Origin of the sequence: Marinobacter sp. CHS3-4 (genome assembly GCF_030053415.1) — a bacterium.
In the GTDB taxonomy this organism is placed as follows: Bacteria; Pseudomonadota; Gammaproteobacteria; order Pseudomonadales; family Oleiphilaceae; genus Marinobacter.
The window spans coordinates 801,356-1,262,728 of record NZ_JASGBJ010000001.1 but is presented as its reverse complement, the minus strand read 5'-3'; the positions used below and the strand labels follow the sequence as shown (position 1 = coordinate 1,262,728).

Sequence of the window (461,373 nt, the reverse complement as noted above, 5' to 3'; positions counted from 1 at the left end):
GCAGTCGAGAGATTTCCTCAAGGCGGGTGTTCAACCTCGCGAGTTCCGAGTCCTTGTCTGAAAGCGTCTGCGACAGGTAGAGCTGACTGACGACATAAATCATCAGCATGAAGATGATCAGCATCAGCAATGCCGACAGTGCATCCACATAACCAGGCCAGACATTAATTGTGCTTCGGGTTCGACGCTTCGATCCAATCATGATCTGTCCGCTAGCCGATCCCGCAGCTGCCGGTTTTCCTCTTCAAGACGGGAAAGTTCGTCCAGTTCAGATCCGTCGTCGCCCTCGCCGGCGCGGCCGACGAGGTTGGTGACGCTGGTCAACCATTCTTCCAGACCGTCGTAAAAGCGGTTCTGAGCGTGGCTTGCCTGAATATCCAGAAAGCCAAGAATCAGCGATCCGCCCAGCCCAAGCAGCGAAGAACTGAACGCCGTTCCCATGCCTTCAAGCGGCTGCAGCAGCCCTGACTGAAGGCGCTCGAACACCTGACCAAAATTGCCCTGGCCCATATCGAGGTTAACAATAACCGTCCCCACCGCATTGATCGTGCCCAGAAGCCCCCAGAACGTACCCAGAAGGCCCAGGAATATCAGCAGGCTGATGAAGTAACGCGTAATCTCCCGCTGCTCGTCCATCCGGCTGTGTATGCCATCCAGTACCGTGCGCAGCGACAAGGTAGACAGGCTAAACCGATCCCGCTTGGAATCCTCGTTGAGCTGGCGTGCCAAGGGCTTGAGTAGTCTGGGTTCCTGTAACACCGATAATCCGGCGTTCCCGGTTCTGAACTGGGCGATCCAGCGCAGTTCCGGAAAAAGCACAATGACCTGTCGATAAGTGATCACAATACCGACCACCAGCACGCATAAAATCAGCAGGTTAAACACCCAGTTGGCAAGAAAAGCCGTTTGGAGGGGTTGATAGATGAGGGCGCAGACGACCAGCACGACCGCCAGAAACGCCGTCATCCAGAACAGGGTATGCTTGGGATTACTCATGAACAACACCGGTCAGGTTCGGATGTACTGTGTAAAAGCTAGCACACAAACCTGACCGATGTCTGAATGCCTTCTACTGTGAAAGGCCGTAGCTGGCAAGCACCTCGTCAATTTCCCCGGCGTCACGGGCCTGATCAAGAGCCGCCTGCAAGTCATCAACCACGGACTGGTCGGTCTCGTTGCTTACAGCCAGATACATGGGCGTTTCCCGGAATACCAGTACCGGCTTAAGCCCCGTGATACCGTGCTGTTCCTCGGCTACCAGAGGGCCTACGGCACCGTCTGTCACCCACAGATCCGCTTGCCCCAGTGTCAGTCGCCTGGGGTTTTGTTCACCGCTGACGCTGGCAATCACTTCAAAGCCTTCGCTGATGAGGTAGTCAGACATCACATCCCCTTTATAACCGGCGATGGTGTACTGACGCGCTTCCTCGAGCGAGTCGATACTGATATCCGAGTCTGGCGCTGCAAACAGGGTCCACCGGATGGACGCCAAAGGCCCCACCCACTGAAACTCGTTTTCACGCTCTTCGGTGCGTGCGGTGCAGAACAGACCATGATTTTCCCGTCCTTTCACCCAGTCATAGGCCAGGCTCCAGTCACGCATTTTCATGACAAAGTCATAATCCAGCCGGGACATCATGGCCTTCACCATGTCCGTGCAGATGCCAGAGATATCCTCGGAATCGTGAGCAAAGCTCTTGCCGTTCGTGGGTGCGTTGTAGGGCGGGTAGTTTTCGGTGAATATATAGAACCGCTCACCCTCGGCGGCTGTCAGAGGCCCCGCACACATCAGCAGAAGCCATGGCAGAGTTTTACTCAGAATCCTACCCAAAAGGGTGCTTCGGTTCTCTGGTTGTTCCGACATGACATTGACCTCTTGGCTGACCCATTCGATGAATTTTCCGAACCTGGACGAAAAAGCTAGCGCCTCTGGTATTTTTTGCAATACGACCATCATGTAGGGTCTGGTGAATGATTTCAGTGAAATTTCGTATCCCGGCTCGGCCGTTTTCTCCAGGAGCTTGATTCAATTATGGAAAACCATGTCGTTATCACTTACTGTCCGGGCTGCAAGTGGCTGCTGCGTTCGGCCTGGATGGCTCAGGAACTGCTTTCCACGTTCGAAGATGAGCTTGACGAGCTGTCTCTTCGCCCCGGGCCAAGCGGAATTTTTGAAGTCCACGTGAACGGCCAACGCATCTGGTCACGCAAGGAAGCGCAACGATTCCCGGACATCAAGGAACTCAAACAACTGGTACGCGACCGGATCTCTCCTAATCGTTCACTGGGACATACCGACAGGTCTTCAGCAGATTAACCGGATCTATCGATGACCTGATACATTGGGTGTCAAAGGCTTAGACATTGGTTGAGGGATACTTGTGACGCTCGCCATTTCAGGCCACTATCTACGCCTCTGCAAAAAATCCAAAGGAAAGGCATGTTTCTTGACCGTTACCACTCACTACAGAATGGCAAGGTAGTGATCGATGCCCATCAGGGCAGCCGTTTTGCCAAGGAAGTTGCTGGCGACTTCAATCCCATTCACAACCCTGACGCCCGGCGCTTCTGTGTGCCAGGTGATCTGCTGTTCGCGCTGTTGTTGTCACACTTTGGCCTGTACCGAAACATGACTTTCCACTTTCGCAGCCTGCTCGGGGACTCCGTGCCATTGACCCTGAAAGAGGATGAAGACGGTCTGATCCGGGTTTATGACGACAGCGGCAAGATCTACATAGAAGTCGAACGCAGTGGTGAGTCAACCAAGGATCAGGATCTGATTGAGTCCCTGACCAAGTGCTACGTGGCCGCCTCTGGCAAGAACTTCCCTCATACCCTGAAACCACTGATGGAAAAAAATGGCCTGATGTTCAATCCAGACAGGCCAATGGTCATGTACCAGAGCATGAGCCTGCAGCTGGAAACCCTGGACATCTCCAACCCCGCACTGGAATTGGGCAATGCCTCTCTGACCGCAGAAGGAAAAAGAGGCAACGTGGCCCTGGATTACCAGCTGGTTTCAAATGGCCAGATTACTGGTCACGTCTCCAAAAAACTGGTGGTAAGCGGCCTCCGCGAATACGACGCAGACGCCATGGACGAAGTTGTCGAGCAATTCTACCGCCTGAAGGCCCGAGCCTGGGACTGACCCCGGACCCTGGCCTGGCGGTTCAGGCCAGTTCGAATTTCCGGCGGATACCTTCAATGCGCTTGCGGTTCACGCCCAGATCAGAGTACCCCAGTCGCGACGCGGAGCGCACGTGAATGACCTCTTCAGCCGGATCGCAGTAGAACTCCAGGTCATCGACAAAACCGAGCAGTTTGGATGCGCACTCGAAGTAGAGATAATGCTTGTCCTCCTCGACCAGCGAGGCGCCGGGCAATTTGTTGACCACTTCCTTCAGACGCTTCATGTCAGCGGCGGGCTCACCAGAAAGAGGCAGTGGCGGCACGCGATGGCTGGCTGAACTGGCCTGACTGGAAACACAATTGGGTTTGCCGGGGCAGGCCGCCAATTTGCCATCCTTTACACCCAGATTTTTCGGTCGCTTTCCTGCCAACATACAATGATCCTTTCTTGCTGCGTATTAATTTGTAGTGGGAATATCTGATTCGAGCATCTGCGCACGTATGCGGGGAAGATGCTCCGGGTAATGATGCTGTATATAACGAATAAGGCCTTCTCTCATCTCACAACGTAAGTTCCACAATGCACTGGAGTCCTTCGCGCTCATCAAAAAGCGGATCTGCATGGCTTTATCGCCAGCGTCGACCACCTGCACCGTTTCCGTCACCCCGTCCCAATCAGCCGACGCCCGCAGCAAACGGGCAAACTCTTCTCTCAACGGGTCGATGGGGATGCTGTAATCTACCCAGATCAGTGCGCTGCCAATCAGATCGGAGCTATTACGAGACCAGTTCTGAAACGGATTTTCGATAAACCACTGCAGCGGCACCACCAGGCGACGCAGGTCCCAGACTCTTAAAACGACATAAGTCGCCGTGACCTCCTCTACCCAGCACCATTCATTCTGAACATATACCACATCATCAATGCGCAATGGTTGCGTGAGGGCAATCTGCATACCGGCCAGCAAATTGCTGAGCACCGGTCGCGCAGCGAAGCCCAGAATGATGCCACCCACACCGGCAGACGCCAGCAGGCTGGTGCCGATCTGGCGCACAGAATCGAATGTCATCAGCGCCAGGCCAGTACCAATCAGCACAATAACGATGTTCAGGCCACGGACCAGGAAGCGGGTCTGAGTCTCAACCTTGCGCGCTTTTTTCCACCGGCCTTCCAACGCCGGGTTGAGTTTGACAATCACTTCGCCAATCGCCGAGGTGCAGCACACCGCTGCCCAGGTCAGTGAGCCGACCAATAGCAGTGTGACCAATTGCTGTATACCCGGCAGCAGAGGCAGATCACTCGGCGCAGAGTGAAGCACTCCGTTGACCGCGAAGAGGCAGAGCGACACCCAGATTGCAGGAGCGGCCGCGTTGAAAAACATGCGGGTTGCCGATGCGGGCGTGAAGAATCGCACCAGCAGATAAACCAGCACCTTGTACGCCATGATGGCCAGAAAAACAGCGAAGAGCGCGTAGCCAACAGTCGTCAGCCAGGCGGCAAATGCGTCCTGAACGGTTGTCACCATGAACCCTCCTACAGGCGTCGTGAAACCCCTGACAAACTAGCAGGTTATGAGGGTAGCGGGAACCTAGGAAACGTTTTGCTCGAGGAATTTCATGTAAGACGCGCTCACTCTGTCGGGTGCCTCCACCTGTGGGTAGTGTCCTATATCCTCCAGTTGCTCCAGCCAGGCCAATGGCAGCTCAAGCTCTTTGAATCGCTCAACCATATGAGCACCGGATACCGGATCCAGTGAACCGTTGATCAAAGCCACCGGAATCCGGGCGCTTCTGATCGCTTCAACCCATCGTTCCCGATGGATTTTACGGTCAGTCATGTAGGTAATCAGGTTATGAAAGATGTGCTTGCCATCGTTGTATGTGACCAGAGACCAGAACTGATCCAGCTCTTCCGCCGAAGGCTTGGTGTCAGGTCCGAACACGCGTGAGAAGGCAGCATCGAATTTGCGCTTGTTCGAAAGCTTGTTGAACAACCACCCCAGAGGACTCAGCAGCAATTTCTGGGTAAGCAACGCGCGATGAGTTTCGGGGAACAGGCCGCCATTAAGAAAACACACCGATAACCACTGCCCCGCACCGTCGCCCGAGTTTTGACGGGCCAGCAGTTCCTGCGCCACGGTATCGCCGTAGTCATGCGCCAGCACGTGAAACTGATTCAGACCAAGCTCTCTGACCAGGCCTTCCACCAAATCCGCCTGTTCGTGGATCGAGTAGCGATGCCCTTTGGGCTTGTCGGAAAAACCAAACCCCAGCATATCCATGGCGACCAACCGATAATTCCGGCGAAGACTGGCCCACACAGGTTGCCAGTCCCAACTCGAGGTGGGAAAACCATGAATCAGTAAAATCGTGGGCTGATTTGGCTCGCCTTCGTCCACCAGGAACAGATTTCGACCGTTGATTTGCCGGTATTCACCGAGGGCTTTCCAGTCTTCGGGCTGCATGTGTGCTCCTATTCTTGTTGTTCTGGTTGAGAATCATGCTAAAACATGAACTTGACGTCAAGTTTCAGTTATTGTTCAATTTGCGCAAATACCAGAGATTATCGTCTATGAGAGCGTCCCCAAAAGCTGCACCTAAACAGGAACGCGCGATCCGCAAGCGCAATGCCCTGCTGGCGTCAGCGTCTGCCGAGTTCTCAGCCAAAGGGTTTGAAGCGACAACCGCAAAATCCATCGCCGACCACGCTGGCGTGGCAACAGGTACGTTCTATCAGCATTTCCACAATAAGGATGACGTACTGCTGGAGGTCACACGCCAGCGGTTTGAAGCACTACACGCGCATTTGCAGGTCCCAGAGGCAGACCTGAATGTGGCGGAGGGATCAGATCGGGGCACCGACTTGCAACAGGTTTTCAGCCAGGCATTGAGCTTTCTATACGATTTCCACCAACAGGAAGCGGGCTTGCATGATGTTCTGGAATACCGGCGCCGCGTGGATCCAGCTCTGGCCGAATTGATGGACGGTGGAGAAGCAATTTTGATGGAGCGTGTTCGCGCCTTCGTAGCCCGCTACGTGCGTGATCAGGTCGAGACTACCGCTTTTTGTCTGTTTTCCATGGCAGAAGGCATCGTGCATCGGCACGTATTTCAGGGCCACAGCGCTGTCTCCCGCGACGAAGTTATTGCCACGGGAACCCGTCTGTTATCGGCCTATTTCGAACAACAACGTCAGTGTTGAGGCGATCATGAGTGACACAGCAGCACAAGCTACATCGTGGGATTACCTGATTCGCGGCGCCAAAGTCTTTGACGGCAGCGGCGCGCTCCCGGCTCGGGAAGATATTGCCATCGCCGACGGGAAAATTGCGGCGAGGGCCCCCGAACTGGACCCGAGTAAAGCCAGCAAGGTTATCGACGGCACCGATCGCTGGGCCATGCCCGGCCTGTTTGACATCCATACCCACTACGATCTGGAACTGGAAGTGGCTCCAGGCCTGCCGGAATCAGTGCGACATGGCACCACCACCGTTGTCATCGCCAACTGCAGCCTGGGGCTGGCCTTCGGTGCCCAGCGCAAAGAGGGCGCCGACCCGATTGTCGACTGCTATGCCCGCGTCGAGAATATTCCAAAGGATGTCCTCAGAGCCACTGCCGATAAAGTGGACTGGCACAATCCGAAGGAATACATGCAGCACCTGAACAAGCTGAACCTGGGCCCCAACCTGGTGACGATGGTGCCTCACTCCATGCTGCGGATCGAAGTCATGGGCTTTGACGCCAGCATTTCCCGTGACCCGACGGAAGACGAACTCGTCGCCATGGAAGAATTGCTGGATAAGGCCATGGACAACGGCTATGCGGGTTTTTCCACCGATGCACTGCCCTTTCATTATCTGGCCAATCAGCCCAACACCCGGAAGACCATTCCAACCCAGTTCGCCAAGTACTATGAAATCAAGCGGTTGACGGACGTAGTTCGGCGCAAAGGTGGTATCTGGCAGGCGACTCCTCCGAAAGACAGCACCATTGGCACCATCAAAACCTTCCTGCTGAGCTGTGGACGCCTGCACGGCAAGCCTTTGAAGACCACGGTGGTCGCCGCGCTGGACGTCCAAAGCAACCGCAAGATCGTGCGACTGGCACGTTTGCTGGCCCGCATCCTGAATTCCCGATTCCTGAAAGGTGATTTCCACCTCCAGGCTCTGGCTGCGCCCTTCAAAACCTGGTCAGATGGCGCAGTGACGCCACTGTCTGAGGAAATCGAAGAACTGCGCATTCTCAACGAAACCGAATTGGAAGACCGGGAAACCCGCTGCAAGATCCTGAACGACCCGGAATACATCGAGAAGTTCAAAGCCATGTGGATGCATGGCAAGCAGGGCTTCGGACTGGCGAGGATCAAACGCCTGCTGCGTTTGGAGGACTATGCGTTCAACCGCACCCTGGCAGACATGACCATCGACATTTGCCCACTGAAAGAGTGGGAAGGTCTGACGTTCGCCGAGGTGTTCGATCGTGTTCGTGCCGCCAACGCCGGCAATACGAGCCAACTGACCGATAGCGAACACTCGCTGATCAAAGACTACTTCACGCAGGTTCAGGACGAAGCGGATTTTGTGCTGGCCATGCTTCGGGCATTTGATCGTGATCTGAGCTGGTACACCGTCTCTGCCAACCGCAACGAGACCGTGGTCCGCAAACTGTTGATGGATCGTCAACTACTGCCGGGATTCAATGACAGCGGTGCGCACCTTACCAACATGGCATTTTACGATGGCAATCTGCGGGCATTGAAATTGGCCTCTGACGGAGGCGATGCCGATGTCGCCTATATGGTTCGCCGTTTGACCAGCGACCCGGCAAAGGTGTTCGGCGTTAAGGGTGGCACCATCAATGTGGGAGACCAGGCGGATCTGATTCTTATCGATCCATCCGCTCTGCGGCGAATGGACCACAACAACACCGTGAAACGCCAGTATCGGGAGGAATTCCAGCACGAGCAGCTGGTCAACCGTACCGATGGCGTAGTACCGCTGGTCATGATCGCTGGGCACGCCGCCTGGAACGGAGACGACTTCGAGCCCAGCCTCGGCACCACGAAAATGGGCACTGTGCTGGAAACGACCTTTTAAAAATTAGCTTACTCCCCATTATCGAACGGTCGCAGGTTTTCTGCACCAAAACAGGTCAGGGCATCAGGTCAATACCTGATGCCCCACCTACCCAAGCATCCGTCAGCTTCTTACCCTCCTCCTTAATTGCCTAATTTAAATACTCTTTTTTAACTTTCGACATAACAGGCATGGCAATTGCCTAATAATAGGCAGATCCTGTTGATGATCTTCATTGCCATCCAGGGCACAGAAAACCGAATTATCGGACAAAGGCGTCCGCACACCCCTCAAAGCCTGGGGTATGTGTGGGTGTCTTTTTTTTGCGCCTGAAAAATGATTTTAAATGTACAAAACGAGGTAAAAAGGATGTCCTATCTAGCTCCTTCAGAATTCGTTACCAAACTGGTAGATGCTGGCGAAGCCAAGGTCTACATGAGTACACGAGACACGCTCATCCGGGCGTTCATGGCCGGTGCAACTCTGGCCCTCGCGGTTATTTTCGCGGTGACCATTGCCGTGCAGACCGGCTCCTTCCTTTTGGGTGCGCTGCTTTTCCCGGTTGGTTTCTGCATGCTTTACCTGATGGGTTACGACCTGCTGACCGGCGTATTCACCCTGGTACCCCTTGCCCTTCTGGACAAGCGCCCCGGGGTGACTTTCCCGCGCATGCTCAAATGCTGGGGTCTGGTCGGTCTTGGTAACCTTGGCGGTGCGCTGTTCATCGCTGTTTTCGGCTACCTGAACTTTTCCATGGGCGGCTCCGAAGCCATTAACGCTGTCGGCGAGAAAATGATGGCCGTTGGTGAATCAAGAACCGTTGGTTATCAGGATGCTGGCCTTGCGGGCTGGATCGTTCTGTTCCTGCGCGGCATGTTCTGTAACTGGATGGTGTCCATGGGCGTTGTTGGTGCAACCATCTCTACCCACGTTTCCGGTAAGATCATGGCCATGTGGATGCCGATCATTGTGTTCTTCTTCCTTGGTTTCGAGCACTCAGTCGTTAACATGTTCCTGTTCCCGATTGGCCTGATGATGGGCGCTGATTTCACCCTGTATCAGTACATCATGTGGAATGAGATCCCCACCGTTCTGGGTAACCTCGTTGGCGGCCTGACTCTGGTTGGCCTGGTGCTGTACACCACTCACGTTCGCACTGCGCCGAAGCGCCAGTTCAAGGACGTTAAAGCATCAAGCAAAGAGCGCGTAGCCGCTTAATAACGGCACTGGTATTGCCCGGGGGAGTCTTTAGCTACAGGCTTCTCCGGGCAAACTGCCTATCTCAATATGACCCAACCTCTTACTCTCTCCACCGGTCGGTATGCCAGTAAAGGCACAAAACCGATCCAACAGGATTTCTCCGCCTGTGTTGTGCCGAAAGGCGCAACGCTCGACATGAAAGGCGCGGCCTTCGCCATAGCAGATGGCATCAGCTCAAGCGACGTCAGCCAGATTGCCAGCGAAACTGCCGTTACCAGCTTTCTGGAAGACTACGTCTGTACCTCCGAGGCCTGGTCCGTCAGGACGGCAGCCGAGAGAGTACTTTTGGCAACCAATTCCTGGCTGTATTCACAAACCCGTAATGGCCCATCCCGCTACGACCCCAACCGAGGGTACGTCTGCACCTTTAGCGGGCTGATCATCAAAGCCAGCACCGCTCACGTGATTCACGTTGGCGATAGCCGGGTTTACCGCCTGAGAGATAAGGCATTGGAACAGCTGACTCACGATCACCGTCTCTGGGCTTCTGAAACCGAGAGTTACCTGAGCCGTGCCCTGGGTGTGAATGACCAGCTGGAAATCGACCACCGCGCTGAGACGGTTCGCCAAGGGGACGTATTCTTCCTCAGCACCGACGGCGTTCACGAGCATTGCAAAACAAAACAGATCATTGAAGCCGTCGATCGATACGCCGATGATCTGGATCAAGCAGCAGAGCATCTGGTTGAGCTGGCCCTCGAACAGGGCAGCGATGACAACCTCACTGTCCAGATTGTTCGGGTGGATGCGCTTCCCGAAAGCGACCGGCCAGCACTTGACCACCAGATAGAGAACCTGCCCTTTCCACCCATGCTTGAGCCCCGGAATGAATTCGACGGGCACACCATTCTTCGGGAGCTGCACAGTAATAGCCGGAGCCACGTCTATCTGGCCGTTGATAATGCATCCGACACCCAGGTTGTCCTGAAAACCCCATCCATCGACCTGCGCGACGACCCGCAGTATCTGGAAGGGCTGTTGATGGAAGAATGGATTGCCAGGCGTGTAAACAGCGCTCACGTGATGAAAGCAGGTCTGCCAGACCGGCCACGCCATTACCTTTACACCGCCATGGAATACATTGAGGGGCAAACCCTCAGACAATGGCTGAATGACAACCCGGAACCTGATCTGGAGACGGTACGGGGCATCGTTGAACAGGTTGCCCGAGGACTCTATGCCCTGCATCGAATGGAAATCCTGCACCAGGACATTCGCCCGGAGAATCTGATGCTGGATAATCAGGGAACCGTAAAGATTATCGATTTCGGCGCTGCCCAGGTCGCTGGCATCCTCGAGGCATCCGAGCTCGGCCCTACCGAATTCCCCGGCACGGCCCTTTTTATGGCGCCGGAATATTTCCTGGGCGAGACCGGCACCACCCGCTCGGATCTGTTTTCACTGGGAGTGCTTGCCTATCACCTGCTGAGCGGTGACTTTCCCTACGGGACAGGAATGGCAAAATGCCGTACCGCGACGGCTCAGCGAAGGCTTATCTACCAGTCGGTTCTGGACGACGACCGGGAAATCCCTTCCTGGATCGACCAGACGCTGCGAAAAGCGGTGCAGGTCAACCCGGAAAAGCGCTATCAGGAGCTGTCCGAGTTCATCCATGACTTGCGACACCCCAACCCGGAATTTCTCAGTCAGACGCGGCCGCCTCTACTCGAGCGCAATCCGGTTGCCTTCTGGCAGGGCGTTTCTGCCATCCTGGCAGCGATCGTCGTCTTTCTTCTGGCGAGATAGCGTCACGAAGGTTCCGTCGCCGGCGGCCGAATGACCACCATTGCCACGCCGATGATCGACAAGGTGCCCCCGGCCATGGCCAGCAACCCCAAACGCTCATCGAATAGCAGGAAGGCTTCCAGAGCCGTTACGGGTGGAACCAGATAGAACAGGCTGGCCACCTGTGAGGCCGCACCGCGACGAATCAGCCACATCAGAAGCAGAATGGCACCAATGGATACGCCCAGAACCAACCAGGCCATGGAGAGGATCAGGGGCAGCGCCCACTCCACTTCCCGGGTTTCGAAGCTGAAAGCGCCAATGGCAAATAACGTCGCCGCCGCGGAATACTGGATGAACGTGCCTGATACCAGATCCGCCTTGGTACCCCGACGTTTCTGGTAAACCGTGCCCAGCGAGATACCACCCAGAGACAGGGCTGCCCATATCAGCGTCCAGGCTGGGAAACTCCCGCCGGCCTCGCTGGCCACGAACTTTTCCAGCAACACCAGAGACACGCCGATCAGGCCCAACATCAGCCCCAGCCACTGTCGAACGGAAACCCGTTCCTTCAGCACTGCTATGGCGACCGCAGACGTCACCAGCGGCTGCAATCCCACGATCAGGGAAATAATCCCCGAGGGCATACCGCCCTGAATGGCATAGTAGACGCCGCCCAGATAACACCCATGAACCAGCACACCGGTCACCGCCAGGTGCCCAGCCGCGCGGATACCGGGCCAGCGGGGTTTCAGAATCCACGCCAATACCCCGAGCAAAGCGAGGGTAAACAGCATTCGAATCAGCAGCAACGTAAAGGGTTCCGCGTAAGGCAGCCCGTATTTGGCGCCAATGAACCCGGTGCTCCACAACCACACGAACAAGGCGGGAATACCAATCGAGAACAATGCCGAAGATCGGGGGTTCGCTGACATGTTATTGAACCGGCGAGAAGTGGGTCTGTTTGGCCAGCTGCGCCGCAACGTCGCTGCACACCTGCTCAGGTGTATATCCGGCAGCCTCGACCGTGATCTGGCTGTAGCGCTTGTATAACGCAAATCGTTCCTGAAACAGATCGTCCAGAGACTGGTCAGGGTGGCGGGAAATACCGCGTAAACTGTAATCGCCGATTCGACGTTCTACTTCATCGAGCGGAATGTTCAGAAACACCACGATGCCACGGGCCGACAAATGCGCCATCGCCGCTTCGCTATAAACGGCGCTGCCTCCCGTTGAGATGACATGCCCCTGAACATCCAGGGTCTGCAACACCCTGGCCTCGACGTCACGAAGTGCCGCATACCCCTGAGTATCCACAATCGTCTGCAAGGTTTGCCCGGTTTCCTGCTGAATAACCAGGTCGGTATCGGTAAACCCCAAGCCAAGCCGTTTGGCCAGCAGAACACCCACGGTGCTCTTGCCGCTGCCTGGCATGCCAATCAGTACTACATTAACCGGGCCCAAATTTGCTCTCCTCAGGCAGTGGAATCTGCTTTAAAAGTACAACCCGTAACACATTCAGACAAAGGCGCCATTTTCTAAGCCCCTGAAATTCGTTTACTCTTGCACTTATCGAATTCTGAGACGTGAACACCCATGGGTTGGACTCGCCATCTAAACCGCCAACTTGTCTTTTGTCTGGCCAGCACCCTGTTGGCCAGCCTGCTGTCGTCCGCCACCCTGGCTGGTGACGTTAAAAAAATTGTTCACCCCGACGGCTCAATTGAATTCACCAACGTGGGCGAGTCCAGTAACAAACGTGCATCCACAAAAGACGAAGTGGTCTACCGTTATCGGAATGACCAGGGCGTAGTCGCCTTCAGCGAAGTCCAGCCCGCAGGCGCCAGCTTTGAAGTCATTCGTTTCCACTGCTTTGCCTGCGACCCCGATTCCAGCGTCGACTGGCGCAAGACCCCGCTGTTTGTCGAACCCTATGCCGACGAAATTGCAGTCGCGGCTGAGGAGTTCGGCGTCGATCCCGCCCTGGTCAGAGCGGTGATTCATGCCGAATCGGCCTTCAACGAGTCCGCGATCTCCCCGGCCGGCGCTCAGGGCCTGATGCAACTGATGCCAGCCACCGCCCAGGAACTGGGCGTGACAGACGCGATGTCGGCTAACCACAACATTCGCGGCGGTGTTCACTACCTGGCCAAGATGCTCCAGCGGTTTGGCGGCGACATTACCCTGGCAACCGCCGCCTACAACGCCGGCCCCGGCGCAGTTGGCCGCTACGGTGGTGTACCGCCCTATGCCGAAACCAAGGCCTATGTGAATCGGGTCGGCATATTGCACGAACGCTACGCAAGCAACTGATTGTCTACCCGAACGCCAGCCAGGCTCCGACCAGCAGCATCAGGCTGCCTGCAACACGGTTTACCGTCCTGACACCGCCACCACGATTCAAGGCCCGCCGCAGACCTTTACCACCGTGGGCGTATATCTGCAGACAAATAAACTCCAGCAGCAGAATAATCAGGATCAGCGCTGTCAATTGGGGCGCCATGGGGATGTCGCTGTCCAGAAACGGTGGCAACAAGGCCACAAAGAAGGCCCAGCCCTTGGGGTTGGCAATGGCCGTTACGAACCCCTGAATGGCCAACTGTAAACGAGACGCCTGACGGCTACTGGTATCTTCTTCCTCGGGCATGGCCATTCGCCCACGAGAGCGCCACATCTGAATCCCGAGCCACGCCAGGTAAGCGCCACCTGCGTATTTGAACACGGCAAAAGCCGTGGGGTACTGCAGCATAAATGCCGCCACCCCCACCGCAGCAGAGGTTGCCACAACCGCAACCCCAAGCAGCTCGCCCACCATCATCCACAAGGCCCGGCGAACCCCGATGGTAATACCCATAGACAAGGCCAGCGTCATGCACATGCCGGGGGTAATCGACACCACAAAAAAGGTTGGGATAAAGGCCGATAACAGTGACCAGTTCAATGTCAGCACAGAAGATGTCTCTTAATTTATTCGTATTTTCAGGGAATTAGTATGAAGTCCCTAAATAAGGTCGCTAGGCTCTCCACCATTGCACGGAAGCACCAACGCCAAAAACAACACAGGTTCCGTTTTTAGAGGTACTCACGGAACCAAGCTAAGGCTTTTCTTCTCGGAGAAGCATTTCCATGAATTTCTCAAACCGTCTTTTTCTGGTTTCCGGTCTTTTTGCACTTCCCAATCCGTGCGCGACGACATAGCGACTGGATTTAGTCAGTGTTTCAAAAAATTGTTTCGCCTTCGGATTGCTATCCAGTGCCGCTATAAAGTCCGGAGGCACTTCCATTTCACTCGCCGTATAGGCATTCTCCCAACGGCCATCAGCTTTGGCAGCACGAACATGAGCAAGACCAGCCTCCGTCATCATACCCTCGCCTATCAAGCGCTCCGCATGTTCTCTATTCCTCTTTGACCAGGCGCTTCTAGCTTTTCTTGGGGTGATTCTCTGGAAATAGGATTGATCATCGATTGATTTCTTAACACCGTCGATCCAACCCCAACACAGTGCCTCAATCACAACGTCATCCCAATTCACGCTGGGAATATCAGTTCCTTTTTTAAAAATCTTCACCCACAACTCGGTCTCGGTTGCGTGGTTAATCTTGAGCCACTGACCGAGATCTTTTGGTGTTGCGAAGGTCATGACTTTCGTTGGATTTATCTCAGGCATGAAACTGACTCTTAGACGGCATAGCGCAACATTCAGGAGTGAACAACGCTAACTAAACCACTGTGCCATAAACACATAAGCTGAACTTTGAACCAAGACCGCCAAGTGTTGAGAATCCCTCTTAAATGCTTATTTATGTGATTTTCTCAAAGATTTTTCATACTAACCATTTGAAAGACTGTTGTAAGAACTTGTCTGCATTTTCAGTGACGATTTCACCATGCGCCATGACCAATATTTTCGGATTCCAAGACAACAACCTGTTGAGGTGTTTTCGCGCGTCCGCTTTTCCAAACGTGAAGCTTAAACGCCAATCCAAAGGCATTTTCCCATTAGGGGCGAGTATACCAGCACCTTTCGCCACAACCCGTTGCCAGTAGTTAAAGTCCTTACCTGAAAAGTTCTCAACGAGGTCAGTAACAATTAACGCACCTGAACTCCTATGGTAAAAAACACATTCTTCCATCAGCGGAGAACCAGAAAACAGTTCTTGTTCAATGTCTGGTTCCCAAGCATAGCTTTTCGGGTTATCAAGAGAGGCATGAAAAGCGATATCACTACGCTTTTTAATCACCTCGTTTGTCCCATAGACTTCTGCGTTTGGATAGGTCGCAATCCATTCAGATATGAATAAGTGGTGTAAATGATTGGGGGCAATTAAATATTTAACACGACCTAGACTGTCAATTTGCTCTGCAATTGACTTGGATAATTTGATTGGACTATGAACCCATAGCTCTCCGCTAGAAAGCCTAACAACCGTCATTCGAGTGGAAAAAGGCAAACAAAAGAACTGAACAGGTTCACCATCAAATATCCATATTTCATGCGCTAGTTTTTCCATAACTCACTCTTTCAAGGGCTGATCTCAGGTTTCAGGCCCGCTTCAGTTAGCGCCGCGGCAATGCCGTCAGCCATCTTGCGATAGCCGCTAGCATTGGGGTGAATCCGGTCTGCCCGCAGACCTTCGTCAGAGAGTACTTCGGAGAAAATACCGTCGATCAGCAGAATGCGCTCTTCCTCGGCCAGCTCCGCATAGATGGGCGAGTCTGACAGGCTGCCCACACTGGCGCCAAACACGGAAAACTCTGGTACCGCGACAAGCGCAGGTATGGCTCCGGACCGGCGCACGGCGGTAATTATTTCCCGAAGATGCTCCTTCACCTGATTAGCAGACTGGCGACGCAAAAAATCATTACCGCCCAGTTCCACTATCACCAGGTCCGGTTCGTGTTTCTGGAGCAGTCCGCCGATGCGTCCACGTGCTTCTCTCGCCGTGTCACCGGGTATACCGGCATTGACGACCGTCCAACCGGTGTCCTTTGCCAGCAGTGAAGGGAAGTCTTCGCCCTTTCCGGCTCCAGTTCCATGGGTGACGCTGTTCCCGAATGCCAGCACAACTGAGTCCTGCGCCAGAGGCTGATAGCGAGGCGAAGAATCACTGCAGGCAGTGATTAGGAGAAACAGCGCCAGTAACACCGGCATTCTCAATCGCTGTGCCGCGTCGGCGATGGCATGCTGGGCATTCAAGATGCACACTCCCGTCCAAGTCATCTGTGCTTAACGATAAGCTTGCGCCTGAACGGACGCAACTGCTGAATCCCACAGTAAGAATCGCAGTTTCATCTTCACGAGACCTATCAAATACAAAGAGTTGGCACCGTCCTTAAGGTAGCTCTCGCAGTTCCGGGTGGTCGAAAAGCGAGCATTCGAGTAAGGCGGTCGATGCCAATAGACTGTCTTGCGTTTGAGGCTATGGGAGGTCAGGCGTTGTGGGGTACACATCCACGAAGAAAGTAAATGCCTGAGAAATTAGTAAAAAGGTAGCGGGCATGCAAGACTGATCCGTTACCCCAGCAGACTGTTCTGTTGGGCCAGGTAAACCTACGTATGAGCCCTACCAAAGTAAGTGAGCATGATCCAACGCAAGACCCAACCTATGTAATCGATACAAATCTCAATCTGGTCGAGGCGAATGATGCCTGGCGTGACTTCGCCACAGACAACAACGGTGAGACACTGCTGCGCGAGGGTGCGCGGATCAATGTTCTTGAAGCGATGGATGGATCGCAAAAAGCACGCTGGGAAGCTCTCTATAAGGCATTGTTGCGCGGTGATATTGCGCGACACACTGAACGCCTGTCGTGCCCCTCCCCGACACTACGTCGAGAGTATGAACTCACCATTGAACCACGCTTTTCTGACTCGAATGAGGTTGCATACCTCGAACATCGATTACGCCTGCTGTCCTCAAAGCCAGCCGCGAGGCTTCCCGGGATACACGTACCCGGCCCAGAAACGCCGACTTCAGAGCCAGGTGTAGAGAAACATGCCGTTTCGATACAAAGTAAGTGTCTCCCGCTGCACGGCAACGGGGGTGACGCTGTCTGGACGCACCATGAAACTGACACACGCGCCTGGTGGCTAATCGCTGACGCGATGGGGCATGACGAGCGGTCGAACCGCGCTGTGCAGTGTGTGAGGGCCCTTGTCGCCGAAAACTTGGGCGGTTCGCCGCAATCGGTTGTCCAAAAGGTCAACGACCGCTTCATCCAGGCCTACCGGAACGATGAAGGCCGGATGTTTGTGTCAGGGATTCTATGTCTGATAGACATGGACCTTCACAAGATCAGTATTGCGACATTCGGCCATCAGGGATTGCTGACAACGAATATGGGCGCGGTCAAGCTTGAGGGTGGGATGCCGGTCGGCGTTCTGTCCGATGCGGGGCCATGGCCCGAGCAGGTTCTCGATACTCGGGCAATCGGGAAACGAGGCATGGTATTCACTGACGGTTTATTCGAGCAATTCAATGATACGGGCGAGATGTACTCCATCGAACGCCTCTATCAGGCGTTTATGGAAACTCAGGATTCATCCTTGGCTGAAAGCATGGACCGGATTTTCCGATCCGTTGAGCGTTTTCGTGATGGTGCTCCGGTCAAAGACGACAGAACCCTGCTGGGATTTGAGTTTTCGGGTTAGTGACAGGCTAAGATGCGGCCATGAAATTATCGCGGATTCTGAGTAATCAGAACGGGGTTAGTCGCAAACAGGCCAATGGTCTCCTTGCGGCCGGCCTTGTTCAGGTCGATGGCACCCCCTGTAGTGAGCCTGCTCAGGAAGTCAGCCGTTTCTCGACGGTCACCTGTCAGGGGCACATCGTTCAGGCCGGGGCTGTCGCCCATTACCTGATGCTATACAAGCCCGCTGGCATTTTGAGCGCCACAACAGATACCACTCACTCCACTGTGATGGATCTCATTGATACCAGCCACTACCCCGAATTACACATTGCCGGCAGGTTGGATCGTGCCAGTACCGGGCTCATGCTTCTTACCAATGATGGCCAGTGGTCGCGAACCCTGACGGAGCCAGATTCTGAAAAGCCAAAGGTCTATCGGGTAACCACAGCGTATGAGTTCTCGCCCGACACGGTGGACCGGTTTGCGGCAGGCATATGGTTCGAATACGAGCAATTGACGACCCGGCCCGCAACTCTGGAACCTTTGTCAGGCCGCGTCGCAAAACTGACACTCTACGAAGGCCGTTACCACCAGATAAAACGCATGTTCCATGCGGTTGGCAATCGCGTCGTCGCTTTACATCGGGAACAAATTGGCGACATTGAACTGGACCACACACTGGCTCCCGGAGACTATCGTACTTTGACCCAACAGGAGATCGACAGCGTCAACCAGGTCTGACTGCGCTATGCTTCAGTCATTCCCCATGACATTCCAAGGAATGCTGTCCTCATGGCAGACGCCCAAAGCAACCCGTTACAAGACCCTCCCCGTCCGCTAAGGCATCTGAGCATCTATCTGGTTGGTCTGGTTAAAGGCCGACTGTGGCTGAAAGTTCTGGTCGGAATGTTTCTTGGCCTTGTCGTCGGAACCCTTCTGGGCCCATCGGTCGGCCTGGTGGAACCTGAACGCGGCTTGCTGATTGGCAACTGGCTGGCCTTTCCAGGCCAGCTCTTTCTTGCCACCATCCAGATGATCGTGATTCCCCTGGTCATTGCCTCGGTGGTGCGCGGCCTGGCCGCCAGTGAAAACCTGGAGCAACTGCGAAAGCTTGGCTTCCGAGTGACCAGTTTCTTCGTTGTTACCACGGCCATGGCGGCCGCAATCGGCCTTTGGGTCGGGTCTGTGCTCAACCCTGGCAGCATGATGGAAGGCCTGACGCTACCCGCCGGCGAGGCGGGCGCCGGTGCAGCCGCACCCGTGCCTTCGGTGATGGAACTGCCCCAGGCGTTACTCGGCCTTCTGCCCGGCAACCCGCTGGATGCCATGGTCGAAGGCCAGATGCTTCAGGTCGTGATTTTCTCGATCATCGTGGGAGTCGCACTTGTCAGCATGCCTGAGGAAAAATCCCGCCCCATGCTGGACCTGCTGGATTCCCTGCAACAGGTCTGTATGACCGTCGTAAAGTGGGCCATGAAACTGGCGCCCTACGCGGTTTTCGGCCTCATGGCGCAACTGACCACCACGATCGGGTTCCAGGCGATGCTCGGCATGGCGTCTTACGTTGCCACAGTACTAATTGGGCTTCTTCTGTTGATGGGCGTTTATATGCTGATCCTTCGCTTTCTGGTGGGAGATTCACCGTCCGCGTTTCTGCGCAACACTCGTGACGTCCTGCTGCTTGCGTTTTCGACCTCCAGCTCCGCCGCCGTCATGCCTCTTTCGATTCGCACCGCGGAAGACAAGCTCAAGGTACGGCCATCGATTTCCCAGTTCGTCATTCCACTGGGCGCCACCATTAATATGAATGGCACCGCCCTGTACCAGGCAGTGGCAACGATTTTTCTGGCCCAGGTTTATGGGATTGATCTGAGCATGGGCAGCATGGCACTGGTGGTTGCCATGGCCGTCGGTGCATCCATTGGTTCACCCGCGACACCCGGCGTGGGTATCGTAATTCTGGCCATGGTTCTTCAGACTGTAGGGGTTCCCCCTGCCGGGATCGCTCTGATCATGGGCGTTGATCGCATTCTGGACATGTGCCGAACCGCCATCAACGTCACCGGAGATCTTCTTACCTGCCGGATCATGGAACGACTGGCTCCAGACCAAGCAATTCGAGGAGAACCATGACCGAACTTAAGTTAGACATTGTGTCCGATATCGCCTGCCCCTGGTGCGCCATTGGCTACGCCAGACTGCAGAAGGCCATGGAGGCATTGCAAAATGAAGTGGACTTCGAAATCCAGTGGCACGCCTTCGAGTTGAACCCGGATCCAGCTGCCGAAGCAGAACCCATCCTGCCCGCCCTTGCCAAAAAGTACGGTCGGTCTGAACAGGAAATGGAGGAAGCCCAGTCACAGATGATCGCGATTGCCACGGATCTGGGGCTGAACTTTGAAAAGATGCAGCAACGCTATACCCGCAATACCTTCGACGCCCATCGCCTGGTGAAATGGGCCGAAGAGCAGGGAAAGCAGACGGCAATGAAACTGGCTTGTTTCGATGCCTACTTTGGGGACGCAGCGAACATCTCGGACCCGGAGGTCCTCGCCGATTGTGCGGAAAACGCAGGATTGGATGGAAATCAGGCCCGGGACATTCTGTCTTCAGATCTATACGCCGAAGCCGTTCGCCAGGACGAAGCAAAATATCAGCAGGCTGGCGTTTCCGCCGTGCCGGCTTTTATCGTCAACGAGAAGTACCTGATTTCAGGGGCTCAGGAACCCGAAACCCTGATTCAGGCATTCCGGGAAATTTCACAGGAAGCCTGAGCACCTGCCGAGGATGCCCCGTTTTCCGGGGCATCCTCGGCCTTAGGCCCTATTCTGAAGCCGCGATCAGGCTGGCATTACCACCGGCGGCGGTGGTGTCCACACAGACGTGACGTTCAACCACGTACCGCTGATCCAGCTTGTGCTCGGTGATCAGTGGCAGCAGCGCGCCGCTGCGCTTCATCAGCGCCTGGCGGAATGGCTTCAGCAGTGACGGCTTGGCGCAGCTGACGAGCGCATCGAAACCATCGACGTTCTCAACGGCATCTGGCTCCAGACGGCCTTCCACACCCACGACAGGCAAGCCAGCCCTGGCAGCACGATCCAGGGTATGACTGATCCCCAGCGCAATCACCACGGCTTTGTTGCCTTGCGCCAGAGCCATCTCCATCTGCTCAATGGCCGTCTCCTTGTCAGGACCCAGACAGATCACCACGCCGCGAGCATGATTGCTCAACAGGTTGGATTCGCCAGTCGGCCCGGGCATTTCCTCGACGTGGGCATCCAGTGGCTCCGGCACCGAATCGAAGATCTGCTTCATGGTCTCGACCCGGGCTTTTGGCTCCTGGGTTTCCATGTTGTCCAGTTTGCCAATCAGGCTCTTCAGCTTTTTCGCATCCACCTTGTCACCACCGGACTCCGTGGTGGTCTGAACCGTCTCACCTTTCATAAACCGACGCACATACTGGGGGCCACCGGCTTTCGGGCCAGTGCCCGACAGGCCTTCACCACCAAATGGCTGAGACCCAACAATGGCGCCGATCTGATTGCGGTTTACGTAGGTGTTACCCACCTTGATACGGCGGGTGATGCGATCGACACGGGTATCCACCCTGCTGTGAACACCAAAGGTCAGGCCATAGCCTTTCGCATTGATGTCGTCCACAACCTTATCGAGGTCCTTGGCTTTGAAGGTGGCCACGTGCAACACCGGGCCAAAGATTTCTTCCTCGAGATCCTCGATGCCGTTTACCCGGATTACAGCCGGAGACACAAAGTTGCCGGTGTGCGGCACACTCAGCTTCTTCAGAAGCTGACCCGTATTCTCGAACTTCTTGCAGTGATCGGTAATTTTCTTGGCCGATGGGTCATCAATCACCGGACCGACGTCCGTGGACAGCAGCCAGGGGTCACCGATGCCCAGCTCTTCCATGGCACCGTAGAGCATGTCCATCAGCCCGTCGGCAACATCCTCCTGGACATACAGCATCCGAAGTGCCGAACAACGCTGGCCCGCACTCTGGAACGACGACGCCATCACATCGCGCACGACCTGCTCTGGCAGGGCCGTGGAATCCACAATCATGGCGTTCAGGCCACCGGTCTCTGCCACCATTACGGCGTCCGGGTCCATGTTTTCCGCCATGGCCTTGTCAATCACCTTCGCCGTATTGGTGGAACCGGTGAAGCAGACCCCGGCAACACGAGAATCCGAGGTCAGGCCCGCACCCACGGTTGCACCGGTGCCTGGCAGCAACTGGATTGCGTCCTTCGGAATGCCTGCCTCGTGCATCAGTTCAACGGCTCGCGCAGCAAGCAGCGACGTCTGTTCGGCCGGCTTGGCCAGAACCGTATTGCCCGCGACCAGATTCGCCAGGATCTGGCCGGTAAAGATGGCCAGCGGGAAGTTCCAGGGTGAAATGCACACCACTGGCCCACGAGCTTCCCCGCTGTCTTTGTAACGAATGCCTTCGTTGGCATAGAAATGGGCAAAGTCCACCGCTTCGCGGATTTCCGCAACAGCGTCCGACAGCGACTTGCCCGCTTCCCGGGCGGTCAGCGCGAACAGCTCATAGGTGTTCTCTTCATAGAGGTCGGCCACTTTGCGCAGACACTCGGCGCGCTCTTCAACCGGTTTGGCGGACCAGGATTTGAAGCCTTTCCCAGCGGCGGAAATGGCCGTGTCGATGTCCGCTTTATCAGCCTGGGTGACGTGACCTACAAGGTCGTCCGGATTGGCCGGGTTACGCACCACCTGAACTTCGGAGCCCGACACTTTCCCCTTGATTAAAGGACCGCCTTTCCAGTGGTGCTCTTTGTAGGCACCACGACCCTTCTCGATCGCCTCGATGGTCACCGGATCGGTGAGATCCCAACCTTTCGAGTTGCGGCGATTCTCGCCGAAGATCTTGAACGGATGCACAATCGACTTGCTGGAAATGTTTTCGCCCATTTCCGTGACTGCATCGATCGGGTCTTTCGCGATCATTTCCGGGGTGATGTCTTCATCCACAATCTGGTTCACGAACGAACTGTTGGCACCGTTCTCAAGCAGGCGACGTACCAGATAGGCCAACAGCTCCCGGTGAGGACCAACCGGCGCATAGATGCGGCAAGGCACCCCACTTTCTTCCATCACCTGGGCGTGAAGCGCTTCGCCCATGCCATGCAGGCGCTGGAATTCGTAGTTGGCTTCGCCACGAACCCGAGCCATTTCCAGAATGGCAGACACAGAATGCGCATTGTGAGTGGCAAACTGCGGGTAAATGCGGTCGGTCATGTTCATCAGCTTGGTCGAGCAGGACAGATACGACACGTCACTGCAGGCCTTGCGGGTAAATACCGGGAAGCCGTCCAGGCCCATGACCTGCGAGCGCTTGATTTCAGCATCCCAATAGGCACCTTTAACCAGCCGGACCATGATGCGGCGGTCGTACTTCTCCGCCAGGCCATACAGCCAATCCAGAACGAAAGGCGCCCGCTTGCCATAGGCCTGAACCACCACGCCAAAGCCATTCCAGCCGGCCAGGTCAGGATCGCTCAGCAAGGTTTCGATCACATCCATAGAGATGTCCAGGCGCTCCTGCTCTTCGGCGTCGATATTGAAGCCCATATTGGCAGCCGCTGCCTTCTGGACCAGGCGCTTTGCCCGTGGCAGCAGTTCTTTCATCACCCGTTCTTTGTTGCCGTACTCGTACCGTGCAAGCAACGCGGAAAGCTTGACCGAAATACCGGGGTTCTTACGCACATCCCCGCTGCAATGCTTGGCAATGCTGTCGATGGCATCCGAGTAGGAATTGTAATAACGCTGAGCGTCATGATCCGTGCGGGCGGCCTCGCCCAACATGTCATAGGAATAGGTGTAGCCCCGGGCCATGTAGCCTTCACCCGCCTTCTGGGCTTCCTTGATGTCACGCCCCAGCACAAACTGGCGACCCATTTCCTTCATGGCCAGGCCGGCCACCGTGCGAATCACAGGCTCGCCCAGGCGTTTCAGCAAACGACGCAGGGTTTGAACAATGCTCTGGCGTTCGGTTTCTGTCAGCAGGGTGCTGGTCATCAACAACGCTACCGTTGCCGTGTTAATCAGGGAGGAGTCGGCCTTGCCGACGTGCTCGCCCCAGCTGCCAGCGGTGATCTTGTCTTCAATCAGATCATTAATGGTGGTGCTGTCCGGGACCCTCAGCATGGCCTCCGCCAGACACATCAATGCCACACCTTCTTTGGTACTGAGACCATACTCCGCCAGGAACTTTTCCATGATCGTGGACTTGGCGTTCTTGCGAACCTTACGCACAAGTTCCGCCGCGCGGGTAGAAATCGCGTTGCGCTCTTCCTGGGTCAACTGGGCGCCGGCAATCATTTCGCTAATGACGGTGTATTCGTCAGCCAGATAATAATTGCGGATGGCCTGCCGGCTATCGACGAGCTCAGGCGTCACTGATTCCTGCGGTCTCATAGTTGAACCCTCATGTTTGTGTGTCTTGTTAGCCTTTACAGCATTTTACCGAGAACGCTCAAGGCTGTTTCACTGTAAAATCTGTTTTTGCAATTCGATTTGGCTTTTCTGGAGAGCGAAAAGCAGCAATAAAACTCGAAGACGCTTGCGGATTAGTCAAAAAACCTTAAGCTTTGAAGCGGGAAAAGACATATTCCTCCCCTCGGTGAGTGAGCACATATCTCTAAAGAGTAGCTGTTATAAGGGAATTACGCAGGGAAGGCAGGGAAAGATCAGGAGAAAACCATGGTTGAACTGGATCGGATTGACCACTCCATCATCCGGGAACTGCAAAAAAATGCCCGGGTGACGGTCACAGAGCTGGCGTCACGGGTGGGCCTGTCAAAGACACCCTGCCAGGTCAGAATGCGGCGGCTGGAAGAGCAAAGCTACATTACGGGCTACACCGCGCTGGTGAACCATACGAAACTGGGCCAAAACCACATCGCGTTTGCCGAAGTAAAGCTGAACGATACCAGCAGCCAGGCACTGGCGGCGTTCAATGAGTCGGTCAATCAGATCTCGGCCGTGGAACAATGCCACATGATTGCAGGCAATTTTGATTACCTTTTAAAAGTCCGCACCAGCAACATGGCAGAATATCGGAAAGTTTTGGGTGAGCAGGTGTCTGCCCTGCCCCACGTTCTGCAAACCAGCACCTATGTGGTCATGGAAAACGTAAAGGACGTCGGGATCTGAGCACCCGGGCAAGGATGTACTGAGGATGAAGAAATTCAATCTCACTGGCTGGCCGGGACGCATTATTTCGGCTGTTCTGGCTGTTCTGTGTCTGGCGGGTACCCACTTTTTCATGAGCCAGGGACTGGCGCAGCTCACCGAGGCCCGGCAGCTCGAACGGCTGCCCGTCACTCCGATTGCCGCCCTGGCGCAGGGACCTTACCTGGTATCCGGCGTCGCCGAGGCCAGCAATGGCACGTTGAAGACACCTTACTCAGGCAGTCAGGCGCTGTATTACGAATACAAGCTGACCGAGGAATACCGTGATTCTGACGGCGACCTGCGCACCCGTGTGCTGGAATCCGGTCAGCGCGGCGGCGCCTTCCGTCTGACCGATACATCGGGCCAGTCGACGGTTCAGCCACCGGCTGCGCTGAACACCGTGGATTGGAATATTCCACGTTCCTACCAGTCTGAACAGGGCAAGCGAACCTACACGGAATGGTCTCTGGAACCCGGTGATTCCGTGAATGTGGTAGGTAACTTCAGCCGGGCGGGAAAGAACGCGGCAGCTTCAACCCTGACATTTCAGGGCCTGAGCGATCACCACCTGCCTGCCCTGGTGTCTGAACAGGCTCTAGGGACGGATAGCGGTGACCGGCTGTTCCAGGCCTCCATTCGTATTTCACTGGCCACCGGTCTACTGGCGCTGGGCATTGCGCTGGCCCTGCCAATCCTGAAGATTCATCGTTTCTGGGTGTATCTGGTGGTCATGACCCTATCCGTCACCGGCACACTTTCGGTGCTGGGTATCACACAGTTAAAGAAAGAGTGGCAGGCCATTTCCAACCTTTACGAAACCCGCTACCAGCAAGCCACCGGCGCGACGGGTAACTCAATGGCGCTTGCGGACGTCGCCGCCTACAAAAGATTGATCGACCGAAACACCAGCGGCTTGCTGGACCAATGGATGGCCCGGCAGGTGTTAGAGAAAAACCTGGCGCTTCCAGAACTGAGCAGTGAAACCGAGGCCAGAGCGCAAGCCATCGCGAACAGCCGCCCAAGAGGCCAATTCCAGCATTCGACAGTCAGCATTGCGCTATCGGCAGGCAGTGCCCTGGCAGCGTTGTTACTGCTGTGGCTGGCCATTCGTACGGTGAAATTCAAACGTCTGGTGGAAGCGTTACCCACCATCAGCAGCCAGGGCACCAGCCACGGGCTTTGCGAGCTTAAAGGCATGATCGAAGTGGATGACCAGTGTCCGTTTATTCGCGACCCGCTGCTGGACGAAAAATGCATTGCATTCGACTACACGGTCAAGGAGAAACGCGGTTCCGGCAAGAACGCCCGTTGGAAAACCATTGAACATCAGAAAAATGCCGTGCCCTTCTGGCTTGAAGACAACCACGGCAAGATCAAGATCGATCCGGAAGGCGCCGACTTCGAATACCACAAACATCACACGGAGACCCGGGGGGACCGCCGCTATTCCGTCAGCTTTATGGACACGTTCATCAATGTCTATTGCCTGGGATTTGCTGGACTGGACCAGAATCAGCCGGACCGGCTGACCATACAGCAGGACAGCGAATCGCCTTTCCTGATCAGCGCCCGGGAAGAAAGCGACATCCTGATCGACCGGGGTGCCAAGGGCTTTGTCGGTGTGGCGGCCAGCCTTGGGCTGATTCTGTTCGCAACCACCGCTTTATTGTCCGCCGATGGAAGCTTCAGCCCGGATAACCTGCTGACCTCGGCCCTCGCGGTGCCCATGGTACTTCTGGGCTACATCGGCATTCTTCATTACAACGACATTGTATTTCTGGAGAATCGCGTTAAACGGGCAAGGGCCAACATCGACACGATTCTGCAACAGCGACACGACCTCTGGCCCAATCTGGAAGCCATCGTCAAAGCATCCATGGCTCACGAGCGTGATCTGCAAACGGCCATCGCCAAACTTCGCGCGGTCAACCTGAAAGCCGTCAATACACCTGAGGAAACCGACAAGCTGATCGCGTTCGAACAGACCCTCAAGAACAAGCTGGTCGCTCGAGTCGAAGATTATCCGGACATGAAAAACCATGACGTCATGCAGCAGTTCATGGCCATCATGACCCGCACCGAAAACTACCTGTCGCTGCTGCGAAACAGCTACACCGACAGCGCCAAAATCTACAACACGCGCATTCAGTCCTTTCCGGATCTGATTCTGGCAAAACTGTTCCGCTTTCGTCCCTACGACTATTTCTTGACCGAGAAATCCATCTTCTGATGGGCCAGTTTATCCGGGTCGCCCACCCAGGCGTATGCCAGCAGCGTTGGCTCGAAATCCCCGGTCGTCATGCGGTGGGCCCGTCGTGGTGGATTAAACAGCAATGAGCCAGGGGTGAATACGCTGTAGTTGCTGTCGGATACCGAGCCACTCAGACAGATGTAGGATTCGCTTATGCCGTCGTGACTGTGTTCCGGGTAGGTACACTTTGGGGCAAACAGAACCATGCCCAGAATCAGATGATCGCTAATCACGGGACCGTTGGGGCCCATCAATTCTGCATAAGCATACTTGCGCGCAAGCCCGGGCCGCATGCGCTCATAGCCGTATTTCCAGGTGAGTTGATCAGACACCCGAACAAACGCGCGAACCAGGGACGCCGTGGGCTGGCTGAGGCCCTGGTCAATCGCCCGATTCAACCAGGCACAGACCGGAAGCTTGATGGGCTGCTCAAACGCGACTCTCGGGTTTTTCTCCAGCTCTGCGTTCAGCCGGTTTCGCACTTCCTTGAGGTGCGAGCGGATCACCTGGTTGCCACCGGCGGAACCAAACCGGTACAAGTGCCAGAATTCCCGAAACACGTATTGCCAGTCCACATTGTCTGATAGCCTGCTCACAGCCCCTCCATTCAACTGGTGGAAGTCGTTTAGGTTCAGCGCCTTGCGATGGCTTTCAGTACCGAATCAAAGGCCCTGGAAAACTGCTTTTGTGCAACTTTATCCAGCAGGTGGCCCGCAAGGGGAAGCTTGATGTGGCCGGTGGAAATCCAGATTACCCGGGTGGCGTTGCCAACCCGATGCAGCGTGATTTCGCCACGGCGGTGGTCTACGGGGAAAGGCCTGGATTTTTCGATCCGGTAATGCATTTTCTCAGGGCGTTTGAAATCCGTGATGCGCTCGTGAAGCTCCAGCGCACCCGCGCCAATAATTCTCAACGCTCCCTTTCCGTTCTTATCCTCCTGACCCTGTTCCACCAGAACCGACCGGTCAACGCCGGGGAACTGGTCGTACGAGGCATGATCACTTAACGCTTCAAAGACCGTGTCGATGTCTTTTTCAATGGTTCGCTCTACGTGGATATGAAACATACTGAGACTCTGTCCTTGGCGCGGGGTGTAACGGTCGATTAGACCAGTGACTTCAGGTCGGCAAGAAACCGGTCCACCTGATCCGGGCGGGTAGCCCAGGAGCACATCAAACGGGCGGAACCGCCAATGAAGGTGTAAAAATGCCATCCTTTTTCACGCAATGCCAACTGGACGGTTTCGGGCAGCTCCACGAATACACCGTTCGCCTGTCTGGGGAATCGCAGCTCAACGCCGGGGATGCGCGCAATGCCCTGCTCGAGCCTCTCAGCGCAGGCGTTGGCGTGACGGGCATTGGCCAACCAGACGTCGTTTTCCAGCAGGCCGCACCAGGGCGCCGAGATAAAACGCATTTTCGAGGCAAGCTGTCCTGCCTGTTTGCAACGCCATTCAAAATCTTCAGCCAGTGACTTGTTGAAGAACACCACGGCCTCACCCAGCGCCAGGCCATTCTTGGTACCGGAAAAACACAGCACGTCCACACCCGCTTTCCAGGTAATTTCCGACGGGTGCACATCCAGGGCCGCCACCGCATTGGCAAATCTGGCACCATCCATGTGAATGCGTAACCCATGCTTGTCAGCAACCGTTCTGATGGTCTGAATGTCCTCCGGCGTGTAAACCGTGCCCACCTCGGTGGCCTGGGTCAGACTGATCACCTTGGGTTTTGGGTAATGGATATCACTTCGCTTGGTCACCAGATGCTCGATGCTTTCTGGCGTCAGCTTGCCGTCAGCACCGGTTCCCAGAAGCAACTTCGCTCCATTCGACGCGTATTCCGGCCCGCCACATTCGTCGGTTTCAATGTGGGCCAGTTCGTGACAGATCACACTGTGAAATGACTGACCCATGGACGCCAGCGCCAGCGAATTGGCTGCGGTGCCGTTGAACACAAAATACACTTCACAATCAGTATCAAACAAACGCCGCAATTCATCGGCCGCCTGCTGGGTCCAGCGATCCTCACCGTAGGCCGGTTCGTCCGATTTGTTGGCCAGGGCCATGGCCTCCCAGGCTTGCGGGCAAACCCCACTGTAATTATCGCTTGCAAACTGCTCTGACTTCTCCAAATCAACGCCTCCGGCCAATAACCAACAAATTTTTGCCATAAAGGGTCTAAATTACACGATTCGCAGTGAATCTCTATCGCACTATCATCGTATGTCGTCAGCGTGCACATAAGTAAACCACGTTAAGGAAACAGAATGACCCGACTGATAGCAGCATTGACCACAGCCGCCATCCTGGCCGGATGCAGTGGAGGCAACCCTCGGGAAGTAACCGCCACCGCCTATAACTCCGTTAACAGCCAAACCAAAGCCGGCGACCCGACACTGACCGCCTGGGGCGACACGCTGAAGCCCGGCATGAAAGCGATTGCCGTATCCCGCGACTTGATTGACGACGGCCTGACTCACGGCACAGAGGTCAAGATCGAAGGCCTGCCAGGGACATACATTGTTCGCGACAAGATGAACAAACGGTGGGAAGACAAGATCGACATCTACATGGGGCTGGACATCGAGGCTGCGAAGGAATGGGGCAAACGCACCGTCACGATTTCGTGGAAAGAGAAGGAATAGTTCGGGATCTTGCATCCATAGAATGGAGCATGGCCATATCCAGAGCAGCTGTCTGGTTCTGAGCTGCGACACGTGGTTTTGGAACTTTAATGAGCTGTTTTGGCCAACTTACAGTGACCTAGACGAGCTAAAATGACCGCCTCACTGGCCTGTTTGGTCGCAAAGCGAACATTCAGATCCGAGTCCGAAGACTTTGGAAGTGACACCAAAAAATGGCCGTCTATTGTCACCATAAATTGGCCGCTTTCTAATAAAGTGGTCCTCTAGAAAGGGAATAAAAATTCGTCTGAGAAAGTCTGCGTATTCCTCCCGTTCGACCGCAGCTTTCGAATAAGTGGTGAAACTAGAAAAGGGATGTTTACATAGATACCCGTCGTGTATTAACGGAAAACTGAGGTCAGTTCAATCTGACCTCAGCAGCCCAGGATGGCCTTGCGGACAGAGATCAAGCGTTAGCTCTGTGGTTTGATCAGGAACTTCTCTCCCGTCGCCTGTTTGCCGTAAACCGCCATCGCATCCAGTTGTAATGCACCGGCCAGGGATACTTCGTGAGTGTAGTGACTGGCGAACGTGGTCTTGATCTCGGCGGCTATGCGTTTGCGCATGGCGATGTTGGTTTCTTTGCCCAGTTTTCCTAATACATTGAACAATAAAAAGCCGTTCACACCCCAGGCAAAACCAAACGTGCGGTTCAGCGTGATCGGGCCGCGATCAAGGCCGCCATAGATATACACCTGCTTGTAGATGTCAGATCCATACACGCTGTATTCAGTCATGTTGCGAGAGACCGCGACTTCCATGCAGGTGAGAATATCACTAGCCAATCTGCCGCCACCGATAGGGTCGAAGGCGATAGTAGCGCCGGTTTCAATAAGGGCTTCGGTCAGGTCTGCCATAAAGCTGTCGCTACTGGAGTTGACCACGTATTTAGCACCCATATCGCGCAGCAAAGTTTCCTGTTCCGGCTTGCGGACGATATTGACCAGGTCGATGCCGTCGGCGATGCAGATGCGGTTGAGCATTTGTCCGAGGTTAGAGGCGGCGGCAGCGTGAACGATAGCCTTGTGGCCTTCAGCTCGCATGGTTTCTACCATGGCCAATGCCGTCAGCGGATTAACAAAGCTTGAGGCGCCTTCGGCTGCCGTCGTACCCGGCTCCAGTTCCAGACAGCTTTGAACATTGGCGCAGAGATATTTGCGGTAGCTACCACCGCCAATGACCGCAACGGTTTTGCCCATCAGGCTTTGCGCAGCGGCTGATGAGCCAGCAGCGACGACCGTACCGGCGCCTTCGTTGCCGACGGGTATAGGCTTGCCAACCCGCTTTTTAACGGCACCCATGAACTTGGCCGGGACATCGGCACTGATGACCGGGCGATCGGCGCTGCCAGATTGGCTGGCCGTCGTCATATCGGCCGCGCTGAACATCACGCCGAGGTCAGACGGGTTGATAGGGGCAGCTTCGATGCGGATGACCACTTGGTTTTCGCCCGGCTCTGGGATCTCGATCTCGCGCAGGGCCAGTTCCAGTTTGTTGTCTTCGCTAATGGTGGAAGTAAGCTCGATGTTGGTATCTGACACTTTTTTCTCCTGCAAAAGTTAAGTGGTTTGGCACTTTGATAACCGCTGTTACCACATGAAAAGTGGGGCAAGCCCCTAGCGCCTGTGTGATCCGCGTCGCTGGGGTCTCTGATCTCAGTGATCAGGTGGGGTTAGGTAAGAGTAGCAGACTGGTAAATTCAGTAGGCGCCCTCGCTGTAGATCAACTCGTAGCTATGGCTGTAAATTTCTAAGATGTTCCCAAACGGGTCTTCCATATAAATCATGCGGTAAGGCTTCTCGCCCGGATAGTAATAGCGCGGTTTCTCCATGCGCTTTTTACCACCAGCAGCCACAATGCGTTCTGCCAGTTCCTCGACGTTCGGGTCTTGAACGCAGAAGTGAAAAACGCCGGTTTTCCAGTACTCGAAATTGTCCTCCGGGTTGGTCTGGTTGTTGAACTGAAAAAGTTCCACGCCAATTCGATCTCCGGTCGATAGGTGAGCGATACGGAAACTTCCCCAGCCTGCGCCGAAAACATCCGTGCACATCTCCCCGATGGCGCTGTCGTCCTCTTCAATCTCGGTTGGTTCCATAATCAGATACCAACCCATTACATCCGTGTAGAACTTTACGGCGCGCTCAAGATCCGGCACGGATATGCCGATGTGTGAAAAATTTCGTGGGTAAACGTTGTTCATTGCCTGTCCTCCTCTGTATTTGATGAGAGCAGGTTACTTGGCGCTGATCATTAGTTAAAATTATTATTTATTCTTCAATAGATCATTATTCGTTATGATAAATATCGCTTGGTTACGCTCCTTTTGCACTCTGATTGAGGTTGGTCATTTCACCCGCACGGCGGAACGCCTCCACATGACACAGTCGGGTGTTAGTCAGCATGTGCGTAAGCTGGAGGAGCAGCTTGGCGCCGAGCTGCTTGTGCGGCAGGGCAAACAGTTTTCGCTCTCGGATGCCGGCGAAAGGCTTTATGCCGACGCGCAGGACATTCTCTTGGCGTTGTCGAATCTGGAACAGAGCGTCGGAGAGGACCCACCCTATGAAGGGGCTGTGCGGATGATGTCTCCGGGAAGTGTTGGGCTTAAACTATATCCGCATTTGCTGGCGTTGCAGAGCAAGCACCCTAAGCTCATTATCGATTACCGGTTTGCGCCGAATACCGATGTGGAAAAAGCAATCGCTGAGTCTACCGTTGATATTGGATTCATGACGTCGAAATCCGCCCTGGCCGACGTAAGTTGCATGCCGGTCGCGCAAGAGTCGCTGCTATTGGTAACACCTGCTTCGGTCGAAGAACCGGATTGGGACGATCTGATGACCCTTGGCTTTATTGATCATCCCGACGGAAGTCATCATGCTAACCTGCTTCTTGGTGCCAATTACCCTGAGTTTCAGCACAGCAACCTGTTTCCCAGAAAGGGCTTCTCAAACCAGATCGGTTTGATTCTGGAGCCGGTCAGTATGGGCTTGGGGTTTACGGTCTTACCAGCACATGCCGTTGAAGCCTTCCAAAAGCCAGAGCGCATTAAAGCTCATCGACTTGCCAGCCCGGTCAGCGAGACGCTGTATCTTTGCGCTCTGCGGCATAGGACGCTTCAGAGGAGAATGAAAACGGTAATTGCTGAAGTCAAACGATGGCTCTGAACTGGACTGGCAAAAAGAACCGCTTCAAGAACGTAGCGAATGTTCGCTTTTGTTTAGGTTCGAACAATTAATGGTCACCCAGAGGCCACGCGCCCTATTTCGAGGACGCGCGACGCTACAATTTGGCGGTTTCGGATGTTCCGCTCAGCGTGATCGCCGGGCTTACAATCCCAGTGCCTCGCCGTCTTTCAGAATGCACTGATCCAGCAATTCCAGATAACCCGCCTTGGCTTTCTGCTTCGTCTGAGCATGCGCTTTCATGTTCAGTTGCTTGAACTGCTGCGCCACTTCGTTGGCGCGAGCCATCAGGGCATCCGGCTCGACGGTTTCGTCCAGATATCCGGCTTCAACGGCGCCGGCCGGGTTGTAGATTTCTGCGTTTACGACACTGCGATAAAAATGTGCCGGGGCCAGACGATGGCGGGCAATTTCAATGCCGGCATGGTGCATGGTCATACCGATGGCTACTTCGTTAAGGCCGAGCTTGAAACTGCCTTCAATGCCGATGCGGTAATCCACGGACAGCAAGACAAACGCACCCTTGGCGATCGCATGGCCACTGCATGCGCCGATGATCGGCAGTGGAAACGCAGCAAGGCGACGGGTAAACGTGGACCCCACTGTCACCAGGGCCGTGGCTTCTTCCGGGCCTTTCTGCATTTCTTTCAGATCATAACCACCGGAAAAAATGCCGGGTTGGCCGGTGAGAATCACCACAGCTTTGTCTTCTTCGGCGCGATCCAGAGCAGTATTCAACGCTTCGAATACTTCGTGGCTCAGGGCGTTAGCCTTGCCATTGCTGATGGTGATCGTCGCCACTCCATCGTTCAATTGATAATCTACAAGATCCGTCACCGGCCTTTCCTCTCGTTGTCATAGGTGTTGAAGGCTGAACTTTGCCAGCTTCTGCACCCTGCCTCAATGGTTTACCCGTCAACCGGGACCAACTAGTCACCACCGAAAAATGTTTTCGCTCGACGCAGCTTCTCTTCTTGGGTTAACAGGTACTGATACAGGTCCACGCTAAAATACACCAACACCTCATCCACGCTCTCATGATGGGCGGCGCCCAGCGTGAACTGGTTGTACCTTGCCAGCATTCCGTAACCACCGCCGTTTTCACTTGTGACGGTGACAATGGGTGAGACGCCCCACCAATCCTGATGCCGGGAACCGTCGAGGTACCGCACATAACCGATGGGCTCTATCACCAGGGCATGGTCCAGCTGGGAACGATTAAAACTGTCAGACCTCACCGCCAACGCAACGCTGGGCCGCAGGGCTGTGAACTGCCATTCGGGCGCGGGACTTAAGAAGTCTTTCTCGATACGCAGTTCGTTGAGCTTCATCTCCCAGGGCCACATGGCAAAGCCATTGAACAACCAGTCTTCATAGCTGCGGCGTGCCTGGTCCGCCTCCCTGGCGGCCAGAATCTGGGCTTGGCGAATCGTATCGCTGGCCAGCCGGTTCATGGCGGATGCCAGATAGAACACTGCCACCGCTGGTGATTCCGGGTTATCCCACGCCGGGCTATCGCAGGACACTTGATGAATTCTCGGAGCGCGGCCGTCCAGAATGAGTAATTCAGCGTTCCGGGAAGGACTGAACACGGTGTCCCACTCTGATGGCAGTTCGCCTTCGGTTTTTCGACGCTGGAGATACGTCATGGCTTTTTGCTGAAGTCCGTCCATCAGCTCCGGATCCTGGCTGCCAAAGGCAGATCGGTATTCGCCAAGCACGTACCGGTATGCACCCTCGTAATCCTTTTCCTGAATCAACGGACTGAAGCCAGGCTTTAATGTTGGCCAAGCCAACGGGTGATCCTCAGCCGGTGACTGATTCCCGCACCAGGTTTGCTGGGCCCAAACCGGCCCAGCCAGGATGAGCATCGTCAGACCAATCGCGGAAGCAATGAATTTAAACATGGGTCTGGCCCTCCTCACGCAACTCCCGGTAGATCGCATCCAGTGCAATGTAGAGCTCCACAAGGCTCTCAACTTTCTGGCTGACTCCAAGATGCGTTGCGATTCCTTCCAGCTTGCCAACCAGTTCTTCCTGACGGTCTTCGTCGCGGTAGGCGTCCCCGAGCTGGGGAAAGTCGCCTCCCGGTCGCGTGCGCTCCTGAGCGTGTACGTAGTCCTCGTCGCTGAAGCGGTGCTTCACCATCAGTCGAAACAGTTCTCTATGCACCAGTGGATGAGCCAGGTAATGGCTGAATCCGTGCACGTTCACATCGTGAATGTGGTCGATCGAAAACAGGTCGGTTGCAAGGCCGAACATGGCGGGGGTTGGCCAGGCTTCTTCTGCCCTAAACCGTTTCACTTTTCCTATAGGGTCCAATTTATGATCAATGTTGAAGAAGTGGGAGCACATGTATTGCTCCGGGTCAGGCTGAGCCAGTCTTGGCCGCACCAGGCTTCGTTCCGGCGATGGGGTGTCGCCGTGGAGCAACGCGCTGGTGTTGGCCAGCATGAAGATGCCGTCAAAGGTGAACTTGCCCGGGCCAAAGGGGTTACTTTTATAGCGCTTTAAAAGATCGTCCACCGCCGAAGGATCGTCCGGGAGATCGGCGAGTTCCGGAAGCACTCTTGCGCCTGACTTCACGTACCTGCTCAGCCACTGGGTGCTGGCCATTCGGTGAATGGCGTCGTGAGCAACCGCGGTTCCAAGGGAATGCGCCAACACCGCATAGCGCCGGTCTTTGGTGCCCTGCTCGGCGACGGTCTTCATGATCTTCGTCGCAACCGTCAGCTGTACCAGTCGCCGCACCAGAGCAAAACCGGCGTAGAAAACCACATCCATACCGTGGCTGGTGAAAAAACTTTCTGTTGTGTCGCCATACTCGATGATGGCATCCCGCACCTGGGCAATGGCCTGAGGCGAGGCCCCGGGCATGTCAGCCAGCCCTTCGGCCAGCCCCTGCCAACGGCCAAGCACACGATCGAAGATATCGTCGTAACGGATCTCGACGAATTCGAGGCTGTTGGTCAGAGGGTCCTGCTCGCTGAAACCAGGGTATGCATTGGCCGCCTCAACGAGTGTTGAAACCGGGCCGTCGTCTGCGGTTGCCCACCCTTCCTGATGGGCACCGACGCCATGAATGACAAATACCACGTTTTTGGCCATTGGCCGTCCTCCTTTCCTTGAGTGACAGCCCGAATGCGGACGAGAGTGTCTGTAGACAGCAGTGATCAGACCACTGGTTTATAGTCCCTGGGCGCCTCGCCTTAGCCATTTATGAACGAAGGCGAGCTTGTGAAGTGCCATGTCCGAAAGAATAAACGGATAAAGATCCGACAATCCCATGGCACGGTTTACGTGATTCACTCTCATGGCCAGATCGGCCGCAACATGAATCAACTTGAAAGAATCCGTTTCAGTATAGGGGTCCCACTTTTGATACGGAATTTCCGGTGATCCCAACTCCGAAGCAACAGCACTGTCCGTGATGTCAGTCAGGTGCAACAGATGAGCAGCAGTTTCCGCCCAGTCCTCATGGGGATGAGCCGAGGCATAGCTGGTCATGTAGTACTGCCGCCACTCGGGTGGGGGTCCATTCTCGTAATGGTACTGCAGAGCGCCCTGGTAGTTCATGCGTTCATCGCCGAACATGGCTCTGAACTCCGTCATGAAATCTTCCCTGAGACTCAGTCGCCACCAAAGCATGTGCGATATTTCATGACGCATGTGGCCAATCATGGTGCGATAGGGTTCATCCAGCGCCTTTCGCCGGGACGTGCTGACGACCGGGTCGGCCTCCGCAACACTTATGGTAACAACACCATTGGCATGGCCCATCTGAACCGGCATCAGACCTTCTGCCAGCATGTGGAAAACAGGCCGAGTGCCAGGATCTTCGGGACGGAACCAGTGCCAGCGTCCCAGGTTATCCAGCACCCAGCGTTTCGCGGCCTCGGTCTGCGCCCAGTTGGGAACGGCGTTTTCGATGGAGGGATCAGGGGCCAGTGCCGTCATGGCGCAGGAACGGCAGAACGCCCCCTGCTCAGGGGCAATCCAGTTACAGCCAATCACTTCCCGGTTGGCACAGAACGGAGGCATGGGCAAAAAAGCACGTGCCTGGGGATCATAGGCCACAGGCGTGCCATCAGACGTTGTCAGGTTATCGAACCAGAGCGACCCACGGCCGACCGGGTTTGAAAATACCATCATAGGTGTTACTCATCGTCGCTGAATGCAGAGCGATGAAATTCGGCTGCAGCTGCCGCATCTTTCACCCCCATCTCGAACACTTCGGGTACTTCACCGCCCGTCAGCACCTCCAATACGGCGTGTACACCATGAGAAAGGGAGGTCAGGTTGTAGCCACCTTCCAATACCAATGCCAGCTTGCCATCACAGTGCTTTTTGGCGATGTCTTGAACAATGCTTGTGATCACCTTGAACCCATCGAAGGTCAGGTTCAATGCCATATCGTTTCTGTGTGGGTCGAAGCCCGCCGACACCAACACCAGATCGGGCTCAAAATGATCCGCTGCCGGCACCAGAATCTCACGGAATACTTTCTCGAACGCCACATCGCCTGCTGTCTCCGGGAGGGGAACGTTGATTGTGTAGCCTTCGCCAAGTCCCTCGCCAACCTCATCAAGGTCGCCCGAACCAGGATAGAAAGGCGCTGCGCAGTGGGTGTCAAAAAACAGGACGTTCGGATCGGCCCAGAAAATATCCTGAGTGCCATTGCCGTGGTGAGCATCCCAGTCGATGATCAGAACTTTTTCACAGCCAAGCTTGGCGATGGCATGGGAAGCGGCGACGGCCACGTTGTTTATCAGGCAGAAGCCACGGGCTCGAACCGGCTCGGCATGGTGCCCGGGCGGGCGTACCAATGCAAAGGCACTGTCACATTCACCTTTGACCACACTTTCAACAGCGGCAATCGCATTGCCCGAAGCGGACAACGCGGCGGTGATGCTGTCTGGCGATACGGCGGTGGTGTCTTTGTCCAGCCACGCGCGTTTTCCCTTCAGCGAAAGAATGTAATCCAGATAAGACGCCGTATGCACTCGAGCCAACTGGTCATAGGTAGCCGGCGGGCCCGACTTGAAATGAACGCCTTCGATGGGATGCTCTTCAAGATAGGATTTGATCTCTATCAGCCGACCGGGGTGCTCAGGGTAACTCCACTTGAAATCCAGTCCCTCCAGCACTGCCCTCACCCGCTTCTCAACCCGACTGGGAAGAAAAGGCAGATCTACTTCCGGGTTGTGGCCCAGCATCACTTCGTCAAAAAAGACATTAACCGTGCTTCTGTCCATGGGCAAAGCCCCTCCCTATATTCACGACGCATCACTTCACATCAGACTCAGTCTGATATCAGCGAGTTGTCAGGTTCATTCCTTATCTCGGTCCTGCCAGTGCTTCCTGAATGTTCTGTGTGAAGGCCGCAGCTCGCACACCGGTGGTCTTAAATCCAAGTTTAGTCCAGGCAGTCTTCGCTTCCTTGTTTGACGCGGAATATTCCAGGACCAATTCCTGAGCACCTCGTTGCGCGGCAAAATCTACCAATACCCTCAGGATATCCTTGAACAACCCCAAACCACGAAAATCAGGCTCTACCCAGACGTCATCAATAACGGCAGAGCGATACACCACGTCCTGGGCCTGTTCCCAGATGCCCTGACTGGACCAGACTGAAATGTCGCCCATCCCGGCAAGGACGCCGCCAGTGGCCTCTGCGACCAAAATTTTTCGATCTGGTGATGCCATCGCCCGCTGCAATGATTGGGTCAGGCGTTCACGCTCGGAGGCTTTCAGCTCCTGTGGCGGCGCACCGGATACATGTAAGGCAAGACTGGCCAGAAAATTCACCAAAGTGGGAAGGTCTTCTTCGCGAGCATCACGAATAACAGGCTTCATTCGACACCATACTTGGCGAAAATTTGTCGTTTCAGGGTTTGCAATTCTCCGCTGGCCGTCATTTCTGCCAACACCAGATCGATACGTGACATGACATCAGCGTGTTTAGAGTCCCTGCCAATGAACAAATGCCATCCCAGGGCCCCGGCAGCGAATTGATCGAAACTGATTACCTCATCAAGCACCCCTTTCTGGCGGGCCTGGTAGCGGAACATTTCCGCCTGCTCGATGTAAACGTCAGCCCGGTCTCGCGCAAGCAGGATCGGAATCATATCGGCGCCATGGCTGGTCTGTACGTGCTCCATGTTCGCAAGGGCACTTTCGTGCCAGCCAGAGCCCAACATATGAACGTGACGAAGCTCGGTCATTGATTCCAGCTCTTCCAGAGTTCTGACTTCGCTGAGCTGGTCGCGGAAGCGGTTTTCCCGGCTTGTGTGCATGACAAAGCGGGTCACATAGAATGGAAACAGGCTTTTAAGAGTATACTCCTCCCGTTCAGCCGTGGGCACGGTAAAGAACGCATCCTTTTCTCCCTTGCGTACCTCACGCTGGCAACGATTCCAGGGGCAGCCCTCATGTCGAACCTTCAAACCCATTCGTTCGACCAGCACTGCTTCCACAAAATCGACCTGAATACCTCGAACCTGCCCTTCTTCTACCCAGGCAAACGGCTCGTAGGCGTCCCCGTATCCCACAACGATGGCGGAATCGGCAATGGTCTGCGCTGTGAAAAGAAACAGACCAAGCAACACCAAGACGGCTCTCAAGCTTGTCACTTGAAGATCATCCATTGAGAGGGCGAGACTGTCGTACCATGCATGCCATCATTGTAGTGGACAGATCCCGAAAAGCCGCATCTGAAGTGATTTCAGGGGGATATTCTGCTGCTGCAAGGCGTCGACAGCCGGGCTGATTGGACTCGCTCGAAGCAACACAATCACCGTGCTTCTCAGTGCCTGAGGGAAAGCCAGTCGCTTCGACGCACAGGTCCGATACCTGACTCGCTACCCAATCGACGACTTCGCCTCGCTCGATGGGGTTCGATGAAAGATTATGAAACCGGTTTTCTTCAGAGCCTGCAGGCGGCGCCTGATTGTATTGCCAAAATACAAACGCTAACGCGGCTGATACCAGCGCGACCGTCGCTATCGGAAACTTCATAGACCATCCCGATCCTGCCGTGTGGAGGTAGGATCATAGAGTCTTTAGTAGTGTCTGGCCAGCTCATACCATTGCGTTTTGGTGCAGCTTGCGCTCTCGACCGCTGCCTCCTTCAGCCATACGGTCTGGCCATCGCGACTCCCTTCTCTCCAGCTTTCTGTAACAGCAACGCAGAAACCTGGCTGATCCGGCAGGGCTCTTATCTCTGTCTTCGGATAGCCTTCCGGCTTACTGACTGCCACTCCGCCTTCAGAGTTTTCGGCTGAAATGATTTTAGGCTGCGATGAACAACCCGCCAAAAACAGCAGTATTGCAACCGTTACAAGGTATTTCATGATCTTGCCCTCCTATGCTCCCTGACTCTGGTTACGCCTTACTCACCAAGTCAGACTTTTATACAGGGCAAAAGTTCTAAAGCTTTCAGCCTCTAGCCGAAATAATCTTCAATCCACCCAAAGAGCTTCTGGGTGTCCATGTCGGCAAATGCCATGCTCTGGAAGTTATTTCCCACTTCCTCATCAATTGTGATGAACTGGTAGAGCAGCATCCCGGGCTGACCATCGTGTAATATGAGTGTGATCCTGCGACGGGTTCGCAAACAGTCGATGGTCATCACGTCTGCGGGGATACCTGCATCTCGCATTTTCCGGCGAACCTCAATGACCGGATTGATGTGATCATGGGTCGCCTGAATGCGGGCATGAGCGTCACTGGCCATATCAGAGAGTGTTTTCAGCGGATCTTCAGACATAAATCAAACCTTCAAAAGTGGAATACCTATGGGAAACAATAAGCTAATCGGTATCGTTCTTCTGGTTGTCGGTATCGTTCTGCTCTACTTCGGCTACCAATCCTCACAGTCCGTCGGCGGACAGATTACCGAATCACTGACCGGTCGTTTTACCGATGAAACCATGTGGTATTTGATCGGCGGCGCTGCTTCTGCAGCGGCCGGTGCCTTCCTGACGTTTATCAAAAAATAGAGTTTGGGGTCTCAAGAACAAGGTCGATTCCAATAGGCCACGCGCGCCAAGTGGATGACTAGACACTGGGACCCAACGTAAAGCGACCAGTTCACGTACCGGGCGGCGGGGAAGAAGCCCTCACCGCCGTTACCGTAGATCCAGAACTGACCAATCACGCTGTCTGCCACCGCAGCCATCAAAATTCCAACGCTGACCAGAAGCACGCCCGGACGGAACCGCCGCTTGCCAAAAGACAACATGAAGACGATACCACTGGCACCGACCACCGTAATAAAAATGCCGTAAAAGCCTGTGATGGCTGAGACGTAAGTGCCAGTACCCGGCAGATGCATGGCGTTGATAGAGACACCGCCGATAATGCCCGCAACCGCCAGCAAGGCAGCAATGCCCGCAATTCCCAGACCATTCGCTCGCGCAATTCTGACGGCTGCTATCAGCAAAAGCAGATAACCGGGGGCGAAAAACCAGACCGAATCAGCAAGGTAGTCATGCTTAACAACCTGGCCATAGCGGTAATAGGATTCCGGCAGGTTGAAGTTCACCAGATCACCCAGAATACAAAGGACCAGAGAGCCGACACTGAGCCACGCCACTTGACGATAAAGGGAGTGATCGGTGTGTCTGACTATCCAGTTTTTAAGCGCATAGCAATTGATCAGGAGCACGAGCATCATTACAAACTCGGCAATCAGGACCAGTTCCCTGGCATCGCCAACCACTGACCAAAAACCCATAAGCCCGCCCAGGGCATCAACGGTGGCCGCCAACCAGACGGCGAGCGAAACCTTTACGTACACGTCCGCTGTTTTAAGTGTGTCGCGTAAGACCATCGCTACCATCCCTTCAGGCCTGGAGATATCAGATACGTATCGTCAGTCGGGTCTTGGCACATTCAGAATGTCACCCAGAGTGCTGTACTCGCTGCCACCGAGGCGTGCAATCGGGTCAATGCCTTGGGCGTCAATGACGTAACGCCCCTGATCATTGATGCTGCCCACCCGGTCGTCCACGAACACCCGCTTGATATCACCAAACACCAGCGACTGAGGTGTATCACCCATTTCAATCACTTCCCGGAGCTCACAATACAGGGCCACAGGACAACCCTCTACACGCGGCAGAGGCCAATCCTCTTCATGCACCAGTTGCAGATCCAGCTGATCCAGCTCCGACTCGCCGTGATCCAGATGGCGCGACGATGCCGTCATGGCTTCGGCGTGCTCGCTGGCACCAATGTGCACTACAAACTGCCTGCGAGCTTCCAGATTGACTCGAGTGTCCTTGAACGAACCGTCAGACGGCTTCTTGCCGACGGACACCATCAGAATGGGCGGCTTGCTGGTAATGACGGTAAAAAAAGAATACGGGGCAAGATTGTAATCGCCGCCCGGGTTGGTCGACAGCACCCACGCCACCGGGCGCGGAATCACTGTCTGCGTGAGGATGGGATGTATGTGTTTGGAATCGATCGTCTCGAGGTCAATAAGCATGGATTCTCCACCATTTCTGAGTCGCAGGGATTTTTTTCGTTAAGTAAGTATCGTTATTTCCACGCCCAGTCATCCGGTATTCTGAAAAACAAACAGCTCCGTTTGGAGCTGCTCGTGTTTAAACATTGGTTAACCCGGGATCAGATTACTCTTCGGATTCCTGATCATTTTTCAAACCTTCATAGTACTTATTGTAGACCGGACTGTAGGGCTCTGGTGTTACACCGTTTTACGGAGTCACGACATCGAACCGACCTTCCGGTTTATCCAGCATGCCAAAGAAGCTGATCAGATCCAGCTTGCTTCCCTCGAAGTTGATGTCATCGCTGAACAGCAGGTCTGAGATCCCTGCCTCACCAATCAACAGGTCCACAAACGCCGCGCGAGTGACCATCAGCGTGGCGTCAGCCGGTGTGTCTGCCGTGACCAGACGATTGTGCAGCACGGAGTTTTGCAGAGTCAGTAGATAGGTTTCCTCAAGGTCGGTAAAACGGATCTTTATGTTCAGGTGTTCGCCCTCTGCTGCTTCGGCAATCAGGCGAACGGCCATGCTGTCAAAAAACAATGATACCGGCGTGTGCAACAGCAGGTCCTTCATCATTACTGGCTCGATGCCGGTTTCGGGCGATCCATGACGTAATTCATAGGCTCCTGAAAGGTAGAAATCCCGCCAGGGTCCGGATTCCGCCTGATAGCCCAGCTGGTCGTAAACGCCTGCCAGCAAAGCTTTGGCATCGTCATTATCGGGCGCCACAAACACCACGTGGTTCAGCAACTCGGCAAGCCAGCGATAGGTATCCAGGCCCTCTTCTGCGTTCTTGTCTGCGGCGGAATCAAATTGTTTTCGGGCTTTCAGTAGAACCTCATCCACGCCCCCCATCATATCGACGTAGCGCTGGGCTGTTTCGCCCTCCGGCAAGGGATTCAACTGGGCTGGATTGGCGTTAAACCACCCCATGTAATACTGGTAAACCGCCTTCGCGTTGTGGGACACGGTGCCGTAATAGCCCTGGTTGTGAAAATCAGAGCTCAATGCTTTAGGTAGACTGATCTGTTCCGAGATTTCTCGTGGCGTTGCGCCCTGATTCATCAGGCGAACCGTCTGGTCGTGGATGAATTTATAGGTGTCGCGTTGCTTGGCCAGAAAATCCTGAATGGCCTCTTGCCCCCAGAGCGGCCAGTGGTGGCTGGCAAAATAGACCTCAGCCTCTGCAAAACGGGTCCTGGCCTCGTCAATAAATCCGCTCCAGATACGGGCGTCACGGACCTTGGCGCCACGCAGGGTGTAAAGATTATGCATGTTCCGGCTGACCAGCTCGGCGCCGCAGAAAGCTTTCTTTTCGGGCAGATAAAAGGTGAACTCGGCCGGCGCCTCAGACCCCGACACAATCTGGAATTCCATAGGCACACCGTCCACCGTCATGGTCGAACCGGTCTCACTGATCACGTCCGTGGGTGGTGCAAAGCCAAAGGTACCAAACGCGGGGCTCTTCCCCAGCCCCGTATCAATGTGCCCGCGCGAATCCCGGGCCAGGCGCTTGCCGTACATGTACGTGGCACGGCGGCTCATGGCAGGACCCGCAATTATGTTTTCGCTGGTTGCCTCGTCTTCAAAACCCGCAGGAGCAATGATTTTCAACCCGGCTTTCTCTTGCTCAGACAGATGCTGAAGGATGCCCTGCACCCCGCCGAAATGGTCGACATGGCTATGGGTAAACATGATCGCGTGAACCGGTTTCTCGCCCAGATGCTCACGGGCAAACAAAAACGCTCGACTGGCGGTTTCTTTCGCCGTCAGAGGATCAACCAGAATCCAGCCGGTATCGCCTTCAATCAGGGTCATGTTCGACAGGTCGTAACCTCGGATCTGATAAATGCCATCGGTGACTTCAAACAGCCCGTGAATGTTGTTCAGGGCCGCCTGGCGCCAGAGGCTGGGATTGACGGAAGCCGGAGCATTCTTGCCTTCGTCATTCACAAAGTCGTAGGCCGGCATATTCCAAACCTGTTGGCCATCCGACTGTTTCACCACCAGATCCGGGTCCTGAGCAATCAGTCCACGACGTGCGTGATCGAAATCCTCGCGATTGGAGAAGGGTCGCTGGCTCAGCACTGCTTCGTTGGCAACCCGCGTGCTTTCAGTAGGCGCTGAATGACCTGACTGACTCTCGCCAGATAACTCACCGGAATCAGAACCACACCCCGCCAACAAAACCATCATGGCAAACAGGGATAGAATCAGAACGTGACCCGAACGCAGCATAAGAATCCTCAAAAGTATTGTTATTGTTCGCAAGGTTAATGCAGACGTCACCTTGCCGTTTTTGGTCGCCTTGGTGTCGTATTGGATTTACCACCTTACCCCAATGAGAGCCACATTGAATCAGAGCTGCGGTAACCCCGGGCGTTCAATGTCCGTTAACCACGGGTGAGGGAGATTCAACATGGCACAATTACCGAAACGTGCAAAAGTCGTCATTGTCGGCCAAGGCGGTATTGTTGGGGCGTCGGTGGCCCATCACCTGATCGAAAACGGCTGGGATGACATCGTCGGGCTTGAAAAGTCCGCCATCCCGTCTGATATCGGCTCCACCTCCCACGCCTCGGATTTCTGCTTTACCACCTCCCACGACAAACTGAACATTTACACCACCAAGTACAGTCAGGCGTTTTACGAGAAACGGGGCAACTATGTGAAGTGTGGCGGCATGGAAGTCGCCCGCAAGGACGACGACGGGCGGATGCAGGAACTGCTTCGTAAAGTAGGTTCCGGCAAAGCCTTCGGCACCAATGTCAGCATGATTTCGCCAGCCCAGGCCAAAGAGCTGTTTCCGTTGTTGAACGAAGACTCCATCCAGGGCGCCATGTGGGACCCGGACGCCGGACTGGTCGTGCCACGGTCACAACGAGTGGCTGGCGACCTGGTGGAAGAAGCGGTGGCCACCGGCAAACTTCAGGCGTTTGCCTACACCCCGGCCATTCGCATCGACGTGCAGGATGGCAAGGTGCGCGGCGTAGAGACTCACAAAGGCTACATTGAAGCAGAGTATGTCGTACTGTCGATGGGTATCTGGGGGCCAATCATGGCAGACACTGCAAAAGCAGCCCTGCCGCTGATGCCCCTGGAACACCCACTGCTGTTTTTCGGGCCCTACGATGAATTTGAAGGCACCGGCAAACAGATTGGCTACCCCCTGTTCCGGGATCAGGGCAATTCCGCCTATGTCCGGGATACCGGCGACCCCAAAACCACCGAGGGTGGTCGCATCGAATGGGGCTACTACGAAGCCGAAGACCCAAGACTGGTTTACCCCAAAGCCATTGCCGAGCCTGGCGAGGCACGCATGTCGCCTTCCATGCGGGATCTCTCTTTGGAGCAGGTCATGGACGCCTACGAGAAAGCCATCGAGATGACGCCGATACTGGGCGAATTGGGGTGGGAGGAAAAACACTCCTTCAACGGGCTGCTGTCGGTCACACCCGACGGCGGTTCACTGATGGGAGAGAGCCCGGAAGTAAACAACCTTTGGTTCTGCGAGGCGGTGTGGGTCAAAGACGGCCCCGGCGCTGGCAAAGTCCTGGCAGACTGGATGACCCATGGCTCTGCAGACCTGGATATTCATAGCGTTGATATTGCCCGGCATTATCCGGTTCAGAAAACACCGGACTATGTGTATAACCGCTGCTACGAAACGGCCAAGAAGATCTACACCCCGGCGGTACACCCAAGAGAGCCCTATGAAACCGGGCGCCGGATGCGCAACAGCCCGTTCTACCTTCGAGAGGTAGAGCTGGGTGGTTATTTTATGGAAGCGGCCGGCTGGGAGCGGGCTCATGGCTATGCGGCCAACGAGGCCACCCTGTTGGAGAAATACCGCGACCGCATTCCCCGGCGGGAAAACGAGTGGGACGCCCGCCATTTCTGGGAAGTGTCCAACGCGGAGCAATTGGAAATGAGCGAATCCGTGGGCATGGTGAACCTGTCTCACTTCGCAATTTTCGACATCACCGGCGACGACGCGGAATCGCTGCTGGAATATCTGTCCGTGGCCAAGGTCGGCGGCAGCACACCGCATGGCAAAGGCGTTTACACCCATTTCCTGGATTCACGCGGAGGCATCCGCTCGGACCTGACCATCATCCGGCGAGGTGACAATGACTACCGCGTTGTCTGCGGCGGCGATACCGGTTATCGGGATTACTGCTGGATCACCCGCATGGCCCGCGAACAAGGACTGAACAACATTCGACTGGACGACCGCACGGACGAAGTCGCCACCCTGGGGCTTTGGGGGCCCAAAGCCCGGGAAACTCTGGCGCAATTCGTCACAGATCCGGATCAGTTGTCGAACGAGAATTTCCCGTTTGCCACTGCCCGGGAATTGAACGTTCAGGGGGTGCCGGTCTGGGCCTTCCGTATTTCCTATGTGGGCGAACAGGGCTGGGAGCTCTACTTCCCGTTTAGTTACGGTCTACGGATCTGGGACCTGTTCTTCAGCGCAGGAGTGACCCCGGTCGGTATAGAAACCTACGCCAATACCCGTCGCATGGAGAAAAGCCTGCGTTTGCAGAACACCGATCTGGAAACCGAGTACAACCTCTACGAGGCCGGGCTGCAGCGACCGAAAGTAAAAGACGCCAACTTCCATGGCAAGGACGCCTACCTGCAACAACGGGCGTTGGCAAAGCAAGCCGCCTATCTTTGCACCATGACCATGACCGAACACAAAGATGCCAGCGGCGTGTTGCGGTATCCGGTCGGCCAGTGGCCAATCCTGGACCCGAATTCCGGCGAGGTGCTGGTGGACAGCCAGGGGCGCCGCTCCTACAACACCAGCATTGCCTATGGTCCATCGGTGGGCAAGATCATTCTGCTGGGGTACATCCCCGCCGAGTACGCTGAAGAAGGCCGGGAACTGACGCTGGAGTACTTCCAGGAGCACTACCCCATCCGCATTGAGTCGGTTGGCTATCGGGCGATGTACGACCCGGATAACGAACGGGTCAAATCCTGACCCTGATTACCCCTGATTAACCCGGAGCGTTCGGCGGTCAGCATTCAATGATGTTGACCGCCAACCCGCCTCTCGCAGTTTCCTTGTATTTATCCAGCATATCTTTTCCGGTTTCCCGCATGGTGTGAAGCACCTTATCCAGGGATACAAAGTGCTTGCCGTCACCCCGTAACGCCATAATGGCTGCATCGATGGCCTTCACTGACGCCATGGCATTGCGTTCAATGCATGGAATCTGCACCAATCCGCCAATCGGATCGCACGTCATCCCGAGGTGATGTTCCATGCCGATTTCCGCGGCGTTTTCCACCTGTTCCGGCGAGCCGCCGGTGGCCGCCGCCAATCCCGCAGCCGCCATGGCGCAGGCGGAGCCCACTTCGCCCTGACACCCCACTTCGGCCCCCGAGATCGACGCGTTCTGCTTGAACAGGAGGCCAATCGCCCCGGCAGTCAGCATAAAGCGAACAATGCCGTCTTCGGTGGCCTGGGGGCAGAACTCCCAGTAGTAATGCAAAACAGCAGGAATGATACCGGCGGCGCCATTGGTGGGGGCTGTCACAACCCGTCCACCGGCCGCGTTCTCTTCGTTCACCGCCAGGGCATAGAGATTTACCCAGTCCAACGCGCTCAGGGATGGGGAAATCAGGTCAACTCGATCCTTATCCATCAACGACTGATACAGCGAGGCCGCCCTGCGACGAACTTTCAGCCCCCCGGGTAATTCGCCTTCGTGGCGGATACCGTTCTGAACGCATTCCCGCATTACCCACCATAATTCGAGGATGCCGCGCCGGATCTCGTCCTCTGTTCGCCATGCCTGTTCGTTGGCCAGCATGATATCGGCAATGGTCAGCTCGTTATCCCGGCATTGGGCCAACAGGGTTCTGCCGCTGCTGAACGGAAAGGGTAACGGCGTATCGTCTTCACGTATGTCCAACTCGCCCTGGTTATTGGTATTGACCACGAAGCCGCCGCCAACGGAATAATAGGTCTTCTCGCTGAGACACTCCCCGGAGTGATCAAACGCCTGACACACCATGCCATTCGGGTGCGCAGGCAACGACTTCCGACGGTGATAGATCAGGTCATGGTTTTCCCGGAAGCGCACGGGATGAAGCCCTGCCAGCGTCAGACTTCCACTGCTTCGAATGGCTTCAAGGCGTTCCGGCATCTGGTCAGGATCAATCAGCGCGGCGCGTTCGCCTTCCAGCCCCATCATAACCGCCGGGCCGCTGCCGTGGCCTTTGCCGGTAGCGCCCAGAGAACCGTACAGAGCGACTTTGACCCGGCACACACGGTCAAGCAAGCCCTGCTCTTCCAGCATCACCGCAAAACGGCGCGCGGCTTCCATCGGCCCCACGGTATGGGAGCTGGATGGTCCGATGCCTGCTTTGAAAAGCTCGAACAGACTGATAGCCAATTCGCAGACTCCTGCGCTGAGATTTAGGTTCAGGATAGCGCCCAGGGAAGGCTCACGCATGCTTTCTGACGACAACAGCAAGATGATTTTCGACAGACTACCGCGTCGCATGGAGGCCATCCGGGACCGGGCAGTGTCGTTTTTGGACCATGTCTGATCAGAGGGCCGCCATAGAATGATCAAAAGTCTGAACTGATCATTATTTGCACGGTCAAAACAACAAAGCTAATTTCAGAAGACGACGGTCCAGATACAGACGACCTTCGCTGGGCCGCGGGGGAGGTTGCATGACGACTGACACAGACTCGCCCATTCAGCCAACGGTTTGGCCCCCCTACCGCGTCGGCTTTCTGCTGATTGATAACTTCACGCTGATTGCCCTGGCCACGGCGGTTGAACCCCTTCGCATGGCCAACCAGTTGGCGGGCACAGAACTCTATACCTGGAAACTGCTGACCGCCGATGGCGAATTCGCTCGCGCAAGTGACGGCATCACCATGGTTCCTGATGCATCCATACGGGACGAAACCCATTTCGATCTGGTTATCGTCGTAGCCGGCATTAACGTCACCCGCAGTTTCTCGACCAAAGAGGTCAACTGGCTAAAGCAGATGGGGCGTCGACATGTGCTTCTGGGTGCCGTCTGCACCGGTGCTTACGTCCTGGCAAGCGCTCACCTTTTGGATGGCCACGCCTGCAGCGCGCACTGGGAATGCCTGGAAGCCATTCAGGAAGATTTTCCACGGGTACAGACCAACAATCGCCTATTCACCATCGAAAAAGACCGGATGACCTGCACCGGAGGCTCCGTACCCATGCACATGATGCTCAGCTTTCTGTCTCGCCGACACGGCAAGGATCTGAGCAACGCCGTGTCCCACATGTTTATCTGTGACCGGGTGCGGGAGGAGAGCGAACATCAACCCATGCCCATCCATCCCAGACTGGCCTGCGCCCAACCCAAACTGGCGGAGGCCGCCCAGCTAATGGAAGCGAACATCGAGGAGCCCATAGAACTGAAGGAGCTGGCGTCTCTGGCCGGAGTGTCCAGTCGGCAGTTGGAGCGGCTGTTCCTGAAACATGTCGGCTGCACACCGTCCCGTTACTATCTTCGTGTGCGCTTGAGCCGGGCCCGGCGGCTGCTGAAACAGACCTCTTGTTCGATTGTCGAGATAGCTTCGATGTGCGGGTTTGTCTCCGCAACACACTTCAGCCGGTGCTATCGCAAGATCATGGGCCGCGCGCCCAAACACGAACGAATGGAACTGTACGGGGAACACCAGTCGGCCGGCGGGCCGGTCGATCTGGCGTCCGCGTCATTTGAAGCGCTAAGGCGGGCCCGCACAGAGCCCACCTATGGCACCGTGCTCAGCTCTCGCTCAGGTTAGCCCCACCACCAGGCCATTGTCATCCAACTCAATATCCAGAGCGGCCGGGCGCCGAGGCAAGCCCGGCATGGTCATGATGTCGCCACACACGGCCACCACGAAACCTGCGCCAGCAGCCAATCGTACTTCTCTGACCGGCAAGGTGTGTCCCGTTGGAGCACCTCTGAGAGATGAATCCGCCGAGAAGCTGTACTGGGTTTTGGCAATGCACACTGGCAAATGCCCAAAACCAAGGTCTTCGTACTCCTGCAGCTGACGTTTGGCCGCCGGCGCAAACTCCACGTTCCGGGCATGGTAGATGCGGGTGGCAACGGTCTCGATTTTATCCGCCAGCGGCAGACTGTCCTCGTACAGAAACTCAATATCGGGCTTGCCCTCATCCATCTGGTCCATCACCGCCTGAGCCAGATCCGTTGCTCCTTCGCCACCCGTCGCCCAATGACTGGACGGAATGGCTTTTACGCCCAGTTCGCCGCAAAGCGACTTCACAAGGTTCATCTCCTCTTCCGTATCGTCCGGGAACCGGTTAATGCAGACCACCGGTGTCAGCCCGAACTGTTGCAGATTACGAACGTGTCGCTCCAGATTGGCAGAGCCCTGACGCACGGCCTCCAGATCAGGTATGGAAAGCTGCGTTTTCGCCACTCCGCCCTGCATTTTCAGGGCGCGTATCGTACAGACCACCACAGCAGCATCAGGCCGCAACCCCGTGTGCCGGCACTTGATGTCGATAAATTTCTCGGCGCCCAGATCGGCGCCGAATCCAGCTTCGGTGACTACCACATCGTTGAGGGCCAGAGCTGCCCTTGTCGCCGTCACCGAATTGCATCCATGGGCAATGTTGGCGAAAGGACCACCGTGGATGAACACCGGGTTGTGCTCCAGGCTCTGCACCAGGTTTGGCTGGAGCGCATCTTTCAACAGAACCGTCAAAGCGCCTTCCATCCCCAGATCACGAACCGTGACCGGGGTCATGTCCGTACGTCGACCAACGATGATGTTGCCCAGCCTTTGTTTCAGATCAGCACGGCCGTCTGCCAGACAGAGAATCGCCATGATTTCAGACGACACGGTGATATCGAAACCCGTTTCCCGGGGCACGCCGTGGGCGGCACCGCCAAGACCACAGACCATGTTGCGCAACGAACGGTCGGTCAGATCCATCACCCGCCGCCAACTGACGTGACGTGGGTCCAGGCCGGATTCGTTGCCCCAGTGAATATGATTGTCAATCAGCGACGCCAGCAGGTTATGGGCCGTGGTAATTGCATGGAAATCACCATTGAAATGCAGGTTGATGTCCTCCATTGGAATCACCTGCGACCGGCCGCCGCCGGCTGCCCCACCTTTCATTCCAAAGCAGGGACCCAAAGAGGGCTCACGCAGGCACACGGAAGAGCGCACGCCAAGCCGATTGAATCCGTCGTTCAATCCCACGCTGGTGGTGGTCTTGCCCTCGCCCGCCGGCGTTGGCGTAATCGCGGTAACCAGTACCAGCTTGCCTTTGGGCGCCGCGGCGGACGTATCGACATAAGACATATCCAGCTTGGCTTTGTAGTGACCGAAGGGCACCAGGCTTTCCGCCGGCAGGCCAAACCGCTGCTGTGCCAGCAGCAGAATCGACTGAGGCTGAACGGATCGAGCAATCTCAATGTCCGGAGTGCCCGGCGGTGGAAAATCCGCCAGCGTCGGGGTGACGGGTGACAGTTTATTGTACTGAAGACTCATGGTACTCACTCCTCTGATCCTCGACGGACCCGCTGTGTTCCTGTATCCATTGCGCTGACTGGCGCAACCCACCAAATGGAAAAAGATGAATGCCCCGAAGCAGGGTTTCCGGGTTGTCCAGACAGTACCGAACGAGCTCGCGCACCATGTCGTCTGGCGTCCACGCGCCCAACAGCCGCACACTTCCAGGACGTTTGAGCATGGCACGGGCAGCCGCTCCCACTCCGCACTGAGCGGCATAGGCCAACAACGTTGTTACCCTGGTAGGGCCTGCCATTCCGATATAGACCGGTATTTCTTCCAGGATGTTGCCCAGACTTTGAAGCCAGTCGATCACCACCTCGGAATCGAAAGTGAACTGGGTAACTACCCAGAGACGCGTCGAGGTTGTTCGCGCGTACTCGCGCTTGTAGCGCAGGGCTTCTAGCAGCGTTGCTCTGTCAGCCCAGGGGTGACCGTCCGGGTGGGCGGCAACTCCGATGCCATGAAACCGGAACTGGGAAAGCAATCCGGATTCAAAAACCGCCAGCGTGTCCGGAAAAGGACCCGCAACGGAATCGCTGTCGCCGGCAATCAGCAGCAGACGGTCGATGCCACTTTCCTCCATCTCTGCCAGCCAGCCCCGAAGTTGCTCGCGGCTTTCTGCCATTCGGGCCGGCACGTGCGGTATTGGCTGCATGCCAATCTCCAGCAACCGCCTGCACGCTGCCAGCGTATCGGCGAACTGGCCTTTCGGCAGAAAAGGCACGTAAACGCAGGTGCCTGCAGGCAGCATGGACTGAAGATCCTCAGCCTGAAGAATCTGGCGCGGCGTCGCTTCCAGAGATGCAAGACGCACAAGGGCCTGAAGCCGCGCTGCGGATTCCTGGTCAGGAGGTCCGATCGGCTGTTTCTCGCTCACCCACTTCATAACGCATACCCCAACGCAAGAGGTGAAGGGTTGGCCGGGTTGGCAGAAATCCGCCCTCCGCCCGGCCGGTTTTGCTAGTCGGCGAAGTCGATACCCTTCGCCCTGGCCCGTTCCCGGGCATTGGGGTTCACCGATGGCCGGAAAGGTACTTCCACGACCTCTGCCTCAACCGCGGTTGAGCCATCCGCAGCGGCATACTCCACCGGCAGGTGAACGGTGAGTCGAGTCCCGATATCACGCATATCGAAGGGCACATAGCCCAACCCGATATTCGTTTGCAGTTCAGGCGAATACCAGGGAGACGTGACATACCCCAGAGCCTCACCACCGCCGGCACCGCTGATCAGCCAGAAATCGTTGGCATAGTCAGTGACCTGGCCTCCACCAAATCGGATACCCACCATGATGTGACTGAACGGTGGATGCCCTGCATCCATCTGTTCGCGGACCTTCTCAAGTTTCTGCTTACCGATGTAGTCCGCCTCTTTGTTGCGTGGCACCTGATACGCCAGGTTGCATTGGAATGGCAGGGTCTCCTGATCTATATCCTGGCCCCAGGACAGAATGCCCGCAGCAATACGACGATGATGAGCTGGCGCAATCACGCGCAGTTTATGAGGCTCACCCGCAGCCAATACGCTGTACCAGAGATCTTCGGCGTACTTGGTCGCTTCCTTGAGATAGATCTCATAGCCTTTCTCACCAGTGAAGCCAGTCTGCGAAACGATGACATCACGACCCGCCACCTTGCCTTCCATCAAGCCGTAGTAGGGCAAATCCCTGACCGCCTCACCAAACAGATCCGCCATCAGTGCTTCGGATTTCGGGCCCTGGATCTGCACCGGTGCCACATCGATTTCCGCGATGGTAACGTCAAATCCCATGCCCAGATTGACGCCCCGCAGCCAGAGCTCCAGATCGCTGTCGGACAGGGAGAACCAGAATTCATCCTCAGCCACACGCAGCAGCACCGGGTCATTGAGGATGCCACCCTCCTCGTTGCAAAGGATGACGTACTTGCCACGCATCGGATGGATCTTAGTGGCGTCCCGCGTGATCACATAGTTCACGAAACGCTCGGCATCCGGTCCTTTCACCTGAATTTGACGCTCTACGGCCACGTTCCACATGGTGACGTCGTGAATCAGCGATTCGTACTCCAGCATGGCGCCGCCGTCTTCCGGACGAATGTAACCACGGGGGTGATACATGCGGTTATACACCGTGGCGCGCCAGCAGCCAGCCTCGTAGGCCAGATGCCAGTAGGGGGACTTGCGAACCCGGGTAGAAATCAGCATCTCTACCGGCGTTGGCCCCGACTGGCGCAGATTGATGGGAACCCGACGATCGGACTGATCTACAGAACCGGGCTGACGGGCAGCGCCCGCGCGTTGCTGAGGATAACCAAGAAGTGCTTCTTCGAATTTAACGGCCATTGCTATCTCCCCTCATCGGGTTGTGGATAGCCCTAATGTGGCCCTCTTTGATATTTGCAGATTGAACCAATACGACACGAAAACAACCAAAAACGTCAGAGCGACTCTTGCGCCCATCAATTAACGTTTCGGCCTGACCAAAAACCAGCTCACAAGAACCAGTGCCCCGAACAGGGTATACGCGAATATGAAAACCCAATCTGGGGCGTTGTAATACAGCAGAGACTGCAGCCAGTGCTGAATGAAGGAGCCTTCATAGCCGGCCTGATCTGCCTTTCTCCTCAGCGCCATCTCCCAGGCAGTCAACGGACACAGAACACCCAGCCAGGACTGAATCACCACGATGCCAATCACGATCAGGTGTACCAGCCGAAACCAGACGTTTCGAACCCAACGCCATTGCAGAAAATAGCCAACAAAAGTGGCCAACAGCCCCAGGATGACAAAGGCAACCAGCAGGACGTGAATCACCAGAAGCAGATCTGCAAACAGCAGAAAAAATTGATCATTCAATACTTTCACCTACTTTTTTTCATGCCCCCCTAACCATAGCGAACAGAACGTCTTAAGGAGAGGACTTTGCAGCACACTGACCTCCAGGTGCCCTATGACAAGGACTTTCCGAAAGGAGGTCAGCAGGGTAACCTGTAGCTTTTCTGTTTTTGTGTATATTTGGCAGACAGGCTCGCAACTGGCGCTATGTTTTACTACTTTGGTTTTGGTTCAAACATGAGCATGCTGTCGTTGAAAGCCAAAGGCGTCGAACCTGAGGCATCCTGGCGCGCCGAGCTGCCTGGCTGGCGCCTGCGCTTCAACGTCGAGCATTTTTTTCAGCACGAGGGAGGCGTCGGTAACATCGAATGTACCGATGCGTCACACGACCGGGTGCTCGGCTTATTGCATCTTTGCCACGACAACGCGCTGGAGCTGCTGGATGCTGCTGAAGCGTACGGGCACGGCTATGACCGCATTGAAGTGGAGGTAATTCCCGACGAGCACGTGCCCGGCGAGAGCGATTCGGTCTCTGCGTTAACCTACGTTGGTATGCCACAGTTCATCAATAATCACTGCCGACCCAGCCAGCGCTATCTGAACATCGTGCTTGATGGCGCCCGTCAGGCTCAGTTGGATGAGGATTATATTCAAGACCTGGCCGGTCAACCGATTCATGAAGTGGGGCGCTACCCCGCTTTCTCTCCACCCGAGGGAGATTTTCCTATTTTTGACAAAGACTCGCTGGCCAAACAGCCCCATCTCACGGCACTCTATGGCGCGGTTTTTGATATGTCGCAGGCGCGATCGCTGCACGACTATCTGAAAAGCTTTTTCGGCGGGCGGGACATGACACTCTTCCACCTGAAACGGCTGGACAGCAGCAGTGCAGAGGAAACCATCGACGACATTCGAAATGGACATCTTGATCAGACTCAACAGCGGTACCTGAACACCTACCTCAACGAGTACGCCAGGGAATATCGCTACGTTGGCCGTTATTCCTATCACAAAGACTGAGGAACACCGATGAACCAGACAACAGACACATCCTTTCCACCGGCACTGGCCCATGGTGCCATCGAAGAGGTTTTCCCGGATGTGTTTGTGGTCAGCGGTGCCATGGAAACCGTTCTGATGGAACTGGATTGGCAGTTCAGCCGCAACATGACCATCGTTCGCGAAGGCGACCGGCTCATCCTTATCAACTCTATCCGGCTAAGTGACGAGGGCCTTGCGCAACTCGAGGAGCTCGGCAGAGTGACCGACGTTATTCGCCTGGGGGCACTGCATGGCCGCGATGATGAATTCTATCTCGACCGCTATCAGGCCCAGTACTGGGTCACGCCCGGTCTGGAGGAAGAAGCTGGCTCTGCTGCCAGGGCGATGGCTCCCGACGCTTCCCTGCCGCTGACCGGCGCCAGCCTGTTCCGGTTTGAAACCGCCAATGTCCCGGAAGGGGTCCTTCGACTCGACCGAGAAGGCGGCATTCTGATTGCCTGCGATGCACTCCAGAACTGGCTGCAACCAGACGAGCACTTTTGCGATGCCTCCCGGGAACGGATGGAAGGCATGGGCTTTTTTACCCCGGCCAACGTTGGTCCCGTCTGGATGCAGGCTGCAGAACCGGAAGCCAAGGACTTTAACCGACTCAAGGCTCTGGAGTTCAGGCACGCGCTCTGCGGCCACGGCGAACCCGTTCGTGATAATGCCCACCAGGCATTCAGTGCCACCTTCGACAGGCTATTTCCCAGCTAAGCCCCAGGATCGAGCCGTACCTGATGCAGACCCACATTCAGCTGCCCGATTACAGTCTCAAGTCTTTTCTGTGGCGAAACGCCGGACGGGTGGCTTATCGTGCCGTACGCGAGTCCGACGGCCAGGAAGTGACGGTCGAAACCCTGGATTCGGAATATCCTGATCGCCGGCAAGTGGCTGTCATGCACCATGAGGCCAGCATTGCCCAGCGGCTTGCCGGCATTGAAGGCGTTCGCCCGGTAAATCACATCCTTCAACACGGCAGTGGCAATATTGCACTGATCACTGACCTTTACGAGAGCTCGCTGTCTGCCAGGTTGAATCAGAGTTCCGGAGGTCGTCTGTCCGTCACCGATGTACTGAGCATCGCGCAACGCCTGGTTCAGACCCTGGATGAAGTCCATGCCAGAGAAATCGTCCACAAGGCGATATCGCCTCAGAATGTGCTGATCGACAGCAAGCGCGACCTGCTTGTCCTGTCTGGTTTCAGCATCGCGTCAGAATTGGGACAGGAACAACAGACTCAGGACTTTTCCGGGCATCTGGAAGGCATCCTGCCCTACATGTCTCCGGAACAGACCGGGCGCATGAATCGCAGCCTGGACTACCGATCAGACTACTACTCTGTCGGGGTGTTGTTGTTCGAATTGCTAACCGGCCAACCACCGTTTTATGCAGGTACCACGCTTGAGTGGGTGCATCATCACATCAGCCAATTGCCGCCACAGCCCGATTCCCTGGCGCCTGGCATTCCGAAGCCTGTCTCTGCCATCGTCCTGAAGCTGCTGGCCAAATCCCCCGATGAGCGTTACCAGAGCGGCGAAGGTCTGATGCACGATCTGTCCCGCTGCAGCACCGCCCTGGATCAGGGCCGCATGCCGCAGGACTTCCCCCTGGGCGAACGGGACCACTCACAGAAATTCCTGATACCTCAGGCGCTGTTCGGGCGCGATCGGGAACTTCAACAACTACTGGATCTGTTCGAGCAGGCAGTTCAGGGCCAGACCCGCTTTTGTCTGGTTCATGGCTACTCCGGCGTGGGCAAATCTGCCCTGGTGAATGAGATTGACCGATATCAAATTCGGGAGCGGGGCTTTCTGGTTCAGAGCAAGTTTGACCAGTTTAAACATGGCGAGGCCTACTCAGCGTTGGCCGTGACCTTCCGGGCGCTGGTCCAACAGGTGCTCCTGGAGCCGGAACAGGCCCTGGCGAAATGGCGCACGCGTCTTTCCGATGCGCTTGGGCCCAATGGCGCGCTGATCGTTGACCTGGTACCGGAACTGACCATGATCATTGGCCCGCAGCCGCCGGTGAGCGAGTTGCCGCCGGCCGAAGAACGGAACCGACTGCAACTGGTGCTGACGTCATTCCTGAGAGCGTTCGCCGGAGAAGGCCACCCGGTGGTGCTATTCCTCGACGACTTGCAATGGAGCGACAAGCCGACGCTGGAACTGTTGCGACGCATCGTCACCTCACGGGATCAGAGTCACCTGCTGCTGATCGGCGCGTACCGCAGCAATGAAGTAGGGCCGGGCCACCCGCTACGGTTATTGCTGGAAGATCTGGACAATCATCAGCGCATTCACCAGATCCCGGTGGGCCCGCTGGATCAGAAATCGGTGGCGAATCTGGTCGCAGACACTCTTCGCTGTCATCCGGACAATTGTCTGAATCTGAGCGACATGTTGTTCCACCGTGCGCGAGGCAACCCGTTCTTCACCAATGAACTCCTGCGCCAGCTCTACTCTCAGGGCGCGATCTGGTCTGATTCTGAGACCGGCAGATTCCAGTGGCAGCTGGACCAGACCGGCTGGGAGGAGGCCAGCCTGGACGTGGTCGAGTTCATGTTGGAGAACCTGCGACAGCTGCCGGACAACACCCAGAGAGTGCTGCAACTTGCCGCCTGCATCGGCAATACCTTCGACTTGCAGACTCTGGCGAACATCTACGAAAAGTCCCTGGCCGAGACCGCAAGAGCACTGCTTCCGGCGCTCAAGCAATACACCATACTGCCTTTGCACGGCGATTATCGCCTGGCCAGCCACAGGGATGACAGCCTGACGATCAACCCCAATTATCGCTTCCAGCACGACCGGGTTCAGCAAGCCGCGTATGGATTGATCGCATCGGAGGATCTGCCACGCATGCATCTTTCGGTGGGGCGGCTCATGCTGCAGCACAACGAGGGTGTGGTTCCAAACGATCAGGTGATCGATATCGCCAACCACCTGAACAAGGGACGAACCCTGATTGATTCCGGGCAGGAGCACCTGCAACTGGCTGAACTGAACCTTCGTGCCGGCGCCCGTGCCCGCCATTCTTCAGCCTATGAAGCCGCATTGAACTACCTGCTGATTGCCGAAGAACAGTTACCGGAGACCCCCTGGACGCAACTGCCAGAATTAATGACGGACATGGCCGCGGAGATGCAGCTATGCCTTTACCTCACCGGCAGAATTGACGAAGCCGACCGCTGGCTGCAACAGATGTTGGACCACGCGGAATCCGATCTTCACCGGGCTGACATTCTGGCCATTCGCACCCGGCAGAATGCAACGCTCGGCCGCATGAGCGAATCCATTCACGCGGCGATCGAGGGGCTGGCGTTAGTGGGTATCGACTTCAGCGAACACCCCACTCAAGCGGATATCGATACCGAACGCGAGCGGGTCGAAGAATATCTGGCAGGTCGCAACATTGCAGACCTGGTGGATGCGCCGATCATCGAGGATACCGCGACCCTGACAGCCATGCGCCTGCTGATGGAGATATTTGCCGCCGCGTTCCTGTCGGGCAGCAAGATATTCAGCTACCTGGTGCTCAAGGCCGTTAATCTGGCGCTGCACAAAGGCAACTGTCCCGAATCTGCCTTTGCCTATGCGGCTTATGGGATGCTGCTGTGCGGAGAGCTGGATGAGCCGGCTCTGGGTTATCAATACGGCAAGGTCGGGCTGGCCATTAATGACCGGCTGGATGACCTGAGCCTGCGGGCGCGTGTGATCTATGTGTACGCCATGTTTGTGCATCACTGGAGCAACAACTGGGCGACGCTGACGCCCTTGTTCCGCAAAGGGATTGAGGCGGGCTATCAGTCTGGCGACCTGCTTTATCTTGCATACAGCGCGCAGGACTGTGTGATCTGGGACCCCAGTCTGGATCTGGAAACGGCTCGCCGACAGCATCAGGAAAACCTGGAAATCGTACGCGAATGCGCCTATCAGGACTCTCTCGATTCGGGCATGCTGTTTCTGCAAATGCAGCGTAACTTGCTTGGCGAAACCCACTCGGCGGACAGTCTGAGCAGCGACGACTTCAGCGAACAGCAATGCCTTGATGATATGAGCGAACGCCAGTTCATGACAGGCATCGCCAACCACAACATCTACAGCGCTGAGATCAACCTGCTCTACAACGACTATGATCGGGCTCGGCATTTTGTCCACAAGCAGGACACGCTGATCAAATCCGCCATGTCACTGCCCCAGCTGGCACGTTTCTACATTGTCGCTAATTTAACGCTCACCGCCCTTTACCCATCGATGGACAAATCAGAGCAGCGCACAACCCGGAAACGACTGGAAGACGACCTGGCGCGAATGACTCGATGGGCCGACAACTGCGAAGCAAACTTCCGCCATCTTCAACACCTGATGATGGCCGAGCTAGCCTGCCTCGATGGGGACCAGAACGCTGCCCTCGCCTATTACGATGCGGCCATCGACGGCGCCAGAAATCACCGATTTCTTCGTGACGAAGCCATCGCTTATGAGCGCGCTGCAAGATACCTGCTCACCATCGGTCGAGGGCGATCCGCTGAAGGTTACCTGCGGGGTGCACTGGGCATGTACAACCGCTGGGGCGCCCACCGTAAGGCTGGCATGCTTCAAGAGGAATTCCCGGTACTGCGTGAACTAAGCACAACGGCGGCAAAGCCAGCTTGCGGCCAGCTTACCGACCTGGATCTGGCATCGGTGATGCGGGCGTCGCGGGAAATTTCTGGCGAAATGATGCTGGATCAGTTACTGCAAAAAACACTAAACATTCTGCTGCAGAACGCAGGTGGCCAGTGGGGCTGCGTGATTGTTCGTGAAAAGGGCCAGTGCGTGATCGAAGCGGCGGTTCTTCCTGAGAGAGCCCAACACACCACCGATATCCCCGGGCATTTTGTGCTGGGGGATCGCAGCGGCAACGACATCCCAGTTCCGATGAGCATCATCAGCCAGGTGTTTCAGAGGGACGAAGCGATCGTGCTTCACAACGCCAGTATGGATGGTCCGTTTATTAACGATCCTTACACGATCAATCGCAAACCGCGATCGGTACTCTGTGTGCCAGTCAACCGAGAGCACATCGAAGCCGCGGTTTACATGGAAAATAACCTCGCCGATGGTGTGTTTACCGAAGCACGGGTAGAGCTGATACAGCTGTTGGCCGCTCAGGCGTCGGTTGCTATCGAAAATGCCAGCCTGTATGCCCAGATTCAGGACTACACCTTCCTGCTGGAAGAGAAGGTAACGGAACGAACCGCCGAACTGGAAGCCCTCAACGAAGAACTTCAGCGCCTGGCGGATCGTGATGGTCTCACCGGTGTCGCCAACCGACGCTCAGGAGATGCATACCTCCATGATACCTGGTTGCGCCAGCGCCGACAGCAGCAGCCCTTGTCAGTGATCATGCTGGATGTTGATCACTTCAAGGCCTACAACGACTCTTATGGCCACCAGAAAGGCGACGATTGCCTGACCAGGATTGCCGAAACGCTCAAAAGCCAGATGCAACGCTCCGCCGACATGGTCGCACGCTACGGGGGCGAAGAATTCATGCTGATTCTTCCCAACACCGATAAAGAAGGTGCCATTCGGGTCGCGGAAAACGTCCGGTTGGCCATCGAGAGCGCTGGCATCGAACATGGGTTTTCCGACACCAGTGACCGGGTAACCGCTAGCGTCGGCGGTGCCACCATGATTCCGGATGATCAAAACAGTGTGGAAGAACTGGTTTCGGCCGCCGATCAGGCTATGTACAAGGCCAAGCGAAGCGGCAGAAACCGGGTTCGTTTCGCCTGACCCTACTCGTAGACATCCCGCATAGTCAGCAGCGTGAAGTCCGGTGTAACACCCAACCCCGGTCGATCGCTCAGCCACATACGCCCGTCCATCACTTCGGGTCCACCAGAAGCCAGCTGGAGCGTGTTGTAATTGTGCAAGTCGGTTGTGTTCAGCAGTGCCCTGGGTGATGTACTGGCCGCCAGGTGAGCATAGGCAGCGGTCGCAATGCCGCTGCCCCAGGCGTCTTCAATGGTCATGGGTATGCCCGCGTCCGAGCAGACGTCCCGAATGATCCGGGATGGGGTCAACCCGCCGAACTTGCTGACTTTAAGAGCGATGGCATCCATGGCATCGTCTTTCAAACCACGCTGAAGTTCGTTCAGGGTATTGAAAGCCTCATCCAGCTTGACCGGATGCTTCCCGCGTCGCCTGAAAGACAAACACTCTTCGTAAGTTCTGCATGGCTGCTCAAGATAGATATCAACGTCTTCAATGGCCTTCGAAAAACGCAGCGCCTGATCGCGCCGCCAGGCAGCATTGATATCCCCAATCCACAGCTCATCGGGCTGCTTGAGTCTGCTGAGTCTTAGGATCAGGTCAATGTCTTCTTCGACCTCATGCCCCAGCTTGATCTGAATATGCCGAAAGCCCTCTGCGCGATAAAGGCGGAGTGATTCTTCCATTTCTTCGGGCTCGGCAAGCGGAACAATGCGATGCAGTGGCATCGAGGGGGACTGAAGCCCGCCTAGCAGCGTGTATACCGGCAGCCCCGTGGCCTTCCCCAGAAGATCCCAGCACGCAAGGTCAATCGCAGCCTTGGCGACCGAATGCCCCGTGAGCGCCTGGTTCATGCGTTCCTGAATCACCGACACGTCCCTGGGATCCTGGCCAAGCACACTGGGAGCCAGCAGAGACAAACAAGAGGGTATCCCTTCTGCAAAGGCCGCCATATAGTTGGGCCCGCAGGGACAGACTTCGCCATACCCCTCAATGCCCGTGTCCGTAGCCAGGACGACCACCGTGGTTTCAAATACCTGATGCGAACGTCCACCGGCAAAGGCATAGGCTTTGCCGGTATATTCCAGGTTCGCGGTATAGACAGAAATCTGCTTAATGCGCATAACGGCGCAGCCTGTTGTAATTGAGCCTATAACAAATCTAGTTCAGCGACGCGTGAATAGACAGGAGCGCTTCAAGTTGCCGAATTTCTTTCTAGAAAAGATCGTCCTGAAGGTCGCGCTTGAGTTCTTCGGGTTCGGTAATCCAGAGTTCTCCGTCCAATCCTGGCAGCACACCGATTTCAAGCCCGTCTTTGGTCAGGCCAGGCACCCACTTCCTGAAGAAATCAGGTAAAGAGAGACTTTTAGGGGATAATTCTGTCGAATGTTCTGCGTACTCAGAGGCCAATTCGGCACATGGCCAGACAGGAAGGTAAGCCACACCATCCTCCTCCGACACGATTTTCAGGAACTGGTTGTCTGCATTCACCAGAATCCAGATTTCCCGTTCCTCAAGAACCTGTGTGAGGAAAAAGTCGTAGCGTTCCTCGCCGTCCATGTCGAGAATGTCGTTGATCTGTTCTCTGTTCATATTCAGGCATCGCTATTTGGTTTGGCTTTGGGAAGGAAGACAGGTCGAATCCTGCTATATTGAAGTACACCTATTTCGGGCAGAAAAGAACACATCAAGAGGCCCAGATCAAGGAGTATGCGTTGACGCTGACCACCCCTGCCCTGCTATTTCCTGCCATTTCCCTGCTGTTGCTGGCCTACACCAATCGTTTTCTGGTGCTGGCCCAGCTGATCAGGCAGCTCAAGCAGATGGATACTGAGGAAGACCACAACCTTATCGCCAGGCAGATCAGCATGCTTCGAAAACGAATTGTCCTGACCAAACGCATGCAAACTTACGGCGTACTCAGCTTTTTCCTTTGTACCGTATCCATGTTCATCGTGTTTCTTGGCGGTGATCTGACGGGTGCCATCGCCTTCGGCATCAGTCTCGTGCTGCTATCAATTTCGTTGCTTTATTCGCTGTATGAAATTGTCATCTCAACAAATGCCATCAACGTTGAGCTTGAAAGCTTCGAGGCCCGGAAGCAGTGCGCGCCAACCGGGAAAAGCTGATCAGGTCATAGTCCTGTCGCAGGCTATTCGCCAGGTGTCGAATGTGCTCGGGCGTGATTTCGCAACAACCACCGACAACCACGGCGCCATCGTCGAGCCACTGCCTTACAGCTCGAGTATAGCTCGCAGGATTAACGTCCGCCCGCGCCTCCAGAGAATCCACCAGTCCACCCTTCGCGACATCCTCGACCGACTCGAAAGCATTGGCATACCCACCGGCTATGGGATATCGGGCCACCAGCTGAGGCATGGCCGCGTTCAGAATCTCCAAGTCACAACAATTAAGCATCACGGCGTCGGGGGAATAATCGGCAACCGCAGCCACGGCTTCCGCCAATGTCTCACCAGACTTGAGATACCCGTTCACTTCCACACGAAATGACACGCCAAAGGGTTTTCCCAGGGCCTGGGCGGCGGCGCAGGCGGCTCTGGCTTCCAGAGTGTTGGTCATGGTTTCAATCAGGAAAACATCGGCCGATTCTTGCAATGACACCAATGTGGCGTACTCATTCTGCAAGTCCTGAAACGTTCGCTCCGGCTGACCCTGATAACTTGCGGCCAACGGCGGCAGGCAACCAGCAATATCCACATCGATACCGGTGTCGTCGATTGCCTGTTGCAGCGCCTGGAACGCCTTTTGGTGAATCGTCGTAATCTGGTCATGAATTCCCGCCCGGTCCAGACGGGTTGGCGTAGCAGCGTAGGTATTCAGGGTCAGAGTTTTGGCCCCGGCCCGGATAAAATCGGCGTGCACATCCTGTACGACATCCGGCTGCTCAAGCATCACCGCAACAGACCACAGCGGAGAGCTGACATTCCGGGCACGCCGATAGATTTCCTGGCCAAGGCCACCGTCAAGCAAAGCAACCGATGTCATCGTGGGTTTTCTCCTAATTAGGAACATAGTATCTCGACGCCGTATTCCCGGCGATAAGATACTACAGTGTGTTATATCCATACGTAAGATTGCCGAGCAGACTGCCATGGCGGACCATCGTTATCTCCAACTCTGGTGGCTGGCTCTAGCGGCCAGCCTGCTGCCGCTGCTGACGATCCACGTGACTCTGGCGGTGTCGATTATTCAGGGCTTCGTCGAACCCTGCGTGCCCTACTGGGACAGCTGCACCAGCATCAGCCGCACTGGGCGCCACGGAACGTCCTACTTCATTTTCAAGGGCGCCATGCTGCCGGCTGCCCTGCTGGGCATCGCTCTGTGGGGGCTGAGCGGACGCTGGCTCCGGCAGTTGGGCATTCACAGCATAGGGGCAGCCTGGCTTCCCTGGCTGGGTTTCATTGCCAGCGCATCGCTCGGAGCCTACACGCTGGCGCTGGGCCATGAGGGCGAAGGGTTCAATCTCGTTCGCCGTACTGGTGTAGTGCTGTATTTTTCACTGACCTACATCTGCGAATTACTGATCAGCGCCGGCCTGCGCAGCCATCCACAGTGGAGGGAAACCGGCGAGAAATTGATGAGGCTTTGCCTGGTGACGCTCAGTGTGGGCATTCTGTCGGTGATCATTGACGGTGTAGCGCCAAACTTTCACGACCAGATCGATGATGCCTTTGAATGGATTCTCGCCTTCCTGATCAACGCCCATGCGCTCTGGCTTGCGTTGCTCTGGCGCCGCAGCGGTTACTGCGTTCGGTTCTGGGCGCGTTAGCCTTCGGATCCCGGCAGGCACACTTTTTTGCTGCGCTCCGAAAGCCTTGCCCACTTCTTACCGCTGTTGTTGCGGACTTTCCTGAGATAACCGGACACATCGGAAAAATGCTTCTGGTTGGCGCCGAGCTTCACGGCTTCTTCCTTGTGAAGTCCTGACAGGTAGCCCAGGGCCTGACGTCCATCGTCTTCTTCATCCAGGGTCTGGCTGACCATGGCCAGATGGGAATGGCAGAAGATATGAAGATTTCGTTTATCAACATCCGTTTCCTGGGCCAGCGAATGCTGAGCAAACAGAGCCAGAAAAACAGACAGGCCGATAATTTTTTTCATGGGAAATGGCTCCCTCAAACAACAGTGAATAGATGGTCAATGATAACCTACGTAACTTGAAGCCTATCGGAGCGTCACTGTAGAGTTTTTACAAGGCAGACGGAACACATGACGGATCAAGACAACTGCCCCTGCGGCAGCAGAAAAGCGTACCAGGATTGCTGCCAGCCACTTCACCAGGGAGAACCGGCATCTTCCCCAGAGGCATTGATGCGCTCCCGGTATGTCGCTTTCTTCCAGAAAAAGACCGACTACCTGATGGACACCTGGCATCCGGACACTCGTCCGGCAACTCTCAGCCTGGAGCAGTCACCGGACTGGACATCGCTCCAAATTCTAGACTCCAGCGAGAACGGCCAAAAAGGCACTGTGCATTTTCGCGCTATTTATCAAGCGGGCAGCGGATGGGGCTATCTGGAGGAAAAATCGGATTTCCTGAAAGAGAGCGGCCGCTGGTATTACCTTGGCGGAGAAACCCGCGAAGGCCAGTTTAAACCTGGCCGCAACGACCCCTGCCCGTGCGGCAGCGGCCGTAAGCACAAAACCTGCTGCTTGAGATTCCGTTCATGACCTTGCCCCCAGCAGGCAAACACTGTGTACGGACGACCATCGTCAGGGCTTGAGCCTAGAATCTGTGAGCCCAGGATTCAAGCGGTATCAGTAGAGTTGGAAGATCAATGACCGAAGAAGAATGGCAGGCAATTCAGGAAGCCATACCGGATGCTCGGGATGGTCTCACCCGCACCGAACGCACCGTGCTGTACGTGCTGAAGCAAACGCAGGAAGAACTCGATAACCGCAATGTTCCAACGGCCATGCTCTATGGGCGAGTGCTGGAATATGTGGACATGAGTGAAGCGGAGCTCCATGTCTACCTGGATCGGTTAGGAGTCCGGGGATGATCAACCACAGAGCCAACTGTTACTATGGAGAAAGAATGTAATGTGTTTTGGAGTTGTGGGCGTGCAGAAAGGAAAGGTAAAAACGCGAATTTTGTTTCGCTCCAGATACCTGAACATCTATTCAGTGCGATACCCCGAGGGACATCGGGTAGTGCCGCATGTGGACATGATCGCCAGCGGTCGCCTGTACAAGCTTAACTATGTGATGTCGAAACCCAAGTCGGGCGGAACGTTCATCTGCGACAAGAACATCTTCAATCTGTTCGGTCGGGTGTACCTGTTTCGCCCTGACCTGTACCAGCATCAAGTGTCTCGTATTGAGAAGGGAAAACGCTGGATTCTCAGCTTTGCACTGACCACAGCCTGATCGCCGGCCCTAGGCAGCGCCGAGGTTCGCGATCAGATCGTCAGCGCTGCAGTCAATGACGCTCACATTCCGAAACCCCATATTCTCCAGTGACGCGGCCGCCAGAGCCGCTCGCCCGCCCGTCGCACAGTGCAAAAGAATGGGCTGCTCAGGATCGCTGGTGTGTTCGGTAATTTTCATTTCCAGGACACCACGAGGGATATTGACTGTGCCTGCGGGGCGTTTTTCAGCAACCTCACCGGGTTCCCTCACATCAATGACCAGAGCCTGGCTTTCTCCAGCCATCAGCTCCTTTGCGGCCTGAGGCGTCAAGCAGTGCGCCGCCGATTTGGCCTCGGCCACAATTTCCTGAAGCGTTTTAAGGCTCATAAAGCGTTCCTCCTGATAGTGGAATCAATTTTTCGGGACAGAGCTCAGCCCTTTCCAGTCTTCAAGATCCTGTTCGGGCTTTTCACGACGAAAACGGGCATACAGTTCAATGCCATGCGAATCCTCGAGAGTATCAACCCTCAGTCCCTTCTGCCGTAACCATTCCTCGTTGCCTGACGCATTCGTCACATCCCCCACAACCACACGACTGAATCCGCGCATGTACAACAAGGTGGCGCAGACGTCACAAGGGCTAAGGCTGGTATAGAGCGTGGTCTGGCTGAAATCGATGCGTCCGGCGTCCCGGATAGCAGAGGTTTCACCGTGGTTATAGGGATGATTTTCCTGAACCAGGGTATTGTGGCCTTTGCCCAGTATCCAGCCCGTCCGGTTGTCCACGATGACGGCACCAATGGGGCAACCGCCCTCGTCATAGCTTTTCTCTGCCAGGAAAACGGCCACTCTCATAAAGTCAGCATCTGCAAACGACTTGCAGAGCGTATCGCTGATTAACGTTCGCAAACTGCCGGTGGGCATATGCGCAATGGCTCTAAGCCCTGCATCGTTGAGCGGTTCAGCTTTGTTCAACAGTGGTTCCATAAACATCCAAGCGGCCCGAAAAATGGATTCAAACGTTCTATTTGGCGCACGCCTCAGCCAAACGCATACCGAAGTAACTGAGCGACCAGCAAAAGCATCAACAGCGGAATAATCCACCTGGAGTATTTGCTGAAGTCCTGACCTTCACTTTTCGGCGCATACTTTTCGATCAGTGGAATCACAACGATCAGGGACAGAAACAGAACGGCAAGGATAATGATCAGGGTTCCCATGGCCTTTCCTTTTCAGACGATGTGACTCTAACGTAACAGAACCGCGGGCGAACGGAACAACCCCGCTCGCCGCCACAAACTCAGTCTTTGATCGGAGGCGTCGGCCTGACCAGTATCTCGTTCACGTCCACATGGGCCGGCTGGGTCAATGAATAGACCACCGCATTGGCGACATCTTCTGGCTTCAGCGCCGTTTCCGGCCGTTCATCAAAGAAGGGCGTGTCGACCATGCCCGGTTCGATCAGAGTCACGCGAATGCCCGTGCCCCGTAGCTCCTCTCGCACGCCATAGCCAATGGCAGACACCGCCCATTTAGTGGCGCTGTACATGGAGCCGGGAATGGTCGCTCGGCCGGCGGCAGACCCCGTCAACAGAAGATGGCCTTTGCTTTCTTTCAGCGCCGGCATGCAGTGTTGAAGCGTGAGCCCTACGCCGTAAATGTTGGTGAGAATCATATCGCGCCAGGCCTCGGTGTCGGCGCCGCTGAACCCGCCCGGCGAACCACCACGGCCCGCATTGGCGAACACCGCGTCGATACGACCGAAGGCTTCAAGGGCCCGATCCACCATGGCTTTCTGATCGTCGTTGCTTTGCACATCACAACGAACCGTAACGACCCTGTCGCTGCCCAGTTCATCCTTCAGCGTCTGCAATTTGTCTTCAGACCTTGCGGCCAACACCAGCCTGTAACCCTGTTTTGCCGCTGCCCGGGCCGTCTCCGCACCAATGCCCGAAGACGCGCCTGTGATCAATAGAACAGGATCCGTCATAACCTTCTCCTTTTTTGACGTTCATGTGCCCACTTATACGCCCCTGGGATCACCTTGAGTCATTAGACATTCCTCTACCGCCTTTACGTCGTTTTTACACGCCTTGACGGACAGCTTGCCCCTTCTTCGCGAAGATACCTGAAACATGATTATAACGGAGCAGACCCATGGTGGATTCGGTAAGAAGCTGCTGGCTGATGCTGGGTATCTTAGTGCTATCAGGGTGCAAGGTTACCGCAGGCACAGAGGATGACTACTATGGCGGCGACGGCCACTATGTCCATGGTCATTTTTACGACGCCAGGGATACGGGTGCCTACTTTCCCGACACCGCCTGGGGCCTTAAACGGGATGCGGCGGCCTGCATCGATGAAACCCTGTACTTCGAAACCGCCAACGAACGGGTTCGAGTCTACGGCTCCCCCGCGTACAGCGAGACCACCTTTCGCGTCACCGCTGCAGAGATGGACAATCGCATCGATCACGTGCTCAGCAAGCTTCGCATGAGCTGGCACGACTTTGTCGCCGAGCGCAGCGCCCATGCTTCTTATCCCGATCAGTTGATCGCCTGCCTCAGCCCGAGAGTCAGTTCCACCGAGCTGTCATCCGCGTCTCTGGCTGCAGTGGCTGTCGCCCCCTATCACAGCGCCTGGCCTTATGATTCCGGCAAGATCTTTACCCACCATCTGGCTCACTACGCCCAGGAAAACCTGAGCCGTTCGGTGGCAGACCACACCCTGCTTCCGCTCTGGTTTGCCGAAGGGCAGGCCCGGATTATTGCCGGCGAACCCGTCGCAGCGCCTTACCAGCACTATGATTACGACCCACTTTGGGACGCCACAGCGTCGCAAGCCGGCACCGCCAGCTACCGCTACGAGCACTATGCGCTAGCCTATCGCTACCTGAAACGGGCTAACGGCACCCTGGCCATGACCCTGTTACTGGATCTGGTTCAGTATATGGACTGGACGGGTGACTACGTTGGCCAAATCGTAACCGGCGAGTCTCTGGCTTTTGTGGAGGCATTCAATGCCATGGATCTGGTGGATCACCGCGGTCAATACCTCAGTTTTGCCCGCTTCCGGGCGGATTATCACGAATTGTTGGAAGCCAGCTACTAAACAGCCAGCAGCAACAAAGTGGTAGAATCGGGGATCACCAAATTTCCGACGTCAACGGACTGCCGCGCATGAAACTCAACCCGTTTAACACCCGAATCGGCCTTGCTCTGGGGGGCGGTGCTGCCAAAGGCATCGCCCATATCGGCGTGCTCAAAGCCTTCGAAGAGGAACAGATTGCCATTCACTGTATTTCGGGAACCAGCGTTGGAGCTCTGGTGGCCAGTTATCACGCGTTCGGCCAGCCCGCAGAATCCATCCTGACCATCGGCTCTACGCTGAACCTCTCGAAAATTCTGAATTTCACTCTGAAAAGCGGTGGCCTGTTCAGCACCAAAGCCATCCGCGACATGGTTCATAAAGACCTTGGCGATGTAAAAATCGAAGATGCAAAGATTCCACTGGCCATCTGCGCCACTGACATTGAAACCGGTGAGCAACTGATTTTCCGCAAAGGCAATCTGGCTGACGCCGTGTGTGCCTCCATGGCGGTGCCTGGTCTGTTCGTACCGGTCGAAATGGATGGCCGGATACTGGTGGATGGCGGGCTTGTCGAGAACGTGCCCATTTCGCCGCTGGCTGGCATGGGTGCAGGCATTACTGTGGCCGTCGATCTAAGCCACGTAAAACGCTATCCAAAGCCAGATGACACACTGGATGTTATCAGCAATGCCATTAACATCGGCATTGACCTCCGAACGCGCAGGCAACTGAAAGCCGCCGACATTGCCGTACCCCTCGATTTAAGCCGGTACAGCCTGATCAACAACGCCGATTGCATCGATGAGCTTTGCGATGAAGGCTACCGCCCGATGAAGAAGAAAATTCAGCGTCTGCTGTGGTACAAGCGCATGAACCTTGTGGTGTACCTAATAAAAGCCGCCGGAAAAGTGCTGCCGTTGAAAATCCCGGAGATAATCCAGGATCTCAAACAGCAGGCTTTCGAACTGCGCAAGCAGGGCTCGCGGAACCGCCAGCCCTGAGTGGAATTCAACCTGCGAGGGCGGCCTTCACTTTCTTGCTCAAATGGCCCATATCTACCCGGCCAAGTACCTGAGGCTTCAATACACCCATCACTTTGCCCATGTCCTGCATGCCCTGGGCATCTGCGGAGCTGATGGCTTCGCGAATCAGCGCATCCAGGTCGTCCTCATTGAGCGCGGCGGGCATGAACTCTTCGATGATGACCATCTCCGCCCGTTCTTTATCCGCCAGCTCCTGACGCCCGGCATCATCGTATTGGGCTGCGGCGTCACGACGCTGCTTGAGCATTTTGTCCAATACCTTCAAAACATCATCGTCTGACAGCTCACGGCGCTCATCGATCTCGATCTGCTTCACCGCTGACTGAGCCATGCGCAGTGTTACAAGCCGGTCTTTATCTTTATTGCGCATCGCATTCTTAACTGCGGTGCTGAGTTGTTCCTTTAAAGATTCGGCAGCCATGGCCTACCTCCTGTTGTATGGATTGGGTGGCTATATGTAACGGAATTACCTTAAAGGTTCAAAGGACTTTTCAAGTGAACCAAATTCCCATTTCAAGACTACATCCCCTTACATTCCCTCTGGTCCAAGGCAAAAGGAGTCTCGCCATGATCACCGTCCATCACCTCAATAACTCCCGGTCTCAACGCGTTCTCTGGATGCTGGAAGAGTTGGAGGTGCCCTATGAAATTCAGCGCTACCAACGCGATCCAGATACCATGCTAGCGCCAGCCAGCCTCAAAAAAGTCCACCCACTGGGCAAGTCACCGGTCATTACCGAAGGGAAGCTGGTGGTGGCGGAATCGGGCGCCATTATTGAGTATCTGGCCCATACTTACGGAAAAAACGCGCTCCTGCCGTCGCCCGGTGGCCAAGCTTGGCTGGATTACACCTACTGGCTGCACTACGCTGAAGGTTCACTGATGCCGCCTTTGGTGATGCGTCTGGTGTTCGAGAAGGTTAAGACCAGCCCGATGCCATTCTTCATCAAGCCTGTTGCCAAGGGCATTTCCGATAAAACTAACGAAGTGTTCATTGGCCCGATGATTAAAACCCACCTGGATTTCATCGAAGCACACTTGGCCCGTAACACCTGGTTTCTGGGAGATACGCTGAGCGCGGCGGACATTCAGATGAGTTTTCCGCTGGAGGCATCAGTCGCCCGCGGAATTGTTGGCAAAGATCGGCCTCACATTAACGCCTGGGTGGAGCGCGTGCACGCACGACCCGCCTACAAAAGAGCGCTCGAGAAAGGTGGGGAGTACGATTTTGCCTGAAATGGATTTCGCTGAAGGTGTCGAAATTTCAGTGGAAAGCGCCTTGTTTTCCGACCGAAAACTGCTAAACCCTTCAATAAGAGTCGAAAAGCCCGTTTAATCGGGAATTTTAGGGATTATCCCTAAAAATTCTCAGTTAGACTTTGTTATGTACAGTGTCAGTGCATATACATATTGCATTTGTAGCCGACAGAAAAATAACCGGAGAAGCAAATTATGATGAAGAAACTAACGGCAATCATCCTTGCTTGCGTTGCGTTCACTTCCATGAACGCGACCGCTGATCAGTTGGACGACGTGATCAAGCGAGGCACCCTGAACTGCGGCGTGGTTCTTGACTTTCCCCCGATGGGTTATCTTGACGAGAACAATGAGCCAGCTGGCTTTGACGTTGATTACTGCAAAGATCTGGCCGAAGCGCTGGGTGTAGACGCAAACATCCTGAACCTGACCTGGGGGGATCGTATTCCTTCTCTGGTTGCCGGCAAAACCGACGTGGTTATCGGCTCGACCTCTGACACACTCGAGCGCGCCAAGTCCGTCGGCTTCACCTACCCGTACTTCGTGTTCAAGTTCCAGGTCATTTCCAACAAGGACAAGAACATCGAGTCCTTCGCTGACCTGAAAAACCTGAAAGTGGGCGCAGCACTGGGCACCACCTACGAAACCGAGTATCTGGCCTATGCCGAGCAGCAGGGCTGGGGCAAAGACAACTACACGTCTTTCAAGTCTGAGAACGATGCCTTCCTTGGCCTGTATCAGGGCAAAGTGGATGCGATCATCTCCACGAACACCAACATCGCGACCAAACTGCAGAGTGACGAATTCTCAGATTTCGAGGCCGGTCCCTACGTGCCTAACTACGACGACGTCGTTGGCATCATTGCCAAGCGCAGTGAAGTGGCGTGGATCAACTACCTGAACTTGTTCCTGATTCGCCAGATCCGTGACGGCAACATGAACGAGGCGTACAACAAGTACTTCGGTTCAGATGCACCTGCCGATCTGATCAAGTCCCTGAGGGACAACAAGTAATTACACAGCCTCTCGTGTAACTGCTTAGAACACTGGCCGGCGGCCTGAAAAGGTCGCTGGCCAGTCCTCTCAAACCACTCAAAGTGGCCAAGGTATGGAATACGAATTTCACTGGAACATTGTGCTCCAGAAGATGCCTGAGTTACTGAACGGTGCTTTCGTCACCCTGCACGTCTCTGTGCTCGCCATGCTCCTGGGTGTTGTCATCGCCGTTCTGCTTGCGATCGCCAAGATGAACAACAGCAAACCCTTCTGCTACGTGGCGACCGTTTGGGTCGAAATTGCCAGGAACACACCGGCACTTTTTCAAATCTACATGGCGTATTTCGGCCTGGGAGCCTTTGGCATTCATCTCAGCCCCTACGTTGCCGTCTTAAGCGCCCTGGTATTTATCAATGCGGGTTATCTGACAGAGACCTTCCGGGGTGGGTTCCAGTCCATTCCCAGTACCCAGTACAGCGCGTCCAAGTCTCTGGGCATGACCAGCATTCAAACCTATCGATACGTGATCCTGCCGCAAATGCTCCGGCGCATTTACCATCCGATGACCAACCAGTTTGTCTGGTCCATTCTGATGAGTTCGCTGGGCATCCTGGTGGGCATGAGTGAGCTGTCCGGCACGACCCAGAGGCTTCAGTCACTGTCGTTCCGCACGCTTGAGTTCTTCATAGTGGCGGCTGTCATGTACTTCATCATCACCAAACTGGTGCTGTTCGGTGCATCGCTTCTATCCCGCCGACTGTTCAAGGGGGAAATCTGATGAACTCTCTGTTTACTCCCCTATCCTGGGACGATACCGGTTACATTCTGACTGGCGTCTGGAACACCATCACCATCTCGGTTGTTGCCATCGTCGTGGGCACGTTGCTGGGCATGATCGTCGGCTTTGCGCGGGCGGAAAGCAACAAGGCGGTTAATGTTCTGTTCGGCAGCGTGCTGGACATTCTCAGAAGTGTGCCGCTGATCATTCAGTTGATTCTGTTCTCGACCTTTGTCGGCGCCATCGGTCATCCGATGAACCCGTTCCTTGCAGGCTCAATCGTGCTTTCGCTGTATACCATGGCCTTCATGAGTGAAGTGTTCCGCGGCGGCTTCGAAAGCGTGAGCAAGTCCATGCAAACCGCAGCCCGTTCGCTCGGCATGACCTACTGGCAAACCGTCTATCACATCCGGTTCCCCATTGGTCTGCGCGCAGTTCTGCCGTCGTGGATGGGTGTCGCCCTCAGCGTCATCAAGGATTCTGCCCTGGTTTCCGTGATCGGCTATATGGAATTGCTGCGCACTTCCGAACAGCTGATTTCCCGAACCCAGCAACCGCTCGAAATTCTGATCGGTGTCGGCATCTTCTACTTCATTATTTCTTACCCGCTCTCGCACTACGGGCGGTATCTCGAAAGGAAAATGGCAATATGATTAGCGTCCAGAATGTCCATAAATCCTTTGGTGACCTTGAGGTACTGAAAGGCGTCAGTCTGGATGTCCCCAATGGCGAGGTCGTCAGTGTCATCGGCGGATCTGGCAGCGGTAAATCAACGCTGCTGTATTGCATCAACGCCATCGAGACGATCAATTCAGGCAAGATCCTGGTCAACGATATTGACGTTCACAGCAAAGACACGAACAAAGACAAACTGCGTCAGAAACTGGGCATGGTGTTTCAGCAATTCAACGCTTTCCCGCACATGACCGTGCTGGAAAACGCGGCTCTTGCCCCGCGCATCGTCAAAAAGATGAGCAAAGACGAGGCGATGGAAATTGCCAAGAAGGAACTGAAACACGTTGGTCTTGGTGACAAATTCGACGTTTATCCGACGAGAATGTCCGGCGGTCAGCAGCAGCGTTTGGCCATTGCCCGCGCCCTGGCCATGAAGCCGGATTTTATGCTTCTAGACGAGGTGACGTCCGCGCTTGACCCGGAGCTGGTCGGCGAGGTTCTGGAAACGCTGCGCCTGTTGGCCGAAGAAGGCATGACCATGATCTGTGTCACCCATGAAATGGGCTTTGCGCGGGATGTATCTGATCGTGTGGCTTATTTCCATCAGGGTGTAATCGCAGAAATTGGCGAAGCGAAACAGGTCATTAATGACCCCCAGAATGAATTGACTCAGAAATTCCTCTCAAAGGTTCGCTAACAGGGACCGCGTTGGTTGCTTTGGCAACACGCTTCCAATGCCTTTCACGGCGACAGAAGGTGCCCCAGGGATCGGGGCACCGCCTTGATTCGCAGAAGCTTCTACTACGACTATCCATCGAACACCGAATTCGAGCTCGGATTCGAAACCTTCTCTTCTGACCGCGGCTCGCAAGCCCGGCCTCGTTCCCTGACCTATACTTGAAATCAGCGATCCGGAGCGGCATTCGTCAACGCAAAGGCTTATGAAAGGTCGGGGGTATCGTGCAGAAAAAAACACAGCTGCCAAGGCGCTTCTTCCGTGCAGGGGATGTCATTTTCAAGGAAGGTGAAGCCAGCCAATCGGCATTTCTCATTGAATCTGGCCAGGTCGAAATATTCACCGTCCAGGACGGCAAGCACGAAACGCTGAACCATCTGGCCGATGGGCATGTATTCGGCGAGCTGTCTGTTCTGGACGACAATATTCGATCCGCTTCTGCCAAAGCCGTCACCGACACGCTGGTCACAATGATCAGTAAAGACCAGATTCGCGCAAGACTCAGCTCTGCCGACCCTGTGCTGCGGCTTTTTTTTGATGCCCTGATGGGGCATTTCCGAACGGAGGTTGGTCATCGCCAGGATCGGCAACTACCCGATCAGCCCAAAGCCGCCCAACCGTCCAAGGAACTGGCCGATCTGGTCAGAATGGAAAGCGAGTTAGCCCTTGCGATAGAGAACCAGCAGCTCTATCTGAATTTCCAGCCAATCGTGGAACTGGAGTCTGGCCACACAGACGCCGCAGAGGTTTTGATTCGGTGGGAAAGCCCGGAACGCGGAAATGTTTCGCCCGGTGTCTTTATGGAGCTGGCGGAAGTCACCGAACTGGTCGTGCCAATCACCTACTGGTGTATTGAGAACGGACTGAAAAGCCTGCAAAAACTGGATGCCCAAGCCCACACACCGATTCGATTGAGTTTTAACATCGACAACCGACTGATTGCAGACGAGTCATTTTTGCCCTGGCTGGTTGACCAGTGCCAAAAGCACGCCATTTCCACATCGCGGGTCAAGCTAGAAATACTGGAACGCAGCCTGGTCGGCGACCACGCCATAGAGTGGATCGAGCGGTGCCGCGAGAACGGCTTCCCCATGGTTCTTGATGATTTCGGAACCGGTTACGCCAGCCTGGCCTATTTGAACAAGTTCAGTTTCGATACCTTGAAACTCGATCAATCATTTGTTCGCCAGATACTCCATAGCCGCTCTGCCCTGAATCTATGCCGCAGCATCGTCATGCTGGCCGAAATGCAAGGCCTGGACATCATTGCAGAGGGAATGGAATCAGAACTTGAGGCCAATCTGTTGCGCGGAATGGGCTGTAATTTTGGTCAAGGCTATTTTTACTCCAGGCCGCTATCTTTTGAACAGTTGCAGAAATACCTTGCTGGCCAATCCGCATCCTCCGTCAACACGTAGCTTTGTACACGACAATAAGGAGAGAGACTATGAGCAGCCCAGTTATTGCGGACAACAAACCCGTAAAAGTGACCCTGGAGCAAGGCAAGAAATACATGTTTTGCGCCTGTGGACGCTCCGGCAATCAGCCCTTTTGTGACGGTTCCCATTCCGGCACAGGCATTACACCGAAGCCATTTGTGGCCGAAGACGATGGCCACGCGTTCCTGTGTCAGTGCAAGCACACTAACGACGCGCCCTTCTGTGACGGTACCCACTCAAAGTTCGAAAAGGATCAGGTAGGCACAGAAGTACCCGGCTAACGCAGACAACGTCTCATCTATGCCGACATTGGAGAATGTAGTATGAAGGAAACGCGAAGAACGACGCTCCCCATTGTTGAACTGGCCAGACAAAACGACGAATTCCGCCAGGTTCTCTGGACCGGCGACAACACTCAGCTAGTTCTAATGGCCATTCCGGAAGGCGGCGAAATCGGCGGTGAAGTCCACGAAGGTCACGACCAGTTGTTGTACTTTGTCGAAGGAGAAGGCGAAGCCACCATTGGCGAAGTCATCGCGCCGGTAAAAGCTGGCGATGTGAGCATCGTGCCATCCGGTACTTTCCACAACTTCCGCAACATCGGAAGTGGCATGCTCAAGCTGTACACCACTTACTGTCCCCCAGAGCATGCGCCAGGGACAGAGCACGAAACCAAGAAAGTTGCGGATGCCGACGAGTAGGCCCCGAGTCAGGCATAGGGCATGATCACCAGCGGCCTTGTTGTGTGGCGGGTCAGATAATCGGCCACGCTGCCAACAAGTACCCGCTGCCAAGGTTTCTGTCGACGGCGCTGAAGGATGATCAGGTCGACATCGTCCTGATCTGCAACCTCTGTGATCACAACGCCTGTCTGCTTCCCACGCTCCACACGCCCTTCAACCTCATACCCCATCGATTCAAGTTTCTGGGTAATTTCTGCGAGATGCCTCTTCAATTCCACTTCCCGCGCGGCGACCTGACGCCCAAGCTGCTTGGGCGGAACCAGTTGCTTGCGAAACAGAATCAGGCTTTCTTCGGGCACCTCACACACCAATAGCACCAGCAGAGAGAACCTGTCGGGACTCACCAATTTTCCGGCGGGATCGAGCTGCTCGATTGGCCGCAAGGGATCGACGGCGAAGAGAGCTTTCAGCTTCTGATCCTGGGGGTCAGTGGATGTCATTTATGCCTCCTTGGGATAGAAAAGCCGCATCAGGAAATAGACGCCGAAAGACACTGCCAGCGCAGGCATGAGTTCATACATGGCCTCGGAATAGCCAAGTGCCTGCCAGGTGATAAGAGTGACGAAACCCGCCAGCATCATGAGCAACGCAGTCGGTCGGGTCAGCCGCACTTTCAGGACTCGCAGAACGATGACCGGGCCAAGTGTGCCGCCGAGCGCAGACCAGGCAAACACCACCAGAGTAAACACATTTGCAGGCGCGCTCAGTGCGACCACCAGCACCACCAACGTAATGCCCAGGGTGCCGATTTTGGTTCGGACATAGGACTGCCCGAATCGGGGAATAAGATCCTGGCTGATCGCAGCCGAGCACGACAGCAACATGGAATCAGCGGTTGAAAGAGTGGCGGCAAAAATAGCGGCGAGAACCATACCGGTCAGCACCTCCGGCAAATAGACCTGCGCCATGGTGGGCAGCGTCAGCTCCGGATCCACCAGATCACCCGCCAGCATCGATCGAGCGTATAACCCGATGATTACTGTCATCAACGCGAAAGGAATATACCAGGCAAAATACACTCTCCGCGCCGCCGGAACGTCTTCCGGACTGCGCAGCGCAATGGTTCGTACCAGAATGTGGGGCTGCCCAATGGCACCGATACCCGCCGCAACCCAGCCCAGAACGAAGGCGGCCGTTCCGAAAGCCAGGTGGTCGGGAGTCCAGTCCAGAAGCTTCGGATCAATGGCATAAAGCTGATCAGCAAGGGTCCAGGGCATGCCTGCATTGAGAATTGCCGCGATGCACAGCACCACCATGCCAAACAACATCACGAACGATTGCGCCACGTCTGTCCAGATAGAAGCCCGCAATCCACCGGCAAACGAATACAAAACCACGACCACCGCGCCCAGAACCGCTCCCAGCCAAACCGGCCAGTCGAACATCACATGCAGTGCTTTACTGCCAGCCTTTAACTGAGCGGCAGCGTATACCGATAGAAACAGCAACGTCAGAACCGCTGACACAATCCGCAAAGGACTGGACTCAAGCGCAGGGTTCTGAGAAGTCAGTGCCGGTATGGTATTGACCGGATGTTTCTCCGAATATTCTCTCAGGCGGCGGTGGAAACCCTGCCAGACGAACCAATCCCCCACCAGCCAGCCAAAAGCCACCCAAAAGGCCGACACCCCGGCCACCCAGGTGTAGCCAACCAAACCGATGAACATATAACCGGAATTGTTGGTTGCCACCGATGACAAGCCGATGATCCAGGCTGGCGTATTGTAGCCCGCTGTTAAATAGTCGTTCACGTCATCGTGTTTTTTCCGAATCGAAGAAATGCCGATAATCAGAAAAATACAGAGAACACTGATAAAACTGATTGCGGTGACACCCATAAATGAATCAACACTCCGCTGTTTATTCGTTTAAGGTAAAAGTTCCGAGTCGGCTCAATGTCTGATAGGCCAGTTCGACTGACGATTCGTACCTGCTCACTCAAGCTTCTCTTATAGGTATTCCTGTGTCCACCAGCGTACAGATTAGCAACATTCAATTGAGCTACCCGACTGACTCGGGTGAAGTATCAGTGCTTAAAAATGCTTCGTTGAAAGTTCCGCCCGGGGATACATTGGCGATCACCGGGCCATCTGGCAGCGGTAAAACCTCGTTACTATTGCTGTTATCGGGCCTTCAACGCCCGACCGGCGGGGACATCCTGGTGGGGGATCAAAGCCTGAGTGACATGGACGCCAACACCCTGGCGGACTGGCGCAGCAAACACCTGGGGATTATTTTCCAGTCATTTCACCTGCTGCCGGGATTGACGGCTTTGGGGAACGTCAGCCTGCCACTGGAGATTGCCGGCCAGCCCAGAGCACGGGAACAGGCGCTGTCCATGCTGGAGTCCGTAGGCCTTGGCCACCGAGTTCAGCATTATCCCGAACAGCTGTCAGGCGGAGAGCAACAGCGCGTTGCCATCGCTAGGGCGCTGGTTCACAAACCCAGCCTGCTGCTGGGCGATGAACCCACCGGGAATCTGGATCAGGAAACCGGCGAGAAAGTACTGTCGCTGTTGTTCGACCTGCACGAAAAAATCAACGCCACACTGGTCCTGGTGACCCACGACGAGCGGGTTGCCAAAAGGTGCCAGCATCGCGTGCGGATGGATGGTGGTCGTCTGTATGAAGACTGAGGGCTCCACTAGCCCATTCTGGATGTTCAGATTTGCGATATCTGATCTGCGGTCGCGTATCTCTGCTCTCAAGGTTTTCCTTGCCTGCCTGATTCTGGGTGTCACCCTGGTAGCCGCCACTGCCAGTCTGTATCGGGTAATCGAACAGAACCTGCTGGCAGACACCCGCGCCATACTCGGCGGCGATGTAGAGCTGGATGCGAACGAGCCACTACCCGATGACGTGGTCACGTGGATTGAGCGCACCGGCCACCTATCACTGGTTCGCGAGTTCGACACGATCGTCAGCAGTGAAAGCGGCGACGGCTTTTTCAGAGCCGAAATACTGGTGCCGGATTCCGCTTATCCACTTTACGGCAAGCTTCAACTGTCACCCAACGAATCCCTGGCCAAACTGACCGCCAGGCAGGACAACCTCTGGGGCGCGGTGATTGACCCACTGCTGGCAGAGCGTTTAGAGCAATCGGTTGGCGATCAACTACAGATCGGCGCCGCCACCTTCCGTATCAGTGGCCTGATTAAGAAGCAGCCAGATCGGCGGTTGAATGCCAACTGGCGTGGGCTGCCGATCATGATTTCGCCGCAAGCGGTCGAAGCCACAGAACTGATCCGCCCCGGCAGCCGGGTGGATTACGAATATCGGGTACAAACTGACCAGAATCTGGAAGCCTGGCTGGAAGAATTCGAGCAGGCGTTCCCCGAGACGCGCTGGGACATCACCACCTTTGCAGAACGCAGCGAGCGCATCGCCGAGAGGCTGGATCAGATCGCCACGGCACTCATCCTGATCGCCTTCACCACGCTGTTCATCGGTGGCCTGGGCGTGGCCAACAGCATTCACGCCTATCTGGATGAAAAATTGGGCACCATTGCCACTCTTCAAACCCTTGGGCTCCGTCGCCAGCCACTTGTGGCCATCTATCTTCTGCAAATCGGCCTTATGGGCAGCATTGCTGGCCTGGTGGGTGGCGCAATCGGCCTGGGGCTTTCGGTCATTGCCATCAACGTTGCCGGTGATGCCTTTGCGCTCGCAGGCCCCGAAAGCTCAGGGGCCTGGGTGTCCCTGTGGTTAATACCGCTGTTTCTCAGCTGGCTGTTTGCCGTGCTGACCGCCTATGTGTTCGCGCTGCCGGCCCTGGCCAAAGCCCTGGCCGCCTCGCCCGCCGGGCTTTTCCGGGGCCAGGTTCAGGCCGCCAGCCACGAACCCCGCAAATGGCGCATTGCCAGCAATCTGTTGCTGGCCGTCTACATCAGCGCCACTTTGTTCTGGCTACCCTCACCGGTGATCGGCTTTCTGTTTTTGTTAGCGGTCATTGTTCTCTGGGTACTCCTGGAATTGCTCATTAAAGGCATTCGCCGAGGGGCCAAGAAGCTGGAAAACGGAGGCTTTGCCGACCGAAGCTTTGCCCGCCGACTGGCCCTTGCGAACCTTCACCGACCGGATTCCCCGCTTCGGGCAACCCTGCTGTCACTGGGCACCGCGCTCACCCTGGTCGTTGCCTGCACACTGATCGTTACCACCCTGCTGCGGGCGCTGGAAACCACCATACCGGCCGAATCACCGGCACTGATTCTTTACGACGTTTTCCCAGACCAGAGGAAACAGGTGGAATCCGGCCTGAAAGACCTGGACAGCGCCAGCAAAACAGAACTTCTGCCCCTCGTCCGCGCCCGGCTGGCAAGGATCAATGGCACTCGCATTGCCGAAGTATTGGCCAATGACGCCAAAGCCCGACGCGAAGCCATGGGCGACGAATACAAACTCAGCTATCTGTCCGGCAACCCGGAAGGACTGGAACTGGTCCAGGGCAATTGGTGGAACCAGCCAGCTGACGATGGCCAACCCGTCTTTATGGCGATGGAAGACCGCGAAGCGAACGAGTTGGGGCTCACCGTCGGCGACCAGGTTCAGTTCACCGCGCAAGACCAGCCGATCACCGCGGAAATCAAAGCCATTTACCGCCAGAAAGGGCTTCAGACACGGTTCTGGTTCGAAGGCATCCTTCAGGACGGCTCGCTGGATGAGCTGATTGGTCGTTACGTTGGCGCCGTTTATCAAACAGATACCTCCGCCAAACAATCACAGCAGTGGATCGCTCAGAACACGCCCAATGTCATCACCTTGCGTACCGCCGACTGGCTGGAAACCGCTGGCAGCCTGCTGAACAAGGCTGCTGCAGGCCTGGCTGCGGTAGCGTCTGTCAGCCTGATGGCCAGCCTGCTGGTGTTATCCAGCGTGGTGAGTGTCAGCCGTCGACGGCAGCTTTATGAAGCGAACCTGCTTCATTGCCTGGGTGCCAGACATCAGGCGATACGGCAATCCATGTTGCTGGAAACCGGGCTGCTTACCCTTCTGGCAACCGTATTTGCGACAGCACTCGGAGCGCTGATCGCCCTGCCCGTAGCGGAAATGGCATTGAAGCTACCCGCTGCGGATCTCTGGTGGATTGGCGCGCTGGTCGCCGGAATCGTCAGCTCCCTGGCCTTGCTTGGCGGCCTTTTACCCACACTGAACGCATTGAGGCTTAATCCGGCCGTATTGCTCAGAGAGGCCTGAGCCGCCTATTTTTGAAAATAGTTGAATCTTTCCTATGCAGGGGCTCTTAAGTAGCGTACTGTTCTTCGCGTTGGAAAGATTTAGCAAAGCATTTCACGAATAAGACCTTTAGCGTTGTAAAACCTGTTGTCCTGTTTTTGATCCTGCACGTTTTTTCCCGCACACCGCTGACCCAAGATCACAAAGATCTTCCGGCAGCATCTAATTGATTAATATCAGGATATTTATTATGTCTACAGTTACCGGCAACGTTAAGTTCTTCAACGAAGCAAAAGGTTTTGGTTTTATCACTCGTGAAGGCGGTGCGGACGTATTCGTTCACTACAGCGCTATTCAAGGCGGCGGATTCAAGACACTGGCCGAAGGCCAGCAAGTTGAGTTCACCGTAACTGAAGGCCAGAAAGGCCCTCAGGCAGAGAACGTTATTGGCCTGTAAATAACAGCCAAAACGTTTGATAGAAAAGGCAGCCTTCGGGCTGCCTTTTTTCGTTTAGTAGTCTGCACTTTCCAAAACCTGCACCCTCTTCACAGTGTCGTTCCTCAGATTCCGACTATTCTGACATACAGAATTAACCACACTGACCGCAGGACCGAACGGCATGGAAACCGCTGAACTATTCCTGGCGCTGATTTTTGGCAGCATTGGATTCGGCTATTTTATGTACGGGCGAAGAAAACAGAACATCGTTGCCCGCTACTGCGGTATAGCGATGCTCTTATACCCCTACCTGGCGAGCAGCGTCTGGGAAATGCTGGCAGTCGGCATTGGGTTAATGCTGGTACCCAGGTTTATAGAGCTGTGACCTGCGACAAAAAATTTACAGACGTTTTGTTTTTTTGAGCGACCACGCAACGAGCCAAGCAACAAAACAGTGCTATCGTTCTGCCCTTCAAAACGCATCAGATAAGGAATGGCAGCAGGATGAGTAAGGACAAGTATTGGTTAATGGGTCCGGTTTACGATGCGTTAAGCTGGGTCTTTGCAGGTAACTCCATCTACAAATGTAAATGCAGCATGCTGAAAAAGCCCTGGCTGAAACCGGGTGACAAGGTGCTGTTTGCTGGCGTCGGGCATGGTAAGGAAGCCATCTACGCAGCGGAACAGGGTGCCAGGGTGACCGTCGTGGACCTGTCCGAAGCAATGCTTAAAAAATTCCGTGAGGCCGTTGAACGAACCGGCAAAGACCTGGACATTCGCATCATCCACGCCGACATTTTCAAAGTCGAAGAGTTCGGCGAATACGACATGGTTACCGGCAATTTCTTCTTCAACCTGTTTCCACGCAACATGGTGCCAACTCTGCTGGAACACCTGATCAAGCTGACGCGGGTAAACGGCCATGTGGTCATCAGCGATTTCGCCTATCCCCAGGGAAATCCTCTGGCCAAGCTCTTCAAACAAGCCTACTGGTACACCGCCATTCTGATCTTCTGGGCCACCACGGGGGCGGAGATACACCCGGTCTACGACTATCAGCGGTACATGGAAGAGGCTGGATTGAAGATGCGAGAAATAAAACACACGCCCTTCCTGGGCATTGATGCGTACACCTCCATGTTGGGAGAACGCGTCGCCTGAGCATTCTCGATGATTAAATTCCGCCCCCGTAAGATACCTTTTCGACGCCGCCTGACCCGCGCCTCTGTCGCTCTTATATATCGACAGTCTGATAGCGGTGACATCGAGATTCTGTTCATCCAGCGCGCTCGCCGCGAAGGTGACCCGTGGTCCGGGGACATGGCCTTCCCTGGCGGGCGAATTCAATCTAACGATGCTAACCCAAGAGCCGCCGCCGAGCGGGAAACGCTCGAAGAGACCGGCATCAATCTGGCTCGCGATGGCGTATTCAAAACCCGGCTATCCGATCTCATTACCAGACATCACAGCCGCTGGCGACCCATGGTGGTTACACCCTATGTCTACGAGTGGAACGGTAGCCAGCCCGAAACGCTGAATCATGAAGTGGAACAAACGGTATGGATTTCAGGCGACTACCTTGCCTCACCTGAAAACCAGAGCACACTGCCGTTCCGTACGCCGCTGGGCACTCTGAACCTGCCCTGTTGCCGATACCAGGGTTACTGTATCTGGGGGCTCAGCTACAGCATGTTGCAGGAACTGCTTCTCAACAGTAAGCCAGATTAGACATTGGCTTCAGCTAACGGCTTGAGGTTTCCAATATGCCTTGCTGACCTCATCCATCGGAAAGAAGTGTTCAATCCGCAGATTCTGCGCGGTGACGTCCAGTGGTGTGCCAATGGTTGCGATGGTGGAGAAGATTCGAAGCTGTTTATCCCCCAGGTTTAGCGTGAAGGGAATGGCCGGATAGTCCAGATGCTCCACAACGTGGCTTTTCCATTTTTGCGGCACGCCCGGGATGGTCAGCGCCTGGTCCAGCAATCGGTTGGGTTGATCCCTGAACGGTCCAGCGAGATGCTCGTGGTAGACCCGCTGCAGCATGTGACAGGCAATGTTTTCCCAATCGCCTACAAAGGGCTTCATCCCCCTCTCATTCAGCAGCGACAGTAAAAAATTTGGCCGGGCCGGAAACTCGGCACCCAGCTGCACCATTCTCGCCATCATCTCCTGCATCGCCTCGTTGGCCATCACCAAATAGTATTCGTGGTCAAACACCACAGCCGGGTATGGCAAGTGCGACTCCAATAGGTGCTCTATTGCCTCCTTGATCATGGCCATGCCGGGTGCGGTCAAATCCTGGTCACTGAAAACCTGGCTGTAACCCGCTGCAGACAACAGTCGGTTGGTCGCCGCCAGATCCGTTTTCAGCATCTGCGCCAGATGCAAAACCATGCCTTTACTGGGTTTGCTACGTCCGGTTTCCAGAAAGCTGATGTGTTTGGCTGATACTTCGCATTCGAGGGCGAAATCCATCTGGCTCAGGCGTTTGCCCTGCCGCATTTCCCGAAAAAGCGTACCGAAGGCGCTCATTGAATTTCCTGTGACTTTTCAAGTATCCGACGATTATCGTCCTTGAGGGTAGGTCTCACCATTACCTTACAGGTAATTGAGTCTATCACCGCCCGGGTAGAAGCTTTGTAGCGTAGTCAACCACATTGCGAAACCCGATTGAGGTGATTCTATGAAAAATTTCGTTCGTCAATTCAGCGTAAAACAAATCGTCCTGAGTGACGTTTTCCTGTCCACTCCCCTGGCATTAGCACTGGTGATCGCCGCCGATCCCATCGCCCAGTTGGCCGGAGGCCCAAGCGCAACATTCTACATGGTCGTGGGTATTGTGATGCTGCTCTGGTGCGTCGATATGACTGTCATGGCCATGAACGAACCCTTGATGCGGAAGTTCTTCAACCTGATGATTGCCGTAGACGTGATGTGGAGTCTTGCGTCGCTTGGTTTGATGCTGTGGTTTGCAGAAAGCCTGCAGGCGCTCGGCTGGGCACTGTTTGCTCTGAACATCCTGGTTCCCCTCGACATGGCGTGGATGAAGCGCACTGCGGGAGGCGCGAATTTTAAGCCCCAGCTCAGCTAATCCTTCAAAGGAAGGCACTTTCACAATCTCAGGGCCGCCCGTTGGCGGCCCTTGGCACAACTGAATAACCAGTTGTAGCTGTACCCCACCAACACCGCATCCACGCTGTCACTTTGCTCTCCTATAGCATATACCTCGCGCCGTAACTGCGGTTAGTCTATGATTGCTCGGTTGCAGAAATGATGGAAGATGAAGGCAACACACTAAATATACAAACGTTTTTAAGGAAGCTACTGTGCAAAATGTAAGGATTACGGTTGTCTTGGCCGCGCTCGTTTACCTCTCTGGTTGCGCCTCCGGTGCAAAAATGGAGAACATGGTTTACGACAATCAGGCGATGGAATTCGCCCCAGGCTTGGAGAACAATATGGGCGTATCAAACGTCACTGGCGGTGAAGAAACTAACCCGGCATGGACATCAGAAATCGACAACGACGCCTTTACCGGTGCGCTGAAAGAGAGTCTTCTCAAGCAAGGGTTGCTTTCTGGAACGGGGCGCTACCAGCTTGAAGCCATCATGCTAAAAGTGGATCAACCACTGTTCGGGCTAGACTTTGAAGTTACCACGCATGTCAAATACATACTCACCGATAGCCAGAACGATGGTGATGTTGTACTTAATGAAACGATTGCCGCACCTTACACAGCGACTGTTAGCGATGCTTTTGCTGGAATAACACGCCTGAGACTGGCCAATGAAGGCTCGGGGAAAGCTAATATAGAAGGACTTCTGAAAAAGCTCTCCGAACTGAAGATTGATTCAGCTCAAATTTCAATGGCCGAGTGACGGCTTTTGAAAGAAACTCAAGGCCGCCATTCGGCGGCCCTTGTCAAAACACAATCACCAGTTGTAGCTGTACCCCACAAATACCGCATCAACGCTGTCACTGGTCTCGTAGTCCAGAGCAAACCGGTGATTCTCGGTAGCCCAAATCGCGCCACCAAGAGCAATGGTGGATTCGGAATCTTCTTCATTCACGTCCGAAAACCCAACGTTGACTTCCAGCTTGTCCGGCGCAACCCAGATCCGCGATGCCAGACCATAAGCTACGACGCTGTCGTCCTCCGACGCGCATATGCCATCCGCACAGAACTCTGTTTCAACCCTGACGAAACCTACCCTTGGCACGAGATCCACCCGGTCAGCAATGGGTATGGGAAAGAACAGATTCAGACTTAACGAGGAATTTGTGATCTCTGTGCGGTTGCCCGAGTTGGCATATGCGGCTGAACTACCTCCAATCGCGAAATTATTCGCCAGCTGAACGGTGCCCGTTATGGCCGCTGCACCAAACTCTTCGTAAACTTCCCCGAGAAAAACGAGCTCCTGCTCGGGAGTCACTTTGCCTAACTGAATACCCAGCGAACTGTAGGTGAAGTTGCTTTGACTGGAGCTACCGCTGGCATCCTGCGCCTGGACAGGTGTTGTGGCCAATGCCATAGCAACAGCTGGCAAAATTATCTTGTTCATATCATCCTCGTTGTTTGTGTGACTTCCTGGAGGGCAGCACATTACCCTTCTTGTCGCGCTCTTAATACAATGGCCGTCACTTTTTCCCCGGTTTTAACATTTTTTGATCCAGCCACCGGGCCAACAGATCAGTCACCACAAGACCGCTCGGAGACCACAACCCAATGACCGCCGACCTTCCCTATTCCCAAGCCTGCGAAAACAACAAAGCACCCATACTCGAAAAGCTTCGGGAAATTTTTGATCAGTCAGGCAAGGTTCTGGAAATCGGGACACTGACCGGCCAGCACGCCGTGCATTTCGCGCAGGCCATGCCCCATCTGCAGTGGCAGCCAACGGACCACCCCGATGCCGCGGATACCTGCCTTCCCCGGCTGAAGCAGGCGGCATTGCCGAACATGCTTCCCGTGATTGAACTGGACGTGAGCACCCCGAACTGGCCAGTGGAAAATTTCACCTGGGCGTTTTCGGCGAACACGGCCCACATCATGGCGTGGCGGGAAGTGGAGCAGATGTTTCAACAGATCGGAAAACGGCTGCCAGAAAACGGTGCCTTTTGCCTGTACGGCCCTTTCAACAATCAGGGCGAATATTCAAGCGACAGCAACCGCCAATTTGACCGGCACCTGAGAGCCCAGGCCTCTCACATGGGCATCCGGGATCTGGACGACCTGAGCACATTGGCGCAATCGGTGGGTATGAAGCTCACTAATAATTACGCCATGCCGGCCAACAACCAGCTTCTGGTCTTCAGGGCAAAACCATAGGCAGGCTAGAGCCTGATAATCGGCTCACCCTGCTTCTGAAGCCAGTTGCGCCAGTCCAGCTCCAGCACATCAACCCCTCCAATGTAATTATCATCCACCAGATAATAAGAGAGGGTGCGGTCGCCCCGATTAAAGTTGTGCATCAGCCGTAGGACGAAATTACGGCTGGTGGGTCTGGACAGAAGAAAAGACAGAAACTGGCCAGCCTGGGCCTGCAAAGGCCCCTGCCCGGACATGCGGGAATGCTGCCATTCGTTACTCGGCAGCTTCAGGAACTGATCAATGTCCTTTAGCAGTCCTTTATCACGGGCATAAGCAACAACCCGCTGATTGTCGAGGTGGCGCTCAAAATACAAACCGGTTTGGTCACGCTCCAGCATTTCCATCTGTTCCGCCAGCCCCTCATGCAGCCAGGCGGGCGCATACGGAACAATGGTGTCGACAACCGCATGACTGACTTCGTGCTTGATGGTTTTGAAGGTGCGGCTTCGGTCTTTCTGGATGTAAACAACAATCTGATGCTCGGAGGGGATATACATGCCGTAAGACGCCACTGATTGGCCCCTGTCCTTGCTGAGCAGATAATATTGGTAGGCTGACCGATCTTTCAAAATCATTATGTTGACCGGCACGGTCTTATACATGTCAAAGAACATCACGCTGTCGAAAAACTCATAGACGTGATTCACGCCATCTTTGATGTATTGGTGTTCCTGCTCAGTCAGTTCGACATCCACCGCCTCAACCTTGATATCAAAGCGAGACCAGTCAGACGAGGTGGTTTTCACGTCCACCAATTCCTGCTCAATGCGGTTGTCTTTGCGATCGCTGAAATGGACCTTTCCGTCTTCATCCACCCATTTGTAGATCTCTGCGAGACTCGCATTTGCCAACAGCGTTAAAAGTAGAAAGAGCAGTGGTTGACCTACTGACACAAACCGCTTCAGATTGTCGAGGAAGTGCCGAGTGGGATCGATACGGGCCATGGTATTTCCTGGGTGGAGTTTCCCTGAGCGGGTCTAACGCAGCACAAACGCAAGAAGAATCAGGCACAGGCTGATGTTCAGCCCCCAGACAATCAAGGACAATCGACGGCGTTGGCTCGAACGAGCGAATGCATTAGTCATAGCTGAAACGCTCCGACAGGATTTGATGGCCGGGTGTGCCCCTCTTGATCAGGTGATCTTCAACCGCATCCATCATGACACCCGGCCCGCACATCACGAAGACCCAGTCACGAAACTCTTGCTCGGAAAACGTTCGGTCGATCAGCGGCGCATCGATCAGGCCTGTTTCTCCATGCCACTCCTTCGGAGGCTCTGACAAGACGTAGGTCAGGTTCTCCTCACCCAGCGTTTGTTCCAATTCTTCCCGATAGGCGATCTGATCCACCACACGGTTACCATAGATGAGTTTCACCTTGCGCGAATCTCCGGTCATGTGCATTTGCCTGAGAATACCCAGCAACGGCGCAAGACCAACGCCACCGGCAATCAACGCGACCCCCGGTTCGTCACGACCATCAACGGATAAATTGCCATACGGCCCGTCCAGATAGGCCCGGGTTCCGTTCTTAATCTGGTTGAGACTGCTGGTAAAGTCGCCAAGTTCCTTGATCATAAAAGAGACGTCAGGCCCGCCAGCCGGCGCTGAACAAATCGAGAACGGATTTTCCCGCATCGAAAACGGGCTGTGCCCAACGTTCAGCCAAACGAATTGCCCGGCCTTGTAATCAAGGCCCCTGTGACCTTCCGGCGTCACGGTCACTTCCCATTGTTTGGGGGTCAAGTGAATAATCGATGTCACGCTCCAGGGACGAGTCCTCTGGTAGAGCGGAACCAGCAGATACACCGTCAGCAGTGAGCCCACCGCCAACGCAGTCAAGGCCAGCCACACCCAGGTCATCACAGGATGCGAGCCGTAGCGCCCTGCATATACGGTGTGATGGAGCAGCAGAACGGCAATCAGGAGCGCGCCCACTCCGTGTATCAAACGCCATGTCTCGTATTTGTAGTTAAGCTGGGTGCGGCCGATGGCCATCACCACGAGCCCTGCAAGCAGCAGATAGGCGATGATGCCGGTCGAAAGTGCCGAGAAGTCGGTCGTGAGGGTCAATTGGCGCGTGGGATCCCAGGGGCGCGGCCCGGCGGTCGGCGTGCCCTGGTACAACAGCGGATGCAACAGCGCAAAGACCAGCGCGGTGCGAGCCATAACCTGATGAAATCTCATGGTCACATCCAGCCCGACGCCATTGGAAATCGCTCTGAAACGGCCTGAAAGCACGAACTCCATTAGCACCATGGAGAAGGCCAGAATACCCAGGCCCGATGCCAATTCCTGATGAAACTGCCGTGGCGGCCCACCAACCAGCGCGGACAGAATTAACGGCGTTACAACGGCGACAAGATAAACAATGACCAACAGGAACGGTTTCATCAGTCCAGACATCCATTTCAACCAAGGGTGAAGACAAGTCCCAGTAAACTATAACTGATCAGGGTCACCACGATGATTGCCATCACGTTCAGCGCGAAGCCGGCGTTGATCATATCGGCGATTCTCATGTGCCCGCTGGCAAACACGATGGCATTCGGCGGTGTCGCCACCGGCATCATGAAGGCGCAACTGGCGGCGATAGCAGCCGGCACCGTCAACAACAACACCGACATATCCTGAGACACAGCCAGGGCGCCCAGCAATGGCAGAAACGCCGCCGCTGTAGCCGTGTTACTGGTCACCTCCGTTAGAAATACAATCACAGTCACCACCAGCGCAACGATCACCAGCATCGGCATCTGGCCTGCCACTGACAGAGACTGGGCAATCCATTCGGCCAGACCGGAACTACTGATCACTCCTGCCATGGCCAGCCCACCGCCAAACAACAGGAGCACTCCCCAGGGAATCCCTTTGGCTGTCTCCCAGTCCAGCACAAATACGCGCTGTTTGATATCAACCGGTATCAGGAACATAGCAATCGCCGCGGCAATGGCAATGCCGGTATCCGTTAGCCAGGGCATCAACCCATCAGCCAGTAATGGCCTGAATATCCAGGCGGACGCCGTAACCACGAATACCAGCGCCACCAGCTTTTCACCCTTTTTCAGGCGACCAAGCGCTGCCAGTTCATTCCGGAGCGTATCCGCGCCGCCAGCCTGCTCCCCCAACCCGAAATCCCTTCGGGTAAGCCACCACCAGATCAACAAGAGCATCATCAGCGACACCGGAACACCCAGCAGCATCCATTGGGCGAACCCGATGGAAATGTTCTGGTTTTCCATCAAATAGGCTGCCAGAAGCGCATTGGGCGGGGTACCAATCAAGGTACCAATGCCTCCAACACTGGCAGAATAAGCAATCGCCAGAAGCAGCGCCGTGGCGTAACGTCGCACCCCATCCTCGTTGGCGGAATCCATCATGGCAATGACAGAGACACCGATGGGCAACATCATGATGGCCGTGGCGGTATTACTGACCCACATACTCAAAAAAGCCGTCGCTACCATAAAACCGGCAATCTGACGGCGTGGTTTGTCACCCACACCCCTGAGGATCAACAAAGCGATTCGCCGATGCAGATTCCAGCGCTGCATTGCCAGGCCCAGCGTAAACCCGCCCAGGAACAGGAAGATAATCGGGTTGGCATACGGTGTTGTCGCTTCTTTGATGTCGCCCAGCCCAAGCGCGGGTATCAAAAAAATGGGCACCAGCGCTGTCGCTGGAATCGGGATCGCCTCGGTCGACCACCAGGTAGCCATCAGCAACATCAACCCCAGTGCCGCCCAGGCCTGTGGCAACATACTTTCCGGTGGTGGGAAAACCAGAGTGATCAGCAGCAACAGCGGGCCAAGTAATAGCCCTATGACCTGCCCCTTCGGAAGACCTTTGGATTCTTTGTCAGCAGCAACCGTCATAATGAATGCTTAAAGTCTGGTTAGTGTCCGTTCAGCACGAATAGCTCAAAGATCACGGGCCGCTCGAGCATCTTCAATGCCTCCAGTATTTTTCACCCTGGTATACCCAGCATCCTCAAGAGCAGATCGAGCCTTCTCTGCCCTGCCCCCACTTAGGCAATAAAGATGAATATCGGTGTCTTTGTCCGGAAACTGACGGGACACCTGCTCAACGATTTGGTTGTGCGGAATAAGCAGGTCACCATCAATACTGTCCTGTCGATGCTCGGCCTCCGTCCGGACATCAATCCAGACTGGATCGGCGTACACCATGATCGGCGCCACCAGAAGCGAGAGAAACATCAATAGAACCTTTTTCGAGACAGGCTTCTCCATAAGAGTTAACTCCTTGCATTCGTAACTCAGCGATGAGCTTATAAGATAAAGCTTAATCTGTTTAGCATTACAAACACACCCAGGGGCATTTCGTGGACAATGACCTATTAGCCAGAGCTGAGCGCGATTCATGACCATCGACCGTGAACGCCTTACAATCCTTGCCGCTGAACCTCATTTTCGCGGCGGCAAGTATCGAAATCTGGAGCCCGTGGACCGCCATGGCCTCGGGGATTTCCTGCGCTGGCAGCTGGCGCCGGGCCGCCGGTTTCCGAAAGGTAAACGCTATACGCTGTTGCGTCCCGACGCTCATCAGCTTTGGAACCCGCCGACGCAACCTCAACTCACCTGGCTGGGGCATGCCTCGTTCCTGATTCAGTATCAGGGCCTGAACATTCTGACCGACCCGGTGTTATCAGACCGTGCCAGCCCCTTTAAATTGGTCGGGCCAAAACGATGCACGCCCCCTGCATTGACGGTGGCAGACATGCCGCCGATCCATCTGGTATTGATCTCCCACAATCACTACGACCATCTAGACGACGCAACCGTGCGCCAGTTGCATCGACGTTTTGGGGAAAAGCTTTGCTTCTGCGTTCCCATGGGGCTGAGGCGATGGTTCGAAAAGCGCGGCATACATAATCTGGTGGAACTGGGTTGGTGGCAATCGGCTGAGCTGACCGAAAACAACGAAGTATTCTGCCTGCCAACCCAGCACTTCAGCGGGCGAACCGCCACCGACACCAACACCTCACTCTGGTGCAGCTGGCTCGTCGACATGGACGGCTTCCGGCTCTATTTCGGCGGTGATACCGGCTATGGAAAAGTGTTTCGGGACATTGGTGAACTGTTTGCCCCGATCGATCTGGCACTGCTACCCATCGGCGCCTACGACCCACGATGGTTCATGGCTCCGGTGCACGTGGCTCCAGAAGAGGCAGTAAAAATTCACCAGGATATCGGCGCCCGGCAGTCCGTCGCAATGCACTGGGGCACATTCGTGCTAACGGATGAACCCATGGACGAGCCACCGCGGCGACTGCGGATGGCACTCGAAACGCACGGCATTCGCGAATCGGAATTTCGCGTCATGCAACACGGGGAGGTCTGGGTCGTGAACCCGCCAGACTGAGTTTGCCAAACACCCCGAGCCAGGCAACCGTGTATTGTTCAGGATTCTCTGCCACAGCCCTCCGAGATAGACTAAACGCCAGCCGAATATTGATTCAAAAAGGTCTGGACCTCGTCGAAGGCCTCTTCCGCTTCCGGCAGCAGCGGCACGAATATCTGCCACACGTGCACCATGCCCGACCAGGTATGCAAGGTCACCGAGGATCCCGCAGCTTCGGCTTTTGCCGCATAGCGCCGGGCGTTGTCCAGCAGCATCTCGCTATCACTGACCTGGATCAGAGTGGGCGGCAGATCCTGCAAAATGCCCCTGAGCGGTGATGCAACCGGATTGGTTGGGGACACCCGGAAAGCGGCCGTGGTGGCCCACCAGATGACCGGCAGCGGGATTTTTGAAAGACCACCGAAAGCTGGCCCCAGCAGAGGGTCGGTACTGATGTTGTTTCGATTACTGGGTGCTGTCAGAGACAGATCAGTCGAGGGTGAGAACGCAATGGCGGCGTCTGCCTGGCGCAATCCCTTATCCCGAACCCAGGCGATCAGGCTTAACGTGTGGCTGCCGCCGGCAGAATCCCCGGCGACCACCAGGAAATCGGCGGGTTCCGCACCGTCCGGTCCGTGATCCAGAATCCAACGATAGGCTTGCCTGCAGTCCCGCACGCCGTCCATAAAGCGGTTCTCGGGCATCAGCCGGTAGTCGACGGCGAACACAGCCGCACCAGCTATTTGTGCGAGGCGATCAGTAATCGTTCGATGGCTTCGGGGGCTTCCAGCCGCCCAGGCGCCGCCATGAATATAAAGTATCCTGCGGCGGCTATCGCAGCCCGGAGCAATCACCCACTCGCCCCGGGGCGAGTCGCACGGACGGATGGTACTGGCCAGATCCACTCCATCACTGAGCCCATCCATATGCTCCCGCAGGGCCCTCAGCCGGGCTTTGCCGCGCAGCCCGCGGGACGCTTGTCCCAGCTCGCGGATGCGCCCCAGCACTTCCCGGTTCGCTTCGCTGGGCGTTGCATCCTTAACTGGGTAATCCTCCCGGTCCAGGTGAGACAGGTCTTCAAACCGGAACAACAACATGGTTGCAGCAACCAGCAACCCTATTATGACAACGATAATCCAGAGCATGGGTCGTCCATTTTTCGGTGGCCCCGTTGGCAGGGGCAAACTAAGCTTCAGGCAATAATCGCAGATTTATGCCGATTCTGCCCGCGACGGGCACGAAACTGCCTGGCCCGAACCCTCAACTATGAAAGACGCCCTCGCGGAAGCAACGACCGCCCCAGATAACTCTGACAACGGGCTATCCCAACAGGAAGCCAGTGCCCGGCTGGAGAAATTTGGCTATAACCGGCTTCCCGCGCCGCCAATGCCAGGTGTGCTCCGACTTTTCGCCCGGCAATTTCTCAGCCCTTTCATTTACATCCTGCTCGTCGCCTCCGGGGTGTCATTTGCACTCGGCCAGACCCCCAGCGGGGTTTTTATCCTGATCGTCCTGCTGATCAATGCCATTATCGGCACGGTCCAGGAGTTCTCGGCCCAGAAGGCGGCCGCCGCGCTGAAGCAAATGATGAAAGGGACAGCCCATGTACTTCGGGATGGCCAGATTCTGACCGTTGAAGTCGAGGAGATCGTTCCGGGCGATAGTGTTTTACTGTCCTCAGGCGACAAGGTGCCGGCTGATATTCAGTTGCTCAGCGCCAGCAGCCTGGCGGTGGATGAGTCCATGCTCACGGGGGAGTCTCTGGCAGTTGCCAAGAATGCCGGTACGGTCAGCGACGACAGCACACCGCTTACTGAACGCGTTAGCCAGTGCTTTGCGGGCAGCATCATCACCCATGGGCGCGGACGCGGCCGAGTGATCGCCACCGCCTCTGATACCCAGCTTGGCAAGATTGCCCAGGGCGTCACCGGCAAAGCGTCTGCCGAACCGCCTCTGATGATCCGGATCCGCAAGTTCACTTACCAGCTTGCCTTCGGCATTCTGGCTGCCATTGCCGCCCTGGCGGGCCTGATGATCCTGGATGGCGGTTATTCCACCGAAGACATGATACTGATGACCATTGGCCTGGCGGTCTCGGTGATTCCCGAAGGTCTGCCGGCCGCGCTCACCGTTGCCCTGGCCATCGGCATGAGCCGGATGGCCAAACTCAATGTCATCATTCGCAAGCTTGTAGCGGTAGAAGCCCTGGGGTCCTGCACCCTCATCTGTTCCGACAAGACCGGCACCCTGACCGTCAACGAGCTCACCATTCGCAAGGTGATGTTGCCGGATGGACGGCAGTTCGACGTTACAGGTGAGGGAGTCACCCCGGGCGGAAAGGTCTTGAACGATACCGGAACAGGGGTGGATACAACCGGCCAGGAGACACTCAGAGAGCTCTGTATCGCGGGCGTCCTAGCCAATGAAAGCTATCTCGACTACAGCGGCGGCGAATGGGTTTCCCAGGGGGATATCGTGGACATCGCCTTCCTGGTCATGGCCAAGAAGCTGGGCATGTCCATCAGTGACCTGCGAACCCGCCAGGAACAGGTGGCACTGATCCCTTATGAATCAGAAAAGGCCTACAGCGGCGTGGTCAACCGGATTGGCGATCAAACCATCATCTATGCCAAAGGTAGCCCTGAAAAGATGCTGGCCATGTGCCACCAGATGGCAACCTCTTACGGCTCAGTCGCCATCGACAAACCCACCCTCGAACGTCAGTTCACCGAACTCGCGTCCCGGGGCTATCGAATTATCGCGTTGGCAAAGAGAACCTCTTCCATCGGTGACCATGAGATGGCGGATATGGACTTCCTCGGTATGGTCGCCATGATCGACCCACTCCGCCAAGAGGCCTTTGATGCCATCGAGAAATGCCGCTCCGGCGGGATTGAGGTGGCCATGGTCACGGGCGACCACCCTGCCACCGCAAAATCGATCGCGCTGGAACTGGGTCTGTGTGATGCCAACGCAACGGTCGTTACGGGCCCCATGCTGGAGGAAGCCAGCGCAAGGGGCCAGGTGGCCGTCGACGAGCTCACCCGTCAGGCACGGGTATTCGCCCGCATAGAACCCGCCAGGAAAGCGCAGATTGTAGACAGCTTCATGCGGGACGGTCATTTTGTTGCCGTAACCGGGGACGGCGTCAATGATGCACCCGCGATGCGGCAGGCCCATGCGGGAATCGCCATGGGTAAACGCGGTACGGACGTGGCCAAGGAGACCGCAGACCTGATAGTGACCGATGACAACTTTTCGTCCATCGTCGCCGGCATCGAGCAGGGTCGGGTCGTCTACAACAACATCCGTAAGGTGATCGGGCTGCTCGTGGCTACCGGTTTCTCGGCTATCCTGCTCTTTTTCCTGTGTGTCCTGGGTGGCCTGCCAATGCCCATGATCGCGGTACAGTTGCTCTGGCTTAACCTGGTAGCCAACGGCTTCCAGGACGTGGCCCTGGCCTTTGAACCGAAAGAAGGCGGCGAACTGTCCGTCAAGCCGCGCTCGCCTCACGAGCCGGTGTTCGACAAACACATCATTGAGCATGTGCTTGTGGTGGGCTCCTGGATGGGCCTGGTGGCATTCCTCTATTTTCAGTGGACGCTCGATCAGGGCCAAAGCATCGAGGCAGCCCGAAACCTGACGCTGATGCTGATGGTGCTGTTCGGCAACATTCACGCGATGCAAAGTCGATCGGAATTCCGCTCGCTTTTCCGTATCCCTCTGCTTCGCAACCCGTTCCTGATCCTAGCGGTTCCCCTGGCGCAACTGGCCCACATTGGCGCCATGTATACCCCGGGGCTGTCCGATGTGCTGCAGATTCAGCCGATTTCAGTGCAGGAATGGTTACAGTTGCTGGCCTTCGCGATGAGCCTTCTCGTGGTGGAGGAACTACACAAGGTCCTGATCAGAAAGCGGCGGACGTGAAAAAGAACTGAAAGCAGCATTGGCGGCCGCCAGTGTTTCGAAACCACTTGCGAATGAAAGAATCCCAAAAATGACTACTATCAAGGTAAGCCAACACCGGAGATGGCATCACCTTGGGAACTTCGATCAAACAAACTGAGTTTACGGCAGATGAGTTTGAAACGTTTGCCGCAAAGGTCCGAACGGACCTTACCGCACTAACTCGTCTGCTCGACCGACCCGGCTTTGGCGAGGGCGAGACCTCCATTGGCGCCGAAGTGGAATTTTACATCGTCAACCCGGAACTGCGCGTTCAGCCTATCAACACCGAAATCGCCGCAAGCGTGAAGGACCCGCAACTGACGGTTGAGCTCAACCGCTTCAATCTCGAATACAACCTAAGCCCTCAGGCCTTCAAGGGCGACCCGTTTGCCAGAACCGAGCAGGAGCTGCTTGCGGCTATCCGGAGGATCAATCAGCACGCGGCACCGCTGGGCGGAGAGCTGGTTCCTATCGGCATTTTGCCCACCCTGCGCCAGTCCGATATAGACGCGAAAGTCATGACCGATGAACCCCGCTATCATGCCCTCTCCAAAGCGCTACTGAAGCAGCGCGGTGAGCCTTTCAGCATTCACATCGGTGGTAACGATGTCATCGATCTGGAAGCCGACGATGTCACCATGGAGGGAGCCAATACCTCGTTTCAGCTGCACTGGCGTGTACCTGCCCGCCGGTTCGCCGATTATTTCAATGCCGTCCAGCTGGTGACACCCATTGCCCTGGCCCTGGCTAGCAACTCGCCCAGCCTGTTTGGCCACCACCTTTGGGACGAAACCCGCGTAGCCCTGTTCAAGCAATCCATCGACAGCCGACCCAATACCCGCAAAAGCTGGCGCCACCCGCCCCGGGTTTATTACGGCAACGGCTGGGCGCGCAATGCCTGGGAGCTCTTCGCGGCGTCCGCTTCGCTTTACCCGCCCATCATACCGCTGATGTCCGATGAAGACCCGATGGCCGTGATTGATCGCGGAGAGGTGCCGGAACTGACTGAGCTACGCCTGCATCAAGGCACCACATGGCCCTGGAATCGAGCGATTTTCGATCACGCAGACGGCGGCCATCTGCGCATCGAGATTCGTTCCATGCCAGCGGGCCCGACGCCCGTTGATATGTGTGCGAACGGGCTGTTCGTAATCGGCGCTGCGCTGGCGGTGCTCGACGACGTCCACCATCTGACGTCGATACTTCCTTTTCACTACACCGAACACAATTTCTACCGCGCCGCCAAATACGGCATCAACGCAGACATCGTCTGGCCCCACCGGGATCAGGTTCAGTTGCAGGACAGGCCACTGCTAACGGTGGCCCGGGAACTGCTTCCGCGTGCCCGTGAAGCACTGGAAAGAACCGCAGTGGACGACAGTGAAATTCACCGCCTTCTGAGTATCATCGAAGGCCGAATTGAAACCGGCATGACCGGCGCCCGATGGCAGCGCCACATCACCGAGTCTTTTTTAAAAACCATGGAGCCCGATGACGCCTTCCGGAGCATGCTGGCACTTTATATGGCCAACCAGAAGAGAAATATCCCTCTCCACGAATGGACATTGTCACCGTGACCCACTCGAACCTACTTGACTACCTGAACGACCCGTCGCCCAGAACGCTGGGGCAATCGCCCCTGGAATGGCTGAACCGGCTGAACAAGCCCACCGTTGTGCATGTAACCGGTCGCGACCGCTCCCGCACCCGCGCCATGGCAACGCTTCTGCATGGCAACGAGCCCTCAGGCCTGTTCGCAATTCACCGGTGGTTGCTGGAGCAGCACACGCCAGAGGTGAACATGCTGTTTCTGATTGGCGGGGTCTATCCTGCCAAGGTTCCGCCCGCCTTCTCTCTTCGCCAACTTCCCGAGGGACGTGACCTGAACCGTTGTTTCAAAGAACCTTTCGAGGGCGAAGAAGGTGCCATCGCACAGGCCATGCTGGCCGAACTTCACAAGGCGAACCCGGAATGCCTGCTGGACGTGCACAACACTTCAGGCACCGGCCCGGCCTTTGCGGTAACCATCACCAATGACGCCGCCCATCAGGCGCTGACCTCGCTGTATACCGATCGCCTGATCATGACCGATCTTCGCCTGGGTGCACTGATGGAGTATTCCGAACAGGAGGTGCCCACGGTAACCATCGAATGTGGCGGCGGACAGGACGATAACGCGCACCAACTGGCTTACGACGGCCTGGTTCGATACACCTCACGGCCGGACGTGCTTTCACTCGAAGAAGCCGACTGGGAGGTCGCAGTATTAAGGAACCCGATTCGAGTGGAGCTGTCGCCCGATGCCACCATCGAATATCGACTTGAACCTTCCGGCCACGCCGACATGACGTTTCCGCCAGACATCGAACATCGCAATTTCGGCATCGTTTCACCCCATGAGCCTCTGGGATGGGTTGGGGAAAAGGGCCTGGGCATACTTACCGCAATCAGCCACAACCGGGCCGAGGGCGTTGAGCAGGTTCTAAAAGTCAGGGACGGACGGATCTACCCCGCCCAGGCCATCAAAACCTTTATGATTACCACCAACCCGGTAATTGCGAAGAGTGATTGCCTGTTTTATGCGGTCAAGGCGACGGGCGAACCTATTTTCTAGCATCCACAGCAATGCGGCACAGTATTCTTATCAACTACATTCGCTCTAGGGACGGAGGTAACAGCCAATGAACGTCCGCCACCTCATCCTGGCGGCCATACTCGGACTCCTTGGTTTCGCAATCTGGGCAAGCCCCGAATTCAAACTGATTGCCTCCGGCGTTGCGATCTTCCTGTTTGGCATCCTGTCGCTAGAGAGCGGGTTTCGCCAATTCACCGGGGGATTCCTCGAGCGTGTGCTGCACCGTTCAACGGATACGGTTCCGAAAAGCCTGGGCTTTGGCATCATTAGCACCGCCATCATGCAATCCAGCTCCCTGGTATCGGTTATCACCATATCCTTCTTGAGCGCCGGCCTGCTTCCGCTGATAACCGGCATCGGTATTATCTTTGGGGCTAACCTTGGCACCACCACCGGTGCCTGGCTGTTCGCCACCATCGGCATGAAAATGAGTCTCTCCGCCTTCGCGCTGCCAATGCTTGTCTTTGGCGTGGTGCTGAATTTCCAGCAAGGGCGCGCATTGAAAGCCTTCGGCGCTATTCTGGCCGGCCTGGGGTTTCTGTTTCTCGGCATCGATTTCATGAAGGAGGGGTTCGAAAGCTACCAGTCGGCGTTTGATCTGCGCGAGTACGCAATGACGGGGGTCGCGGGGCTACTGATCTACACGGTGCTAGGGATTCTGGCGACGGTTGTTATGCAATCGAGCCACGCGACTCTCGCCCTCACCCTGGCGGGACTGTCGACCGGCCAGATTACTTACGACAATGCGCTGGCCCTGGCCATCGGCGCCAATATCGGCACAACGGTCACAGCGCTGATTGGCGGCCTTGGTGCGAATATAGCTGGCAAACGCCTGGCCGGCGCACATCTGCTGTTCAATACCGCAACGGCGGTGATCGCGTTGGTCCTTATCGAGCCCCTGCGCTGGTCAGTCGATGCCCTGTCGGCGCTCATATCTGTTGCTGATGATGACTATACGGTCAAGCTCGCCGTGTTCCATACCCTGTTCAACTGCCTGGGTGTCGCCACTATGTTGCCGCTGATGTCAAAGATGGCAAGAGCACTCGAGCGCTGGCTACCAGACCGGGGAGACGAAGTCGCCGCACAGCCCAGATACCTGAACGCCGCAGCAATGGACTCCACGGACAGCGCGAACGTGGCGGTTCGCAGGGAAGTCTGGCATTTGTTCGATCAGGCTTTCGTGATACTTGCCCATGGCCTTCATCTGCACCGCGAGCAAATTCGCGAGAGCAAGGACCTGGCAGCAACCATCAACCATTCCCGCGAGCGCGTCGACATCGACATCGACCTGGTCTACCAGCAGCGCGTCAAGCGTCTTTACAATGCCATTCTGGATTTCATTTCCGGGTGTATTACCCGCGAATCAATCCCCGGTTCTACAGAATCGCTTTACCGCCTTCAACATGCCGCCGGGGAGATGGTGGAAGCGATCAAACACGTCAAACATCTGCGAAAGAATCTCACCACCTATCTGGCTTCAAATAATGCAACGATTCGGCAGGAGTACAACGAGCTCCGACTGCGAGTGGCAGTGGTGCTTCGGGAAACCCATCGGTTTTTCGAGGGTAATTTTGACGACATCAGCGCGGCCATCCTGGAACTCGACGAAATTTCCGTAAGAGCAAGGGTAGACCGCGAGTCAATGGTCGAGCGGGTGACGCAATTCCTGGGTACAAAGCGGATCGATTCTGCCATGGCCACTTCTCTGCTCAATGATTCTGCCTATGCCAGCGAAACGGTCGATGCTATTTTGACCGCAATACGAGAACTGCTTACCGCCATGGATGTTGAGGCCGCGCGAACCACCCAGGCGCTATCGGTGAGCAATGAGGGCCCGGCAGACGAAAACACACCACAAAGGAGCTGAAAGATGGGTTTCAAGAACCTGGTAGCAAAGCTCGATGATGTTCTGGGTAAACATGACAGGGGCAAGCGTCTCAAACTTGAGGAACTGAAACGTCTGGAAGAAGCGCTTGAAAAGAAGAGGAAGAAATACCGCGACCGGCTTAATCTGAAGCCTGGCGCATCAGAGGAAACACCCGCTCAGACCGAAGTTCGCTTGCGCGTGGTCGAGGCGCAACTGACGAAACTGCGAGCCCTTATGGAAGAAGCATCCCCCTGATAGTGAAGAACAACATAGCCGCCAACAGGCCCGATAACGGCACCGTGATCAACCAGGCAGCGACAATCCGAAAGACCGCGGAGCGTTTGACCAGATCCTGCCTGTAGACCTTTTTCAGCGCTTTCCGGTCCCTTTTGGAGATCACAGACTGACTACCACTTCGGCTCTTGAGGTTCTTGAGGTTCTTGAGGATTTCGCCCTTCTCTTCGAACGAAGCCTCCTCGAATTCTTTCAATACACGCTCTAGCTCGCCCCGATCCTCACCACCGTAATGCGCTTCGATCTCATCAATCTTCTGGCGATAGGTGGTTTTCAGGTGTTCGCGCAGGAAGCCGACGCCGAACACGCCTCCTATGGCAATATGCGTGGAGCTCACCGGAAGGCCCAGCTGGCTGGCAACAATGACGGTAACTGCCGCCGCCATGGCGACGCAGAAGGCCCGCATACGATCGAGTTCTGTTATCTCCGATCCTACAGTGCGTATCAGCTTGGGGCCGAACAATGCCAGACCAAGCGCAATCCCGGCCGCGCCTACCAACAACACCCAACTGGGAATCGCCGCTTTAGCAGCGACCCCGCCCTGCAGCACCGCCTCATTGATCGCCGCCAGTGGGCCTACCGCGTTCGCAACGTCGTTCGCCCCATGAGCGAAACTCAACAGTGCGGCGGCGAAAATCAGTGGAATCGTAAACAGCGTGTCGACGCCCGCTTTGCTGTTCTTCACACTGGCCGAATGGCGGTTAATCAGCCACCGCGTCAGCCACCATATGCCGGCGCCGACGAGCGCGCCCAGACCAATCGCGGGCAGCAAGCCGACCTCTACAATCTTGCTTAACCCTTTTAACACCAGGTAGGTCGAGAACACCCAGGCCATGATTGCCACAAATATTGGCACGTTGTATTTTGCGGCCTCCGCGATATCGCGCTTATAGGTAATGCGACGTTTGATGAGGTAAAGCGAGAACGCAGCGATGGCGCCACCGAGCACCGGTGATATCACCCAGCTGGCAGCGATCTGGCCAAACTGGCCCCAATCCACGATGGCCGGGCCACCAGCGGCGATCCCCGCACCCATAACACCACCAACGATTGAGTGAGTCGTGGACACGGGCGCCCCAATATAGGTGGCCGTATTCAACCAGAGCGCCGCCGCAAGGAGGGCCGCTATCATCAGCCAGATGAACGTATTGGCGTCGCCGATCAGTCCGGGATCGATGATTCCCTTCTTGATCGTGCTTACTACATCACCGCCTGCGATAAGCGCGCCACTGGCCTCGAAAATGGCGGCGATTGCGATAGCGCCGGCGAGGGTCAGCGCTTTGGAACCAACAGCAGGGCCCACATTATTGGCAACATCGTTGGCGCCGATGTTCATCGCCATGTACCCGCCAATCATGGCTGCCGCGACCAGCAGGACAATGTTCGGCGCATCGGCCCCGATCGCGCGGACATAAAGCATGATTCCAACAAGGAAGATCACTGCTACGCCAATTCGAAGAACCTCGCCACGCCCGTAACGGGTCGCCCGCTCGATTGCGTTGATTTGTTCAAGCTCCATTAATCCACCGCCAGTCCATAGATCCATGGTGTCGCTTCGGGCCAGCCACCGTCTGCCTCAGTACAATGTAGTGCAAAGCCACACCATTTGAACAAAATTTCGGCAGCTGGCCGCACAGGCCTTTTCGTGTTTTCAACGTTCACAGTTGACACAGCGCATTGCTCCCTCAAGGATGGGAGGCATGACCAAACCTAATAGAGAAACCGAAAACCAGAGCAATAACGCGCCGGCACACCTTGTAAAGGCCTTTGAAGACGCCGTCAGCCGCCTTGCTGAAGTCAATGCCGTTGAGGGCGTTTCGCCGGTATTCGAAGTGATTGATGCCGCAAAACCCCTCGTACTTAAGCCAGAAGGCCTCGAAGCAATCTACGAACGCGTTGCGTCCATCGAATCAGCCGCGCTCTTTGGAGGCAGCGATTGGGACTTTCCCCAGACTCTGGTTCCCTCTCTAGCGGCGCGCACGGTTCGACACGGTGAGCCAATCGAGACACTGGTCGAATGCCTGAGCCAGATTCGCCTTTTGGCGGTCGCCAACGGCGACTACGTCCACACCTCTATCTCGGCAGAACATGCCCATCATTTTCTCGCCCAGGTCATGGCGATGAACCTTGACCTGGTGGTCAGTGACGACCTGCAGGAGAGCGACCGGCTAAGGCCCGATCAACTCGGCCATGCCGTCCAGAACCTCTATCACTTTCTGCTCCAGCACCTGGGCTATGAAAACCTGTTAGAGCATCTGGTGGCCGAAGTTTGGCGAATTCTGGAGCAGCGCCCGGTGCAGGTTGAGGGCGTCAAGCATATGGTGACCCAGATTGCCGTTTGTCTGGATAAACCGGACGCATTGGGCGGCGAAGTCAACGACGACGCCGTACAACTCATCAATGCCTTGTTCAGCCCCACTCGAGGTTGCGCCGAAGACCCCGGTTTCGAGGTCTATGCCGAACGATTGGCCGAGATGGACGATGCCGGCCTGATGAGCGAGGCCATCGCCTTTGCCCAGGCGATGCATAACACCGGCCTGGTGTCAGCCTACATGCCGGTGTTCATCCGGTACCTGCGTGAACGCTGGAACGCCCTGATTCCCACAGCCCTTGGCCTGAGTTATACCGGTGCGGACGCGTTTCATTGCTACCCGGCGCTGATACACCGCCTGATTGACGACGCGGTATTCCCCGAAACCAGCCAGTGTACCTATGGCCTCGCCATGATGCTGGAGCGCGGCATTCTTTACTCGCCGCCAGTGGCGCCCTCATTGTGGCGACAGATACGCATGACGCTCTGTGACGCCGCGGCTGAAAAAATCGCCACTGTCTTCGGCAGTAGCCGCAGTCCCGAGTGTTTTCTGCTCGCAGACGTGCTGAATGTGCTGGGGCGGCCTCTGGGCGTGGGGCAGGGAAACTACCCGACCTGCCAGTCCACCCGTGCCTTGTCCATGTGGGCCTACAGCTTGCCAGCAGAACTACTCCGCATCCTGGCCTGGGCTGCGCGAGACGATGAAATCATCATGCGTTTTGAAGGCAACAGCATTTCTTCGCGGGAGCTTGGCGCCGGTCTGGCCACCGAGCCACCGGTAAATGTCGATGCCGTATCACTGCTGACCGTGCCGCATCTGGACCGCATTTATTTTGAAATGGGGCGGCGCAGTATTGGCCGAGGAGAAGATCCGCACAAGTGGGTCAACGCCGAGTTTCATGGCGACTACGTAGGCCACGGATTTCGCATCGCCGTGGACGTTTTTACCGGCGCTCTAAAAGACTACGAGGGGTTCATAAGGGATTTCTACGCCGCCTATCACCCGTTCTACAACGGCAACATCCCCGTCATTAATCCACAGCCAGCCGGTATCGCGGTGACCGACAGCGCCACGCGGTTCCTTGGCTGGCACGCCATCACCATCCAACGGCTGGCGATGGATTCAGACAAAAACATGCGGGTCTACTTTTTTAATCCCAACAACGACAGCGGTCAGAACTGGGGGCAAGGAGTTATCACTTCCACCCAGGGCCACGGCGAGCTTTTCGGCGAGGCATCGCTACCGGTGGCCGAATTTGTCTCCCGGCTGTATGTGTTCCACTACGATCCAATAGAAAAAGGCGATCCGGAGCAGGTCCCAGCCGATGAGGTAAACCGTGCCATGGAACTGGCCCGGGGCAGCTGGGCTTCAGCGCGGTAGTGGCTCATGTCAGGCTATTGTTAAGCTATGCGAAAAACAGGCGACGGGTCACGCCTAACCACACCCTGTTGCGATAGACTTGGCGCCACTATTTGCTTATACGTTGTTCCCCTGAAGAGCCCGGTCACCTATGTCGCAACCTCAAGCCCAATTGAGTCATCACCATCGCTTCGATGAGTTTTGGGCATTTTGTCACCGTAGTGCCGAAAAAACGTTAGTCGACCTTCTGACCGATGCTCTGAGAGCAGGCGGGCAAAGCCTGGAGGCTGAGCACTCTCAGAACCAAAAGGGTAGCCAACGCGCCGCCGAAGTAGCCGTCTGCCTGAAAATGAATGCCAGCCAAATCGCTGAACGCTGCGTTCGTCAGTGTTTGAGTAACGCCATACAGCTGATGCAGATAAACGGTGAATCAGCTTTTCCCAGTAACTTGTCGGTCATGACCGACCAGGACACCGAACAGGAAGTTGCGATCAACCTCACAGCACGGAGAATCGCCAAGCAAGTGTCACTGGAGCTGGCCCAACTGCACACGATTTTTTGCGATGTTTCCGACCGACAGATCACTAACGAGAGCAACCCGATCGGGCCCAAACTTCTGATCACGAGCCTTCACGGACAATTGCGGGATCAAGAGCTTAGCCAGCAGGCGGTCAATGAATTCCTCCCGGAGCTTGCTGCAACGATAGCGCCAAAACTGAAGCGCTTTTACCGCAACCTGATCATTCAGTCCGAAGAGCAAGGCCTGGATTCGGAGCCGGCCACGGAAGGTTTCCCCTCGCCCCAAGCATCGTCCAATCCCGATGCTGCCCAACGGGTAACCGGCAAAGACGAAGCCATTCAAGAAAACAGCGATGCGGGGGAGAGTAAAGCCGGACAAATTTCAGAAAAAGAGTTACTGCTCTCCCTGTTCAGCATCAGTGACCGTACCCAGTCGTCCAACTATCATCGGGCCCTGAACATGCTGGCCAGCGGGCGTATCCCGCACACGGTAAGCAACCGGTTAAAACGTGAAGACCTGCTCTCTATCCTTGGCCATCTTCAACGTCAGCGATCAAATGCATCACCCGAGAAACAGGAATCACTGATCGATATCATACTGGTTGAAGCCGGGTTAAACCCTGCGCTTACCGACGCACTGACGGAAGAAGATCGCGCTTACATCGATATCACGCAACGGTTTTTCGATGCAGTTCTGAATGCAACGTCATTCAAACGGACATTGCGAGAACAGGTGTATCGCCTGCGCTGGGTTTTCCTGCAGGTGCTTCTGCGCGACGACTCTTTTTTCCTCAATCGCGCCCAACCCGCACGGTACTTCATCAACGGACTGGCGCGACTGAGTTTTCGCATCACCGCTGACAAGAACCTTGATCGTTGGCTGACCCGCTTCATTGATCGGGCGATCGAGCAGTACCAGGGCGATAACAGTATCTTCAACGCGATATCGAAAGACATTGACGCTCTCATAAAGCGCCAGGACGAGGCATTCCGGCTGATAAAGTCGCGAATTGCCAAAACCGCCGAAGCTCAACAGCAACTGCGGGATGCCCGCACGGCCGTTGCAGCAGACATGTCTAAACTATTGTTGAACGAAGCCGTACCCACAAGCCTTGAAACGCTGCTATACGATGTCGACTGGCGCCACCAGCTGGTTGTTCACTGGCTCAAATCGGAGGGTGGCGACGCCTATCAGCAATGCCTGAGTCTGCTTACCTCGTGGCTGCACCAACTGAACGGTACCCCGGATCCCTCCGAAGACCCGGAGGCGCTGAAAGCCGCTCTGCGAAACGAGCTCAACTCCCTCAATGGAACGCGAGTCTCTGACTGTAATGCCACCCTGGAAGCACAGATTGACGGCCTGATTGACGTTGAAACGCGCCAGTTTTCAGAATCCTACCTGGACGAGAAAGAGGCACCCTACCGTAACGATCACAAGCATGAGAGCGTCCATAAAACGCAGCTTGAGACAACCTATACACCGTCCAAGCGGATGGCTCAGCTTGCACCCGGAGACTGGGTTGCATTCTCACAGCGTGATGGTGGCGACCAGTTCCTGCGTCTGACCTGGCGCGGCGGCCCGGTGTTCAGATTTTCAGGCGTGAACGAAGCTGGACCGCAAGACATCGAAGTCCACTATCGCGCGCTTAACAAACAACTACGATCAGGAGAGGCCCGAATAGTGGAGGAGAGCGAGCGGCCACTGGTGGACCTATGTGTTCATCAGATTGGCCACTCTTTCTACGAGGACCTGATCACTGACACCCAGGGCGATTCCCTGACTGGCGCACTGACCCGCATGGAGTTCGAGCGAAAACTGGAACAACGGGCCCAACGTTGTTCGGATTCCGACGAACGCCACTACCTGCTGTACATCGACATCGACCGCTTCAGGGTGATCAACAGTACGTTAGGGCATGCCGCGGGTGACCGGGCATTGAAGGATATTGCGCAATGTTTGCACCAATGGACACAAGAGCCAGGATTTGTGGGGCGACTGGGCGGGAATGAATTTGGCGCACTGGTTCGTGCCGATAACAAAGCCATGGCACGCTCGCTCGCCGACGATTGGCGAAAGCGCCTTGCAATGAAATCGATTCAGTACCAGGACGCCACGATGCCATTGACCGTAAGCATCGGTATCGACCGATTGGGGCCGGATTCGGGGGCCGCCGACAGGGCTCTGAGCCGCTCAGCGCTTGCCTGCCAGGCGGTTAAGGAACGCGGCGGTAACAACGTTGAATGCTACGAGGCGAATAACGAAGAACAAACTCGCCAGACAGAACAAATGAATTGGTTGGCCGGGATGGACCGTGGGCTGGATGAACTGCTGACGCTACGATGCCAACCGATCAATTCGCTGACCTATCCGGACGACAACCCGCACTACGAAGTTCTTCTTGGTGTGCGCACAGCAGACGGTCAGGTACTGCCGCCGGCAGCGTTTATCGAAGCAGCCGAACACCACAAAAGAATGGCAGAGGTGGATTGCTGGGTTCTCAACGCCCTCCTCGACTGGATGGAGGCTAACCCCGAAAAAATGACCGAAATCGCGGGGTTTTCAATCAACCTCTCAGGCAAGTCGGTTACCGACGACCGGGTTCTTGAATTTGTGCTGGCGCAGCTGACACGCAGGCAAGTCAACTCTCGGAAGCTCTGCTTTGAAATAACCGAAACCTCAGCCATCAGCAGCCTTGCGACGGCCAACGACTTCATCTCCGAAGTAAAACGCTTCGGCTGCCGGTTCTCATTGGACGACTTCGGCACCGGCCTGTCGTCCTATGCCTACCTGCAGAAGCTCGACGTGGATTTCCTGAAAATAGACGGCATTTTTATTCGTAACATCGTTCACAACACCAAGGACCAGGCACTGGTTTCATCCATCGTAGAACTCGCCCAGTTTATGGGGCTGAAGACCATTGCAGAGTTTGTCGAAGACAGTGAAATCTGCGACTACGTGAAAGCACTGGGCGTGGACGAGGGTCAGGGTTATTTCCTCGGCAAGCCGATACTACTGGAAGACCTCTTGAGATCGTAAGGAGGGAGGAGCATCAGGGAAGGCCGGCTTTACCTCAACTACAACCAATCCGTGCAGGACACATGGCTGCAGAGCCCGGCTCAGCTTTGCTGATTAATCATGCAGTTAATGTCCAACAAAAAACCCGCCATTGCGACGGGTTTATGCTAGCAGGCAATAAGCATCAAGCCTCTAGGTGTTGCCTCCGGCGAAAAAACCCCAGGCCAGCGAGCCCCAATCCCAACAGCGCCAACGTTCCCGGCTCAGGAACATCGTAGGCAACACGGAGATCCAGGCGCCAGAAAGTCCCCTGTCCGGAATTGCCGATATCGATCTCAATCGAATTCCCGGTAAAGGCAACAGCGGAATCCGCCACATTGGCAAAATTTGTGGTCAGATTGAATCCCACAAGTTCGCCCAGGCCACCAACCCAATCAAGCCCTGTAAATTCGAAAATCGCATCCGGACCTGAAAAGCCAGTGGTAAACCCACTTTGAAACTCGATAAAGTCTGCGCCGATATCCAGCGTCTGATCGGCGAGCACAAAACCTGCAGAGGCGCAGCCCGCGCACTCAACCGAATTCGTAACCAGAAAATCCTGACTGGATGTCAATGCTCCATCATTCGGAAAGTAGGTGTTGAACGTCACTGTGTCACCGATCAAGCTGGCATTCGCTGAAAATGCCAGAGACAAAAAGAAAGCCCCAAAAACCAGTTTTAGATTAGACATCGCCATATTCCCTTTGAGTTGGACTACCGCAACTTAGACGCAATTTATGCACCCACTGAAACAAAACGTTGAAAAATCCAACGGTAACGAATTTGTCCGAATCTGGAATTAGGTTCTACTGTAAAAAAGATCGACTACTGCCTGTATAGCGGAGAAGGCAAGGAGCGAGGAACAGCACCCCGCTCTTCAAACTTGCTAAGCCAGATTTCCTGATTGCTAAGCTTCGCCTTCGAGTTCGCTCATGGACTCAAGCTCTTCCATCGCTTGCTTGAGCACCTTCACAGACTCACCATGTTTTCCCTGGCCATGCAGTGACTGGCCCTGATCCCGAAGCTTTTTAATCTTCTCCAGGGTCTCAGTATCCATATCAGCCATTTTGAGCTTTTCATCGATGTCACGTACAAGAGAGGGGCATTGGCCGGCAAGCGCTGTACCCGAGAAAACCACCGTTACGAGCAGAACCATTAGATAGCGCATGATCTTTCCTTGTTGTTGGCACATTCCTATAAAGCATAGCTGATATACACCGATGGCACCCTGACCCGGGAACCTCATAACCAGGATGCCTGGAAAGTCAGGCCAGATCGTCCAGTATTTCCTGCACATGGTCAGCCGGTTTGACCTTGCCGTAATGGCGCACGATCACACCCTTCTCATCAATCAGGAACGACTCCCGGTTAACAGACATCACCTGCTTGCCGTACATATTCTTCTGCTTCAGCACGTGGTACTGATTGACCACGACTTCTTCCGGGTCTGCCAGGATCGGGAAGTTCAATGACTCTTTCGCGGCAAATTGCCTTCCCAACTCATACAGATTTGTCTCCATAGCATAATGAGTGTCATGCATTATACGATTATTCAAACGCTTAGGCTTTTACTCAGATGGTTGAAAAGCTGACGTAGAATCATGGCCCCGCTAACCGTCGCGCGCTACCATCGACGCAACATTCCCTAAGTGCCGCTGTGTATGCCAAGAGTCTTTTTCGGTTTGGAGCTCCCACCCGAGATCACCGAACGTTTAATGGACATTCGATCAGACATCCCGGGGGCAAAATGGCAGAGCGCCTCCCAATTGCATATCACGCTTCTGTTTTTAGGAAGTGTGGAGGAAGCGCAGCTCACTGCCTTGTGCGATTCGGCCCGTGATATTCGACTGGAACCATTTTCTCTACAGATCAAAAGCCTAGGCTGTTTCGGTTCACCCCAAACGCCGCGAAACCTGTGGGCAGGGGTTCAGCCGCGTGAACCGCTGGCACGTCTCAGAGCCAGCCTTCAGGGGCGGGTGGAAGAATTGGGTTTTGTATGCGAAAGCCGAAAGTTTTGCCCACACATCACCCTGTCCCGTTTCAAACGTGACGCTGGCTCAGTTGAGGCGCTACTGGCAGAAAACGGGGAGCGTGCCTTCGGGCAGTTTCCGGTCACTGAGTTTGCTCTGTTTGACAGCACGCCGGGCCAGACGGGTTCTGTATATCGCGTTATCGAACGCTTTACTCTACAGGTCAGCCCCCTATAGGCCAGCCCCGACAACTTTAGCCGAATACCACCCGGTTGCGGCCTTGCTTCTTAGCTTCATAAAGCAGCTCGTCAGCCCTTGCCCAAACAGATTCAACATCCTCACCGGGCCTCACTTGGGTTGCGCCAATGGACAGTGTGGTGCTTGCACTTTGTCCATGAGCCCCCTCAACCGAAATGTCGGCAAACCGATGCAACAGTCGGGTGGTGTATAACTCCGCCTTTTCAAGAGGGCAGCCCACCAGAAGCAAGGCGAACTCTTCTCCACCAATGCGGCCGGCAACGTCGTCACTGCGGGAAAAGGCGATCAGCGTTTCTCCCAGCTTCTGCAGAAGTCTATCGCCGGCCAGGTGACCATGGGTATCGTTAAACTGCTTGAATTGATCCACATCCAACGCCAGCCAGACTAGATCCACAGACCGATCACTCCCAAAAACCCATCGGACCGCTCTGGTAAAGCCCCTTCGGTTTAGGACTCCGGTAAGCTCGTCGGTGCGACTCAGGGTTTTGTATCGGCTTTTGTCCGCTCCCAGCGCTTCTGCCTGGTTTTTCAGGATACTGAACCGAAAACCGAGCGCGACAGACAACAGCACCACCTCAATCAGCGTACCGAGATAGAAGAAGGTAATCAGCTCCTCTTCCGGCTCTACCAGGCCTAGCCACATCCACCCCCAGGCTCCTGCAGAGATCAGAAACGTGGTCCACGCAATCAGGAAATACTTCGCCAGTGGGTGCCCTTCACGGAACGACAGAATCGCCACGTAAAGAAGAAACACAGGGCCGATAATGCCGATGCTGATAGAGATGAGATAGCCGTACAGATGCCCGGTGAAAGGAATAAAGGCCAGCAACACAGCGAACGCACCAATCAAAGCCTTGAGGACCTTGTCTATTCGGGGTAGCTGCTCTGCGATATTCAGAAAGCTTCTTGCGAATTGATAGGAGGCAATCACCGTAAGGGTGCTCGTGAAGTTCGCCACCACTGCCCCACTTCCTGAATCGGGATAAAGCATCCGGAAAAGACCCGCCATATACACCAGGTAGAGCAGGTTACAGAAAACAAAGAAGCTGTAACGGAGGTAGACGGGCTCTCGAGCCCTCAGACCAATCGAAAGGTTGTAGCAAATGGCAAGGATCACCATACCAATCACAACTCCGAGGAAGAACTGGCTCTTGGTGATTTGCCAAAGCAAACCTTCGACACGCGTCGCACGGATTGAAAACCCAAACACCTGATCCGTCGTCAACCTCAGAAAAACGGTCTTTTCACCGAGCCCGGTATCAAGAATAAAGGTGAGGTAGCGGGCAGGTTGATGGAATTCCCTGGTCGAATCTTTGCCGATCGGTTCAATCCAGGTCCACTGCTTGCCATCGTACTGGGCTGCTTTCCCGTCCAACCCGGTATTCGGCAAGAGCTCCAGCCAGAGCCTGTTCAGGCCCTCTGCAGGAGGTATCTCAAGGCGGAGCCACAGGACGCCACCCTGCGTTCCACTCCAATAATCAGAGTCCCAGAAGGGCATTCGGACGCTCTGATTTTCGGTCTCCGTCCAGGCGCTGTCGGGCAGGGCCATGATCTCTTCGAAAGAACGCTCGGCCGACGGATCAAGTACGAATTCTGCGTCAAGCAACACGCGTTGCTGAGCAGCAACGCCAACGCTCAGGAAAAGAAAGAAAAGGGCCAGTGATCTGACTAAAACACTCAGACACATGTTTTTGCGAGCGAGTCCAACACCAGGGATTATTTATGACAGCCAGAGTAGTGTCCGGCATGATCAATAACAACCCAAAAAAGATCCAGTTGCCCAACCGCCCCACTCTCATGGCGTTCAGGCCAAGGTGCAGAGAGGTGATCCCGATAGACTGGAGGCCACACTCGAAACCGGTGACGGCTGAACCCGATGAGAATTCCAACCCCCAATCTCTGGCCCGCTGCCCGCACAGGGCAACGCTTTCTGCTCAACGCCCGACGCCGTGAAGCCAGGGTAGACGGCCACAATATGGTGTTCCTGGAGCGGGGGCGTCCTGGACCCGGCCACCCAACGGTGGTGCTGATTCATGGTTTTGCGGCGATGAAAGAAAACTGGGGGCTGTGGCTGCAAAAACTTCCGCGACACTGGCACATACTGGCACCGGATCTGCCAGGTTTTGGAGAAAGCGATTACCGGCCGGACGACTGTTACCGCTACGAGTCCCAGGCGCGGCGTCTGGGCGAGTGGCTTGCGACCCGGGACACAGACAACGTCCACTTGGTAGGCAGCTCCATGGGCGGCGCGATAGCCGCTGTCCTTGCCCACAGACCAGGGCTGGCGCCGCGCTCGCTGACGCTGATGAACAGCGCCGGCATCCCGGAACAGGCAGACGCCGACATTCACCGTCCCGTTAAATCGGACCGCGACGACATCCTTATTCCCCGCGACTGGAAAGGCGTTTACCGGATGTTTAACAGCGTCGGCAACGGCAAGCAAACCGTCTCGGGCATGGCCATGGCCGGCCTTCTTGGCCCCGACCTTCTGGGCCGCACCGACGCGCTGCAGCACATTTTTCGGGACATGGTGGCCGATGGGCTGGCTCCGGCACGCCATCTGAATCCCGAATCACCGCCATTGCAGGTTCAGTGGGGCGACCGAGACGTAATAACCCCCACCCGCTGCGTCGAATGGTTTAACTCTGCGACCCCGCACGCAGAAATCCACGTATTCCGGGGTGTCGGCCACCTGCCCATGCTCGAAACTCCGGGTCGATCCGCCAGAGCCCTGACGAGCTTCGTCGACCGATACAGCGGGTGATCGGCAGCGTTTTCACACGGGGTTCAAAAGTGAACGGTCAGACCCAGGCCAACGCCATCGACGGTGGCATCGTCTTTGTCGGCATAACGCATGTACTCAACGTTACCGGATACCGCCTCGGATATTTGCATTGATGGTCGCATAGCCGCCAAAAAAACTGTTTACCGACAGATCTCTACCCAGACCCACATCGTCATCAGCGGTACCGAAGCCGGCACGGGCCTCAAGGCCAAGTATCGGCGTGATATAACCGCCCACCTTTGCTGAAAGCGTACCCACGTCCGCATCGGAGCCACCGCTATCAATGCTCACAAACGTGTATTTGCCCCCCGCGTACAGGCTGCCGCCGCCCAATTTGTAAATATCGGCTGAAGCGGTCGCAGCAAATGTGCCCAGGGCCACCATGGAAACCAAAGAAAAAACCTTGCTCATCGTCTGACTCACTCCATCGGGTTATCAAATTGCGGGGCGAATTAGCTCGTAGCGCATCACGAGTGTGCCGCCCCATTCTATGTCAAAGCCAATCACCAGAGATTTCCTGAGCGTAATCCAGAGGCCTACAAAACTTACAATGTCTTAATCGCAGTGGCGATCCGAGATTTTACGAAAAATCACAAGGACAATCTCAAAAAGGGTCTACACTTAATGATCTGAAAGCAATGCAGTATGCCCATCTATGAGTCCCATCAAGCAGTCCCTCATCGTTCTAACCTGGTTATTCTTTTCGTTTCTGTTGGCAGGCTGCGGCGGGGGCGGAAGCGGCGGAGGCGACGCATCTTCTGGGAATCAGGTGTCTCTGAGCGAACTATCGATTTCACCCGGTTCCGTCTCTTTAGCCATCGACTCATCCCAGTCGCTGAACGCGACGGGCATCTACTCCGATAACAGTTCCCGGGCGGTGGATGATCAAGTGAGCTGGTCCTCTTCCGACGATGCCACTGCGTCGGTGTCCGCTGCCGGTGTTGTCACCGCCAACGCGGCCGGAACCGCAGATATTACCGCCACTCTAGGTTCAATCAGCCAGCGAATTTCGGTAACGGTTTCCCCCGCTACCCTGCAGTCTATCTCGATAAGCTCCGCTGTCCCGCAGGTCCCGGCCGGGCTCAGCACCCAGTTTTCCGCCTCAGGCCTCTATTCGGATGGTACACAGCAGGATTTGAGCGATCAGGTTAACTGGTCTGTTTCCGATCTGACCAAAGCGACGATAAATGCCTCTACCGGACTGCTGACCGGCGAACAAGCCGGCTCAGTGACCGTCAGAGCCACAAAAGAAGGCCTGAGCGCCTCGCTGGCGTTTACTGTCAGCGAGGCGACCCTGACGAGCCTGCAAGCCACGCCCGCGACCATGGTGCTGGCGAAAGGTACCTCACAGAGCGTCACGGTGACCGGCATTTTTTCTGACAACAGTAACCAGAACGTCAGTGACCAGGTGACCTGGACAAGCTCCGCCGACAGCGTCGCCGACGTGTCTGACAACTCCCTGGTGACTGCCCTGCTCGAAGGCAGTGCAACGTTAACGGCCAGCCTGGCGGGCGCGCAGATTGATGTGCCCGTCAGCGTCACCAGCGCCGAGCTGGTGTCCCTGTCCCTCAATCCCGTCAACGCATCCGTGCCACTAGGGCGGTCCCAGCAATACATTGCTCAAGGCACTTATTCGGACGGCAGCGTACAGGATCTTAGCAGCGAGGTTACCTGGCTCTCTTCCGATCAGGACGCAGCGGTAATTGGCAATGCAGCCACCGCAAAAGGCAGAGCTGACACGCTGGCAACTGGCAGCACAACGATTTCTGCGGTTCTGGGTGACGTTCAACAGAGTACAACTCTGACGGTCACCGATGCGCAGTTAAGCACTATCGAACTCGACCCCGTCAACCAGACAGTGGCCAACGGAAGCGATGCCACCATTCGCGCTTACGGTCAGTATTCGGACGGGAAGCGCCTGGATATCACATCGTTGGTCAACTGGGACACCAGCAGCAGCGGCCTGATCGACCTGTCCTCCGCCGCAAACGGCACAATTAAAACCCTGGCCCAAGGCGAGGCACTGGTGACGGCCCAACTCGACGGCGTGACCAGCCTGGCGAATATCAGCGTTACGGACGCCACACTGTCCAGCATCACCATTGAAGCTGACAGCACCACCCTTGCCGATGGCACCAGCCTGCAACTGGTCGCGCGCGGCCTATATTCCGACAACTCAACTCAGGACATTACTGACCAGGTTACCTGGGAAAGCGGTGACATCAGCGTATTGACCGTTGCCAACAACGGGGACGATTTCGGCTCGATTACCGGGCAAAGCCCGGGGCAGGCCAATATTACCGCAACCACTGGTGGTGTTAGTGGCCAGGAAAGCTTCACCGTCACCAATGCGGTACTGAGCAGCCTGCTGATCAGCAGCCCGCAAAGCAGCCTGAACGTGAACAACACCGTCCAGGCCACTGCGCAGGCAACCTATACCGACGATTCGACCCAGAACGTCACCAACCAGGTGAACTGGTCGAGCAGCGCGGTTTCGACGGCCGCCGTGGACAATACGCCTGGCAATAAGGGGCAAATCAGCGCCCTTTCCGTGGGTGATGCCCAGATCATTGCCTCGCTGAGTGGCGTTCAGTCGAACAACCTGCTTATCTCCGTCACTCAGGACCCTGACCTGCCTGCAGCGCTGACAGTAACGCCACAGCCAAACATTATCCTGAATGACGACGCAGACGCCTCGCAGATCAACATTAACGTGATTCCCACATTGCCAACCGGCACCATTGCGGACGGCACCGATGTGAACTTGACCATCACCGAAGGCGAGGCCCAGAGAACGGTCAGCCTCACCACTACAGATGGCGTGGCCAGCTATACCCTCACCTCCAGCTATTCGGGTGTGATTGGCCTGTCGGCAACGCTTGGCGACCTGAGCAGAAGCTCGGGCGTTTTGAGCACCTCGGATCTGAGAAGCGGCATTGTCGCCGCCGGCCTGAGCCAGGCAGATTTCCAGGATGGCACATTGAAAGCTGGCAGCGTGTTCCTGCTGTTGGTCCGGAATATATCCAACCGGACGTTCAACATTGACGAAGTTTCTATCCAGTATCTGGATCCGAACAATGGTAATGCCGTCGTTCAGTTCCCCGGCTCACCCTACACCAGCCCGGAAGCCACCAGTGGCGGCGACCTGACCGGTGGAGAGCTCACGTCCAGTGGTTACCAGCTGGATAACGACATTGAAGCCAGCACCTATCAGATCATCTACCGGATGTCTGATGACGCAACAGGTGACATCTCACCCTTTGGGGCAAACTTCAATTTCGCCGCGCCCTGATCGACGCGCTATCAGGAAGGCCCTGAGATTGTCTCAAGGCCTACCTGCATATTGAGCATCTCAACCGGCTCTCCGAACTGGGTATAAATGGCCACATCGGCCGCATCGCGGCCGTAGGCGACTACGATTCTGCCGCCATCCATGTTGCTCTGGGTGGGGTCAAACGCATACCAGCGCCCTCCCACGAACGCCTCGAACCACGCATGCAAGTCCATCGGTTGCAGCTTTTCAAAGTACCCCACCACCAGACGTGCCGGGATCGACAGCGCGCGACAGCAGGCAATCGCCAGATGGGACATATCACGGCATACAGCCTGTGAGCGCTGGGACACCTCCCAGGCACTGATAATCTCCTGCCCTTCCCCCGGCGTGTACTGAATGGTTCGGCGGATGTATTCGGAAATCGCGTGGCATTGATCGTACCCGGGCTTTCGCCCCGCCACGATGGAAGACGCCAGCTGAGTGCAACGATCGGATTCGCAATAGCGACTGGGGAGCAAAAACGGGAGCGTGTCGTCAGGCAACTGCTGCACTTCAATAAAGGGAGCGTCCGGCTCGGTATCAGAGCTATCAGCCGTTTTAACATCAAACGACGTTTTTACAGAGAAGTGCCCGGGCGGCGCCACCAATCGTTGGCACAGGTTGCCAAACGAATCCGTAAATTCCACCGCCTGCACACTGGGCGTTAACAGATATTGCTCACGTCCGATCCACTGTTGCCAACCGCTGCGTGGCCGCAACATGAAGATAAACGGCGTCTCGATCCGAATATCCAGATCAATAGAACAGGTGGCTCGCATCCACATAAAAGATCCTTTAACGCTGCAGGAGGTGGTTGTTAAACAACAGTCTATCACTAGCAGGTGATGTGCCGAGGATCAAAAGTTATTCGTTGCGGCATAGGCTTCTCTGACAGGATTCAAAGGCCGGCGGCATCACGTGCGATATTTTTTATATAGATTTAAGTTTCCCGGAACTTCCACCTGCATCGCATCTCTAAACTATACTTACAGCTCGTCAGGGAATGCACGACTAAGGTGGTGGGCTAGAGCAGTCGCAGTTTGCCTATCTCCTTGGGAAAACTCCGGTGCAATGCACCGGGTACATGTAGGGAGGGCAAAGAAATGAAACGCACGTTCATTTATTCCGCATACCTGTCACTACTCCTGGCCGTTCCCAGCTCCTATGGCGCACAGTGGGAAGTGCAGATGGAGTCCGCAGCTCGCGCTGAAAGAATGGCAGCATCCGCTGGCAACCCGAATTTTGATTGGCCAGCCATTCAAGCCCGCAGAAGGGTGCACTTTGAGCACACGATGGGTGGGGACTCAGACCTCGATATCGCAAAACTGCCTCCGACCGCTGCTGGCCCGCGAGATTATCGCGGCATGCGTATGTACTGGAGAAACGTAGAGAAAAACCGGCGGATGCAACTCGAGCGAGGCATGTAGTAAAGCTTGAGACTGCGTCTCGTATATCCCAATCGCCAGGGCTCAGGTCCTGGCGATTGTTCTATTCCGCCGTCGGCACCTCGGCTGACAACGTCGACTGTTGCAGATAGCCCCGCAAACGGAGCGTCGCCCGATTGAACGGACTCAGAACCTGGCGGCTCGAAACTAGACCCAGCCGAAAGGGTCTCAGGGAGGGCCTTGCTGACGGCCTGGGTGTTCGTGCCGTCAGTGATGCCCGCCCGGCCCGTGAGCGTGGCCGTGCGAGATCTCTTCAGCATCCGCATCGCGAACGTCGATAACCTCGATGTCGAACGTCAGAGTTTTGCCCGCCATCGGATGATTGGTGTCCACATCGGCAAACTTGTGGCCGACCTTGGCGACCAATACATGGCGTGGGCCGTGTTCGGTTTTCACCTGAGCAATCATGCCCGGCTTCCACCGCTTGGCGCCCATCAGATGCTTGATTGGCACCCGCTGAATGGCGTCAGGCTTGCGCGGACCGTAGGCCTTGTCCGGCGTGATTGTCACACTGAACGTATCGCCAGCCTCGCGACCTTCCAGGGCTTCTTCCAGCCCTTTAATGATGCCACCGTGACCATGCAGATAGGCGTTCGGTTCGCCGCCACGGGAGTTTTCTACTTCATCGTTCTGTTCGTCGCGGACGCTGTAGTGAAATTGGACAACCTGGTTTTTTTGGATGGGCATAACAATCTCTGAGATGATGACAATATTGGCATTATAGGGCATCCGCCCCTGTTACTTTAACGCCCACTTTCCAGTGGCCGAGAGAACCTACTATTTCATGCAGCAGCCAACGGAAGCCAAGCAACGCGCCGTACTCAAACGGCTGGAAAGATTTAGCCGCTTTACCGACAGCAGTATCCCCATCCCCTTCACCCGGTTCAGCATTGGCGCCGATGCCGTTATCGGCCTGTTGCCGGTGGTGGGAGATGCAGCCGGCCTTTTGATGTCTGGCTACGTGCTGGTCGAAGCACAGCGGGCGGGCGCCAGCAGAGGCTTAAAATTACGCATGCTGCGCAACGTGGGTATCGATTTTCTGGGTGGTTTGTTACCCGTGTTCGGCGATGTCTTCGACGCCGCCTACAAAGCCAACACACGAAACACCCAGATGCTGCGGGAATACCTGGAAGCGCAACTGACGGTGGAGCCGCCAAAGCCACCGTTCCCCTGGCGGGCCATCCTTTTTTTGGTGTTGCTGTTTGGGGTTATCACGGGCGGGATAATCCTCGTTTTGTAAGTTGCGCGTCGTGCCAACGGGACAGGAATACCACCGTACATAGCGCACCGATCAACGCGAAAAACATGTCAGACTGGGTATCCCAGACGTACCCCTGAGTTCCCAGGAACGCGTCCGCTGCCTCGTCCGACAACAGCGCCACCCACCATTCGATCAGCTCATAGAAAGCACTGAAGGCCAGCGCGACGGACACCACAAACAACACTAGCCAGCCACCGGGACGCACCACTTCACGCCGCAACAGAATTTCCCGTGCGATCAATGCCGGCACCAAACCCTGGAAAAAATGCCCCAGTTTGTCGTAATTGTTTCGCTCGCTGCCGAACAGGCCGTCGAAAAGCGGCACTTCGGCGTAGGTGTAGTGCCCACCCACGAATAGAATCACGCAGTGGGCCAGTATCAATGTGTAAAGCAAAGGTGTAAGCGGGAATCGCTTATAAGTGACCAGCAGAAGAATGCCGCCGATGATGCCCGGCGATACTTCCAGGAACCAGGTCATCTGATCTTTCGGCTCAATGCCCGACCAGATCAACACAACCCCAAAAACCAACGCCCAACAAACAAACCATGGATTCATCAACTATCGTTCCCCTGATCCAGTCGACATCAACTAACGTTACACTATGTGGGACGCAAAACTACTGCCAATAGAGTTGGCGGCCCAGTCAAAACGAGATCTTAAGAAGGAGCGACTGATGGACTACAAGCATGCAATCGTAAAAATCGAGAAAGACGTCACCATCCTTCTTTGCAACGGCTGCGGCGTGTTTATCGCCGAGGGCGCTGAACACGAAGACCGTGAGCACTACTGCACCATGTGCATGAGCGGCAATTGCAAAGCAAAATTCAAAAAAGGCGACTGAATCTGTCTCGGTTTTACACAACCGCCTTGCAAGCTCTGGTCACAGGATTCGTTCCGCCCGCTGCCAATTGCCGCGCCAATCGTCATCACCGCAGTAGGACCATTTGGCCAGGTAGGTGCATGACATCATCTCCCTTTGCAGATTCTCGCAGGGGGCGGCCTTTCAAGCGGATGAAAATCGCCGGGGGGTTGTGTCGAACCAACTCTTGAAGGCCTTGTAAAACGCGCTCGGCTCACTGTAACCGAGGAGCACGCTGAGTTCATCCACGTTGCAGCGTTTGTTTTGCAGGTAATACCGAGCCTTCGCCTGACGAACCCGGGACATCAGGGTGGTGAAATTGAGCCCCTCCGCAGACAGCTTCCGATGCATGGTTTGCCTGCTCATGTCGAGTTGTGCGGCCACGAAGGCGGAGGTCACCACGCCGCGATGCAGGTTGTCTTCGATCACCGCTTCCACCGCCTGTGACACACAGCCATTCCGGTTCAGGGTCTCGCGAATGCTCTCCGCCTTTTCCAGCAGGATCTTTTTGACCAGCTGATTGGACGAGAGCACCGGCCGCGCCAGGTCTTCATGGGAAACCACAAGATAATCTGCCTCGGCCCCAAACACACAGCCGTCGCCAAACATGGCGCGGTAACGGTCGGGATTAGCCACCGCGCGCTGGCGAAAACCCGTCTTCACCGGGCGCACCTCAGTGCCGGTCAGGTAGCTTGCCCAAGTGACGCCGGCACTCATGCTGCGACTAATGGCAGCCTGGTGATAGTGAGCCGCGTCCCGGTAGCCATACACCAACCGCAGGCCGCGGGCATCGCTTTCCGCCTCGATGGTCTCGATCTCGCTCATCACCGGAAGGTATTCCAAGAATAACAGAATAGCCTCACGCAAGGTCGCCGTGGTCAGGGCAAGATTGGACAGCACACCCTTGGCCCCGTCGTGCATGCGCCCGCCGACCAGCAGGCCGATATGATCCGGGGCCCGGCGTTGGTGCGCCAACTGCCACAGCGTCTCGACGTAGATCGCTGGCGGCCGGTAGTCGGCATCGAGTAAGGCATCACGGGTGACCCCAATAGCCTCAAGGTCCGATGGGAACGCAAATCCCTGCTCGGCCAGGCCGTCGTAGAGGTCCAGCACGAGCGCCGAAGAGACTGTGGGGCGTGACCTGGTTCCCATTGTTCGCTCCGAGATTCCTCATGAGACAAATTGCCAGTTAATAGCGACAGCATACCATTACCGCATCGTTCCCAAACCCCTATTATTGAATGCCGATCATCAATGAAGAACAACAGCAAAACGGAGTGCCAGTCATGAGCGGACAGGACGTTATCACCTTCCCCCAATTCGCAGCCAGAATCCCCAAGCTGGTTTCCGGCGTGCCGGGGCTGATCAAGGGTCTCAAAGTGGGCGACACCACCGACAACACCAAACCGGTCGGGCTCGGTATGTGTGTGCAAAGCTGCGCGCAGGCCAACCCCGACGGTACCGCCATCGCCTTTGAGGACCGCGAGATCAGCTACCGCGAGTTTGACGTATGGACCAACCGCATTGCCCATTGCCTGCAATCGGCCGGTATCGGTAAAGGGGATGCCGTGGCCGTCATGATCGAGAACCGTCCCGAACTCCTTGCGGTGATCACCGGATGCGCCAAGATCGGCGCCGTCAGCGCCCTGGTCAACACCTCTCAGCGGGGTAAGGTGCTGTCCCACAGCATCAACCTGGTGAAACCGAAAATGGCGATCGTCGGGCAGGAACTGATCGAGGCGTACCGGGATGTGGAATCAACGCTCTCGCTGACCGACGACGACCGCTATTTCGTCGCCGACAGTGACTGCCTGACCCAGCCAACAAGCGCACCGGAAGGGTGGCACAATCTGATGAAGCTGGCCCGCCGAGCGTCCGATGCCACCCCGGAAACCGTCGACGCGATCTTCCCTGACGATCCCTGTTTCTACATCTACACGTCGGGCACCACCGGTATGCCCAAGGCGGTGGTATTCAACCACGGCCGTTTTATGAAGGCCTATGGCTCCTTCGGCTTTGCCGCCGTCAGGCTGAACAGTCAGGACCGCCTGTACGTCTGTATGCCGTTTTATCACGCCACGGCACTGGCTGTGTGCTGGGGCTCCGTACTGGCGGGCAATGCGGGCCTGATCATCGCGCGGCGTTTCAGCGCGAGCAGATTCTGGCAGGACATCCGCGACCACCGCGCCACAGCCTTCGGCTACGTTGGCGAGCTCTGCCGCTATCTGATGGACCAGCCATCGTCCCCCAACGACAGCGACAACCAGGTGCGGGTGATTGTCGGCAATGGCTTGCGCCCCACCATCTGGAAAGCATTCAAGGAACGCTTCGGGATTCCACGGGTCATGGAGTTCTATGCCTCCAGTGAGGGGAATATCGGCTTCACCAACCTGCTCAATTTCGACAACACCGTAGGCATGTGCCCCTTCCCCTACGCCATCGTCCGATACGACCAGGAAAACGAAACGCCCGTCCGCGACCGCAACGGCCGCATGATTCGCGTGCGCAAAGGCGAAGCCGGCCTGCTGATCGGTGAGATCACCGACAAGACCCCCTTCCACGGATATACCGACGCGGAGAAAACCCGCAAAAGCATCCTGACCGACGTATTCGAGAAGGGCGATGCCTGGTTCGACAGCGGCGACCTGATGCGCGACATCGGGTTCAAGCACGCTCAGTTCGTGGACCGGCTGGGAGACACCTTCCGCTGGAAGGGCGAGAATGTATCAACCACCGAAGTAGAACGGATCGCAGACGGGTGTGCACACGTCAGCGAGACGGTGGTGTACGGCGTGGAAATTCCCAACACCAACGGCCGGGCCGGCATGGCGTCCGTGCGCCTGGACTGCGACATCGCCCACTTCGACTTCCGGCGCCTGCTTGCGGAACTGCGCCGTGACCTGCCGCACTACGCCGTCCCCGTCTTCCTGCGAATCAGCGACGATGTGGAAAAAACCGGCACCTTCAAACACAAAAAGGCGCCGCTGAAACAAGCGGGCTTCGATATCTATCAGGTCGAAGACCCGGTTTACGTCTGGCTCCCCAAAACCGACACCTACGTGCGGCTAACTCATGAAATCCACGAGGGAATCCTGGCGGGGCACTACCGGTTCTAACGCACAAGCAAGGAGTGAATGATGTCTCTCGCGGAAAAGATCTGTCTGTCGGCAGCACTGCTGTTTTTCATGACCGGGCTGCTGACCGGCATTTGGAAGTACCGCCACATGGCCCGAAGCGCGGACGCCACTTCGCCCACCTATGTGGACATCGCCCACCGAAGCTCCCTGCTCTACAGCTTCGCCGCGCTTCTGTTAGCCGCGTTCAGTGCCCACAGCGTGTTCCCGGAGTGGGTCAATGTCACCGCGGCCCTGGCCGCGCTGGCATTTTTCGCGTTCGCCATCAGCACCTACATCATCCACGGCCTGCTGCAGGACACAGACAACCAGCTGCGCCGCCCCCATCGACTGGGTAAACGGACTCTGCCGCCGTGGATAACCGGCTTTTCGATGCTGTTACTGATCATTGGGGAGGTGGGCGGCGCCCTGGTTCTGGGCGCCGGTGCGATGGTAGGCATCTGGCAGGGTTGAGGCTTAGTAACCCATGCCACCATTCATAATTGCTGGCTCTTCCTGCGTTCCCTCCCGCGTGCCAGACAAGCGAAGACCGTTGGCGAGGTTGCCGTCGTGGCAATCCAGCCCCTGCTGAATGCAGTTTTCCAGAATGGTTTCCATCACCGAGGGGTGCCATGCGTTGAACCAGTCACCATGCAGTGACAGGCCGCCTGCCTGCTCCTCGGTCACTTCATACATATCTGCAGCCAAACGCCAGCCCTGGCTGCTTTTCTCGTAAGGGTGCGTGTATTCAGGCAGAACGCCAAATGCGTAATGATAGCTAACCCGAACCAGAGGAACAGGATGTGAGTCGGGGCAATGGGTGCCCTCCGGCCCACCGTCGTTTATGGGGTAGGCCATGTGGCTGCGGTGATCGGCAGAATCCAGATTTTCACCGTCCCAACAGCTGGGAAAGAAGAGATCCATGCGCACGCGGTCCGGCTCCTGACATTCGGGAATAGTGGCACTGAATTGAGGATTGGTGGCGTCGTCAGACTCCCACGTTTGGCAGTGCCAGCGCGCGATGGCGGTGTCCTGCTCCTCGCCGGGCTGGGTGCTGCTGTCGCCGGCAATCATGCGAAGTCCCGGAGGGATTGGCTGAATTGCCTCCAGATCATCCACACCGGCTGAATAGTAGAACACCTCATGCGCCTCATCATCGTTGCCCACGACAGCCGGAACCACTTGCCAGGCGGGATCACCATTTTCATCCAGCTCCCGATTGCCGGTGATCTGGTCATAGACCGGTGCCAGAAGAGCCGGCACCCAGTAGGACGACAGATTCAGCAGATTGCCCTGGCAGCTGGACTCTCCTGTTGTGTACAGCGATGCCATGGTCGTGCTCTCGTCGACCTCAGTGTTGCCATAGAACCGGTGCAGATGAGCGGCATCATTCTGATCGGGGAAAACAATGGGATCGTCGTAACTGCTATGGGAAAAATCGCAGTTGATTCTGAAGATGCCCCGCCAGCTGTTTTCCGCAACAGGGCTGGGGGACACATTCGTGGCGACCAGATCGTCGTGTCCGGAGATAACCACATCCAGCACGTTCCATTGGATGGTCTCAACATCGCCATGCGCCCCATCCTCGGCGATCGCTCGCACGCTCAATTGATTGTTGCCGGTACTTATAGACTCTTCAAAGTGCGGCGACTGGCATGTCTCAAAGCCCTCATTATTGAGTGCACATTCATACCCTGCAGCGTTTGACGCACTGAACTCAAACTGCGCATAGCGCAAGTCCGTGCTCTCTTCCGGCGTCGAGTCGAAGGTAATGGCCAGGTCATCAATGGTTTCACTATTGTCAGAACTTGAACCAGAACCGCCACCACAAGCGGTGAGCGAACCTGCAAGCAATATGAGGGCAAAATTCTGAGTAATTCTTGGGGGTGTCATGAGTGACTCCTGTGGGTCGATTGTCATACACCCCCAGGCTATCGACCCATATTTCAAACAATGTGCAAAGACTGTGGAAATCGCCGCAGGATCAGATCAGTCAAACTTATACCCAACGCCATAAATCGAGCGAATGGGATTTTCAGTCAGTGGCAGTTGCTCCAGTTTCTTGCGCAGTTTTTTGATGTGGCTATCAATCGTCCGTTCGCTGACATGGCGCTGATCTGTGTAGATGGTATCCATCAGCTGGTTGCGCGAGAACACTTGCCCCGGCCGCCTTGCCATCGTCGCCAGCAAGCGGAATTCGACAGCCGTCAGTTCCAGGCTCTGCCCGCCAGCACGTACCTCATGCTTGCCCTCATCAATCTCCAGCTTATCCTGCGTGGGTGACTCCACAGGGTTTTCCAGGCGTCGTAATACAGCGTTCACGCGAGCACAGACTTCACGCGGACTGAACGGCTTACAGATGTAGTCATCGGCTCCAAGCTCCAGTCCTAACAGCCGATCTACTTCTTCCACACGTGCTGTCACCATGATGATCGGCAGGTTCGAGCGGCGCAGCACTTGCCTACAGACGCTCAGCCCGTCCAGTCCCGGCAACATCAGATCGAGCAGCATCAATCTCGCCTGATTGGATTCGAGCCAGGGCAACACCTCATCACCACGGTGCAAAATGGCCACTTCGTAGCCGACCTGATTGAGGTAGTCTCGCATCAATTCAGCCAGCTTGACTTCGTCTTCGACGATCAGAATCGGGGCATTCATCTTATTTCCTTAGCACAGGTCTAGCGATACAACGGCAACTGCACCACCACGGCCAATCCACCCAGCTCGCTGTGTGAGGCTTCTATTCGACCCTGATGGGCCTCGGCAATCGAACGGCAAATCGCCAGCCCCAACCCAGAGCCGCCACTCACCCGATCACGAGCATCATCCGTTCGATAAAGCCGTTCAAAAAGCCGATCCAGATTCGGCCCACTCACTCCCGGCGCGCTGTCATCCCAGCGCAGGGTCAAGGCTTGCCCCTTTCGTGTCACTGTAACGCGCAGGCGGCCGCCCGCCTCGGTGTAACGCAGTGTATTACTCAATAGATTGCGAAACAGCTGCACCAACCGTGACTCATCCGCAAACACGATCAGTTCCCGGTCCGTTACAGGCGGCTCGAATTCCAGGTCGATACCTTTTTCTTCAAGCTGGGCCCGGCTATCGTCGAAGAAATCGGTCAGCAAGTTGATCAGGGAAATCGGCTCCCGCTGGTAGCTGAGCGCGCCCTGGTCCGCCAATGACAGCTCGTTGAGATCGTTGATCAGGCGAGTAAGCCTTTCTACCTCGGCCTGAAGTGAATCCAGAGCAGCCGGCTCGAGCGGCCGAACCCCATCGATCAGAGCCTCCAATTCACCCTTCAAAATTGCGACTGGCGTGCGCAGCTCATGAGAAATATCGGCCACCCATTGTTGCCGCGCACGAAGGTTTTCCTTCAGTGTCTCCGCAAGCAAATTGAAGGCATGAGCAAGCTGGCCCAGCTCATCCCCCGTCGTGACGGGCAGCGGCGTTAATTTCTCCAGATGCCCCCCAGCCAGACGCTGCATCGACTGCTGCAAGCGAGTCACTGGACGCACGAGGCGTCGGGAAAAAGGGAAAGCCAGGCAAGCCGATACCAACAGCACACCCAGAACAATCCAGGCCGACTGCCTCAGCAGGTGCTGCACGAACAGTCGATCCATCTGCCGGGCCAGTTCCCTTGGGTGTATGACTCCCAGATCTCCCACCCGCTCTCCGTCAGATTCGATGGGAAGCCATTGAACCGCCGGGACCGGTTCTTGCGATGCCAGTGATGGCGGGGCAATTATCTGCTGATTCTGTGCATCACGAAGCAACAGGTGCCTGGCCATGGGGTGGCGCCGTGGCGGACGAGGAATGACTCCACGCTGCCGGTCCACCGAGGGAGATTGGTCTGCAGCCTCTCCAGGTATCTTTTGCTGGCCCAAGTACTGTTGCAGGAGTTGTTGCCACTGGCGCTGGTCATCTGTCAGCCAGTTCCACTGACCACCATACTGGCGATAAGCTTCCGCCAGCCCCAGTAGAAGCGGCTGCACCTCCTCTGCCTGGTCGGCGCGAATGTAGTCCTGAAAACTACGGCTAAAATTCCAGCTCACCGCCACAGATAACGCTATCGCCAGCACAAGGTTGGCCAGAAGTATCACCAGAAAAAGCTTATGCCGAATCTGTAATTGCATTGCGTTTTCCCGCTTCCGTCTTCTCAGCGTTTCAGTATGCCGGCCAGTTTAAACGGCGAATGTGCAAGTAATTTGCACGCCCGAATCAGATGCTTGGGCCAGCTTTCTGGATTCGTCGAATGTTTCCACATTGTTTGAACAATGTCTGCACATCTGTCCTTCAGGATAGTCATCAGCGGTCGGAATCTAGCCGGCCCCAAAGACACATTGGCAATCAGTACGAGGTAACAGAAGATGAACATGAAGATGATGGCCGCCGTTGCGCTTTATGCAGCCTTGGGCGCTGCATCACTGGGAACGACCGCTGCAGCACATCCGCCAAAGCCCGGTACACATCACAAACCACCGGAGGCGGCGCTGGAAGCATGCAAGGGACACAAAGAGGGCGATTCTGTCAGCTTTGAAACTCCCAAGGGCGATACACTCGAAGCCAGCTGCAAGAAAATCTCAGGCAAGCTTGCTGCAGTACCGGTCAATCACCACAAAAAACATGGTAACCCACATTAACATCGCGATTGAAAGCCCTTAACAGGTTAGGCAAGCGCCGGGGCGATGCTGGGCATCTGGGGCTAAGCAGGCACCAGAGGAGAATGGTATCCATTAGTCCTCAGCCAGAAAGACCATTTTGCCCGGCGCGCTATCACGGCCTGGATCGCTGAAAGAACTCGGAAGGTCGCGCAATGAAGATCTCGCTCCTACTGGTGATGCCGACTGGGACTCGGCAAACACGTCTGCAAGGAAAGCCAGGTGTTCCGGGTTTTCCCGAAACATCACCCAGTGGTAGTCAATCCCTTTAAACTTGAGCCTCAGCCGTCTTTGCAGGTAAGTCTTGCCACTGGCGACCAACCCGCCCACGATGCCCTTGCTCGTGATATAGGGCAGGATCGGAGTGACGGTGGTGGCGTAGCACTGGTCCTTTGCCGAACGGGCTCTCAATGCCGCCAGTAACGGATCACTGCAACGATCGAACTCTTCGGCTGGCGAAGCAAGATTCAGTATGAGATCACTGGATATGGAACCTACGGCCTCTGGGTCCCGGTAATCGATCACTTGGCAGTCTGCGATGGTTTGTAACCAGGCATGGTTCTTTCGGGAGGCCACGGCGGTGATGTCGGCACCCCAGCGGGAGGCGAGCACGAGCGCGATCGATCCGACACCTCCACTGGCGCCATTGATACAAAGCCGCTTCCCAAAGGACGTCCCCGGTGACAGCCCGAGGGCGTCCAGCGCCTGCAGTGCCGTCAGCCCCGCATACCCCAGGCCGGCAGCCACCTGATCAGGCAGGCTATCCGCAATAGGCGCAACACAACGCCGCGGTACATTGAAGACCTCGGCATAGGTGCCACCCGTTTTCGGCGAAACCGCCACCAACACGCGCTGCCCGGGCTTCAGGTCGGTTACGCCGCGGCCGATGGCGAGCACCTCGGCGACTCCATCACGACCGAGCACCTGAGGAAATCGGTTCCGTCCGTTGAATAGAGGAGCGCCGTAGCCCTTTGCGATCAGCTGATCGATGGGATTGATCGAGGTGCCCCGCAGCGCCAACTGCACCTGCCCCGTTTCCGGGGGCGGCGGCAGCGGTTGTTTCATCACCTGGAGGGCGCCGGAGGCGTAGTCGTTGATCGCAAAGACGTTCATCTTAATACTCGTCATGGTTACGCCAAGGCGGCGGTCGGTACTTCGATGGTGAATTGAAAGGGGAAACGCCCTAACACTCGCTGGATGCTGGCTTCGGCCGTTACATCCCCGGCATTCACCCTAATGACAACACCGTGGGTGGGATCACGCTCGACGTGGAGGCGAACCGTCTCCAGGCCGGCCTCCTTGAGTGCAGTTTCCAGGGAATCCCTGATTTCACGTTGCTTGAGTTCCGGTTTGAAAATTTTACCCACACCGGTCAGCGGCAGCTCTTCGATGATTCTCACATACCTGGGCCAAGCAGCCCTTTCAGAGATTTCCTGCGCCAGGAAGTCTTTTAGTTCGGATTCAGAGACCTGTTCACCTTCCTTAATCTGAACATAGGCCACCGGCAGCTCCCCGGCGTAGGCATCCGGCCGCCCCACGGCTGCGGCAGCCAGAACCGACGGATGACGGTGCAAGGGCTCTTCGATGCTAGCCGGATCGATGTTGTGCCCGCCGCGGATGATCAGTTCTTTCTTGCGGCCGGTGAGCCAGAAATAACCCTCGGTGTCCTGTCGTCCCAGATCCCCGGTATTCAACCAGCACTGATCGTCTCCACAGTCCACCCAAAGACCGCGATTCTGTGGGCTCAATTTATAACCGGCAAACACGTTCGGGCCGGAAATCAGCAGCACCCCAACCTCACCGATGACACAATCCCGCTCGTAATGGCCCTGCTCATCCAGCACCACCGCTTTCATCGCCTGACCCGGAATGCGCAAACCGATCGACCCGGGTCGACGTTCGCCTTCGGGTGGGTTGCAGGTGCTGACACAGGTGCCTTCGGTCAGACCATAGCCCTCCAGAATCCTGACACCAGTGCGCGCCTGAAAATTACGCATCACTTCCGCCGGTAAAGGAGCGGCGCCACAGAGACCGTATTCGAGACTGTCCAGACGGTGCTCGCCGATGGGCAGCTGCAACAACGTGGAGTACAGGGTCGGCACACCACTTAAAAAGTTGATCCCGTGGTGCTCCACCATCTCCCAGAATCGGTTCACCACCCCCGGCCCCCGGTAACCTTGTGGGGTTCCAAGGATGACATGGGCGCCTTGAGAAAACGGAATCAGCCCCGTTACCAGCACAGCGTTGACATGGAACATCGGAAGTCCGCAAAAGATGACCTTGCCCTGGCCCAGGTTGTCCCCGAAAAACTGGGCCACACTCCAGGCATTGGCCACTTCATTGCGGTGCCGACGCATGGCCAGTTTCGGCGTGCCGGTGGTGCCTCCAGTGCAAAAGTAGGACGAGATATCATCGGGATCGATCCGCCGCCGGCTGTTGAGGAAATTGGTCGGCATGGGTTTGATGGCCTGGGTGAGATCGTGAATCCGTACGCGGTTATCGACGCTGCCTCCGATACCGTCGAAACCATGCAGGCGGAAAGCTTCCCGTTTATGCAGGAGACGGGCAACGGGACGCTTCAAGCCCCGAGTGTGATCAGCGAGATTCACCAGCACCAGCTCCCGCAACTTGGGCACCTGCTCCATGGCCTTGCAGACCTTGGGCCAGAGATCGGTACCTGGGAAAGGTGCCAGAGTCACCAGGATACTCGCACCGGAGGCATTAAGGAGCTCGGCCATGGCCGAGGGCTCGAGCAGCGGATTGATGGCACAGACAATACCGGTTGCCTGGCCGCCCCACAGCACCCAGTGGGTCTCTGGCAAATTGGGCAGGATGTAGGCGATGACCGTTTGCCTTTCGGCCCCAAGGCTGTGGAACAGGTTGGCCGTCTGATTGATCCGGCCCAGCAATTGCGCATAGCTCCAGGTTTCGGGGCGCTTGTGCTCGCTGGCCTGAAGAAAGAACGAAAGCGCCGGCGCATCGGGGCTACGCTCTGCCCGCCGTTTGATCAACTCATAGGTATTCGAAGGAAAATCAGCCGGCCTTCCCGACTGTTCCACTGTGAGTACATCCTGATAACTGGCTATACCTGAGTTCATCATCACACCTCATCGACCACGATATGGCTTTGATGACCGAGATCGATGCGACCATCCGGGCTGGCGATGCGCGCGTCGATGCGGTCACCGGCCTTGAGATATTGGGGCCGACGGCTCTGCCCCTTGAGGAAAATGGCCCATTTCCTGGCTTCCGGCAGAAGGCCCGCCACCTTCACCAACAGGGGCGACGGCAACCCCAGGGCACAGCCTGAGGGGGTGCCGGTCATGAGCACATCGCCCGGATCGAAATCGTGAATCTGAGAATATTCGGTGAGGGTCTCGGCGGGCTTGAACACCAGGTTGCCGGTGTTGTCCCGCTGTCTGATTCCATCGTTAACGCGGAGTTCCAGTTGCAGGTTATCCAGATACTTTATTTCCTCAGGCTCCAACAGACAGAGCACCGGCCCCAGGGGGCAGAACGTGCGGTAGCTCTTGCCCTTGTGGAACTGCATCTGTGGAATCTGGATGTCCCTGGCGGAAATATCGTTACCGATGCAGATACCGGCCACGTAGTCATGCAGGTTGCTTGCGTTGACCTGCTCAGGGCCTGACGTGCGTTTACCCAGTACCAGGGTGAGCTCTACTTCATAGTCGAGCAACCGGACCGCTTTGGGCTTAATGATCTTCCCGTTCGGGCCGGTGATGGAAGCCGAGGACTTGGTAAAGAACATGTTGAACGACTTGTCGTCCGGATTCATGCCGGAGTCGATCATGTGCTGGCGATAGTTGGCGCCCTGGCAGAGCACCTTCGCCTCGGACGTGATGGGGGACAGCAGTTCCAGATCGCCCACATCGATGCGTTCCATGCTGTCCCTGGCAGCCGTCTTCAGCGTCTGCCGACCCATTTCGATCAGCTCTCCCGTTGAGGTACAGGGCACTTCCAACGGCACGACCTGGCTGCCTATCAGTATCCCCCACTGGCTACGATTGTTCCGCTGGAAGCGGACGATGTTCAAACTCATGCGTAACGTTCTCCGTTCAGGTGAAAAGTTTGGCGAGGGTCCGCAGCTTGCGGACGGTCACATCCGGGCTGCCGCGAAGGCTGCGTATCAGGCCGGCGAGAGCTTTGGCACTAAATTTGGGCCGGGTAAAACTGGCAGGCATAGCCTGTCCCCACTGCGCCATGGCTCCACGGCTGACCGGATGAACACCCATGGGCTCCTCCGCGGTGAAGACATCGCCGTCACAATAGTGCTCGTGTTTAGCGCCCCAGGCGTCTTCCCAGTAATCGAAAATCTGGCTGCCGAGGAGGTGACGCCCAATCCCCCACGCATGCTTCCAGCCATGATCCCGCAGGAGCTGCTGGCCCATACCAACGGCATCGGCATCGACAACTTCATAGGCACTGTGGCTATAGGCAGGCATGAAACCCTGGGCCATGGCCAGGGTATGGTGATCCGCCGGTGTGTCTCCCAGGTCCAGGCGCATGAATACCACCGCCGGAGAGCCGTCCGGAAGCACCTGGACGTCACTGGGAATGAACCCGAAATGCTGCGTGTACCAGGCACAGGTGTCCTGAAAATCCGCCACTTCGAGCACCACATGCCCCAGTTTGAGAATCTGTGGTGGCGCCATGGGGAGGCGTTGAGTGTCATTGATACGGGCCAGTTGCTCACCCACATTCTGCGAGAGCGGATTGCGGTGGGGCGTCGCCTCCAATAGGGCCTGGCCGTGAATCGCCTCCACTAAAAAGCCGGAGGGATCTTTCAGCTTTACCCGTTGCCCACCACCAGAATACGGCGCGTCCTCAACGGCCGATGCCCCGGGCAGACTGGAGAGCTTTTGCAGATCCTCTGCCGAGCCTACCTCCAAACCGAACCCCAGAAACCGCTCCCGGTCGCCACGCTCCACCCGATAACAGAAGGGCGATGTATCTGCAGCGCGAAAGGTCAGTGCATCGGCTTCCCGCTCGATCAGCCTCAAGCCGAAATCGGTAAGGAACCGCTCCGCCCGATCAAGATCCGGGCGCTCGAATAGCAAATAAGCCAGTTTCTGAGCCTTGACGGTGGGATTCGGATGCCGCCTCGGTTGATTCGTCAAGAGTTCGCTCATGGGGGGTCTCCTGCTCGCATATCCGCGATGGTTATAAAATCAAACTCAATTTTTATGAGAGTATTCCCAATATTGAGAGTTATGTCAATTATGGATTAGAATGCTCGGACATTGAGGTTCCCTTGGTCAATTCGGAGCAGTTATGAACACAACGAAAAAGATGTCGACACTTCCCCACGAGGTCGAGGTTCTGGTCGTGGGCTTTGGCCCCGTCGGCGCCGCGCTGAGCGCTCTGTTGGGCCGTTACGGAGTGGAGACCCTAACGGTGGACCGGGTGACGGATATTCTGATGATGCCCAGAGCCATCGCCCTGGATAACGAAGCCCTCCGTATCCTGCAGATGGCCGGATTGGATGAGAACGCATTTGCCAAGATTGGTATTCCGGAGGTGAAGATGAACTGCCCGGTGGTTGGCCAGTTCGGAAAGGCGAACACCGCAGGCAGTCTGGATGGCCACCCCAAACTGGTCACGTTCTATCAGCCAGATCTGGAACGTGCGTTGCGCAAAAAAGTCGCCGAGTTTCCCCAAGTCAGTTTCCGGGGTGGCTTCGAGCTCGTCGCAGTGACGTCAGAAACAGACGGGATAGTGGCAGAGCTCAAGGATTGGCAGGACCAGGTTCACCAGGTTCGCGCGCGATACCTGGTGGGCGCGGATGGCGCGCACTCCAAGGTTCGGTCCCTGATTAATCAGGACTTCAAGGGCCAAACCTACGGCGAGGACTGGCTCATTGTGGATGCCTACCGCCGCAAAGGTAAGGTCATAGACCACGTTGAGTTCAACTGCGACTCCTCCCGGCCTGCCCCCCATATGCCGGCGCCCGGCGGTCGCGAACGCTGGGAGTTTATGCTGCACCCAGATGAAGCCAAGGAGGACATGGAAACGCCAGAGCGCATCGCGGAGTTGCTCCCCCCGGAAGAAGATCTGGAAATCGAACGACAGGCGGTATACCGCTTTCACGCCCGCTGTTGCGAGCGCTTTCAGGCAGGGCGTATCTTCCTGGCCGGAGACGCCGCTCACATCACGCCGCCCTTTGTAGGCCAGGGGCTGGTCGCCGGCTTGCGGGATGCAGCCAACCTTGGCTGGAAAATGGCCTGGGTGCTCCGGGGCGATGCCAAAGCCGAACTGCTGGAAAGTTACGACACCGAACGCCGCCCCCACGCCCGCAAAATGATCAATCTGGCCCGCCTGATGGGCAAGCTGGTGATGCCGCGCAACAAGCTCTCGGCAGCGCTTATTCACGGCACGATGAGGCTCGCCGGTCTGGTCCCGCCCCTTCGTTACCACCTCGAGGAGCTGCGTATCAAGCCGGCAAACAGCTTTGACAACGGGTTCTTCAAAAAACGGTTTGCAACACGTGCGTTACGGCCAGGCACTCATCTCCCACAGGGGCTGGTCCGCACGGAAAGCGGCGTTCTGCTCAGCGATAGCGTGTTGGGCGATCAGTTTCTGATTGTTGGCTTTGGCGTCGATCCCATACAGACGTTAGATGCCGACCTGCTCGACCACTGGAAACGCACTGGAGGCAAGTGCCTGCAAATCGGTGTCCACTCCCAGCCGCCGGGGCAGTCCGAGCACTTCATGGAAGATCTCACCAATACTTTCTGCCAAAACGGTATGCGAGGTAACGTGGCGGTGATTCGGCCTGACAAGGTCATCATGGCCAGCGGCCCACTTGCCCATGCGTCGCTTCTGGTGCGGGAGGCATTGACGATGATGGGTAATCGGGCCCCCAATCAAAGGCATGCAGCAAGCGTATAGAGCCTCTGATCCATCCAGACTTCTCTCAATATTGAGATTTTTTCATTACACTACCCGGATCGTGTAATCGCAACGGATGTGATAAATGATGACTGGTACGACAGGATCTGACGCAACTCCAACTAAAGCACACAGCGGCAAGTTGACCCGCGGCCACAAGAAAAAAGCCCGGACCCGGCAGCAGCTCATCGATGCGGCGTTGCGGATCTACGCGGAAAAAGGAGCCGGCGAACTTGCCCTGAACGAACTCGCCAGGGAAGCGGGCGTGTCCAACGGTACTATCTACAACTACTTCCGGAGCAAGGAAGCTGTCTTGGAAGCGGTGGCTATAGCGCTGGCCGAAAACCTGTCGCAACAGGTCAATGTTCTGAGCGAAGGCGTTACCAACGGTGCCGAGCGCCTGGCAGTCGGTGTTCGCGTGTTCGTCCGCAAAGCCGAGAAGGATCCCAATTGGGCCAGCGCGTTGGTCAACGTTGTGCGCTACGCGGAGGGCATGCGCTCCAAGCTGGCGGCCAATGTACTTAAAGACTTGCGTGCCGGGTACGAGCAGAAGCTTTTCAGCTTTGATAACGAAGAGCTCGCCATCGGGCTGGTGGTATCCGGTGCGATGGGTGCCATGATCGACGTCGTCGAAGATCGAGCTGTGGAACATCATGGGGAAATCGTCGCCTCGATGCTGCTGCAGGCTCTGGGTATGGACCGTGAAGAAGCGCAGGCTATCGCCTATCGCCCTCTTCCCGCCTAGCGGCCACTGCTTGTGTTTGCGTTAACGTTTGAAGAACCGTGGGTTCCGTTCGATAAACGAGTCAATCCATCTCTCCAGAAAGAAACGCTTGTCCGGGTTCTTGAGGTAACGCCACCCCAGCACGGAAATCACCAGGGCGCCGGTGGCGTCCACAATCAAATCCCACATGGTGTCCGTCAGCCCCGACGGGTCGCCCAGCATCGGCTTTTGCATATTCATACCGAACACCGCGTCCATGGTGAACTCGAAAATCTCCCACAGCGCACCCACGCCCAGTGCAAACATGAAGGCAAAGAACGCCACAAACCCGGGGTTCATGTGCACGTGGATCTTTTCGGTTTCGTTCATGATGTGCACCAGCAGAAAGCCAAGAATGCCCAGCAAAAACCCGGACGTGGTATGCAGGGCAATGTCCCACCACCAGAACCGGGTGTAGTAGTCGCGAATCTCGCCAAGAAACAATGACGCAAACACAAACCCGATGGCCGCCAGTTGCAGCTCCGGCGGAATATGAATGCGGAAGCGGCGCTCGAACAGCATCGGGAAAAAAGTAATCGCGATGATCATCGACGTCAGAAATGCCGTGAACCAATTCTGGCTGATCACGGCCAACACGGCTTCACCCGCGAGGATCAACTGCAACACAAGGGTAATTCGTTGGTGCGTCACACGAATGCGCATTAGCGTCAGACCAGGTCAGGAAATTTGATTCAGCCTCAAAGTGCGGAAGCCGTGACAGCATGGCTGCATCGCAGTATCTGTTCAAGAAGATCAGGAAGCGATGTGTCGCGTGTATCGCCGATCAGCAAGATGTGAAACCCATCACCCTTTCCATCGGCCACCCAGTACTTATGGGCCTCTCTTGGTACTTGCCTTTCCTCCTTAATTGGAACCTCGGGTAACTGTTTACGTCACCCCTAAAACGATTATAAGGAGAACACTATGAAAGGCCTGAAACCAACTGGAGCGATGCTTCTGACACTCACCCTACCGTTAGCGGCGCAGGCAGAACTGAAGTCGCTTGATGATAACTCCATGTCCGCTGTAACCGGTCAAGCCGGTATTACCATTGAGCTGTCCGATGCACAGATCACCATTGGAGAAATCAACTACAAAGACCAGGGCAATGTCTTCATTGAAAATACGGGGCTTGCCGGTGCCGGCAGAGTCCAGGCCCGCCGCGGCCTGGCTGTTACCGAAGGCGACCTGTTGGATAACGTGAAGATGACCATCGACATTGCCGGTGGCGGCACCGATGCCGCGGCACTACAGAGCCAGTGGGGCCTGGGAAAAATCTCAGGCTCAGCTCTGGCACTCTCGTCAGCCTCCGCCGGTGATCATGGCGAATCCGCCGTGGCAATCAGCGACGGTGATCTGGTGATCTCCATCGGCGCGATTGATGAAGCCGATATGATCGATTTCGGCGCGTACACGGACCGGGTCAGCCTGGGAACAAGCTCCATGAGTGCGGGAGAAGGTGCCTCGAATACGGGAACCGTCCTGATGTCCGACGTAATGATGCACGGTTTTGTCGGCCCGATAGACATCGTCGTGGATGGCCAGGAAAACACCATGAACATCAATAGCTATCTACAGGCTGACGGGGAAATGACCCTGGACATCATGAATACGTCGATGGATTTCGCCGTTCACAACCGACGGGGCGAAGATGTCCTAATCTATGACAACACAGTGACGGGTGAAAGCGTCTCCTACTTTCATGCTCAGGTAGATATCGGTGCGAACGCCGATCCAAGCAAGGGACTGCGCTTCAATCTGACGGATGCGTCTGGCGACATGGACTTCACGAACATAACTCTGGGTAATGCGCCGGCCATCGGACACGTCTACATGACCGACCTGTCGATGCAAGCTGACTTGAACATTTACGGCCACTAAGAACTGGCCCAGGCCCGCGTTTCGTTCCAGATTGCCTGCAATTACCCAGGAAGCGCGGGCTGTTTCGCTTTCGTTGCTATAACAGCTCGACTTTTCTCGCCACCGACACTGCTTCAGTACGACTGGTTACCTGCAATTTACCAAAGACATTACTCACGTGATTCTTGACCGTGGACAACGACACCTCCATTTGCTCCGCGATCCATTTGTTCGACTTGCCTTCGGCAAGCATCTGCAACACTTCGATTTCTCTGGGCGTGAGCTTTTCAACCAGGGCAGCCTCAGCCTTTGTGGCCCCCTCTTCAACGCCTGTAGAGAATGGCAAGGCAGACCGAAGCGCGAGCAGTTGCTGACAGTATTTTTCGAGTGACGCCTGTTGCTGCGCTTTTTTGATAAAAGCTTCCAGCTGTTGCAGGTCGTCTGCAAATACACCCACAAAGCCCGCCGATTGAGCGAGAGACAAGGCCTGCTCCATCCTCTGCTGGGCGATGTCTGGCTTACCCTGCATAGACAGCTGAAGCGCCATTAAAATATCCGCCTTGACCACCCGATAGATGGCACCGTTTTCCAACGACTGGGCGCGGATGCTTGCCAGTTTTTCCGAGCAATCACGTTGCATAAAGAGCTCGGCCACACACTCGAGCAAGGCCAGATTGCGTTCCCGATGCGTGACGTCCGGGCGGTGCTGCTGTCGCTGTTGGTACCACGCCAATAAAGGCTGCACCTGGCCTCGCTTCAAAGCCACCACGGCGTCCATGGCCTTCAGGTCAAAGAAACCGACAAAATCCTGCTCGGTGTAATTACTCCTCACCTCGGCTTCCAATTCGGTAACGACGTTTTGTGCCTCTTCCAGGTGCCCGGAACTCACCAGCAGTTCAAATAACACCACATAACGGGCATGGATGATGTTGCGGGGGTCGGTATGGGAATCCAACCGCGCCTGAAGAAGCCGATAATCCTGCCAGGCAGAAGACAGATCGAACCGCTCACGATGAATCGTGACCAGCTGCGAATACACCATCACCATATCCGGCAGGCAATCAAGGCCTCTGTCCTTCAACCAGACCAGATTTTCCTCGGCCACCTGTTCCGCCAACGACAGTTTTCCGTTCAACAACAACGCCGGCAGCAACCATCCGAGCGAGGCAATCAAGCATGCGCCGTCCTCGGCCTTTTTGGCCAGGGCCACACTTTTGAATGCATAGTCGACACAGTCGTTAATCTGATCGTTCAGGAAACTGTCGGCTGTCAGGCCGCAATAGCACCAACACAGGAAGGGCGAATTCTGCTCTTTCAGCGCGTCCAGAACCTGCCGGGTATGGTGCGTGGCTTCCTCTACCTGCCCGGTAAACCGCAACATGTGGCTGCGTAGAAAATGAGCCCCGATGTGCAGCGACCCGCCCACGTCGTGCGTTTCTTCAAGCGTGTTCTCCAACAACTCCAGATACCGTTTCGACTCTTCATATCGAAACAGGCTGAAACAGAGAAGTGCTTTGGCCATCAACAAATAAGGTTGGCGCTCCACAAAATCAGCGGGAAACAATTCCAATACCCTGGGAAGCGAACCGGACTGGTAAAGCTGCAAGTGATTCGGGTAGGCCGCTTGTATGATTTGAAGGGCACGCTCCCAGGATTGGGTTCGGGTGGCAACGGACATCGCCTCTTCAAACTGATGACCATCCGCAAAAAAATCAATCATCCGATCCAGCTTTTCCCCGTCCGCTTCCGCTAACTCAACGCGATTGGCGAGCCATTCCCGGAACAGCGGATTGAACACAAACCATCCCTTTTCATAGCTTGAAGCGCAGGCGAGATAGTCCTGCCGGGTAAACTCCCGGAACGCCCGCGCCCCTGCATCGCCGAATAACAAACGGGCCAACTCGTTATTGAATTTTCCCGGAATGCTTAACAGGTTGCAGACTGCCTGCTGATCTGAAGACAGGTGCGAATACAACTGCTGCGACAGAAATTCCGACATCGTCGTTTCGGACGTTGAAAGCGCCTCCTCAAGCAACAAACCCGATTTCATCGAAATACAGAGGATATTGACCAGCGCGGGCCACCCTTCCGTTTTGGCCTGTACGCGTTGAAGATCGGTATCCGATAACTCAGTGCCCAACAGGGCCTGCATGTAGGCCTTCGTCTCCGCGTCACTGAAGCCCAGCCGCGCTTTGGTGATTAACACGGCTCGACCTTTACTCAGCATCTCCACCAATCCGAGCTCAGGCGACGTGCGACTGCCGATAATAAACTTCAACCAATGGGGGGCATACTCCAACAGTCGGGAGAACGAGGAAAGGATATCCGGGTGAGTCAGATGGTGAAAATTGTCCAGCACGATGGTGAAACGCGACGGGCGATCCCATCGACGGCTGACCGCTTCCAGTCGATTTAACAACCAATCCACATACTCGTCGTAATTCAACTCCGTTGATTGAGACAGCAGCCGGCCCATATCCTGTTCGATGTCCGGAACCAACCGGCCCAGCGCCAGCGAGACATACTTCCAGAACGTCCGTGCACTGTTGTCATGGCTATCCCACCGCACCCAGGCGAACAAATCGCCTTGGTCAGACAACCATTGTTCAATCAGGCAGCTTTTCCCATAGCCCGACGGCGCAACCACTGCTAGCACATTGGTATCCGCATCCCACGTAAAATCGGCCAGCACCGATGGCCTGCGGATGAGGGATTTCGACTGGGGAGGTAATAATTTGTTTTGAATATAGGTGACTTGCATCTACAGGATTGGCAGTCGCTAACTGAATGCAAAGTCTAGCATATCCGGTTCGTCAAACGGCTGTTGCTCTGGTGTTGGCAAGGTTCCTCCACAACCGGGACCGTTTTTTCCCTGCCCATGACTGATGGGACAGCGTAATGGGTCCCGACCCTTCGATAATTTATCGTTTTTCGATAATTTTTTGTTGCTTTGTGATACATTGATCACTACTCTACGGCCATTGGGTGATTCGTTGGGCTCTTAACCATGCATGAAAAAGATCAATTCTCCGTCGTACAAAAGTTCGCGTACTGGTTGAACCTACTGGTTTGGATTGCCGCTGTCGTGAATGTTGCTGAACTTGTCGTGCTCTTCGCCAGCGATATTCCCATTGCGCTACACATCGGGGGCGAGCTATGGAGCAAATCCATATCCACTTTTGAGGTGCAGGATCGGCTGGTAATAGCAGCCCTATTGGGCATTGAGCATATCCTGTGGCTGGCTGTGTTGTGGCAAATTTGGTTGCTGTGTGGCCTCTATAGGCAAAGCAAAGTGTTTACCGTCCCCAATGCCCTTTGCTTTCTCAATGTCGGCTGGATATTGCTAGGGCTTTGCCTGTTCGAAGTTGCACTGGCGCCGGTAGTTGGCGCTTACCTTTTCACTCAGGACATCATCCCCCAGATGCCTGACTGGATGGATGCCGTCATGTTTAATTCAAGTTACCTCGTTCCCGGCCTTTTTATGCTTCTAGTCGCAAAAATCATGGAACACGCAGCCAGAATACAAGAGGAGTCAGAGCTAACAATTTGATGAAATATCGTATTTGGAAACTGGAGCCTTAGTTTAATTATGGCGATTGTCGTGAATCTCGATGTCATGCTGGCAAAGAGAAAAATGCGTTTGTCTGAGCTGGCCGATAAGGTTGGTATCACTATGGCCAACCTTTCGATTCTCAAAACGGGTAAAGCAAAGGCTATTAGGTTCTCAACCCTGAATAAATTGTGCGAGGTTCTGGAATGCCAGCCCGCCGACCTGCTTGAGTACACCGAGACCGAGGATCGCGACAAATAGATCACTCCCCGCAGTTTTAAATATTTCTTAGGCCTTACAAAACAGGAATGTATTTCTATGGAAAATTCAAAGCCTTTCATTTATGCCTATGTGTTTGTGGCAAGTATTATTTCATTAGAAGCCCAGGCTAATGAAAACGAAGGTTGGTACGGTGGAATTGGCTTGGCTCATTCGGGATATTTTGTTGATGAAGGCGGCAGTAATACAGAAAACCGTGACCAGTCCAGAACGTCACCTGGCCTATATGCCGGTTATAAAAAACAGCTTACTCGAGGTTTCTTTATTGCGGGTGAGCTTTTCTACAACAACACATCGAACGATGAAAACTACAATAGCGGAGACACTATAAGTGTCGGCGATCAATACGGCTTAAAAGCCAATGTTGGGTATGAATGGGATTGGGGAGGCTCGCTCTACGGGATTTTAGGTTTAGCTCACTATGAATATGATGTCGAGATTGCTGGAGATTCAGACAATGAAAGCCAATTCAGACCGATTCATGGCGCTGGGTTGGGTTACCGCATTACCGATACCCTTTCTTCCCACCTCGAGTTCACAGCAGCAGGAAGTGAGATAAACCTCAACGATGAAGAAGCTAATGCTGGGTTAATCGTTATACGACTGGGCATGAGCTACCATTTTTAGGGAAACACGGGACACCGATGAGCCAGCCTCCGAAAGCCCTTCGTCCGGAGCAGGTCGACCCAAACTAAATAGATGGTCTAGTTGTAGACTGAAATTCTGACACGCGAAAAGGAAGCAAAATGTCGAAACGCAACGGAATCAAGACAGTATCAGCTCTAACCTTTGTCGCGTTGATGTTATCCGGGTGCATGGACGGTCACCACAGTCGGTACGGCGTCGGAAATTATCCCGAGTCTTTCAGCAGTGAGGGGGAACGCCTCTATTTCACGGGAGTTTCCAGCTCCGGTGAACGGATGCGCCCGATTGGCGGCAACCACCACATGCAGATGCATGGGGGCGGCTGTGCCAGCTGCCATGGATCAAAAAAGGAAGGTGGCGCCATCATGTGGCCGCGTTTCTGGGTAACAGCTCCGGCGTTAACCAACGGACCACTGCTTAAGGAACACGATGACGGCCACGACCATGCGTCTTACGACGAGTCGTCCCTTAAACAAGCCATCGTGAATGGTGTTGGCCCCGATGGTGACCAACTGCACGCTACGATGCCACGGTGGCGGATGTCGGAAGACAGCCTGAATGAGCTGGTTCATTACCTGCTTGGCGAACATTCACACTAAGGCCTGCGTTCAGTTTTCGCAGCTTTTCCCTTCGATCAAACGCGGGCCCGAGCGCCCGCCCTCAAACCATCATTTTCTTGTTCGAAACCCTGGCTGGGTCTACTGTTTAATCAATGGCAATCAATCGACATTCCCCGTGCAGAAATGCACCGGGCGGCCGGTGCTGTTGATTAACAGGGACACGTAACACTCGTAAATTCATGCCAGGACACCACACCATGAACACATCAACCTTATCCACCTCATCCGTATTTGAAGCACCTGGCCCGGGATCATGGTCCGTTGACGCGGCCCATTTTCCGCGACCAGTTTCTCGTTTTCAGGCCGAGATTCACCCGCAAGGCATCACCAAGGGTTTTCTGGACTGCGCGCGCCGCTACGGGTTACTGATCGACACCCTCGACTACCGGTTTGTAAACGGCTTTGCCTATTCCACTGTCGTACCGGCGCCCGAGGCGGAAATTCCGGCGCGCTTCAAAGCCGCCGAAGATGTGTTCCGCAAAAAAATCTGGCGCGAGGATCTGGAGCGCTGGGACCGCGAGGTAAAACCCGCCTCGATCAGAACGCATAAAGAGCTACTTGCCGTGGACCCGCAGGCGTTGTCCGACCATGAGTTGATCGCTTATATCGAACTATGCCGGGACAACCTGGAGCGGATGATTCATCAGCATCACAGCTTCAATCTGGCCGCGATTCTTCCCGTCGGTGATTTCATGGCCCATGTCGGCGCATGGACGGACGCTCCCATCGGCGAGTTTCTGGCATTGACGCGTGGATCGGCACCGGAATCCGCCGGGACCTTTCCAGAGATGGATCGACTGGCCGAGGAGATACGCAACAGCCCGGATGCCCTTCAAATCCTGACATCCGGAAAGGCAAGTGCGGATATCCTTGCACAGCTTCGCGATGCCCCGGGACCTCTGGGTGAAGCAACCAGGGATTATCTCGGCGTGGTCGGTGACCGATTGCTTAACAGTCTTGATACCGGCGAGCCCTCAGCTATTGAAGTACCCGACGCGCTGCTCACCCGGATCAGGATGGCTGTCGAACAGAGCGCGGCTCACGCTGGGGCTGCTTCCGAAGCAGACGTGTCCAGATTGCGGGAAAAGATTCCGGCAGAACACCGTGCCGATTTCGATGAGCTTCTCGACGAAGTGCGTCTGGTGTCGCGGCTGCGTGACGAACGTGGATTTTACAGCGACGTCTGGGCCGGCGGTGTCATGCGCCGCGCGCTGCTTTCCGCCGGAGCAAGGCTTGCTGCAGAAGGCCTGATCGAAGAGGCCGCGCATCTTATCGAGGCAAGTTACGACGAGATCCAGGCCCTTCTCGGCCGACAGGGTGGCCCAAGCGGGGCCGAACTTGCGGCACGCGCCACCTATCGCAAAGGGCATCGCGTCGACACCGCGCCTGCGGAACTTGGTGATCCCGCGTCGCCGCCCCCTCCGATGGACGGTTTGCCACCCCACGTGATACGGGTGATGACCGCCCTGGTGACGGCCATTCAATCCCTGGGGGCCGACGTTCAAAGTGAACGCGACAGCGCCGTCATCAGGGGAATCGGCGCAAGCCCCGGAACCTACAGCGGCATCGCGCGGGTCATCGACGGGCCGGATGACCTGGGCCGTCTGGAACGTGGTGACGTGCTAGTCACGGCAGCGACCACTGATTCCTTCAACATCGTGCTTCCCCTGCTGGGGGCCATTGTCACGAATGCGGGCGGCTTGCTGTCACACGCCGCCATCGTGGGACGCGAATATGGCATTCCCTCCGTTGTCGGGACCCGTAACGCCACGGCTCAGATTGCTGACGGAACCCGTGTGACCGTGGACGGAACGACAGGCGAAGTCCGGATCGACTCACCGTGAAACCGGCTCCGCTGGCCTCTGCCTGCGATGAGTCGGTGTATGGCGGAAAGGCCACACAACTCGGTGCAGCGCTCCGCGCCGGGTTGCCTGTGCCCGAAGGGTTCGCGCTCGATACCAGGTTCGTCGATGCCATCGCGGCAGGGAACGCCAGTGCGCGGACGGAACTCGCCAGATTATGTTCGCAGATGACCGGACCAGTAGCCGTCAGATCGTCGGCCATCGGCGAAGACTCTGTAAGTGCAAGCTTCGCCGGGCAACATGCGACTGTTCTCAACCTCATGGGTTTCGAGGCGGTTTCCGAAGCAATTATGATCGTCTGGGAATCCGCGCGGACGAAGTCTGCCCAGGCGTATCGGGAGCGCGTCGGGGCAGACACAGCCATATGCATGGGCGTGGTCATCCAGCGCCTTGTCGCCGCCGATGTGGCTGGCGTGCTATTCACCTGTAACCCCGTGACCGGTCAGGACGAGCTTGTCGTCGAGGCTTCGTGGGGCCTGGGGGAAGCCGTAGTGCAGGGTCTGGTCATTCCCGACAGCTATCGCATGGATCGCGCAGGGCGTCTGATTGAAAGCCGCGCAGGTTTCAAGGATACCTGCGTGCAGCGTGTGCCCGGAGGCTTGACCCGCACCGAAGCGGTCGCCGCGCATCTTGTCGAACAGCTCTGCCTTGATGCAAAAAAACTGGCTGCGCTGCACGGGCTTGTGACGCAGTGCGAGGGCGTTTTCGGTACTGGGCCCCATGACATCGAATGGGCATTTGAAGGCGACGCACTCTACCTGCTGCAATTACGCCCGGTGACGAAATCGGCTGCGGCCTGACGGCAATATCGGGACGACACTTTGAGCGCCAACAACGCTGCCATCCGAATGAATACCGCAAGTATGGCAGGCCTGCTGATGGCCTCCGCCCAGGCGCCGCTGTGTTCGACGCTGATCGCCGTGGCGCTGCCGTCCATCAGCCTCGGAATCAGTGCAGATCTCGTGTTGATCACGGGCTTGCTGGTCACCGGTTATCTGGTTGTCAACGTGGTTTGCCTGGGGCCGGCGGGAAAGATCAGCGATGTCGTCGGGCATTCGCGCATCCTGTGGACCGGTATCGGCCTTTATTTAATTGGCGCGGCTTTCGGGGTTCTGGCGCAGGGTGTCAGCTTCCTGTTTCTGTCGCGCTGCCTGATGGCCGTCGCCGGTGCCCTGGTGGTTCCGGCAACCCTCGCCCTGTTGCGCCTGCATGTGCCCGAAGGGCGACGTGGCCGTGTCTTTGGCTTGTTTGGCGCTACAATGGCCATTGCCGCAGCCTGCGGGCCCGTCCTGGGCGGTGAGATCGTGAGCCTTTTTGGCTGGCGCGCTGTGTTTGTTGCCAATGTGCCCTTTCTGGCTGTCTCTGCGCTTCTGCTCCATCGGTATCCCCTGCCTGCAGGAAACACAGCGGCTCAGCGACCACTGAGAACGCTGACAAGGTCGCTCGATTTTATGGGCATCGGGCTACTGGCGCTGTCACTGACGTTGCTGATCGTGGCCAGCAAACTTGAAGGGGCTGTATTCATGGCCGTGGTGCTGGCGGCGGCCGTTGCCGGAGCAGCCTTCATCAAATGGGAGGCGAAAACCTCAGCACCGGTCTTTGATCCGCACCTGTTTTCCCTACCTCCGTTTACCGCAGGAACGCTGATCATCGCTCTGCAGAACTTTGCAATGTATGGATTGCTGTTTCAGTTGCCGCAATTCTTTTCCGTATTCCGCATGACGGAGCCACGGGACATCGGCTACATGCTCTTCGTCATGATGATCGGCATGGTCGTTGCCGCGCCCTTGGGTGGACAACTGACCGACCGGATCGGTGCACGCAGTGCGGCGCTTCTGGGAAGTGTGTTGCTGCTGACAGGCGTTGGTCTGCTCTGGGGCATTGATTCGTTTGAATCCCCGCTGGGCGCGATGCCAGCCCTGCTGATGTCTGGGTTGGGCCTTGGCTTGTGCAACGCGCCTGCACAGTCAGCCTCGATGAGCGCCGTCGAGCCCGAACAGGCTGGAATGGCCGCCGGCGTCAGTTCCACGATGCGTTATCTGGGCGGCATTTTGAGTATACTAGTGCTCGGCGCGGTCCTGGGGGACGATCAAATCGTCAGCGTGGCGCGCCACGACATCATGATCCGGCTGTTTACCGTTGCCATAGTGCTATCCGCAATCATGAGCCTATGGCTCCCCAAAACCAAAATAGCACCGCACTGATCCATTTCAGATATGCCCGCTTCGGGGTGCGGCGGCTTTCCAGCCGCCGCACAGAAACAGCTGCTTCAACGGTCAAGGATTGTGTCGTACTGACCGTTGGCCCTCAGTTCCTCGAGCCCGCGATTGAATGTGTCCAGTATTTCAGCGTGGCGGGGATTTTCTTTGCCTACCACCAGAAAGTACGGTTTGGACTTGATCGGTTTCGGGTTGGTGACAACCTTATCGCCCACGCCGAGTTCCTTCACAATCTGTTGACCAACAAGACGCTCTTCGAGTACCGCATCTACGCGGCCAGAAACCATCTTTTTGTAGTTGCTGGCAGCTTCACTGACCCGACTTAGATTGTATCCGTCTTCTTCCTTGACGAAGCCGTAGTCGTAGCCAATCACGCCACCCATATGGACGTTTTTCAGGTCGCTCTCATTTTGCCACTCCACCGGGCTTCCTTTCGTGTGAAAAATGACGGTATCCAGGTTTATCACAGGATCGCTGAAGTTCACCTCAGCTGCCCGTTCGTCATTACGACTCCAGACGATAGACGCATCTATTTTCCCGCTCGAAGTCATCTCGAAGCCACGCTTCCAAGGGAAGTATTCGAAGCTCACGTCCCACCCCTGATTCTTGAACGCGGCTGAAACCAGTTCAGCCACCGGACCGCCGCCCTTCAAATCCTCTCCCAGATATGGCTCCCACTCTCCGGTTGCAATCGTGACGGTTTCGGCATTAGCAGCGCTCATGCCAAGGCCTGCCGTCATTACCAGTGCAGTAAATAACGCTTTCATGAAAACCCTCCTGTAATCCGTAAGAAGTGAAAGATAAATCAGCCTTTCAGTCTTCGCCTTATGATTTTTGTAACGCTTTATCACCAGAGAACCAGCATTGGCTGGGTCGACTTGGTCGCCGGCGACGAAGCGACCGGAAGCTCCGCTAACGTTAATCCAATCCGTATTTCTGGCGGATTGCCTCTAACGCATCCGCGTTGGTTTCAAGAAATTCGTTAAATTCTTCGATAACTTCAGGATTCTGTATTGTGGACAGATGGTAGGTAGAGCGAGTCTTTGGCAACTGGGGGTCGAATACGAGCGCGCCGGGGGCTCCCAGGTCTTCCTCAAGAGCATGGCGGGCTACGTCCACGTTAAAATAGATGCCGTCCACCCTGCCACCTCGGGCCATTTTGATCAGTGACGCAAGATTCGAAACTTCTTGCAGTTTCACCTTGCCTTGATCGATGAGACCTTTGTAATCCCAGGGAGTGAAACCTCGGACGATGCCCAGGCTGTTAATTGCCTCCACTCCACGCCCCTTATTCTCGGGAAGAACCATCGTGCCATCGACGTAAGACTGAACAGGATCGCTGTAGACAACACCTTTTCCTTGTTTCGCGCCTGCTGCCCAATTGGGATTGTCCGGGAATTTCAAGTCGGTATTCCCTTCAAGAAATTCGGCTGTCAACCGTGCCACGGGTAGAGGCTTGTAGCTTAGTTGGTGCCCGCTGGCGTCCGCGAATGCGTCCAGAACATCATGGCCAAATCCGCTATAGCTGCTGCCACTGGATGTGTAGAGAGGGTAATAATCGACGTTTTCAACGCCAACAACATACGAGTCTGCCAGTGCGGACGCCGAGCCGACTAGCACTGTTGCACATAGGATCGGCGGTAGAATGCGTTTCTTGAGAGCTTGAACAATCATCGGTTTCTCCTCCTGTGTAACCTCAAGATGGAGAGCAACTCCCTATGACAAACTCCATTCACCATTCAGAACGATTCATACTTTGACGAGATATCCAGGATTAAAAGAGGAATCGCTGGATTGACTCGATTACGCTTCTTTAATAATGCGACATTATTTATTGCATTTGCAAACTATCGCATGGCCTTGCTGAGGAATACCGCGACCGCCTTTGCGCGATCGTACACCTCGGCTAAGCTCTCTAAAATTCGGTCTGGTTGCTACAAGGAATGTGTGATGACGTTATTAATTCTCGGTCTGGTGATATTTCTGGGGGTACACTCGGTCTCGATTTTTGCGGACCCATGGCGCAACCGGATGATAGCCAGACTCGGAGAAGGGCCCTTTAAAGGATTGTATTCCCTGATTGCCCTGCTGGGCCTCATCCTGATTATCTGGGGCTACGGACAGGCCAGGCTTACGCCTGAGGTGCTCTACTCTCCCCCGATGTGGCTGCGGCACGTTGCGTTACTGTTGCTGCTACCGGTATTCCCCTTACTGTTTGCAACCTACCTGCCGGGGCATATCCGCCGGACACTCAAGCACCCCATGTTAATTGCGGTAAAACTGTGGGCACTGGCTCATTTGTTGGCCAATGGCATGCTAGCGGATGTGTTGCTGTTTGGAGGCTTCCTGGCCTGGGCGGTGGCCGACCGTATTTCCCTGAAACGACGCCAGCCCCGCAAGACCCCGGCGTTGCCCGGTACGCCAATGAACGATGCCATCGCGGTGGTCGGCGGACTGATCGTTTACGGCCTGTTTGTGGTCTGGCTGCACCAGGCGCTGATCGGAGTACCCCCGGTGGTAACCTAGGGACTGCATCGGTTGCGAGGGTGGTAACAGCCCCGATGTCGCGCCCGGCGCCCCAGTAATCTCAGAACGCCACGCGTCAAAGGACTGTATGGTTTCACGCGGGAAAAGCTGGAAATAAGTGCGTACTGGGGAGCAAACCAGAGCCAGTGGCGGCCGCGATAGATCGTCAATGAGCGCTGCAGTGAGTGGTCGCTGGACGCTTTATACAATGGGGCCGCCGTACAACGAACCAGAAGACGGGCCGACTCCAGCGCCCAGGTGATACCCACGCCAGCCAGTGGATCAACCGCCACGCCCGCATCCCCCACCAAGGCCAGACCCGGGCCACTGACCGAACGCCACATCGATGCCAATCGCCGTGCCCTCATCAGCGGCGAAACCAGCCGACCGCTGCGCAGATCGGGCGTGCCCATCTGACTCGCGACCATCTCTTCAAGACACTCCTGCTTTCGGCCCCGCCACTGCTGATCGTGAGCCTCCGGCACGTAACAACTAATCAGAGTAAGATCGGGTTCATTGGGGAAAGCGGCAACATACGACTCTCCCCGGCCCACCGACCAGACCTGAACATCAGCGCTCTCACGGGGGGCCAAGCCCTGGTAATAAGCAAAAAAACTGATCCGATCATTACGTGTTCGACGGGGTTTGATGCCCGCCATATGAGTCACTGTTGAATTACGACCGTCGGCAGCAACCAGCAGGCGAGAAGACAGTTCGCACCTGCCATCCGATGAGCTTTCCAAAATCAGACCGGAGAAGCGATCGTCTGCCTGAACCAACTCGCGGATGCGAACTCCGAGGTACAGATCCACGAGGGGGTGATCACTGGCCCGTTGGCGCAAAAGGGGGTCGAGAACTGACCGCTGTATATTGAGACCTTGCCCCTTACCGAGCTGGGGCAGTAAAAACTCGCCCCAGGGCGAGCGGAAACGCATGCCACCGAGAACAGCGCCTTTGTCCAGCAACGTTTGGTAGACCCCCAGGTCCTTGAGCACCGCCACACCACCAGGCTGAACGTAATGGGTACACAAGGGTTTGTAGGCGTCGATCGCGGAGGCCTTTTCAACCAGCGCCACAGACACGCCCGCCCGGGCGTACAACAACGCCGCTGCGCACCCCGCCGAACCTGCGCCCACGATGATCACGTCATAAGACTTTTCCACCAAACTGGTCCCTTCCATGCGCCAATTCTATGCCGTTAACTCCATCAGGGTAACAGCATGTCAGACAAGTTGTTCTTAAAGGGCCGAAAGGACGGAAGGCACACCGACGTCATTCAGTTTCGAATGCCCTTCGACTGCAACCACTGGCTGATCTGCGCACTGTTCATAGCACCACTCTGGCGGGCAATTTCCCGGCCGCCCTGGAACAGAATCATCGTGGGAATGCTGCGAATTCCAAACTGGCTGGACGGCCCAGGCGCCTGTTCGGTGTTGAGTTTGGCAAAGCGAACCTTGCCCCGCCATTCCTTTGCCGCCTGCTCATACTGGGGCGCCATCGCCTTACACGGGCCGCACCAGCTGGCCCAGAAATCCACCAGCACGGGCACATCGCTGCGCCCGGTGTGGGCTGCAAAGGTCTGCTCTGTCAGTTCCAGAACAGAATCCGGCCACAGCGGTTGCTTGCATGCACCACAGTTACCGCCGGCAGAAAGCTTGTCGGCCGGTACACGATTCGTTTTGTGGCAATGGGGACACACAACGTGTCGGATGTCAGTCATGGAAGATCTGCCTCTGAATGAACTAATGGTTCAAATAATCAGGGCACATGGTGGGAAATCAAGCGGGCTAATAGGTTGCGGAACCCCCCTAAACGCCGGCATCAGGGCCGGCCTTTAGGGATTCGGGCACTACGGTAACTCTAGCTTCAGGCAGCTCTGCGCTTGCGCGTGGCACCCAGGCCCAGAAGCCCAAGGCCCAGAAGCGCCAAGGTTCCTGGCTCAGGAACAGAGACAGACGCCAGGGAGACGTTATCGAGAATGATGCCGATGTTGTCTCCGCCATCGTGATTGAAGATTAGCGAATTCGTGGTCAGCGTGGTCACGGTGAAGCTACGGGTGATCGTTTGCCACGGAGCGCTGGCACTCAGATTGAAAGTTTCGTTCAGAAAGCCTCCAAGAGTCACGTCCATCGAATCATTGCTGCCATTGCGCTGGTTGCCAGAAATATCGAAAGCCAGTGTGTACGTACCTGCATCCAGTGAAATCAGATCGGACGTTAAAACGCCTGCATTGCCGGTGGATCCATCCATATCGACACACTTACCTGTTCCGCCAGCGCAGTCGATGTTCCACCCATTGGGGTCAGCAAGCAGATCGACAGTGCCATCTGACACCGACCATTTATCAAAGCTGTTGTAATCCAGCACCGAGTTACCGGCAATGCCCTCGGAATCAAAGTTATCCTGGAAAATAACGGTGGCTTGCGCTCCGAATGACAACAAAGCGCTGGTGAACAGCGACGTTAATAACGGAAGTCTCATCTTTTTAGCCCTTTCTCGAGTTTGTGATTCTATAGAGAGCACGATTCGAGCCAGGCCTGCAAAGCACTGAAATAAAAGGATCTAAATTTTCCCTCCGGCCTCATGTGTAAATATTGTCGACACATAAATGCCTCTCGCAGATCACGATGCCTCACCGACAGGTGAGTTACGACCTGAGGGTCGACCATTGATCGGTAATCTGTCCGTCCTTGTAGACAGTCAGGCACGGAAACTGACTGATCAGAGCTTCAGACTGGGTCGGCCGAAGGACCACATGATCCGGCACGCGGGTTCCCCCCGGAAGGGTGAAACCTTGCTGGTTTGATGACACGCCATAGAAGGGGCTGGTTTTCAGCGTCTCTGGCCAGATCGGTTCCGCCATCCAGTTCCCGCCATAGATAAACGCGATTTGCGGATCAATCAGCCTGAACCGACGAAGCCACTGCGAAAGAACCGGATGCCCGGGCAAACCGTGCGGATGAGACTTCAGCACTGGCGTGACAATAAACATGGCCGGTTTCAAGACCTGATTGCAGGGCTGGTCAAAATGCGACGGCTTGACGACCGCAGAGCCGATGGTCAGGTCGTTTGCGGGACCTGTCTGTGGAAGCATCAATGCCGTAGTTGAACCGCCGGTATTGATGATTTCGCGGCTCTCGACGGGCAACTGCTGAACAAATTCCGCAAGCCGTTCCTGAGCCCGGCGCTGCGCGGTGTCGCCCTTCCCCAGAATCGCCGGCAAGGCATTAACGTGGGCCTCGTAGCCCATCAGGCCTCTGACCGTGAGCGGGCTGCTGTTTTCAAGCGCCCGCGTCAGAGCCGACGGCTCGGCAAAGCCTCCGCGACCAAGCCCGATATCCACTTCGAACGCTACTTTCAAACCAGCCCCCAAACCTGCCCCCAGGCCTGCCCCGGCCAAGGCGAGCGCCCGGTACTCCGCCAGCCGTTTTTCACTGTCGATCAGCCAGGTCACCCGGGAGGCCTGCGGGCACGCCGCTATAAACCGCTCGGCTTCGCCGACGGGAACCGGCTTGCCCATTAACACATCCGTCTCCGGAAATTGCGCCAGCACCTGTTTCGTCAGTGGCAGGTGAAACGACATGGTGGCCTGCGCCCCCAACCCGGTCATCACCTCCGCCAGCAAAGGATTCGATGGCAGGGACTTGTCAGCAATACGCCGCCGGTAACCCGCCGGTAAATGGTCGTTGAGGTACGACAGGTTCTGACGGAAGGCGTCAAGGTCCAGCACCAGTGCGGGATGCTCTATTCCTGCTTCTTTCAGCGCAACGCCGTAGTTTTTGAACATCATAACCCCAGCAGTTGCTCAATGTAGGGCGAGTTGAACAGCCCTTTAGGGTCCAGCTCGCGACGGGCGGCGACTGCCTCATCAAAACGCGGATACAGCGAGCGTAGCTCCCCAGCGGTCAGCGTGTGGGATTTACCCCAGTGCGGCCGGCCCCCGTATCGCCTGAAGATGGGTTCGACGGCTGCCAGCACTGGGGCAAATGGCTTTGTCGCCTCATGGTGCACAGCAACAGACACCGAGTCACGCTGATAGAACGGTGACAGATACAGGTCATCGGCCCGCACACTGCGTATCTCGATGGGGAAATACACCTCGGGGAAGTTCCGTTCAAGGCAGTCGATCAGCTCACGGATAGCGTCCGGTGCGGCATCTGCAGGCAGGTGGTATTCGGTCTCATTAAAGCGGATGCGGCCCCGGTCGCTGGCAAACGCCTGAAACCAGTCGGCCACGAACTGTTCGCTGCTATGACTGCGCAATGCCGCTGCCAGCACCCTTTTCCTAAGCGGTGGCGCCCACCCCAACAACCGCGCCGCCTGGCGTAGCTGCAGCAGCCCTTTCTGATCGGTGTCCTCCGGCTTATCGGTCACCGGCTGGTCCGTGAGATCGCTCGCCAGCCCAAGGGCATGGCCGGAGTGCAGAATGTAGAAAAACTCCACGTGCCTCGCCGCCGACATCTGCTCTGAAAAGTCGCTCAACAGCTCTTCCAGGCTGATGCGGAACCGCCGTTTCGACAGCCGGTACGTCGGCACCAGGGACATCACCACCTCGGCAAGAATGCCCCCGGTTCCAAGGCCCACCGCCATGGCCCGGAACAGCTCTTCGTCCAGGTCACGACGCAACCGCCGACGCTGGCCCTGACCATCAATCAGGACCATTTCTTCGAGCATGGCCGAGTAGCAGGGCAATGTCTGCCCGGTACCGTGTGTTGCCGTTGCAAGCGCACCGCCCAGCGCCTGGGCATCGATGTCCCCCATGTTATCAAGGGCCAGCCCCATTCGGTTCAGTTGCGGCGTCAGCTCATGGAGCCGAACGCCAGCCCCGATTCGGGCTGAACGTGGCGCGCCGGCTTCCGCAGACACATGATTCAGGTTATTCAGGCACAGGTGGGATCCGCTGTTAACCTCCAGCAAAGGCGAAAAGGAGTGCCCCGCACCACGCACCCTGACCGGGCGCTGGGACTCTGCCACCGTGTCAGCCAAATGCTGTTCGCTATCAATCTGCACCGTGGCATCTGGCGAGGCCTGGACATTCCCTGCCCAATTATTCCAAGGGGTCATTCTGGTTTCCTTCTAGAGTCATCCATCTGGAGGTATCATGCTAGCCGGAAATTTGGCACCAACCAAAACTAAGATTCTGGTTTAACCAGGCTGTCATCATCGGATGGACCCACCACAATGACGCATTCCAATTGGCAAAGCCGCAAGGGCTGGGAATCCCCTCGCATTCGGTCTGATCGCAAACGCACGCTGTTGCTGACTTGGGTTATGGCCCTGATGTGGAACGCCATAAGCACGCCTCTACTCTGGACGCTGCCAAAGGCCCTGGATGAAAACCTGTGGCTGATTTTAATGGTCGTTGCATTTCCCGCCGTGGGCCTGGGGCTTCTGTGGAAAGCCGTCAGCATGACCCGGGAGTATCGTCACTATGGCACGGTCGAGCTGGTGATGGACCCTTATCCGGCGGCCATTGGTGGCCAGATGGGTGGCACGATCCTGGTGCCGAGACTAGGGGTCCAGGAACTCGCAGCATCCGGGGCAGAAGTCTCCGTGACACTGGAATGCATTTACACCTATGTCTCCGGATCTGGCAAGAACCGCACTCGCAAAGAGCGGATACTCTGGGCGGAGCGCGGTACTCCGAAAATCGAGACAGCCGGGCAAGGTGTGCGCTTGGCCTTTCGATTTGACCTGCCGGGAGACTTGCCAGAAGCGGATATTGAACGGTCCAGCCGGTACCATTTCTGGCGCCTGTCCGTGAAAGCGGATATTGAGGGCGTCGACCTGGAGCGCCAGTACGACATTCCGGCATTCCAAGGAGATGCCCGCTCTCACAATGTCGAGCATGACATCAGTACCCAGGTACGCGACCAGCGCAATAAAGAATCTCAAGCCGCCAAAGAAGCCATACAGTCTGGGCAGCTAGATCTGCCAGGTCTTTCCCGTGCCATGCACTACCAGGATTATGGCCATCAGATAAAAATGCGTTTCCCTATGTTCCGCAACAAGATGCTGAGCGTGTTTGCCTGGATCTTTGCAGGCGGCTTCGGGTTTGCCAGCACAATGATGCTGACAATCGCTTTTTCAGGCGGGGCCTTTGGCGTGTTTGTGGGTCTGTTCAGCGTTCCCTTTGTGCTGGTCGCAATCGCTGCAGGCGCTGCCGCTTTGTACCTACCCTTCAACCGCCTTATCGTCCGCATTGACCGGCAGGGAATTCGTACCTTGAGAAGCTGGCTCTACCTGCCTGTGCTCAGCCGCAAGCTGGCCATGGATCAGATTGGGCACCTAACCATCAAACGCACGGGCAGCACGGGACAAGGCGTGGACAAAGTGGAACACTTCAAGATTATTGCGGTTGATAACGAGCAAAAGAAGGTGACCATCGCCGAAGACCTTGATGGCAAGGACGTTGCCCAACACTTCTGCGATTACCTGGCCGAGCGAATCGGGGTATCCGCAAGAAAGATGACTTCCTAGCCTGGCTCGACGCGTGGATCGTGTTAGAAAACACGAGGCTCACGGGGACCAGGATTTTGCTCCTTAAAACAGGTCCAAATCCAAAGCGATACACCTTAGGAATGCTGTAAGGCGCCAATGGTGCCATCTCCAGACTGGAACGGCGCCGGAGCAATCCGAGCTGGGGAACCCTGAACAAATATGCCGCAGCCTGTGGGTTTCGGGTGAAGCTGGAAGTGGTTGAAGACGTAAGGTCATCGGGCTAGGCCGCAGATTTCCAGGTGATCAAACCGGCAACTCAATAATCTTACCCACCACACCGCCTTCACTCACCTGCAGCCGCCCCACTGTGATCGGCAGCGTAAAACGCCGTGGGCCGGCACCACCGGGATTGAAATACAGCACATCGCCAATCCATTCGTTGCGGGGTTTGTGGGAGTGGCCGGCAATGACCACGCGGTAACGACTTTGCGGATCGACATCGAGGGTTTTGACGTCGTGAAGCATGTAAAAGGCGTGGCCGAGGAATTCAAATTCCTGAACGTCGGGCAGTGTCGCTGCGCGGCCGGTTTTATCGATATTGCCTCGGATTGCAATCACAGGAGCGATGGCCTCCAACGCGTATAGAACCTCGTCCCGGCCCACGTCACCGGCATGGAGGATCAGTTCCGAGCCCTTCAACATGTCCAGGGCCTCGGGGCGCATCTTGCTGTGGGTATCTGCGATTACACCGATTTGCATGCTTCAGCTCCTTCTTTTCATCCAGGCCCCATCAAGCCTCTATCACCGCGGACCAGCCAGCCCGAACGCGCTTCCCGGTCAATACTGGCTACCATCGTGAAACAAATCCACCGTCCGGGTGTCTACAAACCGAGGAGAACACACCATGAAAAGACAACTGCTACTCATCACCTTCGCACTGTTTGTTACTGCCGGCGCGTGGGCTTCGGAACCGGCTGTTTACACCGGCCTGCTCAGCAACACTGGAGCAGGCGGCTACGACACCGTCAGCTATTTTGAAACAGGGGAACCCACCAAAGGCTCAAGCGAATACAAAACCGAACACCGGGGCGTGACCTGGCGATTTGCGAGCGCAGAGAACCTTGCCCTATTTGAAGCCAGCCCGGACCGCTTTGTTCCCGCCTATGGCGGCTATTGCGCCTGGGCTGTCGCCCAAGGCTATCTTGCGAAGGGCGACCCAGAACATTGGGCCATTCGGGATGACCGCTTGTATCTGAACTACAACAAGTCCGTTCAGGACCGGTGGCTGAAAGACACTGACGGTTTCATTCGGCAAGCCGACACGAACTGGCCAAACGTTCTGGAATAACCGAAACCGCTCGGGACCTCCGCATTACCACGTCTCTCTGTCTTCCGCGCTTTCCTCGGCTTCAACCTCGGCCTTGCGCGCTTCGATGTCTCTCTGCTTTTCCTTTGAATCAGGCATGCGCCCGGTTCTCTCCAGCCGCTCGCCCACCCATTTGTGGTAAAGCTTCGCCAGCGTCGGCCGAATAACCGGCAGACCAATCAGCCAGGCCAGAGGTTTCAGTAGCCAGACCCGTGACATCAAAAGGATGTAGGCATCCAGTTCCCGATGGATGTTGCCCTCGCCATCCTCCACGTGAAGCTCCTGAAGCGCGGCTACCGGGTCTATACCAAGTTCCTTCAACTCATCGTCACGACCGGTGATATCAACCCACTCCACCGATTCGCCGGTCCTGCCCGCAAGTCGCTCGTAAAGCCTGCGGTCTTTGACACAGCTCGGGCAGGCGCCATCGTAGAACACGCGAAGCTGATCGCCTGGTGCCGTCATAGCCCTCTCCCTTCGTTGCATCACGCTTACTTGAATACACGATAAAACAATGTCTGGTGTCGGGAAAATAACTCCGTCGAGGTTAGATTGTTATACCTGTCTCTGGTGCTGGCCGTCACAGCGTGTAGTTATCAAAAATCTTACGAATTTCACCCGACTTGATCATCTGATAGATCTGGGAATCAAAGGACTGCATGAAATCGAGCAAGAAGGGCCAATCACCGCTTTCCCTGGCCGTTTTTGAAAATCCGATATAGACCGGATCCGTCCCGACTACCGCACCCACTTCATATTTTACATCCTGAAGCCTGTAGTACGTTTCCGATGCATATATCTGCTTTGTCAGGAGCTGAAAGGCGTTCTCTTCCATCATAATGCAGTCGACTCGCCCTTTAAGCAGCATCATGACGTTCTGTGCGGCGCCGTTGGCAGTTTCATATTGGATTTTGCCTTCATCAACCAGCTGTCTGAACGCCTGACCACCCCAGCCATCAAATCCGGCGACATTGCTGATGCGCAGGCCAACGTAGTCATACGGCCAGTCAGGCCGGGGCTGTTTGAGCACCTTCTGGTCGCAGATGGCAAGAATGGTTTCGGTGTAAAACGACAACGAGTAGGGATAGAGATAAGGCCAGTCGTGGCCATGAAAGAAAACCGGAGCCAGCCCTATGCCTTCGCCCTGCTCCATGATGCGCTGGCCACGTTTCCAGGGAATGGGAGTAAGCGTGACATCGTAGCCTTCCATCCTGGAAAAGGCGGTGCGAAGGATGTCGATGTAGACCCCTTTGGCTTCTCCTTTTTCATCACCGTAGGAGAAAGGCTCATAGGCGCTGTCTACATATATCTCGACTTCCTGCCTGTTTGCATAGGCGACCGACAGGCAAAACATCAAAGCCACCCCAAAAACGTATTTCATACCTCCTACCCCGGAAAAGACAGAATAAGTAGAGAAGATAGTCCAATTGTGCCGACCATGGGCCCTGTTGCGAGGGTTCACACTCATTAAGGCGAAGTAGTTCAGAAAATCGGTCTGATGACCTCTGCCGCTGAGCAGTTTTGTTAAGCGGCCAACGGGATCATTTCGCCGGCATTTCCTTGATGTACACGTCCTGCTGCGGGAACGGAATGGTGATGCCTTCCTGCTTGAACCGGCGCCAGATCTCCAGGCTGATGTCCGAGCGCACGCTGCCGAAACCGGCTTCCGGGTCTGCGACCCAGACCCGAACTTCCAGGTGAATGCCATGGTCGCCGAAGTTTGTTAGCCGGCAGGCCGGCTCTGGCTCCGAAATCACGCGCGGATGTTCCTGAGCGATCTCCAGCATGATGGCCATGGCACGCTCCACGTCATCACTGTAGCTGACCGACACCGGGATCTTCAGGCGCACGTTGGGGTCGGAATATGACCAGTTAATTACCTCCGTGGTGATCAGGTTTTCGTTGGGAATGAGCGTATCCACGCCGTCGCGATTACGCACCACCAGATAGCGCGCATGCAGTGCGACCACCCAGCCGAACTTCTCGCCGATGCTGATCACATCACCGGGGCGGATCGAGCGGTCGAACACCAGAATAAAACCGCTGATGAAGTTGCTGGCAATACGCTGCAGGCCGAAGCCCAGCCCCACGCCCAGGGCGCCGCCGAACACCGCGAGCGTCGTCAGATCAATACCGACCAGATTAAGCACCGACAGAGCCGCAACGGTGATCAGCACCAGTTTGCTGACCTTGGCTAACCCCACAGCCGCGCCGGCGCTGAGATACGGCAACTTGGACAGCCGCCGATCGATCATGCCCGACAGCCAGATGGCAACCACCAGTAAAAGCCCCAGCAACACCAGCAGTTTGATGACCGCCAACAGCGTGATGCGCAGCTCTCCCACGGAGATGGCGAGGCTGTCCATGGCGGCCAGCAAGCCGGGCAGCAACCCCAACAAATACAAGCCCACCACGAGCCAGATGAAGGTACTGATGAAATTTTCCGACGCTTTGACCAGAGGGCCGCTTCGCATGCCCTTGCGCAACATATACACCAGGGTGCGAATCAGGGCGGACGAGATCAGCAGCGGAACCGCCAGATCCAGGGCCCAGTGCGGCTGATCCAGCGCAGCGAGCAACGGCCGCCCCAGCAGAACCACCAGCAACATTGAAAGGGGGAAGGCCAGGCGCTGGATGGTGCGTTGCGTGATGTGTCGCACGCCCTGGGTGTCACCCGCCGTATGCCTGGCGATGTAGCGATTCAGAAAGAACGCGGCCAACCCTGCAAACAGGAGGACCGCTACCTGCGGGATCACATCCGACACGCGTATTTCCTGCAGGGCCACCAGCCAATCCTGCCAGTTTTCCACCATCAGCCACTCCCGAGCAATCAGCAACAGGCCGCCCCTGGCAGCAATCAGCCTCTCATTAGTATAGAAGCCAAACCGCTTACTTCCACGGTATAGTGCCGCCCTGAATTATCCCCAGCGCATCGTCCGCATATCGGGGTTCACCGTGCGGCCAGAGAGAGCCTGGAAAAAAGTCCAAGTTGGAGCAACGGAATGGCCTATCAGTTTGAAGACCTCAAAAAAGCCTGCCCTCAAGAGTGGCAAGACTACATTCAACACAGCTTCGTTACTCAGCTGGGCGATGCCACGCTGGCTGCGGACGCATTTCAGCATTACCTCAAACAGGATTATCTGTTCCTGATACAGTTTGCCCGCGCCTTTGCGCTGGCCGCCTACAAAAGCCCCACCCTGGCCGATATGCGCCAGGCCAAGGATGGCATGCAGGCCATCCTGGATACCGAACTGAGCTTGCATATCGACTTCTGCAAGGACTGGGGTATCTCGGAGGACGAACTGGCCAAGCTCCCTGAAGCCCGCGCCACACTGGCCTACACCCGATACGTTCTCGACACCGGCAACCGCGGCGACCTGCTGGACCTGCACGTCGCCCTGTCACCCTGCATGGTCGGCTATGGTGAAATCGCCAACTGGCTGAACCACCGCAGCGAGACCATTCGTGGCGAATCCAATCCCTACGACGCCTGGATCGCGATGTATGAAAGCGACGAATTCCAGGAAGCCATGCACGCAGAAATTCGCTGGCTGGATGACCGACTCGCCGAGGTATCCCCCTCCCGATTCGAACAACTCACCCGAATTTTCCGGGACGCCACGCGGCTGGAGATCGACTTCTGGGAAATGGGGCTCACACTAAGCGACTAAACACCCTTATTTTGTTCCAACAAAAACGAGAGCACCTGTGACAATATCCCTGAATGCCTCGGCGGCATAGGTAGCATGGACAATGCTGTTACTTCTGATCACCATCGGCTAACGCGGCTTTATGGTACTCACCTCGAAACGCTAGGCAGATGCCTGGACACGCGGCCGTAATCCGGAGGACAGCCCGCTCTTCAAGCGCGCAGAGGATGCCAAAAGGCAAGTTCGCCGACGGTGCCATCAGCTTTCCGGCAAAGTGGAAATACCGTCGATCTCGGTCACCGTTTTGGCATCCGCCCGCTCAATGATTTTAAGCAGGGTGGATTGAATCGTTTCGTCTTCCCGGGCATCACCCCCGCTTACAAACTTTTGCTCCTGGGGATCCGCGCCCTCTTCCTCGGTATATGCGATAACAACCTCGCTGGCTGAATCTGGCGTTTTGCCAGCGTACGCTTTACCAAAGTACTCCAGCGAAACCAACGGATAGCCGTGGAAGCCCTTCTTAACCTGCTTCGCAATTCGCTTCTTTGCTTTATCCACGTTCATATTTAGGGCCTGTCACCGAGGTTTGCATCTGAGTGCACATCAGCACCCAGTCGATACCTTTCGCCAATCCTATGCCGTTAAATCCGTCAAAAATAGATCTGTCCCGGTAATTCGCATCAACGGCCGTTCTCAATTTTATAGGAAATGCCTGCAAAGGTTTTACCGTTAGCCGTCAAGAATGCTTTGTGAACGCCAAGAGGATCGCCTTCGTCAATGACAAAATGCACGACAACCGTCTCTTCGTAAGAACGCATGGGAACGACAATGGAGTTATCACTGGCATCAAATTCAACGCCCTCAGGTACGACGGCTGGGCGAGTCGGGAATACCAGCTTCATTTGATAGGGCGTGTCCTGTGTAAAGTCAGTTTTCACCTTCCAAACATAGGTTTGTCTGTCCTTGTAAGGTATGGAATTGGTCTCTTTTCTACGATTATCACCATCCATACTGATGCTTCCGAGCCCGAACCAGGACTCGTAAACGTGGTTATCCTGATTGACAGGCTTCATGCCTTTCTTCCATAAGACGGTCTGACCAGAAACATCTGGTTCACTGCGGACGTAAATGCGACCCTCGACCTTATCTGTGGCAAACGCATACAGGCGAAAACCGTCCCCCTCATTTATTTTTTGTGCACCATAGGTTTCAATCAAACCGTCAAAATAGGCAAGCTGCCTGGCATTTACCTTCTCAACCATTTCTTCGGTCAGATGCTCTTTTTTTGGACCTACCCAGCCACCAACACCATGTTCCATCTGTACAAGCTGACCCCCGCTAAACCTGTAACGATATTGATGCCCCACAACGCCGAAAGGTGAAAAGGTTGTTTCGTACCTCTCTAACTCTACGGCATCATTCAACAGCCTGGCGTCACCTGAGGAAAACAAACTGTCGATCACAACGTTTCTGGACTCGCCCAGTGAAAATCGATATTCGTCTTTTCCCTCTGCAAACGAGGCCGCTGAGAGCGCCAATAGAACAATTAGGCAGGTCAGTAGTTCTATGAAATGCCGGTCTGGCGAATCCACATTTCTCACATCATCATCCTCAAATCGCCTGAGTTCACTCCAGAACTCCAAGGGCCGGTTTTTCCTTGAATTGCCGGGCAGGATGCCTGAACCCCGGGTTGTGAGCCAGGAACCAGAACACGTTAGATGAGGATAGGTGGGCCTTTAGGAGCGAGAAGGGTCGCTGAACAGTATAGTGCCCCCATGACCTATCCCCAGCGCCCCGGTTTTCTAGTCATCGTCGTCATCACGCAGGCGCTCCTGCCGCTCAGACTCTTCTTCCTTTGCGGCATCTATCACAGCCATCAGCTCATCCACGTCCGCGCTTTGCGTGGCGTGCTCGAAACAGCCGGTGAGCCTGCTTTCCGGGTGCAGGTCGCCGCTCTCGTACAGGGCCCAGATTTCCTTGCCGTAGTCGGTCTTCAGAAGCTCCGGGGCAAACTTGCCGAAATATCGGCGCATGTTATCCACATCCCGCTCCAGCATTCGCTCGGCGCTGTTGTTGCCGGCGGCGTTGACCGCCTGGGGCAGGTCGATAATCACCGGGCCCTGGCCGTCCAAAAGCACATTGAACTCTGACAGGTCGCCGTGAATCAGCCCGGCGTCGAGCATCCGCACCACTTCGGCAATGATCCGGGCGTAGTAATCCCGGGCCTGATCCGGTGTCAGGGCAACCTCATCCAGCCGCGGCGCGGCATTGCCCTGATCATCGGCAACCAATTCCATCAGCAGAACTCCGTCCACAAAACCGAAGGGTTCCGGGACCCGCACACCCGCCTCAGCCAGGCGATAAAGGGCATCCACTTCGGCATTCAGCCAGGCACTTTCCTGCTCTTTCTGACCGTAACGGGTTTTCTTGCCCATGGCCCGAGCGCGGCGGCTATTGCGAACCTTCCGCCCCTCCTGATATTCCACGGCCTGCTTGAAGCTGCGTTTCCTGGCCTCCTTGAATACCTTGGCGCAGCGCACCTGGTCTCCACAGCGAACCACATAGACCTGCGCTTCCTTCCCGCTCATCAACTGGTAAAGCACTTCATCCACCATGCCATCATCAACAAGCGGCTGTAATCTCTCAGGTACTCGCATAAAATCCTTTGAAGTTTTTCTTAGGTAAAGAAACGCCGATCAAAAATAGGCCTGTCCCGAGTCTGAGCGGTCAAGATCCTCCAGTCAAAAGCCATAACAACAAGCCAGCTCACTGTTCTATCACTCCGAATGCGTTACAGTTGAACTCGTTTGGCGGCGACCCACAACAAGGAATGGGATGAGTAAATCTGGCATCAGCTCTGAAATCCGGTACTTACTTTACTTCGGCGCGTTTTTCGTTGTGTTTATTGCCGGTGTGTCGTATTTCATCAGCGGCTGGGATTCGCGAAAAACCAACCCAAACCAGCAACTGGTCAGTCAAACCCGCGACGGCTCCACTGAAATTGAACTACAGGCCAACCGCCAGGGCCATTATCTGGCAAACGGCACCATCAACAACCAGAACGTCACCTTCATCCTGGATACCGGCGCCACGACCGTGTCTGTCTCAGAATCTGTCGCCCAAAAAGCAGGCCTTGCCCGGGAACAGCGCGGCCGTGCACGCACCGCGGCTGGCACAGTCGAGGTGTGGAGCACCACCATTGACGAACTCCGCCTGGGCGATATGACGTTCAAAAATGTACCCGGCACCATCAACCCCGACATGGACCCCGATATGGTGTTGCTGGGAATGAGCGTGCTTGGACAGCTCGACTTCTCCCAACAGTCGGGCGTTCTAACCCTGAGCCAGCAAAAACGCTGACGAAATACGGTAAAGAGAAACCATGGAATTCACTTTCCTGGGCACATCCGCCGGAACCCCCACACGGTCACGCAACGTAACCGGCCTGGCCCTGTGCCACTCCGGCCCCAAACCCTGGTACCTGGTGGACTGTGGCGAAGGCACGCAGCACCAGTTGATGCGTACTCGCTACTCGGTGATGCAGTTGCGGGCCATATTCATCACCCACATCCACGGCGACCACACCTTCGGTTTGCCGGGACTGCTCACCAGTGCCTCCATGCTCGGCCGTACGGAGCCCCTTGATATCATCGCCCCCATCCAGGTGCAGCACCTGATCACCGCAGTGATGGATAACAGCGACTCCACCCTGGGCTACCCCCTGAACTTCATAGACTCCGAAGCGCCCGACTTCCACTGGCAGGATGAGCAATTCAGCGTGAGTGCCGTACCGCTATCCCATCGCGTTTCCTGTCGCGCTTATGTGTTCACCGAAACGAGGCTGGAGCGCCAACTGCTGCAGGCCAAACTCCGCAAGGATGGTATCGAGCCCGGCCCCTCTTGGGGTGAATTGCAGCATGGGAACAATGTTCAGCTGGATGATGGCCGCCTGCTCAGAAGTGACGATTACACACAGATTTCGCGCACCGCCCGCCGCCTGATTGTCGCCGGCGACAACGACACCCCGTCCCTGCTGGCCGAGGCCTGCGAAGGCGCCCATGTTTTGATCCACGAGGCCACCTATACCCAGGACGTGGCCGACCGCGTCGGATCATGGCCCCAACACAGCTCCGCGGAACAGGTGGCCAAATTTGCTCAGCAGGCACAGCTTCCCAACCTGGTGCTGACTCACTTCAGCTCCCGTTACCAGTCGGGGCCCGGCGGCGCGCCTCATATCAATCAACTGGCGGCCGAAGCCATGCAACACTACCAGGGCCAGTTGTTCCTCGCTCGGGATTTCGATACCTACCGGCTGGCGAAGGATTTATCGCTTAGCTGCGTGACAACCGAAAGCACAACGCCATGACCCGCTCCAGCATCGGGTCTTTGCCTTCCTCGCGCCCTTTTCGGCCAAGGTACTTGAGGCGAATGTGTGGCGGGATGCCGACATCTTCGTAAATCTCCCCGTCGTAAGCCCGGTAGATTTCATTGGACAAGGTCAGGTGCCAGCCATTTGGCAGATGGCGCTCGAGCGTGTCGGAAAGGATGCCCTGGGTAGGCTCGCCAATCAGGGTAAGACGGGGATGCTGCAGCAAAGAGAGCACGAAGATTTCTGCGGCACTGGCCGTCAGCTCGCTTGTCAGCACAAACAGGTTGCCCTGGTATGTCTCATCGGCAGGCGTGACATAGACAGACTGCTTTCCGGTGAATCCATTGCCATGACGGGCTGACTTGGTGAAAGCCAGCCGTTTGCGATCCATCAGATACGCGGCAAAGCGCAGTGCGACCCCATCGTAGCCCCCACCATTGTTGCGAAGATCGATCACCAGATTGGGGAGTTCGCCAACATCGGCCAGCACCCTCTTCATCACATTGTCGACCGCATTGAGATCCGCAGCCGGTTTGCCTGACTTGCCACTTTGCCCGGCCATGGCACGAATGTTCAGGTAACCGATTTGGTCATTAAGCCGCCCCCACTCCACCAGCCGGTTGCCGCCACGGCTAACGGCGCCCGAAAGATAATCTTCATGGATCAAGTCACGCGCCGACTCGTTGATCTCGCCCAGGTAGCTGGTGAGCTCCCGGTCATCATTGGCCTCTTCAAGTTCCCGTGTCAGCCGCCTGAAGAGCGCCGGCTCGGCACCTGCCCGGTAATGACCCAAGGGTGAATGCAGGCGAATATGGCCATCCTTCAGGGGCCGTAGCATCGCAACCATGATGGCAAAGAGCGTTTCCTGTGATGGGTTCGCGTTAATCTGGGAAAGATAGTGCTGATGCGCCTGGTCCCAGGCCACACCTTTGAGTTCAAACAGGGCGTATTGCTCGTGAAAGGTTCGCCAGAAAACGTCAAAGTTGTATTGCGGATCCTTTGGCCTGTGCCTGTGACTTTCAGTGACACTGGCGGGCATTCCTTTCAGGCGGCGGAAGCTGATGCGTGCTACGCCCGTTACCCGATGGGCACTGAACGCCTGGCCACCCGGGGATACCGCCACATCTTCGTAATAGTGATCGAGTTCTTCAATACTGCCCTCATGAATCTTGAGACAGCTGATGCTGGTTTCTTCAAAAAGGGTGTACCCATCTTCCTCAATCAGCAACACAGTGCCGTAACCCTGGGAGCGCCAGACACCCTGCAGGCTTGCAAAATCAGGACTGGAAACAGAACTGCCACGGCGTTGGGCGAGTTTCATAAAGGACTCCAGATCCATTACGGTTGTTGTCAGACCTCAGCTTACAGTCACCAGTGTAGAATGGCCCCATGAATTATCCCCAGCGCATCGTCTGCCTTACCGAAGAAACCACCGAGACCCTCTACTCCATCGGCGCCGAAGACCGCATTGTTGGCATATCCGGGTTCACCGTGCGGCCAGAGCGAGCCCGAAAGGAAAAGCCCAAAGTGTCTGCCTTCACCTCCGCCAAGATCGGGCGAATACTGGACCTGAAGCCGGACCTGGTGGTGGGGTTTTCCGACATGCAGGCAGACATTGCCGCCGAACTGGTGCGCAGCGGTGTGGCCGTGCATATGTTCAACCAGCGCACCGTGGCCGGCATCCTCTCCATGATCCGAACCCTCGGCGGCATGCTGGGCCTGGCCGAGCAAACCGACGCCTACGCGCAAACCCTGTTCGATAGGGTTGAAACAATAAGGGCGGAGAGAAGCGCAAGACCCAACCGACCTCGAGTTTACTTCGAAGAATGGGGCGACCCCATGATCACCGGCATCGGCTGGGTGTCCGAGCTGATCGGCATTGCTGGCGGCGAGGATATCTTTCCAGAAAAGGCCGCGGAACCCGGCGCCCGGGAACGCATCATCGAAAACCCCGAGGACGTCATCACCCGGCAACCGGATATCATCATCGGTTCCTGGTGCGGAAGGAAGTTTCGCCCTGAGCAGGTGACCGAGCGCCCCGGTTGGGCGGATATACCCGCGGTGCGGAATAACCACCTTTACGAGATCAAGTCACCGCTGATCCTTCAGCCAGGGCCGGCTGCGCTGACGGATGGGTTGGATGCGTTGTGCGGGATTATTGATCGCGTGTGAACGGCCGAAAATTGGGAACAATCACGATGGCATTTGTTGACACTAGCTCTGGGACATGAAGTGGGCCGAAAAATAAATCTGTCCCGGTGTTTCTTTGTCAGCTTAATGCGCCTCTTAACTCGCTATTCTCGATTCCACCATACTTCTAAGATTGATCAAATAATTGGTCATACTATCGGCCACCTGCCTAACTTCGTCGTCGCTGAACTGGATTGCCGATCCCGAGAGGCTAGGCTTTAGAGTTCTTGGCTTCGCACCAGAAACTTGACGAACCAACCTTTCATTGATTCTTGAAGAATCATGCACGATCACATGCCTTCCCGCTTGGGCCATAATAATGTTATTGACGTCGATATTTTTATCGATTGTAAACCCAAAATATGTCTTAAATGCTCTACCTATACTCTTCATATCCTGAAACGATAAGTCGTTTTTTTCAGCAACAAAATTTCCAAGATATTCTTTGATCTCACCATCGAATTCGAGAAGCTGAGAGACCGATATTTTTAACTCCTCATTACGCAACTCTTTAGAATCGCCATTTTGAGCCAAATCATTGATACCTTGTCTAAATATATCTGAAATAGACGAAGCAAAGACAGAAACTAGGAGAACAATACATTGATTGTATATAACTTGATATTGTGGCTTTAAAGAATCGTTACTCCTGATATTCTCAAGCATTTGAAGCGTATTTTCAGCCAATAGTCTTGGATTCTCAATTTTATGCGCCCTGCGCAATCTGTCTTGCAGATCCTTTACCCCGCTTATCGCAAAATTCAAGACGACTCGATCAAAGCTCATCAACTTAAAAATATTATCAACGTTCTTCTTAAACGTGGCTTCTATACGTTCGTAATCCACAATTTCTCCTTGAAGGTTCAAGTCCTAAAGGTATGAGGCACGATAAAGAAGAAGTCATAGAAAGAAGTTCCGATGGTCACTGCACACGTATTAAATCGACCTGTCGATTTTGTTAGCAGAATTGAGGCGTTGCTCGAGAACAATCACCATCACTTGCTCCCCCACCAAGTAAAAAACTGATGGCGCCTGCAATTAACACAGTCACAAATGCGTATTGAGCTGCCTTAATTGCGAAACTTCCTACCGTTGGTGCTTCTTCGTTTTCCTTGGGCTCTTTATTTCGTGAACCAAAAAGTACGCTGAACCAAACTACATAGATAATCCCGAATGCCGGGAGTGGGTAACTTGATATTAGTATAACTGATATCGGCACCAATAAGAGTGCAGCAATACCGATCAGAAAGCTCCATTCCTCCCAAACAATAGCGGACCATAAGAAATATGCTATTCCTAGACCGAACACTATTTGTAGGATTTCTATCAATGTCATTTTTTATAGGGGCCGATTTAGAGATTAACATCTGAGTTTACCGGCATTCGAGCCTATGCATGTTTTTACATTAGCAAAATTGATAGCTTGTCGAATGTCCGGTGCGACAATTTGTTAGTCACTGAGGGTGCCATGCCTCTGACTAAAAATTGAAATCTTGGCAAAACGCCGCTCGTCAGAAGGCGCATAAAACATTCGAACAAAACGATCACAGGCAACACTAACCTGGTACTCATCTCGCTCAAATAGCTGATCCTCAACCTCACGGATGTAGCGGATCAATTCTCGTCCCCTCGATGTGAGCGGGGAGAGGAACGAAGGCAACATCTGCCGCTCATTCCAATCTATCAGGTAGTCGGAATAGTCAACCTGAACAAGATTCTGAGCCATCAAAAAGCGCACATAACTGTTAAGGAACTCGTGAGTCTCGAAATTAACACCTACTCCCAATTCTGAGTTTGTAGCCGCTAGATTGTACTCAGCGAGATCAAGCGGAATCTGCATATCGAAGAATGAGTGGCGACATAAATTCGTCAAGGAATGAACAAAGATTTCAAAGAAGCTAACCGGAAACGATCCATCCCAATGTCTCGTCTCAACCATTTCCTTGAGCAACTCCGGCATCTCAAGAAAAGCGTCAGGATCTATCGACGGAAGTTGGAACAAATCCTCTTTCGAAGCGCTATTCAAGCAATTTTTCTTAAAGACTGGAATATAGTTGAAGGTCCGCTCTCGTTCGGGGATCGATAGGTAGTAGCGCGCATCAGAAAAATAGACCTTATCCGATTCGGGGTCGTGAAGCATGACAACGACTGGCAACGGAAAGGTTTCCCAGTAATGCCTATGTGCCTCTTTTGGGTAGAAGGCATAATGATCGCCTTTGTCATTTAGATAGGACTTTCCGGACTTGGCTTGGACGGCGATCAGTTTTCCCAACGCTTGGTCTCCCGATACAAGCTCGATCTGCGCGTCGATGCCGACATCGGAATTTGGAGTCTCTCGAAAAATCAATCCCAAGGACGTAACTTGTGCAGCAATCGAGAACACACCCGCACGCTCGGTGAAATCCGTGGGCCTGTATTTTGGCAATTCCATTTCAATAAGTACCTAACTCTATGGTTTTCGACAGGTTTGGCACCGCAACGAAAAGAGAAAATTGCTTATTAGCTGCCGTCAAACCGTATCATTCCGAAACTGTTCCAAACCTTCAAGAAGTGATCGGAGCTCCTGCATGATTTCACTCTGCTGCATGCTACTCACAACGGATAGCGGAGTTAGAGCGATCCCATATTCCTCTTGTAGTTTCGCATTAAGTAATGAAAAGACGTGCTTCCCGGGTAACATGGCCAACCTTTTGTCCCACTCAGACCAATCAGCTTCGAATTGCTCAATCAATTTCTGGCTAATGGTTGCTGAGTCGCGGTGGGGGTTTTCTGCCTTTATGAACTCGCCTTGCCGCGACAAGTACTGTGCTTGGACTTTGCTTCGGAGTGTGTCGGCTATTTCGTTCATCCACTCTTCGAAGTCTCCAGCAAACGTTTTCTTTTCCCCAGAGCGAAGCGCTTTCTCGCTTACGCGCTTATCAGCGGCACGGGCTAACGCCGAGGGTATCAGCAGAAAATTTTCAATCTCTTTACACTCATGGATATGGGCAAATGATGAAAATTCTTCAAAGTCAGCCAGAAGCTTCGCGACCTCGCCTTGAGGGCGGTAGTCCCGATCGAATACGATCGCTTTGGCGATTTTTGTTCCGAGTGTCAACTCTATTCCTTCCGCAAAATTCTTCACTTTTTGCGGGTTAAAGCCCTCTGCTGGTATTACGGCGAAGTCTGATCGATTAGCTAAGGCATCCATTCCAAGTTTTCTAGCAAACGCTGCTAATAACTGAAAGTCCTTGCCTTCGACGAATACCGCCCGTCGGGACTTCGCTAGCTGTGTGAGAGTGGGGTTTAGATTCGATCCAAGGGCACCAAAGATAGGCTGAAGCTGCGATGCGTTTTTGATTCTTTTCGCGCTTTTGCCCCGCTTGTTTACTACTAAAAGATCATTCGGGTCTGCTTCCGTAATGATCTCCGTTGAGTGAGTAGCAATCAGCACATCTGGCGCAACTTGACGAAGGATCTCCAACAACTGACGTTGCAGATCTGAGTGAAGATAGATATCCGGCTCGTCAATGATCAGAAGCGATGCGTCTTTGTTTCTGACGATAAAGGTCAGCATTTGGCACCATACTTGAAAACCAAAGCCTGCCCAGAAGATTTCGCGAGGATACCTCGCCTCTGGGCAGAACATGTGTAGCACTGGTTTATCGTGGCTTCGGTCTACTTCCGGTCTTTCAATGTCCATTCCTGGCCATGTTTGCAATATCAATTTTCTGAACTCGTCAAACTCTTCCGGATAGTGATACCAAATGTTTCTAAAATTTCGCGAAGCACGATGTGTCAGAAGCGCTAACCTCGCAGCCTCGAGCTGGTAGAGAGGTTCGTTGTGTTCAACCGGCCCTAGGATCGGGACCATTCCTATTGAGCAATCGAATGCCTTCTTGAACTTGGCTGGAGAATCAACAGGCTTGCCTACTGTTTCTGCAATCATGTAACAGACATCATTCTCTGGAAATATCAACTTGAGCTTATTCTTCGAGACTAGATGGAACTCTATGATTGCCGGTTCGCTTTCGTCGTAATTCGTAAAAATGTTCTCGGTTGCAACTGGGAGGTCTTCGAGAGGAACAATGTATCCAGATGCAGCCACTGCAGGATGGTTGATGTAGCCAGGCTTTCTCGAACGGGCCTTTCGTATTCCTTCGCTTAGAATTCGAAATGCACTTACGATCGTAGATTTTCCCGCATTGTTTGGTCCAACAATTACATTGAAATCGGACAGTGTCACAGAGTAACGCTTCAGAGCCTTGTAATTCCGAAATTGAACTCTCGTAAATCGATCCTGCATATGAGTACCAAAAGCATTTAACAGCAACAAAACCGAATGCTGTAATAGTGCGGCAAGCTGACTTGCTCCATAATCTGATGAAAGTAGGAGTAGCCACAAGCTCAGTTCATTAGAAAACAAAAGCTTAGATGAGAGATGGTGATGACGCACGGAATATCCTGACTTCTTCAATACTGAATATCGAAGAAGTCAGGAAATGACACCTTGTTCTTGATCACCGAGGGCTTCGGCAGTGCAGAAATAAGGCACTGTAGGCGGGATTGATACCTTAGCGGTTAGCGGTTTGAGTCAACGACGCTGCTTCATCGTTTTCCACGCTGAATATGCAGCGGCCAAAACGATACCCGCCGCAAACAAATACTCCACGTGCAGCACATCCCCAATCGCCTCATGTCCAGGATGCGCAAGCGCCGTGGTAGATGTCGAAATCAAAGCGGCAGTCAGGCTGACTTTCTTTAGCAGTTTCATACGATGTTCTCCCCTATTCATTGAAGTCTGAATCTCTGTCTCAGGCCGTTTCAGCCACTTTCCCCGGGCGCCTCTCCGGCAGCATGCCCCGCTCCAGAATGAAGCTGATGATGGTTTCCAGCCCTACCCCGTCGTACAGGTTGGTGAACACGAAGGGGCGTTCGCCGCGCATTTTCTTGGCGTCGCGGTCCATCACGTCCAGGCTGGCGTGGACCTGTTCGGCGATGTCGATTTTGTTGATGATCAACAGGTCGGATTTGGTGATGCCGGGGCCGCCTTTGCGTGGGATTTTGTCGCCCGCCGAGACGTCGATCACGTACAGGGTCAGGTCGCTCAGTTCCGGGCTGAAGGTGGCGGACAGGTTGTCGCCGCCGGATTCCACCAGCACCAGTTCCAGGTTCGGGTGGCGGCTTTGCAGGTCGTCGATCGCGGCCAGGTTCATGCTGGCGTCTTCGCGTATTGCTGTATGGGGGCAGCCGCCGGTTTCAACGCCCAGGATACGGTCCGCTGGCAGGGCTTCGTGCTTCAGCAGGAAGTCCGCGTCTTCACGGGTGTAGATGTCGTTGGTGACCACGGCGATGTCGTAGTGGTCTTTCAGGTTTTTGCACAGCTGGCGCAGCAGGGCTGTTTTGCCGGAGCCAACCGGGCCGCCTACGCCTACTCTCAAACAATGTGTCATGGTGTTGTCCTCTTGTTTTAACTTCTAAACAGTCGTGAGTACTGTGTTTCATGGTGGGCGCTTCCCAGCGCCAGGCCCGGGATGATCGGGCCCAATTCGGAATCTTTCAGCTGCATGGCCACATCTACCGCTGTCACCAGTTTCGGGCGCAGTTTTTCGGTCAGCCGTTGTGCCGCGGTGTGGCCCAGGGGCATGGCTTTGCAGGCCACGGCCAGCTGGTTTTCCAGCCAGGCCCAGGCGAAGCCGAGCAATGTCTGGCGTGGGGTTACGCCGCGGAATTCAGCGGCCCAGGCGAAAACGGTGGCGTAGCCGGGTTCAGCGGGCATCAGGCCGTCTTTGGGCAGCAGGCCCAGGCTGTCGAGCAGCCGCACCAGGGCGGCGCCCAGGCGCAGGTCTTCGTCGCTCAGTTCGGCGGTTTCCCGGGTGGCGTGCAGCCAGGCGTTCCAGTGGCTGAGTGCGTCGGCGTCTTCTTCGGCCCACGCGCGTTGAAGGTGAACCAGCAGGGGCAGTTCGCAGCGGGTCAGGCCGTCTTCCAGCACGCCTTCCAGCCAGTGGCCCAACTGGTCTTCGTTTTTTACCCAGCCCAGTTCAAAGGCGCTTTCCAGCCCCTGTGACCAGGCAAAGGCGCCGATGGGCAGTGCGGGGCTGACCAGTTGCATCAGGCCCAGCAGGGCCAGGTCGCCGCTGTAGTCTGTTGCTTTAGCCGTGCGCATGTCCGTGGCCCTTTTGATGAGCATGGCCATGTGAGTGGCCATGGGAATGGCTGTGCGAATGCGAATGACTGTGGCTATGCCCGTGGTCGTGGCCGGCCTGCGCGTAGGCGCCGGATTCCGGATTGAACGGGGCCTGGTGGTGATACAGGGTGGCGCCAAGGCGTTCGGCCAGTTCTTCCAGTACGTGGTCTGGCGGAAAGCGCACGTAGCCTCTTGTGCCGTCTTTGGCGGTCAGTTCTTCGCCGATAGCGAGGGTGACGTGGCGGTTGCCCAGGTGGTAGCACAGCTTCGCCATGGGCAAGCCCATTTCGATGTAGGCGGTGACCACAGGTTCCTGTGCCGCGCGGATGCGGATGATTTCCCCGGTTTTGGCCTGCAGGCAGGCGCCGTCTTGCAGCACCGGGCCACGGTCCAGGAACAGGCCGACGTCGTAGCCAGTATCGGTTTTAGCCCGCAGGCGACCGCGCTGGCGCGATTCGAATGGCAGGGTCAGGTGGTCGTGTATTTCGCTGGCTTCTACCCGGCCGACGCGTTGTGTGAGTTCGAGCATGGCTGACTCCTTAAAACAGATGGTAGCGCTGGGCCAGTGGCAGTTCGGTGGCGGGCTCACAGGTGAGCAGCTCGCCATCGGCGTGCACTTCGTAAGTTTGTGGGTCCACGGTCAGGTGCGGGCAGGCGTCGTTCAGTTTCAGGTCGCCTTTGCGCACGGTCCGCACGTTTTTGCAGGCAGACAGCGGGCTGTTCAGCCCCAGCTCTTTGCCAATGCCGGCATCGAACGCCGCCTGGCTGACAAAGCTCAAGCGGGTGGCACTGGCTGCGCGGCCCAGGGCCCCGAACATGGTGCGGTAGTGCACCGGCTGGGGCGTGGGGATGGACGCGTTGGGATCGCCCATGGGCGCGGCGCCGATCATGCCGCCTTTCAGGATGAGCGCGGGTTTTACGCCGAAGAAGGCCGGGTCCCACAGCACCAGGTCCGCCAGCTTGCCCACTTCCACCGAGCCGACATCGTGGGCGATGCCGTGGGTGATGGCGGGGTTGATGGTGTACTTGGCGATGTAGCGGCGGGCGCGAACGTTATCCGCGCCGCGCTCTTCGTCTTCCGGCAGCAGGCCGCGCTGCACTTTCATTTTGTGGGCGGTCTGCCAGGTGCGGCACACCACTTCCCCAACCCGGCCCATGGCCTGGGAGTCAGACGCCAGCATGGAGATCACGCCCATGTCCTGCAGGATGTCTTCCGCGGCGATGGTCTCGCGGCGAATGCGGGAGTCGGCGAAGGCGACGTCTTCGGGGATGTTCGGGTCCAGGTGGTGGCACACCATCAGCATGTCGAGGTGTTCGTCGATGGTGTTCACGGTGTAGGGCCGCGTGGGGTTTGTAGACGACGGCAGCACGTAGTCCTTGGAACACGCGGTGATGATGTCCGGCGCGTGGCCGCCCCCGGCACCTTCCGTGTGGTAGGTGTGGATGCAGCGTTCTTTGAACGCGGCCAGGGTGTCTTCCACAAACCCGGATTCGTTCAGGGTGTCGGTGTGGATGGCGATCTGTACGTCGTATTTGTCCGCGACCGTCAGGCAGTTGTCGATGGCCGCCGGGGTGGTGCCCCAGTCTTCGTGCAGCTTCAGGCCCATGGCGCCGGCCTTGATTTGCAGCTCCAGGGATTCCGGCAGGCTGGCGTTGCCTTTGCCCAGGAAGCCGATGTTCATGGGCATGTCGTCCACGGCCTGGAGCATCTTGCCGATGTGCCAGGGGCCTGGGGTACAGGTGGTAGCGTTGGTGCCCGTGGCCGGGCCGGTGCCACCGCCAAGCATGGTGGTGATGCCGCTCATCAGGGCTTCTTCGATCTGCTGGGGGCAGATGAAGTGGATGTGGGCGTCGATGCCGCCGGCGGTGAGGATTTTGCCTTCACCGGCGATGACTTCAGTGCCGGGGCCGATGACGATCTGTACGTCCGGCTGGGTGTCGGGGTTACCGGCTTTGCCGATGGCGGCGATGCGGCCGTTCTGCAGGCCCACGTCGGCTTTGACCACGCCCCACCAGTCCAGGATCAGGGCGTTGGTGATAACGGTGTCCATCACGGTGTCGTCGGCACGCTGGCTCTGGCCCATGCCATCACGGATGACCTTGCCGCCGCCGAATTTTACTTCGTCGCCGTAGTGGGTGGCGTCGCTTTCGACTTCAATCCACAGTTCGGTGTCGCCCAGGCGAACCCGGTCACCCACGGTGGGGCCGTACATGTCGGCGTAGGCTTGTCTGGTGATTTTCATTATTTGTCCTCCAGCTTGCCCATGACTTCCTGTCGGAAACCGTAAATCTCGCGGTTGCCTGCGTAGGGAATCAGCGTGACTTCGCGGGTCTGGCCTGGTTCAAAGCGAATAGCGGTGCCAGCGGCGACGTCCAGGCGATAGCCCTTGGCTTTTTCGCGATCAAAATCCAGTGCGGGGTTGGTTTCAGCGAAGTGATAGTGAGAGCCCACCTGAATCGGGCGGTCGCCGCTGTTGCCGACTTCGATGGTGATGCGCTCGCGGCCTTCGCAGAGTTCGATGTCGCCGTCTTTGAGGTCGTATTCTCCGGGGATCATGGCAACCTCCTTACACAATCGGGTTATGGACGGTGACGAGTTTGGTGCCGTCCGGGAAGGTGGCTTCGACCTGTACTTCATCGACCATTTCAGCCACGCCTTCCATGACGTCGTCACGGGTGAGGATTTCGGTGCCGGCGGTCATCATTTCCGCCACGCTGCGACCTTCACGGGCGCCTTCCATGATCTCGGCGCTGATGAGGGCGACGGCTTCCGGGTAATTCAACTTCAGGCCCTTGGCCTTGCGGCGTTCGGCCAGCAGTGCTGCGGTGAACAGCAGCAGTTTGTCTTTGTCTCTTGGCGTCAATTCCATTGTTGTTCTCCTCCTAGACTGGAGTTCGTCGGCAGGAGGGAAGGAGTGTCCGGGATACGCTGTGAATACGTCCCTGTACGCTCGACAAAAACATCCATGTTTTTGACGATCCCGGACACTCCTTCCCTCCTGCCTTGTTCAACCTATGAGTAAGCCTGCTTAGGTCAGCCAGATTCGGGGCACGACTGCTGAATGCCCCGTTAACAGGGGCCTCAGGATTTCCCAGGCGCTCTGGCAAGTTTTCCAGGCTTCGTTTCTTTCATTTCCTAAATAGCGCAACAGGACCACACCGCGTCTGCGGGTGACGGCCCAGTTTTTTGATTCGGGTAGCTGCTCACGAATGGCTTCGATAGCGCCGGCCTCGTCTTCCAGACCGACCACCCATAAGGTCGCCTGAACGGTCGCGCCGCCCTGCCCCCATTTGCCCTGAAAACGTGGGTGCGTGGGATCGAGGATCTGGCGTTCCAGCCACAGGGGTTTGCCGTCCAGGCTCAGGCTGAAGCGTTGCTCCAGGTGGCCGGTGACGAACGGCAGATCGCCCACCGGGCGGCCCAGCGCAAGGACTTCCCAGCCGATGCACTTGGCGCCGCTTTCCAGTTCGATGGTGGTGGTCTGTTCGCCACGGGAACCGTTGAAAGCCAGGGTTTCCTGGGGCAGGTATTCGAGTACGCCGTCTTTGGCCACGTTCAGTGACGTGTGCTGGCCCCAGGCGACGCCGTTGCGGTCGGCTTTGTAGAGCTTGGCGGCGGCCGGTGTGGTCAGCAGGGAGTGGGCGCCAGCGCCCACAGAGACGTCGATGCCCAGTGAGTCACCACTAACTAACCCGCCCGGCGGGTGCAGCAGGTACACGTGGCAGCAGCCGGTTTTGCCTTCCGGATAGAACGGGCGCTGAACCCGCAGCGGGCCTTTGTGGCTGATGCGGGTCATGCGGGTGATCTGCTTCGTTTGTTCTTCGCGCGCCTCGAAACCCAGCTGTATCGACGCCGCCCAGCGACGGTCCGCGTCAAAACGGTGGCCGGAGTCCTCTTTCGGCAGAGGGGGCGTGGGCAGGCGCTCGAAAACAGTCATACGGTCAGGTGCTTCTTGATGAGTTCGTCAGACAATTCGCTGATCTGGCCACCGGCTACCTGTCGGCCCCGGTCCATGATGGCGAAGTTGTCGGCGTATTTGCGGGCGAACGGCAGCTTCTGCTCTACAAGGAGCACCGTCAGGCCGTCTTCTTCGATCAGCTTGCGGATGACCTCGCCGATCTGGGCGACGATGTTGGGCTGAATGCCCTCCCCCGGCTCGTCCAGAATCAGCAGGCGCGGTTCGATCACCAGAGCGCGGCCAATGGCCAGTTGCTGTTGCTGGCCGCCAGAGAGGTCGCCGCCGCGGCGGTTTTTCATTTCTTTCAGCACCGGGAACAGCTCGTACACCCGGTCCGGGATTTTCTTGCTGCCGTCCTTTCGCACCGCCAGGCCCACGCGCAGGTTTTCTTCCACGGTCAGCAGCGGGAAAATCTGCCGGCCCTGGGGCACGTAGCCGATGCCCAGGCGGCTGCGGTCCTCGACCTTTTTCTGGGTCAGTTCCACGTCGCCGGCGAATTCGATGCGGCCGCTTTTGACGGTTTCCTCGCCCATCACGCATTTCATCAGGGTGGTCTTGCCCACGCCGTTACGGCCCATCACGCAAGTGCACTGCCCCTGGGGCACGTTCAGCTCCAGATCCCAGAGGGTGTGGCTTTCGCCGTAGAACTGGTTGAGCTTTTCGATCTTCAGCATCACGCCTCCTCCCCGAGATAGACCTTGATCACTTCCGGGTCGTTGGAGACCTGATCCATGCTGCCTTCCGCCAGCACGCTGCCCTGATGTAGCACGGTGACTTTGCGGGCGATGGAGCGCACGAAGCCCATGTCGTGCTCGACCACCACCACGGACTGCTTGCCTGCAAGGCTGGTGAGCAGTTCGGCGGTGCGTTCCATTTCCTGTTCGGTCATGCCCGCTACCGGCTCGTCCACCAGCAGCAGACGCGGCTTCTGCATTAGAAGCATGCCGATTTCCAGCCACTGTTTCTGGCCGTGGGAGAGAATGCCTGCCAGTAAGTCGCGGTGATCTTTCAGGCCGATGGTGACCAGCACTTCTTCGATGCGCTCGCGGAATTCGGCGCGCATCTTGGCCCGCAAGGTCGGGATGACCCGCTTGTCGGTGGCCATGGCCAGTTCCAGGTTTTCGAACACCGTGAGGGCTTCAAACACCGTGGGCTTCTGGAACTTGCGGCCGATGCCCAGGCTGGCGATTTCCGGCTCGTTCTTGGTGAGCAGGTTATGACGGGTACCAAACCAGACCGACCCGGTATCGGGCGCGGTTTTGCCGGTGATAATGTCCATCATGGTGGTTTTGCCGGCCCCGTTGGGGCCGATGATGCAGCGCAGTTCGCCGTCGTCGATGGTCAGGTTCAGGTTGTTGATGGCTTTGAAGCCGTCAAAGCTGACGTTCACGTCTTCCAGATACAGGATCGGGCCGTGGCGAACGTCCACCGGGGACGCTTGCGGCGTCAGGAAATGGAAGACGTGCTCGCGATCGGCCATTTCTTCAAAAAAACTCATGCCGTCGCCTCCTGTCCGCTCGGTTTGTCAGTGGCGGTGCCATCGGGAGTGCCACTGTCTGAATCGTCTGGTTTGGCTTTCTTGCGTTTGGCCAGCAGGCCTGCAATGCCCTTCGGCAGGAACACGGTAACCAGCACGAACAGGCCGCCCAGGGCGAACAGCCAGGCGTCTGGCATCACGCCGGTGAACACGGTTTTGGCGTAGTTCACCAGAATGGCGCCGATCACCGCGCCGTAGAGCGTGGCGCGACCGCCCAGGGCCACCCACACCACGATTTCGATGGAGAAAAGCGGCGAGAATTCGCTGGGGTTGATGATGCCCACCTGGGGCACATACAGCGCCCCGGCCACGCCGGCGATCATCGCGGAGACCACAAATACGAACAGTTGCACACGGTCCACGCGGTACCCCAGGAAGCGGGCACGGGCTTCCGCGTCGCGGCAGGCGATGCTCACGCGGCCCAGCTTGCTGGTGACAATGCCCCGACACACCAGATAGCCAATCGCCAACGCAATGCCGGAGGCAATGAACAGCCCCAGCCGGGTGGCGTCGGTACGCAGGTTGAAGCCGAGAATGTCCTTGAAATCGGTCAGGCCGTTGTTGCCGCCAAAACCCATTTCGTTGCGGAAGAAGGCCAGCATCAACGCAAAGGTCAGGGCCTGGGTGATGATCGACAGGTACACCCCGGTCACCCGCGAACGGAAGGCCAGGAAGCCAAACACCAACGCCAGCAGGCCTGGGGCCAGCATCACCATGATGAACGCGAACCAGGCCATGTCGAAGCCGTGCCAGAACCAGGGCAGTTCCTGCCAGTTCAGGAACACCATGAAGTCCGGCAGGATGGGGTCGCCATACACGCCCCGGTCGCCGATCTGGCGCATCAGGTACATGCCCATGGCGTAACCGCCAAGGGCAAAGAAGGCGCCGTGACCCAGGCTCAGGATGCCCAGATAGCCCCATACCAGGTCCACGGCCACCGCCAGCAGCGCGTAGCACAGGTATTTACCCATCAAGGTGACGGTGTAGGAACTGACGTACAGCGCACTGTTCTGCGGCATGGTCACGTGCAGCAGCGTGACCACCGCCAGCGCCGCAAACAGGATGCCCAGAAACAGCTGGGTAGAACGTTCACGCAGGGGACGAGTTAACCACATACCTTAACCCTCCGCTGCCCGGCCTTTCTGGGGGAAGAGCCCCTTCGGCCGTTTTTGAATGAACAGGATGATGAACACCAGCACGATGATCTTCGCCAGCACCGCGCCCGCCCAGGGCTCCAGCAACTGGTTGATGGTGCCGAGTGACAGGCCCGCAATCAGCGTGCCCCACAGGTTTCCGACGCCGCCGAACACCACCACCATGAACGAATCGATGATGTAGTTCTGGCCCAGGTTCGGCCCCACGTTGGTCAGCTGGGACAGCGCCACACCTGCCAGACCGGCCACGCCGGAACCCAGCGCGAAGGTCATGATGTCTACCCGCGTGGCGCGGATGCCCATGGACCTTGCCATGGCGCGGTTCTGGGTGACGGCCCGTACTTCCAGGCCCAGGCGGGTCTTGCGCATGATCATCATCAGCGCGAAGAACACGATCATCGCGAACGCGAGTACGTACAGGCGGTTGAGCGTGAGCGACAGGGCGTCGTTGATGACCACCGAGCCACTCATCCAGTCCGGCGTCACCACGGTACGGTTTTGCGGGGAAATCACGGTACGCACCAGCTGCTGAAGAATCAGGCTGATGCCGAAGGTGGCCAGCAAGGTTTCCAGCGGGCGACCTTTCAGGAATTGAATCACGCTGCGTTCAATGATGATGCCCGCAGTGGCGGATACCAGGAACCCGGCGGGAATGGACAGCATCAGCGCCAGGCCCGGCTGGCCCGGCAGCAATTGCTGCATGCCCCAGGTGGTGTAGGCACCTAACATGATCAGCTCGCCGTGGGCCATGTTGATCACGCCCATCACGCCAAAGGTGATGGCCAGGCCGATGGCGGCCAGCACCAGCACCGAGCCGAGCGACAACCCGAAATACAGGGTTTCGGCGGCGCTGTTGAGTTTCAGTTTTTGTTCGATGGAGGCCAACGCGTTCTTGGCAGCGGTCACCATGGCAGGATCACCGCCGCGCACGGCTTCGTTCAAAGCGGCGCGGGCGCGTGGGTGCAGGCTACCGGCCAGCACGTCGACAGCCTCGACATCGCCCTCACCGACGCGATAAATCGCCAACGCGGCCTGAATACGGTCACGAACGGCGGCGTTTTCTTCGGCTTCAAGCTGGGCTTCGAGAGGGGCAACTAAAGAGGCATCCACCTTCCCCATCATGTCCTGTGCGGAGGCTTCGCGCACATCGGGGTCGGCGGCGTTGAGGTCCAACATGGCAAGGATGCCTTCCAGCTGGCCACGAATTCGGTTGTTGATGGCGACTCTGTCCAGATCACGTCGGGACATTTCACCCATGTTCTCTCCGGTCAGCGGATCGGCAATTTCCCAATCCCGTCCCCGGTTGTTCAGTACGATCACAACTTGGCCGGTGTCTTTAACCCGGCTAAGGCGGTTGTTTCCGTAGGCTTCCAGCCAACCGCGGGCGCGTTCGTCGCCGCTTTTCACGATGGTCTGGATCGCGTCTTCAACTTTGCTGGCGGGTGCGTCAGCCAGATTGACCAGCAGATCCTGGCCGGGATCTTCACTCCGGTCTTCGCTCTGTGCATTGGCAACGATGGGCATTGCCAGAGCAAACAACAGTAGCGTGAGCAATCGGAAGATGCCCATGTTGATGTCCTGTCGGTTGAAACTTGTTGCGGGGCCGCCATGGCCGGCAGCGCATTCCCTGCTGCCGACCATGACGGGTTACAGTCTTACTGCTACGCGTATTGCTTATTCCGCGTCTTCAGCAGCCATCTCACCGGCAGACGCACCACACTTGCCGGTTTTGACGTTGAACGTTCCGCAGAACAGCGGCTTGCGCCAGTCAGCGATCATGTCCCGCGAACCCGGCAGGTAGTCAGACCACGCATCACCGGCAACCAGGCCAGAAGTTTCCCAAACAACCGAGAACTGGCCATTGTCCTGAATCTCACCGATCAGCACCGGCTTGGTGATGTGGTGGTTCGGCATCATGGACGAGTAGCCGCCAGTCAGGTTCGGAACGCTAACGCCGATGATGGCATCCTTAACCGCATCGACTTCTGTGGTTCCGGCTTTCTTGACCGCTTCTACCCACATGTTGAAGCCAATGTAGTGCGCTTCCATCGGGTCGTTGGTCACGGCTTCTTCGTCGCCGGTGTATTCAATCCACTGGTCGATGAAGTCGTAGTTGGCGTCGTTGTCCACGCTCATGAAGTAGTTCCACGCGGCCAGGTGACCTACCAGCGGGCCAGTGTCGATACCAGACAGTTCCTGCTCACCGACAGAGAAAGCAACAACTGGGATATCAGAGGCTGAGATGCCCTGGTTACCGAGTTCACGATAGAAAGGTACGTTGGCATCGCCGTTGATGGTGGACACCACGGCGGTCTTCTTGCCAGCAGAACCGAAGCTCTTGATGTCAGACACGATGTTCTGCCAGTCAGAGTGACCGAACGGCGTGTAGTTGATCATGATGTCTTCCTTGGCAACGCCCTGATCCATCAGGTAGGTCTCAAGGATCTTGTTGGTCGTACGCGGGTAGACGTAGTCAGTACCAGCCAGAACCCAACGCTCTACGCCGATGTTGTTCATCAGATAGTTAACCGCAGGGATCGCCTGGGTATTGGGCGCTGCACCGGTGTAGAAAACGTTTTCAGACGATTCTTCACCTTCGTACTGAACCGGATAGAACAGCAGGCCGTTCAGCTCTTCAATCACCGGCAGAACCGACTTACGGGATACGGACGTCCAGTTACCGAAAATAACGTCCACTTTTTCTTTTGCCAGCAGCTCGCGCGCTTTCTCGGCAAACAGCGGCCAGTCAGAAGCCGGATCGACCACAACCGCTTCCAGCTCACGACCCAGCACACCGCCTTCGGCGTTCTGCTTTTCGATCAGCATTTCAACGGTGTCTTTCAGAACGGTTTCACTAATAGCCATGGTGCCGGACAGCGAGTGAAGAATACCGACCTTGATCGGGTCTTCAGCTGCAACGGAGTTCAGTGAGATAGAGAGAGCGAGGGCAGAGAGTCCAAGTTTCACGTGTTTCTTGATCGTCATCGTGTGCGTCCTTTTTTGTGAGTGCCAAATACCATTTGGTTGTCGCGGTTTTGGTTGCGCGTTGCAGGCACTGCATCAGACGTTCCAAAGGCCAATTTATTATTTACTTTTCAGTGCCTTATGTAGCCTCTACAACATCAGTTACACACACTTACTGCCTTATTTCAGTGCGGGCGCCCTTGTTTTTCGATGAATTGCACTTGCGCAGTGCACGCCGATTGTCAAAGCGCTCCTTTCTGGTGCCATCGCGCGCCTGAAAGGGGCGCAAAACACTGAATTGCGGTTCATTTTCTGGCTTCCACAATGATTACAGAGTCGTAAGAGATGTCTCACAAACCTGGGAGCGTATGTCCGATTTCTGTAATTTTGGGTGAACGTAGAATGGCAATTGTCAGGGATGAGCAGTCAGCAAGGAATGCTGGCTCAGGGAAGATACCTCCAGGGATTTGGAGGAAGGCTCAGGGAATTAGAGCCCAGGGAAGAACGACAGGGACGATACGCACAGGATGTGCCGTAGCCTGAAGGATCAGGCAAGGGGTCAGCCACGGGCTTTGGTTCACATGGAATGTGCTCCGGGCTCCGTGCACTCCCCGCCCCTCCACCGCGCTTTTCAGACTGACCAGACCAGCTCCGCGCTTTTCAAGCCTGACACGATCATCAACCGTGTTTTGACCTTGTTAACTTTTGGAGCTTCCTCTATGAATCGTGCCCCGCTTATTGCCGTCTTGCTGCTGGTATTCAGCCTGCTGTCCGGCTTCAGCCACGCCGAACCTGCGGTAATCAACATCAACACCGCCACCGTTGAAACCCTTGCCAGCCTGAACGGCGTTGGCGAAACCAAAGCCAAGGCGATTGTCGCCTACCGCACCGAGAACGGTCCGTTTGCGACTTCCGAGGACCTGTCAAAGGTTAAGGGCATTGGCGCAAAAACCATTCAGAAGAACGCAGACCGCCTGTCGGTTGAATAAACAGCCGTTGTCACTCTTGTTGCAACGATTGCTGTAATCTGTGGGAGCGCCCTGCTCCCTCATGGATGTTCTGCACCTAAAGTCGGCTGGCAAGCAGGCCGTCACCACCCTATTATTGCCCCATTGCTTCCACTAATTCCGATAATCTGAATGGCAGCGCAATGGCGGATCCGATCAAGGTTTACCCCCCAAAACCGTCCAAAGTCTATTTCTACGGCACGTGCCTGATTGACCTGTTTTACCCGGATGCGGGCATGGCGGGCATTCAGCTGCTGGAGCGTGAAGGCATCGAGGTAATCTTCCCGGAAGACCAGACCTGCTGTGGCCAGCCCGCCTACACATCCGGCTACCACGATCAGGCCCGGGCAGTGGCACGATCGCAACTGAATCTGTTCCCCGAGGACTGGCCCATTGTGGTGCCCTCCGGTTCCTGCGGCGGCATGATGCGAAAGCACTACCCGGATTTGTTCAAAGATACCCCCGACGACGTGCGTGCCGCCGAAGTGGCCGGCCGAGTGTGGGAACTGACGGATTTTCTACTAAACGTTTGCCATATTAAGCTGAAAGACCTGGGTAAGCCAGCCACCGTGGCCATGCACACGTCCTGCTCCGCACGGCGGGAAATGGGCGTGGCCACGGTGGGCCCGGCTTTGTTGGGCCAGCTGGACAACGTTGAACTGGTTGAACAGGTGCGGGCAGAAGAATGCTGCGGGTTCGGCGGCACGTTCGCCGTGCGTCACCCGGAAATCTCCAGCGCCATGGTCAGCGAAAAGGTCGATACCCTGGTGAATACCGGTGCCAGGGAATTCGTGACCACCGACTGCGGCTGCCTGATGAACATCGATGGCTACGCCGAGAAAAACCAGCAACCCATGAAGGGCCAGCACATTCTGAGCTTTCTGTGGCAACGCACGAACGACGGCAACGGGGAGGCATAACATGAGCGACCATGCCCACGCTTCCGCCCACCATATTGATGTAAAAGAGTTTCATCCCCGGGCTCAGGCCGCCATTCACAACCCCAAAATTCGCCAGAACTTCCGCAAGGCGATGGACGGGTTGATGACCAAGCGAAAATCCGCGTTTGAAGGCTGGGACCTGGAAACGCTCCGCGATCTGGGCAGCAACATCCGCATGCGAGCCCTGGCCAACCTGCCGGACCTGCTGGAACAACTGGAAGCCAAACTCACGGAAAATGGCATCAAGGTGCACTGGGCGGTGGACGCCGACGAGGCGTGCAAAATCGTCCGCGACATCTGCGTGGCCCGCGACGCCAAGAGCGTTATCAAAGGCAAGTCCATGGTCTCTGAGGAAATGGAGCTGAACCATTACCTGCAGGAGCATGGTATCGATGCGCTAGAGTCAGACCTGGGCGAGTACATTGTTCAGCTGGCCGAAGAGACGCCATCGCACATCATCATGCCGGCGATCCACAAAAACACCGATGAAATTTCGCAGCTGCTGCACGACAAAACCGGCACGGATCTATCCCACGATGTGGAATACCTGACCGCCAGCGCCCGTTTGCAACTGCGTGAAAAATTTCGCAACGCAGATGTGGGGGTGTCGGGTGTGAATTTCGCGGTGGCTGAAACCGGCACCCTGTGCCTGGTCGAGAACGAAGGCAATGGCCGCATGACCACCACCGTGCCGCCCTGCCATATTGCAGTGACCGGCATCGAAAAAGTGGTGCCCAATCTGGAAGACGTCACCGGCTTGTTGGCGTTGTTGACCCGGTCCGCCACTGGCCAGCACATCACCACCTACTTCAACATGATTTCCGGGCCCCGAAAGCCCGACGAGCTGGATGGGCCGGAAGAAGTGCACGTGGTGCTTGTGGACAACGGCCGGTCGTCCATCTTTCAGGACGACGAACTGCTGGACACGCTGAAGTGCATTCGCTGCGGCGCCTGCATGAACCATTGCCCGGTGTATACCCGCGTGGGCGGGCACACCTACGGCACCACTTACCCCGGGCCGATTGGCAAAATTCTGATGCCCCACCTGATTGGTTTGGACGAAGGCCGGCATTTGCCCTCGGCCTCCAGCCTGTGTGGTGCCTGTGGAGAAGTCTGCCCGGTGAAAATCCCGATTCCGGACCTGCTGGTACGTCTGCGGCAGGAATCGGTGGACGGCGACAAGCTGCACCCGGCTAAAGTTCGCGGCCACGGAGCCAAGCGAAACTCGCTGGAAGCGATGGTGTGGAAAGGCTGGAGCTTTATGCACGCGAAACCCGGCCTTTACCGCATGGGCACCGGCATGGCGGCGAAATTCCACAAGTTGCAGCCGGGCAACCTGGGTGCCTGGACCAAATACCGAACGGCGCCGAAACTGGCCCCGAAAACCCTCCATCAGCGGATGAAGGAGCGCAACACGTGAGTTCCCGTGACACCATTCTGCAACGATTGCGCAACCGGTCCGGCGGTGAACTGAGGGCACCGGCCTGTGATTTCTCTGTGCTGAAGCGCCCGGACTGGTCGACCGCCGAGAAACTGGGCCTGTTTCAGAAAACCATAGAGTCTGTGCATGCCGAGGTTCATCGCACCACAGAGATGGACTGGATCGAAAAACTGATCGAGCTGATGGCTGCGCGCGGCGTCCAGAGCCTGCTGGCGTCCAACGGCACCGAAGTCGGCCATCGTGTCACTCAGGCTGCGGCCGCCCGTGACGACTTCCCCGAAGTACGGGTCTACGACAAGGCCATTGAGCAATGGCAGGAAGAGCTGTTCAGTACTGTCGATGTGGGCATTACCTCTACCCGTGGCGGTATTGCCGAGACCGGCACACTGATTCTCTGGCCCTCCAGTGACGAACCCCGCCTGATGAGCCTGGTGCCACCGATTCACGTGGCCGTGCTCTATGCCAGCGAGCTTTACAGCACCTTTCATGAGGCGATGCAGAAGCAAAACTGGCGCAACGGCATGCCCACCAATGCGTTGCTGGTGTCTGGCCCCTCTAAAACGGCGGACATCGAGCAGACCCTGGCCTACGGCGTACACGGCCCGAAAGAACTCATCGTGCTGGTTATCGAATGATTCAAGGCGCCCTACTAATTGCCCTGGCGGCTCTGCTCTGGGCCACGACCGGCATCGTCGCAAAGTTTCTGTTTGAGGGATCTGACCTGCAGGCCATTTCCCTGGGCTTCCTGCGTCTGGTGGTGGCCCTGCCGTTTTTCTTTGCGTTGATGGTGAGGGAGCAGGCCGCCGAGTATCGCGTGGCACGCGCCGAAAACCGTCCTGGCGCCCGGTTGTCCGGGAAAGCCCTGCTGCCGCTTCTGGCGCTTGGCGTTTTCCAGGCCTTTTACCAGGGCAGCTACCTGCTGGCGGTGGACCTGACCGGCGCCGGCATTGCCACCCTGATTGCCCTGTGCCTGGCACCGGTGCTGGTGGCAATCATGGCGGCCCCGCTGCTGGGTGAAAAACCCAATCTGACCACCATCATCGCGCTGATCGCTGCCATTGCCGGTACTGCCATGCTGGTGGTCAGCGACATGGACAGCGCAGGCACCCTGCGCCTGGGCGGGATTCTGATGGCGGTTCTGGCGGCCTTCGTGTACGCCGGTTTCACCCTGACCAGCCGCTATTCCTCCACCGGCGCCCCGGTGTTTACCACCGCGTTTATCTGTTTTCTGACGGCAGCCCTGGTGCTGTTGCCCGTGGTATGGTTGATTGGTGGTTTCGACGGCATGGCAAGCCTGAATCCCGGCCAATGGCTGATGGTGGTTTACATCGGCGTGGTGCCTACCTGCATCGGTTATCTGAGCTTTTTCGCCGGCATGAAAACCACGCCGGCCACCTTATCCAGCATTATAGTGACGCTGGAACCACTGTTTGTGGCTCTGCTGGCCTGGGTATTTCTGGGTGAAATCCTCGGTTGGATCGGGGTAGCCGGGGCAATGATTCTGACGGCAGCCGTCATTGTGGCCTCCCGCAGCAGCGCCCGATAACGATAGACGCGAGGCCTTTGTGAACCACCCCATCCCGACCAATCTGATCTTTGGCTTTCTCGGCAGCGGCAAAACCACCGCGATTAAAACCCTGCTGGCCAAAAAACCGGCCGACGAAACCTGGGCGGTGCTGGTGAACGAGTTTGGGGAGGTGGGCATTGATGGCCAGTTGCTCGATGGGCAAGGCGCGATGATCAAGGAGGTTCCCGGTGGCTGTATGTGCTGCGTGGCTGGGCTGCCCATGCAGATGGGCCTGAATATGCTGATCAAACAGGCGCGACCGGACAGACTACTGATTGAGCCCACCGGGCTGGGTCATCCGCACAAGATTCTGGAGACGCTGCAATCGCAGTTTTATTGCGACGTGCTGGACGTCAAAGCCTGTTTTACCCTGATTGATCCCAAGCGGCTGCAGGAACCCAAGGTTCTCAATAACGAGAATTTTCAGGCGCAGGTAGCGGTGGCCGATGTGTTATTGGGCAATAAATCTGACAATTGCACGGAAGACGAATGCCAGGCTTTCAGGGACTGGAGTTTGCTCCATCAGCCATCCGAGGATTCGGTCCACCTGACGACGATGGGCGATTTTCCGATCGAGTGGCTGGATCGACCTCGCGGGGGCAACACTGCGCCACATCCCCACGGCCATCAGCATCAAGAGGCACCCGCCAAGCGCTGGCAGGATTTAAACGAGTGCGGATGGCAACAAGCAAGCAATGCGGGCGAAGGCTATTTTTCCTGCGGCTGGCGCATAGAACCGACAACCCGCCTGGACTTTACACGATTGGACGACATGGCCCACGACGCGCAGTGGCAGCGCCTGAAAGGCTTTGTGAACACCACGGAAGGCTGGCAGTCGGTTAATGCGCTGAACGGAATGGTCACCACCACGCCGATTCCGCCGCAGACGGAGAGCCGAGTGGAAATCATCTGCGACCAGCCACTGGACGCGGACGAACTGGATCGGCTTCTCCGAAGCTGCCTGGTATCAACCGATACCGCTGATTAGTCGTCTTTACGCTGCTTTTCCAGCATGTTCGGCTGCAGGATTTCGATCCAGTAGCCGTCCGGGTCTTTGATAAAGGCCAGGCCTTTCATCTTGCCGTCGTCCGGCTTTTTCACGAAGTCCACGCCCATCTCTTCGAACCGTTCACAGGCCGCATAAACGTCAGGCACTGCCACACCGATGTGGCCGAAACCCTGGGGCTGGTCATTGCCATTGTGGTAGCTGAAATCCGCGTCGTCTTCCGTTCCCCAGTTGTGCGTGAGTTCCAGCATGGCTTCACGAGCGAAGGTGAAGGTGGTGCGGTGGGCGTCATCTGACGGAACCGTATTGGCCTGGCGATCATCCAGATAAGCCATAAAGTACAGGGTGAACTTCATTTCCGGGAAGTCGAGCTTTCTGACCAGGCGCATGCCCATCACGCGGGTGTAAAAATCCATGGAGCGCTCTGGGTCTTTGATGCGCATCATGGTCTGGTTAAAGACATAGCCTTCGGTTTCCGGAACCGGCGCTTCAAATAGGCCGGGGGCTTGCTCGAAGTGCTTGGGCATGGAAAAGCTCCCTGTTTGGTTGGAGTGTTCAAAGAATATACCTGCGTGCAATAAAGGCAAATTTCAAGGGAGGAGGGGACGGGCACGAAAAAGCCCCGCAGTCAGAGACAAACCTGCGAGGCCGGAAGTGACTGGCTTTTACCCCAGCTGAGGGCTCTTATCTAAGCTGAGGGCTCTTATCCAAGCTGATGATTCTTATCCAAGCTGATGGCTCTCCCCTTCGTAATAAGCCTCAACGCGCGGGTTCATGACTTTTTTCCAGAGGGGCGGAAAGAAGGCCAACAGGAACATGGTCGCGTAGCCAGCAGGCAATTGCGGTGCGATTTCGTGGTGGCGCAGCACCTGGTAGCGTCGCTTGGCCCAGGCGTGATGGTCGCTGTGGCGCTGCAGGTGGAACAGGAACACATTGGTCAGGAAGTAGTTGGAGTTCCAGCTGTGTTCCGGGCCGGTGCGCTCGTAACGTCCGTTTTCCAGTTTGCGACGGTGCAGGCCGTAGTGTTCCAGATAGTTGACCACTTCCAGCATGTTAAGCGCGATGAAGCTCTGCCCCAGGAAGAACACCGCACCCAGCCAGCCAAAGGCGACGGTGAAGCCGATCAGCGCCAGCGCAGACAGGCTGTACCACCAGATCAGTTCGTTGCGCCAGTGGAAGGCACTCAGACCTTTTTTATGAAGACGCTGAGCTTCCAGGCGCCAGGCATTCATAAAATTGCGCGCCCAGGCCTGAGGCAGGAAATTGTAAAGGGACTGGTTATAACGCGAAGAAGAAGCGTCTTCCGGCGTCGACACATGCACATGGTGGCCGCGCAGGTGCTCCACCTTGAAACCAGCATAGGAAACCAGCGACAGCAAAAATCCGCCGGCCATGGGCTCAAATTTGCCGTCCTTGTGGATCATCTCATGCGCCACGTTGATGGCCAGGCCACCAATGATGCCAATGGACACTACCCAGCCCACGCTACCGATCAATGAGAAAGGCTCGTTCGCCAGTACAAACATGCTCCACACCAGCATGACGGCAAACGCCGGCACCCAACCTACCGTGATGATTTTGTAGAACAGCTCAGAGTTCATTCTGGGGGTGTCTACTTCTTCATCCGGGTTCAGCGCGTCTTTTCCCAGAATCAGATCAAGCACCGGAATGATGCCGTAAACAAAAATCGGCACGCCCCAGGCAAACAGGTTCAGCCAACCCGTCGCTTTACCCGCTTCCAGCATCAACAGGGGCAGAAACAGCGGCACTACCGCGATCAGATAGCTGTATTTTTTCAGCGTCAGCAAGATACGCCGGCGCGTTGATTCGGTATTCAGGGTCATCAGTTTTGAACTCACGTTGCTTCCCTCTTTCCCATGTTTTGTTTGTTGATGATTGATATATTGTAGGACAATATTGCAGTCGTCAATAAAAAAGGTGGAATTTTGATCACACTTTTACAATCGAGGCAGCTGGACCAACGCCGGAAATCCGCTCAAACACCAATAAATCAATCTGTTGGAGCTGTGGTAGACTGCTCTTTTGAGACAGATCCGAGACCCTCTATGGATTTTCAGGTCCCTAACACCCTGGCCGAACAAATCGCCAATTACCTGGCTGAGCGCATCATGACCGGCCAGATCAAGCCCGGAGAGCGGCTGCACGAGGCCACCACAGCCAACGAGCTCCAGGTAAGCCGGGCCTCTGTGAAGGAAGCGCTCTATACTCTGGAGCGCTGGCATCTGATTGACATCATTCCCCGCAAGGGAGCGATGACCACCCGGTTGGATGCCGTTCACGCCTCTGAGCTTTACGATGTGTATATGCACCTGTTGATGATGCTGGCCCGTCGTCTGTGTGAGCGTTGGAGCGAGGAAGACAAGCCGGCGATGCTGGACGCCGTTCAGCAGGTGACCGAACAGATGCACAATCGCCAGTCCAACATCACGGCGGTGGTCGAAAGCAGCTTTGGTGTCATGGACGTTTGCTGCGCGGTGGTGGGCAACCCCTATCTGACCGAAGCACTCAGTAACTTTAAACCTGCCGTCAGCCGCGCCTACTATCTGGGGTCGGATCGTTACCGTCAGGACCTGGACCGCACCGCAAGCTTCTTCACCCGCCTGACCCAGGCCATTCTTTCGCGAGATGCCGACGAGGCTGAAGAGCTGATCACCGGCTTTGCCAACCACCAGAAAACGTTGATTCAACAAGCACTGGCCGGCTCATGACCGCGCCCGACAGCGACCAGGACGACTATCGAAAGAGAGCTTCGGGCAAACGACTGGCCCTGTTTGCGCTGATTTTCGTCGCGATGACCGCGGCGGGGCTTTATGCGGTTTATGACCAGTTCGCCGGGCGCAGCGTCAGCTTTGATGACCGCTTGCTGGACCCTGCCGTTTTGCTGGCCATTGTCGGGCTGTTGCTGGTGTATTTTTGCGCCGATGGACTACGGCTCTATTTCACGCTCCGGGCCCTGGATCACAAAGTGCCGTTGCGGGTGATGGCGCGACTGGTATTCATCAATCTGTTTTTCTCCAACGTGACGCCCATGGCCACCGGCGGCGGGTTTGCCCAGGTCTGGTATCTGCACAATCATGGCGTCCCACTGGGCCGTGCCACGGCTGCCACCACCATTCGAACAATACTGGCGGTGATCTTTATTTTCTCACTGACACCGGTGTTCCTGCTGACTCTGGATGCATTCAAGGGCGAATCGCTTGGGGGTAATCTGGGGCCGGTATTGGCGGTACTGATCCTGCTCTACCTGGGGTTCTTCCTCATTGTTCTGTTTCGAACCCGCTGGCTGATCGGCCCGTTGGCCAGGCTGCTGCGGTTGTTCCGTCGTCTGCATTTACTGAGCGATGCCCGCCATCGCCGCTGGCAGTTCAAGGCCCGGCGCGAAATGCTGCGGTTTTCCGTTAGTTTTGGGGATTACCTGAAAGGCCCGAGACTCTACGTCGGCCTGTCGATCCTGTTTACCTTTGTGTTCCTAATGAGTTTGTTCAGCTTCCCCGCCCTGCTGATCTGGGCACTGGATTACCAGTTTGATTACCTGATCAGCGTCGGCCTGCTGGTGGTGACCACCTTTATTATGTATTTCTCACCCACGCCCGGGGCTTCGGGTATTTCTGAAGGGGTGTTCGGAAGCTTTTTCAGCGACATCCTCACCGCCAATCATCTGATCCTGGTGACGGTTGCCTGGCGCTTCATCACCATTTACCTTGGCATGCTGATAGGGCTGGTGCTTCTGCAGAGGGAGCTGCTTGGAAACCGAAAGGAATCACAATGAAGCAATCGTCTTCCCTGAAACTCCTGTTCTACGGCAACCTGGCCATCATACTGTTGCTGATTGGCTACAAGGTTTACCTGAACTTTTTCCAGCCGGACTTCCAGGCGATTCATGCCGAGCAGGTTGACCGCATCGAGAGCAAGCTGTCTGGCGGTGACGGTTTCAGTTTTGCGGTGGTCGGCAACATCAACAACTCGGTCGGGGTGTTCGAAGAACAACTGGTCCCCAAACTCAATGCCTCGGATCTGGACTTTATGGTCTCGGCGGGGAATGCCGTCAGTGGTGGTGGAGAAGACAAATATCGCGCCATTCAGGGCACCCTGGGCAATTTGCAGATTCCCTACCTGCTGACCTTCGGCGAGAACGAATACGAGAACTTCGGCAGCTTTCGCTTCTATGAGCATTTTGGCCCGCACTTCTACAGCGTCTACACCGACCAGGCCCGGCTGATATTCCTGGACAGTACCGGCAAAACGCCCTGGCAATGGCAAATTCGCTGGCTGAAAGACCTGCTGAACGAACAGGACGAGCGCCCCACGTTCCTGTTCACTGGCCACCCGCTGTTGCATCCAACAGAAGACGCGCCACTGGAGCAGACCGACGATTACCTTCAACCCCTCGCGTTTCGCAATGCCCTGCTGGCGCTGGCCAGCGAACACGACATACAGGCTGTGTTCTCTGCCAACCTGTCGCTGTACTCCAATCAGCAGTTCGACGATACCCGCTACATCACCACCGGCGGCGCGGGCGGCCTGGTGCTGAACGACGACACCAGCTTCTACCACTACGTGAGGGTGGATGTCGCCGACGACGGCACAGTCAGCTATTCGCTGGAGCGCATTCCGGCAAGACCCAACGCAATACTGAGCACGCTGGAATCACTGTGGTTCCTGATTTACTCGCTGTTCTACGTAGGCTATGTGAATTTCTTACTGCTGGTGGCGGTGTTCGCCCTGCTTGCTACCAAGCTTTACACCGCAGTCTTCATTGAAAAGGACTACTACCCGAACTACGACCTGGATCCAACGCCCTGGCTGAATCGCCCTCTGCGGATAGCCATGTTTACCAATAACTACCTGCCGTTTATTGGCGGCGTCCCGATTTCCATCGAACGGCTTCGGCGGGGCCTGAAAGCCGTGCAGGATTCGGTGATGATTATCGCACCGCGGTACCGGGACCAACCCAAAAACGAAGACAACGTGCTGAGAGTACCGTCGTTGCTGGCAATGGGTGAAAAGCGGGAATTTCGCCTGGCCAATATCTTTCTGAAACGTATCCGGACCCGCGTAAAGATATTCCAGCCCGATGTCATCCATCTGCACCACCCGTTCTGGCTTGGCTCTCTGGGGCTTTTCATTGGCCGCTGGCTGAAAGTGCCGGTGATTTACACCTACCACACCCGGCTGGAGCACTACGCGCATTTTGTGCCGCTGCCGGGCAGCCTGTTCCGGAACCTGATCTCTCATGAGTTGATCAGGCGGTTCGCCAACAAGTGTGACGCGGTGATCGTGCCCACCTATTCCACCGAAGAATACCTGCGCATGATTGGCGTGAAGTCCACCACGTTTGTTCAGCCAACCGGCATCGAATATCAGCGCTTTCAGGAGGTCTCTGACGACGAGATCGAGACACTGCGGGCCTCCCTGAAGCTGACCGATGAAACCGTGTTTGTCAGCGTGTCGCGGCTGTCGAATGAGAAAAACATCGACTTCATGATCGATGCCATTGATGCGCTCCGCAAGCGTACCGATCGCCCCTTCCGGTTCCTGATGATCGGTGACGGCCATCAACACGAAAGACTGCAAAACCGCATCGATGAGTTGGACCTTGGGAATCATTTCACGCTGGTGGGCTCGGTGCCACCGGAGGACATGGCCACCTGGTATCACCTGGGAGATGCTTTCCTGTTTGCCTCAAAATCCGAAACCCAGGGCATGGTTATTCTTGAGGCCATGGCCGCAGGCCTGCCCGTGGTTGCCGTGCGTTCCAGCGGTATTGACGATGTGGTCCGACAGGACTTCAATGGTTTTAAAACGCCGGAAAAACAGGATCAATGGTGCGACCGGGTTCAGCAATTGCTGGAAGACGATAGTCTGCGCCAGAGGCTGGCGAGCAACGCCCTGAGCTTTGCAGCGGATTACTCAGTTGAGAAGTTTGCCGGGGACGTTCGAGAAATCTACGCTTTTACGCTGGCGAGAGCGGCATCTGAAAGAAAGACCTGATCGGTAATGGCCGCTAGGACGTATTTTATAGTCGGATCCACTTCACTGACGTTCAATGCGGAGAAAGACAGTGCCGGGCATACCTGTTGGAATCAGCACCTGCCTGCTGGGCAAAGAAGTTCGCCACGATGGCGGCCACAAACGTTCTCGTTTTTGCACTGACCTGCTGTCGAAGCATTTTGAGTTTCGCTCGATCTGTCCAGAACTGGAAGCCGGCCTGGGTGTGCCACGCCCAGCCATCCATCTGCGGGAGCATGCGGATGGTATGCGACTGATCGAAACCAAAGGCACCGGCGATCACACCGAGGCGATGCAGGGCTTCATCGACGACGTAATGCCCTCACTGGCGAACCTGCGCGGGTATATCCTGATGGCGAAATCGCCCAGTTGCGGAATGGCGCGCATCAAAGTGCATAACGAAGAAGGCAGGGTGGTCCGGCGTGACGGCCAGGGAATGTTCGCCGAAGCACTGATGAAACACTATCCGCTGATGCCCGTTGAAGAAGAAGGACGCCTGAACGACGACCAATTGCGCGAGAATTTCATCGAGCGGGTGTACGCGTATGACGACTGGATGCAGAACGTGGCCGGTGAGAATCTGTCGCCCAAGGCCCTGATCGATTTCCACACCCGCCATAAATTCCAGATTCTGGCTCACAACGAAGCCATTTACCGCAAGCTCGGCCCCCTGTTGGGCGATCTGAAATCGCAAACGTTAGAGGCCATCGCCAGTCAGTATCTGGAGCAGTTCATGGAAGCCATGACCAAGCGGGTCAGCCGCGGTTCACACGTGAACGCCATGCAGCACCTGATGGGCTTTCTGAGAGAATCCCTGGAACAGGAAGAGCGCAAGGTGCTGACCGAGCAGATCGAAGCCTATCATCGGGGTGAGGTACCGCTGGTTGTCCCCATGACGCTGTTGCGAATGGCCCAACGTAGGGAGCCTGTGGATTACCTGGCCAGCCAGAAATACCTGAGCCCCTATCCCGACGAGCTGGGCTTGCGTAACCGGGTTTGACAGCCCGGCGACATCAGAAACCGTAGAGCAGCGATACAGACAGCTCGGTATCCGTTTTCTCTGCCTCAGCCGGCGGTTCCGAAAAGTACTGCACCCGGTAGGCCGCCTTCATCGAGAGACTACCCACAATGTTTGCCTGCAGGGACGTCTCCGATTCAATCAACGTGCTGTCGGTATCGAAGCCTCGTTCCGCACTCACCTGCTGGCGGAACAACGCCGTTTCTGACATCGCCTGATCATACTGGGCCGCCAGACGGCCAATCAGATCGTCCTCGTCCTTGGTACCTTCGCTGTTCGGGACCTCCAGTTTATCCAGTCGATAACCGGCGCCCAGGGTGATATCCAGGAAGGAGCGTTTGCCTTCGGACCAGACCCGGTTACCGTAACCGGTGGTCAATGAGGACCGAAACTCGTAACCCGAAAAACGATCGTCTTCGTAAAACCCCCGCACAAACCAGAACTGCCGCTCGGAAAACTTGTAGTCAGATTCCGACACCAACCGGTATTTTTCGGCCGTGGTGTTATCAGCTGTTTCCGAATAATTGGTTCTGATTTCGGCGTTATTCCGCCACTTGGCCACTTCGTGCTTTACCGCGAAGCGGCTTTTGATGTTGGTTTCTTCCGTATTGCCGGAGGTGATCAGCGCGCCGACTTCGGCCTCGCCTTGCCAGGTGTCCGTCTCTTCCTGACTTTGAACCGTCAATGGCATCAACAGGCCAAGACAAACACCCATGACTTTTCTCAGATCCATGAACACTCCCGGTTCGGTGTACCGATACTCAGGCCCCGCTGCTTCTTTGCTCTCCACGAGCACTCTGCCTGGCCTGACGTTCCTGCTCTGCCCGTTTCCGGGCCTTGCGCTCCTCAATGAGGCGCGCGGCCTCTCCGCCGACGTGCACTTCGCCGCGTTGCTCCGCCAGGCGAATCTGGCGCTCACGTTCGGCAAAACGGGCCTTCTGGTCTTCGGTCAGTGAATCAATGCACTGGTGGCAGCTGACACCCTGCTCATACTCCGGCCGCTGCTTGTCCTGCTCAGTGATCGGGCGCCGACAGGCGTGGCACTGGTCGTAATCGCCCCGCTCCAGACGGTGATTCACCGTTACCCGGTCATCAAAGACAAAGCACTCTCCGTGCCAAAGGCTCTCTTGCTCAGGTACGTCCTCCAGGTATTTCAGGATGCCACCCTTGAGGTGATACACCTCATCAAAGCCCTGTTCTTTCAGATAGGCCGTCGACTTTTCGCAGCGGATTCCGCCGGTACAGAACATGGCTACCTTCTTGTGACGAGACGGGTCCATATTCTGTTTCACGTATTCCGGGAATTCGCGGAAGGTATCCGTTGATGGATTCCGGGCATTTTCGAAGGAGCCGATTTCCACCTCATACTGGTTGCGAGTATCCACCACGAAGACTTCGGGGTCTGAAATCAGCTCGTTCCAGTCCTTTGGCTCGACATAGGTTCCGACGATGCGCTTTGGATCAATACCGTCTACGCCCATGGTGACGATTTCTTTCTTCAGCTTCACCTTGGTGCGTTTGAACGGCTGGATGTCCACGAAGGATTCTTTATAGTCGATGCCTTCAAAGCGGCTGTCTGATGCCAGCCAGCCTTTCACGGCATCGATGCCCTGGCGGGATCCGGCGATGGTGCCGTTAATGCCCTCGCGGGCAAGCAGCAAGGTGCCGTGCACGTCCTGCTCAAGCATCAGGTTCAGAAGGGGTTCACGAAGGGATTGGTAATCGTTAAGCACTGCGAACTTATAGAGCGCGCAGACCACAATGTTCTGGCTCATGGTAAATGATCTCCTGCGAGCCGGATCGTAAATCCGGAGCATGTGTTTATTTCCGCTGTCTGGGAGCGGGCCGTATTCTATCGAATCCGGCCCTCATTGCGCTACTCGGTCAGACCTACCTGGCCAGCTCCCTTTCAACCACGGCAGACAGTTGACCCCAGCCGGGACGGGTCAGCCGAATATTGTCTACCATCACCGTCGGCGTGCTGGTGACCCGAAGCTGGACCGCAGTGCGCCTACTCTGTTCAATGTCTTCAAGGTGCAAATCGGTTTCCATGCACCGATTGAAGCGGCGGATTTCCAGCCCCAGATCGTCCGCATAACGCTCGAACGTTTCAGCCGGGCTACTGGAACCGCTCCACTCGAGCTGATTGTCGAAGAGCATATCGTGCATCTCCCAATAGCTGTTCTGATCTCCGGCGCAACGGGCTGCCATAGCCGCCGGCATGGCATTCTGGTGTTGCTGCAGAGGGAGGTCGAAATACACGAAACGCACCTGGCCAGAGGCCACATACTGCTCTTTCAGCTTTTTGGTCGCGCTGGCGAAACGCTGGCAGGCCGGGCACTGATAGTCGGCAAATTCGCGCACCACGACCGGGGCATCCTCATCGCCAATGGACACACCATACTCATCCTGCTGGGCAGGAAACGGCGAGGCGTTCGGCGCGGCAGTAGGGAGTTCGTCCGAGGTAGGTTCAGGCGCCGCCGTTACGAAATACAGAATCGCGACGATCAGCGCGACTACCCCGACCCCGAGAGCAATGATCAATGGCTTCTGGCCACCTCCGGATCCTTTCGGTGCCTGCTGACCGGTTTGTTTGCGGCGTTTTGCTTCACCCATACCCTGACTCCTTGCGTGTTATCGTTATGTTGCACTGTAACCCAGGCGGGCTAAGATCTTGAAAGCCCTATAAAGTTCCATCAGCCATCAACCCCTGTAAGGTCTTCGTTATGCCACTGCCAACCTCTCTGGAAGCCAATCTTGACCTGCCATTGGTCGCCGCGCCGATGTTTCTGATCTCTGGCCCCGATCTTGCCATCGCCTGCTGCAAACAGGGGATTGTAGGCAGCTTCCCGGCACTTAACCAGCGCAGCAGCGACGGTTTTGAATCCTGGTTGATCCGGATGAACGACGAGCTGGCGAGGTTTCGCAGCGATAATCCGGAACGAACCATCGCACCCTACGCCGTCAATCTGATCGTGCACAACACCAACCCACGTTGGGAGGCTGATCTGGAGCTCTGTGTGAAACATCAGGTGCCCATTGTGATCACCTCTCTGGGCGCGGCCACGAAAGTGACCGAAGCGGTGCACAGTTATGGTGGCCTGGTGTTCCACGACGTTACCAACCAGAAGCACGCCAGAAAGGCGGCGGCAGCGGGCGTAGACGGTATTATCGCGGTATCCGCCGGAGCGGGTGGGCACGCCGGAACCACCAATCCGTTTGTGCTGGTTCACGAAATCCGCGAGGTTTTCGATGGCATGATCCTGCTCGCGGGCGGGCTTTCAAAGGGCGAGGACATTCTGGCCGCCCAGGCTATGGGCGCAGACCTGTGTTACCTCGGCACGAGATTTATCAATACCACCGAGTCCCAGGCAGAAGCCGCGTATCAGAACATGATCATTGAAGCCGGGTCCGGTGACATTATTCATACGCCCGCGGTGTCTGGCATCCCGGCCAATTTCATGCGCCAGAGCCTGGAGGCGGCCGGCTACCCGATGGACAAGCTCAATCAGGCCGGTGACATTGATTATGGCGAGAAACTGAAACCCATGGACGACGAGGCGAAAGCCTGGAAAACCGTGTGGTCTGCCGGACACGGAGTCAGCCAGATAAACGATGTTTTGCCCACTGCGGATCTTGTAACGCGGATCCGAAAGGAATATCAGGCCGCGAAAGCAAGGCTATGCGGCCCGAACTAACAAGACCTGATTCAGATTTTGAACTGGGCGGCACTGGCCTTGAGGCCGTCCAGGGTTTCACCGATCTGGGTGCTGGCACGGTCTGAACGCTCAATCGCCTCAACGGTCTCGCCGAACAAGGTGGCAATGTGATTGACGTTCACGCTGACCTCACCGGCATTCCTGCCCTGCTCCCCAGCGGTGGAAGAAATCTCCAGCGCGCGGCTCTGAAGGTTTCCGAGAAGCTGGTGGATTTTTTCAAAATGTTCATCGGCCTCGTGAAATTCCGTGGACGATGCAGACACATCAGCGGACACCCCTTCTATGGCCGTTACCGCTTGCTGGCTGCCCTGTTGCAGGCGCTCGATGATGCCATTGATTTCCGTGGTGGATTCCTGGGTTCGACTGGCCAGGCTGCGCACTTCATCGGCAACCACTGCAAACCCCCGCCCGGACTCGCCAGCACGGGCCGCTTCAATAGCCGCATTCAACGCCAGCAGATTGGTCTGCTCGGCAATCGAGCGGATGACGCCAAGCACCGAATCAATCTCGCTGCTCTTCTGATCAAGATCATTCACCGCTTCAACCGCCTGCTGCACTTTGCGGACAACCTGATCCAGCCGTTCGCGCACGTCCCGGGAAATAGAGGCCGTTGCCTCACTCTCGGCGTTGACGTTCTTAACCTCTCCTGCCACTTCCTGGATGCTGTCAGCGACTTCGGCGATGCTGCCTGACATGCTGTCCATGACCTCAGATACCTGGGCCACTTCAGACTGTTGCTTGTTCACCGCGGAGACCGCCTGCCGGCTCAGATCTCCCTGTTCGCGCGCCCTTTCCACTGCCGTGTTAGCAGACGATGTCACTTCGGACACCAGGCTCTGGATGCGGGCAATGAACTGGTTCATACCCTGTGCCATGTCGGTGAGCTCATCTTTGCCTTTCAACGATACTCGACGGGTCAGATCGGCTTCACCGTCTGCAACACCCCAGATCGCCGAGTTCAAACGCAACACTTTCGGCAGCAAGCCACCGCCAAGAATGGCGGCCACTAGGAGCACCAGCGCTATTCCAGAGAAAATCGAAAACAGCGACAGTTTGTCCGTCAGGCCAGTGGCTTCTTTGTCCAGCGCCTGAACGGTGCCCGCAATTCTGGATTGGGTATTTTTGCCCATCACGGCGAGCTGTTCCTGAAGGCGCTGATTCACCACATCGGTTTCAGATTCAAGGGTCTGGTTCAGTGCCTCTATGCTGCCATTGATGGTGGCCGTAAATTCTTCTTCCAGAACCTTGAGGTCCCGATTGATACCCTCGAGTGACAGGCCCATTTTTAGCTGGCCAATGGCGGTGCCCTGAGGTTTGATGTCAGCGGTAATAATCACCACGTTAGGGTCACGACTGGCAGCGTCCAACACTTTGTTGGCTGCACCACGGCCTTCCCCCTGATCCATTAAGGTGCGTACCCGGTCGTCCCTGCGATCCACATAGCGGGTCAGCCGGTCGCCGTACTGATCGTAATAGACCGCGAAAAGCACAGACTCTCTGGCATCCGCAAGCTCGACCAGTCCGGTCAGCTTCGGGATATCGCGGTCCCATATCAGCGGCGCTGCGACAGCCGCCAGAACGTCCGCCAGCCCCTGGGCTTCGCTCATGACCGCTTCACGCACGTTACTGGCCACCCGCTCCTGCTGGGCAACCTGCTGGCGGGTAAGTTCACCCGAAAGCTCTTCAACCGTGCGCTGCTGCATGGCCGCCAGGCGGTCACGGACGTCGTTTCGGGTTTCTGCAAAGGAAGCGTTTACCTGCCGACTGCTTTCTTCCAGTGCGCTGCCCGCTGTTCCGACCAGTTGGTCAACCTGGCTGCTGATCAGCCACTGGCTGGCAATCACCTGGATGACGCCGGCGATGATCAGAATGAGAAACACGGGCCGAAGCAGCCGACTGACGAACAACTTCTTGAGGAAACTAAGGGACATGGAAACTCCGCTAAATGGTGCCTTCAGCATCCTGCCTGAATGTCAGCTATTTCCCTGCGACGTGTGATTTCCTTAACGTATAGCAAAACCCAGGCCGAAATGATCGTTTAAATTCGTGACCATTCCCGGTCAGTCGGCTTCGCTTTCCTCAAGTTTGATCCTATCGGCTGAAAATCCCGAAACTGAACCCGTGTATTCGACATCCAGCACGACAGTCTCGTCGTTCTGGAAGTTCGTGACGATTGTGCCCCGCGGTACGTTGTCATAATCGGCCCCGTTGTCGTTCATCCGAACGCCAAGGATGGAAATAGTGCCGGGAATCTGGGAAATGTCCCGCAACTGGCCTTCCAGTTCGAACTGATTCCGATCGTTCAGATCCTCAGCTTCGCTGTCCACTTCCATTTTTAACGCACGAATGAACACGTCAGCGCCCTGCTCCGTTTCGACACCCTCTACCTCAACGGTGGTGGAGCCGACCGGCAAGGTTGCCAAAGAGACATCCGTCCCATCCTCGACGACGAGAATGGTGGAAGACGTTACCCGAACTTCCACGCCGCCAATAAACAAGCGGTCATTGTCGATAGACGACACCACGCCTTTGACTTTCGAATTCCCCTCACGGAACTCGATTTCTTCGGCCATAACGAGGCTATCCGACAGAAACTCACCCTCTACCTGCACCAGAACGCCCGCGGTCAGATCCGCCAGATCGAGGCCGTCCTCCAGTTCTGTGGCACTGGTCACCTGAATGGTCAGATCGCCAACTGTGAATTCGCCTGGCAGCGATGCGGCACCGGATGGCGTGTAGGAGGAACTGATGGTGGCCGTCAGCTCAATGTCATCCGTTCCACCACGGCGGAAGCGGCGAGCATCATCACGATCAATCGAGACAGCAAACAGGGTGTTGCCAGACAGGCTGCCCTCCACCTCCAGGACCTCGGCCGAGTTCAGATCGGCCTCCGTCAGCCCGGAACCAAACATCACGGTGCCGTCATCGTACTCGACCGTAATGGTACCGATAGAGAACTGGTCGAGTGACGTATCAACAGAGGAAACGCTGCCTTCCAGTTCAATGTTGTTCAGGTCCGGCGCAAGAACGCCGACGTATCCTGCCCGATAGGTACCGTCTGCCTGGCGCCAGGCACTGACGCGCACATGATCGCCGACACCCGAACCTGCCAGCAGGTTGGTATAGGTTGTGCCACGGATCACTGTCTGGCGATCCACGCGCACCGTCTGCCCCATTACCGTCAATGTCACGAACTCACCACTGGAGTCAGGGGCTATGGCATCAATCGGTCCCCGCAATGTGTCGTCGTAGTGCATTTCGTCGGCCACGCCCTGCCCATTCTGAAGCCACTGGCCTTCAATGCGCAGAATCATGCCTTCACTGAGTTCGGACTCCGTGGAAATGCCATCGTCGCTCTCCACCGCGCGGTTGAGAATGCCATCGGTCGAGAATTCCACACCGTTGAGGAACACGCTGCCAAAACCGGACACCGGCCCGACGCTTGAGCCCGTGCCGCGTATGCCCCCTTCCGCAACATCCAGACCTCCGGCGCCCGTGCCGCCACCGCAGGCAGAGAGTGTCCCCAGAACGACCAGCCCCCCCGCGAGACCCAATAACCAACGGTGAGCCGGAGATTGTGATTGAGATTGCACTGGAGGTTGCGCTTGAGAGCGCGTTGACTGTTTCATGAGTTTTCTCTCTCAATTCCGCCGGGTGCGGTACTTGAGGATTCTTCAAAGAAGAAGACACTCACACCCGTGCGTACCGATTCCGTTGGTTTGCCGCCGCCGTTGCGGCCGGAAATATCCCGGTCCTGCGGCCCAAGCCATGAGTCCAGTTCCTCCAGTAATTCCTGGGATCGAGCCGCGGCGTGTTGGCGCCAGCGATCCATCACCTCCGGAGGAATGTTGTTGTAAGTCAGCGTCCGCTGAAACAGTGGTGGCTGGCCTGATTCATCACTGACCAGATTGCGATCAATGGTGGCAATGAGATCCGACACGTCCTCTCCAAAAATCTGCAGCATCTCTTCGCTGTCACCTGCAGGTACATAGGCGCGCTTGCGTAATGCCAGCTCACCGGTGCCCTCAACTTCAGACACCACACCGACCCTCTGCAATTCATCCAGAACGGCCCTCGGCGGCATATCCCCGCTGTACTGTTTGACCAGTCCACTGAAGCTTATCGGGCCATCGAATGGCAGCGGCGCCGGTTCGCCCTTGCCGTTGTGGAAGGCAGCGTCATGCACCCAGCCAGACACCACTCGGGAGGCCCGGTTGGCGTGCGTGCCAACCCGGCTTCCCGAGTGTTCACCCCACAGGATCTCCCGCTGCTTTTTCACCTCTTTGCGGGTCAGCCCCGTCAAAACGGCGGCCTTTGAATCTGTGGGCTTGCGCCGGCCATCCGTGAAATCTTCAAAGGCCGCGTCCACATAGGCCTTTTTGACGAGTTCGGAAAACTCCCCGAACGGAATGCCGTTGCGAAGCAGCAGCCTGGCCAGCGGGCGCAGGACACGGTACAGAGCTTGATGGAGCGGATTCGTATTTGTCATGTTTGGGATTATATTCCCATGGCCACCTAAAGGTCATCTCAATCCTCAAATTCGATCTCGATCACCTGGTAGTCGCCCCCAGCGGTCCTTACGTAGTCAATTTCCACCGCTGACCCGACGCCGAAGCCGTCAAAACTGCCAAGACCACCAGCAATCAGTTCCAGACCCAATACAGTGATGGTAGAGCCGGTGTTCCCGGTAACACGGCCATCCAGCTCATACTCGCCCTCGGGGTCATCACGCTCGACGCTTACCGCTTCGAGCACACCGTCCTGAGCCCGGAAGCGGCCTTCCACTTCAACAAAATCCCCTGGCTGAAGTGATTCCAGATCGGCCGTCCGTAACCGGGTGTCGTCAGCGTCATCCTCAATGGTGGTACTGCTGGTCAGCGCAACCCTGACACCGCCCACAACCATGGTTTCATTGGTGCGATCGATCGACTCGATGCGGGCTTCCACTTCGGAATCCCCATCCCTGGGTTCGATTTCGCGAGCCACCAGAAGGTTCTGGCTGTTAAACCGGCCCTCAACTTTCACCAGCAGCCCCTGGACCAGATCCGCCTCCTGCAGCCCATCCTCGAACTCGGTATTGCCGACTTGCACGGTCACGCCGTTGACCACGAACTGGCGAAGTACCTCATCATAGGGGCCTTCGATGGCGCCCTGGATTTCCACATCACCCGACAAGCCAAAGAAATCGTCCTCGTCGTCGATCTTTCCGGCTATGAGCACTCCGCCGACCAAAGCTCCTTCAACTTCCACACCCAGTCCATTGGTGATCTCGTCGAGGGAAAAGTCATCGTCCGGCAGCGCGCTGGTATAATCCACCTGCAGGCCATTGATGGTGAATGTCTGAGCAGCGCTGGAATGGTTAGCAACTACGCCTTTGATCTCCACCTCATGCTCGTCATCAAAGCGCAGGCCACTGCCCAGCGTTGCTGCGCCGACGAAACTGGCGCGGAATTCACCATTGGCTAGCGGCCAGGCGCTCACTCTGACTCGATACGCCGTCGGGTTAGCCGCAAGCTGATCCACCGTTGCACCGCGGAACACGGTCTGGCCATCCAGCTGCACCACCAGGCCGGCAATGCTCAATTCACCCGATTTGGCGACATCGTCCCAACTGGCTGACTGCAAAGGACCACGCAGGGTATCGTCGTACTCGATCTCATTGGCCTCTCCCTCTCCGCTGTCATCCCAGCTACCGCTGACCTTGACGATCATGCCCTTTTCAAGCTGATCCTCCCGCTCGAAGCCGTCGTCACTCTTTACGTTGCCATTGGTGCGGAATCGGGTGCCGTTGACATACACACTTCCAAATCCTGACACCGCACCAATGCTGGTACCAGACGATGCCGTACCGTCTGATGAGCCGCCAGAGCTGCCACCACAGGCAGTGAGTGTTCCGGCCACAACGCCGAATAAGGCCAGTTTTACGGCGACGGCTAAATGATTCGCTTTCATCTCTATTCTCCAGGCTTGTTTTCACACTCAACGGTGGTCTAACAGCGGCCACCCACTTTTCTGGGATAATTTTCCCAAACCTATATTTGGGAATTTATTCCCAATTTTTGTAGATGTCCAGTGTTTTGTAGGATTATTTTCAGCCTGTAGAGGAAAAGTGATCGACGCCTGCGCTGGCAACGTGAACTTTCCTGACCTGACCTCGTAAATTCATCAACATCCAAACGAAGCAGGTGACGTTATGTTCGATTTTTTGAAAGGTGATCCTAAAAAGAAATTGCAGAAAGCCTACGAGGCGAAATTACAGAAGGCGCTTGAATCACAACGTAACGGAGATTTGCGCACCCATGGCACGCTGATGGAAGAGGCGGACAAGATTTATCAGGAGATACAGGCACTGGAAAAGTCGTAGCGACTGCTACGGCTTTTCCATGAACTGCTCTAATTGACGATGAAGGCGATCCAGCTCCCGACGCATGTCCTGAACTTCGTCCAGAAGCTCGAGGGACATGGCCAGCCCTGGCAGGTTCATTTTCAGATCCCGCTGCAATCGCATCGCTTTACGTAACCTGGCCAGAGTCTGCAGATCAAATTGCCATTGTCTGCTTTCTGTCGTCTCTTCCACTGGCGCAATCACTCCATAATTCACCAGTTTGATGACGAATTCTGCATGGCATCCGCCTCTTTCGCAGATTTCGTGGAGGCTGAAGGTTCCGGCGGTGTCGCTCAATTCAACGGTCAGTGATTTATCATGTCGAGTCATGATTGTGCCTCCGGATTAAACGTGCAGCTTGCTGCGCGGGTTGAACTGTTTTTCTTCTTCGGCCAGTTCCTTGTAAAGCTCCTCGGCTTTCTCGGAATGCCTGTCGGGCATGACGATCTGAAGCACCACGATCTGGTCGCCGGGATGTTTTCCAGGCAGCCCCTTACCGCGAAGCCGAAGTTTACGGCCGCCCGATGACCCCTTGGGCACTTTCAGGCTTACCTTGGACGTAACCGTAGGCACTGTGATGGTAGCACCCAGCGCAGCTTCCCAGGGTGTGACCGGCACTGTCACCAGAATATCCTGGCCTTCGACCGTGAAGTGCGGATGCGGGGCATACTCCACTTCAATAAACAGGTCACCGGCATCGCCACCACCAATACCCGGTGCACCCTGCCCTTTCAGGCGAATATGCTGGCCCTCTTTCATACCAGCAGGAATCTTCACATTGAGCGTCTTCCTGCGCTGCACCAGTTGGCCCTGGTCATTCACTTCCTGGACGTTGAACGAAACCTGCTTATCACAGCCCTGATAGGCTTCTTCCAGGAACAGCGCAAGCCTGGAGTGAACGTCTTCACCCCGCATGCGCATGGACTGACGACGCCCTCCAAAACCGCCGAAACCTTCGGCCGCGCCACGGCCACCGCCGAAGATCTCCTCGAAGAAATCACTGAATTGCCGGGCATCGGCTTCGGTGTAACCACCGCCGCCAAAGCCTGACGCACTCTGCCAACCGGGCGGTGGATCAAACGAACCGTCCCCTTTGGCGCCGTATTTTCTGAGCTGGTCGTATTCGGCCCGCTTCTCCGGATCCTTCAATACTTCATATGCCTCCCCGACGTCCTTGAACTTCTCGTCGGCTTTCTCTTCCTTGCTGACGTCCGGATGGTACTTCCGGGCCAGCTTTCGGTAGGCCTTCTTGATTTCCTCGGGGGAGGCAGACTCACTCACACCTAGGACGGCGTAATAGTCTTTAAAATCCATTATTTTCCTCGCACCTGTTCTCAGATTGACACATCTACTCACCTTATATTTGATGGAAATGTCCGAAATACAAGGTCTGGGCGACACCGAATTGATATGTATACGGGTTACCTTGTTTTCACCCCGCCGCCTACCCTAGGCTGTCTGTAGTTAATGCGCAGTTCTGGTTGCCCTGGCGGGCGCTACCAGAAGCGTGTTTTTACACAGGAGGGCACTCCCGGTTATGCAGGAAGCAGAGCTCGAACGGAAGGCGGGCTGGAAAAGCTCTCCGATTCTCGGAATGCTTGCCAGCATTGCGTTTGTCGGCGCCATTCTTGCGATTCTCTATTCCCTCGGCATACACGAGCGGGTGGTGGACATGCTTCGGTGGTTTGAAGCCCAGGGCACCTGGGCTGCGGTCCTGTTTATCCTGCTGATGACCGTGACCGTGGTTGCCCTGCTTCCAGGTTTTCTGTTCACAACCGGTGCAGGCTTCGTGTTCGGGGTCTTCGAAGGAACGATCTATGTCGTGACCGGCACGGTGCTTGGCGCCACACTAGCGTTTCTGATTGCCCGTTACGCCCTCGGTGAACGAGCAAAACAGTTCGTGATGGCCAGAGCACGGCTCAGGCTGATGAGCGATGAACTGACGCCCCACGGCTGGAAAATCGTTCTGCTTACCCGGCTGATCCCCTTCTTTCCGGGCAAACTGTCCAACTACTTTTTTGGCCTGACCGAGTTCTCCTTGCGGGGGTTCATCGCCGGCTCTGTCGTCGGGTTCATTCCCTTCTCACTTCACAACGTCTACCTCGGGTCCATTGCAGCAGATCTGACCGTTCTGGGCGTTCGGGAGACAGGCCGCTCTCCGCTGGAGTGGGCAATTTATGGTGCCGGTTTCGCGGGCACGGTGGCAGCGGTTGTGTTTCTGAACAGGCTGGCTCGCCGCGCCCTGGCCAAATACACCGACATAGAACACACCCTGGAGATCAAACAGTGACGTGGATGAAATGGCTACCCTGGCGCTTTGTCGTCAAGAACGTCGCGCGCAAACACGGATTCCTCGACCCCATCGCCCTGCTGGCCAAGCTTCACGGTTTTGCCCAGCCTTCCGAAGTGGGCGAACCCATCGAGCTGCTCCGCGCTGGCGTGGTTTTCCATGCCCGAGGCCTGATCAACAGCCGGGTCATCCAGCACAATCTGGACTGGGTCTGGCCCTACTGGATCGAGCGTCAGTTTGACCCCAGGGACCCGTCGTTCATTCCACGGGCGTTTTCCATTACTCACATCAACCTGAGCAACCGGAACTGGACCGCCGTCGGTCACCCAGATTGCGACGAGCTTCCCGTGGTTGATCCCAGAGGACTTCTGACCCCCTTTTTCGACAGCTGGTCACTGGATGGCTGGCTGATGGCCGACGACGGTCGCTGCCTGCTGCCATCAAGAACGAAGCAGGCGAAACAATGGCAGGATGTCCATGGTACGGTCAGCGTGAATACGGACTCCGCTCTCGAGGGCCTGGAACTCAGCAGTCGTGCCTGGGTACAGATTGAAAACGGCATTCCTGTCTGCAAACTGCGACTGCAGGCCAAGTCCGATGTGGCAGGTTCCGTGATACTGGCCCTGCGACCATCGAACCCGGAAGGAATCAGCTTCATCAACCGGGTCAGCCTCTCCGAGAACCGGGACGCCTGGACAATTGATGGCAAGCGCTCGGTGACGTTCAGCGAACCTGCCGAGCGCCACCATGTATCGGATTACCGTAACGGCGATGTCCACATTCACCTGACGGACCTCGAAGATCAGAGCGAGGGCGTTTGCGATGTGGGCATGGTCACGGCTGCGGCGCTCTTTTCGATCAAGGCTGGCAAAACCCGCGAAATCACGGCCAGCATCCCACTCAGTGAGAGTCAGGCCCGCCTTCCCGACGAAAGCGCCTGGCAAAAAGAGCGGGAGGGCCATGCCCAACTGGTATGCCCGGAACCCCGCTACCAGTTTCTCTACGATGCGGCGGTGGTATCACTGATTCTCCACTCGCCGGACGATGTCTACCCGGGACCTTTTACCTACAAGCGTTTCTGGTTCCGGGATGCGGCGTTCATCATCAATGCCCTGCTGGGCATTGGTTTAACGTCCCGTGCCGAGCGTGCGCTGTCCCGTTTCCCTGAGCGCCAGACCCGCGACGGTTACTTTCGCTCTCAGGAGGGCGAATGGGACGCAAACGGCGAGGTGCTTTGGGTCCTCAAACGCTTTTTCGACCTCACCGGACGGCGCCCGGAATTACTCTGGCACGATCCGATCGCGGACGGCGCCCGCTGGATTACCCGCAAACGCCTGCGCAAGGAAACCAAAGCGCCCCACGCCGGTTTGCTGCCGGCTGGATTCAGCGCAGAACACCTGGGCCCCAACGATTATTACTACTGGGATGATTTCTGGGGCATATCCGGGCTGCATGCGGCCGCAGACCTGCTCGACGATAGTAGCCCCACTGAAAGCCAAAGCTTTCGGGAAGATGCGGACGACTTCACGAAAGCCGTTGATCGCAGCCTTGAACTCTGCCAACAACGGCTGAAGCGTCCGGGCATGCCCGCCTCTCCGTACCGGCGTCTGGATGCCGGCGCTATTGGGTCGCTCGCGGCAGGCTATCCGACCCAACTATGCGCGCCGGATGACCCGCGCCTGCTGGACTGTGTCGAGTTTCTGCTTGAACGGTGTTTCGTCGACGGCGCCTTCTACCAGGACATGATCCATTCTGGCCTGAACGCCTACCTGACCCTGCATGTTGCCCAGGTACTGCTGCGGGCCGGAGACTCACGATACCTGCAACTGATGGACTCGGTGGCTGATCTGGCCTCGCCTACCGGCCAGTGGCCGGAAGCGATCCACCCCGGCACCCGCGGCGGTTGCATGGGCGACGGCCACCACGTATGGGCCTCGGCCGAATGGGTGTTGATGGTCCGTAACTGTTTTGTACGGGAAGAAGGGAAACGGCTGGTACTTTGCGGTGGAATACCGGAACGCTGGCTGGACCAGAACGAGCCCATCAGCTTTGGACCCGCGCCGACAAGCTTCGGCACTGTTTCCATCACCATCATGCCGAACGCCAACGGTTCACCGGAGGTAAAGTGGGCGGCCGACTGGCACAACGCCGAACCGCCCATCGATGTAAAGCTTCCGGGGTATGAAGCAGTGGTTGCAAAACCCGGCGAGGGCGTCGCCAGGCTTTGATCAGGCCTCGGCCTTACTTGACCTTGGGGTCCAGCTCGCCGGCCGCATAGAGCTCGAACATCCGCTCCAGGTTGATCGGCTTGATCTTGCTGGCGTTGCCCGCCGTGCCGAAGGCCTCGTAGCGGTCCACGCACACCTGGGTCATCGCCTTCATGGTCTCTTTCAGGTATTTGCGCGGGTCGAATTCGGCGGTGTTCTGCGCCAGGAAACGACGGACCGCGCCGGTGCTGGCCAGACGCAGGTCGGTGTCGATGTTGACCTTACGCACACCGTGCTTGATGCCTTCCACGATTTCCTCAACCGGTACGCCGTAGGTCTCTGGAATCTCGCCGCCGTACTGGTTGATGATTTCCAGCCAATCCTGCGGCACGGAACTGGAACCGTGCATGACCAGGTGGGTGTCTGGAATGCGAGCGTGTATTTTCTTGATCTGCTCGATAGCCAGGATGTCGCCGGTAGGCGGACGGGTGAACTTGTAGGCACCGTGGCTGGTGCCGATGGCGATGGCCAATGCGTCCACGTGGGTCTTCTTGACGAAGTCGGCCGCTTCTTCCGGGTCCGTCAGCATCTGGCTGTGATCCAGCGTGCCTTCGGCGCCAATGCCATCTTCTTCACCGGCCTGACCGGTTTCCAGGGAACCCAGGCAGCCCAGCTCGCCTTCCACGGAAACACCGCAGGCATGCGCCATTTCCACCGTGCGACGGGTAACGTCCACGTTGTAGTCGTAATCCGTTGGAGTCTTGCCGTCTTCACCCAGAGAACCGTCCATCATCACCGAGCTGAAGCCCAACTGGATCGAGCGCTGGCAAACCGATGGGCTGGTGCCGTGGTCCTGGTGCATCACCACCGGAATGTGAGGGAACTCTTCAATGGCCGCCAGAATCAGGTGGCGCAGAAACGGTGCACCGGCGTATTTGCGGGCGCCAGCGGAAGCCTGGACGATCACCGGGGAATCGGTTTTATCCGCAGCTTCCATAATGGCACGCATCTGTTCCAGGTTGTTGACGTTAAACGCTGGAACGCCGTATCCGTGCTCGGCGGCGTGATCCAGTAGTTGCCGCATCGAAATCAGGGCCATTGGGGTATCTCCTTGATAGTAAAAAGTTCGTTAAGCGCCGCGGGACTCAAGCACCGCAACCGCTGGTAGAGTTTTGCCTTCGACGAATTCCAGGAATGCGCCGCCGCCCGTCGAGATATAGGAAATCTGATCGCTCACGCCGTATTTGTCGACAGCGGCCACGGTGTCACCACCACCGGCCAGTGAAAACGCGTCGCTTTCTGCAATGGCTTTGGCCAGCGCCTGGGTACCGTTGCCAAACTGGTCAAATTCAAAAACGCCAACCGGGCCGTTCCAAAGGATGGTCTTGGAAGATTTCAGCAGCCCGGCAAATTTGGAGGCAGTTTCCGGGCCAACGTCCAGAATCATGTCGTCTTCAGTGACGTCGTCGATTTTCTTGGTGGTGGCCTGGGCGGTTTCGGCGAATTCGCTGGCAACCACCACATCGACTGGCAGTGGAATCTCGACGCGTGACGCGATGTCTTTGGCAGTGTCGATCAGGTCGTGTTCGCACAGGGATTTACCAACCGGGTGACCGGCCGCCGCCAGGAAGGTGTTGGCGATGCCGCCGCCGACGATGATCGAATCGCAGACTTTTTCCAGGGCGTTCAGCACGTCCAGTTTGGTTGAAACCTTGGAGCCGCCGACAATGGCCACTACCGGCTTGGCCGGGTTGTCCAGGGCTTTGCTCAACGCTTCCAGTTCGGCGGCCAACAGCGGGCCGGCGCACGCTTCAGGTGCGAAACGGGCAACGCCGTGGGTGGACGCCTGGGCGCGATGGGCGGTGCCGAAGGCATCCATAACGTAGATGTCGCACAGGGCGGCGTACTTTTTCGAGAGTGCTTCGTCGTCTTTCTTTTCGCCCTTGTTGTAGCGGACGTTTTCAAACAGCACGACTTCGCCGTCTGCCACGTCAACGCCGTCCAGATAATCCGGTATCAGGCGAACAGGTTTACCAAGCAGGGTACCCAGATGATCTGCCACGGGTTTCATGGAGGAAGCTTCGTCAAAAACGCCTTCTTCCGGGCGGCCCAGGTGGGACATCAGCATGACTTTCGCGCCCGCGTCCATTGCAGCCTTGATGGTAGGCAGCGAAGCACGGATTCGGGCGTCGCTGGATACTTTGCCGTTTTTAACCGGGACGTTGAGATCCTCGCGGATCAATACCCGTTTGCCGGCAAGTTCCAGGTCGGTCATTCTCTTGATAGCCATGATGCTTTCTCTTCCTCTGATCGATAACTCTGTTCAGTGACCAGACAGCCAGCTTTTGCTGACGTCCAGCATTCGGTTGGCGAAGCCCCATTCGTTGTCGAACCAGCACAGCACCTTGACCATGGTGCCCCCGGTCACGCGGGTCTGGCCGCCGTCGACAATGCCGGAATGGGCGTCGTGATTGAAGTCGGAACTGGCCAGCAGCTCGTCGGTGTATCCCAGAATGTACTTCAAGGGCCCTTGTGCTGCGTTTTTCAGCAGCTCATTCACCGCATCGACGGATGTGGATTCGCGCACGTTGACCACCATATCAATGGCCGACACGTTCAGCGTTGGCACTCGCATGGCCACCGAACTGAAACGCCCTTCCATGTGGGGTAGCAACCGCTCGATGCCTCTGGCCAGCCCCGTCTCCACCGGCACAATATTATGCAGCGCACTGCGGGTGCGGCGCAGATCCTGATGGTGGTAGGCATCGATCACCGGCTGGTCATTCATGGCGGCGTGGATGGTGGTGGTTGAGCCATGCTCCACACCGAACGCTTGATCCAGCACCTGTATCACAGGCACCAGACAATTGGTCGTGCAGGAAGCGGCAGCGACAATCTGGTCATCGGCGCGGAGTTGTTCGTGATTCACACCGTAAACCACGGTCCTGTCGACATCCGATTCGGCGGGCTGTGAAAACAGGAGTCTGGCGGCGCCGGCCCGGATGTGTTTCTCCGCCGTCGGCCGATCCGAAAAGGCCCCGGTGCATTCCAGCACCAGATCCACACCAAGCTCGCTCCAGGGTAGATCTGCGATGTCCGGGCAACGCAGCACCCGAATCGAATCCCCATTCACCAGCAGCGACTCACCCTCCACTTCTACGTCACCCTGGAAACGACCATGGGTGGAGTCGTATTTGGTGAGGTGGGCGATGGTGTCTATGTCAGCCAGTTCATTGATCGCGACAACCTGAAGATGATCGCGAAAGTTGTTTTCATAGAGGGCGCGCAGCACGCATTGACCGATACGGCCAAAACCATTGATCGCAATGCGGTGCGGCGCTCTCGACGTCATCAGGCTTCCAGAAGTTCCTGGGCGGTGGCAACGATGTTCTCGGCGGTGAAGCCGAACTCCTTGAACAAATCACCCGCCGGCGCCGACTCACCGAAGGTGCTCATGCCGACAATGCGCCCGTCCAGGCCAACGTACTTGTACCAGTAGTCTTCAATGCCCGCTTCGACGGCAACCCGGTTGGTCACTTCCAGCGGCAGTACTTCCTGCTTGTAGGCCGCGCTCTGGGCGTCAAAGGTGTCCGTGCTCGGCATGGATACCACGCGAACCTTCGCGCCTTTTTCGCGCAACTGGGCCGCGGCGTCTTGGGTGATTCCGATTTCACCGCCGGTGGAGATCAGGATCAGGTCAGGCGTGCCTTCGCTGTCAGACAGGATGTAGCCACCTTTGGCGATGTTCTGTACCTGGGTCGCGTCGCGATCCTGGTGTGGCAGACCCTGGCGCGAAAACACCAGTGCCGTGGGACCATCGGTGCGCTCAAGCGCCGCTTTCCAAGCCACCGCCGACTCGACGGTATCCGCCGGGCGCCAGGTGCTCATGTTCGGTGTGGTGCGAAGGCTGGCCAGCTGCTCAATCGGCTGGTGAGTCGGGCCGTCTTCGCCCAGGCCGATGGAATCGTGGGTAAACACCAGGATGGAACGCTGCTTCATCAGCGCCGCCATGCGCACAGCGTTACGGCAGTATTCCATGAAGATCAGGAAAGTCGCACCGTAAGGCACCAGGCCTCCGTGCAGGGCCACACCGTTCATGATGGCAGCCATGCCGAATTCACGAACCCCGTAGTAAACGTAGTTACCATTGGCATCGTCTTTGGTCAGCGGCTTGCTGTCGTTCCAGATGGTCAGGTTGGAACCGGCCAGATCCGCAGAGCCACCCAGCAATTCCGGGAGCATCGGGCCATAGGCGTTGAGGGTGTTCTGTGACGCCTTGCGGCTGGCGATGGTCTCGCCTTTTTCCTGACACTCATTGATGTAGGCCTGAGCTTTTTCAGAGAAATCTGCAGGCAGTTCGCCGGACATGCGACGCTTGAACTCGGCCGCCAGTTCGGGCTCTGCCTTTTCATAGGCGGCGAACGCCTCGTTCCACTGAGCTTCTGCCGTGGCGCCTTTCTCTTTGGCATCCCATCCGGCGTAGATGTCGTCCGGCACTTCAAACGCCGGGTGAGACCAACCCAGCTCCTTGCGAGTCAGTTCAACCTCGTCTTCACCCAGCGCCGCGCCATGACAGCTTTCGGTGCCCTGCTTGTTCGGCGAGCCGAAACCAATGATGGTCTTGCAGCAGATCAGCGTGGGCTGATCCGTGTTGGCGCGGGCCGCTTCAATCGCTGCGCGGACAGCTTCGGGGTTGTGCCCGTCGACCTTTGGAATGACCTGCCAGCCATAGGCTTCGAAACGCTTTGGCGTGTCGTCGTTGAACCAGCCCTCGACTTCGCCATCTATGGAAATGCCGTTGTCGTCGTAGAACATCACCAGCTTGCCAAGGCCCAGGGTGCCCGCCAGTGAAGCAACTTCATGGGAGATGCCTTCCATCAGGCAACCGTCGCCGAGGAACGCATAGGTGTAGTGATCGACAATGTCATGGCCGGGACGGTTGAATTGGGCCGCCAGCGTTTTCTCGGCCAGCGCAAAACCAACGGCATTCGCAATGCCCTGCCCCAGAGGACCCGTGGTTGTTTCTACGCCCGGAGTGTAACCGTATTCGGGATGGCCAGGCGTTTTGGAGTGCAGTTGGCGGAAGTTCTTGATGTCTTCAATGGAAACGTCGTAACCGGTCAGATGCAGCAACGAATATTGCAACATGGAGCCGTGGCCATTGGACAGCACGAACCGGTCACGATTGGCCCACTTGGGGTTTGACGGGTTGTGGCTGAGGTAGTCGTTCCAAAGGACCTCGGCGATGTCCGCCATACCCATGGGGGCGCCCGGATGGCCGGATTTGGCTTTCTGAACCGCATCCATGCTCAGCGCGCGAATGGCGTTGGCGAGATCTGTGCGAGACGGCATTGACGTTTCTCCAGTATGTAGTCGGCAATATAAAGAACAGCGAAAAATAAAGGCGCGTATTTTCGCCGATTAGTGACCGCCGGGGCAAATGAACCTCCGTCTTTTTGCGCTACAGATTTCTACGGATTGAAACGGGCGTATCGAAATCCCTGAAATCCAACGATTCGAGACCTATATCAATATTTTTTGATATTGTTATTGATCACAACCAATTTCCTCCCTACACTCCGATTCATGACTTCTACAGCCGCGCAATCCGATAATCCATCCCAGGTCGATACCCTTGCCCCGATCTTTAAAGCAAGCGGCGACCCTTTGCGCCTGGAGATCTTGCGCGTGCTTCGGCGTGACACGTTTGGGGTACTGGAACTCAGTCAGCTGTTCGCCATGCGCCAGTCCGGCATGAGCCACCACCTCAAGGTGATGCACAAAGCCGGACTGCTTGAACCGCAGCGGGAAGGCAACGCTATCTTCTATCGTCGGCCACTGAACCTGAACAGCGACAAGCTGACAGACCAGACCATCCGGCAAGTCTTCGATGCCGTCGATCGCATCCCCTTACCGCCGCATCTGCAGGAAAAAATCGAGGCGATTCGCACCCAGAGGGCCGACCAGTCCCAGGCTTTTTTTGCCCGCTACGCCGAGAAGTTTCGAGAGCAGCAGGAGCTGATTGCGGCCTTCGATCTTTACGCCAAACCGGTGGCCGATCTGATCAGCCAACGTGCTCAGCGGCAGAACTGGAAAGTGGCTCTGGAAATCGGCCCTGGCGAGGGCGGCTTCCTACCGGTGCTGTCCAGGACCTGCGAGCATGTCGTTGCGCTGGACAACTCCCGTGACATGCTGGCCAAAGCCACCCGCACCTGCATTGAAGAGAAGCTGCACAACGTTGACCTGATCGAGGGCGTCACCGACACCCTGTTGGCCCGTGGCGATGCCTTCGACCTGGTTGTAGCCAATATGGTCTTGCACCACGTGCCCAGCCCGGCAGATATTTTTCTGGACGCAGCTGCCCTGATGAATACCGGCGGCTGTCTGGTCATCAGCGACCTGTGCAGTCATGACCAGGATTGGGCCAAAGAAAACTGCGGCGATCTATGGCTTGGCTTCGAGCCAGAAGAGCTGACCAATTGGGCGATCGATGCCGGGCTGGTGGCAGGCGAGTCCCTGTTTATCGGCTTGCGCAATGGCTTTCAGGTGCAGGTGCGGGAATTCTGGAAAACCACCGAGTCCGGCTGACATCAAAATTTTAAACGCATATCAAAGTTTTTTGATATAGAATCCAGTACGCTTCGTACAGTATCAACAACAACGCTACATGAAGGTATTAAAGAGGAACCGAACCTATGTCTGACTACAGCATCTTTACTTCCGAATCGGTCTCAGAAGGCCACCCTGACAAACTGGCGGACCAGATTTCCGATGCCGTACTCGACGCCATTCTCGTAGACGACCCCCATGCGCGGGTGGCCTGCGAAACCATGGTTAAAACCGGTGTGGCCATCGTCGGCGGTGAAATCACCACCAACGCCTGGGTCGACCTGGAAGACCTGGTTCGCGGCGTGATCAAGGACATTGGTTACACCTCTTCCAAAGTCGGCTACGACGGCGACACCTGTGGCGTGATCAACATCATCGGCAAGCAGTCCGTGGACATCGCCCAGGGCGTTGACCGCAAGAAGCCGGAAGATCAGGGCGCTGGCGACCAGGGCCTGATGTTTGGCTACGCCAGTAACGAAACCGAAGTTCTGATGCCTGCGCCAATCACCTTCGCGCACCGTCTGATGGAGCGCCAGGCCGAAGCCCGCAGAAATGGCCTGCTTCCCTGGTTGCGCCCGGACGCCAAGAGCCAGGTGACCTGCAGCTATAAGGATGGTCGCGTATCCGGCATCGATGCGGTGGTTCTGTCTACCCAGCACGACGAAGACGTGACCCAGTCCGACCTGAAAGAAGCGGTGATGGAACTGATCGTAAAGAATGTGTTGCCAGCCGAGCTGCTGCACAAAGACACCGAGTTCCACATCAACCCGACCGGTAAATTCGTCATCGGCGGCCCTGTCGGTGACTGTGGCCTGACCGGCCGCAAGATCATCGTTGATACCTATGGCGGCATGGCCCGTCACGGCGGTGGTGCGTTCTCCGGCAAGGACCCGTCCAAGGTTGACCGTTCTGCTGCCTATGCGGGCCGGTATGTCGCCAAGAACATCGTTGCCGCCGGCCTGGCCGACAAATGTGAAATTCAGGTGTCCTATGCCATCGGCGTGGCCCAGCCAACGTCGATCTCTCTGAACACGTTTGGCACTGGCAAGATCGGCGACGACAAGATCATCCAGCTGGTTCGCGAGCACTTCGACCTGCGCCCGTATGCCATCACCAACATGCTGGATCTGCTGCACCCGATGTATCGGGCTACCGCAGCCTATGGCCACTTTGGCCGCGAGCCATTTGAAATGACCGTGGGCGGCAAGACGTTCACTGCATTCCCATGGGAAAAGACAGACCGTGCCGCTGCACTGAAAGACGCCGCTGGCATTTAATCGAATTTATTACAGACGTTAATACGCACAGGAGAACACCATGAGCACTCCGGCAGAACAACTGAAGCAGTTCAATGACTACAAAGTCCGCGACATTACCCTCGCTGGCTGGGGCCGTAAGGAAATCAACATCGCAGAAGGCGAAATGCCTGCCTTGATCAAGCTCCGTGAGAAATACAAAGGAGAGCAGCCGCTGAAAGGCGCGAACATCATGGGCTGCATCCACATGACCATTCAGACCGCCGTGCTGATCGAAACTCTGATCGAGCTGGGCGCCAACGTGCGCTGGTCATCGTGCAACATCTTCTCCACCCAGGATCAGGCCGCTGCGGCCATCGCCGAGCGCGGCATCCCGGTCTTCGCCTGGAAGGGTGAGACAGACGAGGAGTACGACTGGTGCCTGGAACGCACCGTGGGTGCCGACGTTGAAGGCTGGGAACCCAACATGATCCTGGACGACGGTGGCGACCTGACAGCACTGCTGCACGAGAAGTATCCCGAGATCCTTCGCAACTGCCACGGCGTGACCGAAGAAACCACCACCGGTGTTCACCGTCTGCAGGAAATGATGCGCGAAGGCACTTTGAAAGTTCCGGCCATCAACGTGAACGATGCCGTGACCAAGTCAAAGAACGACAACAAGTACGGCTGCCGCCACAGCCTGAACGACGCCATCAAGCGTGCCACTGACCACCTGATGTCCGGCAAGAAAGCGCTGGTGATCGGTTACGGTGACGTGGGCAAAGGTTCCGCCGCCTCACTGCGCCAGGAAGGCATGATTGTGAAGGTGACTGAAAGTGATCCAATCTGTGCCATGCAGGCCTGCATGGACGGCTTCGAAGTGGTTTCACCTTACATCGACGGCGTGAACACCGGCACCGAAGCAGGCATTAACAAGGAACTGCTGCAGAACACCGATCTGCTGGTGACCACCACCGGTAACATGAACGTGTGTGACGCCAACATGCTGAAAGCGGTTAAAAGCGGCGCCATCGTGTGCAACATCGGCCACTTCGACAACGAAATCGACACTGCCTACATGCGCAAGCATTGGGAATGGGATGAAGTGAAGCCACAGGTACACATTGTTTATCGCGACAAAGCCACCAATGACCATCTGTTGCTGTTGTCAGAGGGCCGCCTGGTGAATCTGGGTAATGCTACTGGCCACCCGTCACGGATCATGGACGGCTCGTTCGCCAACCAGGTTCTGGCACAGATGCATCTGTTCGAACGCAAGTTCGCCGATCTGCCTGAAGAGGCGCGCGAAAAAGGCATCTACGTGCAGGTACTGCCCAAGCACCTGGACGAAGAAGTGGCGCGTGCCATGGTCGAAGGGTTTGGTGGCGTGATGACCAAGATGACGCCGGAACAGGCCAAGTACATCGGCGTACCGGTCGAAGGCCCGTACAAGCCAGAAAGCTACAAGTACTGATTGGGCGACATCATGGAAACCCAGCAACAGTTCAAGCGCCGCTTCAGTTTTGAGTTTTTCCCGCCCAAGACCGACGCGGGCAAGGAAAAACTGCAAACTGTGCGCGGTCGGCTGGCCGAGGTAGACCCGGATTTTTTCTCGGTCACCTTTGGCGCGGGCGGTTCCACCCGGGACCGCACCATCGAGACTGTGCTTAACCTGCACAAGCAGGGAATTTCCACAGCGCCCCACCTTTCCTGCGTGGGTGGTACCCGCCAGGAAATCGGGGAGCTGTTGGATCTGTATAAAGAGAATGGCGTAAACCGGATCGTCGCCCTCAGGGGCGACATGCCCTCGGGCATGGGCGCGGCGGGCGAGCTTCGCTACGCCAACGAGCTGGTCAGCTTTATTCGTGAGCACAGTGGCGACACATTCAATCTGGAAGTGGCGGCCTACCCGGAGTTTCATCCGCAGGCAAAAAACGCTGAAGAAGACCTGAAAAACTTCGCACGCAAGGTCGAAGCTGGCGCCAACAGCGCCATTACCCAGTATTTCTTCAACCCGGACAGCTACTTCTATTTCATCGACCGGCTGGAAAAGATGGGAGTCACCATTCCCGTGGTGCCTGGCATCATGCCGATCGTGAACTTCACCAACCTGACCCGCTTCTCGGACATGTGCGGTGCGGAAATCCCCCGCTGGATTCGCAAGCAGCTGGAAGCCTACGGCGACGACAGCGACAGCATCCGCCAGTTTGGTGAGGAAGTGGTGACACGCATGTGTGAGAAACTGCTGGCTGCTGGCGCACCCGGCCTTCACTTTTACACGCTCAACCAGGCGGAGGCGAGCCTGAATATCTGGAACAATCTGGGTCTGACCGACCGGGAAAAGATCGCTTTCTGAGCAATCTGTGGACTCCACGGCCCATCAATGCTGCCTTCGTTTCAGGAGGCAGCGTTCCTATAGTTGATCGCCTCGCTCCAAACCGCAACAATGCCCAGCATCCAATCAGCCCGACTAGCGCATAGGATGCAGTTCCACCATGGCCAAACCCCAGAACAAAAAAGCACCCAAAAGTTTCGAACAGACCCTTTGGGACACCGCCGACAAACTGCGCGGCACGGTGGAGTCGTCCGAATACAAGCACGTGGTGCTAAGCCTGATCTTCCTGAAATTTGTCAGCGACAAATTCGAAGAGCGTAAACGGGCGCTGATAGTGGAAGGCAAAGAGAAATACGTGGACATGGTGGAGTTTTACGCCATGAACAACGTGTTCTATCTGCCGCCAGAGGCCCGGTGGAGCTATATCCAAAAGAACGCCAAACAGGGCGACATTGCCCTGAAAATCGACACGGCGCTGTCCACCATCGAGAAAACCAACAAATCCCTGCGCGGCGCCCTGCCGGACAACTACTTCTCCCGACTGGGCATCGACGTGAGCAAACTGGCCGCGCTGATCGATTCCATCGACAACATCGACACCGTTGAAGACCGGGAACAGGATGTGGTGGGCCGGGTGTACGAGTACTTCCTGGGCAAGTTCGCGGCCACCGAAGGCAAGGGCGGCGGCGAGTTCTACACCCCCAAGTGCGTGGTCAACTTGCTGGCCGAAATGATCGAGCCGTTCGAGGGCAAGATTTATGACCCCTGTTGCGGCTCCGGCGGCATGTTCGTGCAGTCCATCAAGTTTGTGGAAAGCCATCAGGGCAACCAGAAAGACATCTCCATTTACGGCCAGGAATACACCGCCACCACCTACAAACTGGCCAAGATGAACCTGGCCATTCGCGGCATTGCCGGTAACCTGGGGGATGTACCGGCCGACAGCTTCTTCAAGGACCAGCACCCGGACCTGAAGGCCGACTTTATCCTGGCCAACCCGCCGTTCAACATGGACCAGTGGCGCGCCCCGGACGAACTCACCGACGACCCCCGCTGGGCCGGCTACGAGGTACCGCCCACCGGCAACGCCAACTACGCCTGGATACTGCACATGATCGCCAAGCTGTCCGAACACGGCACCGCCGGATTTGTGATGGCCAACGGCTCCATGTCCACCAACACCAAGGGCGAAGGCGCCATCCGCCAGAAGATCATCGAAAACGACCTGGTGGACTGCATGATTGCCCTGCCCGGCCAGCTGTTCTACACCACCCAGATCCCCGTGTGCCTGTGGTTCCTCACCAAGAACAAAAAGGCTCAGACCATCCCCGGCCACAGCGACAGCAACCACCGCAACCGGGAAGGCGAAACCCTGTTCATCGACGCCCGCAACATGGGCAGCATGATCAGCCGCGTACACAAGGAACTCACCCCCGACGACATCGCCCACATCGCACGCACCTACCATGCCTGGCGCGGTGAGGCGAAAGACGGAGACTACGAGGACGTACCCGGCTTCTGCAAAGCCGTCTCGATTAAGGACATCAAAGCCAACGACTACGTGCTCACCCCCGGCCGCTACGTGGGTGCGGCGGAGATTGAAGATGATGGTGTGCCGTTTGAGGTGAAGATGGAGGAGTTGAGCAAGACGCTGTATCGGCAGATGGCTGAGGGGGAGAAGTTGGATAAGGTGATTCGGGGGAATCTGGAGGGGTTGGGTTATGGAGAATGATTGGCGCGAAATTACTCTTGGCGAGTTCGTGACCCTTCAACGAGGCCATGATCTTCCAGAATCCCAACGTAATCCCGGACATGTCCCAATCCTGGGTTCTTTCGGAATAACAGGTTGGCACAGCGAGGCGAGAACAAAAGGACCAGGCGTAACAATTGGCCGAAGCGGCGGATCTATTGGCGTGGTTTCTTATACGCCTTATGACTACTGGCCGCTGAATACTGCACTTTATGTCAAAGACTTTCACGGCAACGATGCCAAGTTCGCCTACTACTTCCTCAAAACGATAGATTTCAAGTCATATAATTCAGGAAGTGCCCAGCCCTCCTTAAATCGGAATCATGTCCACCCTCTTCCGGTTAAAGTTCCGAGCCCAGAAACACAAAAGGTAATCGCAGGGATACTCAGCGAGCTCGACGACAAAATCGCGCTAAACCACCAAATCAACACTACCCTCGAATCCATGGCCCAGGCCCTGTTCAAAAGCTGGTTCGTGGATTTCGACCCGGTGATCGACAACGCCCTGGCCGCCGGCAACCCCATCCCCGAAGCCCTGCAAGCCCGCGCCGACGCCAGAGCCGCCCTCGGCGACCAGCGCAAGCTCCTGCCCGACCACATCCGCCAGCAATTTCCGGATCGGTTTGAGCTGACGGAGGAAATGGGGTGGGTGCCGGAGGGGTGGCACATCAGCACTATCGGCGAGGAAGTTGAAACCACCGGCGGCGGAACGCCGAGTACCAAAAATCCGGATTTCTGGGAAAACGGAACACACTCGTTCTGCACACCGAAGGATATGTCGCAACTGAAGTCGCTGGTGCTCATGGATACCGAAAGGCACCTGACCGACACCGGCATCCGGAAAATTTCGTCAGGCCAGCTTCCGCAAGGAACGGTGCTCATGTCCTCCAGAGCACCGATTGGCTATCTGGCCATCAGCGACATCCCGGTTTCCGTGAACCAGGGCATCATTGCCATGCTGCCAAACCAGAATTACGGACCGGTCTATCTATTGAGCTGGGCAAAAACCAACATGAACCATATTGCCGACCGAGCCAATGGCAGCACGTTTCAGGAAATCAGTAAAAAGAACTTCCGCCCTATTCCGTTTCTGGTGCCCGGGAAAGGGATACTGGAAGCGTTCAACGAGCAAGCGGAGGCGATTTATTCGCGAATCCTGCTGACGTCCGAACAGACGGATGCCCTGACTAAGCTCCGCGACACCCTCCTGCCCAAGCTCCTGTCCGGCGAACTCCGCATACCAGATGCCGAAGAAGCTGTTTCCGAAGCCCTGTAGTCAAAAGCCCCGCCAAACTGGCGGGGCTTTTGATCAGCGAAAACGCCAATCCATCAGCTAATGGCCAGCCCTTTCAGCATGGCCTGGCATTCTGCGATGAGGCTGTCCGCTTTAGGAGACTGATTGGGAAACGCCGTCTTGATTTGCTGGGCAACGTTGATCGAGTAGGCCAGCCATTCTTTTCCGGCCGCCGTGTCACCGTTTTGTAGCTGCACTCTTGCGACCTGCTGCAGACGGGTCACGAGAAGGTTCATGGTCTGCTCATCCAACTGCTCGCCGCTCAAAGCCAGATCAACGGTCGCTTTTGCCCATTCGGCCATGCCGGCACGCACCTTGTCGCCGTCACCTCTCGCTTTGGTGAGCAGTTTCAAACCAAGGTCTCGCTGCCCGGCAAACTGGATCAGCTGCGCCTGATACCAGTCGTAGAGTTCACCAACCACCAGCAACCGGTTCTCACGGCTGTAGGCGTCGGAGCGACCTGCATACACCATCAACTGCACGGTTTCTGTTTTAAAATTTTCGAGAGGGCGAGTGTACTGCTTTTCGCATTGCCAATTGGAGTAGATCGCCGCCAGATCCCCCTGCTGCGCCAACTGCCGGAGCGCGTGGTGATACCACGCGATGTTCAAACCTTCCAGTGCCTGACACACGCCGCTGTCAGCGGCTTTGATTTCATTCGCCCAATTCACAAGGGCCTGACTCCCCACAGTATCTGCAAGTCCCGACGAGTACAGGTAATCTCCCTTCAGGGCCGCATCTTCTTTTAGCAATTGAGCAACCTTATCGCGCAGAGCCGGCGGATAGCCCCGGTTGACCAGGTCCATGAACAGGGATTTTGCTTCTGAATGGCGCTGGGCTTTGCGCAGTAGCTGGACGTTTTCGTAGTCGGACACGTCTTGATCAGAGGCGACATAAGGCGTCACCTCAACAGGTGTGGTGCTGCAGCCAGACAGAACGATGAGGGTGAGGACAAAAATCCCCAGTTGGAACGCATAACGCATCACAAATTCCTTTTGTTGAATGCTTGAGGCGGGCAATTCTCTGGTTAGATTAACGCTATTCCCATGCGCCGGCAGCATGAGCGCCAAGTTTTGAGACTTAATTCAAGCAATTTGGTGGATGCAGCGTCGGCTGACGAAACGGGCAAGCTCGTCGGCTTGTTCAAAGCGCCTAATGGGAAGCGAAATCTAGAATTCTGTCCTGCTCGGTGTGCTGAACAACTTCAATGCCGTTGCCCTTGAGATTAAGCAGCGTCTCCTCAAAAGCATCGACACGAATATCTTTGGCCTTATCGCTATTCGGGCCTTTCACTGGGAACAGAACCGGACCTTTCAGCAGATGACGCTTTCGCAACTGCTCAACTCTGAGCTTCCAGCGGTCTCCATGCTCGATAATCGCCGTAGAGTCAGTCTGGCCGAGGAATAACGGCTTAATGGCTCGGATGGCATCCCCGTTGTCCTGCTCTACAAACGGAAACGTGGCTCCGTAAAAATCGTCAGCAATGCGACGCCGGGTAAAGCGAACGGCCAGATGCCGCTGCTCCAGCAGCTTCTTCACACCCTTCTCAAGAATGGTTTCCTGATACTCCTTGGTGACGAAATTCCTGCCAACGTAGTAGTCGTATAGCTCGGCCAGCGTCTCGTCGGGGTTCTTTGACAGTACCACACGTTGCTCGCTGAACCGGACAATGGTCTCCCTGGGGCGTATCAACTCCTGAAACAGGCCGTTGTGGAATCCGTATTCGCGGTCGTTATCACCGAATACTCCGGCCTTATTCTTGAGCATACCCTGAACCCGGTTAAGCTCGGTTTCCAAATTGGCCATCGTTTTCAGATAGAGGCTTTTATCCAACTCATCAAAAAACTGCGTGATGCGCGCATACCTTTTTCTGAGTAGTTTAAACCTCAGTTGGCGGGTTTTGGGCGCCCATAATAAAACACCGACATTGGCGAATTCACCAGTCTCGATGTAGGGCATAAACCGCACTATGGCGTATTGGCATGCTTGCCTGTTCATTTCCAGTTCCAGAAGTTAGCGCGACGAAATCGCTGCAAGTGTTTCAGTAAGTGGTCTGGAGCCAAATTAAGCTCCATTGTCATTTCCGGGTCTCGGTACCACCACTCCTCGGGAATGGACTGCACGATGCCATCCCATCCAAGGAGCGCCTGTTCCATCCTGTCAGTATAGTGCTGACGCTCAACCAAGTCATCGAACACTACCGGCACACAATCTCCGAAGGCATGGTATTTACAGAAATCATCCGCATCAAAGTCCGGGTCAAATGACTGATTGTGGTCGATCACCACAAGACGCTGTTCTTCGGCGTCCCAGAACAGGTTCGGGTTACCACTGTTTTCGGTGAGCATCCGATCAACGTTTGCAATCCACCAATCGAATACAAGAACGGCCTTGCGGAGTTGGACAGGCACGTCCTTTACCTGTGAATACGAAAGCTCAGTCACAATCTGTTCTTGGGAGCCAAAGGCAGGACCAGCACCCAAATCGCTTGCACTATTTGGCGCAAGGAGCTCGGTGATTTCTTCCGAAACAGACACAATGCCAAAGGGTGCCAGAGGAATTCCGAATTCAAGCGCGAGATTTCCTGCGATCCACTCTTTAATCTGACTCTCCCGACCCGCCCCTGTACCTTTGACAAAATAGATGTGGTCGTCATCGCCCCGACAGATGAAGGGCTTTGTCATTCCGTGCTCCGAACGGCGAAGCACTTCGACTATCTCGACTTCGGGCAGCGGGCTGATGAGCACAGGCTTCTGATTCCTCTGAACGTTTTCGTCAATAAAAGGCCAACCGTAGCCCATACTCATATCATGTGAAAGCGTATTCGTGATTGAAGACGCAGAAGATAAATCGGGACATGCAATTTTTAGACGAGGGCCCGAACTTCATCATGGAGACGCTGATCAAGTCGTTCTGCATCCTTGGCGAGGTTGACGCCCATGGAGACGTTCGCCACGTCCAACAATGCAGGGTCAGGATTGCGGTTCTGGTATTTGGCAATCCAGGCCAGCACATCTGCAAGGTGCCAGATGGCAGAAGCGCCCTCGTGGAGGGGCAGCGGGAAGCTGGCTGAGTGGGTCTGAATCAGTTTGCGCATGTTCTGGCGGGAGAAGGCCAGCAACCGAGCCATGTCAGAAATGCCCACGAGATCCGGCGCCGCCTCAATCAGCTTTGCCTGCGGTGCTGCCTGCTTGACGTTCTCCAGGGCACTCAGCACAGCCGCCTCAGCAGAGGCTGATTCGCGCGTGAAGTTCAGAGCCAAACGGCCTTTTCGGCCAAGACCAATGATCGCATCGTCGCACCCTGCCTCGAAAAGTGCCGATTCCAGGGCTTCTTGATCCAGACTGCCTGGAATCGCAAATGTCAGCGTGAAATCGTATTCACGATTCATGGTCTTCTCCCCCGGAACGTTGATCTCCGGTGCAATTGTCTACGATGCGTCGAATCTGCTTTGCGTGGTTCTGGGCGTTTTTTGGCGTGCTCCAGATACTGGCAACACAGAACTCTCCGCATCGGCAATCGGCGTCATTGAACGGACAGTACATGCGTCCCCAGGCATGACCCCTACCTTTTTCGATCCGCCAGCCCTGTGACTCTGCATGAGTCAACGCATCCTCGATATCTTTGTTCGAATGTCGCTTGCGGGGCATGGTCGCCTTTCCCTAGTTGTTATTATGCACAAAGGTTGTCATTTGACAACCAATCAGAAAGGCAAAACCGGCCGGAGCTTGAATTTAATAAAGCTTCGCGACTGCCCCAACCACCAGAACACCGGCGATAATTCCATAAAGCAACAGCGCAGGAATAAGGCACCAGGCTTGCCAGCTTTTGGGAAGAGGTGCCTCAGGGTCACCCAGCATGGAGGCCCTTCGATAACAGAAAGAGGATGAACAGTTTCTGAAGACAAGATATGCAAACACATGACTCGACCTGACCAAGCGACCGATCAAGCCGTCTGAGTAGATCTGACTGACACCTGCGATACTGCCAGTCGACGTTGAAACTCGCTCTTCAATTCGTCGAACATAACGAAAGCCAATGGTCACCAAAACAACTAAAGCTATAAATCCCATCAAAATGCCGCCGGCGACGAGGTAGGCACTCAGAAGCCTTAACTCCTCACTCATCACTTCGTACCTCGTAGATTAGCTCTCCAGCCGAGGCCCCAAGGTCGCCCATCACTTTGCCTCCGACTGCACCACCAACACCTGCGGCGATTATCCCGCATGCAATACCTCCAACGCCCGCGGTGCCGACTCCTACAGCGACACAAAGCAAAGGCGCAGCCATTGCACCAGCGGTTCCACCCGCAGCTGAACCTGTAAAACGCAAGGTCTCCGTAACGCCAACGCGCTCACATTGATCGGTTCTTCCCTCTGAACAGGCTTCATATATTTTGTAGCCTGTTAATCCAACGTCCAAAGCAATCACAAGGCGACCACCATTCTCTACAAAGCGCGCAGCCCCCGCTGCTTTCGAGTAATTGGTCGCGTATCCAGGTATCCCCCCGACACCTGACGACTTCCACTCATGGACAATGCTCTTGGAGGATAATCCTAATGCACGTTTCAGCTTGGCATGATCATCCAATGACATACCCTTCCTGGTCACCTTGCCCAGCGCAAAATCCAACTTGGTGAATAGCTTTTGTCTGCGCTCGAAAAAATCAGGGTGACTGAGCTTGCCGTATGTGCGGAACGTACTTTGATGGAGAGCTTCAAGCTCCTTCAATATGCCGTTTATGCTCTTGATTTGCTGACCAACCATGGTCGCGCCGACACCCAGCCCCGTCGCAGCGTTGGCTGTCATCATTTCGAGCAGGTCGTAATGATCTACTATGAACTGTGCTTCCTGCTCACTGAGTTGCTGAACTTCCTGATTGACCTGCGCGGCTATCTGCATCAAGTCGTTTTCCCGAGTGGTGCACTCGAGACTATTCGGGTCAGCCACCACAATCATCTCACCTGGCAGTGCCCTGCTTCCAAGCCCCGGATTCAGGCGATCAAAATTATCCGGTTTAGCGGATGCATCGCCATAGAGCAACGCAATAAGTTCATTACGGCTCATGGGCTTGCGAACGACATGAAACCCCGGGTCGCTCAGGCTCTGGTCTTTTTCTGTTTCAGCGTTAGCTTGAGCAGAGCCAGCTGAAGCAGTGAAAGCACTCGTTGAAGATGAACCTACGGCCTGCGTCGACGATCCTGACTGAGGCCCTGCTGATCCTACTTGGCGTGCCTGCTGTGTTGCTGAAGCTTGTGATGCCGCGCTTGTGACCGCTTTGCGCGAAACAGGAGAGACACCAGAAAAAGAGACCGGCGAGTGCGTATCACCAATCACTACCGATCCCGAACCAATCGTCACACCACCACAAGAAACGGCACTGCCCGTAACCGCCGCAGGCATACCATCAATCATGACGGTTGAAGAACCCGCCGCAATCGCACGGGGATGGGGAGGGTGTTTGGGCTTGGAGTGCGGTGCTAGTGAGTCGCCCATTCGGGCAACAGGTTTGCCATCAACCAGTACGGTAGGTGATCCGGCGATGACAGGCGTCGGGGGGAAACCTTGGTGATCCGTACCCAGATCCCCAAGAAGTACAATGGGTTTACTCATATCGCATCCTATGCGGTGGGTGTCGTCCGTGAATCCTGTTCGCCTGCCGAATTCGTCCTTCATTCGGCAGACAGCCACTATCTTATAACGGCAGATCCGCTTGGCCAAACATCCCCTGTTCACACTGTGATACGGTGCGCTCAGTAAATGTTGTCTACACTCGTTTAGAATCAAAAATATAGAGTTTCCGAAAGCCCCAGAGTGCGTAGCGCCACGCAGTAAGGATAGGGATGCCGAAATTTACCGAAGACAGGCTGGAACAGGCGATCATTGCGCTCTTGGGCGAGCAGGGTTATCCCCACACTGAGGGGCCCACCCTGGACAGATCACCTGAGGAAGTATTGATTAAGGATGATCTGAGTGCCTTTCTGGCTGGCCGCTATGCGAAAGACGGCATAACTGATAATGAAATCACTTCGATTATTCATCGGCTAGACACGCTCTCTGCGGCTGATCTGTATACCTCCAATAAAACCGTTCATCGATGGGTCGCCGATGGCTTTCTTCTGAAGCGCGAGGATCACACCAAGAAAGACCTTTACATACAGTTGCTGGATTACTCAGGCCTTCCCGAGCAGCGGGCGCCCAGGCCAGGTGAAATAGATACTCTGGTTGCTGAAGAAGGTACTGAATACAAGGTGGGCGGCAACGTCTATCGAGTCGTAAACCAGCTTGAAATTGAAGGCCAGGAAAAGCGTATCCCCGATGCAATCCTCTACATCAATGGGTTGCCCCTGGTGGTGTTCGAGTTTAAAAGCGCGACTCGAGAAAATGCCACCATTCACGATGCCTGGAAACAACTCACTGTTCGCTACGCAAGAGACATACCGGAGCTGATGAAGTACAACGCGCTGTGCGTGATCAGCGACGGCGTGAATTCACGGCTTGGGTCTTTTTTTGCTCCCTACGAATATTTCTATACATGGCGCAAAGTGACCGGCAACGAGTCGATCGAACAGGATGGCATCAATGCCCTGCACACGATGATCAAGGGTTTGTTTGATCAACAGCGGCTCCGGGAAGTCATCAGGCACTTCATCTTTTTTCCGGACAAATCCCACCGGGAGGAAAAAATCGTCTGCCGCTACCCGCAGTTCTATGCGGCTGGAAAACTGTTTGACAACATCCTTGAGCATCGAAAGCCGGAGGGCGACGGCAAGGGCGGCACCTACTTTGGGGCAACGGGGTGCGGGAAAAGCTTCACTATGCTGTTCCTGACTCGCCTGCTAATGAAAAGCGTCGATTTTGAGAGCCCTACCATTGTGCTGATCACTGATCGCACCGATCTGGATGATCAACTGGCAGGTCAGTTCACCAATGCGAAGGATTACATTGGCGACCAGACGGTCATCAGTGTTGAAAGCCGAGACAACCTCAGGGAACTGTTAAAAGGCCGAACCAGTGGCGGCGTTTTCCTCACCACCATCCATAAATTCACGGAAGATACGGAATTATTGACCGATCGCTATAACGTGATCTGTATCTCTGACGAGGCCCATCGCAGCCAGGTGAACCTCGACCAGAAGATTCGGGTCACAGAACACGGCGTCAAGCGCACCTTTGGTTTTGCCAAATACCTGCACGATTCACTGCCAAACGCCACCTATGTCGGTTTCACCGGTACGCCCATCGACGCCACGCTGGATGTATTTGGCGATGTCGTCGACAGCTACACCATGACCGAATCAGTGAAAGACGAGATCACGGTGCCCATCGTTTACGAGGGCCGCGCTGCCAAGGTGATTCTGGATAACGAGAAACTGCAGGAGATTGAGGCTTACTACGACCAGTGCGCAGAAGACGGTGCCAGCGATTATCAGATTGAAGAAAGCAAAAAAGCCAGCGCAAACATGAACATCATCCTCGGTGACCCAGACCGGCTTCGCGCGTTGGCAAAGGATTTCGTGCATCACTACGAACGGAGGGTGGAGGAAGGCGCCACCGTGAAGGGCAAGGCCATGTTCGTGTGCAGCAATCGCAACATCGCATATACCTTCTGGCAGGAGATCATTGCACTACGCCCCCACTGGAATGACGTTCTGGCTTGCGACCCCGGAACCGAACTGTCTGATAAAGATCGTAAAGAGATCAAGCCGATGGAGCGGGTCAAAATGATCATGACCCGAGGCAAAGACGACCCTAAAGAACTCTGGAACACGTTGGGTACGTCCGACTATCGCAAGGAGCTGGACCGACAGTTCAAGAACCCGAAATCAAATTTCAAAATTGCCATCGTAGTAGACATGTGGCTTACCGGTTTTGACGTGCCGTTTCTGGACACCATCTACATCGATAAACCAATTCAGCGCCACAACCTGATTCAGACCATTTCCCGCGTGAACCGAAAATTTGAAGGCAAACGCAAGGGGCTGGTGGTCGATTACATCGGCATCAAAAAACAAATGAACATGGCCCTGGCTCACTACAACAAGGCCGATCAGCAGAATATTGAAGAGATCGAACAGTCCGTCATTGTTGTAAAGGACCACCTCGATCTCTTGAACAAGCTGTTTCACAAGTTTGATTCGAACGCCTATTTCAACGGCAGCCCGGTGGAGCAGCTGAATTGCCTGAATCAAGCCGCAGAATTCGTTCAGCTCACCGATAAAACCGAAAAGCGATTCATGGCACTGGTGAAACGCCTGAAAGCGGCCTACGACATTTGCAGTGGCTCAGAGTCTATTGACCAATCGCAGCGGGACCACATTCATTTCTTCCTTGCCGTTCGTTCGATTGTTTTCAAATTGACCAAGGGCAATGCACCAGACACAGCCCAGATGAACGCCCGAGTGCGTCAGATGATGACCGAAGCGCTGAAGACCGACGGTGTGGAGGAGATTTTTAAACTGGGTGAGGACGGCGCGGACGCCACAAATATTTTCGACGACGATTACATGGCGAAAATCGAGAAGATCAAACTGCCCAACACGAAAATAAAGCTGTTACAGCAGCTACTGGCAAAAGCCATTGATGACTTCAAGCGCGTGAACAAAGCGCGGGGCGTGGATTTTTCAAAACAGTTCCAGGCACTTGTCGAAAAATACAATGAGCGGAAAGAGTCGGATGTGTTGCGGGGCGAAGTGGTTGAGGATTTCACTGACGAAATTATCGATCGCTATCTGAAAATGATCGACGAGTTAAAACAGGAAGTGGGGTCTTTTGAAGATCTCGGAATCGACCTTGAAGTCAAAGCGTTTTACGACATTCTCAAGGATCTGGCCGTGCGGTATGACTTCACCTATCCGGATGAAAAGCTGTTGCCACTCGCTACAGCCGTTAAAACCGTCGTCGATGACAAAGTGAAATACACCGACTGGAATCACCGCGAGGACATTAAGGCAGAGCTCAAGGTCGATCTGATTCTTCTACTGGGGGAACATGGTTACCCACCGGTTGACCGGGATGAAGTCTACAAAGAGATCTTTGAGCAGGCTGAGAACTTCAAAAGGTATCGACCCGAGACTTCATAAAAGCTCGCGAGTGACCTGGTACTCATTTTCGATCTTGGCGTGAGAATCCTTGGCCAGAAATTTCGCAATTTTTGACCCCAGAAACGGGACATCGCACTTTACCGTCAGTGTCACGTAGTTGATGGATTTTTCCACGTTTCCCTGAAGACGCATCATACCTTTGATTTTTGCGGGAACGCCGTCAATGCGAACGCGAAATTCGCAGTGCCATTCGGCATCGTCTTTACGGAACCAGTGTTCTTCCTGGCGAACGCGGTTCCAGGGCTTATGGAAACTGGCCAGAATACCGGGCACTTCGCTCGATGCAGACAGCTCGCGTTCAACCACCAGCTTCGCTGATTCATCATCGCGGCGCAGCTCGGCAATCCGCAAGTTGCGCGACCCAAGCCTCTGGTTTTTTTCCTGTATATGGCCTTCACTCAGAAAGGCTCCAAGAACCTTGTCCAGGCCGGCGTTATAGGCATGTGTCAGTTCCAGTTCCATACTTTCCTCCCGTCTGTCTTATGCCATTCTCGCTGTGGTGCGAATCTGCGACATTGGCTCTGAGGCAATCTTTCAACGGCAAACTGGCCAGAATGGCAATGCCTGGGAATACCGCAACATCGTCAACACTGGCGACAGGCACCTACGTACCAGTATCATTGGCGTCCTGAATTTCGAGGAGGCACACGATGCGCAACGCCGATCTCATCGCACGCGATATCAAATCCGTCTGGCACCCCTGCACCCAGATGAAGGATTACGAAACCTTGGGGCCGGTACCCGTTAAGCGCGGCAGCGGCGTCTGGCTGGAAGATTTCGACGGCAACCGGTACATCGATGCGGTCAGTTCCTGGTGGGTGAACCTGTTCGGCCACGCCAATCCCCGCATCAATGACGCCATCCAGAAACAGATTGGCGAACTGGAACACGTGATTATGGCGGGTTTCACCCACGAACCCGTGGTGAATCTGTCTGAGCGCCTGATTCAGGTTACGCCGGACGGCCTGTCCAAATGCTTTTACGCGGACAACGGCTCTTCAGCTGTCGAGTGTGCCTTGAAGATGAGCTACCACTACTGGAAAAACCACGGTAAGCCGAGCAAGAAAAACTTCGTGAACCTGAGCAACAGCTACCATGGTGAAACCCTGGGAGCGCTGGCACTGGGGGATGTGCCGCTCTATAAAGACACCTACGCGCCACTGCTCATGGAAGTCATCACTGCCCCCTCGCCAGATGCCTATAACAAGGAGCCCGGCGAAACGGACGAAGACTATGCCCTGAGGCAGTTCGAGGTCATGGAAAGGATCTTGGCCGATAAGCACGATGAAATCTGTGCCGTAGTGACAGAGCCCCTGATCCAGTGCGCCGGCGGCATGCGGATGCATCACCCGATCTACCACACCAAGCTGCGTGAAGCCTGTGATCGTTATGGCGTGCATCTGATCGCTGACGAAATCGCCGTGGGCTTTGGCCGCACCGGCACCTTGTTCGCCTCTGAACAGTCCAATATCAGCCCGGATTTCATGTGCCTGTCCAAGGGACTCACGGCCGGCTACCTGCCGCTGTCTGTAGTGGTCACCACCGACGACGTCTATGACGCCTTCTACGACGACTACGAGACGCTCAAGGCCTTCCTGCACTCCCACAGCTACACCGGCAACCCGATAGGCTGCGCCGTGGCACTGGCCACCCTGGATATCTTCCGCGACGACAACGTGATTGAAAACAACAAGAGGCTGAGCCAGGTGATGGGCGAGTCCGTGGCTCATCTGGTCGACCACCCCAACGTCGGCGATGTCCGCCAGTGTGGGATGACGCTGGCCATTGAAATGGTCAGGAACAAAGCCACCAAAGAGCCTTTCCCGTTCGCAGAACGCCGTGGCATGCGCGTGTTCAAACACGCCCTCACCCGCGAAGCGTTGCTCCGACCATTGGGCAACGTCAGCTATTTCATGCCGCCTTACGTCATCACCGAGGAACAAATTCGCCATCTCGGGCAAGTGGTGACCGAAGGCATCGACATCGCTGTACGGGACTGACACGCCCATGCGCATTCCCCGGATCTTCACCGACTCACCCCTGAACGCCGGGCGGCGATGCCAGCTGGACGACAACGCAGCCCAGCATGTTGGTCGTGTTTTGCGCATGCAGCCCGGCCAATCTCTGCTTTTGTTCAATGGTGACGGCCAGGATTACAGCGCCACCATCACCGAAGCTGGCAAAAAACACGTCGAAGTGAACGTTGAGGAAGCGCGGCCAAATATGACCGAGTCCGGCCTGGAGATCGTGCTGGGCCAAACTCTGTCTAAAGGCGACCGCATGGACTACGCCGTGCAGAAAGCCGTGGAAATGGGCGTTACCCGCATCGTGCCCCTGTCGACCGAGCGTTGCGACGTTAAACTCAAAGGCGACCGGGAAGAAAAACGGCTGCGCCACTGGCAGCAGGTGGCCATCAGCGCCGCCGAGCAGTGCGGGCGCGCCAGAGTGCCGGAGATCCTGCCGGTCATGAGCCTGCCCGATTGGTTCAGGCACACCGAAGATTGCGACCTGCGGCTGGTGCTGCACCATCGAACCGAACAATCCCTGAACTCTCTGGAGAAACCTGCCCGAATCGCGCTGATGGTAGGCCCGGAGGGCGGCCTCAACCCGGAAGAGATTGCCTCTGCTGAAGCGGCCGGCTTTCTGCCGGTTGCGCTGGGGCCAAGAGTTCTCAGGACGGAAACGGCACCGGTTGCAGCCGTCGCGCTTTGCCAGTGGTTATGGGGCGATTTCGGAACCTGACCAACCGCAACCGTACTGCCGTCTCAAGCTGGCACGGGAGTCATTGACAGAAGCCCCCCCTGCCAACATGATCGCTGATCGAGCCAACTCCAAAGAATTAAAAGCGAAAAACGGATGACAAGCCTGCTTAGCACCCCTGAATTCTGGCAGTACGCCAGCATACCCGTCATTGCCGCCCTGATTGGCTGGACCACCAACTGGCTGGCCATCAAAATGACGTTTTACCCTCTGGAATTCATCGGCAAACCGCCCCTGCTTGGCTGGCAAGGCATTATTCCTTCAAAGGCCCGCAAAATGGCGGCCATTAGCGTTGATGCCACTATCTCAAAGATTGGTACCGTTCAGGAAATCTTTGAGCAGATCGACCCGAAAGTGCTCGCTGCCCACATCATTAGCACCGTGGAACCAAGGACAGAAGAGTACGTGGACGAACTCATGGTCCGCGAATACCCCACGTTCTGGGAAAACCTGCCCTCTTCTGCACGCAGCATGGTCTACGACCGCGTGCGCAAGACGACACCCCATCTGGTCGACAACCTGGTAGACGATATTTCCGACAACATCGAAGACCTGCTGGACATCAAAGGCATGGTTATCGAACGACTGGCCCAGGATAAGCGCTTGCTGAATCGCATCTTTCTGGAGTGTGGCGAAGTAGAATTCCGGTTCATCATCAATTCCGGCCTGTATTTCGGCTTTCTGTTCGGCCTTATTCAGATGACGGTCTGGTATTTCTATCAAAGCTGGTGGGTGCTGCCGTTCTTTGGTTTGCTGGTGGGCTACGCCACCAACTGGATCGCCCTGAACGTTATCTTTCGTCCTTTACATGAAAAGAAAGTCGGCCCGGTTCGGTTCCAGGGTCTGTTCCTGAAGCGCCAGCCCGAAGTGGCCGAATCCTTCTGCCACATCGTCACCCATGAAATCCTGACCGTGGGCAACATCATTAACGCCATCCTGGAAGGCCCGAAGAGTGATCGCGCCAGCAATATGGTCAAAAAACACATCAAACCACTGGTGGATGAAACCGCAGGCATGGGCAAGGCCCTGACCCAGGTGGCTTTTGGACCCACAGGCTTTGCCACCCTCAAGAATCAGGTTGGTCAGAAAGCGCTGGAGATCTCCCGCACGTCTTTTGACAATCCGGTGTTTGAGACCGATCGCGCCAGGGCCGTGGAATCCATTATGGTAGAGCGCATGATCGCGCTGTCCTCTGAAGAATTTCAGGACCTGCTAAGGCCCTGCTTCCAGGAAGATGAGATCAAACTGATTCTAGTCGGCGCCTTTTTGGGTTTTGCTGCCGGTGTCGGCCAGCTTGTTTTTGTTTTCGGCGGGTCCATTTTCTGACCCGACGCCCCTCTGTATAGCCCTGCGGTATGGCATTACTCATGTCACGCTCTATAATCAGGAATCAGGGAAGACAGTGTTCCCGGACCACCATTATTTCTCCGGAGGCAAAGGATGCCAGGCTTTTTATCCTGGATTTCGGCGTTTTTTGCGCCGGCCAGTTCGGCCAGAGTTACAAGCAACCCTCGGCTGCTTAATCCAGCACGCGCTCCCCACGAGGAAGACCCCGGTGAGCATGTAAAAATGCATCAGCTGGAACAGCACCTTTTCTGCTGGTTGCTGGACACCACGCCGTCCGCGCTATTAAAAGAACCCGACAGCGAAAGCCAGGCCATACTGGACGCTCTGGACGACCGTATTGATCGCCAGTCGCTGGAAGAATTACCCCGTCAACCTATGACGCTCCCCATGCTCACCAGGGCGCTCTCCGACGAAAAGACCGACCGCAAAGCATTGACCAAAATTATTCTTAGTGACCCGGCATTGACGGATCAACTGCTGCACGTAGCCAACAGTCCTTTATTCCATCCTGGAGACCGCCCCATCGAATCAGTGGATCAGGCGGTATTCATTTTGGGGCTCAATGGCATTCGCAATGTGATCTCCGCAGCCGTGATGCGGCCCATGATGGCGGCCCGTAACAGTCGGGAAGCTCTGTTTGCCCAGAGGGTATGGCGGTGGGGCCTGACCTGCGCCAAAGCCGCAGAGCTCGTTGCAAACCTCAAAGGTCGGGACGGCAGTGTCTTCTTTATGGCAGGATTACTGCCTGCACTCTCGTACATCACCCTGCGCCGAGAACTGGTGCGAATCGCCCGCACGCATCCAAACTTTTCTGAGCCACAGCCCGGCCTGATCCACCAGGCATTGTCACGCTATCAGTGGGCTACCGCTCAGGTACTGGCCAATGAATGGAAACTCTCGCCGTCTTATCACGCCAAGCTGCTGGAGGCCGAAAGACCGACCCCTAACACCAGTCATTCGCCCCTCAATGATGGCATCATTATTGGCACTCGTGAGGTGCTGAGACACGCGCATCAGCGCAATATGAGCGAGGAAGATGTTCTCAAACTGATTTACATTTCCCACGAGAAGTACACTCGTATCCGTCTAGCCATTCTGGACTCACTGGACGCCGGCGCCCGGTCACGAGCCTGAAAACCTCAGAGCTGCGCTTCGCCTCGGCGGCAGTCGATTCCGGAAGACTGGTCGTCAAGCAACTGTGCGAACGTGAGGCCCTCATCTTTTGCGTTCCTGGCAAGCAGACCAGCGGGAAGGTTGTAGGGAAGCCGATCCACGACCCGGTCTTCGTCGGCGCGAATTGCGTCAAGAACCTGGCCAACCGTAATTTTGTCCAGCGAACAACCCGGCACCAGGCAATCACCGTTTCGGCCTGCCAGGGTTATCAATCCGGCACGGATGAGTTTGTCACTCAACTTTCGAGTCACTTCGCCCGGAACTCGCAGCTGCGTTTCAACATCCTCTTGCTGTGGTGCAGGTTTACCGTTGTGAAACGGCCGAGCCACCAGCCACATCAATGCCAGTCCTGTTTTCTCCAGCAGCTCTGGTGACAGCCTGACTTTGTGCCGTTTGGCCACAGATCCGGGATTCTGGAGATAGAATGCGATACTGGAACCTAATAGCAGGATCATCCAGTTGAGATAGACCCAGATCAGCAGAATGATACCGATGGCAAAACTGGAATAGATGGCCGCGTATTTGGCGGAGCCAGCCACAAACGAGGCGAAAAGCATGCCGCCAGCCTGCCAGGATATGCCCGCAATCAGCCCGCCTATGAAGGCGTATTTTACTTTTACCCGAGTGTTTGGAATGAACACATAAACGAACGTGAAAGCCCCAACCACCAGCAGGAACGGTGTGAACTTGCTGACAAACAGGATAATGGAGCCGAGCGGTTCGATTTCCATCAACGTCTGGACCGCAGTCGACGAGAAAATGGTGGCAGTTACACCAATGGCTGACACCATCAGCAGCGGACCTACCATGATCACGCTCAGGTAATTGCTGAAACGCTGGGCCATGGAACGCATGTCCGGCACCCGCCAGATCATGTTGAACGAACGCTCGATTTTCTGAACCAGAGAAATAACCGTATAGACCAGCAAAGCAAGACCTACAGAGCCGAGCACACCCACCTTCATGTTGTCCACAAATCCAAGAATCTGCTCTGCCAACTGAACGCCCTGCGGCCCCATGGGCTCGAAAAACTGATACAGCAACGGCTCCATACGTTGATGCACGCCCAAGGCCTTAAGCACGGAAAAACTCAGTGCCAGCAAGGGCACAATGCTCAGCAGGGTGGTATACACCAGACTCATGGCATGCAATGCCAGGTGGCCGCTCACAGCATCGCGGGCGAGCGCGTAGGCCGTTCGACCGGAGTTATAGAGCCAGGTCCATGGCCAGCTTTGCGGTGGATTGGGATTGGCCAGAATCCAGGTTTCAGCCGCCTGAAGCCTGTCTTTTAGTTGGAGTGAAGCCACACAAGGTCCTGTTTGCCGGAGTTTTGTACAGATTATCAGTCAGATACCAAATCACCACAAAGTATGGCGCATTGTGTGGCTTTTACTAGGGACAGACTATTCGGCCCCTGAAAGGTTGCGCGCGGTGATGTCGACAATCCGCTGCCGTGCCTCTCTGCTCGCCCAGGCCGAATGCGGCGTTACGATCAGATTCGGAATGTCGTCTGCCAGTAACGGATTGCCGTTTCGCGGCGGCTCTTCAGTCAACACGTCAAATCCGGCACCGCCAATCGTCCCAGCCCGCAAGGCATCTGCCAACGCTTGTTCATCGACCAGGCCGCCGCGGCTGGTGTTGATCAGCAGGGCGTCTTTTTTCATCATTGCCAGCTCCCGGGCGCCGATCATGTTTCGGGTGTCGTCCGTAAGCAAACAGTGAAGCGACAGCACGTCCACTTGTGGCAGCAGCTCATCGATTGGAACTCGGCAGTAACCATCCACTTCACCAGCGGCCTGGCCCGGTCGGGCACCAAGCAGGATGTTCATTCCAAAGGCCTTGGCGCGTTCCACCACCCCCTGCCCCAGATCGCCATAACCAACAACGCCCAGGGTACGGCCTTCCAGCTCCATGATCGGATGATCCATCAGGCAAAACATGTCGCTTTCTGCCCAACGGCCGGCCCGAACGTCGCGGTCGTAATCCAGCAGACGCGTAGCCAGGGCGAGAATCAGTGCCAGGGTATGCTGTGCGACGGTAGAGCGACCATAGTTGGTCACGTTCATCACCCGGACACCATGATCTTTTGCCGCCGGCTGATCGATGTTATTCAGGCCGGTGGCCACGACCGCAATGGTTTCAAGCTCAGGGCAGGCGTCGAAATGCTCCCTCTTCAAGACAACCTTATTGACGATCACCGTGTCGAACCCCTTTATGCGTTCAATCACCTGATCCGGCTGTGTTTTGGGGTACATGGTCAGTTTGCCGGTCACCGATTCAATGGGTGACAGGTCCACATCCTCGCCAAGAGTATCGGCATCCAGAAACACGGCTTTCATTGGCACCTCCATACGACCAGGATTCAAGAGTAAGTTAGACTCAAGATAACCTCCAATAGGCGAAAAGGAGAAGGTACATGGAACATGAATTCTGGCACCGCCGGTGGGCCAACAATGAAATTGGGTTCCACGAGGGCACGGTGAACCAATACCTGCATCAACACTGGCCAGAACTGGCGGAAAATAGAACCGGCACCGTACTCGTTCCGCTGTGCGGCAAGGCGCATGATCTGTGGTGGCTTCATGACCGGGGGCATCCGATCATCGGCGTGGAACTCAGCGAGATCGCCTGTAAAGACTTTTTCGAAGAAGGCGATGAAAAAGCCATGGTCAAACCCGGCGAGCCGTTCACGATCTTCCGGCACGACGACCTGGAAATCTGGAACGGCGATTTTTTCCAGCTGGTACCGACGGACGTGTCACACGTCAGGCTGGTGTATGACCGGGCCGCACTGATTGCCCTGCCACCGGACATGCGACCGAAGTATGTTGAGCACCTGACCGCCGTTACCCCGGATCAAACCCAGATTTTACTGATCACATTGGATTTCGAGGGTTCTCCCACGGCGCCGCCGTTTAACGTCAGTGACGAGGAAGTCCGAGCGTTGTATGAAGATGACTATGAGATAGAACACGTCCATACCCAGACCCTGGCCAGGGATCACCCTTTCGCCAAACGCAAGGGGCTAAACGGCGCCAGCGAGAGCGTCTTCCGGCTGACCAAGCGGTAACATAATTTAATGAACCTTAACCTTGTTAGGTCTGTCAAAGGTCTTGAGGTTGGACTAAGCTCAAAATAACCCGGCGGCAATTAATGATGATGTTTTTGCTCCGGGCACTCCCTATCATTTCACTCATAACCATAACCACCGTCCGGAAGGATGGAGCCAACAGCAGACGGGGAAGTTGCGTGAACTAAAAAGCTGTCTTGAAACAGGCAGGAGCACAATCGAGGGGCCATATATGAGCATTATGCAGCACTTCAAAGACCGGTATGAAGCCACTCAGGAGGAAGAATACACTCTTGAGGAATACCTGGAGATCTGCAAAAAGGACCCAACGGCTTACGCCACAGCAGCCGAGCGGATGCTGCTAGCCATTGGCGAGCCAGAGCTGGTTGATACATCCCGCGATGCCCGCCTATCGCGCATCTTTTCCAACAAAGTCATCAAACGCTATCCCGAATTCTCCGAGTTCTACGGCATGGAAGATGCCGTGGAGAACATCGTGTCGTTCTTCCGCCACGCCGCTCAGGGCCTGGAAGAGAAGAAACAGATCCTTTACCTGCTGGGCCCCGTCGGTGGTGGTAAGTCCTCACTGGCCGAGAAACTCAAACAACTGATGCAGAAGGTGCCCTTTTACGCCATCAAGGGCTCGCCGGTGAACGAATCACCGCTGGGCCTGTTCGATCCGGCCGAAGACGCGCAGATCCTGCAAGAGGAATACGGTATCCCACCCCGTTACCTCAAGTCGATCATGTCGCCCTGGGCGGTCAAGCGTCTGCACGAGTTTGGCGGGGACATCAGCCAGTTCAAAGTCGTGAAGATGTACCCGTCGGTGCTGGACCAGATCGGCGTGTCCAAAACCGAGCCGGGCGATGACAACAACCAGGACATTTCGGCGCTGGTGGGCAAGGTCAACATCCGCATGCTTGAGGACTTCTCTCAGGACGATCCGGACGCTTATAGCTTCAGCGGCGGTCTGTGCAAGGCCAATCAGGGCCTGATGGAATTTGTGGAGATGTTCAAGGCCCCCATCAAGGTCCTGCACCCACTGCTGACGGCAACTCAGGAAGGCAACTACAACACCACCGAAGGCATGGGATCGGTCCCGTTCGACGGCATCATCCTGGCCCACTCCAACGAGTCGGAATGGCAGACCTTCCGCAACAACAAACACAACGAGGCATTCCTCGACCGAGTGTACATCGTCAAGGTGCCTTATTGCCTGCGGGTAACCGAGGAAATCGACATCTACCGCAAGCTGCTGCGGGACAGTTCCCTGTCCGGCGCCCCCTGCGCACCGGACACCCTGGACATGCTGGCGCAGTTCTCGATTCTGTCGCGCATCAAGGAGCCGGAAAACTCCAGCATCTTCTCAAAGATGCGGGTCTATGACGGCCAGAACATCAAGGACACCGATCCCAAGGCCAAGTCGATCCAGGAATATCGGGATTCGGCGGGCGTGATGGAAGGCATGGACGGGTTGTCCACTCGCTTTGCCTTCAAGATTCTGTCGAAGGTGTTCAACTTTGACACCACGGAAGTGGCCGCCAACCCGGTTCACTTGCTGTACGTGCTGGAGAAACAGATCGAGCAAGAGCAGTTCCAGGCAGAAACCCAGGACCGTTATCTGCGATTCATCAAGGAATTCCTGGCGCCTCACTACGTGGAATTCATCGGCAAGGAAATCCAGACCGCCTATCTGGAGAGCTACAGCGAATACGGCCAGAACCTGTTCGACCGCTATGTAACCTATGCCGACTTCTGGATTCAGGATCAGGAATACCGGGATCCGGAAACCGGCGAAATCCTGGACCGTTCGTCCATTAACGACGAACTGGAGAAGATCGAGAAGCCTGCAGGCATCAGCAACCCGAAAGATTTCCGCAACGAGGTGGTCAACTTCGTGCTGCGGGCAAGGGCGAACAACCAGGGCAAGAACCCGTCCTGGCTCAGCTATGAAAAGCTACGCAGCGTGATCGAGAAGAAGATGTTCTCTAACACCGAGGACCTGCTACCGGTCATCTCCTTCAATCCGAAGGCCAGCCAGGAGGATCAGAACAAGCACAAGCAGTTCGTCGAGCGCATGGTCGATCGAGGCTACACGGAGAAACAGGTTCGCCTGCTGGCGGAATGGTATCTGCGTGTTCGGAAATCTCAGTAGCCAATGAGCCTGTCCTGATGCGCTGAAGTGGAGTAGAACCATGGGTATGACCCACGTCGTCGACCGGCGACTGAACGGCAAAAACAAGAGCGCGGTGAACCGGGAACGGTTCCTGCGCCGGTACCGCCACCACATCAAAAAGGCGGTGTCCGAGGCGGTGCACAAGCGCTCGATCACCGATATTGAACGCGGTGAGAAGGTCAGCATTCCCTCGCGGGACACGGACGAACCCATTTTCCATCACGGCCAGGGCGGCAAACGTGAAGTGGTGCACCCAGGCAACAAAGAATTCGTGGCCGGAGACACCATTCCCAAACCCGAAGGCGGCGGTGGCCAGGGCCAGGGGCAAGGTCAGGCCAGCCCCGACGGTGAAGGCATGGACGAATTCGCCTTCCAGATCACCCAGGACGAATTCCTGGACTTTCTGTTTGACGATCTGGAGTTGCCCAACCTGGCACGTAAAAAACTGAAAGATACCGAAGCCTTCAAGTATGTGCGCTCTGGTTTCACCAGCCAAGGCGTGCCCGCCAAGCTGGACGTGGTCCGCTCACTGCGCGGCGCCCACGCTCGCCGGCTGGGACTTGGCGGGTCCCGCAAGCGCAAAATCCGCCGTATGGAAAAAGAGCTTGAGGCGCTGAAAAGCGCTCCGGAGGATCTGGACGCCGCGTTCAGCCACGAGGATCAGATCAAGGCGCTGGAAGATGAGATTGCAGAACTGAAAGCCAACGTTCGCAAGATTCCTTTCATTGACGAGATTGACCTTCGATACCGTCAGCACGTAAAGCACCCGCAACCGGCCACCAGCGCAGTGATGTTCTGCCTGATGGACGTGTCCGGATCGATGACCCAGATGCACAAGGACATCGCCAAACGGTTCTTCATTCTGCTCTACCTGTTCCTCAAGAAGAGCTACAAGAAGATCGACGTGGTGTTCATCCGTCATCACACCAGCGCCAAAGAGGTCGACGAAGAGGAGTTTTTCTATTCCCGGGAAACCGGCGGCACCATTGTGTCAAGTGCGCTGAAGCTGATGCACAAGATCATCGAGTCCCGTTACTCCCCGTCGGAATGGAACATATACGCGGCCCAGGCGTCCGATGGGGATAACTGGAACGATGATTCCCCCATCTGCGGCAAGCTGCTCGCCGACAGCATCCTGCCGCTGGTGCAGTATTACGCCTATGTGGAAATCACGCCCCAGGATCACCAGATGCTCTGGTACGAATACGAGAAGCTGCAGGAGCAGTTCCCCGAAAGCTTTGCGCTCCAGCAGATTGCTGATCCCGGCGAAATTTATCCGGTCTTCCGACAGCTGTTTGAGAGGAAAGCCGCATGACTGACATGATGGACCGTCCTGCTCAGGACCGCCCCAACGAGCCCAGAGCGGCGGAACCCATTTCCACCAGTTCGGAATGGACGTTCGAGCTGATCCAGCAATACGACGAGGAAATCGCCAAGTGCGCGGCAGAATTTGGCCTGGACACCTACCCCAATCAGGTGGAGGTGATCAGCGCCGAGCAGATGATGGACGCCTACAGTTCTGTAGGTATGCCGGTGGGCTACAACCACTGGTCTTTCGGCAAGCAGTTTCTGTCCACATCCAAAGGCTACCAGCGCGGCCAGATGGGCCTGGCCTATGAGATCGTGATTAACTCCAACCCCTGCATCGCCTACCTGATGGAGGAAAACACCCTCCCGATGCAGGCGCTGGTGATTGCCCACGCGTCCTACGGCCATAATTCGTTTTTCAAAGGCAACTACCTGTTCCGCACCTGGACCGACGCCAGTGCCATCATCGACTATCTGGTGTTCGCCCGGGACTACGTCGCCGAATGCGAGGAACGCTATGGGCTGGACGCAGTGGAAGAAATCCTGGATTCCTGTCACGCCCTGCAGAACTACGGCGTAGACCGCTACAAACGCCCCTCACCCATATCTGCGACCGAGGAGATGCAGCGCCGCAAAGAACGGGAGGAATATCAGCAGCGCCGTATCAACGATCTCTGGCGCACCATCCCGAAAATGAACGGGGACGAGGACACTGAACGGAGCAAGGTACGCTTCCCGGAAGAGCCGCAGGAAAACCTGCTTTACTTTATTGAAAAAAACGCGCCGCTGCTGGAAACCTGGCAGCGGGAAATCATCCGCATCGTGCGCAAGCTGGCCCAGTACTTCTACCCTCAGCGCCAGACCCAAGTGATGAACGAGGGTTGGGCCACTTTCTGGCATTACACCCTGCTCCATCGCATGTACGACAAGGGCCTGGTGAACGAGGGATTCATGCTGGAATTCCTGCAGAGCCACTCGGCCGTGGTCTACCAGCCACCGTTTGACAGCCCTTGGTACTCCGGCATCAACCCCTACACCCTCGGTTTCTCGATCTTCACCGACTTGCGTCGGATTTGTGAGAACCCCACCGAAGAAGACCGTGAGTGGTTCCCGGACATCGCCGGTTCCGACTGGTTGGAAACGCTGCATTTTGCCATGAAGAATTTCAAGGACGAGAGTTTCATCCAGCAATTCCTGTCACCCAAGGTAATGCGGGACCTGAAATTCTTTGCGATTCAGAACGACGATCAGGAAGACGTTTACCGGGTTACCGCCATACATGACGACCCAGGCTACCGGGATCTGCGGGAAAAGCTGGCTCGCCAGTACAACCTCAGTTATCGGGAACCGAACATTCAGGTCTGGAATGTCGACGTGCGAGGTGACCGCTCACTGACATTGCGCCACGTACCGGTGGACCGGGTGCCGCTGGGTGGAACCACCGATGAAGTGCTTCGTCACGTTCATCGCCTTTGGGGATTCGATGTTCACCTGGAGAGCGTGGACGACGGCACCGTGGTACAGGAAGCCCATTGTCCCCCGCGGAATGAGACCCCGGACGACCTGATTAAACCATGAAACGACCGCTTGTTTAAAAACTCCACTCCAGGCCGGCGTAAAAGGTTCGCTCAGGGGCAGGCTCGAAGTAGCGCCCGCCATTGGCGTTGATTCGCACGTTGGAGAAGTAGGCTTCGTCCAACAGGTTGCGAATTCCTCCATACAGACTCAAGTTCCCTGAACCCAACCATAGCGTATTGCCTGCCCTTGCCCCCAATAGCCAGTAGTCGTTGACGCGGGTTTCGTTGCGATTGTCGGCGTACAGGTCACCCACATACTGGGTTTCCAACGCGACAAATCGCTGGCCCTGCCCGCGCCATTCTACTTCGGTCACCCACTGCTCCTGAGGCAGCCCGGGGAGCCGGTTGCCTGCCACACTGTTACCCTGATCATCGGTGAAATTGTCGAATTCGTAGTCCGCGAGCGTGAGCGCGCTGGTGATGCGCCACCGATAAGACAGGGCCCAATCAATCCCTAACTCAAGCCCGTTGCGAGTTGTGCGACCGGTATTCTCGTAGAAGGTGCGATCATTGCCCGGGAGCTCGAAAGGCAGAATTTCATCCTCTACCCGCACTGAGAACAATGCCAGGTCGTAGCTCAGCCCCTCGCCGAGGGTGCCACGCAAACCGATCTCACGGTTCAGGGCCTGTTGCGGTTCGATGTCGGGATTGAATCCGCCACTGCCATCAGGGTTGGCGAATTCGGTGAAGGTGGGGGACTCAAAGGCGGTGCCGACCGTGGCGTACACCTGCTGCCGCGGCGCCAGCCTGTAGCTGACGCCTGCGTAGCTGCTGACCTCGCGATACGTTCGGCTGCCGGAATCGTCGCCGTCGCTTACCCGCTGATCGTCAATGGACAGACGCAGGTTGTCATAGCGGGTGCCCAGGGACAGATTCAGCCGATCGCTGACGGCCAGATCGCCCTGCGCAAACACCGCCGACGTTGTGGCGTTCTGGGTTTCGTCCTGGGTCTGGCCGGTGACCTCGCCGCTGGAGGACACCAAATACCGTCGCCGTTCATCCACCTGACGATGGAGGTCTGCACCGATAACCCACACCAGGGGCAGTCCTGCCACGTCGCTGCCCTGCTGGAAGTCAGCGCTGGTGCCGTAAAACTGGCGGTCATAAGCAATTCGGCTGGAGCCGGGGAACGGCAGTTGCTGGGTAAAATCCCGCCGACTGAAAAAACTGCTGACGGTCAACTTGCCGCTGCCCACCGCAGCGGTTTCGTAGAGCAATCCAAGCGTCTGCTGGTCGACGTCCTGCCCGGAATCAAGCCGCTTTGCGTTATCGGTGGCTTGACGGCGGTCCTGCTCTACCTGCTCAGCGGTGAGCCCGGACGGATCTTCGGCTTTGGGAGTATGCAACGCATTAAGGGTGGCGGTCAGACGTTGACCGTCACCAAAGTCATGGGAGAGCCGGCCGTTGAACAGCCCTTTTTCCACCGCGCTCTGTTCGCGGTAACCGTTGAAGTTCAGCCAGGAGACGGTGGCAATGCCGCTGGTTTTGTCCCGGCTGCCGTTGGCCTGAACGCTGCTTCTGTAGTAATCGTGACTGCCGACATCCTGACGTAAACGCACGCCCGGCGTTAAGTCGCCGCCCCTGGCCGTGGTGACATCAATCACACCACCCGCCGCATTGCCGTATTGCACCGATGACGGCCCGCGAATGACCTCGATGCGCTCGGCGGAATCCAGGTCAATCGCATCCACCTGAGACTGGCCATCCGGAAGGGTGTAGGGAATGCCGTCCACCTGAATCCGAATGCCGCGAATCCCGAACGGTGCCCGGGCGCCAAAGCCGCGGGTGGACAAACGAAGGTTCTGGGCAAAATTGTATCGGTTCTGGAAGAAGAGGCCAGGCACCGTGTCCAGGGATTCGTCCAGTTGCAGCCTCTGCTGACCCTCGCGGATGTCGGGAGCATTGGTCAGCGAAACGGCGGCGGGTGTCTCGTACAGGTTCCGGTCCAACCGGGGAGAGGTTACGGTAATGGTCGGCTCGGTTGCCTCGTCATTGGATTGAGCGAACGACTCGACGGTGCCACCCCAGAGGACCAGTGCCAGAATCGGGGCGCAAGGGTGCAGATTGTATTCGATGAAACGCAAAAAATTACCTCGATCAGATCCCTATCAAATCCACCAGCCAGGGCACCACAAGCGCCGTTGCAAAGGCGGACAGTGCCATGGCCAGACCGGAAAACGCACCCATCTGGTTGCTCACCTGAAAGGCTCGCGCCGTGCCGATCCCGTGGGCAGCAACGCCGATGGCTATTCCTTTTACGCTGTCATCGCGAATTCGCATCAACTCGAACAGGCGGGTGCCCGTCACCGCCCCGGTGATGCCGGTAATTACCACCAGAACAGCGGTCAGGGAAGGAATCCCGCCGATGGTTTCGGAGATGCCCATAGCAACGGGTGCCGTGGCGGATTTAGGCGCCAGGGACATCTGAATCTCCGCAGACCCGCCCAGCAACCAGGCCAGACCAATGGAACTGCCAGCAGCAATCACCACACCGAAGACCAGCGAAATCGCCACTGGTAGCCAAAGTTCGCGCAACCGTTCCAGCTGCTGATAAAGGGGCACAGCCAAAGCGACCGTGGCGGGGCCCAGAAGGAAATGAACAAACTGCCCGCCCTCAAAATATTCATCGTACGTGGTGCCGGTGAGCATCAGCAAAGCGATCAACATGACCACTGAAGTCAGAACCGGATTCACAAACGGGCTGGAATTGGCCTTTAAATAAACCCGATATGCCAGACCATAGGCCACCAGCGTCACCGTCAAACCAAGCAGTGGCGAGGCCGACAGATACACCCAGATGTCGCGGATTCCGGTGTCATTCATCCCGCTGCCCTCCCGGGCTTTCAGGGCGGGCAAGCCAGCGCGATGTCATCTGCATGACGCCGGCAGTGGCGACCATGGTAATAATGGTGGACAAAAACAGAGCCAAGGTGATCGGAAGCCACTCGTCTGCAATTCGTCCGAAGTGGCTCATCATGCCAACACCAGCCGGCACAAACAGCAACGACAAATGACTGAGCAAGGCGGTGGAAGCGTTCTCCAGGGAGTCCGGTGTTTTGCCACGCATCATCAGGGTCACAAACAGCATCACCATTCCCAGCACAGGCCCTGGTATCGACAGTGATAGCAGTCGCACGGTCACCTCCCCCACCAATTGATACACCAACAGAATGGTTATGCCACTGAGAAACGTCATTATTCTAATTCTCCGTGCGTCGAGGGCCTTCCGTCGGCCTCAATGGAAGAGTCCGTGCAAGTTTCGTGCTTTCAACCATACTGGGTAAAAGGCACCCTCATATAAAGTAGTCGATTTATGGTGAGCCGAATATTCTTGGTAATCGCGTCATTGTCTGCGAGTTTTTCCGCGTTGTCTGATCCGCTGGACGACGTCATTGAACATTGGTTGTCACAAGAATTCACTGTATCCACCCTTTCGCCTGCAGAGCAGGCCGAAGAACTGCGATGGTTTCATCGCGCAGCCCAACCTTACCGGGGGATGACGATTCGAGTGGTCTCCGAACGCATCGACACGCACACCTACGAATCCAGTGTGCTGACCAAGGCTTTCGAGGACGTTACCGGCATCCGGGTGGTGCACGAAATTACGGGCGAGGACGACCTCGTAAAAAAAATTCAGGCGCAGATGGATACCGGTCTTAACATCTACGATGGCTACATCAACGACACCGACTTCATCGGCACTCACTACCGTCGCCAGAAAACCCTGGTTCTGTCCGATTACATGAACGGGGCCGGCAAGGCCTTCACCCTGCCAACGCTGGATCTGGAGGATTTCATTGGCCTGGGATTCGGCACGGCTCCGGACGGCAAACTCTACCAATTACCTGATCAGCAATTCGCAAACCTATACTGGTACCGGCATGACTGGTTCTCACGGCCCGACTTGCGGCGTCGGTTCTTTGATATCTACGGCTATCCACTTGGCGTGCCGCAAAACTGGAGTGCCTACGAGGACATTGCCGAATTTTTCAGCGACCACGTTCAGGAAATCGACGGCGTGCAAGTATGGGGTCATATGGATTATGGCCGGACCGACCCGTCACTGGGCTGGCGCATTTCCGACGCCTGGTTAAGCCTTGCGGGTATGGGGGACACCGGCCTGCCAAATGGCCTGCCGGTAGACGACTGGGGCATCCGGGTGGATGGTTGCCACCCGGTTGGAGCATCTGTGGTCCGGGGTGGTGCGTTGAACGGCCCGGCGGCCATATACGCTGTAGAGACCTACATTCGCTGGCTCAAGCGCTTTGCCCCACCCCAGGCACGGGAGCTGACCTTTACGTCCGCTGGCGAGTGGGCAGCCAGGGGCCAGGTGGCGCAGCAAGTGTTCTGGTACACGGCCTTTTTGCCGGCAATGACCGATCCCGATGCGGCCGTCACTGATGACAATGGCAATCCACTATGGCGCGTGGCGCCCTCTCCTCGAGGCGCCTACTGGGAGGAAGGCATGAAATCCGGCTACCAGGACGCCGGTGCCTGGACCTTCCTTACCAGCACGCCGGATGATCGTCTGGCGGCCGCCTGGCTCTATGCCCAGTTCACCGTATCCAAGACCGTTTCGCTGAAAAAGCTTCTGGTTGGTCTAACACCGATTCGACAGTCTGACATTGAATCGGATACGTTCGCAGAACACGCGGGCAAACTCGGGGGATTGGTGGAGTTTTACCGAAGTCAGGCTCGGTACGTATGGACCCCGACTGGCACCAACGTGCCAGATTACCCCGCGCTATCTGGTCTCTGGTGGCACCATATTTCCAGGGCGATCCGAGGCGACGACAGCGTAGAGAACGTCATGACCGCCATGGCGGCGGATTTCGACGAGCGCCTATCAACAATTGCAAGGCATCAAGGCCGGCTTTGCGAGCCCCGGCTCAATAAGCCTGAGACAGCTAGACACTGGTTGAGTCTTCCTGGCGCCCCAAAAGCAGCACGGGACACAAAACCAAAGCCAATGACACTGCCCCATGAGGAGGCGATTCGGTTATGGCAATCGCACGCCGACTAGCAACAGCTTTGATGTTGCTCTGGCTCATCTCAGGAGCTGCGGTGGCCAAACCTCCGGTCACGCTGATCACGTTCAACGCGCCTCCTCTGGTAGAAGTCCTGTCGGGCAAACCTCAGGGTGGTTATGCACTGACTGTTGTGCGCCGCATTTTCGACCTGGCCGACGTGGATTTCCAGCTGCGGGTCTATCCGGAAAAACGATCGATCCTTATGGCCTATGAGCAACCTCGTGTTTGCACCTTTCCAATCGACCGCTCTCAAGAACGGGAAACCAATCTGCACTGGATCGGTCCGGTTTCCATCAGTCGTCATGGGCTTTATAGCCGCCCCGACAGCCATCTATCACTTCGAACCCTTGAAGACGCCAAGCCGTTAAGCATCAGTACACACCTTGGCGGCGTCATCGGCGAGAGCTTGCAGGGTGCCGGATATCGCGTAACTCAAACACGCACACCTGAACTTGGCCTGAGAATGCTGATGGCCAACCGGGTGGATCTTTGGGCGTCGGATGTCAGGGCTGCTTCCGAGGTAGCAGGCACTGCCGGGGTGCTTCTGAGTGAGCCCGCTCTGGTATTCTTTACCACCCTGCGCTCAATGGGCTGTAGTCTGGCCCTTGATCCGAAAACACTCGATAATCTCGAAAAAGCCTACCGACAGTTACGCGACAGCGGCGAACTGGAAGAGCTGCTGAACACTCACGGCCTCTGAGCCCGAGGCAGATGGCACAGATTCAATGACGAGGGTCGCCTCCCGGAATCACACGACGGCCATAGGCGGCCAGCAAAAACCCGATGGGAAACATCAACACGCCATACACCGCGGCTGGAATAGACATAGTGCTGGACTCCAGCAAGGTGAGGGTAACCAGTAAGGCGATGGTGCTGTTTTTGATGCCAAGCTCTACCGCCACCGCCATGGACTCTCGCTGGGACAAGCCGCCAGCCCGGCCAGCCAGCAAACCCACTGAAATACCCGCCAGATTCAGCAGAACCGTCGCAGGACCGGCCTGCTGCAACAGCGTCCAAACCTGATCCCGAACACCGTACAGTAACCCCACCACCAGCACGGCAAGAACAATACCGCCGAATAGACTCACCACGTTTTCCGCTTTCTGGGCCAACGCGGGATTACGGGTACGGATGATCATCCCGAGGCCTACTGGAAACAGCACAATACCGACCAACATGCCAACGGTACGCAGAACAGGCAGCGAAATGGATTCGGTTTCGCCGGCGTAAAACTGGAGGGCGTAATTGGTGAACAAGGGCAGCGTGACGATGGTAATCAGGCTCGCACTGACGGTCAGCACAATGGACAACGCAATGTTGCCACGGGACAGCAACACAAAAAGATTGGATGTGGTGCCGCCCGGGCAAGCCGCGATGATCACCAGCCCGACTGCAATGGCAGGCGACAGGCCCAGCATGGAGGCCAGGGCAAACGCAATCAGCGGCATCAGGAGAATCTGGGCAACCGTGCCGATGATCAGCCCTTTGGGGTATACCGCCACCAGGCGGAAGTCCCTAACAGTGAGCGTCATGCCGATACCGATCATGATGATAAACAGAGCAATCGGTAGCCCGGCAGATATCAGTGGACTGGACTCCACGTCACCTCCAATCGTTTTTATTGTTCTTAAGTTAGCCAGCTAAAGAAAATAGCACATGCGATGAGAAACGGTCCCGATTCCTGATAAAAAATGAACCTTCTCGTTTGTCTGTTCGTGTGATTGTCTGACTTGTTGCGTATACTTACTGGCCATAAATAAATTGACGGAAAGGCCCCGGAAGGCTATCCGTTTAAGTAGACCAATTCAGGGGATTACCAATGAAACGCCTGGGGACACTGGACGCATCCTGGCTCGCCGTGGAGTCGGAAGACACTCCAATGCATGTCGGAAACCTGCAGATTTTTACGTTACCGGAGAACGCTCCGGAAACCTTTCTTCGAGACATGCTGACCAAGATGAAAGCGGATGGAGAAATTGCTCCTCCCTGGTGTTACAAGCTGGCGTTCCCCGGCTATTTGGGTCGGGTTCTGGCCCCGTCCTGGAAGGTCGACAAGGACATCGACCTGGATTACCACGTTCGCCATTCAGCCTTGCCGCGCCCCGGTAGCGAACGGGAACTGGGCATTCTGGTATCCCGCCTTCATTCGAACCCTCTGGATTTCGCGCGCCCGCTTTGGGAATGCCACATTATAGAAGGACTGGAAAACAACCGGTTTGCGCTCTACACGAAAATGCATCACTCGCTGATCGACGGCATCAGTGGCGTACGTTTGCTGCAGCGGGTTCTGAGTACCAACCCGAATGACACCGACATGCCGCCGCCCTGGGCTGTTCGGCCCGAGCGTACCCGAGCCAGTAAATCTGACGAAGAAGCGAGCGTGACAGCCGCCCTGGCTCAGGCCAAGGAAGCTCTTAAATTGCAGGCCGATATGGCGCCACGCCTGGCCAAGGCCATGACCCGTCTGGTCAATTCCGTTCGCCACCCCGAAGACGGGCTGACCGCGCCTTTCGCAGGGCCGGTGTCGGTGTTGAATCACCGCGTGACACCGCAGCGCCGGTTTGCGACGCAGCACTATCAGCTTGATCGCATCAAGCAGGTAGCTCATGCGGCAGAGGGCTCACTGAACGACATCGTTCTGTATCTTTGTGGTACCGCACTACGACGCTTCCTGCTCGAGACCGATAACGTGCCTGAAACACCGCTGACGGCAGGCATTCCCGTGAACATCCGGCCAGCGGACGATCAGGGGACAGGCACACAGATCAGCTTTATGATCGCTTCCCTGGCCACGGATCAGGAAGACCCGATTGTGCGACTTCAGCACATCAAACAGTCCACGAGAAAGGCCAAGGAACACCTTCAAAAACTGCCCAAGAAGGCACTGACCCAATACACCATGCTACTGATGTCGCCGTACATCCTTCAGCTGATGTCGGGCATGGGTGGTCGCATGCGCCCAGTGTTCAACGTCACTATTTCGAATGTTCCAGGCCCGGAACAGTCGCTGTATTTCCAGGGTGCCAAACTGGAGGCCATGTACCCGGTGTCGCTGATCGCGCACGGCGGTGCATTGAACATCACCTGCCTGAGTTATTCAGGATCACTGAACTTTGGCTTCACCGGCTGCAGGGACACGCTGCCAAGCATGCAGAGACTGGCCGTTTACACAGGTGAAGCCCTGGACGAGCTGGAAAGCCTGCTGCTGCCACCGGAAGAGAAGGCAGCGCCCACAGTTGCAGAAACCAAAAAGCCGGCGGCCAAGAAAAAACCGGCAACCCGCAAACCGGCTGCAAGCAAGAAAGCCGCTCCGCGACGCAAAACCACTGCCAAAACCTGACCTCAGCCCAGATCAGCCCGGCCAAGAAACGCCTGTAAGGCGGCCGGGTTGGTCAGGGTCATTCGGCCGTAGCCGAGTTCTACCAGCCCTTCGGCTTCGAACGCCTTTATCCATTTATGAACGCCCTGGCGGGTCATTCCCATCATGTTGGCCATGTGTTCGCGGGTGATCCACAGCGTCACCGGGTCCTTTCCGGCCTCTCCGGTGCCCTGAATCTGAGCCAGGAAAAGCAGGCGCCGCCCGATTCGCGTGGGAATATTCCGTAGTGCGTCATCCTCTATAATAGACATGGCCGCCCACAAACGGCGGCTGACCATATCCAGTGCCACCGGGTAAGACTGGGGGTACCGTCCCATCAATGCCCTGAACTCCTCACCGGGTAACTCCACCAGCTTCACAGGCTCATGGGCGGTGGCGCCGTAAACCCTGGGTACCCCAGGCGAAAACACGGCGTCACCAAACCAGGCACCCGCACTGAACATAATCAACGTCGCCTCACGACCTTCCGCGTTGATCGAGCTGATACGTACCACGCCTTCGGCGATCACGCACAGAGTCGTGTTCATGGCGCCCTGCTCGTATATCTGCTCGTTGGCGTTGAAGGCTCGGATACGGCCAATGGCCGCAAGCTCATCCAGGGCCTCTGGCGGAAAGCCAGACAGCAACGGGCAATCGGCAAGAATGTTTTTAGCGATCGTCATGCCCTGATTGTAAACCAATTGACATTCCTTGCCGCTTTGAACTGCCTAAACTTGACTATATTGAAGTGGCGATGTCTGAGCTGCAGGACTGCTGCTCTGATCGCCCCCTCCTTACAACATCAACAATGACATGAGGTGTCTTATGCCCGGCCTGCTTTCTATTCCATCCAAAAAAGGTGAGGTCAGTGAGGAAGAATGGCAACTGCGCGTTGATCTGGCTGCCGCCTACCGTCTGGTTGCCCTGTATGGCTGGGATGACCTGGTTTTCACGCACATTTCCGCCCGCATTCCCGGCGATGAACACCATTTTCTGATCAACCCCTACGGCATGATGTTCGAAGAAATCACCGCCTCCAGCCTGGTGCGCATTGATCAGGAAGGCAACAAGCTGAACCCGGACGATTTCGACGTGAATCCGGCGGGGTTCACCATTCACAGCGCCATTCACGCCGTACGGGACGACGCGGCCTGCGTGATGCACCTGCACACCACCGATGGCATTGCCGTGTCGGCCCAGCAGGAAGGTTTGCTGCCGCTGTCGCAACAAAGCCTGTTTGCTCTGTCGAGCATGTCTTACCACGACTATGAGGGCGTTGCCCTGCGTGAAGATGAAAAAGCGCGCCTGCAGAAAGATCTGGGCGATGCCAACTTCATGATTCTGCGGAATCACGGGTTGCTGACAACCGGTGCCAGTATCGCCGACGCATTCCTGAGCATGTTTATCCTGCAGCGCTCCTGCGAAATCCAGGTGCGTGCCCTTGCCGGCAACCAGCCCCTCACCCCGGTGCCAGCTGGCATCGTGGAAACCATGCAACAGCAGGCAGCGCAAGTCACCAAAGGCCTGGGCGGTCACTTGGCGTGGCCAGGACTGCTGCGCAAGCTGGACCGCATTGACAACAGTTTTCGAGATTAAGGAGCGCCATCATGAGCCAAGCAACTGCTGAGCATGCGACCTTCACCCACATGAAGGACGGCACGAAAGAAGACTGGCAAATCATCGCCAAAAATTTTGGCGAATTTGCCCGGGGCCTGCCGGACCGCATCATGGACCACCTGATGCTGCTGAAAGGCGATTTCGGAGGCTTTCCCGTGGATCGGCTGACCCACTGCCTGCAAACCGCAACCCTGGCGCACCGGGACGGCAAGGACGATGAATACGTGGTCTGCGCCCTGTTGCACGACATCGGCGATACACTGGGATCCTACAACCATGCCGACGTGGCGGCAGTGCTGCTAGAACCGTTTGTCAGCGAGGCCAACCACTGGATGGTCAAGCATCACGCGATTTTCCAGGGCTATTATTTCTTCCATTACCTGGGCATGGATCGCGACCTGCGCAACCAGTACAAGGACAGCCCCCACTTCATGCGCACCATCGAATTTGTGAGCAAATACGATTCCCCCGCATTTGATCCGGACGGTGAAACGCTGCCGCTGTCCTATTTCGAACCCATGCTGCGGAAAGTCTTCGCAAAGCCCGTTCGTTCACTGTACAAGGAGGCAGAAGGCGTCATGTGACGCCCCTGGCTTTTCGGACCCAATAACAACAACGGAACGCGTTTATGCTTGCAAACCTCGGCCTTATGGCCGGTCTGGTCCTGCTCATCATCATGGCCCTGCGGGGCGTCAACATTCTTGTAGCCGCCCTTGTAGCCAGCCTGGTGGTGGCCATCACCAACGGCATGGGCTTTTCAGCCGCCCTGCTGGAGCACTTTCCGTTCGGGCCACTTGGCGCGTTCAGCTTCGCCGGCAAGTTCTTCGTGCTGTTTCTGACCGGCGCCATCTTCGGCAAGATGATGGCCTCCAGCGGGGCCGCCGGATCGATCGCCAGCGCCATCACGCGAAGTCTGGGGGCCAAGCGCACCATCCTGATCACCATGCTGGTCTGCGCGCTGCTGACGTATGGCGGTGTCGTCGTCTTTGTGGTGATCTTTACCATGTACCCGCTGGGCGTGGCGCTGATGCGCGAGGCCAACCTTCCCAAACGGCTTTTCTGTGGTGCAACGGCCCTGGGCGCCGGCACGTTCACCATGACCGCGTTGCCGGGCACGCCGTCGATTCATAACGTCATCGCGGCCACGTCACTCGGTACCGACCTGTTCGCAGGCGCCTTGATTGGCCTGACCGCAGCGGCCGTGATGTTCGTCCTTGGCATGGTCTATCTGGAACGCCAATGGACCAAAGCCCGCGCCAATGGCGAGGGATACCAGGTGAACGATCAGGACAAGGCCATGGAAAATCTGGCCCCGGCCCTGCAACATGGCCCGCCCTGGAAGGCCAGCATCATCCCGCTGGCTCTGGTTCTGGGGACGATCATTCTGCCCCGCCTGCTCACGGCGCTGGGCATTGCCAGTGAAGAGACAGCGGGCATCGGCCCGCTGATTGCGTTTGCCGGCAACGAACCGATTCTGTGGCCCAGCTTTGCCCTGATGATTGGGGCAGGCAGCTGCGTGCTGCTCTTTGCCGACTTTCGAGCCAAAGCCATGGAGAGCCTGGGTGCTGGCGCTAACGACGCGATCATGCCGCTACTGAATACTGCCGCGGTTATCGGCTTCGGGAGTGTGGTGACGCAGACTGAGGGCTTCAACAGCTTTGCCCAGTGGGTGCTGGATCTGCCGCTACCGCCGCTGCTGTCGGTGTTCGCGTCGGTCAGTGTGGTATCGGCCATCGTGGGCTCAGGATCTGGTGGGTTGCAGATCTTTATGCAAACGTTTGCTGAGAATTATCTGCAAATGGGCGTGGAACCAGAAACCCTCCACCGGATCGCCACTCTGGGCTCCGGCGGCATTGATTCACTACCCCATTGCGGCGCCGTGATCGCCATGCTGACCATCATGGGTTTGAAGCACAAAGAGGCTTACAAAGACATCTTCGTGGTGACGGTCGCCATTCCGGTGATTGCCACGCTGCTGGCGATCGGACTGGTCTCCGTGCTCTAGCGATTCCAGTTCGCGGCGCCCACAAAGATCAGCTGCAAAAAGCGCGCGGTGCGCTTTCTCACCTGATCCACCTGATAGTCGTCGTCCGGCGCAATGCCCAGCACGTCGGTCAGGCTGAAGGCTACGCTTCGAACAACCAGATCACAGGTCATCTCCAAATCAGCGTCATTCAGGTGCTCGACCACGCGTAACCTGCGAAGGTCGTTGGCCAGCTCACTGGCAAAGTACCGCATTTCACTGCGAATTCCTTCCTGCACTGCCCGGCTTTCACCGGCCAGCCCCTGGGCCATAAAGGTGAAGTAGCTTCGGTTGTTCTGGGCGTGGCTGATAAAGATGCCCACCGATTCGTCAATCAACTTGTCCGCCTGCAGCACGTTCGACCGGGCGTCGCGCATCATGCGTCTCAGCACCAGGCCGAGCTCATCCACCAGTTGCAGGCCGAGGTCGTCCATGTTTCGAAAGTGTCGGTAGAACGAGGTGGGCACCACGCCGGCCTGACGGGTTACCTCACGGATACCGAGACTCGCAAAATGCCGCCCCTTTCCAACCAGCGCGAGCGCAGCTTCCATCAGTTTTTCCCGGGTTTCACCGGGTTTGGGCCTGGGTTTGTCCGCCATTGACTGCCTTTAACCTGTCCACTCTGAAAGAACACGAGTGTACACAATGCGCGCCGAAAAATAACCAGACTTGTCATTACAGGCCAACCCACATTGCCTGATTGCGTCACCACTGAGCCATGTGTACAGTCGTACACAGATGTGAACAGTTGTACACAAGAGCAAAGGAGACCACCATGCTTGCTCAGCTTCAGACATCACAGGCACTGCACTGGCTCGGACGCCAGTTATTTAATCGTAACGACCCTGCGGCATTCTTTGACCCGCTGCTGGAACGTATCGACCCCCTTCTGGCGCAACAGACCATCCGCGCCCGTGTCGTCTCAGTTCTACCAGAAACCTCGGACACGAAAACCTTCCTGCTGCAACCGGCCAGCCGCTGGAAAGGCTTTCGCGCGGGGCAACATGTGGCCCTGTCCATGGACATTCAGGGTGTCCGTAGAACACGGACATTTACCCTTTCCAGTACACCGGCTCAATGGCGGCGCGACGGCACCGTTTCAGTGACCGTCAAGCGGGTAAACGGTGGGCTGGCGACCGGCTGGATGCACGACAACCTGCACCCTGGCCGCACCATCAGCCTGAGCGAGGCCTTCGGCGATTTCGATCTGCCCCCCATAGCAGAACCAACGCTCTACATCGCAGGCGGCAGCGGTATCACGCCGGTGTTGAGTCATCTGGAAACAATGGCGGAATCGCAATTTCAAGCGCCAGTGACACTGTTGTATTACGTGCGCACCCATCGCGACGTCATTGCTGCAGACCGGCTCAGATCGCTCACGGACAAGTGGCCGGCGCTGACTGTCCGCATCTACCCAACGGAAGAACCGGGACAGGATCATCGTCTGAATGACCGCCAGCTTGATGAGGTACCAGGCATCAGCGCACGTCGATGCTATTTGTGCGGCCCAACCGGCCTGATGGATCTGGCTGACAAGCTGCTTTATCGCCGGAACGTGCCGGAAGACCAGATTCATCGCACGTTTTTCTCGGCGCCTTCAGTAATGCTGAATACCGATTCTCTCGGCGGCGAGGTGCAGTTTTCGAACACCGGCACCCAGGCTGAATCCTCCGGCGATGCATCGTTGCTGGATATCGCCGAAGCTTCCGGGCTATCTCCCAAACACGGTTGCCGCATGGGCATCTGCCATCAGTGCAGCTGCCGCAAATCCAGAGGCACCGTCGTGAATCGTCTGACCGGGAAGGCATCCGGCTCCGGCGAAGAAACCATTCAACTTTGCGTATCCGTGCCTGCAGGCACGGTCGCAATCGATCTATAGGAGGCTTTATGAAACATTTGAATGAAGCCCAACTGAACGAACTGCAACAGGATCTTGATCAGATTCGCGACCAGGTGGTGGCGGATCTTGGCGAGCGGGACGCAAACTATATCCGCCGCATTGTGCGACTGCATCGGGGCCTGGAAATCGGTGGCCGGGTCATGATGCCCTTTGGCTTTATCCCACCGGTATTTCTCGCAGCGACCACGTCACTGGGCCTGTCTAAAATCATTGAGAACATGGAAATCGGCCACAACGTGATGCACGGTCAGTACGACTGGATGAACGACCCGTCCCTGAACTCCCAGACGTATGAGTGGGACACCGTCTGTACCGGGGATTCCTGGCGCCGCACCCACAACTACGAACATCACACCTACACCAACATCATTGGCAAGGACCGCGATTACGGCTATGCGCTGTTGCGGTTGAGCGACGATAACCGCTGGCGGCCGGCGCATCTTTTGCAGTTCGTCAATTACGTGCTGCTGAGCGTGTTTTTCCAGTGGGGCGTGGGGCTGCATGAACTTGAAGCAGAGAGACTCCGTCACCGCGAAATATCACTGAAAGACAAGCGCCCGTTCCTGAAAGACTTCCTTCGTAAAGGCGGACGGCAGGCCTTCAAGGACTACCTTTTCTTTCCACTGGTCACTCTGCCGGTGGCGCCCATCGTATTGGCTGGTAACGTCAGTGCGAACCTGATGCGCAACCTGTGGTCGTCCAACGTTATTTTCTGCGGTCACTTCACCCAGGATGCGGAAACCTTCACCGAAGAGGAGTGCGAGGGTGAAAGCAAAGGGCACTGGTATCTGCGCCAGCTGACCGGCTCGAGCAACTTCACCGGTAGTCGTTGGGTTCACCTGCTGAGTGGGCACTTGAGCTATCAGATTGAACACCACGTGTTTCCGGATCTACCAGCTCACCGTTACCCGGAGATTTCGGAAAAGGTTCAGGCGGTATGCGAAAAACATGGCATTCACTACAACACTGGAAGCTTTGCCAAACAGTATGGAACCGTGCTGAAGCGCATCATCGGCTTCTCTCTGCCGGACCGTGTGCGCCAGCGCGTGCTGCCCGGTTTCAGTGAGGCTGCCGCCTAGACGGGTGAAATCTGGGCAGCCCCGGGAGGCACCTCAGGGATGCATTCACGGTAAACCACCGTGTTGCGTCCCTCCTGCTTGGCGTCGTACAACGCTCTATCGGCAACATCGATCATGTCATCTGCGTCGATACGCCCACCCGGGGCCACCGTTGCAACCCCGACACTCACCGTGACGTCGATGGCCTGGCCGCTCCAGAAGAAATTCAGGTTGTCGGCCACGCTTTTACGAATGGCCTCTGCCCGGTTCTTTGCACCCTCGGATCCGGTATCAGGCAGAATAACGGCAAATTCCTCGCCCCCGTATCGCGCGACCACGTCGGCTCTGCGAGACACGCCCTCGGCAATAACGCTTGCGATTTTTCTCAGGCAACTATCTCCGGCCAAATGGCCGTGGGTATCGTTCAGTGGCTTGAACAGATCTACATCAATCATTAGCAGCGACAGCGGTCCGTTTCTGCTGGAGCGGCCGACTTCCAGGTCCAGCCGTTCATCGAAGAAGCGTCGGTTGTAAAGGCCTGTCAGCCCGTCCGTGGCACTGAGCGCTTCCAGTTTTCTGTTCACCACTTCCAGTTCAGAGGTTCGCTCAGACACTCGCTGCTCTAACTGAAGATTCATCTCTTCCTGAATCCTCTGGTTTTCCAGCATCAGCAGCCTTAACCTGGCCGCCATCGCCAGAGACAGCAGAACGGCCTCAAACGCAGATCCGATCTGAATGGCGTACTCGGTCAAGAAGTTAGCGGGCAGCAGGCCAAAGGTCTTGAGGGTGTACAACATCATGCCAGCCAGCAACGCCGACCAGGCAATCATGAAATACCGCGCTGGCCGGAAACCCTGATACAGCGTGATCAGGCCGCCAGCGAGAATAAACAGAACCGAAACCGACGCCACAAAAGTGGTAATCCTGATGACCGGCCCGTAGTCAGGGTAGGCCAAAGCAGCAACAGCCATGAAAGGGAAAAAGGCCATCACAGTCACAATGACCCTGTTCAGCCAGGGTACGTTTTCCTGAAGCAACAGGAACGACCGCGAGAAACCAAGGATGCTGAACATCCCCATGGCAATAAAGAAAGAGATAGCGCGATTGTTCCACCAGCCCATTTCCGGCCATAGGTGCTCGAATGCAAGCCCGTTCACCGTCAACTGCAACAGACCGTAAAACACAATATATGAGACGTACCAAAGGTAGTTTGAATCACGAGTAGACAGGAAAATCAGCAGGTTAAACACTGCCATGCACAACAACAGTCCATAATAAAGCCCGAACACAAAACGTTCCTGGTGGTCGGCACCGCTGAACGCTTCGTTGGTCCACAGCAACAGCGGCATCATGACAGACCCTGTGGTCTCTACCCGGAAAAACAGATCAACGGTTTCGCCCTGCTCAAGATCAAGACGGAAGTTAATGTTGTGATGTTTGCGACCCCGGCTGTCGAACTTGATCGCGTCACCCGCGACATAATGCTCAATGTCTCCGCTGCTCCGAACCACGTAGAGATCCACTCTATCGATGATCGAATACATACCTTCAAGAACCCAGTCGGTTGAAGGGCCATCGCGATTGTGAAGCCGGGTGTGAAACCAATAGGGGGACTCGGAGAAGCCGAAATTGTGGGCCTGGTCCGGGCGTTCAAAGTTGGCGATGGAAGGCCACTGGGAAACAATGTCTTCGATGGCGTATTGGTCAGCGGCGTCTTCAAAATAAGAAAGATTGCGGGAAATGTTCACCCGCTCGCTGGCCTCCTGCAATACGACAGGACGCGAGTCCTTAATCGGACTGTTGGCGTTGGCAATCCCTCCCACTAGCAAAAGGCAGAAAGCCAAAATCAGATTGAAACGAAGCAAAAAGCGCCTCTTGAACCGGATTATTGTTGTTGATGGTGCAAACTTTAGTCTAACCCAGTAAAAGGCGCGGTGCCCGCGAAAGGTGTCACCGATTTGCAGTAATTAATTTGGCAATCAGTTGACCTGCAACAGCCTCAACAATTGGGGACGGTGCGCGCTCGGAATGACATCCGCCAGCGTGTATTTATCCAGGGTCTCAAGGAAGGCCTGCATGGCTTCACTGAACATACCCTTCAACCCGCACACCGGAGCAATACGGCAAGAGTTGTTGCCGGTCAGACACTCAACAACCCCCAGCTCGTTCTCGGTTTCCCGTATCAGCACGCCAATGTTGATGTCGGCGGGTGACAGTCTCAGCCTCATGCCACCTTTCTTGCCTCGAACGGTTTCGATATAACCCTTTTTGTTCAGCTGGTGGACCACCTTCATCAGGTGATTGCGAGATATGTCATAACTTTCACTGATTTGCTGAATGGTCGACAGCTCGTCTCCCTGGCTGGCGAGATACACCAAAACTCTTAATGAATAATCGGTATAGCGGGTTATGTGCATTAAAGTACTCCGAAACCTTTCAGTCGTCGTAAAAGGAACCCAGGGAATTTAAAATTGATACGAATTGACGACACAGTCGGTTCTCTTGTCGTCTCACGATCCATGGTCTTCAATATGTTTGGTGTGCCACACTGACGACAGTCGACATTAAATGATGACAGCCTATGACTACCTCGAAGCTGACAGACCGTTTTGGACGCACCGTTAACTATGTGCGCCTGTCTGTAACGGATCGCTGCGATTTTCGTTGCGTGTACTGCATGGCAGAAGACATGACGTTTTTGCCTCGCCAGCAGATTCTGAGCCTGGAAGAAATCGCCAGGGTTGCGCGCACCTTTGTCTCTCTCGGCACCGAAAAGATTCGACTGACCGGTGGCGAGCCACTGGTGCGCCGGGGCATTCTGGATCTGGTGGGTGAAATCGGCACGTTGGGGCTGCGAGATTTCGCCATGACCACCAACGGCAGCCAGTTGGCCACCATGGCAGACAAGCTGCGACGAGCCGGGCTAAAACGACTGAACATCAGCCTGGATTCGCTGGACGCCGACCACTTCCGGAGTATTACCCGAACCGGTGAATTGAAACGGGTACTGGAGGGCATTGATGCTGCCCTTGATGCTGGTTTTGATGGCATCAAGCTCAACACCGTGGTGATGAAAGGCGGCAATGATGATCAGGTGCCCGAACTGGTGGAGTTTGCCCGTCGAAAAGGCATCGATATTACCTTTATCGAGGAAATGCCGCTGGGCGAAATCTCGGAGCACGACCGCGGCGAAGTACTCTGCACCAGCGACGAAGTGCGACAAATCATTACGAAACACCACGAACTCCTGCCTACAACGGAAGATTCCGGTGGCCCGGCCCGCTACTACCGGATGCCAGACAGCCAAACCCGGGTAGGTTTCATTTCACCCCATTCCCACAACTTCTGCTCTACCTGCAATCGCGTGCGCGTAACAGTGGAAGGCCGTCTTCTGCTGTGTCTGGGTAATGAGCATTCGGTGGATTTGCGAGATGTGCTGAGGGCTTACCCGGAAAGTGACGAAAAGCTTCGCGACACCATCATAGGCGCCATGGACCTGAAACCGGAAAGGCATCATTTCTCGTCAGATGGCGATGTTCAGATCCTCCGATTCATGAATATGACCGGCGGTTAAACGCGAGGAAATAGATTCGCATCCCCTGTCGTTGTCCAAACAAACAGACGACAGTCAGAAGAGTGACCGACCCGCCATGGCAAACCTGATTCTGATTCTCGGCGACCAGTTAACTGCGGATATAAGTGCCCTGGAAGGCGCCGATCCGAAATCTGACCAGATCGTCATGGCCGAGGTTCACGACGAAGCCAGTTACACCAACCATCACAAGAAAAAGCTCGTACTGCTGTTCAGCGCCATGCGGCACTTTGCCCAGCGACTGGAAGACAAAGGCTGGACGGTGCATTACCAGGCTTATCATCCCGACAATGCCGCACAATCCCTGGAAGCAGTGATTGCCAGCCATTTACGTGAGCAGGGCTCAGAACGAGTCATCACTACCGAATGCGGTGAATGGCGACTTCACGAACAAATCAGCCAATGGCACGAATCCCTGGGTGTTCCAGTCGAGATCCGCACGGATACCCGCTTCATCGCCAGCAAGCAGGAATTTCTGGACTGGGCCGAAGGCCGTAAGCAATTGCGCATGGAGTTTTTTTACCGCGAGATGCGCCGCAAAACCGGCCTGCTGATGACGTCAGAAGGCAAACCGGAGGGAGGCGAGTGGAACTTCGACGCCGACAACCGCCGAAAATGGACCGGGAAACCCTCCGCGCCCGCGCCCTTTCGCGTTGAACCCGATCCGGTCACCAACGACGTGATTGAACTGGTCAACGAGCATTTCCCGGACCATTTTGGTACCACCGAAGACTTCCATTTTGCGGTGACTTCTGAAGACGCGGAACGGGCCCTCGCGCACTTTATGGATTTCGCACTTCCTTGTTTCGGCGATTTTCAGGATGCCATGTCTGACGAGGAAGACTGGCTGTTCCATTCGATCCTGTCCCCCTACATCAATTGCGGTTTACTGGATCCGTTGTCCGTTTGTGAAGCCGCCGCCCAGGCGTGGTACGCCGGCCAAGCGCCGATCAACGCGGTGGAAGGGTTTATCCGGCAAATTCTGGGTTGGCGGGAGTTTGTGCGCGGCATTTACTGGATGACCATGCCGGACTACGCGAAAGAGAACCGGCTTGGCAATACCGGCGCCTTGCCCTGGTTCTACTGGACGGGCGACACCAGAATGCGCTGCATGCACAAAGCCATTGACGCTACCCGTCGCAACGCCTATGCCCATCATATTCAGCGGCTGATGGTGACGGGAAACTTCGCCCTGCTGGCGGGCGTCAAACCCGAGGAGATCTGCGACTGGTATCTGGCCGTCTATGCCGATGCGTACGACTGGGTAGAACTGCCGAACGTGCTGGGTATGGTGATGCACGCTGATGGCGGCTACCTGGGCTCCAAACCCTACGCCGCGAGCGGCAAGTATATTCAGCGCATGTCAGACCACTGTGCCAACTGCCATTACAAAGTGAACAAGTCCACAGAAGAGGACGCCTGTCCTTTCAACGCGCTTTACTGGCATTTTATCGACCGCCACCGGGATGACTTTGCCAACAATCCACGCATGGGGATGATGTACAAAAACTGGGACAAACAAGATCCAGACAGACGCGAGGGCTTGTTGAAACGGGCGGAACATCTGCTGGCCAACCTGAACAGTATTTAATCAACTGCGAATCCAGAATGCTGGTTTACTGCTACTCTTAAATAAGCGATTGGCTGACAATCGGTTTAGGATAGCTTCGGAGCCATGGAACAGATCAGAGCCACTGTACTGGCCGCGTTAGCGGCCTTTATGCTGGCAGCCCCGATAAAAGCAGATGTCATTAATCTGCTCACGTTTCCCGCCCCACCTTATCAGATCGTTGATGAGCTGTCGGAGGGCCAGAGTACCGTGCACGGTTTGACGGTCAATACGGTGCGCTGTGCAACTCAACGAATCGGCATGACCGCCAGCGTCAAGGCCGTTCCTCCTCGCAGGGCAATCGAGTTTTTGCGGAATAACACGATTGACGGTTACTTTGCGGTAGACCCCTCTACGTCCCTGGACCTGATTGCAACCCGCACTGACCCCATCTCCCTCGAGAAGTGGTATCTGGTCTCGCGCTCCGGTGATGCCTTGCCGAACACCCCTCGCATTGGCGCTGTTAGCGGAAGCAATGAAGAAGCCTGGCTTCTCGCGAATGGCAAAGCCATTTACCTGACAGTTCGCACGTCACAGCAACTCATCAATCTTCTGAAACGCAAGCGAATTGATCACGCCCTGATGGACCGGCGCGTGCTGCATTCACTGGATAACACTCAGGACCTGACCATCGAATTCCTGCGCTATGTTCCTCTGCATCTATATATGAGCCTCCCATTCGTCAGCAAGCACCCCGCGTTCATTCGTCGTTTCAATGAGCAGATTGCAGGCTGCATTAACGGCACTTTTATGCTTGATGCGGCGGAATCCGCGCAGATTCGAGGGCGCGCTTACGATCTGTTTCAGAGCCTCGAGAAACGCATTTCATTGCCGGATGCGATAGCTGAGGGCCCCCAGACTTCCAGCCTGGCGGAAATTCTTAACCTGGATGCCCAATGGCAGGTGCTGGCCCCTGACACCCATTCAAACATGGCCAGGCGCGTGGCCGAAACACCCGCCTCGACCGTGCTTCGCAACTGGCAGGAGGAACAAGGTTCACTGGTAACTGAGGTCATGCTGACAAACAGCATAGGGGCACTCGTGGCGATGAGTCAGCTGACCTCGGATTTCTGGCAAGGCGACGAACCCAAGTTCGAAAGTCACATCCGAACAGAGACCCGCAACCTGTATGTATCGCCGATACGCTACGATGCATCCACCGGCAGATTCCAGGTAACGGTCAGTTTGCCCATACTGGTCAAAGGCCGCTGGATTCCGGTCGGTGTGCTGGCAATCGGTTTGGACGCGGAAAAGGCACTGACCGGTGAGCAACACGTCCCGCACCTGACCGGGGCGCCCTCTCCCTGATCGATTGTTTGAGTCATCAGGGCGGGCCAATTTCACAGGCCAGCACCAGCGCCCAGAACTCCGAAAAATCATTCACCACCACATCCGGTTTGTCCGGATGCTTGTGGGTGCCGGGAAATATCCGGTTCAGCCAGGGCTGATCCCACTGGGCTCCGTTGAAGAAGACGGCCGTCATTCCGGCGCGTTTGGCGGCAATCACGTCCGTGGTGCTATCGCCCACATACCAGACGCTCGGGTCGGCCGGGTAATGCAGCTTTTCCGCCGCGAGCAGCAGTTGATCCGGGTGAGGTTTGCGCTGGGGTACATCGTCGCCGCACACGTCCACCTCAAACAGGTGTGTCCAGCCGGTGTCTTCCACCGCAGCCAGCTCGTGTTCGAAAAACTCACGGTCCCGGTTGGTGATGACGCCCACCTGAATACCCAGCCGACCAAGCCCTTCCAGTACCTCCCGCACCTTGGGCTCGAACGCTTTGACCGTGCCGTAGTGATTGCGATAGTGGCGATTGAAGGCCAGGTGGGCCTCATGCTTGGCCTCCTGATCCTCACCGAACAGCACTTCAAAGATATCCGTGCGGCTGATTTTTCGGTCAGCTTTCACTTTGGGGTGAAGGCGGGCGAATTCCCGAACGTAGGCAACCAGCCGGGCGTCTTCCGGGGTTTTGCTGTCTTCCGGGGCCACCATGCGTTCTATCAGCCCCAGTGCTTCAAATTCGGGAAACATATCGTCTACCGCGTGATACATGGCATCCAGCGTATCCACCAAGGTGGCATGCCAATCAAACAACACCACTGAAGGCCGTATCAGACGTACAACGGCAGGGTGCCAGTCTGGTTCCTCTCTCGGGGCCGGTCGTTCGGGCTTGGGAAAAGGCCTTGGCCGCACTTCCGCCGGAACTGCCTGAAAAGCATCGGGTTGGCTGCGCTCCAACAGGGCCAGAAGATCCATCAGTTCTTCGAAGCTATCGATTATGGCAGACGGCGCATCACGTTTGCTGAACCAGCTGTTGATGCGATCCGGCTCCCAGGCAGCGCCGTTATAAAAGATGCCCGAAACACCGCCGCGATTGGCGGTTAGCATGTCGACGTAGCTGTCGCCGACATACCATGCCCTCGCATCCGCCGGCAGGCCCAGTTTGTCCAGGACCCGGTTAATCACTTCCGGATCGGGTTTGTACTCGGTGACATCGTCCGCACAGACAGTGGCATCAAACAGATTCCGCCAGCGGCCCTCATCCACCATCGCCAATTCCTTATCCAGAAATTCCCGGTTGCGATTGGTGGCTACCGCCAGCCGAATACCCATTTCTTTCAAGGCCGACAGGTATTCGTAGGCGCCAGGCTGAAAAGGCCGCACCTTACCGAAGTGTTTTCGGTAACAGTCGTTGTAGGCCTGGTGGGCGATCAGCTTCGCATCCCTGTCGTCACCGAAGATTGCATTGAAAATATCAGTGCGCGACACCCTTCGCTCGGCAAGTATTCTGGGGTGAAGGCGCCGGAAAATACGGATATAGCGCACCAGTCGGGCGTCATCGGCCGTGCGGCATTTGTCTTCTGGCAAGAGCCGTTCAACGAGACCCAGCTCTTCCAGCTGCGGCAGCATTTCCTCCATGGCACTGAACATGGCGTCATGGGTATCTACCAGGGTGCCGTGCCAGTCAAACATCATGACGGAAGGTGCAGGCAATCCGTCGCTGAAACTCGCCATGAATACTCCTCCGAAGCCTGTTCTCAATCACATCAGTAAAAACCATTTCCTGCGCCGGTACAAAGTCAGAACCTTATTATGATGGGCTGATAGTCTGCCCGGCCGAGCTCAACGTAAACCCGGCATGCACAAGAAACCGCATCTACCCGAAAAAACCTGCCCGGTGTGTCAACGGCCCTTTGCCTGGCGCAAAAAATGGGCAAAGGACTGGGACAGCGTTCGCTATTGCAGTGAGCGCTGTCGGCGTTCGAAAGGACAGCCGGTATGACCACCGTTGTCTGGTTCAAGCGGGACCTCAGAACCCACGATCATGCCCCACTGGCAGCCGCTGCCGAGCTGGGGCAGCCCGTAATTGCTCTCTACGTGGTAGAAAACGAATACTGGAACCTGCCAGACACCAGCGACCGGCAATGGGGCTTTATTCAAGAGTCACTGACGGACCTTGACCGACAGCTGGCCCGCGCCGGCAACCGGCTAACGGTACTGGAAGGCGACGTAATTACCGTATTGCAGCACCTGAAGCGCAGTCACGACATCAAGCAGATTTATTGCCACCAGGAAACCGGAGGCCGCTGGACCTTTGATCGCGATACGAGCGTGATTGGCTGGTGCCAAGACCAACAGGTGGAATTTCGGGAGTGGAACCAGTTTGGTGTCGTTCGACGACTTACCGACCGTGACCTATGGGACAAAGCCTGGACGGACCTGATGCGCCGACCGGTGCTATCGTCCCCCGAGCGCATTCCTGCGCCAGAAAAACCGGTGGATGGCGCGCTTGATCCCGCGACTATCGACGTGAATGCGGGTGCGGCTTGCCCGGACCGCCAGGCCGGAGGCAGCAGAAAAGGCGAAAGCCTGCTCAACTCTTTTCTCGAGCGGCGCTGCATTGGCTATCAGTACAATATTTCCAGCCCGATCACGGCGGTAAACGCCTGTTCCCGGCTCAGCCCCCACATTGCCTACGGCACCGTCAGCCTCAGAAACATCTACCAGCAGGCCAAAGCAACCGGTAGCCACCGTAATACCCTGCCGCGGAAACAGAAAAGCCTGACCAGTTTCCGCTCGCGCTTGCACTGGCACTGCCACTTTATTCAAAAACTGGAGGACGAGCCGGAACTGGAATTCCGCGCCATGCATCAGGAAATGGAACACCTGAAATCCGGTCCCAACGATTCCGAACGACTGCAACGCTGGCAGGAAGGCCAGACCGGCTGGCCCCTGGTCGACGCCTGCATGCGTGCTCTGAATCACAGTGGCTGGATCAACTTCCGCATGCGGGCCATGCTGATGTCGGTCGCCAGCTACCAGTTGTGGCTACACTGGCGCGATCCGGCATTGCACCTGGCCCGACTGTTCACCGACTTCGAACCCGGGATTCACTATTCGCAGACGCAGATGCAATCCGGACTGACCGGCATCAATGCCCTGAGAATCTACAACCCGGTTTTGCAAAGCCGAAAGCTGGATCCGCAAGGCGAATATATTCGGCGTTGGGTGCCCGAATTGGCTGGCGTACCATCGGACCTTATTCATACGCCCTGGTTAATGAACCCGGTCCAATTGGAGCGCTATGGTGGTAACACTTATATTGAGCCTGTCTGCGATCATGAGCAGGCCGCAAGAGCCGCCAGAAAGGCCGTTGGGGAATTTCGAAAACAGAGGGTGACGGAGTCAGAAACGCAGCGAGTACTGACACGACACGGCAGCCGTAAAGGGCCGGTGCAGCAGCGCCCACGCCTGCCCTCGAAGGGGCAGACGTTGAGCGACTCTGACCAGCTGTCGCTGTTCGACTGACCAGCAACAAACCATCAAATTCACGGCCTAACGGTTCGGGCCCATCATGCTCTGATGCTGCAACATCTGCTCCATCATCAGCTGCATCTGATCGAGGCGTTGCTCCATCATCTGCAGGCGCTGGTCCGTGCCCATTCCGCCTTGGCCTGAGGCATCAGCATGAGCCTTACCTTTGTGTTTCTTGCCCTGATTCTTGTTCTTCCCATGATGGTCGTCGCCCGCACCCTGGCCACCCTGCGAGCCCTGATCATTGCCCATCATGCCGTGATCACCACCCATCATGCCCTGGCCCATCATTCCTGACCCGGACATTCCGCCATGCATCATGTCCATGTGCTCCTGCATGGACTTCATGTGCTGTTGCATGAGCTTCTGGCGCTCCGCCATGGAACCGGCCTCCGGCATCTGTTGCATCATGTTCTGCATGTGGGACATGTTTTCATGCATCTGCTGCATCTGCTCTTCGCCCATCATGTTGCCATGGGGCATCGACTGCCCGTCGCCATGGGCAAAGGCCAGAGCAGGGGTCGTTGAAAGAATGGAACACGCAATGAGATAGCTGATTCTGTTCATAGGATTATTCTCCTTTTCCGCCGGTGACAACTCCATCAACCAGCATCCATGTTGTAAAGCTTACCGTAGAGTTCTATATATAAATCACCTTACATGCATCTTTTTAACCAGAGTTACAGACCGGTTGAAAAAGGGCGATCTCGGCACAACCTAACTGTAGTACAAGGGCAAGAAAGAGTCGCAATTTCTTAACCACAGGAGGTGTGGTGACATGAGCGATCAAGATAAAAAATGGTATGACCTTTACGAACGTTACACGGAAAAGACGAAGGAGTTTTTTAACGAGTCCAAAGACGCGACCGTCAAAGCTCTCGATGAGGCCTTGGACAAGGCCCGTGAGTCACTGGAAAAGACGGGGGAACTGACCCAAGAAGAGGGACGTCAGTTTAAAGCCTATCTCCAGCGCGACCTCGAACAAACCGGCAATGACTTCGATCGTTGGAGCGATTGGGTCAAAGCGCACTCGTCGCCAAACCGGGTTCAATCAGGATTTATGGACCTAACTGGAAAGCTGGCACAGAGCGGTAGCGACTTCCTGGCCCGCCTTTCAGAATGGGCGAACCATACTGGTGTTTACCACACCGGTGAAATGGCAGTCCCAGGGGCCTTTAAGTGTCGGTCCTGTGACGAGGAAATACACTTCAAGTCGGCTGGCAAGTTGCCACCCTGCCCAAGATGCAGGAAGACCGAATTCCGGAGAGTTGGTTAACTCGCTCCGGACGCGAAAAAGGCGCCCTTGGGCGCCTTTGTTATTCTGACCTAGAACATGACTCGCGCACCAACGACGGCGAACCAATCTTCGGTACTGCCTCCGGAGTCTTCGGCAAGGTCTGCGGTGTCGCCGTACTTCCGCTCATGGGCAATCCCCACATAGGGTGCAAACGCGCGGCCAATCAGATCATAGCTAAGGCGCAGGCCCAGTTCGGTTGAACTCAGCCCTTTGCCCACACCGATTTCCTTATCCTCCGAAAAGGCGACCAGGCTTTCAAAGTTGGCCGATACGATCCAGTAATTGGTGATCAGCAATTCATACTCGGCTTCAAAATCCGCCGATGCATCGCCTTCGTTGCTGACGTACAGATTGGTATCAACTTCCACCCACTGTGGCGCCAGGCCGGTCAGACCAATCACACCGTAAGTACGATCAGGCCCTCTTGGCGTATCGAACCGGACCCCTGCCTTGGCATCCCAAAAATCGCTGATGGGTATCTGCCCGACCAATTGATTTTCAAGGGTTTCCCAAACGTCTTCTTCGATTTCCCATTCGCCGGTAAACATCCAGTGGAGTTTCAGCTCATCGGTACCGTAATAGGCGCCGCCCTCGATAACGCCTAGTTCCTCGTCATCATCGCTGTAACGATATTCCAGCTTCTCCGCGGACACCCCCCAGAACGTTTTTGCGGTCTGGGATTTTTTGGCGGGATCTTCCTGCGCGATCGCCGGAGTGGCGGCTGCGACCGCCACCAGGGACAAACCGCACAATGATGCCGTCAACCGACTCATGATTCACCTCCCTGTTGAGCGTTCTGGGTACCTTCAGCAACGGTGCTATCCGGCCCGCCTTCCACAACGATCTTACGGAACATGCCGGAAGCCGCATGGTAAGACAGGTGACAGTGGAACGCCCACTGTCCCGGGGCATCAACTTCTGTTTCCATGTAGACGGTGGTCGCCGGCGACACACTGACGACATGCTTGATCGGGTTCCACTTCCCTTCGCCGACGTCAAGAATCGACCACATGCCATGCAGGTGCATCGGATGCGTCATCATGGTTTCATTCACAAACTTGAAGCGCACGCGCTCGCCGTACTGCAGAACCACCGGGTCGGCGTCTTCGAATTTGACGCCATTGATGCTCCACTCATAGCGCTCCATGTTGCCAGTCAGGCGCATTTCGATTTCACGGGTTGGCTCGCGGTGCTCGTACAGCGGATTTTGCGCTTTCAGGTCCGCGTATGACAGGAACTTGCCACCGTTGGCGGCCGTTGGCTTCAAGCCACTGCCCTTGGCATAGAATGGATCGTCTGATGCACCGCCCATATCCATCGATCCGTGGTCCATACCGCTGTGATCCATGCCTGCCATGGCGTCACCTGACATGTCGTCCTGGCTCATATCACCGTGGTCCATGCCAGCCATGTCGTCTTCGCCCATACTGCCGTGATCCATGCTTCCATGGTCCATGTGCCCGCCCATGTCGGCCATGGTCAGCAGTGGCTCTTCACGAAGCTCTGGCACTTCGGCTGTCATACCTTCCCGGGGCGCCAGGGTGCCGCGGGCATAGCCAGAACGGCCCATGGATTCGGCAAAGATGGTGTAAGCCTTCTCATCCTTGATGCGCACGATGACGTCATAGGTTTCGGCAACGCCAATACGGAACTCGTCGACGTTGACCGGTTGAACGTTATTGCCATCGGCCTGCACAACGGTCATTTCCAGACCAGGAATCCGAATGTCGAAATAGGTCATGGCAGAGGAGTTGATAAACCTAAGGCGAATCCGGTCACCCGGCTCAAACAGCCCGGTCCAGTTCTGCTCAGGCCCTTTACCGTTAATCAGCCCGGTGAATCCCTGAACGTCTTCGATATCCGCTTTCATCATGCGCATATCGCCCCACATCATCCGGTCCTTCAAGGTCTCCATAAACCCTTTTTCACCGGACTCCTCAATGAAGTCGCCCAGCGTCTGCTGCTGCCGGTTGTAGTAGTCGGCAGACATTTTCAGATTGCGCATGACGCGGTCGCCAGAGTGCGGGTGCTTGTCGGTCAACTGAACGACATACTCGCGGTCGTAACGGAAAGGCTCGCGCCCCTCCGGTTCGATCACGATGGCTCCGTAGGCCCCGTTTGGCTCCTGAAACCCGGAATGGCTGTGGAACCAGTAGGTACCCGCCTGAACAATCGGGAAGTTATAGGTGAAGGTTTCGCCCGGCTTGATGCCAGGGTAGCTGATGCCCGGAACCCCGTCCTGCTGGTAGGGAAGAATCAGTCCGTGCCAGTGGATCGAGGTCATCTCGTCAAGGTTATTGGTGACATTGATGGTCACCTCTTCGCCTTCCTTGAACCGTAAAACCGGGCCCGGGGACGCACCGTTATAGCCAATACCCTCTTTGACAAAATCACCGGTATCGATTTGAACCCGATCCACGGTCAGATTGTATTCGCCAGCATTCGCTGCGAAGGAAAGCATGCCGCCCACGAGGACGGCCATCCAATGTTTGATCATTTGAGAACCTGCTTATTTGAATTCAATATCGCCGTACATGCCTGCCTGATAATGGCCCGGAACATTGCAGGCGAACTCAAGCTCGCCAGGCTTGCTGAACTTCCAGATAATCTCGCCGGACTGGCCCGGCTCCAGCAACACACTGTTCGCGTGGTCATGAGTCATCTTGTGGCCGTCGCCCATATCCATTTGCATGGCTTCTCTGTCAATGTGGTCGCCTTTGAGAACACCATGGTTCACCATCATCTGCATTTCTTCCTGATGGGCTTCATGCATGGGCCCCGTCGCGATATTGAACTCGTGCACCAACGCACCTTCGTTTTTCACGGTGAAGCGAATGGTTTCGCCAGGCTTGACCGAGACCGACTCCGGCTCGAAATAGTTATCCATCATGGTGATTGCGACGGTGCGGTCGACATTTTTAGCTTTGCCGGGCTGGCCTACCATCGGCTTGCCCGTTTTATTTCCATGATGGCCGCCCTCTGACATCATGCCGTGATGGCCACCATCACTTTTCTTTGCTTCATCGTGATGGCCTCCATCGTGGGAGCCTGCCGCCCACGAAGTCGATGCAACTGCCATGGCAATGGAAGAAATCAATACTCTGGCGTAGGGGTGTTTCATGGTCTGCTCCTGACGTTAGTCATGCGGTTTTTGATGTAATTGCGACTTAATCTGCCTGTTCAACCTGAATTCTTCCTGAATTTTCCCATTGCCAGATTTTAAGGTTACATTCTGGGTTTCCAACTGATTTCAGACCATCATGAATGGGGTAGCAACGAACGTACATGAGATTACTTCTGGTAGAAGATGACGCACTCATCGCCGAAACACTGAATCGACAGCTGACCGCCGCTGGCTTCACGGTTGATGAGGCCCGCACGGCACAACAGGCCGATCAGCTGGGAAGGCAGGAAGACTACCGTGCCGTGGTCCTGGACCTGGGCCTTCCAGACGGCAATGGACTGGACGTACTCAAAGCCTGGCGCAGCGCACGGCTGACCATGCCGGTCCTGATACTGACAGCCAGGGGCGACTGGCAAGACAAAGTGAATGGCCTCAAGGCGGGTGCGGACGACTATCTTGCCAAACCCTTTCAGACGGAAGAGCTTCTGGCGCGGCTGAATGCCCTGATTCGCCGGAGCGAGGGACGGGTTGAAGCCAGACTGACCGCAGGAGACTTCGAGTTGGACGAGTACCGACAATGTCTTCAAACCCCGGACGGTAAGGAGCATTCCCTGACCGGCACCGAATTCCGGCTGCTGCGTTGCCTGATGAGCCGCCCCGGGCAGCTATTTTCCAAGGAACAGCTGCTGGAGCAGCTGTATAACCTGAACGACAGCCCCAGCGACAACACGATTGAGGCCTATGTGCGGCGCCTACGTAAAATGACCGGCGCAGACGCCATTCTCACCCGTCGTGGCCAGGGGTATATCTTCAATGTCCTGGATTAACCCAACCACTTCGATCCGCAAAACCCTGCTGACACTCCTGCTTCCAGCCGCCGTTGCACTGATGTTTGCGGCCTGGGTTGTCCACGGTTTGTTGCTCGAGCGAATGGCGCGGGGCTTTGTGGAGAATCGACTGCAGGACGAAGTGGCGTTCCTCGAGCATCAATTGCGGCGGTCGGGGCCGGATGAAATCCGGGATATTGCCGAGGGCGACTATTTTGAGGAAGTTTTTCATCATGCGTTTGCCCTGCGGATTGGCCAGCGCATCCACAGCTCGCCCCAGCTCTGGACCCCGATTCTTGAACCGCTGGTTCAGGAGTCAAAAAGCGGATTCGTTCAGCAAAACGGCTCTCGTTCTGACGCCGGTATCTCCAATTTTATTGCCTACCGCAAAGCAATGACGCTCAAGGGCGACGCGGTTGTGATTGTGGTGGCAGAAGATCTGAGCACGCTGCAACACAGTCAACAAGAATTGCATGTCTGGACCGCGGTGGTTTCCGGCATTCTGCTGATTCTGCTGTTGCTGGCCATCTGGCTGGCCATTCGCCTGTCCCTGCGTTCGGTTGTGCAGCTGCAACAAGGGCTGAAGTCCCTTCAGTCCGGCGACAGCACACGCCTGGAGGTAAATTCTCCGGCAGAATTTCAACCGCTGGTTAGCCAGCTCAACCAGCTTCTGGACACTCTGGACCAACGCCTGACACGCTCCCGGGAAGCTCTCGCAAACCTGTCCCACAGTGTAAAAACCCCTGTCTCCGCGATTCGTCAGGTATTGGAGGACGATACCCGGACGCTGGACAAGGACATGCGCCAACAACTCGCCCAGCGTCTCTCGGATATCGACCGCCAGCTGGAAAGTGAAATGCGCCGGAGCCGGTTCGCGGGCCCTCAGGCGGGCAAGGCGGCGCAACCTGTCAGCCAGGCACGAGATCTTCTCTGGATGCTGGGTCGTCTTTACCCTGACAAGAATTTTGAGCTGGAAACCGGGTTGGCGCCCGACGCACGCTGGCCGATTGAAGAGCACGACCTGAATGAAATCCTGGGCAACCTGTTGGACAACGCGGGCAAATGGTCCCAACTCAGCGCGGTGATGTCGCTGACAGAAACGGACTCTGAATTGGCGATTACCGTTGAAGACGATGGGCCAGGCGTTCAACAGAAAGATCTCTCGGCTCTCGGGTCCCGGGGTGTCCGACTGGATGAACAGATCCCTGGACACGGCCTTGGTCTTGCCATCGCAAAAGAAATCACAGAGCGTTATGGTGGTAGCCTGTCTTTCAGTCACGGCCTGCGAGGCGGACTTAAAGTGACCGCCTCAATGTTAAAAGCACCGCGCGGATCGTAAACCATGAAAATCGGCGAAATTTCAAAACACACCGGCATTTCGGTCGAAACTATTCGCTATTACGAAAAAATTGGATTGATGCCTGCGCCCGAGCGGGAAGCCAGCGGCTATCGGTCTTACCGCCCCCATCATCTGGACCGCCTGCTGTTCATCCGTCGCTGCCGTAACCTGGACATGGCTCAGGATGAGATCCGGGAACTGATTCGCCTGGCGGACCAACCGGATGCAGACTGCAGCCAGGTGGATGAACTGCTGGCGCATCATCTGACCCATGTCCGCCAGCGGCTGGAAGAACTGACGCGGCTGGAAGAAACGCTGACAGAGCTTCAGACCGCCTGTTCTCAGGGCCGCACGGTCAGCGAGTGCGGCATTCTGGGCGGGCTGTCTTCAGGTGCCCTGCCCGACCCCAGGAACGATACCGACAATCATATTCCCGGCACCCACGGGCCGAATTCCTGACGGGTGTTGACTCTGTAGCAGCTACAGGCTTTTAAATAATTCCAGATATCAATGGGAGGACATCATGGCCTGCAGTTGTTCAGCACCGGAACCCAAACAGCCAGACCCACGTTTTCGCAAAGCACTCTGGTTCGCCCTGTGGGTGAATCTTGCGATGTTTGTCGTGGAGGGCGTAGCCAGCCTTCAGTCCGGCTCGGTGTCTTTGCTGGCTGATGCCATCGACTTCTTTGGTGACAGCGCGAACTACGTTCTGTCTCTGTCGGTGCTCTCTATGGGGATGCTCTGGAGGGGCCGTGCCGCCATGATCAAAGGCATCACCATGGCGGTTTTTGGCATCGCCGTGTTGGGCCGGGCGGCTTGGGTGGCTCAAACTGGAATAACGCCTGAACCCTTTACCATGGGTGCTATCGGCCTGCTGGCACTGGCTGCAAACGTGGCTGTGGCGGTGACCCTGTTCAAGTTCCGAACGGGTGATTCCGACATGCGGTCGGTGTGGCTGTGCAGCCGCAACGACGCGATTGGTAACGTCGCCGTTATGGCTGCTGCAGTGGGCGTGTTTGGCACCGGCACTGCCTGGCCCGACCTGGCCGTCGCAACCATCATGGGATTGCTTGCCATCAGCGCTGGCGTCAGTGTGGTTCGCCACGCCCGGGACGACATCCATCAGGCAAAAGTGGATTCATCGCAAGGCGCCGGGCTCGAAGTCCGATAGACGATACTGGCGCTCATCGTCAGCGATCATCTTGTGGCCGTCGTAGTTGATCAGGGTTGGAAAACCATATTCATCGTCGTACGAGACGTCCAGTAAATGAGCATCCCGACGTTGGGCGTCTTCTACGAAGCGGAAGAGGCCATCCACTGTCATGCGCTCGGCATCCTCGCGAGTCAGGTTCTCCAAAGGACGCTGTAAGCCTTCGGTCGCAACAACCTTACCGCCCTTTATCTCAAGCCGAATGGGCTGCAAGAGATCCTGCGGACAGTAACAAGTCATCTGCGCCGTGACCGCATAATTCTCAATGTCCCGCTTTTTCCAGAGTTGGCGGGCCTCTTCCAGGCTTTCGGGGAGCGTGGTTCTGTCTGGCTCACTGCCTGCATTTGATACAGTCGAACCGCAACCGACCAAAAGCGAGGAGAACGCCAACGCCACCAGGGTGCGAAGGTTCATTAAACAGCCCTCTTGCAACGCCGCGTAACGCCCGCCAGACCTGCCAGCAATGCCAGCCAGCCGAGTGATCCACCGCCGCCGCTGCTGCTTCCACCGCCACTGGACTCTGTGGACTCAGAGTCACCCCCGGTATCCCTGGGCTGACTTTCCGGAACCTCTGGCTCTTCTGGAGCGACATCGGTGTTCTCAACCACCGTTATTCGAGTCAGCAGCGTGTCGTTGTCAGCCAGGATATCCTTCACCTCGCCACTTTCACTGACGACGGCCACGCCTTTGGCCAGATTCACCGTCGGACTGGAACCCGCTGTGACCTGAACGACCAGCTGGGAACTGGCCTGAACCTGGGTCTCCGGGCAGCTGAAGCTGGTTTGGCTATTCAAGGTACAGTCGGCGCCGTTCAGAGTGACTTGTTGCAAAACACCTTCGCCTGCTCCAATTGAGCCTTCAACGGCGAGCCGATCCGCAGATTCGGAGGCCTCCTGATAGACCACGTCAAAATAGCCTGTGTAAAGATCCCCTTCCGCGACTTCAGAGTTATTGCTTACCAGAGCTTCGATGCCAGCGTCTGCCGGGAAATTGAAACACTGTTCCACGGCGCTTCTTGAGGAAATTTCCGAGGTAATATAATCCTCAGAGCAGCTGGAAAAGCTGTCGAAACTGGAACTGACTGACGGGCTCATAATGTTTTCGCCGGTCGGACAGCTATTGTTGCTCCCATCGTGGGAAGCGCCCAGGTTATGGCCCAGCTCATGAGCGATGACAACGGCGGTACTTGAAGGACTACGGGCGCCACTGGACACACCCGTTCCCACACCGGCGCCCTCAGCATAATTGAAGTTCGAATGACACACCGTTCCGACGTATGCCAGACCTGCCACTCCGCCACTGAATGAACGCCCGGTTATAAAGTGGAAGAGCGATTGTTCGCTTTCAAGAAAAGCAAGCTCTCCATTACCGCGTTTAGAGGCGACATCATTCAGCACGTCGCTTGAGTCTGATGACGTACTGAACACCACGCTGCCCAGAAAGTTCAGCGACAGCGTATCAAACGCAATCCCGAACTGTTCGTAGTAGAAGCCTTCAACCATATTCATGATAGAGGCCGCTCGGGATCGATAGGTGTCCGGAAATCTATCCTGAAACTGCTGATCAAACGCCAGTTCCAGCTCAAGGAGCAGACAGGTGCCATCGACCCGCTCCGCACACAACGTGTCATAGCTGGAGCTCACCGCCTGCGCCATCGCTGGGCTGACCAGGCTTTCGGGCGTAATGGTCATTTTGTGATCGCTATGATCATGCTCTAACCCACACTTGGGGGCATCGATCCCGCTGAATGAATAGCTGGCAGCGCGGGTTGCTCCACCCCCGCCAATCGCGTGCATTTCGCCAAACACGAACGCCAATCCCTCCCAGCGGTCATCAATGCGAGAGACGCGCACCCAGCTGTCAGGATCTTCCGGGAAATGACCTTTGAAGTGCTCTCCAGAGTCAGGCAAGTCCATACCGATCATCGAACTGTTAACCAGTTTGGCTTCGTAGGCATGCCCCTCGATCCAGAGGTCCTTCGACAGCGTCGTCCGTTCTGCGGCAAACACCGACGTGCCAGTAAACAACAGGCCAAAGAGCATGGCCGCTACAAACTGTATAGACTTGGTTGGCATTACTGCATCCATATTGCGAAGTAGATACGGTAACGCTACCGAATCGTCCACTCAGCCGCTGTTACTATTCAGTAACGACTTGTATTTATGAGAGATAATGTGAGTTTGCCAACCCTTATCAAGACATGGTCTCCATTGCTGGCAACTGCGGTCATTCTGGTTGCCTTGCAGATGATTGTGCTGATGTATCCACCGATGGGCCAGTTGCTCGAATGGTCTCGAGTCGAGATAGCTCAGGGGCAGTGGTGGCGGCTACTGACCGGCCACTGGGTTCATCTCGGCCCGACCCATCTGTTACTCAACCTCGCAGGCCTTTTTCTTTTGTCTGTTCTTTTTGATCGCCCGGCCACGACTGCCTGGTGGGCTGGCTACCTGTTAACGGCACCGGTGGCGATCTCTTTCGCTCTGGAATGGGCCATTCCGGCATTGGACTGGTACCGGGGATTCTCTGGCTGTCTGCATGGTTTGTTTGTACTGCTGGCTATGGCCAACCTGTCCCAGTCTCCTCGATGGAATACGCTTTTACTGGTTGGCCTGGGCATCAAGCTGGTGGCAGAAGCTTTTTATCCGACAGGCACCGCGGACCTCATCGGCGCGGCGGTCATCTATCAAGCTCATTGGCTGGGCGCATTAACTGGCGTGATGGCCGGTTGTGTGTTTCTGATCAGTCGCAAATCAGGCATCAGGGAAACGCCAGGGCCACCATCACCGGGATAAACCCTAGCGCGAACAGCGTGCTCAAAAGCGCTGTGCCTGCGGCCTGTTTTGGCGCTGTATCCAGCAGTGTGGCAATCACCACGGTGTTCGCGGCGATGGGTGTAATCGAGATAAGGAAGATGGCCTGATGAACGGCGGTGTCGTAGATGCCGAATACATGGGCGTCCAACCACCAGAGAAGCATCGCCACGACAGGCCAGGAAACGAACTTTCCGAAAAACGCCAGGCTCGTGAATCGGAGATTCCCGGCCAGCCCCCGCACGCTCATGATACCCATGCCAATAATCATCATGCCCAGGATGCTGTACGCACCCCGCAAATTGTCGAAAAGCGGCACAAACACATCGGGAATAGTAGCGCCGCCGAGGTTGAGCACCACACCCAGCAAGAACGCGTAAACCGACGGCAAGCGGGCAACCCGCGCGAGCGCATCCGCAATACTGTAGCGCCCGCGCGCTGCAAGGTAGAAACCCACCGAATTTTCAAACAGTGTGGTTCCCAACATGCACACAATGTACAACGCCAGCCCTTCCTGACCGAAGAGCAGGAGAGCCACCGGAATTCCAAAATAGCCGGTATTTCCCGTACCGACGGCCAATGGCATCAGGTTGGCACTGTCGTCTTTTACCGTCCGTTTCGCCAGAGCCAGATGGGCAAGCCCTAGTAGACTACAGAGTGTGAAAGTAAGGACCGGCAGCAGAATCACTGCCGGAGAAAGCGGGGCTGCCATCACGCCTGAGAAAATCACCGAGGGCGTGATGATATAGAGCATGATGCCGGCGATGTGCCGACCGCTCGCCTGCAGGTAGCGCCCCGCAATCCAGCCCAGCAGCACCGTTACATAAAGAGGGATAAGCTTGTAAAACAGTGCCAGGGCTGCAGCCATTCATGCTCCGGTTCGGGCTTAGCCGTGCAGTTTTACCGCCAGCTCGGCCACATGTTTGCCCTGATAGCGGGCAATGTTCAGTTCCTTTTCGTTCGGCTGGCGAGACCCATCACCACCAGCAATGGTGGATGCGCCGTAGGGTGTGCCGCCACTGACCTCCGAGATGTCAAAGAAATCAGGAATGCCATAACCCAGCGGCACGATGACCATGCCGTGATGTGCCAGGGTTGTCCAGAACGAGCTAATGGTGTGTTCCTGACCGCCACCGGTGCCAGTTGAGGTAAACACACTGGCTACTTTGCCATGGAGTTTGCCTTCCGCCCACAGACCACCGGTCTGATCCAAAAAGGTTCGCATCTGGCCGGCCATGTTACCAAAGCGCGTCGGTGTGCCAAAAATAACCGCGTCATACTCGGCAAGCTCTTTTGGCTCGGCCAACGGTGCCTTTTGATCGGCCTTGCCGCCGGCGTTAAGAAAAGCCTGGTCCGCCATGGTTTCCGGAACCCGCTTGACGGTCACATCGGCACCCTCAACTTGCTTGGCTCCCTCAGCCACGGTTTCTGCCATCGTTTCCATGTGACCATACATTGAATAGTAAAGAACCAGTACCTTTGCCATGCTTCGTGTCCTCCTTATCTTTTCGAAGATGATCAGAGCCTAGGTTCTTTCCATAAATGGGAAAACCGGAAGATTTCCGCCAGCATGTTCAAATTTTCTGAACACCTGCTCACGATGCTCACAAAACCGTCATGTTTTGCTTATTGCGTACACGTGTACGCTGAAGTATGGTGACGCCATGACAAATACAGATCGCTTTCCCTCGTCAAATTCTGCGGACACCGCCCCGTCGATACACCATCGCATTGAGGAATGGCTTAACAGTGCTACCCACGGCATTGGCGCTCTGCTGAGCGTCATAGGAACAATTGCGCTGGTCCTGGCGGCAGACCAACTTGGGGATGTGTGGAAGATTGTCAGTTTCAGTATATTCGGCGGGTCGCTGATTCTGCTCTACATGGCCTCCGCGCTCTACCACGGCGCCAGACACCCGAAGTTGAAAACGGCATTCAAGACACTGGACCACTGCGCCATTTTTCTACTTATTGCCGGTACCTACACCCCGTTCCTTCTCGTGAATATGCGAGGAAGCACCGGCTGGACATTGTTGGCTATCATCTGGTCCCTGGCCATCACCGGGGTGGTTCTAAAAGTAATCTTCAAAAACCGCTTCAAACTGGCCCGCGTGGGCATTTATGTTGCCATGGGCTGGTTAATCACGTTCGCGTCATCGGACCTGGTGGCCAATCTCAGTGAGCAGGCGCTCTATCTCACCATTGCAGGCGGGGTCGTCTACACAGCCGGTGTGGCCTTCTATCTGGCAGATCGCATCCCTTACATGCACGCTATCTGGCATCTGTTCGTGATTGGCGGCAGCGCCCTTCATTTCAGCGCTATCTATTATGGCGTGCTGCCATACGTTGCCTGAACCGGCGGTTTTCATTGGCCTACCCAAGCGCCTCTGGCCTCTATAGAATTCGGGGCTTTCAAGCGATCAAGGGCGCTCAGTCACCATGTCACCTGCCATAAAGGACAACTCCAGCCTCGACAAGCTCCGCAGAATTGAGTCCAGCCGCCTTTTCCAGGGTGTGGTGATCAGCATCATTATCCTGTCGGCGCTGACTATCGGCGCAAAGACCTACGAATTGCCACCGCTTGCCGAGCAAGCCCTGAGCCTTATGGATTGGGGCATCACCGTTTTTTTTCTGATTGAAATACTGTTTCGCTTTGCCGCCTGCCCCACCAAAAAGCGATTTTTCATGGACGGCTGGAACGTGTTTGACACCCTGGTGGTCATCGGCAGCCTGATCCCGCTGGACAACTCGGATGCTGTCTTATTGGGACGTCTCTTGAGGGTTTTTCGGGTTTTGCGGCTGGTGTCGGTAGTACCGGAGTTGCGCTTTTTGATCAACTCCCTGCTCAAAGCCATACCGCGCATGGGCTACATCGCGTTGCTGATGTTCATCATCTTCTACATCTATGCCGCGATGGGAGCGCTTTTCTTTGCCAGCGTGGATGAAGAACTGTGGGGCGATGTAGCAATTGCCATGCTGACGCTATTTCGAGTGGCCACCTTTGAAGACTGGACCGACGTCATGTACGCCACCATGGAACCGTTCCCGCTGAGCTGGATCTACTTCCTGACATTCATCTTCCTGACGGCCTTCGTATTTCTGAACATGATGATTGGCGCCATTCTGGAAGTAATGAGTGAGGAGCAGAATGCTGCCCAGGCCAAGCAGGCCCATGACGAGAGGGATGAAATCACGCGCCAACTGGCAGCCGTTCAAGAGCAGCTACGGGACCTGACAAAGCAGATCTCGGAGCAGTCCAGTCGGCGCTGAGTGCAAGGTAATGCCGATTAAAACGGTTTGGCTACCGCCAGATGCAGAATCGCCAACACCTGAACCAACGCAAGAATCGCAGCAATAACGCGTACCTGCTTGCTTCGGGTGTCTTTAAGGGCGATGGCGCCGGCGACGATGTAGCCCACCAACAGAAATACCTTGGCCGTTAACCAGCCATGGACAAAGGGCATCCAGTTGGTGACAAACAGCAAACCGATCGCCGCGACCAGAAGAATGGTATTGTTGGCGTGGGGAATCCAGCGCAGCGGCGTGGTTCGCCAGTTTGGCTTGCCCGCCATGTCCAGCACCAGACACAATGCGAAAAGGGCTACCGTCAGGTACGCGGTTGCCATGTGAATACTTTTTAAAATCAGATAACTACTCATCGTTCTACCTGCCGATTTGGAATACAGACGGCATTGTACGCAAAATTGGTGGCTTCGCGACCAGAAAAGCCGGATACGTCGCAAGACTGCAACCAATGGTCAATAGCCTTATCACCAATAACCGCTACAGTAGTTCAATAACCTCGTAACAGGGAACAAAGCATTATGACTCCCGATCACTTTACCAAGGCCGACCTGCAGGCCTGCGGCCAGGGCACACTGTTCCCCGGCAAAATGCGCCTGCCAATCGATGAAATGCTGATGATGGACCGGGTCACTCACTTTTCAGTGGACGACGGCGCCTACGGCAAGGGCAGCATAGTGGCAGAACTGGATATCAACCCGGATCTGTGGTTTTTCAAAGTCCACTTCAAGGACGACCCGGTGATGCCTGGCTGTCTGGGTCTAGACGCCATGTGGCAGCTGGTGGGCTTTTTCCTGGCCGCTACCGGCGGCGAGGGCAAGGGCCGGGCCCTTGGTTGTGGCGAGGTAAAGTTTTCCGGACAAGTGCTACCAACCAATAAACTGGTAAGGTATCACCTGGATATCAAGCGGGTGATTCGCCGCAAGCTGACCATGGCCATTGCCGATGCCCGCATGGAAGTGGACGGTCGGGAGATCTACAAAGCGTCGGACTTGAAAGTGGGCATGTTTACTTCGACTGATGATTTTTAGGAGCGATGAAAATGCGTCGTGTTGTCGTCACTGGCATGGGCATTGTGTCCAGCCTGGGAACTAACCAGAAAGATGTGACTCAGTCACTGAAAGAATCGAAATCCGGTATAGGTCTGAGCGAGGAAGCCCGTGACAATGGCCTGCGCAGCCACATCTGCGGCCAGATTAACCTGGACTTGCCAAGCCTGATTGATCGCAAACTGATGCGCTTCATGTGCCCGGCTTCTGCCTACTGCTATCTGGCAATGCAGGAGGCCATTGAGCAGTCCGGCCTGACCGACCAGCACATCAAGGCGAACTCCACCGGCGTTATTACCGGCGCAGGCGGGGCCTCCACGGTTGAACTGATGGATGCCATTGACACTCACCGCGAGCGTGGCATTCGCCGTGTCGGGCCGTACCGTGTGCCGAGAACCATGGGCAGTTCTATCAACGCATCTCTGTCCACAGCCTTTGGCATCACCGGCGTGAACTACGGCATTACCTCTGCCTGCGCCACCAGTGCCCACTCCATCGGCCATGCGGCGGATCTGATCGCATTAGGCCGTCAGGATGTGATGTTTGCTGGCGGCGGCGAGGACATTCACTGGACTCTGAGCCTGATGTTTGACGGCATGGGCGCGCTGTCCACCAAATATAACGACACGCCGGAGCTGGCGTCGCGCACCTACGACGCTGACCGCGACGGTTTCGTTATTTCAGGCGGTGGCGGCATTGTTGTTCTGGAAGCTCTGGAGCACGCGGAAGCCCGTGGCGCTGAGATCCTTGCGGAGCTGGTCGGCTTTGGCGCAACCTCTGATGGCGCCGACATGGTAGCGCCAAGCGGTGAAGGCGCTGTGCGCTGCATGCAGCAGGCCATGAAGGGCCTGGACGAAGACATCAGCTACATCAATACGCACGGAACCAGCACGCCTGCGGGCGACGTCACGGAGCTCAAAGCGCTGAAACAGACCTTTGGCGACAAGATTCCACCGCTGAGTTCTTCGAAACCCCTGTGCGGTCACGCTCTTGGTGCGGCCGGTGTTCATGAGGCGATCTACAGCATCATCATGCAGCGGGAGAACTTTATTGCGCCGTCGGCCAACATTCAGAACCTGGATGAAGGTGCCGAGGGCTATCCGATCGTTCGTGAACGCCAGGACAACGTGAACCTGCCGCTGGTGATGAGCAACAGCTTCGGGTTTGGCGGTACCAACGGAACCCTGATTTTCCGCAAGACCTGACCTCCCACTGTACCGCTCGGCGGCTGCCAGCCAGCCGCCGATACGATATACTGTGTTCCAGAAAGATTTAATACCTGACTAATTTACTCAGTTATTGTATAATCTCCCACCAAAAGAAGCGGAATAAGCGTACCGAAGTATGGAACGCTGACTAAATCCGTCATCCAAATACCGATTGCCGGACGTATCTTCCGGGCGGCTACGGAAATACCAAGGGCGATAAGCCCACGATGAGAGAATACGGAGCGACGATCATGGCGACCACCGACAAAGAGGTGAACGAGCTGATCAAACGGGAATACGAACACGGTTTCGTCACAGAAATCGAAGCCGATACGTTTGAACCCGGACTGAACGAAGACGTTATCACCCGCCTTTCAGCTATCAAGAAAGAGCCGGAGTGGATGCTGGAGTGGCGTTTGAACGCCTACCGTCGCTGGCTGCAAATGGAAGAGCCAGACTGGGCTCATGTTGGCTATCCCAAGATCAATTACAACGAGATCTCCTACTACTCTGCGCCCAAGCGCAAAGAGGATATGCCTCAAAGCCTCGACGAAGTGGATCCAGAGCTTCTCCGGACCTATGAAAAGCTCGGTATTCCGCTTCATGAACGCGAGAAGCTCGCTGGCGTCGCCGTTGACGCGGTATTTGATTCGGTGTCTGTGGCTACCACTTTCAAGGAACCTCTGGCAAAAGCGGGCGTGATCTTCTGCTCGATCTCCGAAGCGATTCAGGACTATCCGGAACTGGTCAAAAAGTATCTGGGCTCTGTGGTTCCTGCGGGGGACAACTTCTTTGCTGGCCTGAATTCAGCCGTGTTTTCCGATGGCACGTTTGTGTACATCCCCAAGGGCGTTCGCTGCCCGATGGAGCTGTCGACCTATTTCCGCATCAATGCGGCCAACACCGGCCAGTTTGAGCGCACGCTGATCATTGCCGAAGACAGCAGCTATGTGAGCTACCTGGAAGGCTGTACTGCCCCAATGCGGGACGAGAACCAGCTTCACGCCGCCGTGGTGGAGTTGGTGGCGCTGGACGATGCGCAGATCAAATACTCTACCGTGCAAAACTGGTACCCAGGCGACGAGAACGGCAAAGGCGGCATCTTTAACTTCGTGACCAAACGCGGAGCGGCGATCGGCAAAAACTCCAAGATTTCCTGGACTCAGGTGGAAACCGGTTCAGCGGTTACCTGGAAGTACCCGAGCTGTGTGCTGCGTGGTGACAACAGCGTTGGCGAGTTTTACTCAGTAGCGCTCACCAACAATTATCAGCAGGCCGACACAGGCACGAAAATGATTCATCTGGGCAAAAACACGTCCAGCACCATCATTTCCAAGGGCATTTCCGCCGGCAAGAGCTCCAACGCCTATCGAGGACTGGTGAAGTTCGGTCCCGGCGCGGAAGGTGCTCGCAACTTTACCCAATGCGACTCACTGCTGATCGGTGATCGCAGCGCGGCGCATACGTTCCCTTACATCGAAAGCAAGAACAAATCGGCCATCGTCGAGCACGAAGCCACCACCTCCAAGGTCAGCGACGAGCAGATGTTCCTTTGCCGTCAGCGTGGTATCGACCCGGAGCAGGCAGTGTCGATGATCGTAAACGGCTTCTGTAAGGAAGTGTTCAAGGAGCTGCCTATGGAATTCGCTGTCGAGGCAGGCAAGCTGCTTGAAGTGAGTCTGGAAGGCTCGGTCGGTTAAACGCAGAATTCAGTTAAAAGATTCAGACGAGAGAGAAGCAATTACATGCTGAGCATCAAGAACCTGCACGCATCCGTTGAGGGCGAAGAGATCCTCAAGGGCATCAACCTGGAGATCAAGGCCGGAGAAGTCCATGCAATCATGGGCCCCAATGGCTCTGGCAAGAGTACGCTTTCACAGGTGCTTGCAGGGAGCGAGACCTTCGAAGTGACCGAAGGTGAAATTACGCTCAACGGTGAAAACCTGCTCGACCTGGAAACCGAAGAGCGCGCCCGCGAAGGCGTCTTTCTGGCCTTCCAATACCCGGTAGAGATTCCGGGGGTCAGCAACCTTCAGTTCTTGCGGACCGCGGTAAATGCCATGCGCACCCATCGTGGTGAGCCTGAAATGAACGCGGCCGAGTTTATGAAGCATGCCAAGGAAGTCTCCAAGCAGGTCGACCTGGATCCAGCATTTCTCAAGCGTGGTGTGAACGAAGGCTTCTCCGGCGGTGAGAAGAAGCGCAATGAAATCCTGCAGGCACTGCTGCTTCAGCCCAAGCTGGCCATTCTGGATGAAACAGACTCCGGCCTGGATATTGACGCTCTACATGTTGTATCTGATGGCGTAAACGCTCTGCGTGCCAAGGATCGTGCGATCCTGATGGTGACTCACTACCAGCGCCTGCTGAACCACATCGTGCCCGACTACGTTCACGTTCTTGCCGGCGGCAAAATCGTCAAGTCCGGCGGTCGCGAACTGGCTCATGAACTGGAAGAGCGCGGCTACGGCTGGCTTGGCGTGAAAGATGAAGAAGCCAGTGCCAGTTCAGCCGCCAGCTCTTCAACTCAATAGGGGAGGTCGCGAATGAAGTCAGCACCAACGCTTTCCAGCGCGTTCCTCGAGCCCGCCGGTGATTTTCTGCCCGCGCCGTTGCTTGAATTACGCAAACAACGTGGCACGGCACTTGTGGATATGCCACTGCCGACCCGCAAGACCGAAAACTGGAAATACTCCAGCCGTCATCTGAAGCTCTCTGATGAGCTGGCAGCGACTTTGCCCTCGACCGGTAAAGACGGTACGAGCCTGTCCATGCCGGGTTATCGGGTGGTCTTCCGCAACGGCGTTATGGTGCCGGAGGCCAGCGACTACCCGGACCTGAAAGGCGTGAGTATCCAGCGGTTCGCAGATCTGAGCGATGGCGAAGCCAGCGGTCTGGCTGAACGGATGGATAACACACTGGACAGCCACGCTGTACAGATGGCCCGGCTGAATTCAGCCCGCTTTGAAGACGGTTTGTACATCCAGCTCGATAAAGAAGCTGTGCTGGACCAGCCCCTGTTCATCGTTCACGAAGTGACTGCTTCGTCATCAGGCTCCGCCTACCCACGGATTTACGTGGATGCAGCCCGCCACAGCCAGATGACGCTTGTGGAAGAGTACATATCCAGCGGCAGCGAGCCGGTGATGGTCAACACGGTTGCGGAATTCTCGCTGGCTGAAGGTGCACAGATCACCAGCGTGCGCCTGACACTTGAAGGCGAGAATGTTCAGCACATCGGCGCTACCGGTGTACGCCAGGCCGAGTCTTCGCGCTTTGAGAGCCACACTGTTGGCTTCGGAGGTCCACTGCGGCGCCACGATCTGCAGGTCCGGCTGGAAGGCCAGGGAGCCGAGTGCAAGCTGAATGGTGTGGTGGTTACCCAGGGCAAGCAGCATTACGACAATCATACGTCGATTGACCACGTAGCCGCCCACTGCAACAGCGAGGAAACCTACCGCAACATCGCGGCAGATCAGTCCCATGCGATTTTCAACGGGCGCATCCATATCCACCAGGATGCCCAGAAGTCCAACGCCAACATGAACAACAAGAACCTGTTGTTGTCTACGGGTGCTGAAATCGACACAAAACCTGAGCTGGAGATCTACGCGGACGATGTTCAGTGTGCCCACGGTGCAACCATTGGCCAGTTGGATAAAACCTCACTGTTCTATCTGATTTCCCGAGGCATCGGCCGTCGTGAAGCCAACACACTGTTGACCATGGCCTTCATCAACGAACTGGTCGAGCAGATTCCGGTAGAGGCAGTTCGAGAGGCGGCTCAACTTCGCTTGAATGACTTCTTTGATCAGACGTTTGAGGAGGTCTGAACGATAATGAACGATCTCGCCATGGCAAAACCAACTCACAAAGCGGGCTTTGACGTTACCGCCGCGCGCCGGGATTTCCCCATCCTTGGGCAGCAGATCAATGACAAGCCTCTGGTGTATCTGGACAACGGTGCGTCGGCCCAGAAACCGATTGCCGTGCTTGACGCCATGGATCGTTACTATCGTCAGATGCACTCCAACGTGCATCGGGGCGCCCATACACTCGGCGATCGGGCGACCAGCGCCTTTGAAGGCGCCAGGGAAACCGTGCGCGCCTTCGTCAATGCCGGCAGCACCGAAGAAATCATCTGGACTCGCGGGACCACTGAGGCTATCAACCTGGTTGCAAACGGGTTGGCAGGCAGACTCAAGCCCGGTGACGAGATACTGGTCAGCCAGATGGAACATCACGCTAACATCGTGCCCTGGCAGATGATTGCCGAACGTACCGGGGCCAAGGTTGTTCCCGTTCAGATCACGCCTGAAGGCGAACTGGATCTGGACTCGTTCAACAGTCTTCTTGGCGACAAAACCAAAATTCTGGCCCTGACTCACGTCTCTAACGTGCTGGGCACCATCAATCCGGTCGCTGCCCTAATTGAACAAGTCAAAGCCCGAGGCGTGTTCACGCTGATTGATGGCGCCCAGGCGGTTCCCCACTTTCAGCCGGACGTTCAGGCGCTTGGCTGTGATTTCTACGCGTTCTCATCCCACAAGCTGTTTGGGCCGACGGGTATTGGCGTTCTATACGGTAGAAAACAGTTGCTGGAGGAAATGCCCCCTTATCAGGGCGGTGGCGAGATGATTGAACGGGTGTCGTTTGAGCGCACCACATGGAACGTGCTGCCCTACAAGTTCGAGGCTGGCACACCGGCCGTTGCCGAGGCCGTTGGCCTGGGTGCCGCCATTGAGTATCTGAACGGTTTTGACCGTGCGGCGATGGAAGCGGCTGAAAATCGCTTGCTGGAGCGCGCCAACGAACTGGTCGAGACCGTGCCTGGCATGGAGATCATTGGCACTGCGAAGCAGAAAGTTCCGGTGATGTCCTTTAAAATCGAAGGTCTGCACCCCAGTGATATTGGCACGCTGCTGGACCAACAGGGCATTGCGATTCGTACTGGCCACCACTGCGCCATGCCGCTGATGGATTTTTACGGGGTTCCCGGTACAGCCAGGGCATCCTTTGCGTTTTACAATACAGTCGAAGAGGTCGAACAACTCTTCACCGCGCTGCAAAAGGTTCAGCGCCTGTTTGCCTGATGGAGGTGGAAACATGACAGCCGAAGTCTATACACCAACCGTAGCCGTCACCATGACGCCAAGCGCGGTGAAACACGTGCGCAAACAACTGGATAAGAAGCCAGAGGCGAAAGGTATTCGTCTGGCCATCAAAAAGAGTGGCTGCTCCGGTTTCAAATATGAAACCCAGTGGGTTGAAGACGTGGCTGCTGATGACAAGGTATTCCACATTGATGGCGTGGACCTTTTCGTCAAAGAAGAACATCTGCCACTGGTGAATGGCATCGAGATCGATTTCGTCACTGAAGGCGTTAACTCGCTGTTTCAGTTCCGAAACCCCAACGCGACAGCAGAATGCGGTTGTGGCGAGAGCTTCACAGTCGCCTGATCAAGAACGGATAACGAGGCCCAGTAAGGCATGCAAGAACGGGAAGTGGTTCTGACAAAACGGGAAGTTGAGGCGCGCCTGGTGCCCGCAGGAACCGAAATCATGATTCCGGCGGATACCTTCGTGACCATCACCCAGTCGCTCGGTGGGACCTTTACCGTCGCAGTGAACGGCAACCTCGCCCGGATCGAAGGCCACCACGCCGATGCCCTTGGTAAAAAGCCGCTGGAGAGCAGCTTCGAAACCCCCGAAGACGGCACGGTGAACGAAAATCAGGTCTGGGAGGCCATGCGCAACTGCTACGATCCGGAGATTCCGGTGAACGTGGTGGATCTGGGCCTGATCTACGAGTGCGACATTCAGAATGGCACTGAGGATGGCAATCACGTTTACGTCAAAATGACCCTGACTGCCGCAGGCTGCGGTATGGGCCCGGTAATCACCGAGGATGTGAAAACCAAACTCGAGCACGTTCCCAACGTAGACAAGGTAACCGTCGACCTGACGTTTGATCCGCCGTGGAGCAACGACATGCTCACCGACGAAGCCAAGCTTGAACTGGGAATGTTGTAATGACTGCATCTGCACAGGATTTTGAGAACAACCCGCTGGGCAAAGACACCACGCTGGAAGACGTTCTGGACGGCTTCGAGTTTCTCGACGATTGGGAAGAGCGCTACGCGTTCATTATAGATCTGGGCAAGCAGCTCCCTGAATTTCCGGACGACGAACGCCGGGAAGAGAACTACGTCCACGGCTGTCAAAGCCAGGTCTGGCTGATTCACCATCACGACGAAGCGACCGGCAAGCTGTATCTTCTCATCGATTCAGACGCGATTATCGTTCGCGGACTTGCAGCCATTATCCTGGTAGCACTGAACGGCAAGACACCACGCGACCTGCTGGCCACGGACATTGATGAACTGTTCGAAAAGCTGGATCTCTTCCGCCATATCTCACCGACCCGTGGAAACGGGCTGCGAGCCATGGTCGGAAAAATACGGGACATTGCGGCGGAAGCAGCCTGAACGGTTGCTTCCAGTCCGCTGCCTTAACGTTAGTAGATAACCGCGTAATCCCCTTCCCTAATGTTAATTGGCCCACCTTCTGTCGGCATCCAGGCGCGGCTGGTATCCAGGCTCAATTGATGTATATGCAGATCCACGCCGGTATCCCAGAGCTTGGGCGGCGCATCAGGCCGTTGCAGCGAAGATTCCGCACGAACGACCCGCATTTTGTCACCCGGCAGCAACCCTGAGCGGGTGCCGACATCCAGCAGAAGGTCCTTACCGCTGACTTCAAGAATCGGCACCAGCATCGCCTGACAGTCGATAGAGGCCATCACATCTCGGCTGATCTCATTCATTACATCATTCACCGCTTCGCCGTAACCGGTCTGCTGAAATCCCGGCGAACCAAAGCTCACCTGACCCGTGCGAGGCACGTCCCAGCGGCCCGCAGCGGTATAGCGATTCTCGGAAACCACCTGGCCGGTATAGCCATCGTGCAACACCACATCCACCACGAACTGCCGCACCGTATCAGCGCTGAACAAAGACCGCTTGATGGAGGATGCGTAAGACGAATCCCACGAGTCTGACCGGTTCACATCGACGCTACGAATGATACCGGACACCACAAACTGCGCCCCCATCTGCCGACTGACGGCCGAGTATTTATCGACTCGATTGCCCCAGCCTGAGCGGCTTGCTCCCGACTCCAGACTGGCAAACATTTGCCTGCCGGGTGCTGCAAACGGCAACACTTCGCCCGTGTTTAGCAGGTTCTGATACAAGGCGTCGTTCACCGCCTGACTAACAGTTCCAAGCCCGCCAAACACCGCCTGATTCGGATGCTGCAGGTTAAAGCCTGCGACCACGATCTTTTTGCGGATTCTGGACGCCTGCTGGTTCTGACATTGCTGATTTACCTCAAACGGTGTGCTGCTGCGCTCCTTGCGGATAATTGCTGCCAGGCGATCCAGCTCGGCCTGACGGCCACCTACGTCTTTGCTGATGATGAGATTGGGCGTGTACGCGACTGAGTCCCTTGCCGCCGTTTGCGCTGTTTCCAGTGACTGTGACGATCCCGAACCGGGCCTCGCTGAATCATCGAAAGCGATGGTTTGGCCACTGTCACCCCCGCTCATGTTCAATGCCACAGCATCTGCCCCCTCCTCTGAATCGGCCCCCGGCGCAAAACTCTTGCGCGCATAGAAATCGGCGGCCGAATCGGATTTGTCACTGAAATCGGTACTTTTGCCAAGAATGTACCCTGCGATCGTGCCGGCAAGAGGCGAAAATGGATGGGCATACGCGGCACTCGCCAGAATACCACCGACGACAGCACCAACGCGGCTTCGATCAGATAGAAAGCCCTCTGTATGCCTTTTAATGAATGATTCCTCCGCTAAAGGGGAGCGTGAGAAAAATGACAAGGCAATGAGTACAACTATGTGAAGCAACTTGTATTTAACTTTCGGGCTCATTGTCAGTAACCTTGGTTTGCGCACGTTGGGTAGATATCGAAACCGAGTGGGCGAAAAACGTCTATTTCATGTATCCATGAAATTTCCATGCCAGACTTAAAATACACGCGGAATATCTCCACTATGCCCAAATCCATGAGAGCGCTGATACCCGATAACGTGTCGGTCACACCAAGCTCGGCGTGTTTCGTCGCTCTAATGGCCATAGCCCTTTTATCTGCTCTCTTCTACGGCAAAGTGAATGCGGAATACCTGGGACTTGCGGGCCTGAGTCTCACTGGTGCCTTTGTGATTGCGGTACTTACAGGACGAACGAGGGGTTTCCACAAAAGCACGACTCCCCTGATCGTGATGTTTGTTTTTTGGGGATGGATTGGCATCGCAACGATCTACAGTCCAGCGACTTTTGTCAGCCTGGGGACCTTCTGGTCAGTGGCATTTTTGCCCTGCGCCGCGTTTGCAACAATGCTGATGCTGCATGACAGCAGAACCGAAACGGCACTGAAATTCTCGCTGTTTCTGATCATCACAGCCTTTGTTATCTACGCCTGCATCATGTTTTTCGTGTTCGACATGACGCCAAGGGCAACGTTCGCCAACAAGAACAATTTTGCTGCTCTGCAAATGCCCATGGCATTTTTCGCGGCAACCGCGTCAATCACCGCTACCAGAACTGCCTATAAAGTTATCTTTCTGGCTCTCACCGGATTATTCGTTTTCAGCGTAGGAATCAACGGAAGCAGAGCTGTCATTCTTTGCCTTGCCATCGGTTTCGCCGCGATATTCGCTTTTCTCTTCATAAACAAATGGTCGAAAAGGTGGCTGGCAACGCTGGCCACAACAATATTTCTGTCCTTGGTCTTGGCAAACTTCACTGGTCCGTCCGCCATTAAAGAGACATCCGAGGTCTTCATTTCGCCTTCCTCGTCTGATAGTGGAAGGTTCGTCATCTGGGAGGGATCCCTCGAGCTTGCAAAAGACACGCCCTGGCACGGAACGGGCCCGGGGCTGTTTTTCCTGAATTATTCAAAGTACCGGCTGGACGAGGATAAAAGTGCAGCTTTTTACGCACACAATGACTACCTTCAATTCTTCATTGAAGCCGGCTGGCCGGCACCTTTTATTCTCCTGGCCAGCCTGGCGCTACTGGCAGTATTCAGTGCACAAAAAATATTTCACACTGACGGCTCACGCATCCAGAGAGCCGACCTGCTGACTGCGCTGATGGGCCTGGGCGCTATCGCCGGGCACAGCCTTTTGAGCTTTAATTTCTTTTTGCCATCCCTGCTTCTGATGATGGGCGTATTGTTTGGTTTGGTGATTCATCGGCTAGAGGCACTGGATGGCCAACAAAATAATGCCAAATTGCAAAGACGACTCTCACTGCCAACGCGTATTGTCTTGCTAGTTCTAGCAAGCAGCCCTGCACTGTTTTACTTCGACATCGGGCGAAGCGGTCTTTATCAAAAACAGGCCGAAGCTTATCGCGCGGAAGACCAACTGACTGCGGCAATGGAAAGCATGGACGAAGCGTCCTCCGCTTCTCCAGGGGCCGACTATTACCACTATTCGGTGGCCGGCCTGTGGTTTCTCAAAGCCCGACAGTCCGAGGCTCCACCCAATTCAGCAGAGTTGGAAGAGGCGCTTGAAAGGCTTGAGACAGCCGAAGACCTGAATCCATTAAGGCCCCATCCGAACATGTTTCGTGCAAGGATACTTGAGACGTTCAAGCTTCCGCAGCTCGAAGCCGGCAGCAGCGAGCACGATCGTTTGGCAGCGTTAATCGAATCCGAATATATGAAGTCAATGGAAAAAAATCCGTTCTATCTCGACGCGAGGTTTTACCTGGCACGTTTTCTTTTAAAGCAAAACCGCATCGAGGAAGGGCTAAAAACATTAGAGAAAGGCATGGGCAAGCCGTATCTCTATAGCCCTCTTACCGTAAACTATTATCGACTGACAGCAGAAATCAGACGCATTTCTGGCGACCAGGCAGGTTACGAAAGCTTGATGGAGCAATTAACCACTGCCGTCGAGAAAATTCGCCGAAAAAGACGGAAATAAACGTCAGCTACAAATACCCGTTTACTCTGTCAGCTCTCTGACCAGACAGTCTCCAAGGTCTTCGGACTTGATCCGGTCGCAAAGCGCTCTCGCCCTTTCTTCGGGTAAACCTACTCCGGTCAGAAGCCTGACCAGACTCCCGACGTCCTGATAACGCGGCTCCTGACCATCAGGGAAAATCCCTTCATCTTGCAACGCTTCCCAGCGTCGGGTGGCGTTTTCACGGAGGCTGAATGCGCCCAGTTGGACATACCAGTTACCACTGGGTGGTGGAGTCACCTCGACCGTCTCTTCAACGGTTTGAACAGGCTCTGTCAACGGCTCTTCCACGATGACCGGCTCGGGTTCTGGCTGAACGATCTCGGAGGGTGTCACCTCTGCAGGTGTGGCACCATCGGCGGGCGGCGCAAAGCTCGGCCTCGGTTCATCATCCGCGTTGTCTGACAACCCTGTCGCCAGATTCTGAATATTTTCATCGCGCCAGGTCTGCAGGACGAAATCGAGGTTTCGGATAACACCGCCGGAGGAGGTTACTTGCACGCTGTCGGGCTGACGGCTGACAGTGCTGGAAACTGACGACCCCAACCTGACCCGATATTCACCGGGAAGCACGGACGAGAACAGGTAGAACCCGTCAAAGGCAGCGCGTTGTCTCGACACCACATTTCCATCCTCGTCAACCAACTCGACAGGGGCGCGAGACCCGGGGATGCGCTCGGCATTGCGAGCTGGCTCAACGTAGACATGCCCCTCAAGCTCTGAGGTCCTGACCATCGGGAAGTCAACAACACTCCAGCTACCACGCCTCGGCTTGACCGATACTCCGGGAGCAGAGGACTGAAGTTCAAAATCATCCAGGGTAGCGGGATCGATCGCAATGTCCGTGCGCCTGGTTGGTGACATGCGAGTCAGGTAGGCATTTCCCTGTGCATTGGTGTTTTCTCTTCGCCAGGATTGCAATGCTTCTACGCTGACATCATTCAATGGAATATCGCCCGCGTTCCACACACCGTTGCCGTTGTCATCGATGAACACGCGGCTCTTCACCGCTCCGAATCCGGTCTGAGAGAGGCCGGAAATCTGGGGATCGAAGCCGCCGGGCGGATTCGTCAAACTCGTGGACAGACTCAATAAGCCTATCCAGTTATCTTCGCTGTCATAGATGACCTGCGGGCTAACGGTAAGGTAATCCAGCGTCCAGTTGAACCCGGTTCGGTATCTTGTTAGATCCGCATCCAGACTGCGCCGGACTTCCAGATTAAACGACATGTCCCTCGCCACCCTCAAAAAGGCAGAACCGAAGAGACTGCTAAGCTCAGTTTCTGGAGAAATTCGATAGCTTGCTCCTGTTCTCAGGCTCCATGGACGAACTCGAGTTGAAAAACTCGATCCGCCCTGCACCGCCTCCCTAACCTCGCCGCCGACTGTCTGATCTTCGTTTCTGGTATAACTCAGTGAGGTGGAAAAACGCGACGTGCCAAAGGCGGTGAACGATGTAGCTGCATCGGCGCTTGAATTTTTCGAGAGCAAACGTTCTTGATGCCGTGCAGATAGTCCATAATTTAGTGAGTAGATCTTAGAAGAAAGAGAAGCGCTTGCCTGCCACAAGTTGCGATCCAAAGTTGCCGAATTAATCTCACTGTCCCTTTTAAAAAATTCGGTGTAGGACACCTGGGACGTGGTCTGCTCGCCCAGGCGAGCTCTCAGCTTGAGGCTTGCTGAGTCCTGCCCCAGAGCAGACCAGCTGTATCCCAGGTTAGTTTGTACACGAGCAAAGTTAGCCGTCAGCCCTGCGGTATAATCTTCATATCGCTCATCGTTCCGCTCAAAGCTTGTCACGCCCAGGTTGAGTGAAGTGCCACTGAAAAGACCGGCATTGATATTTGCCGCATAACGCCCGGCACCCTCGTCCTTCCCCGTGTTTAAATCATCAATTCCAAGAACAGTTCGATCATCCTGGACAGCCGAAAACCGATAATTAACCTCACCGAAATCTAGATCCTCTCTGCCCGCATAATAAATTTCTGTCTCGGTTCTCTGTTCGCCAAAAGGACCATAAAACACAAACTCAAAAATGTTCTCTCCGAACTCCAGGGGCACATCCAGAAATTCGTATTGTGCATCATTCCCTACAATCTGGGAGTCAATCAGCAACCCATTCCGATAGAGCTCAACCTCCCAATCAGCAGGAATATCTCCACGCAAATCAACCAGATCATTGGCAAAAAGACCATCACCAACCCCTTCTCGTGAATCACCCCCTCGTACAAGGACACCTCGAGCCCCGCCTCCCTGAACATCCCCTAACTCAATGGAATTTACGCCCAGAGGCCAGTCCAAATCGTCCCGTTCAAGCTTAAACCGTCCGCTGGAAAGCTCATCATCATCACTGCCGGCAAGAGCAAGCGTTGAGGTCATCCAAAGCAAGTCACCTACAACAAGGGTTGAATAATTCCCGCTCAGGCTGGTCGACGAGTCATTGTCACTTCTGGATGACGAAGTGTTTAGCCTCAGATCTGCCGTGTAAGGCCCAACCAATCGATAGGGATTCATCTGAAGGGGGAATTGTGCCTCTTGCCGGCCTAAGCTACCCCCCCCTGATCTCCTGTCCATGCGCGATAACCTCTCCTGCAATGGAATTCGCTCTTCAGGAAAAACATTCAACGACAAACGTCGTATATCAGGAGTAAAATCGAGCGGGAACCATTCGCTCAAAGCGTCGAGCGTGACAAAAATATCATTTCCGAATACAACCGCATCTGACTCATTGACGGTAAAAGACCGGCCAGCAATCACAACCTCATTGCTGTTAAAATCCAGAGAGAAATCTCTTTCTTCTTTAATAAACCAGCCGCCGGCAAGCCCCTGCTCTGCATCAACATTGATGGGGAATCTAATGGCGTCCATTAATTCAGAAAGAGCCAGAAAAACCTGATCATTTCGTTGGTAAGCTAGAATGGTGTAACCGACAGGCTGGCCTTCTACCCTTACATCCAGTAGAAGCTCATTCTCAAGTGACAGAGGCGCATCACCACCGGAAAGATCGTCCAATCCTTGAGCGGTTGATTGAGGAAAGCCCAGCAGAGCTTGCAGAAGACAGACCACGACAACAGCGAACATCGAGATCTGAAAGTCGCTTGCACTACTTTTTTCCCTCATATTTTATGGGCCCTTTGCCTGCTGTGACAGAAATTCGTCAGTTACAGCATGACAAGCAATTTACAGGCCAGACTAACCTGAGCCGACCGCTTTTACTCACTTACTTTGAAATATGCGTTCGTCCCAAAGAATGCCACTGTATTCTGCTTCGCCCTCATAAGCGACGCGAATCCAGGAGCCTGGCTGAATTCGCTGGTCCCGGAGCCGGACGCGAACCTTCTTTTCACTGGTCTCAGGAAAAAGATAGAGATCCTTATACCGACCAATCAGTTCAACCTTGCTGTTTGCATTTCTTTGCATTTCAACAGTCAGATCCCCAAAGCTACTGGCCTCGCCTTTTCGGTTGACTGTGACCTCCAACCTCATTCCCTCGTTATTCTCCGCCGGCAAAACCTCGACAGAAGAGATTGAAACTGCAGGCGGTTCCAGTCCAACTCGGGCAATAACCGGAAGAGAAAAGGACATCTGCATGAACAGTTGCATGCTGATGCCCTCGTTTTCTGGATGATCCATTTTAAAGCTAGACGTGGGTTCAGATGATTCCGCAACCACCTGAAGCCTGAGATGAGACCGATATTCCCCTGGCTCTATATCACCAGGAGGCCTGAAATTGAGGCGAACTGTCTGATTTTCCTGCGGCCCGACGGTAATCTGCCTGGGCGAAAAACGTATCATAGAGGCCGCAGATGGCCAGGATTCACCTTCCTCAACCGCTTCGTAGCGCCCATCGGAATTAACGCGCTTATCTTCCCAAGACAGCCTGTATGTTCTCGCCCCATCACTGGTATTGCGAAGCGTGATAGATGTTGAACGCTGGTCCATGGTCAATATCGCACGGGTGGGGCTGATCAACATTTCTGATGAAACAGAAAAGGACGTCAGAACAAGTAACAGGGATAAAAATATGCGCTTCATCGCTTGGCCTTCCTCAGAAACTCGAAGTCTTTACGGATAACATCTGAACAAACACAGAATACTGATTAGTAAGATATTTCAATAATATAGGTTCCTTCATAGGTTCCGTCCGGGTATACGATTGTCGTATCTGTCTGTTCCGTTGTGAGCGTCCCACCAACGCGAATCTCCATATATCCGTCGCTATCGGTTCTACCTTCGTTTGAGAGCAGTGTTGTAATGTCGCTCAGCACGAAATGAGGTGCAGAGGGCTCAGCCCCATTTACCAGCAAAACATCGGTAGCGTCTGGCACCACAGATAACTCTCGATTCGGAGCCGCACCAACGATAGAAATCAGTCCCGGTTCAGGATCTGACAGAGAAACAATTCGTGAATCGCCCGGGTTATCTATTCCCAATCCCCCACCAGGGGACAGAATTATACTGGCCTGATCAGCATTGGTTGTTCTGGCGAATATGGTTCCAAAATTTAGCGACTGAACGCTCTCGATATTCAGACCGGTACTAAGCGTGGCGGCAAAACTGAATTGATCGCTTACCACCGAATAGTCGTTGATATCGGGGTTCCAATAGGTAAAACGAAATTGAGCCGTCCCGTCGTACGGACCGTCCTCATAGGCCTGGCCGTTACCAGAGGTCTCAATGGTGCCACCAAAAAAAATATCGACCGAGCCATTGCTGTCCGTACGGATGTCGCCGAAGTCATAGGCAGTCACTGACAAACGCTCAGAAATAGTTGCCCCTTCAATGTCCAGTTCGGCAAGGTCAGCATCAATCTCGACGCCAACATTCGCTGGAAAACCAGTCAATCTCAGGCGGCCTGCGGTTCCCGATGAAATCAGTATAAAAGCCCCTTCAATCTGTATTCGCTCAGATCGAGAGAGAGAAAGCGAGGAAACCAAAGAATTATCGGGCACAGCCACTGTGCCAAAGTCGAGAGGCGCCAGCTCTTCAATCGCTGGCGCAGCATTCGATCGCGGCACGTAAAGCAGCAAAAGAAAAACCAGACATAAAAAAGCGCGCCCATACATGGGCACGCTTTTCGTTGACACTTCTACAGCTTTCGCTGTCATATCAGCATCTCATTATTAGAACTCAGCGGTCACCGTGAAGGTACCAGAGTATACACCATCTTCATATTCGACTCGCTCAGTCGCAGTGGTTTGACCATCGTCTGTATAGATAGTTGCGCCCATATTGAAGCCGACTTCGGTAGCCGCAAAATCCGGATTGATGGTGTACGTCCGCGCAGTTCCCTCTGTAATACCGGTGAGGTTATTCGATCCCTCTGTCGCTGAAGTCAGCTGACCAACAGTAAAGTTCGCGACCAGAAGCTTAGCAACTGCAGGATCACCGCCCGCTATCGTAAGCTCCGTTACACCGGTCTTACCGGCAATACCGCCAGTATCATCAATGTGCTCCGGAAGGGTTAGGGTAAAGTCATTGCTTGTAGCAACCGTACCTTGAGCTGGCTGAATGGTGCCGCCGAGTGACAGCAGCTTGACGTCGCCAGTGGGTCCAGTGTCTAAGGTGCCGTTTGTGAAAACGCCTGCCGGACTCATAACAAGTGAATCGACCGAGCCACTTGAAGCAGTAGCCGCAAAAATGTCACCAAAGTTCAAATCGTTGACGATTGTGATCGCCAGAGCGGACGATACGTTAGCGCTTGCGGTAAACTCTTCCGCCATTGCCGTTGAAGCGCCGAACGCCAAAACACCTGCAAGGCCCAGGCCGCCGACTTTTTTAATGATTCGCGTGTTCTGTTTCATGAGAAAACCCCTTTCGTTTCGTTTCAACCAGCCCGGAGTGCCGGATGGTAAGTCGTAAATTTTCTGTTTCGACTTTTCGGTTTGCAGTCTTTTTGTGGCTGTCCCAGTGATTAATAAAGACCGGGACCCGGCCAACTGCGACTGCCTTCATGGTGCTTAACGGACCGGATAACTAAAACTTAATACCTTCTTGAGAAAATTTCCTGAAAAAATTGTAATCACCTGTAACCAAGTTCCTAAAAAGCGGCAATTTTTTGCCGCTTTCGTGTTTTCGTCTTGTTTTGTTAAATGATGTTTTCCGGGCGCGCCTTTTAACTGGTTCTGATGCTAATCTTTTTTTCGCGATAAATTGCCAATTCATTAAAGGACTCTCATGAAAAAGACATCAGGCCAGTCAATGCCCGCTTACAACGCCAACTCCCACTTTATGACATCATTAAGTAAGGCGCCTCTGGCTGCGGCGCTTTGCCTGGTTTCAATGTCTGCCGCTGCCAGCCCCCAGGTGTTCCAGGCCTCCCGGTCTTTCGCCATGGGGGGTACCGGTGTCGCAGTTGCCCACCCTGCTACGGCCAGCATTGCAAACCCGGCCATGCTCGCGGCCGATCACCATGAATGGTCAGATGATTTCGGAATGATCCTGCCTTCAGTGAATGCCCGCTTTGCAGACGAAGAAGAGACGATTGATCAGATTGATGACATTCAAGACACCATTGATCGGTTTGAGGAGGTGCGGGATAGGTTTGTAAACACTAACCAGCCTACCGATGAAGCAGAAGCCAGAGCCATCGCAGGCGACCTCCTGAACGAGCTGAACGAATTTGATCGTGACACGGTGCGAGTCAATGCAGGCGCGGGCATCGCTTTCGCGGTACCGACCGATTCCTACTCGGTGGGGTTCTTCACCAACGCGAATGTGCAAGCCACAATACGGGGTGAATTTGATCAGGACGATGAAGAATTTTTGACAGGCATTGCTGAGGGCCCGACGGATCCGACAACTGTCGATCTAAATCAGGATCTCGAATCTCGCGGTCGTATTCTGGCTTCCGCCGTTGCAGAAGCCGGAATTTCTATCGCCCGGTCGGTTGAACTGACTAATGGCAACCAGCTGCAGGTTGGCGTGTCGCCCAAGTACGTCCAGCTTCGGACGTTTCAGTACACGGAAACCGTTTCCAGCTTTGAAGACGACAACGCCGACAGCGAAGAAAACGAAACTGAGAAAAGTGGCTTTAACCTGGACGTAGGCGCAGCCTATGCGTTCGGCGAGCAGAAAGAATGGAATGCGGGCGTGGTGGTCAAGAACCTGATCCCCATGGAGCTGGATTCCAATGCCAGCTCGGATCCTCTTAAACAGGAGCAGCAATACACGCTGGAGCTGAACCCGATGATCACTGCCGGTATTGCGCACACCGGTGAATATCATGTCGTGACTGCAGAACTGGACCTGACCAAGAAGAAGGGCTTTGGTTACGCAGACGACACCCAGTGGTTGTCTGTTGGCGCAGAGCTGGACGCCTTGCGGTATGCTCAGATCCGAGTGGGTGTTCGTCAGAACCTGGCCAGCAACGATGACAATAACGGCATCGCAGAAGAAACCCAGTTTACCGCCGGCCTTGGGCTATCAGTATTTGGCGCGCGTCTGGATATTGGCGCCCTGATCAGCGATGCTGACACGGGCGCGGCTCTTGAACTGGGAGCCGCCTTTTAATCTGGAAGCCCTGCTAACCTGTTGAAGGACATTCATGAAGGCCTACCTGGTGGGCGGCGCCGTCCGTGACGAACTGCTGAAACTGCCGGTGAAAGACCGCGACTGGGTTGTCACCGGCGCCACCCCTGGGGAAATGCTGCAACAAGGCTACAAAAAGGTGGGCGCGGATTTCCCCGTGTTCCTTCACCCCGAATCCCGGGAAGAATACGCCCTGGCCCGCACCGAGCGGAAAAATGGCCAGGGCTACCATGGCTTTACCGTTTACAGCGCGCCCGATGTGACGCTGGAAGACGACCTTAAACGCCGTGACCTGACCATCAATGCCATGGCTAAAGCCACCGACGGCACCCTGGTTGACCCCTTCAATGGCCAGCAGGATCTGGATGCCCGATTACTACGTCATGTGTCGGATGCTTTTGCCGAGGACCCCCTGCGCATTCTACGCACCGCCCGTTTTGCCGCCCGACTCCAGCCGATGGGCTTTAAGGTTGCAGATCAGACCATGACGCTGATGAAAAACATGGTTGCTGCGGGAGAGGTAGAGCATCTGGTGCCAGAGCGTGTCTGGCAGGAGGTTCAGCGTGCCTTGCATGAGAACGAACCAGGCACCTTCTTTAAGGTATTGCAGGACTGTGGCGCCCTCAATGCACTGATTCCGGAACTGGAACCGGCGGAAAGCCTGGCGGACGGTTTGAATGCGCTTCGTTGCAGCCATCAGCGCGACCTTCCTACCGAAGCCAGACTCGCAGCTTTGCTGTCACCCCTGGCATCGCTGGAGCCGGGCACCGCTGAGCACCGCGCCAGAAGCCTGAAGGCACCGAACGAATGCATTGCCATGGCAAGACTGGTTTCAGACGCCGTATCCGCTCTGACTGCCGCAAAGCCTTTAGAAGCCGATACGCTGTTAAAACTCCTGAACGACTCTGATGCCTGGCGCAAACCCGATAGATTCCAGGTTTTGCTGGGCACTCTGGCCTGCGTTCTGCCATCCCCTTCGCTGGCTAACCTGGACCAGTTGCGGCACGCTTATGAGCAATCGGCCAGCGTAAATCCCCAGTCATTGATGGCAGAAGGCTACGCTGGTAAAGAGCTGGGCGAGGCCATCCAGCGTGAACGGAAACACCGTATCCAGTTGGCCATTGATCGCGCAAAGGGAAATGCATGACTTCTCAACACCCCGTTGCTTTGATTACCGGCGCCGCCCACCGGCTCGGTGCCCACACCGCCAGACATCTTCACGGCCGTGGCTGGAATCTGGTGATTCACTATCGTTCGCGCGAAGCGCAGGCAAGATCACTGGCGGAGGACCTGAACAGCCTGCGTCCGGACTCCGCAGTGGCAATTAAAGCTGACTTGTCGCAGGCAGATCAGATCTCCCCGCTGGCAGAAAAGGCGATTGGCCAATGGGGGCGCCTGGATGGTCTGATTAACAATGCCTCCGTGTTCTACCCCAAACCGACGGAAGACGCGACAAGTGAAGACTGGGAAACGGTGATGCACACCAACCTGCGCGCGCCCTTTTTCCTGGGGCAGGCCTGCCTGCCCGCCCTTCGCGCATCCGGTGGCAGCATCGTTAATCTGATCGACATTTACGGCGAACGCCCACTGGCAAACCATCCGCTATACTCCGCCAGCAAATCCGGGCTGGCGACCCTGACAAAAGCCTGGGCCAAAGACCTGGCGCCAGAGGTTCGCGTCAATGGCGTTTCTCCAGGCGCTATTCTCTGGCCGGAAGGCGAATCAGAAATTGACCCAGAGCAACAACAGAGCATTCTCGATAGAACCCCACTGCAAAGAACGGGCGAACCCGCCGACATCGCTGGCGCGATCGCTTATCTTTTATGCGACGCTCCTTTTGTCACGGGGCAAATACTGTCGGTGGATGGTGGCCGAAGCCTGAATATGTAATGCCGCCGCCCCAGCTTTGGACTACCCAGGCTTTCGGATACAATGCCCAACAACTTTTGAAACAGCTGGAGACAAGCCATGCGTGATGTTGTAATCGCCGCCGCGAAACGTACCGCCGTAGGTGGATTCGGAGGCGGCCTGTCCAGCCTGCGCGCCGATCAACTGGGTAGCGCCGTCATCAAGGCCCTGCTGGAAGAAACCGGTGTGGCGGCAGATCAGATTGATGAAGTGATTCTCGGTCAGGTTCTCACCGCAGGCTGCGGCCAGAATCCCGCCCGTCAGGCCTCCATCAACGCCGGTGTGCCAGCCAGCGTACCCGCCATGACCATCAATAAAGTCTGCGGCTCTGGCCTGAAGGCTGTGCATATGGCGGTACAGGCCATTCAGTGTGGTGATGCTGAGCTGGTGCTGGCAGGAGGCCAGGAAAGCATGAGCCAGGCGCCTCACGTTCTGCCCAACAGCCGTAACGGCCAGCGCATGGGCAACTGGAACATGGTTGACACTATGATTTCCGACGGCCTCTGGGATGCCTTCAACGATTATCACATGGGCGTAACGGCCGAAAACATTGTTGAAAAATACGGCATCACCCGTGAAGAGCAGGACGAGTTTGCCGCTGCGTCACAACAGAAAGCCGCTGCTGCCATGGACGCAGGCTACTTTGATGGTCAGATCGTTCCGGTATCCATTCCCCAGCGCAAGGGCGACCCCATTATTGTGGATAAGGACGAAAATCCGCGCGCCGGCGTCACCGCCGACAGCCTCGGCAAACTTCGCCCTGCCTTCAAAAAAGACGGCACGGTCACAGCCGGTAACGCATCGTCCCTGAACGACGGTGCCGCCGCTGTGATTGTCTGCAGTGCTGAAAAGGCACAGGCGCTGGGCCTGACACCATTGGCCACTATTCGCGCCCACGCCAACGCCGGTGTTGATCCCACCATCATGGGCACCGGCCCTATCCCGGCAAGCCAGCGCTGCCTGCAGCGGGCCGGCTGGAGCGTTGACGATCTGGACCTGATCGAGGCCAACGAGGCCTTTGCGGCCCAGGCGATTTCCGTGAATCGCGATCTGGGCTGGGATGTGAACAAAGTGAACGTCAACGGCGGTGCGATTGCCCTTGGCCATCCTATTGGTGCCTCCGGTTGCCGAATTCTGGTAACACTGCTGCATGAAATGACCCGTCGGGATGCCAAAAAGGGCTTGGCCACCCTGTGCATCGGCGGCGGCATGGGCGTAGCCCTGGCCGTGGAACGCTGATACTCAATGCTGAATGTGGTGCTTTATGAGCCTGAGATTCCGCCCAACACTGGCAACATCATCAGGCTTTGCGCCAACACAGGCTGCCGGCTGCATCTGATTGAACCGCTCGGGTTTACCTTGGAGGACAAACAGATGCGGCGGGCCGGGCTGGATTACAGCGAATACGCCACCGTAACGGTGCACCCTGACTACCAGAGTTTTCTGGAGACGGAACGCCCCCAGCGTTTGTTCGGGCTGACCACCAAAGGCAGCCATCACTACCACGAAGTCGCCTTTCAGAACGGCGATTATTTGATGTTTGGCCCGGAAACCCGCGGCCTGCCCGCAGACATTCGGGAGTCCCTGCCCCCTGAACATCGCCTGCGGGTTCCCATGCGCCCCGAAAGCCGCAGCCTGAACCTGTCCAACACGGTTGCGCTGGTGGTTTACGAGGCCTGGCGGCAAACCGGGTTTGACGGCGCTGTCTGACTCGCCACCCGGCCGGTGGGAATCACCATCGGATACCCTTCCGGCAAATGGACAATCCTGGCGTGAAAACCATAAACCAGCTTGAGATTGGCGGGCGTCAGCACCTGCTCTGCCCTGCCGTCCAGAACGCATCGCCCGGATTCCATAAGCATCAGGCGGTCTCCAAACTGCGCCGCAAGGTTCAAGTCGTGCACGATGGCAAGGACGGCCATGTCTCGCTTCCGGGCGAGATGCCGTACCAACTCCAACACCAGTTGCTGATGCGCCGGGTCCAGCGCCGACGTGCATTCGTCCAACAGCAACAGGCTCTCCCCGGGGCAGTCAACGATTTGTGCCAGCACCCGGGCCAGCTGAAGCCTCTGTTGCTCACCACCTGACAGACCGGGCACCATTCGATTCACCAGATGCTCAAGCTCCAATGCTCGAAGCAATTCCAGGACCACCAGATCATTTACCGGTGCACTGCGTGGCCTGCCCAGACGCACCACTTCTTTAACGGTCAGCGGGAAATTAACGTCCACCCGCTGCGGCATCACGGCCCGGCGCCGGGCCAGGCGCTGTGGTTGCCAACGGGTCAGTTCGCAGCCCGACAGCAATACGCTGCCGTGATACTGGGTCTCACCGCTCAACGCCTTCAGAAACGTCGACTTGCCCGCGCCATTGGGGCCCAGCAGCATCACCAGTTCACCCGCGCCCAACTCCAGATCAATACCCGTAACAATGCGCGTTCCACCCAGGGACACATTCAGATTCCGAACCGAGAGCATGATTAAATCACCTTTGTTCTGAGGAGCAATGCCAGGAAGAAAGGCCCGCCGATCAAGGCCATCATCAGGCCGATGGGCAGTTCGGCGGGAGACACCACCACCCGCGCAACCGAATCGGCCGCAACCAGCAGCGTGCCACCCAACAACGCACTGAGGGGCAGCACGACCCTGTGACTGGCCCCGAGGAGCTGACGCACAAGATGGGGGACCACCAGCCCGACGAAACCAATCAACCCGCTGACCGCGACTGCGGCGCCGACGCCAAGGCCGACCACCACAATGGCCACCTTTTTTACGGTGTCGGTGCGATAGCCAAGGTGGCCCACCACCGATTCCCCCATCAGGAAGGCGTCCAGCGGCCGAATCAACCAGGGTGTGGCCACCAACGCCAGAATCATAAACGGCGCTCCGACCAGCAGATCACGCCAGGTCGCATGGCCAAGACTCCCCATGGTCCAAAAGGTCAATGAACGCAATTCTTCATCGGTGGCGTAAAAGGTCAGCAATCCCGTCGCCGCACCAGCCACCGCGTTGATGGCGATACCGGCCAGCAGTAATGTTGCAACCGAGGTCTGCCCGGCACGGTTGGCAATACGCCAGGCCAGCAGAACCGTGCCGCTGCCACCGACGAACGCAGCCACAGGCAAAGCCCATTCGCCGGCAAAGGCAAGCCAGCCTCCCAGCCAGGTGCTGCCCAGTACAATCACCGCGATTGCTGCCAGCGATGCGCCGGCGGACACACCAATCAGGCCCGGGTCCGCCAGAGGGTTGCGAAACAACCCCTGCAGAATGGCGCCAGATACCGCCAGCACCGCGCCCACCAGAAACCCCAGCAAGAAGCGGGGCAGACGGACTTCGATCAACACCATGGAGGCCACCGGATCTGCCGCGTCGCGACCCAAAAACACGCTTGCAATGTCAGCCACCGCCAACGGATAAGCCCCGATGGTTATAGACGTTATGGCGGCGATTACCGCCGCGCACGTCATCAGTCCCACCGACGGGCCAAGCCGAAGCCGGCCAGCAGCGTCACGAATCATTGGCCGCCACACTGGATGAAACCGGCAGTACTTGATTCAGCTCGGCCATTGCCTGCGGCAGGCGTGGACCAAATCCCAGAAGCAGCATGCCATCGGCCACCAGACGGTGTCCCGATTGCCATGCTGCCAGTCGCATGACACCCGGCCAGTCTTCAGCATTGAACTGTCCCGGTGTGGATTCAGCCACCACAATGGCATCCGGTCGCGAGGCCAGGATGGCTTCACGATTGGCGGGCTTGTACCCCATGATTCCGGAGACGGCGTTGTCAGCGCCCACCGAGTCAAGCAGGGCTTCAGCGGCCGTACCCTTCCCGGCCAGCATCACCGAATGGTTGCCGGCAGCCAGAATGAACAGCACCTTGGGCCGGAAACCCCGTTTCGACGCCAACGCCTGAGTTTTCTTAATGTCGGCTCTGAGATCACGGGTCAAGCCATCGGCCTCTTCGCTTCTTCCCAGCAGCTGGCCAACCCGTTCAATGCGCTGCATTGCCGCCTCGGGTGTCATTGCCGAAGGCAGCTTTTCTACCTTCACACCAGCCCGGGACAGTCGTTCGAGGTTTTCCTGTGGCGCGGCCTTCTCTGAAGTGATCAGCATATCCGGTTTCAGCGCCAAGACGCCTTCAAATGGCAATGCCCGCAGGTAGCCCACTTTCGGCAAATCGTCGGTCGCCAATGGATAGCTGCTGGTGGTATCAACACCGACCAACAAGGAACCGGCACCAAGGCGATAGACAGTCTCGGTAATGGCGCCGTCGGCAGTCACGACACGCGGTTCTTCCGAGGCGCCGGAAAGCGGCGCACCCAATAAACCAGCGATGGTCGTCAGCACAGCAAAAAACCGAATCATGAAATGGCCTCCAGACTCGCCGCCCGCTCCCTCCAGAGTTCAGATTCAGGAATACCCGGCTTGCGCTCTCCAAAGACAGTCAGCACCAGTTCACCGTCAGCGTTGAACGCTTCCAGCGACGTGATGATTCCATCCGCCGAAGGACGACGAACCAGCCACCAGCGTTTGATGGATTCGGTGTTGGCGTGCAGATTGAAGCCCGGATCCAGCACATTCATCCAGGGCCCGGTGCGGCGGATATTCGATACCTTGCCGGTAAAAATCTGCACAATGCCCGGGTTGCCCACAAAAAACATCGCCGGGCATTGATTGTCCTGCAGCAGTTCCAGCAGGCGGTCCAGCACGTCGCCATCGGAACGCTCCAGTTCAGTCGACCATTCCCCTCGTAACAGTTCCAGAGCGGTCAGGCGGTCTGTGCCCGCCCGCTTGAGCAACGCGCCGAAATGGTGAACGTCTTTGAGCTCGCCCCAACCTTCCCTCAGCACGTCGGCTTTCACGTCTTCAGCCCTGGCCCGCTCAGGAACCGGGCGTTTTCCCTGGGGTGCAAACGGCTTGGGTTCGGCATCGGAAAAATTCTGCACCAGACTTTCCCAGGCGTCTGGCCGGGTATCCGCAATACGGTAGATCTTGTGAACGGCCGCCCCGTAATGATCAAAAAACTGCAGGCTTTCCCTTAACCCGGATCGCACCTGCTCCTGCACCCGGTAGCCGAACGCCCAGTGCTTGAAGAAAACACGGACATCCATCTCGCCAACCGCCAGGCCCATAGCACCGGACTTGCCGGTGGTGAAATCCTTGAAAGTGCCCGTCACTTCATGAACCACTTCGTTGTTGCGGGTCAGGATCATCACTGGTCCCACGCTTTCCATGGCTTTCAACAAGTCACCAAACCGGTCTTGCAGAGGAATGAGAGCCTTTCCACCACGCAGGCGAACCAGCTCCATTTCACTGACGCCCAACTCATCCGCCATCTGTCGGATTCGCATTTTCGGCGCCTCGTTCTGCAGCGCCTGGAAGCGCGATGCAAGGGTCTGATCTGCCGCTTCAGCGGCCATCACTACGTGTTCCATGATTTACTCCGAAGCCTGTTGAAGTTCGACGGGGATCCAGCGCACTGTGGGCTGGCCACTGCCACCGTTTTCGTCGTAATAGCCGATCACCTGCAGCGCCCAATCAGTGGAATCGGCGTCGTTGACGTCTGCTTTGATCAGGAACGTGCGGAAATTTGGCCAGATTTTGTGCTGGTTGGCCAGGTTGTAGGCGTACCAGGTGTTGTCCGTGAACACGCCACCGGTGGCATCCGTGTTGTAGATCTGGGGCACGCCCGGGTCGCTGTTGGTGTCGTCCAGCTCAGCCCAGGTCATGACGTCGGATGCTCCGCCATTGCCGTTGCCAGAAACGCCACTGTTGCTCTTGAGATCCAGGGAACGCCCGGTGAAACCGACTTGCATATCCCAGACATCGCTGGTGGCGCAATCAACCACGGCTGCCGCGTCGAAATCAAAACAGATATTTCCGCCGTCGTAGTCTGCGGGCGGTTCAAAAACCACCGGAGTCTCACCGAATGAGGTTTCACCCTGGCCCTGCACGTCGAATTCAAACGTGAAATCCTGAATACCGGTTCCCGCCCGGGTGGGAAAGTAGAAATCCACCACCCGCATGCGGGCGAAGCTGTTTCCTTCCGCAGATCGAACCAGATAACCAACGTCCGGAAGTTCCGTTACGACTGCAGTATCCCTGTCGTATTGCGCCCAGTCGGTATAGCCACCAAAGGCACTGACAAACTCATCTTCCTGCCAGCTTCCCGGCTTCTCCAGAATTCCGAGCAAATGCTCTTCTTCAGAATTTACCGTCGCATTGGTGAATACACTGGCTCTGGGCTGGCCGCTCCCGTCATAAAAGTCATCCTGAGGAACCGCCAAAGCACCGCCGACATTACCACTGCCTGAGGCACCACTATTAAGCTTCAGGCTCAATCGGTCGGCTGCAAGGTGCCAGTCGCCGCTTTCATCCACCATTTGGCCCGTGTCGAGATTCAGATACACGGTTTCGGTGGCCGCTGGCATGAGCATCCGGGAGAACTGCGAGGAAGACAGCTCCTGATCATTGCTCTCGATAGTGTCATCACTGCCGCCACCGCAGGCAGCAAGAGCCATGGAAGCCAGGCCGATAGCTGGCATCTTGGGATTAAAGGAACGCACTGAATTCTCCTTGTTCATTCGATGGATCAGGTTACTGGCTACCAAAAGACACACTCAGCCCGGCATAGGCGAACCGCCCTGCGACCGGCCTGAAGTCTTCACTGGCATTGGAAAAATCGCGCTGGACATCGGTAGCGTTATCCACACCACCAAATAGCCGCACTTGGCTGGACATTCGGTAATTCAACTTCAGATCGGCGGTGGTATAACCGGGGGACCTGGTGCCCCGATCGGCATCGACAAACTCGTCACTCTGGTAGCGAATGCGAACGCTCCAGTTCAGGCCTCGCGCAAACAATGGCCCGTCGACGCCCAGATCGATCTGATGTCGGGGTACCTTATTCAGCTCACGACCCGTTTCCAGATCTTCCGTATAGGTCAGGGTATAACCGGTGGTGATCCGCCAACGATCAGCAGCTTCCCAGCCCGCGGTGGTTTCCAGCCCCCAGGTGCGGGCTTCGGCCACGTTTTCGTAGCGAAATTCCTGTACACCATTGTTGATCACGCCGGTGTCGTAAGTCTGGATAAGCTGGTCGATGTCATTCAGAAACGCATTGGTTTCCAACCAGGCCAGACGGTTCCAGGACACGCCTCCACCCAACTGATAACTGACGGACTCTTCCGGCTTGAGCCCCTCGTCACCCTGAACAACGTATCCAAGCTCGCTGTGATCAAAACGGTAGTAACGTTCTTTGAGGTTAGGGACCCGATAACCGGCACCAACGCCGCCGCGGATAAAACCGGCTACCCCGTTTGACCGGGCCAGGTCATAGCGCGCATTGATTTTCGGCGCAACGTGAGCACCGAAGTCAGAGTCATTCTGAACACGGAATCCGGGTACAAGCTCTAGCTTGTCGGTCGGCATCCAGGTGTCCTGAGCCCAGATATCCTGCCCTTCGCGCTGCTGTTTACCGTCACCCTCAAGCTCAGACACGCCGTCTTTGATCTGCTTGAGAGATTCTCTTTTCAGATCCACGCCACCCTTTAAAAGGTGAGTGGAACCCAGGTTTTGCTCCAGATTGGCCGATACTTTCGAAAGGACGTGTTCGGCGCTCCGATCATCGAAGCTGCTGTTCGCGTTGAACTTGACGGTATCGTCGTTCAGCACTTCATAGACCGCTGACCATCCGCCACGGAGCGAACTCACGATCTTGTGGTCGCCTGACATCACGAGCCGCGAGCGCTCGACCGTCTCGTCTTTTCGCTGGTTATCAAAGTTCGGTGGGTTGCGCTCGACGTAACGCGAAACAGATTCTTCCTCGAAGCGGTTGAGGCTTGCTCGGATGCGGTGACCTTGGGCAGCCAACCAGTCCGCCCTGAGTTTGAGGTCGTTGCGATCAAACTCATCCCCGGGCATTGCCCAGTCTTCAGGTTCAGGATCCACCCCATCGCTATGCTGATGGGAGCCGGACAACCGCATTGAGAGTGCATCGCTCCCACCCTGAACATTGGCCCGAACACTGTAGCGACTGGGTTCATACTTTTCGGCGGAGGGATTCTGGTCACGGTAGGTGCCAGAGTCGGTGGTCAGCTCACCAGACAATCCGGGCTGGGGCGGCCGGGTAATCACGTTGACCACGCCGCCCATAGCGGAACTGCCGTACTGGGCGGACGTGGCACCTTTCACTACCTCAATCCGCTCGATATCCAGTGCCGCCAGCTGACTGACATCCACTGACGAACCAGTAGTTGCCGTCATGGGCAGCCCGTCGATCAGTACCAGAACCCGGTCAGACGAGACACCCTGCAGCCATACTTCAAAACCCGCCTTGCCGTGAATCGCTCTCAGCTGAAGGCCCGGCACATTCACCAACGCTTCCTTCAGGTTGCGGGCATGGGTTTTCTCTATTTCTTTAGCGGTGACAACCTCTGTGCGAACCGGAGTGTCCAACAGTCGCCGCTCTGAACGAGTCCCCGTGACAACCAGTTCGTCCAGATACCGGGTTCCATCGACTTCAACAGGTTGTGTCTGCGGGAGGACGGCAGAAGAAAACAACAGGCTGGCCGGCACACTGCAAAGCACCAGCGATTTCGAGAGCACACGCATAATCAAACCATAGGTCATAACTTTAATGCGAATGATTCTCGTTTGTTTTATAATTTAAGTCAATGGCGCAGCCAGGAATTTCCTATAGACACAAAAAAACCGGCCGAAGCCGGTTTTAGTCGTTCCCTGCTGATCGCAATCAGTGGGTCTGCTTTTCTTCGCTGCCAGCAGCCTCTTCCTGCTTGCGCTTCAACGCCTGGGCGTAAATGGCATCGAAGTTCACTGGCGCCAGCATCAGTGACGGGAAGCTGCCTTTGTTAACCACCCCATCAATTGCCTCACGGGCGTAGGGGAACAGAATGTTCGGGCAGTAGGCGCCAAGCATGTGGCCCAATTGCTGGCCTTCCACGTTTTTGATCATGAACACACCAGCCTGCTGGATCTCCACCAGATAAGCCGTTTTGTCATCAATCTTGGCTGTGACGGTCAAAGACAAAACCACTTCGTACTGACCCTCGTCACCCAGCTTGGTGTGGGAGGTATTCAGATCCAGGTTAACCTGTGGCTTCCACTGGTCCTGAAACACGACCGGCGAGTTCGGAGATTCGAACGAAAGGTCCTTCAGATAAATACGCTGCAGTGCGAACTGCGGCTGGTTCTGGTTTTCGTTGCCTGCTGCGGCCTGATCATTTTCAGCCATGCTCATTCCCTTCTTGATTGAATACGCGTCTTAAGATTATTTTTTAACCAAAGGCAGATTGCTGCCTCTCCAGTCGGCAACACCGCCATTCAGACGGACTACGTTGGCAAAGCCTTCCTCTTTCAATTGCTTCACAGCCATTGCCGAATGCTGCCCCATCTTGTCCGCCACGATGATCTGCTTGTCCTCGTGCTTTTTCAGCTCGGATGCCCGGCTCTTCAAGCTGTTCAGCGGAATATTGATAGCGCCGGTGATGCGGCCCTCGTTGAAGTCTTTGCGGTCCCGGATATCCACAACAATGGCTTCATCCCGGTTAATCAGGCTGACCGCAGCTTGCGCAGATATCTTCTGACCACCACGGCGAGACTCCAGAACGATCAGCGCAATCAACAGCGCCACAAACAGAGACACCAGAATGTAGTGATTAACCGCGAATTCGAACACCCGTTCCATGAAACCACCTTGCTGCAAAGTTAGGAGCCGGATTATACACACCCTTGGTCAGTGACAGAAGGTGACCCAACTGGCCGCAGCAGTCGAATAGGTTTAGAATTGCGCCTGCTTTAACAACTTTACCGATTCAATGATGGACTGAGTGATGACTGCCAAGCGAAAGCCGACTGCACTGATTATTCTCGATGGCTGGGGCCACCGTGACCCGGCGGAAGACAACGCAATCAGCTCCGCCAACACCCCGTGCTGGGACAAGCTCTGGCAGGACAACCCACGAACGCTGATCAACACGTCAGGCAAATACGTTGGCCTGCCGGAAGGCCAGATGGGTAATTCCGAAGTGGGTCACATGAATCTCGGTGCAGGCAGAATTGTTTATCAAAGCCTGACCCGCATCGACAAAGACCTGGAAGACGGCACCTTCACAGAAAATAAAGCTCTGTGTGGCGCCATAGACAAAGCCGTCAGCGCAGACCGCGCGGTTCACCTGATGGGCTTGCTGTCACCGGGCGGGGTTCACAGCCATGAAGATCACATTCTGGCCGCTGCCGAAATGGCCGCTCAACGGGGTGCAAAACAGGTGTTTATTCACGCCTTCCTCGACGGCCGCGACATGCCGCCACGCAGCGCCAAGCCTTCACTGGAAAAAGCCGCCGCCAAACTCAAGAGTCTGGGCGTTGGCCGGGTCGCAACCATTGTGGGCCGCTACTTCGCCATGGACCGGGATAACCGTTGGGATCGTGTAGAGCAGGCGTATAACGCCATGACGCTTGGCGAGGCAGAATTCACGGCCAAGGACCCAATCAGCGCACTCGACAACGCCTATGAGCGTGGCGAAAACGACGAATTCGTGAAAGCCACCCGCATCATGGACACCAACGATTCGGACGCCTCCATCAAAGACGGCGACAGCGTCATTTTCATGAACTTCCGCGCCGACCGTGCTCGCGAAATGACGCGCTGCTTCGTGGAAAAAGATTTCGATGGTTTTGAGCGTCGCAAACACCCGGAGCTGGCGGATTTCGTCATGCTTACCGAATACGCAGCTGATATCAAAACCACCTGTGCTTACCCGCCCGAGCAGCTCGTTAACGGGCTTGGCGAATATGCCTCCAATCAGGGCAAAACCCAACTGCGCATTGCCGAAACTGAAAAGTATGCGCACGTAACCTTCTTTTTTAATGGCGGGCTGGAAACGCCGTTTGAGGGCGAAGAGCGCATTCTGGTGCCCTCGCCAAGAGTAGCCACCTATGACCTGCAACCGGAAATGAGCGCACCGGAAGTCACCGACAAACTCTGCGACGCCATCAAAAGCGGCAAGTACGACCTGGTGGTGTGTAACTACGCCAATGGCGATATGGTTGGCCACACCGGCAAGCTCGACGCGGCCATAAAGGCTGCCGAGTGCATTGACCAGTGCGTCGCCCGTATCGCACAGGCGCTTGAGGAAGTGGGTGGCGAAGGCCTGATCACGGCCGACCACGGCAACTGCGAACAGATGACCGACCCCAACTCCGGGCAGGTTCATACGGCCCATACCATCGGGCCGGTGCCTCTTATCTATGTTGGCCCACGCCAGGTATCCCTGATTGATGACGGCGCCCTGAGCGACGTCGCCCCGAGCCTGCTTGCCCTCATGGGCATGGAGCAACCTGCCGAGATGACCGGGCACAGCCTGGTACGCATCGGTTGATTCGCTTCCCGTTGCTGGCGCTGGCACTGTGTTTGGTCGCCACGCCAGCGCTGGCAGAGCAACAGGTCACCCCTGGCCAGATAAAAGCGCTTCAGGAAGATATCTCTGAAATCGACGAGTGGCTGGATGAAGCCGAAGAGGATCGCTCATCTCTTGAGCGTCAGCTTGCCGATCTGGAAAGGCAAATTAGCCGCCTGACACGCGAACGCCGGGAACTGCGAATACAGGCAAGCCAGCAACAGGCGCGTCTGGCCCAACTGGACCAGAAAGAACGAGAGCTGGTGCGCACCCTGGACAGCCAACGGGACAGCCTGAAAAAGCAGATTCGTGCTGCCTGGATGGAAGGCGACGCTCCCGCCGTCAAGGTCCTGCTGAACGAGATTGATCCGGACAAAATTGCCCGCACGATGACCTATTACGAGTATCTCAGCCGGGATACGGTCGACAGGCTTGAAGCGTTTTCGGCCAACCTCAAACAGCTGAAAACCACTCGCCAGGAACTGCAGGCGGGGAAAGCCAGGCTGGCAAGGCTAGAGCAAGACGTAGCCGACCGGCGCCAGAAGCTTACCGCCAGCAAAAACCAGAGACAGCAAACCCTGGCCTCCTTGAAAGCTGAGATCACCGATCGCCTGGATGAACGGGAACAACTGGAAGCCGACCGCCAACGACTGGAGAAACTGCTCAAGGAAGTGGAGCAAGCCATTGCCAATATCCCTTCGCCCAATGAGTCTGCACCCTTCAAGTCATTGAGAAGCAAACTTCCCTGGCCCGCCAGCGGAACCATTGTCAGCACCTATGGCGCCCCCTATGCCGACGGCAAACTTCGTCGCAGCGGCACACTGATCAACACCGATGAAGCCGCCGACATCAAGGCGGTTCATTATGGCCGCGTAGTATTTGCCAACTGGCTGCGCGGCTTCGGGCTGATGACCATTCTCGATCACGGCGATGGCTTTATGACCCTGTATGGCCACAGCAGCAGCTTGTTCACCAGCCCCGGTGACTGGATTGAAGCCGGCGAACCCATTGCCCAGGCCGGTCGGACGGGCGGCACCGAAGACCCGGCCGTGTATTTCGAGATCCGCCACGACGGTAAGCCGGTCAACCCCGAGGGTTGGCTTATTAATCGCTAATGCCATGCGACCCGACACCGCCCGAAAGGCTGACAAATCAGCCTGATAACGCCATACTGTGGGGCATTGCATGGGAACGAACCAGCCACCGGAATAACACAGGACATGTGAATGAGACGGTCCAGAAGTAACCAGCACTCCGTAATCTTTCGCGCGCTTGCTTTTGCCACCTGCCTGACCACCTTACCCGGCCTGGCTCTTGGCCAGCAGGCAGAAGAAGACGCTCAGCATCTGCTGGAAGGCATCGAGGCTGGCGAATCCGTCAACATCAAACTACCCGATCCGGAAAAACAGCTGCCCCTGGAAGATCTGCGCAAATTCGCCGAAGTCTTCGGGCGCATTAAGGATGCTTACGTCGAGGAAGTTGACGACCAACAGTTGTTGGAAAGCGCCATCAAGGGCATGCTTTCCGATCTCGACCCTCACTCCACCTATCTGGCCCCGAAAGACTATGAAAAGCTGGAAGAAAGTACCTCTGGCGAATTCGGCGGTCTGGGCATTGAAGTGGGCATGGAAGACGGCTTTGTAAAAGTCATCTCTCCCATCGACGACACCCCTGCACAGAAGGCCGGAGTTCAGGCCGGTGATCTGATCATCAAACTGGGCGATCAGCCGGTGAAAGGCATGTCGCTTGAAGAAGCCGTGAAACTCATGCGCGGCAAGCCAGGCACAATCCTGACTCTGACGATCATGCGCGAAGGCCGATCAGCGCCCATCGAAATCGACGTCGAGCGTGACATCATCAAGGTCACCAGCATCAAGAAACGGATGATCGAGAACGGCTACGGTTACGTGCGCATCACCCAGTTCCAGGCAGACAGCGGCACGCAGTTCACTGACGCCCTGAAAGAGCTGGAAAAAGAACACGGCCAGGCCCTGGACGGACTGGTCATCGACCTCAGAAACAACCCGGGCGGCATTCTTCAAGCCGCCGTTGAAGCGTCTGACGCACTGCTGAACGAAGGCCTCATTGTTTACACAGAGGGCCGAATCCAGAGCTCTCGCCTTCGCTTCAATGCCAAGGCCGGTGAAATCATGCCTGACACGCCCATTGTGGTGTTGATCAACGGCGGTTCTGCCTCGGCCTCTGAAATCATGGCAGGCGCACTTCAGGATCATGAACGTGCGGTCATCATGGGTACCCAGTCCTTCGGTAAAGGCAGCGTCCAGACGGTTATTCCGCTGGATGAGACCCACGCCATCAAGATGACCACCGCCCGTTATTACACGCCGGACGGCCGCTCGATTCAGGCCAAAGGCATTCGTCCGGACATCGAAGTAAAACCGGCGGAGCTGACCGAACTGGACAGCCAGCCTTTCTTCACCGAAGCAGATCTTAGCGGACACCTTGAAGGCCAGAACGAAGACGAAGACAAATCGTCAGAGAAACAGGCCAAGTCTTCGACCTCTCCTGCCGATCGGGATTTCCAGCTGCGCTCTGCGCTGAATCTTCTGAAAGGCCTGCACATTCTCAATAAACGGGACATGGCCGATCACAGCGAGAAAGAAGGAGCCGGGGATTGAGGAAGCTTCGCCTCTTTCTATCCGTCTGGCTGTCCGTCTGGGCGGCGAGCCTGCTGCTGGCCTCGCCCACATTGGCAGCCGATGCTGAGACAGACCAGGCCAACCAGCGGCACCTCCCCCCGACCATTGCCATCATCATCGATGACATGGGGCACAACAAGTTCGAGGGTGAGCGCCTGATTGCCATGGATCAGCCACTGACACTGGCATTCCTTCCTTACCGGCGCCACACCGTGGACCTGGCGAAAAAAGCCCACAAGCGGCAAAAGGAAATCATGCTTCACGCGCCCATGGCGAACACCCGTATGTTTGATCTGGGCCCGGGCGGCCTGAGCCAGGAAATGGGTCGTGCCGAAATCGCCCAGACTTTGCGAAGAGCGCTTCGCTCTATTCCCCACGTGCAGGGCGTGAACAATCACATGGGAAGCCTGCTGACCCAGCGTCTTGAACCTATGGACTGGGTGATGGCAGAGCTGAATCACTACCCGGTGTACTTTGTGGACAGCCGAACCATTGCATCATCCGTTGCCGGCGATGTCGCCGCAGCTTACCGCATTCCAACCCTCACACGGGACGTATTTCTCGATCACGAACAATCCGAGGAATACGTGCACAAACAGTTCCAATTGCTGATCAAAAGAGCAAAGGAAAACGGCAGTGCTATCGGTATTGGTCACCCACACAAGGTCACCGTGGACTACCTCGAAAAGCACCTGCCGTTACTGGATGCACAGGGCGTGGCCATTGCAACGGTTAGCGGTGTCTGGGCCATGCGCAATGACAACCGGCCAATGTTCACAGGGGACCGCCAACCAATCGATCAGTTTATGGCTCAAAAACCAGAGACGGAATAAAGCTCTGGACTCAAAGGCGCATTTCGATACCCTGATCCGCCATAAATGCCTTGGCTTCCGGAATCGTGTGCTGTCCGAAATGGAAAATGGAGGCCGCAAGCACGGCATCTGCTCTGCCTTCAGTGACGCCATCCGCCAGATGCTGAAGTTCGCCGACACCGCCCGAAGCAATCACCGGTACAGACACCGCATCGCTGATGGCACGGGTCAGGCCCAGATCAAAACCGACTTTGGTGCCGTCCCGATCCATGCTGGTCAACAGTAATTCACCGGCACCGAGTTCCGTCATCTTGCGAGCCCATTCCACGGCATCCAGGCCGGTCGGTTTGCGACCACCATGGGTAAAAATTTCCCACCGTGGCGTTTCACCTTCGCCACTCACCTGCTTGGCATCAATCGCCACCACAATACACTGACTGCCAAAACGCTCGGCGGCTTCGCGTACGAATTCGGGATTGAATACCGCAGCGGTGTTGATTGACACCTTGTCTGCCCCTGCGTTCAGCAGCTTGCGGATATCGTCTACCGTGCGAACGCCGCCGCCAACAGTCAGCGGAATGAACACCTCGCTGGCCATACGTTCAACGGTTTCGTAGGTGGTGTCACGGCTTTCGTGACTGGCAGTGATGTCCAGGAAGGTAATTTCGTCAGCGCCCTGCTCATTGTACTTGCGGGCCACTTCCACCGGGTCACCGGCGTCACGGATATCGACAAAGTTTACGCCTTTAACCACGCGGCCTTTGTCGACGTCCAGGCAAGGAATGATGCGCTTCGCCAGTGCCATGATCAGCTCCCACCCGATTCGAGTGAATCGCAGAACGCCTGGGCTTCGCTAACGTCCAGCGTGCCTTCGTAGATGGCGCGGCCGGTAATGGCACCCATCACACCCTGATCGGCCACCGTCGCCAACTGCTTGAAATCGTCCATGTTGGTGACACCGCCAGACGCGATCACCGGAATGCCGCCTTCCCGGGCCAGGGCGGCCGTCGCTTCAATATTGACACCCTGCATCATGCCGTCGCGGCTGATGTCGGTATAGACGATGGCGTCCACACCATCATTCGCGAACCGTTTGGCCAGATCGGTTGCCATCACTTCGGATACTTCCGCCCAGCCATCGGTGGCCACGCGTCCGTCTTTGGCATCGAGCCCAACGATGATGTGGCCGGGAAACCGCTTGCACATGTCGGTTACAAAGTCCGGCTCTTTCACCGCCTTGGTGCCGATAATGACCCATTGAACGCCAGCCTTCAGATAGGCTTCGATGGTTTCTGCAGAACGGATGCCGCCGCCAATCTGTATCGGAAGGTCCGGATATTTGCGGGCAATCGCCTGAACAATCTCACCGTTTACCGGCTCACCGGCAAAGGCCCCATTCAGGTCAACCAGATGCAGGCGGCGAGCACCGGCCTCCACCCACCGAGTCGCCATCTCAACAGGATCGTCACCATACTCGGTCGAGTCGTCCATGCGACCCTGGCGCAGGCGAACGCATTTACCGTCTTTCAGATCAATGGCGGGGATAATCAGCATGTTCCAGTCCAGTTCGTAAAATTCTTCAATAACTGCAATCCTGCCCGGGCGCTTTTTTCCGGGTGGAACTGCACAGCAAAAATATTGTTTCTGGCCACCGCAGCCGCCACATCCACGCCGTAGTGGGTGCGGCCCGCCATATCGGCGTTGCCCTCAGCTTCGGCAAAATAACTGTGAACGAAGTAAAAGCGGTCACCGTCAGGGATGCCCTGCCAGAGCGGATGATCCTGGGTCTGAAAAACTTGGTTCCAACCCATGTGGGGCACTTTCAGACGCTCTCCGTCCTCGGTCAGGTCGTCCCCGAAAAAACGCACTTCAGACGAAAACAGGTTAATGCCGTCGACGCCGCCGTTTTCCTCACTGCGGGACATCAACGCCTGCATGCCCACGCAGATACCCAGAAACGGGCGATCCTGAGACACTTCGCGGACCAGCTGATCCACGCCCTGCTTTTGCATTTCAGCCATGCAGTCACGAATGGCGCCCACGCCGGGCAGGATCACTCGATCCGCCTCTCGAATGCGTGCAGCGTTGTCGGTAACCAGTACGGTGGTGTCCGGGGCGACGTGCTCTACCGCTTTTTTGGCAGAGTGAAGATTACCCATGCCGTAGTCGATAATGGCAACGGTTTTCATGATTTTGACAGTGTCCTTCGGTGACCGTTATAGCGAGGCTATCTTACAAAGAGCCCTTGGTTGACGGCGTGATACCCGCCATTCGCTCGTCCATTTCGATGGCCATACGCAGGGCGCGGCCAAACGCTTTGAACACGGTTTCAATCTGGTGGTGGGTGTTCTTACCCTTCAGATTGTCGATGTGCAGGGTCACCATGGAGTGATTCACGAAGCCGTGGAAGAATTCTTCAAACAGATCCACGTCAAAACCACCGACAGCACCACGGGTATAGGGCACATCCATCATCAGGCCAGGGCGGCCAGACAGATCAATCACCACGCGCGACAGCGCCTCGTCCAGCGGCACATAGGCGTGGCCGTAGCGGCGGATGCCTTCCTTGTTGCCAACAGCCTGTTTAAAGGCCTGGCCCAGGGTGATGCCGATGTCTTCCACCGTGTGGTGGTCATCAATGTGCAGGTCGCCCTTTGCGACGATGTTCAGATCCACCAGACCGTGGCGGGCAATCTGATCCATCATGTGCTCGAGGAACGGCACGCCCGTATCAAAGGTGGACTTGCCGGTACCGTCCAGATCGATCTCGACGGTAATTTGTGTTTCGAGGGTATTTCTCTCTACCCGAGCCTTGCGTTCGGCCATGGGGACTCCCAGTTAGCAGTTGGCAAAGCCATCAATTGGCAAATGCCGTCAAACTTAAAGCGCGCATTATACCTGTTAACAATCCTCGCGTCCCGCAATGGCCTCAATCGCTACGATAGGCCTGATCAGAACGCCTTTTTCAGGTTGTTCATGTAAGTATCAACCAGGCTATTGAACTCGTGCTTGATGACAGGGCTGATCGCAAGCTTGAGAAAACTTGGCAGCTGCACGGTCAAGTCTGCGCTGGTGTGAAATTTCACCTCTGTGGCGTTATCGCCCTTGGCTTTCAGGGTCCAGTAGCCGCTAACCACACCGTTACCCTCGCCTTTGACGGGTTCCCAGGTGATCTTGCCCTTTTCCTTGTCCGGAAAATATTTGCAGGCGTACTCTGTCTGAATGGCGTGTTTGTCGACGCCCACTTTTTCCATCACCCAACGGTAGGTGTTGTTGCCCATGTCCTCGAGCTTGTGGACCTTGGGAAAATGGCTGACCGACTTGGGAACGTCTGCCAGAAGCTCAAAAGCCTCATCGTAACCGGCAGGTAATTCAATTTCGCGGTTCAGCTCGATAGAAACGGTTATTGCCACAGTGTGATCCCTCTTATCATTGTTTCATTGTCTGACGGCTATTCTGGCTTATCACTACCGTATTGTCATACTCGCACGCTTTAATTTTGTGACCTCTGAGTTATCCTTGAACCATGTCTCGCCGTCCGGCGGACACGCATAAAGGAAGGATGCCGGTACCATGAAAGCTGTTCGCTACATTGCTTTAACCATCATTGGTCTGATCGTTCTGGCCATCGCCGCCGTCGCCGTCGCCGTGGCAGTGATTGACCCCAACACCTACAAGCCACAAATTGAAGACGCCGTGGAATCCAGCACCAACCTGGATCTGATCCTCGGTGGGGACATTGGCTGGTCATTCATTCCACTGGGCCTTGAACTGAATGACGTTGAAGCAACGCTGGACAACGAGCGGCTGGTTCGTCTGGATCAGCTGGTGGCCGAAGTCGACTTCTGGTCACTGATTGCCATGTCGCCAAGGGTGAATACCTTTCTGCTAAACGGACTGGACGCCAACCTTTCCGTCAATGAGCAAGGCGAAGGCAACTGGACTCGCATTATGCCTGAAGGCCAGCAGACAGCAGACACCGCGCCAGAACCCGCTGCTGCCAGTGAAGAAGAAGCGCCAGCCGAAGCTTCGTCCGGCGGCACTCCCCTTAACTTTAACGTTGACCAGATCGAAATCAGCAACGCCAGAGTCCACTACGATGACAAGAGCACCGGGCAATCCGTAACACTGGAAGGCGTGACGCTGACCGCCCGCGAAATCACCCTTGGTTCCAGCTTCCCGCTGGAACTGAGTTTCCGCTTTGCCACGAACCAGCCGCAGTTTGAGCTGGAAGGCAGCATCAGCGCCAAGCTAACTGCCAATGAAGCTCTGAACGACTTTACCGTGGCAGACCTGGACGCCAGTTTTGACATGGCTGGTGAACCTCTTGGCGGAGAATCTGTCAGCGCGTCTCTGTCTGGTTCCCTGGCCGCCAATCTGGAAAGCGAAACGGCTACCCTGTCTGACTTCACCGCAACCCTGGCCGACCTGACCCTGAACACTGACCTGAACGTGGTGGGTTTTGGGGCCAAACCACAGTTGACGGGTAATCTGAGCATTGCGGAGTTTTCACCGAAGTCACTGCTGTCGTCACTGGGCCAGCCTGCGATCGAAACCACCGACTCAGACGTTCTGTCCGCGGTCGCCTTTTCTACTTCCATTGGCGGCTCACCGGGCACCATTGCCCTGAGCGACCTGACCCTATCCCTGGACGACACCACCTTTAGTGGCGGTGCGTCATATGCCCTGGCCAACAGTGGCATTCAGCTGAACCTGAAAGGCGATGCCATTAACGTGGACCGCTACCTGCCGCCAGCCAGCGAAGAGTCCGCGTCGGAAAGCGCGCCTGCCGAACCAGCATCCACTGCTGAGAGCGATCTACTGCCACTGGAGACCCTGCGTTCACTGGCATTGGACATCAAGCTTGGGCTTGGCGAGCTGATCGTCAGTAATCTCACGATTCAAGACATCAACTCCGTGATAACCGCCAAAAATGGCCTGCTGAAGGTAGAAGATTTCAGTGGCAAGCTTTATGAAGGTGGCTTTAACGCACAGGTAACCCTGGACGCACGCTCTGACAACCCAAGCTGGGTCATCGGTTCGAAGGTCGACAGCGTGGAGACCTTACCGTTGCTCACGGATCTTGCCGAAGTTCAAATGCTGTCCGGCGCCGCCAACCTCAATCTGGACGTAAAAACGACCGGCAACCGCATATCCGCCCTGCGCAATAACGCCAAGGGCGATATTGGATTCAAGCTTGCCGAAGGTGAGTTCACCAAAATTAACCTCACCCGCATGGCCTGCCAGGGCATCGCATTGGTTAACCAGGATCAACTGGGCACCGACGACTGGGGCACCAGCACACCGTTCAATGACATGAGCGGCACCCTGAAAATTAACGGCAATACCATCAACAACACGGACCTGATTGCAGCGCTTGCTGGCATGCAGCTTGAGGGCAAAGGCACTGTCGACCTGGCAGCGTCCGAAATGGATTACGAAGCAGGCCTTCGCATTGTGGGCGAAATTCATCGCGATGAAGCCTGCCGCGTCACCGACACTGTGCGCAACGTGATCATTCCGGTGGAGTGCCGCGGCAACTTTGCCGAAGATCCGGCAGGCCTTTGCTCGTTTGATGGGTCACGGTTCCAGGACACCCTGAAAACCATTGCGAAAAATGCCGTGAAACAGAAAGCCACAGAAGAAGTAGACCGCGCGAAAGAAAAGGCCAAAGAAAAAGCCGAGGAGAAGCTGAAAGAAGAACTCGGCGACAAACTGAAAGGCCTGTTCAACTGATGACAGAGGCCGTCGCCGACCGGTTACTGGCATGGTACGACCAGAACGGCAGGCACGACCTGCCCTGGCACCATGACCGCAATGCCTATCGGGTGTGGGTGTCGGAGATCATGCTGCAACAGACGCAGGTGACCACCGTCATCCCCTACTTCCAGGCGTTCATGGAACGCTTTCCGGATGTAGAGGCCTTGGCAAACGCACCGGTGGATGATGTGCTCAGCCACTGGTCCGGTTTGGGCTACTACGCCCGCGCCCGAAATCTGCACCGCGCTGCCAAACAGGTCATGGAAGAGCATGGTGGCAAATTTCCCGCCGACCAGGCCCAGCTTGAATCCCTGACTGGCATCGGTCGCTCAACGGCCGCAGCGATCCTCGCCCAGGCCTTCCAGCAAAAGGCCACCATCCTGGACGGCAACGTCAAACGGGTATTGGCCCGTTACCACGCCGTGCCCGGCTGGCCCGGCAAAACCAGCGTGCTGAACCGCCTGTGGGAATGCGCCGAGCAACACACGCCAGACCAGCGAATCCGCGACTACACCCAGGCCATCATGGATCTGGGCGCCATGGTATGTACCCGCACCAAGCCAGACTGCCCTTATTGCCCACTTCGCGCAGACTGTGAAGCGAACGCAAACAACGAACAGCACCTATACCCCGGCTCCAAACCCAAGAAGACCAAACCAGAAAAAACCACCTGGATGGTAATACTGGAGAATAAAAACGGCGAGATATTGCTGGAACGAAGGCCGTCCAGCGGAATCTGGGGCGGCCTGTGGAGCCTGCCAGAGCTGGACCCTGCGTACGGGCCAGAAGAGTTGCAAGACGCCTGCGAACAGGCCTTCGGGTTCGACTGCGGGCAGCCTGACCTGGTTGAGGGCTTCCGGCATACCTTCAGCCACTACCACCTGCACATCCAACCCGCCCGGCTTAATGTTGCCAATGCCACCCGTGTTGCAGACAATGGCGACCAACAATGGATCCATCGGGATAAGGCCCTTACCCTGGGCCTGCCCGCACCGATCCGCACACTCTTAAACCGCTCGCAGGAGCCAACATGAGCCGCACCGTATTCTGTCGGAAATATCAGGAAGAACTGGAAGGGCTGGATTTTCCACCCATGCCCGGCAAGAAAGGCGAAGACCTGTACGAAAACGTCAGCAAGAAAGCCTGGGAAGAGTGGCAGGCCCAGCAAACCATGCTGATCAATGAAAAACACCTGAGCCTAATGGACCCGAACAACCGTAAATACCTGCAGGCGCAGATGGAGCGGTTCTTCAATAACGAGCCCTTCGACAAGGCCGAAGGCTACGTACCGCCAGAGCAATAAAAACGCAGGAATTTTTTCCCGCGCAGCCTTGACTCAAAACCCCTAAACCGGTTTAATAGCGCCCCGTTGCAGCACAGACTGCGACACGCCCGGATAGCTCAGTTGGTAGAGCAGGGGATTGAAAATCCCCGTGTCGGTGGTTCGATTCCGCCTCCGGGCACCATCCGAATTTTAGAAAAAGCCCGCTTCGTGCGGGCTTTTTTGTGGGCAGCTTTCCAGTTGGCGTTGTAATTAATCTACCTTCTGTCAGGATGCCCCCATGTTGCTATCTTTGATTGCCATCGTTCTTGGTCTGGCTCTTCTGGTTTGGAGTGCAGGCAAATTTGTTGAAGGCTCTGCTGCCACAGCAGAACACTTTGGTATGCCGCCCCTGCTTATTGGCATGGTGGTGGTTGGCTTCGGCACATCAGCACCTGAAATGGTGGTATCGGCACTCGCGGCTACCCAGGGAAATCCGGGGCTGGCGCTTGGCAACGCCTATGGCTCGAACATCACCAATATTGCCTTGATTCTGGGCGTCACCGCACTGATCAGCCCAATCGCCGTTCACTCCCAGATCATGCGCAAGGAGTTGCCAATACTCGTCGCTGTGACGGCATTTGCCACTTGGCAACTCTGGGACGGCAACCTGTCCCGGCTGGATGCAGTTGGGCTATTAGCGGTATTCGCAGCGCTTCTGGCCTGGTCTATCTGGCAGGGTATGACCCAGAAGTCAGATTCTTTGGCTGAAGAGATCTCTGCAGAGATGGCAGGCCTTGCAATGCCCTTGCGCCGAGCCGTCATGTGGTTGCTGGCCGGGCTGTTGCTGTTGATCATCAGCTCTCGAGTTCTGGTGTGGGGCGCCATCGACATCGCTCAGGGGCTCGGTGTCAGTGATTTGATCATCGGCCTGACCATCGTGGCTGTGGGTACATCGCTTCCGGAACTGGCATCGTCGGTCATTGCCGCGCGCAAAGGCGAGCACGACATCGCTCTGGGCAATATTCTGGGATCGAATCTGTTTAATACACTGGCCGTGGTGGGCATTGCCGGCGCGATCAGCCCGATGGCCGTCGCTCCGGAGATTCTTTCGCGGGACATTGCAGTAATGACTCTACTCACCCTGTCACTGTTCGTGTTCGGCTACGGATTCCGGTCAGCAGGGCGGATTAATCGGGTCGAGGGCGGTCTGTTAATGACCGCTTTCGTGGCTTACACGCTCTACCTGATTACCACCAGTTTATCCTGATCGGTATTACCCCAGCATACAGTCCCTTGAATGACGCTGGCTCAGCTTTCGGCGCTGTCGCCGAAGGCTGTTGCCCCGGTCGTTGGAATAGCCGGCACGCAATTGTTGCTGGATTCTGTTCAGTTGTTCCCGGAGCTTGTCGCATTGTTTCTGGTCGACAGCGGATCGCACTGCTCTACCCGTAGGTACAGAAGGCGGGTCTTGTTCCATCGCTTTTTCGATCTGCCGATGAATAGCGCCAACCTTTTTGCCGACCTCGATGTTGGAGGACATGGGCACTGTCGATGAGCGGCCAAGCGACACTGGCTGATAGTCGTGAGCCGTTGGTGGGGTATCGGAATAATGGATGGTGCCCAGGCTGTCCGTCCAGGTATACATTTCGGCGCCAGCCGTTTGCACCATCACTGTCAGGCACAGAAATACAAGATGCCGTCCTGGCATAGTTCCACTCCCTGTGGTTTTGCATGAAAAAATCAGACTCAGTAAATCAGACTGCCCTTCTCCAGGAGTGTTTCCACTGCGCAATCATGAGTGCCGGGGAATTCGCTTTTTACGCGTTTCAGATATTCCCTGGCCTGCGAGCGCTTGCCGCCCTCTTTTTCGGCTTCCGTCAGTGCGGCCAGATAAAGTGCGTGCGCTCGCACATCCTGCGACACCGTTGAGTCGTTGTAGACTTCCAGTAGTATGTCCTGAGCCTCGGCGTAGCCGTCCTCTGTCGGCGCGCTGTTCTCCAGGTACTGGATGATCTTGGGGCTGATTTCGTACTGGGAAGGTTGGCAGCCAGACGAACGGAAGAGCGTCTGGTAGTTGTTGTAGTCGTTGTACAGGTTCTCACGGAATTGCTGACGCTTCTGATGCAGCGCAGTGGCCGCAGCGCCCGAGACCGCGTATACAGACCCTGTAATCGCTCCGCCTGCACATCCCTGCAGAACCAGCGCAATGAAACCAATCCCCGCAAATACAGGGAGAAAACGACGCCCTGCTTGTTTAAAGATGCCTGCCATTGTTTGCGAACTCCTTTTCCAGATAGTGGTGTTGGGCGTAGCCTATCGGATTAAAAACCGGAATTCATGGACCTGGCTCACCTAAACTCCATTTTTTCGTATGGAATTCAGGGAGCCAGTCGCAGGAGTGGCGGGTAAAAAGGCAGGATCAGTTGTCCAGAAGCTCGATCCAGTGCTGGACGGGTACCTTTGATTTGGTCTCCAGATGCATCTGGCAGCCGATGTTGGCCGTTGCGATGCGATCAGGCTGGTCGATGGTGAGCGCTTCCAGCTTATTGTGCAGCAAACGCTGGCTCAGCTCAGGCTGAAGAATGGAGTAGGTACCGGCAGAGCCACAGCACAGGTGCTTATCTTTGGTTTCGGCAAGATCAATACCCGCTTTACGCAGCACCTGATCAACAACACCGGTCTGTTTCATGGCGTGTTGCAGTGTGCAGGGACAATGAAAGGCGACCTTGCCCTGGCTGGAAGAGACCTTCAGTTTTTCCAGATCTTCTTTGAGCAGGAACGCGCCGAGATCTGTACACAGGTCACTGACCTTCTGCGCCTTCTCTGCATAGGCCGGGTCGTCTTTCAGCAGATGGCCGTAGTCCTGAACCATGGCACCGCAGCCGGAAGCCGTCATCACAATCGCTTCCGCACCGTTTTCAATGGCGGGCCACCAGGCGTCGATGTTGCGTCGCATGGCGTTCAGAGCCACTTCATGTTCCGAAAGATGGTGATTAACGGCGCCACAACAGCCCGCTTCAGGCGCTTCCACCATGGTTATGCCCAGCTTGTCCATGACCCGCGCAGCGGCCGCGTTGGTGTTAGGCGTTGCAGATGGTTGTGCGCAACCCGCCAGCGCCAGAACAACGCGATCATGACTGGATGCGGGCCAGGGGCTGGCCTGCTTCCTGGGCGGCACTTTCTGCCCCAGCGCACCAGGCAGAATTGGCTTGAAGAACTGGCCAATTCTTAACAGAAACCCAAACAACTGGCGGTTAGGAATCACGCGGCCCAGTGCCCAGCGAACAATCCGTTGCTGCGGTGGCCGCGGCATTTCTTTTTCCATGAAGTTGCGGCTGATGTCCACCAGGCGGCCGTACTGAACGCCGGACGGGCAGGTGGTTTCGCAACTGCGGCAGGTCAGGCAGCGGTCCAGATGTTCACGGGACTTCTCAGTCACTTCCTCACCTTCGAGGAACATTTTCATCAGGTAGATGCGGCCCCGCGGCCCGTCCCGCTCGTCGTTCAATTCCTGATAGGTCGGACAGGTCGCCGTACAGAAGCCGCAATGAACGCAGGCCCGCAAAATGGACTCAGCTTCCTGACCTTCGGCGGTATTGGCAAATTGTTGAACTAGATTGGTTTGCATGGTTTTCCTGTCGTTAAAGCCAGCTGTACAAGCGTCCGGGGTTGAATAGGCCATCAGGATCAAACGACTCTTTCAGCCGCTGCTGTATGGCCTGCAATGCCTGGGGCTGATGGTGCATAACCTCGTCGGTGCGGTCGCCACCCCGGAACATGCTGACTTGCCCGCCCGCTTTTTTCGCAATGGATTCCAGTCTCGCGCTGTCTGCTACACCACGGAACCAGCGCTGAGATCCCGCCCAGTCGATCAGTTGGGGGCCGTCCAGAGCCAGATCTGGCGCGGTTGAACCCACGGAGAATCGCCACAGCGGTTCGTCGCCTTTGAAGAAGTCATGAGTCAGGTGCTGGAGCTGCTGCCAGAAGTCGTCGCCGTTTTCCAGAACTTCGCCAGACCACTTTTTCGCCGTGGCTTCCACCGCCGACTTTGCACCAGACAGGCGAAGATAGACTTTGCCATTTACCCACGCGGCTCCGGTGATGGGCTTGGGTTCACCCGCTCTCTGGTTCATGTAACGGATAACATCACTCTGGGGCATTTCCTCCACCAGCGTCATGGTCATCGCCGGTTTGGGCATGACCTTCAGGCTGATTTCGGTGATCGCACCGAGTGTGCCCATGGCCCCGGCCTGCAGGCGGGACGTATCGTAGCCCGCTACGTTCTTCATCACCTGACCACCGAACCGCAAGTGCTCACCCTTGCCGTTCAGTAATCGAATGCCCAACACCTGGTCCCGCACAGAGCCAGACCAGGGCCGCGCTGGCCCGGAGAGATTACACGCAAGAGTGCCGCCAATGGTTGAACCTTTGCCAAAGACTGGCGGCTCGAAATGCAGGCACTGGCCATGTTCATCCAGTGCGTTTTGGATCTCGGCAATGGTGGTGCCTGCGCGCACGGTCATAATCAGCTCAACCGGGTGGTATTCCACGATTCCCGTGTGCTTTTTGAGTTCCAGGGGTTCGGCATGGCTGTCCGACTCACGGCCCATGAACTGTTTGGTGCCGCCGCCGACCACATTCAGCTTCTGACCCTTTCCGCGGGCGTCCAGTATTTGCTCCCTCAGCTTTTTAGAAATATCAGCCATGGGCTGCTTCCACCGTCTCGTGTTTGTGTTGTTTATGTTCCAGCGAACGATACTCCTGACAGAAGCGCAGGGCCGGCACCCCTTTGCCCGGATTCAGAATGCCTTTTGGATCGAACGCACTTTTCACGTCATGGAACTGCTGCAGCTCTTCATCGTTGAACTGAATCGCCATCTGACGAATCTTTTCCACACCAACGCCGTGTTCGCCGGTGATGCACCCACCCACTTCAACGCAAAGGTTGAGAATGCTTCCGCCGAAGGCCTCGGTGCGTTCAAATTCACCGGGCACATTGGCGTCGAACAGAATCAGCGGATGCAGGTTACCGTCCCCCGCGTGGAAAACATTCGCCACGCGCAGGCCGAACTCTTCAGACATCTTTTCCATTTCCAGCAGCACATGAGCAAGATGACGGCGCGGGATGGTGCCGTCCATGCAATAGTAATCTGGCGAGATACGCCCCACCGCAGGAAATGCCGACTTGCGGCCTTTCCATAGCAGCGCCCTTTCTTCCTCGCTCTGGGACGTTTTCACCGATGTGGCACCCAGCTTTTTGAACAGCGCCTCGGCCTGTTCAATGTGCTCGTGAACTTCCTCTTCGGTACCATCCACTTCACACAACAACAGGGCCTTTGCCTCACGGGGATAACCCGCCTGAGCGAAATCGTCAGCGGCGATAATGGCGTGGCCGTCCATCATTTCCAGGCCGCCCGGAATAATGCCATGGGAAATAATGCCACCCACCGCATCACCGGCTTTCTGCACGCTGTCGAAACCCGCCATCACCACCTGGGCGATTTCAGGTTTCGGCAGCAACTTCACCTTGACCTCGGTGATGATGCCCAACAACCCTTCAGACCCGGTCATCAATGCCAACAGATCCATGCCGCAGGCGTCGAGCGCGTCGTTTCCTACGGTCACCCGGTCGCCCTCAGCGGTGATCATCTCAACGCTCAGAATGTTGTGGACCGTCAGCCCGTATTTCAGGCAATGAACACCGCCGGAATTCTCGGCCACGTTGCCGCCGATGGTGCAGGCAATCTGGGAAGAGGGATCAGGGCCGTAGTACAGACCATGCTTCGATACCTCATCGCTGATGGCCAGATTGCGAACCCCCGGCTGCAACCGGGCCGTGCGGGCCAGCGGATCCACCTCCAGGATGCGATTGAACTTGGCCAGCGACAGCACCACGCCTTCCTTGTGCGGCATGGCACCGGCGCTTAGCCCGGTACCGGCACCGCGAGCCACCACAGGCACGTTGTGTTCGTTGCACAGGCGCATGATTCGCTGAACCTGGGCCGGCGTCTCCGGAAGCACAACCAGCATGGGCATCTCGCAATACATCGACATGCCATCACACTCGTAGGGCTTCATGGTCTCGTTATCGGTGATGACAAACGCCGGGTCCACAAAGGCCCGGAATTTTTCAGCCAACGCCGATTTGCTGATGGTGGGTTTGGTGGTCATCTCAACCTCTGATGAAAAACGTCTTGACTGTGACAGCAACTAACCGCTTTGGTTTTCGAAATAATCCAGCCCGGCCTGCGCGCAATCCATATCTTGCTGCGGTGTGCCGGAGCTGATACCGATACCACCAACCACTTCGCCGTTCACGATGACCGGCAAACCGCCACCCACCGAGCTGATGCGGCCACCCACTTCAGTGTGAATACCAAATGCCAGCTTGCCCGGCACGTTCACCGCGTTGTAATCGTGAGTCGCCTTTTTCGCCGCTGCGGCCGTGAAGGCCTTGTCCTGAGCAATGGTAACGGACGTAATCTTGCCGCCATCCATGCGCTCAAAAGCAATCAGGTTGCCGGACTCGTCCACAATGGCGATACACATTGGCACGCCAATTTCGCGGGCTTTTTCTGCCGCGCCTTCAATCAGAACACGGGCTTCGGCCAATTCCAGTCGGTTGATCGATAACATGGTCTACTCCTTGAGTTTTTTAACCGTAAACAAGATTAGGTAACCAGGTAATGGCAGACGGCACCGCCACACATATAAAGAGCCCGAATGCCTGAATCGCCAGGAACACCAGCGACGATTTGAAAATCGTGCCCATGGTGATGTCTGGCGGGCATACACCCCGGATATAAAACAGGGCGTAGCCAAACGGCGGACTGAGGAACGACATCTGCATATTCACCAGGTACAACACCCCGAACCAGAGCACGACATCTTTCCCTTCAACGCCCGGCAGGCCGAACAGGCCAGGAAACTCCAATGCCTCAACGATGGGGATAAAGATAGGCACTGCCAATAGCAGAATACCGACCCAGTCCAGAAACATACCGAGCACCACCAGAAGTACCATCAGCAGCAAAAGCACCATGTAGGGAGACAGACCAATGCCAAGAATGGTTTCGGTAATGAAGTCCTGACCGCCCTGGAGTATGTAGAAGCCGACGAACACCGAAGCGCCGAACATGATCCACAACACCATGGCAGACGCCTTCGCTGTGGTCACTGACGCATCACGCAGGGTCGCGATGGTAAACACCTTGTGTTTCATGGCCACCAGAATGGCGCCAAAGGAGCCAATACCCGCCGCCTCTACCGGCGTGGCAACACCGCCGAACAAAAGACCGAGCACCAGAAATACCAGCACCAACGGTGCAATCAGGTCTTTCAGCAAAAGCAGCTTTTCTTTCAGGCTAATCCGTTCTTCTTCCGGCACCGGCGGGCCCAGCTTAGGGTTAATCCAGGAGCGGATACCCACATACAGCACGTAAAGGCTCGACAGAATCAGCCCCGGAATAACGGAACCCAGATACAGCTCACCAACCGATTGTTGCGCTACTACCGCGTAAAGGATGGCCAGAATCGAGGGCGGAATCAGTATCCCGAGTGTGCCACCCGCCATAATTGAGCCAAGCGCAATCTTCTGGTCGTAGCCCCGTTTGAGCATCGCCGGCAGGGCAATAATACCCATAGTTACCACAGCGGCGCCGATGACGCCCACCATGGCTGCCAGAATGGTAGACGCCAGAATGGTGGCAATGGCCAAACCACCGCCAAGACCGCCCATCCACTTGTAGACGACGTTGAACATCTCTTCGATTAGCCCTGCCCGTTCAAGCATGGACGCCATGAAGATAAACAGCGGAATCGCCGCGAGGTCGGAGTTGGTCATCATCGGGAAGATGCGGCTAGGGATGATGTTCAGCATCAACGAGTCGCCCACCAGATAGATGAACATGACGCCAAGACCGCCAGTTACGAAGGCCAGCGGCAAGCCCATCATCAGCAACACCGCCAGCGAGCCGAACATGATGTAGGTTAGCGGCCCAATTTTTACATCCGACAGAGTGCCCGAGAGCTTGAACAGAAATTTCTCGTCACTCCACGGGTCATAAAACAGAATGTTGATGACTTCCACCAACATCACGAAGGCAAGAGCCACCGTGGCAATAATCATCAGCCAGGTGCCGAGCTTGCCGATCAGGGGATTGCCCTGGTTGGTCACAGATTCGGTGCTCATGCGTGTTGCTCCCGGCCGAGTTTGATGAATATAACGATGTCCTTAAGCAGCTTGGACAAGCCTGCCAGGAACAAAAGTGCTGAACCCAACAGCATCACGCCCTTCACAGGCCAGTATTGAATGCCCCAGGTTTCAACGGTTCTTTCATCCATCGAGTAGGAGTTCTCCAGGAAGGTCCAGGAGGTAATCATCAACGCAATTGCAAACATGAAGAAAAACATGGATGTGAATATATCCATGCCTACCCGTCCACGTTCCGGCAGGAAGTTGTAAACCACGTCGACCCGAACATGGGCGCCGTGCAGCAGTGCGAAGGCACCGGCCATCAGATATTGCATGCCAAACAGAAGGAAACTGGCTTCATGGACCCAGATGGTGGGCTGGTTGAACACGTAACGCATGACCACTTCGAAGAAGTAAAAGACCACGGCGTTAACCGTCCAGAAGGAAATGAACACACCGGATTTATCGCTAATCCAGTCAATTGATTTGGTAAACCAGTTACTCGCGTCGCTGTAATCGACGGCCTTTTTCATCTCAGCTTCAATTTCCTGAAGCTTCTCATTGGCTTCGGCGTTTTTGTCGACAGCCCCCGAACCTCTGCGGGAAAGCCAGCGATCCAGGGCAATCATGATCAGCGGCATTACCGCCAGCCACCCCCAATAGAACCAATGGGGCAGCACAAAGCCAAACTGACTCAGATCAGACATGTTGTTGTCACCTTAATCACAGATCGGGGAAGGAGGAATGCCCCGCTGGCGCACTCCCTGCCCTTCCCCGTGATCAGTTTTGTTATGGTTTTATGAGGCTTACATGCCTTCGATACCTTTCAGGTCATCCTCGCTCAGATAACCCACGGTTTCGTTCATCATGTATTCGATCTGGATATCCAGGATTTCCCGGGCATCTTCGTTCTTGCTCGCCCAGTTGAACCAGATCGGAATCGCAGCCCGGCGAAACTCATCCATGTCTTCCTGACTCAGACGCGTCACTTTGGAGCCGTCTTCTTTGAACTTCTTCATGGCTTCAATGTTGCGCTTCTGAATCGTCAGGTAGTGCTTCTGGGAGTAAATCCGCACTTCGTCTTCAAGCAGTTGCTGCAATTCTGGATCCAGTGCGTTCCAGGCCCGCAGGTTCACAGTCAGGTCCATCAGGTCCACCGGCTGGTAGATGGACATCACGCCGGGAGGGCCAAACATGATGTAGTCGGTGACTTGCGAGAAGCCCAGTTCGTAGTTCACTGCCGGGCCTACGTAGTCCGCCGCGTCAATAGTGCCTTTCTCAAGTGCCGGGAAAATGTCCGAGCCAGGCAAGCTGACGGTAGACACGCCGAACTGCTGGAATACCTCGGCCACCATGCCACCGGGCACACGCATTTTCAGGCCTTCCAGATCCGCCAGGCTGTTGACCGGCTCCTTGGAGTGAATAATGTTCGCGTCGTGCTGGATCGGGCCGACGTAAAACAGACCGAACTTCTTATAAATTTCGCGGGTCTTCTCCAGCATGCCCATCGAGTAGAACATGATGTCCCACTGGTGAGGCTGGTCGGGACCGGCTGGGTAGGAAGACAGGAATACCGAGGCCGGAATCTTGCCGGACCAATAAAGAGTAAAAGGGTTCATGCCCTGCAGCACACCATTGCGCACTGCCTCGAAAAGACCGTTGTTATCCGCTGCAACAGACTTGGCGGGATAGGGTTTGATGATCAGCTCGCCGTTGGATTTTTCTTCGATGCTGTTGGCCCATTCCTCGAACAGGTCATAGCCGACAGTGCCAGCATCCCACACGGACTGAATCTTCCAGGTGGTAGCTGCCTGAGCCTGTGCAGCTCCAAGCAGTGTAGCGCCCAGGAACGCCGCCGCAACGGCCACCGACTTCAATCGGCCCGATTTTCCGACGGGGCTCTCGGCCCTCATTTGTTGTGACTCATTGTTCGTTGTCATCGACACATCTCCGTTGAACTTGTTGTTATCTGCGTCAGGTAAACGTCGGTTGCTACCGACATTAATTTGATATTCGTCGGCAAGCCCGATTTAGTCCAGAGGATTACCAACTGGTCAGACCAGTTTTGCCAAATGGCGTTAGACGAATTGCTTGAAATCGACCATATTAAAAGCCTATGGGAAAGAATCCGGTATTTAAAAAACTACAAAAGTGCACTGGTTAGACCAGTTACCATTTTCAGGCGAGACAATGGCGATAGCTCAGGAAATTTCCTTCAGACTTGAACAACTTATACTAGATGGTGGTCTTGCTCCGGAACAAAAAATGCCGTCAGAGCGCCAACTGGCGACTCGCCTGGGCGTTTCGCGTGCAGTGATACGCGAGGCATTGCATGAATTGCAGGGCCGCGGCGTGATCGAGACTCGCCACGGCAAAGGCTCTTTTGTTTCCCAAATAGTATCTACCAATGAAGAGCATACTGACGACGGCCCCCTGCTCCATATGTTCAATGGCCACCCAAGGACGCTTTACGACCTGCTCGAAGTTCGCGAACAGCTCGAAGGCCAGGCTGCGTATCTGGCGGCCAAGCGCGCCACACCGCAAGACCTGCACCGGATCACCAAAGCCTTTTCAAAGCTGGATCAGACCGACCCGCTCACCAATGCAAAGCCAGACCACAACTTTCACCAGGCCATTGTTGAGGCTTCCCATAATCCGGTTCTGGTGCATGTGCTGAACGGCTTGAAAAATCTGATGCTGCTGACCGTGCAGGCGTCCGTAGCCAACCTGAATCCACGGGAAGAAATGCGAAACAAGATCACCACTCAGCATCGGCGACTCTACCAGGCCATCATGGCAAGAAAGCCGGAATCAGCGAAACGGCTAGCGACAGCCCATGTTCGGTTTGTGAATGAATCGATGAAGGAAATCGAGCGTCAAGGTACGAAAATTATCCGGGTATCGCTGGACCGTGCATGAGGCAAAGCCGGAGCATTAGACTGCCTGGCTGCAAACTTGCATATGTAGCGGAGTGATCCACAATGGTCTTGATTTCCAAAATCACAGTCCGTAAAACATTGGCCTTTCCATAGACAGCCGCAGGAGCAACCCCATGGCGGAATCAGCGCCTTTGATCTGCAGGGACATACACAAGACGTTCGATCAACTGGAAGTGCTGAAAGGCATTTCATTGGAAACCCAGAAAGGCGACGTCGTCTCGCTGATCGGCAGTTCCGGCTCTGGCAAAAGTACGTTTCTGCGCTGCATCAACATGCTCGAAACTCCCACTTCTGGCGACATCATTGTGCACGGTGACCCGATTCGGTTCACCAAGAACCGCAAAGGTGAGCGCATACCGGCAGACAACAAACAGGTCGAACTGATTCGGGCCAAGCTGTCGATGGTGTTTCAAAGCTTCAACCTCTGGTCTCACATGACGGTTCTGGAGAATATCGTCGAAGCACCGATTCACGTTCTGAAAGTGCCCAAGAAGGAGGCCATAGAACGGGCGGAATCCTATTTGAATAAAGTCGGCATCTACGAGCGCAAGGATTACTACCCAGCGCAGATGTCGGGCGGCCAGCAGCAGCGCGCGGCCATTGCCAGGGCACTTGCCATGGAACCGGAAGTGATGCTGTTTGACGAGCCCACGTCAGCTCTGGACCCGGAGCTGGTTGGCGAGGTTCTGCGAGTCATGCAGAATCTGGCAGAAGAGGGACGCACCATGATCGTGGTCACCCACGAAATGGCGTTTGCACGGGATGTGTCGTCTCAGGTCCTGTTCTTGCATCAGGGAGTGATTGAGGAGCAAGGCACACCGGATAAGGTGTTCAACAATCCGGATTCAGAACGAATGAAGCAGTTTCTTGCTCCCAAGTTCTGAAACGCAATGCTATCTTGAAATCAGAAAGTAAAAAGTAGAAAAGCCAATAAAGCCCGCAAGGCAATTTAAGACTGGAGAAGTTACTCATGAAAAAACTGATTGTTGCAGCAAGCGCCGCACTGGCCGCCATGACCATGTTGGCCGGCGCAGCCCAGGCCCAGGAGCGCAACCTGCGCATCGCGTTCGACGTGCCTTACGCGCCGTTCGAATACAAGGACGACAACGGCGAGCTGACCGGTTTCGAAGTGGAACTGGCCGAAGCCATGTGTGAAGAAATGAACGCCAACTGCGATTTCGTTATCCAGGCGTGGGACGGCATGATTCCGGGCCTGCTGGCTCGCAAGTTCGACCTCATCATGTCTTCCATGTCCATCACGCCGGAGCGTGCAGAGCGCGTCCTGTTCTCCGAGCCGTACTACAACACTCCGGGCGGCTGGTTCGCGCGTGAAGACTTCGATACCGACGTGACCGACATGTCAGCAATGGAAGGCATGACCGTGGGCGTTCAGCGTGGTACCACCATGGATACCTACGTCACCGAAGAAATGGGTGGCATCGTGACCATCAACCGCTACACCACCGCAGACGACATGGTTCTGGACCTGGAAGGCCAGCGCCTGGACGTGGTCTTCGTGGACTATCCGGTCGGTGAAGAAACCATCCTGAGCAAAGACGGCTTCAAAGAAGTCGGCGAGCCGGTCAAGCTGGGCCAGGGCGTGGGTGTTGCCATGCGCAAGCGTGACACCGACGTGGCCGAGGAAGTCAATGCCGCACTGGCGACTCTGAAGGAAGATGGCACCTACGACACCATCATGAAGAAATACTTCAACTACGACATCAAGATGTAAAACAGCCGCGGGGTGGCCAGCCTGGCCACCCCCACTGACTGGACCCGCTTCATGCTCGACCTGAAAGGCTATGGCCCTGCATTGTTAGACGGTGCTGTGGTGACCGTTCAACTTGCGTTTCTGTCGCTGACGATGGCCCTGATTCTGGGTCTGATTGGCGCATCGGCCAAGCTATCAAACAGCCGCATAGCGGTTGGCATCGCAACCACCTACACCACCCTGATCCGCGGCGTGCCGGATCTGGTCATGATGTTGCTTTTTTATTACGGCGGCCAGGTGATGGTGAACAACATCTCAGACATGATCTGGGAAGCCTACGAAATCGATTTCTTTTTCCAGTTTGACCCGTTTATCTCCGGCGTCATCACCATCGGGCTGATTTTCGGCGCTTACATGACCGAAACCTTCCGTGGCGCGTTCCTTGCCGTTGAGAGTGGTCAGATTGAAGCCGCGCGGGCCTATGGTTTTACCCGCTGGCACACCTTTCGGCGCATCATGTTTCCGCAGATGCTGCGCCACGCCCTGCCCGGTATCGGTAACAACTGGCAGGTATTGCTGAAAACCACGGCGCTGGTGTCTATCATCGGGCTGACCGACATGGTGCGCGTGGCCGAAGAGGCTGCCAAAGCAGAACGCATGCCCTTCCATTTCTTTATCCCGGTGGCTTTTGTGTACCTGACTCTGACCGCAGGTTCAGAGCTTTTCATTCGCTGGCTCGACAAACGGGCCAATGTGGGCGTGGTCCACGGGAGCTGATCCATGCCTGAATTTCTGAACGAATTGCTCAGCCAGAACGAAATCTTCACCGGCCCGACCATCATGGAATACTGGGGCGGCCTGGTAACCACCGTCCAGCTGGTTTTTCTCTCTCTTGTTCTGGGGCTGGTTATAGCGGTGCCGCTGGCCATCATGCGCACCTCCAAGAACCCGTTGGTGAACTTTCCCGTTTGGCTATATACCTATGTCTTCCGCGGCACACCGCTGCTGATCCAGCTATACATCATCTATTACGGCATCGCACAGATCGAAGGCATCCAGCAAACCTTCTGGTGGGATATTTTCCGCGAGGCTTTCTACCCGGCCTTGCTGGCTTTCACCCTGAACACAGCCGCCTACACCACCGAGATCATTCGTGGAGCCATTATCTCAACACCCAACGGTGAGATTGAGGCTGCCAAAGCTTACGGAATGAACTGGGCAAAACGCCTGCGCCGGATCATTCTGCCCAGCGCAGCGCGGCGTGCGGTACAGGCCTATTCCAACGAAGTCATCTTTATGCTCCATGCCAGCGCCATCGCCAGCGTGGTGACTCTGGTAGACCTGACCGGTGCGGCCCGCAATATCTATTCGCGCTTTTACGCGCCGTTCGACGCGTTCATCTTTGTGGCATTGATCTACATGGCGCTGACCTTCCTTCTGGTGTTTGCCTTCCGTAAGCTGGAGAAATACCTGCTTCGCCACCAACAGCCAGTCACCAGTTAAGGCTCTTTGATTATGTCAGTCCGAAAACAACTCTTCGGAAAAAATCTGGATTGGCTGGGCCACACGACCTCTTCCACCACTCGGGTAACCGAAGAGAAAATCGTCGTCATGGAGGATGGCACGGGGATTCAGCGCCAGGACGCGGGCCTGCTGTATCTGACCCCACCGGAAGGCAGGGCGAACCCTAACAACGAAGCGCTGATTGTGTCGGCCGGCGTTCACGGCAACGAAACTGCACCAATCGAAGTACTGAATGGCCTTTTGGAAGAGCTGCTCGACGGGCAATGGCAACTGGCCTGCCCGCTTTTGTTGATACTGGGAAATCCGCTGGCCATTGATCTGGGCGAGCGCTTCATGGACGTCAACCTGAACCGGCTGTTCGGCGGCGCACACCGCAAACCTGAATACACCGGTCTGCCAGAGGCCGATCGCGCGCGCAGCCTGGAACAAGCCTGCGAAGCGTTTGCCACCCGCCATCCAGACAGGCTGAGCCACTACGACCTGCACACAGCCATTCGGCCATCCTACCGGGAACGGTTTGCACTGTATCCGTTCATCGAGGGCCGCGAGGTACCCAGGGAACAGGTGGAGTTTTTACTGGAAGCCGACGTCGACACCCTGCTGCTGCAACATCGGGAAGGCACTACCTTTGCCTCTTACTCGTCCTCAACGCTGGCAGCAGAAAGCTTTACGGTAGAACTGGGCAAAGTGCAGCCGTTTGGCCAGAACGACCTGAGCCGGTTCAGCGGCATCCGCGATGCCCTCCGACGTCGGTTCAGGGGTGAAGCAGCGCCCGCTACGAAAACAGACTCACAACCCACTATTTTCGAAGTGGTCCATGAAGTCCTGAACACCGGCGACAGTTTCCAGTTTCACATCCCGGACGACGTGGCCAACTTCACTGAGTATCAGCCCGGCACCGTCATCTGGGAAGACAGCGCCGCCCATTACGCCGTGGGTGATGTGCCGGAAGCGATCATTTTTCCCAACCGCCATGTGCCTGTTGGTCATCGGGTTGGGCTGATGATCAGGCCCGTGGGCTGAAATCCAGGGCCAGAGCCAGCCACTCTGTTCGAACGATCGAATCTATTCGTTAAACCTAATTTCTCCTGCAGGGCTGAAAGGCCGATTCTGAGCGCTCAAGAAATTCGCTTTCTTCTTGGGCAGATTGACCGCCATCAAATCGCAACGCTCGAAATTTTCCTTGCTGGTCGTATAGTTTTGATCTTTAGTCGGATCCGAAAACATAGCCCGAGAAACTTCGACATTGTTGAGCTGCCCCAGATAGACCCGGAAATAGCTTTGATAGATATCAGTCTTCCCGTGTTCGGTGTAACTCGTTCCCGTATAACGGGTGTCAAAGTCGATATCGGCTAACTCGAACGGCAATTCGGAACCGTCTGCCATCGCGACCTGATAGGTTAATTCTGGCTTAGGCTGCTTGAGCCCCATCAATTTCATGACCGTTCGACTGTGCTCGTTGAGCGGCTCTTGCGTAACATTCAATGTTTCGAAACTGGGCAATCGACTGGTAATCCAAACCTCGGAGGCACAGAACACCTCGTCGCCGTAATACCCGGCCCGCAAGAGTTGAGGGCTGCCTCTGCCTTCCAGTTCAATTTTGAGATGGTCTTCCCCATTCAGCTGTGCGATCAACTCTTGCGTTGCGCCCTCGACGCCATCGGGAAAGGTAACGATTAATCTCCGATCAATCCGTGGCGTTGATACATAGGCGACCAATGCCTCTTTGAGATCGTTCCGGTTGTGACTGCTTTGGCCTGGGATTGTGTCGAACTGGAGACGGAGCGTATCGTCCTGCTTTACCGCGCCTACAATTTTCGTCAGCCCTCGCCGCTCCAGATAGCCATTCAATGCCCATTTCACAGCCCGCTGGTCTATCTGATCTTCCTCAATCGGAATGTGCGCGACTAGCGGCTTCTGGCAACCCACAAAAAGTAAACAGACGAGAATGATCAGAAAATTACGGGGGGACATGATTAGAAATCCTTTTCTGTCGGTGTAAATCTGGCCGATCCTTGGCCTCAAACTAATGTGAGTGTCGGTTTATCGAAGCGGGGCAGTATGCTCTGGACTGGATATCAAGCTCAATACGTTTAACCAGCATACTTCACCTTATCCGCCATCCGGTTTGATCGGCGCTCAGTATCAATTCGTCTGACCTTGCGATACATCTCATCTTCTTTTTTCATTCTCCGGCCACTTGATCATCCGGCTTCGCTCCAAATATTCAGACAAATCTTTAAAAATTGTCTTGTGATCTTCGGAGTAATTATAGAGATCCGTAGCGAATATGCCTCCATCCGCACGTTGCCGCCCAAAAAAGCGCCCTCGTTCCTTGCAAGGGTACTTATTATTCTTAACGTATATCAGTAAGTGAACGAACCGACCAAGATAAGTACTGAAGTGATTTATAACCTCAAAATGGGATATATCAGACCACGGAATCTCTTTAAACGTACAATCGTCAACTTTCAAGGATTTTGGAGTGACTTCGATTACATTATTTCGAGCTCTAAAACTGGGATACCAGGTACCAAAAAGCAATAGCCCAATAAATAATGCCATCCCTGGCGCAAAATATACTGAAGTAGCTTCGTAAAGGAAGTAACCGATCAGGCCTGTTGCACCACAATGAAACAATCCCAAAGTATAAATTAAGGGTTTATCTTTCAGATAAATCCTCGTCCTGATAATTGTTGGTAGGTTTTCATTTGTGACTTCCATGTATGCAGCTCCTCACATCCCTATTATCAACAAAGCCCAATTTGCCGCATATCGCTAGCGGTAACGGCTAGAATACCCGTTGACACTTCATCTTAGAGTCACGCTAACATGGCCCCACGCGGCTCACCCGGCATCGGCAATCCCCTTCCCTGAATGTGAGCATCGAGAATGCAGGGGTGATGAAAGTTGGTGCGGTGCAATCGGTCACGATAGGTTTGCTCGTGGTGCTTGCTCCAAGATTCTGGTGATATTTTGCGCCATTTGAACGGGTCGCGATTGATGCGCTCATCCCATTCTTTGGTAACCGGATCTCTTGAGCGGAAAGGCTCGAAAATCGGCACATCGGGCAGTGGGCCGCTGACGTCCATAAACTGCTGGATCATGTCCCAGTATGCATGGATATCTTTTTGATTCATGGCGTCCGTGACAAGGCCTTTCATCCAAAGTTCATGCTTGCTATAGCGGTGCCGCAACACGAGGTTGAAATAGCGACCACCTCGGCCCGACGGGGTGTGAACCAGGTAGGCGTCGAATTCGATGAATGGTGCCTCGAAGACCGATTTACCTCCTTTGATACGGACCATTCCTTCGCGGCGATAGAGGCCTGTGGGATTGGCACGTGCGAGTCTGTCGGTCAGGTGGGCCAACAATAGGCGGCCGTATTTACCCCCGAAATAACAGAGAGCGATGAATGGGTAGATAACCTTGGCTGTGTCCCAAAGCCAAAGCCCCCCCTGGAGGTTGGGCTCGGTAAACACAACTTTAAGAATCATGAGACCGAATGGAAACAAAGATATAAAGAATGCTAGCTTCGCACACATATGCACCATGTACATAAGGCCTTGCAGTCCGCTGAGGAAGCCCTTGCTAACCGTGAACACCGCTTCACTCCATGGAAAACCATCATCCGCATCATTCTCATCCTCAAACAACCTGGCATAAGCCAACTGCACAGCCATTGAACTGGGTACAAGCGGATTCTGATAGTGTCCCCACGGCAGCCGCTGGAATGCCTTGTCCATCTCCGAATGACCGCCGGGCGGTAAGACCGGAATGGCATCGGAGCGGAAGGCTGTATCATGATAAACATCTGTCATAGGGTATTAGCCTGCAATTGTATGCCAGCGGGAAGATGTCCCTGAGAAGCCCGGGTTAATGGCCGGTTCTGATAGAGGATTCTCGATGTCGCTGGCCGGAAGCAAGCTTCCGTTAGGCATCGCAATTTGTATTTTACCTCTCAGCTTTTCTAAAAGCCGAGAGCGGCCCGCCCGGCGCCATTGGGGTTTGGGCAGGTGAAAGCGAACCATGTGACGCTCAGCGTCATAATGAACAAAGCTTGGTGCTATCGGTTTCGCTTTGTCGCCATACCCTGTTTCCATCCAGAAATGCGCCTTGAATTGATCTTCCGGCCTATCCATCAGGGAAAATGCGGCGGTACTGACCGCAATCACGTGGCCTTCTGTTCGTTTGTTTTCAAATAGCCATAGCTGTTCCTCACCAGACAGCAAGCTTCGGTCGTTAAACCAGGCCAAGCTGCCATCGATTCCGTTCAGCGGAAAAAAGGCGCTGATCAGAAACTGAAACGCATCGTCCGGGCTATCATGCAAATGCTGGAACTGGCTAGCCGCTTCCGACTTACCAAATGGCCCGTGCTTGAGCCAAATTTCCAACGTATCGTCAGTATTGAATATGCCCCAGAGGAGTCCGGCCAGCGCAACAACGAGCGCGACCGCAGCCACTGCGGCAGACAGGGTAATGCCGAGAACCGGAATTATGGCCGATCCTGCCCAATGGGAAAACATGAACACAAGAAAGCCCCCGGCGGCGGTAAAGTAGCCGGCCGCGGCATCTGTGTCGTTAGCCTGCAACCGCTCTACGCCCTCCCAAAGCGAAAGGAATACCTCCAGAACTGCACCAAAAGCTCCCGCAAATTTGGCATATGAAAGTACTCGGTCAGAAAAAAGTCGTTTGGCCACTGATTTTCCAAACGCATTGTCCATTCTATCCACATCAAGGCGAGGAGCAGTCAGCCAGGATAGGCGCGTACTTTTTGAAATATTCTCGGCTTCAACAATATGACCCAGCCAATACATGAGATTGGCTATCCCATAAACACCTATAGTTAGTTCTTTAAGAGGAATACCCTTCTCAAGGTTCGAGTTGAGAATTGACTGAGAACTTATGGCAATATTGAACCCGAACACCCCCAACATCCCCGGCGGAGCCCAACGCATCAGCGCATTACCTGCACGGGTTTGAAAACCCTTTGACATTTTGGCCGCCACGCTGTCCTTTGGCGCCAGGAACATCTCCACCTCAACCGTATTGGCTGGGGTCAGCCCCTGAAGGCCGGCGACTGAGGTCGCACTGGCCAGCAATCGTCCATTCCCGTTTCGAATAACCGCATAGTTGCCATTCATACCGGGCCCTACCCGGTTAACGACTCCCCCTTTGGGTCTTAACACCTCTACACCGTTAGGCTTACGCAAGGCATCATCGAGCTTATCGTCTGGCAGTGCGGAAATGCCGGCACCCTGGGTACCGAATTTTATCCCAAGAGGCACCATGTCGGGATTGGGATTCGCCATACTGAGATCCGCATGCCCGAGAACGAGATCTCTAAAGAAGGGGTTACCCAGCTTCATATATCGTGTGGGAATTTGCAGGGTGTCTTTCACCTGATAGATCGGGCCGTCACTGATTTTTCTGAGCAATGCCCGTTGGGTCACCAAATAGAATTCACTGCTGACATCCGCCATCAACTGGCCCATGGTGGTATAAGATTTGGCAACCCACTGAAGCAATTCCGAGTCTGCCATCTTCTGAACACTCTCCAGTACTCTGCCTCTTTCCTGCTCGCTTAACTGGTAATGCTCACGAATGGATTCCGGCAAGTCATCGGCTGCTGGCCTCTGCCCTTGTAACCACCCCATCAGCCCAGGCCGGGGCCGACCAGAACCATCATTTGGCTCGGGTTCACCGGCCGCTTCAGCGTTAGATTCTGTTGGCGCGGTCAGAAAAGCAGACAAACCGGCCTGCCCTTTTGCCAGTGTTTGGATATACCGGGCACCGGCTGAATCAAGATAGGCTTCGGTCTCTTTGGCAACCCTGCCTGCCAGAGGATCAAACTGGAATACCGAGGTTTCGAGGTGAGACAGCAACGGATTCAACGTTTGCAGCGCGATTGGGTAAAACAGCCCATTAAGTGCAAACAAATCATTGAACACCCGCACTGCATCGCCTTCCAGCAGGTTGATCCTGCGCCGGTTCAGCTCGTAACACATCGAACGACAGGCTTCCCGGTCCTCCTTGCGCAACGCCTGGTCGAGTTTGTTGAGATCCACCAAGTGCTGATAGTCCCTGTAAGGGCCACGCCGAGAACCTCTGTAATCCAGCACTGACGAATGCACCAGCATCGCACTCTTGAAATGAGGATGCTGCTGGGCAGACTCTGCCAAAGATGAAAGATAGGTCAGATGCAAACTGGTTTGGTGGGTCAGCCACTCAAGCTCGAATAGCACATCCGGCACAGGCACGCCGGGTATATGGCGTTCTTTGAGCAGCGCTAGCTGATCTTCCCCGGTTGCGGCGTTTTCCAGGCGACGCCGGACTTCATTCAGTAAATCCTTGCGTGCCGCTTCGGATTGATCCGTGGCTTCCTGACTGTCGGGGATGGACTTACTCTTGCCCGATAGAGTCCGCCATTCCTCACCAAGCATGTCTTCAACCCACCGGTTCATGCCTTTGGCAAACTCCATCGTTTCTGGGGCCTTGCACGTAAAGCCTTCCATCCGCTCCAGTTCCTCGCGAATGTTATGCAGGACGGTATTTTCGGCTTCCAGGCCACCACCGTTCAGGCTTTGTGCGACCAGCGCCGGATTGAGAGCTTCTTTTTCGCGATCAGGGTTTCTGACTGGACAGGCAGCGGCTTCGTTCAACAAGACCCAGTCATAGCTTGCCAGCTTATCGGGACCAAATCGGTCGCCGTACTGATAGCTCTCCAACGTTTTCAGGCTCTTGCAGCGAGCCTTACGACGGGCGTCGATATCATTCGCGCCACGCTTGCCATAGACCGGAATGCCCGTCAGCTCCCTGTAGGCCGCTGGAAGGTTAATAATGCCCAAGCCAGATTCGAGTGATTCAATGTATTCCCAGCTCCACTGCTGCTCGGACCAGGCCAACTCTACTTCGCCAATGGTCCACCTCGCTCGGCCGACTGTCTGAAAACGCGCTGGCACCCAGAGTGTTTCAAGTTCAACGCCCGACGTTTCGCGCACGTCTAATACGCCCGGGCCCTCTGCTTTGGCTCGCTGTCGGCAATCGGCCAGATCAATATCTCTTAGCTTGCCGTTTTCGTTGGTCTGTAGCTCCCGCCATAGAATTCCCTTCCAGAAGACATACAGATAGCCTGGTCTCAGCAGAGCGTGTCCAGTTTCGCCCTCTACCCAGGGCATCTCGGCCAACGGATATATTGGAAACAAAAGGTTGGGCTGGGTGCGGGCGGAAAGCCGGGTTGGGTGCGGTTCGTCCAGCAGCGGCAGTCGAAGCTTGCCCCCTTGTTCTTTATCGACAGTAAGCGAGAGGGTATGGTCGAAACGGTCAGCGGCACCTACTGCGTAATCACATTCATAACGCTGGTGCCATTGCCGTTGCGTCATGGCGAATTCAGCGACAGGCTCGCCACTTTTTTCCAGCAAAAGACCATGGCCCTCATGAACGTCAGTCCCTGCAACTTCCACATAGAGCTTCTCTGGTTCCCTGCAGGGTGAGCCTGTTGAAATACATGCGCCTGTCATTGTTGACTCTCCTTCCAATTCCTTTTGGACAACATTCCGTTGCTGATCGCAAGCTGACTTGCTTTACTCAGCTGTAACCAACCGTCACTCAGCGGTGGCTCGTCCTGAGCCGCTTCGTCCGCCCGTTCCGCCGTGAACGCCTGACGACCGCAAACCCAAAGCCACTGACGGACCACCCCGTGGAGCCTTGTTTTTTCTGACTCATCAAGGGTTGGGTAAAGTGAGCTGGCCACCCAGGAATCATGAAAGCGAAAGATAGCATCAGCCCCGCCTTCAACCCGGACAGATACCAGTGTTTGCAAATGCGCGGCGACAACCTCGAGGTGGTCTTTAGAGCTGAGCATCAAACCATCAAGACTGGGAAACGCACCCTGCCAATGGTGTAACCAGTCATGAGGCTGATCAATTTTCACAAGAATCGGGCTTACGTCAGAGAGAGCCTCATAGGGAGAGTTTTGATAAAGCGCCACGCTCTCCGGAAGTTCGATATGGCTGTAAATCAAACCCGGAGTGTTGAACGTGGGGTGAGCGCCCTCAAGCAGCGCATACCACTGGAGATTGCTATTCGAAAAACTCAGACCGCTGACATCCGTCACGTTCACCTCAGACATTATGACGACTCCCGGCAGGGACATTGGTCCAGAGGGCAACTCCCATCCGGTTGTTCCATGCACTTTTCGACCAGTGCCAGATTTTCGACAGCTGCGAGTTCCAACAGCTCCATAGTCTCGTCGGCCCTACCGACCGGTCTCACGGGCGTTGTCGCTAACTCAACGGGCTCCACAGCCCCACCGCTCTTCTCAACCAACCCCGGCATTTCCGGCGTCTGAACTTTCTGCCCACTGCCCTTGCCCGGCGAGCCACCGGCATTGAGTTTGATCGCCGCCCCGCTCAGGGCGACGCCACTCGGGTCGATCTTCACAAAGCTGCCACCGGCTTTCAGGGTAATTTCCGCACCGGCTTCGATGACGGCTTTCTGGCCGGCCTTGATGTGCAGTTCGGTGCCGGAGTCGCTGAGCCAGGCAGTGCCGGCTTTCAGGTGTAGAGTCCCGGTCACGTTGAAGCTGTGGTCTTTGCCGGTTTGTTCCCGTTTCTCGCCGTCGATGGTGTTGTGGCTGTTGCCTTTGATGTGGGCCTTTTGTGTGCCCTCCACCGTCTGGTGGCTGTCATTCTTGATGACTTCCGTGCGGTTGTTTTCCGTCAAAAGGTCCAGGTCTTTCTGGGCGTGGACGTAGATCTGTTCCTTGTCCGCCTCGTCCTCAAACCTCAGCTCGTTACTGCCCTCGCCCTTGTGGGTCTGGGTTTTTAAGGTGGTGCGGGTTTTATGTTCGGGCAGCGCATAGGGCGGCGTGTTGGTGGCGTGGTAGGTTCGCCCGGTGATGATCGGTTGATCCGGGTCGCCGTCCAGGAAGGACACGATGACTTCGTGACCGATTCTCGGCAGGGCCATGAAGCCATATTGGCCACCGGCCCAGCCCTGACTGACTCTGAGCCAGGCACTGCTATGTTCGTCGTTTTTGCTATAGCGGTCCCAGGGGAATCGAACTTTGACTCGCCCGTGTTCATCGCAGTGGATTTCTTCGCCCTCGGGGCCGGTGACCAGTGCGATCTGGGGGCCGTCCATGAGGGGGCGGTGGACGGTATTTGGGTTCAGCCGCCAGGTTCGGTCCGCCGGAATGGCCTGGAAGTCGTTGTGATAAGTGGTGGGTTCGCTACCCCCCTCTTCTTCCAGCGCCTGGGGCTGTTCGCCTTTGTGGGTAATGCTTGTCAACAGCCATTCCCGGTTCAGGGCGTCGTTGTCGTGTTCGGTCAGTTGCGCTTTGGCGCCCGGGGTGAAATCGGGGCGGTTGCTTTTGCCGGTGGCGGTGCTGGCGTCGCTTCTCAGGGCGTCCAGTCGTGATTCGGTAAAGGGCTGGCCGCTGGCGTCGGCTTTGAATCGGCCCGGGTAGTCGTAGTGCTGATAGTCAGCCCGCTGGGCGTCCAGTTTATCGGCCTGATGTTCGTGCATCAGGGCGTAGGCGGGGTTCTTGAAGGTGTAGTCCTTCATGGCCACGGAGGCGGCTCTGACGCGCTCCTGATAGCGGAACCGGAAGATGGCCGGTTGTTGGGTACTGCCACCGGCTTTGGTGTTGTATTCAGCCTCAGGAAGCCTGGGCGCATCACCGTGGTGATCGGCGATGATCAGTTGGGGTTGGTCTTCGCCATCCACGGATCCGTGGCTGTAGCGGTAGTGCCAGCCTTCTTCGGCGGCCAGTCGTTCCAGAAAGGCCAAATCGCTTTCCCGGTGCTGGACGCAGTATTCCCGCTCGATGGGAGTGCGTTTTAAATCAAAGGCGGTGTCGATAAGGCCCCGCTCTTCCAGCAGAGTGCGCACGATGGCGTCGGTCGTTTGCGTCTGAAAGATGCGGCTGTTGTGCATCAGGCTCAGGCGCCATAACGGCGGCTGGAAGAGGACTTCGTAGCGGGTGCGGCGGTGGCCGGTGTCGCCCCGGGCGAATTCGTTGACCACGCCGGTGAAGCGGCGCAAGGGTTCGCCGTGTTGCCAGACGATCAGATCCACCGGTTGTTCCAGCACGTCGGAGGCGGCTACGTCGGAAAAGGTACTGGCCAGGTCCAGCCGGCCCATGCACAGGCCAGACAGGCGCTCGGTCAGCTCGAAACCAACCACACTGAAAAAGTCACGGGGGAGTCCGCCAATACGGGCGGTGAATTGCAGTCCACTGGACTGGGGCATGCTTCAATCCTTTGAAAACCAAGTCCGTTTAGTTTTATAAAGCCTGGCCCACTTCCTGTGAACATCCATCAGCTTTATCGGTGGCAAAGGTAGCAAAGCGTGGGCCCTGAGTCCACGGGTGATTCAGGGCACACTTCCCATTCAGGCAAAGTGATCAGGCTGGCGCGTTCACCGGGTCAGCCACACGGCATTTGATCACATAGATGCAAACCGATGGCACCACCAACAAGGTCAGCACGGTGGATGCCAGAAGGCCAGAGATGATGGCCCAGGCCATGGGCGGCCAGAGTGTCGAGCTGGAGAATGCCAAAGGCAGCAGGCCCGCCACGGTGGTCGCCGTCGTCAGCAATATTGGCCGGGTGCGCTGCTCGACGGCTTTCCTGACCGCGTCGCGAATCTCGTCCCCTTTCTCCAGCTGCCGATCCATGACATCCAGCAACACAATCGCGTTGTTCACAACAATACCCACCAGCGCAATCACGCCCAGCAGCGACTGAAAGCCGAACGGTGAACCGGAGAGCACCAACCCCGGAAAGATCCCCACAGTCGCCAGCGGCACGGTCAGCAGAATGATCCCGACCCGACGGAAGGAATTGAACTGCAACAGCAGGAAGAACAACAACAGCAACAATCCGATTGGCGCGGTGGTCAGCAGGGCATCATTGGCCTCGCCAGATCCTTCCGCGTCACCGCCCATTTCCAGCCTGGTGCCTTCCGGCAATGGGTTCTCGGCCAGCGCAGCGTCCAACCCTTCCAGGGCCTGGCTGAAGCCATACCCCACCCGCAGGTTGGACCACACGGAATTCATCCGTGTGCCGTTACGCTGATACAGCGCAGCGGACTCCCAGTTGGTTTCCACTGTTGCAATGGCTGACAGGGGTACCGCATCGCCCTGATCGTTGTAGATATTGATCGACAACAAACGCGACAGGGACAGGTTGATCCCCTCGCGGGATCGTAATACCAGAGGAATCGGGTCATCTTCCTGTCGGTACTGTTCGGCAACAACACCGAAACTCTGGCCGTACAGGCTCTGGGCAACGTCGGAACGGTCAAGGCCGAATCGGGCAGCGCTGGCGTCGTCCACGTTGATGGCAATGCTGGGCACACCAAGATCCAGATTATGCCGCACGTCCACCGTGCCTTCGGCGGAACGCAAGGCAGAATAGACCTGCTCTACAGCCTGGGCACGCGTTTCGTCATCCGGGTGATAAACACGCACTTCTACCGGCGCAGGTCTTGGCGGCCCTTGCCCCAGAATGCCAACGGTGACCTGCAATTCAGGAAACTCCTGGCTGGCGTAAGCGCGGATCCAGCGCACCATTTCTGTGGTGTCCTCCAGAGTTGGCGTTTCCACGACCATTCGGCCACGGTTTGGCGCTGCCGGTTCCCGTTGCAGGTTGTAGTAAAAACTGGGTCCGGTAAAACCGGTGAACCGGTGAATCTGCACCGCGTTCTCTCGCGTTCGAATCGCACGCTCCAGATCCGCCGCCACGGCAGAGGTACGGTCCTGATCTGTGCCCTCGGGCATGTACATTTCCACAATGACCTGTGGTCGGTCGGCGTTGGGGAAAAACTGTTTCTTCATGAACGGGGTCATGGAAACGCTCGCCGCGACCAACACCGTGCCAGCCAGAATCAACGTGCCCGGCCGTCGGGACACCAGGCTACCCAGGGATCGCGCAAATCCGATCAGCCAGCTTTCCCGGGCCTGCTCTTCCCGTGGTTTGAGAAACCGAGCCGCCAGCAAAGGTACGGCAGAGATGGCTAACAGGTAGCTGACAGAAAGTGTCAGCATGATCATCACCGGCACACCGCGAGTGAAATCTGCGGTACCGCCTTTGGACAATAACAGAGGCGCAAACGCCGCCAACGTGGTGCCCGTCGAAGCGCCCAGCGGGCCGGCCAGATCTTTGACGGCGCGAGTCAGCGCATCCAACCGTCGCATGCCGTCATCCAGGTGCCCCTGAATGCTTTCAACGATCACGATGGCGTTGTCGATGAGGATCCCCAGCGAGATTACCATACCGATCACCGCAATCTGATGAAGCACGCCACCGCCGAGGTCGTAGAGGCCAACGCTGATCAGCGCCACCATCGGAAGAATGGACGCCACCAATAGCCCCATTCTGATACCCATGCCGGTGAACACTACCGCCACGATGATGAGTACAGAAAACAGCAGACTCAGCGCCAGGTTGTCCAGACGCTCCTGCACCTTATCCGGTTGGAAGAACATTTCACGGATCTGGTAAGGCTCGAAGTCGCCCTCGATCAGAGCCAGTCGCTCTCGAACCCGCTCACCGAAACGAATGGCATCGGTCGAGCCTTCCTCCATGTAAAGGTTAACCAGCACCACCCGCTCGCCGTCGAACCAGGCTTCCGGCTGACGGGGTTCTGCAGGGCCGCGCCATACGTCGGCGGCAGCAGCAAGGGGGACCTGGGAGCCATCTGGCAGCTCGATAGGGGTCGCACGAATCGCTTCAATGCTTTCGAATTCGCTGTTTGGAAGCACCGACACTCGCCTGCCTTCAGACACCACATAGCCACCCGGAATGGTCTGGTTACGCTGGGCCAGAGTATTCAGAACCCGCGCCGGCGAGACACCCAACCGATACATGGCGGCATCGTCCAGTGCTAAAGTAATCTGCTCATCCGTGTCGGCTTGCAGCTCGACCCGAGACATACCCCGAATGTCGGAAAGATTGCCTTTGAGCCGCTCAGCCACATCGCTCAGTTCAGCCACCGACGACGAACCGCTGACGGCCAGAATGATGGCCGGAATGTCGATCATCCGATCGTCCAGAACCATTTGCCCCACGTCGTTGGGAAATTCCAGACGCGCGCGATCCATGGCCTGACGCACCCGGTCCCAAGCGGAATCCGTATCGTAGATTGTGTCGTTCAGTCGAATTCGGAACACGGCAACGCCGGTGCGGCCGGTGGCCTGCACCGAGTCGATTTCTTCCACCTGGCGCAATTCATCTGACAGCGGTTCAAGCACCAGACGTTCAACAGCTTCGGCGCTGGCACCTGGATAACTGACCGTAATCAGTCCGGCACGATAAGGAAAAGATGGGTCTTCCTGTCGGGGCATGGTGCTGTAGGCAGCTACCCCCAGCACGCCCATCATGACGACGATCATGCCCAGCAGACGCTGGAACTTCAGCAACCGGGAAGTCATTACTTCACCTCCACGGCGTCGCCATCAGCCACCCGCGTCATACCGGCGTAGATGACCTGATCTCCGGAAGTGAGCTCTGGCGAGCTGACCACAACACGCTCTCCCACAATTCGCTCAACATCCACGGATACCCGGCGTGCCACGCCGTCGGCCACCCGAAACACACTGGCTCCGCCGTTAGATTTCATTACCGCCAGCATTGGAACCGTCGTGGCAGAAGTGACGGTCGGGGTAATACCCACTTCAACCGGCTCACCCGGCTGCAACGTGCCTGCAGGCAGGCTGACAAGAATGGGGTGAAGTTCGCCACGAACGCTGCCCGCCTGCGCAATTTCCACAACCGAACCGGTGATTGGCGGCCTGGCACGATTCTGAACCGACCAGACAGGCAACTCGTTACCCAGAGTTACGTGGCTAAGCATATAGGCAGGCACCCGCACTTCCACTTCCCGCCCCTGCGGCGAAGACAGACGAAGCACCGGCTGACCCGATGCCACGAATTCATCCTGTTCGACCAACAGCGCTTCTACTCGACCGCCAAAGGGGGCGCGCAGTTCGCTTTCTTCCAGCAGCCGGGTCGCCTCGGCAAGCGACGCCCGGGCAGTGGCCATGCTGGCTTTCAAAGTGTCACGCCGCGAAGCCAACTGCTCCAGGCTCTGTTCAGAAACCACGCCACGCTCGTGCAAACGGCGAGACCGTTCCCATTCCCGCTGTGCCTGCTGATACTGGGTACGAAGCTCGTCCAGCCGCGCCGCCGCTGAATCCCTGGCAGGCTCCAGTGCCGGATTGTAAACCCGCGCCAGCAGATCACCTGCCGCCACTTGCTGCCCCAGCTCCACCGCCTGCTCCTTCAGCGTACCGCTGACCTGAAAGGTCAGGGTTGCCCGCTGTGCAGCCTGAACAATGCCGGAGAACCGCAGTGAAATACCTTCAGTCTGACCACCCGTCACATCCGCTGTTCGCACAGCAATGGCCTGCGCCTGCTGCGCGCCCTGAGGCTCTGCGGACTTGCACCCGGCCACTGAAATCACTGTGGTGGCCATGAATATTCCGATCAGCGAATTGCGGATAGTCATCTTGTTCGATCCTTTTCTGAGAGTCCTTTCTGCACTTTGGTCAATCTACGATATGGACATAATGTCATTCTTTGACAAATTGTCAATAATGGGTTTTCATAAAGCTGGAACGATCGATCAATGTCGCCAACCATTAGTGGAATTCCATGTCAGAACCGCTGAAAACCCGAAGAGAAAAAGAGAAGCAGGCACGCCACGAAGCCATACTGGATGCCGCAGAGCTGGTTTTTTCCGAAAAAGGCTATGAGCGGACGTCCATGGACGACATTGCCCGCACCGCCAGCCTCAGCCGCGCGCTTCTGTACGTGTACTTCAAGGACAAGTCGGCGATCCAGAGAGGCATTATGCTGCGAGCGGGGAAAAGCCTGTGTCGCCGTTTCGAAGAGGCAAAAGCAACAGCAAGCTCGGGGCTGGCACAGATTTCAGCGATGGGGCACGCCTACTATCAGTTTTACCGGGACGAACCCGACTATTTCTCAGCGCTAACCATGGCTTCTACGGCCGTAGCAGAGGCAGATGACGATCAGGCACAAGCCATGATCTGCTCGAAAGCAGAGACAATGGGTCAGATGGTAGAAGCCATTCGGGCAGGGCTTGAAGACGGCAGTGTCAGCCGGGAAAGGGTGAAAGACCCCATGGAAACCGCGCTTTACCTCCGGGGAGCTTTACACGGGGTCATCATGTTATGCCAGAGCGAACAGGGGGAGATGACAGAGCCTAAGATTTCGGGCCAGTTCCCGGCCGACTCACTGATTCGACATACCATGGAGATGCTAACGACCTCGCTGGCATCCTGATGGGCAGGGTCAGAGTTGAAAGTCGTAGATTGCCCCCAGCCCCAATATACCTGTCAATTCGTCCAGCGCCTTGCGTACTTCCTCAAGCAGCATAGGATCTCCCAGATCGCTCTGTACAAGCTCGTCCCGATAGTGAGCCTCCACCCAGGTCGTCAGGCGCTCGTATAGCGCATCGTCCATGATCACGCCGCGGTGCATAGCACTCAGTTCTTCGTCACTGAGCACCACCCGCAACCTCAGGCAGGCGGGGCCACCGCCGTTGCGCATGGACTGCTTCACATCAAACACTTCCACCGACGTGATTGGCCCACCACTTCGAACCAGATCATCCAGATACCGGCTGACCGTCTCGATTTCACGACATTCACCAGGTACCGCCAGCATCATCCCGTCCGGTGTATTGAGCAGCTGGCTGTTGAAGAGGTACGACGCAACCGCGTCTTCCAAAGGAACATCTTCTGAAGTGACCCTGATCGCCTCCAGCTCTGCCCCTTTCAGACGGGAACGAATATCCCCTAATACCTTGTCTTCATCCAGAAACGCCATCTCATGATAGAAAAGCGCGTTGCTATTCCCGACGGCAATCACGTCGTTGTGAAACACCCCGGCGTCGATGGCTTCCGGGTTTTGCTGGGCGAACACTACATGGTCCTTACTCAGGCCATGAAGCCGGGCAATGGCCTGGGACGCCTCCAGGGTTTGCCTGGCAGGGTACAGTTTTGGCGCTGGCGCCTGCTCGTTAAACGCCACCTGGCCATACACAAACAGCTCTACCCCTGGCTCGCCATAACCACTGCATAGGCGGGTATGGTTGGCCGCGCCTTCGTCCCCGAACTGGCTGACGGATGGCAGCGCCGGATGGTGGGCAAAATAAGCCTCGTCAGTGAAAATGGCCTTTAACGCTCGCCCGGTGACGGGGTGCTCGATGGAGCGGTGAAACTTGGCACCAAGGTTCGCGGGCGTGAAATGCACACGGTGATCTGCGGTGTCGGCGCTGGGTGAGACCGTCGCGGCGTTCGCCGTCCACATGGTGGAAGCCGACGACACTGCTGCCAGAAGCGATGGATGTCGGCTGGCTGCAGCTTCCAGCACCTCTGCATCGGCGCCGGCGAAGCCCAGCGCCCGAAGCGTTGGCAAGTGCGGGCGTTCATGGGGCGGGAGAACACCCTGAACATAGCCACGGTCTGCCAGGCGCTTCATCTTGGCCAACCCTTGGAGTGCCGCTTCTTTTGGGTTGGATACAGCGTGCACGTTGGATTTGGAGGCCACATTACCCCAGGACAATCCGGCGTAATTGTGGGTGGGGCCTACCAGGCCATCGAAGTTGGCTTCTACCGCGTGTCTGGCCATGATCAAGTCCGTCAATCGAAAGTGAGTCCTGGCGCCAGTGATTCCGGCACCTCGCTTTTATCGGCTTCCAGCGACGCCATAGGCCACGCGCAATAATCTGCCGCGTAATAGGCACTGGCCCGATGATTACCACTAGCACCGACGCCGCCGAATGGAGCTGCACTGCTGGCTCCTGTCAAAGGTCGATTCCAATTCACTATGCCGGCACGCACTTCTTCCGTGAGACGTTCATACAGCGCACGATCGTCAGTCAGGATGCCGGCGGAGAGCCCGAATTCCGTATCATTGGCCAATTCCAGCGCATGATCAAAATCGCGATACCGGTGCACCGTCAGCAGAGGCCCGAAAAACTCCTCATCAACGAGTTCCAGCCCGGTAACATCAATGACACCTGGCGAAAGCAGACCCGTTCCAGGCTGTTGCAGTGTCATTTCCAGCATTGGGTGAGCCCCTTTGCTGATGAGACTTTGCTGGGCGTCCAGCAGTTTTTCAGCGGCATGCGGCGAAATGACCGACCCCATGAAGGGCTGAGGATCGGCATCAAACGCGCCCACCTGTATCTGGCGCACCACGGACACAAAGCGATTGAGGAACTGTTCGCCTTTTTCGCCCTCGGGGATCAACAGGCGTCGGGCACAGGTGCAGCGCTGGCCGGCCGAAAGGAAGGCAGACTGCAAAGCATGGTGGACAGCGCCGTCAATGTCCGACACATCCTGAACAATCAGAGGATTGTTGCCGCCCATCTCAAGCGCCAGGATTTTTTCTGGCTTGCCGCCAAACTGACGATGCAACAGGTGCCCAACCGTAGAGCTGCCGGTGAAAAACAAACCGTCAACGCCGGGGTGATTAGACAGACCTTTACCGGTTTCTGCCGCACCCTGAACCAGATTGATCACACCACCCGGCAAGCCGGCTTTCTCCCAGATGCGCAAGGTCATTTCCGCGACGCCCGGGGTCAGTTCGCTGGGCTTGAATACCACGGTGTTACCCGCAAGTAGCGCAGGAACGATGTGACCATTCGGTAAGTGGCCCGGAAAATTATAGGGCCCAAATACCGCAACAACACCATGAGGCCGGTGCCGCAGAACGGCGTGGCCTGCCGCAACGTCCGACTCCGAGTGACCGGTACGGTCATGGTAGGCATTCACTGAAATACCAATCTTGCCGATCATCGCCGCCACTTCTGTGCGCGACTCCCAGAGCGGCTTACCTGTCTCGAGCCCTATCTGATAAGCCAGTTCTTCCTTATTATTCTCCAGCTCCCTGCCGAAGGCCTCAACAATGGCCTGGCGATCCTCAAAAGATCTCTTGCGCCAGTCGGAAAAAGCTCCACGAGCCTCACGAACAGCCGCATCGATGTCTTCAAAATTGGCGCCGGTGCCAGACCACACCACCTGCCCTGTGACAGGCTGACTGGACTCGAATTCATCCCCATGCCCCTGAATCCAAAGCCCATTTATGTACAAATCGCCTGTCAGGTTGCCCATACCGGTGCACCTCCTATCAATGGCCGCGAATGCCAGCGTGTTTGTTTTTTCTACCGTACTTGGTGGCACCGGCAACGGCCTCCTTCAAGGGTGCCAGCCTGACACGATCCCCTGCGCTAACCCCTAATGCATCAGCAATTGTCTCGCTCAGGCTCACAGTATCAAGACTCACCCAACTGGCCGGAACGGTGGTTACTCTAAAATCCTGAAACGAACCGTTGCACACCATGATTTCCGGCTCTGACTCATGTTCCCCGGCGAGCGCCTGCTTCTGCTCCGCCGTTTTCGAGCGGATCATCACAATCCGGTCCATGGAGTCGCGAATGGTTCGGACATTGTGCACAAACGCCTCAACAACGGGCCCTCCGTCGAAAATGTCCACCATGCCGTTAAAGTTGAAACCTTCGGCCTGAAGCATCTTCAGTGCCGGCGCGGTGTTGTCGTGTACCCGGCCAATCACTGCTCTCGCTTCGTCCGGCAACATCGGGAGATAGATGGGAAATTTGGGCATCAGCTCTGCAATGAAGGATTTGTTGCCAAGCCCGGACAAGGTATCTGCCTGGGTAAACTCCATATCAAAAAACTTTCTGCCCAGGGCATCCCACAGCGGGCTACGACCGTCTTTGTCTGAAACGCCCCGCATTTCTGCAAATACTTTCTCGGAGAAATGCTTGCGGAAGTGATCCATGAACATGAACCGGCAACGGGACAGAAGCAATCCGTTGCCCCCACCGCGGTGAGAGTCAGACAGTAACAGCGAGCAAATCTCCGACGTATCGGTCATGTCGTTGGATAGGTGCAAAGTCGGCGTTCGAACATGAACACCCAGTTCACGGGAGGCATTCACCGTGACACTTAACCGGTAATTGTAGAACACCTCATCCAGTCCAACCCGGGCCTGGATCCCGCTGATACCGACACACTGTTTCAGCTCGGTATCTTCCAATGCGAACAGATACAGAGCCGCCTCGGGCGCGCAGCGTTGATCGAACGCATCACGGGCATGACGAATTTTTTTCGCCAGCAGGCCCCGGTCTGCCGGCAGCGTTGTCAGGCCCTTCCCCGCCGATTGGGCCATAGCGTAAAGCGCCTCGAGATCGTTTTCCTGCAACGGTCGAATCAACAACATGGCGACCTCTCAAATCGGTAAAACCTATTCATAAAGGCACCACTCTGACCGTATCGCCAGCGTCCAGCCCCAGGGTATGCCAGGCCTTGACCGGAACCTTTGCATCCCCGGTCAACGTCTCAGTCATGGACGACACAGTGCAGCGAAATTCAACGTGCTCGCCGCCCGAAATCAGGCAGGGCTCGCCGTCTTCCGATGGCGTTCCGTGCAGAGCCGCAGCATGGCTGGCCACAATGGTTTTCAGGCTGTCTGTTCGGGCTTCGAGTACGGGACCGGCATCGAAGATGTCCAGGTAGTTTCCAGCACAGAACCCTTCCCGTTGCAGCAGCTCGTGGGTCGCCCGGGTTTTCTCGTGGGCCTTGCCCAGGGCGTCCTGGGCTTCCGGCGTTAATAGCGTGACGTAGATCGGGTTGGGTGGCATCAGTTCGGCGATGAAGGTTTTACTCAGGGCCCAGGAATGCTGATCGGCCGCCTCAAAATCCATATTGAAAAAGTGCCGGCCAAGGCTGTCCCAGAAAGGCACCTCACCCGATTCTGTCTGCACCCCCTGGATTTCCACCACCGTGCGGTCTGTAAACAGATGCCGATTGCTGGCCATAAACAACAGACGGGACCGGGACAATAATTCGAAGGCTTCCGTGTTTTTCAGAGCAGGGTCAATAGTGAACGCGCACAGCAAGGTCTGATCGGTCAGAGCATGGGACGGGTATAAAACCTCGACCCGGCGTGACACGCCCATTTCATGGGAGGCATGAACCAACGCATCCTTCCGGTAATTGTAGAACGGTTGCCCATGCCCGGCCCGGGCATCAATGCCAGCGACGCCTCTGACCAGGTTTGAGGCGGTGTCTTCGAGCACAAACAAGAATCGAGGACTTTCGTCAGAGGGGATCGTTCCCTCAAAAGACTGTTTGGAAAACGCGATCTTTTCTGCAAGCGCGTCTTCTTTTCGCGGCAAGGTCGAAGACAACCGGGGGCCTGTTCCCCCGGCCAGATCGAGAATCGCCTTCAGGTCGCCGGACTCTGCCGGTCGCACCAGCCACATAGGCAGCTCCTCTCTTATCGACTGCAGACGGTTTTCACGGCTGCTTCAAAGCGGGTCAGCGCCTCGTCGATGTCGGATTCCGGAATGATCAGCGAAGGCGCCAGGCGGATTACATTCGGACCAGCAATCAGGACCATCACCCCTTCATCGATGCCAGCTGCAAGAAACTCCTTGGCCCTGCCCTGCCATTTTTCGGTCATGACGCAACCCAGCAAAAGGCCCTCGCCGCGGACTTCACTGAACACACCGTAACGCTCGCCAATATCCATCATACCCTGTCGGAGCCGGTCGGACCTCGCAATCACGCCCTTCAGGATATCCGGCTGGCTGACGGTATCGATCACCCGCTGCGCAACGGCACAGGCAAGCGCGTTGCCGCCATAGGTACTGCCATGGGTACCCACACCCAAACTTTCGGCAATTGCGGCGGTCGTTAGCATCGCGGCCACCGGAAAGCCGCCACCAAGGCTCTTGGCCGTGGAGAGAATATCCGGGGTAACGCCGTATTTCTGGTAAGCGTAGAGATGTCCGGTACGGCCAACGCCTGACTGCACTTCATCAAATACCAACAGCGCGTCGTGCTCGTCGCACAGATCCCGCAAACCTTTCAGAAACGCTTCGTCACCCGGCAAAACGCCACCCTCGCCCTGAATCGGTTCCACCACGATGGCGCAGGTTTTTTCTTTGGAGACCAGTTTTTTCACCGATTCCAGATCATTAAAATCCGCGTGCAGAATACCGCCCGGAGCGGGCTCAAAGCCTTCGACGTATTTGGGCTGGCCACCAACGCTAACGGTGAATAGTGTTCGGCCGTGGAAGGCATTCTTGAAAGCAACAATTTCATTTTTTTCCGGCCCGTGATGCTGCCAGGAATACCGGCGTGCCAGTTTGAAAGCGGCCTCGTTTGCCTCACCACCGGAGTTGGCAAAAAACACTCGCTCGGCAAAAGTAAGATCGCAAAGGGTTTTGGCAAGGCGAAGTGCGGGCTCATTGGTCATCACATTGGACAGGTGCCAGATTTTTTCGGCCTGCTCCATCAATGCGCTCACCAGTCCGGGATGGGAATGACCCAGACAGGTCACAGCGATGCCACCGGCAAGATCCACGTATTCCCGATCTTCCTGGTCCCAGACCCTGGACCCTTCACCCCGCACTGGAATCACGGCGCCCGGTGCGTAGTTTGGCACCATAACTTCATCAAATAATTCGCGACTGACCGGTTGCTTAATCATCGGATTCTCTCTGGTGTTGGCTCAGAAATTGGCTTTTGCTTCTTATATTTAGGATTGTGTTCATGATACGCCACTCAGGGCATCAACACATCCGGAGAGCCTACGGCATCCAGTTCCAGAATTTCCAGCCGGCGCCCCGAATTTCTCCCAGTCACCGCCTTCATCACCAATTTGTAGGAGTCCAGGTCAAAGGTCACTGCCTGACGCCTCAGTGACAAGTCTTCCAACTCATTCAGGTCATGAACGGTGGCTACATGCATCCAATTGTAGACCACCAGAATATCCATTCGCTCACGTTCCTGATTCTTCTCGACAATGCCGACTGGTCCATGCCAGGGCCAGGTCTTCAGGCGAAGGTTGTGAAAGGCAATCTGCATCCTAAGATTGAACTTCACCCGATCCTCACCGCCATCACAGGCCCCCTTGCAGCGCCCGAGCGTTCGCTGAAAACAGGGGCCTTCGTTTTCCGGCTCCAGGCCCAGCAGCTTGTTGCACAGGTCGTTCTTTGCAGCGATGCCGCTCAGCGCTTTTTCCGCATCTTTTTTGCTGCGAAACAGCCCGAAGTAATCACCGAGCCGATGCGGTTCTATTTCCCTGACGAGCCGGGCCTGCAAGTAGCCGTCGTCGTTTTCGGTCAGTTCGATACTGACCAGGCTCTTGGCCGCCCGGGAACGGCGGTTGAAAAGTGGCTTCAGCTGCTTGATCTGTTTCAGCTCCAGCAACAATGCCCCCAACTCGCCGGCAGTTTCCGTCCAGTCGACACGGCGGAGACTTTCCGACATACGCACCCCGCGGCTGGTGTTGTGGTCGCCCGAAAAATGCGAGGCGACCCGCTGGGCGATGTTGGTGCTTTTGCCCACATACAACAGAACATCGTTCTCGCCATAAAATCGATAGACACCCGGTGCCCGGGGAAGGTCATGCAGAATGTCCGCGGGAAGATGCGAGGGAATGCTCGGACGCTGCAACAGAGTAGCCAAAGCCGAGTTCATGGACTCCGGCCCGTGCTCCGAAAGCGCATGCTCGAAGAAAGACAGCATGGCGGCAACGTCGCCCATGGCCCGGTGACGCTGCACCGCAGGTAGACCGTGCCTCTCGATCAATGCATCCATGTTGTGCCGTCGGAACTGCGGGTAAAGTTCGCGTGAAAGCTTGACGGTGCAGAGCACCTTCGCCGAGAACAGTCGTCCCAGCCGCCGGAATTCGGATTTGATAAAACCGTAGTCAAACCGGGCGTTGTGGGCGACAAATACCTTACCCTCCAATTGCGTCTCCAGCTCGTCCGCGATCTCTTCAAATCGGGGAGCCTCGGACACCATCTCATTCGAGATGCCCGTGAACTGCTCAATGAAGGGTGAAATACGCGTGTCGGGGTTCAACAGCGTCTGCCATTCACCCACCAGCTCACCCTCACGCCAAAAGCGTATGCCAATTTCGGTGATGCGATCGCGGGAAGAATTTCCACCGGTGGTTTCTATATCAAGAAAGGCGAATGTGTATTTATTCAGCGAATCGGTCTGGTTAGTCATGCTCTATCATACGCGGCGTGAAAGAGGACGGATGGTCTCGCAGGCGCAAGCGCTCGTTCGCCATAGACATTGGTCTGAAGAGACACAAAATTTAGTTGTGCCGTTTCGTCGCCCGGATTATTTATAACGACTCAACAACAAAAACAAGATCGTTGGAGACAACCCTATGAAATGTAGCAAACTCAGCATTGCAATTCGTACCTCGGCCACTCTTGCCGCTTTTTGCATTGCAGGCCACGCCAGCGCTGTTGAGCTGAATACCGGAAATTACAAGACAAGCCTTTACGGCTTTGCCCGCTTCGCCGCGGCGATTGATCTTGATGAGGATATCTCGGCAGGCGGTCGCGCGGGGGATTTCAGTAAAATCACAGTCGGCAATGGCGAAACGTCCGACGGACACTTTGGTGCAGATGCGACAGGTAGCCGCCTCGGCGTCGTCGTAACCAGCCCCGAAGAGGTAACCGTGCGTATCGAGATGGACTTTGACCGCGATGGCACAATTACTCCCCGACTGCGCCGGGCCTATGGTGAGTATAAGGGTGTGCTGCTGGGACAGGAATGGTCGAACTTCCATAGTTTTGTGGGCAACCCGTCAATACTGGACTGGGACAGCTTGCCCGGCCGCGCTGGCTTGCAGGGCCGTATTGCGCAGGCGCGGTATACCACCGGCAGCCTGTCATTTTCCGTTGAGGACGACACCAGCCGTGGGTCCGACAACATTGCCAACGCGGCGGGCGACAAGGTTGGTCTGCCGGTATTTACCGCAAGACTCGAAGACGGCTCAGGCGGCATGAAATACTCTGCTGCGGCCCTGGTGAAACAGGTTTCGTACGATAATGCAGCCGGCAACGACGACAGCGCTATTGGCTTCGCAGCGTTCCTGGCAGGCAGCGTCGCTCTGAGTGACATGATCAGTGTGATGGGTTCTGCCAGCTTCTCTGATGGTGCTGCAAACTACATCTATCGGTCCGGCGAGAACTTCGGTGGCTTCGAAGCCTATGCCGACGCCAATGGCGACCTGGAAACCATCGCCGCCTATGGCGCGAATATCGGTGCCAAAGTGTCATTGGGCGACGGCAGATCTATCAACATCGGCTACGGCATGACCATGAAGGACCTTGATGATGGAGTCGAGGACGCTGCTATTCCGGCAACATCCGTGGAAACCAACTCCATGCTTGCCATCAACTACCAGTGGATGCCCGTGAAAAGCGTCAACATGGGCGTCGAATTCGCCCGTTTGAGCACCGAGAACCAGAATGATGATGACGGTGATGCAAACCGCATCATGTTCGTAGGGCAATACAACTTCTAAGGGATTAGAAGGTAACTCAGGGAAGGCCCCGGCACCACGCCGGGGCTTTCCAGTGCATTTTTGGTGCAACTTATTCCAATCGATACGCTCATCCGGCACGTGCCGAAGAGTGAATAATTATTTTATCTTTACTTTTCATTGTCTTACGGATTTCTCGTATATTGGCACACCGGATGCACTGTTAGGTTAAGGGCAAGGTCGAAGTAGCCCGAATTCATTAACCTAATGAGGTGAAACCATGGAAAAGGCAACAGATCAAAAGCGGCTCTTTAACGTCACTAATCCGCAGGAAGCGAAAATGCTTGAGGATCTCCACGATTATTTTGACGGGATGTTCTTCGCCAACTGATTCACCGCTCGGGCTGGCGAGAAGCTTTCTTACTCGCCAGCCCGGAGTCGGGTTCTTACCCCACGGCTTGTCATCACACCCAACACCTCCAACAGCGACCAGAACCCACGGTCATGCACCTTCGGCGGCTTACCCTTGCCCATACGCCCCAACTGACGGGCATACCAGCTGACCTCCATCAAGGCCATATTATCGATAGCTTTGATGCCTGTCTTGATTGGCGTTACAGCACTTTCGAACGGCTCACCGGAGAGAATCCGATTCGGAAAATCCGGCTCGATTGCCGACGGTCGGGCGACACCTACCAGATCCGTCGCACCTGAAGAAACCGCTTCCGACATGCCTTGCGCGGAACGGAACCCGCCCGTCACCATTAACGGCACCGACACTGATTCGCGTACCTTCTCAGCAAACTCCAGAAAATAGGCTTCGCGGGCGCGGGTACTGGCTTTTACGTCTTTTTTGCCCTTGGCCATTGCCGGGTTCTCATAGTTTCCGCCAGAAATCTCAACAAGATCGATCCCCACGTTGGACAGTTCCTCAATCACCGCCAGAGACTCTTCCTCAGTAAACCCGCCTCGTTGAAAATCCGCCGAATTCAGCTTGATACCCACAGAGAAATCCGCACTTGTCGCCTCACGAATGGCTCGATATACCTCCATCACAAACCTGCGCCGATTCTCCGCACTGCCACCCCACTGATCGTCCCGCTGATTGTGGTGGGGCGACAGAAACTGGCTGACCAGATAACCGTGGGCGCCATGAATCTGCACCCCATCAAACCCCGCCTTTTCTGCGATGGCGGCACTGCTGGCGAACCGTTGGATGATGTCCTGAATCTCCGCCTCGGTCAGCGCGCGAGGCGTCGCAAACATGCTCTGCAATTCCTTGCGGAACGGAATGGCACTGGGCGACACCGGATCCGAATTCAGAATCTTCGGGCTTTGCTTCCCGGGATGATTCAACTGCATCCAGATCTGCCCGCCAGCACTCTTGCCAGCCACCGCCCATTCCTGAAGTAACGGAAGATCCCGTTCATCCTCAAGAACCACGTTCTGAGGCTCACCAATATGATGTCGATCAATCATCACGTTGCCCGTGATCGACAGACCAAGGCCACCCTCCGCCCACGTGCGATAAAGCGTTACCAGATCCTGAGTCATGCGATTATCGATGGTGCCCAGGGTCTCGCTCATGGCCGACTTGGCGAAACGATTGGGAATGGTCGCGCCGTTGGGGAGCGTTAAAGGCTTGGACAGTACTTCGGCGGGATTCATGTGAGCCCTCTCAGATCAATTATATTTCCGAGAGTCTGTCCGCTAAACGAACCAGGGCCATTGGCCAAAGTGACGCATCTGATTGAATCAGAGGCTGTATTAAGATATCTCAAACGTCAGAACGACGAAGGCCGGAACGCTTTTTCAGAACTGTAGAGGGCCATGGACGGCCCGAAACAAGCGCACAGGGATGTGCTTGTAGCGTGTTCTGGAAAAGCGTTCCGGCCTTGGTCGGACTCCCCGGCCAAAAGGCTCGGGAAGCAGGTCTGATCACAGTAACAGAGAGCGAATATCCCCCAGCAACTGACTTAACAGAGCCGTAAACCGGGCCGCATCTGCCCCATTCACCGCCCGATGATCGTAAGACAGCGACAGTGGCAGAATCAGCCGTGGCTGGAATTCCTGACCGTCCCAGACGGGCTTCATCGCCGCCTTGGAAAGCCCCAGAATCGCCACCTCCGGCGTATTCACAATCGGCGTAAATGCCGTGCCACCGATACCACCCAGACTGGTGATGGTAAAGCAGGCGCCCTGCATCTCAGCCGGTTTCAACTGCTTGTCCCGCGCCTTCTGAGCCAGCTCGGCACTCTCAGCAGCGAGCTCCCAGAGACCTTTCTTATCCACATCCTTGATCACCGGCACCATCAGCCCGTGGGGCGTGTCCACAGCAATGCCAATGTGAATGTACTTCTTGCGGATCACCTCTTTGCGCTCCATGTCCAACGACACGTTAAATTGCGGAAGATCCGCCAGCGCTCGGGCACAGGCTTTCAGAATGAACGGCAGCGGCGTCATCTTCACGCCACGCTTCTCGCCGGCGGCCTTCTGAGCCTTGCGGAAATCCTCCATGTCGGTGATGTCTGCATCTTCAAACTGGGTGACGTGCGGCACGTTCAGCCAGCTGCGCTGCATGTTGTTGGCCGTGGCAAACATCATGCGGGACATGCTTTCCCGTTCAATATCACCAAACTGGCTGAAGTCCGGAAGCTTCACGCCTGGAATTCCGGCGCCACCGCCGCCAGCAACCGTGCTGCCCTGCTGAGTCTGCGACAGCTGGCCTTTCACATAGGCCTGAACGTCGTCTTTCAGAATCCGGCCCTTGGGCCCTGAGCCCTTGATTCGAGTCAGGTCAGCGCCGAATTCACGAGCCAATTTTCGTACCGCCGGGCCTGCGTGTACCTTGGCACCGGGCGTGGGTGGCTCGTAGGTCGACGACGCAGGCTCTGGCCTGGCTTCCGAGTCACTTTTCTCTTGGGCCGCAGGCTTGCCTTCGTCTTTATCGGAAGCTGATTGATCAGGCTTGGGCTCCGGCTCTTCGGCTTCGCCCCCTCCTTCATCGCTACCGTCGGTAATCGTCATCTCCGCCAGATCATCGCCTTCAGAGAGCTTGTCACCTTCTGAAACCAGGATCTTGCCGATCTTGCCAGCATAGGGAGAGGGAATCTCCATGGTCGCCTTGTCTGATTCCACGGTCACCAGTGGGTCGTCCACGCTAACCTCGTCACCCTCGCTAACATTGATCTCGATAACCGGCACGTTATCAAAACCATCCAATGCAGGTACTTTGATGGTTTCCGTTCGCGAGCCACCGGATTTCTTTGGCGCCGGCTTTTTGTCTTCGGACTTGTCCTCAGAGTTTTCGGCTGAGGCCTCTTCTTTGGCAGGCGACGTGCCTTCGGAACCCGCCTCTTCTGACCCGCTGTCGCTGCCTGAGCCATCATCACCGCCACCGGCATCACCAGCGGACTCCATCATGCCAACAACATCGCCTTCCTTAACCTTGTCACCCACCTTGACGGTGATCTTGGTAATCTTGCCGGCTCCCGGCGAGGGCAATTCAACCGAGGCCTTATCAGACTCGACAGTCAGGATCGGATCTTCTTCCTCAACGGAATCACCCTTGCTGACAAGAATTTCGATGACCTCGACCTCGTCTGCACCGCCAAGATCCGGGACCTTTATTTCCTGCTCACTCATAGCGGTCTCCTTAGCTCAGCACCGGGTTCGTTTTGTTGCGATCGATTCCGTACTTGCGCATAGCGTCGAGAACCACGTCCTGCTTGATCTCTCCATCACGGGCCAGAGCTGAAAGCGCCGTTACCGCAATGTAGTAGCGATCCACTTCAAAATGGCTGCGAAGCTTTTCGCGGGTATCACTACGGCCATACCCGTCGGTGCCCAGTGTCAGGTAGGTTTTGGGAATATAGGCCCGCACCTGCTCGGAAAGCAGCTTGATGTAATCGGTCGAAGACACAACCGGGCCCTGCTGCTTTTCCAGGCACTGAGTGATGTAGGGCTTCTTGGCGGTATCGTCCGGGTGCAGGCGATTCCACCGCTCCACATGCATACCGTCACGGGCCAGCTCGTTGTAGCTGGTCACGCTCCAGACATCGCTGGCCACCTCGAAGTCGTCCTTGAGCAACTGAGCCGCCTGGCGGGCTTCATTGAGAATCGAACCTGCACCCATCAGTTGAACCCTCGGCGTCTTTTTCTTGCCCTTGGTTTCAACGGATTCGAGAAGATACATCCCTTTCATGATGCTGTCTTCGATGCCTTTGGTTTTCGGCATCGGGGGCTGCTCGTAGTTTTCATTCTCGATGGTCAGGTAGTAATAGACGTTTTGGTTGTCCTCAAACATCTCCTTGATACCACGCTGAACCACAACTGCCATCTCATAGCCGTAGGACGGATCGTAGGACCGACAGCTCGGAATGGTCTGGGCCAGAATATGGCTGTGGCCGTCCTGATGCTGAAGACCCTCGCCGTTGAGCGTGGTGCGCCCAGCGGTGCCGCCGACCAAAAAGCCACGGGCCTGGATGTCACCGGCCGCCCAGGCCAGATCACCCACGCGTTGGAAACCGAACATCGAATAGAAGATGTAGAAGGGTATCAGCGGGAAATTATTGGTGCTGTAGGAGGTTGCAGCTGCAATCCAGGCCGCCATGGACCCGTCCTCATTGATACCTTCCTCCAGCACCTGCCCCTTCTTGTCTTCCTTGTAATACATGATCTGATCACGGTCTTCGGGCACGTATTTCTGGCCTTCCGACGTGTAGATGCCCAACTGGCGGAACATGCCCTCCATACCAAAGGTACGGGCTTCATCAGGCACGATCGGGACCACACGTTTACCAATGCGCTTGTCTTTGGTCAGCGCGGTCAGCAGCCGGACAAAAGCCATGGTGGTGGAAATCTTGCGCTCGTTGGAACCTTCAAGCAGGGCCTTGAAGGTATCCAGCGGAGGCGTTGAAAGCGGCTGACAATCCTTGCGGCGTTTCGGATAGAAACCGCCCAATTCCTGCCGGCGCTTTTTCATGTAGACCATTTCCGGGCTGTCCGGCGCCGGACGGTAATAGGGTACGTCCTTCAGTTCGTCATCCTTCAGCGGTATAGCGAACCGATCACGGAAGGCTTTCAGCTGCTCCACGTCCATCTTCTTGAGGGAGTGAGCGGTATTCTGTGCTTCGCCGGCCGTCCCGAAACCATAGCCCTTGACGGTGTGTGCCAGGATTACGGTCGGGCGATTGCCGTGGTCGTTAACCGCCTTGTGATAGGCTGCATAGATCTTGTAAGGATCGTGACCACCGCGGTTAAGTCTGTTGATGTCATCATCCGAAAGATTTTCAACCAGCTTTGACAACTCCGGATATTTGCCAAAGAAGTTCTTACGCGTATAGGCCGGTCCATTGCTCTTGAAGTTCTGTAACTCGCCGTCGACCGCTTCATCCATCACACGCTGCATCAAGCCGTCTTTGTCTTTCTCGAATAACGGATCCCACATGCGACCCCAGACAACCTTGAGCACGTTCCAGCCGGCGCCCCGGAAGATGCCCTCCAGTTCCTGAATGATCTTGCCATTGCCGCGCACCGGACCGTCCAGACGCTGCAGGTTGCAGTTCACCACAAAAATCAGGTTACTGAGATTCTCCCGGCCCGCCATTGAAATGGAGCCCAGAGTTTCAGGTTCATCACACTCGCCGTCGCCCACAAAACACCAGACTTTCCGCTCGCCCATGTCAATCAGCTCGCGGTTGTGGAGGTACTTCATCACGTGAGCCTGATAGATGGCCTGAATCGGGCCCAGGCCCATAGACACCGTGGGGAACTGCCAGTAGTCCGGCATCAGCCAGGGGTGCGGGTAAGACGACAAGCCCGTGCCGTCGACTTCTTCGCGGTACTTGTCCAGTTGTTTCTCATCAAAACGACCTTCCAGATACGAACGGGCATAGATGCCGGGAGACGAATGGCCCTGGAAGTAAACCAGGTCGGACTCGCGCTTTTCGTCGCCGCCGTGGAAGAAATAGTTGAAACCCACGTCGTAAAGCGTAGCGGCAGAAGAAAAGGACGACACGTGGCCACCCAGATCACCGGGGCGCGTGTTGGCCCGCATCACCATCGCCATGGCGTTCCAGCGGATCAGCGACCGGATTCGACGCTCCATGAACAGGTCACCGGGCATCCTGGCTTCCTGAGTCACGGGAATGCTGTTGCGGAAGGGGGTCGTGATGGAATAAGGCAGTTCAGTACCGTCCCGGCTGGCCCGCTCTGACAATCGTTCAAGAATGTACTTGGCGCGATCAACACCCTCCTGCTCAATCAGAGACTCCAACGCATCCAGCCATTCGCTGGTTTCTATGGGATCTTCGTCCTGGTACATCAAAACCTCCCGTCGACATAAATAGTGCGCTTGTACAAAGTGCAGCTTCGAGTTAATCAAGCATAGAACACGATGACGTTTTTGACCGCCCGTAACCACGAGACCTTTTGCCAACCCCACTGATAATAGAATTACGGCAAACCCGTAACTTTATTACATTTTGGCTAAACTTCAGGGCTAGATGGCAAGAAGAGTCAAGGAAACACCAAAACTTTTAGTTTAATTACGCAATATTGTAGAAGCGCCCCCGTGAAAACAAGCGTCTCAAGACTAAGGTCGTAGGAAAACTACGCGCCCAAGAAGGTTACCGTGCTAAACAAAAACCGCGCGACAGGCTCAAGCATGCGGCGACTGCACGCCTGCAATTAACTGTTTTAATTGCACTTAAAATGCAGAAAACGCAAAGGAATCTCCCGTCTTTTATTAGACCTGAAAACACTTCCTTTATTGTGTATACTCCGCTGCCCGATTTTTAACCAGCGGGCCCGCGGTTTTTCCGGGCTCTTATGACATCAACGCAGCCACGTTTGGCGACTGACAGAGAGGGCGATCAATGAATTCAATCGTCACGTTCCCGAACCGTATTCCAACGGTCGAATTCGAAGAGCGCAGATTCAAGGTCTATACCGACAAGCAACTGGACAAGATCGACGTCATCCAGAATCTTCCGGAAGAGACGCTGTTCGAGATGAAAGTGGTAGCCAGTGTGCTGCCCTTCCGGGTCAACGAATATGTGATAAACGAGCTCATCAACTGGGACAAGGTTCCGAACGACCCCATCTATCAGCTTGTATTTCCGCAGAAAGGCATGCTCAAAGACGCCCATTTTGAGCGCATAGCCACATTGCATCGCGAAGGCGCGGACAAGAAAGAAATCCAGGCGGTTGCAAAGGAAATCCGCGATGAACTGAACCCACATCCAGCAGGCCAGATGGAAATGAACATGCCTACGCTCGATGGCGAGGTTCTGGACGGCGTACAGCATAAATACCGCGAAACCGTGCTGTTCTTCCCGGCTCAAGGTCAGACGTGCCACTCCTACTGCACCTTCTGCTTCCGCTGGGCACAGTTCGTCGGCGACAAAGACCTGAAAATGGCCAGCACCGAAGCCGAGAAGCTTCATGGCTACTTAAAGGAGCACACAGAAATCAGCGACCTGCTGGTCACCGGTGGCGACCCCATGGTCATGAAAACCAAGAACCTGGTGCAGTATCTGGAACCGCTGCTAGAGCCGGAATTCGACCACATCCAGACGATTCGCATCGGCACCAAGGCACTGACCTTCTGGCCGTATCGGTTTGTGACTGATAAAGATTCTGAAGAGTTGATCGACCTGTTCGCACGCCTGGTCGATGGTGGCAAACACGTGGCTATCATGGCCCACTACAACCACTGGCAGGAAATCACCACCGATATCGCGGAAGAGGCCATCCGTCGCATTCGCGCCACGGGAGCCGAGATCCGCGCCCAGGGTCCGCTGATCAAGCACGTGAACGACAACGCTGACGACTGGGCCAAGCTCTGGGACAAAGAAGTCTCACTCGGCATCATTCCCTACTACATGTTTGTCGAGCGCGACACCGGCGCCAAGAACTACTTTGAAGTACCGCTGGTCGAAGCCTTCAACATCTACCGCGAGGCGATCAAACAGGTATCAGGCCTGGCACGCACCGCGCGCGGCCCCTCCATGAGTGCGGGCCCCGGCAAAGTGGAAGTTCAGGGCATCACCGAAATCCATGGTGAGAAAGTGTTCGTCCTGCGCTTCATTCAGGCCCGTAACCCGGACTGGGTTCAGCGTCCGTTCTTTGCCAAATACAGCGAGACAGCCACCTGGTTGCACGAGTTGGAGCCTGCGTTTGGGGAAGAAAAGTTCTTCTTCGAAGACGAGTACGAGGAAATGAAAAAAGGTAACGGCTAGGATAGCCGGCTCGCGTTAGAAACCCCGCTTCCGGCGGGGTTTTTTATGGGCGCATTCCAGCGACTGCAGCACTTATCCTACTGAATATAACTCTGATAAAGGCGCTCGTAGTCGCCTCGGCTCTTGAGATCATCAAGCCCTTCACGGAACTCCTTGCAAAGCGCTTTATCCCGAAAGAGAGCGGGGTAATAAGTGGGCGTGCTGAACACCGAATGAAAATGAACATCGCGATGGCTCATCAAGGCAGGCGGCATCTGCTTTCGGTACCACTCAAAAATGACCTTGTCGATGACCAGCAGATCCGCCCTCCCCATCCAGAACATTTTTACCTGAGCGGCCTGGCTGTGGTGCTCCATATAGAGTGAATCGTCCCCCCTATTCTGTGGAGCAAACAGACCGTAAAACTCATCGCCCAGATCCTGATAGGCGCGCTCCCAGGCCACAACCCGATAGCTTTCGAGATCACCAATCTCATCAACCATCATGCCCCGATCAGCCAGACTAACGGCGACATTCTCGAATTTGATGAACTGCTCCACCCGGCAAAGAGCCGGGTCGTCACTCCGCGCCGTGGCAACCGCGTCTACCCTGCCTCGCGTGACCGCATCCACCAGCGCGCCGTTGTCAAAATGTTCCACCACCAATGAATGGCCAGAGGAAGCCAGGGCCTCTCTGAAAATGTCGATTTCCAGTCCTTTACCATCTCGCCCGAACACGAACGGAGGTTTGTCCTTACCAAAACCCACAACGACCTCTGAGCCAGTCAAGAGGCCGGAAAATGAACAGGAAACAATAAAGACAATAATACAACGCATGGTGGTAAGCGGCACCGTCGCACATCGGACATCTGAAAGGGAGTATAGCGACACTTTGGGATTTGTCGCGTAAGCGCACCTGCATGACGGGCCTCTACCTCTGTCACTTCGGCACGAAATCTTCGGGTTTATCCTTCAGCCAGACGACAAACCGCCGCAATTCGTCCAGTTCCAGCAGAGCTTTGCGGGTGTTGTAATGCAGGCCCAGCTCAAGCTCGCCGCACGCTTTGTGAATGGCATTGTGGCAGGGTCGGCACACCCAGAGCGTTCTGGTGACCAGGTCCTCTTTACTGAACAGTTTCTGGAAACGTTTTTTGCGATGAAGCCGCTTGGGGATCAAATGGTGACGCGTGAGCTTTGCCACGGGGCGTTCGCAAAGCTCACATTCGTCGGGCTGGGGCGGCAGTCTCAGCGACATATCAGTGCATGAGGGTATACAGCTTTCGCCGATAAGTTCGGACATCCGGGTTGTTATTACCCAGCTTGTCGAATAGCTCTATTAAGGTCGTTTTAGCGACCTCGTCCTTGTATTTGCTGTCTACCTGCATAAGGCGAATCAGCAATTCCATCGCCTCGGCGTTGTTCTCTTTCAAAATGTGGTGCAAGGCCAGCAAATGCAGCGCATTGGGATCTTTGGGGTCTTTATCCAACGCGTCTTCAAGCTCTGGCACCGGCGGCAGCTCCGCTGAGGCTTTCAGAAACTTGATTCGTGCCGCCAGCTGTTTGGCTTTGTGCTGCATTTTTTCTTCCGCAGGAAGACTTTCGAACACCTGCTCCGCCGTTTCAACGTCGCCGAGCTCTGCCTTCAACTGTGCGATGTCGATCAGCACTTTGATGTCGTCTGGATTCTTTCGATTCAAATCTGTCAGCACGGCCAACGCGGCCTCGATATCCCCCTCTTCCCACAGTCGCTGGGATTTGTCATAAGGGTCTTCTTCTGGCGCTTCAACGTGCTTGTCCAGCATCTGACGGATATCGCCCTCAGAGCGCCCTTCATTGAAACCGTCCACGGCCTGGCCATCCTTCACCAAAATCACCGTTGGCAAACTGCGAACGCCCAGGCTTGCCGTTAATTGCTGCTGATCGTCAGCGTTGACCTTGGCCAATCTGAACGCGCCCTGATACTCGTCTGCCAGCTTGTCCAGAATCGGCATGAGTTGTTTGCAGGGCGCACACCACTCCGCCCAGACATCCACCAGCACGGGAACTTGGGCAGAAGCCTCCATCACGTCCTGCTGAAAGTTTTCCATTGTGGCTTCGAAAATATGTGGTGAATCGATCATAAGGGCACCTGGTGCTCGTCTTTTAAAAGTTGGATTGCTGTTGTGAATTGGGGCAGGTGAACGGATTTCAAGGCACAACCGTACTGCACGGCTGGCTGGCAAACGACTACCTTGAAAAACAGACCGTCGCCGCTAGATAGGCAATACGCAGGCTTATTTCTGCTTAACACATACTCCGGAGGATGCTGAATCGGATGAACGACGAAAACCGCAACGACGCGTTTGAAGCGCTCGACGAAGACGTCACCGAATACATTGGCAAAGACGAAAACAGCAAGAGCCTGGTTCTGCCAAAACAGCAGATGCCGCGCCGGATGTATGTGCTGCCTGTGTCGAACCGGCCGTTCTTCCCGGCTCAGGTGCAGCCTATCGTGGTCAATCAAAACCCCTGGCAGCAAACTCTGAAGCGCGTCGGTGAAACGGACCACAGGGTTCTGGGCATATGTTTTGTCGAAGACAGTGACCCGGAACAAGGGGTCCCAGGTAGTGAAGAGCTTGAGACCATTGGCTGCGCGGTTCGCGTTCATCACGCCCAGGAGGATAGCGGCAAGATTCAGTTTATCGCCCAGGGCCTGCAGCGATTTCGAATAACTCAGTGGCTGCGACGCAAGCCACCCTACCTGGTGGAAGTAGAGTATCCCGAAGAGCCCGACGAGGCGGCCGACGAACTCAAGGCCTATACGATGGCCATTATCAGCGCCATCAAGGAGCTTTTGCGCACCAACCCGCTGTATGGCGAAGAGGTGAAGCAGTACCTGTCCCGTTTTGGCCCGGACGACAGTTCACCCCTGGCCGATTTTGGCGCGTCCATGACCAGCGCTCCCGGCCACGAGCTGCAGGAAATCCTGGACACCGTGCCGCTACTGAGGCGAATGGAAAAAGTGCTGCTACTGATGGCCAAGGAACAGGAAGTAGCGCGCCTGCAGGCAGAGATCAGCGAAGAAGTGAACGACAAGGTTCAGAAACACCAGCGCGAATTCTTCCTGAAAGAACAACTGAAAGTGATTCAGCGCGAACTGGGTATGGCCAAGGATGACAAGACCGCTGATGCCGAGCGCTTCCAGGCGCGGATGGAAAAACTCGATCCGCCGGAGCAGGTGCAGGAACGCTTTGACGACGAGCTACAGAAACTTCAGGTGCTGGAACAGGGCTCGCCGGAATACGGCGTCACTCGCAACTACCTGGACTGGCTCACCCAGGTTCCCTGGGGCGTGTCGTCCGAAGATCATTTCGACCTGGCCGAAGCCCGCCGCATTCTCGACCGGGATCACGACGGCTTGCATGACGTGAAAGACCGGATTGTGGAATTCCTGGCGGAAGGCACGTTTAAAGGCGAAGTCAGCGGTTCCATCCTGTTGCTGGTGGGCCCGCCCGGCGTGGGAAAAACCTCCATCGGCCATTCAGTTGCCGATGCCCTGGGTCGGGAATTCTACCGTTTCAGCCTGGGCGGAATGCGCGACGAAGCCGAAATCAAAGGACACCGCCGAACCTACATCGGCGCCATGCCGGGCAAATTCGTACAGGCGCTGAAAGATTCCAAAGTGTCGAACCCGGTGATCATGCTGGACGAAATCGACAAAATTGGCGCCTCTTTCCAGGGCGACCCAGCGTCAGCTCTGCTGGAAACCCTGGACCCGGAACAGAACAAGGAATTTCTGGACCACTACCTGGACGTGCGCATGGACCTGTCCAAGGTGCTGTTCATCTGCACCGCCAACCAGCTGGACACCATTCCGCGCCCGCTGCTGGACCGCATGGACGTGATTCGTCTGTCCGGTTACATCGCCGAAGAGAAGGTAGCAATCGCCAAACATTATTTGCTGCCCAAACTGCTCAAGCGGGCAGGCTTGCTCAAAAAGCAGATGAACATCACCGACGCGGCCATCAAACAGATCATTGAAGGCTATGCCCGCGAAGCTGGCGTGCGCAGCCTGGAAAAGCTGCTGCACAAGGTGATCCGAAAAGGCATCGTGAAGCTGCTGGAAAACCCGGACGAACCGGTGAAAGTCGGCGTATCCGACCTGACCGAGCTGCTCGGCCAGCCCGCCTTCAAGAAAGAGAAATCACTGAAAGGCATCGGCGTGGTGACCGGCCTGGCCTGGACTGCCATGGGCGGTGCCACCCTGAGTATAGAGGCCTCCCGGGTCCACAGCAGCCAGCGCGGCTTCAAACTGACGGGGCAGCTTGGCGATGTGATGAAAGAATCCGCCGAAATCGCCTACAGCTATGTGTCATCGAACCTCAAACGCTATAAGGGCGACCCGACCTTCTTCGACAAATCCTTCGTGCACCTTCACGTACCCGAAGGCGCAACCCCGAAGGACGGCCCCAGCGCCGGCGTCACCATGGCCACGGCCCTGCTGTCGATTGCCAGAAAAGAAGCGCCGCAGCAGAACATCGCCATGACCGGCGAACTGACCCTCACGGGCCAGGTGCTCCCTGTGGGCGGAATCCGGGAAAAGGTCATTGCCGCCAGACGGCAAAAGATCAGCAACCTGATCCTGCCGGAAGGCAACCGTGGCGACTACGAAGAGCTGCCTGACTATTTGAAAGAGGGCCTGACGGTGAACTTCGCCAAGCAGTACAGCGACGTGTATCAGGTGTGCTTTGGCAACAAACCCAAGAAGGGAGCGTCGGTGCACTAGTCTCTGGGTGGCTTGGTGGCCTGCCCGCCTCGGAGCGATAACTTTTTCTTCGGGACAGGAACTCGCTGCGCTCAGACACCCTGTCCTGTCAGAAAAAGTCCTCGCTCCGCGGCTCATTCCGGAATGGGCAGAACAAATTTGAGTTCACTGAACTGTCAATTCGGTTTGGGGGTGGTGGTCAACTTTCTGCCGGAATAAAGATGTCTGAGCGCAGCGAGTTCTTTTTCCAAAGAAAATTGACCACCACCCCCGAACCAGCCCGCAAACTCAAGATTTGGCCTTCCAGCCATCCTCCCGAAGCACCGGCCCCACATCCAGAACCGGCGACGCATCAATGTCGTCCGCGTCCATCATATTCGCCACCCGCTGCAAAGACGCCAGAATCATCGTCTGCTCCCACTCCGCCAGACTCTGAAACTTCTGAATAAAATTCTCCTGCAACGGCTGCGGGGCACGTGCCAGAATATCCGCACCCTCGGACGTCAAATGCGCATGCACCTTGCGTTTATCCTGGGTACTGCGCACCCGATAAACCAGCTTCCGATGCTCCAGGCGGTCCAGAATGGTTGTCACCGTCGCCTGACTCAGACTCACCTTCTCAGCAATCGTACCGATGGTGACCTCGCCCAGATCCCGAATGCTGCGCATGATCAACAATTGCGGCCCGGTCAAACCAGCATGCTTGCTCAGACGCTTGGAATGCAGGTCCGTCGCGCGAATGACGCGGCGCAAGGCCACCAGAACACCTTCATAGCTGTCCAATTCAAAACTCCAGGATTGGTTGTGAGGAAAATGTTTACACCCCTAAGTATTAGAGGTCTTTATTCCAACAAATGCAAGACGCTGTGATAAAGTCTGCACCTTTTTGAGTCACAGCCAACGGAACAATCCATTAATGACCGCTTTAAAAACACTGATCGTGACAGTAATCGCCCTGCTGGTTGCAACGGCGTCCCAGGCACAACAGGGTGAAGGAGACGTGAGCGCAGAAGACGTGAAGGATCGTATCGGCAACCTCGAAGAGCCCATGTACACCCCTTTCGTCGAACTCTACCTGTTGGAGGAAAGCAAAGCCCTGCGCAAGGAAATGATGAACACCCGCGCAGAGCTGATCGAAAAGGTGGTGGACAAAGAACTGTCCGTCGCCGACAAGACCATGTCCTACGCGACCGACACGGTGACCTACTTTTTCTACCTGATCGCGGGCGCTACCTCGATTCTGGTTATGATTGGCTGGAACTCCATTCGCGATATGCGCAACCAGTTGTCCAGCCTTGCCGAGAAGCGGGTCAACGAACTGGTCGTGGAGTATGAAAACAGACTCGATTTCATCGAAGACCAGCTCAGGCAGAAATCCGACATCATTCAGCAAAACCAGAAGGAAATTGAGCGCACGAACGAAGTGCACTCGCTCTGGCTACAAGCCAGCCAGGAAACCTCGCATCAGAATAAGATTGCGGCGTATGATGCAATACTTGACCTGCGCCCCGACGACGTAGAAGCTTTGAGCTACAAAGCCGACGCGGTACTGGAAATGCAGGAACCGTTGTGGGCGATTAGTCTTTGCCAGCGCGCGCTGAAACTGGCCCCCGGCAATGGACATGCGCTGTATCAGCTGGCTTGTGCCTATGCCGAGATTGGTCGCTGGGATGACGCAGTGGAGACGCTGAAAGGCGCGCTCGAGATTTCCGAGGCTTACAGGGACGATGCCTCAGTCGACCCCAGTTTTGCGGAGCTCACCGACCATGAGAACTTCCGCAAGCTGGTCCATCAGGATGATGAGGACTCAACCGATTCTTGACAAGGAATCGGCCGTAGTGTTTGTTTAATCCGCTGAGAACATAAGAAACCCTGAAACCTCACAGGACATAATCAATGAAGACACCCGTCAAAAAACTCGTAACCGCTATCGGTGCATCCATCGCCGTTATGGGCGCTGGCCATGCCGCCGCCGAAATCCAGATTGGTATTGCTGGCCCGATGACCGGCCCTGTTGCCCAGTACGGTGACATGCAGTTCGCCGGTGCCCGCATGGCGATCGAACAGATCAACGCCAATGGCGGCGTCATGGGCGAAGAGCTCGTTGCCGTTGAATACGACGACGTTTGTGACCCCAAGCAGGCCGTAACCGTTGCCAATAACATGGTCAACGACGGCGTTCGCTTTGTGATCGGTCATCTGTGCTCCAGCTCCACGCAGCCGGCGTCTGATATCTACGAAGACGAAGGCATTCTGATGATCACACCGGCTTCCACCAGCCCGGAAATCACCGAGCGTGGCTATGAACTGGTGTTCCGTACCATCGGTCTGGACAGCATGCAGGGCCCGGTTGCAGCCAACCACCTGGCAAGCCTGAATCCGGAGCGCGTCGCGGTTATTCACGACAAGCAGCAGTACGGTGAAGGTATCGCCACCGCGGTTCGTGACACCCTGACTGATAAGGGCATAGAAGTTGCCATGTTTGAAGGCATCACGGCCGGCGACAAAGACTTCTCTTCACTGGTTACCAAGCTGAAGCAGGCCGATGTTGATTATGTCTACTACGGTGGTTATCACCCTGAGCTGGGTCTGATTCTGCGCCAGGCTGGACAGGCTGGCCTGGACGCTACCTTCATGGGCCCGGAAGGCGTTGGTAACAAAGACATCAACACCATCGCTGGCGATGCTGCCGAAGGCCTGCTGGTTACACTGCCACCAAGCTTCGACAAGAAAGAAGAAAACCAGGAACTGGTGAAAGCCTTTACCGATAAGGGCGAAGATCCTTCCGGCCCGTTCGTACTTACCTCTTACACTGCTGTACAGCTGGTGGCCGAGGGTATCGAAGCGGCTGATTCAAAAGATCCGTTCGAAGTGGCTGACGCGCTGCGCGCCGGCACCTTTCAGACCCCGATCGGCACCGTGGAATACGATAAAGCCGGCGATATGGAGTCATTTGAGTTTGTCGTTTACGAATGGCATTCAGATGGCAGCAAAACTCCGGTAAACTAAGCCGAATCGTTAAAAGACGGTAATCAATGAGAACACCTTCTCACCGCAATCCGGGGGAAGGTGTTTTTCTTGGCCTCTGTTGAGTCCGCATTCAGCACCTCCCGCATCCCGGGAGGTGCTTGTTTGTAGATGAGGGGGCAAGGCTATCGGAGTCCAGTATCCATGCAAGATCTCCTGTATTTCTCTCAACAGCTCATTAACGGGCTGACGATCGGGAGCACCTACGCCCTGATCGCCATCGGTTACACGATGGTTTACGGCATCATCGGCATGATCAACTTTGCCCATGGTGAAATCTACATGATTGGCGCCTATACCGCGCTGATTGCGATTACCGGCCTGGCCACCCTGGGTGTTGCCTGGCTGCCAGTGATCCTGATTGTTGCACTGGTGTGCGCAATGATCGTGTCCAGCGCGATGGGCTGGGCAGTGGAACGGGTCGCCTATCGGCCGGTTCGGGGTCGTCACCGCCTGATTCCACTGATCTCGGCCATCGGCATGTCCATCTTCCTGCAGAACTACGTTCACCTGGCGCAGGGTTCACGAAACATCGGCTTCCCCTCTCTGATTGAAGGCAGCTTCCGCTTCGGCTCCAGTGAAGGTTTCCAGATGTCTCTGTCCTACATACAGATCACCATATTCGTGACGACGCTGATCTGTATGACCGGTCTTGCGCTGTTTATTTCCCGCTCCCGTACCGGTCGCGCCTGTCGCGCCGTTTCTCAGGACCTGGGCATGGCCAACCTGCTGGGCATCGACACCAACCGAATCATCTCGGCCACGTTCGTGATCGGCGCTGCACTGGCAGCCGTCGCCGGCCTGCTTCTGGGCATGTATTACGGCTCGGTAGATCCGCTGTTCGGTTTTATCGCAGGCCTGAAAGCCTTCACCGCAGCCGTGCTTGGCGGCATTGGCAGTATTCCCGGTGCCATGCTTGGCGGGCTGATTTTGGGGGTAGGCGAAAGCATGACGTCGGGCTACCTCAGCGGCGAGTACAAGGACGTGATCTCATTCAGTCTGCTGATCCTCATTCTGCTGTTCAAACCCACCGGCCTGCTTGGCAAACCGGAGGTTGAAAAGATCTGATGGCTGCTAAAAACTTCGGACACGCGTTTTTTTGCGCGTTTATCACACTGATCATTTCCTACCCGATCATTGGCTTCAATCTGGAAGCACAGGGTATCGACGTGACGCTAACTGGCGCGGACACCACTACCATTGTGCTGGTTTTGCTCGCTGCGCTGGTCGTTTTCCTGTTCCAGCTGTTCCGTGATCAGATCATGGGTGCGCTGAAGCGGGTGCCAATGCCCTCCTCGGACGCCAACAAAGAGCCAATGGCGGAAAACAAACGGGCCAAGATCGAATCCTGGATTCTGACCGGCATTGTTGTGTTTGCACTGTTCTGGCCGTTCTTTGTTTCACGGGGGTCGGTTGACCTGGCTACCCTGGTACTGATCTATATCATGCTGGCCCTGGGCCTGAACGTCGTGGTCGGCCTGGCCGGCCTGCTGGACTTGGGCTACGTGGCCTTTTACGCGGTAGGTGCCTATACCTTCGCGTTGCTGTCACAGTATCTGGGAATTTCCTTCTGGCTGGCACTGCCTATTGGCGCCCTGTTGGCGGCCCTGTTCGGTCTGGTACTCGGGTTTCCGGTACTGCGATTGCGGGGGGACTACCTTGCGATCGTGACCCTCGGCTTCGGTGAAATCATACGGATTCTGCTGAACAACTGGACGACGCTGACTGGTGGCCCCAATGGCATCGGCGGCATTCCGGATCCAACCCTGTTCGGTATGGAGTTTGGGCGTCGCATCAAGGAAGAAGGCAACACCTCATTCCATGAAACCTTTGGCATTGCCTACAGCGGCGAGCACAAAGTGATTTTCCTGTACCTGATTTCACTGGTACTGGCGGTGTTTACTGCTCTGGTCATTCGCCGTTTCATGCGCATGCCGGTGGGCCGTGCCTGGGAAGCGTTGCGTGAAGATGAAATCGCCTCCCGCTCACTGGGGCTCAGCAGAACCGCAGTGAAACTGTCAGCGTTTACGATTGGTGCTTTCTTCGCTGGTTTTGCGGGTACGGTGTTCGCGTCAAAGCAGGGCTTTATCAGCCCGGAATCCTTCGTCTTCCTTGAATCGGCCATCATTCTGGCAATCGTGGTGCTCGGTGGCATGGGCTCCCAGATTGGCGTGGTACTGGCAGCCATTGCGGTAACCATCCTGCCGGAGCTAGCGCGTGAGTTCTCCGAGTACCGGATGCTCATTTTCGGCGCCGCCATGGTGCTGATGATGGTCTGGCGCCCGCAGGGCCTGATGCCCATGCGCCGAATTCACATTGAACTTGAAAAGCAGGAGTGACGGACGATGCTTGAAGTAGAGAATCTGTCCATGCGCTTTGGCGGCCTGCTGGCGGTAGATCAAGTGTCACTGGACGTTCAGGAACACGAAATCGTGTCTATTATCGGCCCTAACGGGGCCGGCAAGACCACGGTATTCAACTGCATGAGCGGCTTTTACAAGCCCACCGGCGGAAAGATCCGCTTTGAGGGCAAAGAAGTTCAGGGCAAGCCGGACTTCAAAATCTCTCGCATGGGCATGGTGCGCACATTCCAGCATGTGCGCCTGTTTGGCCAGATGACGGTGGTCGAGAACCTGCTGGTGGCCCAACATCGGCACCTGAATACCAACCTGATTTCGGGCCTGCTTAAAACGCCGGACTATCGAGAGCGGGAGCAAAAATCCCTGGACCGGGCCGCCTATTGGCTCGACCGTGTCGGACTTCTATCCATGGCCAACCGAGAGGCCGGAAACCTGGCCTACGGTCAGCAGCGCAGGCTTGAAATTGCCCGCTGCATGGTAACGGAACCAAAGCTACTGATGCTGGATGAACCCGCAGCCGGCCTGAACCCAGCGGAAACCAAAGAACTCAATCAGCTGATTGTCAGCCTGAAAGAGGACTACAACGTTTCCGTGGTGCTGATTGAGCACGACATGAGCCTGGTCATGGATATTTCGGACCGCATCAATGTCATTAACCAGGGGCGCCCCCTGGCCAGTGGCACGCCGGACGAGATCCGCCAGAATGACGACGTGATCAAAGCCTATCTGGGCGAGGCCTGAGGGGACACCATGCTAGTACTTGAAGATGTTCATACCCACTACGGCAAGATCGAAGCCCTTCACGGCGTCTCCGTAGAGGTAAATAAAGGCGAGATTGTCTCGCTGATCGGCGCCAATGGGGCCGGCAAGACGACCCTGCTGATGACCGTTTGCGGCAACCCGCAGGCGACCTCGGGTCGGGTGGTACTGAATGGCCGCGACATTACCCGAGATCCAACTTCCACCATCATGCGCTCCGGCATTGCCATTGTGCCGGAGGGCCGCCGGATCTTTTCAGGGCTGACCGTTGAAGAAAATCTCCACATGGGCGGGTTCTTCAACACCAAGGCCGAAATCCGCAAAAGCCAGGAACACGTCTATGAACTGTTTCCTCGCCTTAAGGAGCGTGAGTCTCAGCGCGCTGGCACCATGTCTGGTGGCGAGCAGCAGATGCTGGCAATCGGCCGGGCGCTGATGAGCAAGCCGAACATGATCATTCTGGACGAGCCTTCGCTGGGCCTGGCTCCCCTCGTGATCAAGCAGATCTTCGAGATCATCGGCCAGCTGCGCGAGGAAGGCATCACTGTGTTCCTGGTGGAGCAGAACGCGCACCAGGCTCTGAACCTTGCAGACCGGGGCTACGTGCTGGAAACCGGCAAGATTCGACTACACGACACAGGCAAAAACCTGCTTGAAAATCCGGATGTGCAAAACGCCTATCTGGGTGGCTGACAGCCTCAAGTAGGCCGCCTGAATCGATATGTCCTTGACTAACACCGGAGCATGGCGACATGTTCCGGTTTTTTTATGCCGCAAATCAGTCACTCACCCCGCATTTCGTCCTTGCCTTCCTGAAATTTCAACTATACTCAGCTTAACGGTCAATCCGTCTCCACGGACTAAAAGTCAGGGCCGTTCGAGCGACGACAGCTAAATCAAACAAGGAGTTGATAATGAAAAAACTGATCGCAGGTGCATTGCTCATGGGTGCGTCCACGCTTGCCTTTGCCCAGCCAGGCTGTGGTGTAGGCTCCATGATCTGGAAAGGACAGTCAGGTGTTGCGCCCCACGTACTGGCAGCAACCACCAACGGTACCTTTGGTAACCAGACGTTCGGCATGACCACCGGCACCCTTGGATGTAAGACTAACGAGTCTGTTCAGTCCATGGCTATGTATATGGACAGCAACATCGACAAGGTAGCCCGTGACATGTCCCGTGGCTCTGGCGAAAACCTCGACACACTGGCAGTGCTGCTGGGTGTTCAGGAGTCGGATCGCGAGTCGTTCCGCACACTGCTGCAAGACAACTTTGCGGCCATCTTCCCTTCCTCAGAAACCACTTCTGGCGAAGCCGTTGATGCCATCGTCGCTCTGCTTGAGAAAGACGACAGCCTGAGCAAATACGTCGCAGCCTAAACCTGACGGGGCCCGTTCCGGGCCCCTCACCCTTTAACGCTGTTTGCCCGATTCCCACCGCTATAAACCAGGATTAACCCTTCTTTCATGCAGCTGAGTCTTCGCTTTGTTCCGGCATTGTTATGGCTGGTTCCCGCTTTCTGCGTTTCTGCGACTTCACTACCGGACACTGGCAAGCTTCACCAGGACCCCGCCTGGCACACCTTGCTCCATTACCAACCGCAAGGTTTCGGCGGTGTTGAAGGCCAGGCCGACGACCCCAATTTTTTCTTTAGCGAGCAGGGAAAACATTCGCCGGAGGCAGAACTTCAAGCCACCCTTGAAGCCATCCTCGCGCCCGGTGGAGGGAATGAGCACGCTCGCTGTCGGTTTCCCGCCAGGGATACCTGGCTCAGAAAAAAACTCGATCTGCCGGACACCCCGGTAAGTTGCCCCGAGTACGAGAAATGGACAGCCACACTGAATACTGAAACAGTGACACTGGTATTCGCAGCCAGTTATCTGAACAGCCCCTCGTCCATGTTCGGCCACACCTTCCTGCGCCTTGACCCGCCACAGGAGGACGAAGAAACCAACCTTCTGCTGGCAAACACTATTTCCTACGCCGCTGACGCCGCAGCCCACGACAGTGAGATACTGTTTGCCTACAAGGGGATCTTTGGCGGCTATCCGGGCATCACCACTATTCAGCCTTACTACGAGAAGATCCGTCTCTACTCTGATATAGAGCACAGGGACTTGTGGGAGTATCAGCTGAATCTGACACCGTCCGAAGTTGACCTGTTACTGGCCCATGCCTGGGAAATCCGTGACCATAACTTCGATTACTACTTCTTCGACGAGAATTGCGCCTACCGCCTGCTGGCGCTGATTGATGTTGCGCGCCCCGGCACAGACCTTCTGGACGAAGTAAGCACTCACGCCATTCCGTCCGACACCATCCGATGGGTAATGGATAAAGACCTTGTCAGTGATATCTATTACCGCCCGTCGGCAGCGACTGAAGTCTCATGGGCAATAGAGCGACTACCTGACGATCATCAGACACTTGCCGCGGCCATGGCCAACGGGTTCGTAAAGCCGGGGGATGAGGAAGTTCAGAATTTGAGCCCGGAAGATCGCGCACAAGTGCTGGACGCCACCTACGACTATGTGCGCTATCAGAGCGAGGCCGAAGGCTGGCCCAGGGAAATTGCTGCCCCACTCTCGCACGCCTTGCTTAAGCAACGCAGCAAGATAGAAAACGCGCCGCCACCGCCAGAACCACCGAAGCCCGAGGTTCGCGATGATCAGGGGCACGACACCTTCCGGGTGAGCCTCAGTGGCGGTCGGCTGGGGGAGCAAAATTTTTCCGAGCTGACCATTCGCCCTGCCTATCACGACATTCTCGATCCACCCGAAGGGTATCGCCCAGGGGCCCAGCTGCAGTTTCTACGCCTGGATACGCGGCTTTATGCCGAAAACGATGAGCTTCAGCTGGAACAGATCGTTGGCGTGGAAATCCGCTCTCTGTCGCCTCGCAATCAGTTTTTCTCGCCTCTGTCCTGGCAAGTGGGCTTCGGTGGAAGGCGAACCGATACCGCTACTGGGCGGCGGGTACTCACCCCTTACCTTGAGGGCGGTGCTGGTGGCAGCTGGAGAATGACGGATAATGCTCAGGCCTTTGCCATGGCGACCGCTGATCTGGAAATCGACGACGACCTCAAGCGAGGCTATGACGCCGCCCCCGGAGCCGACGTTGGATTACTCTTTCAGCATGCCAGGGCCAGTATGTTGACCGGTGTGAAGACCCGGGCCTGGATTGTCAGTAGCCAACACCGACAGGATCAGGCCTACATCGAGGCAAACTGGCATCTGGGCCGTAACGCAAGCCTCTTCAGCCGCTTCGAGCGGGAACATCACTTTGACAGGTACCGCAGCGAATGGCAGCTAGGACTCCACGCATACTTCTGAAAGCGCGATTCATGAAGTGCTTGACGGCGCTCGCCTTGGGCCTGTCACTGCTCCTTCAATCCGGCTGCAGCAGCCTGTTCTTCTACCCGGACAGCGCCACCTACATCACGCCGGACCGGCTGAACCTGGAATACGAAGACGTATACCTCGACACCGCTGATGGCGAAACTCTGCACGGCTGGTGGCTGCCCGCAAAATCCGACGCCCGAGGCACGGTTTACTTTCTGCATGGCAACGCCCAGAACATCAGCAGCCATATTCTCAACGTATCCTGGCTACCTGATAAGCGCTACAACGTCTTCCTGATCGACTACCGGGGATATGGCAGGTCCACCGGCGCACCCGACATAGAGGGCGCCCTGCACGACGCTGAGAGCGGTTTGCGATGGCTGGCCGACTATCCCGCGGCCGAAGACCAACCGATTTTTCTGCTCGGTCAAAGTCTCGGCGGAGCGCTAGGCACCGCCCTGGCCAGCGAGTGGACGAAACGCCAAGAACAACCACCCCTGGAAGGCGTCATCCTGGACGGAACCTTCTCAGGCTTCCGAGCCATCGCTCGGGAGAAACTTGGCAATTTCTGGCTAACCTGGCCGTTCCAGATTCCCCTGAGCTGGACCATCCCGGATGATTACGAAGCCACTGACATGATCGGCGGCATCAGCCCGGTTCCGGTGATGGTCATTCACAGCGTGCGAGATGGGATCATTCCCTTCCACCATGGCCAGCGACTCTTTGAGGCCGCTAAAGAACCGAAGCACTTCCTGCAGACCGATACCGGACACGCCTCAACGTTCGTGCTTCCTGGTTACCAACAGGCAGTTCTGGAATTCATGGAGCAGTAGGCAATACAACACAAAAAAACCCGCCAAACTCCAAAGGAGCGGCGGGTTTTTTCTGAGATCGACAGCTTACAGGGCTGCCAGATCCGTCGGCTGTTCGCCTTCCTTCACTTCCTTCATGGACAACTTCACGCGCCCACGATTGTCGACATCCAGCACCTTCACCAGCACTTCCTGGCCTTCGCTGAGTTCGTCAGTGACGTTCTCGATGCGACGCTCGGAAATCTGGGAAATGTGCACCAGGCCATCTTTGCCAGGCAGGATGTTAACGAAAGCACCGAAGTCCACAATGCGCTCAACACGGCCCTTGTAGATAGCGCCCACTTCGATTTCGGCGGTGATTTCCATCACTCGCTTCATCGCAGCGTTGGCGGCTTCCTGGTTATCGGCATAGATCTTCACGTTGCCATCGTCGTCCAGATCAATCGACGCACCGGTTTCGTCACAGATAGAACGGATAGTTGCACCGCCCTTGCCAATGACGTCGCGGATCTTGTCCGGGTTGATCTTGATCGAGGTAATGCTCGGCGCACGGCTGGACAGCTCGGCACGTGGAGTCGAAATCACCTTGGCCATTTCGCCCAGAATGTGCAGACGGGCCGCGTTGGCCTGATCCAGAGCGATTTCCATGATCTCGTCAGTGATGCCCTGGATTTTGATATCCATCTGCAACGCAGTGATACCGTCAGAGGTACCGGCCACTTTAAAGTCCATGTCGCCCAGATGGTCTTCGTCGCCCAGGATGTCGGTCAGTACGGCGAATTGATCACCTTCTTTCACCAGACCCATAGCAATACCGGCAACCGGCGCCTTAATTGGTACACCAGCATCCATCAAGGCCAGGCTTGAACCACACACAGACGCCATGGAACTGGAACCATTGGATTCGGTGATTTCAGAGACCGCACGGATGGTGTAGGGGAACTCTTCCATGGTCGGCATCACCGCAGCGACACCACGCTTGGCCAGACGGCCGTGGCCGACTTCGCGACGACCCGGTGTGCCCACACGACCCGCTTCGCCTACTGAATAGGGAGGGAAGTTGTAGTGGAACAGGAACGGATCCTTGCGCTCGCCTTCCAGCGCATCAATGATCTGCATATCACGGGCGGTGCCCAGAGTCGTGGTCACGATGGCCTGAGTTTCGCCACGGGTGAACAGTGCAGAACCATGAGTGCTGGGCAAAACACCAACTTCAACCTGAATCGGGCGTACGGTCTTGTTGTCGCGACCATCAATACGCGGTTTACCATCGATAACCTGCTTGCGGACAGTCGCCTTCTCAACCTTGCCGAAGTACTTTTTGACTTCGTCTTCCGCCGGCTGGCCTTCCTCTTCGCCGGCAAGCTTTTCAACGGCAGCGGTCTTGATCTCGCTCAGACGGGCATAACGTTCCATCTTGTCACGGATGCCGTACGCTTCTTCGATGGCGCCTGCAAATTCAGACTGGATGGCGTTCAGCAGCTCGGTATTTTCCGGCTCTGGCTGCCATTCCCAACGGGGCTTACCCACTTCCGCAGTGAATTCCTTGATCGCGGCAACTGCTGACTGCATTTCTTCATGGCCAAACAGCACGGCGCCAAGCATCTGATCTTCAGTCAGGCCCTTGGCTTCAGATTCAACCATCAGCACGGCGTCTTCAGTACCCGCAACCACCATGTCGAGCAAAGACGTTTCCAGCTCTTCAAAGGTTGGGTTCAGGAAGTAGCCACGCTCATTGGTGTAGGCCACACGCGACGCACCAATCGGACCATCAAATGGAATACCGGAAATAGACAGAGCGGCAGAGGCTGCCAGCATGGCGGCGATGTCCGGATCCTGATTCTTGCTGGAGGACATAACCGTGGTGATGACCTGAACTTCGTTCATAAAGCCGTTCGGGAACAGCGGACGAATCGGACGGTCGATCAGACGTGAGGTCAAAGTCTCTTTCTCGGAAGGACGACCTTCACGCTTGAAGAAACCACCAGGGATTTTGCCGACGGCGTAGGTCTTTTCGAAGTAGTTAACGGTCAGCGGAAAGAATGGCTGACCCGGCTTGGCTTCTTTTGCACCTACAACCGTACCCAATACGGAAATGTCATCGACAGTCACCAGTACGGAACCGGTTGCCTGACGGGCCACACGCCCGGTTTCGAGAGTGACGGTCTTGCCACCCAGTTCAAACGATTTTTTTACGGGATTCAGATCCACGTTGACTCCTGATTTCATCTTATCAATGGACTTTTCAATGGACTCGGATCAGCCGACTTCTATAGATTTTCGGCCGATTCGGTCTCTCTTTTTCTAAAACGTCCTGGTGATGAACCCGAAGCACCCTGTCTGAAAGCTAACAGGCTGTTGCAAAACACCGGACTCTGGATCGGGGTTTTCAACAACCTGCTATCAATTTCGGCTTTCCATTGCGACAGGTGGTTTGCTCTGGATTCCACTACAGGCGTCTTTTTACTCAGGCGAGAAGCACAACCAACGGGGGTTTGATGCCCCGCCAGTTGCCAGCCGACCCACTGGACAATCCCAGAACTCGGGTCGGCTTCAGGTTGTTCAGAACAACCGGATCAACGACGCAGACTCAGACGCTGGATCAGCTCCAGGTAACGGTCAGCGTTTTTGCGCTTCAGGTAGTCCAGCAGCTTACGACGCTGGTTTACCATACGGATCAGACCGCGGCGGGAGTGGTGATCCTGCTTGTTGGTCTTGAAATGATCCTGCAGCTTGTTGATGTTGTGGCTCAGCAGGGCAACCTGAACTTCAGGAGAACCGGTATCACCATCACCTTGCTGAAAGTCCTTAACAATCTGTGCTTTTTCTTCGGCAGAAAGTGCCATAACTCACCTCATTATCGCGATGCTCAATTAGTCCAGCCGAACCGCGCATCTCTACAGCCCGGCTAATCAGCCACAACGCCCTGATCGGGTATTGTCAGCTGCTCTTCACCAGTCGACGGGGCACCAGTTTGGTAGCCTCACCTTCCGGGAATTTTTCTGCCAGCCCCACAAAGCCTTTATTGCCATACAGGCGAACAAAGCCTTTCTCGGACTGACCGGGTATTCTAACTGGTTGTCCATTCAATATCGACACCAGTGATTGTCCTTCCAGCGTCTGCTCCGGAAACATCGACAGCGCCGCATCCGGCGCCACCAGCAGCCCATCCAGGCTTTCGCCCTGCTCCCGCATTTGCTCCAGCGTCGTGACCTGACAGGCATCGGTCAGAGTAAAGCCAGATGCCATGGTTCTACGCAGTGCAGTCACATGCGCACCACACCCGATCGCTTCACCGATGTCTTCGACCAGTGAGCGAATGTAGGTGCCTTTGGTACAGCTGACCGCAATATCCAGCTCGTCGTCACGCAGCTCAATCAGGGTCAGTTCATAAATGGTGACAGGACGGGCGGGACGTTCGACTTCAATTCCCTCACGAGCGTACTCGTAAAGTGGACGCCCCTGGTGCTTGAGTGCGGAGTACATCGACGGAACCTGCTGGATATCCCCGCGAAAACGATCGAGGACAACTTCCAGCTGCTCTGTCGTCAGGTCGGACGGAACAGGTCGCTCGTCGACAATCTGGCCCTCGCTATCACCGGTTTCAGTGCGAACGCCCAGTTTTGCCGTAGCAATATAGGCCTTGTCGCTGTCCAGCATCATCTGCGAGAACTTGGTGGCTTCGCCAAAACACAACGGCAGGACACCGGTGGCCAGTGGGTCCAGGGCACCTGTATGGCCCGCCTTGGCAGCACCAAACAGACGCTTGACCTGCTGCAGGATGCCGTTGGAGGTGACATCCATGGGCTTGTCGATCACCAGGATGCCGTTAACGTCACGCCCTTTACGCCTTCGACTCAAACGTCCTGCTCCGGATCGTCGCTGCCCTGTTTATCCTCTTCACTTCGAGAGACGGCCGGCTTGTCACCGACGGCTTCACGAATCAGATTATCCATGTGGCGGCTATGGCCAAGCAGGGTATCAAAGTGAAAACGAAGCTGCGGAGTTACCCGCAGCTTCATGGCACGGCCAACCTGGCCTTTCAGAAACCCCGCCGCCTTGTTCAGCACAGTCAGGGATTCTTTGACCTGCGGCGAATCTTCCGTCAGTTCTTCCGTGGTCAGCAGCGACACGTAAACATCCGCATAACCCAGGTCACGGCTGACCTTGACGGCATTCACCGTGACCATGCCCACCCGCGGGTCTTTGACCTCCCGCTGGATGAGCTGGGCCAGCTCGCGCTGCATCTGATCGCCGATACGATCAATTCGGCTGAACTCTCTTGGCATTAGGATCAGGCTCCGGTGGATTCGAGCTTGCGCTCTACCCGTACGCGGTCGAACACCTCAATCTGGTCTCCAACTTTCACGTCGTAGCCTTTAACGCCGATACCACATTCCATACCGTTACGAACTTCCGGCACGTCGTCCTTGAAGCGACGCAGGGATTCCAGCTCGCCTTCAAAGATCACCACGTTGTCACGCAGTACACGAATCGGCTTGTTCCGGTAGACGTTGCCTTCGGTCACCATGCAGCCAGCGACCTGACCGAACTTCGGTGAACGGAACACGTCCCGCACGTCGGCGATACCCACGATGTCTTCGCGGAATTCTGGTGCCAGCATGCCGGTCAGAGCCGCCTTCACATCATCTATCAGGTTATAGATGATGCTGTAGTAGCGAAGATCCAGGCCTTCCTGCTCCACCAGTTTCTTCGATGCCGTGTCTGCACGAACGTTGAAACCGAAGATAACGGCATTGGTAGCCATGGCCAGGCTTACGTCTGTCTCGGCAATACCGCCAACACCGGACGATACGATCTTGACCTGCACCTCGTCGTTACCCAGATCCTGAAGCGATTTGATAATGGCTTCCAGTGAACCGCGTACATCGGTCTTGAGGACCACATTGAGGGTTTTGACCTCGTCCTTGCCCATATTCTCGAACAGATTTTCGAGCTTGGCTGCCTGCTGGCGATGAAGCCGCTGCTCACGCTCACGAGACTGACGGAACTCAGCAAGTTCCTTCGCTTTCTTCTCGTCGGCCACCGCAAAGAATTCGTCACCCGCATCCGGTGTGCCGTTCAGGCCCAGAATCTCAACCGGGATAGACGGACCGGCTTCTTTTGACTGTTTGCCGGCTTCGTCGGTCATGGCTCGAACCTTACCGAAGAAGGAACCGGCAACCACCATGTCGCCCTGACGCAGAGTACCGTTCTGAACCAGAACCGTGGCAACGGAACCGCGGCCGCGCTCCAGGCTGGACTCAACAACAACGCCTTTGGCAGGCGCGTCTACAGAAGCTTCCAGTTCCAGGATCTCAGCTTGCAGCAACAGTGCTTCAATCAGGTCATCAATACCTTCGCCAGTATGAGCCGACACAGGGATAAACTGGACGTCACCGCCCCAGTCTTCCGGAATCACTTCCATACCGGCCAACTCGGTCTTGATCCGATCCGGGTCGGCTTCTTCTTTGTCCATCTTGTTGATCGCAACCACCAGAGGAACACCCGCTGAACGCGCGTGATCAACGGCTTCCTTGGTTTGCGGCATCACGCCGTCATCTGCAGCAACGACCAGGATGACGATGTCTGTGCACTGGGCACCACGAGCACGCATGGCCGTAAACGCTGCGTGACCGGGAGTATCCAGGAAGGACACCATGCCGTGATCGGTTTCCACGTGGTAGGCACCGATGTGCTGTGTAATGCCACCGGATTCACCCGAGGCAACCTTGGTACGACGGATATAATCCAGCAGGGATGTCTTACCGTGGTCAACGTGACCCATCACACTGACAACCGGTGCCCGCTTGATCTTATCCTTGCCCTCGAAGACGAACTCACTCAGAACCTCTTCTTCGAACGCGTCTTCGCTGACGGTATTCGGCTTGTGACCAAGCTCCTCAGTCACCAGCACGGCAGTTTCCTGATCCAGTGCCTGGTTGATGGTCGCCATTACGCCCATACCCATCAGGGTCTTGATGACGTCTGCCGATTTCACCGCCATACGCTGGGCCAGATCACCCACGGTGATTGTCTCGGGAATATCTACTTCTCTTACCATCGGCTTTGTGGGCCTCTCGAAAGCATGACGCTTTTCTTTGGGTTTCTTTTTGGCACGAAGCGGCTTCCGCAGCGTGGTCTCTTCCTCTTCCTCATTGATAATCAGAGGCTCTTCCACCGGACGGTTGCGTGGCCCACGATGGCCAGCGGACTTCTTCTTGGGCTTGCCTTCTTCAGGCTCGTCACCACGTCCGCGAGCTTTCTCTTTTTCTTTCTTCTTCTTGGCCTTGCGATCTTTGCCTTCGCCTTCTTCAGGTGGCGGAATCGGCATGTCTTCCGGCGCAGGAATCGGATCAGGCTCGGGTGCTTTTTCTTCGGCCTTAGCTGCCGGCTTTTCTTCCTCGGCCGGGGTTTCCTCTGCAGCCGGTGCCGGCTCAACCGGAGCCTCTTGCTTCGGCGCTTCTTCTTGCGGCGCTTCAGCCGCAGCTGGCTTTACTTCCGGCTCAGGCGTCTCGACGCTCTTTTCAGCGCTCTGAGCAGCCGCCTCTTCCTGTTTTGCCACTTCCGGATCAATCTCGGCGCGTTTCACATAGGTGCGACGCTTGCGGACCTCAACGTTAACCGTCTTGGCACGACCCGCTTTCAGCGTGGTCGTAGTTTTACGCTTAAGAGTGATTTTCTTCGGCTCAGCCTCGTCATCGCCGTGGTTCTTTCTCAGATAAGTCAGCAACTGCTGCTTTTCATCACTCGTGACAGAGTCTCCTTCGGAACGGGCTTTCAAGCCCGCTTCCACGATCTGTCGCAGCAAACGATCCACGGGAGCGTCTATATCTGCGGCCAGTTGTTTTACCGTTACGTCAGCCATACTGGTCCTCCTCCCGATTAGGCCTGGTCTTCAAACCAGGGTGCGCGCGCCGCCATAATCAGCTGTCCCGCGCGTTCTTCTTCCATACCTTCAATGTCCATCAGATCATCAACCGACTGCTCGGCAAGATCTTCCATGGTGCGAATGCCCATGCCAGCCAGTTTAAACGCCAGGTTGCGCTCCATGCCGTCCATTGCCAGCAGATCTTCTGCCGGCTCGGAGCCTTCCAGCGCTTCTTCACTGGCCAGAGCCTTGTTCAACAGCACGTCTTTGGCACGGCGGCGCAGCTCGGTGACAGTTTCCTCATCAAAGCCTTCAATCGCCAGCATCTCGTCCATGGGGACGTAGGCCACTTCCTCAATGGAGGTGAAGCCTTCCTCGATCAAAACACCAGCAAACTCTTCATCCACGTCCAGGTGAGCGGTGAAATGCTCAACCAGCGAGTTGTATTCCTGCTCCTGACGCTCACCGGCTTCTTCCTCGGTCATCACGTTCAGCGTCCAGCCGGTAAGATCCGTCGCCAGACGAACGTTCTGACCGTTGCGGCCGATAGCCTGAGCCAGGTTGTCTTCTGCCACGGCCACTTCCATGGTGTGCCGGTCTTCGTCCATCACGATGGACGCGACTTCGGCCGGTGCCATGGCGTTAATGACCAACTGAGCAGGGTTGTCGTCGTAAAGCACGATGTCGACACGCTCGCCGCCGAGTTCGTTGGATACCGCCTGAACCCGGGAGCCCCGCATACCGACACAAGCGCCGACCGGATCAATCCGCCGATCGTTGGTCTTCACGGCAATTTTCGCGCGAGAACCCGGATCACGGGCAGCGCCACGGATCTCGATCAGCTCCTCGGCGATTTCCGGTACTTCGATACGGAACAGTTCGATCAGCATCTGCGGATCAGTACGACTCAGTATCAGCTGTGGGCCACGGTGATCCGTGCGAATTTCCTGCAGCAGTGAACGAACGCGGTCGCCCATGCGGAAAGTTTCGCGGGGAATAAGCTGTTCCCGAGGCAACAGCGCTTCCGCATTGGCGCCCAGATCCACGATGACGTTGTCCCGTGTCACCTTCTTTACGGTGCCGGACACAAGCTCGCCAACCCGATCACGGTAGCTGTCGACAATCTTGGTCCGCTCAGCTTCACGCACCTTCTGGAAAATAATCTGCTTGGCCGCCTGGGCGCCGATCCGTCCGAACGAGACCGATTCCACCTTTTCTTCATGGATGTCGCCTGGCTTCAGATCGGGGCTTATTTCTTCGGCTTCCTGCAGCGTCAGCTCGGTGCCGAGCGCCGGAACCGCGTCGTTGTCCACAACCAGCCAGCGGCGAAAAGTTTCGTACTCGCCTGTACGGCGGTCGATAGAGACTCGGATATCGGCTTCCTCGTCGTCATAGCGTTTCTTGGCAGCGGTGGCGAGCGCCAGCTCAATGGCTTCAAAGATGACGTCCTTCTCGACTCCTTTCTCGTTCGAGACGGACTCAACCACCATCAAAATCTCTTTACTCATCGGATTGCCCTGCCTTTCAATGTAAACGTTGCGTCTGCTGACTTATTCGAATTGAGGAACAATGTTCGCTTTCTCTATGCTGTCGAACGGCAACAGGTACTCGTGGTCGTCTACCACCAGAACCACCTCATCGCCCTCAATGCCTTTGATCAAACCCTGGAATTTTCGGCGACCTTCGAAAGCCATCCGCAGCCGGAGCTGTACCTGATGACCTGCAAATGCCTGATATTGCTCAAGGCTGAACAGCGGACGATCCATGCCCGGAGACGACACTTCCAGCGTGTATTCAGTCTGGATCGGGTCTTCCACGTCCATCACACCGCTGACCTGCCGGCTCACCGACTCACAGTCTTCAATGCCGATTCCGTTTTCGGCATCGTCAATGAACAGCCTCAATAGCGAATGGTGACCCTGAGAGCGAAATTCAATCCCCCAGAATTCATACCCAAGCCCTTCGACCACCGGCCGGAGTATTGTTTCGAGCTGCTTCAACTTGGCTGACAAGGCTGTGACGTCTCCACTGCGTATTTTTCAAATGCCAAAAACAAAAAAAGGGCTGTTTATCAGCCCTTTTTATGCACCAGGACCTGATGCGCCAGGCCCCTTAATCAAAAAGCCCCTTAATAACGGGGCCTTTTGTTGCAAGAACTCGCAGAAGACAAACCCTAAAAACAACGTCTTCTGCTGACAGACACCTGGCCTGTCAGAAGCAAACCGGAACATACAAAACGGCCTACTCCAATAACCGCCGGAGTATAGAGATGACGGCCCTCACGGTCAAGAGGCGCGCGCCCTGGTGACAGAAATTCTGCCACCAGAAACAACAAGGCCCCGCATGGTGCGGGGCCTTGTCTTACATATGGTGCCCAGGGCCGGACTCGAACCGGCACGGCTTTCGCCACTACCCCCTCAAGATAGCGTGTCTACCAGTTCCACCACCTGGGCAACAACCTTACTCGAGGTCGGGGAGCGCGTTGTCGTCCCCGCCCTCAGTTTCGCTTTCCTTGGCCGCCTCTGCTTCTGCAGATTCCGGCTCTTCAACGGCGGTTTGCTCAACCTGCGGAATACCGGCTTCTCCGGCAACTTCAGCACGCTGTTTGGCAAATACCGCCAGCGAAAAACTTGTTACAAAAAATACGATCGCCAGGAACGTGGTGACACGGGTAAGAAAGCTGCCACTACCCTGACTTCCGAATACAGTCTGTGAAGCACCGCCACCAAATGCCGCGCCGGCGTCCGCACCTTTACCCTGCTGGATCAGAACAAGACCCACCAGCGCTACGGCGATCACCACGTGTACAACGACAACCAGTGTTTCTACCCAATCCATAATGACTCTCGAATCAATTTCAAAATCTTGAAAACGTCAGTACTCGCGCGGTACGGCCCGGCAAATACTCAGAAATTCATCGGCCTTTAACGATGCACCGCCGATCAGCCCACCGTCGATGTCGGGCTGTGAAAACAAAGCGGCCGCATTATCCGCTTTTACGCTGCCGCCGTAAAGTAGTGATACATCATTCGCTGGCGCGCCAAGTGCTGCCAATTCTTTTCGAATCGACGCATGCATCGCCTGTGCGTCCTCAGCCGTTGCCGTTTTGCCAGTGCCAATGGCCCAGACCGGCTCATAAGCCACCACGATTCTCTGCCACTGCTCATCGGCGACACCGGCAAGTCCCGCACGAATCTGCTCGGCGACGACTGCTTCGGCAGCGCCAGATTCACGCTGCTCCAGCGTTTCGCCAACACAAAGAATAGCGGTCAACCCGGCACTAAAGGCCTGATCTATCTTGGCTGCCACCTGTTCGTCAGTTTCTCCGAAAAGCTGACGACGCTCGGAATGACCGATCAATGTGTAACTGCAACCCAGATCGCCTGCCATTGCAGCCGAAATTTCTCCGGTGTAAGCCCCGGACTCCCAGCAGGCCACGTTCTGGACGCCTACCTGAATGCTGCGCTCTGCGGTCTCAATGACGTCGCTCACATAAAGAGCAGGCGGAATGATAACCACTTCGACACCGTTATCGAGGCCGGTCAGATCTGAATTCATGGTCGACACCAGTTGCTTCACCAGCGACCGGGACCCGTTCATCTTCCAGTTTCCAGCAACAATCTTGCGTCGCATACCGACCTCTTTACCGACCCGGCGTCTCAGACTCGGCCCAAAAAAGAGCGGCAACTATACAGCAGAGGCCTGAGACAGACAACCGCATCACCGCCCTCCCAAAACCTTACTTAACCCCGGGAATTCTCGACAACAATGGCTAGCTCTTCAGCCACTTGAATGATTTCCGACTCGGACTGACCCTCCGCCATGACACGAATCAGTGGTTCGGTTCCGGACGCACGAAGCAGAATGCGGCCGCCGCTACCCAGCTTCTCTTCGGCCTTGCGTACGGCAGACAGAATATCTTCACGCTGTAGCGGATCGAAACGTGCCGCCACCCGGACATTGATCATTTTCTGCGGCAGCTTGCTCATACCGCTGCGAACGTCCGAAAGCGTCTTGCCAGCCCTGAAAAGCGCCAACAGCACCTGAAGCGCAGACACAATGCCGTCGCCTGTACTGGTGCAGTCACGGATTACCATGTGACCCGACCCTTCGCCACCGACCAGCCAGTCGCGATGAACCAGACGCTCCATCACGTAGCGGTCGCCAACTTTGGCTCGCTCAAACTCAATGCCCTGATCCTGCAGCGCGAGCTCTACGCCCAGGTTCGTCATCAAGGTACCAACCACGCCACCATTAAGTGTGCCTGCGGCGTGACGTTCCGAGGCGATGATGAACAGCAATTCGTCGCCGTCCACTTCCGACCCGTCACGGTCGACCATCAATACCCGGTCGCCGTCGCCGTCAAACGCGATGCCCATGTCGGCACCCTTTTCCACCACCGCTTTCTTAAGAGCATCAAGATGGGTGGACCCAACGTTCAGGTTAATGTTGAGCCCGTCCGGATCAGCACCAACCAAAGAAATTTCCGCTCCCAGCTCTCTGAAAACCTTGGGAGCCACATGGTATGTGGCGCCATGCGCGCAATCCAGAACAATGTGCATTCCGTCGAGGCTGAAGGAGTTGGGTACAGTACTTTTGCAGAACTCCACATAGCGGCCAGGCGCATCATCCACACGAGAGGCTTTGCCCAGCTCTTCCGAATCACAAACCTCGATCGACTTGCCCAGCCAGCGCTCGATTTCCAGCTCCAACGCATCGTCGAGCTTGGTACCCTCGGGGGAGAAAAACTTGATGCCGTTGTCATGGTGCGGATTATGGGACGCACTGATCACAATACCTGCAGAGGCACGAAAGGTCCGCGTCAGGTAGGCAATCGCAGGGGTCGGCATGGGGCCCAACAGCTTGACGTCGACCCCGGCAGCGGCCAGACCAGCCTCCAGCGCCGATTCAAACATGTAGCCCGATAGCCGGGTATCTTTTCCAATCAGCACACTGTTGCGCTGACCATCTCGCTTGAAGGACTGGCCCGCAGCCCACCCCAGATGCAGCATAAAATCCGGCGTAATGGGGTGTTCGCCAACCCGCCCACGAATGCCATCGGTACCAAAATACTTTTTCTCGCTCATCGACCGGCCTCCTCCATTGCCGTAACTACTTTTACGGCATCAACCGTTTCCCTGACGTCATGGGCACGAATAATCGATACCCCCTTCATTGCTGCTATTGTCGCGGCTGCGAGGCTCGCGGACAAGCGCTCACTGACTTCCTTTCCGGTGACGTGGCCCAACATGCTCTTTCGTGACATGCCGACCAGCAAAGGGTGACCCAACTGCTGCAGCTGTTCCAGTGCGCCGAGCAGCTGAAAATTGTGCCGAACGGTTTTGCCAAAACCAAAGCCCGGATCAAGGATAATTCGATCTCCTTCAACCCCGGCAGCTTCCAGAACCCTGAGGCGCTCCGCCAGAAACGCAGAAACGTCCTGGCAAACATTGCGGTAGCTTGGGTTGTCCTGCATATAGTCTGGCTCCCCCTGGATATGCATTACGCACACAGGCACCTTGTGCTTTGCCATCTCTTCCGGCGCACCCGGTCGCTGCAACGCCCGGACGTCGTTAATCAGCCCGGCACCAAGCGCAACCGTCTCGCGCATGACCTCGGGGGCACTGGTGTCTACCGAGACGATGACATCCAGTTCCCGGGTGATGGCTTCTACGACAGGGCAAACCCGGTCCAGCTCTTCATCAAGCGGCACAGGCGTCGCACCAGGGCGGGTCGACTCGCCGCCCACGTCGATAAACGCAGCGCCATCGTCGACCATCTGGCGGGCTCTGGCCAGGGCGGCATCCACCTGATTGAACCGGCCGCCGTCCGAAAAGGAATCCGGCGTCACGTTCAACACACCCATCACGTGACATTGAGCCATATCCAGAGTTTTACCGGCGAAGTTCATGCGCATTCCCTTTTTCTATTCCTCAAAAGCCACCTACAAAAAGAAACGCCGCCCCCTCAGGGACGGCGTCGAGTTCCTACAATCGTCTTGGCGAAAAGCTTAATGCTCTCCTGCCGGACGACCGATGTCAGGCTGGCGACCGTCATCAGAACCTTTAGGCGCAGAGGCCTGTTCTGGCTCTTCAGAGGAAACCCCACCGGACGGACCGCTATCACCCCAGCCTTTGGGCGGACGGGGAACGCGGCCTTCCATGATGTCATCAATCTGGAAGCGGTCGATGGTTTCATACTTCATCAGGGCTTCCGCCATCATGTCGAGCTTGTCGCGATTATCGACCAGAATCTGCTTGGCTTTCTCATAGCAGCTGTCGATGATATTGCGAACTTCCTCGTCAATGCGCTGTGCAGTTTCCGGTGAATAAACCGTCTGTGCCTGACCAGCGGAGCGGCCGAGGAACGGCTCTTCACTGTCCGTGTCGTACTGCAGCGGGCCAAGCTTTTCAGACAGACCCCAACGAGTCACCATGTTACGGGCCAGGCTCGTCGCGCGCTCGATGTCGTTCGACGCGCCAGTGGTCACGCCATCAAAGCCCAACGTCAGCTCTTCCGCGATGCGGCCACCAAACAGGCTGCAGATCGAGCTGATCAGGAAGCGCTTGCTGTGGCTGTACTTATCTTCCTCCGGCAGGAACATGGTGACACCCAGTGCCCGACCGCGAGGGATAATGCTGACCTTGTAAACCGGATCGTGTTCCGGCATCAGGCGACCCACAATAGCGTGGCCCGACTCGTGATACGCGGTGTTCTGCTTTTCTTTCTCGCTCATCACCATGGACTTGCGCTCGGCGCCCATCATGATCTTGTCTTTCGCGAGTTCGAATTCTTCCATGGAGACCAGGCGCTGGTTGCGACGCGCAGCAAACAGTGCCGCCTCGTTCACCAGGTTGGCCAGATCGGCACCGGAGAAACCGGGCGTACCGCGGGCAATGAACTGCGGCTCTACGCCGTCGGCCAGCGGCACTTTTTTCATATGCACTTTCAGAATCTGCTCACGACCGATGATGTCAGGCAGACCAACCACAACCTGGCGGTCAAAACGGCCTGGGCGCAGCAGCGCAGGGTCCAGAACGTCCGGACGGTTGGTGGCGGCAATGACGATAACGCCTTCGTTGCCTTCAAAGCCGTCCATCTCGACCAGCAACTGGTTCAGGGTCTGCTCGCGTTCGTCATGACCACCGCCCATGCCAGCGCCACGATGGCGACCGACCGCATCGATTTCATCGATGAAGATAATGCAAGGGCTCTGCTTCTTGGCCTGCTCGAACATGTCGCGCACGCGTGACGCACCGACACCCACGAACATCTCCACGAAATCCGAACCGGAAATGGAGAAGAACGGCACTTTCGCTTCACCGGCAATGGCCTTGGCGAGCAGGGTTTTACCGGTACCCGGCTGACCAACCATCAACACGCCTTTAGGAATACTGCCACCCAGGCGCTGGAATTTGCTGGGGTCGCGCAGGAAATCCACCAGCTCTTTGACGTCTTCTTTGGCCTCATCGACACCGGCCACATCGCCAAAGGTGGTCTTGATCTGGTCCTCGCTCATCAGGCGAGCCTTGCTCTTACCGAACGACATGGGGCCCTTGCCGCCGCCACCGCCTTGCATCTGTCGCATGAAGAACACGAACAAAGCGATGATAATCAGTATCGGGAAGGCTGCTACGAGCAGCTGAGTCCACAGGGACTGGCGCTCAGGCTCCTTACCGATAACCTCGACGTTGTTTGCAAGCAGATCGTCCATCAGCTTGTTGTCAGCCACCTGCGGACGCACAGTCTGGAACTGGGAGCCATCACCACGGGTGCCCTGAATTTCAAGCCCGTCGATGGTGACCTGGGAAACTTGCCCATCCTGCACCATTTCGACGAACTGCGAGTAGTTAACCTTCTGACCACTGGTGGTAGGGGTAAAGTTCTGAAATACCATCAGTAGAACAGCAGCTATAATTAGCCAAAGAACCAGATTTTTTGCCATATCGTTCAAGGATCATCACCTGTGAATTGAAGAGCTGCTCCGCGAGAAGAAACCCTTAGTTGTCACCATACACCAAATATACGCCCGGCCACCACAATCGGCCCACCCTCGAAAGGCTCTGAACCGGCAGCAGCGCGGAGTCAGCCCTTGAAACCCTTACAAACCTGATAGATTTCCCGGGAACGGGCTCGGGACGAATCCGGTTTTCTGCTGACAACGCTTGCAAAGCTCTTACGCATTTCAGACAACAAGGCTTCGAATCCTTCCCCCTGAAACACTTTGGCGACGAAAACACCGCCCGGCTTGAGAACCTGTTGCGCCATATCCAACGCCAGCTCCACCAAACCCATGGCGCTCGGAATATCTACCGCCGCCATACCACTCATATTGGGTGCCATATCGGAAATTACAACGTCTGCTCGCCGATCACCCAGTAAATCAAGCAATTCGTCAAGGACCGACTGCTCGGTAAAATCTCCCTGAACAAAATCCACGCCCGCAATGGGGTTCATCTCCAGAATATCACTGGCCAGGACAATGCCATGATCACCGACTCGCTCAACGGCCACCTGCGACCATCCACCCGGGGCGGCACCCAGATCCACAACCACCTGACCCGGCTTGAAAAAACGATCTTTTCTGTCCAGTTCGATCAGCTTGTAACTGGCCCTGGACCGGTAACCATCTTCACGGGACTTTTTGACCCAGACGTCGTCAAAATGTTCCTTGAGCCAGCGATCGCTGGTTTTGGAGCGGGCCAAATGTCACCTCCTGACTGATCTGTTACAATTTCGTATTCTACCGAATTGACGGCCAAAGCGCCGCTGACGATTTCTTAATAGCATTCATAAAGAGAGCCCATCATGAGCCTTTCACCGGAACAACGCCGGGAATATCGGGGCATTGCCCACAATCTGAAACCAGTCATCATCGTCGGCGACAAGGGCCTGACAGAAGGGCTTCAGGAAGAACTGGAGCGGGCCCTGAACGATCACGAACTGATCAAAATCAAAGTGGCCAGCCCGGACCGGGAAACCCGGCAGGAAGCCGTGGCTGCCCTATGCGAGGCCACTGGCGCTGAACTGATTCAGACCATTGGTAAAATCGCTGTAATCATGCGCCGCGCGCAGAAACCCAACCCCAAACTGTCCAACCTGTTGCGCCACAAGCATTAACAATAGGGCGCCATGCAGACGCAAAAAGCCGGCGGATGTCCCCGCCGGCTTTTTTGTGGGCGCTCGTCAGAATTCGACTTCAGATATGCTCCACCTGCTCAATCTCATACTCGACGGTTCCCGAAGGCACGCGAATGGCAACCACGTCGTCTTCACTCTTGCCCACCAATGCGCGGGCGATTGGAGACGAGATCGACAACTTGCCAGCCTTGATATCGGCTTCGTCTTCGCCAACGATCTGGTAAACCACCTGCTCGTCCGTATCCACATTAAGCAAATGTACCGTGGTACCAAAAATCACCTTGCCGGTGTTTTCAATGGTCTTCACGTCAATCACTTGGGCCGCCGACAGCTTGCCTTCAATTTCCTGAATGCGCCCTTCGATGAAGCTCTGCTGCTCACGAGCGGCGTGATACTCGGCGTTTTCTTTCAGATCGCCGTGTTCCCGAGCATCGGAAATGGCCGCAATGACCCGTGGACGATCTTGGGATTTTAGGCGGTTAAGCTCTTCACGAAGGCTGGCCTCGCCCGCCTTCGTCATTGGTACTCTGTCAGCCATGGTGTTACTTCCCTGAATGAAGATCCTGGAGGCGACGAACGGTGCGCTCGGGGCCGAATTTAATCGCCCGGCAGAAAGCTTCACCGCCTGCCAGTGTGGTTGTATAAGTCACTTTGGTCTGCAGGGCGGACTGGCGAATCTGCGCAGAGTCCGCAATCGCCTTGCGACCTTCAGTGGTGTTGATAATCAGCTGAACCTGGCCATTCTTAATGGCGTCCACAATGTGGGGCCGCCCTTCACGAACCTTGTTCACCCGCTGAACTTCAATACCAGCGTCACGCAGCGCCTTGGCGGTGCCGGTGGTTGCAACCAGTTTGAATCCTGCGTTCACCAGATCCCGGGCCACGGCGGCAGCGCCGGGCTTGTCGACATCCCGCACAGACATAAACGCCGTACCCTGCGCTGGCAGGCGCTCACCAGAGGCCAGTGCGGCCTTGGCGAAGGCTTCATCGAAGCTGTCGCCGATACCCATGACCTCACCGGTGGATTTCATTTCTGGCCCAAGGATGGGATCAACCGCCGGGAACTTATTGAACGGGAACACCGACTCTTTTACAGAATAGTAGGTCGGAACCACTTCGTCTGTGAAACCCTGCTCCGCCAGCGAAGTACCCGCCATGCATCGCGCCGCGACCTTGGCCAGAGACACGCCAATCGCCTTGGAGACAAACGGCACGGTTCTCGACGCCCGCGGGTTTACTTCAATGACGTAGATCTTGTCACCCTGCCAGGCCAGCTGCACGTTCATCAGACCAACCACATCCAGCTCGATGGCCATTTTCTTGACCGCGTCGCGCATCTCGTCCTGCACAGCTTTCGGCAGACTGTAGGGTGGCAGTGAGCAGGCCGAGTCCCCGGAGTGCACACCAGCCTGTTCAATGTGCTGCATGATACCGCCGATCACGACGTTTTCGCCGTCGCTGATGGCATCAATATCCACTTCAATCGCCGCATTAAGGAAGTGGTCCAGCAATACCGGGCTGTCGTTAGACACCAGCACGGCGCTGCGCATGTAGCGAACCAGTTCTTCCTCGTCGTAGACGATTTCCATGGCTCGACCACCCAGTACGTAGGACGGACGAACCACCAGCGGATAGCCAATTTCACGGGCCGCTACAACGCCTTCTTCGTGGCTGCGCACGGTCGCGTTTTCCGGCTGCAACAGGCCAAGACGGCCAATCATCTGCTGGAAACGCTCCCGGTCTTCTGCCCGGTCGATGGCGTCTGGCGTGGTGCCGATAATCGGGACACCGGCCGCTTCAAGACCACGGGCCAGTTTTAGCGGGGTCTGCCCGCCGTACTGGACGATCACGCCTTTAGGCTTCTCGACGTGAATGATTTCCAGAACGTCCTCGAGCGTGATCGGCTCGAAATACAACCGGTCAGAGGTGTCGTAATCGGTCGACACTGTCTCCGGGTTGCAGTTGATCATGATGGTTTCGTAACCGTCTTCGCGCATCGCCAGGGCCGCGTGCACACAGCAGTAGTCGAACTCGATCCCCTGACCAATCCGGTTTGGGCCGCCGCCAATAACGACAATCTTGTCACGATCAGACGCATCGGCCTCACACTCTTCCTCATAGGTCGAGTACATGTACGCCGTAGAAGAGGCAAACTCGGCCGCGCAGGTATCCACCCGCTTGTAGACCGGACGGATCTCCAGATCGTGCCGCAGCTTGCGAAGACTGACCGCGGAAATCCCCAACAGCTTGGCCAGACGGGCGTCAGAGAAACCTTTGCGCTTCAGGCGGAACAGGGTGTCGCGGTCGATGTCTGCTTTACCCGCCAGCTTCAGTGCCTGCTCTTCCTTGATCAGATCTTCTATCTGAACCAGGTACCAGGGATCCACGTGGGTATTGCGGTACACATCGTCCACGGTCAGGCCGGAACGGAACGCGTCGCCGATGTACCACAGTCGCTCCGCACCGGGCACGTTCATTTCCTGGATCAGGGTTTCCTGGCCGTCAGTGGTATTCAGGTCGACCATTTCCTCAAAGCCTTCGGAACCTACTTCCAGACCACGCATGGCTTTCTGCAGGGATTCCTGGAAGGTCCGGCCAATGGCCATGACTTCACCCACGGACTTCATCTGGGTAGTCAGGCGGGCGTCGGCCTGCGGGAATTTCTCAAAGGTGAACCGGGGAATCTTGGTGACCACATAGTCGATACTGGGCTCGAAAGAAGCCGGGGTCACGCCACCGGTGATTTCATTGCGCAGCTCATCAAGGGTGTAGCCCACTGCCAGCTTCGCCGCCACCTTGGCAATCGGGAAACCGGTCGCCTTGGAAGCCAGGGCCGAGGAGCGGGACACACGCGGATTCATTTCGATGACCACTACGCGGCCAGTGTCCGGATTCACGCCGAACTGGACGTTGGACCCACCGGTTTCCACACCGATCTCACGCAGAACCGCCAGCGAGGCGTTCCGCATGATCTGGTACTCTTTGTCGGTCAGAGTCTGCGCCGGGGCAACGGTGATCGAGTCACCGGTGTGCACGCCCATGGCGTCGAAGTTTTCGATGGCGCAGACAATGATGCAGTTGTCGTTCTTATCACGGACAACTTCCATCTCGTATTCTTTCCAGCCGATCAGCGACTCGTCGATCAGCAGTTCGTTCGTCGGCGACAAGTCCAGACCGCGGGTACAGATTTCTTCAAACTCATCGCGGTTGTAGGCAATACCGCCGCCGGAGCCACCCATGGTGAAGGACGGGCGAATAATGCAAGGGAAGCCGATGTCGTTGGCCACTTCCCAGGCTTCCGCCATGGAGTGGGCGATGGTGGCTCGCGGACATTCCAAGCCGATCTTGCGCATGGCCTTGTCGAAACGATCGCGATCTTCGGCCTTGTCGATGGTATCGGCGTTGGCACCGATCATCTCAACGCCATGCTCGGCAAGAACGCCGTGACGCTCAAGATCCAGCGCGCAGTTCAGCGCCGTCTGGCCACCCATGGTGGGCAACAGGGCATCCGGTTTTTCTTTCTCGATGATCTTGGAGACGGTTTTCCAGGTGATCGGCTCGATGTAGGTGGCGTCGGCCATGACCGGGTCGGTCATGATGGTCGCCGGGTTGGAGTTCACCAGAATAACCCGATAGCCCTCTTCCCGCAGCGCTTTACAGGCCTGGGCACCAGAATAGTCAAACTCACACGCCTGCCCGATCACGATGGGGCCAGCGCCCAGGATCAGAATGCTTTTTATGTCGGTACGCTTGGGCATTAACGTGCCTCCATCAGGCGAATAAATTCATCAAACAGGGGAGCGACATCGTGCGGGCCGGGGCTGGCTTCCGGATGGCCCTGAAAACTGTAAGCTGGCTTGTCGGTGCGGCGAATGCCCTGCAGCGAGTCATCAAACAGCGACTTATGAGTCGCTTCCACGTTAGCCGGCAGGCTGGCTTCATCAACCGCAAAGCCATGGTTTTGACTGGTGATCATCACCGTGCCATCCGCCAGATTCTGCACCGGGTGGTTGGCACCGTGGTGGCCATGCCCCATCTTTACGGATTTCGCGCCGCTGGCGAGCGCCAGAAGCTGATGACCCAGGCAGATGCCAAACACGGGCGTTTCAGTCTCAAGAATTTCCCGAATGGCCGTAATGGCGTAGTCACAGGGCTCGGGATCGCCCGGGCCGTTGGACAGGAAGATGCCATCCGGTTTCATCGCCAGGACTTCGGAAGCAGGCGTCTGGGCTGGCACCACGGTGATATCACAGCCGCGGGCTGCCAGCATGCGCAGGATGTTCAGTTTTACGCCGTAGTCGTAGGCAACGACTTTAAAGCGGGATTCGGTACGTTCACCGTAGCCACCGCCATTCAAGCTCCACTCGGTCTGACTCCAGGTCCAGGTTTTCTCGCTGGTTACCTCTTTGGCCAGGTCCATGCCTTTCAGGCCGGGGAACGCGTTTGCCAATTCCAGCGCTCGCTCGGCGGTGACGCCTTCGCCCGCAACAACGGCGCCGTTCTGGGAGCCTTTGTCACGAAGAATACGAGTCAGGCGACGGGTATCGATATCGGCAATACCGATGATGTTATTGGTCTTCAGATAGTCTTGCAGCGAACCCTGGCTTCGCCAGTTACTGGCCATCAGTGGCAGATCGCGAATCACCAGCCCAGCAGCCTGTACCCGGTCTGATTCAACATCTTCTTCGTTGACGCCGTAGCTGCCGATGTGTGGGTAGGTGAGTGTTACGATCTGGCGGGAATAGGAGGGGTCGGTCAGGATTTCCTGGTATCCGGTCATAGCGGTGTTGAACACCACCTCTCCACTACTTTCCCCTTCAGCACCGATGGCGGTGCCGTAGAACAGGCTTCCGTCTTCAAGTGCGAGAATGGCTGGTGTACTCAAGGCTTGTATCCTCATCGAGTGGCGTACGGGTTCGTCACGAACAGGAACGCAAGCGCAAATTCAGGTTGCAAAAAAGCGAGACTGAGTTAAAACCCGGTCCCGCTTTTTTAAAAACTTTTCGATGATACGCTTGGTGCAGTTAAACCGCCTTATTGTACGAAATGCGCCAGTTTGTGTCCACGCTCATTTCCTTGCGCTGACCCCGGCATGCGACCGAACCACACTTCTGGAAAACGCTTCAAGCTCATCCATGAGCGCTTGATCTCCGGCCATCCATGGCCTCCGACATTTCCAGAAGTGTGGTTCGGCCGCCCGCCTCAGCGTGAGCGTTCAACCTTTCTTCAAATTGAGCACATCCTGCATGTCATAAAGACCGGCGGGCTTATCCTGCAGCCACAGTGCGGCGCGCATAGCGCCCTTGGCAAAGGTCATGCGACTGCTGGCTTTGTGGGTAATTTCAATACGCTCGCCTTCGGTGGCGAACAGAACGGTGTGATCACCGACCACATCACCCGCACGAATGGTCTCGAAACCGATTTCCTTGCGGGTGCGCTCGCCAGTGAAACCTTCGCGGCCATAGACGGCGCATTCTTTCAGGTCGCGACCCAGGGCATCGGCCACCACTTCGCCCATGCGCAAAGCCGTGCCGGACGGCGCGTCTTTCTTGTGGCGGTGATGAGCTTCGATGATTTCGACGTCATAGTCGTCACCCAACGCCTCGGCTGCAGTGCGCAGCAGATTGAGAGTCACGTTGACGCCCACGCTCATGTTCGGCGCAAAAACCACCGGGGTGGATTCTGCCGCTACGGCTAGTTGCTCTTTTTCGGCGTCGGTCATGCCGGTGGTGCCGATGACGATCATCTTGCCGTTGTTTTTGCAGAATTCGGCGTTTTCCAGCGTAAGGTCCGGAAAGGTGAAATCGACCAGTACGTCGAAATCATCCTTCACGTCAGCCAAGCTGCCAGCCATTTTAACGCCGGTCTTGCCAATGCCAGTCATTTCGCCAGCATCGGCACCAATCAGACTGCTGCCAGGTTCGACCACGGCCGCACCCAGCTCAAGGCCTTCGGTGCCATCGACAGCTTCAATTAGCACTTTGCCCATGCGCCCGGCGGCGCCGATGATTGCTACTTTCATGACCGCTTCCTGCTTTTAGAATTTCATTTCGTCGAAGAAGTTCTTTACGCCTTCGAACCAGGAACTCTTTCTTGGCCCGTGATGGTTACCGTCGCCGCCATCCAGCGTTTGCTGAAATTCTTCCAGAATCTCTTTCTGGCGCTTGGTCAGGTTGACCGGTGTTTCCACCATCACGCGGCAGAGAAGATCACCAGCCGGGCCACCGCGGACCGGGCTCACACCCTTGTTCCGCATGCGGAACAGTTTACCCGTCTGGGTTTCAGGTGGAATTTTCAGTTTCACCCGGCCGTCCAGTGTTGGCACTTCCAGCTCGCCACCCAGTGATGCGTCCACGATGCTGATGGGTACTTCGCAATACAGATTACGGCCATCACGGGTAAATATGGAGTGTTCGCGCACGGCTACCTGAACGTAAAGATCGCCTGGTGGTCCACCCTGCACGCCCATCTCGCCTTCACCTGACAGGCGGATACGGTCGCCAGTGTCCACGCCCGGCGGCACTTTCACAGACAGTGTTTTCTCTTCCTGAACCCGTCCGTCACCACGACAAGTGGTGCATGGGTTCTTGATGATCTTACCCTCGCCGCGACAGGTCGGGCATGCCTGCTGAACGGTGAAGAAGCCCTGCTGCATCCGGACCTGCCCCATACCTTTACAGGTACCGCAGTTTTCCGGCGTTGAACCTTTGGCAGCACCCGTGCCATCGCAGGTTTCGCATTCACGATGGCCGGGAATACGGATTTCCACTGTTTTGCCTTTAACGGCTTCTTCAAGATCCAGCTCAAGGGTATAACGGAGGTCTGCGCCGCGAGTATTCCGGCCGCGACCACCGCCGCCTCCGAAAATATCGCCGAACACGTCGCCAAAGATATCGGAGAAGCTGGCGCCACCGCCGCCTCCGAAACCGCCACCGGCAGAGCCGTCTACACCGGCGTGACCAAACTGGTCGTACGCGGCGCGTTTGGAGGAATCCTGCAGAACCTCGTAGGCTTCGCTGGCTTCCTTAAACTTGTGGTCGGCATCCTCGTCGTCCGGGTTACGGTCAGGATGATACTTCATCGCGAGCTTGCGGTAGGCTCGCTTGATCTCTTTGTCATCCGCGTCCCGGGAGACCCCGAGAATCTCGTAATAGTCGCGCTTGGCCATGCTGTAAACCCTGTATTTATAACGCGGAAAACGCGGGGCTTACCCCGCGTTTTCCAACTACCTGATGTACGGTGGATTTATCGCTTGTCTTCGTCTTTAACTTCTTCGAATTCAGCATCGACCGCATCGTCACCGGAGCCAGACTGCGCCTGCTCAGCGCCTTCCGCACCACCGGCCTGCTCGGCCTGATCCGCGTACATCTTCTGGGCCAGCTCGGAAGACGCTTCGGTCAGCTTCTGAGTCTTGGCTTCGATGTCTTCCTTATCGGAACCGGCAAGAGCTTCTTCCAGTTCCTTGATGGCCGCTTCGATCGACTCTTTCTCGCTGTCGGTCACTTTGTCACCGGCATCGGTCAGGGTCTTGCGAACCGTATGAACCATCGCATCGCCCTGGTTACGGGCCTGGACGAGTTCTTCGAACTTGCGATCGTCCTCGGCGTTGGCTTCTGCGTCCTGAACCATCTTCTCGATTTCGTCTTCGTTCAGACCAGAAGACGCCTTGATCACGATGGACTGCTCTTTACCGGTCGCCTTGTCTTTCGCCGCGACATTCAGGATGCCGTTGGCGTCGATGTCGAAGGTGACTTCGATCTGCGGCGTACCACGCGGTGCCGGCGGAATGTCAGCCAGGTCAAAACGGCCCAGCGACTTGTTCTGTGCCGCCTGCTTGCGCTCGCCCTGAACCACGTGAATGGTTACGGCGGACTGGTTGTCCTCAGCTGTCGAGAAGGTCTGCGACTTCTTGGTCGGGATCGTCGTGTTCTTCTCGATCAGCGGAGTCGCCACGCCACCCATGGTTTCGATGCCCAGGGTCAGCGGAGTCACGTCCAGAAGCAGAACGTCTTTCACATCACCTGACAGCACGGCCGCCTGAATAGCAGCACCCATGGCGACAGCTTCGTCAGGGTTCACGTCTTTGCGTGCTTCCTTACCGAAGAAGTTTTTAACCTTCTCCTGCACCAGCGGCATGCGTGTCTGACCACCGACCAGGATCACCTCATCGATTTCACCGATCTTGGTGCCAGAATCTTCAAGCGCGGTGCGGCACGGCGCGAGACTGCGCTCAACCAGTTCTTCTACCAGTGACTCCAGTTTGGCGCGGGTCACTTTCACGTTCATGTGCTTCGGACCGCTCTGATCTGCCGTCACGTAGGGCAGGTTCACGTCGGTCTGCTGGCTGCTGGACAGCTCGATCTTGGCTTTTTCAGCCGCTTCTTTCAGACGCTGCATCGCCAATGAATCGCCGCGCAGGTCAATGCCACTGTCTTTCTTGAACTGATCGGCAAGGTATTCGATCAGTTTCATGTCGAAGTCTTCACCACCCAGGAAGGTGTCACCGTTGGTGGCCAGTACTTCGAACTGGTGCTCACCGTCAACGTCTGCGATTTCGATGATGGAGATATCGAAAGTACCACCACCGAGGTCGTATACCGCTACGGTGCGATCACCGCTCTTCTTGTCCAGGCCATAAGCCAGGGCTGCTGCGGTCGGCTCGTTAATGATCCGCTTCACATCCAGACCGGCGATCTTACCGGCATCTTTCGTGGCCTGACGCTGGCTGTCGTTAAAGTAAGCCGGAACGGTAATGACTGCTTCGGTCACTTTCTCGCCCAGATAGTCTTCTGCGGTTTTCTTCATCTTCTTGATGACTTCCGCAGAAACCTGGGGCGGCGCCATCTTCTCGCCTTTTACCTCAACCCATGCATCGCCGTTGTCGGCCTTGGCAATCTTGTAAGGCACCATCTTGATGTCTTTCTGAACAACGTCGTCCTCAAAGCGACGACCGATCAGGCGCTTGATAGCGTACAGGGTGTTATCCGGGTTGGTGACCGCCTGGCGCTTCGCAGACTGGCCTACCAATGTTTCGCCGTCATCGGTATACGCGATGATGGACGGCGTGGTGCGATCGCCTTCCGCGTTCTCGATGACCTTCACCTTATCGCCATCCATGATGGCTACACAGGAGTTTGTTGTGCCCAGGTCGATACCAATAATCTTACTCATTTAAACCACTCCAATTCGTCTGTCGGTTCAATTCCATCGGACTTAAACGTTGCCGGGGCTCCTGGACTCGACCCAAGAAAAAACCCGGTGCGCCGCCTGTTTACTGGCTATATTGGCGCGTTAATCAACTTTTCAAGCCTGTTCGTCAACTTTTGGACCACTTTCCGCTTTAGCCACAACAACCATCGCCGGGCGAACCAGGCGCTCGTTCAACGTGTAGCCTTTCTGAACTACCGCCACGACACTGTTTGGCTCGGCATCGGGTGCTGGCACCATGGACATAGCTTCGTGCTTCTGCGGATCAAACGGTTCGCCGACCGGATTCAACTGCTCAACGTTAAACTTGCCGAGCGTCTTCAAAAACAGATCCAGTGTCATGTCCATGCCTTCGCGCATGCTTGAAACCACTTCACTGGTTTCGCCCTTCTGCTCAGCTGCGCTCTGCGCACTTTCAACGCCTTTTTCAAGACTGTCAGCGACTGGCAGTAGTTCTTTCACGAACTTTTCCAGCGCAAACTTGTGCGCCTTTTCCACGTCGATTTCGGAACGACGTCGTACGTTCTGCATCTCAGCCTGAGTGCGAAGGACCTGATCCTTGTACTCCTGAACCTTGGCTTCAAGCATTTCAGTTTCTGTTCGGTCAGCGCCCTCGCGCTCATCGGCTTCCGACTTTACTTCGTCTTCGACAGAAGCCGCTTCCGCAGCCGCTTCATTCAGCTCTTCTTCCATTTGCTCGTTGCGATTCTCATCAGCGCTCATGGCAACTCCTGCTTGATTCGTTGGCGGCCAATGATCCGCCTGATTGTCAATGAACTTTGCGAACGGATATGGGGCCCGTATTTCCGGTTTCAACCTTTCGAAAGGGCAAACTGCACAATTTCCGCTCGAGTAAATTTGCAAAGCCGAAAAACCCTGTATATATTCACAGCAACTGTATGCATCACCAGTATTTCGGAAACACTTGGAGGTTTGCCCCATGCTGACTCAGCTCACCGTCTCCAATTACGCCATCGCAGAGCGGGTTGAACTGCAATTCAATCAGGGAATGACAGCACTTACCGGCGAAACAGGCGCAGGCAAATCCATTGTGCTGGATGCCCTTGGGCTGGCCATGGGCGGCCGGGCAGACGCGGGCGCAGTTCGCCACGGCGCCAAGCGTGCGGACATCACCGCCACTTTCGATGTGTCCCGAATCAGCGAAGCCCGGCAGTGGCTGGAAGAACACGAACTGGACGATGACAACGACTGCATTCTGCGTCGGGTCATCAGCAAAGACGGCCGGTCCCGCGCATACATAAACGGCCAACCCTGCCCTCTCGCACATCTTAAAGATTTGGGCAGTACGCTGATGGACATCCACAGTCAGCACCAGCACCAATCACTTCTGCGCAAAGACACTCACCGCAAATTGCTGGACGAATTCGCCGGTGCCGAAACTCTGGCGGAAGAAACCCGACATGCCTGGAAAGCCTGGCACACCACCCAGCAACGCTTGCAGGAGCGCCAGCAAAACGCTGACGAAGCCGAAGCCCGCATTCAGCTACTGCGCTATCAAGTTGAAGAACTCGACCGTCTGGCGCTGGAAGACGGCGAACAGGAATCACTCGAAAAAGAGCAAGCCCAGCTGAGCCATGCCGAAACCGTTCTGCAGAATTGTCATCAGGCAACAATGCTCTGCACTGAAGACGACACCAGCGCGTCAGCGTTGGTTCGTCAGGCGCTGCAACAACTGGAACAGCTACCAGTGGAAGTGCCAGCGCTGAAAGACACCATCGACATGCTGAACGAAGCACAGATCCAGATCAGCGAAGCCGGCGACAATCTGCGGCACTTTGTCGATGGGTATGATGCGGACCCATCCAGACTGACGGAAGTGGAAGAGCGGCTGAGCGCCATCTACCAGATGGCCCGGAAGCACCGCATCAGCCCGGAAAATCTTCCGGAACTGCACCAGTCGTTGTCTGACGAACTGGCGTCATTGGACGAAGGTGAAGGCAGCGTTGAAAAACTCGAGGCCGAGCTGGAGAAACAGCTCGCGGAATTTAACCGACTGGCAGGCGAATTGTCTGAGCTCAGGCAGAAAGCCGCAGCGAATCTGGACCAGCGAATCGCCGAAGAGCTTGCCCAACTGAGCATGCCGGCGGTGCAATTTGTCACCCATCTGAGCCGCAACAAAGACGATGCCCCGGCCGCCCATGGCCTGGAAGACATCGAGTTTCTGGTCAGCGCAAACCCGGGGCAACCGGCACGTCCGTTGGCGAAAGTGGCCTCTGGTGGCGAGCTGTCGCGCATCAGCCTGGCCATTCAGGTGGTAGTGGCCCAAACCTCTACAACACCGACGCTGGTGTTCGACGAAGTCGACGTTGGCATTGGCGGCGGCACCGCCGAGGTAGTGGGACGTTTGCTCAGAAGCCTTGGCGATAATGGCCAGGTGCTATGCGTGACTCACCTGGCGCAAGTCGCCGCACAATGCCATCAGCACCTGTTTGTCAGTAAATTCACTGACGACGATGCAACCTTTTCCAAAATTGAAAGCCTGGACGACACCGGCAGAATCAGTGAAGTGGCAAGAATGCTGGGCGGCGTGGATATGACAGAACACACCATTGCCCACGCTCGAGAAATGTTCAGCAAAGGACAGGCAACTCATCACTGAGTTCGGAGTTTCATTCCCCTCTCGATCCTGAGAGCTTCATGAGGCGGGCAAGCACCCGCCTCTTTTTTTACAGGTTCCAGATCAGTCAGTCTTTCGGGGCTTTACGTAAAGAATCAGGCTGTGATCGACCAGCTCGAAGCCGTGCTCTTCGGCTATTTTCTTCTGGCGCTCTTCAATCACTTCGTCAACGAACTCGATCACTTCACCAGTCTGCGAGCACACCATGTGGTCGTGATGATCGTCACCTGCCATTTCAAAAACGGCATGGCCGCCTTCAAAATTGTGGCGCAATACCAGGCCGGCCGCTTCAAACTGGGTGAGCACGCGATAGACCGTCGCAAGACCGACATCATCACCCTGCTCCAGCAACTTCTTGTAAACATCCTCAGCGCTCAGGTGATGCTCTTCTTCGGCACTCTCAAGAATGTTGAAGATCTTGACCCGCGGAAGCGTGACTTTCAGGCCGACTTTGCGCAATTCGGAGTTTTCGGATGACATGTTTTTGATTCGCTCTTTGGTGTGCTCAGCGGCTTCCGGTATGATGGTGCCGCACTTGAATTACTCTGAGTTCAACCCGTGCTCAACCCGTGTGAAACCTGCCCCAGGCAGGCGATTCCAAGATAGAGGATTTCCCCCGGCGATGCAAAAGCTCACAGCCCTAGTATTGACCCTTCTGATGACGGGTTGCGTGTTCCCCGGCGTGTACAAAATTAACGTCCAACAGGGGAACATTCTGACCGACGAAGAGCTGACCTCTCTGTCTGAAGGAATGTCCCGCAGACAGGTTCATTCAGTATTGGGCACGCCCCTGATGATTAATCCGGTAGATCTGTCGCGGGAATATTACATCTATACGTTCCAGCGAGGCGGTGGCGAAATTGAGGAGCAACGCGTGATCGTCTATTACGAGAACGACCGCTTTTCTCACTACGAAGCACAACTGCTGGAAGAGACACCCGCCTACTGACGGATTTGTCAGGGCGCGATTACGCTTTCTTTTTCGCCCGATTCAGGCGGGCCTGCTTCGGGTCTATCTTGAGCGGGCGGTAGATTTCCACGCGGTCCCCGTCCCTCAATTCGTGGGTGGACGGTGCCTTGATCGCTTTGCCAAAGATACCCATGTTGTTCGAATCCGGATCGATTTCCGGGAACAGGTCAACGATGCCGGACTGCTTGACCGCCTCCACCGCAGAGGTACCTTCTTCAACGTCCAGTGCGATGATTTCCTGCTTGTCAGGCCGAGCGAACGCCACCTCCACACGAATCATCAGGCGCCTCCTTTATAAAGCTGATCTGCCCGTTTGCAGAATGCATCCACCATGGTGTTTGCCGCATGACTGAACACCTGCCCAAAGGTCATCCGCGACAGCGAGCCGGTGAATTCGAATTCCAGTGTCAGGATCACTTTACACGCGCTTTCGTTCAACGGTTTGAAGTGCCAGCGGCCCGACAGATCACGGAACGGGCCATCCACCAGCCGAATATCAATCCACTCCGGTGATTGCAACTGATTCTGCGTTGTCACGCGATGACGAACGCCGCCTCTGGCAATGTCCATGGAAGCGGTAATATGCCGTTCGGACTCATCATGAATCTCTGTACTTGCACACCAGGGCAGGAATTCAGGATAGCGGGCAACGTCGTTGACCAGATGAAACATGCGCTCAGCGGAATGCATGACCAGGGCGGATTTGTCGATCTGATGGGGCATGGACTTGGAAAACCTGCTTACGAACCGGGCGTGCAATGATACGCAATCTGCGCCATATCGGCGATACCCGATCAGGCACTCTGATACAGAACGTCCTGGCCGTCTGCTGGCATGTCCTCCGATTGCTCATCTTGCGGCTCTGGCGCGTCCTTGTTATCAGACGACCCCTCATCTTCCGCTGCCTGGCCTTCCGGAGTTTCCAAGGTGTCAGCATCCGCCTGGCTTTCTGCCGAATTCACCTCGACTTTGGGCGCAACATCGCCACCAGAGACGTCTTCGCCCTGCTGGCACCATGCGGCTTCCGTGTTTCGATCACACATGGACATCACACCATTGGCGGTGTATTGCAGCCCGATGTAGGCGACGACCAGCGGCAACACCAGCCTCATGACCCAGAACCATATCTGGCCGAAGAGTTTCGGAGTGTCGCCCAGCAGCCTGAGCGCCAGGGTTCGGGTGAGATACCAACCGGCGAATACCGATATGAGAATACTGACCAGCGGCACCAGAAGACCACCGGCGAACAATTCAACCCAGCGGAATACCGTGCCACCGGCGAACTGAATGTCCGACCAGACGTTGAACGACAATAAAGACCCCAACCCGGTTATCCAGACCGCCAGACCGATCAGAAATACCGATAATTGACGCGGCGCCCCGGTCCATTCGCGGAACCAGCCTACGACGGGCTCCAATAATGCCAGCGACGTCGTCCAGACCACCATCACCATCAATAGATAGACCGATGCCAGCAAAAACTGACTGCCCGGAAGATCGGCCATGGCAAGGGGCAATGACATGAACAGAAGACTGAAACCCCGCTCGCCCTGCATCTCTGGACCACCGGGAACCAGCGAATAAATAGCCAGTCCGGCCCCGACGGCTATCAACGTATCCATCAGCACCACTGCCAGAATCGAACGCTTCAATCGAGTGGTGACGGGCGTATAGGCACCGAAAAGCGTCCAGACGCCAAGCCCCAGACCAAGGGTGAAAAAGGCATGGAACAATGCGGATTTCAGGCTTTCAAATGTCAGTGACTTCTGACTGAAACTCAGAACCAGGTTTGCCGCCTCCCGAAACTCCCCCTGCCAGGCAGCCAGCCCACAAAAGGCTGCCACCAGCAGCAACATGATGGGCGTCACCGCACGAATCGCCCGCTCCAGACCATGTGCGACTCCCTGCATGGAAACCCAGATCACCAACAGCAGAAAAAAACCGTGCCATGCCATGAACCCACGGTACTTGCCGGGATCTGACACCAGGCCTGAAAGAATATCCGAGGCATCGCCCGGCTGCGCGCCGATAAAACGGCCGATAGCGCCGTAAAACACATAGGCCAGCGAAATGGCTCCGAATACCGCGGTAAACGACAGCACCAGGAATGCCGCCAGAATGCCCAGACGACCTGCCCACATCCACCACCGGGAAGCACGGGCACCGCGAACAAAACCGTCCATCGCCAGAACCAGGCCATGTCGGGCATAACGGCCCATGGCAGCCTCGGTCACCATCAGCGGCAGAGTAATCAGTAACAGACAGGCCAGATACAGCAGAACAAACAGACCACCGCCATGCTGGCTGGCCAGATAGGGAAATTGCCAGACGTTAGCCAGACCAAAGGTTGCCCCGAGGGCAGCCCAGAAAAAGGTGGTCGGATGGGTCCAAGAGCCAATGGGCGTTGCGTATGGGGTTGGCATTGATTACCTGCACAGCTAATGACGCCCACATTGTAGCGGATGATCCAATGCCCGCACGATTCAAATGGCCGTCAATCCACCCAATTTCGTGACCGGTCTGGCACTACTAAGCTACAATGCCCGCTTTTCCGGCGGCTGACCCGCCCGGCAAATTCTTTATCCGATCGCGGATGAGCATTCAATGAGCAAGAAGAAAACAGGCGCACCCAGTGCCACCATCGCACTGAACAAAAAGGCAAAACACGAGTACCACATCGAAGAACGCTTCGAGGCGGGGTTATCTCTGCTGGGCTGGGAAGTGAAGTCTCTGCGCGCCGGCAAGGCGCAGCTGACGGACGCCTATGTTCTTTTAAAAGATGGCGAGGCCTGGCTGTTGGGGTCTCACATTACGCCTTTGCTTGCTGCTTCTACCCACGTAATCGCAGACCCGACCCGCACCCGTAAACTGCTGCTGCACGCCAAAGAAATTGCAAAGATCATCGGCAAGGTCAACCAGACCGGCCACACCTGCATTCCGCTCGCACTTTACTGGAAGAAAAACAAAGTGAAGTGCGAAATAGCCCTGGTGAAAGGCAAGAAGCAGCACGACAAGCGCGCAACCGAAAAAGAGCGGGACTGGAACCGTCAGAAACAGCGAATCCTGCGTGAAGTGAATCACTGACCGGCAATTTATGTCGCATCTGCATCCTCTTTCGATCATTCTTTGACCAGCCTATACTGGGGTCTCGTCGTTAGCCGTAACCGAAGCGGCTATAAAAGGACAACGACACTCAGGGAGCCAGTCATGGCATTCACGCAAAGTTCTACCGACCCCGAAACCACCCAGCCAACCTCTGCTGACCGGACGCCAATGTCTTCTGTGGATCGTTCCTGGTTGCGCATGGAAAGCCCGGAGAATCCGATGATGATCTCCGCCGTGCTGATTTTTGAAGAACCGCTCTCGATCAGCCGACTGAAACGCACTCTGGACGAACGCTTTCTCACCTTTCGCCGTTTCCGGCAGAAAGTGGTTCAGCAAGGGGAAAAGGCTTACTGGCAGGATGACCCCCTGTTTCACATCGACAATCACGTGCATCGCATCGCGCTTGCTGGCGACGCCGGAAAGCAGGAACTGCAATCGCTGGTCAGCGACATGAACAGCACATCCCTGGATTTTCGCCGCCCGCTCTGGCAGATCCACTACATTGATCAGTACGACGGCGGTTGTGCATTACTGATTCGAATTCACCACTGCATCGCAGACGGCATATCGCTGGTGCGCGTCCTGCTTTCCCTGACGGATCGCAAATCCGAACCCGCCGTCAGGCAGATTCGACCCCATTCAGCCAAGCCCCCTGCCGCTCGCCCCGGAAACGCTCTGGGTCGAATCACCCGGCGCTTTATGCAGACAGGCCAAGCCGCCATGGATCAGGGCAGCCTGTTCTTAAAATCGCTGAGGACGGAGCCAGATTACCCCATGAAACTGGCAACCACCGCCGGCAATATTTCCCTGGAATTGCTGAAACTGGGATTGGCGCCTGCCGAACCCAAAACCTGCCTGAACCCAAAATTGAGCGGCCGCAAACAGGTGGCCTGGGCAGAACCGCTGAGCCTGGCCGAAGTCAAAGATTGCGCCCGTGCGCTGAAAGGTACCGCCAACGACGTTCTGCTATGTGCCGCCGCAGGAGCGCTTCAGAGGCATTTCAGCAACAGTGGAGAGACCCCGCCAGAAAGCGGCATACGCGTTGCGGTGCCGTTTAATCTGCGACCACTCCATCAGCCGATCGAAACCCTTGGCAATCAGTTCGGCCTGGTACTGGTTACACTTCCGGTGGAGGTGACCTGCCCGATCATGCGATTCCGCCAAATCCAGCACAACATGAATCAGCTGAAACGCTCCTATCAGGCCCAGGTAACCTACAGCCTGTTGGACCTGTTCGGGCGCGGCCCGGACGTTATTGAGCGCCGAGCGCTATCGCTGCTCAGCAGCAAGGCTTCTGCCGTGCTGACCAACGTGCCCGGGCCGAAAGAAGCCGTGTACCTGGCAGGCGCCAAACTCAGACAACCCATGTTCTGGGTTCCACAAAGCGGCAATATCGGCATCGGCTTGAGCATTTTCAGCTACGCCGGCACCGTGCAGTTTGGCATCACCATCGACAAGAGCATTCCCGTGGATCCGGAATCCGCCATGGAGTATTTCCGGGACAGCTTCCGCGAGCTCTACAACAGCGCCTTGGAAAAACAACAGGAAAGTGACGAACAAACTTTCACAGCGCTTGAAGTTGGTTAACGCAGCCCCATATACTGAGCATAAGGGGACGACATGGCTTCGACGCTGGTGGCGAACCCTTGGGTGCATGTCGAGATGGCAGCGAATCTCGTTAATCCAAAGCTGCAACGCAATAGTCGCAAACGACGAAAACTACGCACTAGCAGCGTAAGCTGCTAGTCGTCCTGACTGGGTCGCCCGTAGCCCAGAAGCAACATCTCAGGACGTCATCGCTTACGGGATGCTCCGATAGCCAGATCCCACTGACTATCGGCTAAGATTTAAAGGGATCGGTTCTTACACCCTGGCTCTCGGGTCGTTTGAACTTAAATTAATAGAGAGACACTAAACATGTAGATCTCAAGGCTGAGTACTGGCGGACGCGGGTTCAATTCCCGCCGTCTCCACCAAACAGCAAAAAGCCGCCCAAGGGCGGCTTTTTTTGTGCCTAAAAAAACGAGTCAGGCTTTTTTGCGGCGAGTCAGGCCCAACGCAGCCAGCCCCAGGCCCAGAAGCGCGAGGGTTCCGGGCTCGGGTACTTTGGTCGCAGTCAGCACAAGGTCATCAAAACGCAAAGCCAGAGGACCGATATCCGTTCTGTCGGTGTCCGGGAAGTAGCCGTTTGTTACATCAACCGTCAACGTATTGAGACCGTCGACAAAGAAGTCACTGATGTCGAAATTGGCCAGAGTGTTGAATGACGACGTGCCAAACGGAAGCGCGACGCTAGTGTCATTTCCGTTGAGGAAAATCGTGGCGTAATTATCGACGCCCCAGGCGCCAGTGATCATGGCCGTGCTTGCGTCGTATCCGGTCAGATCAAAGGTTGTCGAGAATACGGTCTCCCGGAAATCCGTATCGTTACTTGCACCATCGGTTGCAATTGAAATCCACTGGGAATCCGCATCGTTGGCCGCGTAGGCGCCGTTGTAATAGGCAACCGCGTCGCCCTCAGGAACCTTGGTCTCCCAATTGGCATCGATTTGCGTACCACTAATCAGATTTCCGGAGCCATCGAGACCGGTATTAAACAGTTGGCCTTCGATGACCGCAGAGTGGGCATAGCCGGATGCAGCGAAAACCAGCGCGATAGCCATTCCACATTTGCTGTATGTCTTCATGAGATCAATTCCCTGGGAGTATTTAACAAACAGAAGAACAGCAAGTTTGAGACCATCTAATTTAATTAGCCATTTTTCATGAGGTTATAAATCGAAGCCGGCGACCAGAAAAGATTTGTGTAAATTATGTGGACAGTTCCATCGCAACTCTCCTCCGACGCGAGGGGTAGTTCAGGTCACGCGTTATACCGAACGCTGCCCAGTTCGGCGAGGTCATAACCGCCGAGGCTGTCGGCCCGCTCCTGAAAATAGGCACCGCGGCAGAATTCGAGCAATTTCTGAAGCTGGGGCTGAAAATAGCTTCGCCTGCGCATGGCCAGATCAAATGATTCGGTGTGCAGTGGGATAAATTCCAACCCATGTCGGCGAGCGGCCGTTTCTACACCCAGCCCGCAATCCGCACGGCCGTCTCGTACGTCCTGGGCCAGGTCGTCCTCACCGAGGGCGCGGTGAGGCGCCAGCGAAAGATCGCCAGGATTCAGATTCTCTCGCGCCAATAACCAGGTCAGCAGCGAATCGGCACCGGCACCCGGTTGTCGGCGCACCACTGTGACACCTTTGGCGAACAGATCTCTGAGGTTGCGAATCCCTTTGGGGTTGTCGGGCGGCAGCAACAAACCCTGGCGGCGTTTTGCCCAGTGAATCATCACCAGGTCTTTTAGACCGCCCAGTCCGCAGCGCAATGGGTCATTGCCCGCACCGGTTTCCGGATCGGTCAAATGCATCCCAATCACCATGGCCCGGCCATCAAGCAGACGGGCGACGCCGTCGCCACTGCCATGGCATAACATCGCCAGGTCGCTGCCAGCTTCTCTCGCCGCCCACTCCAGCAGAGGGTCGTTGCTACCAGCGAGAATCGGAAGGATGTCCGCACCGCTGCCGGCATCCCCTTCCAGATGGCTCATGATCCACACGTCAATGGCCTGGCGGGGGAACAGCAACTTGCCGGTCACCTTGGTGCAGGGAATCTGGTTCTCTCGAACCAGCTCGTACACCTTTCGCTGTTTCAGGCGCAGGTAATCGGCCACTTCAGCGGTGGTCATTAGCGAATGTTGAGGGCGTGTGCTGTCCGGCGCGTTCATCGAAACCTCGCAAGGAGTGCTTTAAGACTGTTTAATTGTGCATATTTTACGGCATCAGGTGCAAAATTTATTTTTATTACACAGTATGCAGCTATAGAACTCCTGAAGTGAGCTGTGATGAGCGGTAGCGGCAGTTTTGAGCAAGCACTGAACCTGATTTTCTCCTTCGACCCGGCATTGATGGAGATCATCGCCCTGTCGTTACGGGTCAGCCTGACTGCGGTTGTGATCGCGGCGGTCCTGGCGTTGCCGGTCGGCGCTGCGATTGCGCTATTTCGTTTCCCCGGGCGTGGCGCTCTGGTGACGGTATTGAACGCGTTGATGGGATTACCGCCAGTGGTGGCAGGCCTGATGGTGTATCTGCTGCTGTCCCGGGCCGGACCCCTGGGGTCTCTGGGTTTGCTGTTCACACCGACGGCGATGGTGGTGGCCCAGACTCTGCTGGTTTTCCCGATTGTGGCGGCGCTGTCCCGTCAGGTGGTGGAGGACCTTTGGGAAGAATACCGCGAGCAGCTGCAGTCCCTGGGCTGCAACCGCCTGCGAGCCATTCCCACGCTTCTCTGGGACGCACGGTTTTCACTGATTACCGGCGTGCTGGCCGGCTTCGGCCGGGCCAGCGCGGAAGTGGGGGCGGTTCTGATCGTGGGCGGCAACATTGATGGCGTTACTCGCATGATGACCACAGCGATTGCCCTGGAAACCAGCAAGGGCAATCTACCCCTGGCGTTGGGCCTGGGCATGGTGCTGTTGCTTCTGGTGGCAATCATCAATGCGGCCGCTTACCAGATGGGCGAATCGGCCAAGCGGAGGCTGGGATGAACGACATGGCGATTTCCGAAAGATTGCTGCCGCTGCAACTGAACGATGTGTCGTTCCGCCATCGTAATCAAACACTCCTGCAGGACATTAACCTTCAACTCGGCGTATCCGGACGAACCGTTCTGCTTGGCCCCAACGGGGCGGGTAAAAGCCTGTTGATGCGCCTTTGTCACGGCCTCTTGGACCCCACATCAGGCACCGTTCGGTGGGCGCTGGACAACCGATCATGGGCCGACATCCGCCAGCGGCAGGCGATGGTCTTTCAACGCCCCGTGCTGTTACGCCGCTCGGCGCTGGCCAACATTCGACATGCCCTGGCGCTGCATGGGGTCAAACGCTCAGAGCGAAACACCCTTGCCATGGCCGCGCTGGACCGCTTTGGCCTGGCCAGTCTGTCAGCGCGGCCCGCGCGAGTGTTGTCCGGTGGCGAGCAACAACGCCTGGCTTTAGCGCGGGCCTGGGCCCTGCAACCGGAGATTCTGTTTCTGGACGAACCAACATCGGCCCTGGATCCGGCTGCGGTTAAGGCGGTGGAAGACGCGGTTGCGGCCTTTCAGGCGCTGGGCACCCGCATTGTCATGAGCACCCACGACATGGGACAGGCCCGGCGAATGGCCGATGACGTGGTGTTTCTGTTGCGGGGCCGCGTGCATGAACACGCACCGGCGTCGACGTTCTTTGAGTCGCCTCAAACACCCGAAGCGGCAGCGTTCATTCGTGGCGAGCTGATCTGGTAATCGGGCGTCGCGATTGCTGTAAACACGCATCAAAACCAATGGAGACAACAATGATAACCCGATGCTTTGCCATGGCGTTGACAGTTCTTGCGCTGGCACTGCCAGTGCAGGCGCAGGAACAGTTCATCACGCTGGCTTCTACCACCTCTACCGAACAATCCGGCCTGTTCGGCCACATCATTCCGAAGTTTCGTGATGCCACGGGTATCGACGTTCGAGTGGTTGCCGTGGGCACCGGTCAGGCGTTCGCCATCGCGCGCGCTGGCGACGCGGATATTCTGATGGTCCACGACACCGTCGGGGAAAAGAAGTTCGTCTCTGAAGGATACGGAAGCGAACGTCGGGACGTGATGTACAACGATTTCGTGATCATCGGGCCGTCGGACGATCCGGCCGGCATTGCCGAAGCAGAGTCCGCGGCCGAGGCTATGACCCTCATCGCCGACGCCGAGGCAGCCTTTACCTCTCGCGGTGACGACAGCGGTACACATCGCGCCGAGCTGCGCCTGTGGGAAGGTGCTGGCGTAAGTACCGAGGGCAGCTGGTATCGGGAACTGGGTAGCGGCATGGGCCCCACCCTGAACACGGCGGCCGGCATGAATGCCTACGTGGTGTCAGACAGAGCCACCTGGCTGAACTTTTCGAACCGTCAGGACCTGAAGATTCTGTTCCAGGGCGACGATGTGCTGTTCAACCAGTACGGCAGCGTGTTGATCAACCCGGAGCGTCATCCGGAGCTGAAGCATGACCTTGCCGAACAGTGGCATGAATGGCTTTTGTCAGACGAGGGGCAAAGCGCCATTAGCGAACACACGATTGATGGCCAGCAGTTGTTTTTTCCTAACGCCAACTAGGCCGAAAATTTCGGCTTGGTCGGCACGCTCGCGGAGTAGCCAGCCATTTCTGGCTACTCATCATCCGCAGCAATACGTTCAACCTCTCCCACCACATCCAGCCGCTCGGGCGAGCGAACCGGCTCTACCACCAGCGGCGACGCGATTCGAGTTTTCAACAGGTGCTGAAACGGCTCCAGTTGAGTGATGCCCGGATCCAGCCACAGGTCAAACTCGTCCGGCTGCAGCATCAATGGAATGCTCTTGGTGTGTATGTGACTGAATCTGGGGTGCGGTGGCAAAGTGACGATGGTAAAGGAAGGAACAATGTCGCCGCCAAAATCCCAGCGTTCATAGAGCCCGGCGAACGCGATGGCGCCGTTTTGCGGGTGGATGTTGTGGCACTGCTTGTGACCTTTTGGGCCAGTCCATTCGTGGAAAGCGCTGGCAGGTATGATGGCGCGCTGGGTGGGGAAGCGTCGTTTCCAGAGTGGGCTGCTGCCCAGGCTACCCGCACGGGCGTTAAAAGTGCTGTATTTGGGGGATGGGCGATAGCCGCTGCCATCCGGTTTGCGTTCAATCAGCAACGACCACAGAGCGTCGTCCACCACTCTACCCTGGCCGGGGTCGTAAACGATCTGGGCTCTGGCGCCGGGGGCAATGTTCAGCCGTGTATCCAGGCGCTTGCTCAGGCCCAGCTCTTCCATCAACCCCTGTACTTCGGGACTGTCGTGTACGTTAAAGCGGCCACACATGATCCAACTGCCTCCCTATCGATTCCTGTCCTCAGCTTATCAGTTAAGCCTGTCTTGGCCTCATCAGAATACCGGTATAGCGGATCAGAAAAATCAGATAGGCAACCACCCACAGCACGGCGCTGACGCTTACCCCGAAAGACCAGTCCAATAGGCCAAAAGCCGTCACAACCCGGATGACGGTCGCCACCTGCATGGCCACAAAGGCCAGTACCATGCCCCGCGGAAGCACCAGCGCCCTGCCGGTGTGCCCCAGGCACACACGAGCAATCACGCCCAGCACCAGACTGCCAATCACGCCCAGTCCCGCCGCATGTATCCACGCGCCTTCCGGCCAACCCAGTAACTGGTGCCCGGCCAGTAGCACCAACGCCACCGCAATCCAGAGCAAAGAGATGTGAAGAATCCAGAGCAAGGGGTTAGACATCACAAGCCAGCCTTTCCAGCCAAACAGTCGTGCAAACATCAGCACTGAGGCAGGCACAGCAACCAATCCCGCCCACCACTGGTAACCCGCCAGCGGTAGCAGCAATAAAATGATCATGGCTGCGACAAACATGCGGTCCAGCACTGGTACCACGCTGATGCCGGGCTCGGCCATGCCTTGCTGTCGCAACCAGCCAGTGGAAAATGCCGGTGTGATCCGCCCGCCAATAATGCCCGCCAGTGTCATCGCCATGAGCAGCCCTCCGGCCGAAAATGCCTCGTTGTAGCTCAACAGAAAGCCCGCCTGCATGATCCACAAAAGTAAGAGCACCAGAAGAATCACCACCTGCCGATACTGGCGGGCCCCCCAGATACGCCAGGCCGCATCCAGCATTACCAGCGGAAGAAACAACAGGCCGCCCCCATTGATCAGCCATATCGGCAACCCCTCGCCAAAACCCATAAGCAGTCGACCGCCGAGCCAGACCAGCCACAAACCCAGAAGTGGAGCACCGTGAGTTCGCTCGGTGCCAGTCCAGACGCACACGGCCGTCAGCAAAAAGGCAGCGATGGCTGCCGACAGAAAGCCAAATAGCATTTCATGCTGATGCCAGAAAAAACCAGGCAATCCCAATGGCAAATGCAGCAAGCCGGTTAACTCACCAACCCATAGGGGCACCGCCAGAACAGCAAACAGCGCCAAAGAGACGGAGAAAATTCGAAATGGGTAGCTGAATAGCTGCGACAGAGAAATGTCGCTGGGGTTGGTCTGGCTGTTGCTCATGGTATCCGTCTCCATTGAATCCAATCGGTTTTAAAAGAGGCTTGTCATGCCCTCACTTATAACATATATTTTATATGACTGTTTACGAGCCGCAGGATTTATTTACGCCGACTGATCTCGCTCAGGGCGCTGGGCAGGCCCGTTCACTGAATTCCAATGATTTTTGCTGCTGGGGCATTATTTGATGCGCATCACCCGATACACCGATTATTCGCTCCGGGTACTGATCTATCTGGCACTGCAGCCCGATCGGCTGGCGACCATACAGGGCATTGCAGACAGTTATGACATATCCAAGAGCCACTTGATGAAGGTGGTACATCATCTGACCCAAGGCGGCTACATACAGAGTATTCGTGGCAAAAACGGTGGGCTTCGGCTGAATCGCCTGCCTGAGGAAATCAATATTGGTGCCCTGGTGAGGGAAACTGAACAAGATCTGAATCTGGTCGAATGCTTTTCTGAGAACAATCAGTGCTGCATCACCCCAGTCTGCGGCCTTAAAAATATGCTTGCAGAAGCGTTGGATGCTTTCCTGACAACCCTGGACCAATACACCCTGGCCGACGTTCTGCCTGAAAAGCATCAACCCCAACTGCTTCGGATACTGCAAATTGCTACGGACTAAGGAAGCAATGCCACGTTTCGCATCCGTAGATCTCCGGACCCTGGGCCGAGGTCCACTCAAACAACCCACCCGTAATTGAACATACGATTCTTCACTCGCAGGAGGTATAGCGATGACATTGATGCGTAAACTGAGTGTAGGTTTGTTGGCCGCGATGGTTTCCACCGGCGCATTGGCGGCGGAACACATCGTCAAAATGAAGAACGCCGGCGCCGAAGGCCCTATGGTGTTTGAGCCTGGCTATCTTGAGGCGAAGAAAGGCGACACCGTTAAATTTGTGATGACCGATCCAGCCCACAACTCGGTGTCCGTAGCTGTTCCAGAGGGGGCTGAGAGCTGGTCTGGTCAGATCAACCAAGAGATCACCGTGACGCTCGATGCCGAAGGCGTTTACGTCTATAAGTGCACACCGCACGCGCCTCTGAACATGGCCGGTGTAATTAAGGTGGGTGAACCGACCAACTATGACGATGCGAAAGCAGCTGTTGAGAAACTTACTGCAGCCGCTGCCACCAACAAGGATCGGCTGAAAAACTACTTTGCCAATGTGAAATAAACTCTTCACGAAGGCAATGAAGAAAAGGCGCCCGGAAAGGGCGCCTTTTTTATGAATTGAAACTTGCGGTCAGCTCTTTAAAGAATTCCTTTGTTCGCTCTCTTATCCGCTCCATTGACGCGTCCCATTGCTGTTGGTATTGCTCAAAAGAGTCACTGGTAACGCTGGCCAGTTCCGCACCGGCCTCCGAAAGTGAGCGAGTGGTTTGGGTAAACCCTTCAAAGTTCGTTTGTTCCAATTGTTCCTGCCCATCCTGGATATGAATCACCGCCTGCTGCAGAGCAGCTCTATCCTGTTTCGGGGCCTGCTGATTTTCTTTCAGCGCGTCTTCTATGGATTGTTCCAGATTTTCCATCAGGTCTTGCAATGAATTCCTGAACTCGTCCATGGCTTTTTCAGCTTTTTGCCCTGCGGCATCGGAGTAAGCTTCAAACTGCCGAGCCATGTCATCCATTTGCTTTGACAGGTCGCCCGACGAGCGGCCAAACGCCTGACTGATTTTGTCGCCAAGCCTGCTGATTTCGCCCATCAGGCCGCTGAACGCGGACGGATTAGTGACGGATTCATGAGTTCGCTGGTAATCCACAAACCACTGGTCCTGGATCTGAACAAGGTAAGTGACAACCTCCTGGCGCTCACCGGCTTCGCCGTTCTCAACGGGCACTCGAGTAACGACTGTTGCCTCATCGGCCTCAATCACGACCCGCCCGAAATCCGGAAGAACGCCCAGCCAGTCACGATCAAAGCCGTCAAAGGCGTTGGCGTCGGTCAGTGTGGACAGGTCAATCGCCTCACCGGTTTCGCCTTCTGCCAGTGCCTGCCAGAATTCGGTGGCGACCTCTTTCGGAGTGTCGGGACGGGTGCAGCCGGCGACAACGACCAGCACTGTCGCCAGTAAAATAAGCGTTAACCATCGTGTGCTCATACTTTGGCCTTCCTGTTGTTGCCATTTGCGCCGATTATACGCGAGTGGTCAGAGGTTACAGGTCAGCTTTACCAATTCTTCATCAAACACACGGCGGTTTTCACTGTAATCCACCGGCACATCCACCAGATGAACGCCGCCTTGTGACAAAGCCTCCTGCAAGGTCGGTCTAAGATCTTCGGTGCGGGAGACGCGGTGCCCGGTCGCTCCGTAGGCGCCGGCGTATTTCACAAAATCGGGGTTGCCGTAGTCCAGGCCAAAGTCTTCAAAGCCTTCCTGACCTTGCTTCCATTTAATCATCCCGTAGGCGTTGTCATTGATGATCAGCACCACCAGGTTCAGATTCAGGCGAACTGCGGTTTCCACTTCCTGACTGTTCATCATGAAACCGCCATCGCCACACACAGCCATGACCTTCAGGTTCGGATACAGCATAGCGGCCATCATCGCACTGGGCAGGCCCGCGCCCATGGACGCGAGGGCGTTGTCCAACAACACGGTGTTGTTGTCGTAGGCGGGGTAGTTACGGGCAAACCAGAGTTTGTACATGCCGTTGTCCAGCGCAATGATGCCGTCTTCCGGCATAATCTTGCGAACGTCGCTGACGATCCGCTGGGGGATGACGGGGTAACGGTCATCGTCTGCTTTCTCGGCAAGATGCTTATCCACCGCAGCTTTTACGTCCATAAACCGGCTGAAATCATGGCTCGAACATTCACCACAGGTTTCAGCCAGGTAGTCCACGCTGTTGGCAATGTCACCGACAACTTCCAGCTGCGGGAAGTACACCGGGTCGACATCAGCCCCCGAAAAATTCACGTGGATCACCTGCTTGCCGCCGGGCTTCATGAAAAACGGTGGTTTCTCAACCACATCGTGGCCCACGTTGATCACCAGGTCAGCGTGGTCGATGGCGCAATGCACGAAATCGCCCGCCGACAAAGCAGCGTTACCCAGATAGCGGGGGTGGCGTTCATCGACCACGCCTTTACCCATCTGGGTGGTGAAAAAAGGAATGCCTGTGGCGTTTACCAGGTGAATCAATGCCTGGGATACCCGTTTGCGGTTGGCACCGGCGCCGATCATGATCAATGGATGCCGTGCCTGGCGGATCATGTCGCAGGCGGTATCCAGGCTTTTCTGACTGGCCGTGGGCCGACGGGCATCGCTGGGCTCGAAGATGAATGCGTCTGGCCCGGCCATTTCGGCGGCAATGTCTTCCGGCAGTTCCAGATGAACCGCGCCGGGCCGCTCCTCAGACGCAAGTCGGAATGCTTCCCGCACTTTCGCAGGTACCGTATTGGCATTGCTGATCTGACGCGTGTATTTGGTGAGCGGGCGCATCAGGTCAACAACGTCCAGAATCTGGAACAGCCCCTGTTTCGAAGATTTGATGGGCTTCTGGCCAGAAATCATCATCATGGGCATCGCGCCCAACTGCGCATAGGCCGCTGCCGTCACCAGGTTGGTGGCGCCGGGACCAAGGGTCGAGAGACAAACACCGACGCGACCGGTCAAACGGCCGTAGGTCGCAGCCATAAAACCAGCCGCCTGTTCATGACGGTTTAGTACCAGCTGAATGCGCGAAGTGCGAAGTGCTTCGAGAAAGTCGAGATTTTCTTCACCGGGAACGGCAAACAGGTAACGAACGCCTTCGTTCTCCAGAGCTTTAACAAACAATTCAGCGCCCGTGACGCCGCTCTTGGCCGTTGTTTCCACAGTGCCTTCCGTTTTCGACATTCAACCTCCGCGCTCTGTTAGTAATACCGCATGGCCAATAACCTGACTCTATTCAGAGGGCGGCTGCGAGGCCTGCATTGTGTCGGCGGGCAGTCTGTCCCTGCCCCAGCTCCGGTGAACCCGGGCGACGACTTTCCTGATTTCCTCGTCGTCCACTTCCACCGGCTCGTCCTTTTCCAACGGATCGTAGTGGTAGTGGAATATGTACAACCGCGATGCAAACTGCTCAAACGGCAAAGACGCTTCGCCGAAACGTTCACCATGTTTGGCTGTACTCACCTGCACATCATTGCCCCAGTGTTGACCGCTGTCGTTGTTCGGGTTGAAGAAATAGACCCGCATAACGCCTTCCGGATCCGGAGCAACTCGTAACACCGTAATGGCATGCCAGCCAATGAAGCGGGCGGCGCTGTCCGTGATGGCCACCCCTGCCGGCTGAGGATGCACAAGCGGCTGGTCCCCGTTGCAGTGCGGGTGATAGCAGGCATAGAAATGCCGCAGGAAGTCTTCCAGCTCCATCAGATTGCCGGTTGCAACGTCAACATTGATACGGAAACCACGACCGGCAGACCAGCCATGAAACTCTGGATTAACCCACTGATGGGGATCGCCGGGGCGTCCGATACACAGGCGTCCCATTTCCGCATAAATGCGATCCAGATGAGGCACGACCACCAGCGACACAGGATCAAGATCCAGCGTGACGTCGGAGGCAACGCCTCCCTGGCTTTTGGCCGATGACACCGGATTGCCTTCGAAGTGCATGACAATCTCATCTTCGCGAGCCGCCCAGGCCACCATCTGAAGCAGATAGTCCGGGTCGTTATAGGCCCACATGGATAGGGCCCGCGCCGCCTGACATGTCGGGTTGTTCCCCTGCCCAACGCCCAGTGGCTGCCCCAGAATGTTCAGCACGCCCTGGAGCAACCAGGCCCGTGCCGATGGCTGGTAGCCATAGGCCAGCTCTATCCGGTTTCGTGCCTGCTGGCATAGTGGCAACTGAATCTGCCGCCAGAGTGCTGGCTCAATCGGCGGCTGATACAAAATGCCCCGATCCAGCAACAGTGCCAGGCCATAAATGCCCTGGGCCGTTTCCGGGAACACCGACTCCTCAATCAGACGGTACACTAGCGAGCGATAGCACATCAGACAGTCGCGCCCGGTGGTCGACAGCCCGAGCGCATCAGTAATCATGGGCTGCTCTTGTGTAAGGATGTACCGCAGAAACGCGGCATGGTAAGGCGACACCAGCCCGGTGTCGTGCATGGACCGCGCGAACCCCGTCGCTTCACTCTGCAACGCCCCGAAGTCCATGTGAGAGAGACGTTCCTCATATACCGGAATACCCGGGTCTTCGCGACAGGCCTGCGTCGGGCCATAAAGGCTGGAGATCAGTCGCTCTGCGCCCTGGCCGGATCCGCCAAGGTCCACCGATGGATCCGAACGGCACAGCGCAATCTGCGTGATCATCTGACGGACACTGTTCACCTGAATCGGGCGCTGCTCAAGAATTCGCCAGATCTCGTCGATCAGCCGGTCGATCACGTGTTCGTAACCAATCTCGGCGGCGATGTGCTGAACCAACGCGCGGCTGACCAGGGCCAGCTTGCCCTGTTCCCGTTCGGCCTCACCGCTCTCGCCGGAGAGCAGCCGCAGATTGATGGCCAGCACCTGAGTCAGATAGTGATGAGCCTGTTCCGCGGACACCGAGGGATGAAGGTAGTGCCCCAGCGCGACCGCTAACAGTCGAAGCTCACTCATGGCTTCGACCACAATCGTGTCAGGGTGGGTGCTCTGGAGGGAATAGGTCGTCAGGTTAGGCAACAGAATGGACGGATCCGCCCAATCTGTGCCCGCAAACACGCCGGCTTGTTCTAGCTTCTCGGCGCGATCCTGGATGGCCTGACAGCCACCCGGCTGAAGCAGTACACGGCGAACGATGTCGAACACGCGTGGCAGCTTGGCAGCCTTGGTAAAGGAGCGGCTCTCAGCGAGAGCCGCTATTGCATCATCCAGTCGTCGCACGAGCGTATCGAAATCGACGACAGGCGCTGTTTTTCCAGCGTCGGAATTGCTCAAACAGATTTCCTCAGAGTCTGTGCCAGACTCGTTGTTGCATAATCCTTTCGGGATTATACATAGAAATCCAACTCTTCCTGATGCTTAAGTAAATCACGCATGGTGTATGCGTCGTCACCGAAGAAATAAACCAGGCCCCAGTGAGTACCGAAAGCGGTACGCTTGGTGACCGTTTCTTCCAGCGGCGGTGTCAGCTCGTGAGACTCGAAGTACGGATGGTTTTCCGTCTCTTCCGGCATCTCCAGCTTGCTGACTACGCGGCGACGCGGGTAAACCCCGAAGCAGCCTGCATAACCTTTGGCGTCCACAACTTCTTTCGGGAAGAAATTCTTGACCTCATCTTCCGTGGTTTTCGGATCGAACACCATGAACATGGCCTGATAGGCGTTGAATCCGTAAGCCTTTTCCAGAAGCTCAAACACTTTGAATCCGGGTGGACGATATGCCACTTCACCGAAGTACATGGTGCTGTCACTGGTCACGAAGTATTCGGGGTGAATCACGCCGAATTCGATGTCGAAGGTCTTGATCAGTTTCTCGATCTCACGGGTGACCTGCTCACGATACTTCTCGAGATCTGGAGTCGCTGGCACAAACACGGAATAACCGAGCGTGACGTACTCAGAAATGTTGAGGAACGCAATCTTGCCGTTGTGGATCCAGGCTTCAACCGCGAATTCCCAACCGTCCAGGTGGGATTCCATCAGCACCGGAAATTCTTCTTCCGGGATGGTGTCCACTTCGTCTGGCGTACGAATCACGCGATGCCCAAGACAGCCAGCTTTGTCAAAGGCCTTCAGGTGAATCGGGTCGTTGGGGTCGCCATCCAGCTTCAGCAGTGTCTGGTTAACCCGCTTCAGGAACCGGATGACGTCGTCTTTGTCGTGGGCTTCTTCGAAGATACCCACGCGAATGCCGCCCAACTGGGCACGACGCTTCATCAACGCCTTGTCACGCAGCAGCATGGACTGACCAAACAGCTTTGGCTGATCCAGCAACACCGAGTTGATGGCGCCAGCCCACTCCACAGTTTCTTCGAACAGTGGGATGGCAACGTCGACGCCCATGTCTTTCAGCGTCTGCGCGATCTCGAACGAACGATCGTTCAAGCGCTCAAAATTCCAGGGCACGTAGGGAATATCGTGCTCTTTGCAGTAGGTCTCGGCCCAATCCGGCGCTACGACCACGTAACGGCGGTCGAATTTGTCCGCGGCCTCAACCGCATTCAGGCTCCACCCCAGCAGTGCTATGTAACCTTTGTTCGGATCGTAATTTTCCTCGCTCATTAGCTTCTCCTTGATGCATGTTCTTATCAAACCTAACGTGCTCAGCCCAATTGGCAAAACATTCAGCTCACTTCAAGCGGCGCAGGCACGGGGCAGGAAGCTCGTTAGGCCGCCAGTGCCAGTGCCCCGCTTCGCATTAGAACGATTAAGAATATGAGCCCAATGCCAGCGTCGAGAGCGTCCACTTACGAACTTTTTTGAGCAATTGTTCATCATCGACAAGGGACTGCCCGTAAGACGCAACCATGGTTTTCATCCGCTTTTGCCACTCCGGTGTCTTGATACGATCACCGAAACAGCGCTCGATCACATCGATCATGGCATGCGCCGCTGTCGAAGCTCCCGGGGATGCCCCCAACAGTGCCGCCAGCGAACCATCTTTTGCAGCCACGATTTCCGTGCCGAATTCCAGCTTACCCCCTCCACCGGGGGACTTTTTGATGATCTGAACCCTCTGGCCGGCGTTTTGAAGTTTCCAGTCTTCTTCCCGGGCGTCCGGGAAATAATTGCGCAGTGATGCCACACGCTCACTGTGAGACTGAAACACTTCGCCGATGAGGTATCGGGTCAGATCCATATTTGTGCGGCTAACTGAAAGCATAGGTCTTAAATTGTTGGAACGCACGGAACCGAACAAGTCGAAAACCGACCCTTGCTTCAGAAATCGAGTGGTGAAACCGGCGAATGGCCCGAATAAAAGCGCGGGCTGACCGTTGATTATCCGGGTATCCAGATGAGGCACAGACATCGGCGGCGCGCCGATCGGGGCCTTCCCATATACCTTGGAATTATGCTGAGCCACGATCTCCGGCTTCTGGCAAACCAGCCACTGACCACTGACCGGGAAACCGCCATATCCCTTCGACTCTGCAATACCGGATTTCTGAAGCATTGGCAAAGCGCCGCCGCCAGCGCCCAGAAACACGAAACCGGCGTCCAGTTTCTGCGGCTCGCCAGTTTTCTGATTTTTGACCCGCACTTCCCAGCGACCATTGTCCTTCTGCGCCAGATAATTCACGGGGCTGTTGAGCATCAGTTCGAAATTTGGCGTGCTTTGCAGATGCTCGACCATGCTGCGAGTCAGTGAACCAAAATCAACGTCCGCCCCATGTTTCACACGGGTAGCTGCAACGCGTTCCATGGGGTCACGGTTTTTCACCACCAGCGGCATCCATTCTTCCAGTTGCCGCGGTGACTCGGTGAACTCCATGTCGCGAAACAAATGGTGAGCGCTGAGCCTCTTGTAGCGCTTTTTGAGGTATTGAACGTTCTCTTCACCCCATACAAAGCTCTGGTGTGGCGTGCGGTTGATGAACGACGAGGGCTCGGGCAACGCCCCCTGTTCCACCAGATGCGACCAGAACTGCAGCGACACTTCGAAGGCTGCGTTGATCTGCAGCGCTCGCTCGATGGCGACGTCGCCATCCTCAGTTTCCGGGGTGTAGTTAAGTTCGCAGTAACCGGCATGGCCGGTACCTGCGTTGTTCCATCCGTCCGTGCTTTCATGGGCCACGTGGTCAAGACGCTCCACCATGACGATGTCCAGGGCTGGATCCAGTTGCCTGAGCATCATGCCGAGGGTAGCGCTCATGACGCCACCGCCGACCAGCACTACATCTGCCTGTCTAACGGCCATTAAAACTCATCCTAGTGATCGAAAATCCTGTATCTACCCACGATCAGCGGGCAGACCTGTGACAGCCAGATTGTACGGACACTGGCCGTGAGTGGGTCAAATGTTTAGAATCCATCCTCCTGAATTCTCCCTCAAGGCGCAATTATGCTATTGGCCAGTCTCGCTATTCTCGCCGGCCTGATCCTTCTGGTCTGGAGTGCAGACCGTTTCATTGAAGGCGCTGCCGCCACCGCCAAACACCTGGGCATGCCATCGTTGCTTATCGGCATGGTCATCATCGGGTTTGGTACATCAGCACCGGAGTTGGCGGTATCAGCGATGGCAGCACTGGATGGAAATCCTGGCCTGGCCCTCGGTAATGCTTATGGCTCGAACATCACCAATATCGCAGTGATTGTGGGCGTAACAGCATTGATTGCCCCAATAACCGTCCATTCACAAATCCTGCGCAAAGAGATTCCCCTGCTGATTGCACTGACGGTCTTTGCCGGCGCCCAGTTGATCGATGGCGAGCTCAGCCAGCTGGATGGCTGGCTGTTATTGATTGTCTTCGCCGGGGTAATGGGCTGGTCCATCTATCAGGGCATTCGAGGCAAAGGCGACACGCTAGGCGGCGACGCAGACGCTGAGCTGATCGAACACCCCATGTCTCTCAACAAAGCACTGATGTGGCTGGTGGTGGGGCTTATATTGCTGTTGGTGAGTTCCCGGATGCTGGTCTGGGGAGCGGTGTTCATCGCCCAGAGCCTGGGCGTCAGTGACCTGATCATCGGCCTGACGATTGTCGCCATAGGCACCTCGCTGCCAGAGCTTGCCTCCGCATTGGCGGCGGTGAAAAAGAACGAGCACGATCTGATTCTGGGCAACATCATGGGCTCAGGCATTTTCAATACTCTGGCAGTGGTTGGCCTGGCCGCCAGCATTCATCCTCTGTCGGTTGATCCAGAAGTGCTGTACCGAGATTGGACAGTGATGATGGCGCTGACCCTTACCTTGCTGCTGATGGGCTTCGGGCTAAGTGGAAAATCCAGGGAAATCAGCCGCCGCGACGGGGCGATTCTGGTTGCAGCCTATGTGGGGTATGCCGGCTATCTGATGTCGACACTGGCGGGCTAGCGACGGCGATAGCCGGGGCTATTCCGGCTCACCGTTACCCAGCAGTTCCTCCATCGCGGATCGCACGCTGGTCATAACCTCTGCCAGGTCTTCTTTGGTTTTACCAACGGTATCAATGGGCTTGCCCACACGCATCTCAACCAACTGCCCCAGATTGATGTGCATGGTTCTGGCAGGCAGCACCCGCTGAATACCACGGATGGCGACAGGCAGAATCACTGCTTCGGTGTCCAGCGCCAGATGAAAGCAACCCTTTTTGAACGGCAGTAGATTTCCATCTGGAGATCGGGTCCCTTCCGGAGCCGCCCAGAGCACAATGCCGCTTTCCATCATTTCCTTCGCTTTGCGCAGATCCTGACGAGCCTGAGCCTGGCTGGAACGATCAATCGAGGGAAATTCCCCTGCCCGCATCGCCTGGCCCAACAGGGGAATCTTGAACAGTTCCTTTTTGGCCAGCATGCGGATCGAACCTGGCAAGGACACAAAGGTCACCGGGATATCGTAATGGCTGGCATGGGTGCACATGATGATATACCGCCGACCGTCACTGAAATCGGGCACCTCTCCCCTTACGGTCAGGCTGACACGAACCAGCCGCAACAGTGCCGCCGACCACTCACGACAGTATTTATCCACCATGCGGCGGTCGAGGCGACCGAACAGGGCGCGCAGCAACATAACGGCCGAGTAAAGCGCAGTCAGCCCCACGGTTCCCATGATGACACCAGCGCGTCTGAGAATCGTGGCCGACTCGCGCAGTGGATTGGTATTAAGGCGGATCATGATATTTCCAATTGGCATTAACGCGAAAGCTGCGCCAATTATAGCCTTTGCCCACCCACCGTAGAAAACCAGACAAAAGTACATTGCACAATTTTTGATCACAGACTATTGCTGTGGGAGGAATAAAAAAACAAGGAATAACCAATGCCAGCCCAACAAATCCCCAAAACGTTAAACACACTTCCTGAAAACCCGAGCCGTCGCCAGTTGTTGCTTGGCAGTGCAGGTGCCATGGCGGCTGTCAGCCTGCTGGGGTTCACTCCGTTGGCACGAGCAGATGCGCCATCCTCCTTGCCGGACTACGCGGCCTGGAAAGAGCAGAACGCGTTAATCATCCACAGCGCCAATACCATGGAAACGAAGCGCGGCGCGATCGGCAGTGGCGTCATCACGCCGAGTGACCGCCTCTTCATACGTAACAATCTGCCGCAGCCCAGTGAAAGCTACGTCGCCGACCGCGATGCCTGGGAAGTTACTTTCGAGGGCGTCAACAACCCCCGCACCCTGACCCTCGGAGAACTGAAGGAAATGGGGGTTGTCTCTACCGCGTCCGTACTTCAGTGCTCGGGCAATGGTCGCGCTTTCTTCCCGCATGGCGCGGGCGGCAGCCAGTGGTCTGTCGGTGCCGCCGGCTGTGTCATGTGGACCGGTGTTCCGGTGAAAACCGTAATTGAGGCGCTCGGCGGAATGAAATCCGGCGTCAAATACGTCACCAGCACCGGTGGTGAGATGCTTCCGGATGGCCTGGACCCGAAAAAAGTCATGATCGAGCGTTCGGTACCCACCCGCGCCCTGGAAGGTGCCATGCTGGCCTGGTCCATGAACGATGAAGACCTGCCCCTGACTCATGGCGGGCCCCTCAGAATGGTGGTTCCCGGCTTTTACGGTGTGAACAACGTTAAGTACGTCAAGAAAGTCGCTCTGACCGAAAACCAGACCGACGCCAAGATCCAGGCGACCAGCTACCGGATCAGGGAAGTGGGCAAGAAAGGCGACCCGGATCAGCCCTCCATGTGGGAAATGAACGTGAAATCCTGGGTCACAGCGCCGTTGGAAACCGCAAAATCAGGCCGCGTCATGATCTACGGGGTCGCATTTGGCGGAGCCAAATCCGTCAAGCAGGTGGAGGTATCCGTAGACGGGGGAAACAGCTGGAAAATGGCCAGATTCCTGGGACCCGACCTGGGTCCATATGCCTGGCGACCCTTCGTTATGGCAGCCGACCTTTCGGCAGGTGAGTTCCGTATTGTCAGCCGTGCAACCGATGTGGACGGCGAAATCCAGCCTAAAGGCCGGATCGACAACGAACGGGGCTATGGTCATAACGGCTGGGACGACCACGGTGTGACCGTCCAGGTGGGTTAAGCTGTCTCACAGAACAGGAATTGACTGAATGAAGCTCGCTGCAATCGTCGGCCTGACCGCCCTGATGTTCTCTCACGTCGCTGCAGCAGATGCGACGTTTGAGAAAGGCAAAAAAGTGTTTATGGAGGCCAAGCCGGCCTGCTCTGTGTGCCACACCCTGGCAGATGCCGGATCTGCCGGGCAGATTGGCCCGAACCTGGACGAGCTTGCTCCCAGCATGAAACAGGTGAAGGCGGCGGTGAGCAGCGGTGTCGGTGTCATGCCATCCTTCCAGGACTCATTGTCCTCAGATGATATCAACGCCGTCGCCCACTACGTTGCCAAAGTAACCGGCGGGGGGAAGTAGCCCGCCGTAGGTTACCCGGTTTCTCGAAAGGTCATCGCTACCGAGTTCAGGCAATACCGCTGTCCTGTCGGGGGCGGTCCGTCGGGGAAAACGTGCCCCAGATGACTGTCGCACCGAGGGCAGCGGACTTCAGTGCGCACCATTCCCAGACTCTTGTCCTCAATGTAACGAATATGGTCCGGATCAAACGGCTGGAAAAAACTAGGCCATCCGGTGCCCGACTCAAATTTGGAATCCGAACTGAACAACGGTAGATCGCACAGGCGACAGTCGTAGACGCCGGCTTTTTTATTGTCCAGCAAGGTGCCGCAGAAAGGCCGCTCGGTGCCGTGATCCAGAAGCACCCGGCGCTCTTCATCGGTTAAATGGGCCGCTTTTTCATTGATCTGGTCCTGGGTCAATGGTGCCAGGTCATATCCGGCTGCAGAGGTAGTCATAAGGGGCCTCAAGTGTTGTTGTCGTCGTATTCGGGTTTCAGGCGATCCGGGAAGTTATTCGCCAGTTTTTCCATCTTCGGTGCAGCTATAGCCATCACGTAAGGTTGATAAGGGTTCTTGGCCGCAAAGTTCTGGTGATAGGACTCGGCCGGGTGAAAACTCGTTAAGGGCTCCAGCGTCGTCACCAGAGGCTCCTTGTATACGCCCGCGTCATTAAGCAGGGCCAGATAGTGTTCAGCCACCCGCCTTTTGTCTTCGGTTTCGTAAAACACCACCGACCTGTACTGGGTGCCACGATCATTGCCTTGACGGTTCAATTGCGTGGGGTCATGGGCCACCGAGAAAAAGATCTTCAGCAGCTCACCAAAGCTCACTTTCGCCGGGTCATAGCTGACTTCCACCACTTCGGCATGGCCGGTCTGGCCGGAACAGACGTCGCGGTAGTTCGCCGTTTCCGGGGATCCACCCGCATAGCCGGAGACCACACCAGTCACCCCGTCGACGGCCAGGAAAACCGCTTCGACACACCAGAAACAGCCCCCGCCCAGAACCGCGCGCTGCTCGCCGGACTGATCCGTCAGGTCATGCTCCGGATCGGGAAAGCGACTCACTGGGACATTCATTCCGGGTATATCACAAGACGTTGCCATAGCCACCTCTGGTTATTTGATCAGAATACTAACAGGCCAAACAGGCCGCTCAGGATTGCCAGCAGCCACACCGGCACTTTCCAGATGGTCAGCGCCATCCAGACCAACAGCACAAAACCCACCGACGCAGACGATGTGATGGCAGACGTCCACACCGGATCGTACAGGGCCGACAGCAGCAGGCCGACGACACCGGCGTTGACCCCCGCCAGCGCGTTACGGGCCTGTTCGTGTCTGCGCACATAGTGCCATAGGGGCAGACCTGCAAACACCAGCAGAGTTCCTGGTAGAAACACGGCAACGACCGCGACGGCAGAACCCATCCAGCCATTCTGCACACCGCCTAAAAACGCCGAAAAGCTGAACAGGGGACCCGGCATGGCCTGTGCCGCACCATAGCCCGCCAGGAAGGTATCAGCAGGCATTGATCCTGAGGCCACAAAGCCCTCTTCCAACCAGGGCAGCACCACATGCCCGCCACCGAACACCAGGGCACCGGCGCGGTATAGCTCGGCCGCCAGTGACGACATCGATCCGTCGCTCCACGGCCCAATGGTCAATGCAAGCAACCCCAGAAAAACCCCAAAAAATATCATTGGTTTGCGGGTTTTCAGGGGCAAATCCAGATCGGCTGTGCGCTGATCCGATGTGTCGCTACCCAACTTCAGCTGTGCACCTGCAACCCCTGCCAAGACCAGCGCGAGCGCCTGCATCCACAGACTGCCAGCCACCAGCAGCAACGCTGCCACCACCAATGCAACCGCTCGCCGCGAGCCATCGGGGCAAAGTTTTGTGCCCATCTGCCAGACGGCCTGGGCCACCACAGCAACCACGAACAGTTTCAGCCCGACCACCCAGCCGCCGGCGCTGGCTTCTGGCCAGAGCGCAAGCCCGGATGCGAACAGCGCCATAATCACCGCCGAAGGCAAAGTAAACCCCAACCAGGCCGCCATCGCCCCGGCATACCCGCCACGCAGATAGCCCAGCGCCAGCCCAACCTGACTGGACGCCGGGCCCGGCAGTAACTGGTTCAGTGCCACCAACTCAGCGTAGGCCTGCTCCGTCAACCACCGACGGCGCTGCACAAACTCATCGTGAAAGAAGCCCAGGTGCGCTACCGGCCCGCCAAACGACGTCAGCCCCATACGCAGAAACAGCAAAAAAACCGACCAGGCCGAACCTGCTTCCCTGAATTGCTCGTCAGCCTGGCTCATCGATCAGGTCATTCCGCCACGAGTGAGTTTCAATGGGTCCATCAGTTCTTCGAGTCTTGCACGGCTCAGGCCACTTCGCTCTTCGGCCACATCAATCACCGGTCGCCCGGTTTTATAGGCTTCTTTCGCGATGTCCGAAGCCAGGGCGTAACCAATTTCCGGATTCAGTGCCGTTACCAGCACCGGGTTCTTGCCAACACCTGCATTTAGATTATCGGCATTCACGGTGAAGTCCCGAATCGCCTTGTCTGCCAGCATATTCATGGCATTGCCCAACAGCTCGATCATGTCCAACAGATTGCTGCCCACCAGAGGCAGCATCACATTGAGCTGAAAATTCCCGGACTGACCAGCGATCGCGTTGGTGCTGTCCAGACCCATCACCTGGGCGCTGGCCATGGCGACAGACTCAGGAATTACCGGGTTCACTTTGCCCGGCATAATACTGCTACCCGGCTGCAGGGCAGGCAGGCTGATTTCAGCCAATCCGTGAATCGGGCCACTGTTCATCCAGCGCAGGTCGTTGGCAATCTTGGTCAGCACCATGGCCAGCCCGCGAAGCTGGGATGACAGATTCACAGGCCCATCAATGGCGCTCTGACCAACAAATTTGTGGTCCAGCGATTGGAAACTGTAGCCCGTTTTCTCTTTCAGATACTTTACGAACTGTGGCGCAAATTCCTCTGGCGCGTTGACGCCGGTGCCAACCGCAGTACCACCCTGGGGCAGGGCCAGTAATTCATCGGTCGCGCTGTCCAGTCGCTTTTCCACCGCCAGCAACTGTTCCCGCCAGGTTCGCAGTTCCTGACCCAGAGTCACAGGCATGGCGTCCATCAAATGGGTTCGCCCGGTTTTCACCTGTTCGCCGAACAGCCCTTCACGCTCGTAAATCACGCCACAAAGGTGGGTCAGTGCGGGCAGCAGGCGCTCCTGGACACCCGCTATGGCACTGACATGAATGGCCGTCGGGATCACATCATTGGAACTCTGGCTCATATTGACGTGATCGTTGGGGTTCACGTCTACGCCGTCCTGCTTGGCCAGCGCGGAGATCACCTCGTTGACGTTCATGTTGGTGCTGGTGCCAGACCCGGTCTGGTAACGATCCACTGGAAACTGGTCGTTGAATTCACCGGCAATGATGCGATCCCCGACCTCACTGATGGCATCGCGTTGCGGCACATCCAGCAATCCAAGACTGGCATTGGCGTCAGCGGCCGCCTGTTTGATTCTGACGACCGCTGCAATAAAGGCAGGAGGCATTGGCAAGCCGCTGACGGGAAAATTATTCACGGCGCGCTGGGTCTGCGCACCCCACAGTGCATTTGCGGGTACATGTACCTCGCCAAGGCTGTCTTTCTCTGTGCGAAAGTCCGTCATTACATCCTCCATGCGTTGGGTGATTCCAGGCAAACCTGGGTCACCACTGTATTGGATACCCGCAGTCTAGCCCAAGTTGCTTAACGGCTCATTCAGCCCACCCCCTGATAGACAGCGCTGAAACGAGCGTAAGACATTCCTACAGGCAGGCCAGCTATTCGTTGATATACTCAACGCGAAAACTGCCATTCAGGACGGAATCTGATGCCCTCAGAACCAGCTGCGCCCGTGATCCTGCGATACGAACACACTTCAGATCTGGACGCATTTCAGTCGGTGTTTGCCGGCGCTTTCGACATTATTCCATGCCGGACAGACGAAGAAGCCAGACACCGTATCGACCACGCCCCGCAGGCTCCCGCCGCACTGGTGATGATTCAGCCTTCGCTTCGCAATCTGGGCAAATCCGAGCTTTTGGCCCAAGCATCCAATGCGGGCTGTTTCAGGATACTGATCAGCGACCAGTTGGCGCTGGATGACATCGTTCACTTGTTAGACGAACGGGTCATCGATCGCTGCTACGAACGTCCCTGGGACGAAAAACGCCTGCGCACGGATCTGTTCACCGCCACCATGGGCGTGGGTATCCGTGATCGGAGCGAGCCTGCCGCCCATGAGGCTCCTGCCGCCGATCACACGGAATCGCGCCCGCTGGTATTGATTGTCGACGACGAAACCGCCGCCACCAAATACCTGAGCAAACAGCTTCTTCGTATGCAGGAGCGATTCGGCGTTCGCTGCGCCGCCAGCGCGGACGAGGCCCTGAACATTCTGCGGAACGAAGGCGACCGGATTGCGGTCCTGATGACCGATCAGCGCATGCCAGGCATGAAGGGCGACCAGCTGATCAGCGAGCTGCGGCAATCCTACCCTTACATCACTCGCATTCTGACCTCTGCCTACGGCGAGCTGGACGTGGCGCTGGGCGCGGTCAATGAGGGCCGCATTTTCGGCTACGAGAAAAAGCCCTGGAACGCCGCCAATCTACGGCCGGTTCTTGAGGACGCCATTGCCCAGCATTTCAGGCTAAAAGCCCAGGCTGCCAGCCGCCAGGTACAAACATCCAGCAGTTTCCAGTCTTCTCGCGAGAGACGCCGTACCCGGCTGATGGAGGCCCTGGCCGACCCGGCGCCTCAGGCCCTGGCCACGGCGGAAGTGATCGACCGGTTTCTCTCGACACTGGAAACCATCCATACGCTCAATCCGGGCAAAGCCCATCTTCGTGCCCTGGAACTGCCAGAGCTCGATCAAGCCCTGATTCGTGGCCTGCGTGTGGAAGTCACTTCATTGACCTCTCCGGAGAACGGCACCCGGGAATTCCATGGCCATGAGATTCCTGCCGCCATCCCTGAAGCCCTGGCGACCCTGCTGACCGCATCAGGATTAACCACCCGAAGCCTGGAAATCACTGAATCTGACCAGGCACTGACCATCGCCTCTGGCCCGGATCAACCGCTAAGAATGTACAGCCACCTGTTGTCACCGCTGACCGGTGTGTCCAACCCACTGCTGGAGCAACAGGGCGCGCTGCTGGCATTGTTTATCTGGGCAGACCGGCTGGGTGGCCACCTGAACATTCATGGTGGACAACACAGCTTCGGGCTAACGCTTTCCCTGCCCTCCCGTAAGTCAGCCAGATCGTTGGAGGATCATAACGCGTGAGCTCTGACGATATCCGGTTGTACGTCACGATCGATAAACGCCTGTTCCGGGACGCCCTGCTGTACCAGCTGTTGCTGGAAGACACCGTGGATCTGGTGGGGGAGTCTGCCACCGGAGTCGACACCCTGAACCAGCTTCCAACGGCCGCGCCAAACGTGCTTATCATTGAGGAAGCACTGACTGACAACGATGGCCTGACCATCTCCGAGGTAGCGCTTTCTCAACAACCGGCACTGCGAATACTGCTGTTAGTGGACAAACCGGTATCGCCAGCACGCCTGGCCATCTACCTGGATGCCGGCATCAAGGCGGTGATTGCCAAGTCCCAGCCGGTACAGGAATTGATTCAGGCCCTGGGCTACATCCGCCAGGGGCAGGTGTATGTGGATGCAGCATCTTATACAACCGCCAGTGAAAACCCGGACCACGCATTACACGCTTTCAAGTCCCTGTCTGCCCGTGAACAGGAAGTGGCCCGGCTGATGGCAGATCGGGTGGCCGTCAAAGCCATTGCTGAACGCCTTGGCGTGTCCTATAAAACCGTCCATTCCTACAAAGACCGGATATTCGTCAAAATGGGTTTCGAAAGGGTGCCAGACCTGATGTTGTTCATGAAGCGATTCCGCAACCGGATTGATCTATGAACCTGCTTAATGGCCTGGAACAGATCCGCCAGTTACCGCCAAGAAAACAGCGCCAGTTCGAACGGTTTTTTAACGCTCAGTCCCGCTTCCGTTTTCTGCCCGTTTTCGCCGATGTATCGCTGCTACTGACCCTGATCGGCACCCTGGCCCACATTCTGATGCGATCGGCCGAGGTGGGTTTTGCCAATGTACCGCCTTTGAATTTCGTCTATCTGGCGATCCTGGGGAGTTTTATTGCTGCCCACCGCTTCAAGGCCATTCGATACCGCACGCCGCTGATCATGTATCTGGTGTTTTTTAACATGGCGATCTTCAGCTACCTGGCCTTTATCGAACGTGGCGGTGATGTCATCCCCATCATAGGGCTGCACTTTTTCCTCAGTTTTATCGGCATTGTCACTCTATCCTTGTTTCACACTGGCATCATGATCGCTTGTAACCTGCTGATGTTGTTCGTGTCTTCCTGGATTGCCGCACTGGGGGATAGCCGGGCCGCCGACGTCATCGTCGAGGCCGTGCTGTTGAACTGGCTGGTGCTCATGTGCCTGGTGATTGCGCCGCTGTCGGCCATATTCTTCAACCGCTTCATTCGCAACATCCTGGCATTGCAGTATCTGTTGCACGACAGGAACCAGCTGCTGACACGCACCTTTCGCGCCCTCAAATCCACCGAGGAACAACTGATCCAGCAGCAGAAACATCAAGCGCTCAGCCACATGGCAAAAGGTCTGCTGCATGAAATCATGAATCCGGTGAACTGTTCGATTCAGGCGTTGAGCTACGCCCGTGACGTCAATTCCGAACCAGACGTCGCCGAAGCCATCAACGACGCCGCCCTCCACCAGAACCGTATTGCCGACATCGTGTCAGACCTGATCGAGTTTTCTTTGCCTCACCCGGAAAACACCAAAGAGACCGTCCCCCTTGCAGAACTGGTGCAGACCGCGGGGCGATTCTGTCGCAACCGGCTTCGGGGCATTGACCTTCTGGTACAGATCCCCGACACCCTGATGGTTCCCTGCTACGCCTCGGCGTTGACCCAGGTGTTCGTAAATCTGTTCCTCAACTCGGCTTCTGCCTTGCAGTGCAGAAGCGGCCAGCACCTCAGAGCCATCGAAGTAACAGCGCTGCCGCAGGGCCGCACCCTGATCATCGACGTGCAGGACAACGGTTGTGGCATCGCCAGAGAAGATCTGCAGAAACTGGCCGATCCTTTTTATAGCACCAGCGAATCCGGCGAAAACCTGGGGCTTGGGCTGAGTATCTGTCAGACCATTATGAGGCATCATGACGGCAGCATGACCATCGACAGTGAGCCGGGCCACTGGACGCGGGTGACACTAACGCTGCCTGCCCAGAGCTGACGATGCCGTCAGAATCTCAGCTGGGCGCGAACGGTTACCGCGTCACCTTCCGGGTTGGCCATTAGTGAATTGCCCCGAATGCGGGGGATCAGGTAGTTCACGCGAATCAGGGCCGTTGTGCGCCAGTAATAGTTTATTCCCAGCACGGCCACGCTGGCCTCAGCACCCACGCCACGCTCACGGGCATCCACGCCGGACCAGCGAGCGACCAGCTCCACCGCACCGGCTTCCCGTTTTGGCTCGACGCGATCAAACTCGCCGTTGTCGTAAGCACGGTGCTCCCCCGTCAGCAACCACCCGGCCTGCACGTAGCCGCCGGCAAACTGCCAGACATCGCCATTGGTCTGCGACACCCGCTGGCCCATGGCTTCTGCCGTTAAGGTCGCCGGGCCATAGCTCCAGGCCAGTTCGCTTCCAAAAAGGGAGAGGTGATCGGCGTCAAACCGTGGGCTTCGAATCACGTTATCTGCGGTGTAAACCTCGGCCTCATCCTTGATCTGAAAGCGCTCACCCCGTAGATCTCGTCGGGAGGCCGCCAGCCCCAGATGGACGACCTGATCATCGGATCTCACAGGCGCATAGGTGACTCGGCCGGTCACTGCCCGAGGCGCAGTGTCGTCTTTTTCTTCCCGAAACACGCCCAAAGCCCAGGTATAGGTTTTCTTGAAACGACCTAACATGAAACCCTGTGAACGCCCCGGGGCAAATGCATTGGTGGCCAGCGAACGTTCGTTGGTCATCAATGAGGAATAGCCGCCCAGGCGCTCGAAGCCGAACGGTTCTTTCATCTGCCCGACCTTAATATCCGCCCCATCAAAACCGTCATACTCCAGCCACAGGTCTTTAATTTCACGGGCCTGATCCTCGCCGTCATCCTGAAAGTCACCATCGATCTGCAGGGTCCAATCCTTACCATAGGTGAACTCAAGCCCGAGCTTGAGCTTGCGAATCACGGTTTCTGAGTTGGACGCATCACCGTCCTCGTTCCAGAAGGCGCCATAATCTTCGGTGCCCACCACGGCATAACCACCAACTTCCGCGCCGAATTCGCTGGCCAGTGTCGGCATCTGGAAAAAGAAACTGATCGTCAACCAGAAAACCAGCCAACCCCAGCGCAGGTCCTCCCTCATGATTCCGCCTCCGTGCGGTAATGCATGCGCAACTCGGCGGTGTCACGCAGAAAGCTGATGGACACAACATCCACACGGGTCACGTCCAGCCCGGTGCGCTGGCGCAGGTCTTCGATCAGCTGTGGCCGGTTGTCCTGATGAATCAGGTCGATGCGCTCGTACTCCACGGTTTTTTCCCCATGCAGAGGCAGCAAAAACCGGGTTTCCAGCACCAGCGCCGCCAGGATGATCAGCGCATTCATCGCCACCAGGAACACGTGGGCCATGGTGCCCACCGCAGCCAGCAAGGCCATCGCAATGACCAGGAACAGGTAGGTCATCTCTTTGATGCCCAACGCCTCAGTGCGGTAACGCAGCATTGAGAACACCGCAAACAGGCCAAACGCAAAGCCCATGGACACGGTGACCGAGTGGAGTAATGCGGTAACCAGAAATACCCCGACGCCAAACAGCATGAATGACGCTGCATTGTCCCGGTGTTTCGAAAACGCGTAATAACAGCGAATCAGAATACAGACCGAGACCAGATTGATGATCAGGCGAACGAGAAAATGGGTATCGACGGTCGATTCCATGACGGCTCCTTGAACTGACTGACAGTGCGGGACAGCTTGCCCAACACCGGTTTGAAACGATTGGTTTTGACCTGCTCCGGCGCCAGAAGCGCTGTACCAACGCAGTATTTGCTGAACGCCAGCGGCCGATAGCCCAGCAACTTCAGGCGCATGCCCAGGGGCGAGTCAGGAAGCAGCAGAGGCGACTTGAGCTCCAATACAGCCAATCCTGGAAGCGTGCGGCGCTTGCCATTCAGGGCAGACAGAAACGCAAGATCGGTATCCACCGTGACCCGCTCGCAGCTGGTGCGATTCATCAGCGTGGTGCGCCGGTAATGAACAAAAAGAGCCGGCGACATCCGTGTCGCCGACAGGCCCAAAACATCCCTCAGGATTGGCTGCAACTGGCCAGCCTGCTGCTGACCGGAATTCGGAAAGGTATTCAGTAAGCGGCGTTCCTTGATCGTCCTGCCCTTGTTGTTCTTGCGCTTGACTTCAAGGAACGCGGCATCGGAATCCCGGTAGTGGCGAATGCGCACTTTCATGCGGTTGAGCTTACCGTTGTGGTGATCCCGATAGAGCTGTCGATCCGGTGTATCGAAGTACAGCGTGTCGTAGGCCATCTGCCGCAAGCCGCCCATTTCCAGCACCGAATAGTGCTCTGACAGGCCGCCCAGGCACTGGACCAGACGATCCACCGGCACCAGAAACTTGGTGTCCACCCGGTCCATCAGCGCGGCTGCGGATTGATCGTCCAGACTGTGACCGGAGAACGCACTCAGCATGGCCGGCCAGCTCATTCCACATACCCCGGCAGGTACTCCAACGTCAGATCCATGGAAAACGCGAGCTCCGAGACTGCCCCGCCATCCATAACCACGGTATCTACCGTAATAGTGCCCGTAGCACCGGTCGCCATGGAAATCACGTCACCGGGCTGAGATTCATCCACTTCGAACAGCAACACATTGGTGGCAAATCCATGCAGCTTGTGGGTGCCCGGCACAAAATCGGTCTCCTCGATGAATACCTGCATGGCGTAGGGCTTGAACCCGTTCAAAGAATCCGCGCCAATGAGCAGCACTTCCATCACCGCCGGTGACGATTCGGTGTTGCGGTTGATCACGATGCTATCCACTTCAAACGCCGCAAAGGTCATGCTGGCATTCACCGACTGACCACCGGGTAACTGGAATTGATAGACCCCGGTGTCAGTGCCGCCATCGACACTCACAGTGGCGGTCAGGGGCGTGGTCACTGGTGCAGAGCAATCCGGCTCAACATCGTCCAGAGGATCAGGCTGACCTTCCGGTATCGAGCCCGCCAGTGCCGCCAGAATGGTTTCCCGCTGGGATCGCTGATAATCCGGATCGGCCGGTTCACCTTTCCCCAGAAGGAAGTTCTCCAGGCTGGCGACGTCCGCCGCCGGGGTTCCGGTCAGAGCCATCACCCGGTCAATCTCATCGGTGATGGCACTCTCATCCCAGTGATTCGCCAGAAGGTCTTGCAGGGCAGCCGTATAGGCATCTTTCATCGCGGGGATGTTGTAAAGACGCTCGGCCAGGTTCAGGTTTCGATACAGCGGCCCGGTCCCGGGTTTCAGCGGGTGGGTGCCGCGAAAAGCGGTGTCGGCGCCCCAGGGAATAAAGTGGAACAGACCGTCCTCGGGTGATCGATAGATGTAATAGTTGTTGGCATTGCCACTGGCAGAATCCCAGGCGCCCAGAAGAGTTTCCATGGCCCAGAATTCAATGAATTCATCCAGATCAATCAGCTGTGGCAGCACATTCATCAACTCGGTATCGTTCAGCGCCATGGCATCCGCCAGGGCTGCGAGGTCCGTGCGATCGTCCTCTTTCTCGTTGGTCTTCTTCTCGAAGCGGTCAATCAGATAGGTGCCAAAATCGGCCTGTTGGGCTTCGTAAAGGTTGCCGTCGTCATCACCAAAGGTGCGAGCCAGAAAAGGCTTTTTTATGGGCTCAACGTTGGTGAAGATGCCCAGCTCCTCGCCGTTCACTGATACCCGGGCGTAGTTGCAACGGGGCGCCGCAACGCCGATGTCGCGAAATCGCTCGTAAGCCAGACACTGACGCAGGTTGGAGGGGTCCTGACGATTGTTGTTCAGGGTCATCCGCGTGGTGTTCTGGTAGGTGCGGCCTTCCTGACGGTCGTCAAAGTCCAGCTTCAGAGATGGAAGGTCCGGGCTGAGCGAGCCCATGTAGCCCTTTTTCCGCACATTGACGTTACGCATGGTGTCGCCGTCAATGGTGACCGTGGCAGGAAACTCCGTGTATTCAAAACCCGGAATGCATTCACGGGAAACACCTGCCAGGGTGCGGGCTTCGGACTTGAGCTTACGATAATTGCTGCTCGACAGAGTGATGGCCACATCCACCAACCGTTCGGAATCATAAAAATCCCCATCGCCGCCAATGTTGACCGGCTCTACGGGCGCGTCGAAATCCGAACCGCTGGACTCGGTGGTGCCACCGCCTCCACCGCAACCCGCAAGAAAACTGATCAGCAAAAACCCAATAAACGCCTGAATCCGACCGAAGAACATCCTGAATGTCATACTCAATCCCCACTGCTCGACCACATGGTCAGAAATGAATGTTGGGGATCAGTATCTCGGGTGGTTACGGGGGCGTCTGTAGGACGGTCTGACAGCGGCTAGTTCGTCAGACGTTCTGCGAGGATTCTGCTTTTTTGCGGACAAGCGATTGCTCGTTTTCCAGGAAACGACGCTTGCGCTCCAGCCCCCATCGATACCCACCGAGGCCGCCATCACTTCTTAACACCCGATGGCAAGGAACCAGGACAGCGACCCTATTTCGGCCACAGGCCGACGCCACCGCTCTCACGGATCTGGGGCGACCTATGCCTTCGGCCAGCTGACTGTAGCTAATAGTGTCACCTTCCTGAATGGACAGCAGGTACCGCCAAACCTGCATCTGAAAGGCGGTGCCTCTGAGGTCCAGCGGCAAATCTGGTCTTGGGCCCCGTGACGACAGGTAGGTATCAAGCGCCGTCATCCATTCGTCCATCTCAGGGCTCTGGGTTGCGCGTGAGGATACAAAATGCGCACGGGGGAATTCAGTTTTCAGTTGATCAAGCAATGCCTCCGGCCCATCGCCAAATTCTGCAAAACAAATGCCTCGATCGGTGGCTGCCAGCATCAACCAGCCGGCCACGGTTTTTCGGCAGGCGTGCACAATACTTTCACCCTCACCACGCTCTCTGTAGGCACTTGCGGACATACCCACCTGGCGACTGGGTTCACCATAAAAGCGGCTGACCGAACCGAACCCGGCGGAATAGATAGCGTCCGTCACTGGGGAACCCTGTTTGAGCTCGGATTTCAGTCGGCGCATCCGAATTGAATCCTGATAGGCTTTGGGCGACAACCCGAATACCTGTTTGAACGTTTTCTGTAATCGGGAGGGGGACAGCCCGGCCAGTTCGCCGAGATCGTTCAAACGCAGAGGTTCTTCGGCGTGACGCTCGATGTAACGTGCAATGGCGGCCATTCGGTCGGTGTCTGAATCCGGCAATCTCGCCATCTCGAAGCTCCGAAAGGGTTTAGGGTTGCCATCCACTATGCCGCGTCAAAAACAGCGTCGCCATCCGATTCTTGCCAAGGGGATGGTTAAACCGGAAAGGCGTCCAGCTCTTGCAAACAATCAGACAAAAAGCGTGCGGGATCCTGCATGACGGCTTCATCCGCCACCACACCAAATTGTACCTGGCCTGAATAACTGACAATGCTGACCCCTAGCCCGATATCCCCTGCCTGGGGCACCCAGAACATCTGCTCGGTGATGCGACAGCCTGCCAGGTAGCGCGGCTCGCGGGTGCCCGGAACGTTGGAAACCACAGCACTGGCTTTGCGGTAGAACAGTTCAGCCACAGGCTGGCGCCAACTTTCCGGAATCATTGAGGCGGCTCCGGTCAACGCCCAGGACAAACCGGGCTGCCAGCTCTTTTTGAGCTTGCGGGTTTCGTGCTTGATGCGAAACAGGCGCTCCAGCGGGCTTTCACCATCGACCGGAAGTGGAACGAAGACGGTACCAAAGTAATTTCCAAGCGCGCTTTCATCTGGCTTGATGTCATCTGGCAGTCGGCCGCGGATATCGACGGGTACTGCGGCATGAAGCACCGCCTCGCCCAGTTCCGAGTTCTCTTCCTGCAAATGTTTTCTGACCGCAGAAGCGACGCACCCAAGCAGCACATCATTGATTTTGACACCGGTGGTTTCAGCAATCCTCCGGAAGCGGCTCAGCTCCACAGGAACGGACCATCGGCACTGCCGACGGCCCAGCAGCGCGCGCTTAAGAGCGGAACGCGTATCCTCCGGCTCGACCAGAAACTGGCTAAGCTCATTGACCAGTTTCATGCTCTTCCAGGCCGCGCGTTCGAGTGCATTGCGCGAATCGGTGGCACCGTCAGGCCTGATAGCGTCCGGTGCATCGTCGGCCGGATCTTCTGCGGCCACCAATTCGGTCAGCCAGGCGCTAGCCGCCTGCCGCCATCGCCCCAGGTCCGCTTTCTCCCTGGCGCCATAAACAACCGGCGCCTGTTGCGGCGAAGGCGGGCATAAACGCTCGAACACACCCATCAACGAAAGGCCATCGGCGTAACAGTGATGAACCCTGAGCAGCAGTACCGCGCCACCCTCGGCACCCGGCACCAGCCAGAATTTCCAGAGCGGCCGATACGTGGGCAACGGCTGATTCAGGCGAGCGGATACCCAATCCTGTAACGCGGCCTCATCAAACTGGCCCGGTACCACTTCAAGATGATGTTCGAGAGAGAACACCGGATCCTCTTCCCACCACCAACCGGGCGCACGACGCACCGGCATAAAGCGGAAGCGTTGCCATGCCATCCAGTAGATTCGGAGGAACTCCCGGAACCGGGCTTCGGTCAGGTCTTGCACCCGCAGCATGACCGTGATGGTCATGGGGTTTTCGGGCCGCTCGAGAGCAAGCCATGCCGAATCCACAGGCAACAGGAGATGCGATTCCGTTTGACTCAAACCTGTGTATCCCCGGCCAGATGCAGCAAATTAAAAAACGATATAAAGAACTCCGCATTGTGCCAGACATACCCGTCGGGCTCCATAAAGTCCGAACCAGGCAAGAACAAACATGGTTACAAAACGTTACACGAATTTAACCCTGCCTCCGTATACTCAAAGTAAGAGCCATTGGCCCTGAATAGCCGTAAAAATAATACTTGTTGCCAATACGCGAGCGGCCGTGAAAGGGTAATAGTAAAACCAGCATGGACACACACCACTACAAAAAGTCATGCGGTGCTGGAGGAAGCAATGAAAGCAAGCCACGTACGCAAACTGATCAAGCCCATTGAAAGCGCGTATTCCGAGATGTTTTCGGGCCGTGTTTACCGTTTGGGTACCGGTGCTGTTTCTGTGCGAAATCACAGCGGCGACGCCCGGCAAACCGTCATTGGCGTGCACGGCTTCCTCGAAAACCACTGCTACTTCACCCAGGCCTATGAGGCACCCACAACCGAGCTGATTCTGCTGACCTGCAGTAACTATCACATCCCGGTTAACGGGGTGACGCCGGAAACTCCGGAGTGGGAAGTACCGATCAAACATCTGGAAGGCACCATTGAATACGATGCCTGCATGCTGAACCTGACTCTGGCCAATCTTCCGAGCACCGACAATATCCGCCTTCACGGCCATTCCCGCGGTGGCGCGGTCATTCTGGAAGGCGCCCGGCAGTGGCCCGATCTTTACGAAAACGTGGAAGTGGTATTGGAAGCGCCGGTATTGCCCCAGGGCAAGCTGTCTGCGCTGGTTACAGCCATGCTGGAGCCTGTCAGTCACGGCATGTGGCCATGGCTGATTCGCCTGATCAACAGCGCGCCTTCTTCCGCCTATGGTCAGACCTTCTTTGGCAAAATGAATCCCCGCAAGAAACAGCTACTGACGAAACTGTTCTCGGCGACGCAGGACCACCTGACCATCGTGCGCAACATTGAAAACCTGATGGCCTGGATGGATCGCACTGACACCTCTATTTATGAGAACCTGCGCCTGGGCACTTTCCTGATTCCCGCAGTGGATCGCATCCTTGATCGTGACGCCATGCTCAAGAGCGCCCGCCAGAGCCCGACCACCATGCGCATCGTGGAAACCGAAGCGCCCAGCCACTTCATTACTCTGGACAGTAAAGAATGGATTCCGGGCTTCGAGACTCTGCCACAGGCGGCACAAAGCTAAACAAACGCTCACTGCCAAGGGCTGCATAAAGCGGCCGGCTTCGCTACACTGACGCGCTCTCTGAAAGCCGTTTAGTGGAGCCCCCATGTATCGTGAGCGTCTCGTCGCCACGCCCGTTCCAACGCCAAGCGCCCGCCGCTTGCAGGAAGTGCTGTTGGCTTACCACGATTTCCGCCAGCTCAAGGCCAGCCATCCTCTGCTGGACAATACCTTCGATCTGGCTCAGTGGCAGGCACAAAGACTGAAAAACACCCACAGTGACCTTTACGCTGACCCCGGCTATCACGCCGGCCTGGAATTTCTGCTGACGGATCTTTACGCCCCATCCAGCATGACCCGCCGCGACGATAACATCGATCGGGTGTTCCCAAAGATGGTGAAGTGGCTGCCAGACAACCTGCTGGACACCTTCGCTGGCCTGGTGGAATTGAACCTGCTGACACAGCGGCTGGATTTGGAAATGGTGGACGTCCTCAACAGGCGTGGCGAGGCGATTGACTCGCTGTCTGAATCAAGATATTGCGAGGTCGTAAGGGCCAGCGGTCGTGCAGATGAGCGCTCAAAACAGATCTCACTGATGGCGGACACCGGCCGCCAACTGGATCGCTACGTACGCAACCGAACCCTGGGCTGGGTGCTGTCCATCAGCCGGGGACCTGCCGACATGGCGGACT

At 56.0% G+C, this 461,373-nt stretch carries 428 protein-coding genes, 2 tRNA genes and 1 other RNA gene (2 of these 431 only partly in view); 191 read left to right on the top strand and 240 right to left on the bottom strand.

Annotation, left to right across the window (positions count from 1 at the left end):
* The 3 genes from QLQ17_RS05865 to QLQ17_RS05855 all read right to left on the bottom strand — a co-directional run.
* Positions 1–202: the 5' portion of a peptidoglycan -binding protein gene (locus tag QLQ17_RS05865; protein ID WP_283208610.1), read on the bottom strand. 866 nt of this gene lie to the left of the window's left edge; 202 of the gene's 1,068 nt are visible here — the first part of the coding sequence; it begins with the start codon at positions 200–202; its stop codon lies off the left edge, out of view.
* A complete protein-coding gene (locus QLQ17_RS05860) occupies positions 199–996 on the bottom strand; it encodes a flagellar motor protein MotA (protein WP_283208609.1) in 798 nt (265 codons plus the stop codon). The genes QLQ17_RS05865 and QLQ17_RS05860 overlap by 4 nt, the downstream gene beginning before the upstream one ends.
* A 73-nt stretch (positions 997–1,069) precedes the next feature.
* Complete coding sequence (locus QLQ17_RS05855) at positions 1,070–1,864, bottom strand: substrate-binding periplasmic protein (RefSeq protein WP_283208608.1); 795 nt, start codon at positions 1,862–1,864, stop codon at positions 1,070–1,072.
* A 168-nt stretch (positions 1,865–2,032) separates the two neighbouring features.
* Between QLQ17_RS05855 and QLQ17_RS05850 the strand changes: the two genes are divergently transcribed.
* Together QLQ17_RS05850 and QLQ17_RS05845 are read left to right on the top strand one after the other, a co-directional pair.
* Positions 2,033–2,317, top strand: coding sequence for an Rdx family protein (locus QLQ17_RS05850; RefSeq protein WP_283208607.1), 285 nt, complete (start codon positions 2,033–2,035; stop codon positions 2,315–2,317).
* A 123-nt stretch (positions 2,318–2,440) separates the two neighbouring features.
* A complete protein-coding gene (locus tag QLQ17_RS05845; protein ID WP_283208606.1) occupies positions 2,441–3,148 on the top strand; it encodes a DUF3581 family protein in 708 nt (235 codons plus the stop codon).
* A gap of 22 nt (positions 3,149–3,170) precedes the next feature.
* Here the strand turns inward: QLQ17_RS05845 and QLQ17_RS05840 are convergent, their stop codons facing one another.
* From QLQ17_RS05840 to QLQ17_RS05830, 3 genes are all read right to left on the bottom strand, one after another.
* Entirely contained in the window at positions 3,171–3,563 is a 393-nt protein-coding gene (locus tag QLQ17_RS05840; RefSeq protein WP_283208605.1) for a DUF1499 domain-containing protein, read from the bottom strand.
* 24 nt (positions 3,564–3,587) lie between these two features.
* A complete protein-coding gene (locus QLQ17_RS05835) occupies positions 3,588–4,655 on the bottom strand; it encodes a mechanosensitive ion channel family protein (RefSeq protein WP_283208604.1) in 1,068 nt (355 codons plus the stop codon).
* Positions 4,656–4,718: 63 nt separating this feature from the next.
* Entirely contained in the window at positions 4,719–5,594 is an 876-nt protein-coding gene (locus QLQ17_RS05830) for an alpha/beta fold hydrolase (RefSeq protein ID WP_283208603.1), read from the bottom strand.
* Positions 5,595–5,701: 107 nt separating this feature from the next.
* Between QLQ17_RS05830 and QLQ17_RS05825 the strand changes: the two genes are divergently transcribed.
* From QLQ17_RS05825 to QLQ17_RS05810, 4 genes are all read left to right on the top strand, one after another.
* A complete protein-coding gene (locus QLQ17_RS05825) occupies positions 5,702–6,331 on the top strand; it encodes a TetR/AcrR family transcriptional regulator (RefSeq protein ID WP_283208602.1) in 630 nt (209 codons plus the stop codon).
* A 7-nt stretch (positions 6,332–6,338) separates the two neighbouring features.
* Positions 6,339–8,225 (top strand): N-acyl-D-amino-acid deacylase family protein, encoded by a 1,887-nt coding sequence (locus tag QLQ17_RS05820; protein WP_283208601.1) that lies wholly within the window; start codon positions 6,339–6,341, stop codon positions 8,223–8,225.
* 348 nt (positions 8,226–8,573) lie between these two features.
* Entirely contained in the window at positions 8,574–9,422 is an 849-nt protein-coding gene (locus QLQ17_RS05815) for a formate/nitrite transporter family protein (protein WP_283208600.1), read from the top strand.
* Positions 9,423–9,491: 69 nt separating this feature from the next.
* Positions 9,492–11,210: a bifunctional protein-serine/threonine kinase/phosphatase gene (locus QLQ17_RS05810; RefSeq protein ID WP_283208599.1), complete on the top strand. Its 1,719-nt coding sequence runs from the start codon at positions 9,492–9,494 to the stop codon at positions 11,208–11,210.
* 2 nt (positions 11,211–11,212) lie between these two features.
* On the opposite strand, the gene QLQ17_RS05805 is transcribed toward QLQ17_RS05810, so the two are convergent.
* Together QLQ17_RS05805 and QLQ17_RS05800 are read right to left on the bottom strand one after the other, a co-directional pair.
* Complete coding sequence (locus tag QLQ17_RS05805) at positions 11,213–12,124, bottom strand: DMT family transporter (RefSeq protein WP_283208598.1); 912 nt, start codon at positions 12,122–12,124, stop codon at positions 11,213–11,215.
* A gap of 1 nt (position 12,125) precedes the next feature.
* Positions 12,126–12,653 (bottom strand): shikimate kinase, encoded by a 528-nt coding sequence (locus tag QLQ17_RS05800; RefSeq protein WP_283208597.1) that lies wholly within the window; start codon positions 12,651–12,653, stop codon positions 12,126–12,128.
* Positions 12,654–12,785: 132 nt separating this feature from the next.
* Here QLQ17_RS05800 and QLQ17_RS05795 point away from each other — a divergent pair, with 132 nt between their 5' ends.
* Entirely contained in the window at positions 12,786–13,502 is a 717-nt protein-coding gene (locus QLQ17_RS05795) for a lytic transglycosylase domain-containing protein (protein ID WP_283208596.1), read from the top strand.
* Between the two features lie 4 nt (positions 13,503–13,506).
* Here QLQ17_RS05795 and QLQ17_RS05790 read toward each other — a convergent pair whose 3' ends face one another.
* From QLQ17_RS05790 to QLQ17_RS05775, 4 genes are all read right to left on the bottom strand, one after another.
* Entirely contained in the window at positions 13,507–14,139 is a 633-nt protein-coding gene (locus tag QLQ17_RS05790; protein WP_283208595.1) for a LysE family translocator, read from the bottom strand.
* Positions 14,140–14,284: 145 nt separating this feature from the next.
* A complete protein-coding gene (locus tag QLQ17_RS05785) occupies positions 14,285–14,857 on the bottom strand; it encodes a YdeI/OmpD-associated family protein (RefSeq protein WP_283208594.1) in 573 nt (190 codons plus the stop codon).
* A 157-nt stretch (positions 14,858–15,014) separates the two neighbouring features.
* Positions 15,015–15,701, bottom strand: coding sequence for a DUF4336 domain-containing protein (locus QLQ17_RS05780; protein ID WP_283208593.1), 687 nt, complete (start codon positions 15,699–15,701; stop codon positions 15,015–15,017).
* Positions 15,702–15,712: 11 nt separating this feature from the next.
* Complete coding sequence (locus tag QLQ17_RS05775; RefSeq protein ID WP_283208592.1) at positions 15,713–16,387, bottom strand: GDSL-type esterase/lipase family protein; 675 nt, start codon at positions 16,385–16,387, stop codon at positions 15,713–15,715.
* Between the two features lie 360 nt (positions 16,388–16,747).
* Here QLQ17_RS05775 and QLQ17_RS05770 point away from each other — a divergent pair, with 360 nt between their 5' ends.
* Genes QLQ17_RS05770 through QLQ17_RS05755 form a run of 4 tightly spaced genes read left to right on the top strand, consistent with a single transcriptional unit; the run spans position 16,748 to position 20,597 of the window.
* Entirely contained in the window at positions 16,748–17,842 is a 1,095-nt protein-coding gene (locus QLQ17_RS05770; protein WP_283208591.1) for a PP2C family protein-serine/threonine phosphatase, read from the top strand.
* 20 nt (positions 17,843–17,862) lie between these two features.
* Entirely contained in the window at positions 17,863–18,564 is a 702-nt protein-coding gene (locus QLQ17_RS05765) for a pseudouridine synthase (RefSeq protein WP_283208590.1), read from the top strand.
* Between the two features lie 51 nt (positions 18,565–18,615).
* Positions 18,616–19,956: a dicarboxylate/amino acid:cation symporter gene (locus QLQ17_RS05760; protein ID WP_283208589.1), complete on the top strand. Its 1,341-nt coding sequence runs from the start codon at positions 18,616–18,618 to the stop codon at positions 19,954–19,956.
* On the top strand, positions 19,953–20,597 hold the full coding sequence (locus QLQ17_RS05755; RefSeq protein ID WP_283208588.1) for a DsbA family oxidoreductase: 645 nt from the start codon (positions 19,953–19,955) through the stop codon (positions 20,595–20,597). The genes QLQ17_RS05760 and QLQ17_RS05755 overlap by 4 nt, the downstream gene beginning before the upstream one ends.
* Positions 20,598–20,646: 49 nt before the next feature.
* Here QLQ17_RS05755 and putA read toward each other — a convergent pair whose 3' ends face one another.
* Positions 20,647–24,276 carry a bifunctional proline dehydrogenase/L-glutamate gamma-semialdehyde dehydrogenase PutA gene (gene putA, locus QLQ17_RS05750; RefSeq protein ID WP_283208587.1) on the bottom strand — a complete coding sequence of 1,210 codons (3,630 nt, stop codon included), beginning with the start codon at positions 24,274–24,276 and terminating at the stop codon, positions 20,647–20,649.
* Between the two features lie 285 nt (positions 24,277–24,561).
* Here putA and QLQ17_RS05745 point away from each other — a divergent pair, with 285 nt between their 5' ends.
* Both QLQ17_RS05745 and QLQ17_RS05740 read left to right on the top strand, forming a co-directional pair.
* A complete protein-coding gene (locus QLQ17_RS05745) occupies positions 24,562–25,014 on the top strand; it encodes an Lrp/AsnC ligand binding domain-containing protein (RefSeq protein ID WP_283208586.1) in 453 nt (150 codons plus the stop codon).
* A gap of 25 nt (positions 25,015–25,039) precedes the next feature.
* Positions 25,040–27,265: a LemA family protein gene (locus QLQ17_RS05740; RefSeq protein ID WP_283208585.1), complete on the top strand. Its 2,226-nt coding sequence runs from the start codon at positions 25,040–25,042 to the stop codon at positions 27,263–27,265.
* Here the strand turns inward: QLQ17_RS05740 and QLQ17_RS05735 are convergent.
* The 3 genes from QLQ17_RS05735 to QLQ17_RS05725 are packed head-to-tail and all read right to left on the bottom strand — an operon-like array spanning position 27,235 to position 29,458.
* The gene (locus QLQ17_RS05735; protein WP_283208584.1) at positions 27,235–27,882 is read right to left on the bottom strand and encodes a dimethylsulfonioproprionate lyase family protein; all 648 of its coding nucleotides are present in this window, start codon (positions 27,880–27,882) and stop codon (positions 27,235–27,237) included. The genes QLQ17_RS05740 and QLQ17_RS05735 overlap by 31 nt on opposite strands.
* 35 nt (positions 27,883–27,917) lie before the next feature.
* Positions 27,918–28,352 (bottom strand): SRPBCC family protein, encoded by a 435-nt coding sequence (locus tag QLQ17_RS05730; RefSeq protein ID WP_283208583.1) that lies wholly within the window; start codon positions 28,350–28,352, stop codon positions 27,918–27,920.
* Positions 28,353–28,390: 38 nt separating this feature from the next.
* The gene (locus tag QLQ17_RS05725) at positions 28,391–29,458 is read right to left on the bottom strand and encodes a threonine aldolase family protein (protein WP_283208582.1); all 1,068 of its coding nucleotides are present in this window, start codon (positions 29,456–29,458) and stop codon (positions 28,391–28,393) included.
* Between the two features lie 96 nt (positions 29,459–29,554).
* Here QLQ17_RS05725 and QLQ17_RS05720 point away from each other — a divergent pair, with 96 nt between their 5' ends.
* Positions 29,555–29,932, top strand: a complete 378-nt coding sequence (locus QLQ17_RS05720; RefSeq protein ID WP_283208581.1) for a 3D domain-containing protein — start codon at positions 29,555–29,557, stop codon at positions 29,930–29,932.
* Between the two features lie 452 nt (positions 29,933–30,384).
* Here QLQ17_RS05720 and QLQ17_RS05715 read toward each other — a convergent pair whose 3' ends face one another.
* Together QLQ17_RS05715 and QLQ17_RS05710 are read right to left on the bottom strand one after the other, a co-directional pair.
* Positions 30,385–31,512 carry a zinc-binding dehydrogenase gene (locus tag QLQ17_RS05715; RefSeq protein WP_283208580.1) on the bottom strand — a complete coding sequence of 376 codons (1,128 nt, stop codon included), beginning with the start codon at positions 31,510–31,512 and terminating at the stop codon, positions 30,385–30,387.
* A gap of 158 nt (positions 31,513–31,670) precedes the next feature.
* Complete coding sequence (locus QLQ17_RS05710) at positions 31,671–32,171, bottom strand: lactoylglutathione lyase family protein (protein ID WP_283208579.1); 501 nt, start codon at positions 32,169–32,171, stop codon at positions 31,671–31,673.
* Positions 32,172–32,265: 94 nt separating this feature from the next.
* Between QLQ17_RS05710 and QLQ17_RS05705 the strand changes: the two genes are divergently transcribed.
* The gene (locus QLQ17_RS05705) at positions 32,266–33,135 is read left to right on the top strand and encodes a LysR family transcriptional regulator (protein WP_283208578.1); all 870 of its coding nucleotides are present in this window, start codon (positions 32,266–32,268) and stop codon (positions 33,133–33,135) included.
* A 162-nt stretch (positions 33,136–33,297) separates the two neighbouring features.
* Here the strand turns inward: QLQ17_RS05705 and QLQ17_RS05700 are convergent, their stop codons facing one another.
* The 10 genes from QLQ17_RS05700 to QLQ17_RS05655 all read right to left on the bottom strand — a co-directional run bounded on the left by QLQ17_RS05700 (position 33,298) and on the right by QLQ17_RS05655 (position 40,921).
* The gene (locus QLQ17_RS05700; protein WP_283208577.1) at positions 33,298–33,990 is read right to left on the bottom strand and encodes a crotonase/enoyl-CoA hydratase family protein; all 693 of its coding nucleotides are present in this window, start codon (positions 33,988–33,990) and stop codon (positions 33,298–33,300) included.
* 92 nt (positions 33,991–34,082) lie between these two features.
* The gene (locus QLQ17_RS05695; RefSeq protein WP_283208576.1) at positions 34,083–35,060 is read right to left on the bottom strand and encodes a hypothetical protein; all 978 of its coding nucleotides are present in this window, start codon (positions 35,058–35,060) and stop codon (positions 34,083–34,085) included.
* Positions 35,053–36,261 (bottom strand): hypothetical protein, encoded by a 1,209-nt coding sequence (locus QLQ17_RS05690; protein WP_283208575.1) that lies wholly within the window; start codon positions 36,259–36,261, stop codon positions 35,053–35,055. Before QLQ17_RS05690 ends, QLQ17_RS05695 begins: the two co-directional genes overlap by 8 nt.
* A gap of 78 nt (positions 36,262–36,339) precedes the next feature.
* Positions 36,340–37,305, bottom strand: coding sequence for a zinc-binding metallopeptidase family protein (locus QLQ17_RS05685; RefSeq protein ID WP_283208574.1), 966 nt, complete (start codon positions 37,303–37,305; stop codon positions 36,340–36,342).
* Positions 37,306–37,310: 5 nt separating this feature from the next.
* Positions 37,311–38,408, bottom strand: a complete 1,098-nt coding sequence (locus QLQ17_RS05680; protein ID WP_502867352.1) for a histone deacetylase family protein — start codon at positions 38,406–38,408, stop codon at positions 37,311–37,313.
* Positions 38,409–38,490: 82 nt separating this feature from the next.
* The gene (locus tag QLQ17_RS05675; RefSeq protein ID WP_283208572.1) at positions 38,491–39,009 is read right to left on the bottom strand and encodes a GNAT family N-acetyltransferase; all 519 of its coding nucleotides are present in this window, start codon (positions 39,007–39,009) and stop codon (positions 38,491–38,493) included.
* The gene (locus QLQ17_RS05670) at positions 39,006–39,785 is read right to left on the bottom strand and encodes a substrate-binding periplasmic protein (RefSeq protein ID WP_283208571.1); all 780 of its coding nucleotides are present in this window, start codon (positions 39,783–39,785) and stop codon (positions 39,006–39,008) included. The genes QLQ17_RS05675 and QLQ17_RS05670 overlap by 4 nt, the downstream gene beginning before the upstream one ends.
* A 7-nt stretch (positions 39,786–39,792) precedes the next feature.
* Complete coding sequence (locus QLQ17_RS05665) at positions 39,793–40,170, bottom strand: hypothetical protein (protein WP_283208570.1); 378 nt, start codon at positions 40,168–40,170, stop codon at positions 39,793–39,795.
* A 44-nt stretch (positions 40,171–40,214) separates the two neighbouring features.
* Positions 40,215–40,505, bottom strand: a complete 291-nt coding sequence (locus tag QLQ17_RS05660) for a flagellar basal body L-ring protein FlgH (protein ID WP_283208569.1) — start codon at positions 40,503–40,505, stop codon at positions 40,215–40,217.
* A gap of 92 nt (positions 40,506–40,597) precedes the next feature.
* A complete protein-coding gene (locus QLQ17_RS05655) occupies positions 40,598–40,921 on the bottom strand; it encodes a hypothetical protein (RefSeq protein WP_283208568.1) in 324 nt (107 codons plus the stop codon).
* 28 nt (positions 40,922–40,949) lie between these two features.
* On the opposite strand from QLQ17_RS05655, the gene QLQ17_RS05650 reads away from it, so the two are divergent.
* Positions 40,950–41,153, top strand: coding sequence for a DUF3185 family protein (locus QLQ17_RS05650; protein WP_283208567.1), 204 nt, complete (start codon positions 40,950–40,952; stop codon positions 41,151–41,153).
* Between the two features lie 11 nt (positions 41,154–41,164).
* Here the strand turns inward: QLQ17_RS05650 and QLQ17_RS05645 are convergent, their stop codons facing one another.
* The 3 genes from QLQ17_RS05645 to QLQ17_RS05635 all read right to left on the bottom strand — a co-directional run bounded on the left by QLQ17_RS05645 (position 41,165) and on the right by QLQ17_RS05635 (position 44,909).
* Entirely contained in the window at positions 41,165–41,986 is an 822-nt protein-coding gene (locus QLQ17_RS05645) for a hypothetical protein (RefSeq protein ID WP_283208566.1), read from the bottom strand.
* Positions 41,987–42,028: 42 nt separating this feature from the next.
* Positions 42,029–42,646 carry a flavin reductase family protein gene (locus QLQ17_RS05640; RefSeq protein WP_283208565.1) on the bottom strand — a complete coding sequence of 206 codons (618 nt, stop codon included), beginning with the start codon at positions 42,644–42,646 and terminating at the stop codon, positions 42,029–42,031.
* Between the two features lie 229 nt (positions 42,647–42,875).
* Positions 42,876–44,909 carry an alkyl/aryl-sulfatase gene (locus QLQ17_RS05635; protein ID WP_283208564.1) on the bottom strand — a complete coding sequence of 678 codons (2,034 nt, stop codon included), beginning with the start codon at positions 44,907–44,909 and terminating at the stop codon, positions 42,876–42,878.
* 181 nt (positions 44,910–45,090) lie between these two features.
* Here QLQ17_RS05635 and QLQ17_RS05630 point away from each other — a divergent pair, with 181 nt between their 5' ends.
* Positions 45,091–47,661 (top strand): GcvT family protein, encoded by a 2,571-nt coding sequence (locus QLQ17_RS05630; protein ID WP_283208563.1) that lies wholly within the window; start codon positions 45,091–45,093, stop codon positions 47,659–47,661.
* 37 nt (positions 47,662–47,698) lie between these two features.
* Here the strand turns inward: QLQ17_RS05630 and QLQ17_RS05625 are convergent, their stop codons facing one another.
* A complete protein-coding gene (locus tag QLQ17_RS05625) occupies positions 47,699–49,081 on the bottom strand; it encodes an L-serine ammonia-lyase (protein WP_283209049.1) in 1,383 nt (460 codons plus the stop codon).
* Positions 49,082–49,368: 287 nt separating this feature from the next.
* Here QLQ17_RS05625 and gbdR point away from each other — a divergent pair, with 287 nt between their 5' ends.
* Entirely contained in the window at positions 49,369–50,469 is a 1,101-nt protein-coding gene (gene gbdR, locus QLQ17_RS05620) for a choline metabolism transcriptional regulator GbdR (protein ID WP_283208562.1), read from the top strand.
* On the opposite strand, the gene QLQ17_RS05615 is transcribed toward gbdR, so the two are convergent.
* From QLQ17_RS05615 to QLQ17_RS05600, 4 genes are all read right to left on the bottom strand, one after another.
* Positions 50,461–52,197: a formate--tetrahydrofolate ligase gene (locus QLQ17_RS05615; protein WP_283208561.1), complete on the bottom strand. Its 1,737-nt coding sequence runs from the start codon at positions 52,195–52,197 to the stop codon at positions 50,461–50,463. The two genes, gbdR and QLQ17_RS05615, sit on opposite strands and share 9 nt — an antisense overlap.
* Positions 52,178–53,107 (bottom strand): methylenetetrahydrofolate reductase, encoded by a 930-nt coding sequence (locus QLQ17_RS05610; RefSeq protein WP_283208560.1) that lies wholly within the window; start codon positions 53,105–53,107, stop codon positions 52,178–52,180. Before QLQ17_RS05610 ends, QLQ17_RS05615 begins: the two co-directional genes overlap by 20 nt.
* Before the next feature lie 74 nt (positions 53,108–53,181).
* On the bottom strand, positions 53,182–54,543 hold the full coding sequence (locus tag QLQ17_RS05605) for a glycine cleavage T C-terminal barrel domain-containing protein (protein WP_283208559.1): 1,362 nt from the start codon (positions 54,541–54,543) through the stop codon (positions 53,182–53,184).
* 120 nt (positions 54,544–54,663) lie between these two features.
* Positions 54,664–55,056: a DUF2784 domain-containing protein gene (locus QLQ17_RS05600; protein ID WP_502867351.1), complete on the bottom strand. Its 393-nt coding sequence runs from the start codon at positions 55,054–55,056 to the stop codon at positions 54,664–54,666.
* 186 nt (positions 55,057–55,242) lie between these two features.
* Here QLQ17_RS05600 and QLQ17_RS05595 point away from each other — a divergent pair, with 186 nt between their 5' ends.
* From QLQ17_RS05595 to QLQ17_RS05585, 3 genes are read left to right on the top strand one after another with little or no spacing between them, the layout of a single operon-like run.
* Positions 55,243–56,055, top strand: coding sequence for a gamma-glutamylcyclotransferase family protein (locus tag QLQ17_RS05595; protein ID WP_502867350.1), 813 nt, complete (start codon positions 55,243–55,245; stop codon positions 56,053–56,055).
* Between the two features lie 9 nt (positions 56,056–56,064).
* The gene (locus QLQ17_RS05590; protein ID WP_283208556.1) at positions 56,065–56,793 is read left to right on the top strand and encodes an MBL fold metallo-hydrolase; all 729 of its coding nucleotides are present in this window, start codon (positions 56,065–56,067) and stop codon (positions 56,791–56,793) included.
* Positions 56,794–56,816: 23 nt separating this feature from the next.
* Complete coding sequence (locus tag QLQ17_RS05585) at positions 56,817–61,859, top strand: diguanylate cyclase (protein WP_283208555.1); 5,043 nt, start codon at positions 56,817–56,819, stop codon at positions 61,857–61,859.
* Between the two features lie 2 nt (positions 61,860–61,861).
* On the opposite strand, the gene QLQ17_RS05580 is transcribed toward QLQ17_RS05585, so the two are convergent.
* A complete protein-coding gene (locus QLQ17_RS05580) occupies positions 61,862–62,962 on the bottom strand; it encodes a mandelate racemase/muconate lactonizing enzyme family protein (protein ID WP_283208554.1) in 1,101 nt (366 codons plus the stop codon).
* Between the two features lie 91 nt (positions 62,963–63,053).
* Positions 63,054–63,431 carry a DUF2750 domain-containing protein gene (locus QLQ17_RS05575; RefSeq protein WP_283208553.1) on the bottom strand — a complete coding sequence of 126 codons (378 nt, stop codon included), beginning with the start codon at positions 63,429–63,431 and terminating at the stop codon, positions 63,054–63,056.
* A 122-nt stretch (positions 63,432–63,553) separates the two neighbouring features.
* Here QLQ17_RS05575 and QLQ17_RS05570 point away from each other — a divergent pair, with 122 nt between their 5' ends.
* Positions 63,554–63,967 (top strand): DUF2721 domain-containing protein, encoded by a 414-nt coding sequence (locus QLQ17_RS05570; protein WP_283208552.1) that lies wholly within the window; start codon positions 63,554–63,556, stop codon positions 63,965–63,967.
* Here the strand turns inward: QLQ17_RS05570 and QLQ17_RS05565 are convergent.
* A complete protein-coding gene (locus tag QLQ17_RS05565) occupies positions 63,906–64,844 on the bottom strand; it encodes a homocysteine S-methyltransferase family protein (RefSeq protein ID WP_283208551.1) in 939 nt (312 codons plus the stop codon). The two genes, QLQ17_RS05570 and QLQ17_RS05565, sit on opposite strands and share 62 nt — an antisense overlap.
* Positions 64,845–64,950: 106 nt before the next feature.
* Between QLQ17_RS05565 and QLQ17_RS05560 the strand changes: the two genes are divergently transcribed.
* On the top strand, positions 64,951–65,628 hold the full coding sequence (locus QLQ17_RS05560; protein WP_283208550.1) for a hypothetical protein: 678 nt from the start codon (positions 64,951–64,953) through the stop codon (positions 65,626–65,628).
* On the opposite strand, the gene QLQ17_RS05555 is transcribed toward QLQ17_RS05560, so the two are convergent.
* Positions 65,625–65,960, bottom strand: a complete 336-nt coding sequence (locus QLQ17_RS05555) for a hypothetical protein (RefSeq protein ID WP_283208549.1) — start codon at positions 65,958–65,960, stop codon at positions 65,625–65,627. The genes QLQ17_RS05560 and QLQ17_RS05555 overlap by 4 nt on opposite strands.
* 108 nt (positions 65,961–66,068) lie before the next feature.
* On the opposite strand from QLQ17_RS05555, the gene QLQ17_RS05550 reads away from it, so the two are divergent.
* From QLQ17_RS05550 to QLQ17_RS05540, 3 genes are all read left to right on the top strand, one after another.
* Positions 66,069–66,530, top strand: coding sequence for a YchJ family protein (locus QLQ17_RS05550; protein WP_283208548.1), 462 nt, complete (start codon positions 66,069–66,071; stop codon positions 66,528–66,530).
* 107 nt (positions 66,531–66,637) lie between these two features.
* Complete coding sequence (locus tag QLQ17_RS05545; protein WP_283208547.1) at positions 66,638–66,862, top strand: hypothetical protein; 225 nt, start codon at positions 66,638–66,640, stop codon at positions 66,860–66,862.
* A 40-nt stretch (positions 66,863–66,902) separates the two neighbouring features.
* Positions 66,903–67,229 carry a 2OG-Fe(II) oxygenase gene (locus QLQ17_RS05540; protein WP_283208546.1) on the top strand — a complete coding sequence of 109 codons (327 nt, stop codon included), beginning with the start codon at positions 66,903–66,905 and terminating at the stop codon, positions 67,227–67,229.
* 9 nt (positions 67,230–67,238) lie between these two features.
* Here the strand turns inward: QLQ17_RS05540 and QLQ17_RS05535 are convergent, their stop codons facing one another.
* The 4 genes from QLQ17_RS05535 to QLQ17_RS05520 all read right to left on the bottom strand — a co-directional run bounded on the left by QLQ17_RS05535 (position 67,239) and on the right by QLQ17_RS05520 (position 69,201).
* Positions 67,239–67,598 carry a rhodanese-like domain-containing protein gene (locus tag QLQ17_RS05535; protein WP_283208545.1) on the bottom strand — a complete coding sequence of 120 codons (360 nt, stop codon included), beginning with the start codon at positions 67,596–67,598 and terminating at the stop codon, positions 67,239–67,241.
* Positions 67,599–67,622: 24 nt separating this feature from the next.
* The gene (locus QLQ17_RS05530) at positions 67,623–68,186 is read right to left on the bottom strand and encodes a nucleoside deaminase (RefSeq protein ID WP_283208544.1); all 564 of its coding nucleotides are present in this window, start codon (positions 68,184–68,186) and stop codon (positions 67,623–67,625) included.
* Between the two features lie 65 nt (positions 68,187–68,251).
* Positions 68,252–68,431: a hypothetical protein gene (locus tag QLQ17_RS05525; RefSeq protein ID WP_283208543.1), complete on the bottom strand. Its 180-nt coding sequence runs from the start codon at positions 68,429–68,431 to the stop codon at positions 68,252–68,254.
* Positions 68,432–68,511: 80 nt separating this feature from the next.
* Positions 68,512–69,201: an SDR family oxidoreductase gene (locus tag QLQ17_RS05520; RefSeq protein WP_283208542.1), complete on the bottom strand. Its 690-nt coding sequence runs from the start codon at positions 69,199–69,201 to the stop codon at positions 68,512–68,514.
* Positions 69,202–69,368: 167 nt separating this feature from the next.
* On the opposite strand from QLQ17_RS05520, the gene QLQ17_RS05515 reads away from it, so the two are divergent.
* Complete coding sequence (locus QLQ17_RS05515; RefSeq protein ID WP_283208541.1) at positions 69,369–70,322, top strand: hypothetical protein; 954 nt, start codon at positions 69,369–69,371, stop codon at positions 70,320–70,322.
* Between the two features lie 68 nt (positions 70,323–70,390).
* On the top strand, positions 70,391–71,302 hold the full coding sequence (locus QLQ17_RS05510) for a patatin-like phospholipase family protein (protein WP_283208540.1): 912 nt from the start codon (positions 70,391–70,393) through the stop codon (positions 71,300–71,302).
* Between the two features lie 7 nt (positions 71,303–71,309).
* On the opposite strand, the gene QLQ17_RS05505 is transcribed toward QLQ17_RS05510, so the two are convergent.
* Positions 71,310–71,765, bottom strand: coding sequence for a GatB/YqeY domain-containing protein (locus tag QLQ17_RS05505; RefSeq protein ID WP_283208539.1), 456 nt, complete (start codon positions 71,763–71,765; stop codon positions 71,310–71,312).
* Between the two features lie 146 nt (positions 71,766–71,911).
* On the opposite strand from QLQ17_RS05505, the gene QLQ17_RS05500 reads away from it, so the two are divergent.
* The 8 genes from QLQ17_RS05500 (at position 71,912) to QLQ17_RS05465 (ending at position 77,926) form a co-directional block, all read left to right on the top strand.
* The gene (locus QLQ17_RS05500; protein WP_283208538.1) at positions 71,912–72,580 is read left to right on the top strand and encodes a glutathione S-transferase; all 669 of its coding nucleotides are present in this window, start codon (positions 71,912–71,914) and stop codon (positions 72,578–72,580) included.
* A gap of 216 nt (positions 72,581–72,796) precedes the next feature.
* On the top strand, positions 72,797–73,615 hold the full coding sequence (locus QLQ17_RS05495; RefSeq protein WP_283208537.1) for a transporter substrate-binding domain-containing protein: 819 nt from the start codon (positions 72,797–72,799) through the stop codon (positions 73,613–73,615).
* Between the two features lie 94 nt (positions 73,616–73,709).
* Positions 73,710–74,375, top strand: a complete 666-nt coding sequence (locus tag QLQ17_RS05490; RefSeq protein WP_283208536.1) for an amino acid ABC transporter permease — start codon at positions 73,710–73,712, stop codon at positions 74,373–74,375.
* Entirely contained in the window at positions 74,375–75,028 is a 654-nt protein-coding gene (locus QLQ17_RS05485; RefSeq protein ID WP_283208535.1) for an amino acid ABC transporter permease, read from the top strand. The genes QLQ17_RS05490 and QLQ17_RS05485 overlap by 1 nt, the downstream gene beginning before the upstream one ends.
* Complete coding sequence (locus QLQ17_RS05480; protein ID WP_283208534.1) at positions 75,025–75,747, top strand: amino acid ABC transporter ATP-binding protein; 723 nt, start codon at positions 75,025–75,027, stop codon at positions 75,745–75,747. Before QLQ17_RS05485 ends, QLQ17_RS05480 begins: the two co-directional genes overlap by 4 nt.
* Positions 75,748–76,010: 263 nt before the next feature.
* Positions 76,011–77,204, top strand: coding sequence for an EAL domain-containing protein (locus tag QLQ17_RS05475; RefSeq protein ID WP_283208533.1), 1,194 nt, complete (start codon positions 76,011–76,013; stop codon positions 77,202–77,204).
* Positions 77,205–77,233: 29 nt separating this feature from the next.
* On the top strand, positions 77,234–77,506 hold the full coding sequence (locus QLQ17_RS05470) for a CDGSH iron-sulfur domain-containing protein (RefSeq protein ID WP_283208532.1): 273 nt from the start codon (positions 77,234–77,236) through the stop codon (positions 77,504–77,506).
* A 42-nt stretch (positions 77,507–77,548) separates the two neighbouring features.
* Complete coding sequence (locus QLQ17_RS05465; RefSeq protein WP_283208531.1) at positions 77,549–77,926, top strand: cupin domain-containing protein; 378 nt, start codon at positions 77,549–77,551, stop codon at positions 77,924–77,926.
* 8 nt (positions 77,927–77,934) lie between these two features.
* Here QLQ17_RS05465 and QLQ17_RS05460 read toward each other — a convergent pair whose 3' ends face one another.
* Both QLQ17_RS05460 and QLQ17_RS05455 read right to left on the bottom strand, forming a co-directional pair.
* On the bottom strand, positions 77,935–78,408 hold the full coding sequence (locus tag QLQ17_RS05460) for a universal stress protein (RefSeq protein ID WP_283208530.1): 474 nt from the start codon (positions 78,406–78,408) through the stop codon (positions 77,935–77,937).
* Complete coding sequence (locus QLQ17_RS05455) at positions 78,409–79,806, bottom strand: sodium/proline symporter (RefSeq protein WP_283208529.1); 1,398 nt, start codon at positions 79,804–79,806, stop codon at positions 78,409–78,411. It lies immediately after the preceding gene.
* 125 nt (positions 79,807–79,931) lie between these two features.
* Between QLQ17_RS05455 and QLQ17_RS05450 the strand changes: the two genes are divergently transcribed.
* From QLQ17_RS05450 to QLQ17_RS05425, 6 genes are all read left to right on the top strand, one after another.
* Entirely contained in the window at positions 79,932–80,603 is a 672-nt protein-coding gene (locus QLQ17_RS05450) for an ABC transporter ATP-binding protein (RefSeq protein ID WP_283208528.1), read from the top strand.
* On the top strand, positions 80,593–83,160 hold the full coding sequence (locus tag QLQ17_RS05445) for an ABC transporter permease (protein ID WP_283208527.1): 2,568 nt from the start codon (positions 80,593–80,595) through the stop codon (positions 83,158–83,160). The genes QLQ17_RS05450 and QLQ17_RS05445 overlap by 11 nt, the downstream gene beginning before the upstream one ends.
* A gap of 229 nt (positions 83,161–83,389) precedes the next feature.
* Positions 83,390–83,596 (top strand): cold-shock protein, encoded by a 207-nt coding sequence (locus QLQ17_RS05440; protein WP_283208526.1) that lies wholly within the window; start codon positions 83,390–83,392, stop codon positions 83,594–83,596.
* 163 nt (positions 83,597–83,759) lie between these two features.
* The gene (locus QLQ17_RS05435; protein ID WP_283208525.1) at positions 83,760–83,963 is read left to right on the top strand and encodes a hypothetical protein; all 204 of its coding nucleotides are present in this window, start codon (positions 83,760–83,762) and stop codon (positions 83,961–83,963) included.
* Positions 83,964–84,082: 119 nt separating this feature from the next.
* Complete coding sequence (locus tag QLQ17_RS05430; RefSeq protein ID WP_283208524.1) at positions 84,083–84,739, top strand: class I SAM-dependent methyltransferase; 657 nt, start codon at positions 84,083–84,085, stop codon at positions 84,737–84,739.
* 9 nt (positions 84,740–84,748) lie between these two features.
* On the top strand, positions 84,749–85,306 hold the full coding sequence (locus QLQ17_RS05425) for an NUDIX hydrolase (RefSeq protein ID WP_283208523.1): 558 nt from the start codon (positions 84,749–84,751) through the stop codon (positions 85,304–85,306).
* 9 nt (positions 85,307–85,315) lie between these two features.
* Here the strand turns inward: QLQ17_RS05425 and QLQ17_RS05420 are convergent, their stop codons facing one another.
* Positions 85,316–86,110, bottom strand: a complete 795-nt coding sequence (locus QLQ17_RS05420; protein ID WP_283208522.1) for a helix-turn-helix domain-containing protein — start codon at positions 86,108–86,110, stop codon at positions 85,316–85,318.
* A 151-nt stretch (positions 86,111–86,261) separates the two neighbouring features.
* Here QLQ17_RS05420 and QLQ17_RS05415 point away from each other — a divergent pair, with 151 nt between their 5' ends.
* Complete coding sequence (locus QLQ17_RS05415; protein WP_283208521.1) at positions 86,262–86,669, top strand: hypothetical protein; 408 nt, start codon at positions 86,262–86,264, stop codon at positions 86,667–86,669.
* A gap of 262 nt (positions 86,670–86,931) precedes the next feature.
* Positions 86,932–87,456, top strand: coding sequence for a hypothetical protein (locus QLQ17_RS05410; protein WP_283208520.1), 525 nt, complete (start codon positions 86,932–86,934; stop codon positions 87,454–87,456).
* 54 nt (positions 87,457–87,510) lie between these two features.
* On the opposite strand, the gene QLQ17_RS05405 is transcribed toward QLQ17_RS05410, so the two are convergent.
* Positions 87,511–88,140: a hypothetical protein gene (locus QLQ17_RS05405; RefSeq protein ID WP_283208519.1), complete on the bottom strand. Its 630-nt coding sequence runs from the start codon at positions 88,138–88,140 to the stop codon at positions 87,511–87,513.
* A gap of 164 nt (positions 88,141–88,304) precedes the next feature.
* On the opposite strand from QLQ17_RS05405, the gene QLQ17_RS05400 reads away from it, so the two are divergent.
* Positions 88,305–88,907 (top strand): DUF938 domain-containing protein, encoded by a 603-nt coding sequence (locus QLQ17_RS05400; RefSeq protein ID WP_283208518.1) that lies wholly within the window; start codon positions 88,305–88,307, stop codon positions 88,905–88,907.
* Between the two features lie 5 nt (positions 88,908–88,912).
* Here the strand turns inward: QLQ17_RS05400 and QLQ17_RS05395 are convergent, their stop codons facing one another.
* The 4 genes from QLQ17_RS05395 to QLQ17_RS05380 all read right to left on the bottom strand — a co-directional run bounded on the left by QLQ17_RS05395 (position 88,913) and on the right by QLQ17_RS05380 (position 93,196).
* Entirely contained in the window at positions 88,913–89,893 is a 981-nt protein-coding gene (locus tag QLQ17_RS05395) for a DUF4124 domain-containing protein (protein WP_283208517.1), read from the bottom strand.
* A gap of 133 nt (positions 89,894–90,026) precedes the next feature.
* Positions 90,027–91,355: a ferredoxin reductase family protein gene (locus QLQ17_RS05390; protein ID WP_283208516.1), complete on the bottom strand. Its 1,329-nt coding sequence runs from the start codon at positions 91,353–91,355 to the stop codon at positions 90,027–90,029.
* 5 nt (positions 91,356–91,360) lie between these two features.
* The gene (locus QLQ17_RS05385) at positions 91,361–92,821 is read right to left on the bottom strand and encodes an SLC13 family permease (RefSeq protein ID WP_283208515.1); all 1,461 of its coding nucleotides are present in this window, start codon (positions 92,819–92,821) and stop codon (positions 91,361–91,363) included.
* 45 nt (positions 92,822–92,866) lie between these two features.
* Positions 92,867–93,196, bottom strand: a complete 330-nt coding sequence (locus tag QLQ17_RS05380; protein WP_283208514.1) for a rhodanese-like domain-containing protein — start codon at positions 93,194–93,196, stop codon at positions 92,867–92,869.
* Between the two features lie 130 nt (positions 93,197–93,326).
* Here QLQ17_RS05380 and QLQ17_RS05375 point away from each other — a divergent pair, with 130 nt between their 5' ends.
* Positions 93,327–94,328: an MBL fold metallo-hydrolase gene (locus QLQ17_RS05375; protein WP_283208513.1), complete on the top strand. Its 1,002-nt coding sequence runs from the start codon at positions 93,327–93,329 to the stop codon at positions 94,326–94,328.
* Positions 94,329–94,399: 71 nt separating this feature from the next.
* Here the strand turns inward: QLQ17_RS05375 and QLQ17_RS05370 are convergent, their stop codons facing one another.
* On the bottom strand, positions 94,400–95,452 hold the full coding sequence (locus QLQ17_RS05370) for an alpha/beta hydrolase (protein WP_283208512.1): 1,053 nt from the start codon (positions 95,450–95,452) through the stop codon (positions 94,400–94,402).
* A gap of 121 nt (positions 95,453–95,573) precedes the next feature.
* On the opposite strand from QLQ17_RS05370, the gene QLQ17_RS05365 reads away from it, so the two are divergent.
* The 5 genes from QLQ17_RS05365 to QLQ17_RS05345 all read left to right on the top strand — a co-directional run bounded on the left by QLQ17_RS05365 (position 95,574) and on the right by QLQ17_RS05345 (position 103,012).
* Positions 95,574–98,234 (top strand): cation-translocating P-type ATPase, encoded by a 2,661-nt coding sequence (locus QLQ17_RS05365; RefSeq protein WP_283208511.1) that lies wholly within the window; start codon positions 95,574–95,576, stop codon positions 98,232–98,234.
* Positions 98,235–98,347: 113 nt separating this feature from the next.
* Complete coding sequence (locus QLQ17_RS05360) at positions 98,348–99,832, top strand: glutamate-cysteine ligase family protein (RefSeq protein WP_283208510.1); 1,485 nt, start codon at positions 98,348–98,350, stop codon at positions 99,830–99,832.
* On the top strand, positions 99,829–100,869 hold the full coding sequence (locus QLQ17_RS05355; RefSeq protein ID WP_283208509.1) for a M14 family metallopeptidase: 1,041 nt from the start codon (positions 99,829–99,831) through the stop codon (positions 100,867–100,869). The genes QLQ17_RS05360 and QLQ17_RS05355 overlap by 4 nt, the downstream gene beginning before the upstream one ends.
* A 67-nt stretch (positions 100,870–100,936) precedes the next feature.
* A complete protein-coding gene (locus QLQ17_RS05350; protein ID WP_283208508.1) occupies positions 100,937–102,757 on the top strand; it encodes a Na/Pi cotransporter family protein in 1,821 nt (606 codons plus the stop codon).
* Positions 102,758–102,760: 3 nt separating this feature from the next.
* Complete coding sequence (locus QLQ17_RS05345) at positions 102,761–103,012, top strand: hypothetical protein (protein ID WP_283208507.1); 252 nt, start codon at positions 102,761–102,763, stop codon at positions 103,010–103,012.
* On the opposite strand, the gene QLQ17_RS05340 is transcribed toward QLQ17_RS05345, so the two are convergent.
* The gene (locus QLQ17_RS05340; protein WP_283208506.1) at positions 102,990–104,570 is read right to left on the bottom strand and encodes an inorganic phosphate transporter; all 1,581 of its coding nucleotides are present in this window, start codon (positions 104,568–104,570) and stop codon (positions 102,990–102,992) included. The two genes, QLQ17_RS05345 and QLQ17_RS05340, sit on opposite strands and share 23 nt — an antisense overlap.
* Before the next feature lie 181 nt (positions 104,571–104,751).
* Here QLQ17_RS05340 and QLQ17_RS05335 point away from each other — a divergent pair, with 181 nt between their 5' ends.
* Positions 104,752–106,743, top strand: coding sequence for a hypothetical protein (locus QLQ17_RS05335; protein WP_283208505.1), 1,992 nt, complete (start codon positions 104,752–104,754; stop codon positions 106,741–106,743).
* A gap of 130 nt (positions 106,744–106,873) precedes the next feature.
* Positions 106,874–110,278: a DUF1631 family protein gene (locus QLQ17_RS05330; protein ID WP_283208504.1), complete on the top strand. Its 3,405-nt coding sequence runs from the start codon at positions 106,874–106,876 to the stop codon at positions 110,276–110,278.
* Between the two features lie 163 nt (positions 110,279–110,441).
* Here the strand turns inward: QLQ17_RS05330 and QLQ17_RS05325 are convergent, their stop codons facing one another.
* The 3 genes from QLQ17_RS05325 to QLQ17_RS05315 all read right to left on the bottom strand — a co-directional run bounded on the left by QLQ17_RS05325 (position 110,442) and on the right by QLQ17_RS05315 (position 111,816).
* On the bottom strand, positions 110,442–110,987 hold the full coding sequence (locus QLQ17_RS05325) for a PEP-CTERM sorting domain-containing protein (RefSeq protein WP_283208503.1): 546 nt from the start codon (positions 110,985–110,987) through the stop codon (positions 110,442–110,444).
* Between the two features lie 216 nt (positions 110,988–111,203).
* A complete protein-coding gene (locus tag QLQ17_RS05320; RefSeq protein ID WP_283208502.1) occupies positions 111,204–111,464 on the bottom strand; it encodes a hypothetical protein in 261 nt (86 codons plus the stop codon).
* Between the two features lie 97 nt (positions 111,465–111,561).
* Positions 111,562–111,816: a redoxin domain-containing protein gene (locus QLQ17_RS05315; RefSeq protein ID WP_283208501.1), complete on the bottom strand. Its 255-nt coding sequence runs from the start codon at positions 111,814–111,816 to the stop codon at positions 111,562–111,564.
* Between the two features lie 141 nt (positions 111,817–111,957).
* On the opposite strand from QLQ17_RS05315, the gene thpR reads away from it, so the two are divergent.
* Positions 111,958–112,503, top strand: coding sequence for an RNA 2',3'-cyclic phosphodiesterase (gene thpR, locus QLQ17_RS05310; protein WP_283208500.1), 546 nt, complete (start codon positions 111,958–111,960; stop codon positions 112,501–112,503).
* A 16-nt stretch (positions 112,504–112,519) separates the two neighbouring features.
* On the opposite strand, the gene QLQ17_RS05305 is transcribed toward thpR, so the two are convergent.
* The gene (locus QLQ17_RS05305) at positions 112,520–114,130 is read right to left on the bottom strand and encodes a sensor domain-containing diguanylate cyclase (RefSeq protein ID WP_283208499.1); all 1,611 of its coding nucleotides are present in this window, start codon (positions 114,128–114,130) and stop codon (positions 112,520–112,522) included.
* 270 nt (positions 114,131–114,400) lie between these two features.
* Between QLQ17_RS05305 and QLQ17_RS05300 the strand changes: the two genes are divergently transcribed.
* Complete coding sequence (locus tag QLQ17_RS05300; RefSeq protein WP_283208498.1) at positions 114,401–115,288, top strand: alpha/beta fold hydrolase; 888 nt, start codon at positions 114,401–114,403, stop codon at positions 115,286–115,288.
* 102 nt (positions 115,289–115,390) lie between these two features.
* On the opposite strand, the gene QLQ17_RS05295 is transcribed toward QLQ17_RS05300, so the two are convergent.
* Positions 115,391–115,720, bottom strand: coding sequence for a hypothetical protein (locus QLQ17_RS05295; RefSeq protein ID WP_283208497.1), 330 nt, complete (start codon positions 115,718–115,720; stop codon positions 115,391–115,393).
* A gap of 244 nt (positions 115,721–115,964) precedes the next feature.
* On the opposite strand from QLQ17_RS05295, the gene QLQ17_RS05290 reads away from it, so the two are divergent.
* On the top strand, positions 115,965–118,601 hold the full coding sequence (locus QLQ17_RS05290; protein ID WP_283208496.1) for an Ig-like domain-containing protein: 2,637 nt from the start codon (positions 115,965–115,967) through the stop codon (positions 118,599–118,601).
* 11 nt (positions 118,602–118,612) lie between these two features.
* On the opposite strand, the gene QLQ17_RS05285 is transcribed toward QLQ17_RS05290, so the two are convergent.
* Positions 118,613–119,407 (bottom strand): transglutaminase domain-containing protein, encoded by a 795-nt coding sequence (locus QLQ17_RS05285; protein ID WP_283208495.1) that lies wholly within the window; start codon positions 119,405–119,407, stop codon positions 118,613–118,615.
* Between the two features lie 318 nt (positions 119,408–119,725).
* On the opposite strand from QLQ17_RS05285, the gene QLQ17_RS05280 reads away from it, so the two are divergent.
* The gene (locus QLQ17_RS05280) at positions 119,726–120,049 is read left to right on the top strand and encodes a hypothetical protein (RefSeq protein WP_283208494.1); all 324 of its coding nucleotides are present in this window, start codon (positions 119,726–119,728) and stop codon (positions 120,047–120,049) included.
* A 225-nt stretch (positions 120,050–120,274) separates the two neighbouring features.
* Here QLQ17_RS05280 and QLQ17_RS05275 read toward each other — a convergent pair whose 3' ends face one another.
* Entirely contained in the window at positions 120,275–120,754 is a 480-nt protein-coding gene (locus tag QLQ17_RS05275) for an FKBP-type peptidyl-prolyl cis-trans isomerase (protein ID WP_283208493.1), read from the bottom strand.
* Between the two features lie 97 nt (positions 120,755–120,851).
* Between QLQ17_RS05275 and QLQ17_RS05270 the strand changes: the two genes are divergently transcribed.
* Positions 120,852–121,307, top strand: coding sequence for a DUF4112 domain-containing protein (locus QLQ17_RS05270; protein WP_283208492.1), 456 nt, complete (start codon positions 120,852–120,854; stop codon positions 121,305–121,307).
* Here QLQ17_RS05270 and QLQ17_RS05265 read toward each other — a convergent pair.
* Positions 121,279–121,884 carry a DUF2238 domain-containing protein gene (locus QLQ17_RS05265; RefSeq protein ID WP_283208491.1) on the bottom strand — a complete coding sequence of 202 codons (606 nt, stop codon included), beginning with the start codon at positions 121,882–121,884 and terminating at the stop codon, positions 121,279–121,281. The genes QLQ17_RS05270 and QLQ17_RS05265 overlap by 29 nt on opposite strands.
* Before the next feature lie 118 nt (positions 121,885–122,002).
* On the opposite strand from QLQ17_RS05265, the gene QLQ17_RS05260 reads away from it, so the two are divergent.
* Positions 122,003–122,170 (top strand): hypothetical protein, encoded by a 168-nt coding sequence (locus tag QLQ17_RS05260; protein ID WP_283208490.1) that lies wholly within the window; start codon positions 122,003–122,005, stop codon positions 122,168–122,170.
* Positions 122,171–122,332: 162 nt separating this feature from the next.
* On the opposite strand, the gene QLQ17_RS05255 is transcribed toward QLQ17_RS05260, so the two are convergent.
* A complete protein-coding gene (locus QLQ17_RS05255; RefSeq protein ID WP_283208489.1) occupies positions 122,333–123,340 on the bottom strand; it encodes an AraC family transcriptional regulator in 1,008 nt (335 codons plus the stop codon).
* 134 nt (positions 123,341–123,474) lie between these two features.
* Between QLQ17_RS05255 and QLQ17_RS05250 the strand changes: the two genes are divergently transcribed.
* Together QLQ17_RS05250 and QLQ17_RS05245 are read left to right on the top strand one after the other, a co-directional pair.
* Positions 123,475–125,304 carry a long-chain-acyl-CoA synthetase gene (locus QLQ17_RS05250; RefSeq protein WP_283208488.1) on the top strand — a complete coding sequence of 610 codons (1,830 nt, stop codon included), beginning with the start codon at positions 123,475–123,477 and terminating at the stop codon, positions 125,302–125,304.
* 21 nt (positions 125,305–125,325) lie between these two features.
* Entirely contained in the window at positions 125,326–125,775 is a 450-nt protein-coding gene (locus QLQ17_RS05245) for a hypothetical protein (RefSeq protein ID WP_283208487.1), read from the top strand.
* 3 nt (positions 125,776–125,778) lie between these two features.
* Here QLQ17_RS05245 and QLQ17_RS05240 read toward each other — a convergent pair whose 3' ends face one another.
* The 3 genes from QLQ17_RS05240 to QLQ17_RS05230 form a co-directional block, all read right to left on the bottom strand.
* Positions 125,779–127,194: a DUF1996 domain-containing protein gene (locus QLQ17_RS05240; RefSeq protein WP_283208486.1), complete on the bottom strand. Its 1,416-nt coding sequence runs from the start codon at positions 127,192–127,194 to the stop codon at positions 125,779–125,781.
* 96 nt (positions 127,195–127,290) lie between these two features.
* The gene (locus tag QLQ17_RS05235; RefSeq protein WP_283208485.1) at positions 127,291–127,959 is read right to left on the bottom strand and encodes a response regulator; all 669 of its coding nucleotides are present in this window, start codon (positions 127,957–127,959) and stop codon (positions 127,291–127,293) included.
* A gap of 20 nt (positions 127,960–127,979) precedes the next feature.
* Entirely contained in the window at positions 127,980–129,431 is a 1,452-nt protein-coding gene (locus QLQ17_RS05230) for an ATP-binding protein (protein ID WP_283208484.1), read from the bottom strand.
* A 234-nt stretch (positions 129,432–129,665) separates the two neighbouring features.
* On the opposite strand from QLQ17_RS05230, the gene QLQ17_RS05225 reads away from it, so the two are divergent.
* Positions 129,666–129,938 (top strand): hypothetical protein, encoded by a 273-nt coding sequence (locus QLQ17_RS05225; RefSeq protein ID WP_283208483.1) that lies wholly within the window; start codon positions 129,666–129,668, stop codon positions 129,936–129,938.
* Between the two features lie 93 nt (positions 129,939–130,031).
* Here the strand turns inward: QLQ17_RS05225 and QLQ17_RS05220 are convergent, their stop codons facing one another.
* From QLQ17_RS05220 to QLQ17_RS05205, 4 genes are read right to left on the bottom strand one after another with little or no spacing between them, the layout of a single operon-like run.
* Positions 130,032–131,084, bottom strand: a complete 1,053-nt coding sequence (locus tag QLQ17_RS05220) for an alcohol dehydrogenase catalytic domain-containing protein (RefSeq protein WP_283208482.1) — start codon at positions 131,082–131,084, stop codon at positions 130,032–130,034.
* Between the two features lie 2 nt (positions 131,085–131,086).
* Positions 131,087–133,057 carry an acyl-CoA synthetase gene (locus tag QLQ17_RS05215; RefSeq protein WP_283208481.1) on the bottom strand — a complete coding sequence of 657 codons (1,971 nt, stop codon included), beginning with the start codon at positions 133,055–133,057 and terminating at the stop codon, positions 131,087–131,089.
* Positions 133,057–134,016 (bottom strand): fumarylacetoacetate hydrolase family protein, encoded by a 960-nt coding sequence (locus QLQ17_RS05210; RefSeq protein WP_283208480.1) that lies wholly within the window; start codon positions 134,014–134,016, stop codon positions 133,057–133,059. Before QLQ17_RS05210 ends, QLQ17_RS05215 begins: the two co-directional genes overlap by 1 nt.
* A gap of 16 nt (positions 134,017–134,032) precedes the next feature.
* Positions 134,033–135,106, bottom strand: a complete 1,074-nt coding sequence (locus QLQ17_RS05205; protein ID WP_283208479.1) for a VOC family protein — start codon at positions 135,104–135,106, stop codon at positions 134,033–134,035.
* 142 nt (positions 135,107–135,248) lie between these two features.
* Here QLQ17_RS05205 and QLQ17_RS05200 point away from each other — a divergent pair, with 142 nt between their 5' ends.
* On the top strand, positions 135,249–136,865 hold the full coding sequence (locus QLQ17_RS05200) for a bifunctional 3-(3-hydroxy-phenyl)propionate/3-hydroxycinnamic acid hydroxylase (protein WP_283208478.1): 1,617 nt from the start codon (positions 135,249–135,251) through the stop codon (positions 136,863–136,865).
* 85 nt (positions 136,866–136,950) lie between these two features.
* On the top strand, positions 136,951–137,610 hold the full coding sequence (locus tag QLQ17_RS05195; protein ID WP_283208477.1) for a TetR/AcrR family transcriptional regulator: 660 nt from the start codon (positions 136,951–136,953) through the stop codon (positions 137,608–137,610).
* 21 nt (positions 137,611–137,631) lie between these two features.
* Here the strand turns inward: QLQ17_RS05195 and QLQ17_RS05190 are convergent, their stop codons facing one another.
* The gene (locus QLQ17_RS05190; protein ID WP_283208476.1) at positions 137,632–138,291 is read right to left on the bottom strand and encodes a DUF2238 domain-containing protein; all 660 of its coding nucleotides are present in this window, start codon (positions 138,289–138,291) and stop codon (positions 137,632–137,634) included.
* A 261-nt stretch (positions 138,292–138,552) separates the two neighbouring features.
* Here QLQ17_RS05190 and QLQ17_RS05185 point away from each other — a divergent pair, with 261 nt between their 5' ends.
* The gene (locus tag QLQ17_RS05185; protein WP_283208475.1) at positions 138,553–139,509 is read left to right on the top strand and encodes a DUF6160 family protein; all 957 of its coding nucleotides are present in this window, start codon (positions 138,553–138,555) and stop codon (positions 139,507–139,509) included.
* Between the two features lie 76 nt (positions 139,510–139,585).
* Here the strand turns inward: QLQ17_RS05185 and QLQ17_RS05180 are convergent, their stop codons facing one another.
* A complete protein-coding gene (locus QLQ17_RS05180; protein ID WP_283208474.1) occupies positions 139,586–142,144 on the bottom strand; it encodes a LuxR C-terminal-related transcriptional regulator in 2,559 nt (852 codons plus the stop codon).
* Positions 142,145–142,495: 351 nt separating this feature from the next.
* Between QLQ17_RS05180 and QLQ17_RS05175 the strand changes: the two genes are divergently transcribed.
* The 7 genes from QLQ17_RS05175 (at position 142,496) to QLQ17_RS05145 (ending at position 148,648) form a co-directional block, all read left to right on the top strand.
* Positions 142,496–143,038, top strand: coding sequence for a DUF2975 domain-containing protein (locus tag QLQ17_RS05175; protein ID WP_283208473.1), 543 nt, complete (start codon positions 142,496–142,498; stop codon positions 143,036–143,038).
* Between the two features lie 39 nt (positions 143,039–143,077).
* A complete protein-coding gene (locus tag QLQ17_RS05170) occupies positions 143,078–143,299 on the top strand; it encodes a helix-turn-helix domain-containing protein (RefSeq protein WP_283208472.1) in 222 nt (73 codons plus the stop codon).
* Positions 143,300–143,356: 57 nt separating this feature from the next.
* Entirely contained in the window at positions 143,357–143,944 is a 588-nt protein-coding gene (locus tag QLQ17_RS05165) for an outer membrane beta-barrel protein (protein WP_283208471.1), read from the top strand.
* Between the two features lie 119 nt (positions 143,945–144,063).
* Positions 144,064–144,561 (top strand): c-type cytochrome, encoded by a 498-nt coding sequence (locus tag QLQ17_RS05160; RefSeq protein WP_283208470.1) that lies wholly within the window; start codon positions 144,064–144,066, stop codon positions 144,559–144,561.
* A 218-nt stretch (positions 144,562–144,779) separates the two neighbouring features.
* On the top strand, positions 144,780–146,426 hold the full coding sequence (locus QLQ17_RS05155; protein ID WP_283208469.1) for a PEP-utilizing enzyme: 1,647 nt from the start codon (positions 144,780–144,782) through the stop codon (positions 146,424–146,426).
* Positions 146,423–147,244 (top strand): PEP/pyruvate-binding domain-containing protein, encoded by an 822-nt coding sequence (locus tag QLQ17_RS05150; RefSeq protein ID WP_283208468.1) that lies wholly within the window; start codon positions 146,423–146,425, stop codon positions 147,242–147,244. Before QLQ17_RS05155 ends, QLQ17_RS05150 begins: the two co-directional genes overlap by 4 nt.
* Positions 147,245–147,265: 21 nt before the next feature.
* Positions 147,266–148,648: an MFS transporter gene (locus tag QLQ17_RS05145; RefSeq protein ID WP_283208467.1), complete on the top strand. Its 1,383-nt coding sequence runs from the start codon at positions 147,266–147,268 to the stop codon at positions 148,646–148,648.
* 65 nt (positions 148,649–148,713) lie between these two features.
* Here QLQ17_RS05145 and QLQ17_RS05140 read toward each other — a convergent pair whose 3' ends face one another.
* Positions 148,714–149,430, bottom strand: coding sequence for a substrate-binding periplasmic protein (locus QLQ17_RS05140; RefSeq protein WP_283208466.1), 717 nt, complete (start codon positions 149,428–149,430; stop codon positions 148,714–148,716).
* Between the two features lie 151 nt (positions 149,431–149,581).
* Positions 149,582–150,337, bottom strand: coding sequence for a transporter substrate-binding domain-containing protein (locus tag QLQ17_RS05135; protein ID WP_283208465.1), 756 nt, complete (start codon positions 150,335–150,337; stop codon positions 149,582–149,584).
* A 276-nt stretch (positions 150,338–150,613) separates the two neighbouring features.
* Between QLQ17_RS05135 and QLQ17_RS05130 the strand changes: the two genes are divergently transcribed.
* On the top strand, positions 150,614–151,189 hold the full coding sequence (locus QLQ17_RS05130) for an NnrU family protein (RefSeq protein ID WP_283208464.1): 576 nt from the start codon (positions 150,614–150,616) through the stop codon (positions 151,187–151,189).
* Here the strand turns inward: QLQ17_RS05130 and QLQ17_RS05125 are convergent.
* From QLQ17_RS05125 to QLQ17_RS05105, 5 genes are all read right to left on the bottom strand, one after another.
* A complete protein-coding gene (locus QLQ17_RS05125) occupies positions 151,186–152,370 on the bottom strand; it encodes an NAD(P)/FAD-dependent oxidoreductase (protein ID WP_283208463.1) in 1,185 nt (394 codons plus the stop codon). The two genes, QLQ17_RS05130 and QLQ17_RS05125, sit on opposite strands and share 4 nt — an antisense overlap.
* Positions 152,371–152,465: 95 nt before the next feature.
* The gene (gene trxC, locus QLQ17_RS05120) at positions 152,466–152,909 is read right to left on the bottom strand and encodes a thioredoxin TrxC (protein WP_283208462.1); all 444 of its coding nucleotides are present in this window, start codon (positions 152,907–152,909) and stop codon (positions 152,466–152,468) included.
* 146 nt (positions 152,910–153,055) lie between these two features.
* A complete protein-coding gene (locus QLQ17_RS05115) occupies positions 153,056–153,670 on the bottom strand; it encodes a PEP-CTERM sorting domain-containing protein (RefSeq protein ID WP_283208461.1) in 615 nt (204 codons plus the stop codon).
* Between the two features lie 166 nt (positions 153,671–153,836).
* On the bottom strand, positions 153,837–154,976 hold the full coding sequence (locus QLQ17_RS05110) for an alanine racemase (RefSeq protein WP_283208460.1): 1,140 nt from the start codon (positions 154,974–154,976) through the stop codon (positions 153,837–153,839).
* Complete coding sequence (locus tag QLQ17_RS05105; RefSeq protein WP_283208459.1) at positions 154,976–156,253, bottom strand: D-arabinono-1,4-lactone oxidase; 1,278 nt, start codon at positions 156,251–156,253, stop codon at positions 154,976–154,978. The genes QLQ17_RS05110 and QLQ17_RS05105 overlap by 1 nt, the downstream gene beginning before the upstream one ends.
* Positions 156,254–156,370: 117 nt before the next feature.
* Between QLQ17_RS05105 and QLQ17_RS05100 the strand changes: the two genes are divergently transcribed.
* Entirely contained in the window at positions 156,371–157,669 is a 1,299-nt protein-coding gene (locus QLQ17_RS05100; protein ID WP_283208458.1) for a hypothetical protein, read from the top strand.
* Between the two features lie 264 nt (positions 157,670–157,933).
* Here the strand turns inward: QLQ17_RS05100 and QLQ17_RS05095 are convergent, their stop codons facing one another.
* Complete coding sequence (locus tag QLQ17_RS05095; RefSeq protein WP_283208457.1) at positions 157,934–158,389, bottom strand: metallophosphoesterase family protein; 456 nt, start codon at positions 158,387–158,389, stop codon at positions 157,934–157,936.
* A gap of 145 nt (positions 158,390–158,534) precedes the next feature.
* On the opposite strand from QLQ17_RS05095, the gene QLQ17_RS05090 reads away from it, so the two are divergent.
* A complete protein-coding gene (locus QLQ17_RS05090) occupies positions 158,535–158,978 on the top strand; it encodes a YHS domain-containing (seleno)protein (RefSeq protein ID WP_283208456.1) in 444 nt (147 codons plus the stop codon).
* Between the two features lie 24 nt (positions 158,979–159,002).
* Here QLQ17_RS05090 and QLQ17_RS05085 read toward each other — a convergent pair whose 3' ends face one another.
* The 3 genes from QLQ17_RS05085 to QLQ17_RS05075 all read right to left on the bottom strand — a co-directional run bounded on the left by QLQ17_RS05085 (position 159,003) and on the right by QLQ17_RS05075 (position 161,833).
* On the bottom strand, positions 159,003–159,461 hold the full coding sequence (locus QLQ17_RS05085) for a thiol-disulfide oxidoreductase DCC family protein (protein WP_283208455.1): 459 nt from the start codon (positions 159,459–159,461) through the stop codon (positions 159,003–159,005).
* A gap of 115 nt (positions 159,462–159,576) precedes the next feature.
* Positions 159,577–160,377 (bottom strand): substrate-binding periplasmic protein, encoded by an 801-nt coding sequence (locus QLQ17_RS05080; protein ID WP_283208454.1) that lies wholly within the window; start codon positions 160,375–160,377, stop codon positions 159,577–159,579.
* Positions 160,378–160,537: 160 nt separating this feature from the next.
* Positions 160,538–161,833, bottom strand: coding sequence for a mechanosensitive ion channel family protein (locus QLQ17_RS05075; protein WP_283208453.1), 1,296 nt, complete (start codon positions 161,831–161,833; stop codon positions 160,538–160,540).
* Between the two features lie 165 nt (positions 161,834–161,998).
* On the opposite strand from QLQ17_RS05075, the gene tenA reads away from it, so the two are divergent.
* Positions 161,999–162,667 (top strand): thiaminase II, encoded by a 669-nt coding sequence (gene tenA / locus QLQ17_RS05070; protein ID WP_283208452.1) that lies wholly within the window; start codon positions 161,999–162,001, stop codon positions 162,665–162,667.
* A gap of 237 nt (positions 162,668–162,904) precedes the next feature.
* Here the strand turns inward: tenA and QLQ17_RS05065 are convergent, their stop codons facing one another.
* The 3 genes from QLQ17_RS05065 to QLQ17_RS05055 all read right to left on the bottom strand — a co-directional run bounded on the left by QLQ17_RS05065 (position 162,905) and on the right by QLQ17_RS05055 (position 165,303).
* The gene (locus QLQ17_RS05065; protein WP_283208451.1) at positions 162,905–163,210 is read right to left on the bottom strand and encodes a hypothetical protein; all 306 of its coding nucleotides are present in this window, start codon (positions 163,208–163,210) and stop codon (positions 162,905–162,907) included.
* Positions 163,211–163,326: 116 nt separating this feature from the next.
* The gene (locus QLQ17_RS05060) at positions 163,327–164,289 is read right to left on the bottom strand and encodes a hypothetical protein (protein WP_283208450.1); all 963 of its coding nucleotides are present in this window, start codon (positions 164,287–164,289) and stop codon (positions 163,327–163,329) included.
* Positions 164,290–164,448: 159 nt separating this feature from the next.
* A complete protein-coding gene (locus tag QLQ17_RS05055; protein WP_283208449.1) occupies positions 164,449–165,303 on the bottom strand; it encodes a PA4780 family RIO1-like protein kinase in 855 nt (284 codons plus the stop codon).
* Positions 165,304–165,481: 178 nt separating this feature from the next.
* On the opposite strand from QLQ17_RS05055, the gene QLQ17_RS05050 reads away from it, so the two are divergent.
* Both QLQ17_RS05050 and QLQ17_RS05045 read left to right on the top strand, forming a co-directional pair.
* A complete protein-coding gene (locus tag QLQ17_RS05050; RefSeq protein ID WP_283208448.1) occupies positions 165,482–166,006 on the top strand; it encodes a retropepsin-like aspartic protease family protein in 525 nt (174 codons plus the stop codon).
* 22 nt (positions 166,007–166,028) lie between these two features.
* Entirely contained in the window at positions 166,029–167,012 is a 984-nt protein-coding gene (locus tag QLQ17_RS05045; RefSeq protein WP_283208447.1) for a ribonuclease Z, read from the top strand.
* On the opposite strand, the gene QLQ17_RS05040 is transcribed toward QLQ17_RS05045, so the two are convergent.
* Entirely contained in the window at positions 166,978–168,336 is a 1,359-nt protein-coding gene (locus QLQ17_RS05040; RefSeq protein ID WP_283208446.1) for a S41 family peptidase, read from the bottom strand. The genes QLQ17_RS05045 and QLQ17_RS05040 overlap by 35 nt on opposite strands.
* A 68-nt stretch (positions 168,337–168,404) precedes the next feature.
* Here QLQ17_RS05040 and QLQ17_RS05035 point away from each other — a divergent pair, with 68 nt between their 5' ends.
* Complete coding sequence (locus QLQ17_RS05035) at positions 168,405–169,187, top strand: cobalamin-binding protein (protein WP_283208445.1); 783 nt, start codon at positions 168,405–168,407, stop codon at positions 169,185–169,187.
* 114 nt (positions 169,188–169,301) lie between these two features.
* Here the strand turns inward: QLQ17_RS05035 and QLQ17_RS05030 are convergent, their stop codons facing one another.
* From QLQ17_RS05030 to urtA, 16 genes are all read right to left on the bottom strand, one after another.
* Complete coding sequence (locus QLQ17_RS05030) at positions 169,302–170,051, bottom strand: hypothetical protein (RefSeq protein WP_283208444.1); 750 nt, start codon at positions 170,049–170,051, stop codon at positions 169,302–169,304.
* 604 nt (positions 170,052–170,655) lie between these two features.
* A complete protein-coding gene (locus tag QLQ17_RS05025; protein WP_283208443.1) occupies positions 170,656–171,636 on the bottom strand; it encodes a DUF4365 domain-containing protein in 981 nt (326 codons plus the stop codon).
* Between the two features lie 78 nt (positions 171,637–171,714).
* Positions 171,715–173,640 (bottom strand): ATP-dependent nuclease, encoded by a 1,926-nt coding sequence (locus QLQ17_RS05020; RefSeq protein ID WP_283208442.1) that lies wholly within the window; start codon positions 173,638–173,640, stop codon positions 171,715–171,717.
* A 138-nt stretch (positions 173,641–173,778) separates the two neighbouring features.
* Positions 173,779–173,958: a DUF6732 family protein gene (locus QLQ17_RS05015; RefSeq protein WP_283208441.1), complete on the bottom strand. Its 180-nt coding sequence runs from the start codon at positions 173,956–173,958 to the stop codon at positions 173,779–173,781.
* Positions 173,959–173,998: 40 nt separating this feature from the next.
* Positions 173,999–174,637, bottom strand: a complete 639-nt coding sequence (gene ureG / locus QLQ17_RS05010; RefSeq protein WP_283208440.1) for an urease accessory protein UreG — start codon at positions 174,635–174,637, stop codon at positions 173,999–174,001.
* 17 nt (positions 174,638–174,654) lie between these two features.
* Positions 174,655–175,350, bottom strand: a complete 696-nt coding sequence (locus QLQ17_RS05005) for an urease accessory protein UreF (protein ID WP_283208439.1) — start codon at positions 175,348–175,350, stop codon at positions 174,655–174,657.
* Complete coding sequence (gene ureE / locus QLQ17_RS05000) at positions 175,337–175,900, bottom strand: urease accessory protein UreE (RefSeq protein ID WP_283208438.1); 564 nt, start codon at positions 175,898–175,900, stop codon at positions 175,337–175,339. The genes QLQ17_RS05005 and ureE overlap by 14 nt, the downstream gene beginning before the upstream one ends.
* A 10-nt stretch (positions 175,901–175,910) precedes the next feature.
* Positions 175,911–177,614 (bottom strand): urease subunit alpha, encoded by a 1,704-nt coding sequence (gene ureC, locus QLQ17_RS04995; protein WP_283208437.1) that lies wholly within the window; start codon positions 177,612–177,614, stop codon positions 175,911–175,913.
* Complete coding sequence (locus QLQ17_RS04990) at positions 177,614–177,928, bottom strand: urease subunit beta (RefSeq protein ID WP_283208436.1); 315 nt, start codon at positions 177,926–177,928, stop codon at positions 177,614–177,616. The genes ureC and QLQ17_RS04990 overlap by 1 nt, the downstream gene beginning before the upstream one ends.
* Before the next feature lie 10 nt (positions 177,929–177,938).
* Positions 177,939–178,241 carry an urease subunit gamma gene (ureA, locus tag QLQ17_RS04985; RefSeq protein ID WP_283208435.1) on the bottom strand — a complete coding sequence of 101 codons (303 nt, stop codon included), beginning with the start codon at positions 178,239–178,241 and terminating at the stop codon, positions 177,939–177,941.
* Between the two features lie 159 nt (positions 178,242–178,400).
* Positions 178,401–179,309 carry an urease accessory protein UreD gene (locus tag QLQ17_RS04980; protein WP_283208434.1) on the bottom strand — a complete coding sequence of 303 codons (909 nt, stop codon included), beginning with the start codon at positions 179,307–179,309 and terminating at the stop codon, positions 178,401–178,403.
* Positions 179,306–180,004 (bottom strand): urea ABC transporter ATP-binding subunit UrtE, encoded by a 699-nt coding sequence (gene urtE, locus QLQ17_RS04975; RefSeq protein WP_283208433.1) that lies wholly within the window; start codon positions 180,002–180,004, stop codon positions 179,306–179,308. Before urtE ends, QLQ17_RS04980 begins: the two co-directional genes overlap by 4 nt.
* Positions 180,004–180,810, bottom strand: coding sequence for an urea ABC transporter ATP-binding protein UrtD (gene urtD, locus QLQ17_RS04970; protein WP_502867365.1), 807 nt, complete (start codon positions 180,808–180,810; stop codon positions 180,004–180,006). Before urtD ends, urtE begins: the two co-directional genes overlap by 1 nt.
* A 14-nt stretch (positions 180,811–180,824) precedes the next feature.
* The gene (gene urtC, locus QLQ17_RS04965; protein ID WP_283208431.1) at positions 180,825–181,982 is read right to left on the bottom strand and encodes an urea ABC transporter permease subunit UrtC; all 1,158 of its coding nucleotides are present in this window, start codon (positions 181,980–181,982) and stop codon (positions 180,825–180,827) included.
* 3 nt (positions 181,983–181,985) lie between these two features.
* Entirely contained in the window at positions 181,986–183,590 is a 1,605-nt protein-coding gene (urtB, locus tag QLQ17_RS04960) for an urea ABC transporter permease subunit UrtB (protein WP_283208430.1), read from the bottom strand.
* Between the two features lie 105 nt (positions 183,591–183,695).
* Entirely contained in the window at positions 183,696–185,006 is a 1,311-nt protein-coding gene (gene urtA, locus QLQ17_RS04955) for an urea ABC transporter substrate-binding protein (protein WP_283208429.1), read from the bottom strand.
* A 698-nt stretch (positions 185,007–185,704) separates the two neighbouring features.
* On the opposite strand from urtA, the gene QLQ17_RS04950 reads away from it, so the two are divergent.
* The 6 genes from QLQ17_RS04950 to QLQ17_RS04925 all read left to right on the top strand — a co-directional run bounded on the left by QLQ17_RS04950 (position 185,705) and on the right by QLQ17_RS04925 (position 190,929).
* On the top strand, positions 185,705–185,974 hold the full coding sequence (locus QLQ17_RS04950) for a ComEA family DNA-binding protein (protein WP_283208428.1): 270 nt from the start codon (positions 185,705–185,707) through the stop codon (positions 185,972–185,974).
* A gap of 161 nt (positions 185,975–186,135) precedes the next feature.
* A complete protein-coding gene (locus QLQ17_RS04945; protein ID WP_283208427.1) occupies positions 186,136–186,912 on the top strand; it encodes a (Fe-S)-binding protein in 777 nt (258 codons plus the stop codon).
* Between the two features lies 1 nt (position 186,913).
* Positions 186,914–188,353: a LutB/LldF family L-lactate oxidation iron-sulfur protein gene (locus QLQ17_RS04940; protein ID WP_283208426.1), complete on the top strand. Its 1,440-nt coding sequence runs from the start codon at positions 186,914–186,916 to the stop codon at positions 188,351–188,353.
* Entirely contained in the window at positions 188,350–189,009 is a 660-nt protein-coding gene (locus QLQ17_RS04935) for a LutC/YkgG family protein (RefSeq protein WP_283208425.1), read from the top strand. Before QLQ17_RS04940 ends, QLQ17_RS04935 begins: the two co-directional genes overlap by 4 nt.
* Complete coding sequence (locus QLQ17_RS04930; RefSeq protein ID WP_283208424.1) at positions 189,006–189,920, top strand: DMT family transporter; 915 nt, start codon at positions 189,006–189,008, stop codon at positions 189,918–189,920. Before QLQ17_RS04935 ends, QLQ17_RS04930 begins: the two co-directional genes overlap by 4 nt.
* A gap of 19 nt (positions 189,921–189,939) precedes the next feature.
* The gene (locus tag QLQ17_RS04925; RefSeq protein WP_283208423.1) at positions 189,940–190,929 is read left to right on the top strand and encodes a CobW family GTP-binding protein; all 990 of its coding nucleotides are present in this window, start codon (positions 189,940–189,942) and stop codon (positions 190,927–190,929) included.
* Here QLQ17_RS04925 and gloA read toward each other — a convergent pair.
* The gene (gene gloA, locus QLQ17_RS04920; RefSeq protein ID WP_283208422.1) at positions 190,926–191,474 is read right to left on the bottom strand and encodes a lactoylglutathione lyase; all 549 of its coding nucleotides are present in this window, start codon (positions 191,472–191,474) and stop codon (positions 190,926–190,928) included. The two genes, QLQ17_RS04925 and gloA, sit on opposite strands and share 4 nt — an antisense overlap.
* 195 nt (positions 191,475–191,669) lie before the next feature.
* Positions 191,670–192,791: an alkane 1-monooxygenase gene (locus QLQ17_RS04915; protein WP_283209048.1), complete on the bottom strand. Its 1,122-nt coding sequence runs from the start codon at positions 192,789–192,791 to the stop codon at positions 191,670–191,672.
* 222 nt (positions 192,792–193,013) lie between these two features.
* On the opposite strand from QLQ17_RS04915, the gene QLQ17_RS04910 reads away from it, so the two are divergent.
* The 4 genes from QLQ17_RS04910 (at position 193,014) to QLQ17_RS04895 (ending at position 197,977) form a co-directional block, all read left to right on the top strand.
* Positions 193,014–193,676 carry a GntR family transcriptional regulator gene (locus QLQ17_RS04910; protein ID WP_283208421.1) on the top strand — a complete coding sequence of 221 codons (663 nt, stop codon included), beginning with the start codon at positions 193,014–193,016 and terminating at the stop codon, positions 193,674–193,676.
* On the top strand, positions 193,673–194,737 hold the full coding sequence (locus tag QLQ17_RS04905) for a lysylphosphatidylglycerol synthase transmembrane domain-containing protein (protein ID WP_283208420.1): 1,065 nt from the start codon (positions 193,673–193,675) through the stop codon (positions 194,735–194,737). Before QLQ17_RS04910 ends, QLQ17_RS04905 begins: the two co-directional genes overlap by 4 nt.
* Complete coding sequence (locus tag QLQ17_RS04900; RefSeq protein WP_283208419.1) at positions 194,734–196,959, top strand: glycosyltransferase; 2,226 nt, start codon at positions 194,734–194,736, stop codon at positions 196,957–196,959. The genes QLQ17_RS04905 and QLQ17_RS04900 overlap by 4 nt, the downstream gene beginning before the upstream one ends.
* 70 nt (positions 196,960–197,029) lie before the next feature.
* Positions 197,030–197,977, top strand: coding sequence for a YbgA family protein (locus QLQ17_RS04895; protein WP_283208418.1), 948 nt, complete (start codon positions 197,030–197,032; stop codon positions 197,975–197,977).
* A gap of 13 nt (positions 197,978–197,990) precedes the next feature.
* Here QLQ17_RS04895 and QLQ17_RS04890 read toward each other — a convergent pair whose 3' ends face one another.
* From QLQ17_RS04890 to QLQ17_RS04880, 3 genes are all read right to left on the bottom strand, one after another.
* The gene (locus QLQ17_RS04890; RefSeq protein WP_283208417.1) at positions 197,991–198,728 is read right to left on the bottom strand and encodes a DUF481 domain-containing protein; all 738 of its coding nucleotides are present in this window, start codon (positions 198,726–198,728) and stop codon (positions 197,991–197,993) included.
* Positions 198,729–198,756: 28 nt separating this feature from the next.
* Positions 198,757–199,770 (bottom strand): oxygen-dependent tRNA uridine(34) hydroxylase TrhO, encoded by a 1,014-nt coding sequence (gene trhO / locus QLQ17_RS04885; protein WP_283208416.1) that lies wholly within the window; start codon positions 199,768–199,770, stop codon positions 198,757–198,759.
* Positions 199,771–199,885: 115 nt separating this feature from the next.
* Positions 199,886–200,611, bottom strand: a complete 726-nt coding sequence (locus QLQ17_RS04880; RefSeq protein ID WP_283208415.1) for a DsbA family protein — start codon at positions 200,609–200,611, stop codon at positions 199,886–199,888.
* Between the two features lie 110 nt (positions 200,612–200,721).
* Between QLQ17_RS04880 and QLQ17_RS04875 the strand changes: the two genes are divergently transcribed.
* Entirely contained in the window at positions 200,722–201,693 is a 972-nt protein-coding gene (locus QLQ17_RS04875) for an NAD(P)H-dependent flavin oxidoreductase (RefSeq protein ID WP_283208414.1), read from the top strand.
* Between the two features lie 11 nt (positions 201,694–201,704).
* On the opposite strand, the gene QLQ17_RS04870 is transcribed toward QLQ17_RS04875, so the two are convergent.
* The 4 genes from QLQ17_RS04870 to QLQ17_RS04855 form a co-directional block, all read right to left on the bottom strand.
* Positions 201,705–203,645, bottom strand: a complete 1,941-nt coding sequence (locus QLQ17_RS04870; RefSeq protein WP_283208413.1) for a methyl-accepting chemotaxis protein — start codon at positions 203,643–203,645, stop codon at positions 201,705–201,707.
* A gap of 129 nt (positions 203,646–203,774) precedes the next feature.
* Positions 203,775–205,343, bottom strand: a complete 1,569-nt coding sequence (locus QLQ17_RS04865) for a DUF5666 domain-containing protein (protein ID WP_283208412.1) — start codon at positions 205,341–205,343, stop codon at positions 203,775–203,777.
* The gene (locus QLQ17_RS04860; RefSeq protein WP_283208411.1) at positions 205,340–206,203 is read right to left on the bottom strand and encodes a DUF6502 family protein; all 864 of its coding nucleotides are present in this window, start codon (positions 206,201–206,203) and stop codon (positions 205,340–205,342) included. The genes QLQ17_RS04865 and QLQ17_RS04860 overlap by 4 nt, the downstream gene beginning before the upstream one ends.
* Positions 206,204–206,241: 38 nt before the next feature.
* Positions 206,242–207,666, bottom strand: coding sequence for a DUF5666 domain-containing protein (locus tag QLQ17_RS04855; RefSeq protein WP_283208410.1), 1,425 nt, complete (start codon positions 207,664–207,666; stop codon positions 206,242–206,244).
* A gap of 241 nt (positions 207,667–207,907) precedes the next feature.
* On the opposite strand from QLQ17_RS04855, the gene QLQ17_RS04850 reads away from it, so the two are divergent.
* Positions 207,908–208,078, top strand: a complete 171-nt coding sequence (locus QLQ17_RS04850; RefSeq protein WP_283208409.1) for a DUF6435 family protein — start codon at positions 207,908–207,910, stop codon at positions 208,076–208,078.
* Between the two features lie 6 nt (positions 208,079–208,084).
* On the opposite strand, the gene QLQ17_RS04845 is transcribed toward QLQ17_RS04850, so the two are convergent.
* Together QLQ17_RS04845 and QLQ17_RS04840 are read right to left on the bottom strand one after the other, a co-directional pair.
* Entirely contained in the window at positions 208,085–208,429 is a 345-nt protein-coding gene (locus QLQ17_RS04845) for a chaperone modulator CbpM (protein WP_283208408.1), read from the bottom strand.
* A 15-nt stretch (positions 208,430–208,444) separates the two neighbouring features.
* Positions 208,445–209,413 (bottom strand): DnaJ C-terminal domain-containing protein, encoded by a 969-nt coding sequence (locus tag QLQ17_RS04840; protein ID WP_283208407.1) that lies wholly within the window; start codon positions 209,411–209,413, stop codon positions 208,445–208,447.
* 223 nt (positions 209,414–209,636) lie between these two features.
* Here QLQ17_RS04840 and QLQ17_RS04835 point away from each other — a divergent pair, with 223 nt between their 5' ends.
* Both QLQ17_RS04835 and QLQ17_RS04830 read left to right on the top strand, forming a co-directional pair.
* The gene (locus tag QLQ17_RS04835; RefSeq protein ID WP_283208406.1) at positions 209,637–210,389 is read left to right on the top strand and encodes a TVP38/TMEM64 family protein; all 753 of its coding nucleotides are present in this window, start codon (positions 209,637–209,639) and stop codon (positions 210,387–210,389) included.
* Between the two features lie 5 nt (positions 210,390–210,394).
* Positions 210,395–212,617, top strand: coding sequence for a hypothetical protein (locus tag QLQ17_RS04830; RefSeq protein ID WP_283209047.1), 2,223 nt, complete (start codon positions 210,395–210,397; stop codon positions 212,615–212,617).
* Positions 212,618–212,630: 13 nt separating this feature from the next.
* Here the strand turns inward: QLQ17_RS04830 and fba are convergent, their stop codons facing one another.
* Genes fba through tkt form a run of 4 tightly spaced genes read right to left on the bottom strand, consistent with a single transcriptional unit; the run spans position 212,631 to position 217,948 of the window.
* Positions 212,631–213,695 carry a class II fructose-bisphosphate aldolase gene (gene fba, locus QLQ17_RS04825; protein ID WP_283208405.1) on the bottom strand — a complete coding sequence of 355 codons (1,065 nt, stop codon included), beginning with the start codon at positions 213,693–213,695 and terminating at the stop codon, positions 212,631–212,633.
* A 30-nt stretch (positions 213,696–213,725) separates the two neighbouring features.
* Positions 213,726–214,886: a phosphoglycerate kinase gene (locus QLQ17_RS04820; RefSeq protein ID WP_283208404.1), complete on the bottom strand. Its 1,161-nt coding sequence runs from the start codon at positions 214,884–214,886 to the stop codon at positions 213,726–213,728.
* 33 nt (positions 214,887–214,919) lie between these two features.
* On the bottom strand, positions 214,920–215,948 hold the full coding sequence (gap, locus tag QLQ17_RS04815; RefSeq protein WP_283208403.1) for a type I glyceraldehyde-3-phosphate dehydrogenase: 1,029 nt from the start codon (positions 215,946–215,948) through the stop codon (positions 214,920–214,922).
* Positions 215,948–217,948: a transketolase gene (gene tkt, locus QLQ17_RS04810; protein ID WP_283208402.1), complete on the bottom strand. Its 2,001-nt coding sequence runs from the start codon at positions 217,946–217,948 to the stop codon at positions 215,948–215,950. Before tkt ends, gap begins: the two co-directional genes overlap by 1 nt.
* Before the next feature lie 234 nt (positions 217,949–218,182).
* Here tkt and QLQ17_RS04805 point away from each other — a divergent pair, with 234 nt between their 5' ends.
* From QLQ17_RS04805 to QLQ17_RS04780, 6 genes are all read left to right on the top strand, one after another.
* Positions 218,183–219,184, top strand: coding sequence for a metalloregulator ArsR/SmtB family transcription factor (locus QLQ17_RS04805; protein ID WP_283208401.1), 1,002 nt, complete (start codon positions 218,183–218,185; stop codon positions 219,182–219,184).
* Positions 219,185–219,291: 107 nt separating this feature from the next.
* Positions 219,292–220,482 (top strand): methionine adenosyltransferase, encoded by a 1,191-nt coding sequence (gene metK, locus QLQ17_RS04800; RefSeq protein WP_283208400.1) that lies wholly within the window; start codon positions 219,292–219,294, stop codon positions 220,480–220,482.
* 40 nt (positions 220,483–220,522) lie between these two features.
* Complete coding sequence (gene ahcY, locus QLQ17_RS04795; RefSeq protein WP_283208399.1) at positions 220,523–221,917, top strand: adenosylhomocysteinase; 1,395 nt, start codon at positions 220,523–220,525, stop codon at positions 221,915–221,917.
* 12 nt (positions 221,918–221,929) lie between these two features.
* Positions 221,930–222,799, top strand: a complete 870-nt coding sequence (gene metF, locus QLQ17_RS04790) for a methylenetetrahydrofolate reductase [NAD(P)H] (protein WP_283208398.1) — start codon at positions 221,930–221,932, stop codon at positions 222,797–222,799.
* Positions 222,800–222,938: 139 nt separating this feature from the next.
* Entirely contained in the window at positions 222,939–224,510 is a 1,572-nt protein-coding gene (locus QLQ17_RS04785) for a type I restriction-modification system subunit M (RefSeq protein WP_283208397.1), read from the top strand.
* A complete protein-coding gene (locus tag QLQ17_RS04780) occupies positions 224,500–225,804 on the top strand; it encodes a restriction endonuclease subunit S (protein ID WP_283208396.1) in 1,305 nt (434 codons plus the stop codon). The genes QLQ17_RS04785 and QLQ17_RS04780 overlap by 11 nt, the downstream gene beginning before the upstream one ends.
* Before the next feature lie 53 nt (positions 225,805–225,857).
* Here QLQ17_RS04780 and QLQ17_RS04775 read toward each other — a convergent pair whose 3' ends face one another.
* The 7 genes from QLQ17_RS04775 to QLQ17_RS04745 form a co-directional block, all read right to left on the bottom strand.
* The gene (locus tag QLQ17_RS04775; RefSeq protein WP_283208395.1) at positions 225,858–226,805 is read right to left on the bottom strand and encodes a hypothetical protein; all 948 of its coding nucleotides are present in this window, start codon (positions 226,803–226,805) and stop codon (positions 225,858–225,860) included.
* Between the two features lie 169 nt (positions 226,806–226,974).
* Complete coding sequence (locus QLQ17_RS04770) at positions 226,975–227,820, bottom strand: DUF3037 domain-containing protein (protein ID WP_283208394.1); 846 nt, start codon at positions 227,818–227,820, stop codon at positions 226,975–226,977.
* Complete coding sequence (locus tag QLQ17_RS04765) at positions 227,817–228,623, bottom strand: HipA family kinase (protein ID WP_283208393.1); 807 nt, start codon at positions 228,621–228,623, stop codon at positions 227,817–227,819. Before QLQ17_RS04765 ends, QLQ17_RS04770 begins: the two co-directional genes overlap by 4 nt.
* Before the next feature lie 65 nt (positions 228,624–228,688).
* Positions 228,689–229,213, bottom strand: coding sequence for a helix-turn-helix transcriptional regulator (locus QLQ17_RS04760; RefSeq protein WP_283208392.1), 525 nt, complete (start codon positions 229,211–229,213; stop codon positions 228,689–228,691).
* On the bottom strand, positions 229,203–229,472 hold the full coding sequence (locus QLQ17_RS04755; RefSeq protein WP_283208391.1) for a hypothetical protein: 270 nt from the start codon (positions 229,470–229,472) through the stop codon (positions 229,203–229,205). The genes QLQ17_RS04760 and QLQ17_RS04755 overlap by 11 nt, the downstream gene beginning before the upstream one ends.
* 84 nt (positions 229,473–229,556) lie before the next feature.
* The gene (locus tag QLQ17_RS04750; RefSeq protein ID WP_283208390.1) at positions 229,557–229,949 is read right to left on the bottom strand and encodes a hypothetical protein; all 393 of its coding nucleotides are present in this window, start codon (positions 229,947–229,949) and stop codon (positions 229,557–229,559) included.
* The gene (locus QLQ17_RS04745) at positions 229,942–231,435 is read right to left on the bottom strand and encodes a type VI secretion system PAAR protein (RefSeq protein ID WP_283208389.1); all 1,494 of its coding nucleotides are present in this window, start codon (positions 231,433–231,435) and stop codon (positions 229,942–229,944) included. The genes QLQ17_RS04750 and QLQ17_RS04745 overlap by 8 nt, the downstream gene beginning before the upstream one ends.
* A 230-nt stretch (positions 231,436–231,665) precedes the next feature.
* On the opposite strand from QLQ17_RS04745, the gene QLQ17_RS04740 reads away from it, so the two are divergent.
* Positions 231,666–234,905 (top strand): type I restriction endonuclease subunit R, encoded by a 3,240-nt coding sequence (locus QLQ17_RS04740; protein WP_283208388.1) that lies wholly within the window; start codon positions 231,666–231,668, stop codon positions 234,903–234,905.
* On the opposite strand, the gene QLQ17_RS04735 is transcribed toward QLQ17_RS04740, so the two are convergent.
* Positions 234,900–235,388 (bottom strand): DUF2505 domain-containing protein, encoded by a 489-nt coding sequence (locus tag QLQ17_RS04735; RefSeq protein ID WP_283208387.1) that lies wholly within the window; start codon positions 235,386–235,388, stop codon positions 234,900–234,902. The two genes, QLQ17_RS04740 and QLQ17_RS04735, sit on opposite strands and share 6 nt — an antisense overlap.
* A 188-nt stretch (positions 235,389–235,576) precedes the next feature.
* Here QLQ17_RS04735 and QLQ17_RS04730 point away from each other — a divergent pair, with 188 nt between their 5' ends.
* The 4 genes from QLQ17_RS04730 (at position 235,577) to QLQ17_RS04715 (ending at position 240,167) form a co-directional block, all read left to right on the top strand.
* Positions 235,577–236,926 carry an adenosylmethionine--8-amino-7-oxononanoate transaminase gene (locus tag QLQ17_RS04730; protein WP_283208386.1) on the top strand — a complete coding sequence of 450 codons (1,350 nt, stop codon included), beginning with the start codon at positions 235,577–235,579 and terminating at the stop codon, positions 236,924–236,926.
* 7 nt (positions 236,927–236,933) lie between these two features.
* Positions 236,934–237,668, top strand: a complete 735-nt coding sequence (locus QLQ17_RS04725) for a 16S rRNA (uracil(1498)-N(3))-methyltransferase (RefSeq protein ID WP_283208385.1) — start codon at positions 236,934–236,936, stop codon at positions 237,666–237,668.
* Positions 237,669–237,782: 114 nt separating this feature from the next.
* Positions 237,783–239,012, top strand: coding sequence for a DUF445 domain-containing protein (locus QLQ17_RS04720; protein ID WP_283208384.1), 1,230 nt, complete (start codon positions 237,783–237,785; stop codon positions 239,010–239,012).
* Between the two features lie 114 nt (positions 239,013–239,126).
* Positions 239,127–240,167 carry an HDOD domain-containing protein gene (locus tag QLQ17_RS04715; RefSeq protein WP_283208383.1) on the top strand — a complete coding sequence of 347 codons (1,041 nt, stop codon included), beginning with the start codon at positions 239,127–239,129 and terminating at the stop codon, positions 240,165–240,167.
* Between the two features lie 5 nt (positions 240,168–240,172).
* On the opposite strand, the gene QLQ17_RS04710 is transcribed toward QLQ17_RS04715, so the two are convergent.
* Together QLQ17_RS04710 and QLQ17_RS04705 are read right to left on the bottom strand one after the other, a co-directional pair.
* A complete protein-coding gene (locus QLQ17_RS04710) occupies positions 240,173–241,513 on the bottom strand; it encodes a YihY/virulence factor BrkB family protein (RefSeq protein WP_283208382.1) in 1,341 nt (446 codons plus the stop codon).
* A 96-nt stretch (positions 241,514–241,609) separates the two neighbouring features.
* Complete coding sequence (locus QLQ17_RS04705) at positions 241,610–242,545, bottom strand: D-2-hydroxyacid dehydrogenase (protein WP_283208381.1); 936 nt, start codon at positions 242,543–242,545, stop codon at positions 241,610–241,612.
* Positions 242,546–242,622: 77 nt separating this feature from the next.
* Here QLQ17_RS04705 and tmpT point away from each other — a divergent pair, with 77 nt between their 5' ends.
* The 4 genes from tmpT (at position 242,623) to QLQ17_RS04685 (ending at position 248,338) form a co-directional block, all read left to right on the top strand.
* Positions 242,623–243,276: a thiopurine S-methyltransferase gene (tmpT, locus tag QLQ17_RS04700; RefSeq protein ID WP_283208380.1), complete on the top strand. Its 654-nt coding sequence runs from the start codon at positions 242,623–242,625 to the stop codon at positions 243,274–243,276.
* A 232-nt stretch (positions 243,277–243,508) separates the two neighbouring features.
* Positions 243,509–245,431, top strand: a complete 1,923-nt coding sequence (locus tag QLQ17_RS04695; RefSeq protein WP_283208379.1) for a PrkA family serine protein kinase — start codon at positions 243,509–243,511, stop codon at positions 245,429–245,431.
* A gap of 40 nt (positions 245,432–245,471) precedes the next feature.
* The gene (locus tag QLQ17_RS04690) at positions 245,472–246,767 is read left to right on the top strand and encodes a YeaH/YhbH family protein (RefSeq protein WP_283208378.1); all 1,296 of its coding nucleotides are present in this window, start codon (positions 245,472–245,474) and stop codon (positions 246,765–246,767) included.
* Positions 246,764–248,338 carry a SpoVR family protein gene (locus QLQ17_RS04685; RefSeq protein WP_283208377.1) on the top strand — a complete coding sequence of 525 codons (1,575 nt, stop codon included), beginning with the start codon at positions 246,764–246,766 and terminating at the stop codon, positions 248,336–248,338. The genes QLQ17_RS04690 and QLQ17_RS04685 overlap by 4 nt, the downstream gene beginning before the upstream one ends.
* A gap of 13 nt (positions 248,339–248,351) precedes the next feature.
* Here QLQ17_RS04685 and QLQ17_RS04680 read toward each other — a convergent pair whose 3' ends face one another.
* Genes QLQ17_RS04680 through QLQ17_RS04670 form a run of 3 tightly spaced genes read right to left on the bottom strand, consistent with a single transcriptional unit; the run spans position 248,352 to position 251,533 of the window.
* Positions 248,352–250,421: a TonB-dependent receptor family protein gene (locus QLQ17_RS04680; RefSeq protein ID WP_283208376.1), complete on the bottom strand. Its 2,070-nt coding sequence runs from the start codon at positions 250,419–250,421 to the stop codon at positions 248,352–248,354.
* Between the two features lie 13 nt (positions 250,422–250,434).
* Entirely contained in the window at positions 250,435–251,160 is a 726-nt protein-coding gene (locus QLQ17_RS04675; protein WP_283208375.1) for an LrgB family protein, read from the bottom strand.
* Positions 251,153–251,533 carry a CidA/LrgA family protein gene (locus tag QLQ17_RS04670; RefSeq protein ID WP_283208374.1) on the bottom strand — a complete coding sequence of 127 codons (381 nt, stop codon included), beginning with the start codon at positions 251,531–251,533 and terminating at the stop codon, positions 251,153–251,155. The genes QLQ17_RS04675 and QLQ17_RS04670 overlap by 8 nt, the downstream gene beginning before the upstream one ends.
* Positions 251,534–251,650: 117 nt before the next feature.
* Here QLQ17_RS04670 and QLQ17_RS04665 point away from each other — a divergent pair, with 117 nt between their 5' ends.
* Both QLQ17_RS04665 and QLQ17_RS04660 read left to right on the top strand, forming a co-directional pair.
* Complete coding sequence (locus QLQ17_RS04665) at positions 251,651–253,360, top strand: ABC transporter substrate-binding protein (protein ID WP_283208373.1); 1,710 nt, start codon at positions 251,651–251,653, stop codon at positions 253,358–253,360.
* A gap of 41 nt (positions 253,361–253,401) precedes the next feature.
* A complete protein-coding gene (locus QLQ17_RS04660) occupies positions 253,402–254,067 on the top strand; it encodes a substrate-binding periplasmic protein (RefSeq protein ID WP_283208372.1) in 666 nt (221 codons plus the stop codon).
* A 22-nt stretch (positions 254,068–254,089) separates the two neighbouring features.
* Here QLQ17_RS04660 and QLQ17_RS04655 read toward each other — a convergent pair whose 3' ends face one another.
* Positions 254,090–254,968 (bottom strand): bile acid:sodium symporter family protein, encoded by an 879-nt coding sequence (locus tag QLQ17_RS04655; RefSeq protein ID WP_283208371.1) that lies wholly within the window; start codon positions 254,966–254,968, stop codon positions 254,090–254,092.
* 218 nt (positions 254,969–255,186) lie between these two features.
* On the opposite strand from QLQ17_RS04655, the gene QLQ17_RS04650 reads away from it, so the two are divergent.
* Positions 255,187–256,707 carry a WS/DGAT/MGAT family O-acyltransferase gene (locus tag QLQ17_RS04650; protein ID WP_283208370.1) on the top strand — a complete coding sequence of 507 codons (1,521 nt, stop codon included), beginning with the start codon at positions 255,187–255,189 and terminating at the stop codon, positions 256,705–256,707.
* A 2-nt stretch (positions 256,708–256,709) separates the two neighbouring features.
* Here QLQ17_RS04650 and QLQ17_RS04645 read toward each other — a convergent pair whose 3' ends face one another.
* Positions 256,710–257,426, bottom strand: a complete 717-nt coding sequence (locus QLQ17_RS04645; RefSeq protein WP_283208369.1) for a Crp/Fnr family transcriptional regulator — start codon at positions 257,424–257,426, stop codon at positions 256,710–256,712.
* Between the two features lie 124 nt (positions 257,427–257,550).
* Here QLQ17_RS04645 and QLQ17_RS04640 point away from each other — a divergent pair, with 124 nt between their 5' ends.
* Genes QLQ17_RS04640 through QLQ17_RS04630 form a run of 3 tightly spaced genes read left to right on the top strand, consistent with a single transcriptional unit; the run spans position 257,551 to position 260,347 of the window.
* On the top strand, positions 257,551–258,321 hold the full coding sequence (locus QLQ17_RS04640) for a class II aldolase/adducin family protein (RefSeq protein ID WP_283208368.1): 771 nt from the start codon (positions 257,551–257,553) through the stop codon (positions 258,319–258,321).
* Positions 258,322–258,332: 11 nt separating this feature from the next.
* Positions 258,333–258,926 (top strand): HD domain-containing protein, encoded by a 594-nt coding sequence (locus tag QLQ17_RS04635; RefSeq protein ID WP_283208367.1) that lies wholly within the window; start codon positions 258,333–258,335, stop codon positions 258,924–258,926.
* A gap of 44 nt (positions 258,927–258,970) precedes the next feature.
* Positions 258,971–260,347, top strand: a complete 1,377-nt coding sequence (locus QLQ17_RS04630) for a GntP family permease (protein ID WP_283208366.1) — start codon at positions 258,971–258,973, stop codon at positions 260,345–260,347.
* On the opposite strand, the gene QLQ17_RS04625 is transcribed toward QLQ17_RS04630, so the two are convergent.
* The gene (locus QLQ17_RS04625; RefSeq protein WP_283208365.1) at positions 260,344–260,964 is read right to left on the bottom strand and encodes a TetR family transcriptional regulator; all 621 of its coding nucleotides are present in this window, start codon (positions 260,962–260,964) and stop codon (positions 260,344–260,346) included. The two genes, QLQ17_RS04630 and QLQ17_RS04625, sit on opposite strands and share 4 nt — an antisense overlap.
* Before the next feature lie 176 nt (positions 260,965–261,140).
* Between QLQ17_RS04625 and QLQ17_RS04620 the strand changes: the two genes are divergently transcribed.
* Positions 261,141–262,244, top strand: coding sequence for a ferredoxin reductase (locus QLQ17_RS04620; RefSeq protein WP_283208364.1), 1,104 nt, complete (start codon positions 261,141–261,143; stop codon positions 262,242–262,244).
* Positions 262,245–262,252: 8 nt separating this feature from the next.
* The gene (locus QLQ17_RS04615; RefSeq protein ID WP_283208363.1) at positions 262,253–263,344 is read left to right on the top strand and encodes a fatty acid desaturase family protein; all 1,092 of its coding nucleotides are present in this window, start codon (positions 262,253–262,255) and stop codon (positions 263,342–263,344) included.
* On the opposite strand, the gene QLQ17_RS04610 is transcribed toward QLQ17_RS04615, so the two are convergent.
* Together QLQ17_RS04610 and QLQ17_RS04605 are read right to left on the bottom strand one after the other, a co-directional pair.
* Entirely contained in the window at positions 263,341–265,188 is a 1,848-nt protein-coding gene (locus tag QLQ17_RS04610) for a sensor domain-containing diguanylate cyclase (RefSeq protein ID WP_283208362.1), read from the bottom strand. The genes QLQ17_RS04615 and QLQ17_RS04610 overlap by 4 nt on opposite strands.
* A 114-nt stretch (positions 265,189–265,302) precedes the next feature.
* Positions 265,303–265,740, bottom strand: a complete 438-nt coding sequence (locus QLQ17_RS04605) for an RrF2 family transcriptional regulator (protein ID WP_283208361.1) — start codon at positions 265,738–265,740, stop codon at positions 265,303–265,305.
* A 164-nt stretch (positions 265,741–265,904) separates the two neighbouring features.
* Between QLQ17_RS04605 and moaA the strand changes: the two genes are divergently transcribed.
* The 3 genes from moaA (at position 265,905) to QLQ17_RS04590 (ending at position 269,832) form a co-directional block, all read left to right on the top strand.
* Complete coding sequence (gene moaA, locus QLQ17_RS04600) at positions 265,905–266,897, top strand: GTP 3',8-cyclase MoaA (protein ID WP_283208360.1); 993 nt, start codon at positions 265,905–265,907, stop codon at positions 266,895–266,897.
* 76 nt (positions 266,898–266,973) lie between these two features.
* Positions 266,974–268,506: a cryptochrome/photolyase family protein gene (locus tag QLQ17_RS04595; protein ID WP_283208359.1), complete on the top strand. Its 1,533-nt coding sequence runs from the start codon at positions 266,974–266,976 to the stop codon at positions 268,504–268,506.
* A gap of 84 nt (positions 268,507–268,590) precedes the next feature.
* Positions 268,591–269,832, top strand: coding sequence for a substrate-binding periplasmic protein (locus QLQ17_RS04590; protein ID WP_283208358.1), 1,242 nt, complete (start codon positions 268,591–268,593; stop codon positions 269,830–269,832).
* Between the two features lie 16 nt (positions 269,833–269,848).
* On the opposite strand, the gene QLQ17_RS04585 is transcribed toward QLQ17_RS04590, so the two are convergent.
* On the bottom strand, positions 269,849–271,537 hold the full coding sequence (locus tag QLQ17_RS04585; RefSeq protein ID WP_283208357.1) for an HAD family hydrolase: 1,689 nt from the start codon (positions 271,535–271,537) through the stop codon (positions 269,849–269,851).
* Between the two features lie 124 nt (positions 271,538–271,661).
* On the opposite strand from QLQ17_RS04585, the gene QLQ17_RS17130 reads away from it, so the two are divergent.
* Positions 271,662–271,805: a DUF2256 domain-containing protein gene (locus tag QLQ17_RS17130; RefSeq protein ID WP_349306787.1), complete on the top strand. Its 144-nt coding sequence runs from the start codon at positions 271,662–271,664 to the stop codon at positions 271,803–271,805.
* Entirely contained in the window at positions 271,802–273,331 is a 1,530-nt protein-coding gene (locus QLQ17_RS04575; protein ID WP_283208356.1) for an FAD-binding domain-containing protein, read from the top strand. The genes QLQ17_RS17130 and QLQ17_RS04575 overlap by 4 nt, the downstream gene beginning before the upstream one ends.
* A gap of 27 nt (positions 273,332–273,358) precedes the next feature.
* On the opposite strand, the gene QLQ17_RS04570 is transcribed toward QLQ17_RS04575, so the two are convergent.
* Positions 273,359–273,904: a hypothetical protein gene (locus QLQ17_RS04570; RefSeq protein WP_283208355.1), complete on the bottom strand. Its 546-nt coding sequence runs from the start codon at positions 273,902–273,904 to the stop codon at positions 273,359–273,361.
* Positions 273,905–274,115: 211 nt separating this feature from the next.
* On the opposite strand from QLQ17_RS04570, the gene QLQ17_RS04565 reads away from it, so the two are divergent.
* Complete coding sequence (locus QLQ17_RS04565; RefSeq protein ID WP_283208354.1) at positions 274,116–274,613, top strand: zinc ribbon-containing protein; 498 nt, start codon at positions 274,116–274,118, stop codon at positions 274,611–274,613.
* Positions 274,614–274,663: 50 nt separating this feature from the next.
* Here QLQ17_RS04565 and QLQ17_RS04560 read toward each other — a convergent pair whose 3' ends face one another.
* Genes QLQ17_RS04560 through QLQ17_RS04550 form a run of 3 tightly spaced genes read right to left on the bottom strand, consistent with a single transcriptional unit; the run spans position 274,664 to position 277,755 of the window.
* The gene (locus QLQ17_RS04560) at positions 274,664–275,407 is read right to left on the bottom strand and encodes a copper resistance protein B (RefSeq protein WP_283208353.1); all 744 of its coding nucleotides are present in this window, start codon (positions 275,405–275,407) and stop codon (positions 274,664–274,666) included.
* On the bottom strand, positions 275,404–277,131 hold the full coding sequence (locus QLQ17_RS04555; protein WP_283208352.1) for a copper resistance system multicopper oxidase: 1,728 nt from the start codon (positions 277,129–277,131) through the stop codon (positions 275,404–275,406). Before QLQ17_RS04555 ends, QLQ17_RS04560 begins: the two co-directional genes overlap by 4 nt.
* 12 nt (positions 277,132–277,143) lie before the next feature.
* Complete coding sequence (locus QLQ17_RS04550; protein WP_283208351.1) at positions 277,144–277,755, bottom strand: cupredoxin domain-containing protein; 612 nt, start codon at positions 277,753–277,755, stop codon at positions 277,144–277,146.
* A gap of 164 nt (positions 277,756–277,919) precedes the next feature.
* On the opposite strand from QLQ17_RS04550, the gene QLQ17_RS04545 reads away from it, so the two are divergent.
* From QLQ17_RS04545 to QLQ17_RS04530, 4 genes are all read left to right on the top strand, one after another.
* Entirely contained in the window at positions 277,920–278,585 is a 666-nt protein-coding gene (locus QLQ17_RS04545; protein WP_283208350.1) for a response regulator transcription factor, read from the top strand.
* Complete coding sequence (locus tag QLQ17_RS04540; RefSeq protein WP_283208349.1) at positions 278,572–279,924, top strand: ATP-binding protein; 1,353 nt, start codon at positions 278,572–278,574, stop codon at positions 279,922–279,924. The genes QLQ17_RS04545 and QLQ17_RS04540 overlap by 14 nt, the downstream gene beginning before the upstream one ends.
* Before the next feature lie 3 nt (positions 279,925–279,927).
* A complete protein-coding gene (gene cadR, locus QLQ17_RS04535; RefSeq protein WP_283208348.1) occupies positions 279,928–280,383 on the top strand; it encodes a Cd(II)/Pb(II)-responsive transcriptional regulator in 456 nt (151 codons plus the stop codon).
* Positions 280,384–280,447: 64 nt separating this feature from the next.
* Positions 280,448–281,095 (top strand): cation diffusion facilitator family transporter, encoded by a 648-nt coding sequence (locus QLQ17_RS04530; protein ID WP_283208347.1) that lies wholly within the window; start codon positions 280,448–280,450, stop codon positions 281,093–281,095.
* On the opposite strand, the gene QLQ17_RS04525 is transcribed toward QLQ17_RS04530, so the two are convergent.
* Complete coding sequence (locus tag QLQ17_RS04525) at positions 281,063–281,548, bottom strand: DUF6174 domain-containing protein (RefSeq protein WP_283208346.1); 486 nt, start codon at positions 281,546–281,548, stop codon at positions 281,063–281,065. The two genes, QLQ17_RS04530 and QLQ17_RS04525, sit on opposite strands and share 33 nt — an antisense overlap.
* The gene (locus QLQ17_RS04520; RefSeq protein ID WP_283208345.1) at positions 281,548–283,209 is read right to left on the bottom strand and encodes a M12 family metallo-peptidase; all 1,662 of its coding nucleotides are present in this window, start codon (positions 283,207–283,209) and stop codon (positions 281,548–281,550) included. The genes QLQ17_RS04525 and QLQ17_RS04520 overlap by 1 nt, the downstream gene beginning before the upstream one ends.
* Before the next feature lie 99 nt (positions 283,210–283,308).
* Between QLQ17_RS04520 and rrtA the strand changes: the two genes are divergently transcribed.
* Complete coding sequence (rrtA, locus tag QLQ17_RS04515) at positions 283,309–283,926, top strand: rhombosortase (protein WP_283208344.1); 618 nt, start codon at positions 283,309–283,311, stop codon at positions 283,924–283,926.
* Here the strand turns inward: rrtA and QLQ17_RS04510 are convergent.
* Together QLQ17_RS04510 and wrbA are read right to left on the bottom strand one after the other, a co-directional pair.
* Complete coding sequence (locus tag QLQ17_RS04510; RefSeq protein WP_283208343.1) at positions 283,892–284,812, bottom strand: AEC family transporter; 921 nt, start codon at positions 284,810–284,812, stop codon at positions 283,892–283,894. The genes rrtA and QLQ17_RS04510 overlap by 35 nt on opposite strands.
* An 18-nt stretch (positions 284,813–284,830) precedes the next feature.
* Entirely contained in the window at positions 284,831–285,430 is a 600-nt protein-coding gene (gene wrbA, locus QLQ17_RS04505; protein ID WP_283208342.1) for an NAD(P)H:quinone oxidoreductase, read from the bottom strand.
* Between the two features lie 178 nt (positions 285,431–285,608).
* On the opposite strand from wrbA, the gene trhA reads away from it, so the two are divergent.
* Both trhA and QLQ17_RS04495 read left to right on the top strand, forming a co-directional pair.
* Complete coding sequence (gene trhA, locus QLQ17_RS04500; protein ID WP_283208341.1) at positions 285,609–286,298, top strand: PAQR family membrane homeostasis protein TrhA; 690 nt, start codon at positions 285,609–285,611, stop codon at positions 286,296–286,298.
* An 85-nt stretch (positions 286,299–286,383) separates the two neighbouring features.
* The gene (locus QLQ17_RS04495) at positions 286,384–287,214 is read left to right on the top strand and encodes an ion transporter (RefSeq protein ID WP_283208340.1); all 831 of its coding nucleotides are present in this window, start codon (positions 286,384–286,386) and stop codon (positions 287,212–287,214) included.
* Between the two features lie 17 nt (positions 287,215–287,231).
* Here QLQ17_RS04495 and QLQ17_RS04490 read toward each other — a convergent pair whose 3' ends face one another.
* Complete coding sequence (locus QLQ17_RS04490) at positions 287,232–287,603, bottom strand: SirB2 family protein (protein WP_283208339.1); 372 nt, start codon at positions 287,601–287,603, stop codon at positions 287,232–287,234.
* Between the two features lie 165 nt (positions 287,604–287,768).
* Here QLQ17_RS04490 and fabA point away from each other — a divergent pair, with 165 nt between their 5' ends.
* From fabA to QLQ17_RS04445, 9 genes are all read left to right on the top strand, one after another.
* Positions 287,769–288,278 (top strand): bifunctional 3-hydroxydecanoyl-ACP dehydratase/trans-2-decenoyl-ACP isomerase, encoded by a 510-nt coding sequence (gene fabA / locus QLQ17_RS04485; protein WP_283208338.1) that lies wholly within the window; start codon positions 287,769–287,771, stop codon positions 288,276–288,278.
* Between the two features lie 11 nt (positions 288,279–288,289).
* Positions 288,290–289,501: a beta-ketoacyl-ACP synthase I gene (fabB, locus tag QLQ17_RS04480; RefSeq protein WP_283208337.1), complete on the top strand. Its 1,212-nt coding sequence runs from the start codon at positions 288,290–288,292 to the stop codon at positions 289,499–289,501.
* 254 nt (positions 289,502–289,755) lie between these two features.
* Positions 289,756–291,204, top strand: a complete 1,449-nt coding sequence (gene sufB, locus QLQ17_RS04475; RefSeq protein ID WP_283208336.1) for a Fe-S cluster assembly protein SufB — start codon at positions 289,756–289,758, stop codon at positions 291,202–291,204.
* A 45-nt stretch (positions 291,205–291,249) separates the two neighbouring features.
* A complete protein-coding gene (gene sufC / locus QLQ17_RS04470; protein ID WP_283208335.1) occupies positions 291,250–292,038 on the top strand; it encodes a Fe-S cluster assembly ATPase SufC in 789 nt (262 codons plus the stop codon).
* A gap of 12 nt (positions 292,039–292,050) precedes the next feature.
* On the top strand, positions 292,051–293,337 hold the full coding sequence (gene sufD / locus QLQ17_RS04465) for a Fe-S cluster assembly protein SufD (protein WP_283208334.1): 1,287 nt from the start codon (positions 292,051–292,053) through the stop codon (positions 293,335–293,337).
* Between the two features lie 6 nt (positions 293,338–293,343).
* Complete coding sequence (locus QLQ17_RS04460; RefSeq protein WP_283208333.1) at positions 293,344–294,597, top strand: aminotransferase class V-fold PLP-dependent enzyme; 1,254 nt, start codon at positions 293,344–293,346, stop codon at positions 294,595–294,597.
* Between the two features lie 13 nt (positions 294,598–294,610).
* Positions 294,611–294,964 carry a HesB/IscA family protein gene (locus tag QLQ17_RS04455; protein ID WP_283208332.1) on the top strand — a complete coding sequence of 118 codons (354 nt, stop codon included), beginning with the start codon at positions 294,611–294,613 and terminating at the stop codon, positions 294,962–294,964.
* A gap of 30 nt (positions 294,965–294,994) precedes the next feature.
* The gene (gene sufT, locus QLQ17_RS04450) at positions 294,995–295,537 is read left to right on the top strand and encodes a putative Fe-S cluster assembly protein SufT (RefSeq protein WP_283208331.1); all 543 of its coding nucleotides are present in this window, start codon (positions 294,995–294,997) and stop codon (positions 295,535–295,537) included.
* Positions 295,537–295,992 (top strand): SufE family protein, encoded by a 456-nt coding sequence (locus QLQ17_RS04445; protein WP_283208330.1) that lies wholly within the window; start codon positions 295,537–295,539, stop codon positions 295,990–295,992. Before sufT ends, QLQ17_RS04445 begins: the two co-directional genes overlap by 1 nt.
* Before the next feature lie 29 nt (positions 295,993–296,021).
* Here QLQ17_RS04445 and QLQ17_RS04440 read toward each other — a convergent pair whose 3' ends face one another.
* Positions 296,022–297,452 carry a flagella assembly protein FlgT middle domain-containing protein gene (locus tag QLQ17_RS04440; protein ID WP_283208329.1) on the bottom strand — a complete coding sequence of 477 codons (1,431 nt, stop codon included), beginning with the start codon at positions 297,450–297,452 and terminating at the stop codon, positions 296,022–296,024.
* Positions 297,453–297,575: 123 nt separating this feature from the next.
* On the opposite strand from QLQ17_RS04440, the gene QLQ17_RS04435 reads away from it, so the two are divergent.
* A complete protein-coding gene (locus QLQ17_RS04435; RefSeq protein ID WP_283208328.1) occupies positions 297,576–299,516 on the top strand; it encodes an O-antigen ligase family protein in 1,941 nt (646 codons plus the stop codon).
* 21 nt (positions 299,517–299,537) lie between these two features.
* On the opposite strand, the gene QLQ17_RS04430 is transcribed toward QLQ17_RS04435, so the two are convergent.
* From QLQ17_RS04430 to QLQ17_RS04415, 4 genes are all read right to left on the bottom strand, one after another.
* Positions 299,538–302,675 (bottom strand): SPOR domain-containing protein, encoded by a 3,138-nt coding sequence (locus QLQ17_RS04430; RefSeq protein ID WP_283208327.1) that lies wholly within the window; start codon positions 302,673–302,675, stop codon positions 299,538–299,540.
* A 96-nt stretch (positions 302,676–302,771) separates the two neighbouring features.
* On the bottom strand, positions 302,772–303,590 hold the full coding sequence (locus tag QLQ17_RS04425; RefSeq protein WP_283208326.1) for a fimbrial biogenesis chaperone: 819 nt from the start codon (positions 303,588–303,590) through the stop codon (positions 302,772–302,774).
* A gap of 65 nt (positions 303,591–303,655) precedes the next feature.
* On the bottom strand, positions 303,656–304,663 hold the full coding sequence (locus QLQ17_RS04420) for a DUF4402 domain-containing protein (protein ID WP_283208325.1): 1,008 nt from the start codon (positions 304,661–304,663) through the stop codon (positions 303,656–303,658).
* Positions 304,664–304,678: 15 nt separating this feature from the next.
* Positions 304,679–305,359 (bottom strand): hypothetical protein, encoded by a 681-nt coding sequence (locus QLQ17_RS04415; RefSeq protein ID WP_283208324.1) that lies wholly within the window; start codon positions 305,357–305,359, stop codon positions 304,679–304,681.
* Between the two features lie 427 nt (positions 305,360–305,786).
* On the opposite strand from QLQ17_RS04415, the gene QLQ17_RS04410 reads away from it, so the two are divergent.
* From QLQ17_RS04410 to trmL, 5 genes are all read left to right on the top strand, one after another.
* Positions 305,787–307,067, top strand: a complete 1,281-nt coding sequence (locus QLQ17_RS04410; protein WP_349306788.1) for a conjugal transfer protein TraF — start codon at positions 305,787–305,789, stop codon at positions 307,065–307,067.
* 34 nt (positions 307,068–307,101) lie between these two features.
* Positions 307,102–308,232, top strand: a complete 1,131-nt coding sequence (locus QLQ17_RS04405) for a tRNA nucleotidyltransferase/poly(A) polymerase-related protein (protein WP_283208322.1) — start codon at positions 307,102–307,104, stop codon at positions 308,230–308,232.
* Entirely contained in the window at positions 308,229–308,975 is a 747-nt protein-coding gene (locus tag QLQ17_RS04400) for a pteridine reductase (RefSeq protein WP_283208321.1), read from the top strand. Before QLQ17_RS04405 ends, QLQ17_RS04400 begins: the two co-directional genes overlap by 4 nt.
* 78 nt (positions 308,976–309,053) lie before the next feature.
* The gene (locus tag QLQ17_RS04395) at positions 309,054–310,232 is read left to right on the top strand and encodes an acetyl-CoA C-acetyltransferase (protein WP_283208320.1); all 1,179 of its coding nucleotides are present in this window, start codon (positions 309,054–309,056) and stop codon (positions 310,230–310,232) included.
* Positions 310,233–310,238: 6 nt separating this feature from the next.
* Positions 310,239–310,703, top strand: a complete 465-nt coding sequence (gene trmL, locus QLQ17_RS04390) for a tRNA (uridine(34)/cytosine(34)/5-carboxymethylaminomethyluridine(34)-2'-O)-methyltransferase TrmL (protein ID WP_283208319.1) — start codon at positions 310,239–310,241, stop codon at positions 310,701–310,703.
* Here the strand turns inward: trmL and QLQ17_RS04385 are convergent.
* The 8 genes from QLQ17_RS04385 to QLQ17_RS04350 all read right to left on the bottom strand — a co-directional run bounded on the left by QLQ17_RS04385 (position 310,661) and on the right by QLQ17_RS04350 (position 318,698).
* A complete protein-coding gene (locus QLQ17_RS04385) occupies positions 310,661–311,470 on the bottom strand; it encodes a heme ABC transporter ATP-binding protein (RefSeq protein WP_283208318.1) in 810 nt (269 codons plus the stop codon). The two genes, trmL and QLQ17_RS04385, sit on opposite strands and share 43 nt — an antisense overlap.
* Positions 311,471–311,472: 2 nt before the next feature.
* Positions 311,473–312,510 carry a FecCD family ABC transporter permease gene (locus QLQ17_RS04380; protein WP_283208317.1) on the bottom strand — a complete coding sequence of 346 codons (1,038 nt, stop codon included), beginning with the start codon at positions 312,508–312,510 and terminating at the stop codon, positions 311,473–311,475.
* Positions 312,500–313,357 carry a heme/hemin ABC transporter substrate-binding protein gene (locus tag QLQ17_RS04375; RefSeq protein WP_283208316.1) on the bottom strand — a complete coding sequence of 286 codons (858 nt, stop codon included), beginning with the start codon at positions 313,355–313,357 and terminating at the stop codon, positions 312,500–312,502. Before QLQ17_RS04375 ends, QLQ17_RS04380 begins: the two co-directional genes overlap by 11 nt.
* A complete protein-coding gene (locus tag QLQ17_RS04370; protein ID WP_283208315.1) occupies positions 313,354–314,427 on the bottom strand; it encodes a hemin-degrading factor in 1,074 nt (357 codons plus the stop codon). Before QLQ17_RS04370 ends, QLQ17_RS04375 begins: the two co-directional genes overlap by 4 nt.
* A 3-nt stretch (positions 314,428–314,430) precedes the next feature.
* Positions 314,431–315,558, bottom strand: coding sequence for an HmuY family protein (locus QLQ17_RS04365; RefSeq protein ID WP_283208314.1), 1,128 nt, complete (start codon positions 315,556–315,558; stop codon positions 314,431–314,433).
* 31 nt (positions 315,559–315,589) lie between these two features.
* Complete coding sequence (locus tag QLQ17_RS04360; protein ID WP_283208313.1) at positions 315,590–317,623, bottom strand: TonB-dependent receptor plug domain-containing protein; 2,034 nt, start codon at positions 317,621–317,623, stop codon at positions 315,590–315,592.
* A gap of 121 nt (positions 317,624–317,744) precedes the next feature.
* The gene (gene secB, locus QLQ17_RS04355) at positions 317,745–318,245 is read right to left on the bottom strand and encodes a protein-export chaperone SecB (RefSeq protein ID WP_283208312.1); all 501 of its coding nucleotides are present in this window, start codon (positions 318,243–318,245) and stop codon (positions 317,745–317,747) included.
* A gap of 36 nt (positions 318,246–318,281) precedes the next feature.
* Positions 318,282–318,698: a rhodanese-like domain-containing protein gene (locus tag QLQ17_RS04350; protein ID WP_283208311.1), complete on the bottom strand. Its 417-nt coding sequence runs from the start codon at positions 318,696–318,698 to the stop codon at positions 318,282–318,284.
* Between the two features lie 145 nt (positions 318,699–318,843).
* Between QLQ17_RS04350 and gpmI the strand changes: the two genes are divergently transcribed.
* The 4 genes from gpmI to QLQ17_RS04330 all read left to right on the top strand — a co-directional run bounded on the left by gpmI (position 318,844) and on the right by QLQ17_RS04330 (position 323,902).
* Positions 318,844–320,391, top strand: coding sequence for a 2,3-bisphosphoglycerate-independent phosphoglycerate mutase (gene gpmI, locus QLQ17_RS04345; RefSeq protein WP_283208310.1), 1,548 nt, complete (start codon positions 318,844–318,846; stop codon positions 320,389–320,391).
* Complete coding sequence (locus QLQ17_RS04340) at positions 320,388–321,524, top strand: murein hydrolase activator EnvC family protein (RefSeq protein ID WP_283208309.1); 1,137 nt, start codon at positions 320,388–320,390, stop codon at positions 321,522–321,524. Before gpmI ends, QLQ17_RS04340 begins: the two co-directional genes overlap by 4 nt.
* 111 nt (positions 321,525–321,635) lie before the next feature.
* Positions 321,636–323,048 (top strand): S41 family peptidase, encoded by a 1,413-nt coding sequence (locus QLQ17_RS04335; RefSeq protein ID WP_283208308.1) that lies wholly within the window; start codon positions 321,636–321,638, stop codon positions 323,046–323,048.
* Positions 323,049–323,104: 56 nt separating this feature from the next.
* On the top strand, positions 323,105–323,902 hold the full coding sequence (locus QLQ17_RS04330) for a divergent polysaccharide deacetylase family protein (protein WP_502867364.1): 798 nt from the start codon (positions 323,105–323,107) through the stop codon (positions 323,900–323,902).
* 10 nt (positions 323,903–323,912) lie between these two features.
* Here the strand turns inward: QLQ17_RS04330 and hisF are convergent, their stop codons facing one another.
* The 5 genes from hisF to QLQ17_RS04305 form a co-directional block, all read right to left on the bottom strand.
* On the bottom strand, positions 323,913–324,686 hold the full coding sequence (gene hisF, locus QLQ17_RS04325; RefSeq protein WP_283208307.1) for an imidazole glycerol phosphate synthase subunit HisF: 774 nt from the start codon (positions 324,684–324,686) through the stop codon (positions 323,913–323,915).
* Positions 324,687–324,688: 2 nt separating this feature from the next.
* On the bottom strand, positions 324,689–325,435 hold the full coding sequence (gene hisA / locus QLQ17_RS04320; protein ID WP_283208306.1) for a 1-(5-phosphoribosyl)-5-[(5-phosphoribosylamino)methylideneamino]imidazole-4-carboxamide isomerase: 747 nt from the start codon (positions 325,433–325,435) through the stop codon (positions 324,689–324,691).
* Positions 325,429–326,070, bottom strand: a complete 642-nt coding sequence (hisH, locus tag QLQ17_RS04315; protein WP_283208305.1) for an imidazole glycerol phosphate synthase subunit HisH — start codon at positions 326,068–326,070, stop codon at positions 325,429–325,431. The genes hisA and hisH overlap by 7 nt, the downstream gene beginning before the upstream one ends.
* Positions 326,071–326,113: 43 nt before the next feature.
* A complete protein-coding gene (gene hisB / locus QLQ17_RS04310) occupies positions 326,114–326,707 on the bottom strand; it encodes an imidazoleglycerol-phosphate dehydratase HisB (protein WP_283208304.1) in 594 nt (197 codons plus the stop codon).
* Positions 326,708–326,832: 125 nt separating this feature from the next.
* Complete coding sequence (locus QLQ17_RS04305) at positions 326,833–327,294, bottom strand: SRPBCC family protein (RefSeq protein ID WP_283208303.1); 462 nt, start codon at positions 327,292–327,294, stop codon at positions 326,833–326,835.
* 160 nt (positions 327,295–327,454) lie between these two features.
* On the opposite strand from QLQ17_RS04305, the gene QLQ17_RS04300 reads away from it, so the two are divergent.
* The 5 genes from QLQ17_RS04300 to QLQ17_RS04280 all read left to right on the top strand — a co-directional run bounded on the left by QLQ17_RS04300 (position 327,455) and on the right by QLQ17_RS04280 (position 332,172).
* Entirely contained in the window at positions 327,455–329,617 is a 2,163-nt protein-coding gene (locus tag QLQ17_RS04300; RefSeq protein ID WP_283208302.1) for an AsmA family protein, read from the top strand.
* On the top strand, positions 329,617–330,675 hold the full coding sequence (gene mutY, locus QLQ17_RS04295) for an A/G-specific adenine glycosylase (protein WP_283208301.1): 1,059 nt from the start codon (positions 329,617–329,619) through the stop codon (positions 330,673–330,675). Before QLQ17_RS04300 ends, mutY begins: the two co-directional genes overlap by 1 nt.
* A complete protein-coding gene (locus QLQ17_RS04290) occupies positions 330,672–330,944 on the top strand; it encodes an oxidative damage protection protein (RefSeq protein ID WP_283208300.1) in 273 nt (90 codons plus the stop codon). Before mutY ends, QLQ17_RS04290 begins: the two co-directional genes overlap by 4 nt.
* Before the next feature lie 87 nt (positions 330,945–331,031).
* Positions 331,032–331,107: transfer RNA gene (locus QLQ17_RS04285), tRNA-Phe, on the top strand.
* 96 nt (positions 331,108–331,203) lie between these two features.
* Complete coding sequence (locus QLQ17_RS04280) at positions 331,204–332,172, top strand: calcium/sodium antiporter (RefSeq protein WP_283208299.1); 969 nt, start codon at positions 331,204–331,206, stop codon at positions 332,170–332,172.
* A gap of 6 nt (positions 332,173–332,178) precedes the next feature.
* On the opposite strand, the gene QLQ17_RS04275 is transcribed toward QLQ17_RS04280, so the two are convergent.
* The 9 genes from QLQ17_RS04275 to dctP all read right to left on the bottom strand — a co-directional run bounded on the left by QLQ17_RS04275 (position 332,179) and on the right by dctP (position 341,039).
* Positions 332,179–332,613: a DUF4124 domain-containing protein gene (locus QLQ17_RS04275; RefSeq protein ID WP_283208298.1), complete on the bottom strand. Its 435-nt coding sequence runs from the start codon at positions 332,611–332,613 to the stop codon at positions 332,179–332,181.
* A 38-nt stretch (positions 332,614–332,651) separates the two neighbouring features.
* Positions 332,652–333,176 carry a hypothetical protein gene (locus tag QLQ17_RS04270; RefSeq protein WP_283208297.1) on the bottom strand — a complete coding sequence of 175 codons (525 nt, stop codon included), beginning with the start codon at positions 333,174–333,176 and terminating at the stop codon, positions 332,652–332,654.
* Between the two features lie 148 nt (positions 333,177–333,324).
* Positions 333,325–334,533 (bottom strand): glycolate oxidase subunit GlcF, encoded by a 1,209-nt coding sequence (glcF, locus tag QLQ17_RS04265; RefSeq protein WP_283208296.1) that lies wholly within the window; start codon positions 334,531–334,533, stop codon positions 333,325–333,327.
* Positions 334,534–334,546: 13 nt separating this feature from the next.
* A complete protein-coding gene (gene glcE / locus QLQ17_RS04260) occupies positions 334,547–335,611 on the bottom strand; it encodes a glycolate oxidase subunit GlcE (RefSeq protein ID WP_283208295.1) in 1,065 nt (354 codons plus the stop codon).
* Positions 335,604–337,076: an FAD-linked oxidase C-terminal domain-containing protein gene (locus QLQ17_RS04255; protein ID WP_283208294.1), complete on the bottom strand. Its 1,473-nt coding sequence runs from the start codon at positions 337,074–337,076 to the stop codon at positions 335,604–335,606. Before QLQ17_RS04255 ends, glcE begins: the two co-directional genes overlap by 8 nt.
* 39 nt (positions 337,077–337,115) lie before the next feature.
* Positions 337,116–337,541, bottom strand: a complete 426-nt coding sequence (locus QLQ17_RS04250) for a GlcG/HbpS family heme-binding protein (RefSeq protein WP_283208293.1) — start codon at positions 337,539–337,541, stop codon at positions 337,116–337,118.
* A 19-nt stretch (positions 337,542–337,560) separates the two neighbouring features.
* Entirely contained in the window at positions 337,561–339,096 is a 1,536-nt protein-coding gene (locus QLQ17_RS04245; RefSeq protein WP_283208292.1) for a TRAP transporter large permease, read from the bottom strand.
* Positions 339,093–339,806 carry a TRAP transporter small permease subunit gene (locus QLQ17_RS04240; protein ID WP_283208291.1) on the bottom strand — a complete coding sequence of 238 codons (714 nt, stop codon included), beginning with the start codon at positions 339,804–339,806 and terminating at the stop codon, positions 339,093–339,095. Before QLQ17_RS04240 ends, QLQ17_RS04245 begins: the two co-directional genes overlap by 4 nt.
* Before the next feature lie 99 nt (positions 339,807–339,905).
* Positions 339,906–341,039: a TRAP transporter substrate-binding protein DctP gene (dctP, locus tag QLQ17_RS04235; protein ID WP_283208290.1), complete on the bottom strand. Its 1,134-nt coding sequence runs from the start codon at positions 341,037–341,039 to the stop codon at positions 339,906–339,908.
* A 250-nt stretch (positions 341,040–341,289) separates the two neighbouring features.
* On the opposite strand from dctP, the gene QLQ17_RS04230 reads away from it, so the two are divergent.
* From QLQ17_RS04230 to astE, 6 genes are all read left to right on the top strand, one after another.
* Complete coding sequence (locus QLQ17_RS04230) at positions 341,290–342,018, top strand: FCD domain-containing protein (RefSeq protein WP_283208289.1); 729 nt, start codon at positions 341,290–341,292, stop codon at positions 342,016–342,018.
* 133 nt (positions 342,019–342,151) lie between these two features.
* Positions 342,152–342,922 (top strand): ABC transporter ATP-binding protein, encoded by a 771-nt coding sequence (locus tag QLQ17_RS04225; RefSeq protein WP_283208288.1) that lies wholly within the window; start codon positions 342,152–342,154, stop codon positions 342,920–342,922.
* 86 nt (positions 342,923–343,008) lie between these two features.
* Positions 343,009–343,770, top strand: a complete 762-nt coding sequence (locus tag QLQ17_RS04220; protein WP_283208287.1) for a transporter substrate-binding domain-containing protein — start codon at positions 343,009–343,011, stop codon at positions 343,768–343,770.
* 51 nt (positions 343,771–343,821) lie between these two features.
* On the top strand, positions 343,822–344,526 hold the full coding sequence (locus tag QLQ17_RS04215; RefSeq protein WP_283208286.1) for an ABC transporter permease: 705 nt from the start codon (positions 343,822–343,824) through the stop codon (positions 344,524–344,526).
* 3 nt (positions 344,527–344,529) lie between these two features.
* Positions 344,530–345,252, top strand: coding sequence for an ABC transporter permease (locus QLQ17_RS04210; RefSeq protein WP_283208285.1), 723 nt, complete (start codon positions 344,530–344,532; stop codon positions 345,250–345,252).
* Positions 345,253–345,264: 12 nt separating this feature from the next.
* Positions 345,265–346,296, top strand: coding sequence for a succinylglutamate desuccinylase (astE, locus tag QLQ17_RS04205; RefSeq protein ID WP_283208284.1), 1,032 nt, complete (start codon positions 345,265–345,267; stop codon positions 346,294–346,296).
* A gap of 42 nt (positions 346,297–346,338) precedes the next feature.
* On the opposite strand, the gene QLQ17_RS04200 is transcribed toward astE, so the two are convergent.
* From QLQ17_RS04200 to QLQ17_RS04165, 8 genes are all read right to left on the bottom strand, one after another.
* Entirely contained in the window at positions 346,339–347,136 is a 798-nt protein-coding gene (locus QLQ17_RS04200; protein ID WP_283208283.1) for a hypothetical protein, read from the bottom strand.
* 309 nt (positions 347,137–347,445) lie between these two features.
* Positions 347,446–347,997, bottom strand: coding sequence for a hypothetical protein (locus QLQ17_RS04195; RefSeq protein ID WP_283208282.1), 552 nt, complete (start codon positions 347,995–347,997; stop codon positions 347,446–347,448).
* Positions 347,998–348,095: 98 nt separating this feature from the next.
* Positions 348,096–349,094, bottom strand: a complete 999-nt coding sequence (locus QLQ17_RS04190; protein WP_283208281.1) for a hypothetical protein — start codon at positions 349,092–349,094, stop codon at positions 348,096–348,098.
* Positions 349,095–349,100: 6 nt separating this feature from the next.
* Positions 349,101–352,793, bottom strand: a complete 3,693-nt coding sequence (locus QLQ17_RS04185; protein ID WP_283208280.1) for a toxin VasX — start codon at positions 352,791–352,793, stop codon at positions 349,101–349,103.
* On the bottom strand, positions 352,790–353,404 hold the full coding sequence (locus tag QLQ17_RS04180) for a DUF4123 domain-containing protein (protein ID WP_283208279.1): 615 nt from the start codon (positions 353,402–353,404) through the stop codon (positions 352,790–352,792). Before QLQ17_RS04180 ends, QLQ17_RS04185 begins: the two co-directional genes overlap by 4 nt.
* Positions 353,404–355,527, bottom strand: a complete 2,124-nt coding sequence (locus tag QLQ17_RS04175; protein ID WP_283208278.1) for a type VI secretion system Vgr family protein — start codon at positions 355,525–355,527, stop codon at positions 353,404–353,406. Before QLQ17_RS04175 ends, QLQ17_RS04180 begins: the two co-directional genes overlap by 1 nt.
* A 154-nt stretch (positions 355,528–355,681) precedes the next feature.
* The gene (locus tag QLQ17_RS04170) at positions 355,682–358,711 is read right to left on the bottom strand and encodes an efflux RND transporter permease subunit (protein WP_283208277.1); all 3,030 of its coding nucleotides are present in this window, start codon (positions 358,709–358,711) and stop codon (positions 355,682–355,684) included.
* Positions 358,711–359,787, bottom strand: coding sequence for an efflux RND transporter periplasmic adaptor subunit (locus QLQ17_RS04165; protein WP_283208276.1), 1,077 nt, complete (start codon positions 359,785–359,787; stop codon positions 358,711–358,713). The genes QLQ17_RS04170 and QLQ17_RS04165 overlap by 1 nt, the downstream gene beginning before the upstream one ends.
* Positions 359,788–359,933: 146 nt before the next feature.
* On the opposite strand from QLQ17_RS04165, the gene QLQ17_RS04160 reads away from it, so the two are divergent.
* Positions 359,934–360,584 carry a TetR/AcrR family transcriptional regulator gene (locus QLQ17_RS04160; RefSeq protein ID WP_283208275.1) on the top strand — a complete coding sequence of 217 codons (651 nt, stop codon included), beginning with the start codon at positions 359,934–359,936 and terminating at the stop codon, positions 360,582–360,584.
* Positions 360,585–360,593: 9 nt separating this feature from the next.
* Here the strand turns inward: QLQ17_RS04160 and astB are convergent, their stop codons facing one another.
* The 6 genes from astB to QLQ17_RS04130 all read right to left on the bottom strand — a co-directional run bounded on the left by astB (position 360,594) and on the right by QLQ17_RS04130 (position 368,356).
* Positions 360,594–361,934, bottom strand: a complete 1,341-nt coding sequence (gene astB / locus QLQ17_RS04155; protein WP_283208274.1) for an N-succinylarginine dihydrolase — start codon at positions 361,932–361,934, stop codon at positions 360,594–360,596.
* Positions 361,935–361,945: 11 nt separating this feature from the next.
* A complete protein-coding gene (gene astD / locus QLQ17_RS04150) occupies positions 361,946–363,421 on the bottom strand; it encodes a succinylglutamate-semialdehyde dehydrogenase (RefSeq protein WP_283208273.1) in 1,476 nt (491 codons plus the stop codon).
* Positions 363,422–363,437: 16 nt separating this feature from the next.
* Positions 363,438–364,550 (bottom strand): arginine N-succinyltransferase, encoded by a 1,113-nt coding sequence (astA, locus tag QLQ17_RS04145; RefSeq protein WP_283208272.1) that lies wholly within the window; start codon positions 364,548–364,550, stop codon positions 363,438–363,440.
* Between the two features lie 28 nt (positions 364,551–364,578).
* A complete protein-coding gene (locus QLQ17_RS04140) occupies positions 364,579–365,595 on the bottom strand; it encodes an arginine N-succinyltransferase (RefSeq protein ID WP_283208271.1) in 1,017 nt (338 codons plus the stop codon).
* Positions 365,596–365,609: 14 nt separating this feature from the next.
* Positions 365,610–366,827: an aspartate aminotransferase family protein gene (locus tag QLQ17_RS04135; protein ID WP_283208270.1), complete on the bottom strand. Its 1,218-nt coding sequence runs from the start codon at positions 366,825–366,827 to the stop codon at positions 365,610–365,612.
* A gap of 74 nt (positions 366,828–366,901) precedes the next feature.
* Complete coding sequence (locus QLQ17_RS04130; RefSeq protein WP_283208269.1) at positions 366,902–368,356, bottom strand: exonuclease domain-containing protein; 1,455 nt, start codon at positions 368,354–368,356, stop codon at positions 366,902–366,904.
* Positions 368,357–368,522: 166 nt separating this feature from the next.
* On the opposite strand from QLQ17_RS04130, the gene QLQ17_RS04125 reads away from it, so the two are divergent.
* Positions 368,523–369,671, top strand: a complete 1,149-nt coding sequence (locus tag QLQ17_RS04125) for a DcaP family trimeric outer membrane transporter (RefSeq protein ID WP_283208268.1) — start codon at positions 368,523–368,525, stop codon at positions 369,669–369,671.
* Positions 369,672–370,049: 378 nt separating this feature from the next.
* On the opposite strand, the gene QLQ17_RS04120 is transcribed toward QLQ17_RS04125, so the two are convergent.
* The 3 genes from QLQ17_RS04120 to aceE all read right to left on the bottom strand — a co-directional run bounded on the left by QLQ17_RS04120 (position 370,050) and on the right by aceE (position 375,954).
* Entirely contained in the window at positions 370,050–371,297 is a 1,248-nt protein-coding gene (locus QLQ17_RS04120; protein WP_283208267.1) for an NADH:flavin oxidoreductase/NADH oxidase family protein, read from the bottom strand.
* 270 nt (positions 371,298–371,567) lie between these two features.
* Positions 371,568–373,274, bottom strand: coding sequence for a dihydrolipoyllysine-residue acetyltransferase (aceF, locus tag QLQ17_RS04115; protein WP_283208266.1), 1,707 nt, complete (start codon positions 373,272–373,274; stop codon positions 371,568–371,570).
* Positions 373,275–373,284: 10 nt separating this feature from the next.
* Positions 373,285–375,954, bottom strand: a complete 2,670-nt coding sequence (gene aceE / locus QLQ17_RS04110; protein WP_283208265.1) for a pyruvate dehydrogenase (acetyl-transferring), homodimeric type — start codon at positions 375,952–375,954, stop codon at positions 373,285–373,287.
* A 553-nt stretch (positions 375,955–376,507) separates the two neighbouring features.
* Between aceE and QLQ17_RS04105 the strand changes: the two genes are divergently transcribed.
* A complete protein-coding gene (locus QLQ17_RS04105; RefSeq protein ID WP_283208264.1) occupies positions 376,508–377,872 on the top strand; it encodes a KamA family radical SAM protein in 1,365 nt (454 codons plus the stop codon).
* Positions 377,873–377,949: 77 nt separating this feature from the next.
* Here QLQ17_RS04105 and QLQ17_RS04100 read toward each other — a convergent pair whose 3' ends face one another.
* From QLQ17_RS04100 to QLQ17_RS04090, 3 genes are all read right to left on the bottom strand, one after another.
* Positions 377,950–378,618: a substrate-binding periplasmic protein gene (locus QLQ17_RS04100; protein WP_283208263.1), complete on the bottom strand. Its 669-nt coding sequence runs from the start codon at positions 378,616–378,618 to the stop codon at positions 377,950–377,952.
* 172 nt (positions 378,619–378,790) lie between these two features.
* Entirely contained in the window at positions 378,791–379,105 is a 315-nt protein-coding gene (locus QLQ17_RS04095; RefSeq protein WP_283208262.1) for a hypothetical protein, read from the bottom strand.
* Between the two features lies 1 nt (position 379,106).
* Complete coding sequence (locus QLQ17_RS04090; protein WP_283208261.1) at positions 379,107–379,970, bottom strand: thioredoxin family protein; 864 nt, start codon at positions 379,968–379,970, stop codon at positions 379,107–379,109.
* Positions 379,971–380,164: 194 nt separating this feature from the next.
* Between QLQ17_RS04090 and lon the strand changes: the two genes are divergently transcribed.
* Positions 380,165–382,615, top strand: coding sequence for an endopeptidase La (lon, locus tag QLQ17_RS04085; protein WP_283208260.1), 2,451 nt, complete (start codon positions 380,165–380,167; stop codon positions 382,613–382,615).
* Between the two features lie 267 nt (positions 382,616–382,882).
* Here lon and QLQ17_RS04080 read toward each other — a convergent pair whose 3' ends face one another.
* Positions 382,883–383,377 (bottom strand): MarR family winged helix-turn-helix transcriptional regulator, encoded by a 495-nt coding sequence (locus QLQ17_RS04080; protein WP_283208259.1) that lies wholly within the window; start codon positions 383,375–383,377, stop codon positions 382,883–382,885.
* Positions 383,378–383,510: 133 nt separating this feature from the next.
* Between QLQ17_RS04080 and QLQ17_RS04075 the strand changes: the two genes are divergently transcribed.
* The 9 genes from QLQ17_RS04075 to QLQ17_RS04035 all read left to right on the top strand — a co-directional run bounded on the left by QLQ17_RS04075 (position 383,511) and on the right by QLQ17_RS04035 (position 392,914).
* Positions 383,511–384,416 carry a tetratricopeptide repeat protein gene (locus QLQ17_RS04075; RefSeq protein ID WP_283208258.1) on the top strand — a complete coding sequence of 302 codons (906 nt, stop codon included), beginning with the start codon at positions 383,511–383,513 and terminating at the stop codon, positions 384,414–384,416.
* Positions 384,417–384,490: 74 nt separating this feature from the next.
* Positions 384,491–385,603: a branched-chain amino acid ABC transporter substrate-binding protein gene (locus QLQ17_RS04070; protein ID WP_283208257.1), complete on the top strand. Its 1,113-nt coding sequence runs from the start codon at positions 384,491–384,493 to the stop codon at positions 385,601–385,603.
* A gap of 162 nt (positions 385,604–385,765) precedes the next feature.
* A complete protein-coding gene (gene livH, locus QLQ17_RS04065) occupies positions 385,766–386,689 on the top strand; it encodes a high-affinity branched-chain amino acid ABC transporter permease LivH (RefSeq protein WP_283208256.1) in 924 nt (307 codons plus the stop codon).
* Positions 386,689–387,960, top strand: a complete 1,272-nt coding sequence (locus QLQ17_RS04060; protein ID WP_283208255.1) for a high-affinity branched-chain amino acid ABC transporter permease LivM — start codon at positions 386,689–386,691, stop codon at positions 387,958–387,960. Before livH ends, QLQ17_RS04060 begins: the two co-directional genes overlap by 1 nt.
* A gap of 6 nt (positions 387,961–387,966) precedes the next feature.
* Positions 387,967–388,722, top strand: a complete 756-nt coding sequence (livG, locus tag QLQ17_RS04055) for a high-affinity branched-chain amino acid ABC transporter ATP-binding protein LivG (RefSeq protein WP_283208254.1) — start codon at positions 387,967–387,969, stop codon at positions 388,720–388,722.
* 9 nt (positions 388,723–388,731) lie between these two features.
* A complete protein-coding gene (locus QLQ17_RS04050; RefSeq protein ID WP_283208253.1) occupies positions 388,732–389,433 on the top strand; it encodes an ABC transporter ATP-binding protein in 702 nt (233 codons plus the stop codon).
* Between the two features lie 221 nt (positions 389,434–389,654).
* On the top strand, positions 389,655–390,119 hold the full coding sequence (locus tag QLQ17_RS04045; RefSeq protein WP_283208252.1) for a DUF3015 domain-containing protein: 465 nt from the start codon (positions 389,655–389,657) through the stop codon (positions 390,117–390,119).
* Positions 390,120–390,206: 87 nt separating this feature from the next.
* Complete coding sequence (locus QLQ17_RS04040; RefSeq protein WP_283208251.1) at positions 390,207–392,072, top strand: Lnb N-terminal periplasmic domain-containing protein; 1,866 nt, start codon at positions 390,207–390,209, stop codon at positions 392,070–392,072.
* Entirely contained in the window at positions 392,042–392,914 is an 873-nt protein-coding gene (locus QLQ17_RS04035) for an alpha/beta hydrolase (RefSeq protein ID WP_283208250.1), read from the top strand. The genes QLQ17_RS04040 and QLQ17_RS04035 overlap by 31 nt, the downstream gene beginning before the upstream one ends.
* 66 nt (positions 392,915–392,980) lie before the next feature.
* Here the strand turns inward: QLQ17_RS04035 and pnp are convergent, their stop codons facing one another.
* The 14 genes from pnp to rlmE form a co-directional block, all read right to left on the bottom strand.
* Positions 392,981–395,098, bottom strand: coding sequence for a polyribonucleotide nucleotidyltransferase (gene pnp, locus QLQ17_RS04030; protein WP_283209044.1), 2,118 nt, complete (start codon positions 395,096–395,098; stop codon positions 392,981–392,983).
* A 371-nt stretch (positions 395,099–395,469) separates the two neighbouring features.
* Positions 395,470–395,739: a 30S ribosomal protein S15 gene (gene rpsO / locus QLQ17_RS04025; RefSeq protein WP_283208249.1), complete on the bottom strand. Its 270-nt coding sequence runs from the start codon at positions 395,737–395,739 to the stop codon at positions 395,470–395,472.
* A gap of 94 nt (positions 395,740–395,833) precedes the next feature.
* Positions 395,834–396,754 (bottom strand): tRNA pseudouridine(55) synthase TruB, encoded by a 921-nt coding sequence (gene truB / locus QLQ17_RS04020; protein WP_283208248.1) that lies wholly within the window; start codon positions 396,752–396,754, stop codon positions 395,834–395,836.
* Positions 396,751–397,182 (bottom strand): 30S ribosome-binding factor RbfA, encoded by a 432-nt coding sequence (gene rbfA / locus QLQ17_RS04015; protein WP_283208247.1) that lies wholly within the window; start codon positions 397,180–397,182, stop codon positions 396,751–396,753. The genes truB and rbfA overlap by 4 nt, the downstream gene beginning before the upstream one ends.
* Positions 397,183–397,187: 5 nt before the next feature.
* Entirely contained in the window at positions 397,188–399,761 is a 2,574-nt protein-coding gene (gene infB / locus QLQ17_RS04010; protein WP_283208246.1) for a translation initiation factor IF-2, read from the bottom strand.
* Positions 399,762–399,778: 17 nt separating this feature from the next.
* Positions 399,779–401,272 carry a transcription termination factor NusA gene (gene nusA, locus QLQ17_RS04005; protein WP_283208245.1) on the bottom strand — a complete coding sequence of 498 codons (1,494 nt, stop codon included), beginning with the start codon at positions 401,270–401,272 and terminating at the stop codon, positions 399,779–399,781.
* 42 nt (positions 401,273–401,314) lie between these two features.
* On the bottom strand, positions 401,315–401,776 hold the full coding sequence (gene rimP, locus QLQ17_RS04000) for a ribosome maturation factor RimP (protein WP_283208244.1): 462 nt from the start codon (positions 401,774–401,776) through the stop codon (positions 401,315–401,317).
* Positions 401,777–402,132: 356 nt separating this feature from the next.
* Positions 402,133–402,217: transfer RNA gene (locus QLQ17_RS03995), tRNA-Leu, on the bottom strand.
* Between the two features lie 7 nt (positions 402,218–402,224).
* On the bottom strand, positions 402,225–402,602 hold the full coding sequence (gene secG, locus QLQ17_RS03990) for a preprotein translocase subunit SecG (RefSeq protein WP_283208243.1): 378 nt from the start codon (positions 402,600–402,602) through the stop codon (positions 402,225–402,227).
* A gap of 36 nt (positions 402,603–402,638) precedes the next feature.
* Positions 402,639–403,397: a triose-phosphate isomerase gene (gene tpiA, locus QLQ17_RS03985; protein WP_283208242.1), complete on the bottom strand. Its 759-nt coding sequence runs from the start codon at positions 403,395–403,397 to the stop codon at positions 402,639–402,641.
* Positions 403,398–403,507: 110 nt separating this feature from the next.
* A complete protein-coding gene (gene glmM / locus QLQ17_RS03980; RefSeq protein ID WP_283208241.1) occupies positions 403,508–404,851 on the bottom strand; it encodes a phosphoglucosamine mutase in 1,344 nt (447 codons plus the stop codon).
* Positions 404,848–405,681: a dihydropteroate synthase gene (gene folP, locus QLQ17_RS03975; protein WP_283208240.1), complete on the bottom strand. Its 834-nt coding sequence runs from the start codon at positions 405,679–405,681 to the stop codon at positions 404,848–404,850. The genes glmM and folP overlap by 4 nt, the downstream gene beginning before the upstream one ends.
* A gap of 93 nt (positions 405,682–405,774) precedes the next feature.
* A complete protein-coding gene (ftsH, locus tag QLQ17_RS03970; protein ID WP_283208239.1) occupies positions 405,775–407,718 on the bottom strand; it encodes an ATP-dependent zinc metalloprotease FtsH in 1,944 nt (647 codons plus the stop codon).
* Positions 407,719–407,849: 131 nt separating this feature from the next.
* Positions 407,850–408,470: a 23S rRNA (uridine(2552)-2'-O)-methyltransferase RlmE gene (rlmE, locus tag QLQ17_RS03965; RefSeq protein ID WP_283208238.1), complete on the bottom strand. Its 621-nt coding sequence runs from the start codon at positions 408,468–408,470 to the stop codon at positions 407,850–407,852.
* 102 nt (positions 408,471–408,572) lie between these two features.
* Here rlmE and yhbY point away from each other — a divergent pair, with 102 nt between their 5' ends.
* A complete protein-coding gene (gene yhbY, locus QLQ17_RS03960; RefSeq protein ID WP_283208237.1) occupies positions 408,573–408,884 on the top strand; it encodes a ribosome assembly RNA-binding protein YhbY in 312 nt (103 codons plus the stop codon).
* A 79-nt stretch (positions 408,885–408,963) separates the two neighbouring features.
* Here yhbY and greA read toward each other — a convergent pair whose 3' ends face one another.
* The 7 genes from greA to grpE all read right to left on the bottom strand — a co-directional run bounded on the left by greA (position 408,964) and on the right by grpE (position 418,835).
* Positions 408,964–409,443, bottom strand: coding sequence for a transcription elongation factor GreA (gene greA / locus QLQ17_RS03955; protein ID WP_283208236.1), 480 nt, complete (start codon positions 409,441–409,443; stop codon positions 408,964–408,966).
* A 4-nt stretch (positions 409,444–409,447) separates the two neighbouring features.
* Complete coding sequence (gene carB, locus QLQ17_RS03950) at positions 409,448–412,663, bottom strand: carbamoyl-phosphate synthase large subunit (RefSeq protein ID WP_283208235.1); 3,216 nt, start codon at positions 412,661–412,663, stop codon at positions 409,448–409,450.
* Positions 412,663–413,790 carry a glutamine-hydrolyzing carbamoyl-phosphate synthase small subunit gene (gene carA, locus QLQ17_RS03945; RefSeq protein ID WP_283208234.1) on the bottom strand — a complete coding sequence of 376 codons (1,128 nt, stop codon included), beginning with the start codon at positions 413,788–413,790 and terminating at the stop codon, positions 412,663–412,665. The genes carB and carA overlap by 1 nt, the downstream gene beginning before the upstream one ends.
* A 330-nt stretch (positions 413,791–414,120) precedes the next feature.
* The gene (gene dapB / locus QLQ17_RS03940; RefSeq protein WP_283208233.1) at positions 414,121–414,927 is read right to left on the bottom strand and encodes a 4-hydroxy-tetrahydrodipicolinate reductase; all 807 of its coding nucleotides are present in this window, start codon (positions 414,925–414,927) and stop codon (positions 414,121–414,123) included.
* Positions 414,928–414,942: 15 nt separating this feature from the next.
* Positions 414,943–416,073 (bottom strand): molecular chaperone DnaJ, encoded by a 1,131-nt coding sequence (gene dnaJ, locus QLQ17_RS03935; protein ID WP_283208232.1) that lies wholly within the window; start codon positions 416,071–416,073, stop codon positions 414,943–414,945.
* Between the two features lie 77 nt (positions 416,074–416,150).
* Positions 416,151–418,076, bottom strand: coding sequence for a molecular chaperone DnaK (dnaK, locus tag QLQ17_RS03930; RefSeq protein ID WP_283208231.1), 1,926 nt, complete (start codon positions 418,074–418,076; stop codon positions 416,151–416,153).
* 132 nt (positions 418,077–418,208) lie between these two features.
* The gene (grpE, locus tag QLQ17_RS03925) at positions 418,209–418,835 is read right to left on the bottom strand and encodes a nucleotide exchange factor GrpE (RefSeq protein ID WP_283208230.1); all 627 of its coding nucleotides are present in this window, start codon (positions 418,833–418,835) and stop codon (positions 418,209–418,211) included.
* A gap of 217 nt (positions 418,836–419,052) precedes the next feature.
* On the opposite strand from grpE, the gene recN reads away from it, so the two are divergent.
* Positions 419,053–420,732 (top strand): DNA repair protein RecN, encoded by a 1,680-nt coding sequence (recN, locus tag QLQ17_RS03920; protein ID WP_283208229.1) that lies wholly within the window; start codon positions 419,053–419,055, stop codon positions 420,730–420,732.
* Positions 420,733–420,813: 81 nt separating this feature from the next.
* On the opposite strand, the gene fur is transcribed toward recN, so the two are convergent.
* Positions 420,814–421,230, bottom strand: coding sequence for a ferric iron uptake transcriptional regulator (gene fur, locus QLQ17_RS03915; protein ID WP_283208228.1), 417 nt, complete (start codon positions 421,228–421,230; stop codon positions 420,814–420,816).
* Positions 421,231–421,372: 142 nt separating this feature from the next.
* Between fur and QLQ17_RS03910 the strand changes: the two genes are divergently transcribed.
* Positions 421,373–421,699: an outer membrane protein assembly factor BamE gene (locus QLQ17_RS03910; protein WP_283208227.1), complete on the top strand. Its 327-nt coding sequence runs from the start codon at positions 421,373–421,375 to the stop codon at positions 421,697–421,699.
* Positions 421,700–421,718: 19 nt separating this feature from the next.
* On the opposite strand, the gene QLQ17_RS03905 is transcribed toward QLQ17_RS03910, so the two are convergent.
* The 3 genes from QLQ17_RS03905 to QLQ17_RS03895 form a co-directional block, all read right to left on the bottom strand.
* On the bottom strand, positions 421,719–422,000 hold the full coding sequence (locus QLQ17_RS03905; RefSeq protein ID WP_283208226.1) for an RnfH family protein: 282 nt from the start codon (positions 421,998–422,000) through the stop codon (positions 421,719–421,721).
* On the bottom strand, positions 422,000–422,443 hold the full coding sequence (locus tag QLQ17_RS03900; protein WP_283208225.1) for a type II toxin-antitoxin system RatA family toxin: 444 nt from the start codon (positions 422,441–422,443) through the stop codon (positions 422,000–422,002). The genes QLQ17_RS03905 and QLQ17_RS03900 overlap by 1 nt, the downstream gene beginning before the upstream one ends.
* Before the next feature lie 71 nt (positions 422,444–422,514).
* Positions 422,515–424,143, bottom strand: coding sequence for a sodium-dependent transporter (locus QLQ17_RS03895; RefSeq protein WP_283208224.1), 1,629 nt, complete (start codon positions 424,141–424,143; stop codon positions 422,515–422,517).
* Positions 424,144–424,324: 181 nt separating this feature from the next.
* On the opposite strand from QLQ17_RS03895, the gene smpB reads away from it, so the two are divergent.
* The 3 genes from smpB (at position 424,325) to ssrA (ending at position 426,801) form a co-directional block, all read left to right on the top strand.
* Positions 424,325–424,804, top strand: coding sequence for an SsrA-binding protein SmpB (gene smpB, locus QLQ17_RS03890; RefSeq protein ID WP_283208223.1), 480 nt, complete (start codon positions 424,325–424,327; stop codon positions 424,802–424,804).
* Positions 424,805–425,023: 219 nt separating this feature from the next.
* Positions 425,024–426,412, top strand: a complete 1,389-nt coding sequence (locus QLQ17_RS03885) for a wax ester/triacylglycerol synthase family O-acyltransferase (protein WP_502867363.1) — start codon at positions 425,024–425,026, stop codon at positions 426,410–426,412.
* Between the two features lie 24 nt (positions 426,413–426,436).
* Positions 426,437–426,801: a transfer-messenger RNA gene (gene ssrA / locus QLQ17_RS03880) on the top strand.
* Between the two features lie 51 nt (positions 426,802–426,852).
* On the opposite strand, the gene QLQ17_RS03875 is transcribed toward ssrA, so the two are convergent.
* Positions 426,853–427,512 carry a PEP-CTERM sorting domain-containing protein gene (locus tag QLQ17_RS03875; protein WP_283208221.1) on the bottom strand — a complete coding sequence of 220 codons (660 nt, stop codon included), beginning with the start codon at positions 427,510–427,512 and terminating at the stop codon, positions 426,853–426,855.
* A gap of 176 nt (positions 427,513–427,688) precedes the next feature.
* Positions 427,689–428,594 carry a substrate-binding domain-containing protein gene (locus QLQ17_RS03870; RefSeq protein WP_283208220.1) on the bottom strand — a complete coding sequence of 302 codons (906 nt, stop codon included), beginning with the start codon at positions 428,592–428,594 and terminating at the stop codon, positions 427,689–427,691.
* A 117-nt stretch (positions 428,595–428,711) separates the two neighbouring features.
* Here QLQ17_RS03870 and QLQ17_RS03865 point away from each other — a divergent pair, with 117 nt between their 5' ends.
* The 3 genes from QLQ17_RS03865 to QLQ17_RS03855 are packed head-to-tail and all read left to right on the top strand — an operon-like array spanning position 428,712 to position 431,004.
* Positions 428,712–429,413: an ABC transporter permease gene (locus tag QLQ17_RS03865; RefSeq protein WP_283208219.1), complete on the top strand. Its 702-nt coding sequence runs from the start codon at positions 428,712–428,714 to the stop codon at positions 429,411–429,413.
* Positions 429,410–430,150, top strand: coding sequence for an ATP-binding cassette domain-containing protein (locus QLQ17_RS03860; protein ID WP_283208218.1), 741 nt, complete (start codon positions 429,410–429,412; stop codon positions 430,148–430,150). The genes QLQ17_RS03865 and QLQ17_RS03860 overlap by 4 nt, the downstream gene beginning before the upstream one ends.
* A 50-nt stretch (positions 430,151–430,200) precedes the next feature.
* Entirely contained in the window at positions 430,201–431,004 is an 804-nt protein-coding gene (locus QLQ17_RS03855; RefSeq protein WP_283208217.1) for an ABC transporter substrate-binding protein, read from the top strand.
* Positions 431,005–431,057: 53 nt separating this feature from the next.
* Here the strand turns inward: QLQ17_RS03855 and QLQ17_RS03850 are convergent, their stop codons facing one another.
* Together QLQ17_RS03850 and QLQ17_RS03845 are read right to left on the bottom strand one after the other, a co-directional pair.
* Positions 431,058–431,738 (bottom strand): SOS response-associated peptidase, encoded by a 681-nt coding sequence (locus tag QLQ17_RS03850; protein WP_283208216.1) that lies wholly within the window; start codon positions 431,736–431,738, stop codon positions 431,058–431,060.
* A 43-nt stretch (positions 431,739–431,781) separates the two neighbouring features.
* On the bottom strand, positions 431,782–432,948 hold the full coding sequence (locus QLQ17_RS03845) for an NnrS family protein (RefSeq protein ID WP_283208215.1): 1,167 nt from the start codon (positions 432,946–432,948) through the stop codon (positions 431,782–431,784).
* A 184-nt stretch (positions 432,949–433,132) separates the two neighbouring features.
* Between QLQ17_RS03845 and QLQ17_RS03840 the strand changes: the two genes are divergently transcribed.
* Together QLQ17_RS03840 and QLQ17_RS03835 are read left to right on the top strand one after the other, a co-directional pair.
* Positions 433,133–433,576, top strand: a complete 444-nt coding sequence (locus QLQ17_RS03840) for an RrF2 family transcriptional regulator (RefSeq protein WP_283208214.1) — start codon at positions 433,133–433,135, stop codon at positions 433,574–433,576.
* 121 nt (positions 433,577–433,697) lie between these two features.
* A complete protein-coding gene (locus tag QLQ17_RS03835; RefSeq protein WP_283209043.1) occupies positions 433,698–434,132 on the top strand; it encodes a pseudoazurin in 435 nt (144 codons plus the stop codon).
* Between the two features lie 49 nt (positions 434,133–434,181).
* On the opposite strand, the gene QLQ17_RS03830 is transcribed toward QLQ17_RS03835, so the two are convergent.
* The 5 genes from QLQ17_RS03830 to mqo form a co-directional block, all read right to left on the bottom strand.
* The gene (locus QLQ17_RS03830; protein WP_283208213.1) at positions 434,182–435,057 is read right to left on the bottom strand and encodes a hypothetical protein; all 876 of its coding nucleotides are present in this window, start codon (positions 435,055–435,057) and stop codon (positions 434,182–434,184) included.
* A 48-nt stretch (positions 435,058–435,105) separates the two neighbouring features.
* Positions 435,106–436,797 (bottom strand): acetolactate synthase large subunit, encoded by a 1,692-nt coding sequence (locus QLQ17_RS03825; protein ID WP_283208212.1) that lies wholly within the window; start codon positions 436,795–436,797, stop codon positions 435,106–435,108.
* 48 nt (positions 436,798–436,845) lie between these two features.
* Positions 436,846–438,876 carry a hypothetical protein gene (locus QLQ17_RS03820; RefSeq protein ID WP_283208211.1) on the bottom strand — a complete coding sequence of 677 codons (2,031 nt, stop codon included), beginning with the start codon at positions 438,874–438,876 and terminating at the stop codon, positions 436,846–436,848.
* Positions 438,877–438,929: 53 nt separating this feature from the next.
* Entirely contained in the window at positions 438,930–440,162 is a 1,233-nt protein-coding gene (locus QLQ17_RS03815) for an ATP-grasp domain-containing protein (RefSeq protein ID WP_283208210.1), read from the bottom strand.
* A 145-nt stretch (positions 440,163–440,307) separates the two neighbouring features.
* Complete coding sequence (mqo, locus tag QLQ17_RS03810; RefSeq protein ID WP_283208209.1) at positions 440,308–441,798, bottom strand: malate dehydrogenase (quinone); 1,491 nt, start codon at positions 441,796–441,798, stop codon at positions 440,308–440,310.
* 144 nt (positions 441,799–441,942) lie between these two features.
* Between mqo and QLQ17_RS03805 the strand changes: the two genes are divergently transcribed.
* Complete coding sequence (locus tag QLQ17_RS03805) at positions 441,943–442,914, top strand: calcium/sodium antiporter (RefSeq protein WP_283208208.1); 972 nt, start codon at positions 441,943–441,945, stop codon at positions 442,912–442,914.
* An 18-nt stretch (positions 442,915–442,932) separates the two neighbouring features.
* Here the strand turns inward: QLQ17_RS03805 and QLQ17_RS03800 are convergent, their stop codons facing one another.
* Entirely contained in the window at positions 442,933–443,697 is a 765-nt protein-coding gene (locus QLQ17_RS03800; RefSeq protein ID WP_283208207.1) for a lysophospholipid acyltransferase family protein, read from the bottom strand.
* A 144-nt stretch (positions 443,698–443,841) separates the two neighbouring features.
* Between QLQ17_RS03800 and sorT the strand changes: the two genes are divergently transcribed.
* The gene (sorT, locus tag QLQ17_RS03795) at positions 443,842–445,062 is read left to right on the top strand and encodes a SorT family sulfite dehydrogenase catalytic subunit (protein ID WP_283208206.1); all 1,221 of its coding nucleotides are present in this window, start codon (positions 443,842–443,844) and stop codon (positions 445,060–445,062) included.
* A 28-nt stretch (positions 445,063–445,090) separates the two neighbouring features.
* Positions 445,091–445,408, top strand: coding sequence for a SorU family sulfite dehydrogenase c-type cytochrome subunit (gene sorU / locus QLQ17_RS03790; RefSeq protein WP_283208205.1), 318 nt, complete (start codon positions 445,091–445,093; stop codon positions 445,406–445,408).
* An 11-nt stretch (positions 445,409–445,419) separates the two neighbouring features.
* Here sorU and msrB read toward each other — a convergent pair whose 3' ends face one another.
* The 4 genes from msrB to QLQ17_RS03770 are packed head-to-tail and all read right to left on the bottom strand — an operon-like array spanning position 445,420 to position 449,089.
* Positions 445,420–445,845: a peptide-methionine (R)-S-oxide reductase MsrB gene (gene msrB / locus QLQ17_RS03785; RefSeq protein ID WP_283208204.1), complete on the bottom strand. Its 426-nt coding sequence runs from the start codon at positions 445,843–445,845 to the stop codon at positions 445,420–445,422.
* Between the two features lie 8 nt (positions 445,846–445,853).
* On the bottom strand, positions 445,854–446,495 hold the full coding sequence (gene msrA, locus QLQ17_RS03780) for a peptide-methionine (S)-S-oxide reductase MsrA (RefSeq protein ID WP_283208203.1): 642 nt from the start codon (positions 446,493–446,495) through the stop codon (positions 445,854–445,856).
* A 20-nt stretch (positions 446,496–446,515) separates the two neighbouring features.
* Positions 446,516–447,709, bottom strand: coding sequence for a chromate efflux transporter (gene chrA / locus QLQ17_RS03775; protein WP_283208202.1), 1,194 nt, complete (start codon positions 447,707–447,709; stop codon positions 446,516–446,518).
* 3 nt (positions 447,710–447,712) lie between these two features.
* A complete protein-coding gene (locus QLQ17_RS03770) occupies positions 447,713–449,089 on the bottom strand; it encodes a class II fumarate hydratase (RefSeq protein ID WP_283208201.1) in 1,377 nt (458 codons plus the stop codon).
* Positions 449,090–449,293: 204 nt separating this feature from the next.
* Here QLQ17_RS03770 and QLQ17_RS03765 point away from each other — a divergent pair, with 204 nt between their 5' ends.
* From QLQ17_RS03765 to QLQ17_RS03755, 3 genes are read left to right on the top strand one after another with little or no spacing between them, the layout of a single operon-like run.
* A complete protein-coding gene (locus QLQ17_RS03765; RefSeq protein WP_283208200.1) occupies positions 449,294–450,751 on the top strand; it encodes a response regulator in 1,458 nt (485 codons plus the stop codon).
* Positions 450,748–451,395, top strand: coding sequence for a response regulator transcription factor (locus QLQ17_RS03760; RefSeq protein ID WP_283208199.1), 648 nt, complete (start codon positions 450,748–450,750; stop codon positions 451,393–451,395). The genes QLQ17_RS03765 and QLQ17_RS03760 overlap by 4 nt, the downstream gene beginning before the upstream one ends.
* A complete protein-coding gene (locus QLQ17_RS03755; protein WP_283208198.1) occupies positions 451,392–452,759 on the top strand; it encodes a sensor histidine kinase in 1,368 nt (455 codons plus the stop codon). Before QLQ17_RS03760 ends, QLQ17_RS03755 begins: the two co-directional genes overlap by 4 nt.
* An 8-nt stretch (positions 452,760–452,767) precedes the next feature.
* Here QLQ17_RS03755 and QLQ17_RS03750 read toward each other — a convergent pair whose 3' ends face one another.
* The 6 genes from QLQ17_RS03750 to QLQ17_RS03725 form a co-directional block, all read right to left on the bottom strand.
* Positions 452,768–453,889 (bottom strand): OprO/OprP family phosphate-selective porin, encoded by a 1,122-nt coding sequence (locus QLQ17_RS03750; protein WP_283208197.1) that lies wholly within the window; start codon positions 453,887–453,889, stop codon positions 452,768–452,770.
* Positions 453,886–454,464, bottom strand: a complete 579-nt coding sequence (locus QLQ17_RS03745) for a DUF4956 domain-containing protein (protein ID WP_283208196.1) — start codon at positions 454,462–454,464, stop codon at positions 453,886–453,888. The genes QLQ17_RS03750 and QLQ17_RS03745 overlap by 4 nt, the downstream gene beginning before the upstream one ends.
* Positions 454,425–455,243 (bottom strand): polyphosphate polymerase domain-containing protein, encoded by an 819-nt coding sequence (locus QLQ17_RS03740; protein WP_283208195.1) that lies wholly within the window; start codon positions 455,241–455,243, stop codon positions 454,425–454,427. The genes QLQ17_RS03745 and QLQ17_RS03740 overlap by 40 nt, the downstream gene beginning before the upstream one ends.
* A complete protein-coding gene (locus QLQ17_RS03735) occupies positions 455,240–457,018 on the bottom strand; it encodes a CotH kinase family protein (protein WP_283208194.1) in 1,779 nt (592 codons plus the stop codon). The genes QLQ17_RS03740 and QLQ17_RS03735 overlap by 4 nt, the downstream gene beginning before the upstream one ends.
* Before the next feature lie 106 nt (positions 457,019–457,124).
* Positions 457,125–458,006 (bottom strand): bifunctional transcriptional activator/DNA repair enzyme AdaA, encoded by an 882-nt coding sequence (locus tag QLQ17_RS03730; protein WP_283208193.1) that lies wholly within the window; start codon positions 458,004–458,006, stop codon positions 457,125–457,127.
* Positions 458,007–458,092: 86 nt separating this feature from the next.
* Entirely contained in the window at positions 458,093–459,481 is a 1,389-nt protein-coding gene (locus QLQ17_RS03725; protein WP_283208192.1) for a wax ester/triacylglycerol synthase family O-acyltransferase, read from the bottom strand.
* Positions 459,482–459,775: 294 nt separating this feature from the next.
* On the opposite strand from QLQ17_RS03725, the gene QLQ17_RS03720 reads away from it, so the two are divergent.
* Entirely contained in the window at positions 459,776–460,699 is a 924-nt protein-coding gene (locus tag QLQ17_RS03720; RefSeq protein WP_283208191.1) for an alpha/beta hydrolase, read from the top strand.
* 85 nt (positions 460,700–460,784) lie between these two features.
* On the top strand, positions 460,785–461,373 hold the 5' portion of the coding sequence (locus QLQ17_RS03715; protein WP_283208190.1) for a DUF8198 family protein. Its footprint extends 161 nt past the window's final position; 589 of the gene's 750 nt are visible here — the first part of the coding sequence; the start codon lies at positions 460,785–460,787; its stop codon lies off the right edge, out of view.

What these genes read in the sequence shown, in the direction of transcription:
- QLQ17_RS04830 (WP_283209047.1), top strand. Translation starts at nt 210,395, where the DNA reads ATGAAATGGCTACCCTGGCGCTTTGTCGTCAAGAACGTCGCGCGCAAA.
- QLQ17_RS04175 (WP_283208278.1), bottom strand. Translation starts at nt 355,527, where the DNA reads ATGCCCCAGTCCAGTGGACTGCAATTCACCGCCCGTATTGGCGGACTC.
- QLQ17_RS05270 (WP_283208492.1), top strand. Translation starts at nt 120,852, where the DNA reads ATGCAGCAGCCAACGGAAGCCAAGCAACGCGCCGTACTCAAACGGCTG.
- QLQ17_RS04775 (WP_283208395.1), bottom strand. Translation starts at nt 226,805, where the DNA reads ATGCGTTATGCGTTCCAACTGGGGATTTTTGTCCTCACCCTCATCGTT.
- astA (WP_283208272.1), bottom strand. Translation starts at nt 364,550, where the DNA reads ATGTTGTTGATTCGACCGTTGCAGGAAAACGATCTCGAGGCGCTTTAC.
- QLQ17_RS05730 (WP_283208583.1), bottom strand. Translation starts at nt 28,352, where the DNA reads ATGTTTCATATCCACGTAGAGCGAACCATTGAAAAAGACATCGACACG.
- QLQ17_RS05465 (WP_283208531.1), top strand. Translation starts at nt 77,549, where the DNA reads ATGAAGGAAACGCGAAGAACGACGCTCCCCATTGTTGAACTGGCCAGA.
- QLQ17_RS04665 (WP_283208373.1), top strand. Translation starts at nt 251,651, where the DNA reads ATGGTGAGCCGAATATTCTTGGTAATCGCGTCATTGTCTGCGAGTTTT.
- QLQ17_RS05380 (WP_283208514.1), bottom strand. Translation starts at nt 93,196, where the DNA reads ATGGAGAAGCCTGTCTCGAAAAAGGTTCTATTGATGTTTCTCTCGCTT.
- QLQ17_RS03900 (WP_283208225.1), bottom strand. Translation starts at nt 422,443, where the DNA reads ATGCCCCATCAGATCGACAAATCCGCCCTGGTCATGCATTCCGCTGAG.
- gap (WP_283208403.1), bottom strand. Translation starts at nt 215,948, where the DNA reads ATGACGTCGAGAGCGCCGCACCGCATTGCGATCAATGGTTTTGGCCGT.
- aceE (WP_283208265.1), bottom strand. Translation starts at nt 375,954, where the DNA reads ATGTACCAGGACGAAGATCCCATAGAAACCAGCGAATGGCTGGATGCG.
- QLQ17_RS04850 (WP_283208409.1), top strand. Translation starts at nt 207,908, where the DNA reads ATGTTCGATTTTTTGAAAGGTGATCCTAAAAAGAAATTGCAGAAAGCC.
- QLQ17_RS05275 (WP_283208493.1), bottom strand. Translation starts at nt 120,754, where the DNA reads ATGCCCATCCAAAAAAACCAGGTTGTCCAATTTCACTACAGCGTCCGC.
- QLQ17_RS04165 (WP_283208276.1), bottom strand. Translation starts at nt 359,787, where the DNA reads ATGACTATCCGCAATTCGCTGATCGGAATATTCATGGCCACCACAGTG.
- QLQ17_RS04425 (WP_283208326.1), bottom strand. Translation starts at nt 303,590, where the DNA reads ATGAAGCGCATATTTTTATCCCTGTTACTTGTTCTGACGTCCTTTTCT.
- QLQ17_RS05490 (WP_283208536.1), top strand. Translation starts at nt 73,710, where the DNA reads ATGGAATACGAATTTCACTGGAACATTGTGCTCCAGAAGATGCCTGAG.
- QLQ17_RS05860 (WP_283208609.1), bottom strand. Translation starts at nt 996, where the DNA reads ATGAGTAATCCCAAGCATACCCTGTTCTGGATGACGGCGTTTCTGGCG.
- grpE (WP_283208230.1), bottom strand. Translation starts at nt 418,835, where the DNA reads ATGAGCGCTGATGAGAATCGCAACGAGCAAATGGAAGAAGAGCTGAAT.
- aceF (WP_283208266.1), bottom strand. Translation starts at nt 373,274, where the DNA reads ATGAGTGAGCAGGAAATAAAGGTCCCGGATCTTGGCGGTGCAGACGAG.
- QLQ17_RS05835 (WP_283208604.1), bottom strand. Translation starts at nt 4,655, where the DNA reads ATGGTGACAACCGTTCAGGACGCATTTGCCGCCTGGCTGACGACTGTT.
- QLQ17_RS04545 (WP_283208350.1), top strand. Translation starts at nt 277,920, where the DNA reads ATGAGATTACTTCTGGTAGAAGATGACGCACTCATCGCCGAAACACTG.
- QLQ17_RS04300 (WP_283208302.1), top strand. Translation starts at nt 327,455, where the DNA reads ATGAAAGCTGTTCGCTACATTGCTTTAACCATCATTGGTCTGATCGTT.
- QLQ17_RS03855 (WP_283208217.1), top strand. Translation starts at nt 430,201, where the DNA reads ATGATAACCCGATGCTTTGCCATGGCGTTGACAGTTCTTGCGCTGGCA.
- sufD (WP_283208334.1), top strand. Translation starts at nt 292,051, where the DNA reads ATGAAGTCAGCACCAACGCTTTCCAGCGCGTTCCTCGAGCCCGCCGGT.
- QLQ17_RS04360 (WP_283208313.1), bottom strand. Translation starts at nt 317,623, where the DNA reads ATGACCTATGGTTTGATTATGCGTGTGCTCTCGAAATCGCTGGTGCTT.
- QLQ17_RS05550 (WP_283208548.1), top strand. Translation starts at nt 66,069, where the DNA reads ATGACGGATCAAGACAACTGCCCCTGCGGCAGCAGAAAAGCGTACCAG.
- mutY (WP_283208301.1), top strand. Translation starts at nt 329,617, where the DNA reads ATGACAGAGGCCGTCGCCGACCGGTTACTGGCATGGTACGACCAGAAC.
- QLQ17_RS04160 (WP_283208275.1), top strand. Translation starts at nt 359,934, where the DNA reads ATGTCAGAACCGCTGAAAACCCGAAGAGAAAAAGAGAAGCAGGCACGC.
- QLQ17_RS04385 (WP_283208318.1), bottom strand. Translation starts at nt 311,470, where the DNA reads ATGCTCTCGGTTCGGAATCTGAATGTGTCCCTGGGTGGAACGCGCATT.
- QLQ17_RS04900 (WP_283208419.1), top strand. Translation starts at nt 194,734, where the DNA reads ATGAAGCAATCGTCTTCCCTGAAACTCCTGTTCTACGGCAACCTGGCC.
- QLQ17_RS04245 (WP_283208292.1), bottom strand. Translation starts at nt 339,096, where the DNA reads ATGAGCACCGAATCTGTGACCAACCAGGGCAATCCCCTGATCGGCAAG.
- QLQ17_RS05510 (WP_283208540.1), top strand. Translation starts at nt 70,391, where the DNA reads ATGAAACTCAACCCGTTTAACACCCGAATCGGCCTTGCTCTGGGGGGC.
- QLQ17_RS03870 (WP_283208220.1), bottom strand. Translation starts at nt 428,594, where the DNA reads ATGAACGCGCCGGACAGCACACGCCCTCAACATTCGCTAATGACCACC.
- trxC (WP_283208462.1), bottom strand. Translation starts at nt 152,909, where the DNA reads ATGACTGACATCCGACACGTTGTGTGTCCCCATTGCCACAAAACGAAT.
- QLQ17_RS04555 (WP_283208352.1), bottom strand. Translation starts at nt 277,131, where the DNA reads ATGATCAAACATTGGATGGCCGTCCTCGTGGGCGGCATGCTTTCCTTC.
- QLQ17_RS04290 (WP_283208300.1), top strand. Translation starts at nt 330,672, where the DNA reads ATGAGCCGCACCGTATTCTGTCGGAAATATCAGGAAGAACTGGAAGGG.
- QLQ17_RS03865 (WP_283208219.1), top strand. Translation starts at nt 428,712, where the DNA reads ATGAGCGGTAGCGGCAGTTTTGAGCAAGCACTGAACCTGATTTTCTCC.
- metK (WP_283208400.1), top strand. Translation starts at nt 219,292, where the DNA reads ATGTCTGACTACAGCATCTTTACTTCCGAATCGGTCTCAGAAGGCCAC.
- QLQ17_RS04490 (WP_283208339.1), bottom strand. Translation starts at nt 287,603, where the DNA reads ATGAGTAGTTATCTGATTTTAAAAAGTATTCACATGGCAACCGCGTAC.
- fabA (WP_283208338.1), top strand. Translation starts at nt 287,769, where the DNA reads ATGACTCCCGATCACTTTACCAAGGCCGACCTGCAGGCCTGCGGCCAG.
- QLQ17_RS05555 (WP_283208549.1), bottom strand. Translation starts at nt 65,960, where the DNA reads ATGAAAAAAATTATCGGCCTGTCTGTTTTTCTGGCTCTGTTTGCTCAG.
- QLQ17_RS04510 (WP_283208343.1), bottom strand. Translation starts at nt 284,812, where the DNA reads ATGGCTGCAGCCCTGGCACTGTTTTACAAGCTTATCCCTCTTTATGTA.
- QLQ17_RS04035 (WP_283208250.1), top strand. Translation starts at nt 392,042, where the DNA reads ATGGCAGCTAGGACTCCACGCATACTTCTGAAAGCGCGATTCATGAAG.
- QLQ17_RS05095 (WP_283208457.1), bottom strand. Translation starts at nt 158,389, where the DNA reads ATGCAAATCGGTGTAATCGCAGATACCCACAGCAAGATGCGCCCCGAG.
- QLQ17_RS03875 (WP_283208221.1), bottom strand. Translation starts at nt 427,512, where the DNA reads ATGAAGACATACAGCAAATGTGGAATGGCTATCGCGCTGGTTTTCGCT.
- QLQ17_RS03825 (WP_283208212.1), bottom strand. Translation starts at nt 436,797, where the DNA reads ATGTCGAAAACGGAAGGCACTGTGGAAACAACGGCCAAGAGCGGCGTC.
- QLQ17_RS03735 (WP_283208194.1), bottom strand. Translation starts at nt 457,018, where the DNA reads ATGACATTCAGGATGTTCTTCGGTCGGATTCAGGCGTTTATTGGGTTT.
- QLQ17_RS05290 (WP_283208496.1), top strand. Translation starts at nt 115,965, where the DNA reads ATGAGTCCCATCAAGCAGTCCCTCATCGTTCTAACCTGGTTATTCTTT.
- urtA (WP_283208429.1), bottom strand. Translation starts at nt 185,006, where the DNA reads ATGACGATCAAGAAACACGTGAAACTTGGACTCTCTGCCCTCGCTCTC.
- QLQ17_RS04460 (WP_283208333.1), top strand. Translation starts at nt 293,344, where the DNA reads ATGAACGATCTCGCCATGGCAAAACCAACTCACAAAGCGGGCTTTGAC.
- msrA (WP_283208203.1), bottom strand. Translation starts at nt 446,495, where the DNA reads ATGGCAACGTCTTGTGATATACCCGGAATGAATGTCCCAGTGAGTCGC.
- QLQ17_RS04550 (WP_283208351.1), bottom strand. Translation starts at nt 277,755, where the DNA reads ATGAAACACCCCTACGCCAGAGTATTGATTTCTTCCATTGCCATGGCA.
- QLQ17_RS04440 (WP_283208329.1), bottom strand. Translation starts at nt 297,452, where the DNA reads ATGAGCCCGAAAGTTAAATACAAGTTGCTTCACATAGTTGTACTCATT.
- QLQ17_RS03750 (WP_283208197.1), bottom strand. Translation starts at nt 453,889, where the DNA reads ATGAGGGAGGACCTGCGCTGGGGTTGGCTGGTTTTCTGGTTGACGATC.
- metF (WP_283208398.1), top strand. Translation starts at nt 221,930, where the DNA reads ATGGAAACCCAGCAACAGTTCAAGCGCCGCTTCAGTTTTGAGTTTTTC.
- QLQ17_RS05250 (WP_283208488.1), top strand. Translation starts at nt 123,475, where the DNA reads ATGAGCGGACAGGACGTTATCACCTTCCCCCAATTCGCAGCCAGAATC.
- smpB (WP_283208223.1), top strand. Translation starts at nt 424,325, where the DNA reads ATGAGCAAGAAGAAAACAGGCGCACCCAGTGCCACCATCGCACTGAAC.
- QLQ17_RS05455 (WP_283208529.1), bottom strand. Translation starts at nt 79,806, where the DNA reads ATGGGTGTCACCGCAATCAGTTTTATCAGTGTTCTCTGTATTTTTCTG.
- QLQ17_RS03805 (WP_283208208.1), top strand. Translation starts at nt 441,943, where the DNA reads ATGCTATTGGCCAGTCTCGCTATTCTCGCCGGCCTGATCCTTCTGGTC.
- astB (WP_283208274.1), bottom strand. Translation starts at nt 361,934, where the DNA reads ATGGCCAGACACGCGGTAGAAGCCAACTTCGATGGCCTGGTAGGCCCC.
- QLQ17_RS04240 (WP_283208291.1), bottom strand. Translation starts at nt 339,806, where the DNA reads ATGTCTGATCTGAGTCAGTTTGGCTTTGTGCTGCCCCATTGGTTCTAT.
- QLQ17_RS03755 (WP_283208198.1), top strand. Translation starts at nt 451,392, where the DNA reads ATGAACCTGCTTAATGGCCTGGAACAGATCCGCCAGTTACCGCCAAGA.
- sufC (WP_283208335.1), top strand. Translation starts at nt 291,250, where the DNA reads ATGCTGAGCATCAAGAACCTGCACGCATCCGTTGAGGGCGAAGAGATC.
- QLQ17_RS05425 (WP_283208523.1), top strand. Translation starts at nt 84,749, where the DNA reads ATGATTAAATTCCGCCCCCGTAAGATACCTTTTCGACGCCGCCTGACC.
- QLQ17_RS05565 (WP_283208551.1), bottom strand. Translation starts at nt 64,844, where the DNA reads ATGACATCGGTTGCTTTGCTTGACGGTGGCCTTGGCCAGGAAATCTAT.
- QLQ17_RS04750 (WP_283208390.1), bottom strand. Translation starts at nt 229,949, where the DNA reads ATGAGTGAGGAGTTAAGGCTTCTGAGTGCCTACCTCGTCGCCGGCGGC.
- fur (WP_283208228.1), bottom strand. Translation starts at nt 421,230, where the DNA reads ATGTCATCCGAAAACTCCGAATTGCGCAAAGTCGGCCTGAAAGTCACG.
- secB (WP_283208312.1), bottom strand. Translation starts at nt 318,245, where the DNA reads ATGGCTGAAAATGATCAGGCCGCAGCAGGCAACGAAAACCAGAACCAG.
- QLQ17_RS04745 (WP_283208389.1), bottom strand. Translation starts at nt 231,435, where the DNA reads ATGAGTAAACCCATTGTACTTCTTGGGGATCTGGGTACGGATCACCAA.
- QLQ17_RS05760 (WP_283208589.1), top strand. Translation starts at nt 18,616, where the DNA reads ATGGCAGACGCCCAAAGCAACCCGTTACAAGACCCTCCCCGTCCGCTA.
- QLQ17_RS04335 (WP_283208308.1), top strand. Translation starts at nt 321,636, where the DNA reads ATGAGACGGTCCAGAAGTAACCAGCACTCCGTAATCTTTCGCGCGCTT.
- QLQ17_RS04855 (WP_283208410.1), bottom strand. Translation starts at nt 207,666, where the DNA reads ATGAAAGCGAATCATTTAGCCGTCGCCGTAAAACTGGCCTTATTCGGC.
- QLQ17_RS04170 (WP_283208277.1), bottom strand. Translation starts at nt 358,711, where the DNA reads ATGACTTCCCGGTTGCTGAAGTTCCAGCGTCTGCTGGGCATGATCGTC.
- QLQ17_RS03850 (WP_283208216.1), bottom strand. Translation starts at nt 431,738, where the DNA reads ATGTGTGGCCGCTTTAACGTACACGACAGTCCCGAAGTACAGGGGTTG.
- hisF (WP_283208307.1), bottom strand. Translation starts at nt 324,686, where the DNA reads ATGGCACTGGCGAAGCGCATCATTCCTTGCCTGGACGTCGACAAAGGC.
- QLQ17_RS04250 (WP_283208293.1), bottom strand. Translation starts at nt 337,541, where the DNA reads ATGTTATCGATCAACCGACTGGAATTGGCCGAAGCCCGTGTTCTGATT.
- QLQ17_RS05405 (WP_283208519.1), bottom strand. Translation starts at nt 88,140, where the DNA reads ATGAACAAGATAATTTTGCCAGCTGTTGCTATGGCATTGGCCACAACA.
- QLQ17_RS03910 (WP_283208227.1), top strand. Translation starts at nt 421,373, where the DNA reads ATGCAAAAGCTCACAGCCCTAGTATTGACCCTTCTGATGACGGGTTGC.
- dnaK (WP_283208231.1), bottom strand. Translation starts at nt 418,076, where the DNA reads ATGAGTAAGATTATTGGTATCGACCTGGGCACAACAAACTCCTGTGTA.
- QLQ17_RS05560 (WP_283208550.1), top strand. Translation starts at nt 64,951, where the DNA reads ATGGCGGACCATCGTTATCTCCAACTCTGGTGGCTGGCTCTAGCGGCC.
- QLQ17_RS04140 (WP_283208271.1), bottom strand. Translation starts at nt 365,595, where the DNA reads ATGTGGCTGGTGCGACCGGCAGAGTCCGGCGACCTGAAGGCGATTCTC.
- QLQ17_RS04215 (WP_283208286.1), top strand. Translation starts at nt 343,822, where the DNA reads ATGCTCGACCTGAAAGGCTATGGCCCTGCATTGTTAGACGGTGCTGTG.
- trhA (WP_283208341.1), top strand. Translation starts at nt 285,609, where the DNA reads ATGACAAATACAGATCGCTTTCCCTCGTCAAATTCTGCGGACACCGCC.
- folP (WP_283208240.1), bottom strand. Translation starts at nt 405,681, where the DNA reads ATGCGCATGAACTTCGCCGGTAAAACTCTGGATATGGCTCAATGTCAC.
- moaA (WP_283208360.1), top strand. Translation starts at nt 265,905, where the DNA reads ATGACTACCTCGAAGCTGACAGACCGTTTTGGACGCACCGTTAACTAT.
- QLQ17_RS04180 (WP_283208279.1), bottom strand. Translation starts at nt 353,404, where the DNA reads ATGTCTGAGGTGAACGTGACGGATGTCAGCGGTCTGAGTTTTTCGAAT.
- trmL (WP_283208319.1), top strand. Translation starts at nt 310,239, where the DNA reads ATGCTGAATGTGGTGCTTTATGAGCCTGAGATTCCGCCCAACACTGGC.
- QLQ17_RS04400 (WP_283208321.1), top strand. Translation starts at nt 308,229, where the DNA reads ATGACTTCTCAACACCCCGTTGCTTTGATTACCGGCGCCGCCCACCGG.
- QLQ17_RS04420 (WP_283208325.1), bottom strand. Translation starts at nt 304,663, where the DNA reads ATGACAGCGAAAGCTGTAGAAGTGTCAACGAAAAGCGTGCCCATGTAT.
- QLQ17_RS04575 (WP_283208356.1), top strand. Translation starts at nt 271,802, where the DNA reads ATGACCACCGTTGTCTGGTTCAAGCGGGACCTCAGAACCCACGATCAT.
- QLQ17_RS04125 (WP_283208268.1), top strand. Translation starts at nt 368,523, where the DNA reads ATGAAATGTAGCAAACTCAGCATTGCAATTCGTACCTCGGCCACTCTT.
- QLQ17_RS05605 (WP_283208559.1), bottom strand. Translation starts at nt 54,543, where the DNA reads ATGGCCGTTAAATTCGAAGAAGCACTTCTTGGTTATCCTCAGCAACGC.
- QLQ17_RS05350 (WP_283208508.1), top strand. Translation starts at nt 100,937, where the DNA reads ATGAACGTCCGCCACCTCATCCTGGCGGCCATACTCGGACTCCTTGGT.
- QLQ17_RS04760 (WP_283208392.1), bottom strand. Translation starts at nt 229,213, where the DNA reads ATGAATCGTGAATACGATTTCACGCTGACATTTGCGATTCCAGGCAGT.
- mqo (WP_283208209.1), bottom strand. Translation starts at nt 441,798, where the DNA reads ATGGCCGTTAGACAGGCAGATGTAGTGCTGGTCGGCGGTGGCGTCATG.
- QLQ17_RS05470 (WP_283208532.1), top strand. Translation starts at nt 77,234, where the DNA reads ATGAGCAGCCCAGTTATTGCGGACAACAAACCCGTAAAAGTGACCCTG.
- QLQ17_RS05315 (WP_283208501.1), bottom strand. Translation starts at nt 111,816, where the DNA reads ATGGAGACAAATCTGTATGAGTTGGGAAGGCAATTTGCCGCGAAAGAG.
- QLQ17_RS05125 (WP_283208463.1), bottom strand. Translation starts at nt 152,370, where the DNA reads ATGGAAGGGACCAGTTTGGTGGAAAAGTCTTATGACGTGATCATCGTG.
- urtD (WP_502867365.1), bottom strand. Translation starts at nt 180,810, where the DNA reads ATGGCCGATCGCGAGCACGTCTTCCATTTCCTGACGCCGCAAGCGTCC.
- QLQ17_RS03830 (WP_283208213.1), bottom strand. Translation starts at nt 435,057, where the DNA reads ATGAGCACACGATGGTTAACGCTTATTTTACTGGCGACAGTGCTGGTC.
- QLQ17_RS05215 (WP_283208481.1), bottom strand. Translation starts at nt 133,057, where the DNA reads ATGATGAACTCAGGTATAGCCAGTTATCAGGATGTACTCACAGTGGAA.
- QLQ17_RS04685 (WP_283208377.1), top strand. Translation starts at nt 246,764, where the DNA reads ATGACTGACATGATGGACCGTCCTGCTCAGGACCGCCCCAACGAGCCC.
- QLQ17_RS05445 (WP_283208527.1), top strand. Translation starts at nt 80,593, where the DNA reads ATGAAGACTGAGGGCTCCACTAGCCCATTCTGGATGTTCAGATTTGCG.
- QLQ17_RS05615 (WP_283208561.1), bottom strand. Translation starts at nt 52,197, where the DNA reads ATGAGTCTTCAGTACAATAAACTGTCACCCGTCACCCCGACGCTGGCG.
- QLQ17_RS04840 (WP_283208407.1), bottom strand. Translation starts at nt 209,413, where the DNA reads ATGGATTTTAAAGACTATTACGCCGTCCTAGGTGTGAGTGAGTCTGCC.
- QLQ17_RS05110 (WP_283208460.1), bottom strand. Translation starts at nt 154,976, where the DNA reads ATGTTCAAAAACTACGGCGTTGCGCTGAAAGAAGCAGGAATAGAGCAT.
- QLQ17_RS04950 (WP_283208428.1), top strand. Translation starts at nt 185,705, where the DNA reads ATGAATCGTGCCCCGCTTATTGCCGTCTTGCTGCTGGTATTCAGCCTG.
- rpsO (WP_283208249.1), bottom strand. Translation starts at nt 395,739, where the DNA reads ATGGCACTTTCTGCCGAAGAAAAAGCACAGATTGTTAAGGACTTTCAG.
- QLQ17_RS04625 (WP_283208365.1), bottom strand. Translation starts at nt 260,964, where the DNA reads ATGGCGGACAAACCCAGGCCCAAACCCGGTGAAACCCGGGAAAAACTG.
- QLQ17_RS04755 (WP_283208391.1), bottom strand. Translation starts at nt 229,472, where the DNA reads ATGCCCCGCAAGCGACATTCGAACAAAGATATCGAGGATGCGTTGACT.
- QLQ17_RS05485 (WP_283208535.1), top strand. Translation starts at nt 74,375, where the DNA reads ATGAACTCTCTGTTTACTCCCCTATCCTGGGACGATACCGGTTACATT.
- QLQ17_RS05245 (WP_283208487.1), top strand. Translation starts at nt 125,326, where the DNA reads ATGTCTCTCGCGGAAAAGATCTGTCTGTCGGCAGCACTGCTGTTTTTC.
- QLQ17_RS05805 (WP_283208598.1), bottom strand. Translation starts at nt 12,124, where the DNA reads ATGTCAGCGAACCCCCGATCTTCGGCATTGTTCTCGATTGGTATTCCC.
- QLQ17_RS05665 (WP_283208570.1), bottom strand. Translation starts at nt 40,170, where the DNA reads ATGAAGTTTCCGATAGCGACGGTCGCGCTGGTATCAGCCGCGTTAGCG.
- recN (WP_283208229.1), top strand. Translation starts at nt 419,053, where the DNA reads ATGCTGACTCAGCTCACCGTCTCCAATTACGCCATCGCAGAGCGGGTT.
- rbfA (WP_283208247.1), bottom strand. Translation starts at nt 397,182, where the DNA reads ATGCCAAGAGAGTTCAGCCGAATTGATCGTATCGGCGATCAGATGCAG.
- sorU (WP_283208205.1), top strand. Translation starts at nt 445,091, where the DNA reads ATGAAGCTCGCTGCAATCGTCGGCCTGACCGCCCTGATGTTCTCTCAC.
- nusA (WP_283208245.1), bottom strand. Translation starts at nt 401,272, where the DNA reads ATGAGTAAAGAGATTTTGATGGTGGTTGAGTCCGTCTCGAACGAGAAA.
- QLQ17_RS04350 (WP_283208311.1), bottom strand. Translation starts at nt 318,698, where the DNA reads ATGGAACGGGTGTTCGAATTCGCGGTTAATCACTACATTCTGGTGTCT.
- QLQ17_RS05280 (WP_283208494.1), top strand. Translation starts at nt 119,726, where the DNA reads ATGAAACGCACGTTCATTTATTCCGCATACCTGTCACTACTCCTGGCC.
- QLQ17_RS05635 (WP_283208564.1), bottom strand. Translation starts at nt 44,909, where the DNA reads ATGCTGCGTTCGGGTCACGTTCTGATTCTATCCCTGTTTGCCATGATG.
- QLQ17_RS04805 (WP_283208401.1), top strand. Translation starts at nt 218,183, where the DNA reads ATGACTTCTACAGCCGCGCAATCCGATAATCCATCCCAGGTCGATACC.
- QLQ17_RS04735 (WP_283208387.1), bottom strand. Translation starts at nt 235,388, where the DNA reads ATGGAACTGGAACTGACACATGCCTATAACGCCGGCCTGGACAAGGTT.
- livH (WP_283208256.1), top strand. Translation starts at nt 385,766, where the DNA reads ATGCAAGATCTCCTGTATTTCTCTCAACAGCTCATTAACGGGCTGACG.
- QLQ17_RS05045 (WP_283208447.1), top strand. Translation starts at nt 166,029, where the DNA reads ATGGAATTCACTTTCCTGGGCACATCCGCCGGAACCCCCACACGGTCA.
- QLQ17_RS04275 (WP_283208298.1), bottom strand. Translation starts at nt 332,613, where the DNA reads ATGCCAGGACGGCATCTTGTATTTCTGTGCCTGACAGTGATGGTGCAA.
- QLQ17_RS04940 (WP_283208426.1), top strand. Translation starts at nt 186,914, where the DNA reads ATGAGCGACCATGCCCACGCTTCCGCCCACCATATTGATGTAAAAGAG.
- QLQ17_RS04185 (WP_283208280.1), bottom strand. Translation starts at nt 352,793, where the DNA reads ATGACAGGCGCATGTATTTCAACAGGCTCACCCTGCAGGGAACCAGAG.
- QLQ17_RS17130 (WP_349306787.1), top strand. Translation starts at nt 271,662, where the DNA reads ATGCACAAGAAACCGCATCTACCCGAAAAAACCTGCCCGGTGTGTCAA.
- QLQ17_RS04280 (WP_283208299.1), top strand. Translation starts at nt 331,204, where the DNA reads ATGTTGCTATCTTTGATTGCCATCGTTCTTGGTCTGGCTCTTCTGGTT.
- QLQ17_RS04230 (WP_283208289.1), top strand. Translation starts at nt 341,290, where the DNA reads ATGGCGATAGCTCAGGAAATTTCCTTCAGACTTGAACAACTTATACTA.
- QLQ17_RS05850 (WP_283208607.1), top strand. Translation starts at nt 2,033, where the DNA reads ATGGAAAACCATGTCGTTATCACTTACTGTCCGGGCTGCAAGTGGCTG.
- QLQ17_RS05680 (WP_502867352.1), bottom strand. Translation starts at nt 38,408, where the DNA reads ATGGACAGAAGCACGGTTAATGTCTTTTTTGACGAAGTGATGCTGGGC.
- QLQ17_RS05065 (WP_283208451.1), bottom strand. Translation starts at nt 163,210, where the DNA reads ATGAACGTGGATAAAGCAAAGAAGCGAATTGCGAAGCAGGTTAAGAAG.
- QLQ17_RS03860 (WP_283208218.1), top strand. Translation starts at nt 429,410, where the DNA reads ATGAACGACATGGCGATTTCCGAAAGATTGCTGCCGCTGCAACTGAAC.
- QLQ17_RS05590 (WP_283208556.1), top strand. Translation starts at nt 56,065, where the DNA reads ATGAACCAGACAACAGACACATCCTTTCCACCGGCACTGGCCCATGGT.
- QLQ17_RS05830 (WP_283208603.1), bottom strand. Translation starts at nt 5,594, where the DNA reads ATGCAGCCCGAAGACTGGAAAGCCCTCGGTGAATACCGGCAAATCAAC.
- QLQ17_RS04130 (WP_283208269.1), bottom strand. Translation starts at nt 368,356, where the DNA reads ATGACTAACCAGACCGATTCGCTGAATAAATACACATTCGCCTTTCTT.
- QLQ17_RS05710 (WP_283208579.1), bottom strand. Translation starts at nt 32,171, where the DNA reads ATGAACAACGTTTACCCACGAAATTTTTCACACATCGGCATATCCGTG.
- QLQ17_RS05200 (WP_283208478.1), top strand. Translation starts at nt 135,249, where the DNA reads ATGAACACAACGAAAAAGATGTCGACACTTCCCCACGAGGTCGAGGTT.
- QLQ17_RS05130 (WP_283208464.1), top strand. Translation starts at nt 150,614, where the DNA reads ATGACGTTATTAATTCTCGGTCTGGTGATATTTCTGGGGGTACACTCG.
- QLQ17_RS04380 (WP_283208317.1), bottom strand. Translation starts at nt 312,510, where the DNA reads ATGATTCGTGACGCTGCTGGCCGGCTTCGGCTTGGCCCGTCGGTGGGA.
- QLQ17_RS05155 (WP_283208469.1), top strand. Translation starts at nt 144,780, where the DNA reads ATGAACACATCAACCTTATCCACCTCATCCGTATTTGAAGCACCTGGC.
- QLQ17_RS05770 (WP_283208591.1), top strand. Translation starts at nt 16,748, where the DNA reads ATGAGCCCTACCAAAGTAAGTGAGCATGATCCAACGCAAGACCCAACC.
- QLQ17_RS04135 (WP_283208270.1), bottom strand. Translation starts at nt 366,827, where the DNA reads ATGATTAAGCAACCGGTCAGTCGCGAATTATTTGATGAAGTTATGGTG.
- QLQ17_RS05335 (WP_283208505.1), top strand. Translation starts at nt 104,752, where the DNA reads ATGACCAAACCTAATAGAGAAACCGAAAACCAGAGCAATAACGCGCCG.
- QLQ17_RS05535 (WP_283208545.1), bottom strand. Translation starts at nt 67,598, where the DNA reads ATGAGCCTTAAAACGCTTCAGGAAATTGTGGCCGAGGCCAAATCGGCG.
- QLQ17_RS05370 (WP_283208512.1), bottom strand. Translation starts at nt 95,452, where the DNA reads ATGCTCTGGATTATCGTTGTCATAATAGGGTTGCTGGTTGCTGCAACC.
- QLQ17_RS04585 (WP_283208357.1), bottom strand. Translation starts at nt 271,537, where the DNA reads ATGGCGAGTTTCAGCGACGGATTGCCTGCACCTTCCGTCATGATGTTT.
- ureE (WP_283208438.1), bottom strand. Translation starts at nt 175,900, where the DNA reads ATGCTCGAACTCACACAACGCGTCGGCCGGGTAGAAGCCAGCGAAATA.
- tpiA (WP_283208242.1), bottom strand. Translation starts at nt 403,397, where the DNA reads ATGCGACGCAAGATTGTTGCTGGAAACTGGAAGATGAACGGGTCCCGG.
- glcF (WP_283208296.1), bottom strand. Translation starts at nt 334,533, where the DNA reads ATGCAAACCAATCTAGTTCAACAATTTGCCAATACCGCCGAAGGTCAG.
- QLQ17_RS04040 (WP_283208251.1), top strand. Translation starts at nt 390,207, where the DNA reads ATGCAGCTGAGTCTTCGCTTTGTTCCGGCATTGTTATGGCTGGTTCCC.
- QLQ17_RS05345 (WP_283208507.1), top strand. Translation starts at nt 102,761, where the DNA reads ATGGGTTTCAAGAACCTGGTAGCAAAGCTCGATGATGTTCTGGGTAAA.
- QLQ17_RS04495 (WP_283208340.1), top strand. Translation starts at nt 286,384, where the DNA reads ATGTCACCTGCCATAAAGGACAACTCCAGCCTCGACAAGCTCCGCAGA.
- QLQ17_RS03730 (WP_283208193.1), bottom strand. Translation starts at nt 458,006, where the DNA reads ATGGCGAGATTGCCGGATTCAGACACCGACCGAATGGCCGCCATTGCA.
- QLQ17_RS04910 (WP_283208421.1), top strand. Translation starts at nt 193,014, where the DNA reads ATGGATTTTCAGGTCCCTAACACCCTGGCCGAACAAATCGCCAATTAC.
- QLQ17_RS04210 (WP_283208285.1), top strand. Translation starts at nt 344,530, where the DNA reads ATGCCTGAATTTCTGAACGAATTGCTCAGCCAGAACGAAATCTTCACC.
- urtE (WP_283208433.1), bottom strand. Translation starts at nt 180,004, where the DNA reads ATGCTGAAGATCGAAAAGCTCAACCAGTTCTACGGCGAAAGCCACACC.
- QLQ17_RS04405 (WP_283208322.1), top strand. Translation starts at nt 307,102, where the DNA reads ATGAAGGCCTACCTGGTGGGCGGCGCCGTCCGTGACGAACTGCTGAAA.
- cadR (WP_283208348.1), top strand. Translation starts at nt 279,928, where the DNA reads ATGAAAATCGGCGAAATTTCAAAACACACCGGCATTTCGGTCGAAACT.
- QLQ17_RS05655 (WP_283208568.1), bottom strand. Translation starts at nt 40,921, where the DNA reads ATGTCTGAAGATCCGCTGAAAACACTCTCTGATATGGCCAGTGACGCT.
- QLQ17_RS05375 (WP_283208513.1), top strand. Translation starts at nt 93,327, where the DNA reads ATGACCATCGACCGTGAACGCCTTACAATCCTTGCCGCTGAACCTCAT.
- QLQ17_RS05720 (WP_283208581.1), top strand. Translation starts at nt 29,555, where the DNA reads ATGACCCGACTGATAGCAGCATTGACCACAGCCGCCATCCTGGCCGGA.
- QLQ17_RS04525 (WP_283208346.1), bottom strand. Translation starts at nt 281,548, where the DNA reads ATGAACCTTCGCACCCTGGTGGCGTTGGCGTTCTCCTCGCTTTTGGTC.
- QLQ17_RS04740 (WP_283208388.1), top strand. Translation starts at nt 231,666, where the DNA reads ATGCCGAAATTTACCGAAGACAGGCTGGAACAGGCGATCATTGCGCTC.
- QLQ17_RS05595 (WP_502867350.1), top strand. Translation starts at nt 55,243, where the DNA reads ATGTTTTACTACTTTGGTTTTGGTTCAAACATGAGCATGCTGTCGTTG.
- QLQ17_RS05295 (WP_283208497.1), bottom strand. Translation starts at nt 115,720, where the DNA reads ATGAGCAAGGTTTTTTCTTTGGTTTCCATGGTGGCCCTGGGCACATTT.
- QLQ17_RS05645 (WP_283208566.1), bottom strand. Translation starts at nt 41,986, where the DNA reads ATGGTCTTACGCGACACACTTAAAACAGCGGACGTGTACGTAAAGGTT.
- QLQ17_RS03840 (WP_283208214.1), top strand. Translation starts at nt 433,133, where the DNA reads ATGCGCATCACCCGATACACCGATTATTCGCTCCGGGTACTGATCTAT.
- QLQ17_RS04845 (WP_283208408.1), bottom strand. Translation starts at nt 208,429, where the DNA reads ATGACTCGACATGATAAATCACTGACCGTTGAATTGAGCGACACCGCC.
- QLQ17_RS05780 (WP_283208593.1), bottom strand. Translation starts at nt 15,701, where the DNA reads ATGGAAAAACTAGCGCATGAAATATGGATATTTGATGGTGAACCTGTT.
- QLQ17_RS05255 (WP_283208489.1), bottom strand. Translation starts at nt 123,340, where the DNA reads ATGGGAACCAGGTCACGCCCCACAGTCTCTTCGGCGCTCGTGCTGGAC.
- QLQ17_RS05460 (WP_283208530.1), bottom strand. Translation starts at nt 78,408, where the DNA reads ATGACATCCACTGACCCCCAGGATCAGAAGCTGAAAGCTCTCTTCGCC.
- sorT (WP_283208206.1), top strand. Translation starts at nt 443,842, where the DNA reads ATGCCAGCCCAACAAATCCCCAAAACGTTAAACACACTTCCTGAAAAC.
- QLQ17_RS04590 (WP_283208358.1), top strand. Translation starts at nt 268,591, where the DNA reads ATGGAACAGATCAGAGCCACTGTACTGGCCGCGTTAGCGGCCTTTATG.
- sufB (WP_283208336.1), top strand. Translation starts at nt 289,756, where the DNA reads ATGGCGACCACCGACAAAGAGGTGAACGAGCTGATCAAACGGGAATAC.
- QLQ17_RS05745 (WP_283208586.1), top strand. Translation starts at nt 24,562, where the DNA reads ATGGTTGAACTGGATCGGATTGACCACTCCATCATCCGGGAACTGCAA.
- QLQ17_RS05260 (WP_283208490.1), top strand. Translation starts at nt 122,003, where the DNA reads ATGGACTACAAGCATGCAATCGTAAAAATCGAGAAAGACGTCACCATC.
- QLQ17_RS04370 (WP_283208315.1), bottom strand. Translation starts at nt 314,427, where the DNA reads ATGGAACACGTAGTGATGGCCGCTGAAGCGGCAGATCAGACCCTTGCA.
- QLQ17_RS04620 (WP_283208364.1), top strand. Translation starts at nt 261,141, where the DNA reads ATGCTTGCTCAGCTTCAGACATCACAGGCACTGCACTGGCTCGGACGC.
- QLQ17_RS04650 (WP_283208370.1), top strand. Translation starts at nt 255,187, where the DNA reads ATGAAACGCCTGGGGACACTGGACGCATCCTGGCTCGCCGTGGAGTCG.
- QLQ17_RS05810 (WP_283208599.1), top strand. Translation starts at nt 9,492, where the DNA reads ATGACCCAACCTCTTACTCTCTCCACCGGTCGGTATGCCAGTAAAGGC.
- hisH (WP_283208305.1), bottom strand. Translation starts at nt 326,070, where the DNA reads ATGAAAACCGTTGCCATTATCGACTACGGCATGGGTAATCTTCACTCT.
- QLQ17_RS04520 (WP_283208345.1), bottom strand. Translation starts at nt 283,209, where the DNA reads ATGCCAACCAAGTCTATACAGTTTGTAGCGGCCATGCTCTTTGGCCTG.
- QLQ17_RS04070 (WP_283208257.1), top strand. Translation starts at nt 384,491, where the DNA reads ATGAAGACACCCGTCAAAAAACTCGTAACCGCTATCGGTGCATCCATC.
- QLQ17_RS05540 (WP_283208546.1), top strand. Translation starts at nt 66,903, where the DNA reads ATGTGTTTTGGAGTTGTGGGCGTGCAGAAAGGAAAGGTAAAAACGCGA.
- QLQ17_RS04890 (WP_283208417.1), bottom strand. Translation starts at nt 198,728, where the DNA reads ATGGATCTGAGAAAAGTCATGGGTGTTTGTCTTGGCCTGTTGATGCCA.
- QLQ17_RS05115 (WP_283208461.1), bottom strand. Translation starts at nt 153,670, where the DNA reads ATGAGACTTCCGTTATTAACGTCGCTGTTCACCAGCGCTTTGTTGTCA.
- QLQ17_RS05080 (WP_283208454.1), bottom strand. Translation starts at nt 160,377, where the DNA reads ATGAAATACGTTTTTGGGGTGGCTTTGATGTTTTGCCTGTCGGTCGCC.
- carB (WP_283208235.1), bottom strand. Translation starts at nt 412,663, where the DNA reads ATGCCCAAGCGTACCGACATAAAAAGCATTCTGATCCTGGGCGCTGGC.
- trhO (WP_283208416.1), bottom strand. Translation starts at nt 199,770, where the DNA reads ATGAGCCAGAACATTGTGGTCTGCGCGCTCTATAAGTTCGCAGTGCTT.
- QLQ17_RS05195 (WP_283208477.1), top strand. Translation starts at nt 136,951, where the DNA reads ATGATGACTGGTACGACAGGATCTGACGCAACTCCAACTAAAGCACAC.
- QLQ17_RS03905 (WP_283208226.1), bottom strand. Translation starts at nt 422,000, where the DNA reads ATGATTCGTGTGGAGGTGGCGTTCGCTCGGCCTGACAAGCAGGAAATC.
- QLQ17_RS04630 (WP_283208366.1), top strand. Translation starts at nt 258,971, where the DNA reads ATGCTTGCAAACCTCGGCCTTATGGCCGGTCTGGTCCTGCTCATCATC.
- QLQ17_RS04595 (WP_283208359.1), top strand. Translation starts at nt 266,974, where the DNA reads ATGGCAAACCTGATTCTGATTCTCGGCGACCAGTTAACTGCGGATATA.
- QLQ17_RS05685 (WP_283208574.1), bottom strand. Translation starts at nt 37,305, where the DNA reads ATGATGGTATTTTCAAACCCGGTCGGCCGTGGGTCGCTCTGGTTCGAT.
- QLQ17_RS04695 (WP_283208379.1), top strand. Translation starts at nt 243,509, where the DNA reads ATGAGCATTATGCAGCACTTCAAAGACCGGTATGAAGCCACTCAGGAG.
- QLQ17_RS05390 (WP_283208516.1), bottom strand. Translation starts at nt 91,355, where the DNA reads ATGTCTGGACTGATGAAACCGTTCCTGTTGGTCATTGTTTATCTTGTC.
- QLQ17_RS05170 (WP_283208472.1), top strand. Translation starts at nt 143,078, where the DNA reads ATGGCGATTGTCGTGAATCTCGATGTCATGCTGGCAAAGAGAAAAATG.
- QLQ17_RS04045 (WP_283208252.1), top strand. Translation starts at nt 389,655, where the DNA reads ATGAAAAAACTGATCGCAGGTGCATTGCTCATGGGTGCGTCCACGCTT.
- thpR (WP_283208500.1), top strand. Translation starts at nt 111,958, where the DNA reads ATGCCAAGAGTCTTTTTCGGTTTGGAGCTCCCACCCGAGATCACCGAA.
- QLQ17_RS03740 (WP_283208195.1), bottom strand. Translation starts at nt 455,243, where the DNA reads ATGAGCTGGCCGGCCATGCTGAGTGCGTTCTCCGGTCACAGTCTGGAC.
- fba (WP_283208405.1), bottom strand. Translation starts at nt 213,695, where the DNA reads ATGGCCCTGATTTCGATGCGGCAACTACTGGATCACGCCGCCGAGCAC.
- gloA (WP_283208422.1), bottom strand. Translation starts at nt 191,474, where the DNA reads ATGCCCAAGCACTTCGAGCAAGCCCCCGGCCTATTTGAAGCGCCGGTT.
- fabB (WP_283208337.1), top strand. Translation starts at nt 288,290, where the DNA reads ATGCGTCGTGTTGTCGTCACTGGCATGGGCATTGTGTCCAGCCTGGGA.
- gbdR (WP_283208562.1), top strand. Translation starts at nt 49,369, where the DNA reads ATGACGACTGACACAGACTCGCCCATTCAGCCAACGGTTTGGCCCCCC.
- lon (WP_283208260.1), top strand. Translation starts at nt 380,165, where the DNA reads ATGAACGACGAAAACCGCAACGACGCGTTTGAAGCGCTCGACGAAGAC.
- QLQ17_RS05235 (WP_283208485.1), bottom strand. Translation starts at nt 127,959, where the DNA reads ATGAATGCCCCGATTCTGATCGTCGAAGACGAAGTCAAGCTGGCTGAA.
- QLQ17_RS05205 (WP_283208479.1), bottom strand. Translation starts at nt 135,106, where the DNA reads ATGAGCGAACTCTTGACGAATCAACCGAGGCGGCATCCGAATCCCACC.
- hisB (WP_283208304.1), bottom strand. Translation starts at nt 326,707, where the DNA reads ATGGCCGAACGCAAGGCTCGGGTAGAGAGAAATACCCTCGAAACACAA.
- QLQ17_RS05330 (WP_283208504.1), top strand. Translation starts at nt 106,874, where the DNA reads ATGTCGCAACCTCAAGCCCAATTGAGTCATCACCATCGCTTCGATGAG.
- QLQ17_RS04770 (WP_283208394.1), bottom strand. Translation starts at nt 227,820, where the DNA reads ATGAACAGGCAAGCATGCCAATACGCCATAGTGCGGTTTATGCCCTAC.
- QLQ17_RS04410 (WP_349306788.1), top strand. Translation starts at nt 305,787, where the DNA reads ATGACATCATTAAGTAAGGCGCCTCTGGCTGCGGCGCTTTGCCTGGTT.
- QLQ17_RS05580 (WP_283208554.1), bottom strand. Translation starts at nt 62,962, where the DNA reads ATGCGCATTAAGCAGATTTCTGTCTATACCGCGAACCTGGAATATACC.
- QLQ17_RS05230 (WP_283208484.1), bottom strand. Translation starts at nt 129,431, where the DNA reads ATGCAATTACAGATTCGGCATAAGCTTTTTCTGGTGATACTTCTGGCC.
- QLQ17_RS05265 (WP_283208491.1), bottom strand. Translation starts at nt 121,884, where the DNA reads ATGAATCCATGGTTTGTTTGTTGGGCGTTGGTTTTTGGGGTTGTGTTG.
- QLQ17_RS04375 (WP_283208316.1), bottom strand. Translation starts at nt 313,357, where the DNA reads ATGATTCGGTTTTTTGCTGTGCTGACGACCATCGCTGGTTTATTGGGT.
- QLQ17_RS04415 (WP_283208324.1), bottom strand. Translation starts at nt 305,359, where the DNA reads ATGAAACAGAACACGCGAATCATTAAAAAAGTCGGCGGCCTGGGCCTT.
- hisA (WP_283208306.1), bottom strand. Translation starts at nt 325,435, where the DNA reads ATGCTGATTATCCCCGCCATTGATCTGAAAGACGGTAAATGCGTTCGC.
- QLQ17_RS04675 (WP_283208375.1), bottom strand. Translation starts at nt 251,160, where the DNA reads ATGAATGACACCGGAATCCGCGACATCTGGGTGTATCTGTCGGCCTCG.
- QLQ17_RS05660 (WP_283208569.1), bottom strand. Translation starts at nt 40,505, where the DNA reads ATGAAATACCTTGTAACGGTTGCAATACTGCTGTTTTTGGCGGGTTGT.
- infB (WP_283208246.1), bottom strand. Translation starts at nt 399,761, where the DNA reads ATGGCTGACGTAACGGTAAAACAACTGGCCGCAGATATAGACGCTCCC.
- QLQ17_RS04860 (WP_283208411.1), bottom strand. Translation starts at nt 206,203, where the DNA reads ATGACAAATACGAATCCGCTCCATCAAGCTCTGTACCGTGTCCTGCGC.
- QLQ17_RS03745 (WP_283208196.1), bottom strand. Translation starts at nt 454,464, where the DNA reads ATGGAATCGACCGTCGATACCCATTTTCTCGTTCGCCTGATCATCAAT.
- QLQ17_RS05755 (WP_283208588.1), top strand. Translation starts at nt 19,953, where the DNA reads ATGACCGAACTTAAGTTAGACATTGTGTCCGATATCGCCTGCCCCTGG.
- QLQ17_RS04615 (WP_283208363.1), top strand. Translation starts at nt 262,253, where the DNA reads ATGAAACATTTGAATGAAGCCCAACTGAACGAACTGCAACAGGATCTT.
- QLQ17_RS04455 (WP_283208332.1), top strand. Translation starts at nt 294,611, where the DNA reads ATGACAGCCGAAGTCTATACACCAACCGTAGCCGTCACCATGACGCCA.
- QLQ17_RS04060 (WP_283208255.1), top strand. Translation starts at nt 386,689, where the DNA reads ATGGCTGCTAAAAACTTCGGACACGCGTTTTTTTGCGCGTTTATCACA.
- QLQ17_RS03770 (WP_283208201.1), bottom strand. Translation starts at nt 449,089, where the DNA reads ATGACGGACTTTCGCACAGAGAAAGACAGCCTTGGCGAGGTACATGTA.
- QLQ17_RS05505 (WP_283208539.1), bottom strand. Translation starts at nt 71,765, where the DNA reads ATGGCTGCCGAATCTTTAAAGGAACAACTCAGCACCGCAGTTAAGAAT.
- QLQ17_RS04915 (WP_283209048.1), bottom strand. Translation starts at nt 192,791, where the DNA reads ATGACCCTGAATACCGAATCAACGCGCCGGCGTATCTTGCTGACGCTG.
- ureA (WP_283208435.1), bottom strand. Translation starts at nt 178,241, where the DNA reads ATGGAATTGACGCCAAGAGACAAAGACAAACTGCTGCTGTTCACCGCA.
- QLQ17_RS04255 (WP_283208294.1), bottom strand. Translation starts at nt 337,076, where the DNA reads ATGACCACCAAACCCACCATCAGCAAATCGGCGTTGGCTGAAAAATTC.
- QLQ17_RS04570 (WP_283208355.1), bottom strand. Translation starts at nt 273,904, where the DNA reads ATGAACAGAATCAGCTATCTCATTGCGTGTTCCATTCTTTCAACGACC.
- QLQ17_RS04730 (WP_283208386.1), top strand. Translation starts at nt 235,577, where the DNA reads ATGCGCAACGCCGATCTCATCGCACGCGATATCAAATCCGTCTGGCAC.
- dctP (WP_283208290.1), bottom strand. Translation starts at nt 341,039, where the DNA reads ATGACAACGAACAATGAGTCACAACAAATGAGGGCCGAGAGCCCCGTC.
- QLQ17_RS04820 (WP_283208404.1), bottom strand. Translation starts at nt 214,886, where the DNA reads ATGGCTATCAAGAGAATGACCGACCTGGAACTTGCCGGCAAACGGGTA.
- QLQ17_RS04095 (WP_283208262.1), bottom strand. Translation starts at nt 379,105, where the DNA reads ATGTCGCTGAGACTGCCGCCCCAGCCCGACGAATGTGAGCTTTGCGAA.
- QLQ17_RS04445 (WP_283208330.1), top strand. Translation starts at nt 295,537, where the DNA reads ATGACTGCATCTGCACAGGATTTTGAGAACAACCCGCTGGGCAAAGAC.
- QLQ17_RS05585 (WP_283208555.1), top strand. Translation starts at nt 56,817, where the DNA reads ATGCAGACCCACATTCAGCTGCCCGATTACAGTCTCAAGTCTTTTCTG.
- yhbY (WP_283208237.1), top strand. Translation starts at nt 408,573, where the DNA reads ATGAGCCTTTCACCGGAACAACGCCGGGAATATCGGGGCATTGCCCAC.
- QLQ17_RS05140 (WP_283208466.1), bottom strand. Translation starts at nt 149,430, where the DNA reads ATGAAAGCGTTATTTACTGCACTGGTAATGACGGCAGGCCTTGGCATG.
- QLQ17_RS04640 (WP_283208368.1), top strand. Translation starts at nt 257,551, where the DNA reads ATGCCCGGCCTGCTTTCTATTCCATCCAAAAAAGGTGAGGTCAGTGAG.
- QLQ17_RS05190 (WP_283208476.1), bottom strand. Translation starts at nt 138,291, where the DNA reads ATGCGCATTCGTGTGACGCACCAACGAATTACCCTTGTGTTGCAGTTG.
- QLQ17_RS05085 (WP_283208455.1), bottom strand. Translation starts at nt 159,461, where the DNA reads ATGACGGCACCAGGCGATCAGCTTCGCGTGTTCTACGATGGCGCCTGC.
- QLQ17_RS04715 (WP_283208383.1), top strand. Translation starts at nt 239,127, where the DNA reads ATGCCAGGCTTTTTATCCTGGATTTCGGCGTTTTTTGCGCCGGCCAGT.
- QLQ17_RS05025 (WP_283208443.1), bottom strand. Translation starts at nt 171,636, where the DNA reads ATGGAATTGCCAAAATACAGGCCCACGGATTTCACCGAGCGTGCGGGT.
- QLQ17_RS04780 (WP_283208396.1), top strand. Translation starts at nt 224,500, where the DNA reads ATGGAGAATGATTGGCGCGAAATTACTCTTGGCGAGTTCGTGACCCTT.
- QLQ17_RS04090 (WP_283208261.1), bottom strand. Translation starts at nt 379,970, where the DNA reads ATGATCGATTCACCACATATTTTCGAAGCCACAATGGAAAACTTTCAG.
- QLQ17_RS05785 (WP_283208594.1), bottom strand. Translation starts at nt 14,857, where the DNA reads ATGCCTGAGATAAATCCAACGAAAGTCATGACCTTCGCAACACCAAAA.
- urtC (WP_283208431.1), bottom strand. Translation starts at nt 181,982, where the DNA reads ATGTGGTTAACTCGTCCCCTGCGTGAACGTTCTACCCAGCTGTTTCTG.
- QLQ17_RS05695 (WP_283208576.1), bottom strand. Translation starts at nt 35,060, where the DNA reads ATGTTTAAATTCATTGCTTCCGCGATTGGTCTGACGATGCTCATCCTG.
- dapB (WP_283208233.1), bottom strand. Translation starts at nt 414,927, where the DNA reads ATGAAAGTAGCAATCATCGGCGCCGCCGGGCGCATGGGCAAAGTGCTA.
- QLQ17_RS03845 (WP_283208215.1), bottom strand. Translation starts at nt 432,948, where the DNA reads ATGAGCAACAGCCAGACCAACCCCAGCGACATTTCTCTGTCGCAGCTA.
- QLQ17_RS04075 (WP_283208258.1), top strand. Translation starts at nt 383,511, where the DNA reads ATGACCGCTTTAAAAACACTGATCGTGACAGTAATCGCCCTGCTGGTT.
- QLQ17_RS05225 (WP_283208483.1), top strand. Translation starts at nt 129,666, where the DNA reads ATGAACATGAAGATGATGGCCGCCGTTGCGCTTTATGCAGCCTTGGGC.
- QLQ17_RS04875 (WP_283208414.1), top strand. Translation starts at nt 200,722, where the DNA reads ATGCCACTGCCAACCTCTCTGGAAGCCAATCTTGACCTGCCATTGGTC.
- tkt (WP_283208402.1), bottom strand. Translation starts at nt 217,948, where the DNA reads ATGCCGTCTCGCACAGATCTCGCCAACGCCATTCGCGCGCTGAGCATG.
- QLQ17_RS04395 (WP_283208320.1), top strand. Translation starts at nt 309,054, where the DNA reads ATGCGTGATGTTGTAATCGCCGCCGCGAAACGTACCGCCGTAGGTGGA.
- QLQ17_RS05185 (WP_283208475.1), top strand. Translation starts at nt 138,553, where the DNA reads ATGAAAGGCCTGAAACCAACTGGAGCGATGCTTCTGACACTCACCCTA.
- tenA (WP_283208452.1), top strand. Translation starts at nt 161,999, where the DNA reads ATGGCCTATCAGTTTGAAGACCTCAAAAAAGCCTGCCCTCAAGAGTGG.
- QLQ17_RS05705 (WP_283208578.1), top strand. Translation starts at nt 32,266, where the DNA reads ATGATAAATATCGCTTGGTTACGCTCCTTTTGCACTCTGATTGAGGTT.
- QLQ17_RS05610 (WP_283208560.1), bottom strand. Translation starts at nt 53,107, where the DNA reads ATGAAGTGGGTGAGCGAGAAACAGCCGATCGGACCTCCTGACCAGGAA.
- QLQ17_RS05415 (WP_283208521.1), top strand. Translation starts at nt 86,262, where the DNA reads ATGAAAAATTTCGTTCGTCAATTCAGCGTAAAACAAATCGTCCTGAGT.
- QLQ17_RS05575 (WP_283208553.1), bottom strand. Translation starts at nt 63,431, where the DNA reads ATGAACAGAGAACAGATCAACGACATTCTCGACATGGACGGCGAGGAA.
- glcE (WP_283208295.1), bottom strand. Translation starts at nt 335,611, where the DNA reads ATGGCTGATATTTCTAAAAAGCTGAGGGAGCAAATACTGGACGCCCGC.
- QLQ17_RS04945 (WP_283208427.1), top strand. Translation starts at nt 186,136, where the DNA reads ATGGCGGATCCGATCAAGGTTTACCCCCCAAAACCGTCCAAAGTCTAT.
- QLQ17_RS05545 (WP_283208547.1), top strand. Translation starts at nt 66,638, where the DNA reads ATGACCGAAGAAGAATGGCAGGCAATTCAGGAAGCCATACCGGATGCT.
- QLQ17_RS05340 (WP_283208506.1), bottom strand. Translation starts at nt 104,570, where the DNA reads ATGGAGCTTGAACAAATCAACGCAATCGAGCGGGCGACCCGTTACGGG.
- QLQ17_RS05175 (WP_283208473.1), top strand. Translation starts at nt 142,496, where the DNA reads ATGCATGAAAAAGATCAATTCTCCGTCGTACAAAAGTTCGCGTACTGG.
- QLQ17_RS05725 (WP_283208582.1), bottom strand. Translation starts at nt 29,458, where the DNA reads ATGGCAAAAATTTGTTGGTTATTGGCCGGAGGCGTTGATTTGGAGAAG.
- QLQ17_RS04905 (WP_283208420.1), top strand. Translation starts at nt 193,673, where the DNA reads ATGACCGCGCCCGACAGCGACCAGGACGACTATCGAAAGAGAGCTTCG.
- QLQ17_RS05220 (WP_283208482.1), bottom strand. Translation starts at nt 131,084, where the DNA reads ATGACGAGTATTAAGATGAACGTCTTTGCGATCAACGACTACGCCTCC.
- QLQ17_RS05440 (WP_283208526.1), top strand. Translation starts at nt 83,390, where the DNA reads ATGTCTACAGTTACCGGCAACGTTAAGTTCTTCAACGAAGCAAAAGGT.
- QLQ17_RS05395 (WP_283208517.1), bottom strand. Translation starts at nt 89,893, where the DNA reads ATGGCCCGTATCGATCCCACTCGGCACTTCCTCGACAATCTGAAGCGG.
- QLQ17_RS05740 (WP_283208585.1), top strand. Translation starts at nt 25,040, where the DNA reads ATGAAGAAATTCAATCTCACTGGCTGGCCGGGACGCATTATTTCGGCT.
- wrbA (WP_283208342.1), bottom strand. Translation starts at nt 285,430, where the DNA reads ATGGCAAAGGTACTGGTTCTTTACTATTCAATGTATGGTCACATGGAA.
- QLQ17_RS05400 (WP_283208518.1), top strand. Translation starts at nt 88,305, where the DNA reads ATGACCGCCGACCTTCCCTATTCCCAAGCCTGCGAAAACAACAAAGCA.
- greA (WP_283208236.1), bottom strand. Translation starts at nt 409,443, where the DNA reads ATGGCTGACAGAGTACCAATGACGAAGGCGGGCGAGGCCAGCCTTCGT.
- QLQ17_RS04220 (WP_283208287.1), top strand. Translation starts at nt 343,009, where the DNA reads ATGAAAAAACTGATTGTTGCAGCAAGCGCCGCACTGGCCGCCATGACC.
- livG (WP_283208254.1), top strand. Translation starts at nt 387,967, where the DNA reads ATGCTTGAAGTAGAGAATCTGTCCATGCGCTTTGGCGGCCTGCTGGCG.
- QLQ17_RS05815 (WP_283208600.1), top strand. Translation starts at nt 8,574, where the DNA reads ATGTCCTATCTAGCTCCTTCAGAATTCGTTACCAAACTGGTAGATGCT.
- QLQ17_RS03895 (WP_283208224.1), bottom strand. Translation starts at nt 424,143, where the DNA reads ATGCCAACCCCATACGCAACGCCCATTGGCTCTTGGACCCATCCGACC.
- QLQ17_RS03765 (WP_283208200.1), top strand. Translation starts at nt 449,294, where the DNA reads ATGCCCTCAGAACCAGCTGCGCCCGTGATCCTGCGATACGAACACACT.
- QLQ17_RS04705 (WP_283208381.1), bottom strand. Translation starts at nt 242,545, where the DNA reads ATGAAAGCCGTGTTTCTGGATGCCGATACTCTTGGCGAGGATGTGGAC.
- QLQ17_RS04865 (WP_283208412.1), bottom strand. Translation starts at nt 205,343, where the DNA reads ATGAAACAGTCAACGCGCTCTCAAGCGCAACCTCCAGTGCAATCTCAA.
- QLQ17_RS05765 (WP_283208590.1), top strand. Translation starts at nt 17,863, where the DNA reads ATGAAATTATCGCGGATTCTGAGTAATCAGAACGGGGTTAGTCGCAAA.
- dnaJ (WP_283208232.1), bottom strand. Translation starts at nt 416,073, where the DNA reads ATGGCCAAGCGCGACTATTACGAGATTCTCGGGGTCTCCCGGGACGCG.
- putA (WP_283208587.1), bottom strand. Translation starts at nt 24,276, where the DNA reads ATGAGACCGCAGGAATCAGTGACGCCTGAGCTCGTCGATAGCCGGCAG.
- QLQ17_RS05285 (WP_283208495.1), bottom strand. Translation starts at nt 119,407, where the DNA reads ATGTGGATGCGAGCCACCTGTTCTATTGATCTGGATATTCGGATCGAG.
- QLQ17_RS04880 (WP_283208415.1), bottom strand. Translation starts at nt 200,611, where the DNA reads ATGGGTGAAGCAAAACGCCGCAAACAAACCGGTCAGCAGGCACCGAAA.
- QLQ17_RS04835 (WP_283208406.1), top strand. Translation starts at nt 209,637, where the DNA reads ATGCAGGAAGCAGAGCTCGAACGGAAGGCGGGCTGGAAAAGCTCTCCG.
- QLQ17_RS05845 (WP_283208606.1), top strand. Translation starts at nt 2,441, where the DNA reads ATGTTTCTTGACCGTTACCACTCACTACAGAATGGCAAGGTAGTGATC.
- QLQ17_RS04725 (WP_283208385.1), top strand. Translation starts at nt 236,934, where the DNA reads ATGCGCATTCCCCGGATCTTCACCGACTCACCCCTGAACGCCGGGCGG.
- QLQ17_RS04980 (WP_283208434.1), bottom strand. Translation starts at nt 179,309, where the DNA reads ATGACTGTTTTCGAGCGCCTGCCCACGCCCCCTCTGCCGAAAGAGGAC.
- QLQ17_RS05480 (WP_283208534.1), top strand. Translation starts at nt 75,025, where the DNA reads ATGATTAGCGTCCAGAATGTCCATAAATCCTTTGGTGACCTTGAGGTA.
- QLQ17_RS04765 (WP_283208393.1), bottom strand. Translation starts at nt 228,623, where the DNA reads ATGGGCTACGGTTGGCCTTTTATTGACGAAAACGTTCAGAGGAATCAG.
- gpmI (WP_283208310.1), top strand. Translation starts at nt 318,844, where the DNA reads ATGACTGCCAAGCGAAAGCCGACTGCACTGATTATTCTCGATGGCTGG.
- QLQ17_RS04105 (WP_283208264.1), top strand. Translation starts at nt 376,508, where the DNA reads ATGAATTCAATCGTCACGTTCCCGAACCGTATTCCAACGGTCGAATTC.
- QLQ17_RS05035 (WP_283208445.1), top strand. Translation starts at nt 168,405, where the DNA reads ATGAATTATCCCCAGCGCATCGTCTGCCTTACCGAAGAAACCACCGAG.
- astE (WP_283208284.1), top strand. Translation starts at nt 345,265, where the DNA reads ATGTCAGTCCGAAAACAACTCTTCGGAAAAAATCTGGATTGGCTGGGC.
- QLQ17_RS05630 (WP_283208563.1), top strand. Translation starts at nt 45,091, where the DNA reads ATGGCACAATTACCGAAACGTGCAAAAGTCGTCATTGTCGGCCAAGGC.
- QLQ17_RS05160 (WP_283208470.1), top strand. Translation starts at nt 144,064, where the DNA reads ATGTCGAAACGCAACGGAATCAAGACAGTATCAGCTCTAACCTTTGTC.
- QLQ17_RS04605 (WP_283208361.1), bottom strand. Translation starts at nt 265,740, where the DNA reads ATGCACATAACCCGCTATACCGATTATTCATTAAGAGTTTTGGTGTAT.
- QLQ17_RS04530 (WP_283208347.1), top strand. Translation starts at nt 280,448, where the DNA reads ATGGCCTGCAGTTGTTCAGCACCGGAACCCAAACAGCCAGACCCACGT.
- QLQ17_RS04120 (WP_283208267.1), bottom strand. Translation starts at nt 371,297, where the DNA reads ATGAATCCCGCCGAAGTACTGTCCAAGCCTTTAACGCTCCCCAACGGC.
- QLQ17_RS04430 (WP_283208327.1), bottom strand. Translation starts at nt 302,675, where the DNA reads ATGAGGGAAAAAAGTAGTGCAAGCGACTTTCAGATCTCGATGTTCGCT.
- QLQ17_RS05300 (WP_283208498.1), top strand. Translation starts at nt 114,401, where the DNA reads ATGAGAATTCCAACCCCCAATCTCTGGCCCGCTGCCCGCACAGGGCAA.
- ureG (WP_283208440.1), bottom strand. Translation starts at nt 174,637, where the DNA reads ATGACACATTGTTTGAGAGTAGGCGTAGGCGGCCCGGTTGGCTCCGGC.
- QLQ17_RS05675 (WP_283208572.1), bottom strand. Translation starts at nt 39,009, where the DNA reads ATGAAGCCTGTTATTCGTGATGCTCGCGAAGAAGACCTTCCCACTTTG.
- tmpT (WP_283208380.1), top strand. Translation starts at nt 242,623, where the DNA reads ATGGAACATGAATTCTGGCACCGCCGGTGGGCCAACAATGAAATTGGG.
- QLQ17_RS04050 (WP_283208253.1), top strand. Translation starts at nt 388,732, where the DNA reads ATGCTAGTACTTGAAGATGTTCATACCCACTACGGCAAGATCGAAGCC.
- QLQ17_RS03815 (WP_283208210.1), bottom strand. Translation starts at nt 440,162, where the DNA reads ATGAGCGAGGAAAATTACGATCCGAACAAAGGTTACATAGCACTGCTG.
- QLQ17_RS05325 (WP_283208503.1), bottom strand. Translation starts at nt 110,987, where the DNA reads ATGTCTAATCTAAAACTGGTTTTTGGGGCTTTCTTTTTGTCTCTGGCA.
- QLQ17_RS05135 (WP_283208465.1), bottom strand. Translation starts at nt 150,337, where the DNA reads ATGATTGTTCAAGCTCTCAAGAAACGCATTCTACCGCCGATCCTATGT.
- QLQ17_RS05050 (WP_283208448.1), top strand. Translation starts at nt 165,482, where the DNA reads ATGAGTAAATCTGGCATCAGCTCTGAAATCCGGTACTTACTTTACTTC.
- QLQ17_RS05015 (WP_283208441.1), bottom strand. Translation starts at nt 173,958, where the DNA reads ATGAAACTGCTAAAGAAAGTCAGCCTGACTGCCGCTTTGATTTCGACA.
- QLQ17_RS04785 (WP_283208397.1), top strand. Translation starts at nt 222,939, where the DNA reads ATGGCCAAACCCCAGAACAAAAAAGCACCCAAAAGTTTCGAACAGACC.
- QLQ17_RS05365 (WP_283208511.1), top strand. Translation starts at nt 95,574, where the DNA reads ATGAAAGACGCCCTCGCGGAAGCAACGACCGCCCCAGATAACTCTGAC.
- sufT (WP_283208331.1), top strand. Translation starts at nt 294,995, where the DNA reads ATGCAAGAACGGGAAGTGGTTCTGACAAAACGGGAAGTTGAGGCGCGC.
- QLQ17_RS05515 (WP_283208541.1), top strand. Translation starts at nt 69,369, where the DNA reads ATGGTGGATTCGGTAAGAAGCTGCTGGCTGATGCTGGGTATCTTAGTG.
- QLQ17_RS05055 (WP_283208449.1), bottom strand. Translation starts at nt 165,303, where the DNA reads ATGCGAGTACCTGAGAGATTACAGCCGCTTGTTGATGATGGCATGGTG.
- QLQ17_RS05210 (WP_283208480.1), bottom strand. Translation starts at nt 134,016, where the DNA reads ATGAGTTTGAACATCGTCCGCTTCCAGCGGAACAATCGTAGCCAGTGG.
- QLQ17_RS05825 (WP_283208602.1), top strand. Translation starts at nt 5,702, where the DNA reads ATGAGAGCGTCCCCAAAAGCTGCACCTAAACAGGAACGCGCGATCCGC.
- secG (WP_283208243.1), bottom strand. Translation starts at nt 402,602, where the DNA reads ATGGATTGGGTAGAAACACTGGTTGTCGTTGTACACGTGGTGATCGCC.
- QLQ17_RS05430 (WP_283208524.1), top strand. Translation starts at nt 84,083, where the DNA reads ATGAGTAAGGACAAGTATTGGTTAATGGGTCCGGTTTACGATGCGTTA.
- QLQ17_RS03800 (WP_283208207.1), bottom strand. Translation starts at nt 443,697, where the DNA reads ATGATCCGCCTTAATACCAATCCACTGCGCGAGTCGGCCACGATTCTC.
- QLQ17_RS05690 (WP_283208575.1), bottom strand. Translation starts at nt 36,261, where the DNA reads ATGGCCAAAAACGTGGTATTTGTCATTCATGGCGTCGGTGCCCATCAG.
- QLQ17_RS03885 (WP_502867363.1), top strand. Translation starts at nt 425,024, where the DNA reads ATGGAAAGCCCGGAGAATCCGATGATGATCTCCGCCGTGCTGATTTTT.
- QLQ17_RS05795 (WP_283208596.1), top strand. Translation starts at nt 12,786, where the DNA reads ATGGGTTGGACTCGCCATCTAAACCGCCAACTTGTCTTTTGTCTGGCC.
- QLQ17_RS05520 (WP_283208542.1), bottom strand. Translation starts at nt 69,201, where the DNA reads ATGACGGATCCTGTTCTATTGATCACAGGCGCGTCTTCGGGCATTGGT.
- QLQ17_RS04565 (WP_283208354.1), top strand. Translation starts at nt 274,116, where the DNA reads ATGAGCGATCAAGATAAAAAATGGTATGACCTTTACGAACGTTACACG.
- QLQ17_RS04870 (WP_283208413.1), bottom strand. Translation starts at nt 203,645, where the DNA reads ATGTCCCTTAGTTTCCTCAAGAAGTTGTTCGTCAGTCGGCTGCTTCGG.
- msrB (WP_283208204.1), bottom strand. Translation starts at nt 445,845, where the DNA reads ATGACTACCTCTGCAGCCGGATATGACCTGGCACCATTGACCCAGGAC.
- QLQ17_RS05420 (WP_283208522.1), bottom strand. Translation starts at nt 86,110, where the DNA reads ATGAGCGCCTTCGGTACGCTTTTTCGGGAAATGCGGCAGGGCAAACGC.
- QLQ17_RS05240 (WP_283208486.1), bottom strand. Translation starts at nt 127,194, where the DNA reads ATGACACCCCCAAGAATTACTCAGAATTTTGCCCTCATATTGCTTGCA.
- astD (WP_283208273.1), bottom strand. Translation starts at nt 363,421, where the DNA reads ATGGGCAACCTGACAGGCGATTTGTACATAAATGGGCTTTGGATTCAG.
- QLQ17_RS03720 (WP_283208191.1), top strand. Translation starts at nt 459,776, where the DNA reads ATGAAAGCAAGCCACGTACGCAAACTGATCAAGCCCATTGAAAGCGCG.
- QLQ17_RS04560 (WP_283208353.1), bottom strand. Translation starts at nt 275,407, where the DNA reads ATGAGTCGGTTGACGGCATCATTGTGCGGTTTGTCCCTGGTGGCGGTC.
- QLQ17_RS04930 (WP_283208424.1), top strand. Translation starts at nt 189,006, where the DNA reads ATGATTCAAGGCGCCCTACTAATTGCCCTGGCGGCTCTGCTCTGGGCC.
- QLQ17_RS05525 (WP_283208543.1), bottom strand. Translation starts at nt 68,431, where the DNA reads ATGGGAACCCTGATCATTATCCTTGCCGTTCTGTTTCTGTCCCTGATC.
- QLQ17_RS05040 (WP_283208446.1), bottom strand. Translation starts at nt 168,336, where the DNA reads ATGAAACTCGCCCAACGCCGTGGCAGTTCTGTTTCCAGTCCTGATTTT.
- QLQ17_RS04270 (WP_283208297.1), bottom strand. Translation starts at nt 333,176, where the DNA reads ATGGCAGGCATCTTTAAACAAGCAGGGCGTCGTTTTCTCCCTGTATTT.
- QLQ17_RS04670 (WP_283208374.1), bottom strand. Translation starts at nt 251,533, where the DNA reads ATGACGTTTCTCAGTGGCATAACCATTCTGTTGGTGTATCAATTGGTG.
- QLQ17_RS03835 (WP_283209043.1), top strand. Translation starts at nt 433,698, where the DNA reads ATGCGTAAACTGAGTGTAGGTTTGTTGGCCGCGATGGTTTCCACCGGC.
- QLQ17_RS05855 (WP_283208608.1), bottom strand. Translation starts at nt 1,864, where the DNA reads ATGTCGGAACAACCAGAGAACCGAAGCACCCTTTTGGGTAGGATTCTG.
- QLQ17_RS04540 (WP_283208349.1), top strand. Translation starts at nt 278,572, where the DNA reads ATGTCCTGGATTAACCCAACCACTTCGATCCGCAAAACCCTGCTGACA.
- QLQ17_RS04635 (WP_283208367.1), top strand. Translation starts at nt 258,333, where the DNA reads ATGAGCCAAGCAACTGCTGAGCATGCGACCTTCACCCACATGAAGGAC.
- QLQ17_RS05495 (WP_283208537.1), top strand. Translation starts at nt 72,797, where the DNA reads ATGATGAAGAAACTAACGGCAATCATCCTTGCTTGCGTTGCGTTCACT.
- QLQ17_RS05840 (WP_283208605.1), bottom strand. Translation starts at nt 3,563, where the DNA reads ATGTTGGCAGGAAAGCGACCGAAAAATCTGGGTGTAAAGGATGGCAAA.
- QLQ17_RS04435 (WP_283208328.1), top strand. Translation starts at nt 297,576, where the DNA reads ATGCCCAAATCCATGAGAGCGCTGATACCCGATAACGTGTCGGTCACA.
- glmM (WP_283208241.1), bottom strand. Translation starts at nt 404,851, where the DNA reads ATGAGCGAGAAAAAGTATTTTGGTACCGATGGCATTCGTGGGCGGGTT.
- QLQ17_RS05640 (WP_283208565.1), bottom strand. Translation starts at nt 42,646, where the DNA reads ATGCTTATTGACCTCGAGACGATCGATTCCAAACACATACATCCCATC.
- QLQ17_RS05320 (WP_283208502.1), bottom strand. Translation starts at nt 111,464, where the DNA reads ATGCGCTATCTAATGGTTCTGCTCGTAACGGTGGTTTTCTCGGGTACA.
- QLQ17_RS05650 (WP_283208567.1), top strand. Translation starts at nt 40,950, where the DNA reads ATGGGAAACAATAAGCTAATCGGTATCGTTCTTCTGGTTGTCGGTATC.
- QLQ17_RS05500 (WP_283208538.1), top strand. Translation starts at nt 71,912, where the DNA reads ATGATCACCGTCCATCACCTCAATAACTCCCGGTCTCAACGCGTTCTC.
- QLQ17_RS04690 (WP_283208378.1), top strand. Translation starts at nt 245,472, where the DNA reads ATGGGTATGACCCACGTCGTCGACCGGCGACTGAACGGCAAAAACAAG.
- QLQ17_RS04990 (WP_283208436.1), bottom strand. Translation starts at nt 177,928, where the DNA reads ATGATCCCCGGAGAATACGACCTCAAAGACGGCGACATCGAACTCTGC.
- QLQ17_RS05090 (WP_283208456.1), top strand. Translation starts at nt 158,535, where the DNA reads ATGAAAAGACAACTGCTACTCATCACCTTCGCACTGTTTGTTACTGCC.
- QLQ17_RS05100 (WP_283208458.1), top strand. Translation starts at nt 156,371, where the DNA reads ATGACGCATTCCAATTGGCAAAGCCGCAAGGGCTGGGAATCCCCTCGC.
- QLQ17_RS04720 (WP_283208384.1), top strand. Translation starts at nt 237,783, where the DNA reads ATGACAAGCCTGCTTAGCACCCCTGAATTCTGGCAGTACGCCAGCATA.
- QLQ17_RS04195 (WP_283208282.1), bottom strand. Translation starts at nt 347,997, where the DNA reads ATGGAAGTCACAAATGAAAACCTACCAACAATTATCAGGACGAGGATT.
- QLQ17_RS05820 (WP_283208601.1), top strand. Translation starts at nt 6,339, where the DNA reads ATGAGTGACACAGCAGCACAAGCTACATCGTGGGATTACCTGATTCGC.
- chrA (WP_283208202.1), bottom strand. Translation starts at nt 447,709, where the DNA reads ATGAGCCAGGCTGACGAGCAATTCAGGGAAGCAGGTTCGGCCTGGTCG.
- QLQ17_RS05105 (WP_283208459.1), bottom strand. Translation starts at nt 156,253, where the DNA reads ATGACCCCTTGGAATAATTGGGCAGGGAATGTCCAGGCCTCGCCAGAT.
- ureC (WP_283208437.1), bottom strand. Translation starts at nt 177,614, where the DNA reads ATGAAAATCACCAGACAAGCCTACGCCGACATGTACGGCCCCACCGTG.
- QLQ17_RS04225 (WP_283208288.1), top strand. Translation starts at nt 342,152, where the DNA reads ATGGCGGAATCAGCGCCTTTGATCTGCAGGGACATACACAAGACGTTC.
- QLQ17_RS05165 (WP_283208471.1), top strand. Translation starts at nt 143,357, where the DNA reads ATGGAAAATTCAAAGCCTTTCATTTATGCCTATGTGTTTGTGGCAAGT.
- QLQ17_RS05005 (WP_283208439.1), bottom strand. Translation starts at nt 175,350, where the DNA reads ATGCGCACGGCTAAAGCAACAGACTACAGCGGCGACCTGGCCCTGCTG.
- QLQ17_RS05385 (WP_283208515.1), bottom strand. Translation starts at nt 92,821, where the DNA reads ATGACGGTTGCTGCTGACAAAGAATCCAAAGGTCTTCCGAAGGGGCAG.
- ahcY (WP_283208399.1), top strand. Translation starts at nt 220,523, where the DNA reads ATGAGCACTCCGGCAGAACAACTGAAGCAGTTCAATGACTACAAAGTC.
- QLQ17_RS05435 (WP_283208525.1), top strand. Translation starts at nt 83,760, where the DNA reads ATGGAAACCGCTGAACTATTCCTGGCGCTGATTTTTGGCAGCATTGGA.
- QLQ17_RS04190 (WP_283208281.1), bottom strand. Translation starts at nt 349,094, where the DNA reads ATGACAGATGTTTATCATGATACAGCCTTCCGCTCCGATGCCATTCCG.
- urtB (WP_283208430.1), bottom strand. Translation starts at nt 183,590, where the DNA reads ATGGGCATCTTCCGATTGCTCACGCTACTGTTGTTTGCTCTGGCAATG.